We start from the raw sequence: 461,373 nt of genomic DNA on the forward strand, positions 1-461,373 counted from the left end.
CGTGAAGGCTTAATTGCCGTTATTTCTGTGAAAGTGCCGGATCCAAAATTCTCTTCTCAGACCAAAGAAAAACTCGTTTCTTCAGAAGTAAAAACCGCTGTAGAAACCATGATGAATGAGAAGCTGGTTGAGTATTTATTAGAAAATCCAAACGACGCCAAAATCGTTGTTGGCAAAATCATTGATGCTGCTCGTGCCCGTGAAGCTGCACGTAAAGCACGTGAAATGACCCGCCGTAAAGGGGCATTAGATTTAGCAGGCTTGCCGGGTAAACTGGCTGACTGCCAAGAGCGTGACCCTGCATTATCTGAACTGTACTTAGTGGAAGGGGACTCTGCGGGCGGCTCGGCAAAACAAGGTCGTAACCGTAAGAACCAAGCAATTTTGCCACTAAAAGGTAAAATCCTGAACGTGGAAAAAGCGCGTTTCGATAAAATGCTCTCTTCCCAAGAAGTTGCGACACTGATCACCGCATTAGGCTGTGGTATTGGTCGTGATGAATATAACCCAGACAAACTGCGTTATCACAGCATCATCATCATGACGGATGCTGACGTCGATGGTTCGCACATTCGTACGTTACTGTTGACCTTCTTCTACCGTCAAATGCCAGAAATCGTTGAACGTGGTCATATCTTTATTGCTCAGCCGCCACTGTATAAAGTGAAACGCGGTAAACAAGAGCAATACATTAAAGACGACGAAGCGATGGACGACTATTTGATCTCTATCGCGCTGGATGGCGCTGAGCTGCACTTAAGTGCAGAAGCCCCAGCCATGAAAGGTGAACAACTGGAAAAACTGGTTGTTGAATACAATGCGGCACACCGTATTATCCGTCGTCTTGAGCGTCTATATCCACAAGCGCTGCTGAACAGCTTAGTGTATCAATCCACACTGACTGAAGACGCACTGAAAGAGAGCGCGAAAGTTGAAGAGTGGGCGAAAACCTTAGTGGCACGCTTAGAAGAGAACGAGCAAGCGGGTAGCTCTTACAGCTATATCATTCATGAAAACCGCGAGCGTCAGCTATTCGAACCAACCATTCGTATCCGTACCCATGGTGTTGATAGCGACTACAACCTCGATTTCGACTTCGTTCATGGTAGCGAATACCGCCGTATCACCGAATTAGGTGACATCATCGGTGGATTGATCGAAGAAGGTGCTTATATTCAACGCGGTGAACGTCGCCAGAATATCGACAACTTCGAGCAAGCATTAGACTGGTTAAGCCGTGAATCTCGTCGTGGTTTATCTGTACAGCGTTATAAAGGCCTTGGTGAAATGAACCCAGAACAACTTTGGGAAACCACCATGAACCCTGAAACTCGCCGCATGATGCGTGTCACAGTCAAAGATGCCATTGCAACTGACCAGCTGTTCACGACCCTGATGGGGGATGCGGTTGAACCTCGCCGTGCCTTTATTGAAGAGAACGCCTTAAAAGCCGCGAACATCGATATTTAATCGATTTCCCAGCGAAATCATTGAATAACCCTATACTTCAGTATAGGGTTATTTTTTTATTTAATTTTAATCTTAAGTATCTATTTATTATTAATTCCAATTCAAATTTAATTAAATTAAATAACTAATTGGATTTAATTAATAGAATGAAGAATAAAAATAAAGTTTGTCTTATTTTATTTTCTATTTATAGTAAATAAAAATTACCTCATTAAGATGAAATAGATTTTATCCTCTCTAAAAATCTATAGGTCTATAATGAACAAAATAACTCCCGCGGTATCGCTCAGTCTATTTGCTCTATTTAACGCCCAAATTACCTTTGCAAACTCAGATTATATTGATGCTAGTAAATTTATTATTGATCAGCGAAATCAGCGATTTGACGAACTAAAAAATCAGGTAATTCCACCATATCCAACCTCACAGTCCCAAGCGGCACAATGGGATAAAGACGTTAGCCAGCAGACAACTCAATTAACAGGAAAACGCAAAAAGAACGCTGAAAAAGATAAAAAAAGCACACCAGAATATCTTTTTAATATTTACCGAGAATACGTATTTAATCAAAAAGGATTTAATTATAATGATTTTAAAGAAATTAAAGCCTATAACCGCTTAGAAAATTTATTCCATTTAGCTACCTTTGCAAATGACCCAATTCAAAACCGAACTCGCTCAATGGATTTTATTCTCAAAGACTATTATTTACGTGGTCGTCCAAATCAAGTACTCGATGATAAAGGCGAATATCTCCCAAACTATGTCGATATTACAGGCTCTTCTTACCCAAGCGGACATACGTGGAATGGGTTCAAACAAGCCGCTATCTTTGCCACGATTTATCCAGAAAAAGGCGCTCAATTCTTTGATAGAGCCATAGGCTATGGAGAAAGCCGCGTGATTGTCGGCGCACATTTCCCAACTGACACCATTGCCTCACGGGCAGCCAATTATTATCTTCTCGCCCATTTACTGAAAGAGGATAAAACCGCCAATGCACTGATTCGCCAAGCCAAAGAAGTACGCCAAGAGCTAAACAGCCAATGCGCCATCAGTGATAAAAAATGCAAACCGCCAATAGGCTCGCTTCCCTCTTTTAATAAAAACCTAGGTTATTACGCGAAGCAAAGTGAGCAGCCTTCTCCGGCACTTCGCGTTGATCAAGTTCCTGCTGATGCCGCGTATTTGCTACGTTCCCGCTTTGCCTATCTTAACAAATCTCAGTGGCAGCAAATTATTGCAGGCACTGCCTATCCCACAAACTCTTTAGCAGGCTGGGGCGTTAAACAGAATCAACCAGAAAGCCATTGGGGGCTGATTAACTTACCCAAAGCCTACAAAGGTCCAACGCATCTTGCTGAAGATTGGGTTGTGAATCAGCGAGTGACGCAAGACGATGTGGCTAACGTCGGCATAGCCGATACTTGGAGCAATAATATTGAGGGTAAAGGGCGCTTAATTAAACAAGGAGAAGGGACTTTAACCTTAACGGGTACTAACCGTTTTGCAGGGCTGGATATACAACAAGGCCGTGTGGTTTTAACCCAAGAAAACCACTTAACAGGCCCCATCAACATCAATGGCGGGGAGCTTAGCGCCAAACATCTCTTGCATGTACCCGTTGACGTCACCAATGGCACATTAGCGCTCACGCACGGCATCAAAAATACAGTGACATTAAACCAAGGAGCTCTATTTATTGGTTCTGGCCAAGTTAATGATTTAGTGGTTAACAACGGCGCTATCTTAACCCTTGGCGATAATACTAAAGACCCAACACGCCGCATAATGGTGAATAATACCGCCACATTCCAACCCGGTAGTGAATTCCATGTGAGTCTTCAATCAACAGACATACAGGAGTTTGATGCTCTACAGTCTAGCGGTACTGTGACAATCAACGGCGGTAAGGTCAAAGTGTTCTTCGCTGAAAAATCACTGCCATTCAATGAACGTATACCAAGTGAAGATGAAATTCAGGGGCGATTCCGCTCCGAATATAGAATTATTAGCGCTAAAAAAATCCAAGGGAAATTTGATAGTGTAGAACCAAACTATCTGTTTATCGGCACGACATTAGATTACGGTGAAGACTCTCGCTCACCCACCACGAAACTGGTGACACTCAACGTCGGGCGTAGCGACCTGACTTTTGATACCTTTGCAAAGACGCCAAACCAAACCGCCGTTGCTCACGCCCTTGAAGATCTCCCATTGAATAACACCCTGTATAAACGTTTAATCCTCAGCCAAACCACCGCAGGGGTTAACGATCTTCTTCGAACCTTATCCCCACAAATTCATATCGATACCCTTGCTAGCCAGTTGAATAACCATCGCCAATATCACGGCACGCTGCTGCAACAAACACGCTCATCAGAAAATATCGTCAAAGAACGTGGCGATAACCGCGGTAATGTGTGGGTCAATATTCCCTACCATTGGGACAGAACCCAAAGCGATGGAAACGCTTCCGGCTTTACAAACAGAAACTATGGGGTGTTCTTAGGGGCAGATAAGCATTTCTTTAATGATGACTTTATCTTTGGCATGAGCTCCGGTTTTACCAAAAACTCCGTATCAGGCGGTGTCGGTCATAGTCATAGCAACAATTACTATTTAGCGGCTTATGGCTCACTGCGATTAGCACCAATCACCCTCCGCGCAGGGCTTGGGCACACATGGCACACTATCAAAACGGATAGAACAGTCACTTCAGCCATTTATTCCGATCACAATACCGCCGATTATAAAGGCAAGACCAACCACTTGTTTATAGAGGCGGCTTACCCGTGGAAATCGGCATTTATCAACGCCGAGCCGTTTGCAAACCTTGCTTTTACCAATGCGGAAAGCCATGGATTTAGAGAAAAAGGGAAAAAAGCCTCACTCACTACAGGTCGCCAATCCCTCGATGCTACCACCACAACCCTGGGATTACGTTTAGATAACCAATGGAAAGTGGGTAATACATCCTCAATCGATGTACACGGTGAACTCGGCTGGCAACATCAATATGACAAACGAGAGCGTGAAATGGCATTTCGATTCGCCCACCGCGACCTGCTTGCACCACCGCTTAACTATCACGGCGTTAATGCACCGCAAGACGGTTTAGCGCTCAAATTAGGCTCCAATATCCAATTCAGTAAAAACACCAAATTGTCGGTGGATTACAGCCAATTTACTGCCAAGGGGTATTTAGAAAATAATCTTGATGCCAAATTGTTAGTGTCGTTTTAATTCGTTAGTTTCGTTGTAGTTCATCAACACAATAATTATCAACACAGTAAACATCAATACAATAAAGCAAAATGGCACCGGAGCGTTTGATCACTCCGGTGCCATGCCTATTTTTGCCTGTTAAGAGAAGCCAACTACAGCAGAATTCTCAACATACGGCGCAGAGGCTCCGCAGCCCCCCACAGTAACTGGTCGCCCACGGTAAAGGCTGAAAGGTACTCAGGACCCATATTCAACTTACGCAGACGCCCTACTGGTGTGCTCAGCGTGCCCGTCACTGCCGCAGGAGTCAGTTCACGCATCGTGATTTCACGGTCATTCGGCACCACTTTCACCCACTCATTATGGGAAGCCAGTAATTGCTCCACTTCATTCAGTGGCACATCTTTTTTCAGTTTCAGCGTGAACGCTTGGCTATGGCAGCGTAATGCGCCCACACGAACACATAAGCCATCAACCGGAATAATATTGCTGCCGGTTGCCAGTATTTTGTTGGTTTCCGCCTGACCTTTCCACTCTTCACGGCTTTGACCGTTTTCTAACGCTTTATCAATCCACGGGATCAAACTGCCCGCAAGCGGAACACCGAACGCATCCGTTGGCATGGAGCCACTGCGCGTAAAGTCAGTGACTTTTTTCTCGATTTCTAAGATGGCCGATGCTGGATTTTGCAGCTCTTTCGCCACTTGCGCATGTAAAGAACCCATTTGTGACAACAGCTCACGCATATTACGCGCACCTGCACCGGATGCCGCTTGATACGTTGCGACGGAAGCCCACTCAACCAAGTTATTCGCAAACAGACCGCCCAACGACATCAGCATTAAACTCACCGTACAGTTACCGCCGACGAAGGTCTTAATGCCTTTATTTAAGCCGTCTTGGATATGCTGATGGTTCACTGGATCTAAAATAATAATCGCATCATCTTTCATACGCAGTGAAGACGCGGCATCAATCCAGTAGCCTTTCCAGCCCGCTTCACGTAACTTTGGATACACTTCATTGGTATAATCGCCGCCTTGACAGCTAATAATAATATCCAGTGCGCTCAGTGCATCGATATCAAATGCATCTTGCAACGTGCTGCGATGGCCACCAAAAACAGGCGCTTCAGCCCCATGTTGGGAGGTGGTAAAAAAGACCGGGTGAATAACGTTAAAATCCCCTTCTTCTACCATTCTTTGCATCAATACGGAGCCGACCATTCCACGCCAGCCAATAAACCCTACATTTTTCATTCTCTTCACCCTGTCTGTTTACATACTTCACCCAAAAAATTTCTATCCTCGACTTTCACTTTGCCAATCGAAGCTGGAAATTTTTCGGAAAGATAAAATTCAGAAATCATCACTCAACCGTATTAAACGTGACAAAATATGAACCAGTGTGCAAGTGAATTTCATCACTAATAGCAAGAAGATTAGTAATGATGCTAATAATGAGTAAAAACTTATTGATTGATAATTTCCATTTTGGAAAATACTATTTTCCGATTAATCCATACATTCCATTACTCAACCCAATTAAGATTAGCGGGTTAATCCTCACAAAGTAGCGTATCTCATGACCAAATATGTCCTTTTTAGTTTCTGGATCGTCCTTATTTATCCTTTGGGCGTTGATCTCCATTTGACTGGTATTCCTTATATTGCCGCTGATTTAAATGCCAATGAAAGCCAGCTCCATGTGGCATTTTCTATCTATTTAGCGGGTATGGCATCCACCATGTTAATTGCCGGATGGTGCGCCGATCATATTGGTCGAAAGCCTGTCGTTTTAGTCGGTACGATGGTATTTGCTATCGCCTCTGTTATCGCCGGAAATGCCACATCCATTGATACCTTCTTAGTGTCGCGGTTCTTCCAAGGGATTGGCGCAGGTTTCTGTTATGTCGTGACCTTCGCTATTTTGCGTGATGTGCTGACGCCGCAGCGACGCACCAAAGTGCTCGCCGCAATGAATGGTGTAACCTGTATCGCGCCAGTACTGGCACCTGTTATTGGATTTGCTATTTTACTCATCTACCACTGGTCTGTGATGTTCTACTTTATGGCCGGTTATGCGGTTATCAGTATGCTATTTTGCTTAATCTCAATTAAAGAGACTAAACCTTCTTCAGCATCACCAACAGAACAATCGAATACCCAACCTGCCACAGAAGAAAAGTTATTTAGCACCTTCTTTGTCACGCGCTTGATTATCTCCTGCTTTGGCATGGGCGTGATCCTAACTTACGTTAACGTCGCTCCAATTATCTTGATGGAAAACCTTGGATTCACAACAGGCCAATACTCTACTGCCATGACCTTACTGGCGATGGTGAGTATGGGAACCTCATTCTTGATGCCAAAACTGATTTCGACATTTAATAGCCGAACCTTACTGAATACTGCGTTAAGCCTGTTTTTGGTCAATGGCGTCCTGCTTTCCATCTATCTGCTGGCTCTCCCACATTTGGCGCTGCTGTACATCGTCTTCGCCTTTTGTGGTGTTGGTTTTTCCATGCAGTTCGGCATCATCATGAGCCAAGCGCTATCGCCATTTGCCAAAAAAGCGGGTATTGCCAGTTCTGTATTGGCTATCTCACAATTAAGCTGCGCCTCGGCGTATATTTGGGTAATGGGTGTAATGGGCGTTCCATCAATCAGTATGCTGTTAATTATCTTGCTTGCGGCGGGAATGATTGGCATGGTGCTGCTAAGAGTACCCACCACGCAAGTCAACCAACAGGTCGCTACATGTGAATAAGCAACTGCATCGATTAGACTTAAATTTACTGGTTATTCTGCAATATCTGGTGGAAGAACGCAGTGTTAGCCTCGCAGCTCAACGCCTTGCAATCACCCCATCATCTGTCAGTAAGTCGTTGTCTAAACTACGTCAATGGTTCGATGACCCTCTGTTTATCCGCAGCCCGCAAGGGCTGCTTCCTACCCCACTCATGCTACGCATTGAAAAATCACTGCCTGAGTTTTTAAATCTCTCACACTATATTGCTGAAATTCGTGATACCGAAAAACCGCGAGGCATGACTTTCCGCTTAATGATGGAAGCACCGTTAAACTTAATCATGCTTCACGATTTATCCCTGAATATCCTCAATCAATACCCAGAATCGGAGGTCATTGTACGGGATTGGGATTATAACTCGTTGGCAGCACTGATTGCGGGGGATGCGGACATCGGCTTAGTGGGACGTGAAAGTTTTCATTTATCCAGAGAGTCAATAAGCCAGCTACCCGATATTTTAAATTTTGAAGTGTTATTCACCGATAAGCCTCTGGCGTTTATCCGCAGTGACCACCCCATTTTGCAAGAAGAATGGACGTTGGCAAATTATTTAAAATACCCTCATATCAGCACCGAATTTGGCAACCGTATTCCGTGGGCGCTTGATGATTTACTCGAGACCATGGGGCTTCATCGTCAAATCCATTTATCCTTTTCGACCTTTGAACAATCCCTCTTAATGGCGTCTCGCCCGGATCATAACCTTATTACTAGCTCCCCCGGCTATTGCCAACACTATGTTAATGATTTCAACCTTGATTTAGTCTGCCTTCCTCTTCCTGTTGATGACATTCTCTACCAGCAGCTCGAAATTCCTTTTTTGATGCTGTGGCACAAACGTAATTCCTATAACTCAAAAACCTTATGGTTAAGAGAGCAGATCAAAAATAGTACGCTTGAATTTGTGAAACCTTGAACTTGTGAAACCCTGACTTTGTGAAACTTTAAGCTTGTAAAAACATAAAAAAACGCCATGGCAAGGAGTATGAATTGCCACGGCGAAAGCAAGGATGCGAAGAAACAGAGACTAACGGAATACTAACCTTGAACGGCTTTGAAACGAGGATTGGTTTTACAAATCACGTAGATGCGGCCACGACGGCGCACAACTTGGCAATCAGGATGACGCTGCTTAGCGGTTTTTAATGAGCTGAGGACTTTCACGGTAACTCCCAATAACTATTTAATGTAAATACAACTCAATGTAATGTTATAATATAACAAATGCAGATGTGACAATAATCGAATTAAAATCATCCCGCAATCATTTTTTGGGAAACTTTTGTATAATTAAGCCATTACTGAATCTCTGTCATTATTTATCAAATAGATACATTTCTATTTAATGAAATAGACCAATTTGAGGAAGATGAAATGTATTACGGCTTTGACATGGGCGGCACTAAGATTGAGCTAGCAGTGTTCGACCAAGCGCTCAATCAAGTGTGGCAAAAACGTGTTCCAACCCCCAAAAATGATTATCAAGCATTGCTCAATGCTTTTCGTGATTTAACGGCTGAAGCCGATGCACAGTTTAACTGCCAAGGTAAAATTGGTATTGGTGTTCCGGGGATAGTCAATCACTCAGAAGGCGTGGTATTTACGACCAATGTCCCAAGCGCACAATATAAACCTTTCATTCATGACCTAGCCACACTTTTAAATCGCCCTGTTAAAGTTGAAAACGATGCCAACTGCTTTGCCCTATCAGAAGCATGGGATCCTGAATTCAAGCGTTACCCTAGCGTTCTAGGTTTGATTCTTGGTACTGGCGTTGGCGGCGGTTTTGTCATCAACGGTAAGGTGTTATCGGGAAAAAATGGCATTGCTGGGGAAATCGGACACATGAATATGAGTGTTCGTGCCGCAAAATATCTTGGGGAAACCGTACCTGAAATTGTCTGTGGTTGTGGTCAAACTGGCTGCTTTGAAACCTATCTTTCAGGCCCCGGCTTCGAACGCATTTATACCGCGTTTACTGGTGAAAAATGCTCTGCTATCGAGATTATTGAACGTTATCACAACGGTGACATCGCCGCAAAACAGCATGTGGAACGCTATATGATGGTGCTGGCAATGTTTATGGGACAAGTCATCACCGTCTTTGACCCAGACTTAGTAGTGATTGGCGGTGGCCTGTCCCAATTTGATGAAATTTATCGCCTATTACCAGAAATGGTACCTCAATATCTGTATGGCATTGCGAAAATGCCCGCTATCGGAAAAGCCCGTTATGGTGCCTCTGGTGGCGCCCGTGGCGCTGCATTTTTGAATCTCGTCGACTAATTTTCCGCACTTCTTAATACCCGTATTTAATGTCCGCGCATGGTTCCACCATCACATCTCTACTCTTTCGACTTATCGAGAGTAGGGATGACCACTACCTCAAAATCACTAAAATATAATTGAGAATGATTATCATCTTTGTTAGGTTTAATTAAATTAGCTAATAATCAATAAGTTGAATCCATTTTTCTTTTTCAGATTAACTACAGAAAATTAACCATAGAAATCAGCGAGATAATATAGAAACTAGACTTATCCTATATTGTTCATTTGAAAAGAGCTTATGATTAACGTGGCTTTATTCATTTTTTGATAGATTCGCGATAAAAACACAACTAAAGGTCATACACACAACCAACAGATACCCGCTAAAGTCACATTCAGCCACTTAACTAAAGAGAAAAATAAATGAGTTTGTTTTTAGAAAATTGCTTGGCTTTCCCGACCATTATCTTTAGCGGTTTGCTGATTATTGTCCTTTTTTACTGGCTCTGTGCCGCTTTTGGACTGTTAGATATTGATTTATTTAATATCGATACTGAATTAGACGCTGACGGCATCGACCTCACTGGCTTTGCTGGCTGGCTAACAAAACTTGGTTTAGCCGGTATTCCCGTCACCATTATCTTGACGCTATTTACCCTCTTCGGCTGGCTGATTAGTTACTTTGCTGCGCATTTATTCCTCCGTTTTATTGATATGACCTTGCTGCGTTACGCCGTCAGCGTCACATCACTGGTAATTACCGCCTTTATCTCCCTGCACTTAACCGCCATTTGCCTAAAACCAATCCGTAGCCGGCTGGTTAACTTTAATAAACCCAAAACGGTTCATCAGCTAATGGGAAAATTGGCAACAGTGCGCTCTGGGACGGTCACAGAACAGAATGGGGAAGCCACCTTAGAAGATGGCGGTGCCGGACTAATTTTGCAGGTTAGAGCGCCTAGCGCTGAAAATATTAAACGCGGGGATCGCGTCGTTATCATCAGTTATGACCCACAATCCCACAGTTACCAAGTTGTCACTGAGAACGAATTCAGGCAGTAAACACAAAAAATAAACTACCTACTTTGCTAATTAATAAAGAATGACGATATCGTCAGAACCCATGGAGAAGAAATATGGATTTGGCTGAATACATGCCTTTTTTAACGGTTGTTGGGGGAGTGATCATCATCATTCTTGGGTTCTTTGGTTTATTTAAAGCCTTCTACATCAAAGTCCCTCAAGGTACTGCTCTGATTGTCAACGACATGTCTTCACAACCCAAAGTGCATTTTACGGGCGCGTTAGTGTATCCCGTTATCTACAAAAAAGAGTTTATGCGTATTTCGCTGCTAACTCTGGAAGTGGATCGTCGTGGTAAAGATGGCTTAATTTGCCAAGATAACTTACGGGCAGATATCACCGTTGCCTTCTATCTACGTGTTAATGAAACCACCGAAGACGTATTAAAAGTAGCAAAAGCTATCGGTGTTGAGCGTGCATCTGACCATCAAGCCGTCAGCGCCCTATTCAGTGCTAAATTTTCAGAAGCCCTGAAAACGGTTGGTAAGCAATTAGAATTAGCCAAGCTGTTTGAAGACCGTCAAAGCTTCCGTGACCGTATTGTCGATGTGATTGGTAAAGACCTTAACGGTTATGCGTTAGAAGACGTGGCAATCGACTATTTAGAGCAAACGCCGAAATCAGCTCTCGACCCGAACAATATTTTCGACTCCGAAGGTATTCGCAAAATCACCGAAATTACCGCTATTCACAATATCGAAACTAACCAAAAAGAGCGCGACCAAGAGTTAGCTATCAAAAAGAAAAACGTGGAAACCCGCGAAGCGAGCTTAGCATTAGAGCGCCAACAAGCTGACGCTGAAGCCCGTCAAAAACGTGAAATTGATAATATCCGTGCTCGAGAACAAGCCGAAACCCTACGCGTTCAAGAAGAAGAGCGCCTGAAGTCAGAACAAGCGCGCATTCAAACTCAGCAAGAAATTGAAATTCGTGAAGAAAACCGCATGCGTGAAGTGGAAGTGGCTCAACAGAACCGTACACGCGCCGTGGCTATCGAAGAGGAACGAGTCAGTCGTGCTCGTGAGCTAGAAATTGTCGCTCGTGAACGTGAAGTTGAACTGCAACGTATTGAAAAAGAAAAAGCGCTAGAAGAAGAACGTAAAAACATCTCTAACGTGATCCGCGAACGTGTCGCCGTCGAAAAAACCGTCGCACAGGAAGAGGAACGCATCAAGGAAGTCCGCGAAGTTTCAGAAGCTGAGCGTATGAAGCAAGTCACCGTGATCAACGCCCAAGCGGAAGCCGAAGAGGCTTTAGTCCGTCAGGTGAAAAAAGCCGAAGCCGATGAAGCCAGCGCCAAACACCGTGCAGAAGAAATCAGTACCATGGCACAAGCAGAGCTGGAAGCTTCCGCCAAACAAGCTGAAGCCAAAAAACGCTTAGCAGAAGGGATTGAAGCAGAGCATGCAGCATTAGGCTTAGCGGAAGCCCGTGTTCGCCAAGCCACTGCCGAAGCTGAAGAGAAAGAAGGCCTGGTTCAAGCGAACATCACCGCTGAAAAACTGTTAGCCGAAGCTCGTGGTCTGAAAGAAAAAGGCTTAACCGAAGCGCAAGTGATGGAAGCTAAAGCGAACGCCGAACGCGAACAAGGTTTTGCCGAAGCGAAAATTCTGGAAGAAAAATTGGCAGCGCAGGCGCGTGGTGAAGAACAACAAGCCAACGCCAAAGAAAAACTGGGCTTGGCGGATGCCAAAGTCTTGGAAGAAAAACTGGCAGCCCAAGCTCGCGGTGAAGGCCAATTAGGGGCCGCGCAAGCTGAAGTTATCCGCCAGCGTCTGAAAGCAGAAGCTGACGGTCTGACTGATAAGTTCCAATCCATGGATCACCTCAGTGATACTGCTCGTTCACACGAAGAGTTCCGTATGCGCCTTGAGAAAGAGTTTGAGCAATCCATGGCATCCATTGAAGCGAATAAAGAAATTGCTCGCGAACAAGCAGATGTACTGGCTGCGGCGCTGAGCAAAACCAACATCGAAATTGTGGGCGGTGACGGCGACTTCTTTAACACCTTCTCCAAAGCGCTGAGCTTAGGTAAAGCCGTTGATGGGTTTATGGATAAAAGCAGCTTTGCCAAAGATAACCTTGAAAAGTTAGTTAATCGAGTCACAGAAGAGAAGAAAATTGATATCGCGTCCTTACTGCAAAACCCTGAAGTCAAAGATTTAATCAATGGCTTTATGGCTGCAAAAGGCGCGCCACAAACAGCGAAAAACATCGTGAACAAACCCGTGTCTTACGATGATAACCAAAGCTAACTCATCAATATTCAGGCTTTTCAGGTAAGTTTTATACCTCACCCCGCCAAGTTGCAGCACACAGGCAACTTGGCGTTTTATGAGCGTATCTTTTTTAAGACCAAGGAAATTCGTTAAACATGTCAGAAACCCAAGATGTGAATCGCGAACAGGAAATTCTCGACAGTGCCGTCGCAGAAGGTGGCGCGTACGAAATATTACGCAAGCGCCTAACCGAACAAGGACAGCAACTTCACCAAAAAGCGGCTCAACTTAACGACCGCCGGTTGACTGAGTTTGGTCAAAGCCAGATGGATATCATCGGGCGTATCCGTATTCGTACCGAAAATAACTGCCAAGCGAGGGACATTGTCCGTGTCGGTGACTGGCTGCTATTTGGCTATAACGTTTTTCTGGGTCTGAAAAAAGAAACTCACATTGAAGATGTTTTTTCCCTATATCAGCTCACTGAAAATGAAGGTGATTTTGATGTAGTCTCTGTCCCCTACGAAGAGACATTCCTCAATGATACGCGCTTTGTTCAGGATTTTACTGAGCTGTATACCTATTACAAAAACACGCAATTACTGCAATTAGTCGAGCGCGATGGCAAGCTGTTAGCCAGTTTTCAAATTGGTGATCGGTTAACCGACGTGCGTGTTTTCCGCTGGTCAATTTCCAGTGATAAATCCCGCATCGAATACATCGATAACCGGGGTGAACGTGATATCGCCCTCCCCCCCACCAATGATTTCGAATGGGTGCGCACCTCGCGGGAAAATACCGTCAATGGGCGCTATCCTCACATTAATATTCTCGATACCGTCTTTGTGGAAACTATCGGCGGCGACCTAACTATAAAATGTGAAAATAATACCGAAGATGGGTTAGGCATCTACCGAGAAGCGGTGCTCGATAAAAACCAATCCCTCGATGACGCCCAAATTGAATATGCCCAGACTGGCAGCCTGATTTTACTCAAGATCTTGCCATACCGCGAAGAGAGCTGGCGCTATCTGGTTTACAACATTCTGAACCAAACCGTTCAACGTATTGATGCCATCGGGCAAGCGTGTGTGCAGTTGCCGGAAGATCACGGAATTATCTTCCCTGGGGGCTACTACCTGCAAAACGGGGAGTACAAAACCTTCGAGCAACCGATGGATGGTATGCGTTTTCGTCGTCTACGCCGTTCGCCTAACGGTGAAGATGTGCTGTATGTGTTTTATTCCCCGAACCAAGGTCGTATCGCCCTTTTCAATTACAATTTGATTGAACGTAAGCTTGCCGTACCATTAATTGGCCATGGTTATGCCATGCTCGAAGATGGCAAAATGGTGCTGTTCGAAGGAGAAGGCGACGAAGCCACCCGAGTTCACCCAATGCAGGTTTGGCAAACCCCATTCTATTCTGACGAATTTGCCGATAAGCAGCCGCCACGAGGTGGGTTTCTTGGGCGTATCGGTAACGCAGATTTAGTCCGTGGGATCTCCGAAATTCTCCATGTTGCCAAAGAGATTGAAGGTAACCAAGTTTCCGTTTCTCGCTATGAACAACTCAGCCAACAACCCAAAAACTTACTGGATATTTTCTATTGGTTTAACGACGACCAGTGCTTAGGTATTGGTAAACTCTTAAAAGAGATCGCCCAAACCAGTGAGTTGGTGCTCGACGAATACGAAAAAGTCGAAAGCATCCGCCAGCAATCTGTCAAATCCATGAATGAGGCGGTCACTCGCCAACGCGCCTTACTGTCCCTCACATTGCCTGAAGGATGGACGGATATTCAACAATTTGTGGATGGGCTAAACGCCTTAAATGCCCAACAAGGTCACCTGATTTCATTGCGAGAATTCCGCTATATGGATCTCACAAAACTCAGTGAGATGGAAAATGAAATCACCGAAGCACAGCAGCGCGTCTCCCAAGGCACTGCCCAATTTCTTGCCAGCGACAAAGCTCTGCAACCGTTTAAAACTCAGCTCGCGACCTTTGAAGAATTAATTGAAAAGGCACAAACCAGCGCGCAGTTAGATGTCCCAATGAATGACATGGAAAAAATGTCAGCGGATTTGGACATGCTCTCTAACTTAATGGCTTCCTTGAGTTTTGATGACGTCACTTTACAGACCCATATCATCGATGCCATTTCGCACATTTATGCTCAGTTAAACCAGTCCCGCGCCCGCCTACAACAAAAACGCAAATCTCAAACTAGCGTTGAGAGCGTGGCCCAATTTGGGGCGCAGTTCCGCCTATTTAGTCAAGGGATCACCAACGCACTATCCCTCGCGACCGACCCAGAACGTTGTGATGATCAGTTATCCCGATTACTGGTTCAGTTAGAAGAGTTAGAAAGCCAGTTTAGCCATCATGATGAATTTCTTGATGATATTCTGGCAAAACGCGAAGAATTACTGGAAACGTTTGAATCCCATAAACAAGTTCTGATTGATGACCGCCAGCGCCGTTCGCAAAATTTATTAACGGCCGCCGACCGTTTATTAGAAAGCCTTCAACGCCGTACTGTACGCTTGCAAAACCAAGATGAACTGAATGCGTTTTTTGCTACCGACCCACTCGCGCAAAAAACCCGTGAAATCATCGAGAAACTACGAGAAATCAACGATAACGTCAAAGCTGACGATATCGATGCCAGACTCAAAGCCTCTCGCGACCAAGCCATTCGTATTTTGCGAGATAAAACCGATATCTTTGAAGATGGCGGTAATATTATTAAGCTGGGTCGCCACCGTTTCAGTGTTAACACCCAAGAGCTTGACCTGACTATCTTGCCAAAAGATAACCAACTGTGGGTGTACCTCACCGGAACAGATTTCCAAGAACCCATTGATAACCCCGAACTTGCACAGTTGCAGCCTTATTGGACTGCCAATCTTGAATCCGAATCTGATACCGTTTATCGCGCTGAATACCTCGCGTATTCCATCATCTACACCGCAGCAAAACGCCAAGATGGCTTGGATTATGACACTCTAAAAAGCGCGCTGTCTGCCCCTGAAAAAATCGATAAACTGGTGCGTGATTTTGCGGCTCCACGCTACAAAGAAGGCTACGAAAAAGGGATCCACGACCACGATGCTATCGCGATATTGAAAAAGCTGATTCCGATTGGCGAAAGCGCTGATTTACTACGTTTCAACCCAACAGCTCGCGCCATCGCAGCGATTTTTTGGCATCATATTCAAAACAATGAATTCCCTGCACAATGGCCAGAACGAGCCAGAACCGCGATGAATATCCGTCAGCTATTCAATAACGATGATGCCCTTTTAGATCTTCAAGCGGAAATTGAAGCTGATATCAGCTTATTCCTGCAAGATAACCCAATTAATTGCCAAGCTCATGAACAAGCTCAAGCTGCGGAATACCTCAGTTTTGCGTTAGCTAGAACGCCGATTGAATTGGTGTACAGCAAATATGCACGGGACTTAGTGGCGGCACTACAGGCTCGCTTAGAAGAAGCCCATATGTGGCTGGATTTCAACCATTCACAGCAAAACCTTGGTACTCGCTATGCTCAGCGCTGGGCACTACTGCAAAATTGGCTGCAAGGGCTGTGTTCGATTGACGAGTTTGCGCACTTACGTCCGTATATTCCGGGCGCCATCGCCATTATTATCTTGGATAAAGTAGCATCGGCGCGTTATAGCGAAGCTGATTTATACTTTAAAGTCACTGGATTACTGGGGGATCACCCGACAATCCACAACCAAACCCTCTCGTTAAGTTTGGATGATTTTTTCAGCCGAATGCGCGAACAGCGTAAGCAATTTATTCCTGCATTCCGCCAATACCAAGCTTTACGCCAGCGTATTGTGAGTGAAGAGCGTAGCCGCCTAAAACTTCATGAGTTCAAAGCTAAGCCACTGAGCTCATTTGTACGTAATAAGCTGATCAATGACGTCTATTTGCCGATTATCGGTGACAACATGGCGAAGCAGATTGGTGCCCTCGGTGAAAACAAACGTACCGATTTAATGGGTCTCTTACTGATGATCTCCCCGCCGGGTTACGGGAAAACAACCCTGATGGAGTACGCAGCTGACCGTCTTGGTCTGATCTTTATGAAGATTAATGGCCCTGCGCTTGGGCATGATGTGTTGTCCCTCGACCCAGAGCAAGCCCCGAATGCGACCGCCCGACAAGAACTGGAAAAACTCAACCTTGCCCTCGAAATGGGCAACAACGTGATGCTGTATGTGGATGATATTCAACATACTCACCCTGAATTTTTACAGAAATTTATCTCTCTGTGTGATGGAACTCGTCGCATCGAAGGGGTATGGAAAGACAAAACCAAAACCTACGATATGCGCGGTAAAAAATTCTGCGTGGTAATGGCGGGTAACCCGTATACCGAATCAGGCGAAGTGTTCCGTATCCCTGATATGCTCGCCAACCGTGCAGATATTTATAACCTCGGTGAAGTGCTCGGTGGGATGGATGATGCCTTTGCGCTGAGCTACATTGAAAATAGTCTGACCTCAAACCCTGTATTGGCACCGCTGGCGCTGCGCGATTTAAACGACTTGTATTTGCTGGTGGATAAAGCCATGGGTAAATCAGTTTCCACTAACGCACTTAGCTACCCATATTCCGATGCGGAAGCGAATGAAATTACTGCGGTTATTTCCCGATTACTCAGCTTGCGTGATGTGGTTCTGAAGGTAAACCAACAGTATATTGCCAGTGCCGCACAGTCAGATAAATACCGAACTGAGCCAGCATTCCGCCTGCAAGGCAGTTACCGGAACATGAACAAACTCAGCGAGAAAGTCTCTTCTGTCATGAATGATGATGAATTAGAGAGATTGCTGGATGACCATTATCTTGGTGAGGCACAATTATTAACAACTGGCGCTGAAGAGAACTTACTGAAGCTGGCAGAATTACGAGGAAGGCTGAATGAGAAAGATGCAGCACGCTGGCAGCAAATCAAAAAAGACTTCTTGCGTAACAAAGCATTAGGCGGTGATAATGCCGATGTGGGCGACCGCGTTGTGACTCAGCTCGCCCAACTGGTTGAAAGCGTACAATCTCTCGGACATCGATAATGCAAACTTGGCTAAGCCCGCGAATTAAATTACTGATTACCCTTGCGGGCTTGCTGATCATTATCCAAATTGCCAATAGCTTAAGTGGCTACGCGCTTGTCGGGTTCGGCATCCAGCCAAGAACGCTGCACGGACTAGTGGGGATTATCTTCGCCCCACTGATCCACGGGGATTGGACCCACCTTCTGAGTAATCTGCCGCCATTACTGGTTTTAAGCGCCCTACTGCTACATGATTCCATTCGAAAATACGCTTATGCCAGCATGTTTATTATTGTGGTTGGCGGTTTGATTGTCTGGTTAGTGGGTAGAAATGCACTGCACATTGGCGCTAGCGGCTGGATTTTTGGGCTTTGGGGTTTATTGATTGCCCAAGGTTTTTTTCGCCGAAAACTGTTAGATATTATTATCGCCCTGTTGGTGCTGTTCTATTTTGGTGCGATGGCGAGCGGGTTATTGCCTGTTCACCAACAAATATCGACAGAATCCCATATTGCCGGTGCCATCGCCGGAATTGCCTATGCGTGGTTAGCCAATCAGAAATCAAAAGCGGCACCACCAACCAAGTTTTCAAAGTGATTTTTTAAAAAATTAGTTAAAAGAAACCCGATATACACTGCACCCTACACCATCGAATCGGTATTACTCCTGTTCAATATTCTCCTGACTCCCTAAAGTCTCACGAAATAGCACCAATTCAGAACGGCAAAAGTTTTGCCTTGTTTGCCATTAGCCCATTCTCGGCATCAATTTTAATTCACAAAGTTAAGTCATAAACCGGGAGCCAATAGCTCCCTTTTTATTTAGTAAGCAATATTGACCTTTTTACGGTGAAAGAAAAAAGGTAACACAACAATGCTCACCACCAGCACGATTATCGTCGCTATCATGACCGACATAAATGCGCTATCAAATGCCATATTCGCCTGATTAACTAAGAGGCCTGCACTATCTTGCGGTAACCCTTCAGCCACAATTAACGCTTCATCAAGACTATCATAGGCCTTGTCTGCTACTGTGAAGCCGGCGGGTAGTACCAACTTTGAGGCATAAACCGCGCTCATCAAGCCCCCCATGAATGTCACGCCAAGCACGCTACCTAGCTCATAAGCCACTTCTTCAATGGAGGCTGCCATGCCTGCTTTTTCATCTGGCGCATTTAACATGATGGTCGTTGACGCCGTGGTAAAGATGGCACCTAACCCGAACCCAACACAGGATAAGAATGACAGTAATATCAAGCCGGTTGAGGTTTTGAATACCCACGCAACCCCAACAACGCCAACTAATGTGCAAGTGAATCCTAAAATCATCATTAGTTTAGCGCCGACCTTATGCAAATATATACCCGCTAACGGAGACGCTAACACAGACGCAATCGGGATCGGAATAATGTATAACGCCGCCTCAAATGGGGTATAACCTAATACCAACTGCAAGCGCTGACTTAACAGAAGTTCGATACCAACGATAATCACGATGGATAAAATCGCCATCATAATGCCCGCAAAAAAACGTGGGTCGCTAAGTAATTTGAAATCAATCATGGGCGATTCTGATGCTAATTGTCGACGGCTAAAAATAACCAGAAAGGCAATGCCGATCGCCCCAGCAATGAGTAGCGTGAACCAATTAATATTGGCTTTTCCTAGCTCTTTCAAGGCGTAGATTGAACCAATCAGACCTACCAGGACAAATAAGGAACCTAAATAATCAATCGGTTGCTGCGAATTTATCGTACTTTTTGGTATTAAAGAAAGTGCAAATGGGATCACCAACAGCACGACAGGTACGTTGATTAAAAAGACGGAGCCCCACCAGAAATGATTAAGTAATACGCCGCCAAATAATGGTCCAATTGCAGCACCGCCCGATGCCACTGCTGACCAAATACCAATCGCCAGTGCCCGCTCTTTCGGGTCCAAAAACACTTGACGAACAATGGCCAATGTCGCCGGCATACTAATCGCGGCACCAACGGCTAAAAATCCACGAGATAAAATTAAGCTCAATGCGCTTGGTGAAAATGCCGCGCACAAAGAGGCCAATGCGAATAAGGGCAACCCTAGTACAAACATTCGCTTATGACCAACTTTATCACTTAACATTCCCGCAGCAGGCAATAGCCCCGCCACGACTAGCGGGTAAGCATTCATGATCCATAATTTTTCAGACGCTGTTGCGCCTAGGTCATGAGTTAATTTAGGCAGTGCGGTGTATAGCACGGTGACATCAATGACGATAAGAAATAAAACACTCGATACTAAGAGTAGGATAATCCAACGTTTATAATCTGCTATCATAAAATCTTCTCAACTTGTTTAATTGATCATCTTTATGGATGATCGTGCTATAATATAATTCCATACGTACGTATTGAAAAGAGGTTTTTTTAAATGGGACGTCAACGAACAATCGATCGCGAGAAAGTGCTAGAAGCAGCAGAAGAGATTGTCATTAATCAAGGTGCCACCGCACTGACGATTGATGCAGTCGCCAAATCAATGGGGATTTCTAAAGGGGGAGTCCAATACTGCTTTGGTAATAAAGAGGCCTTAATTGATGCCATGTTCGAGCGCTGGAGCCACTCTTACGATGAGATTTTCAGTAAAGCAATCGCCCAAGATAACAGTCCTGAAGGTCGAGTGATTGCCCACATAAAAGCCACCGCGGATCACGATAAAACCAGTATCGCCAAAGGTGCCGCATTAATGGCTTCTCTGCTTCAAACACCCGAATATTTAGAAAGCACCCGTAAATGGTATCGAGAACGCATTGCTAATTTAGATTTATCAACAGAAAGCGGCAAACGCGCTAGATTGCTATTTTTAGCCACTGAAGGCACTTTTATTTTGCGCCATTTTGGTTTGATGGATATTGATGACGCAGAATGGCAGTCAATATTCAGCGATATTGAAAACACCTTTAAATTTTAGGTGAAAATCCATTTTTGATATCTCTAACACTCTCTTTTTTATATTTTTATCTAAAAAGGAGAGTATTCAATGAATAAAATAAGTAATGGGTGCACAGGTAAAATATCTCAACCACATATTGAACAAAACCAATCCGCGTTGGCGAAACCTAAAAATAAAAAAAACGTGTTTATTGAGAGAATAAACAGGTTATTTAATACCAAGTTGTTTAATGCATTGTTAAAGCACCCCAAAAAAACAAAAAATACCGAAATCATTCCTTCCCATCAAGGTTTCGTAAAACTGGCAATCCCTGAAGTTGTCCCTTTAAAGACACTCAAAAATACGAATTTAGCACCAAACAATGTACATATTGAGCCTATAATTGCAAAAACGATACCAAGTGAAATAGACCAATTCACAGAAAAATTACATCACCTCAATATCATCTTTAAAAATGATGCGTTCGGCGCAGATCATCGACCTACATTTTTAGTCAAAAACTACTCTGCAAATCGCACAGTCACCCTCAACAGACATAATTATCTTGGTAAGGGAGAATATGGAATCGCCTATCGCATGGGTAACTTTGTGATTAAAATTCCTCATCGCGATTTAATATTTAAATACAATAAATATGCAGAGTACGGTCGCTGCGCTAGAGTATTAAATGAAATAAATCAAGATGTTAATTTTTCTCGCTCGACTACGCTAGCAAACGGCAATGTTGTTTTAGTGACTAAATTTATTGATGGGAAATCGATAAAAGGTAAGGAGGCTTTTGATTTTGTTAAATCAAGAGGACGAATGATTATGGATTATGGTTCTGATGGAAATGTAAAAAAAGACAATAAAAATAACACCTATTTAATCGACGCTGATTTTGCTGCACAGCCTAAACAACTAAATCGCACCCTGTCTATAGGCACCACTGAAATCTATAAGCGTTATAGAAAATAGCGATGCCCGTTAGCTTAGAATTAAAAAAACCAACAACGCAATACACGCTGTTGGTTTTTGATTAATCGCGACCGTTATTGCTTATCATACACACTCGGTACAAACACATTTCGCTCGATCATTTTCTCGATTTGCTTATTTAAAATAGTCTCTCGATAGTGTTTATGATTACCTTGTGGCTCGTGCAAGTAGGTATTTTTCGGGTAAATTGGCGTTTCATAAATAAGTTGAGCGCATTCAGTTCGAATATCTTTCAGCCAGTTACTCACCGAGGCATTTGCGCGGTGATGGCGCATGGCTTCAATATCAATCACTCCATACACATAGGTTGAGCCGTTAGTATCCTCTTGTTTACCCACAATTTTACCTTTGTAGTCCACAATCAGTGAGCGACCACCGCCACAGTCAATTGGCGCTTGTGTGGTTGGGAACATATACATTGAGCCAATATTCGGCGCCACAACATAGAAATTATTTTCCAATGCACGGGCGCGGTTAGAAATCTCAAACAGGTCATTTTCAGTAAATGGCGTCGGTAATGAGGCGCGATACACCACTTCTGCCCCATTTAATGCCAGGCCGCGACCGTTTTCGGGGAAGTTTCCTTCCATGGCCATCATTACCCCTAATCGACCAATTTCAGTATCAACAACAGGCCAGAAAGATTGTAATGAACGCCCATATTTTTTTATCCACTCATCGTACAGATCATGAGGTGATGCCGAACGTTCACATGGCAGCAAAGAGGACATTTTATGGTGCTTCAAGATAATGTTACCTTTGGGATCAATAATAAACCCAACGTTAAACATAATACCCGGCCAATCTGGATCACGGGTTTTTGCCTGAGCCATAATGTACACATTTTGAGATTTCGCTAACTCCCCCAATCTGTCAGTCTCAGGGCCTGGGATATCAATGGCGCCATCTTTTAAAAATTCAGCAATCGGTAAATCCAGAGCTTCATCGTTGAAACCTTGCAAAGCTCCCTCAGGGAGAACGAGTAAGCGAACAGGAAGATCCAATGAAGATAGCCACAGCGCACCGTGAGATAGCTCCTCAAGATGGTCGATATTTTTCATAATATCGCTACGCGTTTTTATTCCCCACGTTGTTGGCACTAAACCCACTACACCATATGGCTTTATCATAATAATTCTCCGATTTTATTTTCGATTTACCTGCATTTGGTATTGTTCAAAAATCAAACTCATCGAATATTATTCATATGTTAAATTTATGTCAAATAAATATTAATTTGCACTTTTTGGATATTTAAACTTAATCTTCTTAATATTTAACACTAATATTTAAAATAAAATAAAAAGCCATAAACATATTAACAATCTAGCGAAAATCTTATTATTTATAAATATAACATCACGTTACTTTATTTAAAACACCATAAAAATCATTGATATATAATTTTAATGATATTTTTAATTTCCACTTGAAATTAATATAGGAAAACATTTTCATTCTTAAAATGGAAAACAAAAATAGCGTGTAATATTAAGTTTTATTAAAATTTAATAAAAAACAAAAACTGCAATAAATATCCTATTTCTGCATTTATTGTACATTTAATTAACATTTCTATTGTGATTTAACTTAAAAAAGTAAAGTGTAATGTCGGCTTTTCAGATTTAAAAATATACGTACTTGCCATTAAAAAAATATCGGTCGAATAACGATTAGAGAGTGATTTATGACAATACAAACATCTGAAATTACATCTGTCTCCTCAAAACGCACGACCTTCAAAGTCATGCTGGTTTGCTGGCTAAGCATTTTATTTGAAGGTTATGACGTGGGGGTGATGGGTGCGGTTTTACCCACACTCTCTGAATATAAAGAGTGGAATTTAACTCCTATTGAATTAGGCGCCTTGAGCAGTTACACCCTCGTGGGAATGTTCTTTGGTGCGTTTATTATCGGAACGTTAAGCGAGTTATATGGTCGACGACGCATGCTATTAATCTGTGTTACGCTATTTTCGTCCACTATGTTAGCCACCGCTTTAGCGCCAACACCTTGGTTTTTTGGATTAATGCGTTTTATCGGTGGAATCGGACTTGGCGGAGTGATCCCCGTAGCCGCGGCTCTCACGATTGAATATTCACCAACCGAAAAACGGTCGTTTAACTATGCCATTATGTACTCAGGCTACTCTCTGGGTATCTTATGTGCCGCGTTAGTGGCGATTGCTATTCTTAGCCAATTTGGTTGGCGTGGCGTAATGATAATCGGGTCATTACCTTTATTATTAATTTGGCCAATGTCCCGCCTATTGCCTGAGTCTATTGAATATCTCAATAACCGAGGGCAACACGAAAAAGCGAGAAAACTGGCAGAGAAACTTGAAGTCACCTATTACGAACCCGTGAAGCAAGAAAAGCAGTCTTCCCGTAGCTTAAAAGAAGTTGTCGCAATTATCTTTTCCAAAGATTACCTGCGAGCAACCTGCTGTTTTTGGGTCGCACTGTTCTGTGGTGGCTTCATCGTTTATGGCTTAAATACGTGGCTGCCATCCATTATGCGTAAAGAAGGTTATGATCTCGGCTCCAGCTTAACCTTCTTAGTGGTGTTCAGTTTATCTTCTGCGCTAGGTGGGTTATTCCTCGGGAAAGTCGCCGATAAATGTGGCGCTCGTGGTACAGTTGCATTCTTCTTTATGCTCGGTGCAATGGGTATCGGATTGATGGTCTTCAAGCAAAATATCTATATGAATTATTTGCTTGTTGGTCTCGCAGGGATTGGCTGTATTTCTGCGCCATTAATTTTGACGGGTTATGTCGCCCATTTCTACCCATCCAGTGTGCGGGCTTCTGCAACAGGTTGGACAATGAGTATTTCCCGTGTAGGTGCCATGTCCGGCCCTATGTTTGGGGCTTATATTGCCAGCCTTGGAGTCGCCAGCAGTTGGAACTTTGCCGCATTCTCTGCGGTGACGGTAATAGGCGGTATTGCCGTAATGCTACTGCCAAGTAAACGCTTATAAACAAAAAAATAAGTCCCTTCAGTAAGTTCGAGGGGACTTTTATCAATACCAATTACCAGAAACGAGCAATTTGTTCACGCAGTGCTTCTGCGGTGGCTTTTCCTTTTTCCCCGACCAATGCACGCCCAGCGATAAAGGCTTTAGCTTTGATGCCTTCGAAAAGGTGAATATCTTCTGGCACAATCCCGCCAGTTATCGACAACTCGAGTCCTAAATCAGAAAGTTGGCGCATTTTTGTGAGATCTTCAGGCCCCCAACCCACTCCAGCTAACTCAGCATCACGAGAACGGTGGTAAATCGCCTGTTTGATCCCTAAATCCACCCAGCGCTGTGCATCATCTAATGTCCAGTTACCATACAGTTCAATTTGGATTTCACGCCCAAATTCATCCGCCACTTTTTTACAGGCGGTGATAGTGGCAATATGCGCCGCTGCTGAAACCGTGATCCAATCAGCGCCTGCTTCAAACGCCATTTTCGATAAAATCGCACCGCCGTCCGTGGTTTTCATGTCGCAAACAATAATGTGTGATGGATGATTCTTACGTAGCGTTGACACCGCGTTCATACCTTCCGCAAAAGCCAAAATAGTGCCAATTTCAATCACATCAACAAAAGACTCCACATTGTCAGCAACTGCCAGCGCATCTTTCAGATTTGTTTGGTCTAATGCAATTTGAATTAAAGGTTTAGTCATTTGATTATCCTAGTGTTTTAGATTAAATCGGGTATCTTGCAGATGGCAGCATTAAGCTAATGCAGCATCAATCACCTGATAGACCTCACTTGCACTGGTGCAGCGGCGAATTTTATCGAGATCAATCCCCGTTTCGCTCTCTTCATCATCCAGTACTTGAGTGACTTCCATCAAGCCTTCCATATGTTCATCAGAAGAACTTCCCGCAAGCGTAATGAGAACATCCACAGGCTCACTTTCCCCATCAAATACAATCGGCTCTTTTAATGTCACCAAGGCAAATGCGGTTTTTAAAACGCCATTTTCTGGGCGGGCATGAGGTAAGGCTAAATTAGGTGCAATACAGATATAAGGACCTAACTCTTTGACACTACTAATAATCGCTTCATGGTAATCTGGCAAAATCGCCCCCGATGCGATGAGCATATCGGTGCCAATCTTAATCGCGTCCTGCCAATTATCCGCTGAGGCATGTAATTTAATGGAGTTGTTATCCATTAGAGATTGTTTGAAACCCATGACATTGCTCTCCTATAGCCATGGACATTCATCACTGAATCCCCATGACAAATTTAGTTATTGGATTTATTTCGACTCAATAAAGTTATTATGAATAATCGCCAGTAATTCATCGCCGAATGAGTTGGGATTCAACATATTCTGCACACCCAGAATGAATTTACCTTCCCCTGCATCCATTTCAGAAGAGAGATGCTTGGAAGAGACGATGATATCTGTATTCGCCAGTTTGGATTTGTAATCAGAGACCGCACAGGAATCCATCACATGAGGAATTCCTTTGCCTTCAAGGTACTTGGCAATTTTCATTTTCATCATCATTGATGAACCTTGTCCATTACCACACACTGCAAGAATACTGACGGGTCTAGCGCCTGTTGAAATAGTCAGTTCTGTTGGTTCACCCAGCGCATTTTCAACACTCAGCTCCACTTGTGGCTCTGCTGCCGCAGCGGCTTGTGCATCTTCTTCTGCACGCAATTTTTTTGACGCAAAGTACATGTAAACAAACGACAGTCCAATCAAAACAAAGAAGAAATATTTGGAGAAGGAAAGCCCCTGCATCACTGGAGGGAAAACTAACGCCCAGTCTGCCATCCCCATCCAGCCGCTAAAATCCGTTCCTTGCTGGCTAAATAATGAGATCGCCCATGCAGAACCAACAACTTCAATAATCCCCATAACGAAACAGATTTTCATGACCGCTTTCCAACCACCGAAATGGTTAGCAAATACCCCAATTGTCGCGTTGGAGAAGAACATCGGAATAAAGCCGGGAATAATCATGATCGGAGAGCTTAATCCAAGCATCACTAATACTGCCGTAAACTGCCCTAACGCACCCCACATAAAGCCGAATACCATGGCATTGGGAGAGAAAGCGTAAATTGCCGCACAGTCAATGGCGAGTACCGCGTTAGGAATAACGCGCTCGGAAATCCCCTTAAACGCTTCAGAAAGTTCGGCAACAAACATCCGCACTCCGGTAACAATAATCTGAATGGCGACCGCGAATTTCAAACCTGTTTCGAGAATATAGATGCTCCAATGGGTTTTCCCTGCCATTTCTTGCAAGTTAGTTAACCCAAAGGAAAGGAGAATGATGCCGAAGAAAACGGTCATCACAATGGCAGTGGCTGCGATGCTATCATGGAAAATATGCAGCCATTTTGGTAGCTTAAGATTATCAACACTATCGTTTTTATCGCCGAGTTTATGGGCTATTTTAGTGGCAACCCAGGATGCGACTTGCTGCTGGTGACCGATTGAAAATCCAGCTCCCCCCGTGACAGATTCCGTTGGCTTAAACATAATATTGGATGAAATTCCCCAATACAGCGCCATGAGAACGGCTGAGTAAATAATGGTTTCCCACATGCTGGTGCCTAGCACAAAATAGAATACCGCAATCAACCCAGCTTGCTGGAACATGATATGCCCCGTCAGCATAATGGTACGAATCCCCGTGATACGGCGGAAAAGTACCAAAAGAATATTTATTGCTAATGCAATCAAAACCGTATACCCAACCCATGAATAATTATCCCCCATGGTTTCCATGGTGGCCATCATTGAGGTATAAGGGTCGATAACTGAACCGGTAAGGTGATGATATTCTGACATTTTTGCAATGACAGGTTTAAAGCTGGAGACTAATGTATCGGCGCCCACTTGCACTAACATAAAGCCGACGATAGTTTTTATGGTTCCTTTCAAGATGGTTGTACCATCTCGCTTTAAAAGCCAGTAGCCAATTAATGTCACTAATCCCAGTAATAATGGGGCTTTGGTCATTACTTGGCTGTAAAAAATATAGAATGAGTCATACAGAAAATCCATATTTTTACCCCTAAATCAAATTTAGTGTGAATTATTATCTTATTTAAAATTACATTGCCCTGATCACAGACAAGCATTCTCACGCTATAATCAAACAGTTCATTGATTCAATCACTCAAATACATTTTGCAATCATAATCAATCACAATTTGCTCGTTTATGATTATTTTAAGTGATACTTTTTGACCAGAAAAAAACCTTACATTTGTTGACCCGATCACAACAAATATATTAAAAGTAAGTATTTACAGTTAGTTAATGGATTAAATTGGCATGAGTAATTTTTGAATTTAGTGAGTTGACAATTTTCATCATGATCATATAGAATCAAATCCAATCATTTTGAATCAAAAATTGTCCAACTACTGTGACTATAATAATCATCACTAAAGACGAAAAATGATTATACAGAAATAAGGCGCTACACATGAATGAGACACAAAGACATCATGAAATTTTGTCTTTATTGAAAGAAAATCAAATAATTAACGTATCTTTTATCACAAAACATTTTAATATCTCACCCGCAACTGCTCGTCGAGATATCGCCAAGCTGGATGAGCAAGGCAAACTAAAAAAAATACGTAATGGTGCAGAGCGCATTGAAGAAAAAAGACTCAGATGGTCACCGCTGAATATTAACAGCACCGATCATTATGAAGAAAAGTCACAAATAGCCATGAAAGCAGCAGAACTTTGCCAACCGGGAGATAGCGCCGTTATCAACTGTGGATCCACCGCATTTTTGCTAGGACAGCAATTGTGTGGAAAAGGAGTTCAGATAGTAACGAACTATTTCCCTCTCGCCAGCTACTTGATTGAAGAAGAACATGAAGATGTGGTTCTGATTGGCGGACAATATAACCGAACACAAGGTATTTTTCTCAACCCTGCATTAAGCACATTGATGGGATATGCTGGTAACTGGATGTTTACTTCAGGGAAAGGTTTAACCGAAACAGGGCTGTACAAAACAGATATGCTGACTGCGGTCGCGGAGCAACAGATGCTAGATCGTATTGATAAATTAGTTGTCGTTGTAGATAGCTCAAAAGTCGGAAGCCGAACGGGAATGTTATTTTGCCCTGCCGAAAAAATTGACTATCTCATCACAGGTAAAAACGCCGATCCCAAAATTATCAAAGCCATCGAAGCCCAAGGCACGCAAGTCATCCTTGTATAATTAGATTAACTATCTAATTCAACGAATTAACAAATTTATTCTGTATTTCGCCTTATTTTCATTAATAAGGCGCTAATCCCTTACATTTGAAATTCTGGATAGGAAAGGTGTTACTATGAGTAAAGTAAATGAAATTACCCGTGAATCTTGGATTTTAAGCACATTCCCAGAGTGGGGAACCTGGCTCAATGAAGAGATCGAAAAAACCGTCGTAGAGCCAAACACATTTTCTATGTGGTGGCTAGGTTGTACAGGTCTTTGGTTGAAAAGCGAAGGTAACACCAACATTTCCATCGATTTTTGGTGTGGAACAGGCAAGAAAACCCAGAAAAACCCCCTGATGAATCAGCAACATCAAATGATGCGTATGGGCGGTGTTGAAGCCCTGCAACCCAACTTACGTACCGCGATTTTTCCACTCGACCCATTTGCAATTAAAGATGTCGATGCCATTTTGGCATCCCATGACCACGCTGACCATATTGACGTGAACGTTGCAGCAGCAGTGCTACAAAACTGTGGAGATCACGTTAAATTTATTGGTCCACAAGCTTGTGTAAACCTATGGACAAGTTGGGGCGTACCAGAAGATCGCTGCATTGTGGTCAAAGTAGGTGATGTGATTGAAATTGGCGATATGAAAATCCGCGTTTTGGATTCATTCGATCGCACAGCGCTAGTGACCTTACCAAAAGGTGTTTCGTCCTATGACAAAGCTATTTTGGACGGTATGGGCGAGCGTGCAGTGAACTATTTGATTGAAACCACTGGCGGCTCTCTGTATCACTCTGGGGATTCTCACTACTCCAACTACTATGCAGCGCACGGAAACCGCTACAATATCGATGTTGCACTGCTTTCTTATGGCGAAAACCCACGCGGTGTTACTGACAAAATGACCTCTTCCGATATTTTGCGTGCTGCAGAATCATTAGATTGCACGACGGTTATCCCATTCCACCACGACATTTGGGCTAACTTCCAAAACGACCCTCGTGAAATTGAAGTGTTATGGAATATGAAAAAAGAGCGTCTGCAATATAAATTTGTCCCATTCTTCTGGCAAGTTGGCGGAAAATATACCTACCCAACCGATAAAGGGCGCATGCATTATCAGCATTTTAGAGGCTTCCAAGATATCTTTAAAAACGAACCTGAGTTGCCGTATAAAGCCTTCTTGTAAGATTTTTTGCATCATTTTATTGCTCTTTTTCGGCCTGATAATGTTGATTATCAGGTCGTTTTTAATCAAAAAAACGTTCTAAAAATTATTTTCACTTCCCTGCATCTAAATTCATTTTCTTGTCGTCTCTCTTATTGATACCCATTCAACAAGGAAATAATAATGAACATTCGCATCGCAGCCACACTGTTAAGCCTGTTTGCCTTTTCGGCAGCAGCTTCCGATATTTCAACTCAACAAACCACGCTAGGTCAGGTTTATACCAATAACCAAGGTATGACGCTCTATTACTTTGATAATGATAAACCTGATCAATCCGTTTGCTATGATGATTGCACCAAACTCTGGCCACCATTATTAGTTAGCGATAAAACATCATCCCTGCCCGGTTTAAATAAAATCCAACGTAAAGATGGAAAAATGCAGTGGGCAATGAACCACCAGCCTCTCTATTTGTGGAGTAAAGATCAAAAACCTGGTGATATTAATGGTGCAGGAGTTAAAAATCTTTGGTCAATTGCTCGAGCAGACAGCGTACCCGTCAATGTATATAACACCGATAACGGTAAGATTTTAACCAATAAAACGAAGATGTCGCTTTACACATTCACTAAAGACAGTAATGGACTATCATCATGTAATGGTAATTGCGCGATTAAGTGGCCACCATTAGCAGCACAACAAAGTGATGTAGCCAGTGCTCCATTTAGTATTGTCACTCGACAAGATGGCACCTATCAGTGGGCTTACCAAGGCAAGCCATTATATACATGGATAAACGATCAAAAACCGGGCGATATCACAGGCGATAAAGTGGAAAATGCTTGGAACTTGGTTGTTTTGCCATAACGTTATGAGGTGAATGTGAGCGCAGAAAACAATGAGCTAGAAACGTTATTTTCGCAGATAAAACTGGGAGATCAGCACGCTTTTGAGCGATTTTATGGACTAACAAATCGTAAGCTATATGGGCTGTTGGTCAATATCGTCGCCGATCGTGACATAGCAGCGGATCTCCTGCATGAAGGATATCTCAAGATCTGGTTCTCTGCATCGAGCCATTACGTGATATCGCCTTGGGCATGGTGCTGTCAATTAATGCGTAATTTAGCAATAGATCATGTCAGAAAACAGGGGAGAATGCCGAAGTTTGAAGATATCGAACTCTCTTCAGATATTGCTATTGATGACCCTGTTTCTGAGGATTCACGAAAGCTCGACCGTTGTTTTCTCTCGCTCACTACTGAAAAACAGCAAGCCATCAAGCTTGCTTATATTCATGGTTATTCTCATGAAGAAATCGTGAAACGCCTTGCTCACCCTCTTGGTACTATCAAATCATGGATACGACGAGGCTTAAAGGAGCTAAAACAATGCATAAGCGCCTAACACCGCTTCGTTATAGCAACCCAGCCATACGCGAGCATTTGGTGAGCCAGTATGTGCTCGGCACATTATCAACCAACACCAAAAAGCGCTTAGAATCCTTGATGGCTAACGATACCTCTTGGGCGGAATTAGTCGCACAGTGGCATGCATACCTTTATAGGCTAGAACCAATGGCAGTAGATAAGCCACCATCATGGGTATGGAAAGATATCGAATCCGTGATCAGTAAAAAAGAAAAAATGCCGTTTTATCGCCATATTTGGCGATATAAATGGTCACTTATCCCATGGGGGTGTTCTCTCTTTTTGTTTGTTTTTTCCAGCGTGATACTACTGCAACCAACCCCTCAAGTTGCCACTCCGAGCTATATCGCTACCATGTCATCTCAAGAGAGAAATGACCATTTTGTACTGATGGCATACAAAGGGGATAAACCTGGAAAATCACGCCTTCAATTGGAATGGAACAGCCAATATCCATTACCAGAAAGTCATCTGGAAAATGCAATGATTTGGGCTAAGGACAAGGTAACAGGGGAAATTTCACTACTGGGGCGTTTTGATGAATTGCAGTCCACCCGCTTACTCACCCCAACCGAGTGGAAAATGATCAAAAACAGTAGCGAGATTTTGATCACTGAAAATAGTGAGCCAAACAGCATGGTTTTATTTAAAGGGGCATGCATTGAGTTACTTAGCTCCTCTTAATACCACCATGCTTCATTGAAAAAGGTCAGCATTTTTACAATGCCGACCTTTTTCACTACGGGATCACGCCCAGCAATTTAAACCAGAAATAATCCAGCGGCACCAAGAGGAAAAAGGTCAAAATAAACAAGATCAGACACAGCCTTACCCCATCCATTAAAGGTACTTTGCCCATTCCCATCGCAACAACAATCGGGGAAGCTTGATAAGGCAATAAGGGGGTCGAATAACCGATGACTTGTACCATTAGAACCGCAATCAGCGGTAAGCCCGTGGCATTAGAGAGAGATTCCGCTAACGGGGTATACAGTGCAGGAACACCGTTTGCCGTTACTACAAAGTTTAAGCCGCTGGTCAGTCCCACTAAACTACCAAAATCCATAAATGGGCTATTCGGATCAAGTGGCAGCATCTTTTGTAAGTAAGTACCAACCACCATTCCAACGTTAGAATAACTCACCAATGTTGCAAGGCTCAAAATCCCTGCGACATAAATACAAGTACGGATATTCACGGCTTTAACAAACTCATCATTGGTGACAAAACCGACTTTAGGTAGCAAGCAAAAACATGCCGCGACTAATCCCACCCATGCCGGTGAAATACCGTGAGTGGTATCCGTGATCCAAAAAAGTAGCGTAACCGCTAGCACAATACCGAGCTTTTTTTCATCGCGGCTCATTGGCGGTAAGGTTTTTTGCTCAACCACCTGCTGCAATTTGGCAGGAAACAGAAAATAGATACACAGCACCACCAACGCGCCTTTAATCAACCCCAAGATTGGCATGTGCAGGAACAGGTAATTCAAGTAGGAAAGTTTCAGGTGATACGTGGTTTCTATCGCCCCCGCCATGACGAGGTTGGGCACGTTCGCAGGCAACACAGTAGCAGAAAGTTGGAAGGTACCGAAACCCACCGCCAACGCTAACCCGATACGCCCTCGACTGCCACTTTCTAGCCCGACTTTATCCGCTATTGCCATCACAATCGGCATCAGTAACGCAATTCGCCCCATATTCGACGGCATAATAAATGCCAACCCATAAGCCAGGATCACCACGCCAACAATTAATTTTAACCATGAACTCGTGAAGCGTCCTGAGATATGCTGAGCAATACGCTCCGCCAGCCCGACTTTATTGATAGCAAACCCAAGAATGAAGCCGCTTAAAACTAGCCAAAATGCTTCTGAGGTAAAGCCAGAGAAAATCACATTGGTTGGTGCTAAATGTAAACACGCCGCTGCCGCTAAAAACAGTAATGCGACTAAATATTCTGGTAGTTTTCCTGTCGCCCAAAACCCTATTGTGATTGCGATGACAACCGCACTCAACCATTCTATGTCTGCCATCCACGTCGCCTTCTGCTGATTTTTATTGTTGTTTATTATTGCTCAATACTGCATCAAGAAAATTAAGTATACGTGAAATTGATAGCGAATAGATGCATACACAAGCAACTAAATAAAATTGAATTGTTATCGTTCAGAGAGGGAATTTTAGTGGCGAATAGAAATATAGGGGCAATAAAAAGCCGGTGTACTTTTACAGGACACCGGCTGGATTTTTAAATCAGTGCGAGATTACTCAACGGTCACTGATTTTGCCAAGTTACGCGGCTGATCGACGTCAGTTCCTTTGATTAACGCAACATGGTAAGAAAGCAGTTGCAGAGGAACGGTGTAGAAAATTGGCGCGATTAACTCTTCCACATGCGGCAGGGAAACAATTTTCATGTTTTCGCTTGCCACAAAGCCAGCATCTTGGTCAGCGAACACATACAGCAAACCACCACGCGCGCGAACTTCTTCAATGTTAGATTTCAGTTTTTCTAACAATTCGTTGTTCGGTGCAACGATGATAACTGGCATATCCGCATCAATTAACGCTAATGGGCCATGTTTTAATTCGCCCGCTGCATACGCTTCGGCGTGGATATACGAAATCTCTTTCAGTTTCAGTGCGCCTTCAACAGCGATAGGGAACTGATCGCCACGGCCTAAGAACAGCGCGTGGTTTTTGTCTGAGAAATCTTCAGCTAACGCTTCAATTACTTTATCTTGAGACAGCATGCTTTCAATACGCGCAGGCAGTGCATGAAGCGCATGAGCAATACGCTCTTCCAGTTCTGGGTTTGCCCCTTTCAGGCGTCCCATATACGCCACCAGCATCAACAATACCGTTAACTGAGTTGTGAATGCTTTGGTGGAAGCAACGCCAATTTCCGCGCCCGCTTTAGTCATCAGCGAAAATTCAGATTCGCGGACTAATGAAGATGCGCCAACATTACAAATCGCCAGAGACGTTAAGTAACCCAGTTCTTTAGACAAGCGCAGAGCGGCTAAGGTATCCGCCGTTTCCCCTGATTGGGAAATGGTGATCATCAAACTGCCTTTACGGTGTGCTGGTTTGCGGTAACGGTATTCAGACGCAATTTCCACGTCGCAAGGGATACCCGCCAGTGATTCAAACCAGTAACGCGCAACCATACCTGCGTTGTACGAGGTTCCGCAGGCAACGATTTGGATATGGTCAACTTTGGACAAAATTTCGCTGGCTTTTGGACCTAATTCGCTAAGGTCGATACCATTATCTTGGTTAAAACGCCCTTCGAGGGTGTTTTTAATCGCCATCGGCTGTTCATAGATCTCTTTTTGCATGTAATGGCGGTATGCGCCTTTATCACCTGCATCGTATTGAACATTCGATTCGATTTGCTCACGTTCAACTGGCGCGCCTTGCTTATCAAAAATACGCACAGTGCGACGAGTAACTTCCGCAATATCCCCTTCTTCTAAGTAGATAAAACGGCGAGTCACAGGCAATAATGCCAGTTGGTCAGAAGCTAAGAAGTTTTCGCCAACACCCAAACCGATAACCAACGGGCTACCTGAGCGTGCTGCGACTAATAATTCTGGGTTGCGGCTATCCATAATCACGGTGCCATAAGCGCCACGTAATTGCGGGATCACGCGCTGAACCACTTCCAGTAATGTGCCACCTTGCTGCTGTTCATGATGAACAAGGTGCGCAATCACTTCAGTGTCAGTGTCTGAACTAAAGATATAGCCTAGTTTTTTCAGCTCTTCTTTCAGTTCTAAATAGTTTTCGATAATTCCGTTATGAACAACGGCAATATAGCCCGAGGTATGAGGGTGAGCGTTACGCTCGCTTGGAATACCATGAGTCGCCCAGCGGGTATGCGCGATACCTGTTCCACCAGAAACTGGGTGCTTTTCTGCTTCTTCCGCTAGCATTTGTACTTTACCAACTTCACGTAAGCGTTGCAGATGACCTTCATGATCAACCACCGCCATACCCGCAGAGTCATAACCACGGTATTCTAAACGGCGAAGACCTTCTAACAGAATTTCTGCAATATCACGTTGTGCGACAGCACCAACAATTCCACACATATAAGTTATTCCTAAATAAAGGGGTTATTTCCCCTCTTATTGTCGCAACCTGATTATTGTTCAGCTTTCACTGTTCCCCAGCCTTGTAGAAACGGGGAATTTTATTGTTTTGTTTGCTACTTTGTAGCGATTTTTATATTAAAAAATACTGACCGACATTACTTATACTGCTAATTCTTAGATAGCTAATTCGTTAATAGATAATTCTCTAATAACCAATAATAGGAGAGACTTGAATATCTCTCCTCTATATTTACTTATGTTTTATTTACTTATTTTTTCTTTACTGGGCGCTGCCAGTTTTTAATGTGTGTCTGTTTCACGCGGCTAACCACCAGCTCACCTTCGTTAATATCTCGAGTGACTGTGGTACCTGCGCCAATGGTCGCACCATTTGCAATATTCACTGGTGCGACTAATTGTGTGTCTGAACCCACAAATACATCATCACCAATGACCGTTTTAAATTTATTCGCACCATCATAGTTGCACGTAATGGTACCAGCACCAATGTTCACGTTATCACCAATCTGAGCATCCCCCAGATAGCTTAAGTGACCTGCTTTAGAGCCTAAGCCCAACGTGGCATTCTTCATTTCAACAAAATTACCCACATGGGATTTCGCCGCTAATTTAGCACCTGGACGTAAACGAGCGAAAGGTCCAACAGTACATTCCGTGGATAATTCGGAATTTTCAATCACTGAGTATGGGCTGATAATTGAGTTATCGCCAATCACACAGTTTTTCAGTACGCAGCCAGTTTGGATCTGAACATTATTACCCAGTGTTACGTTACCTTCGATGATCACATTGGTGTCGATCACCACATCGCGACCGTGAGTTAAGGTTCCGCGAATATCAAAACGCGCAGGGTCAATCAGCATCACACCCGCTAACAGTAATTTTTCAGCTTGTTCTTTTTGGTAGATGCGCTCTAACGCAGCTAATTGCAGACGGTTATTGACCCCTTCCATTTCACTGAGATGGCTTGGATGAACGGTCGCAATTTTGTTACCTTCTTTATGGGCAAGAGCAATAATGTCGGTGATGTAGTATTCACCTTGGGCATTGTTATTGTTCAGTTGGCTCAGCCAGCGGTTAAAGTCTTTGCCGCTTGCGACCATAATACCGGTGTTAATTTCTTGGATTTTACGCTGTTCTTCACTGGCATCTTTTTGCTCGATGATACCAACGACTTCGCCGTTTTCGCGAATAATGCGACCATAACCGGCGGGGTTATCTAGGATAACAGTGAGTAAGCCAATGCCACCTTCCGGCTTAGCTTCTACCAGTCGTTGTAATGTGTCTTTGGCAATCAGCGGTACATCGCCATAAAGCATGACAATGTCTTCGTCATCTTGGAAGTGTGGAGCGGCTTGCTGCATCGCGTGACCGGTGCCCAGTTGCTCCGCTTGCAGAACCCAATTGAGGTTTTGTTCACCCAGTTTTTCTTTCAGTAAATCGCCGCCATGTCCGTATACCAGATGAATATCCGACGCACCGATTGATTTCGCAGTATCAATCACATGCTGAACCATTGGTTTACCTGCGAGTAAATGCAGAACTTTAGGTAAGTCTGAATACATCCGTGTGCCTTTACCGGCAGCTAAAATCACGACACTTTTTCTTTGCACAGTCATATTTTCCTGAAACTCCAACTTTGGGGTGAAAGTAAACCTATTTCCTGTATAAATTACTACATATTTCGCACAAATAAAAAAGCCAGTTAGTCAAACTAACTGGCTTTTTCTATATTGCTATCATTACATAAGCTTTTTAGTTAACTCGATAACTCGAAGTTTCGCTATTGCTTTTGCAAGTTCTGCTGATGCCTGAGCATAATCAACATCGCCGTGTGCTTTGCGGACATGTTCTTCCGCTTTGCGTTTAGCTTCCACTGCACGAGCTTCGTCTAAATCTTTACCACGGATCGCTGTATCAGCGAGTACGATAACACCTGTTGGTTGAACTTCTAAGATACCGCCGGAGAGGTAAATTAGTTCTTCTTCACCAAACTGCTTCGTAATGCGTACCATGCCCGGTTTTATGGCAGTCAGCAGCGGGGTATGCTGCGGATAAATCCCCAACTCACCTTCACTACCTGTCACCTGAATTTTTTGTACTAAGCCTTCAAACATCTGTTTTTCCGCGCTTACTACTTTCAGGTAGTATGTCATTGCAGCTACCATATCAACCTCTCGTCAGATGGATTAAAGCTTTTTCGCTTTTTCCACAGCTTCTTCAATGGTACCAACCATGTAGAACGCTTGTTCTGGCAGGTGGTCGTAATCACCGTTCAGGATGCCGCTGAAGCCACGGATAGTGTCTTTCAGAGAAACGAACTTACCTGGTGAACCGGTAAAGACTTCTGCAACGAAGAATGGTTGAGACAGGAAGCGCTGGATCTTACGAGCACGAGCAACAACCAGTTTGTCTTCTTCAGACAGTTCATCCATACCCAGAATTGCAATGATATCTTTCAGTTCTTGGTAACGTTGCAGAATAGACTGAACGCCACGAGCAACATCATAGTGCTCTTGACCAACTACCAGTGGGTCTAATTGACGGCTGGTAGAATCCAGAGGGTCAACCGCAGGGTAGATACCCAGAGATGCGATTTGACGGCTCAGAACTACGGTTGCGTCTAAGTGAGCAAAGGTGGTTGCTGGTGATGGGTCAGTCAAGTCATCCGCTGGTACGTATACCGCTTGTACGGAAGTGATAGAACCAGTTTGAGTTGAGGTAATACGTTCTTGCAGAACACCCATCTCTTCCGCCAGCGTTGGTTGGTAACCTACCGCTGATGGCATACGACCTAACAGTGCTGATACTTCAGTACCTGCCAGTGTATAACGATAAATGTTGTCAACGAACAGCAGTACGTCACGACCTTCGTCACGGAATTTTTCAGCCATAGTCAGACCAGTCAGCGCAACACGCAGACGGTTTCCTGGTGGCTCGTTCATCTGGCCATAAACCAGTGATACTTTATCCAGAACGTTTGAGTCGGTCATTTCATGATAGAAGTCGTTACCTTCACGGGTACGCTCACCAACACCGGCAAACACTGAGTAACCTGAGTGTTCAATCGCGATGTTACGGATCAGTTCCATCATGTTTACTGTTTTACCAACACCCGCACCACCGAACAGACCTACTTTACCACCTTTCGCGAATGGGCAGATTAAGTCCATTACTTTGATACCGGTTTCCAGCAGTTCAGTTGAGTTAGCTAACTCTTCGTAGCTTGGTGCAGCACGGTGAATAGACCAGCGCTCTTCTTCGCCGATATCACCTTTCATGTCGATTGGTTCACCCAGAACGTTCATGATACGTCCCAGTGTTGCTTTACCGACTGGTACTTCGATTGGGTGCTCTAGGTTTACAACTTCTAAACCACGGCTCAGACCGTCTGATGTACCCATTGCGATACAACGGACAACACCACCACCTAACTGCTGTTGAACTTCCAACACCAGTTTTTCTTTACCGTTAATAACCTCAAGAGCATCGTACACTTTTGGTACGTTATCTTGAGGGAACTCGACGTCCACAACGGCGCCGATTACCTGGATAATCTTTCCAGTAGCCATCTTGAATCCTCTACGTAATTCGTAAACCTAGCTGTTAAACCGCGGCAGCACCAGAAACGATCTCGGTCAGTTCCTGAGTAATGCTGGCCTGACGAGCTTTGTTGTAAACCAACTGCAACTCTTTGATCAGGTTTCCACCGTTATCTGTAGCGGCTTTCATCGCTACCATTCGAGCGGCCTGCTCACTAGCTAGGTTTTCAACGACGCCCTGATAAACCTGCGACTCGATATAACGACGCAGCAGGGTATCCAGCAACGCCTTAGGATCGGGTTCATATAAATAATCCCAAGATTTCTTCTTCAGCGTTTCGTCATCGCTTGCAGGCAATGGCAGTAACTGAAGAATCGTTGGCTCTTGAGACATTGTATTGACGAACTTATTGTTCACCACATACAGTTTATCTAAACGCCCTTCATCATAGGCTTGTAGCATAGAGTTAACTGGGCCAATCAGGTCAGAAAGGGTTGGGTTATCCCCCATTCCGGTTACTTGTGAAACGACATTGCCGCCTACAGAACCGAAGAATGCTACCGCTTTAGAACCGATTAAAGCCAAATCAACCTGAACGTTTTTCTCAGACCACGTTTTCATGTCTGCCAGCAGTTTTTTGAACAGGTTAACGTTCAAACCACCACACAGACCACGGTCTGTTGAAACAACCAAATACCCGACGCGCTTAACTTCGCGCTCTTCGAGATATGGGTGCTTATATTCCAGATTACCTAATGCAAGGTGACCAATCACACTGCGCATGGTTTCTGCATAAGGACGGCTGGCCGCCATGCGTTCCTGCGTTTTACGCATTTTGGACGCCGCGACCATTTCCATCGCTTTAGTGATCTTCTGCGTGTTTTGCACGCTTCCAATCTTGGAACGTATCTCTTTTGCGCCGGCCATTTCTGCTTCTCCTTATTAACCAGACGGCCCATAAAAATTCACGGGCCGAATAGTATTACCAGGACTGGGTGGCTTTGAATGATTCGAGCAGTTTATTCAACTTAGCTTCGATATCATCGTTATATTTGCCCGCCAGACCAATTTCGTTCATAAGGTCAGCATGCTCGCGCTGTGCAAATGAAACTAATGCAGCTTCGAATGCACCAATTTTTGCTAACTCAACATCGTCCAGATATCCACGTTCTGCAGCGAACAGAGACAGTGCCTGCTCTGCTACTGACATTGGTGCATACTGTTTCTGTTTCAGCAGTTCAGTTACTTTCTGACCGTGGCTCAACTGTTTACGAGTTGCGTCATCGAGGTCGGAAGCAAACTGAGCAAACGCTGCCAGTTCACGGTATTGAGCTAGTGCTGTACGGATACCACCAGACAGTTTCTTAATGATTTTAGTCTGAGCAGCACCACCAACACGAGATACTGAAATACCTGGGTTAACCGCTGGACGAATACCAGAGTTAAACAGGTTAGATTCCAGGAAGATCTGACCATCAGTAATCGAAATTACGTTTGTTGGTACGAATGCAGAAACGTCACCCGCTTGAGTTTCAATGATTGGCAGAGCAGTCAATGAACCAGTTTGACCTTTCACTTCACCTTTCGTGAATGCTTCTACGTAGTCAGCGTTAACGCGAGCAGCACGCTCAAGTAAACGGGAGTGCAGATAGAAAACATCACCTGGGTATGCTTCACGTCCTGGTGGACGACGCAGCAACAGTGAAATTTGACGGTATGCGACAGCCTGTTTAGACAGGTCATCATAAACGATCAGGGCATCTTCACCGCGGTCACGGAAATATTCACCCATCGCGCAACCAGAGTATGGTGCTAAGTATTGCAGTGCAGCTGATTCAGATGCAGTTGCAACAACAACGATAGTGTTTTCCAGAGCGCCGTGTTCTTCCAGTTTACGTACTACGTTAGAGATAGTTGATGCTTTCTGTCCGATAGCAACGTAAACACATTTGATGCCAGAATCACGCTGGTTGATGATTGCATCGATCGCCAGAGCTGTTTTACCAGTTTGACGGTCACCGATGACAAGCTCACGCTGGCCACGGCCGATTGGAATCATCGCATCGACTGATTTATAACCAGTCTGTACAGGTTGATCAACGGATTGACGATCGATAACACCCGGAGCAATAACTTCTACAGGAGAGAAGCCATCGTGCTCAACAGGACCTTTACCATCAATTGGTTGACCCAGTGTATTCACTACACGTCCTAACAGGCCACGGCCTACTGGAACTTCAAGAATACGACCAGTACATTTAACTTTCATGCCTTCTGCTAAGTCAGCATAAGGACCCATAACAACCGCACCAACAGAGTCACGCTCTAAGTTCAGTGCAATTGCGTAACGGTTGCCAGGCAGTGCGATCATTTCACCCTGCATGACTTCGGCTAAACCGTGAATACGAATGATACCGTCGTTAACGGAAACAATCGTACCTTCATTGTGAGCTTCACTCACAACATCGAACTGAGCAATACGCTGTTTGATCAGTTCGCTGATTTCGGTGGAATTCAGTTGCATATGCTCCAGTCCCCTTAAGACTGCAAGACGTCAGTTAAACGCTCTAAGCGACCGCGGACACTACCGTCAATAACGAGGTCTCCCGCACGAATGATCACTCCAGCAATAACAGACTTGTCAATTTTGCAATTCAGCTTAACTTTGCGTGACAGACGTTTTTCCATCGCGGCAGAAATTTTAGCTGACTGCTGTTCACTCAGTTCGTTCGCAGAAAGAACATCAACTTCAACAGTTGATTCCAGCGTATCGCGCAATTGGATAAATTGAGCTAATACTTCTGGCATCGTTGTTAAACGACCGTTTTCCGCCATAACACGAATCAGATTTTGAACATGCTCGTCAATTTCATCTCCACAAACAGAGATAAACGTTTTAGCTAATGTTTCTGGTGCAATAGAACCAGAAAGCAGCTCACCAACCTGTTCATTGCGCGTCACCTCAGAGGTGAAGGCCAGCATTTCCTGCCATTTAGCAACAGATTGGTTTTCCACAGCAAAGTCAAAAGCTGCTTTGGCGTAGGGGCGAGCTACAGTAGCGATTTCAGACATGCCCCTCCCTCCTTACAGTTCAGCGACTAGTTTATCAACGATGTCGCTGTTAGCAGCTTCATCCACGGAACGTTCGATGATCTTCTCGGCACCTGCGATAGCAAGCATCGCAACCTGTTTACGTAACTCTTCACGTGCACGTTTACGCTCAGCATCAATTTCAGCTTGCGCTTGTGCTACGATTTTTGCACGTTCTGCTTCTGCTTCCGCTTTAGCTTCATCAATCATTTGAGTGCGTTGTTTATTCGCTTGTTCAATGATGATTTGAGCTTCAGCTTTCGCTTTTTTCAGTCGGTCGGTTGCGTCGGTTTGCGCCAGTTCCAGGTTCTTTTTAGCACGTTCTGCGGAAGATAAACCGTCAGCAATTTCTTTTTGACGTTTTTCTATGGCCGCCATAATCGGTGGCCATACATACTTCATACAGAACAAAACAAACAGGACAAACGCGATAGCCTGGCCGAGGATTGTTGCATTTAGATTCACAGACAATACCTCTTATTTATTAGTTAGTTAATGTTCTTAATGTGTGCCGAACGTTAATTAGGCAACAGCGAACATTACATATAAGCCCAGACCAACAGCAATCATCGGAATAGCATCGACCAGACCCATTACGATAAAGAACTGTGTACGCAGCAGAGGAATTAAATCTGGCTGACGAGCAGCGCCTTCTAAAAATTTACCACCTAGGATGCCGATACCGATCGCAGCACCGATCGCCGCTAAACCCATCATAATAGCGGCAGCCATGTACAGCAGATCCATACTCAGGTTTTCCATGACAGTCTCCAGTTTGTTTCAGTTAATACAATTATTGATTAATAAAATTAGTGCTCTTCAGAAGCCATCGACAGATAGACAACAGTCAGAACCATAAAAATAAAGGCTTGTAGCGTAATAATCAGTATGTGGAAGATAGCCCAAGGCAGGCTTAACAACCACTGTGACCACCACGGAAGCAGAGCCGCGATAAGAATAAAGATCAATTCACCTGCATACATGTTACCAAACAGTCGCAGACCGAGTGATACAGGTTTTGACAGCAGGCTAACCCCTTCAAGAATCAAGTTTACAGGGATAAATACCGGATGGTTGAAAGGCTGCATAGTGAGCTCTTTCGTGAATCCGCCAATTCCTTTCATCTTGATGCTGTAAAAGATTATTAGGATAAACACACCAATTGCCATCGACATCGTGATACTCACATCTGCGGTTGGAACAATACGCAGAGCAGGTAAACCTAAGTAGTGCTCACCGATGTATGGGATGAAATCAATTGGAAGTAGATCCAGAAGGTTCATTAAAAATACCCAGACGAACACCGTTAATGCCAGAGGGGCAATAACTTTGCTCTTTCCGTGATACATATCACGGACTGAGTTATCAACGAAACCAATGATCAGTTCTATTGCAGTCTGTAACTTACCGGGTACGCCACTAGTCGCATTGGCTGCAACTTTTCTAAATAGCCACAGGAATAAAGCCCCGAGAACTACTGAGAAAAAAAGCGAGTCAATGTTTAACGCCCAAAACGTTGGACTAGCGTGGGGATCGACCAACTCAAAGGTACGTAGATCCAACTGAAGGTTTCTCAGATGGTGACCTATGTACTCATTTGTAGTCATCACTTCTCCTGATGCAGACATGATGCCTCTTACCCTTTTGTAGTTTAAAAATACTTACCGTTTTACAACGGCTGGTGCAACAATCTGAACAATCAGCACCGCTAAATAGGTCAAACCCAGTGGTGTTATTGACGCTTTAAACACACCAAAAGCAACAACTAAGACAGTAATAGTTGTCACAACCTTTAACCCTGCTCCTAATGCAAAGAACCAGGCAATGCGGACAGGTTCATCCTCTTCTTTTGCTTTTTCAAAGCGTGATAGCAGCATAAATACGATATTAGGTAACCAGCATGCTAACCCACCAGCAAGAGCAGAGGCCCCCCATTCTATACTATTTGCACAGAAAGCCCCACTGAGGATTACAAAAGTTATTAACTGAATAGACAGTTGCTTAGAAGCATTACTGCCATAAAGGGAAACAGACATAACTTTGTGTACTCCCAGCTCTCTCAGCCTAAGAAACGCTAAGGGTTGTAATAAAACTGCCTTTGCTTAAATGTGTCAAGAGACAAAAACGTGCAAATTATACGGGCAGGCGAAATGAATTCAATCAGTAAGTAGCGAAAAGGTGAATAAATATTTAATTTTTTCGAGATAGCGCAGAATTAAGACAGGTGGGATTAATAATTTATTAACGATTCGTCGCCTAAAAATAACTTTATGTGATTAAGATCACAACAAATATTACCTCCTGATTAATAACCACACTCTTTATCTGGTTAGAACCCCTGTTTTAAGCCATAAATCAAATAATTAAATTAGTTATTTTTTAAACAAAAAAATGAAATGATAATTTGGATATTTCATTATTAATGCTAAAACGATTTAGTAAGAATATTAGATTAGGAATATTATTACCATTAATGTGATTATTTTTGATATATATTCGTTAATATTCTGTAAATAATAAGTGAATTTAAATTATCTTTATTTTAATTATATATAAAAATAGCCGTAACATTGTAAATGTACGGCTACCGCTCTAAAAGATAAAATAATTTTACTAAAAACTACGTTATTTTTTGAATAATTTAACCAAGTGGCGTTGTTCGTCCAATTCCGGAATTTTTAGCTCTGTTATAGATTCAACTTCAAAGCCTTCAGGCAGCTGTGTAAGTTCTTCATCACGAACGACACCTTTTAGCGCATAAAAGCGCCCTTCCCTCGCAGGAAGATGGTGGCACCAACTCAGCATATCGTTGAGTGATGCAAAAGCTCGGCTAATTACGCCATCAAATCCATCTTCAACAGGATACTCTTCCACTCGAGATTGAACAGGCTCAATGTTAGTTAGCCCTAACTCATGTTGAACTTGTTTCAGGAAGCGTATGCGCTTCCCTAAGCTATCTAGTAAAACAAAGTGAGCATCCGGTCGAACAATGGCTAAAGGAACGCCAGGAAGCCCTGGGCCCGTTCCTACATCGATGAACTTGTCACCCTTAAGGTGATCGTTCACCACGATGCTGTCCATGATGTGACGAACTAACATTTGTTCAGGCTCACGTACCGACGTTAAGTTGTACGCTTTATTCCATTTGTGCAATAAACCGACATAATCGACTAACTGTTGTTTTTGCTTGTCAGTCAATTGGATATCGGCTTTTGCCAATAGCTTTGTCAGTCTGCTGAGTAAATCCATATTATGCACTCCGACGCAGCATGCCTTGTTTTTTGAGCCACACTAACAGAATTGAAATTGCTGCTGGTGTGATCCCTGAAATACGAGAGGCTTGACCAATTGATGTTGGTTTGTGGTCATTCAGTTTCGCCATGACTTCGTTAGATAAGCCTTTCACTTGCTTATAGTCTAAATCAACTGGAAGTAAGGTATTTTCATTACGCAGCTGACGTTCGATCTCTTCTTGCTGACGAGCAATGTAACCTTCGTATTTCACTTGAATTTCAACTTGATCTGCCGCTTGAGGATCTTCAACTCCTGGAGCAAACAAATTCAACGAGGTTAGCATTTGATACGTCATTTCAGGGCGACGCAGTAAATCTTCGCCATTCGCTTCTTTCGATAATGGAACGGTTAAAATTTGGTCTATTTCTTCATGGTTATCAGATTTAGGGTGAACCCAGATATCTTTTAAGCGTTGACGCTCTTTTTCGATCATTTCAACTTTGCGGTTGAAATGTTCCCAACGAACATCATCCACGAGACCTAATTCACGTCCTTTTTCGGTTAAACGTAAATCTGCGTTATCTTCACGTAGCATCAAGCGGTATTCCGCTCGGGAAGTGAACATACGGTACGGTTCTTTAGTCCCTAATGTGCACAGATCGTCAACTAATACGCCTACATAGGCTTGGTCACGACGAGGGAACCAACCTTCGAGGTCAAATGCGTGTTGTGCTGCGTTAAGACCCGCTAATAAGCCTTGAGCCGCCGCTTCTTCGTAACCTGTTGTACCGTTGATTTGACCTGCAAAGAACAAGCCTTCGATAAATTTGCTTTCGAGAGTTTGTTTTAGATCGCGAGGGTCAAAGAAATCGTACTCAATAGCATAACCAGGACGAACGATCCTTGCATTCTCCATTCCCTTCATGGAATGAACAATTTTCATTTGAACATCAAATGGTAAGCTGGTGGAGATCCCGTTTGGGTAAATTTCGTTGCTCGTTAAGCCTTCTGGCTCTAGGAAGATCTGGTGAGCGTTTTTATCCGCAAAACGCATGACTTTATCTTCAATCGAAGGGCAGTAACGAGGACCGATCCCTTCGATGATCCCGGCATACATTGGGCTGCGATCTAAGTTATTACGGATCACATCGTGGGTTTGCTCATTGGTATAGGTGATGTAGCAAGGCACTTGCTGTGGATGCTGCTCTTGAGAACCTAAAAATGAGAAAACTGGCATTGGGTCATCACCTAGCTGTTGAGCTAACTGACTGAAATCAATAGTTCTTGCATCAATACGTGGTGGTGTACCTGTTTTTAAGCGATTTACACGTAATGGCAATTCTCTTAAACGTTGAGATAACGTAATTGCTGGTGGATCACCTGCACGACCACCACTGTAGTTTTCTAAACCGATATGAATTTTTCCATCAAGGAAAGTACCGACGGTTAATACCACCGCTTTGGCTTTAAATTTTAAGCCCATGCGGGTAACAGCACCGGTAACTCGGTTATTTTCAACAATCAGATCTTCAACTGGTTGTTGGAAGATCATTAAGTTTGGTTGGTTCTCTAATGCAGTTCTAACGGCTTGGCGATATAGCACGCGGTCTGCTTGTGCTCGAGTTGCACGAACAGCTGGGCCTTTACTTGCATTGAGTGTTCTAAATTGAATACCCGCTTTGTCAGTTGCGGTAGCCATTAAACCACCGAGGGCATCAATTTCTCTTACCAGATGTCCCTTACCGATCCCACCGATGGCTGGGTTGCAAGACATCTGGCCCAATGTATCAATATTGTGAGTCAGTAATAGGGTTTGACGCCCCATACGTGCAGCTGCCATTGCTGCCTCAGTACCGGCATGACCACCACCAATTACGATGACGTCAAATTGCTCTGGATAAAACATGTGTGAACCTTAACGTTAGAAAATGCGGATTCTGCATTTGAGGAGTGAATTCTACTCAAGTTTGATGGAGAGACCAAGCCCTGACCTCTCGCCTATATAATATAAAGATCTTTTTTATTTAAAGATCTCTTTATTAGATCTTTTATTAGGATCACCAGTTTCTGTGGATAAGTGAATTTTCACTTTAAAGATCATCAAAGTGTAAAGGATCATATACTGTGAATGATCCGTGATCCTTTTGCGTATAAGCTGGGATCAAAACAGGTACTTATGCACAGGCCTTGGACGACCTAAAACTTATAATCTGGATAACTACCGGTTAATACCATGATCTTACCGGAGTTATCCACAGTTGTTTGCTGTTATATTGAACAAATCAGAGTTCGTTTGCCCAAATTTTAACCCAAACACCTGCGGGATCTTCAGGAATTTCGTGTTGCTGCACATCAATTTCGAAGCAGTCACCGATCCTTTTTGCACCATGATCCTGTAATAAGGTATCAAGAGTATGGATCGCACCACAAAAAGTATCATATTCCGAACTGCCAATCCCCACCGCCCCATACTTGATCTTGCTTAGGTCTGGTGACTGAGATTGGATTGCTTGTGCTAAAGGTTGGATATTTTCGGGAAGATCCCCTGCGCCGTGTGTTGAGCTCACCACCAGCCATAACCCTTCTAGTGGTAAGTCATCCAGTTCAGGGCCGTGCTGTATATCTGTTTCATAGCCGAGTTCTTCTAAAATCTCTGCCATATGCTCTGCAACATATTCGGCACTGCCCATGGTACTGCCACTAATTAAGGTTACTTTTGTTACGCTCATGGTCACTCTCTTTCACATTAATAGGGCGCTATTGTACGCTGTGAATGAGCTGGGATCTACCTGTGGATAATGTGGTTATATCATTTTTTTTCTACGGGGTGATCGTTCGCATGATCGGGTTCTGTAAGGAGATCAGCGTTTCGGTTGATTGTATTTCATCGATAGTCTGAATTTTGTTGATAAGTACATCTTGAAGAGAATCTATCGAGCGGCACATTACTTTAATAAAGATACTGTATTGGCCTGTTGTATAGTAAACCTCTACCACTTCCTCTAAAGCATCCAACTTTTTGAGGGCGGTATGATAATCCTTGGCACTTTTTAAAATGATCCCTATAAAGCAGCAGACATCAAAACCTAACTGTTTTGCGCTAATATCGATACGGGTTCCTTTTATGATCCCAGCCTGCTTCATTTTTTCCACTCGCACATGAATAGTTCCGGGACTGACCGAGAATTTTTTGGCAAGTTCTGCATAAGGTGTACGTGCATTGGCCATTAATTCGTGAAGTATGTCACGATCGAGATTATCGATTTGATAATTTTCTGGCATTTTTTAACCCTCATTTTGATGATTATTCATTTTTATACCCATTTTTTTAATCAAAATAAACAGTAAAGGCTTTTTTTAATGATGGATATTGAATTTATACCTCATTTTGTTGCTTAATCTACACATCGGCTAATTACAGCTAACAAATTATGGGTAATATTATGGACAAGTCATTTATCGAACATCAGCAACAAATCAGTTTTGTTAAATCCTATTTCTCACGTTTACTTGAAAAAGAGCTTGGCTTAATTGAAGTTCAAGGTCCTATCCTGAGCCGTTTAGGTGATGGTACACAAGATAACTTATCAGGCTGCGAAAAAGCCGTTCAAGTAAAAGTGAAATCAATTCCTGGTGCAACGTTTGAAGTGGTTCACTCTTTGGCTAAATGGAAACGCAAAACCTTAGGTCGTTTTGGTTTCAGCGAAGGTCAAGGTCTGTACACACACATGAAAGCGTTACGTCCGGACGAGGATCGCTTAACCCCAATCCACTCTGTCTATGTTGACCAGTGGGATTGGGAAAAAGTGATGGCAGATGAGGATCGTACGCTTCCTTATCTGAAGCAGACAGTGGGTAAAATCTATAAGGCAATAAAAGAAACAGAAGCTGCCGTAAGTAAAGAATTTGGACTGGCACCGTTCCTGCCAGACCAAATTCACTTTATCCACAGTGAAGAACTGCTAAAACGTTACCCTGACTTAGACGCAAAAGGCCGTGAACGTGCGATTGCGAAAGAATTGGGGGCGGTATTCTTAATCGGCATCGGCGGAAAACTATCAAGCGGTGAATCCCACGATGTGCGTGCACCAGACTACGATGACTGGACAACTGAAAACGAAGATGGATTCAAAGGCTTAAACGGTGACATCATTGTTTGGAACCCAGTATTACAAGATGCATTTGAAATCTCTTCAATGGGGATCCGTGTAAGTCCTGAATGCTTAACTCGCCAACTCGGATTAACGGGTGATGAAAAACGTATGGAGCTGGAATGGCACCAAGCGTTAGTCAAAGGTGAAATGCCACAGTCTATCGGTGGTGGTATTGGTCAATCTCGCTTAGTGATGTTACTGCTGCAACGCCAACATATCGGTCAAGTTCAGTGTGGTGTTTGGTCACCAGAAATGACTGAAACTGTTGAAGATATGCTGTAATTAGCGATTAAAACGGCGCAGTAGTCGGCTTTTCAGCCCTGTATCAAAGCGCCAGATATGATCAAATATCTTCATGATACCGGGCTTCCCATAATTTGAGACGGATACCGCATGGAAGCGGTATTTACCAATCTTCTGAAGGGATTTAATTTTGTGAATTAACTCATCCGGTAAGCGTTGAGCCACAAAGTCCGAAATAACAACCGCATCGGCATCACTCCACTGTTTTGACTCCAATTTTACCGTTGTTTCTTGCAAACATGCTGCTAAGTCGGTTCCACCTCGGAATGTTTGATGCAAGAAGCGCATGCACTGTTCTAAGCCATCCGCAGAAAGAAGGTCATAATGAACAATTTCGGTAGAAAACAGCATGATATGGCAAGCACGGTTATCTGCCAGTGCAATTTTCATTAAGGCGAGACAGAATGCTTTTGCACAGCGTTCATTGATCCCACCCATGGAACCTGAAGTATCGATACATACTACAAATGGCCCTCTGGGCTGCTCTTCATGTTGATGATGGGTCACTGGGCGTAAAACTTTGCGTTCTTGCCAGCTTTCCCCTTGTAAGCGATAGGTAATAAGCTGCTTCTCTAATAACTTGCGGTAGAACTCGAATTCAATATCTTCGAGCCCTAACATCGCAAGCTCAGCCGGTAATAACCGTAGAATATCGTCACTCTGGTTTAAGCCATTCACTTGCTCAGGTACGGTTTCAGGAACTTTTTCCATCACCGTCATCGGCTCAAGGATCACATTGTCATCAAGAATAGATTTGGCAGATTGGCTACGCCCCAATAATTGAGCAATTTTTTCCAGCTCGGGTTGCTGGCGCAAAAAATCACTGTAGCGAGCGATTAATTGATCATTATAAGACGCTGGGTTACTAAACCCTTTACTCAGATCCCATAATCGCCCAGAAGAGCGCTCATTTTCCCCTAGGATATCCTCAAGATTCCCGCTCAGCGCTAAACGGCGCTGTAATTCCGCCAGTAGTTGCTCTTTTTCTTGCTCTAAGAGTTCTTTATGTAATGTAGTCACCTGCAAAATCAAGCTAATACGCCAACGCTGAACAATCAAAGATTGCCGCGCACTGCGATTTTCAATTTTTCCCTTTTGCAGTTGCAAGGCTTCACGGTAAAACGGGGAATCTAATTGCTCGAGCCGTGCTATCACGTCAGGCAATTGGGTGAAAAATGTATCAGTGGGAATACCGAGTGACTTCTGATATAGCCCAAACTCTTCAGAAAGCTGCTGAGGAACTAACGCATCTTGCAGCTTCTGTTTCAGATCTTTTTTCCAGCTGGAGAGATCTTTTAATAGCGCCTTTTTTAATCGAGGATGTTTTTCAAAGAAAACTGCCAGCTGTGGGGTGGCGAGAAGAGAAATAATAATCTCTTCAATTAGCTGGCTTTCATTCACCGAAAGCAATAATTCGAGGGTCGCTAAGCTCATCATAATGAATTAGCCACTTTCCCCATGATCTGCTGGCGAAGCTGGGTCAATTTATCGCTGAGCTTAATAAAGCTCTCTTCAACATCCGCGAGCCAATGTGCTTCGATAAACAGGTTAGGTTGCTGCTTCTCAAACTGGTATTTTGCCCCTTGGATCTCGTTTTGGATGGCATCAAGCTTATCTAGCCACTCTTTATTATTGGTTGTCGACGCCGCTGTAGGGTTTTTATCTTGTAAATATAAGGTTGATGCTTGATGGCTAACATCTAGCAGTTGGATCTGATTTAAATTATTCACTTCAGCGGCTAGCTCTTGCGCGAAACCAATCCCATTAAGATAAGCTGATAAGGTGGTGCCTTTATTAAGGAAATTTACCAGTGATTTTTTCTCGGTGGTAATAAAGGTCACTTTCATATTATGTAGCTGTAATGGGCGATGCAAAAATAGGGTTACACGCCCTTCGCTAATATTATCAGGCAATACATAAGAGGCTTTTCGCGCAAACATCGCGTTATTTTTTAAAACCTTAAACGCATCTTGGTTATTTTGATCTTGGGTGGATGACATCCACTGTTGGTAAACCTGCTCAATTTCCCGCGTGAATTTGCGCTGTTGCCAACCATCTTCTTGTACTAATGACTTGATCAATTGCGGCAGTAAGTTCATTGACTGCATATCGTGCCATAGGCAATCTTTGAGCAGCACAATATCCAACGGAGAAACGGAGCTTCGACCATTAAAGAATGCGCTAGCCTGCAATAAATAAACGGCTTTTTTCCAACGTCTATCAGAGACATACAAATTTTTCTCTGTGGCATCAATTTGTTGGCGTAATTGGTAAATTAATTCAAAACAGTGATCGGGCAGCGAAACCTTGGGAATTTCTTTTTGCCACTCACGATACTCTTCTTCACTGATTTTTAGGTGATCAGGAACCAAATTCTCTTCTTGCTGAGATTTGCCAGTCAGTAGAGCGCGGAAATTTTGCTTCTCTTGCACTTTGTCTAGCCAAATTCGTAGCAGCATCCTATCAAATAGCGCTTCAAGGCTATTATCCGCATCGGGTAGCTCGTTGGATGCCGTGACCAGCAAGCGCATTGGGATATTTTTCTCTTCATCCCCATTACGGAATTTGCGCTCATTAATGGCGGTTAGTAAGGTATTTAAGATGGCAGGACCCGCTTTCCAAATCTCATCCAAAAACACCACTTCCGCATCGGGCAGGTATCCTTTGGTTAAACGCTCATAACGCCCTTCATCTTTTAAGGCTTGAATGGAAAGCGGTCCAAAAATTTCTTCGGGGGTAGAAAAGCGCGTCATTAAATATTCAAACGCATTCGCTTGGCGGAAGGCATATTTCATGCGTCGGGCAATTAAGCTTTTCGCTATCCCTGGAGGTCCCAGCAAGAACACACTTTCCCCACTCAGCGTGGCGAGCAAACACAACCGAATAGCTTGCTGACGTTCATACAAACCACCTTCAAGGTAGTTGCTTAATTGGGCTATCCGTTCTGCTAATTGCATTAAGGTGTTCCTTTTCTCTAAATAACTCGTCTAAGGGTTAGAGGGAGATGGTTATTGACCAAGCTATTGCTAGGTTATCCGTCCTTTTATTCATTGTGCAATCAGTTTTGTGATTTTTCTTTGATGTTATTTAGGATAAAGAGCAACAAATTTGGGGGGGAATGAACAACTGAGTATTAATTAAGCAGGAACGATTCAGCGACAACTTATTCAATAGGTTAGCTTTTTTTGCGTAAAAATAGACTACCGAAACGTTTCGATAGTGATCACAAAACCAAGATAAGAACATTGAGTTGTGACTGTTCTTTACTATTATTGTATAAGCGAAACGTTTCGCTCATGCAGAGCTGAAACCCAAAAGTAGAAAAAACAGACTAAAAACGGTGGTAAAGAATGAAGAAAGGTATGTTGCTTAACTCAAATATTGCTTCCGTGATTGCAAAACTCGGTCACACCGACCATATCACGCTGGGAGATGCCGGCTTACCTATTCCTGCCAGCGCTGAACGTATCGACCTAGCGGTAACGCAAGGACTGCCGGATTTTATGTCTGTTTTGCGGGTGATCACCCAAGAAATGCAGGTAGAAAAAGCGATACTTGCTCAAGAAATCAGCAAAATAAATCCGCAAATGGAAAAAGCCATTTTAGGTCATCTTCATGAATTGGAAGCGGAGCAGGGAAATCACATTGAAGTCATCTATTGCAGTCATGAACATTTCAAGCAACGCACTCATGAAAGCAAAGCCGTGATCCGAACAGGGGAATGTTCACCATACGCTAATATCATTCTTTGTTCTGGTGTGACTTTCTGAGGTGACTATGCAACCTTTATTAGAACTTATCGGCATTGATAAAGCCTTTCCCGGTGTAAAAGCCCTCTCGGGAGCCGCCTTAAAAGTCTACCCTGGTCGAGTCATGGCGCTGGTAGGGGAAAATGGTGCGGGTAAATCCACCATGATGAAAGTGCTCACAGGGATCTACAACAAAGACGCGGGAGCGATCCGTTACCTTGGCAAAGAAGTGGCGTTTAATGGTCCGAAAAGTTCCCAAGAGGCGGGGATCGGGATCATTCACCAAGAACTGAATTTAATTCCCGAGCTCACCATCGCTGAAAACATCTTTTTAGGTCGCGAATTTGTGAATAAATTCGGCAAAATCGACTGGAAAAAAATGTTCAGTGAATCAGACAAACTCCTTCAGCGATTAAACCTTGATTACGATAGCCACCAAACTATTGCCGAATTATCCATCGGTGAACAACAAATGGTGGAAATTGCCAAAGTTCTCAGCTTTCAGTCTCAAGTCATCATTATGGATGAACCGACGGACGCACTGACCGATACCGAAACTGCCTCACTCTTTCGTGTGATTGAAGATTTAAAATCCCAAGGCTGCGGCATTGTGTATATCTCTCATCGTTTAAAAGAAATCTTCGAAATTTGCGATGATGTGACCGTTTTTCGTGATGGTCAGTTTATTGGTGAAAAGCCGGTCAGTGAATTAGAAGAAGAAAAGCTGATTGAGATGATGGTAGGACGTAAACTGGAAGACCAATATCCGCGAGTCGATGTACCTGTTGGCGATATTCGTCTTCAAGTTGAAAATGTTTCTGGCCCCGGTGTAACCAATGCCAGTTTCACGCTAAAAAGCGGTGAAATTCTAGGTGTTTCAGGTTTGATGGGGGCTGGACGTACGGAATTGATGAAAATCATCTACGGTGCGGCCCCAAAAAAATCTGGCAATATCCAATTAGAAGGTAAAAACGTCACCTTAAAAACCCCGCAAGATGGTTTGCATAACGGTATCGTTTATATTTCGGAAGACCGTAAACGCGATGGTTTAGTACTGGGGATGTCAGTAAAAGAAAATATGTCCTTAACCGCATTAGGTTACTTCAGCCACTTTGGCGGCACATTAAAACATGGTGAAGAGCAAATGACCGTGGGGGATTTTATCCGCTTATTTAATATTAAAACCCCATCCATGGACCAAATTATTGGCAACTTATCTGGTGGTAACCAGCAAAAAGTGGCGATTGCCCGTGGATTAATGACGCGACCGAAAGTGCTTATCCTTGATGAGCCAACCCGTGGTGTCGACGTTGGGGCAAAAAAAGAAATTTACCAACTAATCAACCAATTTAAAAAAGAAGGGCTGAGTATCATCCTTGTATCTTCAGAAATGCCTGAAGTGATTGGGATGAGTGATCGCATTTTGGTTATGCATGAAGGGCATATCAGCGGCGAATTCTCTGCCAAAGAAGCAACGCAGGAAGCCTTAATGGCGGCCGCAGTCGGTAAAAATTACGGCTCAGTTCAGGAGTTAACAGCATGAGTTCAACAACCGCACCATCAAAACGCTACTTCAGCAAAGCATGGCTAATGGAGCAAAAATCCTTAATCGCCCTATTAGTATTAATTGCGATTGTTTCAACCTTAAGTCCCAACTTTTTTACGGTCAACAACCTGTTTAATATCCTGCAACAGACTTCTGTTAACGCGATTATGGCGGTGGGAATGACGTTAGTGATTCTGACCTCAGGCATTGATTTATCTGTGGGATCACTGTTGGCATTAACAGGCGCAGTGGCCGCATCGATGGTCGGTGCTGAAGTAAATGCCTTTGTTGCTGTCGCAGGAGCATTAGCGCTCGGTGCTGCAATTGGGGCATGCACAGGGGTGATTGTCGCAAAAGGTAAAGTTCAAGCTTTTATCGCCACATTGGTCATGATGTTATTACTGCGAGGTGTAACCCGTGTTTATACCGATGGTAGCCCAATCAATACGGGCTTTAGTGACAATGCAGACCTATTTGGCTGGTTTGGTATCGGTCGCCCATTAGGTATTCCTACCCCTGTATGGTTAATGGTTATTGTGTTTGCTGCGGCATGGTACATGCTACACCACACTCGTTTAGGTCGTTATATCTATGCGTTAGGCGGAAATGAATCAGCGACCCGCCTATCCGGTATTAATGTCGATAAAATTAAAATTATCGTTTACTCCCTGTGTGGTTTATTAGCAGCGCTGGCGAGTGTGATTGAAGTTGCACGTTTATCTTCAGCTCAGCCAATGGCAGGTAACGGTTATGAACTGGATGCCATTGCCGCGGTTGTATTGGGGGGCACAAGCCTCGCTGGTGGTAAAGGGCGCATAGTTGGTACGCTGATTGGTGCGCTGATCCTTGGTTTCTTAAACAATGGTTTGAACTTATTAGGTATTTCCTCGAACTACCAAATGATCGTAAAAGCTGTTGTGATTTTATTAGCTGTACTTGTTGATAACAAAAAATAGTGATTCTGACCCCTACCCGATAACGACAGGAATTTTCTTATGAAACTGAACAAATTAGCGACTTTATTTACCGCTTTTGCACTAACAGCAACCGTCAGTGTGAACGCGATGGCCAAAGAGAGCATCGCGCTGGTTATTTCAACCCTGAACAACCCATTCTTTGTAACCATGAAAGATGCGGCACAAAAAGAAGCGGACAAGCTGGGTTATGAACTGATTGTTTTGGATTCTCAAGATAACCCAGCGAAAGAGTTAGCGAACGTCCAAGATTTAACGGTTCGTGGCACCAAATTAATGCTGATCAACCCAACTGACTCTGATGCCGTGGGTAACTCTATCTTGATGGCAAACAAAGCGAAAATCCCAGTGATCACCTTAGACCGCGCCGCTAACAAAGGTGAAGTGGTGAGCCATGTTGCCTCTGATAACCGCATGGGCGGAAAAATGGCAGCAGACTTTATCGCCAAAAAAACGGGCAATGATGCCAAAGTTATTCAATTAGAAGGAATTTCTGGAACTTCTGCTGCTCGTGAACGTGGTGAAGGTTTCAATACTGGTGCGAAAGAGCATAAATTCAATGTATTAGCGAGCCAGCCCGCAGATTTCGACAGAACGAAAGGCTTGAACGTTATGCAAAACTTACTGACTGCCCATCCTGCTGTTCAGGCTGTTTTTGCTCAAAACGATGAAATGGCATTAGGTGCGTTAAGAGCATTACAAACTGCCGGTCGTGATGATGTTTTAGTGGTGGGTTTTGATGGTACAAATGATGGTATCAAAGCAGTTCAAGGTGGAAAATTAGGCGCGACAATTGCTCAACGCCCAGATCAAATTGGTATTGTTGGGGTTCAGATCGCAGATAAAGTATTAAAAGGCGAGAAAGTCGAAGCAACAGTTCCCGTTGAATTAGAACTCGTGGTAAAACAGTAATTTTTAGTAAAACAACAATTCTATATAAGATAATTATCCTTGATAAAACAATAAGATTGATAAATCGCCGTGAATTTAGCGGCGGTTTATTTCATTGCGTAGCAAAAGGACATAAATGTGATGGCAGCAGCTAAACTGGTTGTTTTAGGTAGTATCAACGTTGACCACATTCTTAATGTGCAACAGTTTCCCCAGCCAGGCGAAACAGTAAGAGGTGATAGTTACCAAGTTGCTTTCGGCGGTAAAGGTGCTAACCAAGCGGTAGCCGCAGGTCGTAGTGGCGCTGATATTACATTTATTGCTTGTGTTGGTGATGATGATGTTGGCATCAGCATCAAAAAACAACTGCAAAAAGATACCATTAAGATTGATTGTATTGATTCAGTTGAGGGCGAAACAACGGGTGTTGCACTGATTTATGTAAACGGGCAAGGCGAAAATATTATTGGGATTAATGCTGGGGCTAATGGCCATCTCTCCACAGAGCGACTAGCAGAGTACCAGCAAAAAATTATCGACGCTGATGCGCTATTGATGCAGCTTGAATCCCCGATTGAAACTGTCCAAATGGCGGCTAAGATTGCGCGTCAACATCAAACCCAAGTGATCTTAAACCCAGCGCCTGCACAAGCGTTGCCTGATTCGCTACTGTCGCTGGTGGATGTGATCACGCCAAATGAAACGGAAGCGGAGCATTTAACGGGCATCGCGGTTAATGATGAAGACGGCGCACAAAAAGCGGCGCAAGCACTGCATCTAAAAGGCATTAATAAAGTGATGATTACATTGGGTGCCAGAGGGGTTTGGTACAGTGAATCTGGCAAGCAAGGCAAAATAATTCCTGGCTTTAAAGTGAAAGCGGTGGACACCATTGCAGCAGGTGATACATTCAATGGGGCGTATGTAACTGCGCTACTTGAAGGTCAGTCCGATGAAGATGCTATTGTCTTTGCCCATGCGGCGGCTGCAATTGCAGTGACGCGTCCCGGCGCACAACCTTCAGTTCCATGGCGTAATGAAATAGACCAGTTTCTTCTTCGATAGGATTAATTTGTGGCAACAATGAAAGATGTTGCTCGCCTTGCTGGCGTGTCAACATCCACCGTCTCCCATGTTATCAACCAAAATCGCTATGTTAGCGAAAGCGTCACTTCACGGGTAAAAAGTGCCATCGAACAACTCAACTATGCGCCATCGGCCTTAGCGAGGAGTTTGAAGATGAACCGCACCAATACCATCGGAATGTTACTGACCGCTAGTAACAACCCGTTTTATGCGGAAGTCGTGCGCGGTGTAGAACGTAGTTGCTACGAATTAGGCTACAGTTTGATCCTGTGTAACACCGAAGGGGATTTCAAGCGAATGGATCATAGCTTAGAAACCCTTCTGCAAAAGCGCGTCGATGGGCTTTTGATTATGTGCACCGAGGTGCAGGGACCATCCAAAGCCGTATTTTCCCGTTATCCATCCGTTCCTACGGTGATGATGGACTGGTCTCCGTTTGAATCAGCTGGGGATATTATTCAGGATAACTCTTTCCTCGGCGGTGAAATTGCCACGCGTCATTTAATTGATGCAGGTTTTACTCGAATCGCCTGCATTGCGGGCCCTCAAGATAAATCCCCCGCACAAGCGCGTTACCAAGGTTTCCTTCATGCCATGAAGGCGGCATCCCTTAATATCCACGAAGAATACATTATCTTTAGTGATTTTGAGTTTTCTGGTGGTTTTGATTCGATGAATAAACTCTTGGCGTTACCGAATCCCCCTGATGCCATTTTTGCGGGGAATGACGCGATGGCGGTCGGTGCTTACCAAGCGATTTACCAGAAAGGCATGAAAGTGCCTGACGACATTTCCATTATTGGTTATGACGATATTGCGCTCTCTTCTTATATGATCCCACCACTCACCACTGTTCATCAGCCGAAAGATGAACTTGGTCAGCAAGCGGTTAACCAACTCATTTATCGAATGGATAACCCAGATGCGGAACCATCCGTTTTAGTCTTAACACCAAAATTAGTGGAACGCCAATCGGTGAGGAAACGCTAATTCTGCGTTTTCTCGGATTTTTTGCCTTTAATTAAATTATCGCCATCGGTTTTACTGAGGAATAGAAACACAAAGGCAGAAAGTAACGTGATAGCCCCGATCGTAATAAAGGTGTAATGGAAGTTATCCACGACATTGCTATTTGGTTGATTATCAAAAAAGCTCAATATGGTGGCGCTCACCGCGATCCCAAAGCTAATCGAAAGTTGTTGAGTCACCGCTAACATGCTGTTGCCGGCACTGGCGTTATTATCCGTTAAGTCCGCTAAGCAAATGGTGTTCATTGCAGTGAACTGGGTAGACATTACCATCCCTAAAATAAACAACGGAACGATAAGCAGATAAATCGACATATCTGGGGATTGCAGCGAAAACTGCGAGACCATCAACCCAATAATCACCGTGACAGTAAATAGCGTATTGCGGTATCCAAATCGAGTTAGAATTCTTGTGACTGCGGATTTGGCCGTAATCGAGCCAATGGCCAGCGGAGCCATCATCATTCCCGCCACCACCGCTTCATAACCAAATCCCACTTGTAGCATCAATGGCATTAAGAATGGAATGCTTCCAGTACCTAATCGAGTGGCGATATTACCGCTAATACCAATGGAAAAGGTTCTCGTCTTAAATAAGTTGAGTGGAATAATGGCGTGCTTAATGCGTCTTGCGTGAAGTATATAAAGAAGAAGACAAAGAAAACCGCCTAGAACAATTGCCAAAGGAACATAGCTCGACAGTGATTTATCGCTAAACAGATCCAAACTGACAGAGAGCATGACCAAGCCAAACCCAAATAAAATAAATCCAAGGGTATCGAACTTACGTTTTGGCATTTTAAAATCAGGCATATGTTTTAATGCATATACAATCCCAAGCACGCCAATAGGGATATTAATAATGAATATCCAATGCCATGTGGCATAGGTGACGAGAATACCACCTAACAGAGGCCCTAAGATGGGACCGACTAATCCAGGGATGGTGACAAAATTCAAAATAGGCAGAAGTTCACTACGCGGATACGCCCTAATTAATGCGAGCCGCGCCACTGGCATCATCATCGCACCGCCAATTCCTTGGATAACGCGAGAAATAACTAGCACAGTCAATGAGGGGGAAAGGGCGCAGAGTAATGATCCTAACGAAAACAGAGAAACCGCAATAATAAAGATACGTCGAGTACCAAATCTATCGGCAAACCAGCCACTCACCGGAATTAACAGTGCAACTGTTAGGGTATAGCTCACCACGGCTGATTGCATCGCTAATGGGGAGTGATGCAAACTTTTGGCGATATCGGGCAGTGCCGTATTCAATATCGTGGCATCTAACGCTTGCATAAAGAAAGCCATCGCGGCAATCCATGGCAAACCCGACATATTTTTAGCAGTTTTAAACATCCGTTACCTATTGATAAATTTGGTGAGCGAATTCGTTCTGTGAGCTTATTTTTTCGTTGTCGTTAATAAGGTATAGCAGAGATCGTAAGCTTCACGACTATTGCCATTAATAATAGCATCGGCAAGTTGTTGATGAAGTTCCACTTCAATTGCATCATTTTCTGTTATTGAATCAAAATAAAGCTGGTACACCGACCTAAAGAGATTAGCGAACGAAATTAAAAAAGGATTACAGCACGCCCGATAGATAGAGAGATGAAAACGAAAATCAACTTTTATCCAGTGAGGTCTATCGAACTCTTTTTCTAAGGTTACCATTTCATTTGATAGTAATTGCAGAGATTGTTTTTGCTCTTCTGTGGCATTCAGTGCAGCGAGATAGCAAGCTTGAGGCTCAATGGCGAGGCGAACAACTTGAAAATGTTTAATCACTACGGATTTTTCTTCGCTATTAATCCACCAATTTAATAAGTCTTGGTCGAGAAAGTTCCAATTAGATGCGGGCATGACTCGCGTACCAATTCGAGGACGAGCTAAAACCATGCCTTTTGCAGCTAATGTTTTAATGGCTTCTCTTATGGCGGTTCGGCTGGCATTAAACTGCTTTGATAATTCCAATTCACTGGGAAGAATAGAGTCAGATAAGTAGGTGCCTTTTAATATGAGCTGCCCAAGACTCCGCGCAATAATAAAAGAGAGGTTTTTTTGTGAGGCATTTTGTTGTTTGCTCAATTCCATAATTCATCTCATACAGATACTAATCAATGATATGTTACGTGAGTAAATCAATTATTGCTGCTGAAATAGTCAAAAAATAGTAGTAATTTATGCTATTAAGTCATATTTGGCTAAAAAAAGCGCGAACGAAATAAATATGTAAAAAAACACTTGCGAGATTTTGGCAGCTCCCTATAATGCGCATCCGTTGTCACGACAAACCGGCTCGAAGAAAACCTCGAAGCCCCGTGATAACAGAGGTGAAGAAAGAAAATAGTTGAAAATAATCGCTTGACTTTCTAAATAAAAAACGTAGTATACGACACCTCGCGACAACGACCTAAAGTTGATAATCGTAAAGATTAAGTCGCACCGCTCTTTAACAATTTATCAGACAATCTGTGTGGGCACTCACAGGACACTATCAAAAAAATATTTGATTTTAAGTCTTGAAGAGTGACTAACACGTTAATTCATATATATGAACTAATAGGTAATTTGGTTTCTTCGGAAATCAAACGACAGTAAACATTCTTTGAGCATCAAGCTTTTTAATTGAAGAGTTTGATCATGGCTCAGATTGAACGCTGGCGGCAGGCCTAACACATGCAAGTCGAGCGGTAACAGGAGAAGCTTGCTTCTCGCTGACGAGCGGCGGACGGGTGAGTAATGTATGGGGATCTGCCCGATAGAGGGGGATAACTACTGGAAACGGTAGCTAATACCGCATAATCTCTTAGGAGCAAAGCAGGGGAACTTCGGTCCTTGCGCTATCGGATGAACCCATATGGGATTAGCTAGTTGGTGAGGTAATGGCTCACCAAGGCGACGATCCCTAGCTGGTCTGAGAGGATGATCAGCCACACTGGGACTGAGACACGGCCCAGACTCCTACGGGAGGCAGCAGTGGGGAATATTGCACAATGGGCGCAAGCCTGATGCAGCCATGCCGCGTGTATGAAGAAGGCCTTAGGGTTGTAAAGTACTTTCAGTTGGGAGGAAGGCGTTGATGCTAATATCATCAACGATTGACGTTACCAACAGAAGAAGCACCGGCTAACTCCGTGCCAGCAGCCGCGGTAATACGGAGGGTGCAAGCGTTAATCGGAATTACTGGGCGTAAAGCGCACGCAGGCGGTTGATTAAGTTAGATGTGAAATCCCCGGGCTTAACCTGGGAATGGCATCTAAGACTGGTCAGCTAGAGTCTTGTAGAGGGGGGTAGAATTCCATGTGTAGCGGTGAAATGCGTAGAGATGTGGAGGAATACCGGTGGCGAAGGCGGCCCCCTGGACAAAGACTGACGCTCAGGTGCGAAAGCGTGGGGAGCAAACAGGATTAGATACCCTGGTAGTCCACGCTGTAAACGATGTCGATTTGGAGGTTGTTCCCTTGAGGAGTGGCTTCCGGAGCTAACGCGTTAAATCGACCGCCTGGGGAGTACGGCCGCAAGGTTAAAACTCAAATGAATTGACGGGGGCCCGCACAAGCGGTGGAGCATGTGGTTTAATTCGATGCAACGCGAAGAACCTTACCTACTCTTGACATCCAGAGAATTTAGCAGAGATGCTTTAGTGCCTTCGGGAACTCTGAGACAGGTGCTGCATGGCTGTCGTCAGCTCGTGTTGTGAAATGTTGGGTTAAGTCCCGCAACGAGCGCAACCCTTATCCTTTGTTGCCAGCACGTGATGGTGGGAACTCAAAGGAGACTGCCGGTGATAAACCGGAGGAAGGTGGGGATGACGTCAAGTCATCATGGCCCTTACGAGTAGGGCTACACACGTGCTACAATGGCGTATACAAAGAGAAGCGACCTCGCGAGAGCAAGCGGAACTCATAAAGTACGTCGTAGTCCGGATTGGAGTCTGCAACTCGACTCCATGAAGTCGGAATCGCTAGTAATCGTAGATCAGAATGCTACGGTGAATACGTTCCCGGGCCTTGTACACACCGCCCGTCACACCATGGGAGTGGGTTGCAAAAGAAGTAGGTAGCTTAACCTTCGGGAGGGCGCTTACCACTTTGTGATTCATGACTGGGGTGAAGTCGTAACAAGGTAACCGTAGGGGAACCTGCGGTTGGATCACCTCCTTACCATTGAAGTGTACTTGTGAAGTGCTCACACAGATTGTCTGATGAAATAGAGTAACGGTATCGATAGGCTTGTAGCTCAGGTGGTTAGAGCGCACCCCTGATAAGGGTGAGGTCGGTGGTTCAAGTCCACTCAGGCCTACCACTTTTCTCTTATGCTGTGTTGTGGCTCAGCTCGTTTACTTATGTAAACTTCGCTAACCCACGCCTTGCCTAAGAAAAAAGACTTTATAATGAGAAATCATATAAAGGATAATCGATACTGGAATTACCTTTATGGGGCTATAGCTCAGCTGGGAGAGCGCCTGCCTTGCACGCAGGAGGTCAGCGGTTCGATCCCGCTTAGCTCCACCATAAACTTTCTGATTATTCAGAATAGATTAGAAATAGTCTATTGCGAATAATTATGCTCTTTAACAATCTGGAACAAGCTGAAAATTGAAAACAACGCACATTGTTTATCGCTTAAACAATGTGAGAGTCTCTCAAAAATCTCAACTTGAATAGTGTACTTTGAACTATCGAGTCGACGAGCGAAATGAGTTCAAGGCAGCCCGCGCACAGCAAGCGCAGCATACAATAGTATGTGAGCATTGCGCGCACGGACTAACGCCGAAATCATGAAGCACAGTCACTCGTTGTAAGAAGACACCTTCGGGTTGTGAGGTTAAGCGACTAAGCGTACACGGTGGATGCCTAGGCAATCAGAGGCGATGAAGGACGTGCTAATCTGCGATAAGCGTCGGTAAGGTGATATGAACCGTTACAACCGACGATTTCCGAATGGGGAAACCCAGTGCAATTCGTTGCACTATCGTTTGATGAATACATAGTCAAACGAGGCGAACCGAGGGAACTGAAACATCTCAGTACCTCGAGGAAAAGAAATCAACCGAGATTCCCCTAGTAGCGGCGAGCGAACGGGGAGCAGCCCAGAGTCTTAATCAGCATTAGCATCAGGAGAACGGTCTGGAAAGGCCGGCAGTAAAGGGTGATAGCCCCGTATCCGAAGGTGTTAGTGTTGTGAACTCGACGAGTAGGGCGGGACACGTGTTATCCTGTCTGAATATGGGGGGACCATCCTCCAAGGCTAAATACTCCTGATTGACCGATAGTGAACCAGTACCGTGAGGGAAAGGCGAAAAGAACCCCGGCGAGGGGAGTGAAATAGAACCTGAAACCGTGTACGTACAAGCAGTGGGAGCACCCTTGTGGTGTGACTGCGTACCTTTTGTATAATGGGTCAGCGACTTATATTCTGTAGCAAGGTTAACCGTATAGGGGAGCCGTAGGGAAACCGAGTCTTAACTGGGCGAATAAGTTGCAGGGTATAGACCCGAAACCCGGTGATCTAGCCATGGGCAGGTTGAAGGTTGGGTAACACTAACTGGAGGACCGAACCGACTAATGTTGAAAAATTAGCGGATGACTTGTGGCTGGGGGTGAAAGGCCAATCAAACCGGGAGATAGCTGGTTCTCCCCGAAAGCTATTTAGGTAGCGCCTCGTGAACTCATCTTCGGGGGTAGAGCACTGTTTCGACTAGGGGGTCATCCCGACTTACCAACTCGATGCAAACTACGAATACCGAAGAATGTTATCACGGGAGACACACGGCGGGTGCTAACGTTCGTCGTGAAGAGGGAAACAACCCAGACCGCCAGCTAAGGTCCCAAAGTCATAGTTAAGTGGGAAACGAAGTGGGAAGGCTCAGACAGCCAGGATGTTGGCTTAGAAGCAGCCATCATTTAAAGAAAGCGTAATAGCTCACTGGTCGAGTCGGCCTGCGCGGAAGATGTAACGGGGCTAAACTATGCACCGAAGCTGCGGCAGCGATATGTAAATATTGTTGGGTAGGGGAGCGTTCTGTAAGCCTGTGAAGGTGTGCTGTGAGGCATGCTGGAGGTATCAGAAGTGCGAATGCTGACATAAGTAACGATAATGCGGGTGAAAAACCCGCACGCCGGAAGACCAAGGGTTCCTGTCCAACGTTAATCGGGGCAGGGTGAGTCGACCCCTAAGGCGAGGCAGAAATGCGTAGTCGATGGGAAACGGGTTAATATTCCCGTACTGGTGATAATTGCGATGGGGGGACGGAGAAGGTTAGGCTGGCCGGGCGACGGTTGTCCCGGTTTAAGGATGTAGGCAGGTGAATTAGGCAAATCCGGTTCACTATATGCTGAGGTCTGATGACGAGTCACTACGGTGGCGAAGTAGCTTATACCCCGCTTCCAGGAAAAGCCTCTAAGCTCTAGATTATCATTAATCGTACCCCAAACCGACACAGGTGGTCAGGTAGAGAATACTCAGGCGCTTGAGAGAACTCGGGTGAAGGAACTAGGCAAAATGGTGCCGTAACTTCGGGAGAAGGCACGCTGGCATTAGGTGAAGTGGTTTACCCATGGAGCTGAAGCCAGTCGCAGATACCAGCTGGCTGCAACTGTTTATTAAAAACACAGCACTGTGCAAACACGAAAGTGGACGTATACGGTGTGACGCCTGCCCGGTGCTGGAAGGTTAATTGATGGGGTTATCCGTAAGGAGAAGCTCTTGATCGAAGCCCCAGTAAACGGCGGCCGTAACTATAACGGTCCTAAGGTAGCGAAATTCCTTGTCGGGTAAGTTCCGACCTGCACGAATGGCGTAATGATGGCCAGGCTGTCTCCACCCGAGACTCAGTGAAATTGAACTCGCTGTGAAGATGCAGTGTACCCGCGGCAAGACGGAAAGACCCCGTGAACCTTTACTATAGCTTGACACTGAACATTGAGCCTTGATGTGTAGGATAGGTGGGAGGCTTTGAAGCGTGGACGCCAGTCTGCGTGGAGCCAACCTTGAAATACCACCCTTTAATGTTTGATGTTCTAACGTTGCCCCATTATCTGGGGTGCGGACAGTGTCTGGTGGGTAGTTTGACTGGGGCGGTCTCCTCCCAAAGAGTAACGGAGGAGCACGAAGGTTGGCTAAGCATGGTCGGACATCATGCGGTTAGTGCAAAGGCATAAGCCAGCTTGACTGCGAGAGTGACGGCTCGAGCAGGTACGAAAGTAGGTCTTAGTGATCCGGTGGTTCTGTATGGAAGGGCCATCGCTCAACGGATAAAAGGTACTCCGGGGATAACAGGCTGATACCGCCCAAGAGTTCATATCGACGGCGGTGTTTGGCACCTCGATGTCGGCTCATCACATCCTGGGGCTGAAGTAGGTCCCAAGGGTACGGCTGTTCGCCGTTTAAAGTGGTACGCGAGCTGGGTTTAGAACGTCGTGAGACAGTTCGGTCCCTATCTGCCGTGGGCGTTGGAAGATTGAAAGGGGCTGCTCCTAGTACGAGAGGACCGGAGTGGACGCACCACTGGTGTTCGGGTTGTCATGCCAATGGCATTGCCCGGTAGCTAAGTGCGGAAGAGATAACCGCTGAAAGCATCTAAGCGGGAAACTTGCCTTGAGATGAGTCTTCCCTGACCCTTTAAGGGTCCTAAAGGAACGTTTAAGACTAAGACGTTGATAGGTTGGGTGTGTAAGCGTAGCGATACGTTGAGCTAACCAATACTAATGAACCGTGAGGCTTAACCTGACAACACCGAAGGTGTTTTAGAGAGATTAAGTTGATTCAATAAAGTGGAAGCCACAAGGTGGACACACAGCTTGTTCAGGATTGATATTCTGGTTTAAGAAAAGACTTAAACGGGAATAAACAGAATTTGTCTGGCGGCAATAGCGCGGTGGTCCCACCTGACCCCATGCCGAACTCAGTAGTGAAACGCCGTAGCGCCGATGGTAGTGTGGGGTCTCCCCATGTGAGAGTAGGGAACTGCCAGACATTAAATTAGCCGAGAAGCCACCCATTGGGTGGCTTTTTTGCGTTTGGAAATAATTAAATAATTTTTATCATTACCTGATTAGAATCTGCAGTAAATGAGAATTTATTCCATACTATTCATTGAATCCACACTTATCACATAATAAATGTAATCCAAAAGCGTCAATTTTGTTAAATTGATGTTTTGTTAAGTTATCAATATACTATTAAAAATAGTTGTTTTTAGTAAATCAATTAACTGAGTAACTAAATAGATTAGCGAATGCTTATCAAATAGGTGGATAAAATGAAAAACAAAAATAGTCAGATCTTCGAGCAGATTATTTCTGTGAATAAACAGCAAGAGAATGAATTTAATAATGGGCAAGAGGGAGCTATTATTCTTTCTCTGGCAGTGATCTTTTTGACTTCTTTCTTAATTTTAAATCTAGTAAGAAATATTCTGGAAGTTGACTATAGCTTTGGTATCGGTATGGCTACTTTCATAATAAGTTCCTTAACGACGATGGCTCTGTATAACGGATTGAAAATATCCAAGATGTTTTCTGAGAAATCCGAAACATTGAGCAAATTAATTGCAGAGTATAAGCCTAAATCTTCTGAAGAATTTGAAAAGCTGCAGAGTGATGTGCAGTCTAACCCTTTGAACTTATATCAATTAGTCAGTGATTGGTCTTATAAAGAAAAGCAATATTATTAAAGGTTAGTCGATTAATGCCCCCCAGTACATGGGGGGCCAAGATCTAGCTATAGAAAGTGATGTTTACTGAATCGATTGACATGACTAATACCAATGCTCACCTAACAGATAAGCGAGTTCGAGGGATTGCATTCGATTAAGCCTAGGATCGCACAAGGAGCGATACTTGTAGAGAAGGTCATTTGCATTGATTTCTTGTAATCCTCCAATACATTCGGTGACATCTTCGCCGGTCATCTCTAAATGAAGCCCTCCAGGATGTGCATTTTCTTGTTTTAATATTTGGATAAATTGAATCATTTCATTGAAAACATCAGTGAAATCTCTCGTTTTATATCCTTTTTCTGTGCTCTTAGTATTCCCATGCATGGGGTCAATCATCCAAATTACAGGAATATTTTCACGCTGAATTGCTTTTACTAAGGATGGTAATTTTTCTTTTATTACATCAGCACCCATTCTTATTATCAGAATGATTTTTCCATGCTCTTGAGCAGGGTTCAGTTTATGGATGAGCTCAATCAGCATGTCAGGTGTTATGTTTAACCCACATTTAATACCAATAGGATTTTCTATCCCCCTAAGGTATTCAATGTGTGCTTGGTTGATATCTCTTGTTCTATCCCCTACCCATACCATATGCGCAGAGCAGTTATACCACTTGTTGTCTCTAGAATCTCTTTTGGTCATTGATTCTTCATAAGGTAATAACAGCGCTTCATGACTGATATGCATGGGGCTTGTCATTCCATTATTCTTAGAAATGTTTTTTGATATTTTCAATAGTTGTTTTAGAAAAGGACCATGATGCTTTTTTTCTGTAGAACCCAAATAAGATTTAAAATTTAACTCATATTTATATTTAGGGGGCTCAGATTCATTGAGTGCTCTAATTAAATTGAGAGTGGATGATGCGTAATGATACGCATTGACCATTCTATGTGGGTCTGGACTTCTACTGTTATCATTAAAATCTATGCCATTAATGATTTCTCCTCGATAGCTTGGTAGCTCTACACCATTTAGAGTTTCTGTAGAATTGCTACGCGGCTTGGCATATTGGCCAGCAATCCGACCAATTTTAATGACGGGAAGATTTGTAGCTTGTTGTATTAGTCCTGACATTTGATTACAGGTGTGGATAAAATCACGAATGACGGTTGCTCGGCAATTATCGAAAGATTCAGCACAGTCACCACCTTGTAATATAAATGCCTTACCTTCGGTCACTGAGCTAAGTTTTTTTTTGAAATTACGGATTTCTGAAGCTAGAACCAACGGTGGGTATTGCTGTAGGCGAGATTGAAAATATTCTAACGCGCATTTATCTGGATAAGTAGGATCTTGTTCAATAGGAAATAAATTCCATGATGAAGGACTCCAGGATTTTGGCATGCTAATGGGTTGGGATTGCGGTTTTGTTTTATGATAAGCATCATCATTTTTTCCTGTAATCACATCATAATCGTAAGTAAGTAACATATAAAACCTCAAGTCATGAAAGCAAAAAAACTATGGGCTAAACACATTTACTTCTGCTGTGATGTATTTAAGTATGTTGTTAGAGAGCCATTTTGTCTGGCTAGGTAGTCTTCTCTTACAGGGGTATATACATCGATAACTTCTGAGGGTTCAAGGGCTTCTGCATCATGAGTTGCCCAAGATGGGATAATGAAAGAATCCCCTTGATGTAAATAGACTGTTCTGCCATCAACAGTTAATCTTAAAGAACCTTTTAAGATAGTGGTTGCTGTCTCGTGTTCGTGGACATGCTGAGGAATGATAGCTTTAGGCTTGAATGTCCAAAATGCGATTGTAAAATCAGTTCCGTGAATAAATTTTGCTTGTATCTTACTTTCCTCTCCTTCAGAGCGATTTAAATCCATATCATAGGAAATCATTTCTCTACCTAGAAATAAACTCATATTATTACCTCATGTACTGTTAATACGAATATGGATAATTAGTCAATTCTTGAATGTATAGAAAAGCCCATGGGTACTGGACCAAAGTCTTGGAGAATTTCTAAGTTATATTTTTTTGCTGCTTTTTGGGTAGTGATGCACGCATCAACTTTGCCATTAAAACATTGCAATGCCGACTCACTATTTGAGTCAAATAATACAGATTCAAGATTAGAATTTAATTCTGGAACATAAGAAAATAAATCTTTAGGTGCAGGGTGAGAACCTATTTTACGTATTTTATTTTTATCTTTAAATCTGCTAGCAAATAACATGTTATGTGTATCCATAACAAAGCAATCAGTCAATTCTAACAATGATAAATTTTGGAAAACGATATTATTTAAATATGGATAAACAATGCATCCTAATAAAACGGAGTTTTTGTCTTTCTTAATTTCTTCAACTGCGACTTCTAATGTTTTATGTAAGAGTACATTTCCATCTATGTTTTTTTTATTTAACCAATAGTGTGCTGCTTTTTCACAGTTAGTCCCATGAGGACCTAATGTATGGATAGTAATCATATGTTTCCTTTTTTATTTTATATTCTACCAGTGTCATTTATTAATTCAGGTAATCTAAGTCCTTGCTTTATTTTTTCTAGCATATTATTTTCGGTATTATTAATTACCATTGCTTCTTCAAATACTTTGTCTATGAGATTAAATGGTATAATTACACTACCATTGGGATCTGAGATAATAAGATCTCCTGTTTGGATTATATTATCTTCTATGCGGCAACAGGTTCCGGTTTCACTGACATAGTAAGCCCCTTGAGTATCTGAAGGAATGATATTACTTGAAATTACAGGAATATTTAGCTCCCTGAGCTCTTGGATATCTCTTACTGCTCCACCCAGAATTACGCCATTAAAACCGAGTTTTTGGAAATAAGTACAACTCATTCCTCCAGCTAAAGCGGCATGTTTAAGTAAGTCTCCATACCCTGAAACATAAATAAGCCCATCGGCATTATCTAATTCAGGAACTAAAAATTGACTAACTTGCTCCCATGTTGATGGCTGTTTATCATTGATGCATTTTCCTTTTTTCACTAATTTCCACTGTACGGTGTAAGCTTGTCCAACAATGTAGAAATCTTTTAAATTAAGAGAATGTAACTCGTGGGATAATACATTACCTGACTTTAATCCATCGAGAATATCAATGATGGTAGAGGTGCTGATTTTTTGTTTTTTTATATAATCAATTTTGTTTTTTTGTATTCGATAAAACATAAATCACCTTACTTAAAATTTAACCCGAGCTTGGTGTTTTAGTATTGTTTTTAACATTAGGAAGATCAATTTCTAAATTAAATTGTCATAGCTAATAATTGTTGATTATATTATGTGAGTTCTTTCTATTTTTTAATTAATAATTAGCGTTGCATTAATTATTGGTTTGATTCTTATGTTCTAATTAAATTACTTTGAAATTAAAAGATGTAAAACAATGAATAGGGTTAATTATCAGCGGTGAGTTTTTAATAAAGAAAAATGGAAACGACATTTGTCATTTCCATTTTTAGACTAACTATCTAGGCCATTGAGGCCGCTTGTTATATCACTGATATTTTTTAATGAGATTTACCTTGCTCGATACCTAAGCCAATCTGTGAGCGTACAAACTGCTCTTTGAAGCGAGCTCTTTCCATTTTACCTCTCTCTGAATTATCGGTTACGGAGAATAGCCAAGATGCCGTAAACGCGACAATCAATGAGAAGAATGCTGGGTATTCATAAGGGTAAATTGGTTTCTCATGATGCAAAATAGTCACCCAGATTGTTGGACCTAAGATCATCAGTACGACAGCAGTTATCAAGCCTAACCAACCACCAGCCAATGCACCACGGGTCGTTAACTTACTCCAATACATTGATAGCAAGATAATTGGGAAGTTACAGCTTGCTGCGATAGAGAAGGCCAAGCCCACCATAAAGGCAATATTTTGTTTTTCAAACAAAATCCCTAAGCCAATCGCTACAAAGCCGAGGATCACGACGGTAATTTTTGATACGCGCAATTCATCACGTTCATCGGCTTTACCATTTTTAATCGCCATCGCATACAGGTCGTGGGAAACCGCAGACGCACCCGCCAGCGTTAAACCAGCAACAACTGCGAGAATGGTGGCGAAAGCAACGGCAGAAATAAATCCAAGGAAAAAGTTTCCACCTACGGCATCAGCAAGGTGTACCGCTGCCATGTTAGTGCCACCGATTAAGGCACCCGCTGCATCTTTAAAGTCAGGGTTTGAGCTAACAAGAACGATAGCTCCGAAACCGATGATAAATGTCAGAATGTAGAAGTAACCGATGAATCCAGTCGCGTAGAACACGCTCTTACGTGCTTCTTTCGCATCACTGACAGTGAAGAAGCGCATAATGATGTGAGGCAAACCTGCAGTACCGAACATTAAGGCGAGACCAAGAGATAAGGCGGATATTGGGTCGGAAACCAGTCCTCCAGGGCTCATAATGGCGATACCATTTTTATGTACTTCAACGGCTTCTTTAAATAACGTATTGAAGTTGAAGCCAACATGCTTCATGACCATAACTGCCATGAAGGTTGCGCCTGCGAGTAGCAAAATGGCTTTGATGATCTGTACCCATGTCGTTGCGAGCATCCCGCCGAATAGAACATACATCACCATCAATATCCCAACAATCACGACGGCAATATGGTAGTTAAGCCCAAATAACAGCTCAATCAGCTTTCCTGCCCCAACCATCTGAGCGATTAGGTACAGCGCGACAACCACTAAAGAGCCCATCGCAGAAAGAATGCGGATAGGTCTTTGTTGTAATCGATATGACGCGACATCCGCGAAAGTATAGCGACCTAAATTTCGTAAGCGCTCGGCAATTAAGAACAGAATAATTGGCCAGCCAATTAAGAAACCGATGGAGTAGATAAGGCCATCGTAGCCTGAAGTATAAACCAGTGCGGAGATCCCTAAGAATGAAGCTGCGGACATAAAATCACCCGCAATCGCCATTCCATTTTGGAAACCTGTAATTTTTCCGCCAGCGGTATAGTAATCAGAGCGAGAGCGAGTTTTCTTTGAAGCCCAGTAAGTGATATAGAGCGTAAAGCCCACAAACAACAAGAACATCACTATTGCTTGAACATTGACAGGTTGACGCTCAACATTACCTGTCAGGGCATCAGCAAGCGCCATTGATGAGGTAAAAAACAGAATAAGTGAGAGCAAGACTTTCATTTTTCTACCTCTTTTAAAATTTCGGCGGTTAAGCGGTCAAATTCACTGTTAGCTCGGATGACATATAAACCCGTTAAGATAAACGAGATAACAATCAGTCCAACACCCACAGGAATACCGCGAGTGATGTAGGAACCTTCAGCGATTGGGGTACCTAGCCAGCTTGGGTCAAACGCGATAAGAAAGATAAAACCAACATACAGAACTAACGTTATTGCAGATAACAACCATGAAAAGCGACTACGTTTTCTCACTAATTCTTGAAAGAGAGGGTTCGCCTCGACCTTTTCGTAAGCAGTAGCATTCATCAGAGTTCTCCTCTGTTATTGTATTATTGGCATACTCTGATAGCTCAAAAGGCGGATTTTAGGGCGACACATAGCTACCCAAGGAGTTAACTGGGTATTCGGTCAGACTCTCTATTTTCTGCTGATTGAGTGATGCTGAGTATTGATTTTAGGTCGCCCGTAGGCGACCTGTAGTGCCATGAGCTATCTACACAACTATTTATATAGCTACGAGATACTCATTGACTGTTTTTCTTCGAGCAGTTTTTCGACAACACCCGGATCCGCCAGTGTGGAAGTATCTCCAAAATTACTGGTATCACCTGATGCAATCTTTCGTAGGATACGGCGCATGATCTTACCGGAACGTGTTTTCGGCAAAGAATCTGTCCAATGTAAAACGTCTGGCGTGGCAATCGGACCAATTTCTTTACGAACCCAATTACGCACTTCAGTGTACAACTCTGGGGATGGCTCCTCACCGGAAATCAAGGTGACATAAGCGTAGATTGCCTGACCTTTGATGCTATGAGGAATTCCCACGACGGCAGCTTCAGCGACTTTCGGATGTGAAACGAGGGCTGATTCTATCTCCGCTGTTCCTAAACGGTGACCTGAAATATTCAGTACATCATCAACACGACCTGTGATCCAGTAGTAACCATCTTCATCACGACGGGCACCATCACCACTAAAGTACATGCCTTTAAAGGTGGAGAAATAGGTTTGTTCGAAACGTTCATGGTCGCCAAACAGGGTACGAGCTTGACCCGGCCAAGAGTCCACAATGACTAAGTTACCTTCCGTTGCGCCATCAAGAGGCTCACCAAGGTTATCAACCAATGCAGGGCGAACACCAAAGAAAGGCAGCGTTGCTGAACCAGGTTTTAACATTGTAGCACCCGGCAGTGGCGTGATCATGAAGCCACCCGTTTCTGTTTGCCACCATGTATCAACCACTGGGCAGCGGCTGTTCCCCATTTTCTTGTAGAACCATTCCCACGCTTCTGGGTTGATTGGCTCACCGACCGATCCCAAAATACGTAAAGAATCGCGCTGGGTGCCTTCAATCGCTTTATCGCCTTCCGCCATCAGCGCACGAATAGCGGTTGGTGCGGTATACAGGATATTGACTTGGTGCTTATCAACGACTTGAGCCATACGATTAACCGCTGGGTAGTTTGGCACACCTTCAAACATTAAGGTTTTTGCGCCATTAGATAATGGCCCATAAAGTAGATAGCTATGACCCGTTACCCAGCCCACATCCGCCGTACACCAGTAGACTTCATTTTCATGATAATCAAAGGTGTATTTGAACGTCAGCGTTGCATAGATCAGATAGCCGCCAGTGGTATGGAGAACCCCTTTAGGTTTACCTGTGGAACCGGAGGTGTAGAGAATAAACAGCGGATCTTCTGCATTGATCTCTTCCGGTGGGCAATCCGCGCTGACGCCTTGGATAACGTCGTGCCACCAAAGGTCACGGCCTTCAACCCAGCTTGGTGCATTACCTGTACGGCGATACACAATCACATTCGCGACGGTAGTGACTTGCGGGTTTTGCAGTGCATCGTCCACGTTCTTTTTCAGTGGGATTGCGCGACCTGCACGCAAGCCTTCATCGGAGGTGATAATAAGCTTGGCTTTACAGTCAATAACGCGTCCAGAGACTGCCTCAGGGGAGAATCCTGCAAAGATGACCGTATGGATAGCGCCGATACGTGCACATGCCAGCATCGCTACAGCGGCTTCAACCACCATTGGCATATAGATAGCAACAACATCCCCTTTGCGGATGCCTTGTTTTTTCAGGACGTTTGCGAACTGGCACACATCATGGTGCAGCTCACGGTAAGTGATATTTTTTGATTGGGTTGGGTCATCGCCTTCCCAGATGATAGCGGTTTGGTCGCCACGAGTAGCTAGGTGACGGTCTAAACAGTTAGCACTCAGGTTTAAGGTGCCATCTTCGAACCAGCGGATATTAACGTGTCCGGGGTCGAATGAGGTGTTCTTAACGCGAGTGTAAGGTTTAATCCAATCAACGATTTTCCCTTTTTCGCCCCAAAATCCTTCGGGGTCTTGAATCGAGCGTTGGTACTCATCGTTATACTGTTGTTCGTTAATCAAGGCATTTGTAGCAATGTTAGCAGGAACGGGATGTTTAGTTATTTGAGTCATATTATTATCTCCTTGCAGATGTTAATAGTATGTCAAAAAACAGTTAACTGAAGTATGGACGGTTATTTTGTTTTTCTTTTGCGCGGAAGATCACGTATTAATAGTAATGAGATTTGCAGTATTATCATTTGATGCTAAATCCATTTTTGAAATAAAAATTCAAAAATATAACTATCATTGAAATTAAAGAAAAACAAAGGCGAATTATCGTGGTATTAGTTACTGAATAATCTATTGATGATAGTTGTTGGATAAATCCACAGAATTCACATGGATATGATAATGATTTTCATTAACACTAAAATAACTATAATGGGTGCGTGGTTAAAAACACGCAGTTACTGAAATCCTAATTCAGTCTGTGAGGTAGAAAGATAAGTCACTGGAGACAAATAATATGAGTTATACATTACCTGCTTTACCTTATGCTTACGATGCGCTGGAACCTCATTTTGATAAACAAACCATGGAAATCCATCATACCAAGCACCACCAAACCTACGTGAATAACACCAATACCGCCTTAGAAAAACTGCCTGAACTTGCAGGGCTGGATATTGACGTTTTAGTCCAAAAATTAGATCAAGTCCCTGCGGATCAACGTACGTTTGTACGTAACAATGCGGGCGGTCACTCAAACCACAGCCTGTTCTGGAAAGGCTTGAAATTAGGTACTGAACTGAATGGTGAGCTGAAAGCGGCCATTGAACGTGACTTCGGCAGCATTGATGCGTTTAAAGACCTATTTGAAAAAGCAGCGGCTTCCCGTTTTGGTTCTGGCTGGGCATGGTTAGTATTAAAAGATGATGGCAAGCTGGCGGTTGTTTCTACTGCAAACCAAGACAGCCCATTAATGGGTGAAGCTATCTCTGGCGCTTCCGGTTATCCAATTCTTTGTTTAGATGTTTGGGAACACGCTTACTACTTGAAATATCAAAACCGCCGTCCTGATTACATCAAAGCATTCTGGTCAGTTGTGAACTGGGATGAAGCAGCAAAACGCTTCGCAGAAAAAACCAAGTAATTTTTTTTGCAAACTGATTTTTTGATAAGCGCGGGTCTTAGGAGCCGCGTTTTTTGTTTTTACCGTCGGTATAGCATTGTTATCTCTATGGTCATTCTTTATGATGAAAACTCGTTCTGGCGGGGTTATAGGGAGTAAAACCGTGAAAATACATCCTCAAGTTTTTATTGGTACCATTCAAAGCACCGCCCATTGTGGCGTGAGTGCCATTCATAAGCGAGCAGTGGATGGGGTATTAACCTTAAATAGCTTAGGAATTGAAGGGGATGAACAAGCAGAAACGCGTTTTCACGGTGGACCTGATAGAGCGCTATGTCATTACCCACAAGAACATTATGAATTTTGGCGACAACGCTATCCTGAGTTAGAAGATTTATTTCTGCCATCTGCTTTTGGTGAAAACTTATCGACCCAAGGAATGACGGAAGACAATGTCTTTATCGGTGATATTTATGCTTGGGGTGACGCACGTATTCAAGTCACTCAACCTCGCTCCCCTTGCTATAAATTGAATGGATTAACGGGAGTGGAAAACTTTGCTCAAGTCATGCAAGAAGATGGCCGTTGTGGCTGGTTGTATCGGGTGATCAAAGGCGGCAAAGTGAGTGCGGAAATACCACTCAAGCTCTTAAGCCGTAATAGTGATGTTTCTATGCAAGAAGCAATTATGATTGCGTTTCATGCGCCGTATGATGAAGAGCTTTATCAACGGTTGCTATCTGCTGCAGGATTATCGGCGAGTTGGAGCTTAACCATGCAAAACCGCATAGAGCACCATAAGATTGAGGAATTTAGTCATCGGTTATTTGGTAAACGGAGCTAATCTTCTATGCAATATGACCTAAATGATCTCTACTATTTTGTTAAAGTCGTTGAGTATGGTGGATTTTCTCAGGCGGGTACCGCATTAGGGATCCCGAAATCTAAGTTAAGCCGCCGTGTTGCCGACTTAGAGCAAAAGCTGAATGTTTCATTGATTTATCGCTCTACAAGGCAATTTCATGTTACGGAGATCGGACAGGTTTTTTATCAGCAATGTAAAAATGTGGTGGATGAAGCGGATATCGCTCATGAACTGATTTGCTCCGTTCAAACCCACCCTAAAGGCACCATAAAGCTGTCTTGCCCTGTGGCTTTATTGCAAGTGTATCTGCAAGACTTATTGATTGATTTTATGGTGAAATACCCTGATATCGATGTGCAAATTCTGGCGGTCAATCGCCCCGTAGATGTGATCAGTGAAGGGTTGGATTTGGCATTAAGAGTTCGTTCACTTCCCCTTGATGATTCTGGCTTGATGATGAAAGTATTGGGATATTCTCGCCGAGTACTTGTTGCTAGCCCATCGTTATTTATTGATAAAGGTGAGCCGACGGAACCTGAGCAGTTGGTTAATTACCCAATGTTAGGGAATACGGAACATTCCCAGCGTTATACGCTTACTCTTAAAAATAGTGATGACCTGAGTTTCACTCAACATTTTACACCTAAATTAGCAACGACCGATGTTTTGACCCTTTATCATGCAGCTTTGAAAGGGGTGGGAATTGCCAGATTACCTCTTGGCGTTGTAGAAAAAGAGTTGCAAACAGGGGCGCTGGTGGCAGTTCTTCCAGAATGGCAATTTCCAGAGGATATCATTCACGCGGTATATCCATCTCGTAAAGGATTGCTGCCTTCGGTGCAACTATTACTGAGTTATTTAGCCGAAAATATTTCGTCAGCGGTGAAATAAAAAACGCCCTAATCACATACAATTAGGGCGTCAAGTGGCACTGAACTAACTTATATTGGGAATTCGACCAAATTTCCCACTATTAAAGTCATTGATTGCTTCATTGATCTCTTGAGTGGTGTTCATCACAAACGGACCATAACCCACGACTGGCTCATTAATAGCTTCACCGCTGAGGAACAGGACTAAAGCATCATCAGTGGCTTCTAACACGATATTACTGTCGCTACCATCAAGGATCATCAGCTCACCTTCAGTTAATGCAGTATGGCCATCCACAAATATTGAACCTCTAAGCATCACTAAGCCAACATTGCGACCGACTTTAGTTTGGATACCGACGGTTTTTCCTTTATTCAGCCGTAGGTCCCAAACATCTAGAGAGGTAAATGTCCGTGCAGCACCTGAGTGACCTAAATAGTCACCAGCGATCACTCGCAAGACACCCGCATCATTTGGCAGATCAATGTTTGGGATTCTATCCCGTTGCAGTAATTGATAACCCGGTGCTGCCAGCTTATCTTTAGCGGGCAAGTTGACCCACAATTGCACCATATCGAGGGTCCCGCCATTTTTCATAAAGTTATCAGATTGATACTCTTGATGGAGGATCCCAGATGCAGCGGTCATCCACTGTACATCACCAGGGCCGATAACCCCACCTTCTCCAGTAGAATCGTGATGGGCAACTTCACCATCATACACAATTGTGACCGTTTCAAAGCCTTTATGCGGATGTTCGCCAACACCACGATTACTCCCTTCAGATGCTGGGAATGGGTGTGGCCCCGCTCTGTCCAACAGTAAAAATGGGTTTAGGTATTTCCCGTGGTTGCTGTAGCTAAACATAGAACGAACAGGGAAACCATCACCAACCCAGTGGCTACGTGGGGATTGATAAATACCAATAATCTTTTTCATGGTGAGACTCCTAAATTTGTTTTGATGAGCAAATAATAGAAGAGTCAGCAGAGGGCGAGTAGTAGCAAAAATAGGTTTCATTGTTGCAAAAACAGGACAAAGTATTAGGGCTATTATCCTATTTATAGGACAGAGTTTACCAAAATCCGGACTACTCAGCTAAAAATCGATGTATTACTGTAAGCAGCAAGAAAAAGAGCCAGTCAGTGTTCTATTTTCTAACCTAATAATGTTTACGACTTTATCGATTAAGAGGTTCTATTATGAGTAATCCAGCAAACTTTAATGGTCAGCGCCCTGTTATCAACCCAGATGATGCAGTCATGTTATTGATAGACCATCAAAGTGGTTTATTCCAAACGGTGGGTGATATGCCAATGACGGAATTACGCGCTAGAGCTTCTGTTCTAGCGAAAATGGCATCGTTAGCAAAAATGCCTGTCATTACAACCGCCTCTGTACCACAAGGTCCGAATGGACCATTGATCCCTGAAATCCACCAAAATGCACCCCATGCACAATATATTGCTCGCCGTGGCGAAATAAATGCGTGGGATAACCCTGAGTTCGTTGCAGCAGTAAAAGCGACGGGTAAAAAGCAGCTGATTATTGCTGGAACAATTACCAGTGTATGTATGGCATTTCCTGCAATTAGCGCGGTAGCGGATGGTTATCAGGTATTTGTGGTGATTGATGCTTCTGGTACTTATAGCAAGATGGCGCAAGAAATTACATTAGCGCGAGTCGTTCAAGCTGGGATCGTGCCAATGGACACTGCAGCGGTTGCCTCTGAATTACAGAAAACATGGAATCGTGAAGATGCGGCGGAATGGGCTCAAGCGTATACCCAAATCTTCCCTGCTTACCAATTGCTTATTGAGAGCTATATGAAAGCTCAGGATGTTGTCAGTAATAATGAGCAATTAGATTCTAACCGTTAATTACCTCTGATTTCTTTCAGCCTTTACGTTTGGTAAAGGCTGCGTATTTATATATTAAGTATTTGGAAAATAGCATGAAAAAGTTAGTTTTACCTCTATTGGCTTCACTGGTTTTAGTTGGCACGGCACAAGCTGCGGAATATAAATTGGATACAACTCACACTAAAGCGATGTTTTACATCGACCACTTTGGTACATCAACGAATAGTGGGGGATTCCATAATATCAGTGGAGATATGACTTATTCCCCAGAAAAAAAGATGGGGAGTATCAGTGTAAAAATTCCAGTTAATACCTTGAATACAGGATTGGCGCAATTTGATAATCACATAAAAAGTGCGGATATGTTAGATGAGTCAAAGTATCCAATGATTGAATTTAAATCGACCAAATGGAATTTTGCGGATAACAAACCGACCTCTATCGATGGTTTATTGACGATGAAAGGCCAAACGCACCCAGTGCAGCTAAAAACCACAAAATTTGGTTGTTACTTCAGTCCTATTTTTAAAGCGGATGTGTGTGGTGGTGATTTTGAAACGACGATTGATCGTTCACAATGGGGTGTGGATTATTTAGTCAAAGAAGGTATGGCTAAGACGGTAACATTAAAAATTCAAGCAGAAGCTATCAAGCAATAATTCAAGAGGTCATTATGTTGAAATTTAAAAAAAATAATACAGCGGTAGTGACGTCGGTTTTATTGCTGGCAGCGCTATCATTAGGCTCTGCTCAAGCGGCAGAATATAAAGCGAGCACCAAAGAAGGCCCCATCAAAATTGTTAACTTGGATGATTTAGAACATCAAGTGGCAAAAAGCATGGATAAAGGCGCTTTTGGCTATATTCGTGGCGGTGCAGAAAATGAGCTGAATTTAAACAAAAATACACGCAGTTTTGATAATAAATACATTATGCCGCGTGTGATGCAAGGTATTGAAATCTCAGATATTGATTTGTCGACTGACTTTTTGGGGATTCATTTAAAAACCCCAATTATTCAGGCACCTATGGCAGCTCAAGGGCTCGCACATAAAGATGGTGAAGTGGCAACGGCAAAAGGTATGGCAAAAGCGGGCTCTATTTTCTCATTAAGTACTTATGGAAACAAAACCATTGAAGAGGTTGCTGAAGTTTCAGGAGAAAATCCATTTTTCTTCCAACTTTATATGAGTAAAAACGATGCATTTAATGAATTTACACTTAAGCGCGCAAAAGAGAGTGGTGCGAAAGCGATTATTTTAACGGTAGATTCCCCTGTTGGCGGTTATCGGGAAGATGATATCCGTAATAACTTCCAGTTCCCATTAGGTTTTGCGAACTTAGAATTGTTTGCCAAACAAAATAGCGACGGATCAAAAACGGGTAAGGGTGCGGGGATCAGCGAAATCTATGCCCAAGCAAAACAGGCATTTACTCCAGCAGATATTCAATATGTGAAAAATTTGTCGGGCTTACCTGTTATTGTCAAAGGAATTCAATCCCCCGAAGATGCTGATACCGTGATTAAAGCAGGTGCAGATGCCATCTGGGTATCGAACCATGGTGGTCGTCAGCTAGATAGCGGCCCTGCATCATTTGATGTATTGCCTTCAATCGCTAAAGTTGTGAATAAGCGTGTGCCAATTGTGTTTGATAGTGGCGTTCGTCGTGGTTCCCATGTTTTCAAAGCATTAGCGAGCGGAGCTGATGTTGTGGCTGTTGGGCGCCCAATCCTATATGGCTTAAATTTAGGTGGAGCAGATGGGGTGAACTCAGTGATCCAACAGCTGAATAAAGAGTTATCTATCAATATGATGTTAGGTGGTGCAAAAAATATTCAAGCGGTAAAAGAGACCCAACTGTATACAGATAAAGATTTCCAATAAGTTAGTCCCCTTGGTGTAGTCGCCCGCCCGATAACTTGTTATCGGGCATTTTTATGCGATTAAAAATCGATCCGCCTCTTTTTTTCATTCAAAATAAGATAATTTTCCTTTATTTCATTACAGATAAAATGAACTATCTTGGCATTCTATGTTTTTGCCTGCACATAAAAGGATTGTTATGAAAACTATTAATATCGCCATGGCATTTTCTGTTGCCTTCATGTTGTCTGGCTGCCTTTCTCAACCCGCACCTCAGTATGATAACAATGGCATCCAGTTAGAAGAGTTTAAAGAGCTAGAAAGCTTGAGAATGCCAGAGCTGAACATTCCTGAAGGAGCGCCGGATGGGGACTATATCGAGCGTTATGGCAATGGTGCCATTCAGTTTAAATCGTGGGTGAAAAACAACTGCTTAGATAAAAGTATTACGGTTTATTATAAAAATGGTCAGCCAAAAATGTTTATTCCTATAAAAAATTGCAAAGTGGATGGCGTCATTCAGTCTTACCATCCTAATGGGAATTTAGATACCGAGATGGGATATAGCAATGACCGACTCAACGGCGATTATAAATCCTACTACGATACACCGAAAAATAATCTGCATCTTAAAACGAGTTTTGTGAATGGGGTCGCGGAAGGTGTTCTTGAAGAGCGCGGACAGGATGGCGGGCTATTAAAGCAGGGCCTGATTAAAGACGGTAAGTTATACACCGCGAAGTAAGCGGACTACAGATAAAATAAAAGCCAATTAACCGTGAGAGAGTTAATTGGCTTTTTGCTATTAAATAGCGAATTAAGATTACAGCTGTGGACGTTTTACAAAGCCGATTGCATCGTAAACCTTGTCTAAGGTTTCTTGAGCGCGAGCCGCTGCTTTGGTCGCGCCTTCATCCATAATTTGGTTCAGCAGCGCTTCATTATTGCGGAACTCATGGTAACGAGCTTGTAAGTTAGTCAGCATGTCAGAAACTGCTTCAGCAACCGCGCCTTTCAGATGACCGTACATTTGGCCTTCAAACTCGGCTTCCAGCGTTTTCACGCTTTTGCCTGTCACGCCAGCAAGGATATCTAGCAGGTTAGAAACACCCGCTTTATTTTCAACATCGTAGCAAATACGTGGTGGCTCTTCAGAGTCGGTCATGGCGCGTTTGATTTTCTTCACAACGGATTTCGGATCTTCCAACAGCGCAATCACGTTATTGCGGTTGTCATCAGACTTAGACATTTTTTTGGTTGGCTCTTGTAATGCCATCACGCGCGCGCCGCCATCGGTTGGGATAAATGGCTCTGGTACGGTGAAAATATCTCCATAAATAGCATTGAAGCGCTGAGCAATATCACGGCTCAGTTCAAGGTGCTGTTTCTGGTCAATACCAACAGGAACTTGGTTTGTTTGATAAACCAGAATATCGGCAGCCATCAGAACTGGATAGTCAAACAGACCCGCATTGATGTTTTCTGAGTGGCGAGCAGATTTATCTTTGAACTGGGTCATGCGGCTCAGTTCGCCGAAATAGGTGTAGCAGTTTAGTGCCCAGCTCAGTTGTGCATGTTGTGGCACATGCGATTGAACAAAAATGGTGCTTTTCTTCGGATCAATACCGCAAGCTAAGTAGAGCGCTAATGTATCGAGGGTTCTTTTACGCAGTTCAACAGGGTCTTGGCGAACGGTGATTGCGTGTTGGTCAACGATACAGTAGATGCAATCATAATCATCTTGCATCTTAACCCACTGACGTAACGCACCCATGTAGTTACCGATGGTTAATTCACCGGAAGGCTGTGCGCCGCTGAATACAATAGGTTTCTGGGTTTGTTTAGATTTCTCAGTGGGTGTGCTCATTTCTTTGTATGTCCTTGTAGTATTTTTATACCCTGTTAATTTTCGAGCCACATCGTTGGTGACTCGAATTATTGGGGATTTTATTTTGATAAATCAATAACGGAGAGTAGCTCAGAAAAGTGGCTTAACACGTAGTCGGGCTCGGTAATTGCGATTGATTCACCATAGTTGTAGCCGTAGGTTAACCCTACACTTGGGCAGCCTGCATTGTGGGCTGCGATAATATCATTACGGGAATCGCCGACAAAAAGCAATTCTTCTTTGCGTAAACCGAACTGACCCATTGTTAAATAGAGGGGGGCTGGGTGCGGTTTGGTTTTTACCACATCATCACCACCAAGTACTAATGAAAAGTAGCTATCGATACCCAGTTTTTCGAGTAATGGCGCCACAAATGGGGTTGGTTTGTTGGTCACAATCGCCATTGGTAAGTTGTGTTTCGCAATCGTTTCGAGGGTCTCTTTGACTTCAGGGAACAGCTGGCTACCTGTATTAACGGTCGTCGCATAATGTTCATCGAAGCGGGTGCGAGCTTGTTTTTTCAGCTCTGGGGTGACCGTCATGCCCGCCCATTCTAGCGCACGCGTCACGAGCATATCTGCGCCGTTGCCGACCCAGATGGAGATACGTTCTTTGCCCGCTGGGGGTAGGTTTAGCTCTTCGAGGGTTCTGTCGATGGCGTCGGCTAAACCGCCGGCGCTGTCAACAAGAGTTCCATCCAAATCAAACGCAATTGCTTTAATACTCTCTAAAACCGCATGTGTCATTGAGATACCTTTTTTAATTCTTGGCGCATTTCATCGATGACTTTTTTGTAATCAGGCCTATCAAAAATTGCGGAGCCAGCAACGAAGGTGTCTGCACCCGCTGCGGCAATTTCTGCAATGTTATTGACCTTCACGCCACCATCGACTTCTAAACGAATATCATAACCACTTTCGTCAATCAATTTACGGACTTGGCGCAATTTGTTCAGGGTTTGTGGGATAAACGATTGACCGCCGAATCCTGGGTTAACCGACATCAGCAGGATCATATCGACTTTATCCATCACATAATCAAGATAGCTAAGAGGGGTCGCTGGGTTAAATACCAGACCTGCGGTGCAACCATTCTCTTTGATAAGTTGTAAGGTTCTATCGATGTGTTCGCTGGCTTCTGGGTGGAAGCTTATGTGGGTCGCACCCGCTTTAGCGAAATCCGGGATAATGCGATCGACCGGTTTAACCATTAAGTGAACATCAATCGGGGCGGTGATACCGTAATTGCGCAGGGCTTTACAAATTGGCGCACCGAACGTGAGGTTCGGTACATAGTGGTTGTCCATCACATCGAAATGGACAATGTCTGCGCCCGCAGCAAGAACTTTGGCGGTATCTTCGCCTAAACGTGCAAAGTCAGCAGATAAAATAGATGGGGCAATGAGAAAATCTTTCATAATTGTCTCCGATTATTCGTCGTTATCTGACAGCACCTATGATTTTTTAGATGCTCCCGCATATAAAGCCAAAAGCTCGTTGACTTTGGCACGGTTCAAAATATTTCTACTAATGGTGCGACGCACTTTTACGATATGTAACTGTGCTTGATAATACCACTCTCGGGTCACTGGGGTCTCATGATTTGAGATAAGAACTGGGATCTTGCGCTCAGATGACAACTTATGTGCCAAAAAAGCCAGGTTCTGTTGTTCTTGCGCACTAAAGGCGTTGGTGTGATAGGCCGTAAAATTAGCGGTATCAGACAGCGGTGCATAAGGTGGATCGCAGTAGATGACTGAGCCATCCTGCGCATCGAGTAATGTTTTGCAGTAAGACTGCGTCACAAAGGTCGCTTTCTGGGCTTTTTCAGCAAACCACAGTAATTCGTCTTTCGGAAAATAAGGTTTCTTATAGCGCCCGAAAGGCACATTGAATTCACCGCTTAAGTTATAGCGACACAGCCCGTTATAACAGTGGCGATTAAGATACAAAAAGAGAATGCTACGTTTAGCAGGGTCATCTGATTGGTTAAATGCTTGGCGCATTAAATAATACTGTTCAGAGGTATTAAATTCAGGTGTGAACAGTTGCTGAGCTTCTTCGATGAAAGCATCAGAGCGATATTTAACCGTGTTGTAGAGGTTGATGAGATCGCTGTTAATATCCGCAAGTATGTACGAATCGTAGCTGGTATTTAAAAACACCGATCCTGCACCAACAAAAGGTTCTATTAAGCAATCTCCTTGTGGAAGGTATTTTTTGATCTCCTCCACAAGCGGGTATTTACCCCCAGCCCATTTTAAAAAAGCGCGTTTCTTTTTCATGCCGTCTTATTATTACAATCGTTTAGAGCCGCCGCTTGGCGGCTCTTTCAGGACAACATTATGCGCCCGGGGAAAAACGTTGTTATTTTTGATCCTGTTTAACTTGTTTCATATTACGAACCCACGGTTTTTTCGCTTGCACTGCGGCAGGTAAGGTCGCAATTGCATTTTTTGCTTCGCTCACTGAGCTGTAATTTCCGTGGATCAAAACATACCAAGTTTGGCCATTACGAATGGTTTTATACACTTGATAGTTAGCAAGTTTATTCTCTTTTGCGAAAGCTTCCAGTGTATCTGAACGACTTGCGCTACTTAATTGTAATGTATAGCTTCCAGATGGTGCCGCAACGGTACTACCACTTTGGCTTGTGCTGGTTGCAGGCTTAGTGGTTGTTTTTGGCTGAGCAGGTTGTTTTTGTTCAACAGGCTTAGTCGCTTTTGGTTGCGTTTTCTCTGGAGTGACTGGTTTCACTGTTGGCTGTTTCTCCACAGGTTTTACTTGTGGTGGCGTCAACGGTGTCACATTTTGTGGTGGAATTGTGGTGCTTTCAGACGGCAGGTTTTGACCTTGGTTGAGAGCATCAGCCACATCACCTGGAATTTCAATACGCTCACCAAGACCATTCTGTTGGGTCTGAGTATCTGCTTGAGTTGGCATTGGGTTAATTTGCTGACCATTTAACTCTTGCGCTTGGCTCGTTTGTGGTTGCGTTGTGGATTGAGTATTTGAATTGGCCAGTGATGAAGAACCTGATAAATCGATATTACGCTGATTCGCGCTATCTGTTTGTAATTTCTCATGTTCTGTTGGTGCTTTTAATGCGGAACTGATTGCAATGATCAGCAGAAGCAGCACTAAAACACCGACACCGATCATAATGTGTTGACGCGATAACGCAATTTTTGGCTTAGCTGCCGCAGCCGGACGCGCACGTCCGGTTGGTCTATCTGATGTATCAGGCCTTAAATCATTCTGCACTTGAGGCTGATTGTCTGGTTTAAATTCGTCCATTTTCCTCTCCCGAAATTAGTTCGCCTGTGTAGAGATAAAATGTCTCTTATCATTACGACCTGTTAACGACTAAGCAATTGCTTCTGCTCATTTTTAAAGAATAGATTGTTTAGCAATTTCATTCCAATTTCAATGAGATTGCGACCACCTTACTTCGTTGCTCGTTATAGGTGCTAGGCATGCGTATAATTTAACGGCTTTAGTGGATATCTGCCAGTAACATTTTAAAATCGCTAGAAAATATCCAGGAGCCAATTAATGCTTTTTACTTAGTTCAGTAATGATTTATGGCATACAAGCCGAAATAGCGGTAATGACCGTTGAGGTATCCACATCGGAGCGCATTTCTGAACTACCAATTGTGGTTGGAAGGATAAGATGTAATTTGCCCCCCATGACTTTTTTATCTCGCATCATGTGAGGTAAATAGTCGTCAGGTTGCATTTTTTCAGGACCAGTAACAGGCAGCTCGGCACGTTTTAACAGGGCGATGATACGTTCCGTTTGTTCTGAGGAAAATTGGCCAATCAGTTCAGCGGTTTTTGCCGCCATGACCATACCAGCAGCAACAGCTTCTCCATGGAGCCATACGCCGTAGCCCATTTCGGCTTCGATAGCATGACCAAAGGTATGCCCTAAATTTAATAGCGCACGTAGCCCGCTGGTTTCTTTTTCATCGGCGGCGACAACTTGTGCTTTCAGCTCGCAACAACGGCGAATGCAGTACGCCATGGCCTGGTTATCTAATGCCATTAAGGCATCGATATTTTCTTCCAACCAGTTAAAAAATTCACCATCAAGAATGATGCCGTATTTAATGACTTCGGCTAGACCAGAAGAGAGTTCGCGCTTAGGTAAGGTTTTTAAGCAATCGAGGTCAATCACGACAGATGCCGGTTGATAAAATGCCCCGATCATATTTTTACCCAAAGGGTGGTTAACAGCGGTTTTTCCACCAACCGAAGAATCCACTTGAGAAAGTAACGTAGTTGGAACTTGAATGAAGCGTACACCACGTTGATAGCTGGCTGCTGCGAATCCAGTTAAATCACCGATTACTCCCCCACCAAGTGCGATGAGGGTAGTGTCACGGTTATGGTGCTTTTCGAGTAATGCCGTAAAAACATCATTCATGATGAATAAAGATTTGTACTGTTCGCCATCAGGTAAGACGATGGAATCGACTTTAACACCTGAAGCTTCAAGAACGGTTTGGATCTTATGTAGGTAAAGCGGAGCGAGAGTTTCGTTAGTCACTATCATTGCTCGCTGACCCGCAGTTAGTGGCCAAAATGCATCCGTTCCTTGGTACAAACCAGGTGCAATATTGATTGGATAGCTGCGTTCATCCAGAGTAACAGTGACTTTTTCCATCTTGCTTTACCTTGAATTCATGACTTCTGATGTATAAAAATTAGTTTTTTTCTAACAGTTCAATGATTTGGTTAGCAACAACTTTTGCGCTTTGCTCATCAGTATGAATTGTAATATCCGCTATCTCTTCGTACATAGGATTGCGTTCATCGGCTAATTTTTCTAAAACTTCGCGAGCGGGTTCATCCACTTGTAAAAGCGGGCGTTTTTTATCGCGTTGTGTACGGGATAATTGCTTCTCAATGGTGGTTTCGAGATACACGACAACCCCACGAGCGGACAAGCGGTTACGCGTCTCTTTGGATTTAACAGAGCCACCACCTGTCGCTAAGACAATGCCTTGCTTTTCAGTGAGTTCATTGATGACTTTTTCTTCGCGATCGCGAAAGCCTTCTTCACCTTCTAGGTCGAATACCCAACCTACATCTGCGCCAGTGCGTTTTTCAATCTCGTGATCGGAGTCAAAAAACTCCATATTAAGCTGTTGAGCTAACTGACGACCAATAGTGCTTTTTCCGGCTCCCATTGGTCCAACCAGAAAGATATTGCGTTTCTCTGCCATGTTTTTTGGTATTACTACGATTATTCGTTAATGATCACCCGCCCCGCCAATCGAATTAGCGGCGGGACCTAAACTGAAACCTCATAAGTGATGATGTGAGATCAGATAAGAAAATTATCTCAATACATCAACCTGAATTGCAACTATATAAATATGGCACTTAGAAAACAAAGTGCCATATTCTTCGTTGCGGGTTTCTATATATTTGAGCCGTCTACATTACATAATGCACTGTTTAGCGAGCTTATCAACAGGTTGTTTATTCCACTAAATAAACATAACCTGTTAATTATAAAGCAAAATTTCTGTAGCTATTTTATAAGCGGCTGATAGTTTGTTCTTTCATCTACCGATAGTTAGAACACTCAATGGATAACCTTGTATGCTAAAACGACCTCAGCGTCAAATTTATCCGGTAGGTTTATGGCACAAAAAGTAATAATTTCACGGCACTTTGAGGAATTAAACATTCAACTAATTGAATGTATAGGTGTTATTTTTTACGCTAAATCTTAATAAGTTTTGGTGTAATAAATACCAGTAAAACACGCTTATCAATGTGTTGTGTCTTATTGATAAATAAACTTCCTAATAGCGGGATTTGTGAAATAAATGGGATGCCTGAATCCGTTTTTTCTTGCTTTTGTTGAAAAATACCACCCAGTATTAAGGTGTTATTATTTTTGATAGTCACTGAGGTCGCAATTTCTTGCTTATTGATGGCGAGATGTTGGTTTGGATTGATGGTGAGAGCGGTATCAGGGGAGTTATGGCTGATTTTTAATACCATTTCAATTTTGTCATCTCGGGCAATGGTTGGCGTAACTTCCATGCCTAATACCGCATCTTTAAATTGAACGTGGCTTTTTTTATCGGAGGTGGTGACATAGGGAATTTCGCTACCCTGTTGGATGCTGGCGGGCTGTTTGTGGGATGCCACCAAACGCGGGCTCGCAATAATTGACAGTAAATTTTCTTTTTCTAGGGCGTTAAGCTTCATTTCCAATAAGCCTTCTCCGAGCCGTAATACATTCAGCGCCATCTGGCCTGACTGGCTGCTGTATCGGTTATAGCGGCTGTGGTGCCCATCAGTCGTTGACTCTCCTAGCATTCCCCACTCTAATCCTAATGCTTGTAAAGCGGTGCGCGAACTGCTGATGATGTGCGCCGTGATTTGCACTTGCTGCTGGGGTATATCTTTTTGAACAAGCCATGTTTCAATTAATACCAAACGTTCTTTGGTGTCAGTGATGATCAAACTGTTGGTGGCGACATCAAAGTGGGCAATGCCCTTATCGGATAGTAGGCGCATGTTAGGCTCTGTGATCTGTTGATGAACGGTTTGAGCATCGATAGAGACTAATGGAAAAATTTTTTCGGTGAGGATTATTTCCGGCGCTTTAGATGGAATGATGGTTTCTAAGAGCTGGGTATCTTCTTCTGTTGGGAGTATTGGTTCAAAAGGGTCTCGGAGTGTTTGGGTATACCCGAAGAAAGAGCTACATAGCATTAACATTAATAAGAGGAAAAAAAAATTAGTGTTGCTCATTAGGTTGTTCATCCTTGATAAATGAGAGCGATAAATTGGCGGTCAGTTGCTGATTTTTAGCAGTCAAAATGACATCAGAAAATTGCCAATATTGCTGTGGGAGTGTATGAGTGAGTGATTGCATAAATTCGAGGAGATCCTTAAATTTTCCTTGGATCTCAAATTGGTAGTGAGAATTCAACGGATCTGATGGTTGAAGCTGATTTAAGATAACATTGTTATTCGCAATGAGCTGCTGTAAGTGAAGAACAAAGAACTGAGGTTCTAAGGTAATTTTCTCATCAGAAGGGAATAAAGCGAGTTCCTGCTCTAGCCAAACGTGAGTCGGATTTTGGGCAAAAAACTGGCTAGCTGCTTGGTTTTGTAGGAGCAAGGCAGAGCTGTTTTGTTGTAAGTCTGCCCATTGATTTCGCTTATCTTGCCAAATGAAGGTATAGCCAGCGGTAATGCTCCCCACCAAAATCAACGGTATTATTAGATATTGTTGCCAAAGGGGACGATACCAAAAAGCGGCAAAATGGTTATTCATCAACGACACCTCGATAATCAGCAATTAGGTGCAGTTGGTTAATGGCAGCCACTCGTCGTAGTGTACGTAATTGCACATTATCGACCTGAGGTGTTTGGCTAAATTGAGTTAACAGCAAATTCAGGTCTTGAAAGCGATAACTGAGCGCTTTGATTTCTAAACGACCTTCACGTAGTTGGAAGGTTGATAGCCAGCTTTTAGGTGGTGTGAGATTGGGTAGCGACCTTAATAAATTGAGTAAGGCTTGGTTATGTTGCGCATAGGCTTGACGCTGATTTTGCTGACGCGTGGATTTTTCTAGCTGCTGTTGCTGCGCTTGTAATTGCGTTTTTAGCTGTTCAATGTGCTGTTGATGTTGCTGCTGAGCAGTAAGGTATAAGTGGGCTTGTGATATATCCTCTAGAAGTAAACTAATTAAATAACCAAAGATAATGATGACAGAAATACCGCTTCCCCCCATCACCATTAAAAAATAGCGTCGCTGGCGAGTGAGCTTATCGGTTCGCCAAGGTAGGAAGTTAACCTGATACATATTAAAGATCCCCATGACGCAAAGCCAGTCCCGCGGCAATCACGAAATCCCCTAATTGACGAGGTAGTTTGATGGGATATTGATGAAAAGCTTGCAGTAAATCCCATTGATATTCTACGCCTTGAATACCGTGGTCACTAATACAGTAAATCGGTAATTTTAATGCTTCAGGATCGTTAGTTAATAAGGATTGAATTTGGTTAATGTGCACTAATTGATTATCTGGAGTCGGGTTATCGTTTTGAATATGACTATAACTTGCAGGTTGGCTGATAGGCCCTGACCAGAACCATTCGTTTTGTCGATAGTAAACAAGCCAACATTCGTTAGGTAACTGAGCATGCCGAGCAAGGTAACGCAGCGCGATGGGCGCGATATCTATAGCTAGCAGGTGATAACCGCTCTCCAGTAATAAATCTTGCCAAAAGGTAATATCAGATTGGCGTGCCGCATTGAAGTAAACTTGTTGCCCAATGATCCGATAATCTACAGTAAGCTCTTGGGCTTGCATGGGAAAAAGTTGGTCAATTTGCGCTTGTAAATACCAGCTTAGCTCTGGTTGCTGCAAGCTCATTTGGGTGGGAAGTGAGACCTGTTTTTGGAGGGATCTCAGTGAGGGTAACGCAATAGAAACAGAACAGTTTTTAGGTAATTTCTGATGCCATTGTCGCAGAATATTGCGTAAAATTACGCGGTGCTCATCAAGGGTATGTAATGCGGTGTCAAAAGGTAGCGCTTGTTGCCAGCATTCACATAACGACCAGAATTTGCGATGTTTTTTAGCGGCAACCAACTGAATATGGTGCTGTGATAGCTCAATTCCGATGTGCCATTTTGGTGAGTACATACATAATATCCTTATCATTAACAATTAAATTACGTTTTCTATTGTGCTGTATAAGCTTTATACTATGCAGTAGTGATATCTAAACCCGCTTGTCAGTTGCATATGGGAATTCTTCGGTGAAGTTCGTAAAATATTTTTTAATTCTGGTTTTCTGTTGCATTTTTTTGGGAAGCGCCTCGATTTATGGCATGTACAAATATGTCGAAGGTGAGCTGCCTGATGTCGCAACCATGAAAGACATTCGTCTGCAAACGCCAATGCAGATATTCAGTGCAGACAATGAACTGATCGCCCAATATGGTGAAAAACGCCGTATTCCATTGCCATTAACTGACATTCCTCCGATGTTAGTGAATGCCTTTATTGCAACAGAAGATAGCCGCTTCTATGAGCACCACGGTATTGACCCAATTGGTATTTTCCGTGCGGTGACTGTGATGGCGTCATCGGGTCATGCATCGCAAGGGGCGAGTACCATTACTCAGCAGCTGGCGAGAAACTTTTATTTAAGCCCAGAAAAAACCTTGATGCGTAAAGCAAAAGAGGCATTTTTGGCGATTCGTATCGAACAGTTATTTACCAAAGATGAAATTATGGAGCTGTACCTGAATAAAATTTATTTAGGTAACCGTGCTTATGGGGTGGGTGCTGCGGCTTATGTTTATTTCGGTAAAACAATCAATGAGTTGACGCTGAGTGAAATGGCGATGATTGCTGGCTTACCGAAAGCGCCGTCAACATTCAACCCGCTTTATTCTTATGACCGTGCGATTAACCGTCGTAACGTCGTATTGATGCGGATGTTAGAAGAAAAATACATCACGCAAGACCAGTACGAGCAAGCGAAAAGTGAAAAAATTGTCGCCTCTTATCATGCCCCAAAAGTGGATTTTTCCGCGCCGTATTTAGCGGAAATGGCACGCCAAACGATGTATGAAAAATACGGTGAAGATGCCTATACCGATGGTTATAAGGTGTACACCACGGTTGTGCGTAAAGACCAGTTAGCGGCGACCGAAGCCGTACGTAATAATTTGATTGATTACGATATTCGCCATGGTTATCGCGGCCCTGCGGAAGTGTTATGGAGTGGAAGCCAAGGGGCATGGGATAAAGAACAGATCGTTGAGAAACTGAAAAAATTACCGAACTACGGTCCATTGGTTCCGGCTGTTGTCACTTCGGCGAGCAGCAGCGATGCGAAAGTGATGCTGGCGGATGGATCGGACATCCAAATTACGATGGCGGGTGTGCGCTGGGCGCGTAAATTTATTTCAGATACTCAGCAAGGTGGTACGCCATCTGCGGTGAACAAAGTTGTACAGCCTGGTGAGCAGATTTGGGTTCGTCAGGTTAAAGATAGCTGGTGGCTAGCACAAGTTCCTGATGTGAATGCAGCATTTGTTGCATTGAATCCGAATGATGGTGCGGTGATAGCCCTTGTGGGTGGTTTTGATTTTAATATGAGTGAATTTAACCGCGTGACGCAATCATTGCGCCAAGTGGGATCAAATATTAAGCCATTCTTGTACACGGCTGCGATGGATAAAGGCTTAACGTTATCGTCATTACTCAACGATGTGCCAATTAGCCGTTGGGATGCGGGGGCTGGTTCAGACTGGCGTCCGAAGAACTCTCCACCGCGCTATGATGGTCCTATTCGTCTACGTCAAGGTTTAGGTCAGTCGAAAAACGTGGTGATGGTTCGTGCGATGCGCGCCATGGGTGTGGATTATGCCGCGGATTATTTAACGCGTTTTGGTTTCCCTAAAGAGAATATCAACCGCACAGAAGCGTTGGCGCTGGGCGCTCCATCATTTACCCCAATGCAAATGGTACGTGGTTATGCGGTGATGGTGAATGGGGGATACCTTGTTGATCCTTACTATATTTTGAAGATTGAGAATCACAGCGATGAAGTGATTTTCGAAGCGAAACCAAAAATTGCGTGTCCAGAGTGTACTAATATTCCGGTTATTTATGGGGATACGGCGCGTACGATTGCGCTGAGTGATTCTGAAGGCGAAGACGCAACAGAGGAAGTGACTCAATCGAATAATAATGTGGTGGAACAAGAGCCAACCATGGCACTGTCTACAGCAGCAGAACAGCTGGGCTCTGAAGACCAATATGCCCCGCATGTTATTAGCACACCGCTGGCGTTCTTAATTCGCGATGCGATGGTGACAAATATTTATGGCGAGCCTGGTTGGTCAGGTACAGGCTGGCGTGCAGGTCGTGATCTGGGTGGTCGTCGAGATATTGGCGGGAAAACAGGCACCACGAATAGCTCGAAAGATGCGTGGTTCTCCGGTTATGGTCCTGATATTGTTGCTTCCGCATGGATTGGCTTTGATGATAACAAGCGTACATTAGGCCGTACGGCAATAAGCGGTGGTGAAGCTGGAGCGAAGAGTGCTCAGCCGATTTGGGATGACTTTATGAAAGCCGCCCTTGACGGTGTCCCGGTGAAAACTATGCAACCACCAAAAGGGATTATTTCAGTCTCTATCGATACTCGTACAGGTAAACTCTCATCTGGTGGACCTTCTCGTAGTGAGTACTTTATCGAAGGAACTGAGCCGAAAGAGCGCGCGGTACAAGAGGTTGGAACGACCATTTCAACGGAAAGTGGAGCCAGTCAAGAGCTATTCTAATGAGCTGTTTTGAGCGTAAATAAACTGCACCCCATCGCCATTTGGCATGGGGTGTAATTGTTTAGGGTCTTGAATAAATTGAATATTGATGTGGCGTTATTTCGCGTTATTTTTTAAGTAACGCTCCACATAAAACAATGCACTAATATTGCGAGCTTCATTGAAGTCTGGGTGGTCGAGGAGTTCCATCATACGTGCAATCGGCCATTTGATTTGTTGCAGAGGTTCTGGCTCATCCCCCTCAAGTTTTTCGCTAAATAGGTCGTTAGCTATAAGTATGTTCATCTTGCTGGAAAAGTAAGATGGGGACATGGTGAGTTTTGCCAAAGGTGTGATTTGGCGAGCCCCATAACCGATTTCTTCTTTGAGTTCCCGCTGAGCTGCCTCGAGAGGGGCTTCTCCTGGGTCTACAGCCCCTTTAGGGAAGCCTAGCTCATAGTTTTCGATACCAACGGCGTATTCACGGATCAGAATCAGGTTGTCATCAATGATAGGGACGATAAGAACCGCTTCACGCTTTGCAGGGCGCATTCTTTCATAAACACGTTTTTCGCCATTACTAAATTCGAGGTCAACAGATTGGATACTGAATAGTTTTGATTGAGCAACATCTTGAATATTCAGGATTTTTGGTTTTTTAAACTCTGTCATAACGATTTCCGAATCAGGTGAATGGGATCCATGAGGGCAAGCATACATTGTCTTTAACTATGACGCATATCAAAAAAAAATGATAGAGATTATAGGGTGAAGAAAATGCTGTTAGTATAATCTACTTATGAAAATCGCACGGATTAATAAGTAAAACATTTTATTTACAACATATTGTAAAATAAAACAAAAACTAGAAGAGAATAGGAATTGGCTTATATAGTGAAAAGCATTACGTTGCTATGCTTTTTAGGTAGACAATTCTGTTGAGAAAAAAATGCTAAACACCGTCATTATACTGGCTTTGATCATAGCTAGCCTAATTATAATGGTTCCCGTTCTGTTTTTCCGGCGGGGACGGCGTTCTAGTGTCTATCAAATACCCTCTCTAGCAACTCCCGCGTTTAAAAAAATGATTGAGTCTGATTTCCAGACTATCACCCAGTATCTTAATCACAGCGCATCTAAAAACCTTCATTCGTCTTCCCAATCTGCATGGCAAATACGAAAAAATGCCACCGTTGCCACCATCTGCAATGCCATTACGCGATTTAATTTGCGTCAAGAGCAAGGGCAGGGTTGGCGCTATTTTATTGATACGATTGAAGTACAGTTACCTCCTCAGCTAGAACCGTTCTTACAACGACAAAATGCCATGGAAATTGTGGAAACGGACCATCTGCCTTTAATTATTGCTCTCAATAGCCACTCATTGAAAGAATTTAGCTATGAATGGGAAGTCCCTTCAGAGGAGCCTAAGCCTCAACAAGAGGCTGATATCCATGAAGGTGAACCGAATACCATTCAATTGTTGAAGATGCGTAAGGAAAGTAAAGAGGAACATCGACTACATAATTCTTCAGGATGGTTAGGGGCGATCGTGGTGAGCCTCAGTTTTTTTATCGGCTATCTGACGATAGTTTCTATTCCCATTTTTCAAGGGTGGGGGCTGACATTTGCTGCGGTAGTGTTTATCCTCGGGATGTTTTTATTATTCCGTTTACGCCTTTTTCCTAAACCCTATCAAGATGTGCAATGTATTTATGGGCAAGCCAAACGCTGGGAATTATACGGAGAGTTAGATAAAAAGTACTCTTCTACCATTTCGATAGGGGGTGTGGATCTGCACTACCCCACCTATTGGCTTCCTTACCTAAAATATGAGCTAAGCCATCCTACGAATATTGACCTCTATTCGACAGGAGAGGTGTTGCGGTATGGTCGTTGTCTCTCAATTCATGAAGAGGAGCGCTATTACCCCTATAAACGATTTAAAAAGAATGTGCTGATGTTTTTTAGCGCATTGCTCGTTTTAGCGATGGTGTTTTCTTATCAATCGATTAGCTTGCCAGTGAAATTAGGGTTTGCGTGGATTGAAGGTACAAAAAAAGTCAGTGTTGTTGACCCTTCAGATTTAACAGCGCGTAAAATTAGAGTTGGGGATACATTATCAGCGAAGGGAATGGGGATGTGTTATCGCCCACCTAATTTGAATGATGCCAACCAAGCGTTGTTTGTACCTTTCGATTGTTCAGGCGTGTATTGGAATAATATTAACCTAATTACTGAGCCGCAATCTGAGATTGTGAATCGAGCTCTTGATTTGTTGAGTAGCGTAAAGAATCAATTGCATCCAGATAAAGATGCCCCAGGAATTAACCCAAGATTACAGCGTGAAATCATGAAATCGGGGATGAATATTATTTTCGATTTTTCAGAAATTATATTAAAAACCAACTCGTTGTGTGATCAAAAAGACCACTGCATTAAACTCAAAAGCGCATTGTCTAACTTGGGTGGAAGTGTGGATGATTGGTCGGGGTTGGTGAACAAAGCATCTTCAGGAAAATTAAGTGGCGCACATGTTTTATTACGTGCAGGAAGTGCTGATGCCTTGGAAAACTTAGTTGAAGACACCACATATGATTTCATCAAGAAAGAACTTGAGAAGGAAGTTCGTAAGCTCAATAGTCCACCACCGGGTGGGGTACTGTTGATCAGCGATGAAAACCGCCCGTTGGTAGAATTCATGCCAGTAAGTTCACTGAGCGAAATGAACCAAGTTCAGCGATGGTATGAGTTAAAACGCTTATCCAGCATTCTGATTAATACCCCATTTGATGTTGAAGGGGTTATCACGAACATTTCGACAGATGCTAATGGCACATTGCAAGTGGTGGTCCATGAACGCTTGGGTGAAGATGTGTTATCAGAATATGTCTGCCATTCAATGTTGGTTTTCTTCTTAATCATTTGTACCTTGATAAATGGAACATTAATTATTATTCGAGTTTTGAATAACAAACGGCGTTTACGTAAAATCACTGAATATTACGATAAATGCTATGAGGCAGATAATCCTTCCGAGTCTAGATAGTATTATCCTTCCCTGACCATGGAGCCTCATTTTGGTTTGGCATTCAAACTAAGTGTGAGGAGGCACCATGAAGCCGTTATCGACAAATCAATCTTCAACAAAGCCATCATCCGCTGAACAAGTTCGTCTTGATAAATGGCTATGGGTTGCTCGTTTTTATAAAACACGTTCAATTGCTCGTGAGATGATTGATGGCGGAAAAGTCCATTATAATGGGCAAAGAAGTAAGCCAGGAAAAATTGTTGAACTGGGTGCAATGATAAAAGTGCGTCAAGGAAATGATGAACGGATTGTCGAAGTGCTAGAGATCAGCAATCAACGTAAAGGTGCACCAGAAGCTCAGTTACTCTACCGTGAAACCGTAGAAAGCCTTGAACAACGCGACAAGATGGCGATGGCACGTAAGATGAATGCTCTCACGATGCCACATCCTGACAGACGTCCCGATAAAAAAGAGCGTCGGACTCTGCTAAAATTTAAACACACGAACTCCCATGAATCGTCTTAATAGACTGCCTGAGTAATAGAGAGAAATTATGGCTAAACAAGACCAACTCCACCGTTTTCTGTTTGAACAGCACGCAGTACGTGGAGAAATGATTACTGTCGATGAGACTTTTCATCATATTCTAGAAAATCATGATTACCCAGAAGCCGTCAAAATGCTGCTGGGAGAACTGCTGGTTGCGACTAGTTTACTGACTGCTACTTTAAAATTTGATGGTGATATTACCGTTCAAATCCAAGGTGATGGCCCTGTTAAGTTAGCGGTGATTAACGGTAATAATCTACAACAAATGCGCGGTGTTGCACGTGTTGATGGCCCAGTTGTCGCTGGAAGTACGTTACAGCAAATGATTGGTAACGGATTTATTGTTATCACGATTACACCAAAACAAGGTGAGCGTTATCAAGGAATTGTGGCAATTGAAGGTAACAGCATCGAAGAGAGTATTGATGCCTATTTCCGTCAATCTGAACAGTTACCGACCCGCTTGTTTATCCGTGTTAGTGAGCAAGATGGCAAAGCGATTGCAGGCGGGATGTTGTTGCAAGTTTTACCTGCTGCTGGAGAATCTAGCCACGAGTTTTTCGATCACTTAGTGCAACTCACTGCGACTATCAAAGGTAAAGAGCTAAGCGAATTAGATGTGAAAGAGGTACTTCATCGTCTGTATCATGAAGAAGATGTTACGCTGTATGACCCACAATCTGTTGAGTTCCGTTGCACCTGTTCACGGGAACGTTGTGAAGCATCTTTAGCGACATTAACTCATGAAGATGTTATGGATATTTTGCACAAAGATGGAAAAATTGATATGGAGTGTGAATATTGTGGCTCACACTATGTATTTATTGAATCCGATATCGTTGGGTTAAATAATGAGCAAAATCAGCAACTTCACTGATACGATTTAGCAACCTAATTATGTGACGAGGGTGCAATTTTGCACCCTTTTTTTATAATTTTAAAGGAATATAACGTGCTCTAAGTCTCATTATGAATTAAAAAAAATTATACATTTTCAATTCTTTGATAACTATCGCTGTTAATTAGTCGTAAAGATTTATGATCGTCGGCAGAATAGCTATGTTTACCAGGAGCAATATAATGAGCGCTAAAAGCATTACTCTGAAGGATCTCGAAAAGTACGGCATTCATGACGTCGCTGAAGTTGTTTATAACCCGAGTTATGAGCTGTTATTTCAGGAAGAAACCAAGCCAGGTCTTGAAGGTTATGAACGCGGTACCGTCACTACGTTAGGTGCTGTTGCTGTTGATACCGGTATTTTTACAGGACGTTCCCCAAAAGATAAATATATCGTTCGCGATGATGTAACCCGTGATACCGTCTGGTGGGCTGACCAAGGTAAAGGTAAAAACGATAACAAACCAATGAGCCAAGAGGTTTGGAGCAGCCTGAAACACTTAGTGACTGAGCAGCTATCTGGCAAACGTTTGTTTGTTGTGGATGCATTCTGTGGTGCAAACGCTGATACTCGCCTGAAAGTCCGTTTTATCACTGAGGTTGCATGGCAAGCTCACTTCGTGAAAAACATGTTCATTCGTCCATCTGATGAAGAATTAGTCGGCTTTGAACCAGACTTTATCGTGATGAACGGTGCAAAATGCACTAACCCGAATTGGAAAGAGCAAGGCCTGAACTCAGAAAACTTTGTTGCTTTCAACTTAACTGAGCGTATGCAGTTAATCGGTGGTTCTTGGTACGGCGGCGAAATGAAGAAAGGTATGTTCTCTATGATGAACTACCTGCTGCCATTAAAAGGCATCGCATCAATGCACTGCTCTGCAAACGTCGGTGAAGAAGGCGACGTTGCGATTTTCTTCGGTCTGTCTGGTACAGGTAAAACCACACTGTCTACGGATCCAAAACGTAAGTTAATTGGTGATGATGAGCACGGTTGGGATGATGATGGCGTATTCAACTTCGAAGGCGGTTGCTACGCGAAGACTATCAACCTGTCTAAAGAAGCTGAGCCAGACATCTATGGCGCAATCAAACGTGATGCGTTACTGGAAAACGTCATGGTATTGGCTGATGGTTCAGTTGATTTCAATGACGGTTCTAAAACTGAGAACACGCGTGTTTCTTACCCTATCTACCACATCGAAAACATCGTAAAACCAGTTTCTAAAGCGGGTCATGCGACAAAAGTTATCTTCCTGACGGCAGATGCATTTGGTGTGTTACCACCTGTTTCTCGTTTAACGCCAGAGCAAACTCAGTACCACTTCCTGTCTGGTTTCACGGCGAAGTTAGCTGGTACAGAGCGCGGTGTGACTGAACCTACGCCAACATTCTCTGCCTGTTTCGGCGCAGCGTTCTTATCTCTGCACCCAACGCAATACGCGGAAGTGTTAGTGAAGCGCATGGAAGCAGCAGGCGCGAAAGCATATTTAGTCAATACAGGCTGGAACGGTACAGGCAAACGTATCTCTATTAAAGATACGCGTGCAATTATCGATGCAATCTTAAGTGGTGATATCGAAAAAGCCGATACCATCAAGCTGCCAGTGTTTGATTTAGAAGTCCCAACAGCATTACCAGGTGTGGATACCAATATCCTTGACCCACGTAATACTTACGCTGATAAATCTCAGTGGGATGAAAAATCTAAAGACTTAGCGGATCGCTTTGTGAAGAACTTCGATAAGTACACTGATACCCCTGCTGGTGCAGCACTGGTTAAAGCGGGTCCTAAGCTGTAATTTCGGCGGTTATATCGCATAAAAAAAGGCTCTACAGAGATGTAGAGCCTTTCCCATTGGTGTTAGCGTTTACTTATCTAAAAACTCACTCCGCAGCGGGTAAGTCAAAAACTAAAATTTCACTGTCTTCATCAGCTTTAATTGTTAGCTGATTTTCTTGCCAAATGGCTAAACCATCGCTAGTAGTTGCTTTTTGACCGTTTACGTCAATATTGCCTTTAACGACTTGGATCCAGATAACGCGTTTTTCTGCGATATCATAGGTGCTTTGCTCATTAGCTGGCAATGCCCAGCGCCATAAGGTCATGTCTTGGTTAACTTTCAGTGAGCCATTGCGCGCATCTGGTGATAACACCAATTGCTTACCACTTGTCGAATCAAAACGTTTTTGCTCGTAACGTGGCTCGATACCATTTTTATCTGGAATGATCCAGATTTGATATAAACGCAGCTCTTTTTCATTGCTTGGGTTGTATTCAGAGTGACGAACACCCGTTCCCGCGCTCATAATTTGGAATTCACCCGCAGGGATCTGTTCCATATTGCCCATGCTGTCTTTGTGCTCAACGGCACCATCCAGCACGTAGGTCAATATTTCCATGTCTTTATGAGGGTGAGTACCAAACCCTTGTCCCGCAGCGATGTAGTCTTCATTGATGACTCTTAACGCTGAGAAACCCATAAATTTTTCATCATAATAGTTAGCGAACGAGAAAGTGTGCCAACTGTCCAGCCAACCGTGGTTTGCGTGTCCACGTTCATTTGCTTGGCGTAAATAAATCATTGAGTCATCTCCTTAACGCGGATATCCAATTTTCATTGGGCTCTTGCTTAACTTGTTGATGATAGTTTAGCCAAATTATAGAAAGAGAAAAGTAGGTGTCATTAACCATAGGATCCAAAAAATTTGAATAAGATTCCGGGATATCATCAAGATGATTTACGGTATGAAATGGTAAGTTTGGGCGGGTGAGAATCAGTGTATCAATGGCAAGGTACAGATAAAAAAATAGCCAGCATTAAGCTGGCTAAAGTAAACACTGGAAGCAATGTGAGCAATGTCGTATCCCCTGCAAGAGACTGACTAAGTAAGTCATCTGCAGAAGATGTGATAATGATAATAGTTATCACTATCGTTTGTAAAGGGTTATTTTTAACCAATTTTAGATTTATTTAAACTCAATGCTCAACTGCCTGATTTGGTTGAAATTAAACAATATCCATTATTTTTCAATGGATTAAATAATTTCGTAAATGAGTGTACGATTAAGCTTTATGGGGTAAGTTTTCCGCACAAGCAGAAGCGGAACTCCACGCCCATTGGAAATTGTATCCCCCTAACCAACCCGTCACATCCATCACTTCGCCAATAAAATAGAGTCCGGAAGATTTGAGCGATTCCATGGTCTTGGATGAAATTTCATGGGTATCAACGCCGCCAAGAGTAACTTCGGCAGTACGATAGCCTTCTGTGCCATTGGGCTGTACTTGCCAGTTATGCAGTAAATTATCGAGAGCATCAATCTGTGCGTGGGTGAGTTGCTTGAGTGGGCAATCTGGAATCTGTCCAAGTTGTTGTAAAATCTCTATTAAGCGTTTAGGTAACAGTGTCGCTAAGGTATTTTTGAGTGATTGATTAGGGCGCTGTTGTTTCTCATTGGTCAGAAATTCCCCCAATGAAAGTTCAGGAAGTAAGTTAATACTTACATACTCGCCGGGTTGCCAGTAATTCGAAATTTGTAAAATCGCAGGGCCTGATAATCCCCTGTGAGTGAACAGGATATTTTCTTTAAATAGCACACCGCTGGCGGATGTGACTGTTGCCGCTACGGAAATCCCTGAAAGGGCTTGTAGTGCTTCAAGTAGGGGCTTGTGTAAGGTAAAGGGAACGAGTGCGGCACGGGTAGGGATGATGCTGTGCCCAAATTGCTCGGCAAGGCGATAGCCAAACGGAGTTGCGCCTAAGCCCGGCATTGAAAGCCCGCCAGTTGCGACCACCAGTAAGCGAGTACTTACTTGATCCCCGTTCACCGTGACAACATATCCATCATCCGTTTTGTTTACTTGGCTTACTTCACTGCGTAGCTTGATAGTGACATTGGGCTGATCGCACTCACTTTTTAGCATATCGACGATATCTTGCGCACTATTATCGCAAAATAACTGTCCTAGCGTCTTTTCGTGATAAGGGATCTGATATTTACCAACAAGCTCAATAAAATCCCATTGTGTATAGCGAGCAAGTGCTGACTTACAAAAATGAGGGTTAGTCGAGAGATAGTTATTGTGATCGGCGTACATATTGGTGAAATTACAGCGTCCACCACCGGACATTAAAATTTTACGCCCTAATTTTTTACCGTTATCCAGCACAAGGGTATTTAAACCACGCTTACCCGCGAGTGAAGCGCAAAATAATCCAGCCGCGCCTGCACCTAAAATAATAACGTCAATATTTTTCACTATTAGGGGTCTCTATATATATTTGATTTATATCGTGATTGTGATTATTTATGCCGCTATTTTACGCGATTTGACGTAGATTGTAATGCAGCGGATCATCGAAGAATTAATGAAAAGTATGGTAGACGTATTATAATTAGGAAAAATCGCGAAAAAAGACTATTTCCCCTAGATTTTCACAAATTATCATAAAAAAAGTTTCAAAAATTCAGAATAACTTTAATTATGGTAACTGAATGAAATTAAAGGAATAGTTAGTATTTGATGATTTTTTGATTGGTATTTAAATCAAAAAAAGGTCAAATTTCGCTTCCACCGCTAGCGTTTGTCACTGATAATGCGCCGCGTTCATGTCCAACCAATAATGGCTTAACGTCTATGCTACATCTTTTTACAGGTTTAGAATTTTACACAGGTCTATTGTTAGTTCTAGCACTGTTATTTGTGCTGTTCTATGAGGCGATTAACGGATTCCATGATACTGCTAACGCGGTCGCAACGGTGATTTACACCCGAGCAATGCGTGCTCAGTTCGCGGTTGTCATGGCCGGGGTATTTAACTTTTTCGGTGTCTTGCTGGGAGGGCTGAGCGTGGCGTATGCCATTGTTCATCTTTTACCAACAGACCTTCTCCTTAACGTGAGTTCTGCTCACGGCCTTGCAATGGTCTTTTCATTGCTACTGGCTGCTATCATCTGGAACCTTGGAACCTGGTATTTAGGTATTCCAGCATCAAGTTCCCATACGCTGATCGGTGCAATTATCGGTGTTGGTTTAACCAATGCGATAGTGACTGATACATCGGTGGTTGATGCGCTGAATATTCCTAAAATGATCAGCATTTTCATGTCCTTAATTCTTTCTCCGGCTATCGGCTTTGTGATCGCTGGGCTGATGATTTTCATGTTGCGCCGTTATTGGAGTGGAACGAAAAAACGTCGCCGTATCCATTTAACGCCAGCTGAACGTGAGAAGAAAGACGGTAAACGTAAACCACCATTTTGGACGCGTACTGCATTGATCCTGTCTGCTGTCGGCGTGAGCTTCTCTCACGGCGCGAACGATGGGCAAAAAGGTATCGGTCTGATTATGCTGGTGTTAATTGGTGTTGCGCCAGCAGGCTTCGTCGTTAACATGAATTCAAACGGTTATGATATCGCGAGAACGCATGATGCGGTGGTTCATCTGCAACAATACTATGAAACACATAAACCAGCCTTAAACCACGCAATTGAAAATACGCCTATGATGGCGGAGAACAAGCCAGAAGAAGGTGAGTTCCATTGCGACAGTTCACGTACAGCTATTATCTTAAATCAAGCTCAGAAGATGCTCAGTGGCATTCAGAGCTATGATGAGCTAACACTTGATCAGCGCAACCAAACTCGTCGCTTGTTAATGTGTATCTCGGATACTGCGAATGCAGTGGCGAAATTGCCAGAAACCAGTGCGAAAGATGCAAGCTTACTGAAAAAACTCAGTAATGACCTACTGTATACAGTTGAGTATGCACCGTTATGGATTATCGTTGCTGTTGCGTTAGCACTGGCTCTGGGTACCATGTTCGGTTGGCAGCGTGTTGCGGTGACTATCGGTGAGAAAATCGGTAAGAAAGGGATGACTTACGCACAAGGCGTATCGGCTCAGGTGACTGCGGCGGTATCTATCGGTGTGGCAAGTTATACAGGTATGCCTGTTTCAACAACCCAAGTCCTCTCTTCTGCAGTAGCGGGTACGATGGTCGTTGATGGTGGTGGTGTTCAGAGCAAGACGATTAAGAGCATTGCGCTTGCATGGTTACTGACTCTTCCTGTTTCCATTATTCTGTCTGGTGCATTGTACTGGATTGCGCTGAAGATTATCTAATCACAGCGATAGGGAGCCCAGTTAGGGCTTCCTGTGCACTTATCAGTACGTTAAACATCAGTATTCTAAAATAGTGATGATCGGTTTCCGGTCATCACTATTTTTTTGTGTTGAGTAAAGGGAATAACAAACACGAGATTAATTGGCTATCAGCATATAGACCAAACTCACAACGACTAAAATGCTTAATCGGCTGATCAACATAAACTGCTTGCGAATACGTTCGCAACGGAATATTACATCAGGATCGTAGTGCTCAAGGTACTGCTTGGTATTGATATAGCGGACAAGGCGCAATTGCTTGTTAAGCTGGCCGTGAGTCGTAAAAAAGCCATTACCATCAACGGATTGATAAAGTAGGGGATCCGAATCCCTTAGAATAGATAATAAAACGCGAATGGAAGAAAAATAGCGCATCATATTTAAGATGCACAAAATGCAGAGTGCCCAAAATAATGCAATTACACTGAACATAATCCCCTCCTTAGAACGAACCTAAATTGCCCCGTTGTCACTAAAGGAAATACCGCCAAAATATTGCACTAACATCATGTACTTTCATTGTAGGGCATGTGGTTACTTAAACACAATTCATTGCTTAAAAAAAGTGCAGCTGGCTCAAATTTTGAACTCAAAAAAGTGGGTACCCTAAGCTGTTAATTTACAGATTGTTGATTACACTTACTGGCATTGCGGCAATTCGAATTTTGAAGCGATATATATTAATATTGAATGAATGATGTTATTGTTTTATCAAATGTTCTGTCTTTTAATCCTTAAAAATTAATCTGCTAGATGTGATCAAAACGACACTTAGTTATCGCTTTTAGCAGGTATAGTATATTCATAAGATATTGGTGAACGTCGTTAACCACCAGTTAAATCAGCATTTGGAAGGAGTTTACTTATGGCTTATAAACATATTCTTGTCGCGGTTGATTTATCACCTGAAAGTAAAGTTTTACTGGATAAAGCAGTTTCTATGGCAAAACCGTACGGAGCCAAAGTCTCTATGATCCATGTTGATGTTAATTACTCGGATCTGTACACCGGTCTTATCGATGTGAATTTAGGTGATATGCAACAGCGCATTACTGACGAAACTCGTAATTCACTAAAAGACCTTTCTGCAGGTGCGGGTTATGACATCCAAGAAACCCTTAGCGGCAGTGGTGACTTAGGTCAGGTGTTAGTGGATGCCATCAAAAAATACAACATGGACTTAGTTGTTTGCGGACATCACCAAGATTTCTGGAGTAAGTTGATGTCTTCGGCTCGCCAGCTAATCAATACTGTTCATGTGGATATGCTGATTGTTCCACTGAATGACGAAGAAGAATAATTCATCACAGATAAGTTGAAATATTATTCACTAAAAACGCCTGCTTATGCAGGCGTTTTTTTTGTGACAAAATAATCGTCTGAAGGGAGTGATTGGCAGGTCAAGCAATTTTTTTTTCAAATGAGTAAAAAAAAACCTTGAATTGAGAATATAAACTAATGATATATTCAATAGGCAAACACAAATCGACCTCACATTTTCTAAAAAAAAAGATAAGAAATAGTGAGGCACTTCACAACAATATATCCACATGAAAAAGGAAGACAAAGATGGCGCAAACACTATCTTCATTCTTGGAGTCCGTCCAAAAAAGAGACCCTTCACAACCTGAATTCCTACAAGCAGTGCGTGAAGTATTCACTTCTCTTTGGCCTTTCATTGAACAAAATTCAAAATATCGCGATCAAGCACTTCTCGAACGCTTCGTTGAGCCAGAAAGAGTGATCCAGTTCCGCGTGTGTTGGATGGATGATCAAGGCAAGGTACAAGTTAACCGTGCGTGGCGTGTTCAATTTAGCTCTGCGATTGGCCCATTCAAAGGTGGCATGCGTTTCCACCCATCCGTTAACTTATCCATCCTGAAATTCTTAGGTTTCGAACAAACCCTCAAAAATGCACTCACAACCCTACCAATGGGCGGCGCAAAAGGCGGTTCTGACTTTGATCCTAAAGGAAAAAGCCACGGTGAAGTGATGCGTTTCTGCCAAGCGTTAATGACAGAACTTTATCGCCACTTAGGGGCTAATACTGACGTTCCTGCGGGTGACATCGGTGTGGGCGGTCGTGAAGTTGGCTTTATGACTGGAATGATGAAAAAACTGTCTAATGACACCTCTTGCGTTTTCACCGGTAAAGGTCTGTCATTTGGTGGTAGCTTAATTCGTCCAGAAGCAACGGGTTACGGTCTTGTTTACTTCACTGATGCGATGCTCAAACGCCACGGTTTAGGCTTTGAAGGCATGCGAGTGGCCGTTTCAGGTTCGGGTAACGTTGCTCAGTACACCATTGAAAAATGTATGGAATTAGGTGCGAAGGTCATCACTGCATCTGACTCTAGCGGTACTGTCGTGGATGAAGCGGGTTTCACCCCTGAAAAACTTGCACGCTTAGAAGCTATCAAAAACAACTACGGTCGTGTTGAAGAATACGCGAAAGAGTTTGGTTTAACTTACTTAGCAGGTAAACAACCTTGGGGCGTTCCAGTGGATATCGCACTGCCATGTGCAACACAGAACGAACTGGATGTAGACGCGGCTAAAGTGCTTATCCAAAACGGCGTTAAAGCTGTCGCAGAAGGCGCAAACATGCCAACTACCATTCCTGCAACTGAGTTATTCCTTGAAGCTGGTGTTCTGTTTGCTCCAGGTAAAGCAGCTAACGCAGGCGGTGTTGCAACGTCTGGTCTGGAAATGGCACAAAACGCAGCACGCTTAAGCTGGAAAGCAGAAAAAGTGGATACACGTTTACACCACATCATGTTGGACATTCACCACCACTGTGTTGAATTCGGTGGCGAAGCCAAACAAACCAACTACGTCCAAGGCGCGAATATTGCTGGCTTTGTCAAAGTCGCTGACGCTATGTTTGCACAAGGCGTTGTGTAAGGTTTTACTCAAAACGTAAGCGAAAGGGCGGTCGTACAAGTTTGTCGGCAATGTTATTTGTGATAAACAGTCATTGTGATAAACCGTACAAACGCCCTTCGCCGTTAGGTTTTAATCGCTGTGTTTAATACAGGGATAGATATCGAATCGATGGCTTTTGGTTGTGACTGCTGAAGGTGCTTTTTGCCCCGCAAGCGGTTCGGCGTAATCAGGTCGCTTAACCACAACACGGCGTTTTGCCAGCGCAATGGCTGGTGCCAGTAAAGAATCTGCATCATCATCAGCCCCGACCAATGACTGAAAAACCCGCATCTCTTTCTTCACTAATGCACTTTTTTGCCGATGTGGGTACATCGGGTCTAGGTAAATCACGTCCGGTGCTTCAGTAATTTCGGCTAATGCTGTAATACTTGATGCGTGGATCAGTGACATTCGTGATTGTAGCCATTCACCAATTTCAGGGTCTTGATAACCGCGTTGTAAGCCATCATCAAGCAATGCAGCCACCACGGGATGACGCTCTAACATTCGCACTTTACAGCCCAAAGCCGCCAGTACAAAAGCATCGCGGCCTAAACCGGCTGTCGCATCAATCACATCGGGCAGATACTCTTTTTTGATCCCCACCGCTTTAGCAACCGCCTCACCGCGCCCACCGCCAAATTTACGGCGATGCGCCATCGCACCTGAGACAAAATCCACAAAGATGCCGCCTAATTTGGGCTCATCCATTTTGCGTAATTGCAGGTTTTCGGGGGTTAACACCAACGCCATCAGGGCGTCTGGCGTATGAGTGAGTTGCCATTTTTCAGCAAGTTGGTTGAGAGTGCCGATATCGGCACCCTCTTCACAGAGTAATTGGATAGCAATATTATCAGCCATGAATACCGTAGCTCTTCAACATCGCATCTAATTCTGGTTTACGACCACGGAAACGCTCGAACAGTACCATTGGCTCTTCAGAACCGCCGCGACTTAGAATGTTGTCGAGGAAAGATTGGCCGGTTTGGCGATTAAAAATGCCTTCTTCAGAGAAGCGAGAGAACGCATCGGCAGCCAGTACATCCGCCCATAAATAGCTGTAATAACCCGCTGCATAACCGCCAGCAAAAATATGGCTAAATGCGTGAGGGAAACGTCCCCATTTTGGTGATGGTACCACGGCCACTTTTTCTTTGATGGCGTACAGCGTAGGCATAACTTGCGCGCCTTTTGCTGGGTCATATTCTGCATGCAAGGTGAAATCAAACAGGCCAAACTCGAGCTGGCGTAGGACAAACATCGCAGACTGGTAATTTTTCGCGGCTAACATGCTGTTTAGCATATCGGCTGGTAATGGTTCGCCAGTTTCATAGTGACCAGAGATAAACTCAAGGGCTTCAGGCTCCCAGCACCAGTTCTCCATAAATTGGCTTGGTAATTCAACGGCATCCCATGGAACCCCATTGATACCCGCCACATCGGCAACATCAATTTGGGTCAGCATATGGTGCAGGCCATGACCAAATTCGTGGAATAGGGTGATGACTTCATCATGGGTAAATAAAGCGGGCTTATCCCCTAGCGGTTTATTAAAGTTGCAAGTTAAATAGGCCACAGGATTTTGCAGCGTACCATCTTTATGTACCATGCGACCTACACAATCATCCATCCATGCACCGCCACGTTTGTGCTCGCGAGCATATAAATCGAGGTAGAAGCTACCGCGCAGGGTATTGGTATCATCATACAGTTCGAAGAAACGGACATCATTGTGCCAAGTTTCAACATCATGACGCTCTTTTGCCGTTAAACCATAAATACGATGAACGACTTCAAACAGCCCATTTAATACGCGTTGTTCTGGGAAATAAGGACGTAATTGCTCATCATTAAGTGAGAATTTATGCTGTTTTTGTTTTTCGCTGTAATAGGCTAAATCCCAAGATTCGAGGGTTTCAACACCATAATTTTCTTTCGCGAATGCGGTCAGTTCCGCGAGTTCTTCTTTACCTTGCTGATGAGCACGGTTAGCTAAATCATTCAGAAAACCTAAAACTTGCTCAGGGGATTCTGCCATTTTGGTGGAGAGGGATTTTTCTGCAAAGTTTTTAAAACCAAGCAGTTGAGCCAGTTCATGGCGCAGCGCCATTAACTCATCGATAAGTTCGCTGTTATCCCATTTACCTGCGTTTGGACCTTGATCTGAAGCGCGAGTGCTATAGGCATAGCTCATTTCACGGCGCAGCTCTGCATTATCTGCATAGGTCATGACTGGTAGGTAGCTTGGCATATCTAAAGTCAGTAAATAACCTTCTTCACCTTTAGATTCCGCCATCGCTTTTGCTGCGGCGATAGCGCTTTCTGGCATGCCCGCAAGTTCGCTTTCATCTTTAATAAGTTTTGACCAACCCATTGTAGAATCCAGTACGTTATTACCGAACTTAGAGGCGATCTCCGATAAACGTGCGACAATTTCACCATAACGTTGCTGTTTTTCAGCAGGTAGACCAATGCCGGATAGCTCAAAATCACGCAGGGTATTTTCGATAGATTTACGTTGAGCTTGGCTTAATTGATTAAATCCCGCGTCTTCTTTGAGGGATTTATAAGCTTGATACAGTGGCTCATGTTGTCCCATCCATGTACTGAATTCGGACAGTAATGGCAGGCATTGTTCATAAGCTTCACGCAGCTCAGGGCTATTTTTAACAGAATGTAGATGGCTCACTGGGGACCAAACGCGGGAGAGTTTATCGCTCGCTTCTTCTAATGGTTGGCACAGGTTGTCCCAAGTGTAGTGGCTGTTGGCCGCCAGAATATTTTCAACGGTTTGGCGATATTCGTCTAAAACATGTTCAACTGCCGGGAAAATATGTGCAGGTTCAATGTGCTCAAAACGGGGTAATGCGGAATTGGCTAATAATGAGTTTGTCATAAAAAAACATCCTTGAATGCAGGCTTGCGCTCGGGAGCCAAGGCTTACGGTGCTGACAATGAAAGTGTTGGCGGGGTGACATTGAAATCAGCGCGCCGTATGTAGATATGAATAAGTATATGGGGGCAATAGTAGAAACCTCAATATCACATTTGTGCTTTTTGTTATCAGTTTTTGAGAATGGCATGACATTATTGGCATGTATCAATAATTTGAGTGGTTGTTCTTACAATCCCTTGGAAAATAAATAATTCAGTTTATAATCGAACACCTACCAAGTAGAGGAAGATCGTCGTCTCCGGTGAGGCGGCTGGATTTCAAATCCAGTTGGGGCTGCCAGCAGTCCCGGGCAGGTTCGACTCCTGTGATCTTCCGCCACTCAAGTTCAATACAACTCCACAAAACTCAAGTAATCCCTTATAATATCAGCTATTAGTACACCTTCCAGTCTCCTGATGTCAACCAAGGTCAACCTACATCAATAGGTTTTTGGGGGCATATCAGGGGGCACTAAAAATTAACCCCAAAATGAGGTGCCCCCAATGACATTAACCGCCCGTCAGGTAGAGACTGCAAAGCCTAAAGAGAAATCATATAAACTCTTTGATGGTGGTGGTTTATACCTTGAAGTTACAGCAAAAGGCTCACGCTACTGGAGAATGAAGTATCGCTTTGGTGGTAAAGAAAAACGATTAGCTTTTGGTGTTTTTCCTACCGTGACACTTGCTGAAGCTCGTGAAATGAGAAACCAAGCAAAAAAAGTACTCGCTGCTGGTGGTGATCCCGGAGAAGTCAAAAAAGAAGAGAAGGCGATTCAAAAGCTCAGTACGGGAAATACGTTTGAAGCTATTGCCCGCGAATGGCATAAATCGAAAGCCGATCGCTGGTCACTGCGTTATCGTGACGAAATTATTGATACCTTTGAAAAGGATATCTTTCCTTATATCGGTAAACGCCCAATAACGGAAATCAAGCCGTTAGAGCTGCTGGAAACGCTGCGTAAGATGGAGAAACGCGGTGCCTTAGAGAAGATGCGTAAAGTCCGCCAGCGTTGCGGTGAAGTGTACAGATACGCGATCATCACTGGCAGAGCCGAATACAACCCTGCACCTGATTTGGCTACCGCTCTAACCCCGCCGAAGAAACAACACTTCCCGTTTTTAACCGCTGAAGAACTGCCCTATTTTCTGAAAGATTTAGCTGGTTATACGGGCAGTGTGATCACCAAAACGGCAACTAAAATTATTTTGCTGACGGCTGTACGAACACAAGAACTACGTTTTGCCCGTTGGCAGGATATTGATCTAGAAAAAGGGATTTGGGAAATTCCGGCTGAAGTGATGAAAATGAAGCGCCCACATGTAGTGCCATTATCTAAACAGGTGATCGAGCTATTTAATTCACTCAAACCATTGTCAGGGCATTATGAGCTTGTGTTTATAGGCCGTAACGATCACAGAAAGCCGATCAGTAAAGAAAGCGTGAATCAGGTTATTGAGTTGTTGGGGTATAAAGGAAGGCTGACAGGACACGGCTTCCGCCACACGATGAGTACGATTCTGCATGAGAAGGGTTTTAATTCAGCATGGATTGAAACCCAGCTCGCGCATATCGATAAGAACGCGATCCGTGGTACGTATAATCATGCTCAGTATATGGATGGACGCAGGGAAATGATGCAGTGGTATGCGGATTACATGGGTGAGTTGGAGGGGAATTTGGATAATGTGGTTAGTGTGAATTTTTAGTGATAAATAGCTGTCTTTATGTGTAGATGGCTAAAGAGTAGGCGTTTTATCTCTTATTCTGCATTTATCATTTGGAATAGTTCAGTTGCTGATTGGCGATGGCTTCAGCCATCGCCTCAAGAGGCTCCCAAAGTTTATTACTGCTGCTTAGGCATCAGAAAGGTCATTATCGCAGCCATGAGCGAAGAAATGATGACGCTCGCTCCTAGTTCAAAGCAGACTAATGACTACTTAGCCTGTCTGCTGTGCACTGTGAACCGCCTCCACTCATTCACCTATTATGTTTAAAACCAGCCTTTAGCCCTGATACATATCCCAAATAAGTCGCTATTAACTCTAGTACATAACCAGACAGATATTCAGAATTTCTAAGCAGCATAGGACACAAAAAATCACGAAAAGATGTTTATTTCTTGCTGCAAGATGAGAGTTAACTCACTGTAAAATCAATGGCAATTCTGTTAGGATGACTAAAATTTGTTCAGAACAGAAAAATGCAATAAGGAAAATTTGAATGCTCAGAAGGTTCCGGTTGGAACGGAAGTCTGATTATGAAAAGTTGGTGATTGCTCAACGTCTGGCAGAGATGCTTGAGAATTTCTTAAGTGGAAGGCAGTCGCCTCTGTCAATTGGTGCTGAACAAGGTGGCATTGACGAGTGGGACGATGTGGTAATCATGCACACCACAGACCACTATGAGCATTTACAGATCAAGCGCCAGTCGACTAACTTTTGTACCAAAGATCCTAATAAAGCTGTACAACTTGCTAAAAAAACCAGAAAGGGTTCCTCACCCACCTCCCCAGCTAATTCCGTTTTAGACTCGGCGTTTTCCAGTCTTGCCAGATTCGCGAAAGCGGGAAAATTTGACGAATCGCCCAACCGAGAGTTCAGACTCACACTCGTAGGTCTGCATTTGCTGATAAAAGATAATTTTTCAGTCAATCATCTAGAAGAAGTCTGTGATCTTTGTCGTCAGCAAGGGCTTAGCATAGAGGAGCTAGTTAGGCGACAGGATGGCCCAACCACGAGGGCTTATTTATGGCTAACAACCTGGTGTGGATTCGAAGACTGGAGCCAGATACGAAATGTGCTTCGCCGAGTTAAAATCAATTGTATCGGTAACGATACGACATTAAAAGAACAGATAATTCAATCCCTTGGTCGCAACTTCAGCGATCCGAAACGTACACTGGACCGCTTGATTACCTATATCGCTACAGAAACATCTGACGTAGCAGCCTTGGGATGCCATCACGTCGTTCATGAACTGCGAAGTGAATTGCGCCCTGATGTTGAAACTTGGGTGCAGTATCAGTTAAGCGACGGTTCTACAGTGGCTAGCAAAACTTGGTCATTAGCCGGAACGCTTGATCTTGCCAGTCCAACAGCAAGGTCCGCAAAAGGAGTCGTTGAGCATATGTGGAGTAGTGAGCCCGGCAACCGCAAGCTTAGAGTGTATGCCAATTACTCCCCCCCAGAAGGAGATAATCTAACTCTTCTTTCGGCCATCGTGCGTATGGCTTTGCATTTACCCCTTGGTAGCCAGGGGCTGATGTTAGGTGAACTAACGTGGCGCAATAGCGTTGGTCATGAAATTGGACACACACTTGGCTGTGCAGAACATGACTTCAGCGACCTGCCCTGGCTTGAAAATTCTGAACGATTAGCGTGTGCACAGGATCATGAATTTAAGACGTTAAGTGCGGCTCGAGGAGAAGCTGAAGCGCTTGCTAAAGCTATGGACGACGTGCTATGGCAACGCCTCCTCCAAGGGGTTTCAGCTAAGCTCGGCTCAATCTCAGATTCGGCGCTGGCAGATGCGATGGAGACGGTCTGGCAGTCATGGCTGGGTGGGTTCGCAGCTGCACCTGAAAACCGCCGAAAATTCATGGATCAGCTTCTGTATCCGAAAACTGAGAGAAAAAATGAGAAGCATGCGCTTCGCCTGGGCCTTCGTACTTTAAATCTTCTCGTTACCGCTGTTGAGACCTTATTGCTGGTAGCAGTGGGTTTGCCTGAAGGCAGCAATAACTGGGAATCTTTTCAGGAAGGTGGCCCAGTATTGAGCATTGCTCTTAAGTACTGGTCTGGCCCTGCGGGTGGTATTTCGGGAGTGCGAGAGCTTTCTGACGATCCATTAATAGCTGTTATCGGCCCTAATCCGGATCCCATCGTTATCTTATCGGGTGTGAGTACATCCCCATCAGAATTATTAAATATAGGAATGGCTGACGACGCAGAGACTACGACCAGTATGGCCGCGGAGCGTCAACCGCACCTGCTCGTCACGCGGTCTGGTATGTTTCGTCATTTACATAACGGGACACTTGATTCCGTACGCCAACATTTTACTAAGCAATGGCAAGATCGAAAGCTCGCTCGTGAATCGGCCATTGAGAAGAATACTAAAGGATCCTGAAATGCCGACAATCCAAGAACTCGTTACCGCTATAACTAAGCGTGCTGAGGGCCGCTATGAAGTTCATTTGCCAGATGTGGACGAAATGGTTTCACCCTCAATTGATATCGGTATGACTGCAATACAACTCAGACGCATAAATCGAGAAAATGCTGGATGGCGGACAGTATTGATCACGGCATTTCCTAGTAACCTAGATAATATCCAGGGTGCTTTCCGATGGGCCGCCGATATCCGGGACATACTTGCAGAGCCGCAGACAGCAGATCTTTACATGTTTATGCTCATCGACGGAGTTGAGTCAGAAGATGCTGCCCGTTTCGAAACGGACGATCGATTCTGCAGGAAGGTGGTACTCAGAAAACAGGAAGATATTGACTCCTTCCTTGATCGGAGTTTTCTGGCGTCTTTAACACCTGCGAGAGGTGGGAATGATATCAGCGATCCTCTTCTAGCATCTCTGAACTCGATGTGTCAAACACACTCTTGGGTAGAACCTCACCTCGAAACATGGCGTGAATTGTTACTCTCTGAGAAATCTGGCGATGAAATTGTTAATTCGCTGAGGGATACGACGTTTGGAGAGAAGGACTTTTAATGAAACAACTTAAATCTATCACGCTCTCAAACGTCCGCCGATACGGTGTCGACACCAAAATTGAGCTCAGTGGCGGTGCAACCATTTTACTGGCCCCTAACGGTACAGGGAAAACGGCCTTCTTTGAAGCGATCGAATTCAGTCTCACGGGTAATATTTCTCGTCTAGGTGAGAATCTCTCACCCATTATCAGGGACAGCCAGACAGTGGCTAAGGTGATATTGGATTTTGGGGATTTACAAGCCTCTGCACAGGTGAGCAACGGAGGTGACGTCGAAAGGACTGGTGATTTAAGCTCTCTTTTTCCGAGTACGAATTCGGAGGACATCCCCTTTTTACTGAGACTTACCCACTTACTGGATCAGCGCGAGGGACAATGGCTGGTAAAAGCGGATGCAAAAGTTGCGGGCGCTCAACTGGCTCGCTTGCCAATCGGTAAAGATGGAACCCTAGTTAGTAATGCTCTTGGCGGCATTCGCCGCGTTCTCACTGAGAAGCTGAAGCAAGCAAAGGGAGCCCTTGAGGCGCTCGAAGCTGAGTTTGGGGAATGGCAAAGTCTGATTCTTGATCGGGACCAGGCAGCATCACAATCTCAGGGTGCTCTGCGCAGTAAAGAAAACATCGCAGAATCAATCTCAGATATCGCTCGCAATACTCAGAGTGCAGAACAATTGCCAGTAGGTTTACTGGTTCCGCCAGTGGGTATCAGCAATCTGGAAACAATGCACGATGCATTAGAGCAAACAGTACAAGCAAAGCTAAGCCGACTTCGCGAACAGATTGCAGCGCTTATGGAAGTGGATGGACTAATTGGCCGGTTCGTTTCTGAACAAGCGCGCTCTGAGCAGCTTGGCAATGCGCTTATAACTGCTAAAGAGGAGCTGACACAAAAACGACAGGAACGATCTCAGCTAGTTGATAAAAAGGATAAACTCCAGAAGGAACTTGTCACAGCTGAAGCAGAGCGTGATGTAATTATACAGCAACTTAACCGGCTCAATAGTGAGGCACGAACAAAAGAGGCCTTCGAACAACGTAAGCTTGACTTGGCGTCAGCTGACAAAGCGTTGGTCGACGCCCAGTCTCTGGTATCAACCTTGCGGCACGTACATGAGGAGAACGAACAGCTCCGTATTGAACATGAACTTATAAATAAACAGCGTAAGTCTTTGCAGCTTGTAGATAGTGAAGTACTTAGTACTCATCAACTTATCAAGAACTGGGAAGACATTCTTCAACATATTGCGACTATTACCGACTTGGTTAGCAATGAGGAAATTCATGAGCGTGTACTTCAGGAACATCTTCATACCGCGAACTCGTTAAAGGCATCAGCTGAAACAGATGAGCTTTCAGTGAAGCAGTTCCATGAGATGCTCACGTCTACTGCTGACGCTATAAGGCAATCTGTAGTCACCATTGCAGCACATTTACCAGAGGATCGCGGGGACTGCCCTTTATGTGGAGTGGAACACGGCGCTGTCGTTCTTCATGAACGCATTACCAGATCATTAGAAGCTATAGACCCCAAAGTTATCGAAGCAGAACAGCGCGTTAAAGCAGCATCCGATCACTTGCGGAAATGCACAGAAACAGTGACGAATGCCGAAATAGAATTGAAAACGTGTCAGGGTAAAATTGTTGAACTGCGAGGCGATATCGTTCGCTCAGTAGCGGAGATCAATCAACTCAAAACAAACACCCTTCTTGACGGAGATACGGTACAGCTAGCGAAAGCATCTATCCAACGTCGCGAAGAATCGAATGCTTCAGCGAAACAGCAGCTTGACGAAAAACAGCTTCACCTTGCCCCCTTACCGACACCTGAAATATTGGAAGCATCTAAAAACGCGTACCAAACTTCGACTCGCGAGCTGGATACTGCGCGGCAGAATCGGGCAGGAACCCTGGCTAGTCTTGAACAAACAACCGCTGCACTAGCTGCAATAACAGCAGGTGCATTCCCTTCAAAAACGCTGATTGATTTATCCACTGAACAAAATAAAAATACAATTCAACTAATTGAATTAAAATCGAAAATTGAGGCTGAGCAGTCTGCATTAGATAGACAGAATATCCCTTTAACTGAAGCTATTAATAAGATAAGTGGCATCGAAAAGCAGATTACTGACGCTCAGGCTCAGCTAGCCTCAATCCGGTATTCATGGAGACAACTGTCCTTTCCTGGCGATCCCGCTCTCGAAGTGGCGAGCAGTAAAGAGATTCAACTGCAGTCATCCGTTACTGACCTGTCCCGATATTCAGAACAGTTGCAAACACTCAAAATTGAGATTGGTACTTGGAGTAAACTGGAACAGAGTCGTTTGGCACAAGGCCTTATAGATCGTCGCCGAGGAACATCATCGGAGCAGGAATTCGCTACGAGTCTTAGCCTGCGAATTGATAATGAGAGAACAAATCAGATGCAGTTGCTGCAATTATCTGAAGCGATCGAAACGCTCAATCGTTGCCTATCGACTGAGATCTCTAATGTACAAAAACATGTGCTCTCCGTCGTTCCAAGGTGGCAGGCTTTGCTCAAACGCGTAGTCAGGGAACAGCGCTTTACTGGCACCAGTTTGGGGTTTCGTAGTATCTACAGAAAGGAACATGCTGAAGTATCTGTTCCGTTACATGGGGAGTCAGTACCGGTTCCGGCGATAGCGAGCGAAGCTCAGCTTACTGATCTACAGCTCACCTTCTTGCTCTCCATGGCATTGGAACACCAGTGGTCCTCATGGCGCTGCCTGCTTCTGGATGACCCAACACAGCATCATGACCTGGTCCACGCAGCATCCGTATTCGATTTACTGCGTGATTACATAGTTGATCATGGCTTCCAGGTTGTAATTGCAACGCATGACGCCCTTCAGGCCCGTTACTTCATGCGCAAACTGCAAAATGACGGAATTGATGCACGTCTGTGGTCACTCATTCCAACACCTGAGGGGGTTAAGGCATCGGAGATGCAGATAGCCTAATAACATTGTGCCAGCTGATAAAGCAGGGCTGAGGGGCTAGCCTCAGAGGCTTGGCGACCGAGATCTGCTTACAGGCTATAACCTCATGCTAGGGCTTCGGGATGACAATGGAGATCAGATGCCGTAGACGATGCGGATGAAGGTGGGGAAATTTCGGGGGAACAGATTTTGACGAAGAGTAATGCGATAAATCATTGGAGGACTTATGGAAACAGCTATTTTAGTTGAGAGCGGGATCAGGAGAATCATCACGCTCGATGAATACGCCAATTTGATATCGGGCAAAGAGAAGAAATTCTGGCCGGAGCTTTATTGTGTTGTTTGTGACAAATCGGTTCACCAAAAGGGGCTTTTTGTTGCAAGTGAGGATTTTACACCACGCTTTAGCCACGCAAAAAAAGAACCTAGTGAAGAGTTTTGTCCTTTAGGGTCAGAGTCGAAGAGATTTAACGCACTTAAGAGTAATGAAAAATCGCTATCGTCGGAAGAAGCTCGTTTAAGGCGTGAGCGGTTTATGAAGCCAGTAACTTTTCGGCTTGCTTATTTGATTTGTTGGCATCTTCGTGGCAGGCAAGGTCAACTTACGCTTAAGGCATTTACTCGTATGGTTGAAGTTGCTGACAGTGTAGGGATGTGGCGACATACATGGTTGCCGGACTGGAGCATCCCACTAATGCTAATGCTGATGGCAAACAATGAAACCCGAAATGGGCAGCATCAGTTTTACTATCGGGTTAAAAGGATTTGCCGGACTCAACACTCGAGTTGGGACCCAACGAATGTACACCTAGTTGCCTGTTGGCTGGATACGGGAGCTCGGATAGCTGATAGTGAGAAAAAGAGTAGTTTTCCGTTGGTCATTCCACTATCAAAAGGCTATGTGGATGAAATCATAAATCTGACTGAACGCGATGCCACTACATGGGCTCAGAAGGAAAACTTTGTAAACGCCCTTGAGCGGTACAGAAATGGCCTTATCAATAACGTGCAATTGAAGGATGAATAAGCAGCGGACGAACCAAAATATCAGCGAGTCAAGCACTGAGTTAATCGGCGGCTCTATGAGTATATACACACAGAAAGCGGGTTCGATAATGCTGCAATCTTGTTTAGAGACTTTACCCAGCGAGAGGCGAAACGCATTATTGCAGCATACCGCGGTGCAATACGAAATAGGCGTTTTAGGTTTGTACTATATTCGCTACTATCAGTTTGTGGCTATTCTTGATATAGGGATGGCACATTCCCTGAGCAACTACGAATTTGGTAAGGCCGCCAAGCCAGTGTTGTTCATGGCGTAGCTATGTCTCATGAAAGTTATGATACTTTCTCATTGTTGAATTTCCAGTGTGACTTAAATGTTGGTGTTACTAACGCAGAATAGGGGAATGATGTGATGGTTAGACTCTGGATTCGGCAATACGTGCTTGTAGCCAATCTTCAACCTCGCTCTTTAACCAGCGAGAGCTACGTCCCAGTTTTATCGGCTTTGGAAATTCACCATCTTGGATCAATTTATAAAACCATTTATCAGTTAATCCAGTTAAACGGGTTATAAATTTCATATCAACGCATTGATCATCTAATAAGGGAATCGCTTGAGTGCTCATTATTGAACTCCTGTCTTTAAAGTTAAAAGGCAGAAGGGATATCGATGAATGTTTAGGGATATCTCTCTTCCAAAAGATATCCCCCTCATGTTTTTTCTTAGTAGATTAACGGCTGCATCCAAAAGAACGCTCGCCATCATCATAATATTTTGTATGCTCTTTGGCTAAGTAACGACAGCGTTGGTTTAATTCGAATATCGAACTTTCATTGTTGGCATTATTGTTATCTAGCCAAGTAACGGCGTTATCTGGGATATGAACTAAATAACGCTCATTCACACCAATAGCACTACACCATGCCTGCTGTATTAATGCATAGAGTGTTCCTTCAGTTTTGATGAAATCACCTAGGTTCCAATAAACATCTTTATTTAATAGCAAAAGGACATGGTAATGCTTTTTGTTTTTTATCTCACCAAACTCTCTGACCCATACATAAAACAAGGGGCATGAATGGTTGCGTTTCCATGCTTTATTTTTACGTTTTAGGTCAGCGTCTATTTTTGCTTTTAAGGATTCGAAGAATCGTGTGATAACTCTGGAATCGCTAAAATGAAATATATTTTCTGATGGGAAGCGCAAGTCCACTCGGATAGCTGTAATACGATTACAGGTTAAGAGTGATTTACGAATGGTGTGGTTTATTTTTTGAATGTAATTTTCATTGTAGGTGTTGCTAGACATGATTTATACCTTTGGTTGGTTTTATTTCATATCTAGAATCGGTGTTGTTAAAAATATGAGTTTATCGTTTATAAATTATGGTCTATATAAATTACGTAATAGGTGACAGGGTGATATCTAATAATCAATGAGTGACTTTATTAATAATAATACTATACCAACACGCAAATCTTCACACACATACTCTGTGTAGCCGTCATTAATGGCTATACGCACAGTCCCGCTAATTCTATCTACTCAGATATTAGTTTCTTTGGTTTTTAGCTATACTTGATATTGTTTTCTTGGTTTATGTCACGATATACAAGCTATAAATGACCTATTATGACACAATCAATGCTACGTAAAATACAGTGTTAGTCTGTGCTATGGTTACTTACTAGATTGAATGAGGGTAAAGTGATGAAAATGGAAGAAAGTATAAAAATTCAAATTAATGATAATTATCTAAAATATAGAAAGATTTATATTGGTGAGTATCTTATCTACAAGAGTAATAAAGCTTTTCCTCTTGGTTTTTTTACCAAGAATCAATTTGAAAAAAATGATTCCGAAATTATTTTTTTAATGAAAGAATTTTTAGAGAAGAGTGGGGTTAATAGTGAAGGCTTTTTTGATGAGGTTAATCTTCTTTTACTTAGAAATTTAGTTAACGGGGAAAGTTTTTTTAAAGATAAACGCTTTTCATTTTTGGTTGTTAATTATCTAATGAAAACATATAACTATAATTTAAAAAATGGGGCTTTCCCTCCTTCTATTATTGCCACCGAAAATTTCTCACCTATAGATCTATACTCATTAAATGGTGAGGATATGCCTTTTCATTACATGATAGCATTACTTGATTTTATTACAGTTGTCATTGATTACAAGAAAACTATTACAGATGTAAATGAAATGAAAAAAACATATCTTTCATATTATCAGGAATATCAAAATCCTTTTTCTTTTTTACCTAAAAGTATAGGTTCACTAGAGTGGATAGTGTCTAGAATGAAAGATAGGCAAATAAATATTTGGCGTGATAATGATGTTAATGTTTTAATTAAAAATGATGGATGGAAGTGTGTTCTTTCATGTTTTGATTTTTTTTTATTTCTCTGCGTAACTGATTCAAAAGTATCTGATGTTAAGCTTTTTTTATTGCGAACAAGAAAAGCATGGAGTCAAAAGAAATTCCGTGATGGAGTTAAAGGTAAAGAGGTATTGAATACCTATATATCTAAAGAGTCAAAGTTAAAATTAAAAAAAATAGCAAAGCATCATAATAAAAATATTAATGAAATTATTGAAGCTATGATTGATCAAATTGACTTACCAGAGGAACCATTAGAAAAGTTAATATTGGAAGCTAAAAAGGAAAATTAAAAAAATTACAGATATATATTATTAACTTGAATAGCCACAATGATTTTTCAAGGATGTAATATGAACCTACAACCCGAATTAGGAAGGGTGATATCCGCCTTTCCTGCTTCATTTAAAAATCTGTTTTTCAACCAACTCAATCACCTAATCAACTACTCCCCCACCATCGGCCTGATGGGTAAAACAGGGGCTGGCAAATCCAGCTTAATCAATGCCCTATTCCAATCCCAGCTATCGCCTGTGAGTGATGTCTCTGGCTGCACACGACAAGCCCAACGCTTCAGTATGACAATGAAGAGCCATACACTCACCTTTGTTGATTTACCCGGTGTAGGTGAAAGCCTTGAGCGGGATAGAGAGTACCACCAGCTCTATCGTAACTTACTGCCAGAGCTGGATTTAATCATCTGGGTACTTAAGGCCGATGATAGAGCGTGGTCTTCTGATGAACAGTGTTATCGCTTTCTCACTGAGCAATGTGGTTATCAACCAAGTCGCTTTCTATTTGTGCTGAACCAAGCCGACAAAATAGAACCCTGCCGCCAGTGGAATGAACTGAGCCACCAGCCATCCCCTGAGCAAGCGGCTAGCTTAGAATTGAAGCAACAAGCCGTGATAACCGCATTTAAGCCGCATCATCCTGTGATGGTTGTATCTGCAATCGAAAACTATCAACTCACTGAATTAGCAGAGCAACTAATATTGGCGTTACCGGCGAAAGCCAGTAGCGGTGTGGCTAGGCAACTGAACAACACTTACCGGACGCAATTTGTAGAAACTTCAGCACGTAACGATTTTGGGCAATGCGTCAGCGATATCGTCGATACGCTGATAGACATCCTTCCCCTACCTGCCTTGATGAAAAGTACGATTGGTACAGTCAAAAACAGCATTGTATCCGTTGCTAAATCCCTGTGGAGCCTATTCTTTTAACCTCCTACGTTAACTCATTATTCATCACTCTCAGCGCCAGTCCTTAACGGGATTGGCGCTTTTTTATTTCTTTTTATTGGAGTCTCAACTTATGAATCATTCAACCGAATCCTCTATCACAATGGAATTAGTCCCTGATGAACAACGCCTTGATTTTTGGTTCAACTATTTTGGTGCAGTTAAAGGCTGGACCACCTTTGAAGTGGTGATCTTCACCACGATGGGCCAATTCAGTGATGAGTATCATGGCGGTTACTGGGAGTATGGTGTACTCAGCAATGGGGGGCCTTTATCTACCCCGATATCAACGCGGACACCTTAACCCTATTCAACATGCACAACGGCAATGAAGCCACCGTGAGCCAAGAAGCCGCAGGCATTGTAATATGCCTTATCCTGTACAGCATCTGGTCATTCCAAACAGAAAGCGAAGTGATGTGCGACCGCTTTTATCAGTTGCGTGACTATGCTTCACAACATCCCGAGTCCGCTGCCATTTTCCACTTAATTGATTAATCAGGAGTCTATCATGAGTTTATTAGCTTCGCGTTTTGGCTCTGCTAACAGTATTCGTCGTGACCGTCCACTCACCATTGAAGAATTATTTCGTACTGTACCGAGCGTTTTCTCCGAAGATAAGCATGGGTCACGCAGTGAACGTTATACTTACATTCCCACCATCACCTTGTTAGACAGCCTACAAAAAGAAGGCTTTTATCCGTTCTTTGCCTGCCAGACTCGAGTGCGTGATGTCAGCCGTCGAGAGCACACCAAGCATATGTTGAGGCTGCGGCGACATGACCAAATTACGGGCGTACAAGTGCCTGAAATTATTTTGCTCAATAGCCATGACGGTTCGAGTAGCTACCAGATGTTGCCGGGACTCTTTAGAGCTGTATGCTCCAACGGTTTGGTGTGCGGTGATGTATTAGGTGAAGTGCGTGTCCCCCATAAAGGGGATGTGGTGGGGAAAGTGATTGAAGGGGCCTATGAGGTACTCGATACATTTGAGCAAGTGGCTGAAAAACGCGAAAGTATGCAGTCGTTATTGTTACCGCCACCAGCCCAGCAAGCCTTTGCTGAAGCGGCTTTGACCTACCGCTTTGGTGAAGAGTTCCAGCCCGTCACGCGAGAGCAAGTTCTACAGCCTCGACGCTTTGAAGATAAAAAAGAAGACCTTTGGACGGTGTACCAACGTCTACAAGAAAACCTGATTAAAGGGGGATTATCAGGCAGAACTGCAAAAGGTAAACGCGCTCGTACTCGTTCGGTGAATGGGATTGATGGCGATATCAAACTCAATAAAGCCCTGTGGGTGATGGCAGATACCTTATTTAACCAACTTGCCCCTCGCCAACCCAACTAATTTTCCCGCCCTGACAGGTTGTGTCGTTACGCCTTACTTTCTTATCGTTCAAATAAAAAGCATAACGTTATTTATCAATGAATTACTTATAGTGATTTTTCATCAAAATGCCTAATGAGAATTTTTCCCAACAGACATAACCTGTCAATCCCCTAAGTTAAACTCCCTCACTTCTTAATTTCCTAACGTCTGTTATTGAGAGCAATACGTTATGTTTCAGATTAACCGAAAATATGACCGCATGGCTGTGCGACTCTCTGCGCTGATTGCCCGCTTAATGGCAGGAGAAAGCCTTGTGCTCTCATGTTTAGCCCAAGAGTTCAATGTTTCTGAACGCACGTTACAACGGGATTTACGTGAACGCTTGGCTTATCTGGGTGTAGAAGGTCGGCAAGGTTGTTATCGCTTGCCCATCAATACGCTAAAAGCTTATCGAGACAAAGATGTTCTTACCTTTGTGAAACAGATTGGGATGACTCGATTATTTCCGGGGCTAGACAGTCGCTTACTCGGATTACTATTAACCCAGCAGCCCCATGCGCCTTGTTTGATTTGGCATCATGCCCATAAGATTTCGGCTTTGCATGCCGACCATTTCTATCAATTGGTGTATGCCATTACCAGTAAGCAATCTATTAGCCTACTTACGCCTGAACGTCGTTTTAATCCGCTACAACCCTATCAACTGATTTACCGTGAAGGCCAGTGGTATTTATTGGCGGAATACCACCAGCAAGTACATGTCCTGTTGTTAGATGATATCCAGCAAGTTCAACCACTCAATACCCCCTTCACACCGAAACACGCAGTGATGCAACTGTCACAACAAAACAGTTTTATCGCGGCCTTACCGCATTTTAGATTGATATCACAATTACTTACCTCTCTTCCATCACACAAAGAAAGGAGCCGACCATGACGTTATTAACCCCACCAGCATCGCATCCCACACATGCCCGCACTGTTCTTCTGAGCAAGACATCATTGCATGGGGCTCGGGCTGGATGTGCCGTGATTGTGGTCACGAATGGATCATGCCTATTCAAAATCACCCTCACACCGAGAATTCATCATCACATAAGGAAGCTTAAAAATATGAACACCGTTTCACACTTACAACTGGGTTTAGAGAGAATAGCTATCGTTATCAGTATGTTGTTATGCCTTTGGATCACTGGCGTATTGTTAACACACTTCCAGCTTATCGCTCTCATCATGAACCCGTATGGGATCACATTGATGTACTTCGTTTTATATCTCTTGGCTTTGGTTATCCCACAACTCTTGGCGCAATTAGGCTTGTGGGTTTTAAGTGCCTTTAAGGGGGTTGATTATAAAATTCATTTCAACCCCAAATTAGTTGCCATTATCTCGTCCATCATTATCGGATTAGCCCTCTCTAGCCTACTGATTATCATGTCATCCAGTTGGCTATACGGTTTTACTGAAGGTATCGCCACCACGATATTGCTGATTGATTTGCTTATCGCCACTGGTATTGCCTTTTATCTTCATCGGCGAATTCGTCACTGGGTTTCAGTGCGACTAAACCGCCAACCATAACATTAAACATGATCAGCAATTTTTGTTGTGGATACCTTATTCACCCTTCACCAGATAACCATCGAATACGCCATATCAGGGAAAACCAAGCGCCCATTAGACGGTGTTCATCAAGCGTCAATCTGACGTTTCTATTTATGTTGATAGGAATTTATAATGAAAAAATATGTATTTGTAGCTGCTTTAGCCTCACTGTGGTTGATGACATCACCTGCCTCCGCCACCAGCCAGCCTCCTAAAAATACCATTTGGGAATATAAAGGGGATGGCGGTAAAACCTTATGGCAAGTATGTGGGAGCCAAAATAGTAGCTGTAGGATTGTGGGCTCAACCAAGCATTATGTTGCGGTACTGAATCATAAATCCGCGTCAGGTTGTGCATTTGGTGATTTCTACATCGTGGCAAGAACTGACGGAAACTGGCAACAACGCGATACGGGTACTTGTAGCCCTAACGCTTATGTCCAAAAAGGATACATTAATAACGGGCAATATTCGTCAGTTGATATTGGTGTCAACGGTACTATCGTCAAACGCTATCCGATAGGTTATTGGAACCAGCAAAAAGAATTATCAGGTAAAAAACGCCCACGTTGGAAAGAAAAGGACCGCACTAAAGGCGGATTGCAAACCAACCAACAATAAATAACATTCTCGCTATCGTTACTTGCGGTAGCGGGGACGATACAAGATAACAAAAGGTAACGTAATGAATAAGATAAAAAGCCTATTTGCGATAAAACTATTGATAGTTAGTACATTTAGCTTGGCTGAAGAACAACAGCGTTATGCGAGCATCACACATACCAGCTCAAATTTTATTAACCAAGGTTACTGTGGTTATTCATTTACCCTCGATAATGGCGGTAACCATATGGTGTTAGACCATGCGGAGTTTGGTGCGCTGGAGATAACCTTGAGAATGAAAGATGGGCAAGGAAAAGTATTAGGGGATACGGTACTGGAAGTGGAACCTTTTGGCGATTCTAGTGCAACGCGTGCGACCTTTACAGGATTGGAAATTCCTTGTGAAGATGTTGCTGAGTTTGAAGTGGTTAAAGCCGTGGAAGATCAGAACGGGCGTAAGATTGAATTGCCGTTATCGATTTTTCAGGCTAATAATCCAGAGTTAGCGAAGATGTCAGTTGCAAGCAACTAATTGATTTAAGTATTTTAACATTTATTTTTCTGGGTATATTGGTAGCATTGGTTTTTATTTGATTGAGATAGTGCTCAGTGAGCGGAGGCAATGTAATGAGTGATAATCTTCCTGAAGCACCACAGGGCGAATTTGTTTTGTTCCGAAGTGAAGATGGTCAAACTCGCGTCGAATGCCGCTTTGAATCTGATACTTTGTGGTTATCTCAAGCCTCGATTTGTGAACTTTATGGTAAAGCTAAAGCCACGATTAGTGAGCATATCAGCAATATTTTTACTGAAGGCGAGTTAATCGAAGATTCAGTTGTTCGGTTTTACCGAACAACTGCGGATGATGCTAAACAGTACAATGTGAAATACTTCAATCTTTCTATGATCCTCGCTGTTGGCTACCGCGTCCGTTCTGTTCGCGGAACACAGTTTCGTCAATGGGCAACGCAAACGCTAGAACAGTATCTGATCAAAGGGTTTGTGATGGACGATGAAAGGCTGAAAAACCCGCCTATCGGTCAGTCTGTAGTGCCAGATTACTTTGATGAGATGCTCGAACGTATTCGTGATATTCGTGCTAGTGAGCGGCGAGTGTATTTACGAGTCAAAGAAATTTTCACTATGGCAGCGGACTACGAGCCTTCAAATAAAGAAACTAATCGTTTCTTCCAAACCATCCAAAACAAACTGCATTTTGCTTGTACGGGCATGACAGCGGCAGAGCTTATTGCCAGTCGTGCAGATGCGAGTCAGCCAGATATGGGCTTAACCAATTATAAATCTGATGAAGTGCGTAAAACGGATGTGACGGTTGCGAAGAATTATCTGCGTGAAAATGAACTCAAAGAATTAAACCGTATCGTCAATATGTGGCTCGACTTTGCCGAAGACCAAGCACTACGCCGTAAGCAGGTTTTTTTACAGGATTGGGATACCAAGTTAGATCAGTTTTTAAGTTTCAATGACCGTGAAGTATTGCAAGGTGCTGGTGGGGTTAGTAAGAAAGCAGCTGACGAAAAAGCTAAAGAGATATTTGATATTTTTGCTCAAAAACGTCGACAGTTAAAAGAAGCCGAAGGGGCGAGGGCAAATATTACTGCGCTGAAAGATTTGCTGAGAGTAGATAAATAGTGTCAAAATTTCCATGAATGCAATATTTATGATGTTATAATTGTTATTGTTGTAAAAAATTCTCACTAGATTATGAGTAAGATATTTAAGAAATAAAAAGTGATAGATACTAGTAAGATTAAGATCTATACAGATTTATTTAACATTAAAGAGGTACCATTGAAAATTCAACAGCAAGCGATAAAAAAATTAGCAAATTCGATGCGAATCTATGTTGAAGCACACATTAATTTTCAGCGGCTAATAAATATTGATAAAGAAGAAGCAATCGATAATCTTGATCGGGCTTTTGAAGCTAAGTTAGAAGCGTTTCATAGTTTATATGATGTATCTAAAAATGATGTGGATTATTTTTCTCATGGGGATACAGCGACTTTAATACTTCTGCGGAACGCTATTCATCATCGAGACCATATGCTTTTTAAGAGCTGGAATCATGAGATGGCGCTAGATGATGGCTATAAGCAATATCGCGGTGCAAAATTTCTTCTCGTTGAATACGATGTGTTAGGAAGAGCTCCTTGCATGCGCTATTTCTATAGACTGGAAGATTTTTATCTTAGAATCGATGAGACGCTCGGTTCACCATATATTGAACAGCGAATGGGGGCTATGAATCGAAGAAAGCTGATGAACCAACTTAATAGTGAGTTGCACTTTTCAGATATAATGAATCGAGCAAAGAGCGAAAGTTATCCTGATAGTCAAATTTATATAAACGTGATGCCAATCTTTATTTCTGCTACCTGTAGAGTTTTTAAAGTATTGAAGAAAAATGGGATTGAATTTGTTGGGTTTGATGCGATGGCATATGAAAAACCATTTACCAATGAGCTTGAAGTGGATTTCTCTAAAATAACATATACTTCCTTACCCATCATTTAGAAAGCTGATGAGTAAGGGCATTATTAAATTTCAGACTGAATATTATAATTTTGGGTGAAAAATTTATTTAAGGAAATAAAGTGGCTCGTAAAATTCAACAATACTCAATTAAAAAAGATTATTTGTATTTTTTTTATAGATTTATTATTCTTCGTTGGGAGTTAGAATGGAGTAGTCAAAAATTAGTTATGAGTAAAAGTTGTTTAAATAAATATTGTCAAAATCAAAAGATCAGTATTAAATCCTTTGAGTCATCGGAAAAGCTTAAGGTGGCTATTGCTGAATCATATAAAAATGAAGAAAAAGCATATTCAGGTATTCTTTGGTTTGTAAGAATGGATACAAAGCCTAAAGACACTCTGAGGCATCTTAGAAATACTTTTGCACATGGTAATTATAAAAAACAGCAGAAGTCTGGCTCCCAATGTATAGCTATAGAGAACATAGACAGAAAAAAGATAAAAGCGAAAGGTTTTATACCATTAGATAAACTTAAAGGACTTGTAAATGCTGCTAGTAGTTGCAAAATATAGAGATATAACAAACTAATTACAAATTGAGACTGTAATTTAAACTGTATGATTATCTATAAAGTCATGTAAGATCATTGCTAATCCAATTTAAATATCCCAGCCATTATCTCTGCCACCATCCCCCACCTCAAAAAACCAATCTGGGGGCATTAATGGGGGCACTGCTATTTATCCATGTCAGTAAACTCATTTAATATCAATGCCATTACCCATCAAATGCGACTCCTGTGATCTCCGCCACTTTTTCTCCCTCTATCTTTGTATCAATACCATTTTTTGTAGTTTGTCTTAATCTATAAAGGTTGGTAGGTATTCACTACCCTTTTTGGGCTCGCAGTTTAGCAATAGAAATATTCAGAGCTAAAATAGCGCTTGCTAACCATCTTATCTTTGAGTGCAACATAGTATATTGTTGGCTTTGGACCTTTCTCAGACTATTCAAATGGAGACAATTTGATGAGCGATAATCTTCCTGATGCGCCACTGGGTGAATTTATTTTATTCCGAAGTGAAGATGGTCAGACTCGCGTCGAATGCCGTTTTGAATCTGATACGCTGTGGTTATTTCAAGCAGAGCTTTCAAATTTGTATCAAGTGACTCCTCAAGCAATTACTCAGCACATTTAATCTATTTATGATGAGAGTGAAATTGTACAAAGTTCAACTTGTAAGTCTTTCTTACAAGTTCGACAGGAAGGAAATCGGCAGGTTAGTCGTAATACCCTGCATTACAACCTTTCAATGATCCTCGCCATCGGTTACCGCGTTCGTTCTGTTCGCGGTACACAGTTTCGTCAGTGGGCAACCCAAACGCTGGAGCAGTATCTGATCAAAGGGTTTCCATCCAAAACAAACTGCATTTTGCTTGTACTGGAATGACTGCCGCTGAGCTTATTGCTAGCCGTGCAGATGCCAGTCAGCCGGATATGGGCTTAACCAGCTATAAGTCCGACGAGGTTCGTAAAACAGATGTGACAATTGCGAAGAATCATCTGCGTGAGAATGAACTCAAAGAATTAAATCGTATCGTCAATATGTGGCTCGATTTTGCCGAAGACCAAGCGCTGCGCCGTAAGCAGGTTTTTTTACAGGATTGGGATACTAAATTGGATCAATTTTTAAGTTTCAATGACCGTGAAGTACTACAGGGTACTGGTGGAATTAGTAAGAAAATCGCGGATGAAAAAGCCAAAGAAGAATTTGATGTTTATGCTCAAAAGCGCCGAAAATTAAAAGAGGTGGAAGGCGCAAGAGCTAATATTGCGGCATTGAAAGATTTACTGAAAAAAGGAAAGTAGAAGCCACTATTCTTAATTTTAGCTGACTTGTTAAAGTCAGCCTTGTATCAGAAGCGGACGATACTGGCTAACAGTTCATAATAATGAACTGTATATAAGGAACCTTCCAGTATTCGTGGGTTATGGCAGATTTTAGTTGGGTAGTTTTCCAACTAAAAATCAGTCTTAGAAAAACCTGTCATAGCATCTAACTCCATTTCGCGACCTAATGCCGTCATTGGGTGGACAATAACGAGGCCTCGTACGGATTTCTTCAGCTTGCCCATATCTGCTTGCTCTTTCTTCGTGATAGGGCGCTTAAATGGCATATCCATCAACTTTTGTGCTTCTTTGCTTAGCTTCTTGTTACGCGTTTCTTTCAGACGAGCGATTTCAACTTCTAGCGTCGCTTTTTCTTTTTCGAGTTCAGCGTACTTTTCCGCTTGAGTCGACAGCTGCATACTTGCCATTTGGTGACGAATAAGGTCTAAGCGGTCGCTAAGCGTTTTAATTTGTGTTTTTTCAGTTTCTTTCATCATTAATTAACCGTGAATAAATTTCCTGCCGGCAAGTATACATCATTCTGGATTAGAGGGGGAAAAGGGATGCTGTCTTGAAGTAACCCCACTTAATAGATTTAGTGTAATTCAGATTGAACTTGTTTAAGGCTACGGATCCAAGGTTTATCTTTTTGTATACCTCGCGGCAGTGTTATTAAGGCCTGTTTGGCTGCACTCATAGTTGGATATTCTCCATACACCAAAACATACCATTGTTGACCATTCCTGATGGTCTCATACACCAAATAATTGCTCAATTTATGTCGACGAGCTCGCTCATAAAGCCCTTCAGCGCTGCCCGCACTGCCTAATTGTAATGTGTAATGGCGAGGTGAAGCAGCGCGAATATCGCCGCCTAAATTAGTATGCGTAGAGGCGTTTTTCTTTACGGGGAGCGTCACTTCTATCGGTTTGCTAGGCATGTCGATTGGCATCGATTCTACCTGTTCAGTTTTACTTTTTTGTTTTGACGGTGGTAATACAAGGGTAATGACCACTTCAGTCGGTTCGTCAGAAACGGTTTTGTTCTCTGCTGGTATAGTTTGTTGCTGAATACGAGCTTTATGTGCAGCGGCTAGCATCAAGCGTTCACGGTGCTGGGCAATAGGCTGCAACATTTTAGTCAGCTTATTTTGCAGTAGGCGCAATGTGGTATAAATCCGGTGCGGTGGGCGGCTTTTTAATGTCTCCAATAGCGCATGATTTCCCTTTTCGGAGAGTTCGATAGCGTTAACTTGCGGTTCAGCGTGAACGGGCTTGGCAATAGGTAAACTGATTAAGTTGTAGGAATATTGCTGGCAACGTTGCTCATCAACCATTTCTGTTGTGACAGTGATATCTTCCTGAATGTCATTCAACGCCTGTTGAGCTCTTTCACGTACTTCATTATTCGCAGCGATGGCTTTTCCCAGCCACCACGTTGCGCAGGCTGAGTTTTGAGGTCCACCTTCACCAGTGAAAAATAGAATCCCCAAATGGTATTGACCGAGGGGATAGCCCTGCAAAGCGGATTGCTGAATATAGTAACGCCCTTTGGCGAGGTCTACAGGGACACCATCTCCATTGATGGATTGTACGCCAAGGTCGTGAATTTGCTCTAAGGACGTTGGCGATATTGATGAAAGTGCAGGGCGGCACAATAGGAGCGAAATTCCCATTAGCAATAATGTTAAAAAACAGTGACGGTGAGTGGCTATCATGACATTTTTATCTTTAAATTATGAAGGCTTAGTGGTTTGTTATTAAAACCACTAAGCGATTAGGCAAGTTATTCCCAGTCAATGGTGACGGTGGCGGTGGCAGAGGCTGCGCCAATTTTAAAGCCTTGTCCTAGAGCGCAAAGGCTAAAACGGTAAGGCACTTGGTGTGAACCGACGGTGAGATTGCCTAAATCCACGACATTTCCTGCTTCAGCGGATGTTCCAGAATTAAAATATGTACCACTATTGGAGCATGCAGAGTAAATTGATTTAATGGAAGCTCGTATGGTTGCAGGGGCAACCTCACCAGTGGCATCCATCGTCATTTTTAAGTCATTCGCATAACCTTGAGTGTCTCCCTTAAGTGTTAATTTAACGGGAGTAACCACGTCATTATTACCGGTACAATTGATGGAAAAATTTCCATCCACAACCCCTAAAACATCCTTACGGTTTCCCCCTGGTGTACCAGAGGTATTGCCTTCCCAATCCCAAACATTGACCTTACCAAAATCAATCTTAGGTGGTGTAGAAATAGAGCAGGATAACGGATTTTTTACTGTGATATATCCAGCTGAAGAAAGGGGGACCCCTGTTTCCATGTATAGGCCAGCATAGAAAGCAGGAATACTATACTGTCCTGGCTGTGCATTAGGCCCCACATAAATAGCAATCATCCCATTAAAAGATAGACTTCTACCAGCCCCCATCGGGTTCGGAAAATTATTATAAGATGTCCCTGTAACACAATATGTAAATGGGGAGCTTTGGATCACAGCGCTACCTGTCGCAGTCGTCTTTCCATAAGAATTAAACGTGGCTCCACCATTACTCCCTCCTCCTCCAGAAGTATTAACCGTAGCATCCTTCACAATAAAAAGGATATCTTCAGCAATCTTTAATCCTGTATATGTACCATCTGAGGATGTATATGTTGTACTTGCACTATTAAAAACAGAATTATTATCTGCACTACGAATATTAAAGGCAAAACAGCTTTGAGCCATCTGAGTTTGGTATCCCCAGCCTGTCGCTGAACTATATGTATCATTAACCGCATTGCTCCAAACTAAACCACCTCCTACATCATATTCACCAGAAGGCCCGCTAAGAGATAAAGCGTGAGGCTGACCTAGCAAGAAAAAACAAATACTCCCAATTAATTTATAAAAATAATATTTCATATTTTATTAATCCTTTTATTACTCAAAGTTTGTCCATTGTGAAAATGGAGATTTTTTTTCACTCGCTGGGCCATCTAATACCTGTGTCTCTGAAGCAAAGCTAACGGGCTCTTTCGCAGGTAATACCACTTCTGTTTTATTTTCAGGACCACAGGTATATGTCACTTGGCGGATTGGCATATCTGCAGAGACGTCAACATGGCGTAAATCAAAACTCACCTGACATTGTTGTGCAGCGGCTTCCCCCCATTTCACCAACAATTTCCCCGTTTCAGGTAACCCCGTGAGGTACACTTGCCCTGCATCCCCGACAATGCTGCTAATGTTTTCAGCGCTGTTATCGGAAGTTAAGGTAGCAATCGCACCAAATGGTACATATTTGGCACCTTGTTTTAAGGTCATTAACACTTGGTAACCAATGCGGGTACGGAAACTGGCTTTCACCACAGCGCCTTTCGTTGGATAAACATTGGTATTGGATTGCGGTAAATCGACATTTTCAGGCAGCGTACTAGGGTCTAAGCCAATGCTGTTTTTGTTATAGTCAGAGAGATAAGGCGCTACAGCATAGCCTCGCCAATCTGTCACGGCGGTTCCGCCATTGACACTGACACCCTCGGCGCCCGGCGCACTAATGAGGGCGACAGAATCCCCCATGGAGCGGCTTAATGTTAGCCCTTCAGAATGGAGCAATGCACCACCGCTGGCATTCATATTGATTGACTGGGAATTATTGTTATAGCTATAACCTGTACTGATGCTGCCTTTGTCGCCTTGATAGCCGGCATTCAGGTTGGTATTAGCAATTTGACCTTTATTTCCCCAGCTTTGTGATGCGCCATAAGACAGCTTGCCATCCATAAAGCTACCACTAAGACCGCTATTATTCTGTGCACGTCCGTTTTGGTCATAGTTCATGGAGTAGGTGGCATAAATCGACCGCAAATCCTGGTCTTGGGTAAACACACTAAATGGCACGCTTAAGTTAAAAGAGAGCTGGCGGTTTTCTGGCCAGTTATTGCGGCTGTCTTTTACGCGGTCAATATTGTAGTTCACCCCGTAACTTATTCCTTTAAAGCTGTTGCTATAGCCCATGGACAAGCCCGTTAAAGTTCGGCTACTGCCCCAGTAATCATCGCGATTAGCGCGAAAATGCAGTGAGCCATACTGTTGCATCTGTTGGCTGAGCTGGGTTTGGAAGCTGCTACGACGACGCTGTAAAGTCCATGGGCTGAGGCCATCTTCAAGGCGATAACCTTGGCTATTAAATTCGCTGAAATTATAGAAATGTTCCGTGGAGTAACGTAATGCGGTTAAATCTACCGACGTTCCTGTTGCCATTAAGCTTTTTGAGTAGCGGATACGGTAGGATTGCCCGGTTTTTCGCTCACTGGAGCTGGCAACTTGGTTGGAATAGATAAATTTTGCTGATGAGTGAGTGACGTCTGTGGAGACAGCACCGAAATCACCTAAAGAGACCCCAGTTCCTACACTCAGTGATTGATAATCTTTTGCCAGTAAGGCGCCACCATACATCGTGACATCGTTATGTAATCCATAAACGGCAGTACCGAGAATAAAGTCAGAACGGCGCGAACTGGTGGTCAAGTTACCGTTATAGCGACCAGAGGCCACTTCGTATTTCCAGCCGCCGGGGCGTAGCATCACGGGTAAGGATGAGTAAGGCACCACAAACTGGCGTTCTGAACCATCGGCTTCAGTGACTGTGACGTCATAATCCCCGGATAAACCCGCTTGCTGAATATCATTGATATAAAAGGGACCTGGAGCTACATAGGCTTCATACACGACATTGCCATTTTGGCGGATAGTGACGCGGGCGTTGCTGTTGGCTACGCCACTAATCGCCGGAGCATAGCCACGTAATTGGCTTGGCAACATCTGCTCGTTGGAGGTTAGCTGCACGCCCTTAAAGGGCACGCCGTCAAAAACATCACTGCCCGTGCTGCTTTCACCAACTAGCAATGTCGAACGCAATGCACGAATATCCCGTGATAACGTGGTATTTGAAAAGTAGGTTTGGGTATTTGTCGTGGTGGACTGGTTATCGCTCCCGCTGTATTCGAAACGAGTGTGTGTGAGGTTACTACGCAGACGCCATGGTCCCGCATTGGCGCCCAATCGTGCTGAAGCAAATACGTTGGTATTTTGGTTTTTTTTGCCATGGTCATAACGGCTGGTTGTACGACCCGCACTGACGTTATAGTTCGCCATTAATGCAGGAATGCCATCATCCCATAATGACGGGTCTGCATTACGATTGATTTGAGATTGCATCGCCACTTGCGGCACGCTGATGTTTAATCGTAAACGTGACAAATCTAATTGGGTTGTCGCTTGTGGGATCAGTGCGCCTAAATCTGAAATAAACTCTCCTTTAGGTAAGTCTTTCAGTACGGGAATTTGCGGCACATTAACACCAAAAGTGTCGAGTTGTGCAGGGGTTAATTCAGGTGCAATATCACCTTGGGTATTTTTGATAAAATTGAGTGTGAATTGCCCTACGTCTTGTTGGTTAACAAAAACTGAAACGGTGTATTCCCCTTCGGCAACGCCACCGGCTTGTGAGAAGGCGGATAAATCTACGTTTGTGTTTTCACCGACTACCCCTAAAAAGCTGGGGTCAAAGTAATCTTCTGCCTGTGTTGGGGCTACCGCTAATAGCAATAAACACGCCAGCGGGTGATAACGGAAAAAAGGAGTTTTTGGCTGATGCTCAGCAATATTATGGGCTTTTTTCATGGTCTTCCTTTATCTTGCAAATGCAAGAACCCCCCCGTTGCTCATGAGCATCGGGTGAATTTGTTTATCTGTAGGTTGTGGTCACATTGCTGAGAGTTGGCGTGTTCTCATTTTGTTGGTTCCGCCATAGTCTTCCATTAACTGCCAATGAATGTCGTTTGCGACATGGCTGGCATCAAGGGGCCATTGCACCTCACCAAAGGGGGGAACCATGCGTGAGGGGCTTAAATTCAGGTCGTTTTTCCCCACAGACAGTGACGCTAATGTGACATAAAAAGGTGTTGGGTTTTTCAGTGTTAGCGTATTTTTCGTGCGCTGAAATTGCAGCTGTTCAGCGATGCTATCGAGATTATGTTCCGGTAATCCCGCAGGGCGATAAAACAGCTTCAGGTTATTTTGTACGGCAAGGATCATTTGTGCGCCTTCCGCGGCATCTTTTGACTGTGCGGGGATCGCAGTCAGTGACAACTGCGCAATCGACTCTTTATCTTGCGTGAGTAAATTATGTTTTTGAAGAATGCGCAATGTGAGTGTTTCGCCCGGTTCAAAGCGTTGTAACGGTGGCAATGCAATAAATGCTGTCAGGTTTTCATCTGCTATTTCGGTATTATCATTTGTCGCGTTACTTGATGCATTCCCTTCCCACGGTAATAGGCGTGCCTGTAATAAATATGGTATCGCCGTATTATTGGTGAGGGTGTACGTCACTCCGTTTTTGGCATCATGGGGGTAAACAACACGGGTTGAATGCAGCGTTAGTCCATTGATTTGGTCTTGTAAGTTATTTGCCAACGCAGGCTGAGTAAAAAGCGCCGCCAATAAGGCGACCCCACTAACCAGGCGATATAACACAGGTTTTTTAATATTCAATAAATTAATGTTGTTCATCGCTGATAGCTCCTGATTGAATATTCCCCTGATAAGTGGTGCTCATATCTCCATAATCGGTGATGACTTTCCACTCTGCCCGTGTGGCGCTGCCTTTTACGGGGTAAACTTGTGTAGAGAAGGGGGCAATCATAGGACCCAGCTCTCGTACATCAACGGGGTGCTGATCGACACTCAATTGCGCCAACGTAATGTAATAAGGTGTTGGATTGCTTACGGTTATGTGTTCACCTTGATGGTGAAAAGCCAGTTGGCTTGAAGCGGTTGCGACGCTCATTGTTAACCCTTTCGGGCGATAAAACAGCTTGATGACGTTGCGGATCCCCACAGAAACTTGAGCGCTGGTCATTTCGCCTTCGGGTGTGTTAGCTTTTGTGGTAGCAGGGATCGCTAATAAACTTAAATAAAATACAGATTCTCTGTCCGTAGGAAGCGCTGTGGTACCATTACGAACAATAAGCAGTGTGTTTTGGCTCTCTTTTTCTAAGCGAAACATCGGTGGTGTCGCAATAAATGGGGGCGCAGGTTTATTTGCATTTCCCTCCGGCGTATTGATGACATCTGCTTTGATTAAGTAAACCTGTGAGCTGCTGTTTTTGATGGCAATTTTTGCATTTGGGTTCGCTGCATCGAAGACGACGCGAGTTTGGGCTAAACGCAGTCCGCCTTCTGCTGCGAAGGATAGCGCCGAAAAACTGCTACATATCAACAAAATAATAAGAGCACGATAGTCAGAAAAACGATTTGAAAACATACTTATTACCCAATTAGTCATATAAGAAGCTAAATGTGACGGTTGCGGTGAGTTCACCGTTTTGTAAATTGTCACCTGCAGTGCAGGTGCCGCAGGCAAGCTCGGCAGTAAAATCAAGTGAGCTATTTAATTTCTCCACATCGCTGGTTCCATCAGATGGCCATGTTTTGATGGTAATAACCTCACTCCCCGATTTCGCGGTATTGTCATTGGCATTAAAAAGCGTGTTTCCGGGGGTGGATAGCCTGACTCCATAGCCTTTTGTGGTACTGGATGCATCGGCATAGAGCTGTTCATTGTTATCTGCGGTGAACGTGTTCCCTTTGACCGCAATTTTGGGTGCTAAAAAGTAACCCTGGCACCCTGATAGGGTTAACGTGAATTGGCTACGTTGCTTATTGTTCGGGATCTCATCGTAGGGCAGTGGTGCGCCATTGTTATATGTGACGGTATTTGGCACCGTCACATCGCAGCTACCGCCATAAAAAAAAGCTGAAAATGAGACGGTAGTTAAGGCACTTCCTGCCTGTAATTCACCGGCTGGTAATAGCAACCCTACAATCACGCTAAAGAAAGAAAGTTTTCGTATCATTGTTATTAACAGCCTTCAAAATCAGTTATAGAAAAAATTAAATGTTAATGAGGCGGTTAACTCGCCACCTTGTAAGTTACTGGCAGTGCAATCCCCGCAACTGACGGTCGCTTTAAGTGGGATAGTTCCATCCAATGTGTTGGCAAAGGTTTTATCCCATTCAGTGGTGGTTTGTGCCGTGATTTTTTTATCCGTTGCAAGGTTGTCACTTTGATTAAAATTACTGCTACCTTCTGTGGATAATAAAATGCCATAGCCTGTACTTGAGCTGTTGGGGCTCACAAAGAGGTCTTTACCGGAGGTGCTATCTGTGTCCCCTTCGATAGTTATCGAAGGGGTTAACCCGTAACCTTTACAGCCAAGAATAGTAAGATCAAAGGTTTCGCTGATATCGCTCTCGGACGTGATATCTTCGGCAGGAATAAGATCCCCATCACGAATCGCAACGTTAGGCTTTACCGTAATTTGGCAGCCACCACCAACGATGCTGGCACTGATTTTGGTGGTGGCCGTGGTTGCCGCCATTGCGGATTGCCCAATGCCTGCCGTATACAATGCGGTTGGAATGAGCAGACAATAGAGTGACTTTTTAGTTAGTGTCATGAAGAATTCCTATTTTTAGGTATTACTGAAAAATAAGGTTAAACGTTAATGAGGCTGAGAATTCACCGGGGATGGCTTCCCCATCCACTGGCCCCACTAAACCCACGAGAAAAGTTTCTTCGGTTTGGTGATAGTTCTCTTTGGTCAGTGGTGTTAAGGCAATCTGCTCACCGCGTTTAAAGGCTTTGCTTGTGTCATAAAAATCAGTTAGCGAGAGCGAAGTGCCATCGCTGAGGCGTAACATAAACCCTGTGCTGTTTGGGGTTCCATCCAAGAAAATGGTGCTTTCGTTATAGGGAGTATTTCCCTGTAACGTAATTTTTGGAGTGAGATTTCCCGTTTTATCCACACAGATAAATTGTGCTTTCAATGGCTTAATTTGATGTGTGGTAATAGCGCCTTGAAAATCGGATGTACGCATCGGTGTAAATTGCAATGTATTAGGGATGCGAATCTCACACCCGACATCATCGGTGATCACCGCTCTAATCTCGGTATTTTCTGCCAATGCCATGTGCCATCCGTTAAGTAACATGGCGAAAAAAATAACGAGTAATTTATTGAATTTGCGCATGAAACTCGTTCTTTCCTCCATAGTCATTAATGGCTTTCCATTCAACAGCGCCTTGTCGTTGAACATGGGAATAGGTGATGCTGCTAAAAGGGGCAATCATGTTATTTCCCTTTGTTGTGCTCAGAGAAACGGATTTATTGGCAATTTTTAAGCTGTCTAATGTGATGTAGTACGGGGAAGGATTGGACACTTGAACCCCATTATTCACACTCGAAAATTTCAGCGATTTCATGGCTTGTTGCTGGGTCATGCCTAAATGATCTGGGCGATAAAACAGCTTGATGATATTTCCCGTTGAAACTTGTACGGCACCATCAATATTATTTTTTGGCGTATTCAGCCCTTTTTCGCTGGTCGGCATTGCGACGGTACGAAAATAAAAAATAGATTCTTTGTTTTGAGGAAGCTCTACACTGTTTTTCATTATACGAACTTGATTAGTCGAACCTTTTTCTAACCGGAATAAGGACGGTGTCACCACAAAGGGGGTATCTCCTTGCTCGCCATAAGGGGTACGCAAAATTTGTGTTTTGACTAAATAAGGCGTGAGTGATTGGCTAGAGCTGGTGATACCCACACTTTTTCCGGTGGCCCTATCACTTTCAGAAAATATAATTCGAGTGGTGTCGATAGCGATCCCTGCTATCGATGAACCAGATAGCAATAGCAAGCCACCACAAATCCCTTGCATTAATCGGTTATTTCGCATTTGTCTATCCTTATATTCTTTTTGAAAGAATGAAGGTAAGACGGTGCCGCCTTACCTCAGCCTACTGAGTTAATTAAATCGAATTAGTCAACGATATAAGCAACTAAGATTGGTGCACTGTAGGAACCTGCTTCAGGTGCATCTATTGCCGTTGCCATACCAACTTTGAAGGTATATTGAGCGGCTGTTTTACCAGCGCCAATTTCAACTTTTGCACCATTACCGTTGGTGATGCGATTATTAGCTTCATCTTCAATCATAAAACCAACAGATTGTGAATCTGTCGCTACAAAGATGTCTTGTTGGTTGTTACCGACAGAGGTGATCCCTTGAATGATTAAGTTACCTTCCTCACCCTCAGTACAACCCACTAAAGTCACTGGCATATCAACGGTTGTAGAGGACATAGCATTGACAGCGGCAAAGTCTGAATCTGCTTCACCCACAGAGGTTTTGAAAACACCGACGTTTAAGACAGATTTACCGCCATTGATGGTGACATCACAAGTTGTGTTAGTCAGGATCCCTTGCAGAGTGACTTCCGCAGAAGGTGCTGCCATTGCATTTAAACTTACACAGGATGCGCCAGCTAATAATGTTGTTAACGCTAATTTTTTAAAAAACATATTGAAATTCCTTTATATATAAAAAATAAAAAACGAAATAAAACGTACTTCAAGAAACCTGTGAAAGTGGCGATACCTTTACCCGTATTCACAGTAAAACAGATGCGCTCATTGAATTAAAAATAAGCGCGTCTACAATGATTTTTTCATTGATTTAACTTCCTTACTTAAAAAGAATAAATATAAATAAAGCCATTTTGAAAATCTTTTCAAAATAAATGGAAAATAGATTTTTAAAATTGTTTATTTTTTAATAATTAATAGCATGAGCCTCAATTAAATTATTTAATTGATTTTCAATGTTAATAAACTTTAATTTCAATAAAGTTAAATTAAACGCTAATTAAGTGTTATTAATTTACTGTGGTTTATTTTGAAATTAGAGCACCATGTTGCTCAAATAATAAATTAAACTCACCGTAAAGCTCAGGTACCTTGGCTTCTATGCGTTCAGAAACAAAGAAGAAGAACGATTCTAAAGAGACCTCTAAGTAATGAAGCAAAAGGCATAAGGTAGATAAAGTTATTTCACAAATGCCATTTTCATAGCGTGAGATTTGTTGTTGGGAAACTCCAATGAGTGAACCCAATTGTCTACCTGATAATAATTTTTTCCTTCTTAAACTTGCAATTTCATCTGCGATAGCTTGAGAAAATAATTCTGTAATTCTTTCTATTTTTTTTAAACTCATTCATAAACCTTAAATAAGAATCAATTTCAAAACATATTAAATAAAACAAATGCGTAAGCACGAATCTGTTTTTATTTTTAAACAAAATAGGAGTAAAAAACAATAGGGTGAAATTTGGCAATATTTTCAACCAAAGCATGATTTACACATTACCAACACCGTGAGTTTGTTAAAATAAATAAATTACAAAAGGTTACGATATCCTTACTCGTAATGTGGCTTAAATTGTCAGTGATAAAGTTTGTTATTATCTTTTACTGTAGTTAATTTTAGATTTATATATCGTTATAAATATATTTTCATAGTTACATTTTAAGAAATCATAAGAATATGAATGTGTAGTAATGTAAAACATAAAAATAACAATGAAATTCAGCTAGATAGATTATATTTTGATAAATACATACTTAGTAACAATTATGAATTCAAAAAAATGAAATATACAGAATATGTCGAAATGTTATTTCAATGACATTTAATGACATTAAATTTGACTTAAGTATCGCCCATTCGTGATCTAGATCACGTTTGAATGTATTTAAAATAACACATACATTTAAGACGCTAGTTTTATTTGTGGGGTTGAAACACATTCAGATTATTGTTGGTCACACCGACATTTTTGAGGGAAATTGATGACATCATGTTTCCATCATTACACCGAGCGAGAATCTCAAAAGTAACCGAAAAGAAATCTAATTTGCAGGTATAATCCCTCTAATTTCACTCAACAGGCTTAGATACCAACATGGCAAAACTCACCTTACAAGAGCAAATGCTCCAAGCAGGACTCGTCACCAGTAAAAAAATGGCGAAAGTACAGCGCACAGCGAAGAAATCACGCGTACAGGCTAGAGAAGCCAGAGAAGCGGTAGAAGAGAATAAAAAAGCGCAGCTCGAGCGCGATAAGCAACTGAGCGATCAACAAAAGCAAGCGGCACTGACGAAAGAGTATAAAGCTCAGGTGAAGCAGCTAATTGAGATGAATAAACTTGATGTGGCGAAAGGCGATATCAGCTTTAACTTCACAGATAATAACGTCATCAAGAAAGTGGTGGTCGATAAAACAACACAAACTCAACTCATTAGTGGTCGTCTCGCCATTGCGCGTTTAGCAACTGACAATCCAGAAATGAGCACCTACGCGATTATCCCCGCGAGTGTGGCGGATAAAATCGCTCAGCGTGATGAAAGCAGCATCGTATTAAATAACGCCTTGAGTCAGGAAGAGCTGGATGAAGACGATCCGTACGCAGATTTTAAAATCCCTGACGATTTAATGTGGTAACTGTTTTATAGGGTCACTGCATAACGCAGTCATTAGAACGGGGTCGGACTGTGAGCATGGATTGGTTTCCCTGTGATTGGGTGAATAAAGCCCAAATCGCTGGCATGCAGCATCAATCTTGGTGCTTGTTCAGCCCCTAATGATAGTAAGCCTCCATACAGATCGCACCCCAAAATAGGATGACCGAAAAGTTGGCTGTGAATGCGCAGTTGATGAGTTCGTCCTGTTTCTGGGATAAATTTCACCCTCGTCAGTGGTAACCTACGCCCATTTTCTTGCTCACGATAAAACCGTTCAACCACCTGATAAGAAGAACGCGCTGGCTTACCGTGGGTCGCGCAAATTGACATTCGAGGAAACAACGTCGGATCTTTGGCAATCGGCGCGTCTATCACACCATTATCATTTTTCACATGCCCACACAGTAGTGCACTGTAAGCTTTAGTCACGGTTCGTTGGCTAAACTGTCGGCATAATTCTGCATTTATGGCTTTATTGCGAGCCACAACCATGACACCAGAAGTGCCAAAATCAAGGCGGTGCACGAGGGTGCATTCAGGGAACAATTGAATAAGCCGGTAATGTACCGAGTCGAGATTTTGTGGATTCTTTCCAGAGAGGCTTAGTAGCCCCGAAGGTTTATTGATAATAATAAGGTGCTCATCCTGCTCAATGATTTCAATGTCATCGTGGCAAGGGGGCGCAATAAAGGTATCAATAATCGTCGACATCAAATTATCCAGATAAAAAGTGGCAATGGATAATACCCAATTTTGCACTCTCTGACGATGATGTTATTGGTCATTGGGCTAGACTAAAACTAAAGGCGTGGTTTGGGCAGGCATTGTGATTTATACTGCGCGCTGTGAAATTGAGTCAACAAAGAAGGTGGTATGGCAATGAACGGAACAATCACAACGTGGTTTGAAGATAAAGGTTTTGGGTTTCTCAAAGATGAAAACGGGGATAACCGTTATTTTCATGTGATTAAGGTTGCCAACCCAGAACTGATTAAAAAAGGGGCGGCGGTTACGTTTGAGCCGACCACGAATAATAAAGGATTATCGGCTTTTGCGGTTAAAGTGATCCCTGAAAGTAAATATATCTATATTGCTGGTGAACGTATTAAGCTGACGGCTATCAAATCATTTCGTATCTATTATGAAGATGTTCCGGCAGATACACGTATTGATAAAGAAAATACCGTGTTATCGATTGGTGCGCTGATGAACAGTATTAAACCTAAAACGAATATTAAGCCGGGTGCGACTCGAGCGCTGAAAAAGCTGATTATTGAAACTCAGCATGGAACAACATTGACGTTCTCTGAAGATGAGATTGACGTGGATGAAACCATGAAACAACTTAAGGGTGTTAAATAGCTTTCGGTTGAATTCAAAAATCCCCCCATTCCATTGCCTCTAGCTTAGAGGCAATGCTTTTCCAGTATTACCTTCTATACCCTTTCCTAAATTTAAATTAAAAATCAATAAACAAGATAAAAAGAAAGTATTTTTAATAAGCAATCGCTACATATGAAGCAAGATGTATTAATATATGCACAAGCCGCATTCTGATACATCCAATTTATAGCGCCTTTATGGCATACAATGTGGATTGTAAATATTATGATACGATTTGGTTGTTGTTAGGTTAGTAATCCAAATAAAATTATGACAGGATAGAGAATTAAGCGGTAGAAATATATTTTCATATTGTTATATTACTCATATGGTGAGTTTTTTATTTTGTGAAAAGCAATTTAGCTGTTTCAAATTGTAATTTGTTGTAATAAATAATGTGTTTTATCTCGTTTTTATAGGTTTTTACTCCTCTTGCGTAAGTTTTATTTAAAAAAATACATTAAATAAATCAAACAAAGTTTTATTTAATATATATCAGTTGGTTAATTCTACGTATCATATTAAGCGTACTCATACTCGTTGTATTTCAATAAAGAATGGCGATCAATGAATTGCCATTTGATAGTCACCGCCTATCAAAATAATATTATTCGTTAGGTATAAACGTTTTTACTCTTATTTTAATGTATTTATGATTAACGAATATTAAATAAATTATTCCTTTATATTGGAGTGCGGTTAATGAAATCTAATATAATTAGTGGTCAGGTTGGTGCTTTTTTAAGAAAATCACGTAAAGAAAAGAATATGACAGGAAAACAGCTGGCAAAATTAATAGGAATCAGCTAGCAACAAATATCAAGATATGAAATGGGAATTACTTCAATTACCTTAGATCAGCTTGATATTTTCTTAAGTATTCTAGGTAAACGATGGGTCGATGTTATTAAACATGTCGAAAAACATACTGATTCTGAAAAAGGAATGGGTAATAAAGGAAGCTTAAATAAATATGCTTCCTGGGAAAACTACTCAACAAAAAACATCATAAATAACTGCTAATTTTTCCTCTTAAATTAGAAATAAAATAATCAGCTGACCCTGGTTATTTTATTAATCATATTCTCTGAGAAATTCGATTGTTTTTTATAAAACACACAATGAATGTGTTTTTTATGCTATGCAATTAAATTTTTCTTCATGGATATTAAATAGAGAGAACAACATGTTAAATAAAAAAATGGCATCTGTTTTGCTATCAACAATTATTGCGGCTTCCTTTGCTACAGTTGCTAACGCTGATACTCGTACTGCTCAAGCGACGGCAACATGGCAAGCGACTGCAATTAAAGATACGACAAGTATGCTGGTTGTTACGCCATTAAAAAGCTTAACGTTTAACTATGCAGAAGGTCAGAAAAGCTTTAACCAGCAAAATGGCGCATTTGATATCGCTATTCAAGGTCAATCAGGTGCAACAGATTTTAAATTAGCATCAAAAATCATTTCTAACACCTTAGCGAGAACAACAGATGATTCTAAATTAACTGTTGGTGTTAAATGGAATGGTGAAGATCTTAATAAAACGACTGATACTGTATTAATCGATACATCAAAAGGCTTAACATCAGGTTTAGATAACTTAGCTGCGGATGGTATCTATAATGGTTCAGAGCGTGCAACTGACCGTGGTGAGTTCACCTTCGTTATCGCTAGCGCGGAAGCGGCTGGCGCAGCGACAGACTTTAAAGCACTGACCGACGGTGCATGGGATGGTGATGTTAAAGTTCAGTTCACTGCAACTTGGGATGGTACTTTCACACCAGCGCCTTAATTGATTATTTACGCTTAGTGAATAACTAATTTTCACGATAAAGGTACTATAGGGAAATATTATCTTTATCGTTATCTTTTTTAAAATTAATAATTATGAAAAAAATAACACTAGCATTAGCTTTATTATCTATTCTTCCACTAAAAATGAGTTTTGCGGTTAATGTAGGAAATATCACTGAAATCATATCGTCAGATGAAGACTCATTAGCAAAAGAAATTGAAAATACGGTCAATACGGCAAGGCTTGTTAATTTAACTATCGAAAAAATAGACTCGCCACTTGAGAATGGAAAAGTCATTCCAGTAACGGATCCTAACGAAATATTATCAACCCCTGCTAATTTGATTTTGCCGGGGCAAGCAAAAGATGTTTTTAAAATTATCTACCAAGGTCCCAAAGACGATAAAGAACGTTATTACCGATTAAATTGGAAAGATGACCCTATTGGTGAAAGTGGTGTCACAAAAAGTGCAAAATCTGCCTCAGCGACAACTTCAGCAACTATTAGCACTATTTTGGTTATTGCACCAAGAATTGAAAAATTTAATTACCAATATGCAAACTCCCAAGTTTCCAATATAGGGAATAGTTCATTTCGTGTTGTGGCATCAGGACCATGTTTACCTGAAAAACAAAAATACAGTGTGGATGGTATTTGCCGTGAACGTTATTACCTCATGCCACATTTAGCTGTGAAATTACAGTTTGTTGATCTTAATAATAAAAAATCTAGTGTAGGTATTTGGCACAAAGGAGATTTCATTGTTGTCAAATAATTAATAACGGACTTTAATCATGCGTAAGAGTGTTATTGCTTTATCAATATTAAGCATTTTTCTTTCAAACACCATTCATGCCAGTGAGATGAAGAGTATTAAAATTGGTGGTTACATTATTCCTCCGGCATTTGTGAATGCATTGGAAGAAGGAATGTCTGTACCTGTTTTTTTACGATTAAGTGATGATGCTAAAAACAACCAAAGCGAAGATAAAATCGCAGATGCAGTTATTGTCATTGACCAAGGTAAAATTAAGTTATCGAGTATTCACCTCATTGACAGTACGCAAGGTCCGCAGCTGAATAGTTTGCTGGTTGATAAAATTGAAAATAAACAAGATGCCATTTTTGATGATAACAATGGTATTGTTATCGATAATAACGCGGCGCTGAAATTAAATATTTCGTCATTCAATTTATCATTGGATGTTGATAAAGCTGCATTTGCACCGAAAACCCATGCAAGGCATTCTGTATTAGGTGATTCATCCGTTAATTCGCTCTCAGCAGTGGCAAACTATGATTTGGGTGTATTCCAAAGTCAGGTAAAAAATGCAGAAAATAGCTCCAGTAGCTATTTCAATTTAGATGCGTTATTTGCGGCAGCAGAACACCATTTTAATATCAATGCGTCGGCTTATAGCATCGGAAAATCCAATGCAAGTGTTGAATTATACCGAGCAATGTACGAGCGTGACTTTAATGGGCTGCGTGTCGCATTGGGTTTAATGAGTACGTGGAATTTACAATCTATTGCGAGCTTAACTGCGTTGAGCAGTAGCAAAATTTATGCGGTCACTATTGGAAATAACTCTGAGAGTGTCGTCAATAATAAACAGCAGTCACTTACCCCTATTTATGCCTTCTTAAATAGCCCTGGTGAAGTTCGTATTTATCGCCAAGGTAAGCTTCTTAACATCCAAAACTTCCCAATGGGTAACTTTGAAGTGGATACCAGCATGCTGCCTTTTGGTATCTATGATGTCACTATCGAAACGGTTGTTGATGGAAAAGTGGTCACAACTCAAAACCAGACAATTAATAAATCCTTAGGGGCCATCGGAGGAAACTTCGACAAGCTGAACTGGGAAATGTACGGGGGTTATGTTGATTTCGATAAAAGAAATTATGCCCGTGGAGAAGGTCGCCATAGCCAAGCCCCAGAGAAAAGTTATTTAGCGGGAGCTTCATTCGCCTATAACTTCCCTGTGTTGTCAGGGATACGCTTTCAGATGTCAAACTATGGTTTTGATAAATTCCTAGTTCAAGAAACAAGCATTAACGCATCGATTAATAACTACATCTCAGTCTCTTGGCAGGGCATGCTGGAAAATCATGGCAGCCATCGCAACATTGGCACAATTTCTGTCAGTATTCCTGATGGTTATGGCTCCTTTTGGGCGTCACGAGAACGAACAGTGATTGAAGGGGATTTACCGCTTTACGATGCGGATAACTATTCCTATGGTGCGACAGTTAACTTCGACAAGATTATTGATAGAACGGGTTCATTCACGATCAGTAATACCAAAGATCGTCGTGTAGGCAGTGATTCAATTAACTACGAATATGCGAATACGCTGTTTTCTGGGCGCTATGGAACGGTTGGGCTCAGGGCGGGTGTACAGCGTTATCACTATGATAATCAAAACAGTACCAACGAAAAATATGTGAATCTGGACTTCTCATTACCGCTATCTACATGGTTAAGCACCGGTGTTTCTTCCTCGAATGGCAATATGAAAGCCAATATTTATGCCAACAAAAGTTTTGAGAACTCGCCGATCACCAATGCGGGAATTTCGGTGTCTAAGTTAGTGCGTGATAAAGATAATGGCGCTTCGGACTTTTCGACACTGGCTTACGCCTCTTATGACATGAAATATAACTCGGGTACCGTGACGATTAACCGACCGGATAGCGACCGACTCAACGGTAATTTAACCTCTCGCGGCTCTGTGGCTTATAGCAATGGCATGATCACACCAAGTGGTAACCAAGGAAAATCAGGGGTGATTATTAATTCTGAGATTCAAGGTAGCGGTAGCATGGTGGCGAAGGTGAATGGGCAAAATTACCCAATCAGCGGAAAAAATACCTTTATTCCATTGTCACCGTATTCAGATTACGACATCCAGTTAATGAACGATGGTAAGTCAAAAGACAGTTTTGACATTGTCTCTGGGCGCAATAAATCCGTCACGCTGTATCCGGGCAATATCGCGTTTTATCAACCAGAAGTTCGTCAGTTGGTCACGGTATTTGGACGGCTTAAATCCCCGGATGGTGAATACATAAAATATGCCTCTATTCGTAACCATATTGGGCGAACAAAAACCGATAAAAATGGAGAATTCTCCATGGACGTTGATGTGCGCTATCCCGTGATCTCGTTATTGCAAGAAGATGAGAAAACGATCTGCGAAGCCGATTTAAACCTACAAGGAGCACGTGGTGCTTTATGGGTAGGTGAGGTGACCTGTGAGCCGCAATCTAGTTATGCGAAAAGATAATGAGAATTTAACGATGAAGAGAAATAGATTTCTTATATTCATAATAGCCCCTTTTATTTTGAATTTTTTATTGGGCTCGGTAACGCACGCTGCCACAGTAACTAACAGCTATGTTTTTATTGAAAATAACGTTGATGACGAATATTTCATTACACCAAGAACAACGGATCCGCGTTTTTCGGGGGCCAATAAATATACGCGTTACTCAAAATCGCTACAGCTTAGTTTGGGCTATATGGGGTATGTTAATACGTCCATTCAGGCAAACCAATTTTTTGATATCTGGTTAGAAAACTCTCAGATAGATAGACCATTTACAGGGAATCGGTGCATGCGGGGATATTGTAATGACGACAGTGGTTATTGGCCTGCGCAATATTTTAGGAAAGATGGTGCATACAAGATAGTGCAAAGTAATATTAATGGGGAATCTTACTATGCGAGAGGGATCTTCAGCGATTCTGCATACCAATATTTTCTTAAATTACCTGTAGGGACTGTTGAAAATTATAGTTATCGTTCTTGCATGACAAAAATAGATTATGACCCAAGTAAAGGTGAGACTTGCCGAAGTGTAGGTGGCGAGATTATCGCATCCCATGAATTCAATATTACTAAATCTGGGCATATCAAGCTGACTTCAACGGGAGCGTTGCAAGAGATTTTTATAGACAGTAATGGCAATCCAACCTTAGGATTAGGCTCTCAATTTTGCAGAGTCGGTATCGTATTAAATCAAAATGGGATTATCTGCCAAGTTGTCGACCATGAAACAAAGGGTGAGATATTCGCCAATATTATGTTGAGTTTAAAAGTTAATAACACATTGATTCCGTTTGTACCTGCGGCTCACACCATTTTAATTGGCCCCGATGATGGAGGTAATAGCTGGTATTATTACAATACAACTTACCCTGCGAGTTATTACTTTAAAAGCAACAATAGGAATGTATCGATATTTTTATCTAATACATTTTTGAAGCAACTTGTGTCGTCTAATGTTGATTTTAAAAATAGCCAAGAGTTTTTTACGTTTTCATTTACCAACTCAGCGGTACCTCAATCTGGTTATTATGAGTTCACACCGTCCAATACGATTATTCTTAAACCGCGGGATTATGGGATCAGTATTATTCCTTCCGACTTTAACCCGAACCAATCGAAAACGGGGAAAGTGGGAAATGAAGAGCCGCCAATAGAATTTAATTATATTGTGACGACCAGTGGACCAAGGCAGGCAGACTCTATCACCGCTAAAGTGGAAGGCCCAAGTACCACACTAAAAGGACAATCGTACTGTTTATTTAGCTCAGATGATGACAAATTCAAAGTGCCATTTTCAGCGTATTTATCGTTTAAAAATTACACGGGAAGCTTAGAGTCCTATCGAGCCAGTTGTGATAGTAATGAAATCTCCCTCAAAAATGCACTATGGGAAGAGACACCGTGGGCAAAACCGAATGAAGATTTAGGTTCATTTTATCGCACGAATTTAGATTTATCATTTCCAATGAATGAAGCGAACTCATTCTTTACGCTAGATGGGATTGATTGGTTAGGGACAGTTTCAGCAAGCGGTAATGTGACGGTAAAAGCCATCTGGACAGGCCCCGATATCCATTAAATATGGTCCATTTTTTAGGCGACTTATTCAATCTTAAGTCGCTTTTTTCTTCAGCACTAACAGGCTAAACATGAAATTAAATTCTTTGCTGAAATTCTTACTTCTTTTTATGATTATTTCCTTCAATCATAGTGCTAACGCGCTATACATTAGCTCGGATATCTCTTCGATGGATTCCGACAAAGAATTTTTTTCTAAGCCCTATATTAATGATACGAAAAAGACCAATTTATACAGTTTTAGTGCGTATCAAATTGATAAACCGGGCAGTCATGAGCAAGGGCGAGCTATTCATAATGGGGAAATTATCTTTACTCCGCTGAAGAAAATTTTATTACCGGGTGAGCAGGAATTCTTTAAAATTTTTTATCGCGGAACCGCGGACAACCAAGAGCGCTATTACAAAATCATCATTAGTGAAACGACACTTGAAATGCAAAATGATAATGAGCAACGTAAACAGCCGCTGTTTTACCCAACGGTCAGTTTAGAAACTTACTTTGTCGTGAGACCCAAGCAGCCTGATTTTAAATATATGCTCGACCAAAATGCAGGCATCTTGAAAAATACAGGGAATACCTACTTTAGAGTGTTGCTGCATAACAATTGTGATGCAGAGGATGATACCGAGCCTTACGTCCTTTACCTATTACCTAACCAAACGTATCAAGATGCGCGTTTAACCAAGAAAAGCCGCAAGTACATTGTGATTTTTGATAAATATTACGCCGTGGGTAATTGCGAGTAATTGTATTTTACTTCTGGGAGCGGAGGTTTTTTAGGTATTTAATATTGATAATGAATATCATTTATAAATAACTTATTTTCACATGAAAACTATCAGCTAAATACAATAATAATCATTTAGGAGTTGATAAAACCTTATCGTATTATTTTTTATAATCATTTGAAATGAAGGTTTTATATATTATAAATGTTTTTTTATGTGTTTTACTATATAACGAATTTCCAGAATTAACCGCGAGTTAAGCGGTAAAAAATAGTTCATTATGTTGATTATCAATGTGTTTATTGATGTAAGACAATCTCTCAAATTCCCCGATTGATATTATTAACTCAATCAAAAATTCTAATTACCTCTAATTATGTGACTGGCAGTTTTATCGCTAATAGCACACTAACTACATTTTTTATTCCATTATTTTAGCGAAAAAGTTCAGCGAAAAAACTTCTTATTATTTTAAGCAATTGCAATTTAAGTGAGCGAGTTATATATGGCCAATATAAAAGAGAAAGCTGCTGTTTTTGCTCCTCTTAGCCGTCGCGGCTTTGTGAAAGCGGGCGCCGTGACAGGTTTAGCCGCTGCTGCGGGAGGATTTTCTCTTCCGTTTAGCGCTTCAGCGGAAACAGAGCAAAAAACATCGACACCATCAGGAAATGAAAAAGTTGTTTGGAGTGCGTGTACAGTTAACTGCGGAAGCCGTTGCCCTCTGCGCATGCATGTCGTAGATGGCGAAATCAAATACGTTGAAACCGATAATACAGGTAATGACGTGTATGAAGAGTTGCACCAAGTGCGTGCATGCTTACGTGGTCGCTCTATGCGCCGCCGCGTCTATAACCCAGACCGTCTGCGCTACCCAATGATGCGCGTAGGCAAACGCGGTGAAGGTAAATTTAAGCGTATTAGTTGGGAAGAAGCCTTCGACGCTATTGCTGACAACATGAAGCGCTTAATTAAAGATTATGGTAATGAGTCTATTTACCTAAACTACGGTACAGGTACCCTTGGCGGTACCATGACAAAATCATGGCCACCGGGCGCGACTTTAATTGCTCGTCTCATGAACTGCTGTGGTGGTTATTTAAATCATTATGGCGATTACAGTACCGCACAAATTGCGGCAGGTCTGAATTACACCTTTGGTGGCTGGGCGGACGGTAACAGTCCATCAGACATCGAAAACTCTAAATTAGTCGTGATGTTTGGTAATAACCCGGGCGAAACGCGTATGAGCGGCGGCGGGGTGACTTACTATGTTGAACAAGCACGCGAAAAATCTAACGCAAAAATGATCATCATCGACCCTCGCTACACCGATACGGGTGCAGGGCGTGAAGATGAATGGATCCCAATTCGTCCGGGTACTGATGCGGCGCTCGTTAACGCTATCGCGTATGTGATGATCAAAGAAGACTTAGTGGATAAGCCATTCTTAGATAAATATTGCGTGGGCTACGATGAAACCACCATGCCAGCTGGCGCGCCAAAAAATGCGCACTACAAAGCTTATATCCTGGGTGATGGCCCTGACGGTCAAGCGAAAACGCCAGAATGGGCAGCATCCATCACAGGTATTCCGGCAGATCGCATTGTGAAATTAGCCCGTGAAATTGGTACTGCAAAACCGGCTTATATTGTGCAAGGTTGGGGTCCTCAGCGTCGTTCAAATGGTGAATTGACGTCTCGCGCTATCTCAATGCTGGCGATTTTAACCGGTAACATTGGTATTCATGGCGGTAACACGGGTGCTCGTGAAGGCTCTTACAGCATTCCATTCGTGCGTATGCCGACCTTAACTAACCCGGTGCAAACCAGCATTTCCATGTTTATGTGGACAGACGCCATCCTGCGTGGTCCTGAAATGACCGCTACCCGTGATGGTGTCCGTGGTAAAGACAAATTGGATGTACCAATTAAAATGGTATGGAACTACGCAGGTAATTGTTTAGTTAACCAACATTCAGAAATCAACCGTACCCACGATATCCTGCAAGACGAATCGAAGTGCGAAATGATTGTGGTGATTGATAACCACATGACCGCCTCTGCAAAATATGCCGATATTTTACTGCCAGACTGCACTGCGTCTGAGCAAATGGATTTCTGTATGGATGCTTCTGCGGGGAATATGTCCTACGTTATTTTTGCTGACCAAGCTATCAAACCGCGTTTTGAAAGCCGCAATATCTATGAAATGACCAGCGAAATTGCCAAACGTATGGGTGTCGGTGAACAGTTCACGGAAAATCGTACCCAAGAAGAGTGGTTGCGCCATTTATACGAACAATCTCGCGCTGCATTACCTGAGTTGCCAACGTTCGAAGAGTTCCGTGAGCAAGGTATCTTCAAAAAACGTGATCCTAAAGGTCACCATGTGGCTTACCAAAGCTTCCGTGAAGACCCAATTGCAAACCCATTAACCACGCCATCAGGCAAAATCGAGATCTATTCCGAGCAATTAGCGGAGCTGCAAAATTCATGGGAGCTGGAAGAGGGGGATGTTATCCATCCACTGCCAGTCTATTCCGTTGGGTTTGAGCAGTACGGCGATCCATTAATGGCGAAATTCCCATTACAGTTGACGGGCTTCCACTATAAATCACGTACCCACTCAACCTATGGCAACGTGGATGTACTGAAAGCGGCTTGTCCTCAAGAGTTATGGATCAACCCACAAGATGCGGCGAAACGTTCCCTGAAACAGGGGGATTTAGTCCGTGTATACAATGACCGAGGCGAAGTGCGTGTCAAAGTCAAAGTCACCCCGCGTATTTTACCGGGTGTGGTTGGTTTGGGTGAGGGTGCATGGTATGACCCTGATGGTAACCGCGTTGATCATGCGGGCAGCATTAACGTGCTGACTACGCAGCGTCCATCGCCACTGGCGAAAGGGAACCCATCACACTCTAATCTTGTTGAAGTTGTGAAAGCTTAAGGATGCCAGATATGTCAACGCAATATGGTTTTTATATCGATTCAAGTCGTTGCACTGGCTGCAAAACCTGTGAGTTAGCCTGCAAAGACTTTAAAAATTTATCTCCAGAAGTGAATTTCCGCCGTATTTATGAATACGCAGGGGGGGATTGGACTGAGCAAGATGGCGTTTATGGACAGAATGTTTTCGCCTATTACCTGTCGATTTCGTGTAACCACTGTGATGACCCAGCGTGTGCCAAAGTGTGCCCAAGCGGTGCGATGCACAAACGCGAAGATGGGTTTGTGGTGGTGGATGAAGAAGTCTGTATTGGTTGCCGCTATTGCAGCATGGCATGCCCTTACGGTGCGCCTCAGTTTGACCAAGAAAAAGGCCATATGACCAAGTGTGATGGTTGCTATGAGCGTGTTGCAGAAGGCAAAAAACCAATCTGTGTGGAATCTTGCCCATTACGGGCATTGGATATGGCACCGATTGAAGAGCTACGCGCCAAATATGGGGATTTAGCGGAAATCGCACCGTTACCATCGGCTGAGTATACTCATCCAAATATCGTCTTAAAATTGAATGCCAATAGCAAACCTGTCGGTGATACCACGGGTCATCTGGCTAACCCGGAGGAAGTTTAATATGGGCGCGGGAATTCATGAATGGCCATTGATGTTTTTCACCGTTATTGGTCAAAGTGTTGCAGGTGCATTTATTGTGATGGCAGCGGTTTTGTTAAGTGGAAAATTATCCCCTGAACTTAACCGTAAAGTGCATTACAGCATGTTCGGCCTGTGGGTGTTAATGGGGATTGGTTTCTTACTATCCACGATGCACATGGGGACACCACTGCGTGCATTTAATGCCTTCAATCGCCTAGGGGCTTCTTCACTGAGTAATGAAATTGCTAGTGGTGCAATCTTCTTTGCCTTTGGGGGCTTGTATTGGTTGTTGGCAGTGTTAAATAAAATGCCTGCTGCACTAGGTAAATTATGGTTAGTGGTGGTGGCTGTTCTTGCGGCTATCTTTGTGGTGGCAACTTCCCGTGTGTACCAAATCCCAACGGTACCAACATGGAATAACAGCTACACCATGATCAACTTTGTGCTAACGGCATTCTTAGGTGGGCCTATCTTAGCCGCGTTGCTATTGCGTGTGGCTGGGTTTGACCTGCAATGTATTCGTCGTCTCCCTGCATTGAGTGCGATAGCATTATTAGTGAGCGCAGCCGCCGCTATCTCTCAAGGATTTGACTTGGCGAGTATTGAAACCGCGGTACAAAAAGCAACGGATTTAGTGCCTGACTACGGTTTCTTAATGGATATTAAGATTGTCGCCGTTGCGATGGGTCTGGGCTGCTGGATCATGCCGTTAATCGCGAAACGTAATCCATCCGTCATCAACTTGGGTATTGGTACCCTGTTAGTGCTGGCGGGCGAGATAGTTGGACGCGGTGTGTTCTATGGTCTGCACATGACCGTGGGCATGGCAGTTAACTAATCATCACTACAAAGGCTTAGCAGATGGTTGCTAAGCCTGAGGTTGATAACAAAGAGGGATAAAAGCGTGGTTTTTCCCTCTTTGTGTTATCAGGCGAAAATCAATAAATTGATTTTCCTCGTTAATTTTACAACCCAAACGAGCCATTTCCAAACCTGATGGTTTTGTCAATGGTCTGAGGCTTAGCAACCTTTTGCTAAGCCTTTCGTTCCCAAGAATTTTTATCAATAATAAACAAAACAACACATAACACATGAACAGTGGATTACACACCATGAACGAACTCGCTTTAAATGATGTTTCTGTGACAGCTCGGATCCTTGGTGCGGCATTCTATTATTCCCCTGACCAAGTGCCTGAGATTATCGAATTATTGGTATCAGGTGAGTGGGTAGCAGATTGGCACTATGGCTCTGAAGAGCAAAAACAAGGGATTGCCGCAGAGATGGCGGCACTGCAACGTGATGATGAAACCCTAGATGAGGCCTATCAACGCCTCTTTATTGGCCCTTACGCACTCCCTTCTCCACCGTGGGGATCGGTCTGGCTCGATAAAGAAAATGTGCTGTTTGGCGAGTCTACCTTGCAACTTCGAAAGTGGATGCAAGCCAATCAAATTGATATTCATTTAACCCAAAACGAACCCGAAGACCATTTTGGTTTATTGATGATGATGGTGGCTTGGGTAGCGGAACATCAACCTGAAAATCTTTCTGAATTATTAGGCAAACATATTTTGCCATGGGGCCTGCTGTATTTAGGCAAAATGCAGGAAAAAGGCGATTCACCATTTTATGTGGGGCTGAGTAAGCTGGCGCATTTAACGCTGGTGGCTTGGCAGGATTCGATGAATATTGAAGCGGATAAAAAACTGATTTTTTATCGCTGATGAGTCGGTTGGCGATCTTGGGGATCGCCAATTTATCCTAAGGTTTGATTGGCTGTTTTTGTTGGATCCAAACGCGATAAGCAAAGGCACTGCCCACTAACCCTAAGTAAATAATCGGCTCAGGCGTTAAGGTTTTTAATGACAAAGCATAGTGGCAAAGTGCGAGTAATAGCGTTGGGTAAAGCAGCATGTGAATTCTTTTCCACCATATGCCTAAGCTTATTCGTATGCGGTTGAATGAACTCACCGCCATCAAAAATAAGCATAGCCAAGCAGTGGCACCAATCACTAAGTAGACCCGCGAAAAAACCTCTTCGAAAAAGAGTGCCCAATTATTGATGCCAATCTCCAGTAATAAATAGCTACTCAAATGCAGTACAGCCCAGAAAAAACACCATAATCCCAGTAATTTTCGTGTCTGAAACAGCGCGGTAAATCGCAATAATTTAGCGATAACCGGGATCAGTGCGATAACGACGAGTAAACGCAAAGCAGCTATTCCGGTAAAATGTTGGATGTCTTTAGCGGGATCAGCGCCAAATTGCTGGGTATCAATTAAAAAAATCAGCCATACCAAAGGAAGCAGAGCAATAAGATGAAAGCCTCCTTTGGTTAATCTCACTAATAACCTGTTTTCTTGAGGCATTAGAAGTATCTCCGCAAGTCCATCCCCTGATACAAGTTTGCGACTTGGTCACCATAACCATTAAACAGCAAAGTAGGTTGTCGGGTCACTTGACCTAAACCCCCGGCACCAATAAAACGCTCGGTGGCTTGTGACCAACGAGGATGATCAACTTGCGGATTCACATTGGCAAAAAAACCATACTCACTAGGCGCGGATAGGTTCCATGTAGTATCTGGCATCTGCTCGGTTAGGCGAATTTTGACGATAGACTTAATTCCTTTAAAGCCATATTTCCAAGGAACAACCAAGCGGATCGGAGCGCCATTTTGATTAGGTAATGTTTTTCCATATACGCCAGTGGCAAGTAAGGTTAGCGGGTTCATGGCTTCATCTAAACGCAGTCCTTCAACATAGGGATAAGATAACCCACCGCCGATATAACGGCTTTTTTGGCCCGGCATTTGTTCAGGAGCATAACGAGTTTCAAAGGCAACATATTTGGCTTTGCTGGTGGGCTCCACCAATGCCAATAATTTGGCTAATGGAAAACCAATCCAAGGAATAACCATCGACCAAGCCTCGACGCAGCGCATACGATAAATACGTTCCTCTAAGGGAAACTTGGTGTTGATATCATCTAAATTAAGGGTCAAAGGACGATTCACTTCGCCATCAATGGTGATTGTCCATTCGTCGGTAATGAGGGTATGCGCATTTTCAGCGGGGTCAGATTTTCCTAGCCCAAACTCATAAAAGTTATTATAGCCAGTCACTTTATCTTCAGGTGTCAGGGTTAACGATGACTGAAACTCCTCCGGCTGAATAAATGTCAGCGCTTTTCTTGGCGCTGAGGGTGTTGCTGGCGTATCGTCACTTAACCAAGAAAATAAGCCTGCATTTGCTGTCGCGGCAACGGTTAAACCTGCCGCCCCCACACCTAAGGCTTTGAGCAGTTGTCGGCGCTTCATAAAAAAAATGGATTCATCCGTGATTTGAGATCCAGGGATTTTAGGTAACTTTTTCATTGTGCGCTCCATAGCAAAAAGAAGAATGAAATCAGTTATACCGAATGCGTGATCAAAGTGGCTGACAGTAAGATGACAAATTTGTCATCTTACTTAATTGTAGGAAATTTTAGGGTAATGATGCTGGTGCCTGCATGGTGTTCAAAGCTAACCGAACCGCCATGCAGTTCAACAATGGCTTTGACAATCGCCAGACCTAATCCGGTTCCCTCTGTAGTTCTGGCATTATCTCCGCGCCAAAAACGAGTGAAAATTTCCTCACTATTTTGTAGCGGTTCTCCTTGGTTAGTGATGCAGATTTCTCGTTGCTGAGGATGCTCAATGATTTGGGTAACCACGCGAGTATTTGGGTGAGAGTATTTAATCGCATTAGCGATAACATTCATGAATACACGGCTCAGTAATACCGGGTCAGCATCAAGCATGAGGGTTGAAGGTTTACAATAAAGCGTAATCTGTTTCTCTTCTGCATAAGCAGAAAATAGCTCATAAACATCATTCACTAATCCTGAGACTGAGAGATTTTCTCGATTTAACGTAATATTTTTATTTTCAGCACGTGCAATAAATAACGTGCTTTGGATCATCTGTGCCAGCTTATCGAGCTCTTCAATATTACTAATGATGACGTCTTCATATTCGCTAGCACTGCGGGAGCGCTGGAGCGTAATTTCATTTTGCACTCGAATGGCATTAATGGGCGTTCTTAACTCATGAGCTAAGTCATCGGCGAACTGGGTTAGTTTAACAAAGTCATGTTTTAGCCGTTGGCGCATCGTATTCATTGATTCGCCCAGTTCTTTTAACTCTTGTGGAAGCTTCGCAATATCGATCGGATCATTCAGCGCATGTACGTCCGTTTTGATCGTGATCTGGCTCAGTGATTGAATATCGGAGAGCCCTTTTTTCAGCAACCATAAACTCAGTAACCCCATCAGCAGTATTGAGAGAGCAGATACAAGCACGCTTTGGGTTAAATATTGGGTTAATACCCCGCTGCGGTCGACGGAGACTTTACCGAGTACCACATGGAGCTGCCCTAATGGTGAGTTCATGGCGAAATAGACTGCGGAGATGGGGATATTTTGTGCGGTTTGCCAATGGTTGATGGCATGAATATTGAGTTGCCCAAGGTTCACTAACCGCAGTGGTTGGGTATCCAGAAGTTCGCTGTTAGTCGCGACGAGTATGTGCCCACTCGCATCAGAAATTTGGATCAAATCTTGGCGCATGTCCATCATGCTTTGGAAATACATCGGTAGCGTTTTGATATCGATGCCACCGGAAATTAACTTAGCAAGCTGCTCTGCACGGTTCACTAGCAAATTATTGTCTTGTTCAGACAGCTCATTCTTCAGCGAGTGATACAAAACCCATGTCACGATGCCAGCATTAGCGACCATCAGAATGATAAACAGGGAAATAAGTTTAAAGCGTAACGACTTTTTTTTCATTCTATTGGCCTATTTAAGCGGTATCCCATCCCTCGAATGGTTTCGATAAGCTTGACCTCAAACTCATCATCAATTTTTTTTCTCAATCGACGGATGGCGACATCGATGATATTGGTATCACTGTCAAAATCGATGCCCCAAACTTCACTGGCAATTAAGGTTCTTGGTAAAATTTCATCGCTATGCAGCACGAAAAACAGCAACAAAGAAAACTCTTGGCGGGTTAAGATAATTTTCTTTCCTCCGCGTTCAACATCATGGCGGGTCAGATCTATCTTTAAATCTGCAATAGTCATGGTTGTCGAGCTTGGTTGATTAACTTTGAGTTGGTTTTTAACACGCGCTAATAATTCAGAAAACGAAAATGGTTTTACAAGGTAGTCATTGGCACCGAGCTCTAAGCCTTTAATACGATCATCTACGGCATCCCGTGCAGTGAGGCAAATAACGGGAATGCTTTTCGCGGTGCGTAAGATTTTTAAAATATCCCAGCCACTCATACCGGGCAGCATGATATCGAGAATAACCAATTGATAATTGTTTTCTAAAGCAAAGTAGAGTCCATCGCGACCATCATTAGCCACATCCACTAGAAAACCCGCTTCTTCTAAGCCATTTTTAACCCAACCTTGGGTTTTAAGGTGATCTTCAATTAATAGTATTCTCATGGAAACCCAGCACTCGTGTTATTTGACTTAATTCATCTTAAAGAAACTTTTACTGTAAAGAAACAGTCTGGGGTTTAGCAATAAAAATGAGGTATATGAAGATATTTCAGGGGAGAAAAACACGGGGAACTCATTGATTGCAGGTTCAACAAGCCCCGTGTTGGGGTAAGCTTAGTTTTCGCTATGTGGCTGGTAGCCGTAACGAATTGTCTCGACATCGTCGAGTTGAATTTGGGTCACGGTTGGCTGCGTAGTGGCAATCACGCGACCATCGCGGATGGAATAGCGTACTGGCACTTGGCGGCGTACTGCATCAAAACCATTTTCGGCAGGCAGGATCAGCAGGCTTGCGCGTTTCCCTTCATCGATACCGTAATTTTGCAAATTCAAGGTTTTCGCGCTGTGCTCAGTGATAAGCTTCAGGCCATCATTAATCTGACCATAGCCCATCAATTGGCAAACATGCAGACCCATATGCAGCACTTGCAGCATATTCGCGGTACCCAGCGGATACCACGGGTCGAACACATCATCGTGACCGAAGCAGACGTTGATATTGGCGGCGAGCATTTCCTTCACGCGGGTGATCCCACGACGCTTTGGATAGGTATCGAAACGACCTTGTAAGTGAATATTCACTAACGGGTTGGCGACGAAGTTAATCCCTGACATTTTCAGCAGACGGAATAAACGTGAAGCATAAGCGCCGTTATAAGAATGCATTGCCGTTGTATGGCTGGCAGTAACGCGTGCGCCCATATTTTCACGATGAGCAAGGGCGGCAACGGTTTCGACAAAACGTGACTGTTCATCATCAATTTCATCACAGTGAACATCGATTAAACGGTCATACTTTTGTGCCAGCGCAAAGGTCTTATGAAGTGATTCCACACCATATTCACGGGTGAATTCAAAGTGCGGGATGGCCCCGACCACATCTGCCCCTAAACGTAGCGCTTCTTCTAATAGCTCTTCGCCGTTTGGGTAGGACATGATCCCCTCTTGTGGGAAAGCAACGATCTGCATATCCACCCAAGGCGCGACTTCTTTTTTCACTTCCAGCATGGCTTTCAGTGCCGTTAAAGTGGCATCGGAAACGTCAACGTGGGTACGAACATGTTGGATACCGTTAGCTATCTGCCACTTTAGTGTTTGCCAAGCGCGCTGTTTTACATCGTCATGGGTCAGCATCGCTTTGCGTTCTGCCCAGCGTTCAATCCCTTCAAACAGGGTGCCAGACTGGTTCCAATTTGGCTGCCCAGCGGTTTGGGTTGTATCCAAATGAATATGTGGCTCAACAAACGGAGGAATAGCTAAACCACCTTCACCATCAAGGCTGTTGGCTAATACTTCACCTGCGGGCTGCGGAACGATAGCTTTGATTTGTTGATTTTCAATATCGATTCGCCACAGACCTTCACGCTCAGGTAAACGGACATTGTGGATATGTTGAATATGTTGATTAAGCACGGGTCATCTCCGAATTAGTGGCGTGTATGCGATTCAATAGTGGATTCAAAATGGCGTAGCAGATAGCGCCGCCAAGCACGGCGTTAACAGGGACAATGCCTGGCAGCCAATGTCCTGCGGCAACACCCGCAGCCACGGCGATTAACGCACTGATATTCACATCACGCATTTTGCTCATGTCAAAAGTGGCATAGCGATGACGATACATTAAGTAATCCGCGATGATAATGCCACCAATCGGTGGAATGGCTGCGGATAAGAAGGTCAGCCAGCTAACAAAGTTGTTGTACAGCCACAGTGCGCAGAGTGTGCCCACTAAGCCGTTGATAATGGATAACGTCTTGCTGGATAAGCCCGTAATGTTGGCGAACCCTAAGCCGGAAGCGTACAGCGCGTTGTCGTTGGTTGTCCAAATGTTCAAACCAAGCACGATAATTGCTGGTAAGAGTAACCCTTGCGCTATCATCACGTCGGAGATATCCGCCATGCCTAATGAAGCTGCGCCCGCCGCACCGAAGATAAACATCAGTGAGTTGCCTAAGAAGAACGCCACAATCGCCACCAGTACCGCGATTTTCGGCTTACGCCCGAAGCGTACGAAGTCAGCGGTTAAGGTTCCTGCGCTGACAAACGAGCCGACAACCATCGCCAGTGCGAGGTTGAAATCGATTGGTTGTTCCGGTTTTACCATTTGCAGAGCGCTTAAACCACCGGCATCAGTGACAGCAAGATACACTGAGTAGCTTCCTAAGATAGCAATGGCAGGTACGGCAATAATGGAGAGGATGGTTAACGCGGAGATACCAAAGAACACGGTGACGGTCATCAAAATACCGGAAATACCAATCAGTAAGTTGATATCCCAGCCCGTAGCTTTACCGACGGGAATGGCGAACATGGCAACGCCGACACCGAACCAGCCGACCTGTGTACCGCCAAGTAAGAAAGAAGGGAGCCAAGAGCCGCGAATACCGAAAGAATAACGAGCAAGAAGGTGGGTTGTTAAGCCTGTTTTTGAACCGATAAAACCAAGGAAGGCGGTGTAGACACCAAGAATAAGATTACCAATGAGAACTGCGAGGAAGAAATCGTTGAAACTAAGACCGGTACCGAGAGCGCCTCCGGTCCACATACTGGCGGAAAAGAACGTTAAACCCAGCATTACAAAGGTTAATGCGAGTCCGCCTTTTCTTGCGGATATGGGTACTGGTTCATGACTATAATTTTTATCACCGGACACATTTTTATTACCGGACACAGTTGCCTCCTGTCGCTATTCTCTGGCCAAAAAAATCTGACGAATTCTATAGCCGTAAAAACAAAAAGCAAACGTTTTCATACATGCTTAAAAAGAATTAATGAATGGTGTTTTTGCTCGTTTTTTATTCTAGTCTGTCGCGTAACTGGAAAGGGAGTAAGACGGTAAAAAGCCGGATGGGGTGAGATAAAACTACGATAAAAATCAGGGGGCAAAACAACCAATGATACAAATAAAGAACGTAAAATTAAGATAAAAAACTTCCGAATGTGTGGGGGTTAATGATTCGTTTTTTTTATTTATATTTATGCAATAAAATATAATGCTCAGCTGGTTTTTAATATTTTATTTAATATTACCTTTATAAAAGGTTATTTGGGATTTACTGCTCGTTTTTTTGAGGTAAACATGATTTTAATCTAAATTGGAATCTATATTTATAAATATAACTATTTATGTAATTTAATATTTTATCATTTGATAAGTAAAGAGTAAAAAAAGAGTTTCAATATTGCAAAAATGATAATAACGTTAATTTTATAGTCATTTTGACGAGATTTAATGTTTCTTGTCGTTTTAATATGGTTATGTTTTTAAAGAATATTTTTTAATTTTGAATGATTTTTTTATAGTAAACATCGCGCTGATCACAAAATGGCAGTTAATTTCTATATAGGGAGTTAAAATTGATATCCCTCAATTAAATAAAACAATTAAAGTTCAAAATGAATTACCAATTAAAAATTCATTCTTTTCTTTGTTTGTTCTATCTATTTCTCCAGGGAATAAAAGAGGTCAGTCATGATAATACAAATTATCGCGGCATTAATTATCGTTGCTACAATTTATCTTTTAATTAAAAAATATGAAACTCGGATGGTATTAATTGCTGCGGGGCTAGTACTTTGTATTATTAGTCTCGTGCCAATGGATGCCTTAAATGCATTTAGCGAGCGCATGGTTTCGGCTCCGCTGATCCAAGCCATTTGTTCCAGTATGGGTTTTGCTTATGTAATGAAATACACCAAGTGCGATAAACACTTAGTGCTGGTGCTATCTCGTGTTTTAACTCGACTGGGTTTTTTCCTGATCCCCGCAGCGGTCGTGTTGACTTTCTTTATTAACATCGCGATCCCATCTGCAGCAGGGTGTGCCGCTGCGGTTGGTGCGACATTGATTCCATTGCTGATTGCTGCGCGTATTCACCCCGCTATTGCAGGTGGTGCCGTGCTGTGCGGTACGATAGGTTCTATGCTGAGCCCTGGGTTGTCACATAACCCATTTGTGGCGCAGATGTCGAACATGAGTATTGTTGACTTAATTGCTCGCCACGGGCCATATAGCTTAGCGGTTGGAGGCATCGCCGCCGTTTCTTTAGCTATCGTTGCTTTAGTGAAAAAAGAGTACAACATGAAAGCGGTTGTCGAAGTGAATGGCACTGCGGGTACAGAACAAAATGTAGCGGCAGAACAACCAAATTATCTTTACGCGACAGCGCCGTTTATTCCATTAATCCTATTAATCCTGCCATTTATGGATGCGTTGAAAGCGTATCAAATCAGTGTGCCAGCGGCGATGGTCATTGGGGCAATTTATGCGTTAGTGATCACGCGTACTAACCCTTCAACCATTACTAAAGAGTTTTTTAAAGGAATGGGGAATGCCTATGGGGATGTTCTTGGGATCATCATCGCTGCCGCCGTTTTCTCTGCGGGTCTTAAAGCATCCGGCTTAATTGATTCCTTCATTGGTTTTCTGATCCACTCTCCTGAATTCGCACGTTGGGGAGGGACATTGGGCCCATTCTTAATGGGAATTATCACGGGTTCAGGTGATGCGGCCGCGTTTGCTTTCAACGAAACGGTAACCCCATTTGCCCAGCAATTTGGTTATGAAATTCCTGATTTGGGGATGGCTTCTGCAATTTCAGGCGCATTGGGTAGAACCATGTCACCGTTGGCGGGTGCGGCTATCGTCTGTGCAGGTTTAGCCAATGTGAACCCGATGGAAATTGTGAAGCGTACTGCGCCCGGCATGATTGTTGGGGTGATCTTCATTGCGCTCATCATGCTTTAATTTTAAGGAGATAACATGTCAAACATCACATTAGAACAACTGACTCAATGGCGTCGTGAATTCCATCAATATCCGGAAATTGGTTGGTCTGAGTTTTTAACCACAGCAAAAATCGTTGAAGAGTTGCGCAGCCTGAATTTAGACGTGAAAGTGGGTCCACAGGTGATCAATCCTGAATATGCCTTCGGACGTCAACAAAAAGTGGTGGATAAAGGTTTAGCGGTGGCAAGAAAGCACCAAGTTGATGAAAATCTGCTGGCTGAAATGCAGGAGTTGACAGGGTGCGTTGCTATTTTTGATAGCGGTAAAGCGGGACCGACGGTAGCACTACGTTTTGATATTGACTGTGTCGGCGTGACAGAAAGTACCGATGAAACCCATCGACCAAAAAATGATAGTTTTAGCTCTTGCCATCCCGGTGAAATGCATGCGTGTGGCCATGATGGGCATATCGCGATTGGTTTAGCCGTTGCACATTGGCTAGTGGCAAATAAAGAGAGCTTATCTGGCAAAGTAAAATTGTTATTCCAACCTGCGGAAGAAGGCGTTCGTGGTGCGAGAGCGATGGCAGAAAGTGGCATTGTGGATGATGTGGATTATTTCTTAGGGGCACACTTAGGGTTCATTGCCAATAGTGGTGAAATTGTGATTAACCCAACCCATTTTCTCTGTACAACAAAACTGGATTTTCGCTTCAAAGGTGCACCGTCTCATGCAGGCGCTGAGCCTGAATTAGGGCGTAACGCGTTAGCAGGTGCTTGTCATGCCACAACGCAAATGTTGGGGATTTCAAGACACGGTAAAGGAATGTCGCGCATTAACATTGGGGTACTGAATGCAGGTGAGGGGCGAAATGTGACGCCATCCTATGCTCAAATGCAGATAGAAGTCCGTGGCGAAAATGAAGAGATCAACCGCTTTATGAGCGAAAATGCGATTCGCATGGCTGAAGGCTCCGCACACAGTTTCCAGCTAGAAATGGAAAGTGAAGTGATGGGTGAAGCGGTTGATTTAACTAATGACCAAGAGCTGATTGACACCTTGGCAAGTGTGGTAGCACAACATGGGGAATTAACTGCGGTGGCGACTCGACCATTTGGCGGTAGCGAAGATGCCACTATCTTGGCAAAACGCGTGCAGCGTCATGGGGGGAAATCTCTGTATTTTGTTGTCGGTGCAGATAGAACCGCAGGGCATCACCAAGCTAATTTCGATTTCGATGAAAAACAGATGTTAACAGCCTATCAGCTGTATACCGGATGTTTGGTGTCATTAATGTAATTTTGGTGATAGGAAAGAGCCACTGAGAGAGTAATCTCCCAGCGGCTCTTTTTATTTCGATAAGGCTTTATTTTGCTAAAGAATGCAGGGCATCTTTCAATAGATTGGCGGCAATAATAATGTCGTCGAAATCAGTAAACTCATCAGGGTGATGACTAATCCCATTTTTTGATGGCGTGAAAATCATTGCGGTTGGGAATTTTTGGGCGATATTCATCGAGTCATGACCTGCACCGCTCAACATTGTCATATAACCGATGTTTTGTTCAAGGCAATGCTGTTCAATACACTGACAAATCTCGTTATCTAATTTCACTGGTGCTTCCGTTGAAATTTCACGGATCTGAATCGAAACATCGTTGTCTTGTTCCGATTTTCTAATGGAATTTTTCAAGTGAGTGGCAACGCGGGCAATACTTTCTGGCTCAATACCGCGAATATCAACCAAGAAATTCACTTCACCGGGAATAACGTTCATGGAATTTGGATATACATTGAGTTTCCCAATGGTACCGACGGTTCCCCATACAGATTCACGGCAAGCCGCTCGGTTTACATCGCTGATAATGGTGGCGCTGGCCACTAATGCATCGTGGCGCTGATACATTGGAGTAGCACCGGAGTGATCCGCATGTCCGGTGACCTGAACTTGGAAGCGGGTTGGCGCCGCAATTCCGTTCACAATTCCCACTGATTTTCCTTCCAGCTCAAGGCGTCGACCTTGTTCGATATGCATTTCGATAAAAGCAGAATAATGGTTATCAGCCAATTGGCATTGTTCAATTTCGTGGCTTGGGTAACCAAGGCTATCTAAGACATCGAAAAAGCTGTGTCCATCATCATCTCGGTTGAGGGCCCACTTTTCACGATCAACTTTCCCAAGTAACACTTTGCTGCCAATACATGAAAAACCAAACCGGCTGGATTCTTCAGCCCTAAAAATGACGAGCTCAAGAGAGCGAGATAATTGTTTTGGCTCGAATTGCATCAACGCATAAAACCCTGCTACGACACCAAGCGTACCATCATAAGCGCCACCATTAGGAACCGTATCCAAATGAGAGCCAGTACCAACAGCAGGTAAATTGGGATCTTTTCCCGGTAATCGGCAAAAAATATTCCCTATCGCATCTTGGCGAACAGTAAACCCAGCTTTTTGCATGGTTACTATCATGTATTGGTGTGCCAATTGGTCTGTGGGTGTATAGGCCAAACGTGTCACACCTTTATTTTCAGGATAAACAGTAAAGGATGCTAATTTTTCAAATAATAATTTCATTTCATTAGTAGAAAATAATTCCCTAGTCATGAAAACCTCTTTCATAAGTTGTAATCAGATATATTTAAATTTTTTGGAATAAGAAGGATTAAAAATAAAAAGCAGGAAAATATAAAAATTATTATGAGTATCACTATGCAAATAGGACTCGGGTAAGTCAAACAGAAGTATGAAAAAGAGAGGGTTGCATGATATTTATCAAATTACTGATATTAAACGAAAATATAACAAATTTTACGTTTGTGGTAGATTTTGATTATCGAGGATTTATCTAAAAGTTTTTTAAATAAATCCATGATTTTTGCATTATTTATTGATTGTATGTTGGGATTCTATAATTTAAATAAGAGATTTATTTTTGATAATCAATTTAAAGCAATAATTTATTTTATTGTTTTCAAACTTTCATTAATTGTTATTTTTTATATTCAATTGTTAGTGTCCAAATAATGTAAGTAGAGATGGACATCATTATACAATTGACGTAATTCAGTACTATTTTGTTGTCTACGTAATAGTGTTTGCAGAAGACGGTGAATTTTTTCAACATCAGGCTGTGGGTGCTGTAAACGTAAAATGAGCCCTTTTAGGGCACGATTGTATGATTCAGAGGCGGAAAATTGTTTATAAACTTGAATCAGATTAAGCCAAATAGCGTGGCGGACAGCAAAAAATTGTATTGTTCTATCAAATGGATATTCACTTTTGCGTGCCAATATTAACCCGCTAAATAGGCGATGACTCATCTGTGATGTTGAGGGTTTTTGTCCGGCAATAATCTTATTAAGACCCAGTATAAATTGTTGTTCACTGAGTAAAATAAGGTTTTGGTAACGTTTCTTCGGATTTGTTGGGTAAATCCAATAAAAAGCCCCCATTGCAACTAACGGCCCACAAATAATGGCGATGGCATTACCGAGGCTTTCTGGAAAACTTAATGTAAAAGGGTAACTTGGTTGCAGTAAGATCAAAGAGACCATGATGTAATCAAAGGCGATTAAAATCAGTTTTTTGTGGGCAAAAACCAAAATTCCACTGATGATGACGGGCACAATAAATAAGGTCATTTGCCATGATGATGATGCAAATGGCCATAGACACCAAGTACAAATCAACGCGGCAAGTGCCCCTAAAGATTGTCCGGTGAAGATGTTTTTCATAAACCTAGCGGGGTAATCGAGGGATGCAAACAGTGCGATCATCACCGATAACCCCAGAGTTAAATACGCCAGAGCTTGCCATTGAGTTACTAACCAGAGTAAGCCAACGGTGGCAATGGAAACGAAGGAGCGTGCAAAAGTTTGCCAAGCGGCAATGCGATCATGGTGGAGTTTTAGCTTATCTACACGGTGTTGTGCCTTGATGGATAACCCTTTTGACACATAAAACAGTGGGATTAAGAGATTTTTCAATATGCCATTCGGGCACAGAGACAGGATATGTTTCCATTGGGATTCGGTCGGTTGTATTTCTGGGAATGGAAATGCAGCTACCCCTTTAAATTTATCAAGTTGTAGCAAAATCTGGCTTTGAGCGAGTAGTTGTTGGCGGGCTTTTATGACTTGTTTACGATGATAACGCCACCCAATACGGTTAGCTTCTAACTGCTCATCATAGGTGGTCATTTTCTGCCATAAGGTGTCAATGTCCTGTTGTTCAATAGATTCTTTTTTATATAAAGAGCGGTGCAAAATCGTGTAAAACTGCTGATCAATTTGTTGTTTGAGGGCTATGATAGAGGCTTGTTCACGCTTGGGGGTGAACAAAAAGTTAAACAAAACGGCGCATAAGACGCCCACTAAAATGGTCCAAAATCTATCCCATGCTACGGAAAAAATATTGTCTGTAGCATGAACGCTGAGCATGCTCACCATTACTGCAGAATAACCCGCTAAAAAAGTACCATAAGCCACAAAGCTTTTTTGTAGTTGCCCAATACCGCTGCATGCGCCTAACCATCCTGCTAAACCAATAACAAAAAGTAACGGGCTGATTAGGTTAATTTGAATGAGTGCAATGCCGGCAACGACACCAATAACTGTACCTGCAAACCGCCACCAACTTTTTTCTAATAAGTTTTCACGCCAAGGTTGCGCTGATGCCCATACGGTCATTGCCGCCCATTGGGGGTGAGTAAGTCCTGCATATTCAGCAATAAATAGCGCGAGAATAGATGCGCAGGCAGTGATCATTGCAAAGCGTAAACGGTCAGAATCAAATCCGAATCGCTGCATTAATGTAGTTAGTTGTGACATGGTATTTTGCAGATTGGTGAATAGAATTGGGTATAGAGTAGTGCTTGTGGCGGGAAATCGCAAATAGGACATGATTAGATGAAAAAATAGGAAGCTAAAATAAAAAGTAAAAGCGCTAGAGATAGGCTTTTACTTTTTATGCTTCTTTAAATAGCACTAATGAAATTCTTTATATTAGGCGTAAGACTCAGTAAGTTCTTTTGATTTATGCTCATGAGAAATATCACTATTATCTTGAAATATATCAGAGAAGATATCGCTAATATTCACATCCAATATTTTCGTTACTCGCGCTAAACAATCAATATCAATGCGATTGACGCCACGCTCATAACGGAAAAGCTGTTGTTCACTAATATCACATTCTTTAGCGAGTTGAAAAACAGTATAACCTTGCGATTTTCTTAATGATTTTATTTTCTGCCCAACAGCATAGGCAATGGGAAATTTTCTATTCATGTTTATTCTCTATAAAATTATAATTGTAAAATAATGGTCAGAATTAGTTTTAGAAACAATAAGTATTGCTTAATATAGTATTAATTTTTAAAAAAATAGTTGGATATATAGTGAGCATCAAGAGTCACTAAGTAAATAATATACTATTCTCATGAATGTTTTCAATTGCTCCCAAAATGACAATATAATTATATTAATTTTTAGATTTATATTTACCTTAAATGAATATTGAAAATTAATTCATTTATTTCATGGCGTTAGGTTTGTTTTTTTATAGGTATAGAACAAATGTATATTTTAATACGGTATTATTTTTTAGTGTTAAATGTCAACATTAATCAATTTACCAAAATATAAATCTAAAAAAAATTAAAATAAAGTATTAGCTATATTTGATGAGTTGATTTCCTTATAGGAAATTAGCTTAATATCTTTTTATTATTAGATATATTAGATATAGATATCAATCTAAGAGGATCATTATTTGATCAGTTTTTATGTTATGCTGCTAAATAAAACAAATGACAGAGGTTAATAAATTATATGGTTTTTTTGTTTTTTATTTTCGCTGTTTTTCATCATATGGAAATAATGAGTGACTATTATGTTAATACTTTGTAGGTATTTCTTCAGTAAGGGCTACCCCCCCCAATAGGGGAGCGTAGTCTCGATGTGCTTAAGATTATTTTTAACTCTGATGTCATGAAGAGTGACCTATTTTAATGAAAGCTATATTTTATTTGATAGTTCAACAAGGTTTTTCCAATCACAGTCAGAAATGATGATGGTTCAAATTTAATTTCTGTATTAATGTGGTTATTTACAATCTAGCTATTACCTGAAGTGCTTGTATTGGCTCTTTGTGCAATAAAAATATGAACGACAGATTTTGATGATGAATTGCCTTTTTTATCTGTTGCTAGAACACTTATGGTATAACTATTAGCATTCTTCACATTATTTTTATCCGCGGGCAAGACAATACTGTATTGACCATTTTCATTGAGAAGATATCCCCCTGAGGCAACTAATGATTCTGTACTCCAAGTGAAGTGGCTCAATCCATATTGGCTGTTTACTGTGACATTCAGAGGTATTTTTTCTCCTGCTTGGCCCATGATAGTGTCTGTAACAAATAAATGGATCAGCTCATTCTTTTGGTAATCTAAAATAATATGATTGTTACGACTGACTAAATCATAACGATTACCCATGAGTGAACGAAATGCATTGACGGATTGTGGATCCAAATGTTGCTTCAAACTTTTGCCAAATTGGTAGTTTAGTTGTAAACCAACCCGCGAATCTTTTTTGCTGGCTTTCCCTTGACGATGTTCTGCATTCAATGTGATTAATGGAATCGGCGTATAGTTGAGGCCGACATTGATGGAGTAGGGGTTGCGTTGTAAATTTTTGGTGCCGAATAGGGCAACAGCGTCACCATAATATTGCTCGTAAGTGAACTTTCCACCAATATGTGGATAGGTAGGTAGCCAACCTTCTGCGCTGAGATTCCATCCATTGGACGGTCTGGCTGAGTGATCGACTAATTCTCGAGCATTGCGCCAGCGACTAAGACGATGGTAGCTGTTGCCTGACAGTTTTAAGAAATCACGACGATATTCAATGCCTAGCCCTACACGAGAATGACCTCGAGACACATCATAATCAAAGAAGGTGTTTCCTCCGATCATCTGTTTTTCATCGTACCAACGTGTACCTAAACCTAGATTGGTTTCGATACGACCTTCCTTACGGTGAAAGCTACCTTGAGTAAACAGTAGGTTATTTTCGCCTTTATAAAGGGGAAGTAACAAATCAATCTGTGAATTTTTGAGTGAAAATTTTTTATCCGCTTCTAATTTAATTTGTGAACTACCAAAGTGATTAAACCAATCTTGTAGATAACTACTCGCTGCCGTTGTGATTATTTCACGTGCAAATGTTTTTGTTTTTTCATGATTAGGCTGTTTAGTAAAAAACTGACCAGCTTTTGATGCAAATTGGGCAAATTTAATTTCATCATCACTGACCGCGGGAGAAGGCGCGTAAACGGGCTTTTCATTTTCGTCCGCAAGGGTTGGCAAAGGCGCCATTGGAATATCCAGTTCATCGCCTGCTTTAAGAGACTCAAAGCTACGAGAGAAAGTTCGAAACTGATTGAGCTTACGTAATTGGCTCAAGTTGATATTGTATTTTGTTGCAATACTCTGGACGGATTCTCCCGCTTGCAGTATGTAGGGCTGTGTTTCTCTGAGTAGAAGCGTACTTTTTTTAGGTAATAAAAAAGTACGAGGCTGATTCACTTGTTCAGTAAATGCGTTAGCGGTAATGGGTAAAAAAATAGATGTCAAAATGAACATGACATGTGTGGTAATTGCTAGCCAAACAATAAATGTCAGGTAATAAAAAATAGAATCCTTAGATTTGATAACCATTAAAAAACTCCAGAAAAGGTTTAATTAAAAAAGTGATAATGATTTTAAAAATCCCTATTCCTGAGCTGTTCCTGCGCTATTCCTGATTTTCATGCAGCTAAATAGATGAGTACTTAATACTTAATATTTATTATCCTGTGAGTCTTATTTACAGATTTACAGAGACTATGCTTATTCTATTTATATTTCATTTGAATAATTTGGAATTATATTTAATGACAAATAGATTCCAATTAATTCTGTTTTTATATATTAATGGTTGTGTGTTTATGAATTGAATACATTGATATATTTTAAATATAGCAAGGCGTTTTTCAGTTCTAATCGATTAGAGAGCACTGACTTTTAGTGACAGCCTTTCAGGCGTAGATTGATTTAACGGAGTAACTTGATTACTCATCATCAGTAATTCCCCCTTTTTTTCGACACGAACACTTAAACCAAAATAGTGGCCTTGAGTTAACAGCGATTCCGGTAAATTAATAGAGAAATTAACTGTTCTCGTGGATTTTCTGGTTGTCAGGGTGTAATCATAATGGCTTTTTTCAGAGTAACTATTTCCGTTTATTGGGGTCACTGAAATGGTAATTAATGCATCATTAGGAATGTCGATAGATTGACTGTAAACATCACCTTGAATATTAAATCCATTTCGATTTTGATTTATTGGGTTATTACAAGAAAATAAAAATAAACAACAGGCTAATATGAAAATAAAATGTAAAATATTTTTTGATATAGTCAATCTAGGCATGGTTTTTCTTCTATTATATAAATAAGTTATTGAAATGAACGGTTAAATACTTTCTGGAAAAAACAGCGAACATATGCATACATATTTTTCTGTTCGTTAAATTTGGATAAAATTGGCATTTCTGACTTTTCACCAGTGTATAAGATACCAATTCTGGGCAGTGTCATGATGAGGTTTTCATCTAACTCTACTTTCTTAAATGATTGGCGCAATTGCCTGACTAATTTGTAGTAACTGCTTTCAGTCACGATAGTTCCACGCTTTTCCCAAATTTCGTGCATCACTTCTCGCTTGCTATTCGTTTTTAACAACAATAGCTTTAATAGGCAGGATTCATTTTCAGATAAATTCACAGTTCTTTTTCCGCGAGATAGCGTTCTCTTTAGTGGGTCATAAACGACTTGACCACATAAAAGTACCATTGGCTCTATTTGATTGTATTCCATGTTATTCATAATATTTCCCACAGATATAGTTCAATATAAAATTAATTATCAATATCGTAATTATCAGTAAAATCGTGTTCAATATAAAAAAACAGTAGGGTAATGAATAGCTGAAAAATTAAGACGTTTTTTTAAATTTGAACAATGTGTTTTGGTGATGTAAATTTAAACTACTATCTGTGAGTGTATATATCAATTTCAAATTTATTTTTTTTATGTTTTTTAAAAAGAAGGGAGTTAAATAGCTTAGATTATAAAAAATGCACTCTAAGCTTGTAAATATTCGTCGGTAATGAATTAATTAATAAACTAATTTAATAGTACAGGGTTATTCAATCGTGAGAGTTATATAGTCGATGGTTCTTCATCATCATCGCCATCAAGATTGAAGCTAGTCATGTTTTTATTCAATTGTTCAGTAAATGGTGTATTCATTAAACTTATCGACATATAACGTTGAATAGCTTTAGTGAAATCTTTATATAGAGCAGGGTCAGATTCAGATGAAGATTTTAATGTTTGGATGATTTGAGTAATGAATGATTCTTTATCATTGCGGTTCAAATTCACCATGGTTTTAAATACCAATGCGAATCGTGTTTTATCACTATCCTGATGTTTAAATTCAGTAATAAAGTTTTGTATTTTAGCGTTTTTATCCTCCGAAATATGGGGGATATTTTTTGCCTGATAGTTCTGTATATCTTTCATGTTGTTACGGGATTTCCAAAGGGTACTCACGTTAGTGTGTAGGTCGGATATACTCGATAGCGTATTGCTATGAGTATGCGAAGCTGACAACGTGTTCAGCAAATTAGGGTCAATTTTCATGTTTTTCTCTCCTTGTTTCTTCTTGTTGAAAAGTGATTTCTTGTTGGAGAGCGTGTTCTTGTTGAATTAGCCGTTTTTGTTGAAGTAATTGCGCATAAGCGTGTTTATGGTGTTGCAACGTTAGACAGCGGGTAGAAATCGGAAAAATATGCGGTAATATTTTCTCTGCCGCTAATTTTGGCGTGAATTGTGTAATTTCATTATTCACTTCTAACGTGATCGAATTATCAGGGCTAGTACATATTTTGATGCCGTTAGCTTGAGAGGTTATTTTGCCTTGCAATGATGCTGGTATGTGCAATTGCACATGGCTAGCTTCAGATTGTAATTGAGCAAAATGTTCTGCCACAATTTCCTGTAGGCGTAAGTCAGTCAATAAACCGATGAGCAATTGAGTTAATTGGCTCTCTGTTTGGCTCACCTTATTTTGGTATTGGGCTTCGCTGTGATTGAGAGCGCCAATAAAATCATTCAAAAGCTGTGTTAATCCATCTTGGTAGCCTTGTTGATAGGCGATAGCATGAATACTTTTCTCAGACTGTTGAGCTTGTTGAACATGGGCTTTGGCTTTTTGATGTGCCTGTTTAACAACCGATTGGGCATATTTATTGGTGTCTAAAACCAGATGTTTAATCAGCACATTTTCAATTAATGTCTGCTGGATATTAGGTTGTGTGTTCTCTGACATAGCGGCAAGTTTCTTCAATAATATTCCAAGGTAGCAGAGTGGAAACTGTGTGGCGGATCATCTGCTGTGTACTGTGGCTAAACATATATTTTGCGCGGGTAGCATAGCCGTGACTAAAGGTATTTAAACACATCAAAAGCTGCTCAGCGCCCAGTGCAAGTAAATGCTGAGGCGTATCGATGGAATGTGTCAGGTCTTGCCATAAGGGATGGCTCAATTTCTGATGCAATTGTCGATATTGTGATAGCTCTCCCCACCAAGGCAGCGGATCAGGGTGCTGAATAACCCCTAAACCCCATGCCACAGAAGGTAATGATGACCAATTTTCGGCAAGCATCTCGGGTAATATCAACGTTTTTTCATCGGGTAAATCTAATTGATATTGCTCAATAAGCTGCAAATTTTGTTGCTGTTGTAGCGGAACGGGTAGCTGATGGTAATGCTCATCAACAAACTCCGAGTGAAAATAATTTCCTGGCGCTAAGAAAATATTTTTTTGGTCAATGAGCAGTTTACTCAATCGGGGCATGACTTGATTTCTCCGCTTCTTCTTCATTTTCATCGCGTTGTTTATTGTTGCGATGGTATAAATACAGCCCAAGCGCAATTAACATACCGATTAATGCGGTGATTAAAGCAAAAGCAATCACGGGATTAAATGCGGGTGTTGGGCCATTTTTTGTTTGATACAGCAGCGGAGGGCGACTGATTATCACGACAGAAACATTGTCATAGGTGGTTTCTACAAAGCTATTATTGAGGAATAACTTAATCTTATTCATCATTACTTTTGGGTCTTCATTACCAGAATAAGTGACGAGACTGGAAACTTTTTGCGTCTGTTTTACGGGACCATTACCAGAAATTGGGTAACTCACATGGACGCGTGCATTCACCACGTTTGGAATCGTCAGTAAAGACTGCTCAAGGCGTTGTTCAATCAGTGATAGTAATCGAGTTCTCTCCGCTTGCGGTGAGGCAACCAGTGAATCTCCAGGGAAAGCATCGATAATTTCCACCGGATCTTTTGATGGCAGATTATATTGGCGTAGCAAGTCTACAGCGATGACAAAATCTTGAGGATCAACGCGAATTGAGTCTCCGTTTTTGGCATCTTGCTTACGTTTGGCTTCCACGCCATGCTCTTGCAAAATTGCGAGAACCTCATTGCTTTGGCGTTGACTTAACTTGCTTAGTAACAGTTGATTGTCACAGCCTAGCAGCAAGCCAATAAACCCGATTAGTAGGAGTTTCTTTAATATATTCATGGTCTATTGTGCTTTTAATACTGTGTCGATGGCAGAAACACTTTTGTGTGTGAGTGTGCTGACCATATTTAAAGCAAGGCTGTAATTACCTACTTGGTTTTGTAATGCCAATAATTTAGCGGGATCGCTTGGGTCAACGGTATTCATTTTCTCCAGAATATCTGCTTTTTCTTGGCTCACAGAGGTCGTGTACTCCGCAAATAACTGCTTCACTTTATCTTCCAGTGGAATAGCGGTTGGTATGGTTGGAGTCATGTCCGCGATATCTGATAGTGTGGAGATTGGATTAATTGGTAACATAAATATTCTCTATAAAGAGAGCATCAGGTGAGTGATGCTCTGATTTAAATAACACGCTACGAGCTTACACGTTACGAATAATGGCTTGTGCTGCATCTTTAATGGACTTCATTACGTTACTTTGTAATTGACGTGCCATATTATAGTTACCGCTTAACGCTGTGATTTTACCCAGAACCAGTGGGTTATCGACTTCCAGACTTGGATTGTCAATCATAGACTTTAATTCATCAGCGATAGTTTTAGTTCTTTCGCTAATACCTGCGGAGCTGCGATACATCATGCCCCATTTATTATCTGTTGCTGTGTTCGATTCTTTTTCTAATGCAGATGCATCCCAATTACCATTTGTATTATTAATACCCGGAGTTGCCATATTTATTACCTCATGAATTAGGTTGGTTTGAGTTAAATAACCAATGATTATTACCTAATAACGTAATACCGTTGGTATGAGTGATAAACGATTTTCCAGCCAGTTCATTATTGGCAAGGGAGACGGAAAATTGAATTTGCTTGGTTCCCCACTTTTGACTAAATGAATTGGTGAAGCTAATTAAAGAGAGAGTCTGTTTATCATTTAAACTATCTCTTATAACAAAGATAACGTAGTTACCTTTGGTTATTCTTTGCCATTTCACATTACTTTCAGTCAACCCTAATTCGGCTTTCTTGATGAGCTCCTCAAGTGGAACTTGTATCAATTGGCTTTGGTTATAACAACTAAAGTAATTAGATAAAATGCGATTAATATTTTTATCATCATTATTCGGTAGTGGGTTTTTCACGACTCGAATGATGGGCTGACAAGGGTTGCTAATATCAACCTTTAATAAATTAGGTATAGAGTCTATTAACTTGTCTTCAATTTCTTTTTCAAGTGCATTTGTTTTTCTAATGATGTATTTTTCTTGATAACCTGACTTTAATAAAACTTGATGACTCCAATCTTCATCTCTTTGAGATTTGACTAGAATAAGTATCTCGCCTTTTTTGTTCTGTGTGTAGACAATAGGGTAATAACTTCCTTTTAATATATTATCTATGTTTTGAATTTGTTTTTCAGCGTTATTTTTTGGATTAATTTGGAATTCAACGAATAATATAAAAATAATGGCAAATAGTAATAAGAAAGCAAAAAACCATTTTTTATTAAACTTTGGTTTCTGTTTTATGGCAATGGGGCTATGTTCCGTAAGTGATAGTGAGTGAGAAGGCAATGGTTTTTGGTCTTTCTCTAGATAATTCCATTTAGTATTCAATTCTTTAATTGCTATTGGAAAGGTGTCAATGAGTAATATTTCTTGTAGTGTGGCAGTAATATGACGACTTTTTCCATCTTGTTTAAGATTAATGACAAGGTTATTACTCGGTTCGTCATGAGAAACAATAGAAAACTCACACTGGGTGTGTTCACTAGGAATGTAATAGGTTGTAAAACCATTTTCATCTATTTCGGTTTTATATTTAGTATGTTGCCCAACAATAATAAGATTTTTATCGATGTTAATCATTAGCTCTTGACTATTCATCGAACCACTAATAATTTTCATTATGCAGGTGTGGTGTTTTGTTTCTATCATAAGATAATCTCAATTAATAAAAGATAGCGAGTCATATTGACTTCAATGTTCAGTATTTAAATATAAGAGCATAATGTAGTCAGCTGAATTTATCTTATTCATTCACACTCTGTATCTTTATGTTTAATTCCGAAATATTCCAGACTATTCATTTGTTTTTTTCTATTTAATCACTGACTCTACATCAAGTAAAAATCAATGGATAAGGTCTATTTATAATGTCGAATAAAGATATTGCTAAATTATTGGAGAGTAGAAATAGTTGCTTTTCTTTACAAGACGTACTGGTCTTGTCAATACCAAAAGAAGCTATAACCACAATAGAAAATATAACTACAGCAAAAGGGAAAGCGACGCTTTGTTATAAATCTCGGTATACAAATTTAAATATTAAAGTACAAGAACCCGCTATCTTTATTTGCGGTATGGATGAATTAATGATTAAAGATGAAACTTTATGGGATATTTACACCATGGAGTTATCAGAAATCGTTGAAACACTTGCTATTATTGATACTGCAATGGGGCAATCCTTTCTTGCAAAAAAAGCAACCAGAGAGAGTGATGAAAATCAATTAGGTGAATTCATTCTATTTGACGATGAAATATCAGTGCCTGTTTTAATTAAAAATATCGTGATTGATTTGATCATTAAAAAGCAGCCGTTATTTGATGATTGGTGTGATGTATTAAGACGCTATGAAGCGTATGGAATGATGCGCTTTTTAATTTCAGCCGCTCAGCAAGATAAAAATGCCAATATTAATCAACTGTGTGCCCGTTACGGCATTTCAGCTTCTTATTTTAGGCAACTCTACCGAGAAAACTTTAATAAAACCGCTAAACGCAAAATTATGGGCGTACGTATGGGGGCGGCCATTTTGCAATTAATTGAAAGTGAAAGTTCTATTCTAGATGTTGGATTAGAAGCAGGTTACTGCTCTGCCTCTCACTTTACGAATGATTTGAAAAAAGAATTGGGATTAACCCCATCAGAAATAAGGCATCTTGGAGCAACGTTATATGAACAGTAAAAAATTAATAGCGGCTTTTATTTCGCTGTTTTTACTGAGTGTAAATATCAATACCGCTCAATCAGAAATGATGATTGCAGCGCCCGTGACGCAAGAAAGAAGTGCAGACACGTTTGTCGCGAATAATATCGCGGTCGGTAAAGTGTTTGATGCTGTAGCAGAACAAATTAATAAGCCGATTATTTTAAGTAAATTGGCATCCCAGAAAAAAGTGACGGGAAATTTTAACCTCGCGAATGCCGATGAAATGTTTAAAGCCTTAACGCGTCGTATCGCATTAGTCTGGTATGACGATGGCGCAGGCATTTATGTCTATGATAATAGTGAAATGCGCAGTTTAATTATTCCGACTCATAAAGTCAGTAGCCAGCAAGTTATCAGCTATATCCAACGTAATGGCATCTATGATGTGCGTTTTCCTGTTCGTTCCCAAGGTGGCGACACGATGTTATTTGTGTCGGGACCACCGCTCTATGTTGAGTTGATTAAAGGCGCTGCGCTGTATCTTGGCGAGCAACTTAAACAAGAAGAAAAAATCAGTGGTAATGTTGCGGTGATCCCGTTGAAGCATGCCTCTGTAAGCGACCGAAGTTACTCATTACGTGGTCAATCGATCACTGTTCCCGGCATGTTATCGGTGATCAGCGCCCTATTTAAAAATGGGGGCAGTAGCGTTGAAGAAACCCTCGAAATTTTACCTGCAAAGCTCAATACCGATGGGGATGAAATTGATGCCTTAATGGATGCGCCGATTGCAGGAGGTCGTCCTGAAAATCGTCAAGTCACCGTCAGACGTGGTGGCGCATCAAATAGTCGCTTTTCTCTGGTTGCTCATTCTGACAGCAACAGCCTGATTGTGAAGGGCAGCCCAGAGCAGATCCGTTATGTTCGTGATTTGATTAAAACATTAGATAACCGCCGCCGCCAAGTGGAGCTTTCCTTGTGGATCATCGATATCACGCGCTCTGAGTTGGATAATTTAGGGGTGAATTGGGAAGTGGGCTCGTTTAACGTGGGGGGTGGCTCTGTTTCTTTCAATCGAAGCACCTTACTCGATAGCAGCAAATTTTTAGTGCAAATTGATGCGCTAAGCAAAAATGGTAATAGCCAAATTGTCTCGCGCCCGGTGTTGCTGACCCAAGAAAACGTTCCTGCACTGTTTGATAACAACACCAGTTTCTACGCCAAGCTACAAGGTGAACGTACTGCAACCCTCGAATCGGTCACTTACGGCACGATGATCAGCGTTATGCCGCGTATTTCGGCCGGTCAAAGTGTCGAAATGGAAGTGAATATCGAAGATGGTGCAGAAAATCGCGATAGCAGCGGCAAAACATCCAGCGTTGAAGGGCTTCCGACGGTTAATCGCACCAGCATTAATACGGTAGCGCGTATTGCTAAAGATAGCAGCCTGTTAATCGGTGGCTACACTCGCGACCAATATATTGAAAATGAAAGCAAAATCCCTCTTCTTGGCGATATCCCTTGGGTAGGTGGCTTATTCCGTCATAGCTCGACCAATCAACAAAAAATGGTGCGTATCTTTTTAATCCAGCCGCGTTTATTGGATGAGAACGAAGTGTGGGATGGTCGACAATTTTCTGAAAAAACCCGTATTACACAAAAGGATAGCCAACTGAATGGAACGGCACAGTTCCTCCAGCAATACATGAGGGATTCATGGCAATAACCCCGCTGAGCTACAGCAACCGCATGCTACTGAATGCGCAAGACAAGAGTCGTACAACCACGAAAAGCAGTGATGACTCCGATGAAGCTGCACGCGGTGCGGGGGTGATTGATAGTTCCAGCGAATACGCTTCGATGGCGATGCTGGCCGCGAGCCATGTGCGTCGAGGCGGTTCGAAAAAAGGGCAAGAAGAGGAGTGGATGCGCTTTGCTGAGCACATCTTAGAAAATAATGCGGATGAAAAAGTACTGCATATTGAAGGAATACTCAATCGTCAACTGATGACGCCTCAGCAGTTACGTGCCTTTTTATTGCAGTTTTTCTCTGATCCTAGCGATTTACTGATGGTGCTCGCCGCGCTTATCAACCGTAAAAAACTCAAGCAGGAGCAGATTGAGCATTTGCAAGAGTTAGAGCGGCTACTGCTAACCGAAGACATCCACCGTACGGCGCAGGCAGGGGCAAATATCGCGCTAATCGCAAAAGCGTTTGCCCAAACCCTGCGTGAAAGTGCTGGGAACTTACGCACCTTATACCGCGAATTTATCAGCTATGACGGTCCTGTGGTCTATTTATATGAACAGTGGGTGGAAGAGATGGAACTGGCTCAGCGGGAAAACATGATGCGTTATCTCGCAAGAGCCTTGGCGTGTGATTTACAAGCACTGCCGCTGGGAGACCTCAATATCAGTGAGTTTGGTAGTTTTTTCACACGAATTGGTCGTTTGCGTGAGTTGCAGTCACTAGATCGCGCATTTAGTCAGCAATTTCTCCAATCGGGTCTGTTTCGCCAGCAAACGCAGTTGTCGCAAAACCACTTGCAGCAGAGCCAGTTTGAGAAGGTGCTAAGCCAGTTATTTACCAGTGGGATCCGTAGCCAAGAAAGCTTTCATGACAAGTTGTTGAATTTCATTCAGGCGCAATTAAGTGTCATGACCACGGATCTACGCGCCCGCTTTGTTCAACTTTTGATTATTGCGTTTTCAATTATCCCTGTTGCCATTTTTCACTCATTGGAAGCGCGTGATGAATTACTCGACCAATTAAAAATACAGATGGATCAACTGTTGATGCAAGAGCAGCGCTTACATCGACAACCTTAATTTGATAGGAAATACACGATTTCATGAAAAACTTAACCGGATTTTTATTGCAGATCCGTAATCGCCCTGAGCTGATGGTGCTAGTCATCATGGTGATGGTGATTGCGATGCTGATTATCCCTTTACCTACCGTCTTGGTCGATTTATTGATTGCACTGAACATTATGATTTCGGTGCTGATCTTTATGAGCTCGTTTTATATTACGCGAGTCCTTAACTTCCAATCTTTCCCGTCTATTCTGCTGATTAGCACGCTGTTTAGGTTGGCACTCTCTATTAGTACCAGCCGACTTATCCTGCTTGAAGCGGATGCTGGCGATATTATCGACACCTTCGGTGAGTTCGTTATTCAGGACAACTTAGTGGTGGGAATGGTGGTATTCGCCATCGTGACTATCGTGCAATTTATTGTTATCACCAAAGGTTCAGAACGTATTGCTGAAGTGGCAGCCCGTTTCTCCTTGGATGCGATGCCTGGAAAACAGATGAGCATCGATGCGGATTTACGTGCTGGGGTTATCGATGAAGCAACCGTGAAAATTAAACGTGGCGACCTGGAAAAAGAGAGCCAATTATTCGGTTCTTTTGACGGTGCGATGAAGTTTATCAAAGGGGATGCCATTGCCGGTATCGTGATTATTTTCGTCAACTTAATAGGCGGAATATCAGTAGGTACGGCTCAGCAAGGCATGGACCTTTCCACGGCATTAAATACCTTCACGTTATTAACCATCGGTGATGGGTTAGTTGCGCAAATTCCCGCGCTGCTTATCTCTATCAGTGCTGGCTTTATTGTGACTCGCGTGGGTGGCAATGATAAAAATTTAGGTGAAAACATTGTTTCTGAACTTTTTGACAATGATTTCACTATCCTAATCACCGCATTTATCGTGCTATTTATGGGCTTTTTACCCGGATTCCCAACAGCCATTTTCGTGTTCCTTGCGGCATTACTGATGGGGTTATTTGCCACTCGCTATTTTAAAAAGCGCAAAGCGCGGCGAAAAGAGCAGCAATTGGGTGAAGAAAATCTGCAAACGGAAGCCACTGAAGGGGAAACTCAGCGTGCGAATGATGATTTCGACGATGAATATATTCCAGAAACCTTACCCGTCATTATCTCGGTTAATCAGCAATATAAGCAGCATCTAGAAGATAATAATTTTTTATCTCGCATGAAAAAAGAGGTGTTTATTCGCTATGGGTACCGTATTCCAGATATTGCCATTAACTATTCACCTATCGTGCCAGAAAACAAAATTGTGGTGCTAATAAATGAAGTAAAAGCGGGTGAATACGATGTCTATTTTCATGGTCAGCGCTTACTGACGGCGAATGATGAGTTGGAATACCTTGGTATGGAACTCATCAAATATACCGATGAATATGGTTCAGTCAGCACCTGGTTTGACAACCAATACAGCGAAAATGTAGAGCAACTCGGTTTATTAGTGCGCGACGATGTGACTGAAATGATTGATTGCGTCAGTACCTTGTTATTACGTCACATCAATGAATTCTTCGGGATCCAAGAAACTAAAAATTTACTGGATGATCTTGAAAGAAAGTACCCCGAATTACTGAAAGAATGCTATCGCCACGCCACCGTACAAAAAGTCACGGAAGTTTTCCAACGCTTATTAATGGAAAAAATTTCGGTGCGCAATATGAAGCTAATTATTGAAACCTTAGTGCAATGGGTACCCAAAGAGAAAGACAGCATGATGCTGGTAGAGCATATTCGCAGCTCCATGGCGCGTTATATCTCATCCCGTTTCTCGGTGGAAGGGCGTTTGAATGTCTTAATGGTGAATGCTGAACTGGAAGACACCATTCGCCAAGGTATCCGCCAATCATCCGGTGGTGTTTATCTGCATTTAGAACCTGAAAAAAGCAATGAACTTATTCAGGCAGCTGAAGTGGCATTAGAAAACAGTTACTTATCTGTTAGAGATGTCAATGTATTGGTACCTGTGGATATCCGCCGGTTTGTGAAAAAAATCTTAGAAGGTCGTTTCCCTGAACTTGAGGTGCTCTCATTCAATGAGGTTTCCGAAATGGTGAAGGTCAACGTTATTAAAACGATATAAGGAACACGTAAATGAAATACCGTTTTGTCGAGAAATTGAATGAATTTTTAAATTCCATGGGGCGCAGTGATTTAGTTAATCCACAGCTTGATTGCCATTCCAATATTCAACTCGAAATGAATGATGCACCTGCGATTAATATTGATTTGTCATCCGATGATTTAATTATTTGGTGCAACTTAATGGAATGTAATTACAGCCGACTCGATGCATCCAGCGCTTCATTATTAAAAGGCATTTTAGAGTATGTCCCACGTAATTTTCACGCGGGACAACCTGCACTGAATATTATGGAAAATAACTTGGTGCTATCGGCAGTATTAAAGTCAGCTTCATTGGATAACATGCAATTATTTGCAGACTCTTTTGAAGAATTTTTTGAGCGCGCCACCGAATTGCGCCTGCAATTATCGTAATTGATGATGAAACTTTTTGACGTTTGTGCACATCCAGTGCGCATTCATGGATGTCTGATTGAAGCCCCATTGGATGGCGTATTTATTGGCGAGATCTGTTTTATTGAGCAGTCATTGGCTCAGCCAAAAGTTATCGCCAAAGCGCAAGTGATTGGCTTCAAAGAAGGGCTAACGGTACTGAGTCTGATTGGTCGTGCTCAGGGCTTCACCCGTGAAGTGGTTATTCGTCCAAGTGGCTACCCGTTTGTATTTCAAATGGGGGAGCACCTTGCGGGGAATATTTTTAATGCGGCAGGGGAATTTGAAGGCGCATTAAGTCAGAAAAATAGCGAAATTACGCAGTTAAAAACCAAGCTACAACGTATCGATAATCCTCCGGTGAGTGTGAATAAACGCCGCCCGGTCAATGAACCAATGGTCACAGGGGTTCGTGCTATCGATGGATTACTGACGTGTGGGGTGGGCCAGCGTATCGGCATTTTTGCCGCGGCGGGTAGCGGTAAAACTTCATTAATGAACATGCTGATTAATCACGCTCACGGGGATATTCATATTGTGGCATTGATTGGTGAGCGTGGGCGAGAAGTGATTGAATTTATTGAAGAACTCAAGCAATCCCCCCATGCGGATAAAACCATTTTAGTGTATGCCACCTCAGACAGCCCGCCGATTGAACGCTGTAATGCTGCCTTGTTAGCGACGGCGATGGCGGAATATTTCCGTGATTTAGGAAAACAGGTTTTATTGTATGTCGATTCGATGACCCGTTATGCAAGGGCATTGCGTGATGTGGCACTCGCAGCAGGGGAACTCCCTGCACGTCGTGGTTATCCCGCCTCTGTTTTCGAGCAACTCCCATTATTACTCGAACGTCCAGGGTGCGTAAAACAGGGGTCTATTACTGCGTTTTACACCGTGTTATTAGAAAGTGAGGAAGAAGCCGACCCTATTGGCGATGAAATTCGCTCTATTTTAGATGGGCATATTTATCTTAGCCACAAACTGGCGGGGCGAGGACATTACCCTGCGATTGATATTTTGCACAGTATTAGCCGTGTTTTTCAGAAGGTGACAACGCCGGAACATCGCCAATTTGCTGTCGATATTCGTGAAAATTTATCCCGCTTAGAGCAGATCAAGTTGTACCTCGAATTGGGGGAATACCAGCGAGGTGAAAGCCAAGAAAATGACCGTGCGTTAGACAAGCAGCAGGATATCAATCATTTCTTACAACAAAACATGGATGAATCAGAGGGCTTTGAGGAAATGTTAGCCCAATTACACCATTTGGCATCCTGATGATTAATCAATTATTAGTGCTGACTGAAAAGCGTCTTGAAAGAGTGCAGTTAGAGCAAAGCAAGCTGAAAAACGCCATTTTGCAGTTGCAGCAACAGCGTCAGGATATTCATCAACGGATAGCCATATTAACCCTGCAAGTGGGCGTATATGAAAAATCTGAAGAATTAACGCAAATGGATTTTTGGGAACGTCAACGGCAAAAAGCCGTGGTTTTATCAGAAATCGCCCAATGTGAATTTCAGATAGAAAACATCGACGCTGAATTATCTAAGTATCATTTATTGAAGCAGCAAATGACTGAACGGACGTTCATTTTGCGTAATAAGTGCGAGAAATTCCGAAAATATCTCAAGCAACAACGTAGGGCGCAGTGGTTAAAATTAGAGCGCCAGCAACAAAATGAAATCGAGGAGCTGTTTGTTCATGTCGACAATAAAATCACTGCCTAGTGAAAGTAAATTTAATTCCATGATGGAAGGTAAAAGTGCATCGCTAGGTTTTCATCATCAACAATATGACCCGCAAAAACCTGGTTTTCAAAAGCAAGATGGTCAGCAGCATTCAGTCAAAAAAGCTGCTCAGGATATTGTTCAAAAAAAACTGACTCAAGTGGCTGGCAATAATAAAAAGCCCAAAAAACCAGTAGAAGAGTTGGCGGTACCCGTTCTGTTGAACTTGCCGGCTTCAATCCAGCACATTCACTCTGGCGGGAAAGTGGCATTTCTCTCTTCAGAATATGGGGCCGATAAAAAAAATAGTGAAGCAAATCATTCGCTAAGTGCACAACCCGATGACTCATTAAGGCAAACGGTGAGTGAGGGCGATATTCCACCGATCACGTTTAGTGCCAATGTTGGGGGGGTATCAATCGGTCAAATGGCTGACGCGAAAACCGTTAAATCAAAAATCATGGAGCAAAAAGCGGCTCGATTTTTGTCAGATAATCCGACAAGTGTAAAGCAAACCCAATGGATGAGTATTCCATTAGCTCAGCAGACTGAAGTCGTGGACATCGCTGTATTGAAATCACCTCTGCGTGATGGTCAATCAAATGTAGTGAGAGAAATTCATTCTACGACTGAACCTGTTATGCAAACTCAGCATGATGTCGAGGGGCAGAATACCGCTGTGCGCCACGAAGGTCGACCTGTGCTAAATGCGCATCCTGAACCTCAATATTTTTCTGATATGAAAAACGTCAATATTGAAAAATCAGAAGTGATTCAATCGGATGAAATGGATATTACCCAAAATATCTTAACGCAAGTGCGTGCTGAGATAGGGGAGAAATCACTGGCTGCGATGCCTCAAACCTCTGCTTCCCAAACCTCAGCACATATACAGCAAGCCTCTTCAATGGTAAGCAAGGTCGCTGAATTGATGGCAGCTTCTGAGGTTGAAAGTCCCAAAACGGTGCCTTCTCGCACTCTGAGCTACACCTTTAGCCAATGGCAAAATACCCCGACGGTCTCTTTTGCTTTAGCGAGCGCTAACAAAGATCAGGTTGTGGCATCAACGTTAAGCCATGAAGTGCAGCAGGCTTTGCAAGACAACCAGCATTTGTGGGCAAGTGAACAAAAAATGGTGATCCGACGTGAAGAGCATGAAGGGCAACAGCGTCAACGGCAGCAACAGCATCAGCAAGATGAGGATTCCTAATGCTAAATATTCAGCGAATTAGCCACCGAGAAAAGCAGGTGAGAGAGTGGCAGCAGCGTTTTCAATGGGACTTAGGCATGCATATTCCCATGGTTGGAGAACGCTATTTCCAAGTCACCCTACACAGTCAAAAGCAAAAAACGCAAGTGTTGGTGAATGCTGAAGAATGGTGCCGTCACCGCTGGCCTAAGTTGGCCCACTACGCATGGAATCTCTTAGATACCAAAAGTTTATGCAAAATTTTTACTTATGAAAATACGGGAAAAACGTTTTTCTCCGAGCAATTCCGTTGTCATGGAGTCGAGATTATTGATGATGAACAGCTCCAACAACCTTGGCTAACGGTGAAAGAAAAAAAACTTGGCATTGTGCTGTTAAGTGACCCTATTGAAGGGCTAACCGAGCTTAAGGCGCAAAACGGGATAGCCAAGCAGCTTAAGCTGCAAGCCGACTGGATTTTAGGTTACAGCCATATCAGCTGTAAAACGTTGCAGTCTATCGCGCTTGGCGACGTGCTGCGTATTCAGCAATTGCAATTAGATATGACCGTTGCAGGACGTGTATTGGCCCATTTTCAAAAACAACAAGAAGGTATTTTTATGATTGAACAGTTAATGACAGCAGATGACGAACAGATAGTTTCTGCGGTGGAAGAGGCGTTTGTTGAGGAAACTGTTCGTCCTTTTCATTTGCACGACCTCACGGTCAAATTGACCTTTGTATTGGGTCACTCAGACATCAGTGTCGAGGAATTGGATTCGCTCCAGCCGGGGGCAATCTATTCAATTGGTGAAAACAAAGAACGTGAAGTGAAGGTGTATGCAAATAAACAACTGATCGCGGAAGGTGAGCTGACCTATATTGGCGATAGTGACGAATTAGGCTTAGAAATTAAGCGCTTGGTAAGCTTAGGCGATAAAAGGTTATAAGCATGCCAACGGTTCCAAATGAAATACCTTTATTAGTCCTTATCGCCTTTTCCACGCTGCTACCTTTTATTATTGCAGCCGGAACTTGCTATCTAAAAATCTCGATTGTGCTGATTATGGTGCGCAATGCGATGGGTGTACAGCAAGTCCCTTCGACGATGGCACTCAATGGTATCGCCTTGTTACTGTCCATTTTTGTGATGATGCCTGTACTGCAAGATGTGAACAATTATATGCGTCACGAAAGCGTGGATTTTAGCAATGTGGAATCCATCGACAACTTCGTTGATAACGGGCTAGGGCGCTATAAAGATTACTTAGTGAAATATTCCGATCCTCAATTAGTGAATTTCTTCGAGTCTATTCAGCAGGGTAAAACGGAAGCCGAGGTGCAAGAAGAGCAAGCGGCGCCAACGCTATTTTCATTACTGCCAGCCTACGCATTGAGTGAAATTAAATCTGCGTTTGAAATTGGCTTTTATATCTATTTACCGTTTGTGGTTATCGACTTGGTGATCTCAAGCATTCTGTTAGCGCTGGGTATGATGATGATGAGTCCCGTGACTATTTCAGTGCCAGTGAAATTGATTTTGTTTGTGGCAATTGATGGATGGTCACTGATTTCTAAAGGGCTGGTGATGCAGTATTTCGAACTCGCACAGCATTGACGTAAGGGAATAGAAAATGGATTCAATCATTTATGTCAGTAATAAAGCGATGTTGTTGATCGTCATATTGTCGGCGATTCCCGTCATTGTAGCGACGGTAGTGGGGCTGTTAGTGGGGCTTTTGCAAACAGTAACCCAGCTTCAGGAACAGACATTGCCTTTTGGTATCAAATTATTAGCCGTATTTGGTTCCTTATTTATGATTTCAGGTTGGCTGGCGGATAAAGTGATGAATTACGCCATTGAAGTCATGACCACCGCCCTACCAGCGATAGGGTTATTTGGATGAATCAGGAGATGCTCTCATTGGCGTCGTCCTTGTATTTTAATTTCCAGCAAGGTCTAGTGAAAATTGCATTTGCCTGGTTGCGCATTGCCCCTGTCATGTTTTTTTTGCCTTTTTTGAGTAACAAATTGCTCAATGGTGGGATCATTAAAAATTGTGTCGTCGCGTATTTGGCGTTAGGGATGTGGCCTTACCTGACCGCACGTGAAATAAATTGGAATGAAATCAGCCTCAGTGAGGTTTTTATTTACGAGGTCAGTATTGGCATTATATTGGCGCTGATTTTAGGGCTGCCATTTATGATTGCTAATGTTATCGGCGAGTTGATAGATACCCAGCGGGGAGAAACCATTAGTAGTATTGTCGACCCGGCAAGTGGTACTGAAGCCTCGGAGCTGGCGGTATTTATCAGCTATATCGTGTGTATGGTGTTTTTGGCACAAGGGGGTATGTACCAACTCGCCAACGTATTTGCACAAAGTTATCAATTATTGCCCTTTGCCCATGGATTTACTTCATTCAACAGTTTGCCGTTAGGGGAATGGTTAAATAAGGCAGTCGTGAATGGCGTGATATTAACGGCGCCGATTATTGTGACACTCTTTATTTCGGAAGTAGCACTCGGGTTATATTCCCGTTTTTGTCCACAATTAAATGCATTTTCATTGTCTTTGGCAATTAAATCGATTATCGCCTTTATTGTGTTTTTACTTTATTTCCAAAATGAAGTTCCAGATATATTGGTTAATATGATTTCGATATCGCCATTAAAAACTATTTTTTATTCATCTTAATGAATATTGATACAGGATGATGAGACTGTGTTATGGCTGAAAAAACAGAAAAGCCTACCGATAAAAAAATAAAAGATTCTGCCAAAAAAGGACAAAGTTATAAAAGTAAGGATACCATAGCGGCAATTGTTTTAGTCACTGGTGCATTTGTTATTGGCGGAATGTCCAGTTTATATGAACTGGGTGGGTTAATGAAAAAATTATTATTAAACCCACATGATATTCATATCGATAATTTGCTTTGGAAATTCTCAAAAGTCTTTCTGAGTATTGTTGTCCCCGTTTTGATTGCTTGTTTTTTGTCTGGCACGATTATTTCACTATTACAAAGTCGATTTAGATTAGCGACAGAAGCAATCAAACTTGATTTTACAAAATTAAATCCAATTGCCGGATTTAAAAAAATATTTTCTTTAAATTCACTTAAAGAGCTGATTAAAGCCATTTTGTACTTATTGGTCTTTAGTGTTTCTGCGGCCACTTTTTTTGTGGTGTGGCGGCACGAAATTTTCATGTTATATCGCACCACGATCAATGGCATGACTACGCAGTGGGTAAGTCTTTGTATTATATTTGTATTTGTCTTTCTTGCAGTGGCGCTCATTATTGTTTTAGTGGATGCAATTGCAGAATTTTTCTTATTTATTAAAAACCTAAAAATGGAAAAACAGGAAGTCAAAAAAGAGTACAAAGATAATGAAGGTGACCCCCATATTAAAAGTGCACGTAAAGGGCTACACCAAGAAATATTATCAGAGGAAGTGAAGGCAAATATTAAAAATTCGACGTTCGTTATGGCAAACCCAACACATATTGCCATGTTGATTTATTATGATTCGAATATCGCACCACTGCCTTTCTTAATGTTAAAAACTCGCGGGGTACAAGCGAAAGCCGTTATTAAATATGCAGAGCAACAGAATGTACCTGTAGTAAGAGATATTATTTTAGCTCGCCAAATATGGCGAAATTATAAAAAGAATAGCTTTATTGATGAGAATGGATTGCAGGATGTTATGCAAATAATTACTTGGCTGATTCGCATAGAATTAGAAAAATTAGGAATAGATGTAGATGAAGCATTAGAGCAATTAATTTCATCATGAATTGATGGCGCTATAAATTAATTATTCACGCATTGAATCGTTTTTTATAAGAAACAGATAATTTGATTAGATATGATGCAAGAGAGCAGTTTGCATCATATATCACGTATTAATAACGAGGTGACTATATGAACCACACAGAAACGGGTAGTACCCAAACTGACAGCACTCAAATCGAAATGGAAGCGTTACTCGATGGAATTACCACTGCACTCATGGATGGCGCAACGTATAAAGATATTCATGGTATTCCACAAACCACGATGGATGGCATTTATGCCTACGCTTATGAATTTTATCAGCAAGGCAAATTAGAAGAAGCGGAAACCTTTTTCCGTTTTTTAAGTATTTACGATTTTTATAACACTGACTATGTCATGGGATTAGCGGCTGTTTATCAATTAACGAAACGTTATGAGAAAGCAACGGAATTATACGCACTGGCCTTTGTTTTGGCGAAAAATGATTACCGTCCATTATTCCATGCAGGGCAGTGCAATTTGATGCTGAAGAAGAGCAGTGCGGCAATTCACTGCTTTGAAAGTGTAGTTGAAAACAGTCTTGATGCTGATTTACAGAAAAAATCAGAAGCTTATTTGAGTGCTTTAAAAACAAACCTCGAAAAAGCAGTGGCATCAGAATTATCGGACTCTAACACTTAGAGAAGGAAATACCATGAGTCAAGTCACTATGCCCGGCGTTAGTAGCGCTTCAGGTAATGATCGAATTAATAATATTCACACGTTCTTGAAAGGGAATAACCCTCTAGGGCTAGGTGAGGCAAGCGCGAAAGCGATATTAGCCTTAGAAGAGGCATGTGGCGAGCTAATGTCTTCAGAACAAATGAAGAGTCAGCGTTCAGAGCATCTTCCAAAGCTAGTAAAGCCAAAAATGTCGGCAATGAAAATGTCGCCAGAGGCTCAACAAGCTAAAGGATTTAATGCCAATGCAGTACTGATTGAAACGTTTTCAACCATTCGTCAGTTATTACATGAAGGGAATATCGGTGAGTTAAATAACCGCCTGCAGTTATTAAATATTGAATCGGAAGCATTGCGTCAAAAAGGTGCGGAGTTATTGGATTCCTTTGCGGGCTCTACTGATCAGCTTAAAGATATCCGTGACAAAGTGGCTGAGAAGCAAGCCCAGTTAAAGCCGCTGAATTTTAAATCTAACGATCTGGCAAACCAGCGTTCGAAAAATGAGGCTTTGCTTGCAGGTAATGAACAAAATCTTACCAAGCTAAGCACAAAGTTAGCCGAAAACCAAACTGCATTAGCCCAATTAGATTCGCTCCCAAAACCTTATACCGAAGAAGTGTATCAGCGAGAGGTGATGTTGGAAGCGAATATTACGCAAATTTCGAGCGACATTGAGCAAATTACCCAACAGCAAAAAACGTTAGATTCAAATATTACCGTTTTTGATAACGAGCTGAGTGTGCTCAAAAATGAGATTAGCCAGTTAAATTCGTCATTAGATTCATTGTTGAGCGATTCCATAAAGGTCGCGGCAATTGCCGATGAAAATCGTCAAAAATTAAATCAATTTATAGAGACTGCACCGCTTCAAACGAATGTTGATGGTGAAAAATGGGAAAATACTATCGCGCTGTTAACCATGCTGACGGCTCAACTGAAAAAAGCGATGAATGAAGATTCAATTCGCAATATGAAAGAGCAAGAAGAGGTGATGATGAAAATCAATGAAGCCTCTCGTAAAGACTCTGATAAAAAAGCCAAAGAAGCAGCCGAAGCAGAACGCAAAGCGGCAGATGCTAACAAAGCAGCATCCTGTGCCAGTAAAGTATTTAGCTACATAATGTTAGCAGTATCAGTCATTGCCACTGTTGCAACGTTTGGAGCAGCTGCTCCGCTAACGTTAGCGGTAGCTGCGATTGGTATCGCAATGTCGATTGCCGATATTGTTCTGGAAGAGACAGGGCAAGGCAGTTTGATGCAGATGCTGGCCGCCGAAATTTCCAGTGCCGTGACCGATATGTTGATTACTTTTGGTGTTCCAGAAGAGGAAGCCAAAAAGATAGGAAGTATTGTCGGCATGGTATTGGCGGCAATTGCATTCTTAGCGATCTCGTTACTTTCTATGTCATCGTTTGTCAAAAATATTGCAAATACAGTTAGTAATGTCACAAAAATGCTGGCGAAAAACGTCGGAACATTACTGAAAAGTGCCATTAAATCCATGCCAAAAAGCCTCACCAATGCATTGGGAAATATTGCCACTAAAGGTGTCAAAGCGGGGCAGTCAGTTGCGGATAGCGCAGATGACATGGTTAAGCTGACCAAATTTACCAAGCTGGCCGATAAATTTGATGATGTAAAAGATATCGCCAAATCGGTGACTCAAGCGGTTGATAAGGTAGATAAATCATCAGATTTTGTCTCTCTCGGTGGGCAGATGGTGAAAGTGGGTAACACCGCTAAATTAGCCAAAGCGGCTGACAAACTCGACGATGTGAAAGACATTGCAAAAATTGCAGACAAAGCGACTTCTGGTGTGAAAACGCAAGGTGTGGCAATGGCTCGTGTTGAAGTTGGGATGCGAGGAACTGGAGCGGCTTTATCTGTGGCAAATGCGGCAACGACCGGTGGTTTACGTTTAGAAGCGGCAGCTCAGATGCGAGATATGAAAGAGATGCTGGCAGGCATGATGCTGAATAATGAAACCATTCAAGCGTTGACTGAGTTACTCAATGCATTAATCAAATCCATGTCAAAAACCTATGAGCAAACGGACGAAATGTTCAGCGGCATGATGACATCTCTAAAACAATCAAATAGCAATAAAGTTGATATGTTGAAAACAGCTCGCTTTGCGTAAATATTGGAGAAATTTTAAATGACAACGATTAATCAACCCCATTATTCACCTGTATTGACTCAGATGAATCACAGTTCAATGGTCAATAACCAAGAAGTGAACTCAAACGCTGCTTCAGGCGTCCGTAAAAATGTTGAATTACCGAATGTTCAAAATGTTTTTGTTGAGCCGCATTCAGACAAGCCGACATTAAATGGCGCTACGGTTGATATGACGATTGAAAATCTATCTGAGGCACTGTCTCAGTTGATGACGCCAGAAAAAAACGCGCTTTTGAATGATATTCGTCACTTCTTGGTGATTACACCTGAACAAATGCAAGCCACGGTTTCTAAAGTACTGACTGAGGAAAACACAGCAATCAAGCAGGTGTTTGATAATAACCATCAGCTTGATGAGACGGATATTAAGCAGATTGCTCAGGCGATCCAAGTGGTTATTGCGAGTTCATTCTCGAGGGATGCACTGAATAATCAAGCAGTATCAGATAAAGACACTAAGACCATTAAATCGGCTAATGATGTGAAAAAAAACGAATTTGTCGGCATCATCAGCAGTGACATTATGTTGGAGCTGATCAAAATCATTCGTAAAGTGGTTGCTGAATTGAATATTTCGGACCGCCGTATTAGCGCAGACTTCTTAATGTTGAATGCCAAAATGGTGGAAGCTGCGGCAGAATCGACCATCAAAGAAGGTAAAGAGATGTTTTCAGGTGCCTTAGCGGGCTTCTTTACCTCTTTAGCCATCAGCACCGCGGGTGCCGCTTTCCAAGGTCGTGCTTTACATAAGCAAAATCAGTCAATTAAAACGAATTTGGTGAAAGCTAACCAAAATGGTGCAGCGGCGGATCGCTTAACGGAATTGAATTCTAACTCACTGTCATCAGCAAAAGGCAATTCTTTAACGCTGAAGACAAAAGACGGTACGGATGTGAAACTTGCCGATCAGGCAACACCGGCTCAACAGGCCTTATCGAATCAACGTGGGAATGAAGCGGCTCAGCGTACCAACAAATTAGGTCTGGCTGAACGTGATGAGCACGAGCGCATCATGAATAAAACTCGCGTTAAGATGGGAATTGCAGAGCAAGGTGGTCGCTTGTCGGATAATGCGGGTCAAATGGTAACGTCTGCCAACCAAGTGAATGTGAAAGGGGAAGAAGCCAACAAAATGACCCAGCAGTCAGTGGCTGATGTTGCACGCACTGTCTCCGCTGACAAAGATAAACAAGTGGATAAGAGCCAAGATTTGGTTAAGCAAATGAATGAACATTTGCGTGAAATTCGTGAAGGTCAATTACGCACGTTCCAAAATGTGGTGCGAGGTTAACCATGATGGAAATTACATCGACCATTAATCACGTTCGTCAGACAAATCTACAATCAGCGGCGCAAGCTACGGATAATCAAACCCGTACGGCTTCCCATATTGGGGAAGCTTTATCATTTGACCCACAAGCGGATGCTTTTCAACAGGCGGACCAGGCTTTTCGTCAATTAGGCTATGATGTTGCAGAAACGTCGTTTCGTGAAGAGACTGTCAGCAGTGATTTGGATAAAATCAAAGTGCAGTATCGTTCGATGATGATGGCATCAAAGCATTCAGCAGACTTATACAAGCATATTCCTGAGCCTGTTGATGATGGGCGAGCGCATATTGATGGGCTAAAGGAGATGATTGATAACATTCACTCTGGGTATCAGAAAAATTATGGTGAGGTGGTAAAAGCGGCCACAAAATATATGGAAGCCGTAAACTCAGGGTTGGGAAAAATGAGTACACACCTGGAGGGGGCATCAGAGGGCAAAATTAAGCTGTTTAAATACCGGATGATCAACTCAATGAACGATGCAGTGTCAGGGTATTTCAAAAATACGGGAAACCCACCGAGTATATCATTGCTTAGCTCACCGAACACAGACACCAGTCATATGAAAATATTAAAGAAAATGTTTGAAGGATATCCTAGTGGTGACCAGTCTGTGATGTTAAATTACTTGGTACCTTTAGCCTCTTTTGATGCAAAAGGTAACTCGGGAGAATTCTGGAAAAAGAAACTATCAGGGCAAGGATTTGTTGTTATTGAATACAAGAATCAAATTCATATTTATCCTGATATGGCACCATTGAAGAAAATATACGATTCAATGAATGAGTTGAACGGAGCAGAATATGGGGAGATTGCAATTTCTTCTCAAATATTTCAAAGTTTTCAAACTGCAGTGGACAGTCATAAAAATACCACTAATAGCAGTGTTTCCCGACTATTAGAAACATTCCGCCAAGATAATAGCCATTTTGATACTTTGGTTCAGTTGCTTATCCAGTTAATAAAAGATTTAAATCAAAATAATAATAGCCTGATCAATATGTAATTTAAGTTATTTATCTTATTTAATTTTAATCATAAGCAATTATGAGGAGTTTTTATGCCTATTATTGGAAGCGCTAATTCCGAGATTAGACGTTCGTCAGATATATCATTAAATGCCTCATCACTGGCAGGTAATAACCCTATTAGTTCACAAATTTCGACGGTTAATTCGGTAGGGGAGCAAAGCCGTTTTCCTGGGCATTCTATAACAAATGAGCAAGTTTCGATTGCCGGAGATCGTAATGAATTACACCGAGCTAATCATAATAAACAAGCTGCGGTTATTCATCAGTTATTGAACCAAACTCATCCTGAAATCACTCAGGGAATGGTGCTCTCTGTATTATGTGCGGGCGCAAGTGGGAACTTAGCACAGCAAGAAATTAATTACCGCCCAGAGAATAATTTAATTCTATTAACGTTATTAAAACCGGAAGAATTAAAAACTGAAAAAGGGCTTATAGAGAGCGCTGCAAACCTAATTAAAAAACTGCATGTGATGGGTGAAAAAAACTCGCAGGCAAAACAAGTACTGGGGAATGAAGAGAAAATATTCGATAAAAAAATCGAATCGGCAATCTCTACATTAGGCCAAGATAAACTGCAAATATTATCCCAGCGTTATCAACAGCAGTATGTTGACCCTGCAATCAAAGAAACCCTCGGTGCTTATTTCAATCAAGACGAAATTGATAGCCGCCCAATCAACGATTTTTTAGTGAGTTCTCTGAATCATGGTTGTGAACAACGGGCGGCGGGGGCAATAAATGAATATCAGCAACATAAAAGCCATGCATTTGTGGATAAAGCCTGCCAACTTCATAATTTATTCTTGGCGTTGGAAGAAAAGATTGAAACCATTCGCCCTTTAAAAGTGATTATGGATTTAGGTCAGCCTAAAGCTCAGGCCCAATCTCCAACCGAAGCATCACCGTTAAGGGGGAATCGTGCGGTGGGCGATGAAATTGATGCTGGAAGACCGCATCTTGGTGCCTCTCCATCAACACCTTTATCCCCTTCAACCCCGTTATTGCCTAGCAGCACTAGCCATAATGAAAATATGTATAATACTTATATTACGAATAATTATTATAGCTCTCCTCATGAAACGACGAGCATCAATTCTGTTCAGTCCAATGATGAAGGAAATGAAAAACCATTATTACCGACGTCATTTAAATCTGTCTTGAATATAGAATTAGCTTCACCTGTCGTTCAAACTTCGGGACGTGTGAAAACCACACTTGAAATCCCGAACATTAACCAATATCAACCGCAAGTTGCCGAAAAACCATTTTTAGAAAGTCAGCCGCCAGTGAGTGAGAAAACGGTTAAGAAAGAAGCTAATCCAGTCATTGAGCAAGAAACTAAGCCAGCCATTGAGCTAGAAGCCAACGAGCGAGTTGAGCAACCTCGAAAACATATTGCGGATATTCAATGGCTATTGCCGAAAAATTCAGGTTTTCAGAATAGCTATGTTCGAACTGAATCAGGCTGGAAATCGAACAATGGATCAGAGAATGCAGCAAAACCCGTCGTCACGACAGTCGGTGGGTTAAACCGTAGCCAAGCAGATAAAGAAATTTATCAAGGGTTGCGTACGGCGCCACAAACAGTACCCGCTGAGCAAATGTTTGCAGATTCTATCTCTAAAGCAGATAAATTTTTCACGGGTACGGAACATGGTGCTTTAAGAACAGACCAAGCGGAAGTCGAGCGGTATAACGATAATGCCAAACGTTTCTCATAAGGTGATGAGATGACCACACAACAAGATATTGCGCAGCAATGGCTAGAGCGCCATCTTCAGCAGATTCGTGAGTATTCAGGTATCAACAAAACCTATTCCATGGATGCAGAGCTGATTGCCGATGTGCATATCGATTCTTTAGAGCTGTTGGAATTGATTGCGGCGATTGAGGAATATACTGAACAGCCATTAAAGGATGAAGTGTGGATGAAATGGCGACGCTTACAGGATATTGTGGATTACCTTGTTAGCGCCACCACAGACAGTTAAGTTGTCTGGTCAGTTTTCATCGATAACAACTCGGTTTCGTGCTTTTGGGCAGGAAACCGAGTTTTTTATGGCTCGGATGTTGCGATTTCCAACGCTTTTTTGATGGCATCGGGAATGACGCTACCATGGGTTTTGTCCGCAAATAAGGTAAAATCACACACCCGTTGAGGGCTATTGATGGTTTCACACACTTCACGGGGGGAAATCCAACTCTTGCGAGTCTGATAATTTTGCTTCTGCTCATCGGTTAAACGGCTTAAATCTGGCGTTTCTTCTAACTCACCGAGGGTGATATCTAGCGGCGATGCTTTCGACGGGCGCGTTAACTTATCTAAATTCACCATTTTCCCTTCTCCCCACCATAATGACGGGCTTGCCGCGACAAAATGCTGGAAATCCGCAGGGTGGTCTTGGTACGCCATCAGAGTAAATAAACCGCCAAATGAGTGCCCAAATAGCGTTTCGCGTTGGGTATCTATCGGGAACTGTTGTTCAGCCCATGGGCGAATAGTGAAGGTGAGAAACTGGTACAGAGATTCCGCACCGCCGCCGTGTTGGAATGCGTCACCAGCAACTTTCGGCGTGTAGTCGTATGTGCGTTCTTTCTTGGGAAATGCCTCTGGGCTGGGATAGCCGATACCAATAATAATCGGTAATTTTTCTGGCGGAAATAGCTGAGCGGCCTGATTGACCGCGAGCGGGTACAGGCCATTTCCGTCTAACATAAACATCACGGGACGTTTTTCTGAAATATTCTGTGGAACGGCGCTGTAGATGCGCAGCTCGCGCTGGCCATTGCGCATATCATGGTGCTGCACCGTGTATACGTCAGCCACACGCGCATCGAATTCGGGAATATTCGGGTTGGGGCGCGCCCACGTATTGCTTGCGATACACATCAATAGGCTCGCCATAAACAGTTTTTTTATCATTGGGATTGCCATCGAACTAAACAGAATCAGCGGGTAGTCAGCGATAAGCGTCATACCCGCAATCAGGGATTAGAATGTCACGTTGACATTCGCCCAGTAACGGCGACCATCTTCAACATCCCAGTTGCCGCCATTCTCTGCGTCAACCTTAGGACCTTTCTCGTTGGCAATATTTAACACCGCAAAATTCAGCTTGGTATTTTTCAGCAGTTGATAGGTCGCGCCCACATCCATGGTGGTATAGGCATCACGATAACGAGCCCCGGAATAACTATTACGTTGTGCCGCCCAGATTTGCTTTCCTTCATAGTGAACGCGGGTATATAAATTCAAATCTGGATTATATTGCCAATCTAATTTTGCATTGGCTAAGTGTTTCGGCGTTTTATCTAATGGATAACCTTTGAGGGATGTTCCATTTTTTAATTTCTCATCATTACTTTTACGTTCTGAATCTGTATAAGTGTAGTTGAGACTCAGGTTCCAATCTTCAGCGAATGGCATTCCTGCAGCCACTTCTACCCCTTTAATATTGGCTTCACCAACGTTGTCATAGGTATACAATTTTAGTTTGGTGATTGGGTCTTCTTTACCTGTGTCATAGCTGGTGAGTTTATTTTTAAAATCGGTATTAAAGAACATTAAGCTCGCGTTGAAACCAGATTCATGGTCATAAGCGATTCCGATCTCTTGGTTAAAGCTTTTTTCTGGTTTCAGATCAGGATTACCATAAATAATACCTTTACCGCCCTGCGTAGATGTACCATATCCACGACTAACTTCTCGTAGTGTTGGGGCACGGAAAGCCTGTGATACCCCTCCTTTAAGAGTAATTTCATCCGTTAAATGGTAAATCGCATAACCGCGAGGGTTCCAGTGGTCGCCATAGAATTCATGGTGATCTAAACGGATGCCTCCCGTTAAAATCAGATTTTCAGTTGCAGTAAACTCATCTTCTAAGAATAGAGCGTATTGATCTGCGGAGAGAGAAACACTTTCAGTCGTTGACGAGTTAGTTGCTGAAGTATCTTTTAATTTCGCGTGTTGATATTGGGTACCTGCTGTCAAAATATTATCAGGTAGAAAAGCAGTAACCTTACCATCTACCACTGTGTTAGTGATTTCTGGGGTTCTGGCTTCATAACCACCTTCCCAATTGTTTGTTATTTCATTTCTACTCTGTGATTTAATTGAGCGTTTAGTTTGTTCCTGATAAACACTCATTTCAGTTTGTACGATATCCCAATCACCTTTGTAGGTTAATGCCATATGATTGCGGTTATTATGCGTTTCATCTTTATTATTTTTTTGTAGTCCAGCTCTGTTCGCATACTCACCAATAGATTTTCCTGGAGTTTCCGTTCTTTCTTGGGTGGTTCTGCCTGCTTCAAATAAGAAGGTTTGATTTTCCATCGGAGTGAAGGTTAGTTTTGCTGTCAGACTTTTATTATCTTTTTTGTTATGACCATCAATGATGTGATCTTCTTTACGGTAATCCCCACCACCGTACAGTTGTAAACCGAGTTTATCTTTGATCAGCGGACCAGACAGGTAGAAGTTACCGTCCATGGAGTCGCCGCTTTCGCTATTTTCTTGAATAATTGCACCGGTGGTCACGCTACCGTGCCATTCATTGGTCACTTTCTTGGTGATAATGTTAATGACGCCGCCCATGGCATCAGAGCCATACAGGGAGGACATTGGACCACGGATCACCTCGATACGCTCGATAGCTTCAACAGGTGGCATAAAGCCAGCTTCAAAGCCGCCGCTACCATTTGGGCGAGATTCACGGCTATTTTGACGACGACCATCCACCAAAATCAGGGTGTATTCGCCGGATAACCCGCGAATATTAATATCTTGTTTGTTGGCACTACCGACGACGCTGACACCTTCAACATCTTTGACCGCATCGGCTAAGTCACGAACAGGTTTGTTTTGTAGCTGCTCAGCGGTAATGACGGTAACACTGGCAGGGGCATCACGTAATTGTTGGGAATAACCCGATGCCGTAACAATCATTTTGTCTGAATTTTCTTCTGCCGTGGCGCTAAATGAAGCCAACGCTGCGCAAACACCCGCAGCGATTAAAGAGTAGTGATAGTGTGTTTTCATGTTTTTCCCTAGCAAAACTAAATGATAATGATAATCATAATGTTTGCGAATATTAACATTGATACAGATAGAAAATAAATAATTAGTGAGCTATTTTTTGGGCAAAGTTTGATCACGGTTAACATTTTGTGCGGGGGAGCTAGAGAGAGTAAAAAATCGTACAAAAGGTAGGAAATAGACTGAAAAACGCGAGAATGACTATTTGGGAATGAAAGAAATAAACACCAATTATTATTTAATTATTTGCAATTGTCTTATTTAGAATATTTTTATTATCTTTAAATAATCTCATCTTTTTTTGATTATATTTGAGTTTGCTAATTTAAAAAAAGATTGAATATTGATTTAAAACAGAAAATAAAAATTAAAATGGATATTTAGTTAATATAAAACAGTTGGCTATTGCATTATCACGGTGAGTTCGTAAAGATAGGTTTATTGCTAAAGTAAAGACCATTTCCCTTGAGAGTTATTATGGAACAACCGACAAATTCAATTGAAGAACATCAAAAAACGAAACAAGAGAATAAAAGAACACTGTGGATGATCATCGCCACGGTTATTATTGTTTTGTTATTTGTCGCCTATGGCGTGTATTGGTTTTTGGTTCTACGTTTTCAAGAATACACCGATGATGCCTATGTGTCGGGTTTGCAAATTCCTATCGTTGCGCAAACCACCGGAAATGTCACCCAAGTGAATTTTGAAAATACTGACTTGGTTAAAGCGGGTGATGTGCTGGTGGTGTTGGATAAAACCAATGCGCAACTGGCTTATGAACAGGCCAAACATGATTTAGCATCCACGGTTCGCAAAACCAAAGAGTTGTATATCAATGGGGATCAGTACCAAGCTCAAATCCAACAAAATCGTGTTTCGCTTGCGCAAGCGCAAAAAGATTATCAACGCCGTGCCGCATTAGGTCGCAGTGGGACGATTTCAAAAGAGGATTTACAGCATTCTCAAGAAGCGGTGCAACTGGCGCAAGCCGCGCTGGATATTTCGATTCAACAATACAATGCTAACCGCGCGTTGTTGCGTAACACGGCACTGAAAAATCAGCCAGCAGTGCAACAAGCGGCCGATAGCGTGCGCAGTGCGTGGATCAATCTGCAGCGAACAGAAATCAAAAGCCCGATGACGGGGTATGTCTCTCGCCGTAATGTGCAAGTGGGTTCCCAAGTCAGCCCGCAAAGCTCGCTAATGGCGATTGTGCCAGTTCAGCCAGTTTGGGTCGATGCTAATTTTAAAGAGACACAACTTGAAAACGTACGTATCGGTCAGCCAGTCACGATTAACAGTGACTTTTATGGTAGCAATGTAAGCTACAAAGGCACCGTAGTGGGGCTGGACATGGGGACAGGGAGTGCGTTCTCATTGCTGCCTGCGCAAAATGCCACGGGGAACTGGATTAAAGTGGTGCAGCGTCTGCCAGTTCGCGTGGAGTTAGATCCAGAACAAGTCGCGAAATATCCGCTGCGTATTGGTTTATCCATGAATGTGACCATCGATATTAAAGACCAAAATGGTCCTGTGTTGTCGGAAGTTCAACGCACAACCCCTGCGTTTGAAAGTGATGTTTTGGTGTTGAAGTTAAACGATGTGGATCAGGTGATCGACACTATTATCAGCGATAACGCGGATTAGTCCCATGGCTGATATTCAACCGCTAAAAGGGGCTAAACTCGTCTGGGCGACCATCGCCCTATCTCTGGCGACATTTATGCAAGTGTTGGATTCCACGATTGCCAACGTGGCTATCCCGACGATTGCGGGGAACCTTGGGGTATCCGTCTCTCAAGGTACGTGGGTGATCACCTCATTTGGGGTATCGAACGCTATCTCTATCGCGATTTCCGGTTTTCTGGCCAAACGCTTCGGGGAGATAAGAGTCTTCCTGTGGGCAACGGCACTGTTCACGCTATTTTCACTGCTGTGTGGTTTTTCCGATAGCCTAGGAATGCTGATTTTGTTCCGTGTGCTACAAGGGGCGGTTGCTGGACCTGTTATCCCGCTCTCACAAAGTTTAATCATGCGGTGTTATCCACCGAAAATGCAGAATATGGCGTTGGCATTTTGGTCGATGACCATTATTTTAGCCCCTGTTTTTGGGCCTATTTTCGGCGGATATATCAGCGATAACTTCCATTGGAGCTGGATCTTCTTTATGAATATCCCGCTGGGGATCTTCGTGATCATTGTCGGCTCGATCATTCTGAAAGGAATGGAATCAACAGTGGTTAAAGTGCCATTCAATGTGATCGGTTTAGCGTTGCTATCTGTCGGTGTGGGCTGTTTGCAGGTATTGTTGGATAAAGGGAAAGAGCTTGGTTGGTTAGCGTCCAATGAGATTGTGATTCTTGCGGTGATCTCTGCGATTGCGCTGGTGTTTATGGTTATTTGGGAACTGACCTCCAAAAACCCGATTGTCGAATTATCGCTGTTTAAATCCCGCAATTTTACCATTGGTACCATTTCAGTCAGTTTGGCGTATATGGCGTATTTTGGGGCGATCGTACTTTTGCCGCAGCTACTGCAAGAAGTGTACGGCTACACCGCAACATGGGCAGGGCTAGCGCTCGCCCCAATAGGCCTTTTACCCGTATTGTTCTCAGCTCCTGTCGCGAAACTTTCGGACTTTTTAGATATTCGCTGGATAGTTACCTTTAGTTTCGTGTTCTATGCCATTTGCTTCTTCTGGAGAGCGTATACTTTTGAGCCATCCATGGGGTTCGATGCCGTCGTGTGGCCACAGTTGGTGCAGGGGATGGCAGTAGCCTGTTTCTTTATGCCGTTGACCACCTTGACGCTGTCGGGGCTGCCACCTGAAAAATTAGCCTCGGCCTCCAGCTTGGCGAACTTTTTCCGTACGTTGGCGGGCTCTATTGGGACATCGATCACCACCACGCTGTGGAGTGATAGGGAAGCCGTGCATCATAGCCAGCTCACTGAATTTATTACAGATTACAACCCTGAATCTCTCGACATGTACCAAGGGATGGCGGCGCATGGCATGACCACGGAGCAAACCTCCGGCTTTATTGCTCAGCAGATCACCAGCCAAGGGCTAATTATTGCGGCTAACGAGATTTTCTGGCTATGTGGCTGGGTGTTTATCGTATTGATTGTGACTGTGTGGTTTGCGAAGCCGCCGTTTGGCAGCAAAGCCAATAAATCATAAATACGGCGAGTCATTGATGGTGATAAGGGCGCGTGAGTGATTGGCACGCGCTTTTTTACGGCTTCATTTTTACGGAATGATTTTTACAGTCTGGACTTTGGAACAATATCGTCAAAAACCAGTTTCGGACGGTTAGGTTCTTCTTCTGACAGCGGTGTCACTTCTTGGAACGTATTGAGGCAGCGGGTGACTAAGGTTTGGTAATCCAGAGTGCCCTTGCTTTTCCATTCAATTTCTGGCTCTGACAGGCTACGTAGCACTTTGGCAGGTATTCCGACAATCAAACTGTTATCCGGAAATTGCGCATCTGCTTTGATAAACGCGCAAGCGCCGACTATCGAGTTTTCGCCGATGACTGCGCCATCCATTATTACGCTGTTCATGCCGATCAGTGCATTACGTTTAATGTGGCAGCCGTGCAAAATAGCACCATGACCGATATGTCCATCTTCTTCAATGATGGTATCGAATTGCGGAAAACCGTGCATCACGCAGTTATCCTGTACATTCGCCCCATCTTTAATAATCAGTCGCCCAAAATCACCACGTAAACTAGCGTTAGGTCCAATATAAACTCGCTTACCAATCACGACATCGCCAATGATCACCGCTGTAGGGTGAACAAAACTTTCAGGGCTGACGACAGGGGTAATACCGTCAATTTGATAAAATGGCATAAAGGTTCCTTTAGTAAAATGATTATGCGGCTGCCTGCTCCCGAAGAATGCCACCAAAACGTCGATAATAGGCGCTGGAGGGTTGTGGAAGTTCCCCAACGGTGGTTTCGCACAAGTTGGTAACGTACTGGGTGGCGCCTTGGTCGATACGCTGGTAAATATTGGTGCATAAATGGCGCGCAATATGCCCTTCCCACTGTGCAGGCAGTAGTTCATCAGGGAGTAAGGGGTCTTTTAAGATTACACGGCGATAAAAATGGATCAGTAATAGACGTAGCTGGAAACACAATTCAGGGGAAATCATCTGTTCCCCATGCTCTTTCAGTAATAACGCCACAGGGCGAAATAAGTTAATAAACTGATGATAATGGTCTGAAATTTCAGGAAGTGACCAGGCATCGAACACCAACTCTTTTAATTTCTTCTCGGAACGATTAAAGGGATAGTTGGCTCGGAAGTAAATCACTTGGTCAGCGGCATTTAACTCCCCAAGTAAGGCGGGAATATCGCTTTGTGTTCGGCTTGGTGCTGCCATCAAGCTGCTATTAAATTGCCCAAATCCGAGCCAACCAAACTCTTTTTTAAGGCGAATTTTTTCGTCTTTATCCGCGCTTTCCAACAGCAGTAAATCCCATGCACCATCCCATTCAGGTTGTTCGCTGAGGTAAATCTTGCTTTCTGCTCGACGAAAGCGGTTTTGTCCACGCTCTGAAATGCGGTAATAGCTGCGGCGTCCTATTTTCTCGACATCCAGCCAGTTTTCTTTTTGTAGACGAAACACGGAAGTGCGCACAAAGCGGTCGGAAAAGCCCATTGGCTCAAGCAATTTGGTCAGGCTACCTAACCAAACCTCGCCACCACGGTGGTGCAGGGCATCTCCATATAGGGAGCTGATAAGCGAAGTTCCACTGATAGGCTGGCTCTCAATCGCGTCGTGTATAAATTGGCTGAGTTTGGTTTCCATTATGCTTTTATCCCTAAAATTTATGTATCAGGTACTTGGCAAATCTTAGACAAAAACTAGAAGATTGTCTTGTTTGCATACCAAAGAGTGTGAACAATCTGAGAAAACCAGCCGAGAGGTGTCTTCATCATGAATACACCTCATTCTTGAAGATTAAATAGCAATTCGTGTATCAATCACCCGTTGGGCTTTACCTTGTGAGCGAGGGATATCCCCACAGTTGACGATGCTCACTCGAGTGCTAATGCCTACCATGGATTTAATACGGTGTTTGAGGTTATGGCAGATATTACAACGCTCATCAAAAGTCAGTTGTTCAGGGTGTTTGAGCTCAACACGAACAGAGAGGTTATCCATATTGCCTTGGCGACCGATTTCCAGTTGATAGTGTGGAGATAACTCTTTGAATTGCATAATTTGTTCTTCAATTTGAGACGGGAAAACGTTAACGCCACGGATAATCATCATGTCATCAGAGCGCCCCGTGATTTTTCCGATGCTGCGCATCTGGCGATTTTCACCGGATTTTAGGTGAGTAAGGTCGCGGGTTCGATAGCGGATCACTGGCATAGCTTCTTTTGTAAGAGTAGTGAACACTAACTCACCATGCTCTCCATGACCGAGGGTTTTTAGGCTATTTGGGCAGATAATTTCAGGGTAAAAGTGGTCTTCCCAGATAGTTGGGCCGCTTTCATCGGAGTCTGCACACTCCATGGCAACACCAGGTCCCATTACTTCAGATAAACCATAAATATCTAAGGCTTTGATCCCTAAGCGAGTTTCAATTTCAGTTCTGAGGGATTCTGTCCACGGTTCTGCACCAAAGACACCAATTCTTAGTGAGCACTTACTAGCGTCTCCGCCCATGATTTTCTCAAGTTCGTCGATGATACTAAGGCAGTAAGATGGCGTCACCATGATGATATCGGGCTTAAAATCAACAATCAGCTGCGCTTGTTTCTCGGTTTGACCGCCGGACATGGGAATAACTGCCGCGCCAAGACGCTCAGCCCCATAGTGCGCCCCGAGCCCGCCAGTAAATAGCCCGTAACCGTAAGCAACGTGGACTTTATCCCCACGGGTGGCACCCGCAGAGCGCAGGCTACGAGCGATTAAATCCGCCCAGTTATCAATATCTTGTTGGGTATAGCCGACTACCGTCGGGCGCCCAGTGGTGCCTGAAGAGGCGTGAATACGGATAATTTGATCCATTGGCACGGCAAAAGTGTCGAATGGGTAGTTTTCACGTAAATCCTGCTTAGTGGTATAGGGAAATTTTTCGATGTCGCTAAGCTGTTTAAAATCGTCAGGATGTACGCCCACGGCATCGAATTTTTTGCGGTACATTGGCACATTTTCGTATGCGTGAGTGAGTGTCCACTTCATTCGCGAGAATTGCAGTGCCTCGATTTCATCGCGAGAAGCAAACTCGATCGGGTCGATATTATCGTGTTGTGTCATGCTCATAATTGCCAATCCTTATTATTATTGATACTTGCCTGAGCAGGTGTAGGGGAAGTCAGGCAGTTTTGTTATTCAGACTCGTTCAATAATCATTGCAATACCTTGACCCACACCGATGCACATGGTGCATAACCCGTAGCGACCTTGCTTGCGGTGCAGTTCATTCATGGCGGAAATCACCAAGCGAGACCCGCTCATACCCAGCGGATGCCCTAAGGAGATAGCCCCACCATTGGGGTTAACCTGTGGGGCGTCATCTGGCAGACCTAAGCCCCGTAGTACAGCCAGTGCTTGAGCGGCAAAAGCTTCATTCAGTTCAATCACATCCATCTGTTCGATAGTCAGCCCTGCCATTTTCAACACTTTTTGAGTGGCAGGCAGAGGGCCGATACCCATTAAACGCGGCTCGACGCCACAGGTGGCAGTGGCAATCACTCGCGCTCGCGGGGTTAACCCTTGCTGCTTGGTAACCGCTTCGGAGGCGATAATCAAAGCAGCGGCGCCATCATTGACCCCTGAAGCATTGCCTGCGGTGACACTGCCATTTTCACGAAACGGTGTTTTCAGTTTTTGCAGCTGTTCGTGCGTGGTTTCAGGGCGTGGGTGTTCATCTTCCGTGACTTGCTGCTGTGTTTTGCGCAATGTCACGGTGACGGGAACAATCTCTTCGGCAAAGATACCTTTAAGGCGAGCCGATTCGGTGCGTTGTTGGCTGCGCAGGGCAAAAGCATCTTGGTCTTCGCGGCTGATATTGTAGGTGTGCGCCACGTTTTCGGCGGTTTCTGGCATGGAGTCGGTGGAGAATTGCTGCTCCATTAATGGGTTGATAAACCGCCAGCCAATGGTGGTATCAAAAATTTGTGCTTGGCGAGAAAAGGCAGAATCTTGTTTCCCCATTACGAACGGGGCTCGGCTCATGGATTCCACACCACCGGCAATCATCAATCCTGATTCCCCAGCTTTGATGCTGCGAGCGGCAAGGGCGATGGCATCTAAGCCGGAGCCACACAGGCGATTGATGGTGGTGCCGGAGACTGAAATCGGCAAGCCAGACAGTAATCCCGCCATTCGTGCGACGTTACGGTTATCTTCTCCCGCTTGGTTGGCGCAACCGAGGATAATGTCATCGGTCAGCGTCCAGTCCAGTTGTGGGTTACGTGCCATCAATGCTTTAAGGGTGACCGCAGAAAGGTCATCGGGACGCAGTGAGGATAACGCGCCGCCATAGCGACCAATCGGGGTGCGAATACCATCGCAAATATAGGCGTCATTCATGAGGCTTCTCCAACTAAACGGTGACCTAAACGGTGGGAACGACCTTGAAACAGCGCCAGTGGCTTGCCATCTTGGTTGATGATCTCGACTTCATACAGCCCGCTGCGTTTACCTTGGTGCTGCATTTTGGCGGTGGCAGTCAGTACATCCCCTTCAAAACCGGGGCGCAGAAAATCGATAGAGCACATAGAGGCGACGGCGGCATAACCTTGGCTGTTGCAGGCATAGGCAAACGCGGTATCTGCCAGACTAAACAACTGCCCGCCGTGGCAGGTTTTGTGTCCGTTAAGCATATTGGGTGTAACCACCATGGTGAGTTGCGCATAGCCTTCTGCCACATCTTCAATCACCATGCCCATGGCTTTGGCGCAAGTATCATCGCGGTACATGGCATGGGCCGCTTGCTGGGCGAGGGTGATGTTGGGCAGTGAATTAATGTTGGGCAGTGAATTCATGGCAATGCCTCCAATGAGAGTGATTGAAAACCGGCAGCAAGCTGGCGCAGTAATGGGTTGGGGCGATAGCGCGTGTCCCCATAGAAATCGGTTAAATGTTCAAGGGTGTGCAAAATATGTGACCAACCGATTTGCGCGCCCCATGCTAATGGCCCTTTCGGATAATTCACGCCGAAACACATCGCCAGATCAGTATCTTGAGCGCTTGCGATACCTGTATTCACCACATCCAAAGCCTCATTGCACAACATGGCAACGGTGCGCAGGGTTAACAGTGCAGGGTAGTCCGGTAGCACAATCACTTGCTTGCCGAGGGACTGAAAAAAGGCAATCGCATCTTGGTTTTGCTGGTGGCTATTTTGTACTGCGCAACTGATAGCGATAGCGGTTGCCGCAACGTAGTTGGCGGATAAATCAAATTGCACTACGGGCTTATCAAGTTTTTGCGCAAGGGTGGATGTCATTTCACCATTTGTTAACATAATAATAACGTCGTTAACAACCAGTGAGGGGGACTGGCGCATTTTTTGTTCAGCTTCTTCGAGGCAGATCCCGTTTTGCTGTAAGAGTTGCTTAAGTTCAGGAAATATTTGCCAATTTCCATAGGCTTTGATGTCGAGTTGGCGAGACTTCGTTGCAGCAGGCGCGACATCGACCTGAAATGCGAGTTTATTATGATCATTATGATTATCGGTGGCGTAATCATAAAATCCACGACCCGATTTACGTCCTAAGTGCCCGGCTTGTACTAGCGCCAATTGCGCAAAGGCGGTTTGGAAGCGCGGATCATAGCCAAATGCTTGAAACATGGATTCCGTCACGGCGTAATTAATGTCATGCCCGATTAAATCCGTCAGCTGCAAAGGCCCCATGGAAAAGCCCCCGGCATCACGCATCACGCTGTCTAATGTGGCGGGGTTGCCCACTTGCTCTTCCAGTGCGCGTAAGGTTTCCGCATAAAAAGGCCTTGCTACGCGATTAACAATAAAGCCTGGTGTCGAGCGGCAAATCACCGGAATTTTATTGAATGCCCGTGTCAGGGTTTTTAGGGTTTCAACCACGTGCTCTGCGGTTTCGAGTCCGCGGATCACTTCCACCAACTTCATCACGGGGGCAGGGTTAAAAAAGTGCAATCCAGCCATACGCTCCGGATGCTTGAGTACGCTAGCAATTGCCGTGATAGATAATGATGAGGTGTTGCTGGCAAAAATCGTGATTTCGCGGCAAATGCCTTCAAGTTCACTGAAAATAGCCTGCTTAATGGCAAGTTTCTCTGCTACCGCTTCAATCACTAAATCGGCGTCAGCAAGGGCAGAAAGACTGTCGGCTACATGGAGACGAGCAAGGGTTTCTTCTGTGCTTTTGGCGTCGGCTTTTCCTTGCTCAACGCGTTTGCGTAAACGGGTGGTGAGTGTCGCTAAAGATTGCTGCAACACTTGGGCGTTCACATCAAAAATGTGCACTTGTAGACCTGCACTGGCAGCGACTTGCGCAATCCCAATGCCCATGGTGCCCGCGCCAATAACCGCGACATTTTGTAAAGGTAAAGTGTGTAGTGAGGTTGTCATGGTTATTTCCCTTGGAACGTCGGTTCGCGCTTATTTAAAAACGCATCGACGCCTTCGCGATAATCATGGCTGCGCCCGCCTAAGCGCTGTAAATCGCGCTCTAAATTAAGCTGCTCATCAAGGGTATTGGTGGCGGCACTGTGAATGGCTTTTTTGATCAGCCCCAACCCATAGGTCGGTTGAGTCGCAAGGTGTTTCGCGAGGTTGCCCACGGTGGTGGCGAGTTGGTCATTTTCCGTGACTTGCCAAATCATGCCCCACTGCAATGCTTGTTCCGCGCTGATTTTATCCCCTAGCATCGCCATACCCATGGCACGGGCACGACCGACTAATTGCGGTAAAAACCAGCTTCCGCCCGAGTCAGGCACTAGCCCAAGGCGGCAGAATGATTGAATAAAACTGGCGCTTTTCGCCGCGATAACAATATCTCCTGCAAGCGCAATCGCTGCTCCCGCGCCTGCGGCAACGCCGTTCACGGCACAAATAATCGGTTTGGGTAATGCGATTAAACGGCGGATCAGCGGGTTGTAGTAAGTTTCAACGGAAAAGCCCAGATCAGGGGCTTCGGATCCGACGGCAACATTACGATCGTTAAGATCTTGCCCCGCACAGAATCCACGACCTGCGCCGGTGATCACTAAGCAGCGGACGGTTTCATCACGCTCGGCGATTTTGATTGCGGCGCTCAGTTGGCGATGCATCTCATCGTTAAAGCTATTTAGGCGGTCCGGGCGGTTTAAGGTAATCGTGAGCACCCCATTTTCCAGTGTAGTAAGGATCATCTCTTCGGTGAGAGCGGTGTCATTTATCATGATTAGCGTCCTGTAAATTGAGGGGATCGTTTTTCGAAAAAGGCGGCGATCCCTTCTTGGCGATCCTCTGTCCCCGCAAGGCTGACAAAATACTGGCGTTCCAGCTTTAAGCCTTCGGTCAGGTGAGTTTCTTGGGCACTCACTAGTGCAGCTTTGGCGGCATTTACGGCTAAAGGCCCATGTCCTGCAATGCGTTTGGCGATGGCTTGAGCGCGTTCAAGAGTGAGAGCGTCCACGCACACTTCACTGACCAATCCGGCTTGTTGGGCTTGCTCAGCGCTGATAGTTTCTCCGGTGAGTACCATCTGCATGGCAAGGGATTTGCCCACGGCACGAATAAGGCGCTGAGTGCCGCCCGCACCGGGGATCATTCCAAGGGTAATTTCCGGTAGACCAAAGCGAGCGGATTCCCCCGCAATAATGATGTCGCTGGCGAGCAGCAATTCGAACCCTGCCCCTAACGCGTAGCCATTGGCGGCACAAATAATCGGCTTGCTGATTTGCGCAAAACGACGCCAAATTTGGGGGCGTTTATCCGTGATAGCGCTGGAAACGGTTTGCTGCTGAAGCTCTTTAAGATCAGCCCCTGCCGCAAAGAAACGCGGGTTGCCGGTGATGACGATAGCGCCGATATTGTCGTCAGTTTGCGCATGTTCAAGATGCTTAACCAGTAATTCAAGGCACGGGGTACTCAGTGCGTTGCGCACATCGGGGCGATTAAGCGTCAGTGTCAGAACGCGGTGATGTTGCTGAGATAAAATCCAATTATTTTCCATTGTTCATCCCTACACATCAAAGTCCAATACCACGCCATCCCCTTTAGGCCATGCTTGGCAACTGAGGATATAACCGGCGGCAATTTGGTCAGGTTCGAGGCTGTAGTTCACCCCCATTTCAACCTCCCCCGAGCGCAATTTGCATTTGCAGGTGGCGCAAACACCGCCTTTACAGGCGTAAGGCAGGTCAGCCCCTTGGCGCAGTGCGGCATCGAGGATGCTGTCATCTTGCCCATCCATATCGATATTTAGGGTGCGCCCATCTAACTGAAGGGTGACTTGGCGGCTTTCGCTGGTGGCAATGGTCGGTTTGAATTTCGCGCCCGAGGTATTAAAGCGCTCTGTGTGGACGCGCTCTTGGGCCATGCCGTGATGAACTAAGGTTTCTTGGACTTCATCCATCATGGACTCTGGACCACAAATAAAAGCGCGGTCGAATTGGCTAAAATTGAGTAGGGATTTCCCTAAGGCGCTGAGTTGTTGCGCATCAAGACGCCCACTGAGCAACGCGCTTTCTTGCGGCTCTTGGCTAAACAGATACAGCACTTGAAAACGGGTGGCAAAGCGGTTTTTTAAGTCAGCGATGGCTTCTTTGAACATCACTGAGCGGCTATTGCGATTACCGTAAATCAGCACAAAGCGGCTATTTGGCTCGGTTTGCAACGTGGCTTTAATGATGGATAACAGCGGGGTAATGCCGGAGCCTGCGGCCAAGGCTAAATAGTGCCCTTGTTGCTGGCTATCGGGTTGGTAGCCAAATTGCCCTTGGGGGATCATCACGTCTAAGCTATCTCCAACATTTAGCTGTTGGTTGATAAAGTTAGAAAATCGCCCTTCGTAGATAGCCTTGACGCCAATTTTTAGCCCGTTTTCATCGGGGGCGCTACAAATGGAGTAGCAGCGACGAAGATTTTCGCCATTAATCGCGGCTTTCAGCGTTAAATGTTGACCTGGGCGGTAACGATACTGCGCTTGCAGCGATTCAGGAATATGAAAGGTGACCGCCACGGCATCGGGTGTGTCGCGGTCAATAGCGGCAATACTTAAACGGTGAAAGACAGTCATGAGTGTGCCCTTAAATACATTTAAAGTAATCAAACGGTTCTAAGCATTCATTGCAGCGATACAGCGCTTTGCAGGCGGTAGAGCCAAACTCGCTAATTTTTTCCGTCTGTTCGCTGTCACAACGCGGACAACAAATTGCCCCAGTATGTTCAGGATGCTCACAGGCGGTGCCTTGAGGGGGCGCAATGCCAAATTCACGTAAGCGCCTTTTGGCATCTTGGTTCATCCAGTCCGTGGTCCATGCGGGGGTTAATACCACTTCCACATCCACAGGCGAGAAACCGGCGCTATCGAGAACCGTTTTGATTTCATTGATTAAAAATTCGGTGGCGGGGCAGCCTGAATAGGTTGGGGTAAACCCAATTTGCCAGCCTTGCTCGGTCGGCTTCACATGGCGCACCATACCAAGATCAGTAATAGACAGAGCCGGCAATTCAGGGTCTGGGATCTGCTGAAGCTGCTGCCAGATCTGATGAATATCGGGGGATTGAAGTTGCATTCTCTGTTCCATCACTATCACCACTGGCTATTTGGATAAGCGCGTTGCACAAATTGCAGCTGCGTGAGAATTAAACCGAGGTGCTCGGTGTGGCTGCCTTGTTTGCCGCCTAATCGATAAGCTGCTTGCTCAGGTAGGCTGAGAGTGGCTTCTTCAAAGGTCTCGCTCACAGTTTGCAGCCAAACATCGCGCAGCGTACGCGGGTCAACGGCAATGCCTGCTTCGCTTAATGCCATTTCAATTTCATCGGCATGGAACAATTCACCGGTAAAGCGCCATAACTGGTTGATAGATTGCTGCAATTTCTGCTGGCTCAGTGCGGTGCCATCCCCTAATCGGATCATCCAGCCACGACTAAAACGCAGGTGGTATAAAGCTTCTTTGAGGGATTTTTCGGCAATGGCGGCGAGCTGTGGGTCACGGCTTTGAGTGAGTGCGCTGTACAGAGGCACATGGTAGGCATCGATAAAAAACTGGCGTACGAGGGTATCGTTGAAGCCATCATTTGGTTGCTCAACAAGCAGCAAATTGCTGAATTCACGCTCATCACGCAGATAAGCCAGCTTGTCTTCGTTGTAACCCGCGCCTTTGAGTTGTGCGGCATAGCTGAGGAAATTGCGCGCTTGTCCCAGTAAATCTAAGCCGATGTTAGACAGTGCAAGGTCGATTTCTATTTCTGGAGCGTGACCGCACCACTCACACAGGCGCTGTGCCAGAATCAGTGGGGTGTCTCCGAGGCGTAACACATAATGTTGGAGCTGTTGTTTTTCGGTCATTTCAAGCTCCTTACATGTTTTTGATGCCATCGGGGATGGTGTAAAAGGTTGGGTGGCGGTAAACCTTGCTGTCCGCTGGGTCAAAAAATTGATCTTTTTCATCAGGTTGAGACGCGACTAAATGGGCGGCTTTGACGACCCAAATGGAGCAACCCTCGCTACGGCGAGTGTAGGCATCGCGAGCATTTTCCAGCGCCATTTGGTCATCGGCGGCGTGCAAACTTCCCACATGGCGATGGGCTAAACCTTGTTTACTGCGAACAAACACTTCATACAGTGGCCAATCTTGATTGTTCATCGTCTTTCCTTCTTGATGGCTAAGCCGCGGATTTAATGGCTTTTTGTTTTTGACTGTGAGCCATTGCGCCTTCGCGCACCCAAGCTCCTTCTTCCCAACCTTTGCGTTTCGCATCAAGGCGTTCTTGGTTGCAGATCCCTTGCCCTTTAATCACTTGGTAGAACTCTTCCCAATCAATCTCACCAAAACGGTAGTGACCCAACGCATCATCCCAGTACAGATCAGGGTCGGGGATAGTCATGCCGAGGGCTTCCACCTGCGGCACGGTGTTATCCACAAATTTCTGGCGCAGCTCGTCATTACTGAAGCGCTTGATTTTCCACGCCATACTTTGAGCGCTATGCGGGGAGTCAGCATCATTCGGACCAAACATCATTAATACTGGCCACCAAAAACGGTTGATAGAGTCTTGCAGCATGGCTTTTTGCTCGTCAGTGCCTTCTGCTAGTGCCATGACGGCTTCATAACCTTGGCGTTGATGAAAACTCTCCTCTTTGCAGATTTTCACCATCGCACGGGCGTAAGGTCCGTAAGAAGCGCGGCATAGCGCCACTTGGTTGACAATCGCCGCACCATCAACCAGCCAGCCAATCACGCCCACATCTGCCCAGTTGAGCGTCGGATAGTTGAAAATGGAGGAGTATTTCATCTTTTCGTCGAGCATCTTTTGGTAGATGTCTTGGCGAGTGCACCCCAATGTCTCTGCGGCGCTGTAGAGGTACAAACCGTGCCCTGCTTCATCTTGAATTTTTGCCAGCAGAACGGCTTTACGGCGTAGGGTTGGCGCGCGAGTGAGCCAGTTAGCTTCCGGCAGCATACCAATCACTTCAGAGTGGGCGTGTTGCCCAATCTGGCGAATAAGGTTTTGTCGGTAGGCATCGGGCATCCAATCTTTTGGCTCGATGGCGATGTCAGCTTCGATTTTGGCATCGAAGTAGATTTGATTTTGCTCGTTCATTGTTACCTTCCGTTAAAGTGATTCATAAAAATTATGATTATTTAAAAATATGAAACACATTTATTTAACATTAATGCTAGGAATACTTAACAATAAGATCAATGCTGTTTGTGGGGTTTTTGCGATTCACCTCACAAGTAATTAAATTATATTCATATAAATCAACATGATAAAATCATCGTTTTTTGTGTGGTTCTTTCCGTAAATGCTAAAATTAACCCTATTGTGTTTTATTTGTTAAATTTCGATTGGCATCTATGATTGTTTATGTGATACATATTTAAAATCTAAAAATGGTTTCTTGTCGTTTTTCTGGAGATGGAACATGCAACATTTAACAAGTTACATTATGGGGAAGTGGGCAATGGGAGCAGGGGAAGGTCGTCAGATTTTTCATGCGCTAACTAATGAAGCACTCTATGCCGTGACCTCTGAAGGGCTACCGTTAGCGCAAAGCTTGCAATATGGGCGTGATGTCGGTGGTGAGGCGCTAGGGAAATTAACGTTTCAACAGCGTGGAGAGATGCTCAAAGCGGTTGCGAGACATTTGCTTGCCCATAAAGAGGCGTTATATGCCATTTCTGCTCAGACAGGCGCTACTAAATCAGACAGTTGGGTAGATATCGAAGGGGGAATAGGTACTCTATTTTCCTACGCGGGACTGGCAAGCCGTGAGCTGCCGGATGATACCGTGTGGTCAGAAGACGAGATGATCCCGCTATCAAAACAGGGGCAGTTTGTTGCCCGCCATATTTTAACATCGCGCCGTGGCGTGGCTTTGCACATCAATGCGTTCAACTTTCCGTGCTGGGGTATGCTAGAAAAACTGGCGCCAACGTGGCTAGCGGGAATGCCTGCCATTATCAAACCCGCCACTGCATCCGCCCAACTGACTCACGCGATGGTGAAATTGATGGTGGAGAGCGGATTGGTTCCTGAAGGGGCGATTCAATTAATTTGTGGCGGCGTTGGGGATATGTTCGACCACTTGGATTTTGAAGATGTGGTGACCTTTACAGGCTCAGCGGGAACCGGACAAAAACTCAAATTTCACCCGCGCATCAATCAAAAATCTGTGCCTTTTACCATGGAAGCGGACTCATTAAACTGCGCGATTTTAGGTGCGGATGTTCAGCCTGAACAACCTGAATTTGCGCTGTTTATCAAAGAAGTGGTTAATGAAATGACCACAAAAGCGGGGCAAAAATGTACTGCAATTCGCCGAATTATCGTCCCTAAAACTCAGTTGGAAAATGTGAAAAATGCCCTCCTAAAACGCATCTCGAATGTCACGGTGGGCGACCCTGCCGCCGAAGGGGTTCGAATGGGGGCATTGATTAACCTTGAACAGCGCCAAGATGTGCAGGGCAAAGTCAATTATCTGCTCGCCAATGGTTGCGAGTGCTTATGTGGTGGTAGCTTTGCCAATATGCAGGTGGTAGGTGGTGATAGCCAGAATGGGGCATTTTTCCCGCCGACATTGCTGTACTGTGCCGAGCCATTTGTGCATCAAGCGGTACACGAAACCGAAGCGTTTGGTCCTGTGGCGACATTAATGAGCTATGACGGGCTAGAGCAAGCGGTGCAATTGGCGGCGCTAGGAGGCGGAAGCTTAGTCGGTTCGCTGGTGACTGCCGATAGCCAAGTAGCGCAAACGGTGATCCGTGCAACGGCACGGGCGCATGGGCGGATGTTTATTCTGGATGAAGCGGCATCGAAAGAGTCCACGGGGCATGGCTCTCCATTGCCGATGTTGGTTCATGGTGGACCTGGGCGAGCGGGTGGCGGAGAGGAATTAGGTGGCTTGCGAGCCGTAAAACATTATATGCAGCGCACGGCATTGCAAGGCAGCCCATCCATGTTGACCGCAATTAGCAAACAGTGGATGCGCGGGGCTGAGGCTATTGCCGATGTGGTGCATCCGTTCCGTAAATATTTCGAAGAGTTAGTGATTGGCGACACGTTACTGACCGCGAGACGCACGGTGACTGAAGCGGATATTGTCAATTTTGCCTGCCTTAGCGGGGATAATTTCTATGTGCATGTGGATAAACTCGGCGCCGAGCAATCCATGTTTGGTGAGCGCATCGCCCACGGTTATTTTGTGGTATCGGCAGCAGCAGGGCTGTTTGTGGATGCGGGAGTCGGGCCTGTTATCGCGAACTATGGGATGGAAAACTTAAGGTTTATCGAGCCAGTAAAAATTGGCGATACCATCCAAGTGCGCTTAACGTGCAAGAAAAAGATCAAAAAGGTGCAGAAAAAAGCCGAAGATAAGCCTAATGGAGTTATCGAGTGGGATGTCCAAGTGTTTAATCAGCACAACGATATCGTGGCGCTATACAGTATTTTAACGCTGGTGGAGCGCCGCCACGGGGATTTTTGATGCTGTGGTAGAGGGCGAAGTTATCAGAGAGGGCAAAATGCCCTTTCTGTTTTCGTTGGCTGGAAGCAACAGAAATTCATTGCTATAGTTGTATGACTGAGTAATACAATTCGATGGCAGGTGAGTTTATGGCGAGAGTAACAAGTGTGACATTGGGGGAGCACTTCAACCGTTTTATTGGCGATATGATCCAGTCTGGTCGCTATGGCAATACATCAGAAGTGATAAGGGACGCATTGCGTATGATGGAAGAGAGAGAGCAACGGCTTGAATATGTGAGAAAAATGGTATTGGATGGACTGAATTCACCGGAAAGTGAAAGCAGCATGGATGACATTTTTGCCAGAGCGGAAAAGGATTTAAATGTATAAAATTTCTCAAATTGCGGAAGAAGATATTTATAAAATTGCTCGTTACACAATACGGCAGTTCGGTGTTAATCAGGCGAAAAAATATCACAATGAATTAAAAAAAACGTTTGAGTTACTGGCTAGTTCGCCATGGATAGGTAAAGAGTGTCATTGGGTATGTAAAGGGATGAGGCGATTTGAGTTTAAAAAACATTCCATATATTACATGCCCCAGACCCCATTTATTTTTATCTCCCGCGTTATTCATCAATCTGTGGATGTCGATGAATTGGATTTTGCTGAGTAAATTTTAACGGGATAAGAGAAGGCAAAAATGCCCTCTCCATTGAAACTATTTTTGAATAAATTGCGCTTGGTTCAGTTGGCTGAGTGCGGTATTCACACTAAAAATTTGCCCGCTCACTTCTGGTACGCCAAAGGATTTGAGCCGCGCACTGTGCATTTCGAGATACGCTTGCGCATCGGCTTGGTTAGCAAATAAGTAAATGCCTCCTGCCCTTTGGGTCTGTTGGTTTTCAGTCCAAATCTTCCAAATAAACCCCGGCTCTTGGTTAATGGATTGTGCTAATCCCTCCATTGCCGCCGTCATCTCTTCACCCCATGGGCCTTGGTATGGGAAATCAACCTGTAAAATTACCTGCATTATTGCCTCCTATTGTTGTTGTTTGATTATCATACTCAGTAAATAGTTTTAAACAGTGATCAATTTGGGGGAATGTCATATAAAAATCTGTCCGATAATCCTAATGCAGTTCTTTAAAATTTAGGTTATGTTGATTTACATAACCTAAATTTTAAGGATGTCTTATGAGTCAGGATGAACAAAGCGAAAATATTCAGCATTGTTTCGCTGAATTTGATGACAACAAATGTGCTGTTTGGAAAGACTTACAGTTGAAACATCAATCTGAAAATGCCAAAGCGCATTGTTATCTCCCTGCAACCAAAGTGGTTCCGGTTATTTTTTTACCTGGCATTATGGGGTCTAACTTACGAAGTAAAACAGATAAAAAATCAATCTGGCGTATTCGCACGAGTAAGCTTGGAATGGCTGCGGATGCACTCGGTTGGCTTTTTACTTCAGGCAATAAACGGAAAAAATTACTCGACCCTGAAACGACAGAAACAGATCCCACTCAAGATGTCGATAAAAATGACAACGAGTCGACTTACTTTGCCAATTCAAGACAGAAAAGAGGATGGGGAAGTGTATTGCAATTTTCGTATGCAGACCCACTCGACAAGTTACAGAAAGAATTACTGGTTTGGGAACAGTATTACAACAAAGCGAAAGGACAGGGATGCGCGACAGCAGACGAAGCCGAGGAATATTTTTCTCAAGAATCAACGTTCAAGTTCATTTTAGATAAAACCCTCACGCCCGAGGATACCAACCCCCTTTCATTTCGTGAAGCGGGCAAATACCGTAATTTGCTGCTTCCGCTTCATGCTTTTGGCTATAACTGGTTACAAGACAATGCCCAATCCGCGCAAGATCTCGGCAAGTACATTGATGAGGTCTTAAAATTATATAGCCCCAAACGCAATGGCGGGATTGGACATGGTCTCGCTTTTGAAGAAGGGCATGAGAAAGTCATTCTGGTGACCCATTCGATGGGGGGCTTGGTATCCCGTTACGCGTCCGAATTATTAGATACGCCCTACAAAGATAAAATTCTGGGCATTGTACATGGGGTGATGCCGGATTTAGGCTCGCCGACTGCCTATAAAATGATGAAGATTGGTGAGCATTCCATGCCGATGGGGTTAGTGCTGGGGATGAGTGCAACTCGTCTTATGTCGGTGTTAGCGCAATCCCCTGCACCGTTACAACTTTTACCCTCTCCGAAATATAACCATGGTCAGCCCTGGATGCGGATTGAAAAAGGCAGTCCTGATGGAGTGACGGATTTATTGCTTCCGCAGAATGGTGACCCATTTAAGGAAATTTATCTTCAAGATGAAGTTTGGTGGCGAATGTATGAACCTGATATTTTAGATAAAGATAAACAAACGATTGGTGATAATTATATAAAATATAGGTCATTAATGAATCAGTGGGTTTTACCTTTCATTCAAAAAATGGAAGGACAATATCACTCTAATACCTATCAATTTTATGGGGCGTATTTTGATGCAAATGATCCGAAAGATTCTCGTCGTTCAGATGAAACGTTGACATGGAAATTACGGGATAAAACCTCGTGGTTATGGGTGTCTGACGATAGTCGAGGGACGGAGGCATATGGTGATAAACGTGAGTATACGTTACTTAAATCCAGCTATGTGTGGAAAAATACCCTGACTGACGATTATGAAGGTGGTGCGGGAGATGGCACAGTACCTAAATATTCCATCAATTTACAGGCAGCTGGGCGATTTAAAGAGATTTTAAAGATGAACGTTGATCATCAGAACGCGTATCAGTTCGCGCCAATGAAAGGGGATGATATTTATGGTGAGGGAGAATTGTCGCCAGCGATAAAATTCACCTTACGCTCTTTATGCCGAATCTTGCAAACGGATGAGGTGAAACCCTAATGAAAAAAGGATTGGTGAGTTTTTTTGGTTTGGTCTTATTGGCGAGTTTAGCGGCTTGCTCTGTACCGAATAAAACGTATTCAACTTCGCTTAATGAAAAGGATTCTGCTGTGATTAATACTCTATTTGATGATGCTCCTAACTATTGTTTAGGTCGTTATACGTTTAATTATCCGAAAGCGTTAACACAAGCACTTTCATCGATGATTAAGATTGATGATATGACGATTGAAAGTCAGTTTATTTATCCTCCTTCGTTTAAACAACGCATTGAGTTACGTGAAGAAGAGTTAAAAAAACAGCGCGTGAGTGAGGAATCGGATGGACCCTTTTTGAAAGATATTATTCGATTAGATAAAGGAATAATTGTTGATGTTAATGAAAAATTTAATACTCCTGATGCATATAGAGTACTAGAAGCGCATGTTTATATTGATAATGTGGCTTTTATTATAAAGACTAAATTTACTGATTTGACGAATGATAAATACAAGGACGAACAAGCAATTTATATTAAATATAATAAGAAAATAACAGATAAACCCCAAAAACTAGCCGCTATGCGATCGTTGATTTCTCGCTTACACGGTCGCCCGAAGAATGAAATTCCGACGGATAAAGGAATTTGTATCCCTTATGGGTTTATTCGTGATGATGGAAAATCGCACCAAGAAGAAATTTCGATGGTTTTTGAAAACCCTCAATTCTATTGGGCTGTTGATATGGATAATACGATAGAAAGTGAAAAAGAAAGTATGTTGGATAGGGCTGATGAAATTAAATCTGTTCTTTCTCAATATGGAGGTAAAACTTTACGAAAAGGAAACGTACAGTTTAATAACGTGGCAGGTGAAGAGTGGTTAACGTTGGGGCGAGATCCCCGCTATGACAATCAATCCGATAAATTTTATTATTTTCAATATTATGCGAATGAGAAAAATATTGGTTATCTGCATCCATCCGTTAGTATATTGATGCATTCGACCAGTAAGGTTGTCCATTATACGGATGAGCAAATGGTTGAAATTTGGGATCGGGTTTTACAGTCATTTAAACTGCGTCCTAACGCGTATTAAGGTTTATGGCGCAATAAATAGGACGTTATTGCGCCGATATATTTTTTAAAGAGTGCTTTGATGTGTATGAAAAAACAGACAATCATTACCTCATTTGGAGCTTTGTTGCTTATAGTGCTGACGGCATGTTCAATACCCAACCGAACTTATTCTTATACACAGAATAAGCAAGATTCTGCTGTGATTAATACCCTGTTTGATGATGCGCCGACCTACTGTTTAGGACGTTATACCTTTAATTACCCAAAAGCGTTAACACAAGCGCTTTCATCGGTGATTAAAATTGATGATATGACGATTGAAAGTCAATTTATTTACCCCCCTTCGTTTAAACAACGTATTGAATTACGAGAGGAAGAATTAAAAAAACAACGTGTGAGTGATGAATCAGATGGACCATTTTTGAAAGATATTGTGCGATTAGATAAAGGGGTTATTTTTGAGCGAAACGAAAGCTATGCTTACCCTGATTCAGCTAGAGAATTAGAGGCGCATGTGTATATTGATAATGTCGCTTTTATAATAAAAACTACATTCCATGATTTATCTGCGAATAAATATATTAAAGATAGGTCATATTATTCTGCAGGTTATCCAATTACAGATAAACCCCAAAAGCTGGCTGCGATGCAATCCTTGATTTCTCGGTTACAGGGGCGTCCAAAGAATGAAATTCCGACGGATAAAGGGATCTGCATTCCTTATGGGTTTATTCGCGATGATGGAAAATCGTACCAAGAAGAAATTTCGATGGTTTTTGAAAACCCGCAATTCTATTGGGCGGTCGATATGGATAACACGATAGAAAGCGAAAAAGAAAGTATGTTGGATAGGGCTGATGAAATTAAATCTGTTCTTTCTCAATATGGGGGTAAAACGTTACGGAAAGGAAACGTTCAATTTAATAACGTGGCAGGTGAAGAGTGGTTAACGTTGGGGCGGGATCCCCGCTATGACAATCAATCCGATAAATTTTATTATTTTCAATATTATGCGAATGAGAAAAATATCGGTTATCTGCATCCATCCGTTAGTATATTGATGCATTCGACCAGTAAGGTTGTCCATTATACGGATGAGCAAATGGTTGAAATTTGGGATCGGGTTTTACAGTCATTTAAACTGCGTCCGAACGCGTATTAAGGTTTATGGCGTAATGAATAGGATGTTATTGCGCCGATATATTTTTTTAAAGAGTGCTTTGATGCGTATGAAAAAACAGACAATCATTACCTCATTTGGAGCTTTGTTGCTTATAGTGCTGACGGCATGTTCAATACCCAACCGAACTTATTCTTATACGCTGAATAAAAAAGATTCCACTGCAATTAATACTCTATTTGATGATGCACCCATCTATTGTTTGGGTCGCTACACTTTCAATTACCCTAAACCGTTAACACAAAATCTTTCTTCCATTATTAAAATTGATGATATGACGATTGAAAGTCAGTTTATTTATCCCCCCTCGTTTAAACAACGCATTGAATTACGGGAAGAAAAATTAAAAAAACAACGTGTGAGCGATGAGTCAGATGGACCGTTTTTGAAAGAGATAATTAGAATAAATGATGGTGTTATCTTTGACAGAAATGAAAGCTATGCTTATCCAGATGCTGCTAGAGAATTAGAAGCGCATGTGTATATTGATAACGTGGCTTTTATCATCACTTCAAAATATAAAGATATTACTAACGATAAATATAAAAATAGGCAAGAAAGATACAAGAAAAATAATAGATTATTTACAGATAGATCACCGAAATTAGTAGCCATGCAATCCTTGATTTCTCGGTTACAGGGGCGTCCAAAGAATGAAATTCCGACGGATAAAGGGATCTGCATTCCTTATGGGTTTATTCGCGATGATGGAAAATCGCACCAAGAAGAAATTTCGATGGTTTTTGAAAACCCGCAATTCTATTGGGCGGTCGATATGGATAATACGATAGAAAGTGAAAAAGAAAGTATGTTGGATAGGGCTGATGAAATTAAATCTGTTCTTTCTCAATATGGAGGTAAAACTTTACGAAAAGGAAACGTACAGTTTAATAACGTGGCAGGTGAAGAGTGGTTAACGTTGGGGCGAGATCCCCGCTATGACAATCAATCCGATAAATTTTATTATTTTCAATATTATGCGAATGAGAAAAATATTGGTTATCTGCATCCATCCGTTAGTATATTGATGCATTCGACCAGTAAGGTTGTCCATTATACGGATGAACAAATGGTTGAAATTTGGGATCGGGTTTTACAGTCATTTAAACTGCGTCCTAACGCGTATTAAGGTTTATGGCGCAATAAATAGGACGTTATTGCGCCGATATATTTTTTAAAGAGTGCTTTGATGTGTATGAAAAAACAGACAATCATTACCTCATTTGGAGCTTTGTTGCTTATAGTGCTGACGGCATGTTCAATACCCAACCGAACTTATTCTTATACACAGAATAAGCAAGATTCTGCTGTGATTAATACTCTGTTTGATGATGCACCCACCTATTGTTTGGGTCGCTACACCTTCAATTATCCTAAATCTTTAACACAAAATCTTTCTTCCATTATTAAAATTGATGGTATGACGATTGAAAGTCAATTTATTTACCCCCCTTCGTTTAAGCAGCGCATTGACCTGCGTGAAGATGCGTTGAAAAATAAAAGAGTTATCGATTCATCTGATTCCCCTTTTTTGAAAGAAGTAATTAAGTTAGATAATGGAGTTATATTCGATAGTAACGAAAATGCTACAACACCAGATTTTGGTCGAGTTTTAGAAGGTCATGTTTATATTGATAATGTAGCTTTCATTATTAAAACTGAAATAAGGGATGTATCGAGTCCTAAATATAAAAATATGCAGGTAAGGGATCAGAAATATAATATACCTATTAGTGATAAACCTCAGAAACTAGCAGCAATGCAATCCCTGATTTCTCGGTTACAGGGGCGACCAAAGAATGAAATTCCGACGGATAAAGGGGTCTGCATTCCTTATGGGTTTATTCACGATGATGGAAAATCGCACCAAGAAGAAATCTCGATGGTTTTTGAAAACCCTCAATTCTATTGGGCTGCCGATATGGATAATACGATAGAAAGTGAAAAAGAAAGTATGTTGGATAGGGCAGATGAAATTAAATCTGTTCTTTCTCAATATGGGGGTAAAACGTTACGAAAAGGAAACGTACAGTTTAATAATGTAGCAGGTGAAGAGTGGTTAACGTTGGGGCGAGACCCGCGTTATGACAATCAATCCGATAAATTTTATTATTTTCAATATTATGCGAATGAGAAAAATATTGGTTATCTGCATCCATCCGTTAGCATATTGATGCATTCGACCAGTAAGGTTGTTCATTATACGGATGAGCAAATGGTTGAAATTTGGGGCCGTGTATTGCAGTCATTTAAACTGCGTCCTAACGCGTATTAAGGTTTTTAATTAACCTCATTAAGATGTAGGAGTGAATGGCATTTTAGTAAATGATGAACTCATTTCTTTATGCTCTTTCGCTTTCCTGCCTCAAACGCTTCCAACGTCATCAGCCGTGCCTGCTTATGGTCAACAATCGGGGTTGGGTAGCTCAGAGAGACTTGGTGAGATTCAGCCCATGTGTGGGGTTCGTGAATAAATTTCTCGGGAACATCGCGAAGTTCGGGAAGCCACTCGCGGATAAACGTGCCCTGTGGGTCGAATTTTTTCCCCTGAGTGGTTGGGTTAAAAATACGGAACCAAGGCGAGGCATCAACCCCCGTTGACGCTGACCACTGCCAGCCGCCATTATTTGCCGCCAAAGTGCCATCGATTAGCTGGCTCATAAAGTAGTGCTCCCCTTTACGCCAATCGACCAGCAAATCTTTGACTAAAAAACTTGCCACAATCATCCGTAGCCGGTTATGCATCCAGCCTGTTTGGTTGAGCTGGCGCATGGCGGCATCTACTATCGGGTAGCCTGTTTGCCCGTTTTTCCATGCCGAAAATACAGCATCATCAGGGTTCCATTGAATATGCTGCGTCCATTCAATAAACGGTTGGTGACGACAAAGGCGCGGAAAAGCGACCAATAGATGACTATAAAATTCTCGCCAAATTAATTCATTTAGCCAGCTAAAACCGCCACTTTCTTGGGAGTCAAAAACCTGCGGGTTCTCCGCCAATAAGCGATTCACACATTGGCGAGGCGAAAGCACCCCAAGGGCTAAATAGGGGGATAATTGGCTAGTACCATCAATGGCGGGAATATCTCGGTCGCGTTGGTAATCTTGTACGCGCTCGCTGCAAAACTGCCGTAACTTCGCTAATGCAGCTTGTTCTCCGGCAATAAATTGCGGTGAAATTTCAACGAATTGGTGAGCAAAAAGTGGAGGTGTATTTTCAATGGCTAATACGGCTCCCCGTGGTTTGGGGGCGGGAAACGAGCGAAAATCACTCATCAACAATTGGCTCAAAAAGGCGCGGCGAAACGGGGTATAGACTTGGTACATATCCCCTTTTTGCGTCGTCACTGAACCCGGCGGAAGTAATAGTGCATCATCATAGGTGAAAACATTCAGATGTTGCGCCTGCTGGCGTAACTGTTCATCCCGCAAGCGCTCATTTAACTCGTACTGGTGATTGAAATATAACCCTGTGGCATTTTGCTGCTGGGCAAAATCTAGCAACCATTTAACGGAATCCGCAAAGGTCGCTGTGGTATGGCAAATCAGGGGAATACCTCGTTTCGCTAAAGCGTGTTGTAGCTCCACCAGGTTTTGATGTAAGAAGGCAATTTGCCTTGGTGATACATGGTGAGCTGCCCACTGTTCTGGCGTCGCAATATAGACGCCAATCACAGTGGCAGTAGGATCCTCACAAGCAAAGGTAAGCGCTTTATTATCGGTGACTCGTAGATCGTTGCGAAACCAAACTAAGTGACAAGCCGACATCGCTTTCCTCGCTGTTTTTTTAAGGGTTAATCTAATTTTGGGTGCTGGTTGATTAGCGATTGACGCTGTTTTTCCAGCTCGGCAATTTGTTGCTCGATATCTTCAACTTTTTGTTCGATATTGTCAAAATGCTCGGTCAAAATTTCTTTTGCTTCTGCTTTATCTGAGGCCGCCGGTGTTGCACCACGTAGTGGTTTATTGGCCGTTTCTGGCATTCTAATACCGGTATACAGACCAATTAATGCAATGACTATCAGATAATATGCAGGCATATACAAGTCATTAGTGGCTTCAACTAACCATGCCGCCGCCGTTGGTGTTGCACCCGCAATTAATACCGAAATATTAAAGGCGATGGCTAATGCACTATAACGAATATGGGTAGGGAAAATAGCCGGTAAAATCGATGCCATCACCCCTGTAAAGCAGTTGAGCAATACCGCAAGAATCAACAATCCGACAAAAATTAAGCCAACAGAGCCGCTATTAATCATCATAAATGCGGGGTAAGCCAACACAATTAACCCCACGCTGCCCATGATCACAAAAGGTCGGCGACCAATTTTGTCACTGGTTAAACCAATGATTGGCTGAACAAACAGCATACCAATCATAATGGCGATAATAATCAACACACCGTGGTCGGTCGAGTAGTTCAAATTATGGGACAAATAGCTCGGCATATAGGTCAGCAGCATATAGTACGTCACGTTAGTGGCGATAACTAAGCCGACACAAATCATCAAGCTTTTCCAATACTTAGATGCAACTTCACGGAAAGAGACTTTCGGTGGATTCTGGATATTGGCTTTTTCTTGCTGCTCTAAGCTTTCAATATGTTGCTGGAATGCGGGGGTTTCTTCCAATGAATGACGTAAATAGAGACCGATAATACCTAGCGGTAAGGCTAAGAAGAACGGAATTCTCCATCCCCAATCGTGGAAGTTAGCTTCACCGACAAGGCTTGAAATTAGCACAACGACACCCGCACCCATCACAAAACCTGCGATAGAACCGAAGTCTAACCAGCTACCCATAAAGCCCCGCTTACGGTCAGGGGAATATTCAGCAACAAAGATAGCTGCACCAGAATATTCACCACCCACGGAGAAACCTTGAGCCAGTTTAGCGAGCAGTAATAAGATAGGCGCCCAAATACCAATTCTCTCGTATGATGGGATCAGACCGATACAGAAGGTACTGATTGCCATAATAATAATGGTCATGGACAACACTTTTTGTCGGCCGTATTTATCCCCGAGAATACCGAAGACAACGCCACCAAGGGGTCTAACCAAGAAAGGCACGGAGAAGGTGGCTAACGCCGCAATCATCTGAACGCTCGGTGATGCGCCCGGAAAGAAGACCTGACCCAGTACATAGGCTAAGAAGCCGTAAACACCGAAGTCGAACCATTCCATCGCATTACCCAGCGAAGCCGCGGTGATTGCTTTTTTCAATTTTCCATCATCAATAATTGTAATATCGTTGATATTTAATGGTTTTTCTTTTTTCTTTCTGATCTTCATGGAACCATCCTCTTATTTGAATTTTAAGATGTGGGTTTCCCGATCCGATTTGCTCGGACAATCTGCAAATAATGAAAATTAGTATGGATAATTAAATGCAGTATCTAAACTAATTGAATGGAAATTTATTGATTAATAAGCTTGTTGAATAAGCTATATCAAGTTTTTATAACGAAGTGTATTGATAGGGAAATACTGATTTATTGTGTTTTTAAAATAAAGCAAAAATATCACCTTTAGATAGTCAAATATGATTCAATAATACAATAATATCGACAAAATGTAAAATGTGGTGGTTTGTGTTGATTGTTTTTTATTAATTGGTGGGTTATACCATGGGGGTAAACTAATACAGATAAGGGAAATGCAATGAATGAGGCAATAAAAATTTCATCTATTCATATCTACCATCCTGAAAATATTAGGAATAACCAATATTATTTTGATAAGTATCCAAATCTCAAAAATTTACCGGAATTATTGAATAATTTTGGGCAGAGGCAGCGATATATCACGAGCCAGCCTGATGAAAATGCGTTGACGATGTCGATTAATGCATTAGCTCCAATGAGTGATAAGGATATCGATGTTTTGATATTTGCCTCAACGACGATGGAATATTTGTCACCACTTAATGCCCTATATTTACATCATCATTTAGCCTTAAAAAATGAGTGTGTATGTATTGATATTAACGGTAATTGCCTCGGCATGTTAATGGCGTTAGAGCAGGCTGCAATCATACTAAAGATGAAAAAAACAGCTAAAAAAGCCCTTGTTGTTGCCTCGGACCATCTTTCAAATCTATGTAATCAAAATGAGCTATTCCCATCGGTTCTCTTTGGGGATGCAGCAGTTGCTATGACATTAGAAAAAGTACAAAACGGCACAAGCTCTGGTTTGATGGATAGCTTTTATTATACGGATTCGAATTTTTGCCGGGAGACCCGTTTTCCTAAGCATGGTTTTTCACAGAGCCAAAATATGCAAGATGAGAAAATTTACTGGGGTAAATTTACAACAAAAGAGTGTTTGCCTCATGCTATTTATCACATTGACAAATTATTAAAAAATAATGGGTTAACTATTGATGATATAAGTTGTTTTTTCTTTTCTCAGGTAGTGAAAAGCAATATTTCAGAATTGGCAGAAGCATTAAATATTCCTAATAAAAAAATAGAATATATTGCGGATGAATATGGTTATACAGGGGCAACCAGCCCATTTATTGCTTATTATTGCCGCCAGAAAAAGAATTTACTCCGTGATGACGATATTGTCTTATTTTGGACGTTAGGTGCAGGTTATCAATTCGGAATCGTTCTTTGGAAAATATAAAGAGATTTATGATTTTCGATGCGCGCAAAATAAACGGGATTTTGCAGGGTTGTTCATAACTGAAACTAACCATCTTTTTACGACCTTAAATTTGTCCTGTTATCTCATTCTTCTTTCGATATTCGCGGAGGAATATCTTGTTCTGTTTTTGAATGCATCGCATCGGTAGGAATGGTGAATTGATTTAGTTAGAATCGAATAGATATTATTAAGTGTATTTGAAAATCAGCACCGCCTGTTAAATATGTCATTGTTAACAAAAATACATTGAATTTAATCCGACTTAAAAAGAGTGCCATTATGAAAAAACAGAGTATTGCATCCTATATTGCGAAAGTACTGGATAACGCAGGTGTTAAGCGCATCTGGGGAGTCACTGGGGACTCATTAAACGGTTTAACGGATAGTTTACGTAAACAAGGGGCAATTGAATGGCTAGGTACCCGTCATGAAGAAGTGGCTGCATTTGCCGCGGGCGCAGAAGCGCAACTGACGGGCGAGTTAGCGGTGTGTGCGGGTTCTTGTGGACCCGGTAATATGCACTTAATCAACGGATTGTATGATTGCCATCGTAACCGTGTACCTGTATTAGCCATTGCAGCACATATCCCATCGAGTGAAATTGGGAGTAACTATTTTCAAGAAACACACCCAACAGAACTGTTTCGCGAATGCAGCCACTATTGTGAGATGGTGACTAACCCGGAACAAATTCAACAAGTTTTGGGTATTGCAATGCGTAAAGCGATCTTGAATAAAGGCGTTTCTGTTGTGGTTATTCCGGGGGATATTGCCCTGAAAGATGCACCAGAATCGGCGAAAGAAGCATGGTATCAGCCACAAGCACCTTTGATCATGCCTCAGCGTCCTGAAATTGAAAAACTAGCAGAAGCATTGAATCAGTCAGAAAACATCACGTTGTTCTGCGGTAATGGCTGTGCTGGCGCTCATGATGAAGTGGTGAAACTGGCAGAAACCTTGAATGCACCAGTGGTACATGCGTTGCGTGGTAAAGAGCATATTGAGTGGGATAACCCAAATAGTGTGGGAATGACAGGGTTAATCGGTTTCTCATCTGGCTACCACGCAATGATGAATGCGGATACCGTTGTGTTGCTAGGTACCCAATTTCCGTATCGTCCGTTCTACCCAACAGACGCAAAAATTATTCAAATAGACCTGAATGCTGGCAGCTTAGGATCCCATTGCCATATTGATATGGGGCTTATCGGGGATATTAAAGCGACATTGACCGCCTTACAGCCACATTTAACGGCGAAACAGAATCGCAAACATTTAGATGGCGCATTGAAGCACTATGCCGAGGCGCGTAAAGGACTGGATGATTTGGCTAAGCCGGGTCATGAAGGGCTTATTCATCCACAATATTTAGCCACTAAGCTGAGCGAGCTGGCGAATGACGACACAATTTTTACCTGCGATGTGGGCACACCAACGGTGTGGGCTGCACGTTACTTAAAAATGAACGGTAAACGTCGTCTGATCGGTTCGTTTAACCATGGTTCGATGGCAAACGCAATGCCACAAGCGATTGGTGCGCAAGCGGTTGATAAAAATCGCCAAGTGGTTGCGATGTGTGGCGATGGCGGTTTCAGTATGTTGATGGGTGACTTTATCTCGCTGTCACAGATGAAATTACCAGTGAAAATTATCATTCATAACAACGGCGTGCTGGGCTTTGTGGCGATGGAAATGAAGGTTGCTGGCTTTATGACTGCGGGCACCGATTTACAGAATCCAAACTTTGCGGCGATTGCCAATGCGGCAGGTATCAAAGGCATTCGTGTTGAGAAAAGTGAAGATCTGGACGGTGCGCTGAAAGAAGCTTTTGCCCATGATGGTCCAGTTGTTGTGGATGTCTTGACGGCGAAGCAAGAACTTTCAATGCCTCCGGAAATTGAAGCGCAAGAAGCCAAAGGTTTTAGCTTATATATGTTGAAGGCAATTATGAGCGGTCGCGGTGATGAAGTGGTGCAATTGGTGAAAACTAACTGGTTGCGTTAATCACTATCTAATCGAGTAGCTCCCTAAAATTAGTATCATAAATAAATCCCCAATTCGGCGTACTGAATTGGGGATTTTTATTTAATAGCCCGCAGCGGATTGGCTGCGCCAAAGGTGGGCGGCAACCAATGCTCGCCATGGTGTAAATTGGGCTAGCCATTGTTGGGTTTCTTTCGCGGACGGTTGCGCATCTTGAGCTAATAAAGTTTGTAGATTGCGCCGCACGGCAACATCCCCATGCAGGGAGCCATCTAGGTAATTAAATCCCCGCAGAAGACCATAGCTGACAGTCCAAGGCCCAATGCCTTTGATAGCCAGCAATTTTTCGGTGACATCATGAACATTTTCGGGGGTAACGGCGTTGTCTAAATCTAATTCACTTGCTTGAATAGCGTCACAAAGCCCGCGTAAGGCGATGATTTTTCCAAGAGAAAAACCCGCTTGCCGTAAAATTTCATCGTCCACATTGATGGTTGAGGCGGCGGTGGGAAAGCACCAAATTCCTGATGAATGCTGTTGCCCGACAGCTTGAATAAAACGTCGGCGGATGGCGATGGCAGCAAGAACACTAATTTGCTGGCCGATAATCGCCCATACGAGCGCTTCAAAAGTCGTGGCTGATTGATACACTCGCACACCTCGCTGTGGCGCAATCAGTTTACCCAGTATTGGGTGGGTAAGGTATTTTTCTTCAAATTGCTCAACGGGTTGATTCAATCCGAGTAAATGAATCGCAAGTGTGTGTCGCTCATTTAAGGAAGGCGAGGTTTCTGCATTATCAACATCAAGCTGCAATATTGCTTGTTTATTGTCAGTATCTTGGTCGTTAATAGATAGGCGAATTTGCGCAGCGTGTCCCTGCCAGATAATCCCTTTGCGCAAGGTGTTTTTTTCAACAATCTCAGCGATATTTTGCGGATCCCGTAAGTGAAAGGCAAAAAAATCATCAATACGGTAATAAGCTGGCAGTGATATAGAAACAGAGTGCGTTGATGACATAGTCGTCTTCTTCTGATTTATGCTCATTTTTGGTTAAATTTTGACAAAAAACGTCAAACGCTACATTTTTAACCGTTAGAGTATGTTAGCTTAGCAAAAAAGTGATTCAGATAATCATGCGCTAATTTAGCTTGCCCATACCTATTCAGCAAATTCTTGCGCAAGTCAGTGAACAGGTTAACTGCATAAATTAAATCAAGGATGTGAAGATGAGCGCAGAAAATAATGAAATGCTCCCTGTACCAAAGCCTAAGCCAGAATTAAATGGCATCGGTGGATGGTTGATTCTTCCCTTGCTTGGGGTGATTTTCTCGACACTATTTATGCCGTTTAGACTTTGGCACCATAACCAAGAAGTAATTGAATACTGGAACGAATTGACGTCCCCAAGTTCAGACTATTTCATACCGCTGTTCAAAGAATTGATATATTTTGAAGTGGTTGGTAACGCGATTATTTACGGTACAGTCTTGTATCTTTGTTATCTCTTTTTTACTAAGAAAAAATTAATTATTAAGGTGTATGCCTTTTTTCAAATTTTTTCATTGGCTGTGATGATTTTTGATTTGGTGCTCGCCAATCAATTGTTAGACCTCGAAATAGATTCCAATGATATTCGTGAATTGGTGCGAGGATTATTTGGCTGTTTTGTCTGGGTGCCTTACTTTTTTGTCTCTGTGCGTGTTCGCAATACGTTTATTAATTAGTGAACCCCAATGACCGTGGAGCCTGCTGATGATTTACTGTAAACGAGTCTATGATCCTTGTAGCCCTCAGGATGGTTATCGCATTTTGGTGGATAGGCTATGGCCTCGAGGGATCAAAAAGGTGGATCTGCAGTGTGATGAATGGAACAAAGCGGTTGCGCCCTCCAATGAATTGCGCAAATGGTTTCATCAACATACTGACCAGTTTGAGCAGTTTGTGATGAAATATCAGCAAGAACTTCAGCAAAATGATGAATGGCAGGCCATATTTGCGAAAGCGCAGCAAGGGGATATCACGTTGTTATATAGCGCCAAAGATACGCAACATAATCAGGCATTGGTACTGAAAGCTTTTATCGAAAAAAAATGCAAAGAACATAAAGAATAAAAAAGGTTATCACTATGGATGTCAATTTATCATCTAATCCCGAATCATTGCCCGCGGCTCAAATACCTGAACAGAGTCATAGTAAACCTCAAAAATCCCTCCAAGGGATTGGTGGGTGGCTTATTTTACCTCTGCTAGGTCAGCTGTATATGCTGGGGAATTTAATCAAAATGATGGTGAATGATATTGCTGAGGTTCAAGGTGCTTGGTCGTTGGCAACGAACCCAGCATCGGACTTTTATATGTCAGGGTTTGCCTCTGGTTTTTATGCTGTGCAGCTCAGCCTTGGGGTGATTATCGCATTAATGGTGGGGTCGTTCATTGCGGTATTTAAAAAGAAATCCATGGTTAAATGGTTGTTTATCATTACGATGATGCTGTATGTCGCGGTGATTGGTGCTTCGCGTATCGCTTTTCCCGTCGCGTTTCACCTCGAAATAGACTATAGCTACATTACTAGCTTTTTTAATAGCAGCTTTTATTGCTTGATTTGGGTTCCCTATTTTCTGGTTTCTGCTCGCGTTAAAAATACCTTTGTGAATTAAAGAAAGGGCTGTGAAGCACAGCCCGTACAGTTAGCTATCTACCCTTAATTAACTGCCTAGTTGTAAATCATGGGTAATATTGCACTGTTCCACAAATACGTCATCGTGAGAAACCAGTAACAGCGTCCCTTGGTAATCCCGTAATAGCCCTTCTAATAGCTGTTTTGAATCTAAATCTAAGTGATTGTCTGGCTCATCGAGCAGTAAAACGGCTGGCGGATGAGGGCTATGCGTCAGAGCTAGGAGCGTCGCTTTGAGCTGCTCGCCACCACTGAGTTGGCACAATGGTAGTAATGATTTATCCCCTCGAATACGCAACATACCCAATTGAGTTCTCCACTGCTCAACGGAAATCGCTGGCTGGTATTGATAGAGTGCCTCGGCAACTGGTAATGACTTATCCAAAAGATTCAGATGTTGATCTAAATAGCAAAAAGTACCGCTGATGCGACATTCCCCCGAAAGTGCCTGAAACTTATTTGCCAGCACTTTCAACAGCGTCGATTTCCCCGAACCATTGCGCCCTTGAATATGCCAATGTTCACCGCTATAGGCGGTAAATGAGAGTGGCTCAGTTTGCCCATAAGGGAGTTTCAATTGGGAGACAAAAATACGCATTTTTCCCCCTTCGCTTTGGTAATTGAGCACTATCTTTTGAGGCTGAATATGGCTGACTTTGTCTTGGTTTTGTTGATGTTGATGTTGTAATTCGCCTAATACTCGCTGGTGACGCTCCGCCACATTGGATTGCCTTTTTTCGGCTCTGTTTTTCTGCATATCGAGTAACAGTAAGGATTGAGAACCACCAAATCGAATATTTTCGCCTTGCTTACGCCGTTGAGCAGCTTTTTGTAAGGTGGCTTGCTGCTGTTTTTTCTCTTGGCGGATCTGTTTTTCAAGCTGTTCGCCTTCTGCTTCAATAGCATTGATAGTAAAGGTTTTTTGCTCATCATACAGGGTGTAATTTCCGCCGTACTCCACTAAGCCTTTATCGGTTAATTCAAAAATAGTGTCCATCTCTTCGAGAAGATGGCGGTTATGGCTGATGACTAAACAGCCAGCTTTGTGCTGATTGAGTTTCTCACTTAGCCATTGGCGTCCTTGTTGGTCAAGGTGGTTGTCGGGTTCGTCGAGCAAAAGAAAGTGGTCAGGATGTAAAAATGCACGACATAGCGCTAAGCGAGTGCGTTCTCCGCCGCTCAGTTGTTCAATAGGGGTGTCCATTGATGCCGTTAGCTGCGCAGACGCTAACAACATTTCCCATGTTGCAGGCAAATGCCAATTATCTTCCGTTAGCTCGAAATCATCGATGGTGCCGAGACCTTGTTCAATGCGCCAAAAGGCTTGCCAAAGTGCATCAATGCCTAATGCTTGAGCAAGGGTGTCGCCCGTTAATCGGTTGAGTTGACCCACATGAATTATCGGTAAATGCCAATCAACTTTGCCGTGGGTTGGCGTGAGTTGTCGGGCAAGCAATCGCATTAATACGGATTTTCCACGGCCATTGTGACCAATCAGCGCATTTTTTTGGCTAAATAAGCGACCACTCAATGGCGGAAAGAGTGCGGTTTGCTCAAACTCGATGGTTAATTGTGAAAAATGGCATGCGAGAGTTGGGTTAGCTATCGTCATAGAGACCTCAAAATAGAGAGGGCAGACAACGTTACGCTATCTTTCGCACGATCATTTTTCGAAGCATTTTCTTTTAAAAAGCATATTTCGAAAAAGAAGCGATGAAAACTGTGTCTGCCAAGAACAGAAAAATAATGACCTTAAATAAGGCATTGTGGATATTTTCTGGCAGTACTTAGTTCATCGTCGGAAAGGTTCACTTTAGAAGGGGCAAAATTGCGAGTGAATTATAAACAGGATTGTGAAGAAGAAGCAAGCGAAGTAAGCATAAGTTGTATAAAAAGTAAACTTGCAGTAACTGTCAGTTAAATCCATAATATTGTGTATTAACGGCAGTATTTTAACTTAAGGCATAATATGTTGGATTTAAGCTTAAGCAAACCGAGTGAAATTGTCAAAAAACTCTGTGAAAGATTACGTTTAGAGCGACTAACCTTAAAAATGACGCAGGCAGATGTCGCGGAGCGTGCAGGTGTGAGTGCCAATACAGTTTCAAACCTTGAGGCTGGGAGAAATGTTAGTTTCGAGAACATGATCCGTATTGCGATGGTGCTTGGGCGCAGTAAAGAGCTTGAAGGATTGTTTATGCCAAATTTAAACAGCATCGATGATATTGTTCGTTACGATGAAGGCAAAAACCGCCAGCGTGTGAAAAAGGATAAGTGAAATGCTGAAGCAAGTTGATGTTTATTATAATGGCTGGGGGGAGCATTGGTTATGGGGATCTTTGATTTCCAGTACCGCAATTACAGGTCGCCCACTCATTGCATTTGAATATTCGGATACAGCTAAGCGCAGAGGGCTTGAACTTTCACCTCTTTTGCTGCCATTGAAAGAGACTCAACTTCGCACTGATTTTCCTGCTCATCAATTAGGTTTACCGGGACCTGTCTATGACTCATTACCTGATGGCTGGGGAATGTTGTTGATGGACAGATTATTTCGACGAAGAGGCCTGAACGTGGCTCGTATCGGAGCATTAGAACGCTTAGTGTATGTCGGGCATAACGCAATTGGCGCAATGTCATTTGAGCCTGTTGCCACAGAGCTTTTTGATGAAGAAATTAATATTCCTCTCGACCAACTAGCTGAAGAGGTACAAGAGGTTTTAAATGGTGACGGTGAGCTGTTTTTACAGCAACTATTACAAATTGGGGGTTCACCTCAAGGCGCTAGGCCAAAAGCACTTGTTTACCGAGACCCGAAATCGAATGTTTTTACCACCATTGCAGCACCAAATCTTGAGGCTTGGTTAGTTAAATTCCCTGAAAAGCATGAGCATCCCGAAGTTTGCGCCATTGAAATGGTCTATTCGGAATGCTTGCGACGTTGCGGGATATCAACCCCAAATACATTACTGTTTAATTTAAAAAATGGGTTAGCTGCATTTGCATCTGAACGCTTTGATAGGCAGGACGGTTTCAAAATTCCTGTTCAAAGTTTAGCTGCGCTGATTGGAGCTGATTATGCAATCCCAGGCAGCATTGATTATCTTAGTTTTCTTCGTGCAACGCATAAATGCACGAATGATATTAGAGAAAAAAAATCAGCCTTTGAACGTGTGGTTTTTAATGTCATCTTTAATAATCGTGATGACCATCCAAAGAACTTCGCCTACACCCTATCTCAGTCGGGCCAATGGGCTTTGGCTCCTGCCTATGGTGTGACTTTCTGTGAAGGGCCTGGAGGGTATCATCAAATGGATGTGATGGGTGAAGCGCTAAAAATTGGAAAAAGGCATTTGCTAGCATTGGCTGATGATGCGGATATCACAGCGCAAGAAGTGAATGAGATGATATCGCACCTATGCCATGTTGCCCGCCAATTTACAGATATAGCGAATGAAAATTATCCCAACCAAGTTACGACTTCTACATTGAAACATATTCAATCCAGAATTAATGAAAATATTCAATTTTTAGAGCGTTAATAAAGATAAAAGCGCCAGTCTGTGGGCACAGATAGGCGCTTTTGGTACAACAACGAGTTTTTTACGATTCTATCTTACTGCGTATCTCTTGCGAGATTATGCTGTCACAGCCACTTTCGTGTGCTCTGCAAGCCATTGTGCAATGCGCTGTTTCTCTGCGTCGTTCAGCCACATGCCCAATTTGGTACGACGCCAAATTGCATCGTCTAATTCTACAACCCACTCATTTTCGACCAAGTAGCGTAATTCGGCTTCATAGACGTTTGCACCGAACTCTTCACCTAAATCAGACAGTGAGTTTGCGCCCGCTAAAATCAATTTACTGTTGCTGCCATAAGTTCTTGCGTAACGCAGTGCTAAGCCTTCAGGGAGCCATGGGTAATGTTGTGTTAATACGCGTGCGTAACCATCGCGGTCGCAACCGTCGATGTCGCCACCCGGTAACTGACCATTTTTAGTCCAAGGCTCGCCAGCATGCGGATAGTATGCTGCTAATTTACCAACAGCTGCTTCAGCTAATTTACGGTAAGTCGTTAATTTACCACCGAATACTGACAGTAATGGCGCTTTACCATCTTCATCGTGAACATCTAATGTATAGTCACGAGTGATAGCTTGCGGAGAGTCTGATTCGTCATCACACAGAGGGCGAACACCAGAGTAATCCCACACAATATCTTGTTTAGTCAGCTGTTTTTTGAAGTGGTCGTTATACACTTTCAGCAGATAATTGACTTCATTTTCGTCAATTTTCACATCTTTTGGATCCCCTTTGTACTCAACATCGGTAGTACCAATAATTGAGAATTCATCCATCCAAGGGATCACAAAGACAATTCGGTTATCTTCGTTTTGCAGAATATACGCTTGTGGTTCATCGTGAGCGCGTGGAACCACAATATGGCTGCCTTTGATCAGACGAATACCATAAGGGGATTTCAGTTTTAAGCCGTCATCGAAGAACTCTTTAACCCAAGGTCCTGTTGCGTTAACCAGACCTTTAGCTTTCCAAGTATGAGTTTCCCCAGTACGCAAATCTTGTGCTTCAACCACCCAAAGACCATTTTCACGGTATGCGCGAGTCACTTTTGTGCGAGTGCGAACTTCACCGTTTTTACGTACGACTTCTTGAGCGTTCAATACCACTAAACGCGCATCATCAACCCAGCAATCTGAGTATTCGAAACCTTTGGTTAATTCTGGTTTTAACACAGAATTTTGGTTGAATTTTAAGCTCTTGCTGCTTGGCAAACTTACGCGCTTGCCTAAGTGATCGTACAGGAACAGACCGATACGGATCATCCAAGCCGGGCGTAAGTGAGGCTGATGAGGTAGACGGAAGCGCATTGGAAATGCGATGTGCGGAGCCAATCGTAATAAGACTTCACGCTCAGCAAGCGCTTCACTTACCAGTCTAAATTCATAATGTTCGAGGTAGCGTAAACCACCGTGGATCAGTTTCGAACTTGCAGATGAAGTTGCACTCGCTAAGTCTTGAGATTCAAGCAGCAGTACAGATAATCCACGCCCAGCAGCATCAGCTGCAATACCAGCGCCGTTAATTCCGCCGCCAATTACAATCAAGTCTTTCGTTTCCATGCATCCCCCTGAGATGTTCGAACTATTTTCTATAATGTTCGTTTTCGCTCATTTGATTGTAATCAAATTTTGTACGTCTGCCAACCTGTAATCCATAAAAATAACAAGCGCGTGATGCTAATAACATTTTGTGTATAAATTTAATCTGTTTAATAAATTTTCAATATGAAAAAGAGATGACAACAGAATGAAAAGAAAGGGAAAAAATAAGAATTGATGGTAGACAAGCTACCATCATTGGGAAGTAAAAGCTGGAGGCTAGCAGAGCTCTAATTGAACGTTATGCTGTTCGATAACCTTTAGGATACTGGCTGGAGGTGCTTGGGTGGTAAACAACGTATTGATTAGGTTCATATTGCCTAAATTCACCATCGCATTTCGACCAAATTTGGAGTGGTCGGTAACCAACATAACATGACGAGAGTTTTCAATAATCGCACGCTTGGTGCGGACTTCATGGTAATCAAACTCAAGCAATGAGCCGTCCATATCAATCCCGCTGATCCCCAGGATGCCGTAATCCAGCCTGAACTGAGAGATAAAGTCGAGAGTAGCTTCACCGACAATCCCGCCATCGCGAGAGCGAACTTCACCGCCAGCGAGGATCAAACGAAAATCCTCTTTTGCCATGAGCAAGGTTGCAACGTTCAGGTTGTTGGTCACTACGCGCAGGTTTTTATGATTAACTAATGCGTGAGCGACAGCCTCAGGGGTTGTGCCAATATCAATAAATAGGGTTGCACCGTCGGGAATTTGGCTTGCCACACGTTGAGCAATACGCGCTTTTTCTTCAGACCACATGGTTTTACGGTCATTGTAGGCGGTATTGACGGAACTCGAAGGCAAGGCTGCGCCACCATGGTGTCGTAGGATTTTATTTTGTTCAGCAAGATCATTGAGGTCTCGGCGAATGGTTTGAGGGCTAACCTCAAACTGCTCGACAAGCTCTTCAGTACTCACATATCCCTGAAGACGCACAAGTTCAACAATTGCATCATGTCTCTGGGTTTGTTTCACAGCATTAGCCTCTACTTATAAAATGTTCTACTTGGAACCTTGGTATTTAAAACTGAGCCTATTATCCCATATTCCCATCAATAATCCGATAATTAACCCTGAAGTATGTGCGGCATTAGCAATGTCCATACCAAGCAGGTCAAAGTAACCGAAGAATAACCAGATAATCGAGAATACCATGAGCCCGCGAGGGATGCCGATACCGATTTCTGGGCGACGTTCGCCAGTGATCCAAACATAGCTAACCAGTGCATAAACGACGCCGGATAAACCGCCAAAATTGTTTTCACTAAATAGGGATTGACCCCAGTTACTGAATAATGCGGAGACTAATAAAATGGTAAACAGTTTTCCTGTGCCCATTTTTTTCTCAACTTGTCCGGCAAGGAACCACCAAAGCGCAAGGTTGAAACCGATGTGCGAAATAGAAAAGTGAACGAACGCCGGACTTATCCAGCGCCATAATTCACTTTGTTGATCTCCAATAGGCCAACCGAGATAGTATAGAACGACCCGGGGATCTGTCAGGGTGACCCAAAGATAGACCGCGATAGACAGCAAAATAACGGCGATAGTTAATGGGCCTGATTGCTGTTTTAAATAACTGAATGTCAGATAATTTCGATACTGAAATTGAGCATCTGTGCGACCCGTTTGCCAGCTGGCCTCGAGGTAACGGGGATCATTAGGGTTACGCAAAAAGGTTTCTAATTCTTGGCGTACTTGCTCTGCATACTGCTCATCGGCGAGCCAAAGTTCATAATGTTGTTGGTCGTTGGAAGGATGAAGTTGTAGTTGAATATTTTGTCCTGCCATATAATCGACAAACGCTTGAGCCATCCGTGGGTTTTCAAAAGAGATAATGTGGATCATAAATACGTTGTCTCGTTTAGAGCGCCGTAATGGCTTGAGGGTATTCCCGTGACCATGCCTCAAATCCGCCATTAATGCTATATACAGATTCAAAACCAATATTAATTAAGTATTGTGCCGCGCCTTGGCTGCTGTGCCCGTGGTAGCACATCACCATAATCGTTTGTTCGTAATCTGTTTTTTCGACAAACGAGTGAAGTGACTCATTGGTTAAGTGATAAGCACCTGTCGCGTGACCAGTACGAAAACTTTGGGGATCGCGAACATCGACAAGGATAGCCGTGCCATCTAACAAGTGCTGATAAGCTTGTTCGGGTGTTAGTGTCTCAAAATGGTCCATAAAATACCGAAAAATTAGGGGAAATGTCATGAAAGAGCATCCACAGGTGTGCTGAGGATGCTCCGATAATCAGTAGAAAATGCGTGTGAGCAGAATCTATTAGTAGAAAGAGTGCTCGCCGCGTTGGTGCTCAGTCAGGTCTTTAACACCTTTTAATTCACCTTCGAACATTTTCAGTAATTCTTTTTCGATACCTTCTTTCAGTGTCACATCGACCATGGAACAACCGTTACAGCCGCCGCCGAATTGCAGGATAGCAAAACCATCTTCGGTGATTTCCATTAAGGAAACACGACCACCGTGGCTCGCTAACTGCGGGTTAATTTGTGATTGTAAAACGTATTCAACACGCTCAATTAATGGCGCATCGTCAGACACTTTACGCATTTTTGCGTTCGGTGCTTTTAAGGTTAATTGAGAGCCTAATTGGTCAGTGACGAAATCAATCTCAGCATCTTCTAAGAATGGAGCGCTAATTTCATCAACATAAGCAGAGAGTTTTTCAAACTTCAGCTCTTTATCAGTGGCTTCTACGGCACCAGGAGGGCAATAAGAAACACCACACTCAGCGGTTGGTGTGCCTGGGTTAATGACAAATACTCGAATTTGGGTTCCTGACTCTTGGCTTTCCAATAGCTTGGAGAAGTGAGTCTGTGCTGCTTCTGTAATATTAATCATAATCTCTTGCTCAATAATAGTTGACTGCTTTAGTTGGTTATAATACGCCCATTTACACCCATCCTACAAGGTGCGACAGAGTGACCACGCGTCAACAGTATGCGCTCCCGCACAAATCAACAATTGAGCGGCTGCATGCATGGTTGAGCCAGTTGTAATCACATCATCAATAATAGCTATGTGTAGACCTGAAACCGAAGTTTCAAGGGTAAATGCCTCTTTTAGGTTATTGCGGCGCTGTTTACGTGTTAATGAAACTTGTGCCAGTGTATCACGAGAGCGCAATAATGAATTTTGCGAATAGGCAATATTTAACCAGGTGGTCAAATTACCACCAATTAATGCCATGTGATCAAACCCTCTACGCCAACATCGCCGAGGATGAGGGGGAATGGTTATCAGTAAGTCGGGTTTTTTCCATTGCTGTTGGCGATATCCATTCAACCAATAAAGTAAAAATACTCGCGTCAGAGGGATGGCAAGCTGGGGTTGATAACGAAATTTATATTGATGGATAAGCTGGCGTAAAGGTGCTCGATACGGGGTTACGGTAATGAGCTTCTGCCAAGGTGGTGGCCGAACAAGGCAGCGTCCGCAAGGCAATTGGTGATATTCACACGGGAGAGCGCATTGCGGACAGACCTTTGGCATTGGCGGTAAGTTTTTGATACAGAAACTACATATTCCTTGTTGGGGAATTTTTAATAACTGCCGGCATAGCCAACAGACCCCTTCCATTGCTAGCATAGGCGAGTCCTAGATTGAAAAATCAGAATGAAAATAACATTGAAGAGAGTGTAATCATGGCGACGTTATATTGGCAGACAGTGGGTGAAGGAAAACAAGATATTGTGTTACTGCACGGATGGGGATTGAACGCCGAAGTCTGGCAAACAATTATTCCTCGACTGGCTTCGCAATTTCGCATCCATTTAGTTGATTTACCGGGTTATGGGCGTAGTCACGATTTCACTCCGATGACCATTCAATCAATGGCTAATGTTGTGTGGGAGCAAGCGCCTAAAAATGCAATTTGGTTAGGATGGTCTTTAGGTGGGCTAGTGGCAAGCCGCATAGCGCTCGATCACCCGAATGAGGTAAAAGCCTTAATCACCGTGGCATCCTCCCCTTGCTTTGGCGCACATGATGAGTGGCAAGGGATCAAGCCTGAAGTCTTACTTAATTTTGAACAGATGCTGGCTGAAAATTTCCAGCGTACCGTCGAGCGTTTTTTGGCACTGCAAACATTGGGAACTGAAAGTGCTCGTGATGATGCGCGGACATTAAAATCCGTGATATTGGCGTTGCCAATGCCATCAGTTGACGCCTTGAATATGGGGCTGGAATCTTTACGTACTGAAGATTTACGTGAGGAACTCACCGAGTTACAGGTTCCTTTCTTACGTATTTATGGTTATTTAGACGGCTTGGTCCCGCGTAAAATTGTCGGTAAATTAGACGAGTTGTATCCCAATTCATTATCCGTTGTGATGCGAAATAGCGCTCATGCGCCGTTTATTTCTCATCCCGATGAGTTTTGTGAAACATTGATTCAGTTTGCGAAGTCATTGCGCTAAATCGGTGCATTAGACACTGATTCGCTGAGATGAAAACCACTATTTAATCTTATACACAAAATGTGAGCAAGCGCTGCTTTCGGGGCACCCCTTACAACTGGTACCCGTAAGGCAAGCGCTCACATCGACTTTTTCAATTTTCCCCATGCTGACTAGCTTTTCAGCCATCGCATTCACCAGTGCAGCAGGGGCGTTTAGTTGAGAACTCAGAAGCGCAATGTCAGCTTGCCCATATAATGCAATCAAATCTCGGACTTGCAGCAAGCTGGCCATCGTATTTTCCTTAGTGGCAACTGTTGTTAGAACAACCAGAGCACTGTTGTGCTGTTTTGGATTTAATATTGAACGTCACACGGCTGCGCATACGACGTAGAACGGTGATGAGTACAATATTAAACAACAGCACAGCACCAATGGTGATCAAGCTGCTTTGTGGATGTTCGCTAAATGTGGCTGTTTGATAGAACAGCGCTGCGAGGCTATAAGCCACGTTTAATCCCCACAGAATAGAGAATGTCATCCAGCTTTTGTTGGTTTCACGGGCGATTGCTCCCATTACTGATACACAAGGCACATACAGCAGCACAAAGATTAAGTAACTATAAGCGGCGATATCTGAACCAAATTTCGCCGCCATGGTACCCATGGAGCCGGTCGCCATCTCGGCATCACCCATACTCGCTTCGATTGGGTTAGATAATGCACTGATAGAGAATGTCTCTTTTAAGCTATCCCATGTATCTGTGACTGCCGCGCCTAACTCATCGAGTAGGTCAAAAGATTCGGCATCGAAAGGTTCGTTGGTGATCGCCTCGGCGGTGTACAGGGTATTTAATGTCCCAACCACCACTTCTTTGGCCATCGCACCAGTGATCAAACCGACCGTCGCTTGCCAGTTATCGTTGTGTACACCGATAGGCTGTAATACTGGGGTGATCACTTTACTGACGGAAGCCAGCGCTGAGTCATTGATGTTATCCACAGGTTTACCGGATAACGAAAAGCTGTTTAGCGCGCCGATAAAAATACTCGCCACCACAATCACTTTACCCGCACGGATCACAAAGCCTTTTAAACGCTGCCAAGTTTGGATGAGCAATGTTTTTGCATGAGGTACATGGTAGACCGGCAGTTCCATCACAAACGGGGAAGCTTCACCACGCATCAAGGTATGTTTCAGTAGCAAGCCTGTTAGAATTGCCACGGCAATACCGAGAATGTAGAGAGAGAACACGACGCTTGCGCCGTTCTTACCAAAGAACGCTGCTGCGAATACTGCGAAGATGGCTAAGCGAGCGCCGCAGGACATAAACGGCGCCATAAGCACGGTGATCAAGCGTTCACGCGGTGCATCTAAGGTGCGTGCGCCCATGATGGAAGGTACGTTACAACCGAAGCCGACAATCAAAGGAACAAAAGATTTACCTGGTAAACCAAGAGCTTGCATCAGTCTATCCATCACGAAAGCCGCTCGAGCCATATAGCCTGAGTCTTCCAGGATAGATAAAAACAGGTACATCATACCGATTTGTGGCACCAGTGGCAGAACCGTATTGATACCACCGCCAACACCTTGGGCAAGGAAAATGGTCAACCAATCAGGGAAGTTTGCTGTTGCTCCAATCCATTGAATACCATGAATAAAGATAGCCTCAGATGCCCCTTCAAAGAACGGTTGCAAAGCACCACCGATATTGATAGCAAGGACGAACATCAGATACATCACGAACAAGAAAATTGGCACGCCCAGCCAGCGGTTTAAGATATATTTATCCAGCGCTTGAGTGAGTTTATTTGGCTCAGCGGCACTGTTATTAATCGCGGTGTTACAAATTGAAGCTATGGATTGATAGCGAGCGTCCGCAATGAGTAACTCAGGTTCTTCTTGTAAGGCCTCTTTGAGTTTAATGCGGGTTTCAGCAAGAACTTGTTCAGAGATATCAGCCCGTTGGCGGCTATAAATATCGCCTTCTAAAATCTGGAGAGCTAACCAGCGGCGCTGCTGCTGACTAAATTGCTGAGCAGAAATTTGCTCTGAAAGCATATCCACGGTTTGTAACAGTTGTGGCGGATATTGCACAAGGGCTTGTTGGCTGTTTTGAGGATGGCTATCAATCGCTTGTTTGAGCTGTTCAAGGCCTGTTGCACGGGTAGAGACCATTGGAATAACAGGGCAACCGAGCTGCTTTTCGAGCTGTTTAACATCGATATCGATATGTTGGCTTTTGGCAATATCCAACATGTTCAGTGCGACGATACAGGGAACACCTAGCTCAACAAGCTGCAATGTCAGATATAAATTGCGCTCGAGGTTTGAGGCATCCACCACGTTGATCAACATGTCGGCTTCGCCACTTAAAATAAAGTAGCAGGCGATTTGCTCATCGAGGGAGGTTTGCTCTGAGATAGTTGTAAGGGAATAAGTACCTGGTAAATCAACAAGTTCAATCTTGTGTTCAGGTGTGTGGAAGCGTCCAACTTTACGTTCGACGGTCACTCCTGCCCAGTTACCGACGCGCTGACGTGACCCTGTTAACTGGTTAAACAAGGTTGTTTTACCTGCGTTAGGGTTGCCAATAAGGCCGATAGTTAATGGTTTCATAGTGTATGCCAGTCGTGAAAATGAAAATATTTATTGGAATTAATCCAAAAATAATTAGTTCGCTTGTGCTTCATCTAAGTGAATGAGAGCTAAATCTTTTTTACGTAATACTAAGCTGACGCGATGGGTTTCAATTTGCACGGGATCACCAAACGGCGCTACGCGGACAACTTTGAACACTGAGCCTGGAAGCAGACCAAGGGAAAGCAGTTTTTGGCGATAGGCCGGACTTATCTCTGGTGAAAAGCCAAGTATTTTATAACTGCATTGAGGAAGTATGGACATAGTACCTTCCAATTATGGTTGATTCTGTTGATTTAACATGAAAATCACGATGTTAAATTACAGAGAGTATTATTAAGAATAATATTGATAATTATTATTATAAAGTGGTTATCTTTAAAAGAAATAGTGTGGAAGATAAAATTAAATCTAATTAACAATGAGAATCATAATCATCTACCAAGGTTATATTTAGCCTCTTTTTCGGGCAATATTAAATGATATGGATCAAAAAGGGATTTAGTTGGCTGAGTTTCTTAAAACTAAAAGGCAGATGTTAGTATTGTTAATTAATATAATTAAATAAGACAAAATGCAGATAATAAATTGAATTGATTATTTAATTTATTTTTTAGAGAAAAAATGGAAATAAGTTTAAATGAAGTACTGAGTGATGACTGAATGTATATTTAATTGTTGCCCTTACCGATAAAACGGCAAGGGCATCATGTCTTAGCGCTTTTTATTAAAGGTTTAGCGCTTTTTACCAAAAGCAGCAGCAAGTGCATCACTCATCGCGCTGTTGCTAGATGTCGCAGAGTTAGATGATGAATTTCCTCGCGCGCTCCCTCGCGAAGCAGGGGCTTTGCGGGTATTTCTATCTTGCGCTGGAGCTGCACTGCGAGGTGCGCTGCTACCTTCACCCGCTTGTTCATCTAAGCGCATAGTGAGCGCAATACGCTTACGAGCAATATCCACATCCAGCACTTTGACTTTCACAATATCACCGGTTTTGACGACTTTGTGAGGGTCTTCAACGTAGCTGTTTGAAAGGGAAGAAATATGCACCAGACCATCTTGATGAACACCAATATCCACAAATGCTCCGAAGTTAGTGACGTTAGTCACTGCACCTTCTAAGATCATCCCCGGCGTTAAGTCATTCATCGTTTCGACACCGTCAGCAAAGGTTGCTGTTTTAAATTCAGGGCGTGGGTCACGACCCGGTTTTTCCAGTTCTTTGATGATGTCTGTAACGGTAGGAACCCCGAACTGTTCGGTGGTAAATTCACGCGGACTTAAACCATTTAATACCTGCGAATTGCCCATAATCTCTTTGAGTGGCTGGCGGACAGCTTCAAGGATTTTTTCAACAATTGGGTAGGCTTCTGGGTGAACCGTTGAGGCATCCAGTGGGTTATCCCCATTGGTGATACGCAAGAAACCTGCGCACTGTTCAAAGGCTTTTGGTCCTAAACGAGCGACTTTAAGTAACTGTTTTCGGTCATTGAATTGACCATTTGCATCACGCCAATCAACAACATTTTGCGCGATCATTTTGCTCAGTCCTGCAACCCGGGTGAGTAGCGCAACAGAGGCGGTATTCAAGTCTACGCCGACGGAGTTTACGCAATCTTCAACGACCGCATCTAACTTACGAGCTAATTGTGTTTGGCTGACATCATGTTGATATTGGCCGACTCCGATAGATTTCGGGTCGATTTTCACCAGTTCAGCCAGCGGGTCTTGTAAGCGGCGAGCAATAGAAACCGCGCCACGTAGGGAAACGTCTAAATCAGGGAACTCTAATGCCGCCAGCTCAGAAGCAGAATAAACAGAGGCGCCAGCTTCACTGACAATCACTTTCTGTGCCGTGACTTCAGGGAACTGTTTTTGTACTTGGGCAAAGAAGCGTTCTGTTTCTCGTGATGCGGTTCCATTACCAATCGCGACCAGCTCGACGTGGTATTTTTGGCATAATGCGGCAACGATAGTGGCAGCTTTGGCTGCTTGACCCGTGTGCGGGTAAATAGTGTCTGTTGCCATTACTTTACCCGTCGCATCAACGACCGCTACTTTTACGCCGGTACGTAAACCTGGATCGAGACCCATCGTGGCACGCATACCCGCAGGAGCTGCCATCAATAAGTCACTGAGATTACGGGCGAATACGTTAATTGCTTCTTCTTCCGCTTTCTCGCGCAGGGCGCTCATGATTTCAGTTTCTAAGTGCAGTAACACTTTGACTCGCCAAGTCCAGCTGATGACGGCTTTACGCCATTGGTCAGCGGGGGCATTGTTCAAACGCACATCTAAATGACGGGTAATAATGTCTTCGCAATAGCTCTCTTTTGGCGGCTCTTCAAACTGAGGATCGCAGTTGAGGGATAACTGTAAAACACCTTCATTGCGACCACGGAACATAGCCAAAGCGCGGTGTGATGGAACTTGAGCAACCGGTTCATGGTGGTCAAAATAATCACTAAATTTCACACCTTCGGTTTGTTTACCTTCCGCAACCACTGCGACAATATGCGCATTTTTCCATATATAGTCGCGAACTTTTGCTAACAGGGTCGCATCTTCGGCGAAACGCTCCATTAGAATGTAGCGAGCACCATCTAAAGCCGCTTTGGTATCTGCGATGCCTTTATCGGCGTCAACATAGCGTTGTGCAAGTGTATCCGGTGATTGGCTTGGATCGTTCCACAGCGTATCCGCTAAGGGCTCTAAGCCCGCTTCGATAGCAATTTGCCCACGAGTACGGCGCTTTGGTTTGTAAGGGAGGTAAAGGTCTTCGAGTTCGGTTTTATTCAGCGTTGTATTGATGGCAGAAGCGAGTTCTGGAGTAAGCTTACCTTGTTCATCAATGGATTTTAGAATGGTTTGCTTACGGTCGTTTAACTCTCTCAAATATCCTAAACGGCTCTCTAGCTGACGTAGCTGAGTGTCATCCAATCCCCCCGTAACCTCTTTACGGTAGCGGGCGATAAATGGGACGGTATTGCCTTCATCCAATAATGTAATGGCTGAAAACACCTGTTTTGGTTGGGCTTGTAGCTCGGCCGCAATAATTTGGCTTAGAGTTTCATTCATGTCGTGTTTAAATACCTACTCAAAGAACAGTGAAAATAGACTGCACAGTTATACTTGCTGGTAGACAGAATTGCCAGACAGAATTTTTGCCTAGTGGTAGGCAAGTCGCAGATTATATTTTATAAAATATTATAATTATCCGATTTATATACCTTTAATGAGATGAATAAGAGCCTTTTAATTACCCGTGAAGGATGGGATGCGTTAGACAAAGAACTTAAATATCTTTGGAAAGAAGAGCGTCCTCGAGTGACACAGTCTGTCTCTGAAGCCGCAGCCCAGGGGGATCGTTCCGAAAACGCAGAATATATTTACGGTAAAAAACGGTTGCGAGAAATAGACCGTCGTATTCGTTTTTTATCTAAAAGATTGGATCAACTTAGAATTGTTGAACCCGATCCTCGACAAGAGGGGCGTGTGTTTTTTGGCGCATGGGTTAAGCTTGAAGATGATAATGAAAATATCAGAATTTTCCGGTTAGTGGGAGCTGATGAATTTGATCCGGCTAAACAGTGGATTTCTATCGACTCACCAGTGGCTCGCGCATTAATTGGCAAGCAGGTTGATGATGAAGTCGTTGTCACCACACCGGGCGGAAAAGTCACGTATTTTGTGCTAGAGATTAGCTATAAACCATTAATCAGTTAAAGAGTAAAATGATTCATTAAAGTTAGTGTTAATGGTAAATTAATGGCATGAATATTATTTTTGTTACTTTCATCAGCAGAATAATTCTAAAATTCCACAATTTGGGGGCTATAAATGCAGGAAAGTTATAAAGTTCTTGTCGTCGATGATGATATGCGTTTACGAGCTCTGCTTGAACGTTACCTCACCGAGCAGGGTTTTCAGGTAAGAAGTGCAGCGAATGCTGAACAGATGGACAGGATCCTAACGCGGGAATCTATTCATTTAATCGTATTGGACTTAATGCTTCCTGGGGAAGATGGCTTATCCATTTGCCGTCGTTTACGTAGTCAAAACAACCCAATTCCAATCATTATGGTCACCGCGAAAGGCGAAGAAGTTGACCGTATTGTGGGCTTAGAAATTGGTGCGGATGACTATATCCCTAAACCGTTTAACCCTCGTGAACTGTTAGCACGTATTCGTGCGGTGCTGCGTCGCCAAGCGAACGAGTTACCGGGTGCGCCATCGCAAGATGATGCCGTCATCACTTTTGGTAAATTCAAACTGAACCTCGGAACCCGTGAAATGTTTCAAGGCGAAGAAAATATGCCATTAACCAGTGGTGAGTTTGCCGTGTTGAAAGTATTAGTTTCTTATCCACGCGAACCATTGTCTCGTGACAAGCTGATGAGTTTGGCTCGAGGCCGTGAATACAGTGCAATGGAACGTTCTATCGACGTTCAAATTTCACGTTTACGCCGTATGATTGAAGAAGATCCTGCACACCCACGTTACATTCAAACCGTTTGGGGCTTAGGATACGTATTTGTTCCAGATGGAAGCAAAGCATGAAGCGACTGAGGTTCTCAAGACGTAGTACATTCTCTCGCTCGTTATTTTTGTTTGTTGCGCTTCTGTTCGCAAGCCTTGTGACCAGCTACATGGTTGTATTGAATTTTGTTGTGATGCCAAGCTTACAGCAGTTCAATAAAGTGCTTGCTTATGAAGTGCGTACATTGATGACAGAGAAAATGGTTCTACAAGATGGAACCTCAGTGCGAGTTTCACCCGCATTACGTAAAAAAATCTACAATGAGCTAGGGATTACCTTTTACGCCCATTCAGCGGCGATGGAAGAGGGATTAAACTGGGCAAAAGAGTATGACTTTCTAAGTAAAAACATGTCGGAATACTTAGGTGGCAAGGCCAGTGTGCATCTGGAACTTGGGCGTGAGTATCCGATATTGTGGTTAACATCCTACCTAGCACCGGATATTTGGGTGCGCGTTCCACTCACCGAAATCGGTCAAAATCAGTTTTCTCAAGTTTTCCGCTATACACTCACGGTCTTCCTCTCTATCTTTGCGGGGGTTTGGCTCTATATTCGCTACCAAAACAAGCCATTATTAGAGCTGGAATATCACGCGGGTGAGGTCGGTAAAGGGCACGTTATGCCGCCGATGCAAGAGAAAGGTGCCACAGAGGTTCGTGCGGCTATTCGCTCGTTCAACCATATGGCGGCAGGGATAAAATCTCTCGAAAATGACCGCACCGTATTAATGGCAGGGGTCAGCCATGACCTTCGAACACCACTAACACGTATTCGTCTCGCGACGGAAATGATGGGGCCTGAAGATAGCTATCTTGCTGAATCTATCAACAAAGATATTGAAGAGTGCGACGCAATCATCGGTCAATTCATGTCTTACCTGAAAACTGGGCAAGAGATGGATATGGAGTTTTGCGACCTTAACGCTATTCTTAACGAAGCTGTTGTTGCGGAAACCAACGTCGTCGGGGAAATTGAAACCAATTTAGTCCCAGGGCCGGTGATGTTCAACGGTAACCATCTTGCTATTAAACGCGCGATTACCAACATGATAGTTAACGCTTATCGCTACGGAAATGGCTGGATCAAAGTCAGCAGTGGTAAAAACGAAGATTACGTTTGGTTCCAAGTTGAAGATGACGGCGCAGGGATCAAAGAAGAAGATATTCAACGCCTATTCCAACCGTTCGTACAAGGCGAAAAAGCCCGCAGTAACAAAGGTACAGGGCTGGGGCTCGCGATAATTCGCAGAATTATTGATGCTCACGAAGGGAATATTGAGATCCATAAAAGTGAGCGCGGCGGGTTTGCGATACGAGCACTTCTCCCTCTCAAAGAACGCGAAGACTAAATATTCTTCATATTTTGTGTCGCAGCGTTGTTGGCTGCGCTCGTTAACCCTAGTCACATACTTGTGTATGCTCCTAGGGATATCTTCACTTGCCGTATCTCGTCGTATTTCAACTTGTAGGGGTGTTGACTACGCTCAGCTACTCAGGTCACATACTTGTGTATGCTCCCTGAGATATCTTCTCTTGTCGCCTACCTACAAGCTGAAATACTTAGAGATATGCTGTGTAGAGAAAGAGAAAAAGAGAAAGAAATTTTTTCATTTATGACAATATGTCATATTCCAAACCCTAAGCTGTCATATTCGCTATTTCAATTTATTTCATTGAAAAATAACAAAATAATTATTTCCATCCCATTCTGCTACATTTATTTTTGTCGATAAAATCCGCAAGTGTCATAAAACTGTCATAAAGCTGACATATTGCCGTAACTCAATTGTCCTATTTTCCCTACCGTGACATACACCCAATAATTTAATACTTGATTATTTCTTACATCCCCGGAGGGATTATGAAAATGATGCGTACCACACTAGCAAGCGTAATGGCAGCAACCTTATCTCTGACTGCAATGTCTTCTTTTGCTGCTACCAGCCTGACCGGAGCTGGCGCAACATTCCCTGCTCCTGTTTATGCGAAGTGGGCAGATACTTATCAGAAAGAAACAGGTAATAAAATTAACTATCAGGGGATCGGTTCTTCTGGTGGTGTAAAACAAATTAATGCAAAAACAGTTGATTTCGGTGCGTCTGATGCGCCATTGACTGATGAAAAACTCAAAGAAGACGGCTTATTCCAATTCCCAACCGTGATTGGTGGCGTGGTTTTAGCGGTAAACGTTAAAGGCATCGAATCTAATCAACTGGTTCTTGATGGTAAAACTCTTGGCGACATCTACTTAGGCAAAATTGCTAAATGGAATGACCCTGCCATCGCAAAATTGAATCCAAACGTAAAATTACCTGATCAAAACATCGCTGTGGTTCGCCGCTCTGATGGTTCAGGCACCACATTCGTCTTCACAAGCTACTTAGCGAAAGTTAGCTCAAACTGGAAAGATGAAGTGGGTGCAGGTTCAACGGTTAACTGGCCGAAAAACAGCGTAGGCGGTAAAGGTAACGACGGCGTTGCAGCCTTTGTTCAACGTCTGCCAGGCTCTATCGGTTATGTAGAATATGCTTACGCAAAACAGAATAATCTTGCGTATACTAAGCTGATTTCTGCAGATGGTCAGCCAGTTTCACCAACAGGTGAAAGCTTCAGCGCAGCAGCAAAAAAAGTGGATTGGTCTAAATCATTTGCACAAGACCTGACTAACCGTGAAGGCGCTAACGCATGGCCAATTACCTCTACCACATTTATCTTAGTTCACAAGCAACAAGCGGATGCCCAAAAAGGTAAAGCGGTTCTTGATTTCTTCAACTGGGCTTACGATAAAGGCGGTAAACAAGCAGAAGCATTAGATTACGCTGTGTTACCTGAAGAAGTTGTGACGGCAGTACGTGCAGCATGGAAAACAGAAGTAAAAGATAGCCAAGGTAAAGCACTGTTCTAAGTGTCCCCTCGGGTTGGAAAAGGGTAAGCGGGCGCTGAGGAATAGCTCCCGCTTATTCACCGTAGTAACGTAAGTCCTACTGAAAAGTAGGCATGGAATGAGAACAAAGCGCATGGCCGAAAAAATAACGGCATTCAAAGCCCCTAGTAAATCGGGCGACGTGATTTTTAGTGCATTAGTCAAAATAGCAGCGCTAATCACTCTCCTCATGCTTGGTGGCATTATTATTTCCCTGATTTTCGCATCTTGGCCAAGTATGCAGAAATTCGGGTTTTCGTTTTTGTGGAATAAAGAGTGGGATGCACCAGCAGAGCAGTTTGGTGCATTAGTGCCTATCTACGGCACTATTGTCACATCATTAATCGCTCTGATTATCGCCGTACCTGTGAGCTTTGGTATCGCATTATTCTTAACAGAGCTTGCGCCTAACTGGTTAAAACGCCCATTAGGTATTGCGATTGAGCTTCTCGCTGCAATCCCAAGTATTGTTTATGGTATGTGGGGGCTGTTTGTCTTCGCACCGTTATTTGCAGAATACTTCCAAGAACCGGTTGGTAATGTCATGTCGAGCATTCCAATTGTTGGCGAACTGTTCACCGGTCCTGCGTTTGGTATCGGTATTCTTGCGGCGGGTATTATCCTTGCCATTATGATCATTCCTTACATCGCCTCGGTAATGCGCGATGTATTTGAACAAACTCCTGTGATGATGAAAGAGTCAGCCTATGGAATTGGCTGTACTACATGGGAAGTGATTTGGAATATCGTTCTGCCTTATACCCGTAATGGGGTGATTGGTGGGGTGATGCTGGGGCTCGGTCGTGCATTGGGAGAAACCATGGCGGTCACCTTCGTCATCGGTAACACTTACCAGCTCGATAGCCCTTCACTGTTTATGCCGGGTAACAGTATCACCTCTGCGCTGGCGAACGAATTTGCTGAAGCGGAAAGTGGTTTACACACCGCGGCATTGATGGAACTTGGTTTAATTCTGTTTGTGATTACCTTCATCGTTCTGGCGATTTCCAAGCTGATGGTAATGCGCCTTGCTAAGAATGAGGGACGCTAATATGTCGATTTCTGAGCCTGTTGTAGTGAATCAAAAAGAGCGCGCACGCCGCCAAGCCTGGCGCCGTCAAGTCAACAGAATGGCATTATTAGTCTCGATGTTGACGATGGCATTTGGACTGTTCTGGTTAGTGTGGATTTTATTCTCCACGGTAACCAAAGGGATTGATGGCATGTCCCTCAATCTGTTTACTGAAATGACACCGCCGCCAAATACAGAAGGTGGTGGTTTGGCGAATGCCATTGTGGGAAGTGGATTGCTAATCTTATGGGCGACCGTTATCGGGACACCATTAGGGATTTTAGCAGGCATCTACTTAGCGGAATATGGTCGTAAATCGTGGTTAGCTTCGGTGACGCGTTTTATTAACGACATTCTGTTATCTGCGCCTTCAATTGTGGTTGGTCTGTTTGTTTACACCATTGTGGTGGCTCAAATGCAGCATTTCTCGGGTTGGGCTGGCGTGATTGCACTTGCATTACTGCAAATCCCAATTGTTATCCGTACCACAGAGAATATGCTGAAATTAGTGCCAGATAGCCTGCGTGAAGCGGCTTACGCACTAGGCACACCAAAGTGGAAAATGATTTTATCCATCACGTTAAAAGCATCTGTATCTGGGATTATTACCGGTATTTTGTTAGCTATTGCACGTATCGCGGGGGAAACCGCACCGCTGCTGTTCACGTCACTGTCGAACCAATTCTGGAGTACTGACATGAATGAGCCAATTGCTAACTTACCCGTGACTATCTTCAAATTTGCAATGAGTCCGTTCTCTGAATGGCAGCAATTAGCATGGGCAGGGGTTCTCCTAATCACCTTATGTGTCCTGTTAATCAATATCATTGCCCGTGTTGTGTTTGCACAGAAAAAACACTAATCCCAGACGAATAAAAGAATTGATAGAGAGAAGTAGCCATGATTAATGCAAACGATATTGCAAACAGTAAAATTAAAGTTCGTGACCTTAACTTCTACTATGGAAAATTTCACGCGCTGAAGAATATCTCTTTAGACATTGAAAAGAACAAAGTGACTGCGTTTATCGGCCCATCAGGTTGTGGTAAATCCACACTGCTGCGTACTTTCAACAAAATGTACGAACTGTATGGTGAGCAACGCGCAGAAGGCGAAATTTTACTGGATGGTCAAAACATCCTAACTGATAAACAAGACATCGCGTTATTACGCGCGAAAGTCGGTATGGTGTTCCAAAAACCAACGCCATTCCCGATGTCTATCTACGACAATATCGCGTTCGGTGTGCGTTTGTTTGAAAAGCTGTCCCGCGTCGAAATGGACGAGCGTGTGCAGTGGGCGCTAACAAAAGCGGCACTGTGGAATGAAACCAAAGATAAACTTCACCAAAGCGGCTACAGCCTCTCTGGTGGTCAGCAACAGCGTCTGTGTATTGCACGTGGTATTGCCATTCGCCCAGAAGTTCTGTTACTCGATGAGCCATGTTCAGCTTTGGACCCAATCTCAACGGGGCGTATTGAAGAGCTGATTAGCGAATTGAAATCAGAATATACCGTGGTGATCGTCACCCATAACATGCAACAAGCAGCACGCTGCTCTGATTACACGGCATTTATGTACTTGGGTGAGTTGGTGGAATTTAACAACACTGACAAGATGTTCACCACCCCAGAAATGAAACAAACTGAAGATTATATTACTGGCCGCTACGGTTGATATGGAGCCGACGATGGATACGCTGAATCACAACAAACATATATCAGGGCAGTTCAACGCTGAACTGGAACATATCCATACTGAGTTGATGACCATGGGAGGGCTAGTAGAAGAACAGCTCACCAAGGCTATCACTGCGATGCATAATCAGGATGAAGCTCTAGCGCGAGAAGTGATTGCCAACGACCACAAAGTCAACATGATGGAAGTGGCAATCGATGAAGAGTGCGTCAAAATCATTGCGAAGCGCCAGCCAACAGCGAGCGACTTACGTTTGATTATGGCAATCTCAAAAACTATCGCTGAACTGGAAAGAATCGGTGACGTCGCGGATAAAATTTGCCAAACCGCACTGGAGAAATTCTCTCAGCAGCACCAGCCATTATTGGTGAGTTTAGAGTCATTAGGTCACCATACGGTACAAATGCTACATGACGTACTGGATGCTTTTGCTCGTATGGACTTGGAAGAAGCTATTCGTATTTATCGTGAAGACGAAAAGGTAGACCAAGAGTACGAAGGGATTGTTCGCCAGTTAATGACGTACATGATGGAAGACCCGCGTACTATTCCAAGCGTCTTAACTGCGCTGTTCTGCGCTCGCTCCATTGAACGTATCGGTGACCGTTGCCAGAACATTTGTGAATTTATTTTCTACTATGTTAAAGGGCAGGATTTCCGCCATGTGGGTGGGGATAGCCTTGAAAAAATGCTAACTAGCTCGAAAGACAGTAATAAAGAGTAATTGTTAAACTGCTGAGGTGCTCGCACCTCAGTGTTCATCTTCTTCATTTTCTTCTTGCTCGATAAGAGTCTTAATCTGCAACATTTTAGGGGTCGCTCCGATGGATTTTCACCCCTTTTTTTGCATCTACACATATTCCTAATTGGTATAAATATATTATTTAATATTATTTCAAGTGCTAAGAAATAGTTGATAGCTTGTGATGGTCAATTTACGCAAATTTACCGTTAGGGGCATTCAATGAAAGCACGTTTTCTTACTTCCGCACTTTTAGTTGCAGGTCTGGCGCTGACAGCGAATGTCGCTAGCGCAGATAAATTAGATGATATTAAACAAGCGGGAGTGATCCGCATTTCTGTTTTTGACAGTAATCCCCCATTCGGATTCATTGATCCTAAAACCAAAAAGCTCGCTGGTTATGATATCGATATCGCCCAAGCGATTGCTGATGATCTTGGTGTGAAATTAGAGCTGCGTCCAACTAACCCTGCTAACCGTATTCCACTGCTAACATCCGGCAAAGTTGACCTGATTGGTGCCAACTTCACTATCACGGATGAACGTGCAAAACAGGTAGATTTCTCCATTCCTGATTTTGCCACAGGGCAAAAATTTATCGCGCGTAAAGGCGTACTGAAAACCCCTGAAGATATCGCTCCACTGCGTATTGGTGCAGATAAAGGTACGGTTCAGGAAGTGACACTGCGCGAACGTTTCCCGAATACTAAAGTCATCTCTTACGACGATACCCCGCAAGCTTTCGCAGCACTGCGCAACGGTAACGTACAAGCGATCACCCAAGATGATGCGAAGCTGGTGGGCTTGCTAGGTAACTTGCCAGAAAAAGTAAAAGCAGACTTTGAAATTTCACCGTTTAGCTTAACTAAAGAGTACCAAGCGTTAGGCGCGAGCAAAGGGGAAACGCGTTTAATTGAAAACGTGAATGCTACCTTGTTGAAACTGGAGAAAGAAGGCAAAGCGAACGAGATTTATAACCGTTGGTTTGGTCCTGATACCAAAGCCGCGCAGCCACGTGGTGAATTCAAATTTGCCCCATTGAGCCAACAGCCTCAGGCATAAATTATTAATGTAGTTTAGAAGGTGTAAGCGCCCCTGCCATGTTGCAGGGGTTGTCAGTTATAGCGAGGCAAAACATGTTCGACAAATTTTTCAGCGGCAATTTCTGGTCTGCGCATCTACTAGCACCACAATACCTTGAGTGGTTTGGCTATGGTTTTTTGCTCACAGTCTGGATCTCGATTTGTACGATCATCGCTGCCACACTATTAGGCTTTATTGCCGCCTCGGCAAGAGATAGCCAAATTGCGCCGCTACGCTGGTTTGTGACCGTTTATATTTCAATCTTCCGTAATACACCGCTACTGGTGCAGCTGTTTTTCTGGTACTTCGCCTCGGGAGAAATTCTCCCTGAATCAGCGATGGAATGGCTGAATACGCCTCATGAAATTGAAATTTTAGGAATGACATTAAGCTGGCCATCCTTTGAATTTTTAGCCGGGTTTATCGGTTTAACGCTATACACCGTGCCTTTCATTGCGGAAGAAGTGCGCTCAGGTATCCGGGGAGTGCGACAAGGACAGAAACAAGCGGCTCTCGCTTTGGGACTGACGTCATGGCAGTCCATGCGCTTAGTGATTTTACCGCAAGCAGTAAAAATCGCGTTACCGCCGCTATTAGGGCAATACATGAATGTCGTCAAAAACTCGTCATTAACCATGGCGATCGGGGTGGCGGAACTCTCTTATGTATCACGCCAAGTGGATAGTCAGTCATTACAAACATTTGCTGCATTTGGTTTAGCAACGGTGCTGTACATTGCAATCATCGCCGTAATGGAAGGTTGGGGTCAGTGGCGACAACAGCGTCAGCTGGCTCAGGGGGTATAAGATGGATTTTTCAGTCATTACAGATAACTGGCAATATTTGCTATTTGGGGCTTATCCTGATGGTCCCCTAGAAGGGGCAGCCCTAACGCTCATTATGAGTGTATTAGCTGGTGCTGCTTCTATTGTCCTCGGCACATTGGGCGGTATTGCGCTGGTGATGCTACGAGGTTTCTGGATGAATCTATTTGCCGCCGTTTTAGGTTTTTTCCGTGCCATTCCCGTCATTATGTTGATTTTTTGGACTTACTTTTTATTACCCATTGTTTTCGGAACGGAAATTCCGGGCGTGACGGCGGTGGTATGTGCATTAGCGTTGATCACCTCAGCTTATTTAGCGCACGGCGTGAAAGCTGGGATTTTAGCTATCGGTCAAGGACAATGGAACGCGGGATTATCTCTCGGGTTTAATCGATGGCAAGTGCTGTGGAATGTGGTGTTACCTCAAGCATTACGTATGATGGTGCCTTCCTTTATTAACCAATGGGTTGCGTTAATTAAAGACACCTCTCTGGCGTATATTGTAGGGGTGGCAGAGCTGTCATTCTTAGCAACACAGGTGAATAACCGTGAAATGATCTATCCGTTGGAAGTGTTCCTGTTTGTGGCATTTATTTACTTTGTAATGTGCCTGTCAGTAGAAATTATTGCCAATCGAGTGGCTAAAAAGCTCAGTGATAAAAGTGCAGTTCGCAGTCGTTCAGCAAAACGCAGTTGGCTGTTTTGGCGACGCCAAAAGCTAATTGCACTTTCTTGATTGCACCAAATAGCGTAAAGGTGGCTAAATCCCTCAATGGCGGTGTGACAACCGCCATGTCTCCCTCGATATTCATTTACAGTATCAGTCAGTTAGGAAATGCGACTTATTTAAAATGACGCAATCGTTTTCTTTTGCATCATTTAGTTGTACCATGAGCCGAAAAAAACTTTTTTTCGTGCCCACCACGCATTCATTGGCAATCTAGGGCATGACATTTCGACAAGGCGCATTTTAATGACTAATCAATCATCTGGCTCCTCGCAATCGCAGGGTCTGTTTCAGCGTGTGTTTAAATTACAAGAACACGGCACCACCGCAAGAACAGAAGTCGTTGCAGGGTTCACCACCTTCCTGACGATGGTATATATCGTTTTCGTTAACCCACAAATTTTGTCCGTCGCTGGCATGGATATCAAAGCGGTATTCGTGACCACCTGTTTAATCGCAGCCATCGGCAGTATTTTAATGGGCTTACTGGCTAACTTACCTATCGCTGTTGCACCCGCGATGGGGCTAAACGCCTTCTTTGCCTTTGTGGTCGTTGGGGCGATGGGCTATTCATGGCAAGTCGCTATGGGGGCGGTATTCTGGGGCGCAGTTGGCTTATTTATTCTGACGTTATTCCGTATTCGTTACTGGATCATCGCCAATATTCCCTTGAGTTTACGCGTGGGGATCACCAGCGGTATCGGTCTGTTTATCGCCATGATGGGACTGAAAAACTCCGGTATTATCGTCGCAAATCCAGATACCTTAGTGTCGATTGGTAACCTAACTCACCATAATGTGTGGTTAGGGGCATTAGGCTTTTTCATTATCGCTATTTTAGCGGCGCGTAATATTCATGCCGCGGTATTGGTTTCTATTACCGTGACGACGCTGATTGGCTTAGCGCTGGGTGATGTGAAATATACGGGTATTTTCTCAATGCCACCAAGCATTACCAGTGTTGTTGGGCAAGTGGACTTTACGGGTTCACTGGATCTTGCCCTTTCTGGTGTTATCTTTGCTTTTATGTTGGTGAACCTATTTGACTCCTCGGGCACCATGATTGGGGTAACAGATAAAGCGGGTATTACCAACGAGCGCGGGACTTTCCCTCGCATGAAGCAAGCGTTGTATGTGGATAGCTTAAGTTCGGTAGCAGGTTCCGCAATGGGTACCTCGTCCGTAACGGCGTATATCGAAAGTTCTTCAGGGGTATCTGTAGGTGGCCGTACGGGCTTAACCGCGATTGTTGTGGGTGTGTTATTCCTACTGACCATGTTTATCTCTCCGCTGGCAGGGATGGTTCCCGCTTATGCAACCGCAGGGGCGCTGATTTATGTTGGCGTTCTGATGACGTCAAGCTTAACGCGCGTGAAATGGGATGACTTAACGGAATCCGTTCCAGCATTTATTACTGCGGTCATGATGCCATTTAGCTTCTCGATTACAGAAGGTATTGCGCTAGGCTTTATCGCGTACTGTGCGATGAAGATTGGTACAGGGCGCTGGCGTGATCTGGGTCTGTGTGTGATCCTTGTAGCGGTGATGTTCCTACTCAAAATGATATGGATCGACGCCTAATATTCGTCATACTTCGCGCTGTAGCGTGAATGCTCGTCATATTTTGCACTGTAGCAGCGTTGGCTTCGGTTGCTAACCCTAGTCACATACTTATGTATGCTCCTAGGGATTAGCAACTCTTGCCGCCTTGCTACAGCACAAACTATTTAGAGCATTGCTCAAGGTGACTCTCTATTTTTTCCCTCTGGTGATACAGCTATTGAGAGCATTGGAATGCTTAGGCAACTTGAATTACCTAGAACATCGCTCAAAACATAAATCTCTATTCTGAGTGCAAGACCCTTCAACCAGTTTCCCTTTTTGTTGCTTGCATGCAACTCAAATTATTTAAGGTATAATCATTAAAGTACTGTTGCGAATGCAAAGTGAGATAAAATTCACCTAAATTGCAAAGTAGTGCTTTCGCTGCTTAAGGGATCCTGCTAGATTCCGCCGCAGAAACTGATTTTATCAAGGTAGCAAACCATGAATTCACCGAAAAAACCGACCGCAAAACTGAAGAAAAAATACCGTAAGACGAAAGAAGAGCTCAACGCAGAAGGTCGTGAGCGTAAACGCGAGAAAAAACATCGCGGGCATAAGTCTGGTAGCCGTAACCAAGATGGTTCTTCGAATGGTCAAAAAAATGGGCAAAATGTTCAGGCTGACCCACGTATTGGTAGCAAAAAACCAATTCCATTGGTGGTTGAAAGTAACCAGCCAGTTGCGCGTCCTGTCGTGAAAGAGAAGTCCGTTGTGAAAGAAAAACTGACGCCAGAAAAAGAACTGGAAATGCTGGAAAGCAACGATCGCTTAGATGCGATTTTGGCACGTCTGGAAGATGGCGAAACCATCACTGCGCAAGAGCAGCAATATGTTGATACCTGCTTAGATCGCATCGATGAACTGATGAATATCCTCGGTATCGAATATGCAGATGAAGACGGTGATGAAGAGGAAGAAGAGAAATTTGATGACATAATGCGCATCTTAAAAAGTAAATAATTGCCTCTCTATTCGTTCCTCCCGTAGTAAGCGGGAGGAATGACGTTTAATTTCTCGCCTATCTTCCTTTTCTTTGATGTTGCATCAGATCTGTTTTTCCTAACATCACTATAATCTTTGTGGTATAGACTCTTTACATAAATAGCTAAAAAATAATCTAAAGAGATATAATTAACAGCGATGCTTTCGAGCGTGTGGTCAATTAAGGAATATCAATGTCAGAGCAAAATATTGTTTGGGATCTCTCTCTCATCCAGAAATATAACTATTCAGGTCCACGTTATACCTCTTATCCAACAGCCTTAGAGTTCAATCAAGATTACAACGAACAGGCTTTTGTTGAGGCAACCCAACGTTATCCTGACCGTCCTTTGTCTCTGTATGTGCATATCCCGTTTTGCCACAAACTGTGCTATTTCTGCGGCTGTAATAAGCTCGTCACTCGCCAAAAACATAAAGCGGATGAGTATTTACACGTCATTGAAAAAGAAATTATCCAGCGTGCTGAGTTACTTAAAAACCGTACCGTGACTCAAATGCACTGGGGCGGCGGTACACCAACGTATCTAGACAAGACCCAAGTGAGTCATTTAGTTGGCTTGCTGAAAAAACATTTTCATTTTGCGCCGGATGCTGAGATGTCCATCGAAGTGGATCCACGTGAAATCGAACTCGACATGATTGACCACCTGCGCAGCGAAGGCTTTAACCGCCTAAGTATGGGTGTTCAAGACTTTAATAAAGAAGTGCAAGTTCTGGTTAACCGCGAGCAAGATGAAGAGTTTATTTTCGCGCTAATTAAACGCGCCAAAGAGACTGGCTTCACTTCAACCAGTATCGACCTGATTTACGGTTTACCAAAACAGACCCCTGAAAGCTTCGCGTTTACGTTGAAAAAAGTGGCGGAGCTAGCACCCGATCGTTTAAGCGTTTTCAACTACGCTCATTTGCCGAATTTATTTGCGGCGCAGCGTAAAATCAAAGATGAAGACCTGCCAACGGCGGAGCAAAAACTGGATATTCTGCAAGATACTATCGCAACACTGACATCCGGCGGCTATCAATTTATCGGTATGGATCACTTTGCTCGCCCAGAAGATGAACTAGCAGTAGCGCAGCGAGAAGGGATTTTACATCGTAATTTCCAAGGTTATACCACCCAAGGGGATTGTGATTTATTAGGATTAGGGGTATCGGCGATCAGCATGCTCGGCGATAACTACGCCCAAAATCAGAAAGATTTAAAAACCTACTACGCCCAAGTAGAAGAAAAAGGCCATGCTCTATGGCGTGGCTTGGTGCTAACTGATGACGACTGCCTACGCCGTGACGTAATCAAAACGCTGATCTGTAACTTCCAACTGAGCTTTGCGCAAATTGAATCGCTCTATCCAATTGACTTCAAAACCTATTTCAAAGAAGACCTAGAACTGCTCAAACCAATGGCAGAAGATGGGCTGGTGGAAGTCAGTGAAACGGGGATAAAAGTCACGCCGCGCGGGCGTTTGTTGATCCGCAATGTGTGTATGTGTTTTGATGTTTATCTTAGAAGTCAGATGAGGCAGCGCCAATTCTCCCGCGTCATCTGAATGTTCGTCATACTTCACGCCGTGGCTTTGTTGTCTGCTCTCGGTCACTCGGGTCACATACTTTTGTATGCTCCCCGAGATAACCTCGTTTGACGCCTAGCCACAACGTGAATTATTTAGAACATAGGATGCTTGGCATATGACTATTTTGAGTATTAAATTTTATTCATATTCCGCATATACCGAGTTTGATGCAGGGCTAGTGCTTCACTTTTTCGATTAGCTGGTAGGCGGTGTTGATGCGCTCGGGGATTGGGTACCATTGGTTGGAGAGCAGCACCACGGCGATTTTTTCCTCGGGGATAAAGACCGCGTAGGTAGCAAATCCGCCAGTGGAGCCAGTTTTGTTATACAGTGCGCGGGATTCTGGTGGCATTGGTGGCTGAATGGCATCCACTTTTTGCGGTTTCAGTGCCATATCATCACGATTACCTTGTTGTAACTGAGTGAGTGAAACTGGCCACGGGTAACTTTCCCACATCAAATCTTGCACAAAAGAATCCGTCATATACATGCCTGTATGCGTATCTTCTACCGCCTCTTGCCACGGTTTTGCCACGTCGGCTAATTGCATATTAATATCTAAAAAGTGGATCAAATCCTTCGCATTAGACTTCAAACCATACGCTTCGTTATCTAAAATTTGTGGTGTCACACGCACGGGCTGATGCTGCTTGTTATACCCTTGAGCATAATTTTTTTGCTGATTTTGCGGTACCTGTAAATAGGTATGTTTCATGCCCAAAGCCGGCAACATCATCTTTTCCATCGCATCAGGGAATGACTGATTAAGTTGCTTAGCGGTAATCATGCCTAATAAACCCACACCAAGATTGGAGTAAGAGCGGTACTCACCGATAGGTTTTACAGGGGACCACTGCTGATAATAATGGATTAGCTCCGCGCGGTTAGTCACTGCATCCGGCACGAACAACGATAAGCCAGAAGTGTGAGTGGCTAAATTCATCACTGTCACTTTATCAAATGCGCTATTTTTTAATTCAGGTAAATAATGGCTGACAGTTTGCGCAAAATCTAACTTACCTTGTCCTTGAGCATAGGTGGCAAGTGTCGCAGTAAAAGTCTTTGATAAAGAACCAATTTCGTACAACGTATTGTTGCTTATTGGCATCTGAGTTTGTTTGGACTGTACACCATAATGATAAATAAAATGTTCTCCATCCACTGAAATGGCAACGGACATCCCCGGAATTTGCTGCTGTTTCATCAACGGTTTAATAATGCTGTCCACATCCGATTGCGTTAATGCCGCGCTAGATAATGAGGTAAATGCCAAACTCAGGGCGACAAGCAGCCGTCCGCGACGAAAAAGATTTTTCATACAGATATCCATTTAAATAAAAGTTTTAGTTATGATGAGTGACTGGCAAAAAGAGGTCACATACCAAAGGGAGAGTGATTCTGGTGTTGGAGTATGCGGCTTTTTTTGCATGAGTTAAAACGATATAAAATTCGATGAGGCAAAAGAAAATCTTATGGCTGAGAACGCTCGCTACCGTTTACCACTCAATGCACTCAGAGCCTTTGAGGCATCTGCACGCCACCTCAGCTTTACTCGAGCGGGTATGGAATTAAATGTCACTCAGGCAGCGGTAAGCCAGCAAGTTCGTGCGCTGGAAGAACAATTAGGCTTAGAGCTATTTATTCGTTTGCCAAGAGGACTGGCACTGACCGATGAAGGGTTGGCATTATTGCCTGTCGTTAGCCGATCTTTCGACCAAATCGAATCATTATTGCAGCAATTCGATGATGGTCATTATCATGAAGTCCTGAATGTTTCTGTGGTGGGTACCTTTGCGGTGGGCTGGTTATTACCGCGTTTATCACGTTTTTCCGATCTTTATCCTTATATTGATTTGCGTATTATGACCCACAATAACGTGGTGAACTTAGCCGGGGAAGGGGCTGATTTTGCGATCCGTTTTGGGGAAGGGCTTTGGCCATTAGTGGAAAATACCCCGCTGTTTTCTGCGCCACATACGGTGCTTTGTGCCGAAAAGGTAGCTCATAAACTTAAGCATCCTATTGATTTAAAAAATTTTCCTTTGATGCGCTCTTATCGTAAAGATGAATGGGAAAAATGGTTTTTAGCCGCGAATGTGGAACCGTGGCGTGTGAAAGGACCTGTTTTTGATTCTTCCCGGTTAATGGTGGAAGCGGCTTTATTAATGGAAGGAGTCGCCATTGCGCCAAGTTGCATGTTTGAGCAGGAACTCAGAGCCGGGGATTTGGTGCAGCCGTTTGATATTTCCGTGGCCCTCGGCGGTTATTGGCTGAGTCGATTAAAATCCAAACCGATGACGCCTGCGATGACGATTTTCCAACAATGGTTACTCGAGGAATCAAAAAGTGGGAGCACATAATAGATGATAAATCGGTGCTTAAATCCTGAAGCACCGATGATAAAATTGGCTAAAATGTGTGTAATCGATAATTAGAAAATTATTGATTCGGCCGCATAATAACTTTTCTTACTGTCTTGTCTAGTTTGCTTATCATTAGCCTTATTGAACTCAGTAAAAAAATAAATTGGGTCTACGGAGAAAATTAATGAGAATTGGTAGAGTGTATCTACATGTATATTGACTTCACCGTTTTCATAGCGTGATAAGTGCTGCTGGCTGAACCCCATCAGCTCACTGAGCTTTTTACCACTCATTCCATGAATATCTCTCAGCGCCCTTATTTTTAGACCGACAGATTTTGATATTATTTTCTCCATATCTTTAACTCCTAGATATATTTATTATGAGAGTTACTTATAGGTTATGCTTGAATATATAAAATATAATTAAAGAATTATTTATGATTGATGTCTAATAAGGCTTGAATATCAATATTAAAATAATTTGCATATTGTCCTAATCGTTCTAAATTAATTCTATTTATCCCCCTTTCATAACGTGACTGTTGTTGTTCACTAACACCTATAGTGTTAGCAAGGTCCCTTAATGTGACTCCGTTCATTTTTCGATAATAAATAATTTTACTACCGACTATTGTAGATATGGGATAGCCTTTATTCATATTGAGCCTTCTGGTGCGTAAATTGATAATTAAAATTAAATTAATCTTAATTAGATGATTTAAAATCTAATAATCTCAATACGCTCATAAAGTTAACACTAATCTTTATATGAAACTAGATGTTTATAATGATAATTAAAAATTTCAAAAAAATAATTTCTTAATTTAAAAACATATTATTTTTCGTTATTGTCATTATCTGATGGTCTATTAATGTATTTTTTAATATTTTCAGATTCACATTCACTAATGTTAAAAAAATTAATCAAATTAATATTGAATATTTCAGCATACTGATTAAGGCGGTCTAAATTAATACGATTGATTCCACGTTCATAGCGAGATTGTTGTTGTTCACTGACATTGATTATTCTGGCTATATCATAGAGTGACATACCACTCATTTTTCTATAATAGGTAATTTTTCTGCCAATAATTCGTGATACGGTATAATATTTAGCCATTATTAACTCCTTTTTTCATTACCTAATTCAAGCATCGCTTCATGGATATATTAATGTGAATTCTAAATGGCTCTTAAAGTCTCCTAATGTAAACATTGGTTGAAGGCTAACTATTCTTGCAGATAATGGAATTTCAGCACTTTTTGTAGCGCTGTTAATAATAATATCTACAGTACTGCCATTTTTTAGAGTAGATTTATTGCTTTTTTGTGCTAAATGAAGCAGGCTGCCCGTAGAACTGCCAGTATTCACAAAATAGTTATTATTAGTGCTATCAGGAGTACCGCTAACACTGAATTTGGCATTCTTAGTTGATACTGGGCAATCAATGAGTTTGATAGAAAAATCCACCCATGGGCTTTGCGCAGGGTTGCGATAATTCCAGCGATTTATTTTACCTAACGTCACGTTATAGCTGGTATTCTCTATTTTGCAGGGCATAATCACTACATTGCCATGAACGTATATATTGACACTTTCTGCCATGGTGGGTAGGGCTAACAGCCCAAGTAGACTGATTAATATTCTTTTCATTATAGAGTTCTTATAAGTAGGTGATAGTGGCTGTAATATTGGTTGATAAGGTGCCCGCTGTACCATTCCCGAGAGAAGAATATGCCCGTGTGCGCAGAGGAATGCTCACTAGTGCTTTTCCATTAGTGGGAACAGTTAGTACTTTGTTATTGCCCAATGATGTTGTTCCTGCTCCGTTTTGCAACTGAATGGCAATATTGGTGGCGGTGCCGCTATTCTTATATAAACTCGCGACATCGGCGCTATCTGCGCTTCCTGAAAAAGTTAGCTTCACGCTATTAATAAATGAGGAGCAGTTTTTTAATTCGATAGTGAAAGGCTTCCAGGTTGATGCTTTAGTTCCACTATAAAAAGTATCTAAAGGAATTGTAGTGAGGTCGACACTCTGATTATTTCCTGCGGATAAACTGCAAGTTGCAGCCTTAATATTACCTGTAAAATTCAATTTAACGGTACTTGTTGAATAGGCAAATAAAGGTATCCCTGCCGCACTTAGGAATAAAAAAAGCAATGTGTTTTTTTTCATTTTAAACCTCTATTCATAACGAATATTAACCGTCGCATTGGCATTGGCTGTACCCGGCGTAACTGTGCTTGCGGTTTTAATATAACGGGCTTTCCAACCGAAAATATAATCAGTTTGGGTAACCCCATTTTGTTGGGTAAATTTCTGATTTAATACAATAGGTGTTCCAGCATTATTTAATAATTGGATTGCAATACCTTTAGCACTATTTGTACCGACTAAACCTAATCGCCCATTTGCAGCATTATCGATGGTATCTGAAGTGACGGTAACTTTAATATTTGTACCTGCTGCACACGTTAAAGCGATCGGAATATTTACAGGTGTACTAAAAGAACCTATATTAGGAAACTGTGTATCATACCAGTCATTCATATTAATATTGTAAGTTGATTGGTTATTCTTCAACGAGCAACTCACTACGGCAATACGATAATTACTGGCAAAACTCAGTGTCGCGCCTAAAAAACGATTATTTGTTTTCGTATTATATTGTGTCAAATTTGCAATTTGACCACTTCTAATCGTACCGGAGTTGGCAATTACCCCTGTTTTTAATACCTCAACCTCCCAGCCTACAGGACCAGGTAAACGCCAAGAAGTTGATACTGTCGCTGATTTTGTAGGAATATAATCCGGTACGCTAGGGTTATTAAATTTAATTCTGACCCCCACTCCTGGAATATTGGTAGCAACAATTTTACTTGAGTTAGCCGTCCAACTGTTGACATAGTAAAGGTCTAAATATCCACCGCAGTCACTTTCATATTCCATTGAGAAATAATAATCACTGGTAAATGCTTCAATATATTGTTTGTCTAAAACATAATTGTTAGCAAGTGTATTGTCATACTGCACATAAATAGTCTTATCACGTATGTTATGATTAGCAGTATAAGTACCTTTAAGGCATTCTGCATAGGATGTATAAGAATAAAAAAATAGACACCCTAATAATAAAGCTAATTTGTATACTGTTTTATTCATTATGATGTTCCATATTATCTGCAAATTGTTTTAATTTTATATAAACCCATATAATTCGAAACACCGGTTAGATTATAATCAACCTGACACTGTTGTTTATCGTTATATTGAATAATAAAATGACCGCTTTCAGTTAAGCCGGATAAATATAATTCGCCATCATTACCGACTAAACCATTTAATTGACCGTTATCTTTAAAGATGGCTTGTGCACCAAATGGAACTGGTTTACCGTCAGCAAAGGTAATTACCATAATGGCGCGATACCCCACATTGGCATTGAAGCTGGCTTTCACAATCGCTCCACGGCTTGGTGCTACATTTTGCGTAGTGAGCTCCATCTCGGTATTATCTGGCAGCTTACTGGTATCAATTTGAATTCCGTTACTGCGATAAGCGGTGATATAAGGTACTAAGGCATAGCCTTGCCCGTTAGTTTGAATACCTGTTTGGTTCAAAATCGGCACGTTAGCTGCATCAGGAATTTCCACCAAGGCAACAGTTTCACCAAGCTGTTGACCAAGTACTACGCCACCTGAATGAGCGACTACACTGCCGCTAGCACCATAGTAAAGATTGTAATTATTAGTGCTGTAACCCGTACCGCCTGAAACTTCTCCGTACTGCCCACGGTAGCTGGCATTTAAATTACCGGAAGTCCCTGAGTTTCGAGTTGAAAAATTCTGCTGAGCACTCCAATTCAAACGGTTATCCAATTGCGTTGCCGAAATTCCCATGCTGCCCGAAGATCCATTACTACTACTGTTTGTACCGTTGAGGTTGTAATAGAAGGTGCTGTCAAACACGCTGAATGGCACGCTCACGGTAAAGGCAAATTGGTGGTCATTATCTTTATTACGTCCATCGTAGCGATTTGGGTTGGTATTTTTGTTATAGCTATAATTCACCCCGTAGCTAATATCGTGCCAGCTATTGTTATAGCCAATAGTTGTGGACTGAGTTTTACGATCACTATTCCAATAATCTTCACTTACAAAGCCAACGGATAAGGTGCCCCAGCCTTCGCCTAGACTTTGGCTAAGGGTAATTTCTCCGCGGTTACGGCGGCGCTCATATAGCGCAGTAAAGGTTTCTTTTCTATAACCATCAAAGACTTCCGCTAAGCTATAAAAACCTTTTGTGGAGTAACGATAGCCTGCAAGGGCGATATTTGTACCAATATCATTCAGGTTTTTGTTATAGCGAAAACGGTAGGATTGTCCGCTTTCTTTTTCTCCGTTGCTTAGCGTAGAGCTTGCGTGAGTCACATCAATTGATAGCGCTCCGAAACGCCCTAAATTTTGCCCTGAGCCAATAGAATAAGCCTGATATTTATCACTAACTTGGCTACCACCAAACAGAGTTATTCCCCAAGGCAGCCCGTAAGTGAGTGCAAATTGCGCAAAGGTTTTTTTATCTACGTTACTGTCATAGCTACGATATTGCCCACCCGTTACGCTATACGACAGATAGCCTTCACGCTGCAATACAGGTAAAGAAGCAAAGGGGATAATTTGATACTGTTCACTGCCGTTGGCTTCTTTTATCGTAACGTGTAAGTCTCCGCTCCCCCCAGTAGGGTAGAGATCATTAATTTCAAATGGGCCTGCTGCTACATCCGTTTGGTAAATGGTGTAACCGTTTTGACGAATAGTGATCTGCGCATTACTGCGGGCGATACCGCGTACCACGGGGGCATATCCGCGCAAGCTTTCAGGGTTCATATCATCATCCGTGGCAAGCTGGACCCCACGAAATGGCACACTGTCAAAAATATTTGAGGGTGAAGTACTGTCCCCAAGTATCAGCTGGCTTTTTATTGCATTGATATTACGGCTTAAATAGGTATATACCGTATCCCATTTATTACGCTGCCTGTCGTTACTTTGCCACGTGGTGTAGTTACGCAGACGCCATGGCCCAATATTTAAACCCGGGCGCAGATTGACATAGTTAGAATTACTACTATTTTTATCGTTTTTGCGATCGGTATTGCGTGAGCCGTTATAACTGTAATTAAGTAATAGAGCATTCACACCATCATCGATCGCTGCCAGATCCACATAGCCACGTGGATTCATGTTTAACGCAATCTGCGGAATGCTTAAATAGAGGCGCTGAGAGCCAAATTCAAACTCGCTTTTTGCATCAGGAATTGTAGATAAATTAATGCATTGGTTACCCGCTATTTGTAACTCAGGGTATTCTCTAACTTTAACACCCACATCTTTTAGATCTGATAGCGTTAAACAAGGCTCGAGTTCATTATTTTTATTGGTAAAAAAGCGTATGTTTTTTGAGCCAATTAAGCTCTTATTAATATAAATATCGACATAGTATTGCCCTGGTAGTTGCTCATTACGTTCAAATTGTTCTAAGTTCACTGATTCTTTATTGGGGAGCTCAAGGAACTCCGGATCAAAATAGGTTTCTGGCTCAGCTGAGCTCGTTGCAATATAGCCTAAAGCAATAAATAGGCTAAGGCATATGTTATTTATTTTCATAGATAAACCTAATTACCATTAAGGCTATATTTTTATTTCCGCTAGATTATTAGCTGAGCCATAATCATTAATCACTTCCCATGTAATGGTGCCATGTGATTCAGAACGATTAATATTAAATGTTTTTTCAGAAAATGGAGCAACATAAGAAATATTCTCTGCGCTCTTGCCATTGAACTGAATGGTTTGAAAATTCATATAATAAGGTGTTGGATTTTTGACAGTAATTGATTCACTATTTTTCGACCATTTAAGCTTTTTCTGTTCCTCATTAAAATCAACATTGGCTAATGATTCAGGTCGATAAATTAATTTCATCTGTGTTTTAAATGCAATTTTTAATGAGTTTTCAGATTTTTTTTCTGTAGCTGGAATTGTTTTTATATTTAACCAAAATAAAGACTCTCTATCTTTAGGTAGTGTATTTTGAGTTAAAAAAACACGTAGAGTATTGGTTTTTTCTTGGTTTAAACGAAAAAGTGGTGGCGTAATAGTAAAGTCCGTTTGCTTGCCTTCATTGGCATTTTCAATCCATGACTGAATTAGATAAGGAATATTATCTGGATTTTCCACACTAATACTCACGTCTTTTTTTCCTTCAGGATAAATTACGCGTGTACCACCAATAATGACACCCGCATTAGCAGTATTGAGAAGTATGAAAAAAAAGATAAAAAAAACGGTTATTGATTTCATATAGCCACCACTGAGTTATAACAAAATAAAAAGCAAATCATTAAGGCCTATATCCATATAAACCTTCTTTCAGAACTAGTTATAATTAATTGTGAATGTTGCTGTTGAATTTGCTAAACCAGAACTAACAGCATCAGACATAGCAATATAACGTGCGGTAAAATCTAAATTATTTACAACCGTTTCTTTAAGCGCATATTGGCTGGATGCTGTATATAAAGGAACGGTGAGCCCTTTAATATCTTGAATCTGGATACCAACGCCTTTAGCAATACCAGATGTACCTGCATTGGTTAATTGCAGAACATTACTGTCACCATCATAAGAGACGCCATCAAATTTTACGGTAGCAGTAGTCACTGCAGCCGGACAGTTTGCTAATTGAATGGAAAATTTAGTTGCAGCGGCAGTGCTGCCTGTACTTGGTAATGATGTTTTAGATACTTTGCCTAAGTTAACTTGAATAGCATCTGAGCCTGTTGCTAATTGGCAAGCGTTATCTGTAATTTCACCGGTGAAATTAATATCGCCATCTTTTGAAAAACTATTGGCAGAAATTAATAAGGTGCTAGTTGCAATTAAAGATGCAATAACCTGTTTTTTCATTTTTACTCTCCGAACCTAAATTCGATATTAGATATTATTTGGGAAATATATTGATTTGTATGCTTACACAAACCGAGAGTATTTTGTGACTATTTTTATAAATAAACAAGGTGGGGGGAATTTAGCTAAATATAATAAGATTATAAATTTAAAGTGATTAATTATTAATTTAACTCAATATGCGTTAGTTTAAAGATTAAATGTTTTAAAGTTTTGTTTTTTGTTGTTTTAGGTGATGAGGTTATAAAGTGAAATAACGATATAAAGCTAGAAATAATTATTCTACAATTTTAAACTGTAAGTCATCTCTCATATGGAGATTATTTAAATTTAAAGTTTGGAATAAGGATGGATTTTTTTAAGTAACATCAAATGCGTACCATCAAAAAAAGAGAGTAAACCTGATTATTCTTAAATTAATAGTCAAAATAAGTGTGTGTAAGGAGTTTTTACACTAAAAAAGATAATGGTATGTGTCTGTCACTAAATCGGTGTATTTTGACACTTAAAGAAACAGTGAATGTATGAATATTAATTTCTGCTATTAAAGTGAATTCAATAGCAGGTTGATCTAATTCAATTATTCATAGCGAATATTAACGGTGGCAGTAGAGTTAGCAGTACCTGGCGTAACTTTGTCGGCTATTTTTACATAGCGGGCTTTCCAATTGAAAATATAATCACCACTAGCGACATTATTTTGTAAGCTATTTTTAGTATTAAGTCGTATCGGTGAATTATTTCTATCAAGTAATTGTATGCCAATACCAGTAGCCGCACCTGTTCCAGAGAGCTTAATCTTTCCAGTTGCCGTATCTACATAACCTGCGCTGCTCGTTACCGTTGTTTTAATATTTGTGCCCGCAGCACAGCTTAGTGTGATAGGGATACTTACACTTGGGCTCACATCTCCAATATTTTTAAATTGAGTATCGTATCGATCACCTAGGGGAATCGTGTAGTTATTAGATTTTGTGGAGCACTGGGCAACATTAATTTTAATGGCATTCGCTGGAATATTGAGTGTAGATATATTCCAGTTAGCGTGATTTGGATTATTTTGGATTAATCGAGCCACATTACCAGCTTTTAAGCTATTGGATTGAGTTACTGTCCCTGTTTTTCTGATAATCATTGTCCATTGAGGCGTGACAATTGTCCAAGGCAAGCGCCCTTGAACAGGATAGAGACTGTAGACGTTAATGCTGCCTATTTCGGTGGCTATTATTTGGACACTAATACCGGAAATGTTAGTTGCCGCAACCTTATTAGCGTTAGGTACCCAGCCATTAATATAGCTGGCATAGAGACGAGCTTGCCCGCATTCCCCATTTTTCCCTGAATAGGTTTTAATATCACCATTGGCAAATGTGACAACAAATCGGCCAAGTTCTTTAGATGAAGCATCATCATATTGAACGGTATATGTTCTTGTCGGTACATCAACGGTAACGTTTTTCAATCTAGGATTTTGAATACATGCAGCAAAGGAAAATCCAGAATAGACTAAGAGACACATAGAAAAAGAAGCTTTTCTTAAATTAAATTGCATGTTTGCTCCTAATTAAGGTGATTAAGAATAACAAGTAGAAACGTAGGTGTAGATATTGGAAGCACATTCCCTACCAATATCTAGCCAGTTATTTATATAAAGAATAATTTTGCTCTGGTGATAAAAGTAATTCTGCTTTTAATAAATTATCCTTATCTTTTTTATCATTAGTAAATGAAAAATCATGAGGCTCAGCAAAATCACTCATTATTTCTTGAATATCAAAATCTAATATCTGTGAAATAGAGTAAAGTGTATCAACATGAATTCTCATTTCGCCTAATTCATGGCGAGACTGATGTTGTTGACTAATACCCAACAACTTACTCAGTTGTTGGATGCTCATATTGCGATCTTTCCTTAGTGTGCGAATACGGGCACCGACAATTTTAGATGTGTTTTTTTTCATCATAATGACCAATAGCAATTAAGTAGAAATACTATATATTTAAAGATCTTTTAAGTTCCTTTTTGATTTTTTCCTTTTCGTGCTCATTAAATAAAAAGAAGTCATTAATATTAATATTGAAATAAATAGCATATTGTTTTAGTCGGTCAATTGATATTCTATTTTTTCCATGCTCATAGCGCAGTTGTTGCTGCTCACTAATTCCAATGGTTTTAGCTACTACAAGTAGGGAATGACCTTTTTCTTTACGTAATTTTTTTATTTTATATCCAATAACTGCTGAGACCGGATAGCTATTTTTCATTGTTAACCTCTTTCTACTATTTGTAATTGTTAATTAAATTAACAAAAGACAAATGAATACCATTACCTCAAAGATATATTTATCAGGTATTTGCCTTGATATCTTGACTTAAATCACCTCAATTAAAGTTATTTATTTTATATGGAGATTCAAAATAAAAATTTCAATTAATCAACCTTGCCTTTGTGTAACAAAATGAAAATATCTAAACCAGACGATTGAATTAAGATGATTATTAAAAAATATCTAATGGTAAATAAATGTAAAATCAAGATGGCTTTTAAAAGATCCCCCAGTCATTCCTGATCCATACCCTGCCATTCTGGCCGATAAAGGAATTTCAACTGTGCGAGTTTGGGTGTTGACTGAAGCGGTAACTTGTCCACCATTTTTTACTGTTATTTTGTTTGTACCATAGGCTAAATTTAACGCCACATTTTTTGCGCTGCCATTATTAATAAAGTAATTAGTCGCGACATTATCTGGAGTTCCGTTGATTACCATAACTGCTTCTTTGATATCAACAGGGCAATTTTTTAATTTAATCGTGAAATTTACCCAAGGAGATACCTGCGTATCCCGAATGTTCCATACATTGACTTTTTTTAGGTCGACCATGTAGTTAGCTTTTTCTAGTTCACATGGTCGAGCAGTGATGTAACCATGTACATGGATATTGGCGACTTGTGCCAATACAGTGAGAGGGAAAGCTAAAAGCAATAATGAGAGCGCAATTTTTTTCATTATCCTCATCCTTATAAATAAGTAATGGTGGCCGTAATATTGGCAGACACGGTACCTGCGCTGGCATTACCGATTGCACTATATGCTCGGGTTCTTAAAGGAATGCTGAGACTATTTTTTCCAGCTAATGGTACCCGTAAGACTTTTTGATTTCCTAGTGGTGATGCTCCATCACCACTTTCAAGCTGTACTGCGATATTTTTGGCTGTGCCCATATTTTTATATAAATTATTTATATTATTGGTATCGGAAGTTCCACTGAATGTGAGGACTAGCTCATTCACATAGGAAGAGCAGTTATTCATATTGATATTAAATATTTTCCAGTCTGACCCGCTTTGGGGCAGATTAAAAAGGTCCGCAGGCATATTTTTTAAATCAATATCAATATTATTACCCCCAGAGATATTACAGGTAGCCGCTTTAATATTTCCTATAAAATTAAGCGTCACGGTGCTGGCAGAAAAAGCATCTAAGCTGATGAATAGGCTATTCACTAAGAATAAAGGGAGTATTAAATTTTTCATTATTTTTTCCTATTCATAACGAATATTAACAGTAGTTGTTGAATTCCCCCTTTCGGGGGTAATTGTATTATCTGTTTTTTCATTTTAGCTACCACTTACAGGCAAACCGCAGCTATTTTATATAATCCCAAATAATTGGGGACACCAGCCAAATTATAATTAACCTGACACTGTTGTTTATCGTTATATTGGATAATAAAACTGCCACTTTCAGCTAAACCGGATAAATAAATTTCACCGTCATTTCCGACCATACCATTTAATTGGCTGTTATCTTTAAATATGGCTTGAGCACCAAATGGTATGGGTTTTCCATCAGTAAATTTCAGTTTCATCATGGCACGATAACCCACATTAGCGGCAAAACTGGCTTTAACGAGTGCACCGCGGCTTGGTGCGACCGTTTGGCTGGTTAACTCCATTTCGGTATTATCAGGCAATGAAGAAGTATCAATATCAATCACATTTTTACGGTATGCTGTGACATAAGGTACTAACGCATAGCCTTGATTGTTGGTCAAAACTCCCGCCTGGTTAAGAATCGGTACATCCCCCGCTTCTGGAATATCAACGATGGCCGCGGTTTCCCCTAATTGTTGCCCCAATACAATTCCATCAGAGTGAGCGACGAAGCTACCATTAGCACCATAATAAAGGTTGTAATTATCTTTGCTGTAGCTACTTCCTCCAGAAACCTCACCGTATTGACCTTTGTATGAAGCATTTATATTCCCAGATGAACCTTGTCCTCGGGTGGTATAGCCTTGTTGAATGCTCCAGTTAAGACGATTATCCAATTGACTCGCAGATAGCCCCATGTTTCCAGAATTTGGACCATGACTGCTGCTATTCGTATTCAGGTTGTAGTTAAAAGTACTATCAAACAGGTTAATAGGAATACTGATGTTGAGTGCCAACTGATGGTCATCTTTATTTTGACCTTGGCTATTTCCATTATAGGCATACGTGTTGGTATCACGGTTATAGGTATAATTAATTCCATAACTGATACCTTGCCAGCTGTTGCTGTATCCTAGCGTTGCCGATTGGGTTTTTTTATCACTATTCCAATAGTCTTCATTGACATACCCTATCGATATTGAACCGTTATTTTCGCCTAGATTTTGGCTAAGGGTAATTTCACCGCGGTTACGGCGTCGTTCAATTATTGGGGTATAGTGCGTATCTCGGAAGGTATCAAAAATTTCCGATAAACTATAAAAGCCCTTGGTAGAATAACGATAGCCAGCGAGTGCAATATTAGTCCCGATATCATTCAAGTTTTTGTTATAACGGAATCGATAAGATTGCCCTTGTTCCTTCGTATCATCGACAAACGTGGAGCTGGCATGGGTAACGTCGACGGATAGCGCACCAAATTGCCCAAGGTTTTTCCCTGCACCTATAGAATAAGATTGATACTTTTCACTGATCTGGCTTCCTCCATATGCTGTTATCCCATAAGGAAGTCCATAAATTAACGTGAATTGACCAAAGTGAGTTTTATCTACGTGGCTATCATAAGAGCGATATTGCCCACCTGTTACACTATAAGACAGATAACCTTCACGTTGCAGCACAGGTAAAGACGCGAACGGAACAATTTGATATTGTTCACTACCATTCGATTCTTTGATAGTAACGTGAAGATCGCCACTGCCCCCAGTAGGGTACAGATCGCTGATTTCAAAAGGGCCTGCTGCCACTTCAGTTTGGTAAATGGTGTAGCCATTCTGGCGAATTGTAATTTGGGCGTTACTACGTGCTATCCCACGAACAACGGGAGCATAGCCGCGTAAACTTTCAGGATACATATCATCATCAGTGGCTAACTGAGCACCTCGAAATGGCACGCTATCAAAAACCATCGATGGCGATACGCTATCTCCAAGTATTAGCTGGCTTTTAATGCTATTAATACCACGAGAAGCGTAGGTGTATACTGTATTCCATTTATTGGATTGACCATCATTACTTGACCAAGTGGTATAGTTGCGCAGACGCCAAGCCCCGATATTTAAGCCAGGTCTTAAATTCACATAATTTGAAGTGGTATCGGCATTCCCTTTTTTGCGGTCATAATTTTTGGCACCGCTGTAGCTGTAATTTAGTATTAATGCATTAATTCCATTATCAATATTCTCTAAATTGACATAACCGCGAGGGTTTTTGTCTAAAGCAATTTGAGGGATGCTTAAATACAGCCGCTGTGAGTCAAATTCAAAATCACTTTTGGCATCCGGTATTGCGGCTAAATTCACACAGCCAATACCTGTACTTTGTAGCTCAGGGTATTTAGCAGTTTTTACACCGAAATCTGTTAAATCAGCTAGAGATAAGCATGGTATTAATTTGTTATCATTATTTTTATCAAATTTTAATTTTTTTGCGCCAATTAGGTTAGAGTTAACATAAATATCTACATAGTAACTACCTGCTAATTGTTCATTATTTTCAAATTGAGTTAAATCAACCGCATCTTTATTCGGCAGTTCTAAAAAATCAGGATCGAAATACACGTTATTGTCGGTATTATCTTCCGCATACAGTGAAACTGTATAGCCTAGATATAAAAATAGGCCAAAGCATATTTTATTTAATTTCATTGAAATGTGACCTACAATTATATTTCTATATTTTTATTTCAGAGGGTTTTTCTGCAGCACCATAGTCATTAATAACTTCCCATTTAACTGTACCGCTAGTTGCCATGTCATTAATTTTAAATGTTGTTATTGTCAGTGGTGCAGCGTAGGAAACATCGTTAATTTTTTTTCCATTAAAAGTAATGCTTTGAAAGTTCATGTAATAAGGTGTTGGATTTTTAACAGAAAGTATTTCCCCCGATTTTGACCAGGTTAATTTTTTTTGCTCTTCTTCAAAATTAACATTTTTAAAAGCTGAAGGGCGATAAATTAGCTTCATCTGGGTTTTAAACGCAATTTGTAATGAATTTTCTGTGCGCTCAGTTGCCGGAATAGTCTTTATATTTAGCCAAAATAGTGATTCTCTATCTTGAGGAAGTTTATTTTCAGTTAAAAAAATCCGCAGTGCATTAGTTTTCTCAGGGTTTAATCTAAACAATGGTGGTGTGATAGCGAAATCAGACTGTTTTTTTTCATCAATATCATCTATCCAAGATTGTATTAAGTATGGAATTTTATCTGGATTTTCAACAGAAATATTCACATCTTTATTTCCCTCAGAATAAATAACGCGAGTTCCACCAATAATAACACCAGCATAAGCGGTATTAATGAGCGTGAATAAAGATATAAGAGAATAAACAATAAATTTCATATTACCACCATCGAATTAAAGACTAAGGCTTAATTCCCTTTAAACCTTAATAACTAATTAGTTATAATTAATTGTAAATGTTGCGTTTGCATTCGCTAAACCCACACCAACGTTGGCTGTCTGAGCAATATAGCGAGCTCTAAAATCTAAATTATTTTCAACGCCATCTTTTAAAGGGTAAGTTTTAGATGCAGTAAATAGAGGAACAACTGTGTTTGCATTATCCGTGATTTGGATACCAACACCTGTAGCAACACCGGATTTTCCTGCATCTTTCAGTTCAATAACGCTGTCATCACCAGGATAAGAGGTTGCATCGAATTTTACGGAAGCTGATGTTACCGTTGTTGGGCAGTTAATTAATTTAATAGTAAATTTTGTAGCGGCTGCAGTACTTCCTGCGCTTGGTAATGCTTTTTTAGAAACTTTACCTAAGTTAACTTTTAGTGCATCAGAACCCGAGGCTAATTCACATGCTTGATCAGTGATCTCACCTGTAAAATCAATCGTGCCATCTGCTGCTAAAGCATTATTTGCAGCAAAAAAGGAAGACGCGGCAATTAATGATACTAGTAAATTCTTTTTCATTTATTTTCTCCGAGAGATATTTTTTGAGAAATTGAGGTTCATTAAAATAATGGCTTGCCCAATTAATTATTATTTTGACTTTTATTTTAATTCTAAACAAGTTTGTGTATTTTTAGATTTAAAGTTTGATTTTATCTTTGTTATTTTATTTTGAATTTAAATTCACTGTAGAGGTTGGATTTTCATATTGGTTATCTCGGAAAAATAAAATATTAATAATTTTGATTTCATGGTTGTTTTTAAATAAAAAATTTAATGTTTAATATTTTATTGAATGAAGGGATTTATGCAATGACACGCGCTATGGGGAGGGAATGTGGTATTTTATAAATTTGATCATGGTCAATTGACGTAATCTAATATTCTTATTTATACAATTATAATTCTACCATCATAATAATACAGTCTTATTACGTGCATTTTCATCCTATTTCAATCATGAAATAAGATTAGTCTATTTATGCATGTCTTATTGCGACTATTTTTTGTTAAGATAACGCAAAATAATTTTTTTCTCTGACTCGCTAAATATAAAAAAGCTTAATAAACTTATCTCAAAATAATCGGCGTATTGTTTTAGCTTATCAACGGGAATACGTGTTTTCCCCTTTTCATATTTTAACTGTTGAAATTCGCAAACTCCGATTTCATCAGCTAATTCTTTTAACGATAAATGATGATGTTCACGGACCAGTTTTATCTTATGTCCAATAATCTCAGAAATTGTATGATTCTCATGCATAAATAAACCTCTGTAGTTTGTGATTAGTTATAGGCCATAACAAACTCGACATGGCGGCGAAAAGTTCCCGCAACCATGACATTATTCAAGCTAGTGATACGTGTAGAAAAAGGAATTTCAGCTTGGCGAGTTTGTAAGTTAATTGGGGTTGTAATTTGGGTACCGTTTTTTACACGGCTTAAACGGGTTCCCGTGACTAAATCTAAAGCCACATTTTTCGCTGTACCGCTGTTGATAAAATAATCTGAGTTAGTGGGTGCGGCGGTTCCTGTTAATCTCCTAACAGATTCACGGGTATTCGTAGGGCAATCTTTTAATTTAATACTAAAATTTATCCATGGAGCTTGTTGACCATTGCGAAGGTTTGCAATATTAGTTGTTTTCAAATCAATCACATAATTAGTTTGTTCTATCGGGCAAGGAGCCGCTTTTATATTACCGTTAAAATTTAAGGTAATGCTATCTCCTGCTACACAGTAGAAGCTTAATAATCGTGGTCCAACAAAAATGGAAAACATCCAGTTACTTTTCATCGTCGCTCCTATTCATAGAGAATATTCACAACAGCGGTGGAGTTAGCTACTTCTGGAGTCATCGTCGGAGCTGTTTGTATGTAGCGCGCTTTCCAGTTAAATAGGTAATCCCCGTTGGGAACACTATCAAAAACCATCGAAGGCGAGACGCCATCACCTACGGTTACCAGGCTTTTGATTGGGCTAATATTACGGGTGCCATAAGTGTAAACATTATTCCATTGACTGAACCAGTCGTCATTGTTCGACCATGTGGAGTCGTTTCGAAAACGCCATGATCCCCAATTAAGGCTCGGACGTAAGTTAATATAGTGTGTTGTCGTGGTGCCGTTATGCTTTCGAGTGTGATCTTTTGACCCACTGTAGCTGTAGTTTAGTATTGCAGCATTGATGCCATTATCCACTTGAGATAAATCAATGTAGCCTCTAGGAGCATTGTTCAAGGCGATTTGCGAAATGCGGAGATATAGGCGTTGAGTATTAAAATCAAACTCACTTTTTGTATCTGGAATCACTGATAAGTTTGTACCAGCTAATTGCTCTTTTTGTAGGACGGGGAAAAGCTCTGTTTTGATACCAAATTGCTTTAAATCAGGTAAAGATAGGCATGGTGATAATTTATTCTGGTTGCCTTGAATGAATAATATTTTTTGAGCATCAATGTCATTTTTAGTCACGTAGATATAGACAAAATAGATCCCAACTAACTGGTTTTGACTCTCAAATAGAGATAAGTCGATGTTTTCTTTATTTCGACCTTCTAGAAAGTCAGGTTCAAAATAGTCGACATCATTATCAATTATATTTCTATCATCTTTCTGTGCTTTAGTGGTGGCATGAGAAAATGTTATATTTAAAAAACATAAAAAGATAAAAATATATATTTTCATTTCCACCTCACAGTACGAAAATCTAAATGCTCTTTTCTGTAACCTTGGTTGAAGCACCATAATCATTAATCAATTCCCATTTGATTGTTCCATGAAGGATGGGATCATTGATGCTAAAAGAGGATGAAGAAAAAGGGGCAACATAAGTGACATTTTTTAAATTTTTTCCATTAAAAGAAATTCTCTGGAAGTTGATATAATAAGGTGTTGGGTTTTTTACTGTTAATGTTTTTTTTGTTTTAGACCAAATCATCTTTTTCTGTTCATTATTAAAATTGACATCTTTTAATGATGATGGTCGATAAATTAATTTCATTTGAGATCTAAAGGCAATTTGTAATGAATTCTCTTTAAATTTCACATCGGGAATGTTTTTAATATTTAGCCAGAATAACGACTCTCGATTATCGGGTAATGTATTCTCAGTTAAAAAAATACGCAGTGTATTTATGTTCTCTGCTGGGAGTTTAAATAGCGATGGCGTAATAGAAAAAAATGACTGGGGATTATTTTCACCATCATCAATCCATGATTGAATTAAATAAGCAATTTCATCAGGGTTTTCAATGATTATGCTCACATCTTTGACGCCTTCATTATAAATAACACGAGTTCCTCCAATAATAACACCAGCATATGCAGTTGTTATTAGAGTAAAAAATAATAAAAAAAAAGAGAAATAGTTCTTCATATTTCCACCATCAGTATGGGATCAATTTTATTGATGTTAATTATTAAGGTTAATTTAGTTATAAATAATTAAAAATGGTGCAGAAGCGTTGGCAGAACCTGGAGTGACTGGAATCGCTTTGGCAATATAATTGGCAGTAAAATTAAGGTCATTTTCAAAATTCGATAATAAAGGGTATTCACTGGATGATGACAACAAGGTAATGACTGCATTTCTGTCATCGGTAAGTTGAACACCCACACCTGTTGCATTAGACGTGGACTTTAATGCTATCACGGTATTGTCATTTGTATAAGGTGTTGCATCGAATGAGACCTTAGCGCTTGTGATAGCGATAGGGCAATTAATTAATTTTATTGAAAATGGAACAGATGTTGATTTACTTCCTACACTAGGAAAATTAGCTTTTGGAATTTGACCTAGATTGATTCGTATATTTTTTGACTCTGTTTTTACTTCACAGGCTTGGTCAATAATATCACCTATAAACTCAATATTGCCATCAGCAGTGAATCCGGGGTTGATAAATAAAAATCCTATACCAATAGTTAGATTTTTAAATGAAAGTGCTTTCATTTGATTATCTCCAAAAAACAATTATTACATCATTATAATGCTCCTCCTGTTATTTTAGATGGTTTGATTAATGTTTGCTTTTATTTTTTTGTGATTTCCCGATAAAAATACATTTCCATCGATTTTATATATTCAATATAAGATTGATTTTATGATATTGATCTTTATTATTGGTTTTTTAGAGTTTTAATGATGTTTTTTGATGGTCTAGATTTGATTGATGATTATTAAATGCTTTCATTATTGGTTTTTGAATATAAAACCAATAATGAAATAAGAATGATAAATTGGGGGTGATATTAATTTATTACTCTTCTATCCCGAGTTCTTTTAATTTTCGCGTTAGGGTATTTCGACCCCAGCCTAATAAGCGAGCTGCCTCCTGCTTATGTCCGTGAGTATATTTGAGGGCACAATTGAGCATGGTTTTCTCTAATAATGGCATGGCATCATTAAATAAATCTTGCTGACCTGCGTTCAGTGCGGAATTAGTCCATTTTTCTAATAGATCAAACCATGCTAGGTTAGGATCTTGAGGATGGATAGTGGATGAATCAGGATCTTTCGCTAACTTGTTGGATTCTTGCTTATTAAACAGATCGCTCGGTAAATCTTGCGGAAGTATCTCTTGGCTAGCTGCCATCACAGTTAACCAACGGCAGACGTTCTCCAATTGGCGTACATTTCCCGACCAAGAATAGCGTTGAAGAATTTTAATGCTATCAGGATGCAGAACTTTGCTTTCTACCCCTAACTCCTTAGCGGTATTTTGCAAAAAGTAATGGGCGAGGCGAGGAATATCTTCAACGCGTTCGCGTAATGGCGGGAGCTGCACGCGAATAACATTCAATCGATGGAATAAGTCTTCGCGGAATAATCCTTCTTTCACACGTTTTTCTAAATTTTGGTGCGTTGCGGCGATAATCCGTACATCGACCTTAACAGGGGTATATCCACCAATTCGGTAAAATTGTCCTTCAGCCAGCACTCGTAATAAGCGCGTTTGTACATCCAGAGGCATGTCGCCGATTTCATCGAGGAATAGTGAACCTCGGTTGGCTTGCTCAAAACGTCCTTGGCGAACTTGGGATGCGCCTGTAAAAGCCCCTTTTTCGTGACCAAATAGCTCGGATTCAATTAAATCTTTTGGAATAGCCGCCATATTTAAGGCGATAAAAGGTCCATTAGCGCGTGGGCTGTGTTGATGCAAAGCGTGGGCAACTAGCTCTTTACCTGTGCCTGATTCTCCGTTGATAAGCACACTGATCGAGGAGCGGGAAAGACGCCCAATGATTCGATACACTTCCTGCATGGCAGGAGCTTCACCGATCATCGTTGACGAAATCACCGCAGCTTGCGGTTTGTCGCTTACTGTACTGTTTTGTTCACGGCTATGGTTTAGCGCCCGCTCCACTAAGGCAACGGTTTCGTCGATATCAAAAGGCTTAGGGAGATAGTCAAAGGCGCCGGATTGATAAGCATTAACGGCAGCATCTAAATCCGAGTGCGCGGTCATGATAATAATCGGCAGTAATGGATGAGACTGTTTTAATTGGGTAAGTAAAGTAAGCCCATCCATGCCCGGCATACGAATATCACAGAGCAATACGTCAGGGATGTCATTGTTGAAGGCGGCAAGCACCGCATCGGCGCTGTCAAAACAGGTGCAATTAAGTTCGGCACTGTTGAGCGCTCGCTCCAGTACCCAGCGGATTGAACTGTCATCATCAACAACCCAGATTTTCCCCTTTTGCATGGCTATCTCCTATTTTTTGATGGGTAGATAAATAGAAAACTCGGTGTGACCCGGCCAACTGGTAAACTCAATTTTCCCCGCATGCTGATCCACTAAACTGCGTGCAATCGATAAGCCTAAGCCGGTGCCATCAGGGCGCCCGCTGACCATCGGGTAAAATAGCGTATCTTGGATAGCGAGTGGGATACCGGGGCCGTTATCTTCAATATCAATCCGTGCCGCAAGCCGGTAACGCTCCCCTTGCAGCATCACTTGAAATGCAGTGCGGGTACGTAAAGTGATAGTGCCACCGGTGTCGTCAAGGGCTTGCAAAGCATTGCGGGTGATATTGAGCAGCACTTGCTCCACTTGGTCTGGGTAGTATTCAAGATCGGGGAGGCTTGGATCGTAATCGCGAACAAGCGTGACATTGTTGGGTTTTTCTAAGCCGACTAAGCGCATCACATTCTCTACACTATGATGAATACTTTGCTCGGTTTTTGGTCCCGGATATTGTGGCCCTAATAACCTATCGACCAAGGCGCGTAGGCGATCGGCTTGCTCAATAATCACTTGGGTATATTCGTTTAGCTGCGGGTCGGGCAGCGCCTTAGACAATAATTGCGCAGCGCCACGTAATCCCCCTAATGGGTTTTTGATTTCATGGGCAAGTCCACGGATCAATTCACGGGCCGCTAGCTGCTGGGCATTTTGCGCTAACTCTTGGCTAAGGCGTCGCTGGCTATCCAATTGGGACAGCTCGACAAGAATAAATTGGTCGGATAGGGGCTGAGCACTCAAAGACATCATGTGAGAGTGGTTATTGACGACCAGTGTCACTTCGTTTTCGGTAAAACTGTGACCTGTTTTGAGGCTATTGAGCATTTGCTCATCATTTAATGAACAATAATTAAAAAGTAAAGGGAGGGGAGTGCCATATAGCTTACGGGGGCTTTGTGCCAAAATTTGTAAAGCGGCATGGTTGGCATAATGAATGACTAAATCGTAATCCAGCACTAATACGCTGTTGATTAAGGAATCGAGGAGATGTTCGGGGACAGGTAAATGCTCGGCTTTCATGTAATATTGCTCCTGCACTATTTTGGTGCATTATACGTTATTTACTGATTAACCGATACGTCGAAGCCAATATTTGCTGTTTATCACTCGGTGCAGAGAAAAGGCCCCATCCAAAGATGGGGCAAGTGCTTCACGGCAACAAAGACTATCAGTGGAACGGCGTGTTACGCACTGTAGTACATTTCAAATTCGAGTGGGTGTGGTGCCATACGAACGCGTTGGATATCAGCACGCAGTAATTCGATGTAAGCGTCGATAGCATCGTTAGTAAATACACCACCACGAGTTAAGAACTCACGGTTTTTATCCAGTTCAGCCAATGCTTCTTCTAAAGAACCCGCAACTGTTGGGATCTCTTTGGCTTCTTCTGGCGGTAAGTCATACAGGTTTTTGTCCATCGCATCGCCCGGGTGGATCTTGTTGATGATGCCATCAAGACCTGCCATTAACTGAGCAGCAAACGCTAAGTATGGGTTAGCCGCTGGGTCTGGGAAGCGAACTTCGATACGACGTGCTTTTGTGCTTGCAACCACTGGGATACGGATAGAGGCAGAGCGGTTACGTGCAGAGTAAGCCAGCATTACTGGTGCTTCAAAACCTGGGACTAAACGCTTGTAGGAGTTAGTCGTTGGGTTAGTGAATGCGTTCAGTGCGCGAGCGTGTTTGATGATACCGCCGATGTAGTACAGCGCCATCTCAGATAACCCGCCGTATTTATCGCCTGCAAATAGGTTCACACCACCTTTAGATAAAGACATGTGGCAGTGCATACCTGAACCGTTATCGCCAACTAATGGTTTTGGCATAAAGGTTGCTGTTTTGCCGTATGCGTGTGCAACGTTGTGGACAACGTATTTGTAAATTTGAGTCTCATCCGCTTTTTTGGTCATGGTGTTAAAGCGAGTTGCGATTTCGTTTTGACCTGCGGTTGCCACTTCATGGTGGTGAGCTTCAACCACTAAGCCCATCTCTTCCATCGTGGTGCACATAGCCGAACGTAAATCTTGTGATGAGTCTACTGGTGGTACTGGGAAGTAACCGCCTTTCACTGCTGGGCGATGACCTTTGTTACCGCCTTCGTATTTAGTGCCTGTGTTCCATGCGGCTTCGATATCATCGATGTGATAGTAGCTGCTGTGCATGCTGTTGCCGAAGCGGATGTCATCGAACACGAAAAATTCTGGTTCAGGCCCAAATAATACTATATCCGCAATGCCGCTAGAGCGCAGGAAATCTTCAGCGCGTTTAGAGATAGAGCGAGGGTCGCGATCGTAACCTTGCATAGTGCCCGGTTCTAAAATGTCGCAACGAATAATTAAGGTATTATCGGCGTAGAATGGATCTAACATTGCGGTAGATGCATCAGGCATTAACACCATGTCAGATTCGTTGATGCCTTTCCAGCCACCGATGGATGACCCATCAAACATTTGACCTTCTTCAAAAAAGTCTTCGTCAACTTGATGAGCAGGGATAGTGATGTGTTGCTCTTTACCTTTGGTATCAGTAAAACGCAGATCAATAAATCTTACATTGTGCTCTTCGATTAACGACAAAACATGTTTAGCGGACATTCTCGGCTCTCCTGGTCGGGTCTAATCAACTCACGCAGCGGTTAAGGTGTGCATGAGCTGGTTTATCTGGCTTCGCAAGATTAATGATTATTTCATTAACAATATTGCAAGCTCTCTAGGGTGATATAAGCAAAAAGCACGCCAACTTTTAAAACCATCGTAAATGGGGATGATGACAAGAAGATGGCAATGATTAGGCTAAAAAACAGTCTATCACTGCGCTGTATTGGTGCAAGAAAAAGATTTATTGCACCAATGTGGTGCAATAAATGGAGGGAGGAAATAAAAACGGCGCAGTACCATTGATTGGCGCCACACCGTTGGTATTTTTAGAGAGATAAAAAAGGTTTATTCGTCATTACTGTCAGTTAATAACGTATTCACTTCTTCAATTTGTTTGACGGCATCGTTGATGATCGCTGCAATTTGATGAGTTTGCTCTTCATTTAATTGCTTGAGCACCATCTTATGGCGGAGCAGGGCTTTAAAACGGCTCAATGCCATTTCGATATCTTCTGATAAGTTGCTGCCTTGCTGTAGCTCACGGGCTTTGGCTAATTTACGGCTGATAACGGCTTCAGTTTCTTTATTCTGCGCGAGGTGTTCAGCCCCTTCAGGAGTAATAGAGAAACTTTTGCGGTTACGCTCGACAATTTGGGATTCCAAAAAGCCTTGTTCTTCTAATAGGGTTAAGGTTGGGTAGATGACCCCAGGGCTTGGTACATATAAGCCATTAGACGCTTCTTGGATGTCTTTAATGATTTCATAGCCATAGCTTGGTTTTTTTGCCACTAAAGAGAGCACCATAATATGGAGATCTCCATGGTCAAATAGGCGACGTAAGCCTTTGCCGCGCCCGCGACGCCCTTCGCCGTGACAGCCTTCACCGTGTCCACGACCGCGACGACCTTCGCCGTGACAGCCTTCACCGAGTTCACGACCGCGACGACCTTCGCCGTGACAGCCTTCACCGTGTCCACGACCGCGACGACCTTCGCCGTGACAGCCTTCACCGTGTTCACGACCATGACGACCTTCGCCGTGGCAACATTCACTGTGGTCATGCCCATGACGATGTTCTTGGTGTTCGCCATTGTGGCAGCAGCCACCGTGTCCTCGTTGATGTTCATCATGATGTGAGGCATAAACATGACGGCATTGATGTATTTTCATAGGAACCTCTGTTATATTTCGATATATCTAAATTGTGTTGAATAGGTTCACTTTATTCCGATATATCTAAACTGTCAAATTAGATATATCTAAATAATGAAAAATACATTTAAAAGAGTGATAGGCGAAGAAAGTTTATTTTTTATTCTTTTTTTCGGCTGCTAATATTTCCTTTTTAGCGTATTATCCTGCCACTTTGTGATTTCCTAGTGCTGATAATTGCTATTTTTTTGAGCATCTTTGCACGACGACGCAACTGAATGTTTTTTAGCTAAAAACTTTTTTAATAGTGATGGCTTTCACATTTATTCCACTTGTGTGAAAAAACGTGTAAAATAACAGCAAATTAACGTAGAAAGTATGCTTTGGGCATTACAACAACTCATAAAGCATATTCCTTTCCTGTCAATTAAACGGTAAAAATCCTTGTCAATTCAAAACTTAAGAAACATCGCCATCATCGCTCACGTTGACCATGGCAAGACAACACTGGTTGGTAAATTACTGCAACAGTCCGGTACTTTCGGTGAACGCGAAACTGTTGATGAGCGTGTTATGGACTCCAATGACTTGGAGAAAGAGCGTGGTATTACAATCCTTGCTAAAAACACCGCTATCCAATGGAATGGTTATCACATCAATATCGTAGACACCCCAGGTCACGCCGACTTTGGTGGTGAAGTTGAACGTGTTATGTCCATGGTTGACTGCGTTCTGCTGGTTGTTGATGCGATGGACGGCCCAATGCCACAAACTCGCTTCGTAACGCAAAAAGCGTTCGACCACGGTTTACGTCCAATTGTTGTTATCAACAAAGTTGACCGCCCAGGCGCGCGTCCTGATTGGGTTGTTGACCAAGTATTCGACTTATTCGTGAACTTAGGTGCTACGGATGAGCAATTAGATTTCCCTATCGTTTATGCATCTGCATTAAACGGTATCGCTGGTCTTGACCATACTGATATGGCTGAAGACATGACTCCACTGTACGAAGCTATCGTGGAACACGTTGAACCGCCAGCAGTTGATCTGGACGGTCCATTCCAGATGCAAGTTTCTCAGTTAGATTACAACAGCTACTTAGGTGTTATCGGTATTGGTCGTATCAAGCGTGGTACGGTTAAACCTAACCAACAAGTGACTGTTATCGACAGCGAAGGTAAGACTCGTAACGGTAAAATTGGTAAAGTTCTGACTCACTTAGGTTTAGAGCGTATTGATTCACAACAAGCTGAAGCAGGCGACATTGTTGCATTGACTGGTTTAGGTGAACTGAATATTTCTGACACTATCTGCCAAGTGGGTAACGTTGAAGCACTGCCTGCACTGGCGGTTGATGAGCCTACAGTTAGCATGTTCTACTGTGTTAACACCTCGCCATTCTGTGGTAAAGAAGGTAAGTTCGTTACTTCACGTCAAATCCTTGATCGTCTGAATAAAGAACTGGTTCACAACGTGGCACTGCGTGTTGAAGAAACTCAAGATCCAGATGCATTCCGCGTTTCTGGTCGTGGTGAGCTGCACTTATCTGTTCTGATCGAAAACATGCGTCGTGAAGGCTTCGAATTAGCGGTTTCTCGTCCAAAAGTTATCATTCGTGAAATCGATGGTCGTAAACAAGAGCCATTCGAACAAGTGACTTTGGATGTTGAAGAACAAAACCAAGGCGACGTGATGAAAGCGTTAGGTGAGCGTAAAGGTGACCTGCGTGACATGATGCCAGACGGTAAAGGCCGTGTACGTTTAGACTACATCATTCCTAGCCGTGGTCTGATTGGCTTCCGTACTGAATTCATGACGATGACTTCAGGTACTGGCTTACTGTACTCTACATTCAGCCATTACGACGATGTTCGCCCAGGCGAAATCGGTGGCCGTCAAAACGGTGTTCTGATCTCTAACGGTCAAGGTAAAGCAGTTGCATACGCACTGTACAGCCTGCAAGATCGCGGTAAGTTATTCTTAGGTCACGGTGCTGAAGTGTATGAAGGCCAAATCATCGGTATTCACTCACGCTCTAACGACCTGACTGTTAACTGCTTAACCGGTAAAAAACTGACTAACATGCGTGCATCAGGTACTGATGAAGCGACAACGCTGTCACCACCTATCAAAATGACTCTGGAACAAGCTCTTGAGTTTATCGATGATGATGAATTAGTTGAAGTGACTCCACTGTCAATTCGTCTGCGTAAGCGTCACTTGACAGAGAACGATCGCCGTCGTGCAGGCCGTTCTAAAGAAGATTAATCGTTAGTCTTTGAAATAGGCATTGAGTTTTGAATGCCCTATAAAATGCAAAAGCCAAGTTAATTATTTAGCTTGGCTTTTATTTTAGCGATTCTCTGAGAGTCTTTTTAATATATCGAATGATATTGGCACCAGAGCCAACCTAAATTTGAATGGCTTAGTTATGGCGTTGAGCGTTTCGACAGAGAGATTCCCTCGGTTGTTTTCAATATCAGAGATAGTTTTTCGTGAAACTCCAACCAATTTGGCAAACTGCTCTTGGTTTAAATTAAGAAATTTCTTTCTTAGTTGTTGAATGCCCTCCCCAATAGTGATTTCTCCATGAAGTAATTTTGTGGATATTTCTAGATAATAGCGTTCCCTGCTTTCCAGTATTGGTTTGCGCTCGTTCTGAATATGGCTTTTTAATTTTAATTGTTCGGTTGAATTACCCCGATTAATGTGTAAATCGTGCAGTTCTTCTCTCCGCTCCTGTTTTTTGATCCGCTCGATTTCTGTGATCATTTCTAGTTTTTTATCGGTCATACTAACCCCCATCGTGTTAATTTTTCAGGGATAAAATCAAATCCAAAAGTTGGCATGTTGAGAATACTGTCGGGAACACCGCGTTTCTGTAGCCTTTCTTTTAAGCCGACTAATTGAGTTGCAGTTCTTTTTATCTCTTTGATAATAATGTTTACATCAGCTAAATCAGAGAATGATTTTGCAATACCAATATAATCAAACTCACCAGCTTGCTCATATTGTGTAGACCATTTTGCCGTACGTGAAATACCTTCAGGGTCGGCTTTCATTGGTGCAAAATCATAAATTGGGGCAAATTTTATTTGGTTATCAAACAGAATAAAGGACGTATTTCGGCCATGATTATCACTATTACCAAAAATAACGTTTAGCAAGTCTCGGTTTATCCATTCCGCTATATATTCTTCTCGGGTAAATGCTGATTTTATATTGTTATTTTCAATAAGTTGCAGTAAATCTCTGATCATTTTTTCATTATGCAAAGATGCTCCTGGCCCCATATTTAAAATAGAATATACAGATTGTATTGAGGGCTTGCTGATGACATCTCTGGAGCGTTGGATATCAAAGCGAGGTAGCCATAAGGAAGGGATATTACTTTCAAGGAGCTTCATGGTCGCTGTTTCTATGGTATTAAAACCCAGAGCAGCCAATTCATGGTAGTAATGAAATTCGGTACGTAGAATATCGCAATCTATTGGACTTCGACTTCCCCTCGGATATTTCACTAGATAAGCAAGGTCGTCTGGGCGATATGAATAGTCTTGATGATAATCTATCCAGATATGGTCATCGTCAGTATAGCGAAGCAATAGCTTTGGTGCTTCACCTCCTGCCCCCGTAGCGCCTCCCGCAATTCCTCCTTTTTCATGAGCATAATCTAAAAAGTCAGAAGACCTTTCGGTGACATCGCTGAGTGTAAAAAATAGCTCTTTTTTCTCTAATTGGTCATCGATTGATTCTTTTGATCTTAAATTACCAATAGGGGCAGCAGTGGCATATTTTAGCAGGATGTAATCTTGAGCGTTTGTACTGAGGTTTTTAATATCAAGCTTTTGAACCCAAAAACGTCGACTAGCGCCGCTAGGGAGTAGGTCATCTAAAAAATGGTTTTCTTTATTAAAATCATAAGGAAATAATTGTGTTGGGTAATTTATTGACACGGAGTGATTATCACATAAATTTAAATTCTCTAATGCGTAATCAAAACTGTAATTAACCCGAGACACCTTAAAATCACTTGAAAATTCAATAGATGCAACATCTATCCATTTCTGCTCAATGTATGCTTCAAGAGTGATATTTTTTAAGTCATCCACATCGTTGCTCCTCAAAAGATTTATTGCAGTCTATTGAGTAGTATAGTGCTCATTTTTTATGAGTCAAAGGCTATTATGAGTAATATATTACTCTTTTATGTTTATTGGTTTTGACTAAGTGAGATGGGAACCAAGAGAGATGATTGAAAAATAGATAAAGTAGGATGTTTTTATGATCAATTTGCTTAATCGATAAATTGAAAAAATAACCTTAATAATCCTCAATTAGGGCTGTTCAGTTGCCTCAATAATGATTAAAGTAAATTTAATGAATAACTAAGAGGACAATTTATGCTGTATATCTTCGATATGGGTAATGTGATTATTGATATCGACTTCAATCGTGTGTTTGATAAGTGGTCTGAACTAAGTGGTACCCCAAGTTCAGAAATCAAAAAGCGATTTACTTTTGGCAATATCTTCCAACTTCATGAGTGTGGCAAAATTTCAGATATCGAATTTGCTGAACTGCTCTGTGAAGAGATGGGTATCACCCTAAGCTTTGAAGATTTTGCGGAAGGCTGGCACTCAATTTTCATCTCACTAAGACCAGAAGTCATTGATATTATGGAACGTCTGCGTGAGCAAGGTCATCGCGTTGTCGTGTTATCTAACACCAATCGCCTGCACCTTGATTATTGGCCAGAACACTACCCTGAAATTGCAGCGTCCTCTGACTTCCTATATCTATCCCAAGATTTAGGCATGCGTAAGCCAGACCCAGAAATTTTCAAATATGTTCTGGAATCTGAAGAATTTGAAGCAGCTGATGCGGTGTTCTTTGATGATGTAGAAGAAAACGTAAAAGCAGCTGAAGCACTTGGCATCAAAGGTGTTCATGTCTTGAATAAAGACACCGTTCCTGAATATTTTCGTACTTACGACTTTAGTGCCGAAGTAGAATAATCCAGTTCTTAATAAGGAGTAATGGCGACGTTACTCCTTTTTTATCGAGTCCCCATGATTGCATTAATCCAAAGAGTCACTCACGCGAGTGTCGTTGTTGATGAAAAAACAGTAGGGCAAATTGGCCCTGGTCTTTTAGTTCTGCTCGGTGTTGAAAAAGACGATGATGAGCAGAAAGCAAAACGCCTTTGTGAGAAAGTCCTTGGATATCGTATTTTTAGCGATGAACAGGGCAAAATGAACCTTAACGTTCAACAAGCAGGCGGAAGCTTATTAGTGGTTTCACAGTTTACATTGGCCGCAGATACCAAGAAAGGAATGCGCCCAAGTTTCTCCGGCGGAGCGGAACCGGCGAAAGCGGATCAGTTGTATCAATATTTTGTTGAGCAAAGCCGTGCACAAGGCATCGCGACAGAAACGGGTGAATTTGCGGCGGACATGCAAGTTAATTTGACCAATGATGGTCCAGTCACTTTTTGGCTTCAAGTGTAGAAAAATCGCTTAAGGGAGGGGGAGAGATGTACCACCTACGGACACCGAAAGATGAACTTGAATTCGCTGCATACTACCAATTTCGTTGGTCAATGCTGCGAGAACCGTTCAAACAACCCCTTGGCTCTGAAAAGGACGGTTATGATTTAACCGCTCACCATCAAATGGTGGTCGATGAAAAAAATCGCATTTTGGCCATTGGGCGCCTGTATATTAATGCCGATAATGAAGGCGCTATTCGTTTTCTCGCCGTTAACCCTGTCATGCAAGGCAAGGGCTTAGGCAAACTTATTATTATGGCGCTTGAAACTATTGCAAGGCGTGAAGGCGTTAAACGCATCGTTTCCAGTGTTCGAGAAGAAGCCGTACCTTTCTTCGCTAAAATGGGTTTTGAAAGTCGTGGCGAAGTCACTGGGGAGCTGAAAACCCCTGTTCGACACTATTTGATGATCAAACCGATTGAAACCCTTGACCAAATTCTCCATCGTCCGGATTGGTGCGGTGAGCTTCAGCAAGCTTGGCACAAGCATATTCCATTGAGTGAAAAAATGGGTGTACGTATTGAACAGTACACAGGAAAGCGCTTTGTGACGACAATGCCAGAAGCAGGGAACCAAAATCCTCATAATACTATTTTTGCTGGAAGCCAGTTTTCTCTTGCCACTTTAACTGGCTGGGGAATGATTTGGTTACTGCTGCAAGAGCATCAATTAGGCGGTGAAATTGTTCTGGTAGATGCCAATATTCGCTATGCAAAGCCCGTTAGTGGACGCCCAACTGCAGTGGCTGATCTCTCACATCTTAGCGGGGATTTAGACCGTCTTGCCCGAGGAAGTAAAGCGCGGGTGAAACTCGAAGTGCATGTGAGCAATGCAGAAAATCAAGTGGGTGCGGTATTTAGCGGTGTCTATATGGTGCTACCAGAAACCAAAAAAGAGGAAAGCGCTTAATGCCGTTAGGTGGTGAATTGTTTTCAGTTGAATCATAGTTTTCAAGTGGATAATCGAAAAAGCAGGCTACCCGAAGGGGCGAGCCTGCTTTTTATTATTTATTAATTCACTACTTTATTGCGTAACAATATCAGGAACATGCCTATCAACAGGGTAGGTATTTTCTGTTGGTGCAGTGTGTGATTCTGGTGCTTGCTCTACAGCGACGACGCCAGACGCCACATGACCATCAATCACAGTGCGCAGCAGAGTGCTTCCTTGAAGCGGCTTAGCGGTTAACTTTCCATTAAGGCTTGATGCTAGCGGTGATGCGAGTAAATCCCCTTGTAATGATGCCTCGAAATCTCCCCACATTTGTGGTGAAAAGCCTGACCAGCCCCATTGGTTTAAATTACCTAAATCAATGTTAGTGCCTGATGCTCGTAATTCAAAAGGTGCTTTATTCGGCTCTTGCTGTGCCAGTAAACCGATTTTTGCGATACCACGGTCAACGCTGCCGCTGAGACTGACGGCGGTGCGGCCATGACTTCCTGCAATCTCTAAAAGTGGACGGCGGATCATCACTTGGTTGATGGTACCAGCATCGGCATTGAAGGTAGCCTGTCCCTTCCAAATTCCCCATTGTTTTTGTTTGATCAGGTCAACATAGCGAACGCTACCGCTCAACGCGGTAAATTCGAAAGGAAACTCAGGTTGGATATTCATCAGCAAAGATTGCGTAACGGTGAAGTTATCAATGGAGAATGTGGATAACCACTCTGGTGCGGGTTGAGCAAAGAACGACAGCCAGTTATCCGGCAAGGTATACAGAACTCCAGCCAGTGTTCCCTCATTGATGGTCAGTGATTTATTATTACGTTGCCAAATCGCACTGAGGTTAAAAATACCTTTATTGTAGTAGCCTGAGAGCTTATCAATATTGAGATTATCACCGTCAATACTCAGCTCACCGATGAGCGTATCAACCTGTTGGTCTTGGATAACTAATTGATCAACATTGAAATTAATATGGCTTTTGGGGCTACTCCAACTCCCTCTCACTAAGGCAATTTGGTCGACTTCGCTACTCAGACCCGATAGTGCCCAGTCACGCCCTTGAATATCCACATTGGTCAGCTGTAATTGGCTGATTTGCAAAGTTCGGTCACTGTTTATCGCATCAAACAGCGCATCAAAGGTTAAGTCATTCTGCCAGCCCACTTTATTCATCGACAGCTTATCAATGACGATAGAACCATCAGCAAACCATTTTCCTTTACCGGTGATCGCTCCGTTATTAAGATAGCCGCTGACTTGGCTAAAGTCCGTGATTTTTTCTTGTAATTTCCCCGTGATCGCGACATTTCTAAAAGGGAGGGAATTCAAGGTTAGTTGGCTGGTGGTAAAGCGAAAATCACCGTAACCAAATGGATTTTCAGGTGTTGGTTTCCACGGGGTTATTCCCCCTGTAAACCCTGCGACTTGAACGGTGTTTTTGCCTTGAGTTAATTGAATTTGGCTATTTTCAAATTGTAGGACTTTTGCAGAAAGCGGTAGCGGCAATGTGTTATCGGTAAAGTTCGCAGATAGGTCACCTTGGGTGATGGTTAAGCGTTGAATGGCTTCACCACTGAAAATATGTCGCCAATTGATATCCACCACAATTTGCCGAGCGTCCAACTCTAGCTGCTTGTTGCTTGATTCAATCTTAATGTCTTGGAAAATAAATTTACCCGGCTCCGAGAGCTGATGTCCCATAATGCCGGCGTTAATATCGTAAGGTGTAAATTTACTCAGAAGTTGGCTGGCGTAACCTGCTCCCCATCGGGTTTGTAAGGCAATATAACAGGCAAGAAATACAATCAAAAGAAGCAGAAAAATATAGCCGAAAAACCTTAGTAACCCTTTCACGTTTGTCTGCTCCCTTATCAATCAGATGAAAATAGAAATTGCCGACATGTTTAATATATCGGCAATTCAAGGATAGCATACAGAAGAACCGCCGGCGTGTTCAACTCTTGCGGCGGTGAAGGAAACTATTTTTCGGGAGGGAAAATCAAGTTCAGTACAATCGCAGTTAAACCACCGGCAGCAATACCCGATGAGAATAGGGTTTTCAGCCAGTCAGGCGCAAATTGTAGAATGAGAGGCTGTTGAGAAACACCCATTCCCACTGCTAAAGACAATGCAATGATCATAATTGCACGGCGGTTGAGTGCTTCACGAGAAACGATACGCACACCGGATGCAGCGATTGTGCCGAACATCACAATGGTTGCGCCACCCAGAACAGGTTCAGGAATTTGTTGCACAAAACCCGCCACCGCAGGGAATAGACCCAGAATCACTAACATCAACGCCACTAAGTACCCTACATAGCGACTGGCTACGCCAGTTAATTGAATGACGCCATTGTTTTGACCAAAACAGGAGTTAGGGAAAGTATTAAACACCGCGGAGACCATGGAGTTTAGTCCATTCGCTAATACACCGCCTTTAATACGTTTCATATAGAGAGGACCACGTACTGGCTGCTCAGAGACATCCGACGTTGCGGTGATATCACCAATGGTTTCTAACGACGTCACCATGAAAATCAGGATCAGCGGAATGAGTAAATTCCAGTCAAAGGAGAGACCATAATAAAAAGGTTCAGGGATAGTAATCAGAGATTGATTCGCATCACTGGCTTGAGCGGTTGGTAGCATGTTCATCCACCAAGCTGCAAGGTAGCCTACCGCCATTGCAATTACTAAAGATGCGACGCGCAAGTACGGGTTTTTTTGGCGGGTTAGCAGGATAATAACGGCTAACACAATACCTGCAAGAATGAGGTTATCAGGGGAACCAAATGTGTTATCGGCAAGCGCACTGTAACCCCCACCGATTGAGGTTAAACCTACTTGAATCAGTGATAAACCAATGATCATTACCACCACACCAGAAACCAGCGGCGTGATAACTCGACGAGCTAAATGTAAGAAGCGAGACAGGATAACTTCGGTGAGAGCAGCGACCATTAACGTACCGAATAACGCAGCCATCATGGATGGAATATCGGCTCCACCTTGCTTGAGTGCAACACCACCCATAATCAGCGGTGCAACAAAGTTGAAACTGGTGCCTTGAATGGAAAGTAATCCTGAACCAACAGGCCCCCATGCACGGATCTGAATTAGGGAAGCGATTCCTGAAGCAAACAAAGACATGCTGATGATGCGCTGGGTATCATGGGCCGGTAGCCCAAGCGCTTGGCAGATAAGCATTGCGGGGGTAATCACCGCGACAAACATCGCTAATAGATGCTGTCCAGCAGCAAACAGCGCCTGAGGTAAAGGTGGCCTATCTTCAAGGCGATAGATTAGTTCGCTTTGATTTTGTACTGTTTTTTCAACATTTTGTTCTTCAGATGCCGTTGCGTTCATTATTCCAATTCCACTAGCAAAAAACGCATTTTAAATAGAATAATACAAAAAGCAATCGTTTGCGCTAAATAAAAAAGTATTATTTAAATTTATGAGTATCACATTTTTATATGTTTTAACTTGTATTTATCGCCATTTTTTTTTCTAATCCCTGCACCTGCTTTTGGCGTTTTAAGGAAAAAAATAACGTCTAATTAGTTTTAAATAATATTAACAACAGACGAGGTACATAAATGTATCATCTCGATGTCTACGGCACTCTGGTAGCTGCTACGCTCGTGCTATTACTCGGACGTAAACTGGTAAAATCGGTTTCATTTCTTGAAAAGTACACAATCCCTGAACCCGTTGCGGGGGGATTATTAGTTGCTTTTACCCTGTTAGTCGTTAAGCAAGTATTTGATTGGAGTCTCTCCTTCGACTTATCACTGCAAGAGCCGATGATGCTCGCATTCTTTGCGACCATTGGTTTGAATGCTAACTTAGCGAGCTTAAAAGCTGGCGGTAAAGCATTGTTAATCTTTATTTTTGTCGTTGTCGGTTTATTGCTGGTTCAAAATACAGTGGGTATCGCACTGGCGAAATTATTAGGTTTAGACCCTCTGATGGGACTATTAGCCGGCTCAATCACTTTATCCGGTGGGCATGGTACAGGTGCCGCTTGGGGTAAAATCTTTACGGAAGACTATGGTTTCAAAAGTGCAACTGAAGTTGCAATGGCTTGTGCAACCTTTGGTTTAGTCCTCGGGGGGCTTATTGGTGGTCCTGTTGCACGTTTCTTAATTCGCAACATCCCAACACCAGGTACCGCGGATGAGGAGAAAGATGTTCCTACCGCATTTGAAAAGCCACAATCTAACCGCATGATCAACTCGATGGTGTTGATTGAGACTATTGCGTTGATTGCTATCTGTTTACTAGCAGGAAGCTGGATTGCAGGGCTACTATCAGGCACCGCATTTGCACTGCCTAAATTTGTCTGTGTATTGTTCGTCGGTGTTATCTTAAGTAACAGCCTATCTTTACTTGGTTTTTATCGAGTATTTGACCGCGCGGTTTCTGTCATGGGTAACGTCAGCCTATCCTTATTCTTAGCCATGGCATTAATGAGTTTAAAACTGTGGGAATTGGCGTCTTTGGCAATCCCAATGTTAGTCATTCTCGGCGTTCAAGCTTGCGTCATGGCAGGATATGCGATTTTTGTTACCTTCCGTGTGATGGGCAAAAACTATGATGCTGCCATTTTAGCGGCGGGTCACTGTGGTTTCGGTTTAGGGGCAACACCAACCGCTATCGCTAACATGCAAGCGGTGACCGATAAATTTGGTCCATCTCACTTAGCATTCTTAGTAGTGCCTATGGTAGGGGCATTCTTTATCGATATTGTGAATGCGTTAGTGATTAAGTTTTACTTATGGCTACCCGTTTTCCCAACGATTGGTGGCTAGTGCAGAACAAGTATTGAAGTAAATACAAACATATATAACTAAATGTAGAAATAAAGCAGGTATTGCCGTGGACATGGATGTGTTCACGGCAATTTTCATTTTGGGGCAGGAAAAAAGTTAGGGTAGGAAAAAAGGTTTTAAGCGTGGCTATATTGTTCGCGCTCAGGGAGCCAGCGTTCAATAATCTTTTGGGCGTGCTCAGGGTAGTTTTGTTGGATGTGTCGTGCCAGCCGTTGCACTTCTGGCAACATATATTGATCTCGTAGCAAATCCGCCACTTTAAAATCTGCATTTCCTGTCTGCCTTGTACCTAGCAGCTCTCCGGGGCCTCGAATTTCTAAATCTTTTTGAGCAATCACAAAGCCATCGTTGCTATCTCGTAAAACTTGTAAGCGCTGTTTAGCCGTGTGAGTGAGCGGCGTTTTATAAAGTAGCACACAGTGAGATGCAACAGAGCCACGACCAACTCGCCCCCGTAGTTGATGTAATTGTGCTAGTCCAAGCCGCTCGGGGTTATCAATAATCATCAGACTTGCGTTCGGAACATCCACCCCCACTTCGATAACGGTGGTAGCAACAAGTAACTGGATTTCGTTATTCTTAAATGCCGCCATGATGCTCTGTTTTTCGGCGGGCTTCATTCGACCATGAACTAATCCAACTTTGAGTTCAGGGAGTGCCAGCGCGAGTTCTTCGCTGGTAACTTGGGCAGCTTGAGCTTCAAGCACCTCTGAATCATCAATCAGTGTACATACCCAATAAGCTTGCCGTCCTTCCTCTAAACAGGCTTGTCGAACGCGTTCGACAATATCACTACGCCGGGTATCTGGAATCGCTACTGTCGTGACTGGGGTTCTTCCTGGAGGAAGCTCATCAATCACGGAGGTATCGAGATCGGCGTAAGCAGTCATCGCCAGCGTGCGTGGGATCGGCGTAGCGGTCATGATTAACTGATGTGGATGGAAACCTTGTTGTTCACCTTTCTCACGCAGAGCGAGCCGCTGGTGAACGCCAAAGCGATGTTGTTCATCAATGATGACTAACCCTAAAGAGTGAAAGCTCACTTGTTCTTGGAAGATGGCATGGGTACCGACGACCATCGAGACTTCACCACTCGCGATGGCATCTTGTTGTTGCTGGCGCGCTTTACCTTTTTGCTTACCCGCTAACCAGCCTACTTTGATACCTAGAGGTTCAAACCACTGCTTAAAGGTGTTCGCGTGCTGTTCTGCAAGAATTTCAGTTGGTGCCATTAAGGCAACTTGTTTACCATTTTCAATGGCGCACAGTGCAGCTAATGCTGCTACAAGTGTTTTACCGGAACCGACATCTCCTTGAATTAAACGCATCATTGGGGCATTTTTTTGTAAATCAGTTTCGATTTCTGCTACAACTCGTTTTTGTGCGTTAGTTGGTGAGAACGGCAAATTTGCCAGTAAAGGTGCTTTAAATTTTCCTGATGAAACCAATGGTTCAGCATAGAGTCGTTCATTACCAGCCCGAATGGCGAGCATACTTAAATGGTGAGCCAGTAACTCTTCGAGGATCAAGCGTTTTTGAGCTGGGTGATGCCCTTTTTCCAACTCTTCTAATGAAACATCCGGTGGAGGGGTGTGTAATAGTCGAATGGCATCGGGGAGGCTAATTAGGCTACGGCTGAACTCTTCAGGCAGTAATTCTTGAATATTGCCACTTTCTAGCATGCTTAGTGCTTGTTCCATCACTTTACGCAATGTGGCTTGGCGGACGCCTTCGGTTGTTGGATAAACTGGCGTTAGGTTCTCTTGAAGGGCGATATTATCCGTCTCTTGAGAGACTTTATATTCAGGGTGAATGATTTCAGGCCCTGTATTACCACGACGCACTTCTCCGTAGGCAGTCACTTGGCGACCTTCGGCTAAACTGTTTTTCATCGCCGCTGAAAAATTGAAAAAACGTAGAGTGAGGTTACCTGTACCATCACTGATCAGGCAGGTCATCATCCTTTTACGTCCAAAGACGACTTTGGTTTGTAGAACGAGACCAGTGACAGTGGCAGTTGTGCCGGGCATCAGGTCTTTAATCTGATAAAGACGCGTATGATCTTCATAACGCAGTGGAAAATGCAGAAGCAAGTCCTGAACTGTGTTCAACCCGATTTTACTCATTTTTTCTGACTGGCTGGCACCGATGCCATGAAGTGAAGTCAGTGAAATGGTATTAAGCAGACCACGGTTCATGTTGATTCCTTAACTAAGTTGTTTTCTCTTCATTTTTTCAGAAAGCTGCATTTGTGCCCACCAAGCATCATCGGCTTCTATCTGACCTTGCTGATTGATAAATGGGCGAGGGAGCCCTTTGCGTTTAGCCACTTCAGCCAATACAGGATAGCCGCCTTCAAATAGCCATTCTTGTTGTTCTTGCTCAGATAATAGACTATTTTCTCGGTCATACATGCCCGCGAGTTGGCGCTGACGTTGGGCTTCATACAAAATAAGCGCAGAGGCGACAGAGACATTGAGTGACTGCACCATGCCAACCATTGGGATGATAATATGTTGATCTGCAAGGGCTAATGCCTTATCGGATATACCCGTTTTTTCTTGTCCCACCATAATACAGGTTGGGCGGGTATAATCAATTTCGCGAAAATCGACAGCCGTATCTGACAGATTAGTCACTAAAATCTGCATACCTTGGGATTTTATCTGAGTAATGGCACTTACTGTAGACTGGTGCGGGATGACTTTTACCCAACTATTACTTCCCGCCGCAGAAGAGACGGAGAGTTTAACCTGTTGGTCTGGCCAAATGGCGTGAATTTTGTGGATCCCGACAGCATCAGCACTGCGCACAATTGCAGAAACATTATGAGGCTTATGAATTTCTTCAAGACAGAGTGTTAGGTCGGGCTGCCGCATCGCCATCATTTGGCAAATGCGGCGATAGCGGCGTTCATTCATAGTGAGAGTTCGTGTTTTTAATGATATCGACTAATTACGGTTACGGCTGACGCGTAGAACGTCTGGCATGATACGAATTTTACGCATCACGTTAGCCAATTGAATACGGTTTTTAATCGACAAGCGAATAAAGGCACAGTAAACACGACCATCTTTCTCTTCAGTGTTCATGCTTTGAATACTTGAGTTCGCATCATTGATAGCGGCAGTCAAGTTAGCAAGGGCACCTTGATGGTTTATCATATCGACTTTAATTTCAGCGATAAAATCTGTGTCTGTTTCGGTATCCCATTCAACAGCCATAAATTTATCCGGCTCTTTTTGATAACCACGGATATTGCGGCAAGATTCATGGTGAATAACCAATCCTTTACCAGGGCTAATATGCGCAATAATTGGGTCGCCGGGGATAGGGCGGCAGCATTTTGCAAAGGTGATTAAGACACCATCAGCCCCTTTGATGGACAGCTTATTACGGTTTTCCGTAATCACCGGTTCTTCAACGGCACTTGGCTGAGTACTTTGAGGGTTACTTTGCAAATTGCGAGCTACCACAACACTCATGGCATTACCTAAACCAATTTCGGCAAGTAAATCATCAATAGAGTGGAGCTTCATGCGCGCTAATTCGGCATCAATACTTTCACGGGGGATATCCGTGATTTTGGTGCCTGTACCTAGCGCATGATTGAGCAGGCGACGACCTAAATTAACGGAGTCTTCGCGTTTTAAATTCTTCAGTAACTGACGGATTTTCGCACGCGCTTTTGAACTCACCACAAAGTTCAACCATGCCGCGTTTGGTCGCGCACCCGGCGCAGTAATAATTTCTACCGTTTGACCGCTAGAAAGTGACTGTGAGAGTGGGTAAGGTTGGCGATCAACTCGCGCACCCACACAAGCATGGCCGATGTCAGTATGAACAGCATACGCGAAATCCACCGGAGTCGCGCCTGTTGGCAATTCGACAATACGACCTTCGGGGGTGAAAACGTAAATTTCATCAGGAAAGAGGTCTGATTTTACGCTTTCAATAAATTCAAATGAGCTTCCCGCACTCTGTTGGAGTTCGAGCAAGCTTTGCATCCAACGCTGGGCTTTCACCTGCGCAGTGGTTCCCAACTCGCCTTGTTCTTTATATGCCCAGTGAGCAGCAACACCCATTTCAGCCATTTGGTCCATATCTTCAGTACGAATTTGTACTTCGACAGGAACCCCATGAGGCCCAATTAATGAGGTGTGGAGAGATTGGTAGCCGTTAGCCTTAGGAATAGCAATATAGTCTTTGATTCGCCCCGGACGAGGTTTATAAAGACTGTGCATTTGCCCTAAAACACGGTAGCAGGTATCAACGTCTTCGACGATGACCCTAAAAGCATAGATATCCATAATGGAATGGAATCGCTGCTCTTTTTGATGCATTTTTCGATAGATAGAATACAGATGTTTTTCGCGACCACTGACTGTACAAGGTACACCCGCTTCCGTTAATCGACCGTCAATTTCAGAAAGGATTTTTTGGATCATTTCTTTACGGTTACCACGAGCGGATTTCACGACTTCCTTGATAACACGATAACGGTTTGGATAAAGCGCTTCAAAACCTAACTCTTCGAGTTCGGTTTTAATATGGTGGATACCTAAGCGGTGTGCGAGAGGACTGTAAATTTCCAGTGTTTCACGCGCTATGCGGCGACGCTTATCGGGTCGTAGTGACCCAAGCGTGCGCATATTGTGAGTGCGGTCTGCCAGTTTGATCAAAATGACACGGATATCTTTCACCATTGCCATGATCATTTTGCGGAAGTTTTCTGCTTGAGCTTCTTTCTTGTCGCGGAAATTCAGCTTATCCAGTTTAGAAACCCCTTCGACTAAGCCGGCAACGGTGGTTCCAAACAGCTGCTCTATGTCTTGAAATGTCGCTGGAGTATCTTCAATCACATCATGAAGTAGCGCGGCCATCAGTGTTTCATGATCCAAACGCATTTCAGCCAGAATACAAGCAACAGCAACAGGGTGAGTAATATAAGGCTCACCACTGGAACGGGTCTGCCCTTCATGAGCATCCCGTGCGACAACATAGGCTTTTTTCAGTAATTCAACTTGCTCTTTTGGGAGGTATTGTTGAATTATGAGATTTAGGCTTTCAAACAGATACAAGGCAGACCCACCTTAGTAATTAGCGACGACCTTCAGCGATCGCAGAAACTGCCTGCATTTCAGCGGCTTCTTGCTCTTGCTGTTCTTGGCGTTCACGCACATCCAAAATGTGACCGTTAATTAAACCTTCTTCTACTTCACGTAGCGCGATAACAGTGTGCTTATCGTTTTCTTCTGGAACTAAAGGATCTTTACCACCAGTTTGTAACTGACGAGCTCTACGTGCTGCGACCAGTACGAGGTCAAAACGGTTACCAATTTTTTCTACTGCGTCTTGAACAGTTACGCGTGCCATAAGTGTGCTACTCCAAAGAAATAAAAAAATGACCTAATATGATACTGAAACTATTCTCAGTCTGCTAGTAATTTGCTGATTAAAGCATCATGTCGCTGGACTTGGCGACCTAATCTCAAGCGCTCAGCACGCATGATAGATTGTAAATCGCTCAGTGCGGTGTTGAAATCGTCGTTTACGATGACGTAATCGTATTCATTGTAATGCTCAATTTCGCCAACCGCTTGTGACATCCGCTTTTCAATCACTTCATCACTATCTTGACCACGACCACGCAGACGGCGATATAGCTCATCCTTTGATGGCGGTAGAATAAAAATACTACGTGCTTCTGGCATTTTTGCGCGAATTTGCTGAGCACCTTGCCAGTCAATATCGAGAAACACATCCACGCCACTATTTAAGACTTCCTCAATAATGGGTTTTGAGGTGCCGTAGTAGTTACCGAAAACACAGGCATGCTCTAAAAAGTCATTGTTCTCAACCATCTGAAGAAAATCAGCTTCAGAAACAAAGAAGTAATGCTCGCCATGAGTTTCGCCTGGGCGTGCAGCTCGAGTTGTATGAGAAACAGAAACTTGAGTGTCATACAACGGTTGTGTCTTCAATAATGCTTGGATAAGACTGGACTTACCTGCGCCACTAGGAGCAGAGAGAATATATAACGTGCCTTGTATCATGATGATTTCTTGAATATTTGTGGGTTAGACATAAAAGATAGTGATAAACCCCACATAGTATACACGTACTTAAGACAACATGCAGCGATATCAATTAACCATGAAATAAGAGTAAAAAAATTTTGGTTATTGGAAAATTGTGAACGCCTTCCAGAAAATAAATTTAACTTAATGAAAATACCATCTGTTTTGCGAAGCGCTATGCAATTAACGGCATTGTCTGCTGTCACCCTTGATTTATTGACTCAGAATGCAATGCAACACTTAGCGGTTCGGAACATTCTATTAAACTTAAATATGATAGGGACATTATGCATTATTTTTCAGTCAGGAAACTCTGGAAATTTGGTTGGTTCTGTCTATTACTTCAATCTGTTATTTCAATAGGCAACAGTGCGGAAATGGTAAATTCTCAAAAAGTATGCCGATCATTAGACAGTGAATTAGCAAGAACGGAACAGCGGCGGTTGGGGGAGCAGCTACAAGAGTGGGATAAGCAATATCAAATCGACGGTGTGAGCGGGGTAAGTGACGAGGTCTATGATCAACTTTTGGTGAAGTGGCAGCAGGGGCAGCGCTGTCAAAATTTGCCTGACACTCTAGCGCAGCCATTACAGCCTAAAACTGAACGATTAACAAAACATCCCATACCCCATACGGGATTGAAAAAATTGAAATCAAAAGAAATAGCCACATGGATAGCGGCTCGTCATGAAGTTTGGTTGCAACCAAAAGTCGATGGTGTCGCGGTGACTCTGCACTATGAAAATGGACGTTTAGTGTCAATGATTAGTCGAGGCAATGGGAGTGAAGGACTTAATTGGCGAGATAAAGCCGATTTTATTCAAGCTATCCCAAAAACTATTTCAGCGAAGCAATCTCTTGTTTTACAAGGTGAATTGTTCTGGAGGCTCAATGGACATATACAAAATGAAGATGGTGGAAAAAATGCACGGAGTAAAATTGCGGGTTGGTTGATACGTAAGGAGCTACCTACACAGGTCACAAATGATATCGGCATTTTTATCTGGGCATGGCCTGATAACTCTGTCGCTATGAATCGTCAATTGCATGAATTAACGATGCTAGGGTTTGATTTGGCACAACGATATAGCCACCCAATCGCTGACTACCAATCAGCCGCCGAGTGGCGTGACCATTATTCTTCAGCACCGATGCCATTTGCCACCGATGGCATTGTTTTGAAAAGCTTTCCATCGCCACCAACATCGGCTTGGCGAGCAAACCGAAACAGTTGGAGTGTGGCATGGAAATACCCGTTAAAAAGCGTAGTTTCCGAAGTTGTTGACTTAACTTTTCGGGTAGGAAAATCAGGTGCGGTGAATGTGATTGCTAACATTGAACCCATCACGATTGATGATAAAAAAGTGAGTAAAATACGTATTGGCTCACTCAATTCCTGGAAGCAAAAAGATGTGTTAGTTGGGGATAAAATCCAGTTAACGCTATCAGGACATGGGACGCCATTTATGGAGCAAGTCATTTGGCGGCGAGAGCCTCGCCAGCATCAGAGCACATCATCCTTCGAAAACTTTCATTCATTAAGCTGTTTATCATATACACCAGATTGCACACCCCAATTTGTTGCTCGCCTGGCTTGGCTAGGTAAACAGTTAAAGATTCGCGGGGTAGGTGAAAAAACATGGAAGATATGGGTGGAGCAATATGGACTCTCAACGTTACTTGGCTGGCTTTCTCCTCATTGGCAAGATTCACTACCTAAGAATAAGAAAACGATAAATGCGCTTAGCCAGCTACAAAAAACATCTGTGCAGCCAATAGTAAATTGGTTGAAAGGGCTTGGAATTCCTATAGAAATTGAACATCTAAACAAGATAACCACGATAGAAAACTTGCATACACGAGAGAGCGTGGAGGCGTTGGGCTTATCTGAAAAACGGAAACAGGCATTAAAGTACTGGTTGGCAGAGCCTGAAATTCAGAAGGCACTATACACTTTGCAGGAACTGTATACTTTGCAGCAGCTAGATATCAGCCATTAGCGGTTAAACGAATGGCTGATAGGAAAATCAGTTTTGGTTAATCTTGGCTTTCGTAATTAAAAATAGGTAATCCCAAACGGTAGCGGATGGCGAGTAACCTAGCACTTAAACCTGCAACCAACGTGATAATGACCACGATATCTTTAGGGAGTGGAGTATACAGCAAACCGATATATAACCATGCGGCAGCAAAAGAGACGCCTGCGTAGACTTCTTTTTGGAAAACCAGAGGGATGGTGTTACATAGCATGTCACGAAGTACACCGCCAAATACACCTGTTACTACAGCCGCAATGGCGGCAATGATAGGGCTGTAATTCATATCGAGGGCGATTTGAGCACCAAGAATAGAGAAGACGATTAAACCAATCGCATCAAGTATTAAGAAGAGTCGGCGAAGGTGTTTCATCATCGGGGCTATCCAGATGGTGACAATGGCAGCACCTGCCACGGTCATGATGTATTCGGGGTGAGCAACCCAACCTAGAGGATAGTGACCGAGAAGAATATCACGGACAGAGCCACCGCCGATGGCTGTTGCAGAGGCAATAATAATCACGCCAAAGACATCCATTTTACGGCGTCCAGCAGCTAAAGCGCCTGTCATGGCTTCGGCAGTAATACCAATAATATAGAGAACACTTAATAACATGATGGTTTTATTCAATACTATAGTGATTGTCTAAGGGTAATATTACTTGTGAAACTTCTCGACTGAGATTTTTTATTCTCTTAAGGAATTGATTAGTTAAAGTAATCCGATAGCCTGTGTTAAATGATGTCAAAGGATAACAGATTGAACAGTAAAATGCCTTATAAAGAAATGTGTATTACTGATGAACAGCGAAGTCATCAGCTTACAAATATTAATGTTTGGACACCAGATAGTCAGTGGCTAGCTTATGATGTTCGGCCAAGTGGCAGTTCATTTACCGGAAAAACCATAGAAAAAATTCATGTTATCACCCATCAAAAAGTGGAAATTTATCGAGGATTACATGGTGCCCATGTTGGCGTAGTCACTGTAAGCGCTGAAAGTCCACCTCGTTATGCTTTTATTCAGGGACCAGAAAATCCTGATGAGTCTTGGCAGTATGATTTCCATCATCGCCGAGGTATTTACGTTGATGACAACCAACTTGGTATCGCTCATCCGATTGATGCAATGTGCATTACGCCACCTTATATGGCGGGTGCGCTCAGAGGTGGAACACATGTTCATGTTTTTAGCCCTGATGGGAAGTGGTTGAGCTTTACCTATAATGACCATGTTTTACATGAGCTCGATCTTCAATTAGACCAACGCAATGTGGCTGTTGCCGTGCCTGCAGGCGCAGTGATCGTAGAACCTATTGGTCATGAAAGAGAATATAACGGTGATTTTTTCTGTAGTGTTGTGACGAAGACGACTTTGACACCAACTCCGAATACCGACGAAATTAGCAGAGCTTATGAAGAGGGATGGGTTGGTCAACGTGGTTATAGGAATCAACAAGGTCAGTGGCAACTACGTGCATTAGCGTTTATCGGAGATACACATCATCAAAACGGTGATGTGATCCCTGAAGTTTATTTAGTTGATTTGCCCGAAGATCCAAATGAATTCAAAATTCAAGGTGATGAACTTTTGCAAGGTACCGAAAAAACCATGCCAGCGCCGCCTAAGGGTGTGAAACAAAGGCGCTTAACGTATACGCATCATCGGAAATTTCCAGGGTTAGCGAAACAGCCAAGACACTGGCTGCGTTCTTCACCAAATGGCGAATCAATCGCCTGTTTGATGCATGATGATCATGGAATTGTGCAACTATGGTTGGTGGCAACGGCAACAGGAGCGCTTACCCAAGTGACATTTGGTGAGTCTTCAATTCAGTCTGCATTTAGTTGGAATAATACTGGTGAGTATCTTTGCTTTGTGTATGACAATAGCGTTGTGCGTTGTCATGTGGCGAGCGGAAATTTAGAACGGTTAACTCAGAGAACAGAAATAGCCCCTATCGCAGATGCCGTTGTTTTTTCCCCAAATGATAAATTTGTAGCATTTATGCGAGATATTGATGGGTTTCGACAGATTTATATTGTTGAAACTGGGCTTTCTAATTAAATTTTATCTGGAATAGTGCCTTTGAAGAATAAAAAGGTGGAAATTCATCTTTTTATTCTTCAAAAAAAGAGAATTTAAGTCATCATTAAATGAAATGATCAATATTCGATTCAAGTATATTGACGGGAAATTAATAAGTGCTGAGTTAATAGAATAGATTAAAAAAGATGGAAATTTGGTCAGTAAGATAAAGAAATTATTAACCTAAATTAAGTTAATATTATTAATTGTATTTAAAGTATTACATTCTTGATTAGAGCATTAATAAGCTACTTTAATATAGGGTAATCATTGAGGTTTCTTTGGCTGTTGTTTATCAACTAGCTGTTTATCAAGCTGTTCTACACGTTTTTTGGGTGAATTTTCTTCTTGTGAACTGCTTGAATGCATATAATCAACAGGAATTAATAATGTATCCATAAGTGCGGTAAATGGTAAGTCAATAACCAGTAATGGCTTAATTACCCAGCCCGTATCTTCATGCTGTAGCATATCAACACTATTTTTTGTTCCAGGATAATAGCTATCAGTAGGGCCAGCATGAGTCATAATACTGGAGCAGCCACTTAATGTAAGAGTCAATAATGTGGGAAATGCTAACGACCTAAAAAAAAATAAGTTTGGCATATATATGTTGACCTGCATTGAAATGAGTTTTGTCTAATCAGAGATCATAATAACTAAAAACTAAAAATTCACAATCTAGCAACCCTATTATTATTTAAGATACCCTCTGAATAATAGTTCTTTTTTGTATTATTTTATGTCGGCGATGTTAATAATTAGCAATTAAATTGTTTTTAACTAAAGTATGTAATTGCACAATTGAATTGCTGTGAACTGTGCTCTATCACACAACTTCCTCTGTGTTTATTTGGCACAATCGATTCAGTAACAAATGTAATAACTCCGTATGTCCCGTATTTTGGTTCATTGTCGTCAAAAGGATAGCGGTCTATGAGTGAATTAGCGCTTACAGTCAGTTTATTAGCATTAGCTGCCGCACTAGGCTTATGGATAGGTAATTGGAAAATCCGCAACGTGGGCTTAGGGATTGGTGGGGTTCTTTTTGGTGGAATTATTGTTGGGCATTTTGCGCGAAGCTATGGATTGTCTCTCAATAATGACATGCTGCATTTTATTCAAGAATTTGGCTTGATCCTCTTCGTGTATACCATCGGGATACAAGTTGGACCCGGTTTTTTCTCTTCTTTGCGTGTTTCTGGTTTAAAACTTAATGGCTTTGCCTTGATGGTAGTTATTTTAGGGGCAGTCGTTACCGCTATTATCTATAAAATTGCAGATATCCCTCTACCAATTATTTTGGGCATTTTCTCAGGCGCAGTCACGAATACGCCATCGTTAGGGGCTGGACAGCAAATTCTATCTGATTTAGGGTCAGATCCGAGTTTGGTGGGGCAAATGGGAATGGGGTATGCGATGGCTTACCCAATGGGAATTTGCGGTATTTTACTGGTGATGTGGCTCGTTCGTATTATCTTTCGTATCTCGGTAGATAAAGAAGCCGCGGAGTTTAACAGTGCGAACGTTCAGCATCGTGACTTATTACAAACGATGAACATCGCGGTGCGCAATACCAATCTTGATGGTTTAATGATGCAAGATATTCCCATGCTTGGCAGCGAAGACATTGTCTGCTCGCGGCTAAAACGCGGGGAAATGCTGGTGGTGCCACAGCCGACCACAGAAATACATCTTGGAGATCTACTGCATGTTGTTGGGCAAAGAGAGGACTTAAATAAAGTCCGCCTAATTCTTGGTGAGGAGGTTGAAGCCTCATTATCAACTTCAAGTTCTGTATTGCACTCTGTCCGAGTGGTAGTGACTAATGACGCTGTACTAAGTAAACGTTTAAAAGAACTGAATCTCAAGCAGAAGTATGATGTGGTGGTAACTCGTTTGAACCGGACCGGGATTGACCTGATGGCAAACAACAATTCCATACTGCAATTTGGTGATATTCTTAATATTGTTGGTCGCCCTGAATCAATTGAAGCTGTCACTGCTTTACTCGGAAACGCGAAACAAAAATTACAGCAAGTCCAGATGCTGCCTGTATTTATTGGGATAGGGTTGGGGGTTATTTTAGGCTCGTTGCCGATATTTGTGCCGGGCTTTCCTGCTGCATTAAAGTTAGGTTTAGCGGGTGGACCGTTAGTTGTCGCCTTGATCCTTGGGCGAATAGGTACCATTGGTAGGCTGTATTGGTTTATGCCACCAAGTGCAAACTTAGCGCTGCGGGAGCTTGGGATCGTGATGTTCCTTGCTGTTGTAGGTTTGAACTCTGGAGGGAGTTTTATTGAAACTCTTATTCAAGGGGATGGCCTCACATGGATTGGCTATGGGCTATTGATTACCTTTATTCCTCTGTTTATCACGGGCCTAGTCGCACGTATTTTCGGCAAAATGAATTATTTAAGTCTATGCGGTGTGTTGGCTGGCTCGATGACGGATCCGCCAGCATTAGCTTTTGCAAATAATATCCATCCAACCAGTGGAGCACCGGCGCTTTCTTATGCCACGGTATACCCTTTAGCGATGTTTTTACGCATTATTTCGCCGCAGTTATTAGCCATCTTATTTTGGGCATTATGATTGTGAGTAAAGGAAGGAATAAGATGCGGAGAAAAAGTATCCGTCTATATAAGGGCGTAATTGGTCTTTGTTCTCGCCATAACTGATATCAGAAAAGTGGTTTAATAACCGCGAATAAGATTTGTCGTGAACAAATATATTCGATTTCAATTATGGAGTTCTCGCTAATTTTGGCCCTTTCCTCAATGGAAAGGGCTTTTTTTAACCCTACAGCTAGATTTAGCGTTCAGATTCTTGATAGGCTTTTTCTAATTCTTGAGCAAGGATTTGAATTCCTTGCTCAATTTTTTCTGGCTCAGGAACATAGTTCATTCGCATACATTCATGCGCATGTTGCCAATCGTCTTCAAGTCCTGGGAAAAAGTAGTGTCCTGGAACCATCAATACACCACGTGCTTTTAAGCGGCGATAAAGTTCTAAACAACTAATTGGCAAGTCTTTAAACCACAACCATAAGAAAATGGCACCCTCAGGTTTATGAATAAGACATTTATCTTCAGGAATATGGCGGCGAATGATCTTAATGACCTCTTCAACGCGCTGTTTATAGAATGGCCCTATAACATTTTGAGACAATTCAAATAAATCATCACGCTGTAGCATTTCAAGTGCGATGCTTGGACCGATACCACCCGGAGCAAGACTAATAATGCCATTCATATTACTGATAGCATCAATCAACTCTTCGCTACCAATAATAATACCGCAGCGAGCTCCCGGTAGGCCGAGTTTTGACAAGCTCATGCACAGAATGACATTTTCATTCCAAAATGGCGTAGCTTCGCTAAATATAATGCCGGGGAAGGGAACGCCATACGCATTATCAATCAATAATGGAATATTGTGTTGCTTAGCTAATTGATCAAGATGCAGAACTTCCTCATCGGTGATTACGTTCCCTGTTGGATTGGTTGGGCGAGATACACAGATAACGCCAATATCTTCAGTAATTTCAAGGGTGTTGAAATCAACATGGTATTTAAACTGTCCATCAGGTAAAAATTCAATTTGCGGCTTATTTGCCACAAAAAGGTCATCATCAAGTCCAGAATCCGCATAACCCACATATTCAGGGGCAATTGGGAAAAGCACTTTACGAGAGATACCATCTTCAAAGCGACCAGCAAGTAGGTTAAATAGATAGAAAAACGCACTTTGGCTACCGTTGGTTAGCGCAATATTTTTCGCGCTGATATCCCAGCCTAGTTTCGCTTTTAAAGTTGCTGCTAGCGCTTTCAACATGGCATCTTTGCCTTGAGGACCGTCATAGTTACACAAGGTATCGGTCAATTGCCCATTGGCACACATTTCTGCAAGGAGATCTTGGAAATATTTATCCATTTCAGGGATGTGAGCAGGGTTCCCACCGCCAAGCATAATCGCGCCGGGGGTTCTGAGGCCTTCATTCAAGTCTTTCATTAATTCTGAAATGCCTGAATTTTTAGCAAATTTATTACCAAATTTAGAGAAATTCATTGTATTTATTCACATTTGTTTATTAGGTTGTTAATGGAATTTCCAACATACCGCGCTCCTATCTAGAGTTCAATAGCTTAATTACAGTTCTTTTTCATATAAAATATCAATAATGGCTAATAAATTGGATTTTTTGAGTTGGTTTGTTTGTAAATCGTGGCTGATTTCTCTTGTTGTGGTTTGGTTTTTTATCAAAAAGCTCTGATTTATCGATATTGGCAACAATTTACAAGGTGGTCATTGACCATCCCTGTGGCTTGCATAAAGGCGTAGCAAGTAACAGAGCCAACAAATTTGAAGCCGTATTTTTTCAGCGCTTTAGACAAAGTCTTGGAAAGCTCTGTTTCTGCAGGAACTTGGGTAGATTCTGTCCATTTATTTACGATGGGTTGGTGGTTCACAAAGTCCCAAATGAAAGTAGAAAAATCGATTTCTTGATTTTTCATCGCTAAATAGGCCTTAGCATTAGCAATAATCGCGTTGATTTTTAATCGGTTACGAATAATTCTAGAGTCTTGCATAAGCCGCTCTACGTCTTTTTCATCCATCATGGCAATCTTTTCAGGATCAAATTGATGAAATAGATCTCGATACCCTTGGCGCTTTTTCAAAATGGTGTACCAAGAGAGCCCTGCTTGTTGACCTTCGAGGCAGATCATTTCAAATAATTCTTGATTATCTTTGGTGGGTTTTCCCCATTCATTATCGTGGTAGGCAATATATTCGGGATCTTGATTGACCCAATGACAGCGAGTGAGTGAGGTTTCCATTTTTCATCCTTTTTCTAATAATGTTCATCTTGTAGGCAAGAATAGAATCTTTATACTGTATAAAAATACAGTTTTAAAGGGATGAAATTAATTTTTTTTCTTTTTAGAATGATTACAGATGTATTCATTGCTGTATATCTGGCGGTCAAAGGGTATACTGGTTACTTTCTTAAATTTCACGTATCGCGTGCGGATCTAACATGCAAAAGTTTGATACCAAAACCTTTCAAGGTCTTATCCTGACATTACAGGATTACTGGGCGCGCCAAGGCTGTACCATTGTTCAACCACTGGACATGGAAGTCGGCGCAGGTACTTCACACCCAATGACGTGTTTGCGCGCTTTAGGTCCAGAACCTATCGCAGCAGCTTATGTTCAGCCATCTCGCCGACCAACTGATGGTCGCTATGGTGAAAACCCGAACCGTCTACAGCACTATTACCAGTTTCAGGTGATCATTAAGCCTTCGCCTGACAATATCCAAGAGTTGTACTTAGGTTCATTAAAAGAACTTGGTATTGATCCAACTGTCCATGATATCCGCTTTGTTGAAGATAACTGGGAAAACCCAACACTGGGTGCTTGGGGTCTAGGTTGGGAAGTTTGGTTAAATGGTATGGAAGTGACTCAGTTCACTTACTTCCAGCAAGTGGGCGGTCTGGAGTGTAAGCCTGTAACGGGTGAAATCACGTATGGTCTTGAGCGTCTTGCTATGTATATTCAAGGCGTTGATAGCGTGTATGATCTGGTTTGGTGTGATGGCCCGCTGGGTAAAACCACGTATGGCGATATTTATCACCAAAACGAAGTTGAGCAATCCACGTATAACTTTGAACATGCCAATGTTGAATTCTTATTCAAATGCTTTGAAGAGTATGAGAAAGAAGCTCAATATCTGCTTGCTTTAGAAACGCCTCTGCCTCTTCCTGCTTATGAGCGTATTTTAAAAGCGGCTCATACCTTTAATTTACTGGATGCCCGTAAGGCAATTTCAGTCACAGAACGCCAGCGCTATATTTTACGTATCCGCACCCTGACGAAAGGGGTGGCAGAAGCTTATTATGCTTCTCGTGAAGCGCTGGGTTTCCCTATGTGTCATAAGAACTAAGAGGCTGTCATGACTCAACAGACTTTCCTAGTGGAAATCGGTACAGAAGAGTTACCGCCGAAGGCTCTTCGTTCTCTTGCAGAATCATTCGCCGCTAACTTTACTGCGGAATTAGATGGTGCAGATATTGCTCATGGTGCAGTGAATTGGTTTGCTGCGCCTCGTCGTTTAGCGCTGAAAGTGGAAAACTTATCCGCGGCTCAGCCAGACCGCGAAGTTGAAAAACGCGGCCCCGCAATTTCCCAAGCATTTGATGCTGAAGGTAAACCAACAAAAGCTGCTGAAGGTTGGGCGCGTGGTTGCGGGATCACCGTTGATCAAGCAGAACGCTTAACCACCGATAAAGGCGAATGGTTACTGTATCGCGCACAAATGAAAGGTCAGCCAGTCAGCGAATTATTGATTGATATGGTTAGCCGTTCACTAGCGAAATTACCGATCCCTAAATTAATGCGCTGGGCAGATAAAGAGACTCAGTTTGTACGTCCTGTACATACTGTGACATTACTGCTGGGTAGCGATGTTGTGAAGGGCGAAATTCTTGGTATTAAGAGCGACCGTATTATCCGCGGTCACCGTTTTATGGGTGAAGCTGAATTCACAATTGATAACGCGGAACAATACCCAGAAATTTTACGCACTCGCGGCAAAGTAATCGCAGATTACGCTGAGCGTAAAGCGACAATTATTGCCGATGCAGAAAAAGCCGCTCAAGTATTGGGTGGTAAAGCAGACTTAACCGACAGCCTAGTTGAAGAAGTGGCTTCTTTGGTTGAATGGCCAGTGGTATTAACAGCAAAATTCGAAGAAAAATTCTTAGAAGTTCCTGCTGAAGCACTGGTATACACCATGAAAGGCGACCAAAAATATTTCCCTGTTTATGATAATGCAGGCAAGTTAATGCCGAACTTTATCTTCGTGGCGAATATCGAATCTTCAGATCCGCAGCAAATTATCTCCGGTAACGAAAAAGTCGTTCGCCCGCGTTTAGCGGATGCGGAATTCTTCTTCAAAACTGACCGTAAACAACGCTTAGAAGACAACCTGCCACGTTTAGAAACCGTTCTGTTCCAGCAACAGTTAGGTACTCTGCGTGATAAAACTGATCGCTTAGAAGCCTTAGCGGGTTGGATTGCGAGCAAGATTGGTGCGGATGTGAATCACGCAACCCGTGCCGGCTTACTGGCTAAATGTGACTTGATGACCAACATGGTCTTTGAATTCACAGACACCCAAGGTGTTATGGGGATGCACTATGCTCGCCATGACGGTGAATCAGAAGATGTTGCTCTTGCGCTGAAAGAACAGTATCAACCGCGTTTCGCTGGTGATGAATTGCCATCTACTGATGTTTCTGCGGCATTAGCATTAGCAGAAAAAATGGATACCCTCGCAGGTATTTTCGGTATCGGCCAGCACCCTAAAGGGGACAAAGACCCATTTGCTCTGCGCCGTGCTGCATTAGGTGTGTTACGGATTATCGTTGAAAAAGGCTATCAGCTCGATCTTGTGGAAATGACTCAAGAGGCTGCGCGTCTGTATGGCGAGAAACTAACTAACAAAAATGTGGTGGAAGATGTCGTTGAGTTCATGCTGGGTCGCTTCCGTTCTTGGTACCAAGAATTGGGCTACAGCATTGATACTATCCAAGCAGTATTAGCTCGTCGTCCAACTCAGCCAGCTGATTTCGACGCACGTGTTAAAGCGGTGACTCACTTCCGTTCTTTAGAAGAAGCACAAACGCTGGCAGCTGCTAACAAACGTGTTTCTAATATTCTGAGTAAGTCAGAAGAAAAACTCGCTGATAGCGTGTTAGCATCTGTACTGAAAACGCCAGAAGAAGTGAAATTAGCGACTCACGTTGTGGTACTGCAAGACAAGCTAGCACCAATGTTTGCTGAACGTAACTACCAAGAAGCACTCGTTGAGTTAGCCTCTTTACGTGAAGTGGTTGATGAATTCTTTGCGAACGTCATGGTGATGGATGAAGATCCTGCTGTGCGGAATAACCGTTTAACCCTGTTAAGCCAGCTTCGCGAGCTATTCTTAAAAGTTGCAGATATTTCACTGCTTCAATAGGTTGATTTTTAGTCAGTTATTTTTAATTTAGAAAATGATTGAATAAATATTACCTTCCCAATGATTGGGATAAATAAGCGCTAAGATATTTTAGCGCTTATTTTTTAGCCAAAAATAGACGTAAAAATAAGAAACCATATCATTTTGATGGTTTTATCAGCATACGAACGGTTTTAGCGAAAAATAGGGTTGACGATCCCCATTCTTGGCAGTATTATTCACACCGTTTTCGGCGAGTAGCGCAGCTTGGTAGCGCAACTGGTTTGGGACCAGTGGGTCGGAGGTTCGAATCCTCTCTCGCCGACCAAATTCTAAAACCCACCTCAATGAGGTGGGTTTTTTCGTTTCTATCTCCCTCATTTTTCCAACTCCTTTTAGTTACCACTATTACGCTCATTTAATGCACATTACGTATTAATAAGCTTTCTACTGCTTTTAAGCTAAGCGCTCAGAACAAAATCAGTCTACCTATCAAAACAAGCCTACCTATCAAAACCAGCTTTCATAATCTGATTGGTATTTTCCCCCGTGGTTTCCTGAAAATGGTAAGAGGATATATAAGTCCACCAATAATTCTTTTTAGTATAAAAAACATGCAAAACAATCAGCTAACAAATAGTTTTATGTGAATTCTATTTAGCGTTTTATGTTGCAATTTTTTGTATTGCCCACTATTTCCGCTCAGTAATTCAGCACTTAATCACAAATATACAAATAATTAACTCCCTTATAAAAATCTATTCAGTAATGTTTCTGTGGTTATAATCGCTAGAAAGTAAACATTTTTGTAACATATAAGGCTATATTTACACCAAAATAATTCAAAAAATATTATTTAAGTGAAATTGTTACAGTGAATAATGCTATTGACGAAATGTATTCCAGTTGATTAATTGCTCAGTGAATAACAAAAAATACAGATACGGCATCTGTCTTATTCAAGATGGATTTCAGTATTCGATAAGACAACATACACCACAGGAGCATTACCAATGACGCTCTCGATGAAAAAGACAGGTTTATTGACGGTAGGCTTAACATTAGCTGCTTTAGCGGTATCAGCCTCAGTACAGGCTAAAACACTGGTTTATTGTTCTGAAGGTTCACCTGAAGGGTTTAACCCACAGTTATTCACCTCTGGAACAACTTATGATGCGAGTTCAATCCCTCTGTATAATCGTTTGGTTGAATTTAAGCTGGGTACGACTGAAATTGAGCCGGGCTTAGCGGAAAGCTGGGATGTCAGTGACGATGGCAAGGTGTACACATTCCACCTGCGTAAAGGCGTGAAATGGCACTCTAATAAAGATTTCAAACCAAGCCGCGACTTAAATGCGGATGACGTGATCTACACGTTCATGCGCCAAAAAGATCCAAACCACCCATACCACAAAGTTTCTGGCGGCAGCTATGAATACTTTATGGGAATGGACATGGACAAAATTATCGACAAAGTTGAAAAAGTCGATGACAACACCGTTCGTATCACATTAACACGCCCAGAGGCGCCATTCTTAGCGGATATGGCAATGGACTTCGCATCAATCTTATCAGCGGAATACGCAGATCAAATGTTGAAGGCGAACACTCCAGAGAAAGTTGACCTGAACCCAATCGGAACAGGGCCTTTTGCACTGCAACAGTACCAGAAAGACTCCCGCATTCTGTACAAAGCGAACAAAGACTACTGGGGCAATGTACCGAAGATTGATCGCTTAGTGTTCTCTATCACTCCTGACGCGTCAGTACGTTATGCAAAACTGCAGAAAAATGAGTGCCAAGTGATGCCATATCCAAACCCGGCTGACTTAGAACGCATGAAAGCAGATAAAGACATTACGTTAATGGAGCAGCCTGGTCTGAACGTAGGTTACCTGTCTTACAACGTTGAAAAGAAACCACTGGATAACCAAAAGGTTCGCCAAGCGCTGTCGATGGCAGTGAACAAAGACGCGATTATCCAAGCGGTTTATCAAGGTGCGGGTCAAAAAGCGAAAAACTTAATCCCACCAACTATGTGGGGTTACAACGACGCGATTCAAGATACCGAATATAACCCAGAAAAAGCCAAAAAATTGCTGGCGGAAGCGGGCTTCCCAGAAGGTTTCGAAATTGACCTGTGGGCAATGCCAGTTCAACGCCCATATAACCCGAATGCACGCCGAATGGCGGAAATGATCCAAGCTGACTGGGCGAAGATCGGGGTTAAATCGAAAGTGGTTAGCTACGAATGGGGTGAATACCTGAAACGAGCTAAGAGCGGCGAACCTCAAACCGTGATGATGGGTTGGACTGGTGACAATGGTGACCCTGATAACTTCTTCGCGACCTTATTCAGCTGTGCAGCGAAAAAACAGGGTTCTAACTACTCTAAATGGTGTAATCAAAGTTTTGAAGACGTGATTCAGCCTGCACGTATGACATCTGATCACAACAAACGTGTAGAACTGTACAAACAAGCTCAAGTGGTCATGAACGAACAAGCGCCAGCGCTGATCATCGCTCACTCCACCGTATTTGAGCCTGTGCGTAAAGAAGTTAAAGGCTACGTGGTTGATCCGTTAGGTAAACACCACTTCGAAAACGTAGACATTGATAATTAATTGTTTTTAGTCTGTAAATGCCCTTCGCTGCCTTTTGCGGCGGAGGGCGTTTTCTCCTCTGACGTTCAGAAGATGCAGATAAATTTAGTTATTTGTGAGCAGATGAAAACGTTGTTTTTCTGACCAGCCAAGCGGACTAAGAGCCGTCGACGGCATTATTAAAGAGACTCAGGATATGCTGCAATTTATCCTCCGACGATTCGGGCTCGTGATCCCCACCTTTATCGGTATCACGCTACTTACTTTTGCTTTCGTTCACATGATCCCAGGTGACCCAGTCATGATTATGGCGGGTGAACGCGGATTATCCCCAGAAAGACACGCTTATTTAATGGCTGAATTAGGACTCGACCAGCCACTTTGGAAACAATATCTCCATTACCTAAACGGAGTACTGCATGGTGATTTAGGGATCTCCTTAAAAAGCCGTATTGGTGTTTGGGAAGAATTTTTACCTCGCTTTTTAGCCACCGTAGAATTGGCCACTTGCGCCATGATTTTTGCGGTTTCTGTTGGGATCCCTGTAGGCGTTTTAGCGGCAGTTAAACGTGGTTCGATTTTCGATCACACTGCGATCGGTGTTTCATTAACAGGTTATTCTATGCCGATCTTCTGGTGGGGGATCATGCTGATCATGCTGGTCTCCGTTCAGTGGGATCTCACTCCTGTTGCGGGAAGAGTAAGCGACACCGTTTTCCTTGATGACTCTTATCCGCTCACGGGCTTTATGCTGATTGATACCCTAATTTGGGGGGAAGCGGGAGACTTCAAAGATGCAGTGGAACACTTAATTTTACCATCTATTGTACTCGGCACTATTCCACTGGCTGTGATTGTGCGTATGACTCGCTCTGCGATGCTGGAAGTATTAGGGGAAGACTATATTCGTACGGCGAGAGCAAAAGGCGTTAGCCGTGCTCGCGTGATTTTAATTCACGCCCTGCGCAACGCATTATTGCCTGTTGTGACGGTAATTGGTTTGCAGGTTGGAGTAATGCTTGCCGGTGCAATTTTGACGGAAACCATTTTTTCATGGCCGGGGTTAGGTCGTTGGTTAATTGAAGGGCTACAACGTCGAGATTACCCAGTGGTTCAAGGTGGTGTCCTGCTGGTCGCAACGTTGATTATCCTCGTTAACTTAGTGGTAGATGTGCTGTATGGCATTGTTAACCCACGTATTCGTCATAAGAAATAAGGAGCGCAAACATGTCTCAAACAACTGAGTCGAAAGCTGTCAGCGCCCCAAAGCCGATGACACCTCTACAAGAATTCTGGCATTACTTTAAGCGCAACAAAGGCGCTGTTGTTGGTATGTTCTACATCATTTTGATGGTGTTAATCGCGATCCTTGCGGGAGTATTAGCGCCTCATGCCCCTGATGAGCAATTCCGTCATGCGTTATTGACCCCACCAGTCTGGGAAGAGGGAGGGTCATGGGAATTTATTCTTGGTACGGATGATGTCGGGCGCGATTTATTATCTCGCCTAATGTATGGAGCAAGGCTCTCGTTATTAGTGGGCTGCCTCGTGGTGGTGTTATCCCTGATTATGGGGGTCACTATTGGGGTGATTGCGGGCTATTTTGGCGGTGTGGTGGATGCGCTGATTATGCGTGTCGTCGACATTATGTTGGCTCTGCCAAGCTTATTACTCGCATTAGTCTTGGTGGCAATTTTCGGCCCCTCTATTGTTAATGCCTCGATAGCGTTAACTTTTGTAGCATTACCGCACTATATTCGTTTGACGCGAGCCGCGGTGTTAGTGGAAGTGAATCGTGACTATGTGACTGCGTCGAGAGTGGCGGGTGCAGGGGCACTGCGTCAAATGTTCGTTAATATTTTACCTAACTGTCTGGCACCACTGATTGTTCAAGCATCTTTAGGCTTCTCGAATGCCATCTTAGATATGGCTGCTCTGGGTTTTCTGGGAATGGGGGCGCAGCCACCAACACCAGAATGGGGAACTATGTTGTCTGATGTGTTGCAGTTTGCACAAAGCGCATGGTGGGTCGTAACGTTCCCAGGATTAGCAATTTTATTAACGGTATTAGCGTTTAACCTGATGGGTGATGGTTTACGTGACGCCTTTGATCCAAAACTCAAGCAGTGATGAGGTAATCTAATGGCATTGTTAAATGTACAAGAACTCTCCGTTCACTTTGGTGACGAAGAGACCCCGTTTCGCGCCGTTGACCGCATCAGCTATCAAGTTGAGAAAGGGCAAGTGGTGGGGATCGTAGGTGAATCAGGTTCAGGTAAATCAGTGAGCTCACTGGCGATTATGGGGTTAATTGATTACCCCGGCAAAGTGATGGCGAAATCGTTGCAGTTTGATGGACGCGATTTGTTGTCGATTCCTGAAAAAGAGCGCCGTCAAATTGTCGGCGCAGATGTCGCAATGATTTTCCAAGACCCGATGACCAGTTTGAACCCATGCTTTACGGTTGGTTATCAGATCATGGAAGCGTTAAAAGTGCACCAAGGGGGCAATAGAAGCACCCGTAAACAGCGGGCAATTGACCTGTTAAACATGGTGGGAATTCCCGATCCGCAGTCGCGCCTTGACGTCTATCCTCACCAGTTATCTGGCGGGATGAGTCAGCGAATTATGATTGCGATGGCGATTGCTTGTCGTCCAAAGTTGTTGATTGCCGATGAACCAACCACGGCGCTTGATGTGACCATTCAAGCGCAAATCATCGAATTATTGTTGGAATTACAACAACAAGAAAATATGGCGCTAGTACTGATTACCCATGACTTAGCGTTAGTGTCGGAAGCCGCGCACCATATTATCGTGATGTATGCCGGGCAAGTGGTTGAGTCTGCAAAAGCGAAGGATATTTTTAAACATCCAAGACACCCATATACCCAAGCATTGCTGCGTGCACTGCCTGAATTTGCTAGCAACAAGTCGCGTTTAGCTTCTTTGCCGGGTGTTGTGCCCGGTAAATATGACCGCCCTGAAGGGTGCTTGCTCAACCCGCGTTGCCCATATGCAACGGACCGTTGTCGCCAAGAGGAGCCAGCGTTACAAACCATGGCTGACCGTCAGGTGAAATGTCACATGCCACTGGATGATATGGGGAGACCAACGCTATGAGTGAGCAACAAGCCAAAGGAATGCCGCTTCTAAAAGCGGTGGACTTGAAAAAATACTATGCCGTGAAAGGTGGGATTTTCTCGAAGGAGAAAACACTCAAAGCGCTTGATGGTGTCTCTTTTGAGCTAGAAAAGGGAAAAACATTGGCGGTGGTTGGGGAGTCAGGCTGTGGAAAATCCACACTTGGGCGCCTGTTAACGATGATTGAGCAGCCATCGGATGGTGAGCTGTACTATCGTGACCAAAACTTGCTGATTGCGGATAAAGCCGCAGAGAAGCTACGTCGTCAAAAAATCCAAATTGTCTTTCAAAACCCGTATGGTTCTCTGAACCCGCGTAAAAAAGTAGGACAAATTTTGGAAGAGCCCTTATTGATTAACACTTCGCTGTCGAAAGAGCAGCGTAAAGAAAAAGTGTTATCCATGATGGCAAAAGTGGGTTTGAAAACGGAGCATTATAGCCGTTACCCGCACATGTTTTCGGGTGGGCAACGTCAACGTATCGCGATCGCTCGAGGGTTGATGTTAGACCCTGATGTGGTCGTGGCGGATGAACCCGTATCGGCATTGGATGTATCCGTACGTGCTCAGGTATTGAACCTGATGATGGATTTACAGCAAGAGTTGGGGCTTTCCTATGTGTTCATCTCCCACGATTTATCGGTGGTTGAGCATATCGCGGATGAAGTGATGGTGATGTATTTGGGGCGTTGTGTGGAAAAGGGCACTAAAGAGCAGATTTTTAACAATCCTCAGCATCCCTACACTCAAGCGCTGCTTTCTGCGACGCCACGATTGAACCCAGACCAACGTCGTGAGCGCATCAAATTAACGGGAGAATTACCGAGCCCAATGAATCCGCCTCCGGGGTGTGCGTTTGCAGCACGTTGTCGTCGCGCTTTTGGTGCATGCACGCAATCTCAGCCAGCATTGAAAAACTACCGTGAGCAATTAATCGCTTGTTTTGCCGTTGATGAAGACGAAAAGCAGCTAATCGTCGCAAATTAATCACTTTAAACGGCAGAAAAGCAGACTTTCTGCCGTTTCTTTATGCTGCATCTACTCATTTTAGCGGTTAATTTGGAGCTTATCCTAAATCAGTGATCTTTCTTTTTTAAAGCTGCACCTTTATACGGAAAATCAAGTATACTGTTTGTCCGATTTTTTCTTTAAAAAGCAGCTTGATTAGGAAGGTAGTGGGAAATGAACACTCGTGTCCAACGTTCACTCACGTTTAAGAGCATGATCGTATTCTTTGTGATTACGTTGCTTTTTCTTGCACTTTTTTTGTCCATTCAATTTACTTACCTCTTAGAACAGCGCAAACAAGATTATTTAAATCAATTGAGTAATGCCGTAGTTCAAGTCCAAAAACCATTGACGGATTCGCTACTTAGCTCTGATTTAAATGAAGCCAAAAGGCTTCTTGTGAGCCTGAAAACCTCGGGGATTATGGGAAAAGCTATTGTTACGGTGGATAATGCGACAGTAATGAATTTAAGCTTTGCCACGCCGAAACCAATTCCAGAATGGTCTTTACCGCTTATTGGGATTCCGGTGGAGATGACTATTCCATTGTATGCTTATGGCACGATGGCACCACAAGCGAAACCTCAGGGTTATTTGACGTTACAAGTGGATTCTAACCGGGTTTACCGTTTTGCACTCAACACCTTTGCGTTGTTAACGACAACGTATTTGCTGCTAGCGCTGATTATCTCTATCGCGATGACCTGGTGTGTGAGTCGCATGATTGTACGTCCATTGCGTAAAATTGCGGCCGAATTGCAAGCAAATCAACCTATCAGTCATTTGGAGGTTTCTCAATATCATCAAGATGATGAGATAGGGTTATTGGCGAAAGGTTATAATCGTCAAATAAAACAACAAAATTCAGATTAAGCCATGAACATGTTATAAGGTTTGTGGTCTAATATCATTACACATACCTATCATATTGTTAGCAACAAGATTCGGGCCGGCTGACCCATTATCTGTCGTGCCCAAAATGCGAAAGATCAGCAGATAAATGGTGATGTTTAACATGCATTTTAGTGATCAACTTAGCGACTTAGCGTATTGAGCGCCGCCCAATTATCTCAATAACATGCAACGATGTTTTTTTCGGGTATAGTGATAATCAAATTTTTGATGAAGCCAAACTATATCGCTTAACCGAGTCAATTAGCGTTTTTCGTTAATTTTTTTGTTGCTGTTTACGGTTAAATACAAGGATATAAAGAACATAGGGGTCTACATGCAGGGTTTGAAAGTGCGATATATCATCGGCGTGGTACTTTTATCAGTCACTGGCTTTGCTAGTGCTGAACCTTTACAACCCGATCCAGCATGGCAGCAAGGAAAGCTCGAGAATGGCTTTAACTGGCAGTTATTACAAACACCACAGCGTCCAAATGACCGAATTCAACTTCGGTTAGCGATTAAAACAGGTTCGTTATCTGAAAAAGCCAGTGAAAAAGGGTACAGTTATCTGATCCCTCGAATGGCGTTATTCCATCAATCTGAAGCTTTTCCTGCTGCTACATTACAAAATTTTTGGCGTCAGGCAACTGACCCTGATATGCCGTTACCTCCAGCCGTCGTTTCTTACGACTACACAATTTATAGTTTAAGTCTGCCTAACAACCGTCCTGATTTAGTGAAACAAGCATTAAATTGGTTGGCAACTTCTGTGGCTGGGGCGGAGTATACTGAGAATTCATTACAAAGTGGGTTAACTGTTCCCAATATTCCAGTGGCTACCTTGCCTGTAAATGCCAACGACCCTGTTTGGCGTGCCCGCCTCAATGGGTCGGCGATGCTAGGTTATGACCCGGGCCAGAAGCCAAATGGTAAAGTCGATTTAGACAGTGTGAATTCGTTCTATCAAAAATGGTATACACCCGATGTCATGACGTTATACGTCGCGGGGCATGTGGATTCTCGCATGTTATCTGACAGTATCACTCAAGCGTTTTCATCATTAGAAGGTAAGCGTTCTGAGCCTGTTTCAGTTGCTGTTTTATCGTCAGTTAAGCCTCAGGCAATTGATATTCTTCAGGATAAATCAACGCAAGATACACTCTCTCTAATTTGGGATATCGATTGGTTACCAATTAAAGACTCCAACGTATTGTTGCGTTATTGGGGCAGTGACCTCGCTCGCGAAGCCATTTACCGCTCATTGCAGAAAACCTTTAAACAAAAGTTTTCTGAAGATGGTGTAACCCCAGGCTTAGATTGTCGTGTTCAGTATCAAAAAGCGAGCTGTACGTTAGCCATTTCTGCACCACCAGAAAAAATGGCAGCAGTGGCAGATGTGGCGTTGAATGAACTGGCGGCAATCAAACAAAATGGTATTGACCCAGAGCTGTTCAATGACATGATGAAAGAGAAGCAGGTTCAATTATCACAACTGTTTGCGGCATATGCTCGTACCAGTACCGATGTGTTAATTAGCCAACGTTTGATTTCACAACAAAATGGGGTCGTGGATATCGCGCCTGAGCAGTATCAATTACTCAGACAAGCGTTTTTAGGGACTCAAAATCTTGAACAAGTGAACATGGAAGCGCGTCGTTTATTGTCTCAAGAAGCGGCGATTGTCTTAGCGCAGCCGAAAGAAAAACAGACCATGGACGCGGAGCAAATTCGTCAGAAATTCACGCAAGTATTATGGCCTAAATTACCCGCGGTTGTGGAGGCAGCACCAGAATCTCCAGCAGTAGCGAATCCTCGAGAAGGCGAACCTGCACCCGCGTTACCGATTCCAGCACCATTGACTCGCTAGTGGTCAGCTGAATAAAAATAGCCCTCACTAGTGAGGGCTAAGATTGCAGACAAAGAGGGATAAAAGCGTGATTTTTCCCTCTTTGTGTTATCAGACGAAAATCAATCAATTGATTTTCCTCGTTAATTTTACAACCCAAATTTTACAATCCAAAAGAGCCATTCTCAAACCTAGAGGGGTTGAAAATGGTCGAAACCCTCAATAATGAGGGTTATTTTTTTGCATTGATGGCTCTTTATTTAGACGTTAACAACGCTTCAATCGCGTTAATCAACACATTTCGTGAATCTCGGTTATCCACAAAGCCCGCAGCACTGGTTTGAGTTGCCGGTGAATAGTACGCAACGGAACCCCAAAAGCCCTGATGAGAATAGAGTGTCATGCCATTGACCTCACTGACCATGATCCCTTGTCGATAGCCTTGTGCACCGTCATGGGAACCTGCACTTAACATGGTATCTAAGGTTTCTAATTTGGTAAAAATCTTACCGCTAAATAGCGCTTCAAAGAACTGCGCCATTTGTTTCGAGGACATCACTAAGCCACCACCGCCATACACATCCATTGAAGGATCCATGTCGGAGCAATCGAGTTTTCCGAGGTACTGTTTTGCACGAGGTTCCGTTGTAGCAGGGAGTTCAAATGTTTCCCAGTAGGCGGTCTGCAAGCCAATTTCATTAAACTTCAAGAGTTCTCGGACGGCTTCTCCCAGCGCTTGTCCCGTCATTCGCTCAATAATATTTCCAAGCAGAATATAGCCTGTATCAGAATAGATAAAAGCTTCGGAGGGGCGGAAAAAGGGGTGATCTTGCTGAACATATAGCTCAATTTGCTCTGAACGTGTCCATTGATAATCAGGGCGTTTTAAGACGTCTTTGAGGTATTCCTCGTTGGCATGATCTAATAGCCCGCTACTGTGGTTGAGTAGGTGGCGGATCGTCATCGCATCGGTGTCGTATTTTGGTGAGAGTAATTGATTGTATTTTGGTGAAATATAATGAGAAATACTGTCATCCACAAACAGCTTTCCCATTTCAGCCAAGCGTAAAATCGCCGCGGCAGTAAAGGGTTTGGTGTTACTCGCAATGCGCAAAGGCGTATCGACCGTTAATGGTTTTCCCGTAAGATCGCTACCGCGCGCACAGAATGTTCCAACGCAGTTTTGTGGCTGATTATGGTAATAAACGACGACACCACAAGATAGATTTTCCAATTGAGAAATTAGCATTATCGGCTTCCTTAGGCGGGCGAGGACTCACTGTATCTTAGGCAGTTTGTTGCTATAACATACACGCTTAAAATGCATTTAGTTGGCTAATTTTATGATAGTAATGAGAAATGCGGTCGTTATCACATTCCGAAAAACAGTTAGGTTCATTGAGTCAGTATTGGGATAGAATATTAAAGATACATATTATATGCAATTTATTAACATGCCATTCACCTATAGCATAAGCATAAAAAGGTAAGAAAAGTATGAGCCATTCCAATGTATTACTGCATCGCCTCAACCTACGTTATCCTATTATTCAAGCACCTATGGCGGCAGTTTCAACACCTGCGTTGGTAGCTGCCGTTTGTGAGGCGGGTGGATTGGGCTCCTTAGCACTGGGTGCTAGCTCGGTAGATCAAGCAAGGTCAATGATTGCCGCCACTCAAGCACTGACGGACAAACCGTTTAATGTGAATGTGTTTTGCCATACGACACCACAACGTAATAGCCAGAATGAACAGGCTTGGTTGGCACATTTGCAGCCTAAATTTCAGCAATTTAACTGTCAAACTCCAGATCAATTGAATGAAATTTATCTCTCATTTTTAGATAACCCAGCCATGTTGCAACTGTTCTTAGAAATGAAACCCGCAGTCGTGAGTTTTCACTTCAATGTGCCGTCTCGTGAAGTTATCAATGCCTTGAAAGGAAAAGGTATTTTCACAATGGCGACAGCAACAAACTTACATGAAGCCAAATTAATTGAACAAGTAGGCATTGATGCGATTGTGGCACAAGGTATAGAAGCTGGTGGGCATCGGGGTATGTTTGATGTGCAATCCCAAGATGAAGAACTGACAACAAATCAGCTGGTTGTACTGCTCTCTAAACACACCCAATTACCGATTATTGCAGCAGGGGGGATTATGGATGGTGCGGATATCAAGCAACTTCTTGCTCATGGAGCTTCTGCCGCACAATTAGGTACCGCCTTTTTATTATGTCCAGAATCTGCGGCAAATGAAGGATATCGTCGTAAACTGAAAAGCCAAACGACGGATAATACTTATTTAACAGCTGTTATCTCAGGGCGACCTGCTCGAGGTATTTTCAATCAGTTTATGCAAACAGGGCAGCAGTATGATGTCAGTAAATTACCAGACTATCCCATCGCTTATGATATTGGTAAGCAACTGAATGCTGCGGCAACGCACTCCGGCAGTGATGAGTTTGCAGCCTATTGGGCGGGACAAAATGTGGCAAAAGTCCGTGAAATGAGCGCAAAAGATTTGATGGCGACATTAGTGAAAGAGATGGAATAAATGGGTGAAGGGAATGATGAATCGGTCATTCCCCTATGATTGAGATTAAGACGTGAGGGCGTCTTGTGCGCCAACTTTAGGCTCATCCGTGGCAATCCACGCGGCGCAAAAGAGTGTCAGTCGGGCAAAGAAATAGAAAAATGCCATTAATCCCAGTACCGAACCGAAAGCTGCGCCCGATGGCGAAGAGGCTAAGGTTGGTAAAATCCATGTCATGATAGATTTGATGATTTCAAACCCAATAGCGGCGAGCAAGGTGCCTTTCAGCAGTGAGCGACGACGGTGCTGCATGCGCGGTAAAATCCAGAAAATCCACAAAAATAATAAGAAGTTGGCGGTAATGGAAATGGCTAAACCAATCAGTGTCCAAGCGGGCTTAAGCCACTCGATGCTGTCTAGGCCAAGTGTACTGACAATGGTTGCTTGCGCAGAGCCTGCCACAGAGGTCAGTGTAATGGTGATAACTAACGCAATTAGCAAGCCAATTAGTGCGAAAAAGTCCCGAACATAGCGAAAAATGATATTTTCTTGTTCTGCTTCATTCCGTTCCCAAATGGTGCGAGATTGCGCCAAAATGGCTAAGCGCAAGTTATTCACCCAGTTAACCCCAGAATAAACGGCTAATGCTAAACCTGTTAGCCCCACAGTGGTACGCTGGCGGATAGCCGTATCAATGGTTTGCTCAAGGGTATTAGCCAGTGTGGGGTCAGTAATATTGGCAGAAATGCCACGAATGAGCTTCTCGAGTAATTCAGGATTGCTGGCTAGCACAAAACCCGCCGCAGCGAAGCTAAACATCAGTACGGGGATCAGGGATAAAAATGAGAAATAGGTAATTGCGGCGCCAAACTGGTTGCCCATTCTATCGGTAAAACGTTGAGCTGTGCGGATTAAATGCGCAATAAATGGAATTGCACAAACAAAATCGACCACTCTCATTGAGAACGTTAGGGCTTTCTTACTGCCATCTAGGCTTTTGTTTAGAGTGGATTTTAATTTGTTGGACTCTTTTTGTTGCTCATTTTGCATGTTTGACATGCGTTCCCCTTTTCACTACTTAATAAAAATATTCTTATAATTCACCATTCTATATTCTTTTATACTATAGCCTAAGTTTGTTGATAATTTCACCCCATGCCTTTATTTATCCAAAATTAGGCATCGGGTGAGATAAAGAATAAAAATTAACTATTTGATTAAAATTAAATTTTTATTAAAGGGTGTCTTTGTAGATCTCTGAGAGGTCTTGAGCTTCTTGAAGCTCAGCCTTTGCTTCGGCAACTTTACGCTTATGTTTAGCGATTTTTTCAGGGTCACCTTTTTGTATGGATTCTTGCAATTCAGCTTCGCGTTCAGCAACTTTTTTCTGCTTTTCGGCGATTTTTTGCTGGCTATCGCGATACAGGGAATCAGAGGTACAGTAGCGGTTAACATTTTCGAGAGCACGCTCTAAGCCATTTACGCGGTAGGTATTGCCGTGTGCTTTGGCATATTTGAGCTGAGTTTCAATTTTTTGCTTTTTAATTTCACACCCTTGAGATGAATTTCCCGCCATTGCAGAATTATTCACTAAAAATAAAGCCAAAATGGAAGATGTTATAAATACTCGTTTCATTGGTTTCCCCTGTTATGGTTTTTAATTTTGCTTAGGATAACTTTTTGGTAAGGAAAGGTCATGTGCAATTTTGTCATGTTTTGTCACTATGACAATCCCATCAAATTTTAGCTATAATGGCGCGAAAGAAATTATTCGGTCTATTTTTCATTCAACAGACCTTCTGTAAAGATTCTATTAACAGCGTTCACAAATGTGACTGCTGAATTCCTCAGGAAATAAACGCGACATGTTAAGTTATCGTCATAGCTTTCACGCAGGCAACCATGCGGATGTTCTCAAACATACGGTGCAAAGTCTGATCATTGAATCTCTTAAAGAAAAAGAGAAACCATTTCTGTATCTGGATACCCATTCCGGCGCGGGTCGTTATCAATTAACCAGCGAACATTCAGAAAAAACAGGGGAGTATCTCGAAGGGATTGCACGAGTTTGGGAGCAACCGGACTTACCTGAGGAACTACTGCCCTATATGCAAGTTGTACGCCGTTTAAATGAAAACGGTCGCTTACGTTATTACCCTGGCTCGCCACTATTAGCGAAACATTTACTGCGTGAGCACGATAAACTGATTTTAACTGAGTTACACCCAAGTGATTATCCATTATTGCGTACTGAATTTTCTCGCGATGAGCGTGCACAAGTGGCCCGCGAAGATGGTTATCAACAATTAAAATCGAAATTACCTCCGCAAAGCCGCCGTGGTTTTATGCTGATGGATCCACCTTATGAGATGAAATCAGACTACGAAGCGGTCGTAAAAGGCGTCGTCGAAGGTTATAAGCGTTTCGCAACAGGTACTTATGCGATTTGGTACCCAGTGGTTCTGCGCCAGCAAATCAAACGTATGGTGAACCAGCTAGAAGCAACGGGTATCCGTAAAATTCTACAAATTGAATTAGCTGTGCGTCCAGACAGCGACCAACGCGGCATGACTGCATCCGGCATGATTGTCATTAACCCGCCTTGGAAACTTGAGCAGCAGATGAAAAATGTCCTGCCATGGTTACATAAAACACTGGTACCAGAAGGCACTGGGCATACATTAGTTGAGTGGATTGTACCTGAATAAATTGTACCTGAGTAAATTGTACCTGAGTTATTTATACCGGAATAACAATAGACTCTGGCTATTGCAGTAACAGGCAATAGCTATCTTAAATGTTTATGTTTACATAGCATAATAAGAGAATATTAACGTATTCGTAATTCAACAAATGGGAATCACCAAGTTATGAGCAAACATTACGACTATATTGCAATTGGCGGCGGTAGCGGCGGTATTGCGTCAATGAACCGTGCGGCGATGTACGGACAAAAGTGTGCCCTGATTGAAGGTAAAGAGTTAGGCGGCACTTGTGTTAACGTCGGTTGTGTACCAAAAAAAGTGATGTGGCATGCAGCGCAAATTTCTGAATCAATTCGCGCTTATGGTCCAGACTATGGTTTCGATACCACTATCAATGATTTCAACTGGAAGAAATTAATTGAGAGCCGTACTGCTTATATCGACCGTATCCACCAATCGTACGATCGCGTGCTTGGCAATAACAAAGTCGATGTGATCAAAGGTTTTGCTCGTTTTGTTGATGCACATACCGTTGAAGTGAATGGCGAGATTTACACCGCGGATCATATTTTGATCGCAACGGGTGGTCGTCCGGTGATCCCTGAGATCCCAGGTGCAGAATATGGCATGACTTCTGACGGTTTCTTTGAGCTGGAAGCATTGCCTAAACGTGTTGCTGTCGTCGGCGCGGGTTATATCGCTGTTGAACTGGCGGGCGTTTTAAATGGCTTAGGTAGCGAAGCGCATCTGTTTGTGCGTAAACATGCTCCACTGCGTGCATTTGACCCGCTTATCGTTGAAACGTTAGTGGAAGTGATGAACGCAGAAGGCCCAACGCTGCACACGGAATCCATTCCGAAAGAAGTGGTCAAAAATGCAGACGGCTCACTGACACTGAAATTAGAAAATGGTCACGAGCAAACTGTTGATGCGCTGATTTGGGCAATCGGTCGTGAGCCAATGACGGATAACCTGAATATTGAAGCGGCAGGCGTTGAGTTAAACGCGAAAGGCTATATTAAAGTCGATAAATATCAGAATACTAATGTGGCAGGTGTTTACGCGGTGGGCGATAACACTGGTGCGGTAGAGTTAACACCAGTAGCGGTTGCTGCGGGTCGCCGTCTGTCTGAGCGTTTATTTAACAACAAACCTGATGAGCATTTAGATTACACTAACGTACCAACGGTTGTATTCAGCCATCCGCCAATTGGTACAGTGGGTTTAACTGAGCCAGAAGCGATTGAAAAATATGGCGCAGATGCAGTGAAATGCTATAAATCTTCATTTACCGCGATGTATACCGCAGTGACTTCTCATCGCCAACCATGCCGCATGAAGCTGGTATGTGTGGGTAAAGAAGAGAAAATTGTCGGCATCCACGGTATCGGTTTTGGTATGGATGAAATGCTGCAAGGCTTCGCGGTCGCTCTCAAAATGGGCGCAACCAAGAAAGATTTCGACAACACTGTCGCAATCCACCCGACTGCTGCCGAAGAGTTTGTGACAATGCGTTAGTATAGAAAATCTACCTACGCACGTTTCCACTGTTGAAAAACTAAAAGGCCAGAGCATCGTTCTCTGGCCTTTATTTATTGACTCATCGATACACTGTCTTTTCTAAAATGTTTGTGTCAGCCAGTGATAGGTAATCATATGTTTGGTGAATTGAAAAAAGTCCCATTACGAGATATTTGGGCACATGAAGCTCAGGATTTTACACCGTGGTTAGCAGAAAATATTCATGAATTGGGTAAGGTCGTAGGTTTGGAGCTTGAGTTAGTTGAAGAAGAAGCAAGTGTTGGGAGTTTTTCTCTCGATATTTTAGCCAAGGATCTTGGTTCAGCTGAAAACGTTATTATTGAAAACCAGTTCTCTCAAACGGATCATGACCACTTAGGTAAACTACTGACATATGCGGCTGGCTTTGATGCTTCGTTTGTTATTTGGGTCGCTGAGACAATCCGTGAAGAACACCGTCAAGCTTTAGATTGGCTAAACCATAGAACAGATAGTAAAACCCAGTTTTTTGCCGTTGTTGTTGAGGTTATTCAAATAGATGACTCGAAGCCTGCGTTTAATCTGAAGCCAGTTGTTTTTCCTAATGAGTGGCAAAAGAGTAAGCTTGTTGAAAAAACAAGTGAAAAATCAGAAAAGTACCGTAATTACTTTCAGAGATTAATTGATGAATTAAGAATTGAGCATAAGTTTACGTCTGCAAAAGCTGGTCTGCCTCAAAATTGGTACGCTTTTGCTTCGGGTATATCAGGTATTAATTACAATGCTAATTTTTGCCTAGGTAATAAAGTCCGCACAGAGCTCTATATTGACTTTGGCGGTGCTGAGCAAAATGAATCTTGTTTGAAACATTTACAAGAAAGCAAAGATGAAATTGAAAATGAATTTGGTCATGAGCTTTCATGGGAGGTACTGAACGGTAAAAGAGCAACCAGAATCGCAATTTATCGTATAGGCTCGATTTCGGAAGAAAGCGAACTCTCAGACATTAAATCATGGCACATCAATAATCTAATCAAGTTTAAAAGTTTATTTGAGAAGAGACTTCGTAAGTATTTGCGTTAAACAGATAGCAAATACATCAAGACCAGCATTTGGTTGAATAATTAGGTCTATCCAGAATTTGATTGTAATTATTTTACTTGCAATGTTTTTCGGTAGTGTAAGCGCTCTAATAAATAGATTAAGAGGTAATTAGTTAGCTATTTTCTGTGTTTTTTATTCTATTTAATAATCTATTTTTTATACCTTTTGTGGGCTGTAGAGTAGGATGTAAAAAAGAAAAATCATTTCACTCTCTTTCTATTGTGGATTAGGAAGAGAGTGATCGTTAATGCTTACACTATATTGGCGTTTATATTCTTGATGATTTTTAAAGTCAGGGAATAATATTTATTATTTATTCTCTAAAATCTCGGAAATTGCAGGAATAGTAGACAAATTTTTCATGTAAATTTTCATCGCAGGTGTGGCTTCCATGATTTGGTATTTGACTAAAAACATGACGAATGCCCCAACATATACATCCACCGCGGTGAATTGCTTGCCACAAATAAAAGGTTTTGCATTGTTTAAAGCGAACTCTAAGCACGCCATAGTGCGTTCAACAGAGCCAAACCCAGAGGATTTTTGTTGTTCTTCATTAAGCTCAATGCCCAAATCCTTAATGGTAAATGCAGATTCAATCGGACCTGCCGTGAATAAAAACCAGCGGTAATAAGCACCACGCTCAGGGCTATTAAGTGCAGGAGCAAAACCCTTTTCAATAAATTTATCGGCTAAATAAAGACAAATCGCCGCACACTCAGTAACAATCACATCGCCATCGACTAAGGCGGGTACTTTTGCCATCGGATTAATGGCAAGGTATTCCTTGGTGTGCATCTCTGCACCATAAGCTAATTCAATGCGCTTATAGGGAACGTCCATCATTTTTAATAGTAAATCAACGGTATTGCCGCGGGACATTGCATTGGTAAATAGAACTAGCTCGCTCATAGTGGTTTTTCCTTAAATGAAGTAGAGCACTGACTATAAGCGAAGGCGGTGTCAGAAATTGTCAGGAGTGACACACAAGACTTCTTGCTGCCAGCGGGTGAGTAAATAGTCTTTCGGGTAGGGCAGCGATTCCCCCAAGACGGTGTAAGATTGGATTCTATCTAAGCGGAAATGACGATAGCTTTGGCGCAACTCGCACCACGCCGCTAACACTTGGGTATCTTTCATATAGCCCACCGCAATCGGCCAAATAATCCGTTCACTGGATTGCCCTTTAATATCCACATACGCTATTTGGGCTTTGCGCTCTTCCCGTAAACTCAGGCGTAAATTTTTAGCCACATGCTCGTCAACTTCATTAAGTTGGGTCGTCGGGGCAAATAGCGTATTACTGTTTAGGATTATCTGCGCCTCTTTACCCACCACGGCATTGATTTTATTGAGCGTGCGTAACGCTGAATTTTTGAGTTCTTCATCGGCATTACTTTGTACCCAGCGTAAACCCAATATCAGCGCTTCCAGTTCGTTTTCATCGAACATCAATGGCGGCAGTAATAATCCGCTTTTTAACTGATAACCAATGCCCGCTTCCCCGGTGATTTCAGCCCCCTGATCTCGCAGTGATTCAATATCCCGATAAATGGAGCGAACACTCACCTCTAACTGACAGGCGAGGGCGTCTGCGGTGACCGGATAGCGATTCTCTTTCAGGATCTGGATCAGTGTGAGCAAGCGTTGGGTGCGAGTCATTCGGCTCTCAGTTAGGATGTTATGCAAAGAATTGCTAATCATACTAAAGAAAGCCGCTATTGAATGCCAATCGTCTTTCCTGCACAGAATAAAACCTTCACTTCACCTTCATCTGACTGTCATCTTCCCGCCGTAGCCTGCCATGGCAATTTGAACGCGTGTGCAAAACGACTCAATCGAAAACTATTCAACCAAAAAAGAAGATACTCACTAGGAGAAGCAAATGATTAAGCGCACATTATTGGCATCTGCTCTGATAGCCTCAACACTTGGCGCTAGCGCCTCAGAATTAATTATTGCCGGACGAGACAGCAGCTACGGTGATGCGATGCAGTTTGTGGTCGACGAATATAAAAAAAATAATCCCAAGGCAGACATCACGTTAGTTAAGCGCCCGAGTAAAGGGCTGTATGAAAGCGTCGTGCTCTCCATGCGCGAAAAAACCGGTAACTATGATGTGATTTTAATGGATGACACCTGGGCACCTGAATTCCTAGCCAACAAGTGGTTATCCCCACTTCCTGATTCACTCGAAGATAAAGACTTTATTCAGTCCACTGTAGATATCGGTCGCCAAGATGGCAAAGGTGCGAGCTATGCATTGCCAATGGTGGGTAACGTGGCGATGTTTGCGTGGAATAAAGACCTGTTCGATCAGTACAAACTTCAACAACCAAAAACATGGACGGATGTGTTGAACCTAGCGAACACCATTAGCCGAGATGGCAAAGCCAATGGCGTGGTGTATCGCGGAGTAAAAGGCAACCCGATCGTGACGGGGTTTTTGCCTATTCTGTGGGGATATGGTGGCGATGTTGTCGATAGCAGCGGAAAACCGACCTTGAATACCCCGCAAGCTAAACAAGCATTAGAAACCTTCTTAGCCATGAAGCAATATGCGCCAAAAGGAGTGGATGTATTTAATGCGGATGAAGTTCGCGATGCATTACAAAAAGGCACCGCAGCGATGGCAATCGAAGTATGGCCAGCTTGGGTGCCGGATCTTGATAACGCCAAAGTCTCGAATGTGGTCGGTAAAATGGAAATGATGGCACCACCAGCAGAAACCGGACAGCCAGCACCGATGCTGGGTATCTGGCAGCTTGCCATTCCGGCGGATGCGAAAAACAAAGTGGAAGCGGAGCAATTCCTTGCATTTGCTAGCAGTGCTGAAATGCAAAAAGCATTAGCACTAAACTTCGGTATACCGCCAACGCGCCATAGCGTGTATGCAGACCCGCAAGTTGTCAGCCAATACCGTTGGTATCCGCAACAAGCCGCAGCGTTAGAAGCGGGTAAAGCGCGCCCACGTATTCAAAACTGGGCCGAAGTGGAAAGTATTTTAGGCGACTTTTTACAAATGGCGATGATGGGGCAAATGACCGCGGATCAAGCCTTGGGACAAGCACAAAAACGTATTGAACGTAGTACCAAAAAATAGCACCCAAAAAATAGCACCCCAAAAATAGTGATGTTTTCATGGCGCTAGAAACTAGCGCCTTTATGGAATGCTGAGTATGTTATTTGAAAACCGTAAACAGTTGTTTTGGTTACTCCTCCCAGCGTTGATTCTGCTGGGATTATTGACGTTGTATCCTATTCTTTCCGTGCTGTATCACGCGTTTGGGCAAGTGGATTATATCGATGACAGCTACCATTTTATTGGTTGGTCGAATTTCTCTGAATTGTTCGATGACTTTTTCTTTCTGGCTGCGATTAAAAATACCTTCGTGTTTACCCTCGTGGCCTCCATCGCCCAAGTTCTCTTAGGGCTGTGGCTAGCTCTGCTGTTTAATCGTCAATTTACTGGGCGTAAATTTGCGTTACCCATCATTATCTACCCAATGATGCTTTCTACGCTGGTGTGTTCCTCGATTTGGCGCTCTTGGTATAACTACGATTTTGGATTCTTAAATAGCCTGTTGGTGGCTATCGGTTTACCTGCTCAAGAGTGGTTATTCAATCCTGACTTAGCTTTGTACGCCATTGCCTTGGTGGATACATGGCAATGGACGCCAATGGCATTTCTGATCATTCTGGCGGGCTTGCAGTCCATTCCTAAAGATATTGGTGAAGCGGCGATGGTGGATGGCGCAAAAGGCTGGAAATCCTTTGTCTACATCACGCTTCCACTGATTAAGAAGCAACTGATGTTGGCATTTTTATTGCGCTCTATCGATACCTTTAAGTTATTCGACAAAGTGTATGTGATGACGGGAGGCGGCCCAGGAAATTCAACCGAGACATTATCCATGTTTGTCTATAAATACGGTTTCCGCTTCTTTGATTTAGGCATGGCGAGTGCGGCGGCGTTAGTGATGTTGGTGATTTCCTTGCTGATGACATTGATTTATGCCCGCAACGTAATGAAAGGACGCCTATCATGAAAGCCAAAATACACACATTGTTGGTTTGGTTGGCGGTGTTGATCATGACGCTGCCAATTATTTGGATGTTCGGCACGGCGTTTAAATCCCCGTCAGAGATTATGCAATCGGGGGCGCAATTACTGCCAAGCCAATTGAGCTTATCCGCGTTTGAAAAGCTATTTGAAGGGGATTTGCTGCGCTTAGTGGGCAATACGGTTTTAGTCTCGGTGGGGGCAACAGCGGTTTCAGTGGTGCTCGCGTTCTTTTGTGCTTACGCCTTAGTGCGTTATCGCTTCCCCGCTAAGCTCGATAACGTGTTTTTGCTCGGTGTATTGATTATCAAAATGATGCCGCCAATTGTGATTGCCATTCCGCTCTATTCCTTGATGAACCACGTCGGGTTACTGAATACCCGCATTGGGCTGATTTTGTCTTATCAGGTGTATACCTTGCCGTTTTGTATCTGGATGCTGCTCGGTTTTATTCGCGATATTCCATTAGAAATTGAAGAGGCAGGGGCGATGGATGGAGCGAATTTATTGCGTCGTTTGGCCTATATCGTCTTTCCTCTGTGTGCGCCGGGGTTAGTCGCGACGGCGATTTTTTCCATGATCCTCGGCTGGAATGAGTTTTTATTCTCGCTGTTATTTATTCATACGCCAGACAAATTCACCATCCCATTATTTATCTCCAACTTTATGACTGAAGACGGTACCGCGTGGGGGGAAATGATGGCGATAGGGATTGTTTCTTCACTGCCGATGCTGGCACTGGCGGGCTATATGCAGCGCTACTTATTACGTGGTTTCTCGATGGGATTGAAATAATAGGCACTTATCATGAAAAAACTCGAACTGATTAACATGGGTAAAAGCTACGCAGGGCACTGCGTGATCCCTCAAGTGGATTTAACCATCGACAATGGCGAATTTGTGGTGTTTGTTGGTCCTTCTGGCTGTGGGAAATCCACGTTGCTACGTATGATTGCAGGGCTTGAATCCATCACTGAGGGGGAGCTGAAACTCAATGGTCAACCTCTAAATGATGTGCATCCCTCACTGCGACAAGTGGCAATGGTGTTCCAATCCTATGCCCTATATCCCCACATGAGCGTGGAAAAAAATATGGGATTCCCGCTGAAGATGGCGGGAATGAGTGCGCGAGAAATTACCCAAAAAGTACGGGAAACCGCAGAGAATTTACAATTAACCCATTTGCTTGACAGACTTCCATCGGCACTCTCTGGTGGGCAGCGTCAACGGGTGGCGATTGGTCGCGCGATTGTGCGTGACCCTGAGTTATTTTTGTTTGATGAACCGCTGTCTAACCTTGATGCCAAATTACGCGGCGAGATGCGTATTTACTTGAAGCAACTTCATCAAAATTTGAAAGCCACCATGATTTACGTGACTCACGACCAAGTTGAAGCGATGACTTTGGCTGACCGTATTGTGGTTTTAAATCAAGGGTGTATTGAGCAAGTTGGCACGCCTGAAACGTTGTACCAGCAGCCAGCCAATAAATTTGTGGCGTCATTTATTGGGTCACCAGTGATGAACTTTCTCGCGCCGCAAATGTTTGACTCAATCGATATTCCACGACCCACAGAAGCGGAGTGTGTGGGCGTTCGCCCTAATCAAGTGATGGTGGATAGCCAAAACCCAGATGCCTTTATGCCTATCACAGTGGTGGAGCCTCTTGGGCATTCTCGGCTCTACTATGGTGTATTACAAGGGCAGCATTTTGTGGTGGAGAGTGACCAGATTTATGGTGTGGGGGATAGGCTGCCAATAAGCTTATCGCGTTCGACGCTGCATTTTTTTGATGGGCAGGAACAACGGATTGAGATGGCTAAGACAAGGACAAACCATGCAGCCTAGTTTTCAAGTTACGGTAGTGGGAACGGGGGATGCTTATGATAGTGAGCGCACCAATGCTAGCATTCTTGTGAAAGAATCAGATTACCAATTGCTGGTGGATTGTGGCCCGACGGTGCCTCAAGCACTGTTTGGACAAATGCATGTGGAAGAATTGGATGCTATCTATTTGACCCACACTCATCCTGATCACTGTCTTGGGCTGACCACATTACTCAATTGGATGGATTCGTACCGACGCCAGCGCCCACTGACAATTATTGCTCAGCGAGAACAATGGGCGCTATTGGCGCCGCTTCTTGCCTTTGCCCATTGGCCAAAAGCGCAATTAGGTTTTGAGATCATCCAAAAAAAGAGTGAAGAGATTCAATGTATTGGTAATTGGAAAGTGACGACGGCGTTAACCCAACATTCAGTAAGTAATCGCAGTTTACACCTAACGGCGAATTCGGGGCGTAGCCTGTTTTATTCAGGGGATGGTGAGATTTCACCCCAAGGGGAGCAATTGGCACGGCAAAGCGATTGGGTGTTTTTGGAGTGTGAAACCCTCGATATTCATCCAAGTCACGGCTCTTGGGCGTCACTCCAGCAACGGCTGAAATCGTTATCGCCTAAACCGAATAGCCAATGGCGGCTTTATCATATTGAACCACGTTACCGAGATAGCCTACGTCAACAGATTGCCGAATATCGGTTTCTTCAGTTGGCTCAGCAGGGGGAATACTTATCATGATGCAAAATCGAAAAGTGACGGCATCGGATGTGGCGGAAGTGGCGGGCGTTTCCCGTTCGTCGGTATCCCGGGCATTTACCGAAGGCGCGAGTATCCACCCGAAAAAGCAGCAAAAGATTTTAGATGTGGCGAAGCGGTTGGGTTATCAACCTAATTTTTTTGCTCGTACACTGAGCACGCCTAACCAGAAAAAACGTTCCAATATTGTGGCGATTCTTGTCAGTGACTTATCGAACCCGTATGAATCCTACTTGTTTGAAGCCTTATCCAGCGCATTACAAGGGTACGGAAAGCAGCCGATGCTGTTGAATGTGAAACAGGCGGACGACCTTGATGCGGCGATTTTGCAATTATCGGGGTATCAAATTGATGGGGTTGTCGCTGTGGTGGGGTCACTGCCAGCGGAGCATTTTCATCAATGTTTAAAGCTCTCTTTACCACTAATCACACTGGGGCGAAGTGATGCAGCTGGGTTTATCTCTTCAGTACAAACGGATAACCCATTAGCCGGAGAAATGGCGGCAAAATACCTATTAAGTTTAGGCTTATCTCGGTTGGGATTTCTGGCAGGACGTGGAGATGGACAAGCATCAAATGAACGCTATCAAGGCTTTAAAAACCATTTAATGGCAGCAGGCTATCCTGAACCCATGTGCTTATCAGCGGGGAGCTATCGTTATCAAGCGGGCTTTGAGGCGGCGTTACAACATCAGCAGCAACTTCAATCACTGGATGGCTTATTTTGTGCCGCAGATTCTTTAGCACTGGGGGTAATGGATTGTTGCCGGCAAGCGCTGAATATCACGATTCCCGCGCAACTCAGGATAGTGGGATGTGATGATATTCCGATGGCGGGGTGGGAAGGGTATCAACTTACCACATTGGCACAGCCTGTGGATCGCATTGCCCAGCAAGTGATTACCTTACTTGAAGGCATTTGGGCGCAGTCAGAGAATCAACCGAATCTTATCAAGCTTGAGCCTGAGCTGATTGTGCGCAAAAGCGCATAAAAAATGCCTCGGATGAGGCATTGAGAGTGGCAATTACTGGCTTTTTTGCCACCAGGAAACAATATAGTCCGCTACCTGTTCAGGGTTATTGATATCCAATTGCGGGACGTCGGTATCGATGATTTCATTGCTGGCAACCGCCACAACATACTGGTCGATTAAGCCGTTTAGCGGTTTACCCACATCGGATCGAAATAGCGCGATTTTATCGATGGGCTCACTTTTGAATCCTTCCACTAAGATCAGATCTAATGAGGCGGGATCAAAACGGCTAGCCAGATAGCTCAGATCCATTTCATTGCATTCAGGGGTTTCCGTCATTAATGCCCAGCGCTGATTACTTGCCACTAACGTTTGGTCTGCACCTGCTTTGCGTAATTCATAGCTGTCTTTGCCCGGTGTATCAATCTCCATATCGTGATGCGTGTGCTTGATTAAGCCCACACGAATATGGCGCAGTCTCAGCAAAGGGATAACTTTCTTGAGCAAAGTTGTTTTCCCGGTGCCACTGTAGGCGGTGATCCCGAGTAGAGGTAACGTGTTCTGGTTCATGATTTTTTTTGTTGTAACTCCCAGTTACGGCTATCTTCCGGCGTATTTAAATTAGCAAACGAGCCGGTTTCAGAGGTAAATATGACACCTTTTGCATCAATTTCACGCATAAATAGCATCAGTTTGCGATCTCCTCTTGCGAGGTAATCATCCAACGGTTTCTGAAGAGACCGATGGAGTAGGGTAAATGTCGGGTGTTCCCGTTCGTTATCGCAGGCGTAGCAGGCAAGGTGCTCACCTTTTTCGCGAAACATTTTTTCGGCTAAATCAGTTGGGAATTCGGGAACATCGCAAGGGACAAATAACAGCCAATCGGTGGTGACTTGATGGAGTGCAGCTTGCATACCGGCTAAGGGACCCGAAAAATCCGCGGTTAAATCCGTGAAAACGGGCAGCTGGCTCTGCGCATATTCTGCAGGGTGGCGATTAGCATTGATAATCAATTGACCGACTTGCGGTTGCAAACGTTCAATAATGTAGCGGTATAACGGCTTACCCAATAAAGGAATTAAACCCTTATCTTGGCCGCCCATGCGGGTACCTTTTCCCCCAGCGAGGATAACGCCTGTAATCGACTGACGAAATGACATGTTCAATATCTCTGAAAATCTTAGCGAAAATGTTTTAACGAACTTAAATAATTTTTTGAGTATAGTAAAAGCTAAAATCTATTCTATTTTCCTATAAAATCAATGAATATTAATACAAGAAACGGTTAAACTTTACTTAGATTGACAACTGTTCCCTTTTTCTCTTGTAGGATTATTGGTAACTTGTATCGAATATTCGTGATAAGGAATAAACATGAAATGCCATCGTTTAAATGAAGTCATTGAACTTCTGCATCCAGTATGGAAGGACAATTCAGATTTAAATTTAGTGCAATTACTGCAAAAACTGGCGGATGAAGCGGGTTTTAAAGGCAGTTTATCTGAACTGACAGACGACGTATTAATTTATCATCTAAAAATGCGTGGCACCGACAGTGATGCGGTGATCCCCGGTATTCAAAAAGATTACGAAGATGATTTTAAAACGGCCATTCTACGCGCTCGTGGCATCATAAAAGACTAAATGGACATGGATTTAACTGAACAATCAAGCTTCCACTTTAGTGGAATCTCCCCAGATTTGATCCTTGATGCGTTGATGGAAGCGGGAATTTACCCGGAATCAGGGCTGACAGAGCTTAACAGCTACGAAAATCGCGTTTACCAATTTCAGGATGAAAACCGCCAACGCTATGTGGTGAAATTTTATCGTCCTGAGCGTTGGAACCGTTCTCAAATTCAAGAAGAGCATGATTTTACCCTTGAGTTACAAGATGAAGGCCTATCGGTGGCTGCGCCTTTAGAATTTGCCGGACAAACGGTATTAGAGTTTGGTGGGTTTATGTTTGCACTCTTTCCGAGTATCGGAGGGCGCCAATATGAAACGGATAACTTATTCCAGCTTGAGGGTGTCGGTCACTTATTAGGGCGTGTACATCAAATAGGTAAACAGCGAAACTTTGCATTTCGTCCGACTCTTGGAGTGGAAGAGTACCTTGACCAACCGAGAAATATTATCGCCACCAGTTCATTAATTACTGAACGTGATAAAGCACCATTGATAGATTCACTGGATAAGTTGATTGCCCAAGTTAAAGCTCTGTGGCCTGCTCAGCAATCTTTTATTCGTCTACAAGGGGATTGCCATCCCGGCAATATTTTGTGGCGTGATGAAGCTTGGCTGGTGGATTTTGACGATGCACGCAATGGTCCTGCGGTGCAAGATTTATGGATGTTGCTTAATGGTTCGCGCCAAGAGCAAATTATCCAACTGGATACGTTGTTAGAAGCGTATAACGAGTTTTGTGATTTTGATGTACGTGAGTTAAAGCTGATTGAACCGCTGCGTGCGATGCGAATGGTGCATTATTTAGGATGGATCCTTCGCCGCTGGCAAGATCCCGCTTTCCCGAAAGCATTTTCTTGGATCCAATCCGCTGATTTTTGGCAAAAACAATCTATCGAGTTTGCACAGCAAACTGAGCGGTTGTTAGATGTTCCTTTGCAATTGAACCCGCAATTTTAATATTTAAGACTGTGTTTTTGGAGAACGTTTTCTATGAAAAAAATCATGTTGGCTCTGATTGGTATTGCCATGTCTTTTGGTGCTGCGGCAGCAAATTATTCAGAAGGTAAAGAGTACACGGATGTTAAGCCGCCAGTACAAGATTTACCGCAAGTTCTGGAGTTTTTCTCATTCTATTGCCCACACTGTTATCAGTTTGAAAGCATCTACAAAGTGCCACAAACGGTTGCGGAAAACCTGCCTGAAGGTGTCACTAAAGCCCGTTATCACGTTGATTTCTTAGGCCCTCTAGGGGCTCAAATGACTCAGGCGTGGGCTGTGGCGATGGTGCTGAAAGTCGAAGATAAAGTGACGCCAATTCTGTTTGAAGGTATTCAAAAAACTCAAACTATCAATACTCCAGCGGATATCCGTAATGCATTTATTAAAGCGGGAGTAACAGGTGAAGAATACGATGCAGCGCTAAATAGCTTTGTCGTGAAATCGTTAGTTGCTAAGCAACAAAATGCCGCACAAGATTTAAAACTGCGTGGCGTGCCAGCGTTATTCGTCGATGGTCAATATCAAATCCGTAATAACGGAATTTCTGTCGATAACGCAGAGGATTATGCTAAAGAATACTCAAAAGTTGTGAACTTCTTAGTCAGTAAAAAATAATCAGTGAAGATAGCGGCAATTTGCCGCTATCTTTTTATTTGCTGATTGTCCATTATCAATATCCACAATTCGAGCATCCCTTCTGATTTGCGACAAATCAAAACCTTGTTAGCTAACTTATTGATTTTATTTTATTGTTTTCTTGTTGCAATTTTCTTACTCATTGAATCCTTTAGATAACTAAATTTTATTCACAAAGTTATCCACAGGATGTTCTCGCGTGAAAAATGGGATAACTCGGCGGGAAATTGAATCTCAAGGTGTATCTGAAGCCACAATGTGGCATCCTATCCCCCATTCATTCCCGATAAAAAAGATGATGACAGATTATGGCTCAGATTGCTGAAAATCCCCTTATTTTGGTAGATGGTTCTTCCTACCTGTACCGTGCTTATCATGCATTCCCTCCATTGACCAACAGCGCTGGTGAACCTACCGGAGCGATGTATGGCGTGTTGAATATGCTGCGTAGCCTAATCATGCAATATACCCCGAGTCATGTGGCGGTTGTCTTTGATGCCAAGGGAAAAACGTTCCGTGATGAACTGTTTGAAAGCTACAAATCCCATCGCCCGCCAATGCCGGACGATCTGCGCGCTCAAATCGCACCATTGCATGAAATGGTGGAAGCCATGGGGCTGCCGTTGCTAGTGGTGCCTGGTGTGGAAGCGGATGACGTCATCGGTACGTTGGCGCGTGAGGCCAGCAGTAAAGGGATGCCAGTGCTGATCAGCACAGGGGATAAAGATATGGCGCAGTTGGTTGAGCCGAATATCACCCTGATCAACACGATGACTAACACCATCTTGGGTCCTGAAGAAGTGGAAGCGAAGTATGGGGTTCCACCAAGCCTAATTATCGACTTTTTAGCTTTAATGGGTGACTCATCGGATAACATTCCGGGTGTGCCAGGTGTTGGTGAAAAAACTGCATTAGCGTTATTGCAAGGTATTGGTAGCTTAGACGACATCTATAAAAACTTAGACGCGATTGCTCCGCTAGGTTTCCGTGGCTCTAAAACCCTCGCACCAAAAATGGAAGAGAACCGCGAACTCGCACTGTTATCTTACCAACTGGCGACGATTAAAACGGATGTTGAACTAGAAAAACCTTGTGAAGAACTCAAAGTGACGGAACTGGATGCGGATAAACTTCATTCGCTGTTTAGCCGTTATGAATTTAAACGCTGGTTGGCCGATATTGAAAATGGTAGCTGGATGGACGGCAAAGGGGCAAAACCGACTAAAGCCGCAGAAAGTTACCGTGCACCAGCAAGCCAGCCTACGGCAAAATCTAAGCCAGCAGTTCCAACGCTATGTGCTGAGAATTACCAAACAATTCTCGATAAAGAACAGCTAGACAACTGGGTGAAAAAACTCAGTGAAGCGACGCTGTTTGCCTTTGATACAGAAACTGACAGCCTTGATACGCAAGAAGCGCGTTTAGTCGGTATGTCTTTTGCCATCGAAGCCGGTCACGCCGCGTATTTACCTGTCGGACATGACTATCTTGATGCGCCAGACCAGTTGCCTTTAAAAGACGTTTTGGCCGCCATGAAGCCTATCTTGGAAAATGAGAAGATTGGCAAAATCGGTCAAAATCTAAAATACGATGCGGAAGTGTTATTAAATTACGATATTTCGCTAAAAGGCATCGCGTTTGACACTATGTTGGAATCTTATGTGTTGAACAGTGTGGCAGGCATGGGGCGTCATGATATGGACAGCCTTGCAGATCGCCATCTCAACCATAAAACCGTGAGTTTTGAAGAGATAGCGGGTAAAGGTAAAAAACAGTTAACCTTTAACCAAATTCCATTGGAACAAGCGGCAAATTATGCGGCGGAAGATGCGGATGTGACATTGTTACTGCATCAAGCGCTGTATCCGCAACTGGAAGCAGAACCAAAATTAGCCCACGTTTTCCAAAATATCGAAATGCCGTTGGTGCCAGTGTTGGTGCGTATGGAGCGCAAAGGTGTGCTGATTGACGCAGCGGCATTAGGGGCACAGTCTCAGGTGATCACCGCGCGTTTAGCGGAGCTGGAAAAACAGGCGTTTGAGTTAGCCGGTGAAGAGTTTAATTTGGCATCTCCGAAACAGTTGCAGACGATTTTATTCGAAAAGCTACAATTGCCGGTTATCAAGAAAACACCAAGTGGTGCAGCTTCAACTAACGAAGAAGTGCTTGAAGAGCTAGCGTTAAACCATGAATTACCGAAGTTACTGTTGGAACATCGTAGTCTAGCGAAGCTGAAATCCACCTATACGGATAAACTGCCGCTGATGATCAATCCAAAAACTCATCGCGTGCACACCTCCTATCACCAAGCAGTAACGGCGACGGGGCGTTTGTCTTCCCGTGACCCGAATTTGCAAAATATTCCGGTGCGTACCGAAGAAGGTCGCCGTATCCGCCAAGCGTTTGTGGCGCGTGATGGCTATAAAGTTATGGCGGCGGACTATTCACAAATTGAATTGCGTATTATGGCGCACCTTTCCCAAGATAAAGGTTTATTGACAGCGTTTGCGGAAGGGAAAGATATCCATAGAGCCACCGCAGCTGAAGTGTTTGGGGTTCCATTAGAGGAAGTCACCAGCGACCAACGCCGTAGCGCAAAAGCAATTAACTTCGGTTTGATTTATGGCATGAGTGCATTTGGTTTGGCTCGCCAGTTAGGGATCCCACGTGGAGAAGCACAGCGTTATATGGATCTCTACTTTGAACGTTATCCCGGTGTGTTGCGTTATATGGAAAATACTCGTCTGCAAGCGTCTGAACAAGGTTATGTTGAGACACTAGAAGGTCGTAGATTGTATCTTGCAGATATTAAATCCAGCAATGGTATGCGCCGTAAAGCAGCAGAACGCGAAGCAATCAACGCCCCAATGCAAGGTACTGCTGCCGACATCATCAAAAAAGCGATGATTGCGGTAGATAACTGGCTCGAAACCGAAAAACCGGGTGCAGATATGCTCATGCAGGTGCACGATGAACTGGTGTTTGAAGTCAAAGAATCCGAGTTAGCGAAGATGCAAGCGAAGGTTCAGGCGCTGATGGAGCAGAGTATGACGCTGGATGTTCCCCTTAAAGTGGAAGTCGGTGTCGGCATTAACTGGGACGAAGCCCACTAATATTCGTCTACTCGTCATATTTCGGGCTGTAGGGGTGTTGGCTGCACTCGTTGTGTATGCTCCTAGGGATATCCTCGTTTGCCGCCTACCTACAGCCGCGAACTATTTAGAGTATTGGTTGGTAAAACGATCTTAGAAGTAAAAACTAAAAGAAAGAGCTAAGCAAAAGATAATGTAAGGCACCCCAAAGGTTGGCGACAATGTTTGGGGTGTTTTTTTATGTTTAGAATATTTTTTATAGTGATATTTACGCAGTAAATTGGAGGCGTTTCATTCCCTTTAAATTGCACACAATTCATGGGTAAAATACTGAATTTTAAATATATCATAGGGATGGGAGAGACCGTTATTATGCGACTTAGATCTCATAAATATGTAGTAAAAATACGATTTTAACGAATAATCAGGCGGTATATAGAGCTGAATCGTAGTAAGCTTTGAAAAAAAACTACAAAAATCCTTTTTTTCGGGCGGGAAATAAAGTACATTATTAGGCGTAGGGTACAGAGGTAAGATGTTCTATCTTTCAGACCTTTTACTTCACGTAATCGGATTTAGCTGAATATTAGCTGCTCCAGTCAAGTTTTTGACTGGAGCATTTTTTTTACCTAAATTCTGATGCGCTAACGGCATAGACCGTTGTACGCCACATGGGCGTACAAGGAATGAAAAAATTATTCTGCGGCGTTACTGTACCAACTGTCGAGTTTGATACGTAATTTATCGATACCCATTTTTTTCAGCGCAGAGAAATATTCCACTTCAATATCGCCTTCCGCTGATAACGGCGCTAATGCTTGGCGAACTTCCATTAACTGTTTCTTTCTTGCACCTGATGCGAGCTTATCTGCTTTGGTCAGCAGAACAAGAACAGGAATGCTCATGGCAACTGACCATTCGATCATCTGCATATCAAGGTCTTTTAATGGATGACGGATATCCATTAAAATTACTAACCCTTTGATACATTCTCTTTTCTGTAAATATTCACCGAGAGCTTGCTGCCATTTACGCTTCATTTCTTCAGGTACTTCGGCATAACCGTAGCCCGGAAGGTCAACTAGGCGAATGCCCTCTTCAACTTCAAATAGGTTGATAAGCTGAGTTCTTCCCGGTGTTTTACTGGTTCTCGCTAAGCTTTTTTGCTGTGTTAATGCATTTAATGCACTGGATTTGCCTGCGTTAGATCGGCCAGCAAACGCCACCTCAATGCCCGTATCTTTAGGTAGATGACGGATATCGGGGGCACTGATGACAAATTTTGTCATGTGGTAGTTGTGGTTTTTAATTGCCATTGGTGGTTCTCCCTGAGTAGCCTCAAAAGGCTGGGGGATTATAGCGACTGAATAGCATACAAACAACAAATGGGGGATATTTGGTGCGATATCTATTTGAGAATGACATTATGCGAAGGTTTTTTCATTAAATAGCTCTGCAATGAGTTTAATTCAGAGAAATTTAACTCATTGGCGTAAATATAGGTAAATCTTTAGCAATTACTCCCGCTTCGCTCTAGAATTGGGCATTAATATGTTTGTGGGTATTAACAAAAGGGATCTTGAATGTTGAAACGAATTTTTGTGCCATTATTGGCAATCTGTGCAATGAGCACAGCTTCTCTAGCATTAGCCGCGGGTGAAACTTACGTTAAATTAGTCACCTCTGCAGGTAATATTGAATTAGAACTCAATAGTAAGAAAGCCCCTGTTAGTACTGAAAACTTCCTACAATATGTTAATGAAGGCTATTACAACGGTACAACTTTCCATCGTGTTATTCCTGGGTTTATGATCCAAGGCGGTGGTTTTAATAAAGAATTGCAGCAAAAACAAACCCGTGCACCAATCGCTAACGAAGCTGATAATGGATTACGTAATTTACGTGGGACTATTTCAATGGCTCGTAGCGCAAATAAAGACAGTGCAACCAGCCAATTCTTTATTAATGTCGCTGATAATGCGTTTTTAGATCACGGCCAACGTGATTTCGGCTACGCGGTATTCGGTAAAGTCGTTAAAGGAATGGATGTTGCAGACAAAATTTCTAAAGTAAAAACAGAGAACGTAGGTCCATATCAAAATGTTCCTGTTGAACCCATTACGATTATTTCTGCGGAAGTGGTTAAAAAGCCTTAATATCATTTCTAATGAAGAGGGTGGTTTATTGGAATCATCCTCTTATCTACAAAGCCTTTCTTTGCATTTTTTCTGATGAGTCAATAAATTCAACTCCATTTAATCTTTTAGGCGTTTATTGAGTTCATTGTATATTTCATCGTGCCTATCTACAGCGACGACAGCAACTGTCACCTGCACATTACCAACATCATCACTTTTTACTGTATAGGCTAAACGATATCCGTCCTTTTTCAATTTGATTTTGTAGCAATTGTATTGAAGAGAAAGTCGATTACTGGGAGCTGTAAGTAGCTCATAAGATTCTGTTCTTTTACGTAAAATCTTTTTAAATTTATCTTTTATTGATGAGTTAAGTGAATTCCATTCTTTTTTAGCTAAGGGCTTAAACGTTAATCTAACGCTGAAATTTTTGTTCATTATAAGTCATCCCAACTCACTTCTATTTCAGCATCATTCATGCGTGCAATTGTTTTTTCTAATAGGAGCTGATCGCCAAGTTTTTCAACCATAAGTTCGAATAAATCGGTAGGTACACAGTAAAAAATTGCTTTGTTGTGGCTTAAAATAGCAACAGGCTCACCATTTGATTCATTCATTGCGGCGGAGGGATTTTTTTTAAACTCACTAATTGATGATGTTTTTTTAGCGAGAAGCGTTTTGGTATACATAGCAACCTCTAAAATTAGCACTAAAAATAGAGCTAATTTTAGAGTAAAACAATAGATTATCCATAAAATACACAACCGGAAGAACAATTTAATTTAGTTATCCTGCTGTTATTTTACTCCATTGTATTTAAAGCATTTATTATCAAATTTTGGATGTTGTTATATTCTTGTGAATATAATCCCATGATTTTTATATGGAAATTTTGTACTGAAAGTGGGTTACTTGACGTAAATAGGCTATTTTCCTGTCTTGGCTGTGCTATGATAGCCGCCCTTTTGTGATAGTTTATGGTTTTTGGGACGCGTTCTAATTGCTAACCACCACGAATTATGCATAAACAAAAAACTTATAATGATAAAAATCAGTCGGATAGGCTACTATGCTTTTACTTATTGATAATTACGATTCATTTACATACAACTTATACCAATATTTCTGCGAACTAGGGGCGGAAGTGCTGGTGAAACGTAATGACGAAATTACCATTGAAGAAATCGAACAATTGGCTCCAACCCATTTGGTCATTTCACCGGGCCCTTGCACGCCTGATGAAGCGGGAATTTCTCTGGAAGCGATAAAATATTTTGCCGGGAAATTACCCATCTTGGGGGTATGTTTAGGTCATCAAGCCATTGGGCAAGCTTTTGGTGCCTCTGTCGTGAAAGCACGAGAAGTGATGCACGGCAAAACGTCATCTATCCACCATAATCATCAAGGTGTATTTAAAGGACTTAATCGGCCTTTAACGGTGACTCGCTATCACTCTTTAGTGATTGCGGCGGAAACACTACCAGCCTCTTTTGATGTCTCCGCGTGGTCACTGAATAATGGGGATATCGATGAAATTATGGGGATCCGCCATAAAACCCTGCCAATTGAAGGGGTTCAATTCCACCCTGAAAGTATTCTCAGCGAACAAGGTCATGAGCTGTTGAGTAATTTTCTCAAATATTAGTGGTTAATTTTTGCGAATAGCAAAATTAATTATGCATATTTTACCCTTGCCTATTGCTCTTTATTGATTTTTTATTCATATTTGATGCTTATATTTTCATTTAAGCATTCGATAAAGAGCAGGTGAGGGGTATGTCAGAACAACACGCAGTCAATCGGCAAACTTTTGATCAGGTTATGTTACCTATTTTTTCGCCAGCTGAATTTATTCCAGTTAAAGGCGAAGGTAGCCGCGTTTGGGATCAGCAAGGTAAAGAATATATTGATTTCGCAGGTGGGATCGCGGTTTTAGCTCTGGGTCATTGCCATCCAAGTCTAGTTGCTGCTGTTCGTGAACAAAGCGAAAAACTTTGGCATGTGAGCAATATTTTTACCAATGAACAGGCGTTAAAACTGGCCCAAAAATTAACCAAAGCAACGTTTGCGGATCGCGCATTTTTTGTGAACTCAGGTTCTGAAGCCAATGAAGCCGCATTCAAGTTAGCGCGTCGTTATGCCATCACCAAATATAGCCCATATAAAACGAAGATCATTGCATTCAAGCAAGCGTTCCACGGCAGAACATTATTTACTGTGTCAGTTGGTGGACAAGCGAAATATGCAGATGGTTTCGGTCCAAAGCCTGCGGATATTATTCATGTACCTTTTAATGACCTTGATGCCGTTAAAGCCGTTATCGATGAAAATACCTGCGCTGTGGTTTTGGAGCCAGTTCAAGGGGAAGGTGGCGTAACCCCTGCAACATCAGAATTTCTGCAAGGAGTACGTAAACTTTGCGATGAAAATAATGCATTACTTATTTTTGATGAAGTGCAAAGTGGAATGGGGCGTACGGGGAAATTATTCTCTTATATGCATTATGATGTAATTCCCGATATTTTAACCACCGCAAAAGCGCTCGGAGGTGGTTTCCCTATCAGTGCGATGATCACAACCGCGGAAATTGCGAAAACAATGGAAGTGGGATCTCACGGAACCACCTACGGCGGTAATCCGTTGGCATGTGCGGTAGGCAACGCTGCTTTCGATATTATCAATACAGATCAAGTGCTTGATGGTGTTGCTAAACGTCGAGAATTATTTTTGACCCATTTAAACAAGCTCAATGACCAATATGGCATTTTTGCTGAAATTCGCGGAATGGGCTTATTAATTGGCGCAGAACTGAATGGAAAATTGATTAATCGTTCAAAAGATATTCTACAAGCTTGTGCGGCAGAAGGGCTGATGATGCTTAATGCGGGTCCGAATGTATTACGCTTTACTCCATCGCTGATTATTTCTGAAGATGAAATTAATAGCGGGATGGCGAAATTGGAAACGGCAATTAGCAAACTGCTGGCTTAATTGTATTTTTATAGTGACAGAAGCGAATTTGCCTCTGTCACTATGGGAAGGAAATTAGGCTTTTAACTTATGTTTCAGTGCTGCAACGTCATTTTTTGTTTCAATTATAAGCTGATTGACTGCCTGTTCCTCTTTTGTGGTTGTATCGAGCATCGCTTGAGTTTCTTTCTTCATTGCTAACAATTTAGAAATTTGTTCATCAAGCTGTTTTATTTTTTGTTCTTTCTCTGCGCTAGTTGGCTTAGCTCGACGGGATGGATGAATATAACCCGTTGTACTGTGCCCTTTTGTTAATCGAGCCATTTTCTCTGCTTGGGTTTGTTCTAGGCCCACAGTTCTTCTATTCGTCACTTTAGTTTTTACTGTGCTTTTTCTCGCAGCCATTGTGTGAGTATTAGCATGTGAGGATGATGACACTATGTTTTCTTTACTTACTTGGGTACTGGCTAAAGGTATATTCTTTTGTGGAGAGCCATATTTTTTACTTTCAATTCCAGACTGTTCATTCGGATTCATTTCTTCTTTTGGTGAAAGTAAATTTGCTCGCAGTTTCTTTTGAGGCGTAAATGACTTCTGAGTTTCATTTGATGAACGGCTTATATCTGATTTATACCCCGAGGAATCAGAGTTTAAGCTTTCATTGCTAGAAGATAGTTTACTTTCTCGTTCGTTCAATGAATCCATATCTTTAAGAAGTCGATTTATTGATTTCATATCAGTTTTATCGACAAGTAATTTATCGAGTTGATGAGTTGATGGAGTTGCTAAGCTAACAAGACGACGGGTAATTTTTTCTTGTAAACTATCTTGAATATTATTGGTATCATCATTCCATTCAAGCTCATCATTGAACTCAAATTCATTATTATTGTTCTTTGTTTTATTCTCATCTATTTTTTTTGAGATAGAGATTTTTGGTATTATGCTAGATGCTGCCTCTTTTCTTATTTTCTCTTCATCCGCTTTTATTGTGTTTTTCTTATCGGTCTCTATTTTTTTCAGTTGCTCAGCTAGGTTAGCTTTTAATGATTTTAGCGTGTTAAGGTTATTTTCAACCTTTTGAGTTGATGCGGTATTCCGATAAGTGATTACATTGTTTTCTTTTGTTATTTCATGTTTTTTTTGGGTTTCGGTTTCCTTTTTAAAGGTGACTGAAAATTGTTCATTATTATTTTTTTTAAAGATGTTTTTTAAATAGCGAATACCTTTTTCATGGGTTGATTTTATTTCTAATATTAAATTTGAGAATCGGTTTGATGAACGTTTTAAATTAAATTCTTTAAAAACGTTAGTTTCTGGAACACTTATTTTATCAATTAGCATTAGTTCGGCATCCTGTTTTTCATTAATAAGGGGCTCATTTTTTATTGAGACGGAATGGTTGAAAATACGTGGGGATTTAAGAATTAAAAAATGACCATTAGCTTCAATTGCCTCATGGTATTTATAGGGAAGTGTTATTTTCTCTACTGGAGGCGAGTATTTAATTAGATTAATTTCTTTTTGTTCACTTGGCTCAAAATGACAAGTCGATACGGCGAAATGCTTTTTTTGATAATGTAAATTAGATAGGCGATTATTATCGGGTATGCATGAGCCAATATTACTGGTTTTTTTTATTTTATTAGATAATGATGAAGTGGCTATGGTTTTATTATCATTGATATTAATGATACTTTCGCTTCTTGGATTAATATTTTTAATCATCGTGTTGTAAACTCTTAATAATGGTTTAGTTACCACTATATTAGTTTGACAATTAACTATAATTATATAAAGAAACGATACTCATCAATGAGAGTATATAGATGAGAGGGGGAAATAAAGGACCCTAAGTAAAAAAATAGCTTTGTACATGAAGTATAAAGCTATTTCAATATCGAAGCCCCACCAAGAAAGGCGAGGCTAACAGGCGAATCAGCGAGTACCGTAAACGACAATCGTTTTGCCGTGTGCGGAGATTAAGTTTTGATCTTCCAGCATTTTTAAAATACGACCGACAGTTTCGCGAGAACAACCTACGATTTGACCGATTTCCTGACGAGTAATTTTGATTTGCATACCGTCTGGGTGAGTCATCGCATCAGGTTGTTTAGCTAAATTCAATAATGTTTGAGCAATACGACCAGTAACATCTAAGAATGCAAGGTTACCCACTTTTTCGGACGTGGTTTGCAAACGACTCGCCATTTGCGCAGAAAGGCGCATCAGGATATCTGGATTGACTTGAATCAGCTGACGGAATTTTTTGTAAGAAATTTCCGCGACTTCGCAAGCAACTTTCGCGCGAACCCACGCAGTACGTTCTTGTCCTTCTTCAAATAACCCAAGTTCGCCAATGAAATCTCCCTGATTTAAATAAGAGAGAATCATTTCCTTGCCTTCTTCATCTTTGATTAAAACAGCCACTGAACCTTTAACAATGTAGTAAAGGGTTTCTGCTTTTTCACCCTGATGGATCAGAGTGCTCTTGGATGGATACTTATGAATATGGCAGTGTGACAAAAACCATTCAAGAGTAGGGTCTGTTTGTGGCTTGCCGAGAACCATTAGCGTTATCCTCTGTATGTTATTGCAACCTTTCGAAAAGTAGGGAAAGGCTGACTTTAAAGTGTCTAGCTTAGCATATTAAGTCACATTGATGCCTATTATTAATAATCGCCCTAGGTCAATGCAAATTAATATCAATTGTATAATATAATCAATTAAATCGTTGAGTATTGATCTTCATCCTATCAACTAACCATTGTTTGTATCATATCCAATGCAGAAAGTCTCTCCTGTATCGCTTCAGCCTAATAATGCTGATATAACATTGTTTAGATATATGGAACAATGTGGCGATAAATATCACTATTTTCGAGAGGAATAAAAATGGAAGCACGCGTAAAGTGGGTTGAAGGGCTCTCTTTTTTAGGTGAGTCGGCATCAGGTCATCAAATCATGATGGATGGTAATGCAGGCGATAAAGCGCCAAGCCCGATGGAAATGGTTCTAATGGCGGCAGGTGGATGCAGTGCGATTGATGTGGTTTCTATTTTACAAAAAGGTCGTCAGGATATTGTTGATTGTGAAGTGAAATTAACTTCACAGCGTCGTGAAGAAGCCCCGCGTTATTTTACGGACATCAACCTGCACTTTATTGTGACGGGACGTGAATTAACGGACAAAGTGGTGGAGCGAGCGGTTCAACTTTCGGCAGAAAAATATTGTTCCGTTGCTATCATGTTAGAAAAAACGGTTAACGTAACTCATAGCTTCGAAATTAAAACACCGTAATTGTTTTCTTGATATTAAGATGCTTATCGATAATTAAGATAAGCATCTTGTTATTTATCTCTTTAATGAGAACCTCAAACTACCCATTTCGCTGTTTCATTAGTTTTTCCACTAATGGCATCATAATCAGCTCCATCGCGAGTCCTAATTTCCCACCGGGTACCACAATGGTATTTATCGCTGAAATAAACGAGCCATTTAACATGGATAATAAATAAGGAAAATCGATATGATCTAACCCTCTAAAGCGAATAACGATAAAACTTTCGTCCTGTGAAGGAATTGCTTTGGCAGAAAAAGGGTTAGAGGTGTCAACGGTAGGAACCCGCTGGAAGTTAATATGGGTACGAGAAAACTGTGGCGTAATATAGTTAATATAATCCCCCATCGAACGTACAACCGAGTCCATCACGGCTTCGCGGGAGTGTCCCCGCTCGGTGGTATCGCGGATCAATTTTTGAATCCATTCAAGGTTAACAATCGGCACCACACCCACAAGTAAATCAACATGTTGTGCAACATCGTGCTCAGGGGTAACAACGCCACCATGTAATCCTTCATAAAACAGCACATCGGTATTGGCTGGCAGGGATTCCCACGGAGTAAACGTACCGGGTTGCAGACCATAGGGCACGGCTTCATCGTAAGTATGTAAATATTTTCGAGACTGACCACTGCCAGTTTTAGCATAGTCAATTAGGGTCTGTTCAAGTAGAGAAAAATCGTTGGCCTCAGGGCCAAAATAGCTGATATGGCGCCCTTGCTCGCGGGCTTTACGAATGGCCATGTCCATTTCAGGGCGGGTATAACGATGAAAACTATCTCCCTCAAGAGTGGCAGGGTGGATATTTAATTGATGGAAAATTTTACGAAAAGCTTGGCTCGTTGAGGTTGTTCCTGCGCCACTCGAACCCGTCACTGCAATAATCGGATGCTTCTTCGACATAGTGGACTCCCATGTTTTACGCCATGACCACTATTTTTGAGAAACAGCGCTACGGGCGAAACTGGTTATTAGGCATGAAATTTACCGACTCATGTAACTCAGACCAGACTAGCACAATTTCGCCGGAAACTAACTGCCGTTTCACATCATTGACTTTGTCTTGCAAGCTTTTTTCGTGAACGCCGTAATCGGTTCCTTCGCGTAAAACATAACTCTCAATAAGGTTTTCAAGGGTTTCAGGGGCGAGATCTTTCCACGGAATAATCATGATTTTTGCTCATTCAAATACGCAGTTAGCCACAGGGGAATACGAGTTTCTAACCACATTTGAGGCTTTCTAAAACTGCCGCCGACAAAACCTACGTGACCACCATGTTCTGTCATTTGGTATTCAATATTTTCGGGTAAATGGCTTAAATCAGGCACGACTTCAGGCGCCATAAACGGGTCGTCTTTCGCGTGAATAATTAGGGTTGGCTTAGTAATTTGAGATAATTTAGGCAGCGCACTGCATTTTTGATAATAATCCGCAGCATCATCAAAACCATGAATACGCGCGGTGATCACATCATCGAATTCACGAATGCGTTTTAACTGCTTAAGCTGCAACAAATTAAGAGGGAGTGAACCGGGATAACGCACCAGTTTGCGGGTGGCGTTACGTTTCAATCCATTTAATAGGTAGCGTTGATAGAGCTGAGAAATTCCTTTTTCCATTTTCATGGAGCAGGCCTCGAGCATTAATGGCGCCGAGACAACGACACCGGCATCTAATTCAGCATTCTCACCGTTTTCAGCTAAATAACAGGCGAGCATATTACCGCCAAGGGAATAGCCGACCGCCGCAGTGGGGGCATCACCCCATGTCTGTTTTAACCAATGTAAAAAATAGCGGGCATCACTGGTTTCACCTGAATGATAAATACGTTTTTGGCGATTAGGTTCACCGCTGCATCCTCTAAAATGCATGATCACGCCGAGCCACCCTTGTTTTTGGGCGCTTTCTAACATCCCGTGGGCATAGGGGCTTTTAAAATTTCCTTCCAACCCATGAAAAATCACTAAACGAGGCTTTTCGCTTGCTTGTTCTGGGTTTTCACTCCAAGCAAGATCGATAAAATCACCGTCAGGCAATTCTAATCGCTGCCAGGTTGGGATAATTTTCGGAGTACGACGAAAGATCCTTGGCAATAAAGTTTGGAGGTGTGGGTTCTTTGCCCAGCTCATAGGGCGGAAATTTTCTGACATGGCCTTATTTTTTATCTAGTGGAACGCTTGTGAGTCACATAACATACTGTTATTTTTCTGTGATGCAAGTAAACAAATTTAGAAACAATTTAGGTTGAGGAACATAGTATAAATGACTCTGGGGCTAATTTTTTCGCTTTTTACGTTTTTATTCATTGCAGCAGTCACACCCGGCCCTAACAACATGTTGTTGACCTCTTGTGCAGCTAACTACGGTTTTCGTCGCAGTATCCAATTATTATTAGGAATAATGCTGGGAATGCAGTCAATTTTATATTTGTCTGCCTTCGGTGTTGCCGCGTTATTACTATTATATCCTGCAATTTATATTGTGCTGAAAATCATTGGTAGTGTTTATTTATTATGGCTAGCGTGGAAAACTGCCACCGCCAGCTACGAGCCACTCAAAACAGACAGTAAAGTGTCTAAAAGCGTCACTTGGTTTCAAGGCGGACTGTTGCAGTTCTTAAACCCGAAAGCGTGGATGATGGGGTTAGGTGCAGTAGGGAGTTTTAGTCTTCCAGGCGAGTTATTTACTCAGTCGATCATTGTGATGAGCATCGCTTTTGTGATTGTGAATTTTGTCGCGGGCTTGATTTGGATGGGCTTCGGTTCCTTGATTGGGGTTTTCCTACGTCGCCGCCGCGCATGGTTTATTTTCAACCTAGTGATGGGGATACTGACCGCCGCGTGTGTGCCGCTAATTTGGTTTGAATAAGTTTTTCGCGCAGAATAAAGGCACCTAAGGTGCCTTTTTTTGCTTTTCAATCCATACTATTCTCTAGTCTAAATCGACATTTTTACTACCGAACAGATAAGTGAAAATAAACCCGCACAGATAAGAGACTAAGACACCCCCAGCATACACCGCCATTGCAGGAAGCACACCTTGGTCTGACGTCATGAGTGGAATCGCGATTAATCCTGAAGGACCGAATACGGTATTTAACCCAACAGGTAAACCCATCCACGCGATAGCACCGATAAAGAAACCACCAGCAGCGCCCCCTAAACAGGCAGTGACAAACGGTTTCACGCGCGGTAACGTCACCCCGTAAATTAAGGGCTCACCAATACCTAAGAAGCCGGGGAATAGGGCACCACCAATTTGACTACGGGTAACAGAGCCTTTTTTGGCTTTCACGTACAGCGCTAATGCGGCACCCACTTGACCTGCACCCGCCATCGCTAAGATTGGGAATAACGAGTTAAACCCTTGGGCTTCCACTAACGCGACATACACCGGAATAAAGCCTTGGTGGACACCGAACATCACCGCAATTAAGAACAGACCCGCTAATACGGCTGTGCCAATAGGGTTTCCATTTAAGTGCATGAATAACCAAGACATCCCTTCGAATAACCACACGCCGATAGGCATGATAAAAACAAAGGTCGCCGCACCGACGATTAACAGCGTAATCGTTGAGGTTAAAATAATATCCAAACTGGCCGGAATGATTTTGCGTACTTGTTTTTCAACCCAAGCACCAAAAATACAGGCAATTAGGATCCCGATAATATTGCCTCTCGGGTCGATATACCAACCAAAGAAGTCTGTCATGCCGGAATAGAAGCCTTTAGTGGCTGCTGGGTCGTAACCTAGAATAAACAGCGCAGCGATAATGGCACCGTTAACACCGCTTCCCCCAAACGCTTTTTGGGCGTTATAACCAATCAACAATCCCATAAAGGTGAATAACCCTTTACCGAAGACACTCATATACGCAATTAAGCTTTTGAGGTGGGCAAGTTGGGTTGAATCCGCAGGAAATAAGTTTTGGTTTGCCGATAATAATGTGAGTAATGATGCCAAACCCATTAATAGACCTGCGCCGATAAAGCCCGGAATCAATGGGGTAAAAATAGTCGCAAATTTAGATAAAAAGCGATGAATGGCGCTGGTTTGTTTCTTCTTCAACTGCTGTTTATTGGCAGAAGCAATCTCTTTCAGATCTTGGGTCGCAGTAGCGTCATGAGCTTCATCCGCTTCGCCATTTTCTAACATTTGCTTCATTAAATCCGCGGCTGCTTGGGCTTTTCCTGGACCTAAAACAATTTGCAGCTGGTCGTCACTTTCAATCACGCCCAGTACGCCGGGGATTTTTTTGATTTCGGTTTTATCGATAAACTGATCATCATGTAAGGTGAGCCGTAAACGCGTCATGCAGTTACCACACTGCTTGATATTGCGACCGCCACCCACGTGTTGCAGGATCTGCTGTATCATTTCATTTGTTATTTTAGCCATACTGTTTCTCTCATAGAGATCCGCTGATTAGACGGATTTTGCGATGTTGAGGGCAGTGCGAATAAAGCCATTATTTTTAGCGAGTAATTGACGAGCTTCATCGGCATTTAAGCCAGATAAAATCATCAAAATCGCGGTCTTACAGTGTCTATCACATTGTTGTAATGCAGATTCTGCGCTTTGGCGGTCACATTCAGTTGCTTCCATCACAATTTTAGTTTGGCGTTCAATGAGCTTGGCGTTAGTCGCCTCCACATCTACCATTAAATTGCCAAAGACTTTGCCGATGCGGATCATCGCCCCGGTGGTGATCATATTTAAAATCAGTTTTTGTGCGGTTCCTGCTTTCATGCGCGAAGAGCCAGTGACAACTTCAGCACCCACAATCGGGGTGATGGCAATGTCAGCAGCTTGGGAGACAGGGCTATCAGGGTTACAGCTAATCGAGGCAACGGTTGCACCTAAGGAGCGTGCATATTTCATGGCACCCAGAACATAAGGCGTTCGGCCACTGGCGGCGATCCCAACTAAAATATCTTTTTGATTAAAATCGATATTCTTTAAGTTTTGCTCCCCTAATTCGGGTTTATCTTCTGCATTTTCAACCGCACGGAAGATAGCTTGGTGACCACCCGCAATCAGGCCAATAACTTGTTCATGAGGGGTTCCATAGGTTGGTGGGCATTCACTGGCATCGAGTATCCCTAAACGTCCCGAGGTACCCGCACCAGAATAAATCAGACGACCACCTTGTTGGAAAGCTGCCGCAACTTTATCGACCAATTGTGCAATTTGCGGTAAGGTTTTTTCGACAGCCAAAGGGACTTTTTTATCTTCATTGTTGATTACTTGAAGCATTTCAATGGTAGATAATTGGTCAATGTGGGTACTGGCTTCGTTACGGCTTTCCGTGACCATCTTGCTTAAATCAATCGACATAGTAATAACTCCTTAAACGTATCATGAGGGGTATGCTATGGAATTATTTATTCCTTTGATGTGATGAGTATCACGGTGTTATCTATTCTCTCTTGCCAATATAGGTGAATAAATTTGCATATTTATCACTCGATAAAATAATAGCAATTTGAATTATAATGATTAATTATCAAGCATTGAGTTTTTATTGAAGGAATAATTTATTTGTAAATTTATTATGTTGATGAAGGTTTATCTTCTTGAGGGCTACTATGACGTTACTCGATACCATCACGTACCTGTTACCGCGGTTAGCGGAAAACCAACGTAAAATTGCACAATTTATTTTAGAAAGTCCGGAAAATGTGCTGAAACTGTCATCTTCACAGTTAGCGGAGCAATTGGGGATCAGCCAATCTGCTATTGTGAAGTTTAGCCAAAAATTAGGTGTAAAGGGGTATCCCGCGCTGAAATTGGCGCTGAGTGAAATCATTGGTCGCCAACAGCAAGAGTTGGGGGAGCCTCACAGTGCGTTGCATAACCGTATTACTCAAACGGATAGCTTGATGGTGGTCGCGCAGAAGCTGGCATTAGAGAAAAATTATTCCATCACGGAAACAACTAAACGCCTTGATTTTAAACAGTTTGAAAAAATTATTGAACGCATAGACCGCGCACAACGCGTGCAAATTGTTGGGATTGGCGGCTCAGGGCTTACCGCGAAAGATTTAAGCTATAAACTCCAGAAGATAGGTATTACCACTCTTGTGGAGCCGGATCATCACGTTCAAATTGCTGCCGCCTTAACCTTGACGCCGAATGATGTGCAAATCGTCATTTCCTTCTCTGGAAAGCGCAAAGATATGCTTACTGCCGCCAATATTGGGCGCCAAAATGGTGCTTGCGTTATCGCTATCACGCGCTCGAAAGATTCTCCACTCGCTCAAATGTCAGACTATATGTTGGAAAGTGTGGCGGAAGAGAACGAATGGCGTAGTTCATCAATTTCGTCAAGAACGGCACAAAATACCCTTACCGATTTGCTGTTCATGGCGTTGTTACAAAAACGGGAAGATAAAGCGAAAGCATTGGTGATGAATGCCAAAGTGATGATTAATAAACTTGACGAATAACTATTAATGCCCCGATAACTTTGCAAAATAATCTTATCTGCGTTAAGACTAAAGGAGGCATTATTTCGCTTAAAACAATTCATTGAGGGAGAGTCCATGAGGGCATTGATCGTTTATACCGAGCTAACGGATGAAGATTCTGTGATCAGCCATGCGGTTGCACGGCTGGCAAGTGAACTGAATGACGAACACGTCGAAACGGTCATTATTCGTGATTTTGAAGACGGCCTCGCCTATATTCGCTCAAATACCAGCATTGACTGCTTGCTTTACGGGCGAGATATGTCCGATAAGGAAGAACAAGCTCAAGCTCATCGGTTAATTACTCAGCTTCATCGTCGCCAAGAAGATGTGCCTGTCTTTCTCTTAAGTGATCGTGAAGAAGCCTTAGTGGCATTTGATAGAAAAATGATGGAGCAGGTGGATGAATTTGCATGGATTTTAGAGGATTCAGCGGACTTTATTGCCGGACGCGTTCTTGCTGCCATCATTCGTTACCGTGCGCAATTGCTCCCACCATTAATGAAAAGTTTGATTAAATACAGTGATGTACACGAACATTCATGGGCAGCGCCGGGGCACCAAGGAGGTGTCGGCTTTACCAAAACACCTGCTGGGCGTATTTATCACGACTTTTTTGGCGAAAATTTATTCCGTACAGATATCGGCATCGAGCGAGTTGCCGTGGGTTCGTTGCTTGATCACACCGGGGCATTTGGGGAATGTGAGAAAAACGCGGCACGAATTTTTGGTGCTGACCAATCCTATTCCGTTGTGGTCGGGACTTCGGGTTCAAACCGTACCATTATGCAAGCTTGCATGACGGATGACGACGTGGTGGTCATTGACCGAAACTGCCATAAATCCATCGAACAAGGTTTAATTTTAACGGGAGCAAAGCCTGTTTATATGGTCCCGAGTCGTAACCGTTATGGGATTATTGGACCGATTTACCCAACAGAAATGTCCCCTGAAGCCATTCAGAAAAAGATAGCTAATAATCCATTTACTGCCGATAAAACGGATAAAAAGCCAGCGTATAGTGTGGTAACAAACTGCACTTATGATGGTGTTTGCTACAACGCGCGCAAAGTGCAAAATTTATTGGATAAATCCCTCGATAGAATCCATTTCGATGAGGCATGGTATGGCTACGCGCGATTCAACCCGATTTATCGTGACCATTTTGCGATGCGTGATGAAGAGCGCAAAGAGGATGACCCAACCATTTTTGCCACTCACTCGACTCATAAATTATTGAATGCGCTGTCTCAAGCTTCGTTCATTCATGTTCGAAATGGCCGAAATGCCATTGATTTTAATCGCTTTAATCAAGCCTACCACATGCATGCAACCACTTCACCGCTGTATGCCATTTGCGCTTCGAACGATATTGCGGCAGATATGATGGATGGGAATAGTGGGCGCTCATTAACGGATGAAGTGATCCGCGAAGCTATCGACTTTCGTCAATCACTCGGCTACTTGTACAAAGAGTTCCAAAATGATGGTGAGTGGTTTTTCAAACCATGGAATCAGGAAACGGTGAAGGATCCTGTAACAGGAGAGCGCTACGATTTTGAGTTTGCTCCCGTTGAATTGCTAATGAAAGAGCAAAGCTGCTGGGTAATGAACCCTGAAGATACGTGGCATGGTTTCAAAAATATTCCTGCAGATTGGGCGATGTTAGACCCTATCAAAGTGAGTATTTTAGCGCCTGGGATGGGAGATGATGGCAAGCTGCTTGATTCCGGAGTCCCTGCGGCGCTCGTGACTGCATGGCTAAATCATTATGGTATTGTGCCAACCCGCACCACTGATTTCCAAATTATGTTCCTGTTTTCTATGGGGATCACCAAAGGGAAATGGGGCACATTAGTCAATGCATTGCTCTCCTTTAAACGCCACTATGATACCAACACTCAACTGAAAAAAGTGTTACCGGAAGTGGTGGAAGTAGCTCCTGAAATTTATGGTGAGATGGGGCTGCGGGACTTGGGGGATAAGATGTTTGCTTACTTGCAACGTAATAATCCGGGAAGTCAGCTGAATCAAGCCTATTCAGAGTTACCCAATGTCATGATGAGCCCGCGTGATGCCTATCAACAGATCGTTGCGAATCGCGTTGAAGCTGTGCCATTAGATAAGCTGGCTGGGCGTATTGCGGCGAATTCGATTATTCCTTACCCACCGGGGATCCCAATGCTGTTATCCGGCGAAAGCTTTGGAGAAACCAACAGCCCGCATATTGGTTACTTGCGCAGTTTACAAGCGTGGGATAGCGAGTTTCCGGGCTTTGAACATGAAACAGAAGGCACGGAAAAAATTGATGGCGAATATCATGTGATGTGTGTGAAGGTGTGAAGCGATGCCTTATAACAATGGCATGAAGTACATCTAATTTTCTTGTACTGCCTAGCCAAGTTTAATGAGTCTGTTTTTTTGCCATACATTTCAAAGCTGCCTGCGCTATTTTTTATAGCGTTTGGCAGGCTTCTTCTCATTATTATCGGCGTATTATTTGAGAGAATTGCTTATCGACCAATGGGATCAATGGGATTTGTTGCTTGTTAAAATAATCATTATCTTCAATAAAGCCTAATTGATGACAATATTGAGAAGCGTAGCCACTGACTAACAGTTTCCAGTTAAATTTAAAATCAGGGTAGGTTTTCTTGGCGATTTTATAAATGCTGGTTGTGCAGTTATTCCACATGGAATGGTATTTTTCGTTGGTCTCTTTGAGCTGATTAAGTTTGCTCATATAATTGAGAAACAGTTCTATAATAAGTGGCTTATCTAAATTTAAGGGATAGATATAGACTTGCTCATTGCGTAAATTAACGCGAGTACCAATTAAATCCTGCTCATCAGCGACCACATAGATAATATCGTAGTTATAGAAAAATCCCTTCCAAACCGAAAATTGTTGATGTGTTTTTCGCCTTGTCTCGATAGAAAAAGAGACATAGTCTCCATTGGAAAAACCGAAGCTCAGAAAAACATGGGCGATCATTTTGCCAGACCAGTGGGATTGCACTAAGTCTACGCTTTGCAAGTTAGACAGGTTGTAATGCTTAGTATCCCAAGTGTATTCATTCTTATCGGCAAACTGGAAAGAGCGAAAATTATGAATGGCGATATCCGAAGTTTCGTTATTAAAATCCATATGGGATTTATAACGATACTCCGTTCTCCACTCATTTTGAGGTAATAGATTGCTCATTTGCGCACTACATTTTTAATAGAACAGACATGGCGCGGGAATAATCTAAAACAATGCCCGGTGTCCACGTCATAATACTTGCATGTTTTCTGAGTTGGGACATGACCCAAAGCTCAGGGCTAAAGAGCAATTTAAGCAGCAGCATGAAGCCGCCTTTTTTCTCGGTAAAATATCCCTCGGTACTTTTTATCAGCGCCAAAGAAACGACGGTTGAACAATTGCGATTTGTTAAATTGTAGGTCGTGTCTTTACTGTATTCTTGCCAAAATGCGTCTAGCTTTTCTTTACTGATCCCTTCAATGGTTAATTTGAAGTTGGATGGCGGCGCAATTTTCATTTCATCAAGATAACTGATTTGAAAAACACCTGTGTCATTGTTTTCTTCGGTGGATTTCAATATCTGTAAGAATTGCGCGGTATCGCGGTCGATATCTTTCTCTGGGTAGTGGCTGATATAAATTTCATCCAGCTCGAAAGCAACATGCCCAGTACTAATCACACCCAATGAATTACGGGAAACAATATAACGCTGGATAATTTTAAAAAATAGCGGCAGTTGCCCAGTAGTTGTCCATACATGTAATGTGCCGTGCTCTCTATTTGAAGCGTCATTATTGCGCGTAAATACCATCTGATTAGCATTGGAAATCTGGCTGCTCACAACAAAGTAGTAAACAAAGAATGAGTCGAGGGAGAAGATCATAATCAGCGTGCCGACATCCCAATAAACCTGGCGAGATGAGTAGTCAAAAGACCAAGGAATGAAATTCCATAAACCTAATGAAAATTCAATAATGGAGACAGTTAACATTAACTTCCAGCGTTCAAATTTTAAAACCACGCTATTGGACATTTTCCAGATAGCACTGACCATGAGATATAAGCCAGTAATAAACCCAGAGAGAACCGTTTCCCACGCATGTATTTTAGAAAACAAGACAATATAGACCATTAAAAGTAGCACTAATCCGCGACTGATCCTCAGTCCTCGGGTGGCACCTTGGCAATACATCGCACAGACAAACGAGCGAATGGCTTCCAATAAAATTGGAATACAGAGGAAGATCATAAACTCATGGGGATCAGCAAAAAAAGGTAATAGAAAAAAGCAGGCGCCAATCAGCACACCAAATAATGTGAGAGCCAGAATAAACCAGAAATATTTTTTCGCTGTGTCTCTGCCATAGAGCATTGTAATGATATAAATCATGTTGCACCAACCCTAAGATAAAGATAAGTGCTAATGCCTTATCGCTATTGATTTTTATTATGAGTTTGTTTGATTGGCTTTATTATAATGGGGATATTTAATCGACAAAATAGATGGCGATTTGTGCGTTTTGTTGTGATTTTAATTCATTGAAGAATAAGTATTATTTTTAGAGCTACGCTTTTTTTGTGTGGTTTTAACTGCTTTAGGTTAACGATATGTTAATATTTAATTCTATTAATAGTGCTTTTATTTTTCGGATTATGTTTTAAGGAAGCCATAAATAAGATTTTTATGTGTAATTAAATTCTTGGGTTTAAAAATCCAATTATAATTATCAATTTTGGTTATTTATTGAAATAACCCTTTATTAAGATCAGACTAATAAAGGGTTATTATTGAAGAGTGATAATGAATTAACCCGCTTCAAACTCATTGGTCATGGTTTCTAACTGCTCTTGCAGATCCATCCATTCCATTTCAACGTCTTCAAGGGCGGATTTATGCTCAGTTTGCTTTTTCAAACAGTCTGTTAGCTCCGCTTTTTTATCTTGTTCATAAATGGCGGCATCGGATAACCTCGCCTCTAACTCTGCTAATGATGCAGAATATTTTTCCATTTTCTTTTCCAACTCTGTGATTTTTTTACGGATAGGTTGGGTCAGTTGACGGAATTCAGCTTCGCGGCGTTTTTGGTCTTTTCTATCTTGTGCCGTCACGGTTGATGTGCTGGCTGGCTTTTCTTTATCAAGCAGATCACGGGCTTGCTGTAGCTCCATTTTATTCTGCTCAGCTAACCATTGTTGGTAATCCTCAAGATCCCCATCAAATTGCTCGACTTTTCCCCCATGAACTAGATACAGCTCATCGGTGGTGGTGCGCAGTAAGTGCCTATCATGGGAAACCACCACCAATGCGCCTTCGAAAGCCATTAACGCTTCGGTCAGTGCTTGTCGCATGTCCAAATCTAAGTGGTTGGTTGGCTCATCGAGTAACAGTAAGTTAGGGCGCTGCCAGACAATCAGGGCTAATACTAAGCGGGCTTTTTCTCCACCGGAGAAACGTCCACTAGGATCCGTCACTTGGTCACCTTTAAAACCAAAGCCGCCGAGATAATCACGCAATTGCTGCTCAGTTTGTTCAGGTGCGAGGCGAGCAAGATGCTGTAGTGGGGACTCATCCGCATGCAAATATTCTAATTGATGCTGGGCGAAATACCCCAGTTTGATCCCTTTGGCGAGTGATATCTCGCCGTGTAATGGCGGTAAATCGCCAGCTAACATTTTGATTAATGTGGATTTACCGGCACCATTACGCCCGAGTAACCCGATGCGAGAGCCAGGGACTAAATTCAATTTGATGGATTCTAACACCACTTTTTCACCGTAACCTGCACTGACCTTTTCCATTTTTAATAAGGGATTCGGTAAGCTTTCTGGTTGACGGAATGAAAAATGGAATGGGTTATCCACATGCGCAGGGGCGACCAGCTCCATGCGTTCAAGCATTTTAATCCGGCTTTGTGCTTGTTTAGCCTTGGTGGCTTGGACTCTAAATCGGTCAATATAACTTTGTAAGTGGGCAGCTTTAGCTTGTTGGCTCTCATACAAGGCTTGTTGCTGCGCTAGTTTAGTGGCGCGTTGGCGTTCGAATGAAGAGTAGTTGCCAGTGTATTCGAACATGGTTTCTTGTTCGATATGCAGTACTTTGTCGATGATTGGGTCGAGGAAGTCCCTATCATGGGAAATCAAAATCAGGGTGCCAGAATAGCTTTTAAGCCATTTTTCCAGCCAAATCACCGCATCTAAATCTAAGTGGTTCGTCGGTTCATCCAGAAGTAATAAATCGGAACGGCACAGTAGGGCTTGCGCAAGGTTCAGGCGCATACGCCATCCACCAGAAAATGATTTTACTGGAGACTGTAGCTGTGCTTGGCTAAAGCCAAGACCATGTAGCAAGCTTGCTGCACGGGACTGAATTGTCCACGCATCAATGGCATCTAATTGCCCATGAATGACGGCAATAGCGTGACCGTCATTTTTTTCGTTCGCCTGTTGGAGTTTATGTTCTAAGGCGCGAAACTCACGATCGCCATCAATGACATACTCAATACAAGGTACATCAAGAGCGGGGGTTTCTTGGTTCACCCACGCCATTGACCAATTGCTTGGAAAGGTTGCTGATCCTGCTTCCGCCTGCAATTCACCCTTTAACAGTGCCAGCAATGTGGATTTTCCGCAGCCGTTTTTACCCACTAATCCGACTTTTTGCCCCGGATTGATAGTCGCAGTTGCATTGTCCAGCAGAACACGTACACCTCGGCGAATTTGTAATGAAGAGAAAACAATCATAGAAACCGTCTATTGAAAATATGTTAAATTATTGAGTTAGATATATTCGAATAATAAAGTTATTACTGAAATATATTAAGCTTAAAGTACATTTAGCAGGCTGCATGGTAACGGAAAATTATCCGCCTGACACGCCTTTGAGGAGGGAAAGATGTCAAATACGCCAAAAGTGCTCGTGGTCTACGCTCACCCAGACCCCGATGAATCTGTTGCTAATCGTCTGTTGTTAAATGCAGTGCGCGATTTTGACCATGTCACTATCCACGATTTATACGCAACATATCCTGATTATTTTATTGATGTCACCGCAGAACAAAAGCTGCTCTGTCAGTATGATGTCATTGTATTTCAGCACCCGCTGTATACTTATAGTTGTCCCGCGCTATTAAAAGAGTGGTTTGACCGAGTCTTGACTCGTCGATTTGCCACAGATCAAGGATACCAAAAATTGAAAGGCAAATATTGGCGCTCGATTATTACCACCGGAGAGCCAGAAGAAGCTTACCAATATGGCGGCTATAATCGCTACCCATTATCTGAAATTCTGCGTCCATTCGAGTTGACCTCACTGATGTGTGATATGCACTGGATTGAACCAAACATTATCTATTCTGCTCGTCGGAAGAGCCCACAACAGTTACAGCAAATGGTTGAAGAGTATAAGCAATGGATGAGACACCCCCTCAATACGGGAGATATTTCAAATGGATGAATTAAATCTATTTGAGTCGGTGATCATATTTTTATGCGCCGGTGTAGTGATGGTACCGATTGCCCAAAAAATCCGTTTAGGTGCGGTGTTGGGTTATTTACTGGCAGGGATCGTGATTGGTCCATTCGTATTGGGCTTTATTCGCAATGTGGATGACATCCTGCATTTCTCGGAGCTGGGTGTCGTCTTCTTAATGTTTTTAATTGGGTTGGAATTGAAACCCTCGAAATTATGGGAGCTGCGCCGGTCGATTTTTGGTGTCGGTACCATCCAAGTGGTTGTGACCGCGGCTTTGATGGCAGGGATCTTGATTCTTGCTCAGTTTTCTTGGCAGGCAGCAGTCGTTGGTGGGCTGGGTATGGCAATGTCCTCAACGGCAATGGCGCTACAATTAATGAATGAAAAAGGGATGTCCAATCAAGAAAGTGGGCAGCTCGGCTTTTCTGTTTTACTGTTCCAAGATATGGCGGTAATTCCGATTATGGCACTGATCCCGTTATTGGCAGGGGATACGGGAAGCAGCGATTGGTACAAAATTGGATTGAAAGTGGTGGCGTTTGCAGGGTTATGGGTTGTCGGACGTTATTTATTACGCCCACTATTTAGGCTTGCAGCGAAATCGGGCGTTCATGAAATTTTTACCGCAGCGGCGTTATTAGTCGTACTGGGTTCCGCGTTGATTATGGAAAGCCTTGGCTTCTCAATGGCATTGGGCACGTTTATGGCGGGGGTGATGCTTGCTGAGACAGAATTTCGTCATGAACTTGAGATTAATATTGAGCCGTTTAAAGGCTTGCTGCTGGGGCTGTTTTTCATTTCCGTCGGTATGTCATTAAATTTACAAGTATTATGGGCTTACCTCCCTCAAGTTTTATTGGCAGTTTTGGTGCTGGTTGTCGTGAAAGCCCTCGTATTATATGTGTTGGGATTTGTGGCACGTTTACGTACCGGTGCTCGAGCGCAATTTTCTGGGGTGCTTAGCCAAGGCGGTGAGTTCGCCTTTGTGATTTATGCTACAGCATTTGGTGCCAGCGTGATTGATGAAAGGCAAATGGATTTATTGTTGGTCGTGGTGACACTATCGATGATGACAACGCCACTTGTGATGCAGTTGATAGATGCGTATCTCAACCGCCGCTATAATCAGCAACCGGCATCGACAGAAAAGCCATTTGTAGAGGATACCAACCCTCACGTTATTTTAGTGGGATTTGGACGAATGGGGCAGGTGGTTGGTCGTCTATTGATGGCGAACAAAGTGAATATTACGGTGCTTGAACAAGATGTTACCGCGATTAGTACTATGCGCCGATACGGTTACACAGTCTATTATGGGGACGCACGCGAGCTACAACTTCTGCGCTCAGCGGGGGCGGATAAAGCCAAAGCCATTGTGATCACCAGTAATGTTCCCGAAGAGGTGATGGAAATTGTGCGTATTTGCCAAGAAAACTTCCCTAATTTGCATATTATTGCTCGGGCAAAAGGGCGTTTAGAAGCTCACGAATTACTGCATAGCGGCGTGACGGACTTTAGCCGTGAAACCTTTTCAAGCGCGTTAGAGATGGGAAGCAAGGCACTGATTAGTACAGGTATGCATCCTCATAAAGCCTATCGTGCAAAGCAGCATTTTCGCCGGCTTGATATGCGTATGTTGCGGGATATTATTCCTGAAAATGAGAATAGTGATAGCGGGCAAATTTCGCGTATTAAAGAGGCGCGGCGTGAACTCAACGAACTTTTCGAAAAAGAGATGCAAAGAGAAAATCGCCAACCGCACAGCTGGAATAACGAACAGTAAGGTAGAAAAATGGCAGCAACACGTAAGCGTTTTATTGCTGGGGCAACCTGCCCTAAATGCAAGTCTCAAGACACCTTAATGATGTGGCGAGAAGATAAAATTGATGTGGTTGAATGTGTGAATTGCGGGGATCAACAACGTCAAGCTGAAGGCGATGCTACTGAGCATGTGAGAAAGCAAGAACAAGTTATTGGAATTTTTACCCCAGAATAAGAGAATTTTGTCAATTCTCAATACAGCACAATTGTTTTCCGGTACAATTGGCAAAAATTTTTCCCTTACGGGTCGTAGGAGATGTCATGAAAGTAGCAAAAGACTTGGTTGTAAGCTTAGCTTACCAAGTAAGAACAGAAGACGGTGTTTTAGTTGATGAGTCCCCGGCAAATGCGCCAATGGACTATCTGCATGGCCGTGGTTCTTTAATTTCTGGTCTGGAAAAAGCATTAGAAGGTCGTGAAGTTGGCGAACATTTCGATGTTGAAGTCGCTTCAGACGATGCATATGGTCAATATGATGACAACTTAGTTCAACGCGTACCGAAAGATGTGTTCATGGGCGTTGACGAGCTGGAAGTAGGTATGCGTTTCTTAGCGGATACTGACATGGGTCCAGTTCCAGTTGAAATCACTGGCATCGAAGGCGATGAAGTTATCGTTGACGGTAACCATATGTTAGCAGGTCAAAACCTGAAATTTAATGTTGAAGTCATGGCTATCCGTGAAGCAACTGAAGAAGAAATCGCTCATGGCCACGTCCATGGTGCTGATGGTCACGACCACGACCATGACCACGAAGGTGGTTGCTGTGGCGGTGGCGGTCATAGCCACGGTTCAGAAGGCGGTTGCTGTGGTGGTGGCGAAGGCCAAGGTCACGGTCACAAGCACGGCGGTTGTGGTTGCCACTAATCCCTAGCGCCAATGAATAAAAAAAAGGAAAGCAAATGCTTTCCTTTTTTCGTTGATAGTTTCAGTAATGTGGTGGTGGTGTTTCTTCTTCAGGGCGAGCAAGGTGAGATGATTGCGACGCTTTTAATCTCTCGGCCACAATACGTAAATGTTCCTGCATTTTTGACAGCTGCATTTGTTGTTCTGTAATCACTTGGTTGAGCTGCTCAATGGCCAATTCTTGGAAAGCAACTTTGCTTTCTAAAAGTTCTAAACGCTGTTCAAAATTGTCTGATGAATCCATTTTAGACTCTCCTTATGGGTTCTCATCATGAAAAAAACATCATAATAACCGAACATTACAAATCAACAGATAAGTTTTATTTAAAGGTGTAGGCGTTGAAACCTCTTTTTGTTAATGTGGTCTAAGATATTCTTATATTTTTTGTGTTAACTGACAGCTTGTTTTTTAAGATAAGGAACAGCTATCAATAAAAATGAGCCGTATGGCTCGAATAATAGCTATCGGAGATTAGGATGAAATCACTGTTTAAGGCAAGTCTATTAGCAACAACATTAGCATTCGCTTTTACTGCCCCACAAGTTATGGCAGAAGAAGCAAAAACACAAGCGAGCGCTTTCAAAAATGCAGAAGAGCGTAACGCATACGCATTAGGTGCCTCTTTAGGTCGCTATATGCAAAATTCTTTAGAAGAACAAAAATCGATCGGTATTAATCTGGACAAAGCCCAATTACTGGCAGGTGTTCAAGATGCATTCAGCGGCAAAAGCAAAATGACTGATGCACAAGTTGAAGAAACATTACGTCAATTCGAAGGACAAGTGAAAAAAGCGGCTGAAGATAAAATCAAAGCTGAATCAGTAGCTAACGTGAAGAAAGGTGACGAATATCGCGAGAAATTTGCAAAAGAAAAAGGCGTAGTGAAAACTAAGTCTGGCCTACTGTACAACATTGAAAAAGAAGGTACTGGCGCAAAACCTAAAGAAGACGAAACCGTTGTTGTTCACTATAAAGGCTCTTTAGTTGATGGCACAGAATTCGATAGCTCTTATTCTCGTAACGAGCCACTGACTATCCCGTTAAACTCAGTGATCAAAGGCTGGACTGAAGGTTTATCTAACCTGAAGAAAGGTGGCAAGATGACATTAGTTATCCCACCAGAATTAGCTTACGGTGAAAACGGCGTTCCAGGTATCCCTGCAAACTCAACGCTGATCTTTGATGTTGAATTATTAGACATCAAACCCGCTGCAAAATAAGATTTCACATCGTTAAAAATAAAAAGCTCAGATTCGTTCTGAGCTTTTTTCATTGAGTTACGCAATCCAATGCTAAAAAAGCCCAGTTGTGTCATTCTTAATTAAAAATTTGCATTTAAAAATCTTATATTCTTTAAAACTTGTGATAAAACGTACTCTCTTGCATTCATTCACTTGACGGCAACGTCTCGGAGTTTTAACTTCAATAGATTCGTTTTTATTTTTAATCATCACATCCGTTGACTATGTACGACAAAATGAAGGCAAATGAGTCGAATAATGAATGCCTCATTGGTTAACGTGATGAATTTTATACACTTTAGAAGGATGACGTTGAAATGTCTGATGCATTACAATCCCAAGACCTCAGTGATATTAATATTCTTGATAACCAGCCGTTTACTGAGACTGACCACGAAATTTTAAAATCATATGAAGCTGCGGTTGACGGGCTCGCTATGCTAATTGGTGAGCATTGTGAAATTGTTCTTCACTCTTTAGAAGACCTCAAATGTTCAGCAGTGAGAATAGCGAATGGTCAGCATACAGGGCGTAAAATTGGCTCCCCTATCACTGATTTGGCATTAAGAATGCTTCATGACATGGCGGATGCGGAATCCAATGTCTCTAAAGCGTATTTTACGAAAGCGAAAAGCGGCGACTTAATGAAGTCCGTGACTATTGCAATTCGTAACCGTAAACAACGTGTTATCGGCTTACTGTGTATCAACATGAACTTGGATGTGCCATTCTCTGAAATCATTAAGTCGTTTGTGCCGGAAGAAAAGCAAGAAGTGACTTCCGATGTAAACTTTGCGTCTTCAGTTGATGACTTAGTGGCACAAACATTAGAATACACTATCGAAGAAGTTAGCAATGACCGTAATGTTTCTAACAATGCGAAAAATAAACAAGTGGTTCTGAACTTGTACGAAAAAGGGATCTTTGATATCAAAGATGCTATCAACCAAGTGGCTGACCGCCTGAATATTTCAAAGCACACCGTTTATTTATATATCCGCCAATTTAAGAGTGGTGAATGAGTAAAACAACCCCGCTAACCTATTGTTTGTTAGTAACAGGACCCGCATACGGCACTTCACAATCAGTAAGTGCCTATCAATTTGCCAAGGCCCTTCTGAAAGAGGGGCATCTATTGAAGACGGTATTTTTCTATCAAGATGGCGTTCTTAATGGCAATGCTTTAACTTCTCCTGCAAATGATGAATTTGACCTAGTCAAAGCATGGCGCCAGCTAGCACAAGAGTCGGGTTGTGAAATGAATATCTGCGTTGCAGCAGGGTTACGTCGTGGTATTACAGATGAAGAACAAGCTAACGTGCTATCGCTACATGCTTATAACTTATCTGAAAGTTTTACCATGAGCGGTTTAGGAAGTTTGGCTGAATCCATGTTAACCACTGACCGCACAATCCAGTTTTAAACCTGAACATCATGAATCACGTCACTCTATAAGATAAGGTCTCTTGTGAAGAAAATAGCCTTTGTTTTTACGACTATGCCACATGGTAGTGCCAGTGGACGCGAAGGACTGGATGCATTATTAGCGACCTCAGCACTGACAGAGGAAATCAGCGTATTCTTCCTTTCCGATGGGGTATGCCAATTACTCGCTCATCAGCAGCCTAAAGAGATTTTAGCTCGGGACTATATTGCGACGTTCAAGATTTTACCTCTCTATGACATTGAAAACATTTACCTATGTTCAGAGTCATTAAAGGAAAGAGGCCTTAGCCAGCAAAATGAGTGGATTGTGACACCTGAATTTTTAACACCCCAGCAGATCCAAGAGCAGTTATCTGCCTGTGATGTTGTGCTGAAATTTTGAGTATTTGTTCAAAATTTGATCTTGTGTTCGGATTTTGATCTATAGTAGGATCCTGCCTATGCTATACACCCTAGCCACTTCTCCATTTAAATGTGATTTTTCTGCGCTATTGCGTTTAATCACCAATGAAGACGCTATATTGCTTTTCCAAGATGGTGTGATTGCCGCTGTCTCACAATCCAAATATCTTGCGGAATTACAAAATAGTGGTGCTCAAATCTATGCCTTGGATGCAGATATTCACGCCCGAGGGCTACAAGAGCAGGTAGCTGATGGCGTTTCTATCGTCTCATATCAAGGTTTTGTAAAGCTAACTGAAGCTCATAAGCAACATTTTGCCTTATAAAGTCACTAAAAGTTGTATATTTCTTGACACCTGAGCCAGTCGGCAATAAAATTTCGCGTCCTCGTGTATCGTCATGTTGGCGAACGAGGTCAAAATCCGTGTTTACGAAGCAAAAAAACCAGGAGCTTTTTTAATAATGGCAACTATTAATCAGCTGGTACGCAAATCTCGTAGCTCGAAAGTTGTGAAAAGCAACGTTCCAGCACTGGAAGCTTGCCCGCAAAAACGTGGCGTATGTACTCGTGTATATACTACCACTCCTAAAAAACCAAACTCAGCATTACGTAAAGTATGCCGTGTTCGTTTAACTAACGGTTTCGAAGTATCTTCCTACATCGGTGGTGAAGGCCACAACTTGCAGGAACACTCCGTAATCCTGATCCGTGGCGGTCGTGTTAAAGACTTGCCAGGTGTGCGTTATCACACCGTTCGCGGCGCACTGGACTGTTCTGGTGTTAAAGACCGTAAGCAAGCTCGTTCTAAATACGGCGCGAAGAAACCTAAGGCTTAATGGATTTCCGTTAAGTAAGGCCAAACATTTTTAATCTTAATGTCAAAATACTCTCGTAGAGTTTTGGACAAACCTGAATTAACAACGGAGTCATATCCATGCCACGTCGTCGCGTAATTGGTCAACGTAAAATTCTTCCAGATCCTAAGTTCGGATCAGAATTACTGGCCAAATTTGTAAATATCCTGATGGTAGACGGGAAAAAATCTACTGCTGAAGCAATCGTATACAACGCACTTGAAACCCTTGCTCAGCGTTCTGGTAAAACTGAACTTGACGCATTCGAATTAGCACTTGATAACGTGCGTCCGACTGTGGAAGTTAAATCCCGCCGTGTTGGTGGTTCAACTTACCAAGTTCCAGTTGAAGTTCGCCCGGTTCGTCGTAATGCCCTGGCAATGCGTTGGATCGTTGATGCTGCTCGTAAACGCGGTGATAAATCTATGGCGCTTCGCCTGGCAAACGAATTATCAGACGCTGCTGAGAACAAAGGTTCAGCTGTTAAGAAACGTGAAGACGTTCACCGTATGGCAGAAGCTAACAAGGCGTTCGCACACTACCGTTGGTAATCTCTTACCAATCTTAGTGATGTATCTCAGGGTAGCTTTCGCTGCCCTTTATATAAAGAATTGAACGCCCACGAGAGAGGAAAAAATGGCCCGTCAAACGCCCATAGCACGCTACCGTAACATCGGTATCAGTGCACACATCGACGCTGGTAAAACCACAACTTCTGAACGTATTCTGTTCTATACTGGTGTAAACCATAAAATCGGTGAAACCCACGAAGGTTCTGCAACTATGGACTGGATGGAGCAGGAGCAAGAGCGTGGTATTACTATCACTTCTGCTGCGACGACTGCATTCTGGTCTGGTATGGCTAAACAGTATGAGCCACACCGTATCAACATCATCGACACCCCGGGACACGTTGACTTCACAATCGAAGTAGAACGTTCTATGCGTGTTCTTGATGGCGCGGTAATGGTTTACTGTGCAGTTGGTGGTGTTCAGCCACAGTCTGAAACTGTATGGCGTCAGGCTAACAAATATAAAGTTCCACGTATCGCGTTCGTTAACAAAATGGACCGTATGGGTGCGAACTTCTTACGCGTTGTTGAGCAGTTAAAAACTCGTTTAGCAGCTACTGCAGTTCCACTGCAATTACCAGTTGGCGCAGAAGAGTCGTTCACTGGTGTTGTTGACTTGCTGAAAATGAAAGCAATCAAATGGAACGATGAAGACCAAGGCGTTACCTTCGAATACGAAGATATCCCTGCGGACATGCAAGAGCTGGCAGAAGAGTGGCACAACAACCTGATCGAATCCGCAGCAGAAGCATCAGAAGAACTGATGGAAAAATATCTGGGCGGTGAAGAGCTGACTGAAGCAGAAATCAAAAGTGCTTTACGTCAACGTGTTCTTGCTAGCGAAATTATCCTGGTTACCTGTGGTTCTGCATTTAAGAACAAAGGTGTTCAGGCGATGCTGGATGCGGTCGTGGATTACTTACCAGCTCCTACAGATGTACCAGCAATTAACGGTATTCTGGACGATGGTAAAGATACTCCAGCTGAACGTCATGCAAGTGACGAAGAGCCGTTCTCATCTTTAGCATTTAAAATTGCAACTGACCCATTCGTTGGTAACCTGACATTCTTCCGTGTTTACTCCGGTGTTGTTAACTCAGGTGATACCGTTCTGAACGCTGTTAAAGCGAAGAAAGAGCGTTTTGGTCGTATCGTTCAGATGCACGCGAACAAGCGTGAAGAGATTAAAGAAGTTCGCGCTGGTGACATCGCGGCTGCTATCGGTCTGAAAGACGTAACTACAGGTGATACTTTATGTGCAGTTGATGCACCAATCATCCTGGAGCGTATGGAATTCCCAGAGCCAGTAATCTCTGTTGCAATCGAACCAAAAACTAAAGCTGACCAAGAAAAAATGGGTATCGCATTAGGCCGTCTGGCTCAAGAAGACCCATCATTCCGCGTATCAAGTGATGAAGAGACTAATCAGACTATCATCGCTGGTATGGGTGAATTGCACTTGGACGTTCTGGTTGACCGTATGCGTCGTGAATTCAAAGTTGAAGCGAACGTTGGTAAACCACAAGTAGCTTACCGCGAAGCAATCACTACTAAAGTGACTGACATCGAAGGTAAACACGCGAAACAGTCTGGTGGTCGTGGTCAGTACGGTCATGTCGTTATCGATATGTACCCACTGGACAAGAAAGACAAAGATGGTCTGCCAATGGACTACGAATTTGTCAACGAAATCAAAGGTGGTGTAATCCCTACGGAATACATTCCTGCGGTTGACAAAGGTCTGCAAGAGCAGCTGAAGTCTGGTCCATTAGCTGGTTATCCAGTAGTTAATATGGGTGTTCGTCTGCATTTCGGTTCTTACCATGATGTTGACTCCTCTGAATTGGCGTTTAAATTGGCAGCATCGCTGGCATTTAAAGACGGCTTCAAAAAAGCGAAACCAGTTCTACTTGAGCCAATCATGAAAGTTGAAGTGGAAACTCCAGAAGACTACATGGGCGATGTAATTGGTGACCTGAACCGTCGTCGTGGTATGATTGAAGGTATGGATGACTTACCTACTGGTAAAGTTGTTCGTGCACAAGTACCATTGTCCGAAATGTTCGGTTATGCTACTGACCTGCGTTCTCAGACACAAGGTCGTGCTTCATACTCTATGGAGTTCCTGAAGTACAATGAAGCGCCAAACAACGTTGCACAAGCTGTAATCGAAGCTCGTAACGCTAGATAATCGATTTTTATCGATTTAACTACTTTAATTTAAGTTCCTTCTTTATCGTGAAGAGGGGACTCCATAAGGAATAGAGTCGTGTCTAAAGAAAAATTTGAACGTTCAAAACCGCACGTTAACGTTGGTACAATCGGCCACGTTGACCATGGTAAAACTACCCTGACAGCAGCAATCACTACTGTTCTGGCTAAAACTTACGGCGGTAACGCTCGTGCATTCGACCAAATCGATAACGCACCAGAAGAAAAAGCGCGTGGTATCACCATTTCTACTTCTCACGTAGAATACGATACTCCAACTCGCCACTACGCACACGTAGACTGCCCAGGACACGCCGACTATGTTAAAAACATGATCACTGGTGCTGCGCAGATGGACGGTGCAATTCTGGTTGTTGCTGCGACTGATGGCCCAATGCCACAAACTCGTGAGCACATCCTGTTAGGTCGCCAAGTAGGTGTTCCTTACATCATCGTTTTCCTGAACAAATGTGACATGGTAGACGACGAAGAACTGTTAGAATTAGTTGAAATGGAAGTTCGTGAACTTCTGTCTCAGTACGATTTCCCAGGCGACGACACTCCAGTTGTTCGTGGTTCAGCACTGAAAGCGCTGGAAGGCAACCCAGAGTGGGAAGCAAAAATTGTTGAATTAGCAGGCTACCTGGATTCTTACATCCCAGAACCAGAGCGTGCAATTGACAAGCCATTCCTGCTGCCAATCGAAGACGTATTCTCAATCTCTGGTCGTGGTACAGTAGTAACAGGCCGTGTTGAGCGTGGTATCATCAAAGTTGGTGAAGAAGTTGAAATCGTTGGTATCCAAGCAACGGCTAAAACGACTTGTACTGGCGTTGAAATGTTCCGTAAACTGCTGGACGAAGGTCGTGCGGGTGAGAACGTTGGTGTTCTGCTGCGTGGTACTAAGCGTGAAGAAATTCAACGTGGTCAAGTACTGGCTAAACCAGGTTCAATCAAGCCACACACTCAATTCGAATCAGAAGTTTATATTCTGAGCAAAGATGAAGGTGGTCGTCATACTCCATTCTTCAAAGGTTACCGTCCACAGTTCTACTTCCGTACAACTGACGTAACCGGTACTATCGAACTGCCAGAAGGCGTAGAGATGGTAATGCCAGGCGACAACATCAACATGATCGTGACTCTGATTCACCCAATCGCGATGGATGATGGTTTACGTTTCGCAATCCGTGAAGGTGGTCGTACTGTAGGTGCGGGTGTTGTTGCAAGAATCATTGCATAATACCGCTCTTTCTGAATAAGAAAGAACCACTTTAGTAAAAAGGGCATCGACTGATGCCCTTTTTATACTCAAGTTTTTAAAATGTTAGCGTTTAAACCTAAGAACCTATCTCATCAATCGTTTTCATAATTATTGGTGAGATAGGCTCTGAAACAACGATTTACTGACTGTATTGAGAGCCCAATGCAGTTATATGAGATTTATTAAGGTTTTGCTCAGAAGTTATGGTATATTTTACCGCTGCCACGAAAAGAAATTTATTTTCGAAATAGGGTGGTCATTAAATTTACTGGGTATGCTGGCATATTCTATTGGTGTGCTCTGATTGCCATACTGAATAGGTAAGGCAAGCGAGCTTTATACATACTTCATGGTAACAGGTTGAATTATGAGTGCGAATAGCGAAGCTCAAGGAAGTGGACGCAGTGCCGACATCTTCAAATGGGTTGTTGTCTGTGTCTTATTATTAGTTGCTATCGTGGGCAACTATTACTTCCGTCAATATAATCTCGCACTGCGTGCTTTTGCAGTTGTGGCTGTAGTAGCTATTGCTGGTGCTGTTGCTTTGTGGACCACAAAAGGTAAAGCAACTCTGGCGTTTGCGCGCGAAGCTCGAATCGAGGTGAAAAAAGTCATTTGGCCTACTCGCCAGGAAGCATTACAAACGACTTTGATTGTTGCTGCTGTAACGGCTGTAATGTCACTAATCCTGTGGGGATTAGATGGTATCCTAGTGCGTTTAGTTTCATTTATTACAAGCCTGAGGTTATTCTAAATGTCAGATTTACCTAAAAAACGCTGGTATGTCATTCAGGCATTCTCTGGTTTTGAAGGTCGCGTAGCACAGTCTCTGCGTGAACATATCAAATTACATAATATGGAAGAGTTGTTTGGCGATGTTATGGTCCCAACTGAAGAAGTTGTTGAGATCCGTAGCGGCCAGCGCCGTAAGAGTGAGCGCAAATTCTTCCCAGGTTACGTATTAGTTCAAATGGTCATGAATGATGACTCTTGGCACTTAGTACGCAGTGTTCCGCGTGTAATGGGCTTTATCGGTGGGACTTCAGATCGTCCAGCACCAATTAGTGATAAAGAAGTTGATGCGATTATGAATCGCTTACAACAAGTTGGTGATAAGCCACGTCCTAAAACGCTATTTGAACCAGGTGAAATGGTTCGTGTTAGCGAAGGTCCATTCGCTGACTTCAACGGTGTTGTTGAAGAAATCGACTATGAAAAGAGCCGCTTAAAAGTCTCTGTTTCTATTTTTGGTCGTGCAACTCCAGTTGAGTTAGACTTCGGACAGGTAGAAAAAGCCTAACTAATCCGAATACCAGACTTGCAAAAGGCGCGAAATTTTCATACAATTTCGCGCCTTTTGTTTTTTATGCTTGGCATCATACTGTGCAAACGGTATTTTGCGGGGCGTTAATGTAACGGGGAGCCTTAATCCATTAAGGCGCTATTACCCAATTTGAGGAAATATTCATGGCTAAGAAAGTACAAGCCTACGTTAAGCTGCAAGTAGCAGCTGGTATGGCAAACCCAAGTCCACCGGTTGGTCCAGCACTGGGTCAGCAAGGTGTGAACATCATGGAATTCTGTAAAGCGTTCAACGCAAAAACAGACAGCCTGGAAAAAGGTTTACCAATTCCTGTTGTTATTACTGTTTATGCAGACCGTTCATTCACTTTCGTAACTAAAACTCCACCGGCAGCAGTTCTGCTGAAAAAAGCGGCTGGCGTTAAGTCTGGTTCTGGTAAGCCGAACAAAGACAAAGTTGGTAAAGTGACTTCTGCACAGGTTCGCGAAATCGCAGAAACTAAAGCTGCGGATATGACTGGTGCTGACGTTGACGCGATGATGCGTTCAATCGCTGGTACTGCTCGTTCCATGGGCCTGGTAGTGGAGGACTAATAGAATGGCTAAACTGACTAAGCGCATGCGCAATATCCGTGAGAAAGTTGATGTAACTAAACAGTATGACATCAATGAAGCCGTTGCTCTGCTGAAAGAATTAGCGACTGCTAAATTCGTTGAAAGCGTTGACGTAGCTATCAATCTTGGTATCGATGCTCGTAAATCTGACCAGAACGTTCGTGGTGCAACTGTACTGCCACACGGTACTGGCCGTTCAGTTCGTGTTGCTGTGTTCGCACAAGGCGCAAACGCTGAAGCTGCTAAAGCTGCTGGCGCTGAACTGGTTGGTATGGAAGATCTGGCTGATAAAATCAAAGCTGGTGAAATGAACTTTGACGTTGTTATTGCTTCTCCAGATGCAATGCGCGTTGTTGGCCAATTAGGTCAAGTTCTAGGCCCACGTGGTCTGATGCCAAACCCGAAAGTTGGTACTGTAACTCCTAACGTTGCTGAAGCGGTTAATAACGCTAAAGCGGGTCAGGTTCGTTACCGTAACGACAAAAACGGAATCATCCATACCACTATCGGTAAAGCTGATTTCGACGCTGACAAACTGAAAGAAAACTTAGAAGCACTGCTGATCGCGCTGAAAAAAGCAAAACCAGCTTCTGCTAAAGGTGTTTTCATCAAGAAAATCAGCCTGTCCACTACTATGGGCGCAGGTGTTGCTATCGACCAATCTGGTCTGTCAGCAGCAGTTTAATTCCGTTAGCATTTGCTAATCGGCAATTAGGCTTTACCTTTGCGTTAAATTTGTATAAAATTTGACGCCTCGAGTTTGTTGGGTGTAGAAATGCGCCCAACAAACCACAAATTTCGGTATGGAGTCTGGCCTTTCCAGACCCCGTCCAAGACCGCAGGTGTAGTTTATTAGTTACTAGTAGCTACTTAATTTACCTGCGTAGACGGTGACAGAGATACCTAGAATTTAATTCTGGATTTCTATTCTGCTCACCGTGTTTTAGCGCTCTTACATAATGTTGTGTTTGAGTGATGTGAGTCCCGGGTTTTCCCGGTTAATCCAGGAGCAAGAAGCTAATGGCACTAAATCTTCAAGACAAACAAGCGATTGTTGCTGAAGTCAGCGAAGTAGCCAAAGGCGCGCTTTCTGCAGTTGTTGCTGATTCACGCGGCGTAACTGTAGCAAAAATGACTGAACTGCGTAAAGCAGGTCGCGAAGCTGGCGTTTATATCCGTGTTGTTCGTAACACACTGATTCGCCGTGCTGTTGAAGGTACAGCTTATGATGTACTGAAAGACGCGTTTGTTGGTCCAACCTTAATTGCTTTCTCTAACGAACATCCGGGCGCTGGCGCTCGTCTGTTCAAAGAGTTCGCGAAAGCGAATCCAGCATTTGAGATTAAAGCTGCGGCCTTTGAAGGTGAGTTAATCCTAGCGAAAGATATCGATCGTCTGGCAACTCTCCCAACTTACGATGAAGCAATCGCACGCCTGATGGCAACCATGAAAGAAGCCGCTGCCGGCAAATTGGTTCGTACTCTGGCTGCTCTGCGCGATCAGAAAGAAGCTGCATAAGCCCTTTCCTTCGTTGCTTTTTAACGTATAAACTATTTCTGAATTTTAGGAACACTTGTTATGTCTATCACTAAAGACCAAATCCTTGATGCAGTTGCAGAAATGTCTGTAATGGACGTTGTTGAACTGATTACTATGATGGAAGAAAAATTCGGCGTTTCTGCTGCTGCAGCTGTTGCTGTTGCTGCGGGCCCAGCTGAAGCTGCTGAAGAAAAAACTGAATTCGACGTTGTTCTGGCATCTGTTGGTGCAAACAAAGTTGCAGTTATCAAAGCAGTTCGTGGCGCAACCGGTCTTGGCCTGAAAGAAGCTAAAGACATGGTAGAATCAGCTCCAGCAGTTATCAAAGAAGCTGCAAGCAAAGACGAAGCTGAAACTCTGAAAAAATCTCTTGAAGAAGCAGGCGCTTCTGTTGAACTTAAATAAGTTCAATTTCAAGAACGCAGCTTAAGTAATTAGGCTGATGGCTGGTGATTTTTTAATCACCAGCCTTTTTGCGCTGTAAAGCGTGATGGGTGTTAACAGCTTTTCACGCAGTTTTAATGTTAACAAACAACCCTCCAATACTTCTTTCTATTTGACGACTTAATATACTGTGTTCTGCGCTACGACCCGCTCGGGTAGCTCGGTAGCAACTGCAACGCAATGAAATGATTTAAGAGTAATAGAAATGGGTATTCAGGAAAGTATTCATTTTCCATTTCTTCAAAAAACGCGTTCCTGTTCTGCCCTTAATCCAAAGGCGAACGATTTGGGTCACTGATCAACGAGCTGAGGAAACCTATGGTTTACTCCTATACCGAGAAAAAACGTATTCGTAAGGATTTTGGTAAACGTCCACAAGTTTTGGATATACCTTATCTCCTTTCCATCCAACTTGACTCGTTCCAGAAGTTTATCGAGCAAGATCCTGATGGCCAGAATGGTCTGGAAGCTGCTTTCCGTTCCGTATTCCCAATTCAGAGTTACAGCGGTAATGCTGAACTGCAATATGTCAGCTATCGTTTAGGCGAGCCTGTTTTTGATGTTAAAGAATGTCAAATTCGTGGCGTGACCTATTCTGCACCACTGCGTGTAAAACTGCGCCTGATCGTGTATGAGCGAGAAGCTCCAGAAGGCACCGTTAAAGACATCAAAGAACAAGAAGTCTACATGGGTGAAATTCCACTCATGACTGAAAACGGAACTTTTGTTATCAACGGTACTGAGCGTGTTATCGTTTCCCAGTTACACCGTAGTCCTGGTGTATTCTTCGATAGCGATAAAGGTAAAACTCACTCTTCAGGTAAAGTGCTGTATAACGCACGTATTATTCCTTACCGTGGTTCATGGCTTGATTTCGAATTCGATCCGAAAGATAACCTGTTTGTACGTATTGACCGTCGCCGTAAATTACCTGCGACCATTATTCTGCGTGCAATGGATTACAACACCGAAGAAATCTTAAACCTGTTCTTCGAAAAAACTGTATTCCAAATCCGCGATAACAAACTGATGATGACGCTGGTTCCTGAGCGTCTGCGTGGTGAAACCGCTTCTTTCGATATCGAAGCAAACGGCAAAGTGTATGTTGAAAAAGGCCGTCGTATCACTGCTCGTCATATTCGTCAGTTAGAAAAAGAAGAAGTTAGCAACATCGAAGTTCCTGTTGAATACATCGCAGGTAAAGTTGTTGCAAGAGATTACATCGATGAGAGCACCGGTGAGCTGATTTGTGCAGCAAACATGGAACTGTCATTAGATATGTTGGCACGTCTGAGCCAGTCTGGTCATAAAACAATCGAAACATTGTTCACCAACGACTTAGACCACGGTGCTTATATCTCTGAAACCGTTCGCGTCGACCCAACTAACGATCGCTTAAGTGCACTGGTAGAAATCTACCGTATGATGCGCCCTGGTGAGCCGCCAACACGCGAAGCTGCAGAAAACCTGTTCGATAACCTGTTCTTCTCTGAAGACCGTTACGACTTGTCTGCTGTAGGTCGTATGAAGTTCAACCGTTCACTGAACCGCGATGAAATCGAAGGTTCTGGTATCCTGAGTGAAGAAGACATCATTGATGTTATGCGTAAACTCATCGATATTCGTAACGGTAAAGGCGAAGTCGATGATATCGACCACTTAGGTAACCGTCGTATTCGTTCTGTTGGCGAAATGGCTGAGAACCAATTCCGTGTAGGTCTGGTTCGTGTTGAGCGTGCAGTGAAAGAGCGTCTTTCTCTGGGCGACCTCGATGCATTAATGCCACAGGATATGATCAACGCTAAGCCAATTTCAGCAGCAGTTAAAGAGTTCTTTGGTTCCAGCCAGCTGTCTCAATTTATGGACCAGAACAACCCACTGTCTGAAATTACGCACAAACGTCGTATCTCTGCATTAGGCCCAGGTGGTCTGACTCGTGAACGTGCAGGCTTCGAAGTACGTGACGTACACCCAACTCACTATGGTCGTGTTTGTCCAATCGAAACCCCTGAAGGTCCGAACATCGGTCTGATCAACTCATTATCTGTTTATGCACAGACCAATGAGTACGGTTTCTTAGAAACTCCATACCGTTTAGTCCGTGATGGCATCGTAACTGATGAAATCCATTACCTGTCTGCAATCGAAGAAGGTAACTTCATTATTGCTCAGGCAAACACCGTATTAAGCGACGATGGCCGTTTCATCGAAGAACTGATTACCTGTCGTAACCGTGGTGAATCAAGCTTATTCAGCCGTGAACAAGTTGAATATATGGACGTTTCGACTCAACAGGTTGTTTCTGTTGGTGCGTCACTGATCCCATTCCTTGAACACGATGATGCTAACCGTGCATTGATGGGTGCGAACATGCAACGTCAAGCGGTTCCTACTTTACGTGCTGACAAACCATTAGTTGGTACAGGTATGGAACGTGCAGTAGCGGTTGACTCCGGTGTTACTGCTGTTGCAAGACGTGGTGGTTCAGTTCAATACGTTGATGCTTCTCGTATCGTTATCAAAGTTAACGAAGATGAGATGTATCCGGGCGAAGCTGGAATCGATATCTATAACCTGACTAAATACACTCGTTCTAACCAGAACACCTGTATTAACCAGATGCCTTGCGTATCTTTAGGTGAACCAGTTGAACGTGGTGATGTGTTAGCGGATGGTCCTTCAACAGACCTCGGCGAATTAGCACTGGGTCAAAACATGCGCGTGGCATTCATGCCATGGAATGGTTATAACTTCGAAGACTCCATCTTAGTTTCAGAGCGTGTTGTTCAAGAAGACCGTTTCACAACTATTCACATTCAGGAACTCTCTTGTGTGTCTCGTGACACCAAATTAGGGCCTGAAGAGATCACTGCGGATATTCCAAACGTTGGTGAAGCAGCGCTGTCTAAACTTGATGAATCCGGTATCGTTTATATCGGTGCAGAAGTGAAAGGCGGAGATATTCTGGTTGGTAAAGTCACCCCTAAAGGTGAAACCCAATTAACGCCAGAAGAAAAACTGCTGCGTGCTATCTTCGGTGAAAAAGCTTCAGACGTTAAAGACTCTTCTTTACGTATTCCTAACGGCGTATCTGGTACGGTTATCGACGTACAAGTATTTACCCGTGATGGCGTAGAGAAAGACAAACGTGCTCTGGAAATCGAAGAAACTCAGTTACGTGATGCGAAGAAAGACTTAACAGAAGAGCTGCGTATTTTTGAATCCGCACTGTTCTCTCGTATCCGTTCTGTACTGATCAGCGGTGGTATTGAAGCTGATAAACTGGACAAACTGCCTCGTGACCGTTGGTTAGAATTAGCATTAGCTGATGAAGAGAAACAGAACCAGTTAGAGCAATTAGCTGAACAGTACGATGAACTGAAATCTGAGTTTGCTAAGAAACTGGAAGCAAAACGTCGCAAGATCACTCAAGGTGATGACCTTGCACCGGGCGTACTGAAAATTGTTAAGGTTTATCTGGCAGTTAAACGTCAGATTCAACCGGGTGATAAAATGGCGGGTCGCCATGGTAACAAAGGTGTTATCTCAAAAATCAACCCAGTTGAAGACATGCCTTACGATGAAAACGGTAACCCAGTTGACATCGTTCTGAACCCGCTGGGCGTACCATCACGTATGAACATCGGTCAGATTCTGGAAACTCACTTAGGTATGGCTGCTAAAGGTATTGGTGAAAAAATCAATGCTATGCTTAAACAGCAGCAAGAAGTTGCCAAACTGCGTGAATTCATCCAGAAAGCTTACGATTTAGGTGATGATCCGCGTCAGAAAGTTGACTTAAATACTTTCTCTGATGAAGAAGTTATGCGTTTGGCAGAGAACCTGAGAAAAGGTATGCCAATTGCAACACCAGTGTTTGATGGTGCAAAAGAGAAAGAAATTAAAGAACTGCTGAAACTGGGCGGTCTGCCAACTTCAGGTCAGATTACATTATTCGACGGTCGTACTGGCGAGAAATTTGAGCGTCAAGTCACCGTAGGTTACATGTACATGCTGAAACTGAACCACTTGGTTGACGATAAGATGCACGCCCGTTCAACTGGTTCTTACAGCTTGGTTACTCAGCAGCCGCTGGGTGGTAAAGCGCAGTTCGGTGGTCAGCGTTTCGGGGAGATGGAAGTGTGGGCACTGGAAGCATACGGTGCAGCCTATACTCTTCAAGAAATGCTTACAGTTAAATCGGATGACGTTAACGGCCGTACGAAGATGTATAAAAACATCGTCGATGGCAGCCATCAGATGGAACCTGGTATGCCGGAATCTTTCAACGTATTGCTGAAAGAAATCCGCTCACTGGGTATCAACATCGAGCTGGAAGACGAGTAATTCGTTCTGTGCCGGAAGGTTCGCCTTCCGGCCCATGTAAGCACTGGGATTTGGGGAGAGTGGCCTCGAGCACTCACCTGACAGGTCTAACTCCGACAGGAGCCATTTTGTGAAAGACTTAATTAAGTTTCTGAAAGCGCAAACCAAGACCGAAGAGTTTGATGCGATCAAGATTGCTCTGGCATCACCTGACATGATCCGTTCATGGTCATTCGGTGAAGTTAAAAAGCCAGAAACCATTAACTACCGTACGTTCAAACCTGAGCGTGACGGTCTTTTCTGTGCACGTATTTTCGGGCCAGTAAAAGACTACGAATGTCTGTGCGGTAAGTACAAACGTTTAAAACACCGCGGTGTGATTTGTGAGAAGTGTGGCGTTGAAGTTACACAAACTAAAGTGCGTCGTGAGCGTATGGGTCATATTGAACTCGCGTCTCCAACTGCGCATATTTGGTTCTTAAAATCACTGCCATCCCGTATCGGTTTGCTGCTCGATATGCCACTGCGTGATATCGAACGCGTTCTGTATTTTGAATCTTATGTTGTTGTTGAAGGCGGGATGACCAGCCTTGAGCGCGCACAGATTCTGACAGAAGAGCAATACTTAGACGCGTTGGAAGAGTTCGGTGACGAATTTGACGCGAAAATGGGTGCGGAAGCAATCCAAGGTCTGCTGAAAAACCTCGATCTTGAGAACGAGTGTGAAACGCTGCGTGAAGAGTTAAACGAAACCAACTCAGAAACCAAGCGTAAAAAGCTGACTAAGCGTATTAAGCTGTTAGAAGCGTTTATTCAATCTGGTAACAAACCAGAGTGGATGATCCTGAACGTTCTGCCAGTTCTGCCGCCTGATCTGCGTCCATTAGTCCCACTGGATGGTGGTCGTTTCGCTACATCGGATCTGAACGATCTGTATCGTCGCGTAATCAACCGTAACAACCGTCTGAAACGTCTTCTGGATCTGGCTGCGCCAGACATCATCGTACGTAACGAAAAACGTATGCTGCAAGAAGCGGTTGATGCACTGTTAGATAACGGTCGTCGTGGTCGCGCAATCACAGGTTCTAACAAACGTCCTCTGAAATCTTTGGCAGATATGATCAAAGGTAAACAAGGTCGTTTCCGTCAGAACTTACTTGGTAAGCGTGTTGACTACTCAGGTCGTTCTGTAATCACCGTAGGTCCATACCTGCGTCTGCATCAGTGCGGTCTGCCTAAGAAAATGGCTCTTGAGTTATTCAAACCATTTATCTACGGCAAATTAGAATTACGTGGTCTGGCAACAACCATTAAAGCTGCGAAGAAAATGGTTGAGCGCGAAGAAGCGGTTGTTTGGGATATCTTGGATGAAGTTATCCGCGAACACCCAGTTATGCTGAACCGTGCACCAACACTTCACCGTCTGGGTATCCAAGCGTTCGAACCAATTCTGATCGAAGGTAAAGCTATCCAATTGCACCCACTCGTTTGTGCGGCATATAACGCCGACTTCGATGGTGACCAAATGGCGGTACACGTTCCTCTGACTCTGGAAGCTCAGTTAGAAGCGCGTGCGTTGATGATGTCAACCAACAACATCCTGTCTCCGGCAAGTGGTGAGCCTATCATCGTTCCTTCTCAGGACGTTGTATTAGGTATCTACTACATGACGCGCGACTGCGTAAACGCGAAAGGCGAGGGCATGGTTTTAGCCGGTCCTAAAGAAGCTGAGCGTGTTTACCGTTCTGGCCATGCTTCACTGCATGCCCGCGTTAAAGTTCGTATCACTGAAGAAGTGAAAGACAGCGAAGGTAACATCACGATTAACACTGGTTTAGTTGATACCACTGTTGGCCGTGCAATTTTATGGATGATCGTACCGAAAGGTCTGCCTTACTCGCTGGTTAACCAAGCGTTAGGTAAGAAAGCTATCTCCAAAATGCTGAACACCTGTTACCGCGTACTGGGTCTGAAACCAACTGTTATTTTTGCTGACCAAATCATGTATACCGGTTTTGCCTATGCGGCACGTTCTGGTGCATCGGTTGGTATCGACGATATGGTTATTCCAGAGAAAAAAGCTGGGATCATCGCCGAAGCCGAAGCAGAAGTTGCAGAAATTCAGGAACAGTTCCAGTCTGGTCTGGTTACAGCAGGCGAACGTTACAACAAAGTTATCGATATCTGGGCAGCGGCAAACGAACGTGTTGCTAAAGCGATGATGGAAAACTTGTCGACTGAAGCAGTCATCAACCGTGACGGCGAAGAAGAACAACAAGTTTCCTTCAACAGTATCTTTATGATGGCCGACTCCGGTGCTCGTGGTTCTGCAGCGCAGATTCGTCAGCTGGCCGGTATGCGTGGTCTGATGGCTAAGCCAGATGGCTCCATCATCGAAACGCCAATCACGGCGAACTTCCGTGAAGGTCTGAACGTTCTCCAGTACTTTATTTCTACCCACGGTGCTCGTAAAGGTCTTGCGGATACCGCATTGAAAACTGCGAACTCCGGTTATCTGACTCGTCGTTTAGTTGACGTTGCTCAGGACTTGGTTGTCACTGAAGATGACTGTGGTACTCACGAAGGTATCCTGATGACTCCGGTTATCGAGGGTGGCGACGTTAAAGAACCACTGCGTGAACGTGTACTTGGACGTGTAACTGCAGAAGATATCCTGATCCCAGGTACTGCAGATATTCTGGTTCCACGTAATACACTGTTACACGAAAAACTGTGTGACCTGTTAGAAGCTAACTCTGTTGACAGCGTGAAAGTACGTTCCGTAGTAAGTTGTGAAACTGACTTCGGTGTGTGTGCTCACTGTTATGGTCGTGACCTTGCTCGTGGTCATATCATCAACAAAGGTGAAGCAATCGGTGTTATCGCGGCACAGTCAATCGGTGAGCCGGGTACACAGCTGACGATGCGTACGTTCCACATCGGTGGTGCGGCATCTCGTGCGGCAGCAGAATCTAGCATCCAAGTTCGTAACACAGGTACGTTGAAACTGTTCAACGCGAAATATGTTACTAACTCAGAAGGCAAGCTGGTAATTACTTCTCGTAATACAGAACTGCGTCTGATCGACGAATTCGGTCGTACTAAAGAGAGCTATAAAGTTCCTTACGGTGCGCACTTAACGAAAGGTGATGGTGCAGCAGTGATCGGCGGTGAAACCGTTGCAAACTGGGATCCACACACCATGCCAGTTGTCAGTGAAGTATCGGGTATCATCAGCTTCTCCGACATGCTTGAAGGTCTGTCAATGACTCGTCAAACTGATGAGTTAACAGGTTTATCTTCAATCGTTGTTATGGATACCGCTGAGCGTACTAGTGCTGGTAAAGACTTACGTCCTGCACTGCGTGTAGTCGATGCAAATGGTAAAGATGTTCTGATCCCTAACACAGACATGCCTGCTCAGTATTTCTTACCGGGTAACGCAATTGTTCAGTTAGATGATGGCATCGCTATCAACGTCGGTGATACTTTAGCGCGTATTCCACAAGAATCCGTAGGGACTAAAGATATCACGGGTGGTCTGCCACGCGTTGCTGACTTGTTCGAAGCTCGTCGTCCGAAAGAGCCTGCGATCCTGGCTGAAATCAGCGGTATTATCTCGTTTGGTAAAGAAACCAAAGGGAAACGCCGTCTGGTTATCACTCCATTAGATGGAAGTGAGCCATACGAAGAGATGATCCCTAAATGGCGTCAGCTCAACGTATTCGAAGGTGAAATCGTTGAACGCGGTGACGTCGTTTCTGATGGTCCAGAGTCTCCACATGATATCCTGCGTCTGCGTGGTGTTCATGCTGTGACTCGTTACATCACGAACGAAGTTCAGGAAGTTTACCGCTTACAAGGCGTTAAGATTAACGATAAACACATCGAAGTTATCGTTCGTCAGATGCTGCGTAAAGTCACCATTGCGGATGCAGGAAGCTCTGAATTCCTCGAAGGTGAGCAAGTTGAGTACTCACGAGTTAAAGTTTCTAACCGTAAACTGGAAACTGAAGGTAAGATTCCAGCTAACTTTGAACGTGATCTGTTGGGTATTACTAAGGCATCTCTGGCAACAGAATCCTTCATCTCAGCAGCATCGTTCCAAGAAACAACTCGCGTACTGACAGAAGCAGCGGTAGCAGGTAAGCGTGATGAACTGCGCGGTCTGAAAGAGAACGTTATTGTTGGACGTCTGATCCCAGCAGGTACCGGTTTCGCGTACCACCAGGATCGTATCCGTCGTCGTCATCTGAACGACGCTGTGGAAGCTCCACAAGTAAGCGCAGATGAAGCAACAGCGAACTTAGCTGAACTGTTAAATGCAGGCTTCACCAGCGATAATCAGAACTAATTTCTGATTAGCAAAATCGCTTAATAGAAACCGGTATCGAAAGGTACCGGTTTTTTTTTGCCTACCAATTGCTAGCTATTCATCATTAAGATAACTGAGTGGCACAGGAATACATCGACTTTCTTGATTCGCCAACCAGTACGTCATATCAAACAGCCACCACTGATCAACGATAAATTCATAAAAGCGTGAATGACCACCTCCTTGAAGTTGCTCTAGGGTAATAGAAGGCAATGTATTTTGCGTTTCATTGAAAAGCGAATTTTGATGAAATTCACGATAAGCATCCGTAGACTCCTCAACCGATAATTCCCGTGCAGTTCCTAGAAATTGCGCACCATCAAAACCAACCGAGCCAAACTCAGGTAAATGATAATTAAATAGTGTTCCACTTACTTGCGCGTGATGGCGAATATTTTGGGAATGTAGGTTTTGATGTGCGGAATACCAAAGAAACCGCAAAGGATTGAACAGAATTTTCGGCTCGACGGTAGCGGCCCACGGAGTATTTTCGGGGCTGAGTGTAGCAAAAGTAACAAAACGGGTGGTGTGCAAAAGAACTAAACTGCGCTGCTTTAAACTCATGGGGTCTCCATTGTATGTATATAAGAAGAAAGCCCACTATTGGGACTTTCGAGATTGGTCATCGTGTATTGAATTAGACGGATAATTAAGGTGTGTGTTGAGGAATTCCATAATTAAAAATAATAATATTAGGCATTATTAATGTTTTCATTTCATATAGGGTTATAGTTAGAATTAATAATTTAGTTAGGAAATAATTAGAATTATTTTCCTATAAGTTTGTGTTTTTAATTGACTATTTTCATGATGAGTAAGTATGGCAATTAAAATTTTGAAGTAATATAGGTGAACAATGATAGGATGCATACTACCTCATTTATTAGGAACTAATAAAAATTGTAAGGTGCCTGCGGGGAGTTCATTATTTTACTTTAAATTCAACCTGTTGATTTTCATTTGCTTTGGTGAGTTGCGGGGAATAAAAATATTTAATTAATTTTATTTGTTAATGAATTGATTTTAAATGGATGGAATAATAAATATTAATTCTTTGATATTTATTATTATGTTAATGCAAATACGAATAAATTAATAATGGCGACCTCGGTTGAATTAATTCGGAGGTGGTTAAATACGTCATAAAAACATTATCTAAATATATTATTCAAATATAAAAATTCAATATATTAAATGCGATGAATTTAACAGGAATATAAACATGGGTAAAAATACAGAAAATAATGACATTGAAAATAATAACACTGAAAATGATAATAAAATGACGTCTAGCAGCACGATACAAAATATGGCTTCGTTTGGGGCGCCAAGTATTATGGTTAACCAAACCTCTCAGCTGGTGACTGGTACGGGAGATATCGCTTTAGACTTAGTTGTGGTGATTGACACTAGCGGTTCCATGTTTGATGAATCCTCTGATTTAAGCCAACAAATTGATGCGGCTATTGAAAAAGCAGCAGCAAATTGCCCATCCCATTTAAGGGCAACATTTTTAGGTATCCAAGGTGTTTGGACGGGGACTAAGTTTGATCAATCGGTGAGTGATTATTTAATCTTAAAAGGGGTTAACGAAAGCAGCCTACAAGCGCGCCCACCTTTTAAAGAAGCTGATGGTATTGACCATGCAGGTAATAAAGAGGATCTCTGCCGTGCCGTCATTGATGTGAGTAAATACTTTGATTGGCGGGCAGGTGCGCGTCGAGCCATTTTTGTCTTGGGGGATGAAGGTCTAGAAGGGGGCGGTGGTCGACTCACGAGTGCGGCAATAGCCAAAAACAATGAGGCGATTGACGTTGCTCAGCATGCCCATGTCAAAGTGTATACCTATCAAGGCACACCTGATGATACGCCAACCAATCTTGACCGTTTCCCAAGCCTAGCTGATAGAGACCGAGTAACAAAAGAATACGCTCGTTTAGCGGAACAGACTGGGGGGCGTTCGTATATTTACACCACGGGAATTGCGAACTTCAGCTTAGTGTTAGAAGAAATTCTCTGTGACAGTTTACTGCCACCAACACTACCTAATCGCGATAAATCAGACTGTGCGAATGTTTGTGACCAACTCCCAACGATTTTGGCAACAGTCAACTCGCTTGCTGAGATTATCAATAAAGCGATTGATGCCTGCTGTGGTAACGAAATTCATCACAGTCACCACTCACATCATCATTCAGCTTGCCAGTGTCAAAAATAATAACAAAAAGGCCTGCAATTGCAGGCCTGATTAAAGATAACTGAGTATTTAGTAGAAGATACCAATAATTGCACAGTGGGCGACAAACCCGACCATCAGCGGTACGGCGGTTCGTTTCACCACATCGAACGGCTGTAATTTAGCACCACTGGATACCGCAATGATAACGCCTGCTACAGGAGACATACCGCGCCCCATATGAGAAGCCTGCTGCATTGGCAGGATCATCGCAATTGGGTTAACCCCCATGCTATGTGCAATCTGTGGAATCAATTCCACGAATGCTAAGAACGGTGCGTTACCAGAACCCATAATGATTGCCGCGGCTAACGTGACTAATGCAAACACAATCGCCATCGCAAATGGTGGTAAACCGACAGACTCAGCGCCGAGAATCAGCTGATCGATGGCTCCACTGACTTTGATACCATGAGCAAACACACCCGCAGCGACTAACAGCCCGACTACGTTACTAAACGCATGCCCCATCCCGTTCAAGAAGGTCTGGAAGCCATTACACACTTGCTTAAAGTTACGTACTCGCACGGTTTCCAGTACCATACAAATCGCCATAGCAATCAGTACGATGGTCACAACGTCGAGGTGAATCCCCTCAAAAAATAGGTTGGAAGAGCCAACCGCCATAATGATGGGCAGCATCGGTAAAATAGCATAGTAGCCCGGTACTGATTTGGTTGTTGCTTCCTTGTCATGAGACTGTACCGCTTTGCCGATTTCAGGGACGAAACCTTGTTTACGGTCACAATGACGTTGCCAGAAAATATGGGTAATACCGACCACCAGCACAGTAGCTAATGCCGCAGGTCCTTGGTAATAAAGCACATATTCAACGACTGACATATCAACGGCTTTCGCACCACGGATAGCATCAATCGCGGTTGGTGTATAAGCAACCCCAAGGGATGTGGCGATAACCCCAGCGGCAGACGCCGGGGAGAGCCCTAAACCAATCATAATTGGGAACATTGTCCCCATTAACAGCACGGCTAAGCCTGTCGCTGACGGAATAGCTAACTGCAAGATACTCGCCAGTAAGAATGAGAAAAACAGCAGCACATAAGGCGAGCGCATATTTTTCAATGGTTTAGTTGCAACGCGGACCACCGCTTCGTTGGCACCGATGTGATCCATATAGTGAGCAAAACCCATTAGCGCCATGATCATCAAACCAAGATCAGCAGCACGGCTACTAAATAGGTCACGCATCACTTCAAACGGGTCAAGCCAAGTAATGCCCGTGGTTGTGACGCTTTTTGGTAGGATAGGACCCCAGCCTAAGGCTAGGGTGAAAATCATCAACACTAAACCGGCAATTAACAGCACCGGCTCGGCTTTGTATCCCTTCAAAATAAAGCGTGCAACCAAAACAACGATAATCAGAACCGTTAGAATTGGGATCATGCTTTAGCTCCTGGCTTGAAACGTTCAGCCGTAATTTGTACCACTTGTTTTAAAACATCACTGGCGGCATACAGGGATTTCACTGGCAAATATTCATAAATCGAGTGGAAGTTATGAGCACCGGTGAAAATGTTCGGGCAAGGAAGTCCGTTTTGTGAAAGCGCTGCACCATCATAGCCTCCACGCATTGGGATCACTTTTGGCGTGATCCCACAAGCTTCATAAGCGGCGTGAGCAATATCGATTGGATAACGGTTTTCACCTTGTAGGCTGTTGTACACGTTTGAGTAACGGTCAGCTAAGGTACAGGTTACGCTTTCTGGTCCCCACAGATCTTCACAGTGACCCGCTAATTTTTTCAGGAATGCCATACGAGCGCGGTAGCCCTCTTCGGTAAAGTCACGCACATCCATTTTCAGAACAGTACGAGCGCTGTTACCGGACATTTGCTTAACCCAGTAATAACCTTCACGGTTTTCGGTATATTCAGGTGCTTCGCCACCCGGCAGCATCGCAATAAATTTTTGCGCCATTAGCAGGGAGTTCACCAGTTTGCCTTTCGCGGACATTGGGTGAGCGGACTTACCTGTAAAGACGATTTCAACATCCCCCGCATTCCAGTTTTCATACACCAGCTCGCCAATACCGCAGCAATCTAATGTGTAGGCAAAATCTGCACCAAACTCTTTCACATCAAACACTTTCGCGCCGCGTAGACCTTGTTCTTCATCAGGAACGAAGCCCACTTTGATGTCCCCGTGTTTGATGTCTGGATTTTGTTTAAAGTATTGCAGCATATCCATAATCGAAGCGATCGCCGCTTTATCATCGGCGCCAAGTAAGCTGGTACCGTCGGTGACAATGATGTCATCACCAAGGTAATTTTCTAATTCTGGGAACTCACTTTTACGTAGGTAAATATTGAGTTCTTTATTCATGCAAATATCTTCGCCGTTATAAGGCAAAATTTGCGCTTTGGTGTCGTTAGTTTGTTCTGCACTGGTATCGAGGTGACCAAAGAACGCAACCGTTGGCACTTTATAATCGAGGTTGGAAGGCAGTGTTGCGGTAACGATAGCCGTATCACGCAGTTTGATATCCTGTAAGCCTAAGCCTTCTAACTCTTGAACTAACTGTTTGGCAAGAACGCGCTGGCCTTCAGAGGATGGCATGATGCCTGCGGCGCCTTTTTCCCTATTCGTGGTGGTGTTAATTTTTGTATAAGAAATAAAACGGTCAACAATATTCATTATTCTCATTCTCCAGCATCATCGTGATGCATTATTTTTATACTTTCATTATTGCAATGAAGATAAACATCACTTCGTTGCAATATTCTTTTATCATGAATAACGAAAAAATAAATATCTGATCAGTTATTTTTTTGACTAAAGACACAGAGTGATTAAAAAATAAGAATGAAAATAGTAATATTTAATTATTGAATGAGAGTGTTCATCGGAGAGTGCCCGACAAAAAATAAATTATACCATTGATAGATAACGATTATTTTTATTTTCATGCCATCTATTATATTTAATCCTAGATATTCATCTTTCCTAACTTAAATTGTTATTTTAACGAAGATAATAAAAATTTAAAATTCAGTTATATTATTATTGTAATGTCATTGTAGTTTAAAAAACCATTAAAATAATTTTTAAATATTATTAATATTTTAATTCAACCTGATTAACTCCGTATTATTTCGGTTTTTGTGATCAGGCTAATATAATTATTTGAAAATTAAACGTCGTATTTTCCAAGTTCCATTTAATGGGAAATATTCTATTCAATATTTCCCATTGAAAAATGAACCATTAACGCCCTAAGTAACCATCCCAATCTTTCCAAACAGGCTGTAGACCTGCTTGCACTAAGGCATGAGCAACTTGTGCCGCACTGCGGTTATCGTGGGGTGAAAACTGTTCTAACTCGGTTTTCGAATCCGCATAGCCTCCAGGCTGAGTTTTAGAGCCAGCACTGACACTGTTAATCGCCAGTGGTACCACATGATCCCGAAAATAAGGGGATTCACGGGTGGACAACGACAGTTCCACAGTAGGGGAGAGTAAGCGAAATGCACAGATTAACTGAACAAGCTCCGCATCCCCCATCAGCGAGGCGGGTTCTATTCCTCCCTCGCAAGGACGCAAGCGTGGAAATGAAATAGAATAGCGGCTCTGCCAATAGTGTTGCTGCATATACAGAAGATGTTCTGCCACCATGTAGCAATCTGTTCGCCAGCTACTGGAAAGCCCGATCAATGCGCCTAATCCAATTTTATCAACCCCCGCTTGACCAAGGCGCTCTGGCGTTGCTAATCGCCAATGAAAATCCTGTTTTTTGCCTTTTAAATGATGAAGTTGATAAGTCGGCTCATGGTAGGTTTCTTGGTATACCATTACGCCATCCAATCCTAAGGTTTTCAGCTCGTGATATTCTTCGGTTGATAAAGGCTGAACCTCCATCATGAGAGAACTGAAATAGGAACGGATCACTGGAATATGGCGGCGAAAATAGTCCATTCCGACTTTGGTTTGATGTTCACCCGTTACCAAGAGCAAACTGTCAAAACCAATTTGGCGGATGGTTTCACATTCACGGACAATCTCTGCATCGTCGAGGGTTTTGCGCTTAATGCGGTTGCTCATTGAAAATCCGCAATAGGTACAGTCATTGGCACATAAATTGGAAAGGTACAGAGGAACATAAAACCCGACAGTGTGGCCAAAGCGTTGACGTGTTAAGCGCTGCGCCTTTTGCGCCATCGGTTCGATGTAATGCCGTGCGGCGGGGGAAAGTAGCGCCATAAAATCATCAAGAGTCAACGTGTCACTCTGCAACGCTTGCTCGACATCCGCAGCGGTTTTGCTATTAATTTGTAATGTGAGGTCGTCCCAATCTAACTGTTGCCAACGCTCCCGAAAGCCGCCGTTCATCGCAGTGTTTTCGATCATAGTGGTATCGTCAATCATTGTAGCGCCTCCAAAAATTGAGTCAGAGGGCTAGATGCTTCAGCTCGCTGTTTGGGTGCTGCAAGGCCGCTTTGACGAGCGAGTTGTGCCGCTTCAACCGCCATTTTAAAGGCTTGCGCCATTAATACAGGCTGTTTAGCGACGGCGATGGCTGTATTGACTAGCACCGCATCGGCACCCATCTCAATGGCTTCGGCGGCGTGGCTAGGTGCGCCAATTCCTGCATCTACCACCACCGGCACATTGGCCTGTTCGATGATAATTTGCAGCATCTCCTTGGTCACTAAGCCTTTATTGGTCCCAATCGGCGCGCCGAGAGGCATCACCGCCGCGCAGCCCACTTCTTCCAGTCGCTTACACAAAACGGGATCTGCGCTGCAATAGGGCAAGACCACAAATCCTTCTTTAACCAATTGCTCTGCCGCGAGTAACGTTTCGATAGGGTCTGGCAGTAAATAACGGACATCGGGATGGATTTCGAGTTTTACCCAATGAGTGCCAAGCGCTTCACGGGCGAGACGTGCAGCAAAAATAGCTTCTTGGGCATTCTTGGCGCCGGAAGTGTTGGGCAGCAATTTAACTCCCAGCTCTTGAAGTGGCTGTAAAATCCCATCATCTTGCCCACGTAAATTAACGCGCTTCATCGCCATGGTCACTAGCTGGCTGCCCGATGCTTGGATGGCTTGCTGCATTAATGCTGGATTGGCAAACTTACCTGTTCCGGTAAATAAACGTGACTGAAAAGTGATATCAGCAATTTTTAACATCATTAACCCCCCGCGATAGCTTGAAACAGCAAAATGTTATCTTGTTCATTCAGAAAATGGCTTTCCCACTGGCTTTTGGGAATGATCACCTGATTGATAGCCAGTGCCGAGCCAGATGTACTTTGCCCGAGTTGCGTTAATAGCTGGTGGACGGTAATGGGCGGTTCAACCTCTATCGGCTGGTCATTGATTATGATATGCATGTGGCTTCTCGGCAGACGAGGCACTGTTTTGATCGGGTCAGCTGTAAGGTATTCCATTGCTGCTGTTTTCCATCAAACAGGCGCAGTTTTCCACTTAACGGAGAGGGTAATCCCACCAGCAATTTGATGGCTTCTAATGCTTGTAACGTCCCAATCACACCCACTACTGGACCCAAAACCCCCGCCGTGCGGCAGTTACGTTGAGGCTCTTCTTGATCGGGATACAAACAGGCGTAGCAGCCCGATTGAAAAGGTGGCTCCAGAACCATCAATTGCCCACCAAAGCCAACAGCACTGCCGCTGACGAGTGGAGTATTGCTAATGACGCACGCGGCATTGACCGCATGGCGAGTGGCCATGTTGTCACAGCAATCAAGCACCAAGTCCACCTGTTCCACTAAGGGAAGCAAACTGTCAGCATCAAGTTTTTGTTGGAAAATGCGCGTCTTAGTATGGGGATTAAGTTGCTTTAAACGCGCGGCGGCCAGCTGCGCTTTCGACTGGTTAATATCCTGCGTGTCATACAGCACTTGGCGCTGCAAGTTAGACACATGCAGGTCATCATGATCCGCTATCCATAATTCACCGACACCTGCCCCCGCGAGATACAAACTTGCAGGGGAGCCTAGTCCACCTAAACCGACAATCAGTACCTTGCTCTGTTTGAGTTTCTGCTGCCCTTCAGGGCTGACATCCTCAAGCAGCAATTGGCGGCTATAACGCATAAATTCGAGATCATTGAGCATGGTCGTTTTCCTTTAAGCGAGAGGGTGATTCAACCAGATCCAGCAATGTTCGTGTTGCACTTTGCCAATCATCGGCTTGGGTGATGGCACTGACAACCGCTACACTGCCAACGCCAGTGGCGAGCACCGCAGGGACGCGGTCAATAGATATCCCGCCTATTGCCACCGTCGGATAGTCCGGCGTATCAATAACCATCTGTTTTAACGCTTCTAAACCTTGCGGCGAGGACGGCATCTGCTTGGTCTGGGTTGGGAAGATATGCCCCAGTGCGATATAAGACGGACGCACCGTTTTGGCAATAGCAACCTCGCGGGGATCATGAGTAGAGATCCCCAACCGTAGCCCCGCTTGGTGAATCGCCACCAGATCGGTGGTTTCCAGATCTTCTTGCCCTAAGTGTACGCCATAGGCGCCTAACTCTATGGCTAAACGCCAATAGTCATTAATAAATAATCGCGCGTTATACTGCTTGCCAAGGGCTATTGCTTGCTGAATTTGATCGCGAACTTGGTGGTCTTGCTTGTCTTTGATGCGCAATTGCAAGGTGGAAACACCTGCATTTAGCAGGCGTTCAATCCATTCAACGGAATCCACTACCGGGTACAGACCGAGGCAATGCTCGGTCGGTGGAAATGGACTCGTTGGCAGATTAAGCGTTTTGTTCATCACTGACGACCTCTGCAATCTCAGCCCCATGATAGAGTTCGCTACCGTGAGCACGGAAAGCTTCCGACATCTGCTCCATGCCCGCTTCTTTTTGTGCAGCCTCTTTTTGTGCAGCATAGTCACGAACTTCTTGGGAAATCTTCATTGAGCAGAATTTTGGTCCACACATGGAACAGAAGTGGGCAATTTTTCCTGATGCTTGCGGTAGGGTTTCATCGTGATATTTACGGGCGGTTTCAGGGTCTAGAGCAAGGTTAAATTGGTCTTCCCAACGGAACTCAAAACGCGCTTTGGACATGGCGTTATCACGGATTTGCGCCCCCGGATGACCTTTTGCGAGGTCAGCAGCGTGCGCAGCAATTTTATAGGTAATCAGCCCCTGTTTGACGTCTTCTTTATTTGGTAAACCAAGGTGCTCTTTTGGCGTCACATAGCACAGCATTGCACAACCAAACCAGCCAATCATTGCCGCGCCAATACCGGAAGTGAAGTGGTCATAACCCGGTGCGATATCGGTGGTTAGGGGGCCTAATGTATAGAATGGGGCTTCGTGGCAGTGCTCTAGCTCTTCGGTCATATTGCGGCGGATCATCTGCATCGGCACATGTCCCGGACCTTCAATCATCACCTGCACATCGTATTCCCATGCAATTTTGGTCAGCTCGCCTAAGGTATGCAGCTCTGAAAATTGGGCTTCATCGTTGGCATCTTGCACGGAACCCGGACGTAACCCATCACCGAGAGATAGGGAAACATCATAAGCAGCACAAATTTCGCAAATTTCACGGAAATGCTCATACAGAAAGTTTTCTTGGTGGTGGGATAAACACCATTTCGCCATGATAGAGCCACCGCGGGAGACAATGCCGGTCAGGCGTTTGGCGGTCATTGGCACATAGCGCAGTAATACACCGGCATGAATAGTGAAGTAATCCACTCCTTGCTCGGCTTGCTCTAACAGGGTATCGCGGAACATTTCCCACGTGAGGTTTTCTGCAACGCCGTTTACTTTTTCGAGGGCTTGGTAGATAGGTACCGTACCAATTGGCACTGGGCTATTACGTAAAATCCATTCGCGAGTTTCATGAATATAGCGCCCCGTGGATAAATCCATCACCGTATCTGCGCCCCAGCGGGTAGACCAAATCAGTTTTTCCACCTCTTCTTCGATGGAGGAAGTCACGGAGGAGTTACCGATATTGGCATTCACTTTCACTAAGAAATTGCGCCCGATAATCATCGGCTCAGATTCTGGATGGTTAATATTGGCAGGGATGATAGCGCGACCCGCCGCCACTTCTTGGCGTACAAATTCCGGCGTAATATTTTCTGGCAAAATAGCGCCGAAGCTTTGCCCCGGATGCTGCTGTCTTAACACTTCGCTGCGAATGCGTTCGCGCCCCATATTTTCACGGATAGCGATAAATTCCATTTCAGGGGTCACAATACCTTGGCGAGCATAATGTAACTGAGTGACGCATTTGCCTGTTTGCGCTTTCAGTGGTGCAGGGCGGTGATTAAAGCGTAAGTGGTCTAAGCCCGCATCCGCTAAGCGTTGCTGGGTAAAGTCGGAACTGAGATTCTCAACAGCAACAGTATCGGCGCGTTCATTGATCCACGGAGCGCGAATTTTTTTCAATCCTTTGTGAACATTGAGTTCAGAGGCAGGGTCGCCGTAAGGGCCTGAAGTGTCATACACAGGAACGGCTTCGTTATCTTCAAACTTGGGATTATCTTTGTCACCGCCGATAAGTGTCGGGGAGAGCTGGATTTCGCGCATGGGAACTTGGATGTCGTCCCGGGAGCCTTGCAGGTAGATGCGTTCAGAGTTAGGGAATGAAACACCGGAAAGGGTATTGATAAAGTCTTCTGCGGCATCACGCTGCTCTTTTCGAGTGCGTGCTGGTGCAGCTTTAGGGGAAATATCGGTACTCGGGATAACTGAATTATTAGCATTATTGGACATAGCAATTTCCTGACATCGTCACAGGCTATACGGTGTAAATCACCAATAGCGGGTTTATCGAAAGAAAGTTGCTTGTCTGGAGTTCGGAGGAGTAATGGTAAGGCGTTGCGGCTAGTTTTTCGCCAAATAAATGAGCGAAAATTGCGCTAAATGATTACTCTTGTTCCCTTCGCGGGTATTAACCCGATCAGGTTCCGCGGATCCCGAACTAACGGTCTCAGCCTGATGCAAATGCATACTAGGCACTCCGACAAGAGCGTTCAGTATAGAGTTTCCCCGTCATTCTTCAAGCGATAAGTGCGTTGGCTTCTCTTGGCTACCCTAGTCACATACTTGTGTATGCTCCTAGGGATATCCTCGCTTGCCGCCTTCTTCTTGCTCGAATATTACGGCGTTATTGCCACTTTAGTGTAAACGTTTACACTAAAGTGGTGTTGATCACAGAACTGAGGGGCTGGTCGTTGTTATACTGCCCAGCAAAATGGTAGGTCACGCGGTAAATCGTATTTGAAATGATTCAGAGGTGGATATGCAGAAGATTGAAGTGTTAGTAACAGGCGGGCTTGGCTACATCGGTAGCCATACTTGCGTTCAAATGATAGCCGCGGGAATCACCCCAATAATTCTTGATAATCTTTGTAATTCAAAGATGGAAGTCCTGAATCGCATTGAAAAACTGACGGGTTTTCGCCCGGTATTTTATCAGGGGGATGTCCGTGATGAGCAGTGCTTAAAGGCTATTTTTTCCACTCATCATATTCACTCTGTTATTCATTTTGCTGGTTTGAAAGCCGTGGGGGAATCTGTCGAAAAACCCATTGAATATTATGATGTTAATGTTAATGGTACTCTGGTATTAGCCCGCTGCATGCAGAATGCTGGCGTAAAAAGTTTGATCTTTAGTTCTTCAGCAACCGTTTATGGGGAACCCACGTCATTGCCTATCACTGAAGACTTTCCAACAGGCAATACCCAAAGCCCCTATGGCACCAGCAAATACATGGTTGAGCGTTGCTTATCAGACCTTTATCAAGCCGATAATGCATGGTCAATCTCGCTGTTACGCTATTTTAATCCCGTTGGTGCGCACTCATCAGGGTTAATGGGGGAGGATCCTCAAGGTATCCCTAATAACCTAACGCCGTATATTGCTCAGGTGGCCATTGGTCGACGTCCAAAATTAACTGTCTATGGAAACGATTACCCTACCGTGGATGGAACGGGTGTACGCGACTATATCCATGTGATGGATCTTGCGGATGGTCATGTTGCTGCACTGAATAAGCTTGGCGAGCAAGCTGGATTACATATTTATAATCTAGGCACTGGAAATGGAAATAGTGTGCTGCAAGTTCTTCATGCGTTTGAAAAAGCAGCTGGTAAGTCTATTCCGTATGTGTTTGAAGCACGCCGCGCAGGTGATATTGCCGAATACTGGTCAAGCCCAGCAAAAGCTACCACTGAATTAGGCTGGCATGCAACTCGGACTATTGATGATATGGCGATTGATACATGGCGCTGGCAACTGAATAACCCCAATGGATATGAAAGCGAGAGAGGCTAAGTGATTATGACAAAAATGCAATTTAATCCATCAGAGCACCCCCACCGCCGCTATAACCCGTTAACGGGGCAGTGGGTTTTAGTCTCTCCTCACCGTTCAAAACGCCCATGGAGTGGTCAGGATGAGAAGCCTACATTTTCTAAATTGGCGAAGTATGATCAACATTGCTACTTGTGTCCGACAAATCAACGTGTTTCTGGGGAGTTAAATCCAGACTACCAAGGCACTTTTGTTTTCCAAAATGATTACTCAGCATTGCTACCCGAAACCTGTGAGCAACCAAGTAATCAGTCGGATTTATTTCAAGCTCAATCAGTAAGTGGTCTTAGTCGTGTTATTTGTTTTTCCCCTGATCACAGTAAAACGCTTCCAGAGCTGACGCTACCTGAAATTGGACAAGTAGTGGACACTTGGCAGCAGCAAATTTCAGAATTAAGTGAACGATTTTTATGGGTACAGGTTTTTGAAAATAAAGGGGAAGCCATGGGCTGCTCCCAGCCTCATCCTCATGGACAAATTTGGGCTAGCGATTTTTTACCTAATGAAATTGCCCGAAAAGACCACTTTTTAGCTGAATATTATCAACGGCATGGCAGCAATTTATTGAATGATTATGTTAAGGCTGAAATGCAAGATGGCGCTCGAACAGTCGTTGAAACGGAGCATTGGATTGCGTTGGTGCCTTATTGGGCGGCATGGCCATTTGAAACCATGTTATTACCAAAAGCACATATTAAACGTATGGATGAGATGAGTGAGCCGATTCGTACGGATTTAAGTTTGGCGTTAAAACAGCTGACTTGCCGTTATGACAATCTCTTTAACTGCGCCTTTCCTTATTCTATGGGATGGCATTTCGCACCGTTTTTTGATCACAGCAAAGACATTGAACACTGGCAACTTCATGCTTTGTTTTATCCTCCATTACTGCGTTCAGCAACCGTTAAAAAATTTATGGTGGGTTATGAAATGTTAGCTGAAACTCAGCGTGACTTAACGCCTGAACAGGCGGCACAGCGCTTACGTGAAGTCAGTGATATTCATTATAAACAGCAGTAACGCAGTTAAAAAATCAATAATTATTAGCTTATTTAAGCTATTCGAATAATTTGAAAATTTAGGAACCTATTCAATGGATAAATTAAAAAAGACGGTTGGAAATGCTTTTCAACACGTATTTGGGTACCTACCGGATACCTATGTTCAAGCCCCTGGACGCGTTAATCTTATTGGTGAACACACTGACTATAATGACGGTTTTGTCCTTCCATGCGCCATTGACTATCAAACGATGACAGCGGCAAAAAAACGTAATGACCGGATTATTCGGGTGGTTGCTGCAGATTATGCTAATGATAGCGATGAATTTAGCTTGGATGATGAGATCACTTTTTTACCGGGGAAAATGTGGGCAAACTACATTCGAGGTGTGATCAAATTTCTATTACAAAGAGGCTTTGAATTCGGCGGCTGTGATATTGCGGTGAGTGGTAATGTTCCACAAGGTGCTGGGCTTAGTTCTTCCGCCTCTTTAGAAGTTGTTATTGGGCAAACGATTAAAGAGCTGTATCAACTTGATATTAGCCAACAAGAGATTGCACTTAATGGTCAACAAGCTGAAAACCAATTTGTTGGGTGCAACTGCGGGATTATGGACCAACTCATTTCTGCTAGCGGTGATGCGGAGCATGCTTTACTGATAGATTGCCGTAGCTTAGAAGTTTACCCGATCCCAGTGCCTGATGATTTGGTTGTGATGATCATCAACTCCAATAAAAAACGTGGCTTAGTCGACAGTGAATATAATATTCGTCGTCAGCAATGTGAAGCTGCCGCAACACAGTTTTCAGTCAAAGCATTACGTGATATTACGCTGGATGAGTTTACTCAGAAGCAGAGCCAACTCGACCCATTGGTTGCCAAACGAGCTAAACATGTTATTACGGAAAATGCCCGTACACTGGCGGCTGCAAAAGCATTAACCGAAAACAATTTGTTATTACTGAGCCAGCTCATGACTGAATCTCATGCTTCTATGCGGGATGATTTCGAAATTACGGTTAAAGAAATCGACATATTAGTGGATATCGTCAAATCTGTTTTAGGTGATCAAGGTGGTGTGCGTATGACCGGGGGCGGATTTGGCGGTTGTATTGTCGCTGTTATGAAACAGGCGCTTGTTGAGCCAGTGAAAGCTGCGGTAGAAGCTCAATACCAGACTATGACTGGATTAAAAGAAGATATTTATGTCTGTCAGCCAAGTGCAGGGGCTGGAGTTTTCGTTGCGAGTTAATCATGTTTTAAGTTATTAAGCATCAATCAAGTTACGGCTGGAATAATATGCAGATTTCTAAAGTATCGGATGCACCAAAAGAAATTACGCTGATAAATCAACGTGGAATGGAAATTAGATTGACGACGTTTGGTGCTAGTTGGATGAGCTGTATATTACCGCTCTCCACGGGAAAGCGAGATGTTGTCTTAGGTTCACCAAACACAGTCTCACAAATGGAACAATCTGTTTATTTGGGGGCAACGGTTGGGCGTGTTGCTAATCGTATCGCCAATGGGTCATTCACCTTGAACGGTAACGTGTATTCGGTGGCGAATAACCAAGGCGAGCATTGCTTACATGGCGGAAAAGATAATTTTAGCTACCGTATATGGGCAGTTACACAGCCAAATTCACAGCAGGCTATATTTACGCTAACTTCTGCTGATGGCGACCAAGGGTTTCCAGGGGAACTGTGGGTTGAGGTGAGCTATAAACTGACTGATGATAATCAGGTCATTATTGATTATCAACACCGAGTCGGCAAGCCATGCCCTGTTAATCTTACCAATCATGCTTATTTTAATTTGGCGGGGGAAGGTTCTGACAAAACGGTGTTAGAGCATGACTTACAAATCTATGGAACCCATTTTTTGCCCACCAATAAAGAGGGTATTCCAACGGGTGAATGGCGAGATGTTACCGAAACTCATTTTGATTTTAGGCAAAGCAAGCGTATTAGCCGCGATTTTTTGCAAGATGAAGACCAGCTACTTGCTGGGGGATATGACCATACGTTGATATTGGAATCTTCGGTAGTTGATGGAAAGAGCGTTGCTGCGTCGTTATTATCTCCAGATGGTGATGTACGTATGAATATTATGACGACAATGCCTTCTATGCAGCTATATACGGGGAATTACCTTATTGATGTAAAGGGAAAAACAAAGATATACACCCCTTTCTCAGGTGTTGCATTTGAGACACAGTTTCCACCGAATGCAGTCAACCATCCGGAGTGGGGGGAGCAATGGCGTGGTATTTCCTACCCTAATCAAATTTATACAAGCCAAACTTGCTACCAATTTATTTTTTAATTAATCATCCAGTGGCTCATGTATTTCCAAGCACCGCAATATGACGGTGCTTTATTTTTTATATCGCGAAATGTTAATCATCGTTATTTAAAATGATTTAGCCCATTGTTTAAACGCTAACACATTGTTTTTAAATACAGCCTGTTGTTTAATAAACTTATCGTGAATATTGAGGTGTACAATGGCGACAATAAAAGATGTGGCACGGGAAGCAGGGGTGTCTGTTGCAACGGTTTCTCGCGTGCTCAACCTATCTCCTAAGGCAAGTCAGGCCTCGATAGCATCCGTTCAACAAGCAATGAATAAACTGGGTTATAGGCCCAATGCCGCAGCTCGCGCATTAGTGAACCAAAGCTCAAATACCATTGGTGTATTAGTTAATGATGTTTCTGACCCTTTTTTTGGTGTGATGGTCAAAGCCGTTGATGCAGTAGCGCATAAAAATGGTAAACATATCTTGATTTGTAATGGCTACCATAATGCGAAAGAAGAGCGACAATCTATTGAATTATTGATCAACAATCGTTGTGATGCTTTGATTATTCACTCAAAAGCGTTGGAGGATGACGAGTTGATAGCATACGCGAAAGAAGTACCCAGTATGGTCTTGATCAATCGACATATTGAAAAAATTGCCAATCGTTGCATTTCGTTAAATAACTATAAAGGGGCTTATCTGGCGACGGAGCACCTTATTCGTCAAGGTCATAAAAAAATCGCGTATATTTCTTCAAATCATCAAATAGAGGATGCTGCTCAGCGTTTACTCGGCTATCGAGATGCATTGAAAAATAACGGTATTGAGTTACCTGAAAGTTATGTGGAATACGGTGAGCCGTCAGGAGAAGGTGGTGAACTCGCGATGACCAAATTATTGATTAAATCATTAGATATTACCGCGGTAGTTGGCTATAACGATTTTATGGCCGCAGGTGCGATAGCCGTTTTAGATGAAAACGATATTTCCGCACCAGAACAAGTGTCTGTTATCGGTTTTGATGACGTCCTCATTGCTCGCTATATTCATCCTCGCTTAACAACCATTCGTTATCCCATTCAAATGATGGCAGAGCGAGCCACACAACTCGCATTAGCTTTAGCTCGGGAAGAAACGATCCCAGATGAAAATTTAGTATATTCACCGACATTGGTTCAGCGTAATTCTGTTCGCCCTCTCTAATTCCTCTTATTAATGTAAACGTTATCATTTATTTGTGATGGCGTTCAACAACCTTACAATTAGTTAATAACTCAAAATCGTACCAATGCATTTTAAATCTTTATATATCAGTATGTAATATGATTTTTTATTCTATTTTTGTTAATCAGTATGTGTTAAATATTTAGTAGTAATATGTGATTCAAGTAACGGCTAATTATTGTGGTAACGTTTACACTGGCATCGTTATCATTTGGCTAAGGAATTTTATTATGCAGACAGCAGGTATTGGATTAAGCACACTAGACTACGGGGTTTTTGCCTTGTATGTGCTGATCATAGTCACCGTTGGGCTTTGGGTATCCCGAGATAAAAATGGGCAGAAAAAAGGGACAAAAGATTATTTCCTTGCAGGAAAGACATTGCCTTGGTGGGCGATAGGTTCCTCATTAATAGCAGCGAATATTTCTGCAGAACAATTTATTGGTATGTCAGGTTCTGGTTTCTCTATCGGGTTAGCTATCGCATCATATGAATGGATGGCAGCACTGACATTGATCATCGTGGCAAAATATTTTATGCCAGTCTTTATTGAGAAAGGCATTTTTACCATCCCTGAATTTGTTGAAAAACGCTTCAATCGGACATTAAAAACCATTCTGGCAGTATTTTGGTTAGCCCTGTTTATTTTTGTTAACTTAACATCTGTACTGTATTTAGGGGCTCTGGCTCTGCAAACTATTCTTGGTATCCCAATGCATTACGCGATTTTTGGGTTAGCTTTGTTTGCGGTGGTATATTCCCTTTATGGTGGTTTGTCTGCGGTGGCATGGACGGACGTTGTTCAAGTGTTCTTTTTGATCCTCGGTGGATTCTTAACCACTATCATGGCGGTGAGCTATATCGGCGGTGATGCAGGTATTTTTGCCGGTATGAGCCGAATGGCAAATGAAGCGCCAGCTCACTTTGAAATGATCTTAAGTCCGGATAACCCACAATTTAATAACTTACCTGGTATTGCTGTGCTAATTGGCGGGTTATGGGTTGCTAACTTGTATTATTGGGGTTTTAACCAATATATTATTCAGCGTGCTTTAGCGGCTAAATCTATTGGTGAAGCACAAAAAGGGTTAGTTTTTGCCGCGTTTATGAAGTTGATTGTACCCATACTAGTGGTTGTTCCGGGTATTGCTGCTTATGTTATCGTTTCTGATCCTGCGTTACTGGCAGGCCTAGGGGAAACGGCACAGGCGCATATGCCAACATTAGCCCAAGCAGATAAAGCTTATCCTTGGTTAACGCAATTCTTACCTGTTGGCGCAAAAGGTATTGTGTTCGCTGCGTTGGCTGCTGCGATAGTGTCTTCGTTAGCTTCGATGTTGAACTCAGTGGCAACTATTTTCACGATGGATATCTATAAGGAATACATTGCACCTGCAACGGAAGATCATAAACTCGTGAATGTGGGGCGTATTAGCGCAGTTGTTGCACTGATTGTGGCTTGCTTTATTGCGCCATTATTAGGTAACATCGGGCAAGCTTTCCAATATATTCAAGAATATACAGGGTTAGTTAGCCCAGGTATTTTAGCAGTATTCTTATTAGGTCTATTTTGGAAAAAAACCAACGCGAAAGGCGCAATCATCGGTGTTTTACTTTCCATTCCATTTGCATTGTTCCTGAAATTGATGCCTTTAGGCATGCCATTCCTTGATCAAATGATGTACACCTTCTTCTTTACTGCGGTAGTTATCGGATTGATTAGTCTGACAACGTCAAAAGAGGATGATAGTAAAGGCGCAATAATTTTAACCTCAGAAACATTTAAAACATCAGCTGGTTTTAATATTGCATCCTATATCATTATGGTCATTCTATGCGTACTGTATGCCTTGCTGTGGTAATTCATTAATATAAATTAGTCATTATTTATCATGATCACAAAGGGCAGCCATTGAGCTGCCCTTTCGTTTTTTGTCGATAAAAATTAAAACTCACAAATGCCACGTATATTGTAGCCAGTGATTTTCGTTAGCGGCTTGGAGGAGGCGTGGGTCGCCGTTGACGATAAACGTCTCATCGGCGAATTGGCACATTGGTAGATCATTGGCTGAATCAGTATAGAAATAAATGTAGGCATCGGTGATCGGCTGGTGGGTGAGCCACTGCGTTAAGCGCTTCACTTTGCCTTCTTTAAACGTTGGGATTCCATCAATTTCGGTGGAGTAACAGCCATTTGACTGCTTGATATCAATCCCCATCACCACATCTGCACCAAGGCGATCCGCAATTTTCTTCACAATAAAAGAGACCGTTGCCGAGATCACAATGACTGGGATCCCTTGGGCGCGGTAAGAGGCGATCGTGCTCAATCCTTTGGGATAAACACGAGGAATAATAATGGTATCCACAAAATCATCCAGCCATTGGTCAACTTGCTCTAGCTTAATTCCATTCAGGGTTTGCAGGTTAAACTGCAAATAAGTCGCCATATCTAAATTGCCAGTATTGTATTGCTCCATCATAGCTTTATCTGCTTCGACAAAACGTGGGTCACTGATAATTTTTTTATCCCAAAGATATTGGGTCCACAGCACACTGCTATCTCCTTGGATCAGCGTATCGTCTAAATCAAAGATGGCTAATTGGTTTTGCATGGTATTCCTTTGGCTAACTAACTTATCGTAGGCTAACTTAGAGCACGAATTTCATTTTTATTAAACATCAGCTCCAGGTGAGTGCCCGGTTCAAATAACCGTTCAGAAGAGCGATTGAGTAAATCCACGGTCATATCTCCGGCAGGTGTGTTCACACTGTAGCGAATGATATTCCCTAATAATTGATGGTCAAGGATAACGGCATCAACTGGGGCTGAAATATGAGTGCCATACTGGCGTCCTACTTCCCGTACATAAATAGATTCTGGGCGAATAGCGAGCGTGCCGTGTAAATTTACCCCCAGCATCCCATTGGCTTTTTCAGCGTCCACCAGATTGTAATGTCCCATAAATCGAGCCACAAATTCAGTAGCAGGCTGAGTATAGATATTTTCAGCGGTATCGCTTTGGATAATTGCGCCTTTATTCATTAAGAAGATACGGTCAGACATAATCATCGCTTCATCTTGGTCGTGGGTGACAAAAATGGTGGTGAGCTTCAGTTCTCTTTGAATTTCACGAATTTGCTGGCGTAAATGCTTACGAATACGCGCATCAAGGGCGGATAATGGCTCATCGAGGAGTAAAATTTGTGGCTTCATAACCAATGCACGAGCAAGGGCGACACGCTGGCGCTGGCCCCCCGAAAGCTGGTGCGGGTATTGGTTTTCTTTACCTTGCAATTCCACCATCTCAATGACATCCCCAACGGCTTTTTCTCTTTCTTGCCCAGAGACTTTACGCATTTTTAACCCAAAGGCGATATTCTCCGCAACCGTCATATTAGGGAACAGTGCATAGCTTTGAAATACCATCCCAACCCCGCGTTGTTGGGCTGGTTGATGGGTAATGTTTTGGCGATTAATATACAGCTCGCCGCTATCGGGTTGTTCCAGGCCCGCAATACAGCGCAGTAAAGTGGATTTTCCGCAGCCACTTGGTCCAAGAAGGGTAATAAACTCACCCTGTTCAATGTTAAATTGGATATCGGCAAAGACCTGATTCTGGCCAAAAGATTTAGTTAGATTTTCGGCAATAACATAGCTCATCGTTCATTTCCCTCACGATTCAAGCGCGTTGCTAACCAAGTGAGCAGCAGCGTAAATAAGAAGTAAGACATCACTAGCGCAGAGGTAAAGTGTCCGCTAGTTTGGCGCATATTAAACAGATAGATCTGCAAGGTTTCGAAGCGAGTTCCCACTAAGATATTGGCGAATACGAATTCCCCCATTAAGAATGAGAAGGAAATCAGTAAGGAAACCAATAACCCTTTACGGATATTGGGCAGCACTATCATTAAAAAGGCTTTAAAGGTGCTGGCGCCGAGTAAGTGTGCAGCATCCATTAAGTCGTGCAGGTTGATCCCTTGAAAGCTATTCGCCAGTGCGCGGTACATAAATGGTAATGTGATGGTGAAGTAGGTGCCAATTAAGATCCACGGAGTACCAACCAGCATAAATGGCTCATCCGCAAAGATTTGCAGTAAACCGACTGAAGAAACTACGGGTGGGATCGCAAAGGGGAGAATAATCAGTAAATCCATCACCCCTTTGAGCTTAGGAAAGCGGTAAAAAACGGCAAAGGTCATTGGTAAAATAACCAGTATGCTGATCAGTAATGTGCCAAAGCAGATCAATAACGATCGCCCAAATGCCATCAAAAATCGCGGATCTTGCCACAGTTGTAGGTACCATTTGATGGACAGCGCATCGGGTAAAACCGTTGCACCCCATGTACTGGAGATGGAATAAATAAACGTGGCAATAATTGGCAGCGCAAGAATGGCGGCAACGGTGCAGAGAACCATTTTATGAAACAGTAAACTCGGTGTTTTTGGGCTATGAATATTAGGATTTAGCATGGTAGCTCCGTTTTAATAGCCAGTGGTGAATTGCGGTGATAAACCCGAGGATAGCAATCAGAACAACCGACAAGGCGGCTGCCATATTTGGCTCTAAGAACAGGTCGCCAGAGACAAGGCTGGCAATGCGGATAGTCACTAAGTTGTAGTTCCCACTGGTGAGTGCGTAAGTACTGGCATAAGCACCAACAGCATTAGCAACCAAAATAATAAATGTACCTAACAAGGCAGGGGAAATTACCGGAATACCGACTTTTAGCCAGTAGGTTAATTTGCTGGCGCCCATGGTTTTTGCCGCATCTTCCCATTCAGGTTTAAGCGCATCGAATGCAGGATAAAGCAGTAAAATACCGAGTGGAATTTGGAAATAGATATACAGCAACATCAAACCGCTGGCGCTGTAAATATTAAAATCATCAATCCATCCCCATGCTTTAAGTTGCAACGTGATAGCACCGTTAAAACCTAAAATAATGATAAATGCGAAGGCTAATGGCACGCCGCTGAAGTTGCTCGCCATGGTAGTAAACGAAATCATGAAATTGCGCACTTTGCCTTGCATTTTGTAGATAGAAAATGCCGTTACACAGGCGATGAGCAAGCCAACAACGCTACAAATTAGCGATAGCCATAGGGTGTTTTGAAAGGCTTGCAGGTAGAAATCGTTAGTAAAAATTTCAACGTAATTCTCAAAAGACCACGCTTCTTCATAGACAAAACTGTTGAAGAGCACCCAGATCATCGGTGCAATCTGAAATAGGCAAAACAGTACGATGAACGGCACAATTAACAGTGCAGCACGCCAATGAAAACGTATGCGAGGTTTGTGAGTCATCGCTAGGCTTTCCTGTTGTTGATAGGGATGGTCACTTGCAGGGATATCCGCCATTAGTGACCTCCTGCCAGTAATTCATCACAAACAGTTTTGTCGGAGAAAGGCACAGCCAGTAGCTGGCAAACGGTGCCACAAATCGCAGTTTGCTCCATCGGTACGTCTGGGCGATGAGAGAATGCGCTGCCGATAGTAAACAGAGGAACCGTGCACTCTTCCGGTAAAATACCACCGTGGCTACGGTCGTTATTCATTCCGTGGTCACTGGTGATGATGATTTGGTAGCCTTGTGCTATCCACATCGGTAGATATTTGGATAAATAAATATCTGCTTTGCGAGCCGCATTGCGATACTGGGACGAATCAAAACCAAATTTATGCCCCGCATCGTCAATGTTCATTGGATGGATCAGCAAAAAATCGGGGTCATGCTGGGTGCGAAGATATTCTGCATCCATAAACAGATGGTCATCAGGGTAGTGGTCTGCTTGGTAGAAGCAACCGTGCTGAATCGGTAGCTGTTTATCATGGGTAAATCGGTCACGGTTCGCCTCAAATGGCGCACGGTTATACAGCTCACTGACCCAATAGTAAGCTGCCGCTGCGGTGGTTTTTCCTGTTTGGTGAGCCAGTGAAAAGATGCTCTCGAAATGAGAAAGTCGCACCACATCGTTGTTGACGATGCCACTTTGAACCGGAGGAATGCCCGTCAAAATGCATTCATACAGCGGGCGCGACATCGATGGGAGCTCACACTCCATTTTATAAAGTGTTGCACTGTCGGCTTTGATAAGACCATTGAGATAGCCCATACATTGATGGGCTACTGAATAACTTAAACCGTCAAGAACAACAAGTATGACTTTTTCAGACATCAGACTGTTGATTCCTAATTGCGATTATTGCTGGTGGATTAATACTTGTTGCTGCCACATTTTTGGTAAGTTGCGAGACGACTTTTCCCAGCCTTCTGCATCTTTAATCGGATGAACATTTTTATACTGTTCTTCTGGTAGCAATTTAGCTTGGATATCTGCAGGCAGTGTCAGATGTTGTGCACGAATAGGGCGTGCATAACCTTCTGCAAGGTTGAGCTGACCTTTATCACTGAAGATAAATTCACGGGCTAATTTTGCGGCATTTGGGTTCTTAGCAAATTTGTTGATGATGGTGGTGTAGCCTGAAATCACGCTGCCATCTGATGGGATCACCACAATAAAGCGGTCACGGTTGATTTGATCACGGTAGTTCAGCGCGTTGAAATCCCATAAAATACCCACTTCCACTTCGCCTTTTTCGATGTTGGCAACCGTTGGGTCATTGACGGATAAGCGCTTTTGTTTTGCTAATTCGCCAAAGAATTCAATGGCAGGCTTCAGATTATTTTCATCACCACCACGAGCAAAGGCGGCTGCCAGTATGGCGTTATTGGCTTGCGCGGCAATGCCCACATCCCCAACGGTGACTTTGTATTTTCCTTTGAGTAAATCATCCCAACTTTTTGGTGCGTCTTTGACTAAGTCTTTATTGATCATAAACGCGATAGTGCCGGTATAAGCTAATGCCCAGTGGCCGTCTTTATCTTTTGCCCAATCGGGCACTTGTGACCAAGTGGTCGGTTTGTACGGTTGAGTGACCCCTTTTTGTACTGCAACAGGTCCAAATGATGCGCCAACATCACCAATATCTGCCGTTGCATTGTTTTTCTCAGCAGCAAACTTTGCGATTTCCTGCGCAGAGCTCATATCCGTATCTTGATGCTTTAAACCATACTGAGTGGATAAATCTTGCCATGTGCCTTTCCAGTTTGCCCATGTGTCAGGCATCCCGACGCTATAAACTTGGCCTTCTTTCTTTGCAGCTTCGATAAGTTGGGTTAAATCGCTGTCAGCCGCAAATGCCATTTGAGAAGCGCTGAGTGACAGTAAAATTGCAGGTACGATAGCTTTCATCTTGTTTCTCTCTATAAGAGTCGCCGTATTGGTTAGTTGGCATGCTAATTATTCGAGATGACAATGAATTGACAGTTGTGTGACACTTTTTAGATGCTGTGACTTGTAAATGTCTAAAAAGTGTCAAAATAATGAAAGAGGAGTGACGAATCAAACGATTGTATGACAATCTATAAAACAAGCGTATCTTTAACCACAACTCAGGGTGCTGAAATAGAGAAACAGAATGAATAAACACACATTAGCAGGAACCGAAAGCGGCTGGTGGTTTGTCTGCTTTGCGGGGCGGTTGTGGTTGCCCCAAGGTGATGTACCTAAAGGTGCTGCACAGCAGTTTGGATTAACGGGGAAACTGGCGACTCCAATCGGTGAATGGCAAGGGGATATTGTCTGGCTGATCCCTGAAAAAATGCCATCAGATATGGCATCGCCTCGTGTGGTCGCTTCCCAAGATGAAGGGCTATTTCGTTTAGCTGGACGGGGCGTTCAACTCGCGGAATTTTATCGCTCGCATCGTTATTGTGGTTATTGTGGAACGGCGATGCGCCACAGTTCAACGGAATGGGCGTGTCTGTGCGACCACTGCCATGAGCGTTATTATCCACAAATTGCCCCATGTATTATCGTAGGTATTCGTCGTGATGATCATATTTTGCTGGCACAACATCGTCGCCATTCACAAAATCCACTGTTTACAGTACTGGCAGGGTTTGTGGAAGTAGGGGAAACCTTAGAAGAGGCGGTGGCACGAGAAGTAATGGAAGAGAGCCATATAAAAGTGCGCAATATTCGTTATGTTTCTTCTCAGCCTTGGCCATTCCCACACTCACTGATGATGGGCTTTTTAGCCGATTATGATAGTGGGGATATTCAAGTGGATCCTAAAGAGTTAGTGAGCGCTAACTGGTATCACTATAACTCTCTGCCTCTGATCCCGCCGGGAGATACAATTGCTCGGCGATTAATTGAAGATAGCGTGGTGCTATGTCGTCAGTTTGATGAAGATAACCACTAATTGCGCTAGCGCTGATATTGTTTCCCTTTGCTGGTATAATATGGCGCCTTAGCCATTTGCGGCGGCCACAATAATAATGGAGTAAATAATGACTGAGTTGAAAAATGACCGCTATCTACGTGCGTTGCTACGCCAACCTGTAGATGTGACCCCAGTATGGATGATGCGTCAAGCAGGGCGTTACCTACCAGAATATAAAGCAACTCGCGCAGAAGCCGGTGATTTTATTGCTTTGTGTAAAAATACTGAGTTAGCGTGTGAAGTCACGTTACAGCCACTTCGTCGTTTTCCATTAGACGCCGCAATTTTATTCTCTGATATTTTAACTATCCCTGATGCAATGGGACTTGGGCTCTATTTTGAAACGGGGGAAGGCCCTCGTTTTGAAAAACCAATCAAGAACGTTTCGGATGTTAAAAATATCCCAATTCCAGATCCAGAAATGGAACTGGGCTACGTGATGGATGCCGTTCGTGCCATTCGCAAAGCCTTAAATGGTGATGTACCACTGATTGGTTTCTCGGGTAGCCCATGGACATTAGCGACCTATATGGTTGAAGGTGGCAGTAGCAAAGCGTTCACTAAAATCAAAAAAATGATGTATGAAGACCCAACGACGCTGCATTTACTGCTGGATAAGCTGGCTGATAGCGTGATTTTGTACCTGAATGCCCAAGTACGTGCAGGCGCACAATCCCTGATGATTTTCGATACGTGGGGCGGCGTGCTGACTAAGCGTGATTATCTGGAATTCTCTCTGCGCTACATGCACAAAATTGTCGATGGTTTAATCCGTGAAAATGACGGCCGTCGTGTGCCTGTGACCCTGTTTACTAAAGGTGGCGGTCAGTGGTTAGAAGAGATGGCGGCAACAGGTTGTGATGCGCTAGGTTTAGACTGGACAACCGAAATTGCAGATGCCCGTCGCCGTGTTGGTGACAAAGTTGCGCTGCAAGGCAATATGGATCCTTCTATGTTATATGCATCTCCTGCTCGTATTGAAGAGGAAGTGCAACATATTTTAGCGGGCTTTGGCAAAGGGGAAGGGCATATCTTCAACTTGGGACATGGTATTCATCAAGATGTAGCGCCTGAACACGCGGGTACGTTTGTGGACGCGGTTCACCGTTTTTCTCGTCAATATCATCAGTAGCCGCCAAGGCATAATCGAGGTAGAACTTGGTGTTTTATCTCGATTTGAACCTCTTAATTTGTGGTGTATTTACAGGATCTTGTAAGTGCATCATTATCATCTATGATTAATCCTTATTAATAATGGTTCCGTGGTGACGATAGATACTCAGCAGTTGCGACAACAACAGGTAGAGTTAGCTCAACAAGTCATTTTGCACGACGAGTTTGTCCCGCCACGTTTCATTGGTGGTGCAGATGTTGGTTTTGAGCAAGACGGCACCGTGACTCGCGCGGTGATTGTGGTGCTTTCATGGCCTGAGCTGCAATTGGTGGAGTATCAAATAGCACGGATCCCAACTCAGTTACCCTATATACCCGGGTTGCTCTCATTTCGTGAAGTCCCAGGGTTAATGGCGGCGTGGGAAAAAATCCAACAAAAGCCCGACTTAGTGCTGGTGGATGGTCAAGGTATTGCTCATCCGCGGCGTTTTGGGGTGGCTTGCCATTTCGGATTGTTGGCCGATGTGGCGACGATAGGGGTAGCTAAAAGTCGTTTATGTGGTGATGATGTCAAACTCAATGCTGAACCTGAAAGTGTCGCAATGTTGAAAGCGGCTCAAGAGCAACTAGGATGGGTTTATCGCAGTAAGAAACGCTGTAATCCTTTATATCTTTCTCCGGGTCACAAAGTCAGCTTTATTTCCTCGCTAGAGTGGGTAAAACGGTGTATTCAGGGGTATAGATTGCCAGAACCGACCCGTTTTGCTGATGGAATCGCTTCGAATCGCACATTTTTTAAGCGAATGAATGAGAAAATTGGCTAATTATCAGCAAAATATGTGGCATTGGCAGATTTTCAGGTAAACTGCGAAGTATTGAGATTGATGAGTCAGAAATTATGTTAAGAAATCCTATTCATTTGAGGTTAGAGAAACTAGAAAGCTGGCAGCATATGACCTTCATGGCATCCCTGTGCGAGAGAATGTACCCTAATTATCAAATGTTTTGCCAGCAAACTGAATTTGCTGATGCGAAGGTTTATCGTGCCATCCTTGATTTAGTTTGGGAAACCTTGGTTATCAAAGATAGCAAAGTCAATTTCGACAATCAGTTAGAGAAGTTAGAAGAAATTATTCCAGTCGCCGATGACTTCGATATGTACGGTGTTTATCCCGCTATCGACGCTTGTATTGCTTTAGGTGAACTCATTCATGCAAAACTGAGTGGTGAAACCCTTGAGCACGCAATCTTAGTCAGTGAAGCATCGATTCGCACTGTTGCTATGCTTGAAATGACCCAAGCAGGGCGTGAAATGACCGATGAAGAGCTAAAAGTGGTGCCTGCTGTGGAAGAAGAGTGGGACATTCAATGGGACATTTTCCGCTTATTAGCCGCTTGCGAAGAACGAGACTTAGAGTTAATTAAAGGATTAAAATCTGACCTCCGCGAAGCGGGTGTCAGCAATATCGGTATTACTGTCACTTAAATTTTGCACTTTTAAGTATGAAAACGTGACTTAACGCAGTAATGCTGTGTACTAAGACTTCACATTTACCCCTACTCTGTTCTACATTTAGGGGCGAGAAGAAGTGGCTATCGGGGGCGTGTATCAGGGGCTGTCTATCTGGCATATCCGACGCACTCGATGCTTTGCAAACGATAAACACACTGTGTAAGGATAATTTATGAACAAGACTGAATTAGTTGATGCTATCGCAGAATCAGCAGATCTGACTAAAACTCAAGCTAAAGCAGCTTTAGAAGCAACTCTGAGCGCAATTTCAGATTCTCTGAAAAGCGGCGAAGCAGTACAACTGGTCGGTTTCGGTACTTTTAAAGTTAGCCACCGTGCAGCTCGTACCGGTCGTAACCCACAAACTAAAGCAGAAATCCAAATTCCTGCAACAACTGTACCAGCATTCTCTGCCGGTAAAGCACTGAAAGACGCTGTAAAATAAGTACATTGTCTACGAGAATTATCAGAGGGGGTATGAAGTTACCCCTTTTGTTTATTCGCCAAAGGTTGCTAGTGTTGGGAGCAGTCTCAATACTAAGCGCCTGTTCTTCTAATTCGCCTCGACTCCCTGAGTTTAGTGCCAGCGGATTTATTGCCGATGAAGGCGTAATCCGAATGTGGAGACTGAATGATGCGAAGAGTCAGCCGTTGGTCTTAATGGTGGTGTATAGCCCCTATAAAAGAACCGACACCTCCGTCAATTTCTTCGAATATCGTGATGGCAAATTGTGGCAAATTCGCAGCCAAGTCCTTAATCAAGGGGCTAACAACATCACCGAACAGCTGCGTTTTAGTAAAGATAATGAAATTGTGTTTATGCAGCGCGCCCAAAATAATATCAAAACCCCGCTTTCCTCTGATGAAATTAACCGCTGGCGCTTTGAAGCTGACCGTATCTTGAATATCAATACCGCACTGATTGTGGGGGGTGTAGAGCTACACCAAGGGTATTGGAAGCAAGGTAAAATCACCACTTGTAATGGTGAAAAACGCAATGTTACTTTCGAACCTTATGCACAGAAATGGCTAGATGATAGAGCCAAAGTCTGGACGAAAGAGCTGAATTTGGCGTGGTTGGAGTCACCTGAAGGTACTCAGCTTTTGATGGTGGCGGATACCAACTTCTGTAGCTGGCAACCTTCTAAAGATTCTTTGTAGGTCACCGCTCGTCGTCTTTCGAACCACAGCTGTATTGCTACGTTCGTTCACTCTAGTCACATACTCATGTATGCTCCTAGAGATTCTCTCTCTTGCAGCTTTGCTGTGATTCGAAATACTTAGAGCCATTGATTGGGTGAAGGTCAAGGGCAAAAACAAGTTCAAAAAATAAAAAGATAGAAATAAAGAGAATGAAATAAAAAGATAGAAAGATAGGAAATAAAAAAGCTGATAAAAGTTTCCTCTTATCAGCTTGTGGGTTATTTGTTTCTATTGTTTATTCTATTACTTAATGCGGGCGATGGCGCGGTAGCCGATATCGGTACGATAGAAACTGTCAGACCAATTGATGGTTTTGGCAACTTCGTACGCTTTAGCCTGGGCTTTTGCGATGTCATTACCTAACGCAGTGACACACAGAACGCGCCCACCTGCGGTAACAACTTCACCTGCTTGGTTTAGCTTGGTACCTGCGTGGAACACTTTGCTATCAGCCACTTCTGATGTGGGTAGACCAGAAATCACATCGCCATTGCGATAATCACCTGGATATCCACCTGCTGCAATCACGATCCCGAGCGCAGGGCGTTCATCCCAAAGGGAATCTTTACCTGCAAGCTCGCCTTTCGCGCCCGCTAAACATAGCGCGACTAAATCTGATTGCAAACGCATCATAATTGGCTGAGTTTCTGGGTCGCCAAAACGGCAGTTGAATTCGATGACTTTCGGGTTTCCTGCTTTATCTATCATTAAGCCAGCATATAAGAAACCTTGGTAGCGATTACCTTCTTGATCCATCCCTTTAACTGTAGGATAAATCACTTGCTCCATCACGCGTTGATGAACTTCATCAGTCACGACAGGCGCTGGAGAATATGCACCCATACCGCCAGTGTTTAACCCAGTATCACCATCGCCAACACGTTTATGATCTTGGCTAGTTGCCATTGGAATGACATTCTCACCATCCACCATCACGATAAAGCTAGCTTCTTCACCATCTAGGAACTCTTCGATAACGATACGATGACCTGCATCACCGAATGCATTGCCAGCCAGCATATCATGTACGGCATCTTTAGCTTCTTGCAGCGTCATTGCCACAATCACGCCTTTACCAGCAGCCAGACCATCAGCCTTGATAACGATAGGTGCGCCGACTTTATCTAAATAAGCCAATGCAGGCTCAATTTCAGTAAAGTTTTCATAAGCAGCCGTTGGAATATGATGACGCGCTAAAAAATCCTTGGTGAATGCTTTGGAACCTTCAAGTTGTGCGGCACCTTGGGTTGGGCCAAAAATGGTTAAACCAGCTCGCTTGAATTCATCAACGACACCAATCACTAACGGGGCTTCAGGACCCACAATGGTTAAACCGATTTGCTTGTCTTTGGCAAATTGCAGTAAACCGTCAATGTCAGTTGCAGAGATATCGACATTTTCCAGTGTAGGCTCCAGCGCAGTACCCGCGTTACCCGGCGCAACATACACTTTATCAGCTAATGGAGACTGTGCGGCTTTCCATGCTAAAGCGTGCTCGCGACCGCCACCACCAATAATCAGTATATTCATAGAAACCCCTAGCAATTAGTGACGGAAATGACGCATGTTAGTGAAGATCATTGCGATGCCATGTTCATTCGCAGCGGCAATCACTTCATCATCACGAATAGAGCCACCTGGTTGGATAACGCATGTAACGCCTACAGAGGCTGCTGCATCGATACCATCACGGAATGGGAAGAATGCATCGGATGCCATTGCGCAGCCTGCAACTTCTAAACCTTCATCGGCAGCTTTGATCCCTGCAATTTTAGCAGAGTACACGCGGCTCATTTGTCCTGCACCAATGCCGATAGTCATATCATTTTTAGAATAAACAATTGCATTTGATTTCACGAACTTCGCCACTTTCCAGCAGAACAGCGCATCTTTTAATTCACGCTCAGTTGGCTGGCGTGTGGTCACAACACGTAAATCTTCCGCTTCGACCATGCCTAAGTCACGGTCTTGAACCAGTAAACCGCCATTCACACGTTTGAAATCTAAACCAGCAACAGGTTTGCTCCACTCACCACACACCAGAACGCGCACATTTTGCTTGGTAGATAAAGAAGGCAACGCATCTTCAGCAATTGAAGGCGCAATAATCACTTCAACAAATTGGCGTTCAATGATGGCTTCTGCGGTGGCTTTATCTAATTGACGGTTAAATGCAATGATACCGCCGAATGCTGAGGTTGGGTCAGTCTTGAATGCTTTATCATAAGCGGTATGGATATTGTCACCGATGGCTACGCCACAAGGGTTAGCATGTTTGACTATTACACAAGCTGGCTCATCGAAAGATTTAACACACTCGAGAGCGGCGTCAGTGTCTGCGATATTATTATAAGAGAGCGCTTTACCTTGAATTTGGTTCGCGGTTGCAATAGAGGCTTCTTTTGGATTTTCTTCTATATAGAAAGCGGCATCTTGATGGCTGTTTTCACCATAGCGCATATCTTGCTTTTTAATGAAGTTTAAATTCAGGGTACGAGGGAAACGACCTGATGGCTGAGTGGTATCGCCATGATATGGTGCAACCAGTTCACCAAAGTAGTTAGCAATCATGCTGTCATAAGCTGCAGTGTGCTCAAAAGCTTTAATGGCTAAGTCAAAGCGTGTTGACCAGTTTAGGGAGTTTTCGTGGTTATCCATCTCTTCGATGATTTTGTCATAGTCATTACTGTTAACCACGATAGCCACGTCTTTATGGTTCTTTGCAGCAGAGCGAACCATGGTTGGGCCGCCAATATCGATATTCTCAACGGCATCTTCTAATGTGCAGTTTGGTTTTGCGACGGTTTGAGCAAATGGATAAAGATTTACAACCACCATATCAATAGGTGCAATGTCATGTTGTTGCATGATGGCATCATCTTTACCGCGGCGGCCTAAGATCCCGCCGTGAACTTTCGGGTGCAGAGTCTTAACTCGACCATCCATCATTTCAGGAAAACCGGTGTAATCTGAAACTTCAGTGACCTTAAGGCCATGCTCTGCTAATAATTTAGCGGTTCCACCGGTAGAAAGCAGTTCAACACCACGGTGAGAAAGCGCCTTAGCGAATTCAACAACCCCTGTTTTATCAGACACACTAAGCAGGGCACGGCGAATAGGACGAAGCTGTTGCATGAGATAGATCCCTTGGATTTGGATAAAGAAAGCAATATCTATATATAAGTCACTAACAATTTCAGAGCATCAAAATAAAATCAATGCCGAATTTTCGCGCTAATTGTAGCGCAAACGTTTGCGTAATGCGCGAATTATTTTCACTATTTTTTCAGTCTGTGGATAAATCTGTGCGTAAGTGGGTATAAATAGGGGTTTTGCTGTGGAATGCAGCAGTTGAACTAAAAACCGTAAAAAATCTTAAAAAAAGGGTTGCGGGATTTCTGCGACTCCCTATAATGCGCATCCACTGACCGGGAACAAGCCAACGCAAAGCGCGATGGACACTGAAACGGCAGCGAGAGAATCTGAAAAGATTAAGTAAAAAAATACTTGACTCTCACTGAGGAAAGCGTAATATACGCCACCTCGCGACAACGACCTAAGTTGATAAAAACTGAGTCGAATTTCCAAAAGAAATGTCGCACCGCTCTTTAACAATTTATCAGACAATCTGTGTGGGCACTCACAGGACACTATCAAAAAAATATTTGATTTTAAGTCTTGAAGAGTGACTAACACGTTAATTCATATATATGAACTAATAGGTAATTTGGTTTCTTCGGAAATCAAACGACAGTAACATTCTTTGAGCATCAAGCTTTTTAATTGAAGAGTTTGATCATGGCTCAGATTGAACGCTGGCGGCAGGCCTAACACATGCAAGTCGAGCGGTAACAGGGGAAGCTTGCTTCTCGCTGACGAGCGGCGGACGGGTGAGTAATGTATGGGGATCTGCCCGATAGAGGGGGATAACTACTGGAAACGGTAGCTAATACCGCATAATCTCTTAGGAGCAAAGCAGGGGAACTTCGGTCCTTGCGCTATCGGATGAACCCATATGGGATTAGCTAGTTGGTGAGGTAATGGCTCACCAAGGCGACGATCCCTAGCTGGTCTGAGAGGATGATCAGCCACACTGGGACTGAGACACGGCCCAGACTCCTACGGGAGGCAGCAGTGGGGAATATTGCACAATGGGCGCAAGCCTGATGCAGCCATGCCGCGTGTATGAAGAAGGCCTTAGGGTTGTAAAGTACTTTCAGTTGGGAGGAAGGCGTTGATGCTAATATCATCAACGATTGACGTTACCAACAGAAGAAGCACCGGCTAACTCCGTGCCAGCAGCCGCGGTAATACGGAGGGTGCAAGCGTTAATCGGAATTACTGGGCGTAAAGCGCACGCAGGCGGTTGATTAAGTTAGATGTGAAATCCCCGGGCTTAACCTGGGAATGGCATCTAAGACTGGTCAGCTAGAGTCTTGTAGAGGGGGGTAGAATTCCATGTGTAGCGGTGAAATGCGTAGAGATGTGGAGGAATACCGGTGGCGAAGGCGGCCCCCTGGACAAAGACTGACGCTCAGGTGCGAAAGCGTGGGGAGCAAACAGGATTAGATACCCTGGTAGTCCACGCTGTAAACGATGTCGATTTGGAGGTTGTTCCCTTGAGGAGTGGCTTCCGGAGCTAACGCGTTAAATCGACCGCCTGGGGAGTACGGCCGCAAGGTTAAAACTCAAATGAATTGACGGGGGCCCGCACAAGCGGTGGAGCATGTGGTTTAATTCGATGCAACGCGAAGAACCTTACCTACTCTTGACATCCAGAGAATTTAGCAGAGATGCTTTAGTGCCTTCGGGAACTCTGAGACAGGTGCTGCATGGCTGTCGTCAGCTCGTGTTGTGAAATGTTGGGTTAAGTCCCGCAACGAGCGCAACCCTTATCCTTTGTTGCCAGCACGTGATGGTGGGAACTCAAAGGAGACTGCCGGTGATAAACCGGAGGAAGGTGGGGATGACGTCAAGTCATCATGGCCCTTACGAGTAGGGCTACACACGTGCTACAATGGCGTATACAAAGAGAAGCGACCTCGCGAGAGCAAGCGGAACTCATAAAGTACGTCGTAGTCCGGATTGGAGTCTGCAACTCGACTCCATGAAGTCGGAATCGCTAGTAATCGTAGATCAGAATGCTACGGTGAATACGTTCCCGGGCCTTGTACACACCGCCCGTCACACCATGGGAGTGGGTTGCAAAAGAAGTAGGTAGCTTAACCTTCGGGAGGGCGCTTACCACTTTGTGATTCATGACTGGGGTGAAGTCGTAACAAGGTAACCGTAGGGGAACCTGCGGTTGGATCACCTCCTTACCATTGAAGTGTACTTGTGAAGTGCTCACACAGATTGTCTGATAGAAAGTAGAGCAAAAAGCGCGTCTGCGAAGCTGACTGTAGTGTCCCCTTCGTCTAGAGGCCTAGGACACCGCCCTTTCACGGCGGTAACAGGGGTTCGAATCCCCTAGGGGACGCCAATTGCGCGGAGAATGAGTGAAAGACGTTCCCCACAAATAATGATTAAGCCAATTACGTTGTAGTTGGTTTAACAATTATGCTCTTTAACAATCTGGAACAAGCTGAAAATTGAAAACAACGCACATTGTTTATCGCTTAAACAATGTGAGAGTCTCTCAAAAATCTCAACTTGAAAGTGTTCAATTGGCCGTCGGGTCAGTTGATAAAAGACACCTTCGGGTTGTGAGGTTAAGCGACTAAGCGTACACGGTGGATGCCTAGGCAATCAGAGGCGATGAAGGACGTGCTAATCTGCGAAAAGCGTCGGTAAGGTGATATGAACCGTTATAACCGACGATATCCGAATGGGGAAACCCAGTGCAATTCGTTGCACTATCGTTTGATGAATACATAGTCAAACGAGGCGAACCGAGGGAACTGAAACATCTCAGTACCTCGAGGAAAAGAAATCAACCGAGATTCCCCTAGTAGCGGCGAGCGAACGGGGAGCAGCCCAGAGTCTTAATCAGCATTAGCATCAGGAGAACGGTCTGGAAAGGCCGGCAGTAAAGGGTGATAGCCCCGTATCCGAAGGTGTTAGTGTTGTGAACTCGACGAGTAGGGCGGGACACGTGTTATCCTGTCTGAATATGGGGGGACCATCCTCCAAGGCTAAATACTCCTGATTGACCGATAGTGAACCAGTACCGTGAGGGAAAGGCGAAAAGAACCCCGGCGAGGGGAGTGAAATAGAACCTGAAACCGTGTACGTACAAGCAGTGGGAGCACCCTTGTGGTGTGACTGCGTACCTTTTGTATAATGGGTCAGCGACTTATATTCTGTAGCAAGGTTAACCGTATAGGGGAGCCGTAGGGAAACCGAGTCTTAACTGGGCGAATAAGTTGCAGGGTATAGACCCGAAACCCGGTGATCTAGCCATGGGCAGGTTGAAGGTTGGGTAACACTAACTGGAGGACCGAACCGACTAATGTTGAAAAATTAGCGGATGACTTGTGGCTGGGGGTGAAAGGCCAATCAAACCGGGAGATAGCTGGTTCTCCCCGAAAGCTATTTAGGTAGCGCCTCGTGAACTCATCTTCGGGGGTAGAGCACTGTTTCGACTAGGGGGTCATCCCGACTTACCAACTCGATGCAAACTACGAATACCGAAGAATGTTATCACGGGAGACACACGGCGGGTGCTAACGTTCGTCGTGAAGAGGGAAACAACCCAGACCGCCAGCTAAGGTCCCAAAGTCATAGTTAAGTGGGAAACGAAGTGGGAAGGCTCAGACAGCCAGGATGTTGGCTTAGAAGCAGCCATCATTTAAAGAAAGCGTAATAGCTCACTGGTCGAGTCGGCCTGCGCGGAAGATGTAACGGGGCTAAACTATGCACCGAAGCTGCGGCAGCGATATGTAAATATTGTTGGGTAGGGGAGCGTTCTGTAAGCCTGTGAAGGTGTGCTGTGAGGCATGCTGGAGGTATCAGAAGTGCGAATGCTGACATAAGTAACGATAATGCGGGTGAAAAACCCGCACGCCGGAAGACCAAGGGTTCCTGTCCAACGTTAATCGGGGCAGGGTGAGTCGACCCCTAAGGCGAGGCAGAAATGCGTAGTCGATGGGAAACGGGTTAATATTCCCGTACTGGTGATAATTGCGATGGGGGGACGGAGAAGGTTAGGCTGGCCGGGCGACGGTTGTCCCGGTTTAAGGATGTAGGCAGGTGAATTAGGCAAATCCGGTTCACTATATGCTGAGGTCTGATGACGAGTCACTACGGTGGCGAAGTAGCTTATACCCCGCTTCCAGGAAAAGCCTCTAAGCTCTAGATTATCATTAATCGTACCCCAAACCGACACAGGTGGTCAGGTAGAGAATACTCAGGCGCTTGAGAGAACTCGGGTGAAGGAACTAGGCAAAATGGTGCCGTAACTTCGGGAGAAGGCACGCTGGCATTAGGTGAAGTGGTTTACCCATGGAGCTGAAGCCAGTCGCAGATACCAGCTGGCTGCAACTGTTTATTAAAAACACAGCACTGTGCAAACACGAAAGTGGACGTATACGGTGTGACGCCTGCCCGGTGCTGGAAGGTTAATTGATGGGGTTATCCGTAAGGAGAAGCTCTTGATCGAAGCCCCAGTAAACGGCGGCCGTAACTATAACGGTCCTAAGGTAGCGAAATTCCTTGTCGGGTAAGTTCCGACCTGCACGAATGGCGTAATGATGGCCAGGCTGTCTCCACCCGAGACTCAGTGAAATTGAACTCGCTGTGAAGATGCAGTGTACCCGCGGCAAGACGGAAAGACCCCGTGAACCTTTACTATAGCTTGACACTGAACATTGAGCCTTGATGTGTAGGATAGGTGGGAGGCTTTGAAGCGTGGACGCCAGTCTGCGTGGAGCCAACCTTGAAATACCACCCTTTAATGTTTGATGTTCTAACGTTGCCCCATTATCTGGGGTGCGGACAGTGTCTGGTGGGTAGTTTGACTGGGGCGGTCTCCTCCCAAAGAGTAACGGAGGAGCACGAAGGTTGGCTAAGCATGGTCGGACATCATGCGGTTAGTGCAAAGGCATAAGCCAGCTTGACTGCGAGAGTGACGGCTCGAGCAGGTACGAAAGTAGGTCTTAGTGATCCGGTGGTTCTGTATGGAAGGGCCATCGCTCAACGGATAAAAGGTACTCCGGGGATAACAGGCTGATACCGCCCAAGAGTTCATATCGACGGCGGTGTTTGGCACCTCGATGTCGGCTCATCACATCCTGGGGCTGAAGTAGGTCCCAAGGGTACGGCTGTTCGCCGTTTAAAGTGGTACGCGAGCTGGGTTTAGAACGTCGTGAGACAGTTCGGTCCCTATCTGCCGTGGGCGTTGGAAGATTGAAAGGGGCTGCTCCTAGTACGAGAGGACCGGAGTGGACGCACCACTGGTGTTCGGGTTGTCATGCCAATGGCATTGCCCGGTAGCTAAGTGCGGAAGAGATAACCGCTGAAAGCATCTAAGCGGGAAACTTGCCTTGAGATGAGTCTTCCCTGACCCTTTAAGGGTCCTAAAGGAACGTTTAAGACTAAGACGTTGATAGGTTGGGTGTGTAAGCGTAGCGATACGTTGAGCTAACCAATACTAATGAACCGTGAGGCTTAACCTGACAACACCGAAGGTGTTTTAGAGAGATGAAAGTTGATTCAATAAAGTGGAAGCCACAAGGTGGACACACAGCTTGTTCAGGATTGATATTCTGGTTTAAGAAAAGACTTAAACGGGAATAAACAGAATTTGTCTGGCGGCAATAGCGCGGTGGTCCCACCTGACCCCATGCCGAACTCAGTAGTGAAACGCCGTAGCGCCGATGGTAGTGTGGGGTCTCCCCATGTGAGAGTAGGGAACTGCCAGACATTAAATTAGCCGAGAAGCCACCCATTGGGTGGCTTTTTTGCGTTTGAGGGGGATGAAAAAGGGGGGATAAAGGCAACATTATTATCCTCTGAAGCAGTCCCGTCGAAAGCGTTCCCTTTAGACCGGGCGAATAAAAGCACTTTAACGGTGAATCGCTGATCCGACATAATCTCAAATCTCAAATCTCAAATCTCAACTGCGTTGTGCTTACTCTCTAACTGCTTCTATTTAAACGCTATCATGCAAAAACTATCATCCGAAAATTTTTATTTGAAAAACTATAAATCTTAAAATGTTCTCTACTTTAGAATAAAAAAGTCTAAGCCATTTTAGCCATTATATTGTAATAAAAAGTCTGGAGATCATTGAGTTACCAGTTTGTTAGACTTTCAATATTTCTATAATACTGACCATAGCTTGAAATTATTTCAACTTGCTTTGAAACGCTCGACAAGTAGAGTCACATTGGTTAGATTGTTTAGCATTCTAGAAGTCTAAACGTATAAAGTATATTTAAGGGGATGCACCATGCCAATTCGCCTGCCTGATGAGCTACCAGCAGTTAATTTCTTGCGTGAAGAAAATGTTTTTGTCATGACTACGACAAGAGCCAGCCTTCAGGAGATCCGTCCTTTGAAAGTACTGATACTGAATTTGATGCCTAAAAAAATTGAAACTGAAAACCAATTTTTACGGTTGTTATCAAACACGCCATTGCAAGTCGACATCCAGCTTTTACGCATTGATCAGCGAGAATCTAAAAATACGCCAACGGAACACTTGAACAATTTTTACTGTGATTTTGAAGATATTAAGCACCAAAATTTTGATGGCTTAATTGTCACAGGAGCACCGCTAGGGTTAGTAGAATTTGCTGACGTGTGTTATTGGGAACAAATAGAGCGAGTCATTGAATGGGCAAAAGAACATGTGACTTCAACATTGTTTGTTTGCTGGGCTGTTCAAGCTGCACTTAACGTATTGTATGATTTACCTAAATTAACCCGTAAAGAGAAACTTTCTGGTGTATATTCACACGAAACATTAGAGCCTTACGCATTATTAACTCGCGGGTTTGATGCTTCTTTTTATGCGCCGCATTCCCGTTATGCCGATTTCCCTGAAGATTATATTCGTCAGCACACTGACCTTGATATTTTAGCCAGCTCACCGGAAGCGGGAGCGTACTTATTTGCATCAAAAGATAAGCGTTTGGCATTTGTCACGGGGCATCCAGAGTACGATGCAGAAACATTATCTCAAGAATATTGGCGTGATGTGGGTGCTGGGATCACGCCGGAACTGCCATGTAATTATTTCAAAAATGATGATCCGAATAATTCGCCGGAAGTTCGTTGGCGTAGTCATGGCCACTTGTTATTCTCCAATTGGCTTAATTATTATGTGTATCAGATCACACCATTCGATCTTACTCATATGGAACCGACATTAGATTAAAAAACTTACTTAATGCCAGTTCACTGGTCATATCTCAGAATATAAGGCTGAATAATCAAAATTATTTAGCCTTTAAATCAAAATTCCCTCCTTTTTATAGATTAATAAATAAACAGTTTTTGTCTGTTTACTCATTTTCTATTTTTCAAAAGAAAATTTCCCCTTATAGATAACCTTATGATTTAACTTATATTTAACATTTTATTTTTAATGATAGAAATCAAAAGCAAAATAATAAATTTACTTAATTTCTTTATAATCAATGTCATACGTTTAATTAAAATTAAAATGGAAACCGTTTTTGATTTATTTGATTTTTGAGTTTACTCTTAATTTATAGCCAGCCATGAGTGAGGAAAAAACAATGGATCAGCAGTTATCTATTTCAGATTTAACGTTTAAGAAAGCATTTTCTCAGCAAGCAAAGCAGATATTAAGTGCTGATTCTATTGTCTTTCTTTCTTATCTTGTTGAAAGTTTCTTACCAAGAAGAGAGAAGCTACTTGAAGATAGAGCACATCGCCAAAAAGGGATTGATGCTGGTGAGTTACCTGATTTCATTATGGAATCTAATTCCATTAAAAATGCAAATTGGAAAATTCAAAATATTCCTGATGATTTACAAGATCGTCGTATAGAAATTACTGGGCCAGTTGATCGGAAAATGGTGATCAATGCATTGAATGCTAACGTAAAAGTATTTATGGCTGACTTTGAAGACTCTTTATCGCCATCCTGGGAAAGATTGATCGATGGGCAGATCAACTTACGGGACGCTATCACCGGCGAAATCTCTTACACCAATGAAAATGGCAAAGTTTATCAGCTGAAATCTAACCCTGCCGTATTGATAGCTCGAGTGCGTGGACTGCATTTAGATGAAAAACATGTGCTTGCTGATAATCAACCAATCCCCGGTGGACTGTTTGATTTTGCGCTCTACTTTTTCAATAACTATCAGGCATTACTGGCTAAGGGAAGCGGTCCTTATTTCTATATTCCGAAGCTGGAATCTTGGCAGGAAGCTCAATGGTGGAGCGATGTATTTAGCGCAGCAGAAGATTATGTGGGCTTACCACGCGGCACTATCAAAGCCACAGTCTTAATTGAAACGCTCCCAGCAGTTTTCCAGATGGATGAAATTTTGTACCACATGCGTCACCACATTGTTGGGCTTAACTGTGGGCGTTGGGATTACATTTTCAGTTATATCAAAACATTGAAAGAGCACGCTGACCGCGTTTTACCGGATAGACAGTCAGTGACAATGACACAGGAATTTTTAAGTGCCTATTCACGTTTGCTGATCAAAACCTGCCATCACCGCGGTGCGTTTGCAATGGGGGGAATGTCCGCCTTTATTCCAAGTAAAGATGAACAGGAAAACCAAGCCATTCTCGCCAAAGTTAAAGCGGACAAAGAGTTGGAAGCGCGCAATGGCCATGATGGTTCATGGATTGCACACCCAGGTTTAGCAGATACGGTCATAGCGGTTTTCAACGAAGTATTAGGTGAGCGAAAAAATCAGCTGAATGTTCGACGTGAAAATGATGATGAAATCACCGCGCAGCAGCTACTAAAGCCTTGTGAGGGCGAAAGAACTGAAGCAGGTATGCGCGCCAATATTCGCGTGGCGGTGCAATACATTGAAGCATGGATTTCAGGAAATGGCTGTGTACCTATCTATGGTTTGATGGAGGATGCGGCTACCGCTGAAATTTCACGGACATCAATTTGGCAGTGGATCCGTCATGGAAAATCACTATCGAACGGTATGAAAGTCACGAAAGCATTATTTGAAGAGATGTTGGATGAAGAGTTGCAAGTCATCCAGAAAGAGCTCGGTGACCATCGTTTTCAAAGTGGGCGATTCAAAGAAGCCAGTGAGCTGATGCGCCGAATCACAACCCAAGATGAATTGATCGCGTTTTTAACTATACCGGGCTACCAATTACTTGATTAGCCAAGTCGAAGAATACAGATAGCACTCAATTACCCTACAAAGACAGATAACAAGAAAGGATGTAAATCATGACAACATCGCGCTTAGAACAGATTGCTCAATTGGAAAATGAGTGGAAAAAACCACGCTGGAAAGGTATCACTCGCCCATATGCGGCCGAAGAAGTGATCAAATTACGTGGCTCGGTCAATCCTGAGCATACATTAGCTCGTAAGGGTGCAGAACGCTTTTGGGCACAATTGAATGGTGGCGCGAAGAAAGGCTACGTAAATGCATTAGGCGCCTTAACTGGCGGGCAAGCATTGCAACAAGCAAAAGCGGGGATTGAAGCTGTTTATCTCTCTGGCTGGCAGGTTGCGGCAGATGCGAACTCGGCATCCAGCATGTATCCAGACCAATCACTCTATCCTGTGGACTCAGTGCCTAACGTTGTTCAGCGGATCAACAACACATTCCGTCGTGCAGATCAAATTCAGTGGGCGAATGGCATTGGTCCTGATAACAAAGAATATATTGATTTCTTTTTACCTATCGTCGCGGATGCGGAAGCTGGCTTTGGTGGGGTACTCAATGCGTTTGAGCTGATGAAGCATATGATTGAAGCGGGTGCTGCGGCGGTACACTTTGAGGATCAATTGGCGGCGGTGAAAAAATGTGGCCATATGGGCGGAAAAGTCTTAGTTCCAACCCAAGAAGCAATCCAAAAATTAGTTGCAGCGCGCTTAGCAGCAGATGTTTCAGGTGTTCCTACTATCTTAGTTGCCAGAACGGATGCGGACGCTGCTGATTTATTAACGTCAGATTGTGACCCTTATGATGAGCCATTTATCACTGGTGAGCGTACGGCTGAAGGTTTCTTCCGTACTACCGCAGGGATAGAGCAAGCGATTAGCCGAGGCTTAGCTTATGCACCTTATGCTGATTTAGTCTGGTGTGAAACCTCCAAGCCTGATCTGGAAGCTGCACGCCAATTTGCTGAGGCAATTCACGCTAAATTCCCTGGTAAATTATTGGCTTATAACTGTTCACCTTCATTTAACTGGAAGAAAAATTTGGACGACAGCACTATTGCTCGTTTCCAACAAGAGTTGTCAGATATGGGCTATCGCTTCCAGTTTATTACCTTGGCGGGAATTCACAGCATGTGGTTCAACATGTTTGATCTTGCCCACGCTTACGCACAAGGCGAGGGAATGAAACACTATGTTGATAAAGTTCAGGAATGTGAATTTGAGGCTATCAATAAAGGTTATACCTTCTCTTCTCATCAGCAAGAAGTGGGAACTGGTTATTTTGATAAGGTAACGACGGTGATTCAAGGGGGGAGCTCTTCGGTCACGGCATTAACGGGTTCTACTGAAGAAGAGCAATTCTAATCGGGAAGAAATTTAGAGTTTTATTGCTCGGTGTATGTGTGTTGACATAAGTGTATCTTTTGATTTTTCAGGCACGTAAGTGCCTGTTTTTTATTGGGAGAGTGAAGATGACCCTCGAAACTGAACAGATCATCGCTCAAACCATTTTACAGGGCTTTGATGCGCAATATGGGCGATTTCTTGAAATCACCTCGGGTGCTCAAGAACGCTTTGAACGCGGGGATTGGCATGCGGTTCAACACGCGATGAAAAAAAGGATCAAGCTGTACGACCACCATGTGGGACTCGTCGTTGCTCAGCTACAATGTATGGGGCTAGTGCAATCGCTCAGTCCCTATAATTTGGCTAGAATTAAACAGGTTTATGCGACATTGCTACCGGATTACCCTCGTTTTGAAATTGCTGAAAGTTTTTTTAATTCAGTGTATTGCCGATTGTTTCAACATCGAGAGCTGACCCAAGAAAATCTGTTTATTTTTACTTCGCAACCTGCACGGCGCTTTTGTACCTTACCAAGACCATTAGCTCGCGAATATAAGCTTAATGGGAATATGGAAACGGTATTTAATGGGATCTTAAGCGGCTTACCGATTCGCTTGGTGTGGCGAGATTTAGCCTTTGATATTGAATGTATTGTGGAAACACTAAGGCAGCGCTTCCCTGAGATTGTAGAGCAAGATGCCCAATTGCATGTGGCGAATGAGCTGTTTTACCGAAATAAAGCTGCATGGTTAGTTGGGAAGCTATATATCCATCACCAAGTTTACCCATTCTTATTGCCTATTCACCATGATGAAGACGGCAAAATGTATGTAGACGCGTGTTTAACTGGCTTTGATGACGCGAGCATAGTGTTTGGCTTCGCCCGCTCTTATTTTATGGTGTATGCGCCGTTTCCAGCTGGGCTAGTTTTCTGGTTACGTGAAATTTTACCCAGTAAATCAATCGCTGAGTTGTACATGGCGATTGGTTGCCAAAAGCATGGTAAAACAGAATATTACCGAGAATATTTGGCGTATTTAAACTTTTCACTGGAACAATTTACCCTCGCCCCCGGCGTGAAAGGGATGGTGATGTTGGTGTTTACGGCGCCATCATTTGATCGGGTATTTAAGATTATTAAAGATAAATTTGCGCCACAAAAAGAGGTGACTAAAGCTCGAGTGCTTGAGTGTTATCAAATGGTCAAAGAGCACGACCGAGTGGGGCGCATGGCGGATACGCAAGAGTTTGAAAACTTTATTATTGAAAAGCGTTTTGTCAGTGATGAGCTAATGACCGAGTTACTGACGGAGGCGTCGTCTCAGGTTGAAGATTTGGGGGATAAGATATTAATTCGTCATCTCTATATGGAACGTAAGATGATCCCGCTGAATATTTTTATGGATGAAGCATCGGATGAGCAGCTTTATCACGCGGTAGAAGAATATGGCTGCGCTATCAAACAGTTGGCTGCTGCCAATATTTTCCCAGGGGATATGCTATTTAAAAACTTTGGAGTAACACGTCATGGTCGGGTGATATTTTATGATTATGATGAAATTTGCTATATGACCGAGGTGAATTTCCGCCATATCCCTGAGCCGCTTTACCCTGAGCAAGAACTCTCAGGTGAACCTTGGTACAGCGTGAGGGAGCAAGATGTTTTCCCCGAAGAGTTTGCGCAATTCTTATGCCAAGATCCGAAAGTCAGGGACTATTTACAGCTGCATCATCAAGATTTATTTAGCGCGGATTATTGGCAAAAACTGCAAAAACGTATTTTGGATGGGTATGTCGAAGATGTGTTTGCTTACTCGGAAGATCAGCGATTTTGTCGTCGATTTCTTCAAGCTACCTCTTCGGCTTAGTTGATTGAAAGTGGGTCAATGACCCACTTCATGACTTAACAATCACAGAGCGCCTTGCACCGCTTGCTGTGCTAATTCGGTGATTTTATCGTAGTTGTCATTTTCCAGAGCATCTTCCGGCACCAACCATGAGCCGCCAATACATAGCACGCTGTCTAGTGCGAGGTAATCCCGGTAATTTGCGAGGGAGATCCCGCCAGTTGGGCAGAAGCGAACTTGCGAGAAAGGTCCTGCAATCGCCTTGAGCGCTTTCACGCCACCATTGGCTTCGGCTGGGAAGAATTTGAACGCTTTTAGTCCATAGTTCATACCCGCCATTAATTCAGAGACGGTGGAAATCCCAGGAATTAATGGAATGCTACCTTGATTCGCAGCCGCTAATAACTCATCTGTTAAGCCTGGACTGATAGCAAATTGTGCACCAGCTTGGGTCACTTCTGTGAGCTGTTTTGCATTGATGACGGTACCGGCACCAACAATCGCTTCAGGGACTTCTTCAGCAATCAGTCGGATGGCTTCGATGGCACACTCTGTTCTCAACGTGACTTCCAATACTTTGATACCGCCTTTGAGTAAGGCTTTTGCTAAAGGAACGGCTTGCTCGAGTTTTTTGATCACAATGACAGGAACAACAGGACCTTGTTTTAGAACATCTTCAGCGGTCATTTTCCAATTATTCATAATAAATCCTATTAAGCGGTATAAATTAAAAATTAATACTACAAGCACCTTCTTCGGCGCCGGATAAATGTTGTCTTAATGCACCAAATAACTCTCTACCACAGCCAACTCGTTCTGCACTCAGGTCGGCTTCATAAGGTTGACGAGAGGATAAAATTTGTTCATCCACGAGAAGCTCAATTTCTCCCGTTAATGCATTAACGCGAATTAAATCACCATTTTGGACTTTGGCGAGTAAGCCGCCATTGTAAGCTTCTGGGGTAACATGAATCGCGGAAGGCACTTTACCGGATGCTCCCGATAATCGCCCGTCGGTGACTAATGCCACTTTATAGCCTTTGTCCAATAAGACCCCGAGTGGTGGCATTAATTTATGTAATTCAGGCATACCATTCGCAGATGGTCCTTGGAAACGAACCACAATCACGCAGTCTCTGTCTAATTCGCCTGCTTCAAAACATGGTGCAATATCATTTTGATTATTGAACACGATGGCAGGGGCTTCAATCACTTGGTTTTCAACGGGAACGGCTGACGTTTTCATCACGGCGCGGCCGAGGTTTCCAGACAGTAGTTTAGTCCCACCATGATGGGAGAACGGATGATCAATATCAGCAATCACTTCAAGATCATAAGAATTTTTTGCCCCTTCACGCCAAGATAATTGACCGTTGTCCAACCAAGGCTCGAGGGTATAGCGTGATAATCCAAATCCAGCGACGGTGTGAACGTCATCATGGAGTAAACCTTTAGCAAGGAGTTGGCGGATCAACAACTGAACGCCACCGGCCGCTTGGAATTGGTTAATATCGGCTTGACCATTTGGATAAATACGGCAAATCAGCGGAACGACAGCAGACAGATCAGAGAAATCATCCCAATTGATAATGATGCCAGCGGCGCGTGCAATCGCCACCAGATGCATGGTGAGGTTGGTGGATCCGCCCGTTGCCAGAAGCGCCACAATACCATTCACAATCACTTTCTCATCAACCAGTTTACCAATCGGTAAATAATTTCCTGATTGCTCAGTCAGACGTGTAATTTGGCGAGCCGCGGCACGAGTAAGTTCCTCACGTAATGGAGAATCAGGTGGAACAAAGGAAGAGCCCGGTAAATGTAGCCCCATCACTTCCATCACCATTTGGTTAGAGTTTGCGGTGCCGTAAAATGTGCAGGTACCAATGCTATGATAGGAGGCGGCTTCAGCGTCAAGTAATGCATTGCGGTCAACTTTCCCTTCAACATATAGCTGACGAATTCGCACTTTCTCTTTATTGGGCAAGCCTGTGCTCATGGGACCTGCGGGGACAAAAACTGCGGGCAGATGGCCAAAAGAGAGTGCACCCATCATCAGTCCTGGAACAATTTTATCGCAGATCCCTAAATAGAGTGCACCATCGAACATATTGTGGGAAAGCCCAATGGCAGTGGACATCGCGATAACATCGCGGCTCAGTAATGAGAGCTCCATACCATCTTGCCCTTGAGTAACGCCGTCGCACATGGCAGGAACACCAGCGGCCACCTGCCCAATCGCACCATTTTCCAGTAGTGCTTGTTTCAATTGATCTGGGTAGCGGTCATAGGGACGATGGGCGGAAAGCATGTCGTTATAGGCGTTAATGATAGCGATATCGGAACGGGTCATGCTTTTGAGAATACTTTTTTCTTCGCTTTGGCAGGCGGCAAAACCATGAGCCAGATTCCCACACGCTAATTCAGCACGATGTACAGTACTGCTACGAGCCTGTTCAATTTTTTCGAGATAGGCTTTTCGAGTCGCTTTGGAACGCGCGATGATACGTTGGGTGATCTGTAAAATGTGGTCATTGACCTTGGTTGACGGTGTGACGTCAGAAATATTTTTGCTCATGATAATGGCTCCATTATACAAACAGTATTCTTTATGTTACCGGTAACATTGTTCAATGAAAAAACAATTGTTGCAATGATCAAAATGAAGATTTCGACATATCTGTGATCTGAATCAAGAAGAGGGGTGAGGAATAATTTGGGAGTAATCGTGATTATTTCGGCCTAACAGAATGATAAATAATAACTATAATGAGTTGGTCAATGGTATTGAGATAAAAATCAAGTAGGGATATATGGCTGGGTTGAAAAAACATAATTCGCTTGGGTGGCTGTTAGGTGCTTTTTGGTGGTACACAAGCAGCGTTCAAGCGACAGAACTGCCTGAAGTGGTCTTAACCACAGGGTCTTACGGCGTATTAGATAAGGCGATTTCAGCCAGCCAGGGTAGTCATGCTGAACAAAAACTGGCGAATGCAACCGCTATTTTGTTGGGCACGCCGTACAATAATCGCACTTTAAATATGGATGCATTCTCAACGGAACGGTTAATCATTGACTTAAAAGCGGTTGATTGCATGACATTCATTGAGTATAGCGAGGCCTTTAAATATGCGGATGATCCTGAACAGTTTGCCTCAAATTTAGAAAAAGTACGCTATATCGATGCAAAAGTCGCATTTAATCAACGTCGTCATTTCTTTTCGGATTGGGTTGAAGGGGATCATCATGTTGTCTCTGATATAACGGCTCAATTGAGTCCCCACACTGTTTTTGTTAATAAACAACTTAATAAAAAAAGTAACGGTGATCCTATTATTGATACGGTTAAAATAACACCAAGAGTGATTGGTTATATTCCAACTCGGTTTATTGATAGAAAGTTACTGAAGCAGCTAAAAACAGGGGATTACATTGGTATTTATTCCCCTGCATCAGGATTGGATGTTACTCATGTGGGTGTTGTTATTCGAGAAGGGGAAGAAGTGATATTTCGTCATGCTTCTTCGCAACGAAAAAATTTACGGGTAATGGATGTAGAGCTATTTTCTTATCTTCAAGGAAAAAGTGGCATTATGGTATTTAGATAAGGTTGATTTGAAAGTTAATCCTGCTAATTATCTATTTTTAATATTGATCCTGTATGGTTTTATTTTAAATAAAGTTTACTTTTTAAAATAAATTTAAAAAGTGAGTGCAAGTGATTTTTAGTTACCAATTATTTCCGTAACTGTTTAAATTGTAAAATATTATTAAATTATAGATATTTTAATAATAGTTCCACATGGTTAAAATAATCGATGATATTAAAAAAATATTTTATAAAGCAATGAATTACAACTAATAATAGTAAGCCTTGAAAGTTAAAATCATAATGCCACCTTAAATTCCTATCAATAATAGTTAATTCAATTGTTTTTATCTATTTTAAAAAAAATAGATTGTTTTTATAATGCCAGTTAATGTTTGATTGGGTTATTTATATTGAGGTGAGCATGTACATGTCAGAAAAACAAAATATTTATGCTTTGCTTGGCAATCATCTTCGTAAAGCTAGAGTACGTAAAGGGTTATCAGGGCAAGAGTTAGCTTCTATTATTCAGCTTAGCCAGCAGCAGGTATCTCGATATGAGCTTGGTGTGAATAAGCTGAGTTTAGATAAATTAATCGAGATTGCTATTTTACTTGAAATTGATATTTATGAAATTACAACGATGATTACGCGTCAATTTGAAAAAGAGAAAGTTAATTTTAGTGAGGTTGAACTGGCTAGTTTTTAATTTATTCTCAATCTGCTTAATATTTTATATATTAAAAAAATTATAATGATTAAATGATTTTAATTATTAATCCTATCTTTAATTTAATAATTAAATATCATGAATCTGATGATTCTGCTTTTAAATGATAAAAGCAGATAACGATTAAAATCGATTAGTTTTTTTTATAAAAGTATATATATCCTACTTTTTTTATTCATTTAATTTACTCTTTTTTTTAAAGTTTGTTCATATTTAAGATGATACTTTGCGAAAAGTTCCCATGGTTTTATCGAGGGGGGTGTGCTTAAATGTACGACAATTCAACATGAAAAAAGGGCAGTTTTAAATGGCTAGGGCAATATGGATATTTCTCATATTCCTACTTGTCGGTTGTTCAGCGACACCTTCAAAAACGGGCTACTATCTCGATCAGAGTTACCCGTCACAGAATACTAGCGAGCGTATTCAATTTATTGTTCTACATTACACTGTTTCTGATGATGCCCATTCAATTAAAATATTAACGAAAGGAAAAGTCAGTTCCCACTACCTCATTCCGAGTCAACCAGCACAAAAAAATGGTCAGCCTGTTATTTTACAACTCGTTCCTGAGCGTTTGAAAGCATGGCATGCAGGGGATAGCCGCTGGCAATATCATCATGGACTTAATGATAGCTCGATAGGTATTGAAATCGTTAACGAGGGTTTGGTGAGAAAAAATGGTCAAGATATCTGGCCGCCTTTTAATGATTCACAGATAGATGCGTTGATCCCGCTATTGAAAGATATCATGCAACGTTATGACATTCCTCCAGAAAATGTCATTGGTCATAGTGATATCGCGCCGTTGCGTAAACAAGACCCAGGACGTGCGTTTCCATGGCAATCATTAGCGCTGCATGGGATTGGCGCTTGGCCTGATCCTAAAGCCGTTAATAAGTATTTAGCTGGACGGCAAATTAATGCACCTGCCAGTGTATTAAACCTACAAAAAGCATTGAAATTTTATGGTTATGCAGGGATCCCCCTGACAGGAAAATTAGATAAAGAAACTAAGCAGACGTTGCGTGCATTCCAAATGCATTATCGTCCACGGGATATTGATGGGCGGGCAGATGCGGAAACGGAAGCTATCGCTTTAGCCTTGATTGAAAAATACCGTAATATGCCAAAATTCAAACAATCTTTGAAATCGAATACATTGGAAAATACATCCAGTCAACAGGGTGATTAGCCCGCCAGTAACATGATTAATCAAAGAAGTGCGGGGAGATCCCGCACTGTTGCTTACTAGCGATTAGCGCCATATTCATGGCTGATTTCTTTAGCGGCTTTGATCACCATTGCTCCCAACTCTGTTACCCGATCATCGGTGATCCGCGAAAGTGGTCCAGAAATTGAGATCGCGGCAAATGCTTCTTTATGCTCATCATAAATACAGGCACCAATACATCTTAACCCCAGCGCATGCTCTTCATCATCATAAGAAAATCCTTGTTTTTTAGCTTGTTGCAGATTTTCTTTCAATACGGATGGGTTAGTTAATGTATGCGGCGTATAGGCATGTAAGCCTTTTTTACCCAGTAATGGAATTAGCTGCTCTTCAGGCAAATTGGCAATAAACGCTTTTCCTGCACCCGATGCATGTAATGGCAGCTTCCCGCCAATTGGGGCAGACATACGCATTAGCGCATTACATTGCACTTGGTCAACAATCACAGCGTCATATTCCGAGTGATCCAAAATCGCTAAATTGACAGTTTCGCCAGATTCTTCCATCAAACGGCGTAATATCGGGTGGACAAGGGCTAATAAATTACGACTTTCAAGGAAGCTACTGCCGATGATAAAAGCATGAGAAGCGATCACCCACAGCCCGAGATCCCCTGTCTGGCGCACAAAACCGTGCTGTTCGAGAGTCATTAATAAACGGTGAGTTGTGGAATTAGGTAAACCAGCTTGAAGGGCTAAATCAGTGAGGGCGATCCCTCCTGTCGATTCAGAAATGTATTCCAAAAGCGTCAGTCCACGGCTTAAGGATTGAACTTGTCCGGCAGCCGTGGCGCCACTAGCAGGTCCTTTTGCCTTCTTTATTTTTTTAGTAATGGGTGTAGCCGCCATCAAGTGTCTCCTGACAGGAATGAATATTCGTTTCTATTATGAATGATTTCATTCAAAAATACTCATCGGATCAGCAAAAAGTCGATCTTTGGCAACCTGAAAAACTCTCATCATAACGACGAATTTTCTCTTCTGAAGTTATGGTAGGATGTGATTCATACAAATTTATTTTATTTTCAATTCATTGACGATTTAGCAATTTAGCTGTGTAAAGTCACAGCATGGGGCAGATTAAGCCAAGGGATTATCATTTTCAGGAGGACAGTGCAGTGTCCAGCAAGAAAAACCAGTTAGAACAACAATTAAAAAATAGAATCCTCGTCCTTGACGGTGCGATGGGAACGATGATCCAACGCCATAAACTCTCTGAAGAGCAGTTTCGAGGTGCGCGTTTTGCAGATTGGCCAAGTGATTTGAAAGGCAATAATGACTTACTTGTGCTCACCCAGCCCGAGATTATTCGCGATATCCATAACCAATATTTTGCGGCAGGGGCGGATATTATTGAAACCAATACGTTTAACTCCACCACCATTGCGATGGCGGATTATAAAATGGAAGCCTTTTCTGCACAAATCAATGAAACCGCGGCTCGCCTTGCTCGTGAATGTGCCGATGAGTGGACACGTAAGACCCCAGAAAAACCGCGTTATGTGGCTGGAGTCCTAGGACCAACAAACCGTACTGCATCGATCTCCCCTGATGTGAATGATCCGGCATATCGCAACGTGACGTTTGATTTGCTGGTGGATGCGTACCGCGAATCCACACGATCTCTGATTAAAGGTGGTGCCGATCTGATCATGATCGAAACCATTTTTGATACATTAAATGCAAAAGCGGCGATTTTTGCGGTAGAAACTGAATTTGAAGCACTTGGGATCCACTTGCCTGTGATGATCTCAGGGACGATCACCGATGCCTCGGGGCGCACCTTATCGGGGCAAACCACGGAAGCATTTTACAACTCATTGCGTCACTCTCAGCCACTATCATTTGGGCTTAATTGCGCATTGGGTCCTGATGAACTTCGTCAATATATCGCTGAATTATCACGTATTTCAGAATGCTATGTCAGCGCCCACCCCAATGCAGGATTACCAAATGCATTCGGTGAATACGATCTTGATGCCCAAAATATGGCGCAGCAGATCCGTGAATGGGCGGAAGCAGGCTTTTTAAATATCGTCGGTGGATGCTGTGGTACCACGCCACTTCATATCCAAAAAATGGCGCAAGCCGTTGAGGGACTTAAACCTCGCCAGTTACCAACATTACCCGTGGAATGTCGGTTATCTGGTTTAGAACCCTTGAATATTGGTGCGCAGTCTCTGTTTGTGAACGTGGGAGAGCGTACTAACGTCACTGGCTCGGCAAAATTTAAGCGTTTAATTAAAGAAGAAAATTACCAAGAAGCCCTTGATATCGCTCGCCAACAAGTGGAAAACGGCGCGCAGATCATCGATATCAACATGGATGAGGGCATGTTAGATTCTCACGCGGCGATGGTGCGCTTTTTGAATTTGATCGCCGGGGAGCCGGATATTGCACGGGTGCCTATTATGATCGACTCCTCGAAATGGGACGTGATCGAAAAAGGGCTGAAGTGTATCCAAGGCAAAGGGATCGTGAACTCCATCTCAATGAAAGAGGGGGTTGATGCCTTTATTGATCACGCCAAATTAGTCCGTAAATATGGTGCGGCTATGGTGGTTATGGCGTTTGATGAAGTGGGGCAAGCAGATACCCGTGAGCGTAAAATAGAAATTTGCCGCCGCGCATACCAAATATTGACGGAAACGGTCGGTTTCCCGCCTGAAGATATTATTTTTGACCCGAACATTTTTGCGGTTGCTACGGGAATTGAAGAACATAATAACTATGCCGTTGATTTTATTGAAGTCTGTAAAGATATTAAAGATCAACTTCCTCATGCGCTGATCTCCGGTGGGGTATCTAACGTTTCTTTCTCATTCCGAGGCAATGATCCGGTACGTGAAGCTATTCACGCTGTTTTTCTGTATCACGCGATCCGCAATGGTATGGATATGGGGATCGTCAATGCAGGGCAATTGGCCATTTATGACGATCTTCCCGCTGAGCTCAAAAACGCGGTAGAAGATGTGATCCTCAATCGCCGAGAAGATGGAACTGAAAAGCTGCTGGAACTGGCTGAAAAATACCGCGGAACGGGGGGGCAAGAGCAGCAAATCCAACAAGCGGAATGGCGCAGTTGGGAAGTAGAAAAACGGCTTGAATATTCGCTAGTAAAAGGGATCACGGAATTTATTATCCAAGATACGGAAGAGACTCGCCAACGTGCCGCCAGTCCAATTGAAGTCATTGAAGGCCCGTTAATGAACGGGATGAATGTGGTTGGCGACTTGTTTAGTGAAGGAAAAATGTTTTTACCGCAGGTCGTGAAGTCTGCGCGAGTCATGAAGCAAGCGGTGGCGTATTTAGAGCCGTATATTCAAGAGCTAAAACAGTCGGGAAGCAGTGCAGGGAAAGTATTGCTAGCCACAGTTAAAGGCGATGTTCACGATATCGGTAAGAATATTGTTGGTGTGGTTTTACAGTGTAATAACTATGAAATTATTGACTTAGGCGTCATGGTGCCATGTGAGACGATCCTGAAAACTGCCCGAGAACAGAAGGTCGATATTATCGGTTTATCGGGGTTGATTACACCGTCGTTGGATGAAATGGTGCATGTAGCAAAAGAGATGGAGCGACAAGGGTTTACCTTACCGCTATTGATTGGAGGCGCAACCACCTCGAAAGCTCACACTGCCGTGAAAATTGAGCAAAACTATTCTGGCCCGACGACATACGTACAAAACGCCTCGCGTACTGTCGGTGTTGTTGCCGCTTTACTGTCGGATACCCAAAAAGCGGAATTTGTGGCGCGTACCCGCCGTGAATATGAAACCGTGCGCCAGCAGCATGGGCGTAAAAAACCAAGAACACCACCTGTTGAGTTAGATGTCGCTCGAGCAAATGGTGTAAAAATCGATTGGGAGAGCTATCAACCACCTACGCCGAAGTTTTTAGGTGTGCAGGAAGTCACGGCTTCTATTGAGACGCTACGTGAGTATATCGATTGGACACCTTTCTTTATGACGTGGTCGCTGGCAGGAAAGTACCCACGTATTTTACAAGATGAGGTAGTTGGCGAAGAGGCTCGTAGAGTATTGGCTGATGCAAATGCCATGTTGGATGAACTTGACCGCCAGAAATTACTCACGCCGAGAGGTATTTTTGGTATTTTCCCTGCGAACCGAATACAAGACGATATAGAGATCTACGCATCATCCGCCCGTGATTCTGTGAAAGCGGTTTCCTTGAATTTACGTCAACAAACCTTAAAAACCGATTTTCCAAACTATTGCTTATCGGATTTTGTTGCACCTAAAGAGAGTGGTAAAGCGGATTATATCGGTGCATTTGCTGTTACTGGCGGGTTGGAAGAGGATGCGCTGGCGCAGCAGTGTGAGAATGCCCACGATGATTATAATAAAATCATGGTGAAAGCCTTGTCTGATCGCTTAGCAGAAGCTTTTGCAGAATATCTGCATCAACAAGTCAGGACCCAGTATTGGGGTTATGCGTCAGAGGAAGCGCTGAGCAACGAAGAATTGATTCGTGAAAATTATCAAGGCATTCGCCCTGCACCGGGTTATGCCGCTTGTCCTGAACACACAGAAAAGGAGAAAATCTGGCAACTCCTGAATGTGGAAGACAAAATTGGTATGAAACTGACCAGTTCTTACGCAATGTGGCCGGGTGCCTCCGTCTCGGGTTGGTACTTTAGTCACCCTGATAGTAAATACTTTGCGGTGGCACAGGTGCAAAAAGATCAAATTGACGATTATGCCAAACGCAAAGGAATGACTGTTGCAGAATTAGAGCGCTGGTTAGCACCAAATTTAGGCTATGACCCAGAAGATTGATTTGAACCATAAGATTGATTTTTCAGTTATTCACCTCCATCTTATAGGTAGGAAATCTATTGGGAGCAAATGATGAGCTATGAATTTATAATTGAAGGAAAACTGCCGTCCTCGGTAGTTTATCCTTATCAGATCCAAAATAGCGCCGCACCAGAGACATTTATGATGAGCGAAGATGCGGTGAGTGCCATGATGAGCATTTTGCAAATCATGGACAAATTGGATACTGAAGATTCATTGACGGAACATTGCTTTAACCAAATTTGGTTAAGAAGCGAGTTAACACCAGCAAGAGCAGAAGAAATTTATCTATTCTTGGAAAACCAAGAGCGGGTTGAACCGATCCCTTCACAAGAGGAAATCGACGCGTTTTATCAAGCGCAACAAGCGGAAGATAAGTTACTCTCTAAAGAAAGTACGAAAGAAGGTATGGTTCCGGTTCATAAATTTGCGACCAATGATGGCTGGTTAATTACAGCGAAAGAGAGTGAATTAATTGCTGAGGTATTTTCAGAAGAATTAGTGGGTGAAAATCATTTTGTGGTTTCCCAAATATCGACGCTATGCAAAATTAGTCATCAAAAATTGGAATTGATTTTAATTGAGTGGGGTAAGTTTAATTTATTTGCGAGTAAACATGGTGGATATCGCGTTAATTAATTTTTTGGATTAAGACAATTTAATTATTAATTAGAGGGTGATTAGCTCGTTTTATAATCAATTACGATAATCACCCAAATTATTTTCTTAAAAATTCATATCATTTGGTTATTTTCTGCTTATAGTTCTTATGATTTTTGTATGGGAATGATATCTTATATAGCAGTGGTCAATGCCAAGCTGTGAGTAAATGTCATGAAATTACCCTCTCTCTTATTTAGTTTCTGCTTTATCTGTGCCCCTTATGTGCAAGCAGAGCCAATAGAGTCGGGTTCGTTTCATAACCAGCCAACCAAAGTTGCCGCTAACCCATCTTCTACCCCAATTATCACCCCTGTGGTTTTAACGCCTCAGGCGGACTCTGCTTTAGTTGAACCGTTCCCTAAAGCTCTTGAAGTAATTGAGCCAAACAACCTTCCAACAGATTTCCAAAGTAGCATTAAAGAGGCTAATGCGGGCAAAATTGATGCCATGATTGACGTGGGTATCGCTTATTTGGATGGCACAGATTTTCTCGATGCTGACGAAAATAAAGCCTATTACTGGTTTAAGAAAGCTTCTGATTTAAATAGTAATGATGGTGATTACTACATCGGTATGCTGGCCCAGCGCAAAAAGGATTATGATCAAGCAGGCAATTGGTACCGTAAATGCGCCGAAAAAGGCGATTCATACTGCCAATATGCGATGGGTTATTTATTTGAACGCGGTTTAGGCGTCGAAAAAGACTATAAACAAGCGCGCGCTTGGTATTATGAAGCCGCAGAGCAAGAGCAAGAATATGCACAGTTTGCCATTGGTTTGTTCTACCATGATGGGCTTGGTGGTGATATTGACTACAATAAAGCTTTTACATGGTATGAGCGCAGTGCACGTAATGGCGTAGCCTCTGCCGTGAACAACTTAGCCGTGATGTATGAAAATGGCGAAGGTATGGAAAAAGATGAGGATACGGCGATTTACCTGTATCGCCAAGCCGCGAACATGGGCTCCCCAGTTGCACAGAAAAACATGGGGGACTTTTACAGCAAAGGTCACCCGCTCGTTGAGCAAAATAACTACCAAGCAGTGTACTGGTATAAATGTGCGGCGAACCAAGGTGAATTTTCGGCTCAATATGCGTTAGCGCAAGCGTATGAGACAGGTGATGGCGTTGGGCAAGACCTGAGCGAAGCCTTTAAGTGGTACCAAATGGCCGCGGATAATGAGTCTGCTGAAGCCGCTATGAAAGTGGCTGAATATTATGAAAAAGGCCTTGGCGGCGTTAAACCTGATATGGCCAAAGCGATCCAGTGGTATATCGAATTAGCCGATTCAGATATTGTCGATGCACAATTAAAGTTAGCGAATTTATATCTAGCGGGTCAGTTGAAAGATGTTGAGATCCAGCAGATTGTAAAGTGGTTGGAAGTCACAAAAGAAGACAATATGGACGCGAAAAACCAGTTAGCGATTTTCTACCTGACGGGAACTGGGGTTCAGCAAGATAGCCAAAAAGCACGAGAGCTTTTGGAGTCTGCGGCATTCAAAGAAAACAGTGATGCGCAAAATAACCTCGGCGTAATGTATGCCCGAGGGGAAGGCGGAAGTAAAAATATTTTCCGTGCCATTATGTGGTTTGAGCGTGCGGATAAACTGGGTAATGTGACCGCAAAAAATAACTTAGCATTATTGCAAAAAGACCATAATGCAAAAGCGAATATGCTGCAATATACAGAAAGTGTAAAAAATTCATTGCCTTCTAAAAAATAAACCAATGAAAGAATCCATTCTATTTCATTTAAAAGCTAATAACCTTATTAATGTTATTGGCTTTTAATCATTTATATCTGTTTTTCTTTTTTATCGTATTTACAAATATCATTTTGATATTCTTGAAAATTATTTTCTTCTTTTTTTTTAAAAAAATAACGTATATCTACACCATAAAATTTATCAATCTTTGTGAATTAGGACGCTATTTTTATTTAGCTAAATAATGAAGTATAGTTTTATTAATTGGTTCTTTGTTGAGTCTTTGTTGTAAATTTTTCCATTAGATTAGAACGAGTCTAGCTGTTTTTTGAGTATGAAAAAATGAGGTGTCAAATGAGCACTTATTGTTTTTTTATTAAATCCGATGAAGTTGTTGCGTTAGAGATGACTGAAACCCAAAAAGCTACCGAGTTAGTGAATGCGGGTTACCAGAAGCAGTTTGAAGAGATAGAGGCGAATAGCAAAGAATTAGCGTTAGCGCGCTTTGCGGATATTCGCGGAGAAGAGCTAAAAAGCACTTATGCTTTTGCGGGGGAGTCGACGTTTAGTGGGCTGATTACCTCTTTCCTAAGTCGTTAAATTTATTTTTATTAGCAAGTTAAACGGGCAATCAAAAGATTGCCCGTTCTCGTTTCAGGCTCGTTATCATTTATGAATAGCTATTCGCTATCACTCAAAAAGATTATTGTGCAGTGTGCGAACAATCTCTTCCGCGTCGTTACCTGGCACAAGCAGACAAATATTATGGCTGCTAGCACCGTAGCTGATCATGCGGATATTAAAGGATTCCAGAGCGCCGAAAATCTGTTTTCCGAGCCCGTTCACTTGCGAAAGTTGGTTACCAATAATCGCCACCAGAGCAAGGTTTTCTTCCACTTCCACGCGGCACAGCGCAGATAATTCTGTCATTAAGGCATTGGTTAGCAAGCTACCATTAGTGCCTGTTGAGCCGGTTGTATCTAACGTCAGTGCGATGCTCACTTCCGACGTGGTGATCAAATCCACGGAAATATTATGGCGCAGCAAGATAGTAAAAATTTCTGCAAGGAAACCACGTGCATGCAGCATTTTCAAACTGTGCAGCGTTAGTAACGTTTGTTTGCGGCGTAATGCGAGCGCTCTAAATTGCGGTGGATTTTCCGTTTGCTCGCTGACAATCGTCCCTCCTGCTTCAGGGGCTTTACTGGAGCCGACGAATACAGGGATCCCCGCACGCACTGCCGGTAATAAAGTGGCTGGATGCAGAATTTTTGCGCCGAAAGTCGCCATTTCAGCTGCTTCGTCAAAGGCGATTTCATTGATTTTTTTGGCACTCGGCACCACGCGAGGGTCGGTGGTGTAAATGCCGGGTACATCAGTCCAAATATCCACGCGGGATAAGTTCAAGACTTCGGCCAGTAAGGCCGCGGTATAGTCACTCCCTCCACGCCCTAGCGTGGTGGTGCGCCCTTTAGCATCACGACCAATAAACCCTTGAGTGATAATAATCGACTCGGCTAAGCGTGGAAGTAGCTGCTGTTGTGTGAGTACTTGTAGCTGCTCAAGATCTGGCTCAGCGCGACCAAAGCTTTCATTAGTTCTCATCACTTTACGAACATCAAACCATTGTGAGGGGATCTCGCGCTGACGCAATACTTCCACAAACAGTAATGTGGACATAATCTCACCGTGGCTGACCATTTCGTCCGTTAAGGCATCAGAAGTGGCAAGAGAGGCGGAGTCGGCTAAATGGGCGATATTATCAAGTAGACGGTCGATTTCTTCGCGAATTACGTCCGCCGTTTGTAGGTGTTCGATAATGTCATATTGAATCTGTTTGACTTTTTGCAGTAGCTCGTTGCGTTTATCAGTGTCGCAGCCTTCAGCGAGTTCAATGAGTAAGTTGGTGATCCCCGCACTTGCAGAAAGTACAACCACACGAACTTGATCATTTGCCAGTACGATATCCGCACTTTTATTCATTGCGTCGAAGTTAGCAACGCTTGTGCCGCCAAATTTTGCGATAACAAACTGATTACTGCCAGCTACTGTATTCATTTTTCCAATCCCTTTAATTAAACCGCCTATCTTTAAATAATGCATGAACCCAAAATAATTCCTGCGGCGCTGGCCGAATACGGCACGACATCAACAGCTTGAAATACGTTGGAGTAATAGATTTATCGGCTTTGGCACGTATCGTCAATAATGAATCGAGGTAAATCAGTAATTCTAATGATGGGCAAATGATTATCGGTTTTCTCAATACCTTCTCTTTCCTTAATCCTTTTGGGGATGAGATGACAGTTGCCGTTAGGTTTGGGAGAATAGACTGAACAACAGCAGATTATGAGAACGCAGAAAACCGATAAGCTTCGTGTCCTCGGCGAGTTACAATCTATTATTATTTGAAATTGTTTTGGAGGTGTTATCCATGAAAAGTATCAATCCAAGCCAGACTGCTGCATGGCGTGCGCTAGAGCATCATTATGCAGAGATGAAAAATGTGCATATGCGTGACTTATTTGCACAAGATGCGCAGCGCTTTACGAAGTTTTCTGCCACTTTTAATGATCAAATCTTAGTGGATTTCTCCAAAAACCGTATTACACAAGAGACATTGGACGCACTTTTGGCATTAGCTAAAGAAACGCAACTGGAAGATGCAATCAAAAGTCTGTTCAGTGGTGAGAAAATCAACCGTACTGAAGATCGTGCCGTTCTGCATACTGCATTACGTAACCGCGACAATACCCCAGTGCTGGTGGATGGCAAAGATGTGATGCCAGAAGTGAATGCAGTGCTGGAAAAAATGCAGCAGTTCAGCACACGTATTATTAGTGGCGAATGGAAAGGGTATACCGGTAAAGCCATTACTGATGTAGTGAATATTGGGATTGGTGGCTCAGATCTGGGGCCATTTATGGTGACTGAGGCGCTACGTCCTTATAAAAACCATTTAAATATGCATTTTGTCTCTAACGTTGATGGCACTCAAATTGCAGAAACATTGAAGGGTCTCAATCCTGAAACTACGTTATTCCTGATTGCATCGAAAACATTTACGACTCAAGAAACCATGACCAATGCGCATTCAGCGCGTGAGTGGTTATTGACGTTTGCCAAAGATGAAAAACATATCGCGAAACATTTTGTGGCGCTCTCAACCAACAGCGAACAAGTCGCAAAATTTGGTATTGATACCAATAACATGTTCGAATTCTGGGATTGGGTTGGTGGCCGTTACTCTCTGTGGTCAGCGATTGGTTTGTCTATCATTTTATCCGTCGGTTATGAGAATTTCGTTCAATTACTGAGCGGTGCTCATGCAATGGATAAGCATT

404 protein-coding genes, 5 tRNA genes, 6 rRNA genes, 2 pseudogenes and 1 riboswitch (2 of these 418 cut by a window edge) are annotated in these 461,373 nt (G+C 43.0%); of the genes and pseudogenes, 219 read left to right on the plus strand and 198 right to left on the minus strand.

Features of this window, described 5'->3' with window-relative positions; all coding sequences use genetic code 11:
• Together gyrB and LDO51_RS06125 are read left to right on the plus strand one after the other, a co-directional pair.
• On the plus strand, positions 1-1,470 hold the 3' portion of the coding sequence (gyrB, locus tag LDO51_RS06120; RefSeq protein ID WP_225576723.1) for a DNA topoisomerase (ATP-hydrolyzing) subunit B. The gene continues 945 nt to the left of window position 1, outside the view; the window shows 1,470 of its 2,415 coding nt (coding positions 946-2,415); the start codon falls outside the window, past its left edge; it ends in the stop codon at positions 1,468-1,470.
• 258 nt (positions 1,471-1,728) lie between these two features.
• The gene (locus LDO51_RS06125; protein ID WP_225576724.1) at positions 1,729-4,716 is read left to right on the plus strand and encodes an autotransporter domain-containing protein; all 2,988 of its coding nucleotides are present in this window, start codon (positions 1,729-1,731) and stop codon (positions 4,714-4,716) included.
• A 134-nt stretch (positions 4,717-4,850) separates the two neighbouring features.
• Here LDO51_RS06125 and asd read toward each other — a convergent pair whose 3' ends face one another.
• Entirely contained in the window at positions 4,851-5,957 is a 1,107-nt protein-coding gene (gene asd, locus LDO51_RS06130) for an aspartate-semialdehyde dehydrogenase (protein ID WP_225576725.1), read from the minus strand.
• A gap of 325 nt (positions 5,958-6,282) precedes the next feature.
• On the opposite strand from asd, the gene LDO51_RS06135 reads away from it, so the two are divergent.
• Together LDO51_RS06135 and yidZ are read left to right on the plus strand one after the other, a co-directional pair.
• Positions 6,283-7,467, plus strand: coding sequence for an MdtL family multidrug efflux MFS transporter (locus LDO51_RS06135; protein ID WP_225576726.1), 1,185 nt, complete (start codon positions 6,283-6,285; stop codon positions 7,465-7,467).
• Positions 7,460-8,425, plus strand: a complete 966-nt coding sequence (gene yidZ / locus LDO51_RS06140; protein ID WP_225576727.1) for an HTH-type transcriptional regulator YidZ — start codon at positions 7,460-7,462, stop codon at positions 8,423-8,425. The genes LDO51_RS06135 and yidZ overlap by 8 nt, the downstream gene beginning before the upstream one ends.
• A gap of 122 nt (positions 8,426-8,547) precedes the next feature.
• On the opposite strand, the gene ykgO is transcribed toward yidZ, so the two are convergent.
• Positions 8,548-8,673 carry a type B 50S ribosomal protein L36 gene (ykgO, locus tag LDO51_RS06145; protein WP_006660624.1) on the minus strand — a complete coding sequence of 42 codons (126 nt, stop codon included), beginning with the start codon at positions 8,671-8,673 and terminating at the stop codon, positions 8,548-8,550.
• Between the two features lie 210 nt (positions 8,674-8,883).
• Here ykgO and nagK point away from each other — a divergent pair, with 210 nt between their 5' ends.
• The 5 genes from nagK to LDO51_RS06170 all read left to right on the plus strand — a co-directional run bounded on the left by nagK (position 8,884) and on the right by LDO51_RS06170 (position 18,753).
• Positions 8,884-9,795: an N-acetylglucosamine kinase gene (gene nagK / locus LDO51_RS06150; protein ID WP_225576728.1), complete on the plus strand. Its 912-nt coding sequence runs from the start codon at positions 8,884-8,886 to the stop codon at positions 9,793-9,795.
• 408 nt (positions 9,796-10,203) lie between these two features.
• Positions 10,204-10,842 carry an OB-fold-containig protein gene (locus tag LDO51_RS06155; RefSeq protein WP_225576729.1) on the plus strand — a complete coding sequence of 213 codons (639 nt, stop codon included), beginning with the start codon at positions 10,204-10,206 and terminating at the stop codon, positions 10,840-10,842.
• A gap of 74 nt (positions 10,843-10,916) precedes the next feature.
• Positions 10,917-13,118 carry a flotillin family protein gene (locus LDO51_RS06160; RefSeq protein WP_225576730.1) on the plus strand — a complete coding sequence of 734 codons (2,202 nt, stop codon included), beginning with the start codon at positions 10,917-10,919 and terminating at the stop codon, positions 13,116-13,118.
• Between the two features lie 119 nt (positions 13,119-13,237).
• Entirely contained in the window at positions 13,238-18,175 is a 4,938-nt protein-coding gene (locus LDO51_RS06165; protein ID WP_225576731.1) for a DNA repair ATPase, read from the plus strand.
• A complete protein-coding gene (locus LDO51_RS06170; RefSeq protein WP_225576732.1) occupies positions 18,175-18,753 on the plus strand; it encodes a rhomboid family intramembrane serine protease in 579 nt (192 codons plus the stop codon). Before LDO51_RS06165 ends, LDO51_RS06170 begins: the two co-directional genes overlap by 1 nt.
• Before the next feature lie 224 nt (positions 18,754-18,977).
• Here the strand turns inward: LDO51_RS06170 and LDO51_RS06175 are convergent, their stop codons facing one another.
• On the minus strand, positions 18,978-20,477 hold the full coding sequence (locus LDO51_RS06175; protein ID WP_225576733.1) for an MFS transporter: 1,500 nt from the start codon (positions 20,475-20,477) through the stop codon (positions 18,978-18,980).
• Between the two features lie 93 nt (positions 20,478-20,570).
• Between LDO51_RS06175 and LDO51_RS06180 the strand changes: the two genes are divergently transcribed.
• Complete coding sequence (locus LDO51_RS06180; RefSeq protein ID WP_225576734.1) at positions 20,571-21,110, plus strand: TetR/AcrR family transcriptional regulator; 540 nt, start codon at positions 20,571-20,573, stop codon at positions 21,108-21,110.
• Between the two features lie 69 nt (positions 21,111-21,179).
• Positions 21,180-22,049 (plus strand): hypothetical protein, encoded by an 870-nt coding sequence (locus tag LDO51_RS06185; RefSeq protein WP_225576735.1) that lies wholly within the window; start codon positions 21,180-21,182, stop codon positions 22,047-22,049.
• Between the two features lie 74 nt (positions 22,050-22,123).
• Here LDO51_RS06185 and LDO51_RS06190 read toward each other — a convergent pair whose 3' ends face one another.
• On the minus strand, positions 22,124-23,200 hold the full coding sequence (locus LDO51_RS06190; RefSeq protein WP_154628065.1) for a nitrilase-related carbon-nitrogen hydrolase: 1,077 nt from the start codon (positions 23,198-23,200) through the stop codon (positions 22,124-22,126).
• Between the two features lie 557 nt (positions 23,201-23,757).
• Between LDO51_RS06190 and LDO51_RS06195 the strand changes: the two genes are divergently transcribed.
• Positions 23,758-25,050, plus strand: a complete 1,293-nt coding sequence (locus tag LDO51_RS06195; RefSeq protein WP_225576736.1) for an MFS transporter — start codon at positions 23,758-23,760, stop codon at positions 25,048-25,050.
• A gap of 52 nt (positions 25,051-25,102) precedes the next feature.
• Here LDO51_RS06195 and LDO51_RS06200 read toward each other — a convergent pair whose 3' ends face one another.
• From LDO51_RS06200 to LDO51_RS06210, 3 genes are all read right to left on the minus strand, one after another.
• The gene (locus LDO51_RS06200) at positions 25,103-25,747 is read right to left on the minus strand and encodes a 3-keto-L-gulonate-6-phosphate decarboxylase UlaD (RefSeq protein ID WP_154599602.1); all 645 of its coding nucleotides are present in this window, start codon (positions 25,745-25,747) and stop codon (positions 25,103-25,105) included.
• Between the two features lie 51 nt (positions 25,748-25,798).
• Positions 25,799-26,266: a PTS sugar transporter subunit IIA gene (locus LDO51_RS06205; protein ID WP_225576737.1), complete on the minus strand. Its 468-nt coding sequence runs from the start codon at positions 26,264-26,266 to the stop codon at positions 25,799-25,801.
• A gap of 66 nt (positions 26,267-26,332) precedes the next feature.
• Entirely contained in the window at positions 26,333-28,105 is a 1,773-nt protein-coding gene (locus LDO51_RS06210) for a PTS ascorbate-specific subunit IIBC (RefSeq protein ID WP_225576738.1), read from the minus strand.
• A gap of 427 nt (positions 28,106-28,532) precedes the next feature.
• Here LDO51_RS06210 and ulaR point away from each other — a divergent pair, with 427 nt between their 5' ends.
• The 5 genes from ulaR (at position 28,533) to LDO51_RS06235 (ending at position 32,567) form a co-directional block, all read left to right on the plus strand.
• Positions 28,533-29,288 (plus strand): HTH-type transcriptional regulator UlaR, encoded by a 756-nt coding sequence (ulaR, locus tag LDO51_RS06215; RefSeq protein ID WP_225576739.1) that lies wholly within the window; start codon positions 28,533-28,535, stop codon positions 29,286-29,288.
• Between the two features lie 115 nt (positions 29,289-29,403).
• Complete coding sequence (ulaG, locus tag LDO51_RS06220; protein ID WP_225576740.1) at positions 29,404-30,471, plus strand: L-ascorbate 6-phosphate lactonase; 1,068 nt, start codon at positions 29,404-29,406, stop codon at positions 30,469-30,471.
• Positions 30,472-30,633: 162 nt separating this feature from the next.
• Positions 30,634-31,320: a hypothetical protein gene (locus tag LDO51_RS06225; RefSeq protein WP_225576741.1), complete on the plus strand. Its 687-nt coding sequence runs from the start codon at positions 30,634-30,636 to the stop codon at positions 31,318-31,320.
• Between the two features lie 15 nt (positions 31,321-31,335).
• Positions 31,336-31,860, plus strand: a complete 525-nt coding sequence (locus tag LDO51_RS06230; RefSeq protein ID WP_225576742.1) for a sigma-70 family RNA polymerase sigma factor — start codon at positions 31,336-31,338, stop codon at positions 31,858-31,860.
• Positions 31,845-32,567: a hypothetical protein gene (locus LDO51_RS06235; RefSeq protein WP_225576743.1), complete on the plus strand. Its 723-nt coding sequence runs from the start codon at positions 31,845-31,847 to the stop codon at positions 32,565-32,567. Before LDO51_RS06230 ends, LDO51_RS06235 begins: the two co-directional genes overlap by 16 nt.
• Positions 32,568-32,622: 55 nt before the next feature.
• On the opposite strand, the gene LDO51_RS06240 is transcribed toward LDO51_RS06235, so the two are convergent.
• The 16 genes from LDO51_RS06240 to asnC form a co-directional block, all read right to left on the minus strand.
• A complete protein-coding gene (locus LDO51_RS06240; protein WP_225576744.1) occupies positions 32,623-33,918 on the minus strand; it encodes an SLC13 family permease in 1,296 nt (431 codons plus the stop codon).
• Between the two features lie 231 nt (positions 33,919-34,149).
• Positions 34,150-35,982: a glutamine--fructose-6-phosphate transaminase (isomerizing) gene (gene glmS / locus LDO51_RS06245; protein WP_225576745.1), complete on the minus strand. Its 1,833-nt coding sequence runs from the start codon at positions 35,980-35,982 to the stop codon at positions 34,150-34,152.
• A gap of 272 nt (positions 35,983-36,254) precedes the next feature.
• Positions 36,255-37,625, minus strand: a complete 1,371-nt coding sequence (glmU, locus tag LDO51_RS06250; protein ID WP_225576746.1) for a bifunctional UDP-N-acetylglucosamine diphosphorylase/glucosamine-1-phosphate N-acetyltransferase GlmU — start codon at positions 37,623-37,625, stop codon at positions 36,255-36,257.
• Between the two features lie 123 nt (positions 37,626-37,748).
• Positions 37,749-38,174, minus strand: a complete 426-nt coding sequence (locus tag LDO51_RS06255; RefSeq protein WP_006660646.1) for a F0F1 ATP synthase subunit epsilon — start codon at positions 38,172-38,174, stop codon at positions 37,749-37,751.
• Between the two features lie 21 nt (positions 38,175-38,195).
• A complete protein-coding gene (gene atpD, locus LDO51_RS06260) occupies positions 38,196-39,578 on the minus strand; it encodes a F0F1 ATP synthase subunit beta (RefSeq protein ID WP_006660647.1) in 1,383 nt (460 codons plus the stop codon).
• A gap of 34 nt (positions 39,579-39,612) precedes the next feature.
• Entirely contained in the window at positions 39,613-40,476 is an 864-nt protein-coding gene (atpG, locus tag LDO51_RS06265) for a F0F1 ATP synthase subunit gamma (protein ID WP_006660648.1), read from the minus strand.
• 55 nt (positions 40,477-40,531) lie between these two features.
• Complete coding sequence (gene atpA / locus LDO51_RS06270) at positions 40,532-42,073, minus strand: F0F1 ATP synthase subunit alpha (protein WP_132496978.1); 1,542 nt, start codon at positions 42,071-42,073, stop codon at positions 40,532-40,534.
• Between the two features lie 14 nt (positions 42,074-42,087).
• Complete coding sequence (atpH, locus tag LDO51_RS06275) at positions 42,088-42,621, minus strand: F0F1 ATP synthase subunit delta (protein ID WP_224059677.1); 534 nt, start codon at positions 42,619-42,621, stop codon at positions 42,088-42,090.
• Between the two features lie 12 nt (positions 42,622-42,633).
• Entirely contained in the window at positions 42,634-43,104 is a 471-nt protein-coding gene (gene atpF / locus LDO51_RS06280; protein ID WP_036950611.1) for a F0F1 ATP synthase subunit B, read from the minus strand.
• 57 nt (positions 43,105-43,161) lie between these two features.
• Positions 43,162-43,401 (minus strand): F0F1 ATP synthase subunit C, encoded by a 240-nt coding sequence (atpE, locus tag LDO51_RS06285; protein WP_004246596.1) that lies wholly within the window; start codon positions 43,399-43,401, stop codon positions 43,162-43,164.
• Positions 43,402-43,448: 47 nt separating this feature from the next.
• Entirely contained in the window at positions 43,449-44,267 is an 819-nt protein-coding gene (gene atpB / locus LDO51_RS06290) for a F0F1 ATP synthase subunit A (protein ID WP_006660652.1), read from the minus strand.
• Between the two features lie 33 nt (positions 44,268-44,300).
• Complete coding sequence (atpI, locus tag LDO51_RS06295) at positions 44,301-44,675, minus strand: F0F1 ATP synthase subunit I (RefSeq protein WP_036950608.1); 375 nt, start codon at positions 44,673-44,675, stop codon at positions 44,301-44,303.
• Between the two features lie 589 nt (positions 44,676-45,264).
• Positions 45,265-45,888, minus strand: a complete 624-nt coding sequence (rsmG, locus tag LDO51_RS06300) for a 16S rRNA (guanine(527)-N(7))-methyltransferase RsmG (protein ID WP_225576747.1) — start codon at positions 45,886-45,888, stop codon at positions 45,265-45,267.
• 1 nt (position 45,889) lies between these two features.
• On the minus strand, positions 45,890-47,779 hold the full coding sequence (gene mnmG, locus LDO51_RS06305; RefSeq protein WP_154637901.1) for a tRNA uridine-5-carboxymethylaminomethyl(34) synthesis enzyme MnmG: 1,890 nt from the start codon (positions 47,777-47,779) through the stop codon (positions 45,890-45,892).
• A gap of 376 nt (positions 47,780-48,155) precedes the next feature.
• Entirely contained in the window at positions 48,156-48,602 is a 447-nt protein-coding gene (gene mioC, locus LDO51_RS06310; protein WP_225576748.1) for an FMN-binding protein MioC, read from the minus strand.
• 91 nt (positions 48,603-48,693) lie between these two features.
• Complete coding sequence (gene asnC / locus LDO51_RS06315; RefSeq protein WP_225576749.1) at positions 48,694-49,155, minus strand: transcriptional regulator AsnC; 462 nt, start codon at positions 49,153-49,155, stop codon at positions 48,694-48,696.
• Between the two features lie 161 nt (positions 49,156-49,316).
• Between asnC and asnA the strand changes: the two genes are divergently transcribed.
• Entirely contained in the window at positions 49,317-50,309 is a 993-nt protein-coding gene (asnA, locus tag LDO51_RS06320) for an aspartate--ammonia ligase (protein ID WP_225576750.1), read from the plus strand.
• On the opposite strand, the gene viaA is transcribed toward asnA, so the two are convergent.
• Both viaA and ravA read right to left on the minus strand, forming a co-directional pair.
• Entirely contained in the window at positions 50,310-51,767 is a 1,458-nt protein-coding gene (gene viaA, locus LDO51_RS06325) for an ATPase RavA stimulator ViaA (RefSeq protein ID WP_225576751.1), read from the minus strand.
• On the minus strand, positions 51,764-53,287 hold the full coding sequence (gene ravA, locus LDO51_RS06330) for an ATPase RavA (RefSeq protein ID WP_225576752.1): 1,524 nt from the start codon (positions 53,285-53,287) through the stop codon (positions 51,764-51,766). The genes viaA and ravA overlap by 4 nt, the downstream gene beginning before the upstream one ends.
• 393 nt (positions 53,288-53,680) lie before the next feature.
• On the opposite strand from ravA, the gene rbsD reads away from it, so the two are divergent.
• From rbsD to rbsR, 6 genes are all read left to right on the plus strand, one after another.
• Positions 53,681-54,100, plus strand: a complete 420-nt coding sequence (gene rbsD, locus LDO51_RS06335) for a D-ribose pyranase (protein ID WP_225576753.1) — start codon at positions 53,681-53,683, stop codon at positions 54,098-54,100.
• Between the two features lie 7 nt (positions 54,101-54,107).
• Positions 54,108-55,622 (plus strand): ribose ABC transporter ATP-binding protein RbsA, encoded by a 1,515-nt coding sequence (gene rbsA / locus LDO51_RS06340; protein ID WP_225576754.1) that lies wholly within the window; start codon positions 54,108-54,110, stop codon positions 55,620-55,622.
• A complete protein-coding gene (gene rbsC, locus LDO51_RS06345; RefSeq protein WP_036950589.1) occupies positions 55,619-56,581 on the plus strand; it encodes a ribose ABC transporter permease in 963 nt (320 codons plus the stop codon). Before rbsA ends, rbsC begins: the two co-directional genes overlap by 4 nt.
• A 39-nt stretch (positions 56,582-56,620) precedes the next feature.
• Complete coding sequence (gene rbsB / locus LDO51_RS06350) at positions 56,621-57,511, plus strand: ribose ABC transporter substrate-binding protein RbsB (RefSeq protein ID WP_108479110.1); 891 nt, start codon at positions 56,621-56,623, stop codon at positions 57,509-57,511.
• A gap of 120 nt (positions 57,512-57,631) precedes the next feature.
• The gene (rbsK, locus tag LDO51_RS06355; RefSeq protein ID WP_225576755.1) at positions 57,632-58,555 is read left to right on the plus strand and encodes a ribokinase; all 924 of its coding nucleotides are present in this window, start codon (positions 57,632-57,634) and stop codon (positions 58,553-58,555) included.
• A 9-nt stretch (positions 58,556-58,564) separates the two neighbouring features.
• Positions 58,565-59,566, plus strand: coding sequence for a ribose operon transcriptional repressor RbsR (rbsR, locus tag LDO51_RS06360; RefSeq protein ID WP_225576756.1), 1,002 nt, complete (start codon positions 58,565-58,567; stop codon positions 59,564-59,566).
• Here the strand turns inward: rbsR and mdtD are convergent.
• Positions 59,563-60,969, minus strand: coding sequence for a multidrug transporter subunit MdtD (mdtD, locus tag LDO51_RS06365; RefSeq protein WP_225576757.1), 1,407 nt, complete (start codon positions 60,967-60,969; stop codon positions 59,563-59,565). The two genes, rbsR and mdtD, sit on opposite strands and share 4 nt — an antisense overlap.
• A gap of 45 nt (positions 60,970-61,014) precedes the next feature.
• A complete protein-coding gene (locus LDO51_RS06370; RefSeq protein ID WP_225576758.1) occupies positions 61,015-61,707 on the minus strand; it encodes a FadR/GntR family transcriptional regulator in 693 nt (230 codons plus the stop codon).
• 531 nt (positions 61,708-62,238) lie between these two features.
• Here LDO51_RS06370 and LDO51_RS06375 point away from each other — a divergent pair.
• From LDO51_RS06375 to LDO51_RS06400, 6 genes are all read left to right on the plus strand, one after another.
• A 16S ribosomal RNA gene (locus tag LDO51_RS06375) occupies positions 62,239-63,779 on the plus strand.
• A gap of 65 nt (positions 63,780-63,844) precedes the next feature.
• Positions 63,845-63,921 (plus strand) — tRNA-Ile (locus LDO51_RS06380).
• Positions 63,922-64,054: 133 nt separating this feature from the next.
• Positions 64,055-64,130 (plus strand) — tRNA-Ala (locus tag LDO51_RS06385).
• A 311-nt stretch (positions 64,131-64,441) separates the two neighbouring features.
• Positions 64,442-67,347: ribosomal RNA gene (locus LDO51_RS06390) — 23S ribosomal RNA — on the plus strand.
• A gap of 130 nt (positions 67,348-67,477) precedes the next feature.
• Positions 67,478-67,593, plus strand: a 5S ribosomal RNA gene (rrf, locus tag LDO51_RS06395).
• Together the 16S, 23S and 5S rRNA genes with 2 tRNA genes alongside form the textbook arrangement of a ribosomal RNA operon.
• Before the next feature lie 286 nt (positions 67,594-67,879).
• Positions 67,880-68,293 carry a hypothetical protein gene (locus tag LDO51_RS06400; RefSeq protein WP_225576759.1) on the plus strand — a complete coding sequence of 138 codons (414 nt, stop codon included), beginning with the start codon at positions 67,880-67,882 and terminating at the stop codon, positions 68,291-68,293.
• Positions 68,294-68,377: 84 nt separating this feature from the next.
• On the opposite strand, the gene LDO51_RS06405 is transcribed toward LDO51_RS06400, so the two are convergent.
• The 7 genes from LDO51_RS06405 to acs all read right to left on the minus strand — a co-directional run bounded on the left by LDO51_RS06405 (position 68,378) and on the right by acs (position 75,962).
• Positions 68,378-69,775: a 3-deoxy-7-phosphoheptulonate synthase class II gene (locus LDO51_RS06405; RefSeq protein WP_225576760.1), complete on the minus strand. Its 1,398-nt coding sequence runs from the start codon at positions 69,773-69,775 to the stop codon at positions 68,378-68,380.
• Between the two features lie 47 nt (positions 69,776-69,822).
• Positions 69,823-70,218, minus strand: a complete 396-nt coding sequence (locus LDO51_RS06410; RefSeq protein WP_225576761.1) for a cupin domain-containing protein — start codon at positions 70,216-70,218, stop codon at positions 69,823-69,825.
• Positions 70,219-70,256: 38 nt separating this feature from the next.
• Positions 70,257-70,784: a prephenate dehydratase domain-containing protein gene (locus LDO51_RS06415; RefSeq protein ID WP_225576762.1), complete on the minus strand. Its 528-nt coding sequence runs from the start codon at positions 70,782-70,784 to the stop codon at positions 70,257-70,259.
• A gap of 17 nt (positions 70,785-70,801) precedes the next feature.
• Positions 70,802-71,500 carry an RraA family protein gene (locus LDO51_RS06420; protein WP_225576763.1) on the minus strand — a complete coding sequence of 233 codons (699 nt, stop codon included), beginning with the start codon at positions 71,498-71,500 and terminating at the stop codon, positions 70,802-70,804.
• Between the two features lie 341 nt (positions 71,501-71,841).
• Positions 71,842-73,491 carry a cation/acetate symporter ActP gene (gene actP / locus LDO51_RS06425; protein WP_225576764.1) on the minus strand — a complete coding sequence of 550 codons (1,650 nt, stop codon included), beginning with the start codon at positions 73,489-73,491 and terminating at the stop codon, positions 71,842-71,844.
• Positions 73,488-73,799 (minus strand): DUF485 domain-containing protein, encoded by a 312-nt coding sequence (locus LDO51_RS06430; RefSeq protein ID WP_006657420.1) that lies wholly within the window; start codon positions 73,797-73,799, stop codon positions 73,488-73,490. The genes actP and LDO51_RS06430 overlap by 4 nt, the downstream gene beginning before the upstream one ends.
• 207 nt (positions 73,800-74,006) lie before the next feature.
• Positions 74,007-75,962: an acetate--CoA ligase gene (gene acs, locus LDO51_RS06435; RefSeq protein ID WP_225576765.1), complete on the minus strand. Its 1,956-nt coding sequence runs from the start codon at positions 75,960-75,962 to the stop codon at positions 74,007-74,009.
• Positions 75,963-76,359: 397 nt separating this feature from the next.
• Here acs and sodA point away from each other — a divergent pair, with 397 nt between their 5' ends.
• From sodA to LDO51_RS06450, 3 genes are all read left to right on the plus strand, one after another.
• Positions 76,360-76,986, plus strand: coding sequence for a superoxide dismutase [Mn] (gene sodA, locus LDO51_RS06440; protein WP_225576766.1), 627 nt, complete (start codon positions 76,360-76,362; stop codon positions 76,984-76,986).
• A 142-nt stretch (positions 76,987-77,128) separates the two neighbouring features.
• A complete protein-coding gene (gene yiiM, locus LDO51_RS06445; RefSeq protein ID WP_225576767.1) occupies positions 77,129-77,809 on the plus strand; it encodes a 6-hydroxyaminopurine reductase in 681 nt (226 codons plus the stop codon).
• 6 nt (positions 77,810-77,815) lie between these two features.
• Complete coding sequence (locus tag LDO51_RS06450) at positions 77,816-78,721, plus strand: LysR substrate-binding domain-containing protein (protein ID WP_225576768.1); 906 nt, start codon at positions 77,816-77,818, stop codon at positions 78,719-78,721.
• Positions 78,722-78,766: 45 nt separating this feature from the next.
• On the opposite strand, the gene LDO51_RS06455 is transcribed toward LDO51_RS06450, so the two are convergent.
• On the minus strand, positions 78,767-79,642 hold the full coding sequence (locus LDO51_RS06455) for a pirin family protein (RefSeq protein WP_225576769.1): 876 nt from the start codon (positions 79,640-79,642) through the stop codon (positions 78,767-78,769).
• Between the two features lie 263 nt (positions 79,643-79,905).
• Here LDO51_RS06455 and LDO51_RS06460 point away from each other — a divergent pair, with 263 nt between their 5' ends.
• The 4 genes from LDO51_RS06460 (at position 79,906) to LDO51_RS06475 (ending at position 83,174) form a co-directional block, all read left to right on the plus strand.
• The gene (locus LDO51_RS06460; protein WP_132497197.1) at positions 79,906-80,583 is read left to right on the plus strand and encodes a hydrolase; all 678 of its coding nucleotides are present in this window, start codon (positions 79,906-79,908) and stop codon (positions 80,581-80,583) included.
• A gap of 74 nt (positions 80,584-80,657) precedes the next feature.
• Positions 80,658-81,224, plus strand: a complete 567-nt coding sequence (locus LDO51_RS06465; RefSeq protein WP_225576770.1) for a YceI family protein — start codon at positions 80,658-80,660, stop codon at positions 81,222-81,224.
• A 14-nt stretch (positions 81,225-81,238) separates the two neighbouring features.
• On the plus strand, positions 81,239-82,450 hold the full coding sequence (locus LDO51_RS06470) for a lactate oxidase (protein WP_225576771.1): 1,212 nt from the start codon (positions 81,239-81,241) through the stop codon (positions 82,448-82,450).
• 178 nt (positions 82,451-82,628) lie between these two features.
• The gene (locus LDO51_RS06475) at positions 82,629-83,174 is read left to right on the plus strand and encodes a toxin-antitoxin system YwqK family antitoxin (protein WP_225576772.1); all 546 of its coding nucleotides are present in this window, start codon (positions 82,629-82,631) and stop codon (positions 83,172-83,174) included.
• A gap of 78 nt (positions 83,175-83,252) precedes the next feature.
• On the opposite strand, the gene trpS is transcribed toward LDO51_RS06475, so the two are convergent.
• The 11 genes from trpS to pilM form a co-directional block, all read right to left on the minus strand.
• A complete protein-coding gene (trpS, locus tag LDO51_RS06480) occupies positions 83,253-84,296 on the minus strand; it encodes a tryptophan--tRNA ligase (RefSeq protein WP_154602131.1) in 1,044 nt (347 codons plus the stop codon).
• Positions 84,297-84,376: 80 nt separating this feature from the next.
• Entirely contained in the window at positions 84,377-85,063 is a 687-nt protein-coding gene (locus LDO51_RS06485) for a phosphoglycolate phosphatase (protein ID WP_225576773.1), read from the minus strand.
• A complete protein-coding gene (gene rpe, locus LDO51_RS06490; RefSeq protein WP_225576774.1) occupies positions 85,060-85,734 on the minus strand; it encodes a ribulose-phosphate 3-epimerase in 675 nt (224 codons plus the stop codon). Before rpe ends, LDO51_RS06485 begins: the two co-directional genes overlap by 4 nt.
• A 36-nt stretch (positions 85,735-85,770) precedes the next feature.
• Entirely contained in the window at positions 85,771-86,601 is an 831-nt protein-coding gene (dam, locus tag LDO51_RS06495; protein WP_225576775.1) for an adenine-specific DNA-methyltransferase, read from the minus strand.
• An 82-nt stretch (positions 86,602-86,683) separates the two neighbouring features.
• Complete coding sequence (locus LDO51_RS06500) at positions 86,684-87,613, minus strand: SPOR domain-containing protein (protein WP_225576776.1); 930 nt, start codon at positions 87,611-87,613, stop codon at positions 86,684-86,686.
• A gap of 285 nt (positions 87,614-87,898) precedes the next feature.
• Positions 87,899-88,987, minus strand: coding sequence for a 3-dehydroquinate synthase (gene aroB, locus LDO51_RS06505; RefSeq protein ID WP_225576777.1), 1,089 nt, complete (start codon positions 88,985-88,987; stop codon positions 87,899-87,901).
• A gap of 40 nt (positions 88,988-89,027) precedes the next feature.
• Positions 89,028-89,549, minus strand: coding sequence for a shikimate kinase AroK (aroK, locus tag LDO51_RS06510; RefSeq protein WP_006657434.1), 522 nt, complete (start codon positions 89,547-89,549; stop codon positions 89,028-89,030).
• Positions 89,550-90,054: 505 nt separating this feature from the next.
• Positions 90,055-91,098, minus strand: a complete 1,044-nt coding sequence (locus tag LDO51_RS06515) for a transporter (RefSeq protein WP_225576778.1) — start codon at positions 91,096-91,098, stop codon at positions 90,055-90,057.
• Positions 91,085-91,627: a hypothetical protein gene (locus tag LDO51_RS06520; protein ID WP_225576779.1), complete on the minus strand. Its 543-nt coding sequence runs from the start codon at positions 91,625-91,627 to the stop codon at positions 91,085-91,087. Before LDO51_RS06520 ends, LDO51_RS06515 begins: the two co-directional genes overlap by 14 nt.
• Positions 91,620-92,159, minus strand: a complete 540-nt coding sequence (locus LDO51_RS06525; RefSeq protein ID WP_225576780.1) for a PilN domain-containing protein — start codon at positions 92,157-92,159, stop codon at positions 91,620-91,622. The genes LDO51_RS06520 and LDO51_RS06525 overlap by 8 nt, the downstream gene beginning before the upstream one ends.
• Position 92,160: 1 nt before the next feature.
• Positions 92,161-93,006, minus strand: a complete 846-nt coding sequence (pilM, locus tag LDO51_RS06530; protein ID WP_225576781.1) for a pilus assembly protein PilM — start codon at positions 93,004-93,006, stop codon at positions 92,161-92,163.
• 116 nt (positions 93,007-93,122) lie between these two features.
• Between pilM and mrcA the strand changes: the two genes are divergently transcribed.
• Positions 93,123-95,663, plus strand: coding sequence for a peptidoglycan glycosyltransferase/peptidoglycan DD-transpeptidase MrcA (mrcA, locus tag LDO51_RS06535; protein WP_225576782.1), 2,541 nt, complete (start codon positions 93,123-93,125; stop codon positions 95,661-95,663).
• A gap of 96 nt (positions 95,664-95,759) precedes the next feature.
• On the opposite strand, the gene nudE is transcribed toward mrcA, so the two are convergent.
• A complete protein-coding gene (nudE, locus tag LDO51_RS06540; protein WP_225576783.1) occupies positions 95,760-96,314 on the minus strand; it encodes an ADP compounds hydrolase NudE in 555 nt (184 codons plus the stop codon).
• A 277-nt stretch (positions 96,315-96,591) separates the two neighbouring features.
• Between nudE and LDO51_RS06545 the strand changes: the two genes are divergently transcribed.
• From LDO51_RS06545 to pckA, 4 genes are all read left to right on the plus strand, one after another.
• Positions 96,592-98,691 carry an IgaA/UmoB family intracellular growth attenuator gene (locus LDO51_RS06545; protein ID WP_225576784.1) on the plus strand — a complete coding sequence of 700 codons (2,100 nt, stop codon included), beginning with the start codon at positions 96,592-96,594 and terminating at the stop codon, positions 98,689-98,691.
• Between the two features lie 67 nt (positions 98,692-98,758).
• The gene (gene hslR, locus LDO51_RS06550; RefSeq protein ID WP_225576785.1) at positions 98,759-99,199 is read left to right on the plus strand and encodes a ribosome-associated heat shock protein Hsp15; all 441 of its coding nucleotides are present in this window, start codon (positions 98,759-98,761) and stop codon (positions 99,197-99,199) included.
• 28 nt (positions 99,200-99,227) lie between these two features.
• On the plus strand, positions 99,228-100,100 hold the full coding sequence (gene hslO, locus LDO51_RS06555) for an Hsp33 family molecular chaperone HslO (protein WP_225576786.1): 873 nt from the start codon (positions 99,228-99,230) through the stop codon (positions 100,098-100,100).
• 203 nt (positions 100,101-100,303) lie between these two features.
• Entirely contained in the window at positions 100,304-101,923 is a 1,620-nt protein-coding gene (gene pckA / locus LDO51_RS06560) for a phosphoenolpyruvate carboxykinase (ATP) (RefSeq protein WP_154602146.1), read from the plus strand.
• Positions 101,924-102,008: 85 nt separating this feature from the next.
• Here pckA and LDO51_RS06565 read toward each other — a convergent pair whose 3' ends face one another.
• Positions 102,009-102,707, minus strand: coding sequence for a pirin family protein (locus LDO51_RS06565; RefSeq protein ID WP_225576787.1), 699 nt, complete (start codon positions 102,705-102,707; stop codon positions 102,009-102,011).
• A gap of 482 nt (positions 102,708-103,189) precedes the next feature.
• Positions 103,190-104,386 (minus strand): NAD(P)/FAD-dependent oxidoreductase, encoded by a 1,197-nt coding sequence (locus LDO51_RS06570; RefSeq protein ID WP_225576788.1) that lies wholly within the window; start codon positions 104,384-104,386, stop codon positions 103,190-103,192.
• 378 nt (positions 104,387-104,764) lie between these two features.
• On the opposite strand from LDO51_RS06570, the gene pitA reads away from it, so the two are divergent.
• Positions 104,765-106,252 carry an inorganic phosphate transporter PitA gene (gene pitA, locus LDO51_RS06575; protein WP_225577234.1) on the plus strand — a complete coding sequence of 496 codons (1,488 nt, stop codon included), beginning with the start codon at positions 104,765-104,767 and terminating at the stop codon, positions 106,250-106,252.
• A 138-nt stretch (positions 106,253-106,390) separates the two neighbouring features.
• Here the strand turns inward: pitA and uspB are convergent, their stop codons facing one another.
• Complete coding sequence (gene uspB / locus LDO51_RS06580; protein ID WP_225576789.1) at positions 106,391-106,726, minus strand: universal stress protein UspB; 336 nt, start codon at positions 106,724-106,726, stop codon at positions 106,391-106,393.
• Between the two features lie 433 nt (positions 106,727-107,159).
• Between uspB and uspA the strand changes: the two genes are divergently transcribed.
• Complete coding sequence (gene uspA, locus LDO51_RS06585) at positions 107,160-107,594, plus strand: universal stress protein UspA (protein ID WP_225576790.1); 435 nt, start codon at positions 107,160-107,162, stop codon at positions 107,592-107,594.
• Between the two features lie 269 nt (positions 107,595-107,863).
• Complete coding sequence (gene gdhA, locus LDO51_RS06590; protein WP_225576791.1) at positions 107,864-109,198, plus strand: NADP-specific glutamate dehydrogenase; 1,335 nt, start codon at positions 107,864-107,866, stop codon at positions 109,196-109,198.
• Positions 109,199-109,309: 111 nt separating this feature from the next.
• Here gdhA and rsmJ read toward each other — a convergent pair whose 3' ends face one another.
• Positions 109,310-110,080 carry a 16S rRNA (guanine(1516)-N(2))-methyltransferase RsmJ gene (rsmJ, locus tag LDO51_RS06595; protein ID WP_225576792.1) on the minus strand — a complete coding sequence of 257 codons (771 nt, stop codon included), beginning with the start codon at positions 110,078-110,080 and terminating at the stop codon, positions 109,310-109,312.
• Positions 110,073-112,115 carry an oligopeptidase A gene (gene prlC, locus LDO51_RS06600; RefSeq protein WP_225576793.1) on the minus strand — a complete coding sequence of 681 codons (2,043 nt, stop codon included), beginning with the start codon at positions 112,113-112,115 and terminating at the stop codon, positions 110,073-110,075. Before prlC ends, rsmJ begins: the two co-directional genes overlap by 8 nt.
• 283 nt (positions 112,116-112,398) lie before the next feature.
• Here prlC and LDO51_RS06605 point away from each other — a divergent pair.
• The 7 genes from LDO51_RS06605 (at position 112,399) to LDO51_RS06635 (ending at position 121,165) form a co-directional block, all read left to right on the plus strand.
• Positions 112,399-112,493 (plus strand) — tRNA-Sec (locus tag LDO51_RS06605).
• 164 nt (positions 112,494-112,657) lie between these two features.
• Positions 112,658-113,863: a tyrosine-type recombinase/integrase gene (locus LDO51_RS06610; protein WP_225576794.1), complete on the plus strand. Its 1,206-nt coding sequence runs from the start codon at positions 112,658-112,660 to the stop codon at positions 113,861-113,863.
• Between the two features lie 532 nt (positions 113,864-114,395).
• A complete protein-coding gene (locus LDO51_RS06615) occupies positions 114,396-116,285 on the plus strand; it encodes an ABC-three component system protein (protein ID WP_225576795.1) in 1,890 nt (629 codons plus the stop codon).
• Position 116,286: 1 nt separating this feature from the next.
• A complete protein-coding gene (locus tag LDO51_RS06620; RefSeq protein ID WP_225576796.1) occupies positions 116,287-116,883 on the plus strand; it encodes an ABC-three component system middle component 1 in 597 nt (198 codons plus the stop codon).
• Positions 116,883-119,864: an AAA family ATPase gene (locus LDO51_RS06625; RefSeq protein ID WP_225576797.1), complete on the plus strand. Its 2,982-nt coding sequence runs from the start codon at positions 116,883-116,885 to the stop codon at positions 119,862-119,864. Before LDO51_RS06620 ends, LDO51_RS06625 begins: the two co-directional genes overlap by 1 nt.
• Positions 119,865-120,069: 205 nt before the next feature.
• Positions 120,070-120,870: a hypothetical protein gene (locus tag LDO51_RS06630; protein WP_225576798.1), complete on the plus strand. Its 801-nt coding sequence runs from the start codon at positions 120,070-120,072 to the stop codon at positions 120,868-120,870.
• A gap of 55 nt (positions 120,871-120,925) precedes the next feature.
• Positions 120,926-121,165 (plus strand): hypothetical protein, encoded by a 240-nt coding sequence (locus LDO51_RS06635; protein ID WP_225576799.1) that lies wholly within the window; start codon positions 120,926-120,928, stop codon positions 121,163-121,165.
• A gap of 99 nt (positions 121,166-121,264) precedes the next feature.
• Here LDO51_RS06635 and LDO51_RS06640 read toward each other — a convergent pair whose 3' ends face one another.
• Entirely contained in the window at positions 121,265-121,474 is a 210-nt protein-coding gene (locus tag LDO51_RS06640; RefSeq protein ID WP_225576800.1) for a helix-turn-helix transcriptional regulator, read from the minus strand.
• Positions 121,475-121,579: 105 nt separating this feature from the next.
• A complete protein-coding gene (locus LDO51_RS06645) occupies positions 121,580-122,158 on the minus strand; it encodes an inovirus Gp2 family protein (protein ID WP_225576801.1) in 579 nt (192 codons plus the stop codon).
• Between the two features lie 402 nt (positions 122,159-122,560).
• Between LDO51_RS06645 and LDO51_RS06650 the strand changes: the two genes are divergently transcribed.
• The 12 genes and pseudogenes from LDO51_RS06650 to rhuM all read left to right on the plus strand — a co-directional run bounded on the left by LDO51_RS06650 (position 122,561) and on the right by rhuM (position 132,384).
• A complete protein-coding gene (locus tag LDO51_RS06650; RefSeq protein WP_225576802.1) occupies positions 122,561-123,526 on the plus strand; it encodes a hypothetical protein in 966 nt (321 codons plus the stop codon).
• Between the two features lie 60 nt (positions 123,527-123,586).
• On the plus strand, positions 123,587-124,459 hold the full coding sequence (locus tag LDO51_RS06655) for a GTPase family protein (RefSeq protein ID WP_225576803.1): 873 nt from the start codon (positions 123,587-123,589) through the stop codon (positions 124,457-124,459).
• 91 nt (positions 124,460-124,550) lie between these two features.
• A pseudogene (locus LDO51_RS06660) lies at positions 124,551-124,975 on the plus strand (antirestriction protein).
• 13 nt (positions 124,976-124,988) lie between these two features.
• Positions 124,989-125,825, plus strand: coding sequence for a DUF932 domain-containing protein (locus LDO51_RS06665; protein WP_225576804.1), 837 nt, complete (start codon positions 124,989-124,991; stop codon positions 125,823-125,825).
• A 211-nt stretch (positions 125,826-126,036) separates the two neighbouring features.
• Complete coding sequence (locus LDO51_RS19630; protein ID WP_225576805.1) at positions 126,037-126,744, plus strand: helix-turn-helix transcriptional regulator; 708 nt, start codon at positions 126,037-126,039, stop codon at positions 126,742-126,744.
• Positions 126,745-126,920: 176 nt separating this feature from the next.
• Positions 126,921-127,388 (plus strand): hypothetical protein, encoded by a 468-nt coding sequence (locus tag LDO51_RS06675; protein ID WP_225576806.1) that lies wholly within the window; start codon positions 126,921-126,923, stop codon positions 127,386-127,388.
• A 156-nt stretch (positions 127,389-127,544) separates the two neighbouring features.
• Positions 127,545-128,033, plus strand: coding sequence for a hypothetical protein (locus tag LDO51_RS06680; RefSeq protein ID WP_225576807.1), 489 nt, complete (start codon positions 127,545-127,547; stop codon positions 128,031-128,033).
• A gap of 64 nt (positions 128,034-128,097) precedes the next feature.
• Positions 128,098-128,547, plus strand: coding sequence for an IrmA family protein (locus LDO51_RS06685; protein ID WP_064718299.1), 450 nt, complete (start codon positions 128,098-128,100; stop codon positions 128,545-128,547).
• A gap of 95 nt (positions 128,548-128,642) precedes the next feature.
• The gene (locus LDO51_RS06690; RefSeq protein WP_225576808.1) at positions 128,643-129,668 is read left to right on the plus strand and encodes a virulence RhuM family protein; all 1,026 of its coding nucleotides are present in this window, start codon (positions 128,643-128,645) and stop codon (positions 129,666-129,668) included.
• A gap of 99 nt (positions 129,669-129,767) precedes the next feature.
• Positions 129,768-130,553 carry a hypothetical protein gene (locus LDO51_RS06695; protein WP_225576809.1) on the plus strand — a complete coding sequence of 262 codons (786 nt, stop codon included), beginning with the start codon at positions 129,768-129,770 and terminating at the stop codon, positions 130,551-130,553.
• An 80-nt stretch (positions 130,554-130,633) separates the two neighbouring features.
• A complete protein-coding gene (locus LDO51_RS06700) occupies positions 130,634-131,086 on the plus strand; it encodes a hypothetical protein (protein ID WP_225576810.1) in 453 nt (150 codons plus the stop codon).
• 456 nt (positions 131,087-131,542) lie between these two features.
• Positions 131,543-132,384 (plus strand): annotated as a pseudogene (gene rhuM / locus LDO51_RS06705) (RhuM family protein).
• Positions 132,385-132,536: 152 nt separating this feature from the next.
• On the opposite strand, the gene LDO51_RS06710 reads toward rhuM, so the two are convergent.
• The 12 genes from LDO51_RS06710 to LDO51_RS06765 all read right to left on the minus strand — a co-directional run bounded on the left by LDO51_RS06710 (position 132,537) and on the right by LDO51_RS06765 (position 143,507).
• Positions 132,537-132,899, minus strand: coding sequence for a YibL family ribosome-associated protein (locus LDO51_RS06710; protein WP_132497203.1), 363 nt, complete (start codon positions 132,897-132,899; stop codon positions 132,537-132,539).
• 101 nt (positions 132,900-133,000) lie between these two features.
• Complete coding sequence (locus LDO51_RS06715; protein ID WP_225576811.1) at positions 133,001-134,122, minus strand: SPOR domain-containing protein; 1,122 nt, start codon at positions 134,120-134,122, stop codon at positions 133,001-133,003.
• 68 nt (positions 134,123-134,190) lie between these two features.
• Positions 134,191-135,306 (minus strand): hypothetical protein, encoded by a 1,116-nt coding sequence (locus LDO51_RS06720; RefSeq protein ID WP_225576812.1) that lies wholly within the window; start codon positions 135,304-135,306, stop codon positions 134,191-134,193.
• A gap of 18 nt (positions 135,307-135,324) precedes the next feature.
• Positions 135,325-138,069: a fimbria/pilus outer membrane usher protein gene (locus LDO51_RS06725; protein WP_225576813.1), complete on the minus strand. Its 2,745-nt coding sequence runs from the start codon at positions 138,067-138,069 to the stop codon at positions 135,325-135,327.
• Between the two features lie 81 nt (positions 138,070-138,150).
• A complete protein-coding gene (locus tag LDO51_RS06730) occupies positions 138,151-138,957 on the minus strand; it encodes a fimbrial biogenesis chaperone (RefSeq protein WP_225576814.1) in 807 nt (268 codons plus the stop codon).
• Positions 138,944-139,711 (minus strand): fimbrial biogenesis chaperone, encoded by a 768-nt coding sequence (locus LDO51_RS06735; protein WP_225576815.1) that lies wholly within the window; start codon positions 139,709-139,711, stop codon positions 138,944-138,946. Before LDO51_RS06735 ends, LDO51_RS06730 begins: the two co-directional genes overlap by 14 nt.
• Before the next feature lie 13 nt (positions 139,712-139,724).
• Positions 139,725-140,303, minus strand: coding sequence for a fimbrial protein (locus LDO51_RS19635; RefSeq protein ID WP_225576816.1), 579 nt, complete (start codon positions 140,301-140,303; stop codon positions 139,725-139,727).
• A 21-nt stretch (positions 140,304-140,324) separates the two neighbouring features.
• The gene (locus tag LDO51_RS19640; RefSeq protein WP_225576817.1) at positions 140,325-140,906 is read right to left on the minus strand and encodes a fimbrial-like protein; all 582 of its coding nucleotides are present in this window, start codon (positions 140,904-140,906) and stop codon (positions 140,325-140,327) included.
• A gap of 22 nt (positions 140,907-140,928) precedes the next feature.
• On the minus strand, positions 140,929-141,480 hold the full coding sequence (locus LDO51_RS06750; RefSeq protein WP_225576818.1) for a fimbrial protein: 552 nt from the start codon (positions 141,478-141,480) through the stop codon (positions 140,929-140,931).
• Positions 141,464-142,189 (minus strand): fimbrial biogenesis chaperone, encoded by a 726-nt coding sequence (locus LDO51_RS06755; RefSeq protein WP_225576819.1) that lies wholly within the window; start codon positions 142,187-142,189, stop codon positions 141,464-141,466. The genes LDO51_RS06750 and LDO51_RS06755 overlap by 17 nt, the downstream gene beginning before the upstream one ends.
• A gap of 83 nt (positions 142,190-142,272) precedes the next feature.
• Positions 142,273-142,815 carry a fimbrial protein gene (locus LDO51_RS06760; RefSeq protein WP_225576820.1) on the minus strand — a complete coding sequence of 181 codons (543 nt, stop codon included), beginning with the start codon at positions 142,813-142,815 and terminating at the stop codon, positions 142,273-142,275.
• 368 nt (positions 142,816-143,183) lie between these two features.
• Positions 143,184-143,507: a helix-turn-helix domain-containing protein gene (locus tag LDO51_RS06765; protein ID WP_225576821.1), complete on the minus strand. Its 324-nt coding sequence runs from the start codon at positions 143,505-143,507 to the stop codon at positions 143,184-143,186.
• A 748-nt stretch (positions 143,508-144,255) separates the two neighbouring features.
• On the opposite strand from LDO51_RS06765, the gene LDO51_RS06770 reads away from it, so the two are divergent.
• Entirely contained in the window at positions 144,256-144,795 is a 540-nt protein-coding gene (locus tag LDO51_RS06770) for a DUF2058 domain-containing protein (RefSeq protein WP_225576822.1), read from the plus strand.
• A 32-nt stretch (positions 144,796-144,827) separates the two neighbouring features.
• Here the strand turns inward: LDO51_RS06770 and LDO51_RS06775 are convergent, their stop codons facing one another.
• Positions 144,828-145,526, minus strand: a complete 699-nt coding sequence (locus tag LDO51_RS06775) for an RluA family pseudouridine synthase (protein WP_225576823.1) — start codon at positions 145,524-145,526, stop codon at positions 144,828-144,830.
• Between the two features lie 168 nt (positions 145,527-145,694).
• Here LDO51_RS06775 and LDO51_RS06780 point away from each other — a divergent pair, with 168 nt between their 5' ends.
• The 11 genes from LDO51_RS06780 to dmsD all read left to right on the plus strand — a co-directional run bounded on the left by LDO51_RS06780 (position 145,695) and on the right by dmsD (position 158,968).
• The gene (locus LDO51_RS06780) at positions 145,695-146,177 is read left to right on the plus strand and encodes a cold-shock protein (protein WP_181477794.1); all 483 of its coding nucleotides are present in this window, start codon (positions 145,695-145,697) and stop codon (positions 146,175-146,177) included.
• Between the two features lie 723 nt (positions 146,178-146,900).
• Positions 146,901-147,008 carry a helix-turn-helix domain-containing protein gene (locus LDO51_RS06785; protein ID WP_225576824.1) on the plus strand — a complete coding sequence of 36 codons (108 nt, stop codon included), beginning with the start codon at positions 146,901-146,903 and terminating at the stop codon, positions 147,006-147,008.
• Between the two features lie 376 nt (positions 147,009-147,384).
• Complete coding sequence (gene ecpA / locus LDO51_RS06790; RefSeq protein ID WP_225576825.1) at positions 147,385-147,993, plus strand: common pilus major fimbrillin subunit EcpA; 609 nt, start codon at positions 147,385-147,387, stop codon at positions 147,991-147,993.
• A gap of 95 nt (positions 147,994-148,088) precedes the next feature.
• Positions 148,089-148,772, plus strand: a complete 684-nt coding sequence (locus LDO51_RS06795; RefSeq protein ID WP_225576826.1) for a hypothetical protein — start codon at positions 148,089-148,091, stop codon at positions 148,770-148,772.
• A 19-nt stretch (positions 148,773-148,791) separates the two neighbouring features.
• On the plus strand, positions 148,792-151,287 hold the full coding sequence (locus LDO51_RS06800; RefSeq protein WP_225576827.1) for a TcfC E-set like domain-containing protein: 2,496 nt from the start codon (positions 148,792-148,794) through the stop codon (positions 151,285-151,287).
• Complete coding sequence (locus LDO51_RS06805; RefSeq protein ID WP_336432186.1) at positions 151,274-152,911, plus strand: fimbrial protein; 1,638 nt, start codon at positions 151,274-151,276, stop codon at positions 152,909-152,911. Before LDO51_RS06800 ends, LDO51_RS06805 begins: the two co-directional genes overlap by 14 nt.
• Before the next feature lie 70 nt (positions 152,912-152,981).
• Entirely contained in the window at positions 152,982-153,659 is a 678-nt protein-coding gene (locus LDO51_RS06810) for a fimbrial protein (protein ID WP_225576829.1), read from the plus strand.
• A 487-nt stretch (positions 153,660-154,146) separates the two neighbouring features.
• Positions 154,147-156,591, plus strand: coding sequence for a dimethylsulfoxide reductase subunit A (gene dmsA, locus LDO51_RS06815; RefSeq protein WP_225576830.1), 2,445 nt, complete (start codon positions 154,147-154,149; stop codon positions 156,589-156,591).
• Between the two features lie 11 nt (positions 156,592-156,602).
• Entirely contained in the window at positions 156,603-157,220 is a 618-nt protein-coding gene (locus LDO51_RS06820; RefSeq protein WP_225576831.1) for a DMSO/selenate family reductase complex B subunit, read from the plus strand.
• Position 157,221: 1 nt separating this feature from the next.
• Complete coding sequence (locus LDO51_RS06825; protein ID WP_132496824.1) at positions 157,222-158,079, plus strand: DmsC/YnfH family molybdoenzyme membrane anchor subunit; 858 nt, start codon at positions 157,222-157,224, stop codon at positions 158,077-158,079.
• Positions 158,080-158,353: 274 nt separating this feature from the next.
• Positions 158,354-158,968, plus strand: a complete 615-nt coding sequence (gene dmsD, locus LDO51_RS06830) for a Tat proofreading chaperone DmsD (protein ID WP_225576832.1) — start codon at positions 158,354-158,356, stop codon at positions 158,966-158,968.
• Between the two features lie 37 nt (positions 158,969-159,005).
• Here the strand turns inward: dmsD and LDO51_RS06835 are convergent, their stop codons facing one another.
• The 6 genes from LDO51_RS06835 to codB form a co-directional block, all read right to left on the minus strand.
• On the minus strand, positions 159,006-159,614 hold the full coding sequence (locus tag LDO51_RS06835) for a sulfite oxidase heme-binding subunit YedZ (protein WP_225576833.1): 609 nt from the start codon (positions 159,612-159,614) through the stop codon (positions 159,006-159,008).
• Entirely contained in the window at positions 159,614-160,621 is a 1,008-nt protein-coding gene (gene msrP / locus LDO51_RS06840; protein ID WP_225576834.1) for a protein-methionine-sulfoxide reductase catalytic subunit MsrP, read from the minus strand. Before msrP ends, LDO51_RS06835 begins: the two co-directional genes overlap by 1 nt.
• Before the next feature lie 89 nt (positions 160,622-160,710).
• Entirely contained in the window at positions 160,711-162,075 is a 1,365-nt protein-coding gene (locus tag LDO51_RS06845; RefSeq protein ID WP_225576835.1) for a heavy metal sensor histidine kinase, read from the minus strand.
• Positions 162,072-162,743, minus strand: coding sequence for a heavy metal response regulator transcription factor (locus LDO51_RS06850; RefSeq protein ID WP_225576836.1), 672 nt, complete (start codon positions 162,741-162,743; stop codon positions 162,072-162,074). The genes LDO51_RS06845 and LDO51_RS06850 overlap by 4 nt, the downstream gene beginning before the upstream one ends.
• Before the next feature lie 171 nt (positions 162,744-162,914).
• Positions 162,915-164,213, minus strand: a complete 1,299-nt coding sequence (locus LDO51_RS06855) for a cytosine deaminase (protein WP_211887047.1) — start codon at positions 164,211-164,213, stop codon at positions 162,915-162,917.
• The gene (gene codB, locus LDO51_RS06860; RefSeq protein WP_225577235.1) at positions 164,206-165,453 is read right to left on the minus strand and encodes a cytosine permease; all 1,248 of its coding nucleotides are present in this window, start codon (positions 165,451-165,453) and stop codon (positions 164,206-164,208) included. The genes LDO51_RS06855 and codB overlap by 8 nt, the downstream gene beginning before the upstream one ends.
• A gap of 819 nt (positions 165,454-166,272) precedes the next feature.
• Between codB and dcuC (LDO51_RS06865) the strand changes: the two genes are divergently transcribed.
• Together dcuC (LDO51_RS06865) and LDO51_RS06870 are read left to right on the plus strand one after the other, a co-directional pair.
• Positions 166,273-167,547: a C4-dicarboxylate transporter DcuC gene (gene dcuC, locus LDO51_RS06865; RefSeq protein WP_225576837.1), complete on the plus strand. Its 1,275-nt coding sequence runs from the start codon at positions 166,273-166,275 to the stop codon at positions 167,545-167,547.
• Positions 167,548-167,562: 15 nt separating this feature from the next.
• Positions 167,563-168,828, plus strand: a complete 1,266-nt coding sequence (locus LDO51_RS06870; RefSeq protein WP_225576838.1) for an amidohydrolase — start codon at positions 167,563-167,565, stop codon at positions 168,826-168,828.
• Positions 168,829-168,895: 67 nt separating this feature from the next.
• Here LDO51_RS06870 and LDO51_RS06875 read toward each other — a convergent pair whose 3' ends face one another.
• From LDO51_RS06875 to LDO51_RS06935, 13 genes are all read right to left on the minus strand, one after another.
• Positions 168,896-170,137, minus strand: coding sequence for a Zn-dependent hydrolase (locus tag LDO51_RS06875; RefSeq protein WP_225576839.1), 1,242 nt, complete (start codon positions 170,135-170,137; stop codon positions 168,896-168,898).
• Between the two features lie 398 nt (positions 170,138-170,535).
• Positions 170,536-172,362: an FUSC family protein gene (locus tag LDO51_RS06880; protein ID WP_225576840.1), complete on the minus strand. Its 1,827-nt coding sequence runs from the start codon at positions 172,360-172,362 to the stop codon at positions 170,536-170,538.
• A 174-nt stretch (positions 172,363-172,536) separates the two neighbouring features.
• Positions 172,537-172,821, minus strand: coding sequence for a helix-turn-helix domain-containing protein (locus LDO51_RS06885; protein ID WP_225576841.1), 285 nt, complete (start codon positions 172,819-172,821; stop codon positions 172,537-172,539).
• Positions 172,822-173,648: 827 nt separating this feature from the next.
• Positions 173,649-175,259: an inverse autotransporter beta domain-containing protein gene (locus tag LDO51_RS06890; RefSeq protein ID WP_225576842.1), complete on the minus strand. Its 1,611-nt coding sequence runs from the start codon at positions 175,257-175,259 to the stop codon at positions 173,649-173,651.
• 328 nt (positions 175,260-175,587) lie between these two features.
• On the minus strand, positions 175,588-176,013 hold the full coding sequence (locus LDO51_RS06895; protein ID WP_225576843.1) for a YbaY family lipoprotein: 426 nt from the start codon (positions 176,011-176,013) through the stop codon (positions 175,588-175,590).
• A gap of 26 nt (positions 176,014-176,039) precedes the next feature.
• Positions 176,040-176,468, minus strand: a complete 429-nt coding sequence (locus LDO51_RS06900) for a winged helix-turn-helix domain-containing protein (RefSeq protein WP_225576844.1) — start codon at positions 176,466-176,468, stop codon at positions 176,040-176,042.
• A 336-nt stretch (positions 176,469-176,804) separates the two neighbouring features.
• A complete protein-coding gene (locus tag LDO51_RS06905; protein ID WP_225576845.1) occupies positions 176,805-177,290 on the minus strand; it encodes a hypothetical protein in 486 nt (161 codons plus the stop codon).
• A complete protein-coding gene (locus tag LDO51_RS06910) occupies positions 177,280-177,978 on the minus strand; it encodes a hypothetical protein (RefSeq protein WP_225576846.1) in 699 nt (232 codons plus the stop codon). The genes LDO51_RS06905 and LDO51_RS06910 overlap by 11 nt, the downstream gene beginning before the upstream one ends.
• On the minus strand, positions 177,956-178,507 hold the full coding sequence (locus LDO51_RS06915) for a hypothetical protein (protein ID WP_225576847.1): 552 nt from the start codon (positions 178,505-178,507) through the stop codon (positions 177,956-177,958). The genes LDO51_RS06910 and LDO51_RS06915 overlap by 23 nt, the downstream gene beginning before the upstream one ends.
• Positions 178,491-179,246 carry a type III secretion system inner membrane ring lipoprotein SctJ gene (gene sctJ / locus LDO51_RS06920; RefSeq protein WP_225576848.1) on the minus strand — a complete coding sequence of 252 codons (756 nt, stop codon included), beginning with the start codon at positions 179,244-179,246 and terminating at the stop codon, positions 178,491-178,493. Before sctJ ends, LDO51_RS06915 begins: the two co-directional genes overlap by 17 nt.
• A gap of 3 nt (positions 179,247-179,249) precedes the next feature.
• Positions 179,250-179,546 carry a type III secretion system inner rod subunit SctI gene (gene sctI, locus LDO51_RS06925; protein ID WP_225576849.1) on the minus strand — a complete coding sequence of 99 codons (297 nt, stop codon included), beginning with the start codon at positions 179,544-179,546 and terminating at the stop codon, positions 179,250-179,252.
• A 64-nt stretch (positions 179,547-179,610) separates the two neighbouring features.
• Positions 179,611-179,922 (minus strand): EscF/YscF/HrpA family type III secretion system needle major subunit, encoded by a 312-nt coding sequence (locus tag LDO51_RS06930; RefSeq protein WP_225576850.1) that lies wholly within the window; start codon positions 179,920-179,922, stop codon positions 179,611-179,613.
• Between the two features lie 10 nt (positions 179,923-179,932).
• A complete protein-coding gene (locus tag LDO51_RS06935) occupies positions 179,933-181,129 on the minus strand; it encodes a PrgH/EprH family type III secretion apparatus protein (RefSeq protein ID WP_225576851.1) in 1,197 nt (398 codons plus the stop codon).
• Positions 181,130-181,347: 218 nt separating this feature from the next.
• On the opposite strand from LDO51_RS06935, the gene LDO51_RS06940 reads away from it, so the two are divergent.
• From LDO51_RS06940 to LDO51_RS07030, 19 genes are all read left to right on the plus strand, one after another.
• Entirely contained in the window at positions 181,348-182,163 is an 816-nt protein-coding gene (locus LDO51_RS06940; RefSeq protein ID WP_225576852.1) for an AraC family transcriptional regulator, read from the plus strand.
• Positions 182,153-183,853, plus strand: a complete 1,701-nt coding sequence (sctC, locus tag LDO51_RS06945) for a type III secretion system outer membrane ring subunit SctC (protein ID WP_225576853.1) — start codon at positions 182,153-182,155, stop codon at positions 183,851-183,853. Before LDO51_RS06940 ends, sctC begins: the two co-directional genes overlap by 11 nt.
• Positions 183,844-184,956: a type III secretion system gatekeeper subunit SctW gene (sctW, locus tag LDO51_RS06950; protein ID WP_225576854.1), complete on the plus strand. Its 1,113-nt coding sequence runs from the start codon at positions 183,844-183,846 to the stop codon at positions 184,954-184,956. The genes sctC and sctW overlap by 10 nt, the downstream gene beginning before the upstream one ends.
• Before the next feature lie 23 nt (positions 184,957-184,979).
• Positions 184,980-187,046, plus strand: coding sequence for an EscV/YscV/HrcV family type III secretion system export apparatus protein (locus LDO51_RS06955; RefSeq protein ID WP_225576855.1), 2,067 nt, complete (start codon positions 184,980-184,982; stop codon positions 187,044-187,046).
• 11 nt (positions 187,047-187,057) lie between these two features.
• On the plus strand, positions 187,058-187,462 hold the full coding sequence (locus tag LDO51_RS06960; RefSeq protein WP_225576856.1) for a type III secretion system protein: 405 nt from the start codon (positions 187,058-187,060) through the stop codon (positions 187,460-187,462).
• A gap of 6 nt (positions 187,463-187,468) precedes the next feature.
• Positions 187,469-188,761, plus strand: coding sequence for a type III secretion system ATPase SctN (sctN, locus tag LDO51_RS06965; RefSeq protein ID WP_225577236.1), 1,293 nt, complete (start codon positions 187,469-187,471; stop codon positions 188,759-188,761).
• Positions 188,761-189,213, plus strand: coding sequence for a hypothetical protein (locus tag LDO51_RS06970; protein WP_225576857.1), 453 nt, complete (start codon positions 188,761-188,763; stop codon positions 189,211-189,213). Before sctN ends, LDO51_RS06970 begins: the two co-directional genes overlap by 1 nt.
• The gene (locus tag LDO51_RS06975) at positions 189,188-190,423 is read left to right on the plus strand and encodes a type III secretion protein (protein ID WP_225576858.1); all 1,236 of its coding nucleotides are present in this window, start codon (positions 189,188-189,190) and stop codon (positions 190,421-190,423) included. The genes LDO51_RS06970 and LDO51_RS06975 overlap by 26 nt, the downstream gene beginning before the upstream one ends.
• On the plus strand, positions 190,423-191,352 hold the full coding sequence (locus LDO51_RS06980) for a FliM/FliN family flagellar motor switch protein (RefSeq protein ID WP_225576859.1): 930 nt from the start codon (positions 190,423-190,425) through the stop codon (positions 191,350-191,352). Before LDO51_RS06975 ends, LDO51_RS06980 begins: the two co-directional genes overlap by 1 nt.
• Before the next feature lie 2 nt (positions 191,353-191,354).
• Complete coding sequence (locus LDO51_RS06985; protein WP_036949952.1) at positions 191,355-192,020, plus strand: EscR/YscR/HrcR family type III secretion system export apparatus protein; 666 nt, start codon at positions 191,355-191,357, stop codon at positions 192,018-192,020.
• Between the two features lie 16 nt (positions 192,021-192,036).
• On the plus strand, positions 192,037-192,309 hold the full coding sequence (gene sctS, locus LDO51_RS06990) for a type III secretion system export apparatus subunit SctS (RefSeq protein WP_036949954.1): 273 nt from the start codon (positions 192,037-192,039) through the stop codon (positions 192,307-192,309).
• Positions 192,306-193,100: a type III secretion system export apparatus subunit SctT gene (gene sctT, locus LDO51_RS06995; RefSeq protein ID WP_225576860.1), complete on the plus strand. Its 795-nt coding sequence runs from the start codon at positions 192,306-192,308 to the stop codon at positions 193,098-193,100. Before sctS ends, sctT begins: the two co-directional genes overlap by 4 nt.
• A gap of 32 nt (positions 193,101-193,132) precedes the next feature.
• A complete protein-coding gene (locus LDO51_RS07000; protein ID WP_225576861.1) occupies positions 193,133-194,206 on the plus strand; it encodes an EscU/YscU/HrcU family type III secretion system export apparatus switch protein in 1,074 nt (357 codons plus the stop codon).
• A 128-nt stretch (positions 194,207-194,334) separates the two neighbouring features.
• Complete coding sequence (sicA, locus tag LDO51_RS07005; RefSeq protein ID WP_423810962.1) at positions 194,335-194,868, plus strand: type III secretion system translocator chaperone SicA; 534 nt, start codon at positions 194,335-194,337, stop codon at positions 194,866-194,868.
• Between the two features lie 13 nt (positions 194,869-194,881).
• Positions 194,882-197,047, plus strand: coding sequence for a type III secretion system translocon subunit SctE (gene sctE, locus LDO51_RS07010; protein ID WP_225576862.1), 2,166 nt, complete (start codon positions 194,882-194,884; stop codon positions 197,045-197,047).
• Positions 197,048-197,065: 18 nt separating this feature from the next.
• Complete coding sequence (locus LDO51_RS07015; protein ID WP_225576863.1) at positions 197,066-198,379, plus strand: IpaC/SipC family type III secretion system effector; 1,314 nt, start codon at positions 197,066-197,068, stop codon at positions 198,377-198,379.
• A gap of 2 nt (positions 198,380-198,381) precedes the next feature.
• Positions 198,382-199,425, plus strand: a complete 1,044-nt coding sequence (locus LDO51_RS07020) for a hypothetical protein (RefSeq protein WP_225576864.1) — start codon at positions 198,382-198,384, stop codon at positions 199,423-199,425.
• 54 nt (positions 199,426-199,479) lie between these two features.
• Entirely contained in the window at positions 199,480-201,174 is a 1,695-nt protein-coding gene (locus LDO51_RS07025; RefSeq protein ID WP_225576865.1) for a hypothetical protein, read from the plus strand.
• Between the two features lie 9 nt (positions 201,175-201,183).
• Positions 201,184-201,444 carry an acyl carrier protein gene (locus LDO51_RS07030; RefSeq protein WP_225576866.1) on the plus strand — a complete coding sequence of 87 codons (261 nt, stop codon included), beginning with the start codon at positions 201,184-201,186 and terminating at the stop codon, positions 201,442-201,444.
• Between the two features lie 65 nt (positions 201,445-201,509).
• Here LDO51_RS07030 and LDO51_RS07035 read toward each other — a convergent pair whose 3' ends face one another.
• Positions 201,510-202,430: an alpha/beta hydrolase gene (locus LDO51_RS07035; protein WP_225576867.1), complete on the minus strand. Its 921-nt coding sequence runs from the start codon at positions 202,428-202,430 to the stop codon at positions 201,510-201,512.
• A gap of 15 nt (positions 202,431-202,445) precedes the next feature.
• A complete protein-coding gene (locus tag LDO51_RS07040) occupies positions 202,446-204,494 on the minus strand; it encodes a TonB-dependent receptor domain-containing protein (RefSeq protein ID WP_225576868.1) in 2,049 nt (682 codons plus the stop codon).
• 474 nt (positions 204,495-204,968) lie between these two features.
• Between LDO51_RS07040 and emrA the strand changes: the two genes are divergently transcribed.
• The gene (gene emrA / locus LDO51_RS07045) at positions 204,969-206,141 is read left to right on the plus strand and encodes a multidrug efflux MFS transporter periplasmic adaptor subunit EmrA (protein ID WP_225576869.1); all 1,173 of its coding nucleotides are present in this window, start codon (positions 204,969-204,971) and stop codon (positions 206,139-206,141) included.
• Positions 206,142-206,145: 4 nt separating this feature from the next.
• Positions 206,146-207,675 (plus strand): DHA2 family efflux MFS transporter permease subunit, encoded by a 1,530-nt coding sequence (locus LDO51_RS07050; protein ID WP_225576870.1) that lies wholly within the window; start codon positions 206,146-206,148, stop codon positions 207,673-207,675.
• Between the two features lie 83 nt (positions 207,676-207,758).
• Here the strand turns inward: LDO51_RS07050 and paaY are convergent, their stop codons facing one another.
• The 13 genes from paaY to paaA all read right to left on the minus strand — a co-directional run bounded on the left by paaY (position 207,759) and on the right by paaA (position 219,262).
• Positions 207,759-208,352: a phenylacetic acid degradation protein PaaY gene (paaY, locus tag LDO51_RS07055; protein WP_225576871.1), complete on the minus strand. Its 594-nt coding sequence runs from the start codon at positions 208,350-208,352 to the stop codon at positions 207,759-207,761.
• 22 nt (positions 208,353-208,374) lie between these two features.
• A complete protein-coding gene (gene paaX, locus LDO51_RS07060) occupies positions 208,375-209,316 on the minus strand; it encodes a phenylacetic acid degradation operon negative regulatory protein PaaX (protein WP_225576872.1) in 942 nt (313 codons plus the stop codon).
• A gap of 153 nt (positions 209,317-209,469) precedes the next feature.
• On the minus strand, positions 209,470-210,783 hold the full coding sequence (paaK, locus tag LDO51_RS07065) for a phenylacetate--CoA ligase PaaK (protein ID WP_225576873.1): 1,314 nt from the start codon (positions 210,781-210,783) through the stop codon (positions 209,470-209,472).
• A 69-nt stretch (positions 210,784-210,852) separates the two neighbouring features.
• Entirely contained in the window at positions 210,853-212,055 is a 1,203-nt protein-coding gene (gene pcaF / locus LDO51_RS07070; protein WP_225576874.1) for a 3-oxoadipyl-CoA thiolase, read from the minus strand.
• Entirely contained in the window at positions 212,052-212,510 is a 459-nt protein-coding gene (gene paaI / locus LDO51_RS07075) for a hydroxyphenylacetyl-CoA thioesterase PaaI (protein WP_423810963.1), read from the minus strand. The genes pcaF and paaI overlap by 4 nt, the downstream gene beginning before the upstream one ends.
• The gene (locus LDO51_RS07080; RefSeq protein ID WP_225576875.1) at positions 212,507-214,078 is read right to left on the minus strand and encodes a 3-hydroxyacyl-CoA dehydrogenase; all 1,572 of its coding nucleotides are present in this window, start codon (positions 214,076-214,078) and stop codon (positions 212,507-212,509) included. Before LDO51_RS07080 ends, paaI begins: the two co-directional genes overlap by 4 nt.
• 2 nt (positions 214,079-214,080) lie before the next feature.
• The gene (gene paaG / locus LDO51_RS07085; RefSeq protein WP_225576876.1) at positions 214,081-214,890 is read right to left on the minus strand and encodes a 2-(1,2-epoxy-1,2-dihydrophenyl)acetyl-CoA isomerase PaaG; all 810 of its coding nucleotides are present in this window, start codon (positions 214,888-214,890) and stop codon (positions 214,081-214,083) included.
• A 2-nt stretch (positions 214,891-214,892) separates the two neighbouring features.
• The gene (gene paaF / locus LDO51_RS07090) at positions 214,893-215,666 is read right to left on the minus strand and encodes a 2,3-dehydroadipyl-CoA hydratase PaaF (protein ID WP_225576877.1); all 774 of its coding nucleotides are present in this window, start codon (positions 215,664-215,666) and stop codon (positions 214,893-214,895) included.
• 9 nt (positions 215,667-215,675) lie between these two features.
• Complete coding sequence (gene paaE, locus LDO51_RS07095) at positions 215,676-216,731, minus strand: 1,2-phenylacetyl-CoA epoxidase subunit PaaE (protein ID WP_225576878.1); 1,056 nt, start codon at positions 216,729-216,731, stop codon at positions 215,676-215,678.
• Between the two features lie 10 nt (positions 216,732-216,741).
• On the minus strand, positions 216,742-217,242 hold the full coding sequence (gene paaD, locus LDO51_RS07100; RefSeq protein ID WP_132496866.1) for a 1,2-phenylacetyl-CoA epoxidase subunit PaaD: 501 nt from the start codon (positions 217,240-217,242) through the stop codon (positions 216,742-216,744).
• Positions 217,243-217,247: 5 nt separating this feature from the next.
• On the minus strand, positions 217,248-218,006 hold the full coding sequence (gene paaC / locus LDO51_RS07105; RefSeq protein ID WP_225576879.1) for a 1,2-phenylacetyl-CoA epoxidase subunit PaaC: 759 nt from the start codon (positions 218,004-218,006) through the stop codon (positions 217,248-217,250).
• 10 nt (positions 218,007-218,016) lie between these two features.
• A complete protein-coding gene (gene paaB / locus LDO51_RS07110; protein WP_036948387.1) occupies positions 218,017-218,304 on the minus strand; it encodes a 1,2-phenylacetyl-CoA epoxidase subunit PaaB in 288 nt (95 codons plus the stop codon).
• A gap of 19 nt (positions 218,305-218,323) precedes the next feature.
• Positions 218,324-219,262, minus strand: a complete 939-nt coding sequence (gene paaA, locus LDO51_RS07115) for a 1,2-phenylacetyl-CoA epoxidase subunit PaaA (RefSeq protein WP_225576880.1) — start codon at positions 219,260-219,262, stop codon at positions 218,324-218,326.
• 325 nt (positions 219,263-219,587) lie between these two features.
• On the opposite strand from paaA, the gene paaZ reads away from it, so the two are divergent.
• The 3 genes from paaZ (at position 219,588) to LDO51_RS07130 (ending at position 222,305) form a co-directional block, all read left to right on the plus strand.
• A complete protein-coding gene (gene paaZ / locus LDO51_RS07120) occupies positions 219,588-221,648 on the plus strand; it encodes a phenylacetic acid degradation bifunctional protein PaaZ (RefSeq protein ID WP_225576881.1) in 2,061 nt (686 codons plus the stop codon).
• A gap of 128 nt (positions 221,649-221,776) precedes the next feature.
• The gene (locus LDO51_RS07125) at positions 221,777-222,019 is read left to right on the plus strand and encodes a type II toxin-antitoxin system ParD family antitoxin (protein WP_006663118.1); all 243 of its coding nucleotides are present in this window, start codon (positions 221,777-221,779) and stop codon (positions 222,017-222,019) included.
• Positions 222,012-222,305: a type II toxin-antitoxin system RelE/ParE family toxin gene (locus tag LDO51_RS07130; RefSeq protein ID WP_225576882.1), complete on the plus strand. Its 294-nt coding sequence runs from the start codon at positions 222,012-222,014 to the stop codon at positions 222,303-222,305. Before LDO51_RS07125 ends, LDO51_RS07130 begins: the two co-directional genes overlap by 8 nt.
• A gap of 45 nt (positions 222,306-222,350) precedes the next feature.
• On the opposite strand, the gene LDO51_RS07135 is transcribed toward LDO51_RS07130, so the two are convergent.
• On the minus strand, positions 222,351-222,662 hold the full coding sequence (locus LDO51_RS07135; RefSeq protein ID WP_154638557.1) for a monooxygenase: 312 nt from the start codon (positions 222,660-222,662) through the stop codon (positions 222,351-222,353).
• Positions 222,663-222,826: 164 nt separating this feature from the next.
• Here LDO51_RS07135 and LDO51_RS07140 point away from each other — a divergent pair, with 164 nt between their 5' ends.
• The 5 genes from LDO51_RS07140 (at position 222,827) to LDO51_RS07160 (ending at position 229,072) form a co-directional block, all read left to right on the plus strand.
• On the plus strand, positions 222,827-224,560 hold the full coding sequence (locus LDO51_RS07140; RefSeq protein WP_225576883.1) for a lipase family alpha/beta hydrolase: 1,734 nt from the start codon (positions 222,827-222,829) through the stop codon (positions 224,558-224,560).
• On the plus strand, positions 224,560-225,636 hold the full coding sequence (locus LDO51_RS07145) for a T6SS immunity protein Tli4 family protein (RefSeq protein WP_225576884.1): 1,077 nt from the start codon (positions 224,560-224,562) through the stop codon (positions 225,634-225,636). Before LDO51_RS07140 ends, LDO51_RS07145 begins: the two co-directional genes overlap by 1 nt.
• 66 nt (positions 225,637-225,702) lie before the next feature.
• Entirely contained in the window at positions 225,703-226,779 is a 1,077-nt protein-coding gene (locus LDO51_RS07150; RefSeq protein WP_225576885.1) for a T6SS immunity protein Tli4 family protein, read from the plus strand.
• A gap of 61 nt (positions 226,780-226,840) precedes the next feature.
• Positions 226,841-227,926: a T6SS immunity protein Tli4 family protein gene (locus LDO51_RS07155; RefSeq protein WP_225576886.1), complete on the plus strand. Its 1,086-nt coding sequence runs from the start codon at positions 226,841-226,843 to the stop codon at positions 227,924-227,926.
• A gap of 66 nt (positions 227,927-227,992) precedes the next feature.
• Positions 227,993-229,072 (plus strand): T6SS immunity protein Tli4 family protein, encoded by a 1,080-nt coding sequence (locus LDO51_RS07160; RefSeq protein ID WP_225576887.1) that lies wholly within the window; start codon positions 227,993-227,995, stop codon positions 229,070-229,072.
• A gap of 59 nt (positions 229,073-229,131) precedes the next feature.
• Here the strand turns inward: LDO51_RS07160 and phrB are convergent, their stop codons facing one another.
• Together phrB and proP are read right to left on the minus strand one after the other, a co-directional pair.
• Positions 229,132-230,565 (minus strand): deoxyribodipyrimidine photo-lyase, encoded by a 1,434-nt coding sequence (gene phrB, locus LDO51_RS07165; RefSeq protein WP_225576888.1) that lies wholly within the window; start codon positions 230,563-230,565, stop codon positions 229,132-229,134.
• Positions 230,566-230,591: 26 nt separating this feature from the next.
• Positions 230,592-232,094, minus strand: coding sequence for a glycine betaine/L-proline transporter ProP (proP, locus tag LDO51_RS07170; protein WP_225576889.1), 1,503 nt, complete (start codon positions 232,092-232,094; stop codon positions 230,592-230,594).
• Positions 232,095-232,463: 369 nt separating this feature from the next.
• Here proP and LDO51_RS07175 point away from each other — a divergent pair, with 369 nt between their 5' ends.
• On the plus strand, positions 232,464-233,432 hold the full coding sequence (locus tag LDO51_RS07175) for a 3-oxoacyl-ACP synthase III family protein (RefSeq protein WP_225576890.1): 969 nt from the start codon (positions 232,464-232,466) through the stop codon (positions 233,430-233,432).
• 300 nt (positions 233,433-233,732) lie between these two features.
• Entirely contained in the window at positions 233,733-235,457 is a 1,725-nt protein-coding gene (gene poxB / locus LDO51_RS07180) for a ubiquinone-dependent pyruvate dehydrogenase (protein ID WP_225576891.1), read from the plus strand.
• Between the two features lie 81 nt (positions 235,458-235,538).
• On the opposite strand, the gene LDO51_RS07185 is transcribed toward poxB, so the two are convergent.
• On the minus strand, positions 235,539-236,456 hold the full coding sequence (locus LDO51_RS07185) for a DNA-3-methyladenine glycosylase family protein (RefSeq protein WP_225576892.1): 918 nt from the start codon (positions 236,454-236,456) through the stop codon (positions 235,539-235,541).
• 209 nt (positions 236,457-236,665) lie between these two features.
• On the opposite strand from LDO51_RS07185, the gene LDO51_RS07190 reads away from it, so the two are divergent.
• From LDO51_RS07190 to LDO51_RS07200, 3 genes are read left to right on the plus strand one after another with little or no spacing between them, the layout of a single operon-like run.
• Positions 236,666-237,163: a DUF2569 domain-containing protein gene (locus LDO51_RS07190; protein ID WP_225576893.1), complete on the plus strand. Its 498-nt coding sequence runs from the start codon at positions 236,666-236,668 to the stop codon at positions 237,161-237,163.
• 28 nt (positions 237,164-237,191) lie between these two features.
• On the plus strand, positions 237,192-237,551 hold the full coding sequence (locus LDO51_RS07195; protein ID WP_225576894.1) for a DUF488 domain-containing protein: 360 nt from the start codon (positions 237,192-237,194) through the stop codon (positions 237,549-237,551).
• Positions 237,552-237,565: 14 nt separating this feature from the next.
• A complete protein-coding gene (locus LDO51_RS07200) occupies positions 237,566-238,096 on the plus strand; it encodes a DUF2569 family protein (RefSeq protein ID WP_225576895.1) in 531 nt (176 codons plus the stop codon).
• Between the two features lie 48 nt (positions 238,097-238,144).
• On the opposite strand, the gene LDO51_RS07205 is transcribed toward LDO51_RS07200, so the two are convergent.
• On the minus strand, positions 238,145-239,728 hold the full coding sequence (locus LDO51_RS07205; RefSeq protein ID WP_225576896.1) for an ATP-binding cassette domain-containing protein: 1,584 nt from the start codon (positions 239,726-239,728) through the stop codon (positions 238,145-238,147).
• A 360-nt stretch (positions 239,729-240,088) separates the two neighbouring features.
• On the opposite strand from LDO51_RS07205, the gene LDO51_RS07210 reads away from it, so the two are divergent.
• A complete protein-coding gene (locus tag LDO51_RS07210) occupies positions 240,089-240,394 on the plus strand; it encodes a helix-turn-helix transcriptional regulator (protein ID WP_336432187.1) in 306 nt (101 codons plus the stop codon).
• A gap of 1 nt (position 240,395) precedes the next feature.
• The gene (locus LDO51_RS07215; protein ID WP_225576898.1) at positions 240,396-241,658 is read left to right on the plus strand and encodes a type II toxin-antitoxin system HipA family toxin; all 1,263 of its coding nucleotides are present in this window, start codon (positions 240,396-240,398) and stop codon (positions 241,656-241,658) included.
• A gap of 96 nt (positions 241,659-241,754) precedes the next feature.
• Here LDO51_RS07215 and glpD read toward each other — a convergent pair whose 3' ends face one another.
• From glpD to LDO51_RS07245, 6 genes are all read right to left on the minus strand, one after another.
• On the minus strand, positions 241,755-243,257 hold the full coding sequence (gene glpD, locus LDO51_RS07220; protein ID WP_225576899.1) for a glycerol-3-phosphate dehydrogenase: 1,503 nt from the start codon (positions 243,255-243,257) through the stop codon (positions 241,755-241,757).
• A 258-nt stretch (positions 243,258-243,515) separates the two neighbouring features.
• The gene (locus LDO51_RS07225; RefSeq protein ID WP_036948423.1) at positions 243,516-244,274 is read right to left on the minus strand and encodes a DeoR/GlpR family transcriptional regulator; all 759 of its coding nucleotides are present in this window, start codon (positions 244,272-244,274) and stop codon (positions 243,516-243,518) included.
• A gap of 27 nt (positions 244,275-244,301) precedes the next feature.
• Positions 244,302-245,147, minus strand: a complete 846-nt coding sequence (gene glpG / locus LDO51_RS07230; protein ID WP_225576900.1) for a rhomboid family intramembrane serine protease GlpG — start codon at positions 245,145-245,147, stop codon at positions 244,302-244,304.
• A gap of 16 nt (positions 245,148-245,163) precedes the next feature.
• On the minus strand, positions 245,164-245,487 hold the full coding sequence (gene glpE / locus LDO51_RS07235) for a thiosulfate sulfurtransferase GlpE (protein WP_225576901.1): 324 nt from the start codon (positions 245,485-245,487) through the stop codon (positions 245,164-245,166).
• A 99-nt stretch (positions 245,488-245,586) separates the two neighbouring features.
• Positions 245,587-246,165, minus strand: coding sequence for a Fe-S biogenesis protein NfuA (gene nfuA, locus LDO51_RS07240; RefSeq protein ID WP_225576902.1), 579 nt, complete (start codon positions 246,163-246,165; stop codon positions 245,587-245,589).
• A 63-nt stretch (positions 246,166-246,228) separates the two neighbouring features.
• A complete protein-coding gene (locus tag LDO51_RS07245) occupies positions 246,229-246,912 on the minus strand; it encodes a phosphoribosyltransferase family protein (RefSeq protein WP_225576903.1) in 684 nt (227 codons plus the stop codon).
• A 56-nt stretch (positions 246,913-246,968) separates the two neighbouring features.
• Between LDO51_RS07245 and bioH the strand changes: the two genes are divergently transcribed.
• Complete coding sequence (gene bioH / locus LDO51_RS07250) at positions 246,969-247,742, plus strand: pimeloyl-ACP methyl ester esterase BioH (RefSeq protein WP_225576904.1); 774 nt, start codon at positions 246,969-246,971, stop codon at positions 247,740-247,742.
• Between the two features lie 39 nt (positions 247,743-247,781).
• Here bioH and LDO51_RS07255 read toward each other — a convergent pair whose 3' ends face one another.
• The 4 genes from LDO51_RS07255 to LDO51_RS07270 form a co-directional block, all read right to left on the minus strand.
• Positions 247,782-248,015 carry a FeoC-like transcriptional regulator gene (locus LDO51_RS07255; RefSeq protein ID WP_225576905.1) on the minus strand — a complete coding sequence of 78 codons (234 nt, stop codon included), beginning with the start codon at positions 248,013-248,015 and terminating at the stop codon, positions 247,782-247,784.
• A 10-nt stretch (positions 248,016-248,025) separates the two neighbouring features.
• Positions 248,026-250,344 (minus strand): Fe(2+) transporter permease subunit FeoB, encoded by a 2,319-nt coding sequence (feoB, locus tag LDO51_RS07260; protein ID WP_225576906.1) that lies wholly within the window; start codon positions 250,342-250,344, stop codon positions 248,026-248,028.
• A gap of 54 nt (positions 250,345-250,398) precedes the next feature.
• Positions 250,399-250,629 (minus strand): ferrous iron transporter A, encoded by a 231-nt coding sequence (gene feoA, locus LDO51_RS07265; RefSeq protein ID WP_225576907.1) that lies wholly within the window; start codon positions 250,627-250,629, stop codon positions 250,399-250,401.
• A 471-nt stretch (positions 250,630-251,100) separates the two neighbouring features.
• Complete coding sequence (locus tag LDO51_RS07270; protein ID WP_225576908.1) at positions 251,101-253,443, minus strand: Tex family protein; 2,343 nt, start codon at positions 253,441-253,443, stop codon at positions 251,101-251,103.
• A gap of 162 nt (positions 253,444-253,605) precedes the next feature.
• Between LDO51_RS07270 and greB the strand changes: the two genes are divergently transcribed.
• The 14 genes from greB (at position 253,606) to hemN (ending at position 268,127) form a co-directional block, all read left to right on the plus strand.
• Positions 253,606-254,091, plus strand: coding sequence for a transcription elongation factor GreB (gene greB, locus LDO51_RS07275; protein WP_036948453.1), 486 nt, complete (start codon positions 253,606-253,608; stop codon positions 254,089-254,091).
• Between the two features lie 114 nt (positions 254,092-254,205).
• Entirely contained in the window at positions 254,206-254,925 is a 720-nt protein-coding gene (gene ompR / locus LDO51_RS07280) for a two-component system response regulator OmpR (RefSeq protein WP_036948456.1), read from the plus strand.
• Positions 254,922-256,253, plus strand: a complete 1,332-nt coding sequence (gene envZ, locus LDO51_RS07285) for a two-component system sensor histidine kinase EnvZ (RefSeq protein WP_225576909.1) — start codon at positions 254,922-254,924, stop codon at positions 256,251-256,253. The genes ompR and envZ overlap by 4 nt, the downstream gene beginning before the upstream one ends.
• A gap of 512 nt (positions 256,254-256,765) precedes the next feature.
• On the plus strand, positions 256,766-257,809 hold the full coding sequence (pstS, locus tag LDO51_RS07290) for a phosphate ABC transporter substrate-binding protein PstS (RefSeq protein ID WP_225576910.1): 1,044 nt from the start codon (positions 256,766-256,768) through the stop codon (positions 257,807-257,809).
• A gap of 112 nt (positions 257,810-257,921) precedes the next feature.
• On the plus strand, positions 257,922-258,878 hold the full coding sequence (gene pstC / locus LDO51_RS07295) for a phosphate ABC transporter permease PstC (RefSeq protein WP_036948465.1): 957 nt from the start codon (positions 257,922-257,924) through the stop codon (positions 258,876-258,878).
• A gap of 1 nt (position 258,879) precedes the next feature.
• Positions 258,880-259,761, plus strand: coding sequence for a phosphate ABC transporter permease PstA (gene pstA, locus LDO51_RS07300; protein ID WP_036948467.1), 882 nt, complete (start codon positions 258,880-258,882; stop codon positions 259,759-259,761).
• A 38-nt stretch (positions 259,762-259,799) separates the two neighbouring features.
• Positions 259,800-260,576 carry a phosphate ABC transporter ATP-binding protein PstB gene (gene pstB, locus LDO51_RS07305; RefSeq protein ID WP_036948470.1) on the plus strand — a complete coding sequence of 259 codons (777 nt, stop codon included), beginning with the start codon at positions 259,800-259,802 and terminating at the stop codon, positions 260,574-260,576.
• A gap of 13 nt (positions 260,577-260,589) precedes the next feature.
• Positions 260,590-261,321, plus strand: a complete 732-nt coding sequence (phoU, locus tag LDO51_RS07310) for a phosphate signaling complex protein PhoU (protein ID WP_225576911.1) — start codon at positions 260,590-260,592, stop codon at positions 261,319-261,321.
• Positions 261,322-261,561: 240 nt separating this feature from the next.
• Complete coding sequence (locus tag LDO51_RS07315; RefSeq protein WP_225576912.1) at positions 261,562-262,401, plus strand: ABC transporter substrate-binding protein; 840 nt, start codon at positions 261,562-261,564, stop codon at positions 262,399-262,401.
• A gap of 74 nt (positions 262,402-262,475) precedes the next feature.
• Positions 262,476-263,228: an amino acid ABC transporter permease gene (locus tag LDO51_RS07320; RefSeq protein WP_225576913.1), complete on the plus strand. Its 753-nt coding sequence runs from the start codon at positions 262,476-262,478 to the stop codon at positions 263,226-263,228.
• A 1-nt stretch (position 263,229) separates the two neighbouring features.
• Positions 263,230-263,982 (plus strand): amino acid ABC transporter permease, encoded by a 753-nt coding sequence (locus LDO51_RS07325; RefSeq protein ID WP_225576914.1) that lies wholly within the window; start codon positions 263,230-263,232, stop codon positions 263,980-263,982.
• A gap of 237 nt (positions 263,983-264,219) precedes the next feature.
• Positions 264,220-265,554 (plus strand): NCS2 family permease, encoded by a 1,335-nt coding sequence (locus tag LDO51_RS07330; protein ID WP_225576915.1) that lies wholly within the window; start codon positions 264,220-264,222, stop codon positions 265,552-265,554.
• Positions 265,555-266,019: 465 nt separating this feature from the next.
• Complete coding sequence (gene yihI, locus LDO51_RS07335) at positions 266,020-266,538, plus strand: Der GTPase-activating protein YihI (protein WP_225576916.1); 519 nt, start codon at positions 266,020-266,022, stop codon at positions 266,536-266,538.
• A 215-nt stretch (positions 266,539-266,753) separates the two neighbouring features.
• Entirely contained in the window at positions 266,754-268,127 is a 1,374-nt protein-coding gene (gene hemN, locus LDO51_RS07340; protein ID WP_225576917.1) for an oxygen-independent coproporphyrinogen III oxidase, read from the plus strand.
• Positions 268,128-268,326: 199 nt separating this feature from the next.
• On the opposite strand, the gene ampC is transcribed toward hemN, so the two are convergent.
• Complete coding sequence (gene ampC, locus LDO51_RS07345; protein ID WP_225576918.1) at positions 268,327-269,469, minus strand: class C beta-lactamase; 1,143 nt, start codon at positions 269,467-269,469, stop codon at positions 268,327-268,329.
• Between the two features lie 154 nt (positions 269,470-269,623).
• Here ampC and LDO51_RS07350 point away from each other — a divergent pair, with 154 nt between their 5' ends.
• On the plus strand, positions 269,624-270,511 hold the full coding sequence (locus LDO51_RS07350) for a LysR family transcriptional regulator (protein WP_225576919.1): 888 nt from the start codon (positions 269,624-269,626) through the stop codon (positions 270,509-270,511).
• Between the two features lie 71 nt (positions 270,512-270,582).
• Here LDO51_RS07350 and LDO51_RS07355 read toward each other — a convergent pair whose 3' ends face one another.
• The 26 genes from LDO51_RS07355 to LDO51_RS07480 all read right to left on the minus strand — a co-directional run bounded on the left by LDO51_RS07355 (position 270,583) and on the right by LDO51_RS07480 (position 293,910).
• Positions 270,583-270,870 carry a helix-turn-helix domain-containing protein gene (locus LDO51_RS07355; RefSeq protein WP_225576920.1) on the minus strand — a complete coding sequence of 96 codons (288 nt, stop codon included), beginning with the start codon at positions 270,868-270,870 and terminating at the stop codon, positions 270,583-270,585.
• 77 nt (positions 270,871-270,947) lie between these two features.
• On the minus strand, positions 270,948-271,175 hold the full coding sequence (locus tag LDO51_RS07360; RefSeq protein ID WP_263869889.1) for a helix-turn-helix domain-containing protein: 228 nt from the start codon (positions 271,173-271,175) through the stop codon (positions 270,948-270,950).
• Positions 271,176-271,351: 176 nt separating this feature from the next.
• Positions 271,352-271,639 (minus strand): helix-turn-helix domain-containing protein, encoded by a 288-nt coding sequence (locus LDO51_RS07365; RefSeq protein ID WP_225576921.1) that lies wholly within the window; start codon positions 271,637-271,639, stop codon positions 271,352-271,354.
• Positions 271,640-271,678: 39 nt separating this feature from the next.
• A complete protein-coding gene (locus tag LDO51_RS07370) occupies positions 271,679-272,173 on the minus strand; it encodes a fimbrial protein (protein WP_225576922.1) in 495 nt (164 codons plus the stop codon).
• 10 nt (positions 272,174-272,183) lie between these two features.
• Complete coding sequence (locus LDO51_RS07375) at positions 272,184-272,699, minus strand: fimbrial protein (RefSeq protein ID WP_225576923.1); 516 nt, start codon at positions 272,697-272,699, stop codon at positions 272,184-272,186.
• A gap of 9 nt (positions 272,700-272,708) precedes the next feature.
• On the minus strand, positions 272,709-273,686 hold the full coding sequence (locus tag LDO51_RS07380; RefSeq protein ID WP_225576924.1) for a fimbrial protein: 978 nt from the start codon (positions 273,684-273,686) through the stop codon (positions 272,709-272,711).
• A gap of 14 nt (positions 273,687-273,700) precedes the next feature.
• A complete protein-coding gene (locus LDO51_RS07385) occupies positions 273,701-276,190 on the minus strand; it encodes a fimbria/pilus outer membrane usher protein (RefSeq protein ID WP_225576925.1) in 2,490 nt (829 codons plus the stop codon).
• A 24-nt stretch (positions 276,191-276,214) separates the two neighbouring features.
• Positions 276,215-276,886 carry a fimbrial biogenesis chaperone gene (locus LDO51_RS07390; RefSeq protein WP_225576926.1) on the minus strand — a complete coding sequence of 224 codons (672 nt, stop codon included), beginning with the start codon at positions 276,884-276,886 and terminating at the stop codon, positions 276,215-276,217.
• A gap of 75 nt (positions 276,887-276,961) precedes the next feature.
• A complete protein-coding gene (locus tag LDO51_RS07395) occupies positions 276,962-277,492 on the minus strand; it encodes a fimbrial protein (protein ID WP_225576927.1) in 531 nt (176 codons plus the stop codon).
• Positions 277,493-278,072: 580 nt separating this feature from the next.
• Positions 278,073-279,044 (minus strand): fimbrial protein, encoded by a 972-nt coding sequence (locus tag LDO51_RS07400; RefSeq protein ID WP_225576928.1) that lies wholly within the window; start codon positions 279,042-279,044, stop codon positions 278,073-278,075.
• A gap of 88 nt (positions 279,045-279,132) precedes the next feature.
• Positions 279,133-279,390, minus strand: a complete 258-nt coding sequence (locus LDO51_RS07405) for a helix-turn-helix domain-containing protein (RefSeq protein ID WP_263869890.1) — start codon at positions 279,388-279,390, stop codon at positions 279,133-279,135.
• Between the two features lie 94 nt (positions 279,391-279,484).
• The gene (locus LDO51_RS07410) at positions 279,485-279,757 is read right to left on the minus strand and encodes a helix-turn-helix domain-containing protein (RefSeq protein ID WP_225576930.1); all 273 of its coding nucleotides are present in this window, start codon (positions 279,755-279,757) and stop codon (positions 279,485-279,487) included.
• A 246-nt stretch (positions 279,758-280,003) separates the two neighbouring features.
• The gene (locus tag LDO51_RS07415; protein ID WP_423810964.1) at positions 280,004-280,501 is read right to left on the minus strand and encodes a fimbrial protein; all 498 of its coding nucleotides are present in this window, start codon (positions 280,499-280,501) and stop codon (positions 280,004-280,006) included.
• Positions 280,502-280,512: 11 nt separating this feature from the next.
• Entirely contained in the window at positions 280,513-281,028 is a 516-nt protein-coding gene (locus tag LDO51_RS07420) for a fimbrial protein (RefSeq protein ID WP_225576932.1), read from the minus strand.
• 95 nt (positions 281,029-281,123) lie between these two features.
• The gene (locus LDO51_RS07425; RefSeq protein WP_225576933.1) at positions 281,124-283,634 is read right to left on the minus strand and encodes a fimbria/pilus outer membrane usher protein; all 2,511 of its coding nucleotides are present in this window, start codon (positions 283,632-283,634) and stop codon (positions 281,124-281,126) included.
• Between the two features lie 25 nt (positions 283,635-283,659).
• The gene (locus LDO51_RS07430) at positions 283,660-284,328 is read right to left on the minus strand and encodes a fimbrial biogenesis chaperone (protein WP_225576934.1); all 669 of its coding nucleotides are present in this window, start codon (positions 284,326-284,328) and stop codon (positions 283,660-283,662) included.
• Between the two features lie 57 nt (positions 284,329-284,385).
• Positions 284,386-284,916 carry a fimbrial protein gene (locus LDO51_RS07435; protein WP_225576935.1) on the minus strand — a complete coding sequence of 177 codons (531 nt, stop codon included), beginning with the start codon at positions 284,914-284,916 and terminating at the stop codon, positions 284,386-284,388.
• 478 nt (positions 284,917-285,394) lie between these two features.
• Positions 285,395-285,658 carry a helix-turn-helix domain-containing protein gene (locus LDO51_RS07440; RefSeq protein ID WP_225576936.1) on the minus strand — a complete coding sequence of 88 codons (264 nt, stop codon included), beginning with the start codon at positions 285,656-285,658 and terminating at the stop codon, positions 285,395-285,397.
• 23 nt (positions 285,659-285,681) lie between these two features.
• Entirely contained in the window at positions 285,682-286,191 is a 510-nt protein-coding gene (locus LDO51_RS07445) for a fimbrial protein (protein WP_225576937.1), read from the minus strand.
• Positions 286,192-286,199: 8 nt separating this feature from the next.
• Positions 286,200-287,081: a FimD/PapC N-terminal domain-containing protein gene (locus tag LDO51_RS07450; RefSeq protein WP_225576938.1), complete on the minus strand. Its 882-nt coding sequence runs from the start codon at positions 287,079-287,081 to the stop codon at positions 286,200-286,202.
• A gap of 22 nt (positions 287,082-287,103) precedes the next feature.
• A complete protein-coding gene (locus tag LDO51_RS07455) occupies positions 287,104-287,772 on the minus strand; it encodes a fimbrial biogenesis chaperone (protein ID WP_225576939.1) in 669 nt (222 codons plus the stop codon).
• A gap of 54 nt (positions 287,773-287,826) precedes the next feature.
• Entirely contained in the window at positions 287,827-288,348 is a 522-nt protein-coding gene (locus tag LDO51_RS07460) for a fimbrial protein (RefSeq protein ID WP_225576940.1), read from the minus strand.
• Positions 288,349-288,655: 307 nt separating this feature from the next.
• On the minus strand, positions 288,656-290,104 hold the full coding sequence (gene glnG / locus LDO51_RS07465) for a nitrogen regulation protein NR(I) (protein WP_225576941.1): 1,449 nt from the start codon (positions 290,102-290,104) through the stop codon (positions 288,656-288,658).
• A gap of 9 nt (positions 290,105-290,113) precedes the next feature.
• A complete protein-coding gene (glnL, locus tag LDO51_RS07470; protein WP_225576942.1) occupies positions 290,114-291,163 on the minus strand; it encodes a nitrogen regulation protein NR(II) in 1,050 nt (349 codons plus the stop codon).
• A 164-nt stretch (positions 291,164-291,327) separates the two neighbouring features.
• Positions 291,328-292,737, minus strand: a complete 1,410-nt coding sequence (gene glnA, locus LDO51_RS07475) for a glutamate--ammonia ligase (protein WP_225576943.1) — start codon at positions 292,735-292,737, stop codon at positions 291,328-291,330.
• A 348-nt stretch (positions 292,738-293,085) separates the two neighbouring features.
• A complete protein-coding gene (locus LDO51_RS07480) occupies positions 293,086-293,910 on the minus strand; it encodes a helix-turn-helix transcriptional regulator (protein ID WP_225576944.1) in 825 nt (274 codons plus the stop codon).
• Between the two features lie 426 nt (positions 293,911-294,336).
• Between LDO51_RS07480 and typA the strand changes: the two genes are divergently transcribed.
• Positions 294,337-296,160: a ribosome-dependent GTPase TypA gene (gene typA / locus LDO51_RS07485; protein WP_225576945.1), complete on the plus strand. Its 1,824-nt coding sequence runs from the start codon at positions 294,337-294,339 to the stop codon at positions 296,158-296,160.
• Positions 296,161-296,244: 84 nt separating this feature from the next.
• Here the strand turns inward: typA and LDO51_RS07490 are convergent, their stop codons facing one another.
• Positions 296,245-296,685, minus strand: coding sequence for a helix-turn-helix transcriptional regulator (locus LDO51_RS07490; RefSeq protein WP_225576946.1), 441 nt, complete (start codon positions 296,683-296,685; stop codon positions 296,245-296,247).
• Positions 296,682-298,004 (minus strand): type II toxin-antitoxin system HipA family toxin, encoded by a 1,323-nt coding sequence (locus tag LDO51_RS07495; protein WP_225576947.1) that lies wholly within the window; start codon positions 298,002-298,004, stop codon positions 296,682-296,684. Before LDO51_RS07495 ends, LDO51_RS07490 begins: the two co-directional genes overlap by 4 nt.
• Positions 298,005-298,295: 291 nt before the next feature.
• On the opposite strand from LDO51_RS07495, the gene yihX reads away from it, so the two are divergent.
• From yihX to fabY, 3 genes are read left to right on the plus strand one after another with little or no spacing between them, the layout of a single operon-like run.
• Positions 298,296-298,910, plus strand: a complete 615-nt coding sequence (yihX, locus tag LDO51_RS07500) for a glucose-1-phosphatase (protein ID WP_225576948.1) — start codon at positions 298,296-298,298, stop codon at positions 298,908-298,910.
• A gap of 54 nt (positions 298,911-298,964) precedes the next feature.
• Entirely contained in the window at positions 298,965-299,402 is a 438-nt protein-coding gene (gene dtd, locus LDO51_RS07505) for a D-aminoacyl-tRNA deacylase (protein ID WP_225577240.1), read from the plus strand.
• A gap of 26 nt (positions 299,403-299,428) precedes the next feature.
• Positions 299,429-300,352, plus strand: coding sequence for a fatty acid biosynthesis protein FabY (gene fabY, locus LDO51_RS07510; RefSeq protein ID WP_225576949.1), 924 nt, complete (start codon positions 299,429-299,431; stop codon positions 300,350-300,352).
• Positions 300,353-300,466: 114 nt separating this feature from the next.
• Here fabY and LDO51_RS07515 read toward each other — a convergent pair whose 3' ends face one another.
• Complete coding sequence (locus LDO51_RS07515; RefSeq protein ID WP_225576950.1) at positions 300,467-302,242, minus strand: AsmA family protein; 1,776 nt, start codon at positions 302,240-302,242, stop codon at positions 300,467-300,469.
• A 125-nt stretch (positions 302,243-302,367) separates the two neighbouring features.
• Positions 302,368-303,756, minus strand: coding sequence for a uracil-xanthine permease family protein (locus tag LDO51_RS07520; protein WP_225576951.1), 1,389 nt, complete (start codon positions 303,754-303,756; stop codon positions 302,368-302,370).
• A 233-nt stretch (positions 303,757-303,989) separates the two neighbouring features.
• On the opposite strand from LDO51_RS07520, the gene gltS reads away from it, so the two are divergent.
• Positions 303,990-305,204 (plus strand): sodium/glutamate symporter, encoded by a 1,215-nt coding sequence (gltS, locus tag LDO51_RS07525; RefSeq protein ID WP_154626445.1) that lies wholly within the window; start codon positions 303,990-303,992, stop codon positions 305,202-305,204.
• Between the two features lie 137 nt (positions 305,205-305,341).
• Here the strand turns inward: gltS and recG are convergent, their stop codons facing one another.
• Genes recG through gmk form a run of 5 tightly spaced genes read right to left on the minus strand, consistent with a single transcriptional unit; the run spans position 305,342 to position 311,281 of the window.
• Entirely contained in the window at positions 305,342-307,423 is a 2,082-nt protein-coding gene (recG, locus tag LDO51_RS07530; RefSeq protein WP_225576952.1) for an ATP-dependent DNA helicase RecG, read from the minus strand.
• A gap of 9 nt (positions 307,424-307,432) precedes the next feature.
• Entirely contained in the window at positions 307,433-308,146 is a 714-nt protein-coding gene (gene trmH / locus LDO51_RS07535) for a tRNA (guanosine(18)-2'-O)-methyltransferase TrmH (protein WP_225576953.1), read from the minus strand.
• A 30-nt stretch (positions 308,147-308,176) separates the two neighbouring features.
• Entirely contained in the window at positions 308,177-310,306 is a 2,130-nt protein-coding gene (gene spoT, locus LDO51_RS07540) for a bifunctional GTP diphosphokinase/guanosine-3',5'-bis pyrophosphate 3'-pyrophosphohydrolase (RefSeq protein ID WP_225576954.1), read from the minus strand.
• A gap of 19 nt (positions 310,307-310,325) precedes the next feature.
• Positions 310,326-310,601 carry a DNA-directed RNA polymerase subunit omega gene (rpoZ, locus tag LDO51_RS07545; RefSeq protein ID WP_006659598.1) on the minus strand — a complete coding sequence of 92 codons (276 nt, stop codon included), beginning with the start codon at positions 310,599-310,601 and terminating at the stop codon, positions 310,326-310,328.
• Between the two features lie 56 nt (positions 310,602-310,657).
• Positions 310,658-311,281, minus strand: a complete 624-nt coding sequence (gmk, locus tag LDO51_RS07550) for a guanylate kinase (protein WP_225576956.1) — start codon at positions 311,279-311,281, stop codon at positions 310,658-310,660.
• Positions 311,282-311,682: 401 nt separating this feature from the next.
• On the opposite strand from gmk, the gene ligB reads away from it, so the two are divergent.
• Positions 311,683-313,305: an NAD-dependent DNA ligase LigB gene (gene ligB, locus LDO51_RS07555; RefSeq protein WP_263869891.1), complete on the plus strand. Its 1,623-nt coding sequence runs from the start codon at positions 311,683-311,685 to the stop codon at positions 313,303-313,305.
• Between the two features lie 37 nt (positions 313,306-313,342).
• Here the strand turns inward: ligB and LDO51_RS07560 are convergent, their stop codons facing one another.
• Positions 313,343-313,957 (minus strand): trimeric intracellular cation channel family protein, encoded by a 615-nt coding sequence (locus LDO51_RS07560; RefSeq protein ID WP_036948588.1) that lies wholly within the window; start codon positions 313,955-313,957, stop codon positions 313,343-313,345.
• A gap of 123 nt (positions 313,958-314,080) precedes the next feature.
• On the opposite strand from LDO51_RS07560, the gene LDO51_RS07565 reads away from it, so the two are divergent.
• Positions 314,081-315,409 (plus strand): DUF3748 domain-containing protein, encoded by a 1,329-nt coding sequence (locus tag LDO51_RS07565; RefSeq protein WP_225576959.1) that lies wholly within the window; start codon positions 314,081-314,083, stop codon positions 315,407-315,409.
• 288 nt (positions 315,410-315,697) lie between these two features.
• Here the strand turns inward: LDO51_RS07565 and LDO51_RS07570 are convergent, their stop codons facing one another.
• Positions 315,698-315,958, minus strand: coding sequence for a YceK/YidQ family lipoprotein (locus LDO51_RS07570; protein WP_263869892.1), 261 nt, complete (start codon positions 315,956-315,958; stop codon positions 315,698-315,700).
• Positions 315,959-316,366: 408 nt separating this feature from the next.
• On the opposite strand from LDO51_RS07570, the gene LDO51_RS07575 reads away from it, so the two are divergent.
• Positions 316,367-318,025, plus strand: a complete 1,659-nt coding sequence (locus LDO51_RS07575; RefSeq protein ID WP_225576961.1) for a putative transporter — start codon at positions 316,367-316,369, stop codon at positions 318,023-318,025.
• A gap of 219 nt (positions 318,026-318,244) precedes the next feature.
• Here the strand turns inward: LDO51_RS07575 and LDO51_RS07580 are convergent, their stop codons facing one another.
• Both LDO51_RS07580 and LDO51_RS07585 read right to left on the minus strand, forming a co-directional pair.
• Positions 318,245-319,501 carry a valine--pyruvate transaminase gene (locus LDO51_RS07580; protein ID WP_225576962.1) on the minus strand — a complete coding sequence of 419 codons (1,257 nt, stop codon included), beginning with the start codon at positions 319,499-319,501 and terminating at the stop codon, positions 318,245-318,247.
• Positions 319,502-319,707: 206 nt separating this feature from the next.
• Entirely contained in the window at positions 319,708-320,271 is a 564-nt protein-coding gene (locus tag LDO51_RS07585; protein WP_225576963.1) for a DNA-3-methyladenine glycosylase I, read from the minus strand.
• 200 nt (positions 320,272-320,471) lie between these two features.
• On the opposite strand from LDO51_RS07585, the gene glyQ reads away from it, so the two are divergent.
• The 10 genes from glyQ (at position 320,472) to LDO51_RS07635 (ending at position 332,953) form a co-directional block, all read left to right on the plus strand.
• On the plus strand, positions 320,472-321,380 hold the full coding sequence (gene glyQ, locus LDO51_RS07590; RefSeq protein ID WP_006659589.1) for a glycine--tRNA ligase subunit alpha: 909 nt from the start codon (positions 320,472-320,474) through the stop codon (positions 321,378-321,380).
• A 9-nt stretch (positions 321,381-321,389) separates the two neighbouring features.
• Positions 321,390-323,459, plus strand: coding sequence for a glycine--tRNA ligase subunit beta (gene glyS / locus LDO51_RS07595; RefSeq protein ID WP_225576964.1), 2,070 nt, complete (start codon positions 321,390-321,392; stop codon positions 323,457-323,459).
• A 230-nt stretch (positions 323,460-323,689) separates the two neighbouring features.
• Positions 323,690-323,766, plus strand: a tRNA-Pro gene (locus tag LDO51_RS07600).
• A gap of 685 nt (positions 323,767-324,451) precedes the next feature.
• Positions 324,452-326,062 (plus strand): dipeptide ABC transporter periplasmic-binding protein DppA, encoded by a 1,611-nt coding sequence (dppA, locus tag LDO51_RS07605; protein WP_225576965.1) that lies wholly within the window; start codon positions 324,452-324,454, stop codon positions 326,060-326,062.
• A 175-nt stretch (positions 326,063-326,237) separates the two neighbouring features.
• Entirely contained in the window at positions 326,238-327,257 is a 1,020-nt protein-coding gene (gene dppB, locus LDO51_RS07610; protein ID WP_225576966.1) for a dipeptide ABC transporter permease DppB, read from the plus strand.
• An 11-nt stretch (positions 327,258-327,268) separates the two neighbouring features.
• On the plus strand, positions 327,269-328,171 hold the full coding sequence (gene dppC, locus LDO51_RS07615; RefSeq protein ID WP_225576967.1) for a dipeptide ABC transporter permease DppC: 903 nt from the start codon (positions 327,269-327,271) through the stop codon (positions 328,169-328,171).
• Positions 328,172-328,183: 12 nt separating this feature from the next.
• Positions 328,184-329,164 carry a dipeptide ABC transporter ATP-binding protein gene (gene dppD, locus LDO51_RS07620; protein WP_225576968.1) on the plus strand — a complete coding sequence of 327 codons (981 nt, stop codon included), beginning with the start codon at positions 328,184-328,186 and terminating at the stop codon, positions 329,162-329,164.
• Positions 329,161-330,171, plus strand: coding sequence for a dipeptide ABC transporter ATP-binding subunit DppF (gene dppF / locus LDO51_RS07625; protein ID WP_225576969.1), 1,011 nt, complete (start codon positions 329,161-329,163; stop codon positions 330,169-330,171). Before dppD ends, dppF begins: the two co-directional genes overlap by 4 nt.
• Before the next feature lie 195 nt (positions 330,172-330,366).
• A complete protein-coding gene (locus LDO51_RS07630; RefSeq protein WP_225576970.1) occupies positions 330,367-331,065 on the plus strand; it encodes a HAMP domain-containing protein in 699 nt (232 codons plus the stop codon).
• Between the two features lie 355 nt (positions 331,066-331,420).
• The gene (locus LDO51_RS07635; RefSeq protein WP_225576971.1) at positions 331,421-332,953 is read left to right on the plus strand and encodes a M16 family metallopeptidase; all 1,533 of its coding nucleotides are present in this window, start codon (positions 331,421-331,423) and stop codon (positions 332,951-332,953) included.
• A 235-nt stretch (positions 332,954-333,188) separates the two neighbouring features.
• On the opposite strand, the gene LDO51_RS07640 is transcribed toward LDO51_RS07635, so the two are convergent.
• Positions 333,189-334,181 (minus strand): serine hydrolase domain-containing protein, encoded by a 993-nt coding sequence (locus LDO51_RS07640; RefSeq protein ID WP_225576972.1) that lies wholly within the window; start codon positions 334,179-334,181, stop codon positions 333,189-333,191.
• A 248-nt stretch (positions 334,182-334,429) separates the two neighbouring features.
• Between LDO51_RS07640 and LDO51_RS07645 the strand changes: the two genes are divergently transcribed.
• On the plus strand, positions 334,430-335,488 hold the full coding sequence (locus tag LDO51_RS07645; protein WP_225576973.1) for an NAD(P)H-dependent flavin oxidoreductase: 1,059 nt from the start codon (positions 334,430-334,432) through the stop codon (positions 335,486-335,488).
• A gap of 45 nt (positions 335,489-335,533) precedes the next feature.
• Here LDO51_RS07645 and yhjD read toward each other — a convergent pair whose 3' ends face one another.
• Together yhjD and LDO51_RS07655 are read right to left on the minus strand one after the other, a co-directional pair.
• Complete coding sequence (yhjD, locus tag LDO51_RS07650) at positions 335,534-336,526, minus strand: inner membrane protein YhjD (protein ID WP_423810965.1); 993 nt, start codon at positions 336,524-336,526, stop codon at positions 335,534-335,536.
• Between the two features lie 175 nt (positions 336,527-336,701).
• Positions 336,702-337,103, minus strand: coding sequence for a DUF1090 domain-containing protein (locus tag LDO51_RS07655; protein ID WP_225576974.1), 402 nt, complete (start codon positions 337,101-337,103; stop codon positions 336,702-336,704).
• Positions 337,104-337,332: 229 nt separating this feature from the next.
• Here LDO51_RS07655 and LDO51_RS07660 point away from each other — a divergent pair, with 229 nt between their 5' ends.
• The 3 genes from LDO51_RS07660 to LDO51_RS07670 all read left to right on the plus strand — a co-directional run bounded on the left by LDO51_RS07660 (position 337,333) and on the right by LDO51_RS07670 (position 340,755).
• Positions 337,333-338,175 carry a 23S rRNA (adenine(2030)-N(6))-methyltransferase RlmJ gene (locus LDO51_RS07660; RefSeq protein ID WP_036948638.1) on the plus strand — a complete coding sequence of 281 codons (843 nt, stop codon included), beginning with the start codon at positions 337,333-337,335 and terminating at the stop codon, positions 338,173-338,175.
• A gap of 162 nt (positions 338,176-338,337) precedes the next feature.
• Positions 338,338-339,690, plus strand: a complete 1,353-nt coding sequence (gorA, locus tag LDO51_RS07665; protein ID WP_225576975.1) for a glutathione-disulfide reductase — start codon at positions 338,338-338,340, stop codon at positions 339,688-339,690.
• Between the two features lie 138 nt (positions 339,691-339,828).
• Entirely contained in the window at positions 339,829-340,755 is a 927-nt protein-coding gene (locus LDO51_RS07670; protein ID WP_225576976.1) for a DUF4268 domain-containing protein, read from the plus strand.
• A gap of 330 nt (positions 340,756-341,085) precedes the next feature.
• On the opposite strand, the gene LDO51_RS07675 is transcribed toward LDO51_RS07670, so the two are convergent.
• Both LDO51_RS07675 and LDO51_RS07680 read right to left on the minus strand, forming a co-directional pair.
• A complete protein-coding gene (locus LDO51_RS07675; RefSeq protein ID WP_225576977.1) occupies positions 341,086-341,688 on the minus strand; it encodes a glutathione S-transferase family protein in 603 nt (200 codons plus the stop codon).
• Between the two features lie 51 nt (positions 341,689-341,739).
• Positions 341,740-342,438: a helix-turn-helix transcriptional regulator gene (locus LDO51_RS07680; RefSeq protein WP_225576978.1), complete on the minus strand. Its 699-nt coding sequence runs from the start codon at positions 342,436-342,438 to the stop codon at positions 341,740-341,742.
• A 223-nt stretch (positions 342,439-342,661) separates the two neighbouring features.
• Between LDO51_RS07680 and LDO51_RS07685 the strand changes: the two genes are divergently transcribed.
• From LDO51_RS07685 to LDO51_RS07710, 6 genes are all read left to right on the plus strand, one after another.
• A complete protein-coding gene (locus LDO51_RS07685) occupies positions 342,662-343,879 on the plus strand; it encodes an ABC transporter substrate-binding protein (RefSeq protein ID WP_225576979.1) in 1,218 nt (405 codons plus the stop codon).
• 76 nt (positions 343,880-343,955) lie between these two features.
• Entirely contained in the window at positions 343,956-344,825 is an 870-nt protein-coding gene (locus LDO51_RS07690; protein WP_225576980.1) for a carbohydrate ABC transporter permease, read from the plus strand.
• Complete coding sequence (locus tag LDO51_RS07695; protein ID WP_225576981.1) at positions 344,822-345,634, plus strand: carbohydrate ABC transporter permease; 813 nt, start codon at positions 344,822-344,824, stop codon at positions 345,632-345,634. Before LDO51_RS07690 ends, LDO51_RS07695 begins: the two co-directional genes overlap by 4 nt.
• Before the next feature lie 12 nt (positions 345,635-345,646).
• On the plus strand, positions 345,647-346,687 hold the full coding sequence (locus LDO51_RS07700; protein ID WP_225576982.1) for an ABC transporter ATP-binding protein: 1,041 nt from the start codon (positions 345,647-345,649) through the stop codon (positions 346,685-346,687).
• On the plus strand, positions 346,677-347,417 hold the full coding sequence (locus LDO51_RS07705) for a ribonuclease Z (RefSeq protein ID WP_225576983.1): 741 nt from the start codon (positions 346,677-346,679) through the stop codon (positions 347,415-347,417). The genes LDO51_RS07700 and LDO51_RS07705 overlap by 11 nt, the downstream gene beginning before the upstream one ends.
• Positions 347,414-348,427: a substrate-binding domain-containing protein gene (locus LDO51_RS07710; protein WP_225576984.1), complete on the plus strand. Its 1,014-nt coding sequence runs from the start codon at positions 347,414-347,416 to the stop codon at positions 348,425-348,427. Before LDO51_RS07705 ends, LDO51_RS07710 begins: the two co-directional genes overlap by 4 nt.
• A 33-nt stretch (positions 348,428-348,460) precedes the next feature.
• Here LDO51_RS07710 and mobB read toward each other — a convergent pair whose 3' ends face one another.
• Complete coding sequence (mobB, locus tag LDO51_RS07715) at positions 348,461-348,979, minus strand: molybdopterin-guanine dinucleotide biosynthesis protein MobB (protein ID WP_225576985.1); 519 nt, start codon at positions 348,977-348,979, stop codon at positions 348,461-348,463.
• Entirely contained in the window at positions 348,976-349,569 is a 594-nt protein-coding gene (gene mobA / locus LDO51_RS07720) for a molybdenum cofactor guanylyltransferase MobA (protein ID WP_225576986.1), read from the minus strand. The genes mobB and mobA overlap by 4 nt, the downstream gene beginning before the upstream one ends.
• Before the next feature lie 214 nt (positions 349,570-349,783).
• On the opposite strand from mobA, the gene LDO51_RS07725 reads away from it, so the two are divergent.
• The 4 genes from LDO51_RS07725 (at position 349,784) to polA (ending at position 354,846) form a co-directional block, all read left to right on the plus strand.
• Positions 349,784-350,053 carry a YihD family protein gene (locus LDO51_RS07725; protein ID WP_225576987.1) on the plus strand — a complete coding sequence of 90 codons (270 nt, stop codon included), beginning with the start codon at positions 349,784-349,786 and terminating at the stop codon, positions 350,051-350,053.
• A complete protein-coding gene (locus LDO51_RS07730) occupies positions 350,054-351,055 on the plus strand; it encodes a serine/threonine protein kinase (RefSeq protein ID WP_423810966.1) in 1,002 nt (333 codons plus the stop codon).
• A gap of 33 nt (positions 351,056-351,088) precedes the next feature.
• Positions 351,089-351,712: a thiol:disulfide interchange protein DsbA gene (gene dsbA, locus LDO51_RS07735; protein ID WP_225576989.1), complete on the plus strand. Its 624-nt coding sequence runs from the start codon at positions 351,089-351,091 to the stop codon at positions 351,710-351,712.
• Positions 351,713-352,041: 329 nt separating this feature from the next.
• Entirely contained in the window at positions 352,042-354,846 is a 2,805-nt protein-coding gene (gene polA / locus LDO51_RS07740; protein ID WP_225576990.1) for a DNA polymerase I, read from the plus strand.
• 674 nt (positions 354,847-355,520) lie between these two features.
• Here the strand turns inward: polA and yihA are convergent.
• Entirely contained in the window at positions 355,521-356,141 is a 621-nt protein-coding gene (gene yihA / locus LDO51_RS07745; RefSeq protein WP_132496945.1) for a ribosome biogenesis GTP-binding protein YihA/YsxC, read from the minus strand.
• A 267-nt stretch (positions 356,142-356,408) separates the two neighbouring features.
• Here yihA and ppiA point away from each other — a divergent pair, with 267 nt between their 5' ends.
• Positions 356,409-356,981 carry a peptidylprolyl isomerase A gene (gene ppiA, locus LDO51_RS07750; RefSeq protein WP_225576991.1) on the plus strand — a complete coding sequence of 191 codons (573 nt, stop codon included), beginning with the start codon at positions 356,409-356,411 and terminating at the stop codon, positions 356,979-356,981.
• 99 nt (positions 356,982-357,080) lie between these two features.
• Here ppiA and LDO51_RS07755 read toward each other — a convergent pair whose 3' ends face one another.
• Together LDO51_RS07755 and LDO51_RS07760 are read right to left on the minus strand one after the other, a co-directional pair.
• Positions 357,081-357,401 (minus strand): type II toxin-antitoxin system RelE/ParE family toxin, encoded by a 321-nt coding sequence (locus LDO51_RS07755; RefSeq protein WP_225576992.1) that lies wholly within the window; start codon positions 357,399-357,401, stop codon positions 357,081-357,083.
• Positions 357,401-357,652 (minus strand): type II toxin-antitoxin system Phd/YefM family antitoxin, encoded by a 252-nt coding sequence (locus LDO51_RS07760; RefSeq protein ID WP_225576993.1) that lies wholly within the window; start codon positions 357,650-357,652, stop codon positions 357,401-357,403. The genes LDO51_RS07755 and LDO51_RS07760 overlap by 1 nt, the downstream gene beginning before the upstream one ends.
• Positions 357,653-358,032: 380 nt before the next feature.
• On the opposite strand from LDO51_RS07760, the gene LDO51_RS07765 reads away from it, so the two are divergent.
• Together LDO51_RS07765 and LDO51_RS07770 are read left to right on the plus strand one after the other, a co-directional pair.
• Positions 358,033-358,608 carry an aminodeoxychorismate synthase component II gene (locus tag LDO51_RS07765; protein ID WP_225576994.1) on the plus strand — a complete coding sequence of 192 codons (576 nt, stop codon included), beginning with the start codon at positions 358,033-358,035 and terminating at the stop codon, positions 358,606-358,608.
• A 131-nt stretch (positions 358,609-358,739) separates the two neighbouring features.
• Positions 358,740-359,954: an aspartate aminotransferase family protein gene (locus LDO51_RS07770; RefSeq protein ID WP_225576995.1), complete on the plus strand. Its 1,215-nt coding sequence runs from the start codon at positions 358,740-358,742 to the stop codon at positions 359,952-359,954.
• A gap of 54 nt (positions 359,955-360,008) precedes the next feature.
• Here LDO51_RS07770 and LDO51_RS07775 read toward each other — a convergent pair whose 3' ends face one another.
• Both LDO51_RS07775 and crp read right to left on the minus strand, forming a co-directional pair.
• A complete protein-coding gene (locus LDO51_RS07775; RefSeq protein WP_225576996.1) occupies positions 360,009-361,661 on the minus strand; it encodes a hypothetical protein in 1,653 nt (550 codons plus the stop codon).
• A gap of 210 nt (positions 361,662-361,871) precedes the next feature.
• Entirely contained in the window at positions 361,872-362,504 is a 633-nt protein-coding gene (gene crp, locus LDO51_RS07780) for a cAMP-activated global transcriptional regulator CRP (protein WP_006813718.1), read from the minus strand.
• Between the two features lie 324 nt (positions 362,505-362,828).
• Here crp and LDO51_RS07785 point away from each other — a divergent pair, with 324 nt between their 5' ends.
• Complete coding sequence (locus LDO51_RS07785) at positions 362,829-363,233, plus strand: OsmC family protein (protein ID WP_154626510.1); 405 nt, start codon at positions 362,829-362,831, stop codon at positions 363,231-363,233.
• A 79-nt stretch (positions 363,234-363,312) separates the two neighbouring features.
• Here the strand turns inward: LDO51_RS07785 and LDO51_RS07790 are convergent, their stop codons facing one another.
• Genes LDO51_RS07790 through LDO51_RS07800 form a run of 3 tightly spaced genes read right to left on the minus strand, consistent with a single transcriptional unit; the run spans position 363,313 to position 365,427 of the window.
• On the minus strand, positions 363,313-364,179 hold the full coding sequence (locus tag LDO51_RS07790; RefSeq protein ID WP_225576997.1) for a phosphoribulokinase: 867 nt from the start codon (positions 364,177-364,179) through the stop codon (positions 363,313-363,315).
• Between the two features lie 49 nt (positions 364,180-364,228).
• Entirely contained in the window at positions 364,229-364,447 is a 219-nt protein-coding gene (locus tag LDO51_RS07795; RefSeq protein WP_108478754.1) for a YheU family protein, read from the minus strand.
• Positions 364,444-365,427: a hydrolase gene (locus LDO51_RS07800; RefSeq protein ID WP_108478755.1), complete on the minus strand. Its 984-nt coding sequence runs from the start codon at positions 365,425-365,427 to the stop codon at positions 364,444-364,446. Before LDO51_RS07800 ends, LDO51_RS07795 begins: the two co-directional genes overlap by 4 nt.
• Positions 365,428-365,539: 112 nt before the next feature.
• On the opposite strand from LDO51_RS07800, the gene LDO51_RS07805 reads away from it, so the two are divergent.
• Positions 365,540-366,145 (plus strand): LysE family translocator, encoded by a 606-nt coding sequence (locus LDO51_RS07805; protein ID WP_225576998.1) that lies wholly within the window; start codon positions 365,540-365,542, stop codon positions 366,143-366,145.
• Positions 366,146-366,208: 63 nt separating this feature from the next.
• Here LDO51_RS07805 and murP read toward each other — a convergent pair whose 3' ends face one another.
• Positions 366,209-367,678, minus strand: coding sequence for a PTS N-acetylmuramic acid transporter subunit IIBC (gene murP / locus LDO51_RS07810; protein WP_225576999.1), 1,470 nt, complete (start codon positions 367,676-367,678; stop codon positions 366,209-366,211).
• A gap of 27 nt (positions 367,679-367,705) precedes the next feature.
• Positions 367,706-368,617: an N-acetylmuramic acid 6-phosphate etherase gene (gene murQ, locus LDO51_RS07815; protein WP_225577000.1), complete on the minus strand. Its 912-nt coding sequence runs from the start codon at positions 368,615-368,617 to the stop codon at positions 367,706-367,708.
• 251 nt (positions 368,618-368,868) lie between these two features.
• Between murQ and LDO51_RS07820 the strand changes: the two genes are divergently transcribed.
• On the plus strand, positions 368,869-369,729 hold the full coding sequence (locus LDO51_RS07820; protein ID WP_225577001.1) for a MurR/RpiR family transcriptional regulator: 861 nt from the start codon (positions 368,869-368,871) through the stop codon (positions 369,727-369,729).
• A 96-nt stretch (positions 369,730-369,825) separates the two neighbouring features.
• On the plus strand, positions 369,826-372,093 hold the full coding sequence (adiA, locus tag LDO51_RS07825; protein ID WP_225577002.1) for an arginine decarboxylase: 2,268 nt from the start codon (positions 369,826-369,828) through the stop codon (positions 372,091-372,093).
• A 142-nt stretch (positions 372,094-372,235) separates the two neighbouring features.
• Here adiA and LDO51_RS07830 read toward each other — a convergent pair whose 3' ends face one another.
• The 3 genes from LDO51_RS07830 to LDO51_RS07840 all read right to left on the minus strand — a co-directional run bounded on the left by LDO51_RS07830 (position 372,236) and on the right by LDO51_RS07840 (position 376,516).
• Complete coding sequence (locus tag LDO51_RS07830) at positions 372,236-372,955, minus strand: DUF4105 domain-containing protein (protein ID WP_225577003.1); 720 nt, start codon at positions 372,953-372,955, stop codon at positions 372,236-372,238.
• Positions 372,956-372,962: 7 nt separating this feature from the next.
• On the minus strand, positions 372,963-374,165 hold the full coding sequence (locus LDO51_RS07835) for a peptidase (protein ID WP_225577004.1): 1,203 nt from the start codon (positions 374,163-374,165) through the stop codon (positions 372,963-372,965).
• Between the two features lie 416 nt (positions 374,166-374,581).
• On the minus strand, positions 374,582-376,516 hold the full coding sequence (locus tag LDO51_RS07840) for an ABC transporter ATP-binding protein (RefSeq protein WP_225577005.1): 1,935 nt from the start codon (positions 376,514-376,516) through the stop codon (positions 374,582-374,584).
• A 151-nt stretch (positions 376,517-376,667) separates the two neighbouring features.
• Between LDO51_RS07840 and kefG the strand changes: the two genes are divergently transcribed.
• From kefG to slyD, 4 genes are all read left to right on the plus strand, one after another.
• Positions 376,668-377,228 (plus strand): glutathione-regulated potassium-efflux system ancillary protein KefG, encoded by a 561-nt coding sequence (kefG, locus tag LDO51_RS07845; RefSeq protein ID WP_225577006.1) that lies wholly within the window; start codon positions 376,668-376,670, stop codon positions 377,226-377,228.
• The gene (kefB, locus tag LDO51_RS07850) at positions 377,221-379,029 is read left to right on the plus strand and encodes a glutathione-regulated potassium-efflux system protein KefB (protein ID WP_225577007.1); all 1,809 of its coding nucleotides are present in this window, start codon (positions 377,221-377,223) and stop codon (positions 379,027-379,029) included. The genes kefG and kefB overlap by 8 nt, the downstream gene beginning before the upstream one ends.
• A gap of 9 nt (positions 379,030-379,038) precedes the next feature.
• Positions 379,039-379,242: a YheV family putative zinc ribbon protein gene (locus LDO51_RS07855; RefSeq protein WP_036948717.1), complete on the plus strand. Its 204-nt coding sequence runs from the start codon at positions 379,039-379,041 to the stop codon at positions 379,240-379,242.
• Between the two features lie 86 nt (positions 379,243-379,328).
• A complete protein-coding gene (gene slyD, locus LDO51_RS07860; protein WP_006659533.1) occupies positions 379,329-379,934 on the plus strand; it encodes a peptidylprolyl isomerase in 606 nt (201 codons plus the stop codon).
• A 61-nt stretch (positions 379,935-379,995) separates the two neighbouring features.
• Here slyD and LDO51_RS07865 read toward each other — a convergent pair whose 3' ends face one another.
• Positions 379,996-380,217 (minus strand): SlyX family protein, encoded by a 222-nt coding sequence (locus tag LDO51_RS07865; protein ID WP_154602335.1) that lies wholly within the window; start codon positions 380,215-380,217, stop codon positions 379,996-379,998.
• A gap of 233 nt (positions 380,218-380,450) precedes the next feature.
• On the opposite strand from LDO51_RS07865, the gene fkpA reads away from it, so the two are divergent.
• The 17 genes from fkpA to rpoC all read left to right on the plus strand — a co-directional run bounded on the left by fkpA (position 380,451) and on the right by rpoC (position 400,545).
• The gene (gene fkpA, locus LDO51_RS07870) at positions 380,451-381,194 is read left to right on the plus strand and encodes an FKBP-type peptidyl-prolyl cis-trans isomerase (protein ID WP_225577008.1); all 744 of its coding nucleotides are present in this window, start codon (positions 380,451-380,453) and stop codon (positions 381,192-381,194) included.
• 338 nt (positions 381,195-381,532) lie between these two features.
• Positions 381,533-382,237, plus strand: a complete 705-nt coding sequence (locus LDO51_RS07875) for a helix-turn-helix transcriptional regulator (RefSeq protein WP_036948726.1) — start codon at positions 381,533-381,535, stop codon at positions 382,235-382,237.
• Positions 382,234-382,638, plus strand: a complete 405-nt coding sequence (tusD, locus tag LDO51_RS07880) for a sulfurtransferase complex subunit TusD (RefSeq protein ID WP_225577009.1) — start codon at positions 382,234-382,236, stop codon at positions 382,636-382,638. The genes LDO51_RS07875 and tusD overlap by 4 nt, the downstream gene beginning before the upstream one ends.
• Positions 382,639-382,713: 75 nt before the next feature.
• Positions 382,714-383,043, plus strand: coding sequence for a sulfurtransferase complex subunit TusC (tusC, locus tag LDO51_RS07885; protein WP_263869900.1), 330 nt, complete (start codon positions 382,714-382,716; stop codon positions 383,041-383,043).
• Between the two features lie 58 nt (positions 383,044-383,101).
• The gene (gene tusB / locus LDO51_RS07890; RefSeq protein ID WP_225577011.1) at positions 383,102-383,389 is read left to right on the plus strand and encodes a sulfurtransferase complex subunit TusB; all 288 of its coding nucleotides are present in this window, start codon (positions 383,102-383,104) and stop codon (positions 383,387-383,389) included.
• Positions 383,390-383,525: 136 nt separating this feature from the next.
• Positions 383,526-383,900, plus strand: a complete 375-nt coding sequence (gene rpsL / locus LDO51_RS07895; protein ID WP_004265905.1) for a 30S ribosomal protein S12 — start codon at positions 383,526-383,528, stop codon at positions 383,898-383,900.
• Positions 383,901-383,998: 98 nt separating this feature from the next.
• On the plus strand, positions 383,999-384,469 hold the full coding sequence (gene rpsG, locus LDO51_RS07900) for a 30S ribosomal protein S7 (RefSeq protein ID WP_004262486.1): 471 nt from the start codon (positions 383,999-384,001) through the stop codon (positions 384,467-384,469).
• A gap of 85 nt (positions 384,470-384,554) precedes the next feature.
• Positions 384,555-386,681 (plus strand): elongation factor G, encoded by a 2,127-nt coding sequence (fusA, locus tag LDO51_RS07905; protein ID WP_225577012.1) that lies wholly within the window; start codon positions 384,555-384,557, stop codon positions 386,679-386,681.
• Between the two features lie 78 nt (positions 386,682-386,759).
• Complete coding sequence (gene tuf / locus LDO51_RS07910) at positions 386,760-387,944, plus strand: elongation factor Tu (RefSeq protein ID WP_096759607.1); 1,185 nt, start codon at positions 386,760-386,762, stop codon at positions 387,942-387,944.
• A gap of 388 nt (positions 387,945-388,332) precedes the next feature.
• Positions 388,333-388,719, plus strand: coding sequence for a preprotein translocase subunit SecE (gene secE / locus LDO51_RS07915; RefSeq protein WP_225577013.1), 387 nt, complete (start codon positions 388,333-388,335; stop codon positions 388,717-388,719).
• The gene (gene nusG / locus LDO51_RS07920; protein WP_006657043.1) at positions 388,720-389,265 is read left to right on the plus strand and encodes a transcription termination/antitermination protein NusG; all 546 of its coding nucleotides are present in this window, start codon (positions 388,720-388,722) and stop codon (positions 389,263-389,265) included.
• A 167-nt stretch (positions 389,266-389,432) separates the two neighbouring features.
• Positions 389,433-389,861, plus strand: coding sequence for a 50S ribosomal protein L11 (gene rplK / locus LDO51_RS07925; RefSeq protein WP_006657044.1), 429 nt, complete (start codon positions 389,433-389,435; stop codon positions 389,859-389,861).
• Between the two features lie 4 nt (positions 389,862-389,865).
• Positions 389,866-390,567, plus strand: coding sequence for a 50S ribosomal protein L1 (rplA, locus tag LDO51_RS07930; protein WP_006657045.1), 702 nt, complete (start codon positions 389,866-389,868; stop codon positions 390,565-390,567).
• Between the two features lie 335 nt (positions 390,568-390,902).
• Positions 390,903-391,400: a 50S ribosomal protein L10 gene (rplJ, locus tag LDO51_RS07935; protein WP_224059932.1), complete on the plus strand. Its 498-nt coding sequence runs from the start codon at positions 390,903-390,905 to the stop codon at positions 391,398-391,400.
• A 60-nt stretch (positions 391,401-391,460) separates the two neighbouring features.
• Entirely contained in the window at positions 391,461-391,826 is a 366-nt protein-coding gene (gene rplL, locus LDO51_RS07940; RefSeq protein WP_006657047.1) for a 50S ribosomal protein L7/L12, read from the plus strand.
• A 357-nt stretch (positions 391,827-392,183) separates the two neighbouring features.
• The gene (gene rpoB, locus LDO51_RS07945) at positions 392,184-396,212 is read left to right on the plus strand and encodes a DNA-directed RNA polymerase subunit beta (RefSeq protein WP_225577014.1); all 4,029 of its coding nucleotides are present in this window, start codon (positions 392,184-392,186) and stop codon (positions 396,210-396,212) included.
• Positions 396,213-396,321: 109 nt separating this feature from the next.
• Positions 396,322-400,545: a DNA-directed RNA polymerase subunit beta' gene (gene rpoC / locus LDO51_RS07950; RefSeq protein WP_225577015.1), complete on the plus strand. Its 4,224-nt coding sequence runs from the start codon at positions 396,322-396,324 to the stop codon at positions 400,543-400,545.
• Positions 400,546-400,620: 75 nt separating this feature from the next.
• Here rpoC and LDO51_RS07955 read toward each other — a convergent pair whose 3' ends face one another.
• A complete protein-coding gene (locus tag LDO51_RS07955) occupies positions 400,621-401,130 on the minus strand; it encodes a pyridoxamine 5'-phosphate oxidase family protein (protein WP_225577016.1) in 510 nt (169 codons plus the stop codon).
• 658 nt (positions 401,131-401,788) lie between these two features.
• Between LDO51_RS07955 and LDO51_RS07960 the strand changes: the two genes are divergently transcribed.
• Entirely contained in the window at positions 401,789-402,784 is a 996-nt protein-coding gene (locus LDO51_RS07960) for a VWA domain-containing protein (RefSeq protein ID WP_423810967.1), read from the plus strand.
• A gap of 48 nt (positions 402,785-402,832) precedes the next feature.
• Here LDO51_RS07960 and dcuC (LDO51_RS07965) read toward each other — a convergent pair whose 3' ends face one another.
• From dcuC (LDO51_RS07965) to thiC, 8 genes are all read right to left on the minus strand, one after another.
• Positions 402,833-404,206, minus strand: a complete 1,374-nt coding sequence (gene dcuC, locus LDO51_RS07965; RefSeq protein ID WP_225577017.1) for a C4-dicarboxylate transporter DcuC — start codon at positions 404,204-404,206, stop codon at positions 402,833-402,835.
• Entirely contained in the window at positions 404,203-405,456 is a 1,254-nt protein-coding gene (gene pepT / locus LDO51_RS07970; protein ID WP_036953623.1) for a peptidase T, read from the minus strand. Before pepT ends, dcuC (LDO51_RS07965) begins: the two co-directional genes overlap by 4 nt.
• Before the next feature lie 570 nt (positions 405,457-406,026).
• Positions 406,027-407,148, minus strand: coding sequence for a 2-iminoacetate synthase ThiH (thiH, locus tag LDO51_RS07975; protein WP_225577243.1), 1,122 nt, complete (start codon positions 407,146-407,148; stop codon positions 406,027-406,029).
• A gap of 32 nt (positions 407,149-407,180) precedes the next feature.
• On the minus strand, positions 407,181-407,951 hold the full coding sequence (locus tag LDO51_RS07980; RefSeq protein ID WP_225577244.1) for a thiazole synthase: 771 nt from the start codon (positions 407,949-407,951) through the stop codon (positions 407,181-407,183).
• A 2-nt stretch (positions 407,952-407,953) separates the two neighbouring features.
• The gene (gene thiS / locus LDO51_RS07985; RefSeq protein ID WP_225577018.1) at positions 407,954-408,154 is read right to left on the minus strand and encodes a sulfur carrier protein ThiS; all 201 of its coding nucleotides are present in this window, start codon (positions 408,152-408,154) and stop codon (positions 407,954-407,956) included.
• Entirely contained in the window at positions 408,142-408,900 is a 759-nt protein-coding gene (locus LDO51_RS07990; RefSeq protein WP_225577019.1) for a HesA/MoeB/ThiF family protein, read from the minus strand. The genes thiS and LDO51_RS07990 overlap by 13 nt, the downstream gene beginning before the upstream one ends.
• On the minus strand, positions 408,890-409,567 hold the full coding sequence (gene thiE / locus LDO51_RS07995) for a thiamine phosphate synthase (protein ID WP_225577020.1): 678 nt from the start codon (positions 409,565-409,567) through the stop codon (positions 408,890-408,892). Before thiE ends, LDO51_RS07990 begins: the two co-directional genes overlap by 11 nt.
• A complete protein-coding gene (gene thiC / locus LDO51_RS08000; RefSeq protein WP_225577021.1) occupies positions 409,551-411,533 on the minus strand; it encodes a phosphomethylpyrimidine synthase ThiC in 1,983 nt (660 codons plus the stop codon). The genes thiE and thiC overlap by 17 nt, the downstream gene beginning before the upstream one ends.
• Before the next feature lie 147 nt (positions 411,534-411,680).
• Positions 411,681-411,793: riboswitch (TPP riboswitch) on the minus strand.
• Positions 411,794-412,062: 269 nt separating this feature from the next.
• Here thiC and galE point away from each other — a divergent pair.
• From galE to LDO51_RS08030, 6 genes are all read left to right on the plus strand, one after another.
• On the plus strand, positions 412,063-413,097 hold the full coding sequence (galE, locus tag LDO51_RS08005; RefSeq protein WP_225577022.1) for a UDP-glucose 4-epimerase GalE: 1,035 nt from the start codon (positions 412,063-412,065) through the stop codon (positions 413,095-413,097).
• Positions 413,098-413,103: 6 nt separating this feature from the next.
• Positions 413,104-414,156, plus strand: a complete 1,053-nt coding sequence (locus LDO51_RS08010) for a UDP-glucose--hexose-1-phosphate uridylyltransferase (protein ID WP_225577023.1) — start codon at positions 413,104-413,106, stop codon at positions 414,154-414,156.
• A 73-nt stretch (positions 414,157-414,229) separates the two neighbouring features.
• Entirely contained in the window at positions 414,230-415,390 is a 1,161-nt protein-coding gene (gene galK / locus LDO51_RS08015) for a galactokinase (RefSeq protein WP_225577024.1), read from the plus strand.
• Positions 415,391-415,437: 47 nt separating this feature from the next.
• Entirely contained in the window at positions 415,438-416,466 is a 1,029-nt protein-coding gene (gene galM, locus LDO51_RS08020; protein WP_225577025.1) for a galactose-1-epimerase, read from the plus strand.
• A gap of 181 nt (positions 416,467-416,647) precedes the next feature.
• Positions 416,648-417,646 carry a substrate-binding domain-containing protein gene (locus LDO51_RS08025; RefSeq protein ID WP_225577026.1) on the plus strand — a complete coding sequence of 333 codons (999 nt, stop codon included), beginning with the start codon at positions 416,648-416,650 and terminating at the stop codon, positions 417,644-417,646.
• 251 nt (positions 417,647-417,897) lie between these two features.
• Positions 417,898-419,529 (plus strand): sodium/sugar symporter, encoded by a 1,632-nt coding sequence (locus LDO51_RS08030; protein ID WP_225577027.1) that lies wholly within the window; start codon positions 417,898-417,900, stop codon positions 419,527-419,529.
• Positions 419,530-419,619: 90 nt separating this feature from the next.
• On the opposite strand, the gene LDO51_RS08035 is transcribed toward LDO51_RS08030, so the two are convergent.
• Genes LDO51_RS08035 through LDO51_RS08060 form a run of 6 tightly spaced genes read right to left on the minus strand, consistent with a single transcriptional unit; the run spans position 419,620 to position 424,927 of the window.
• The gene (locus LDO51_RS08035; RefSeq protein WP_225577028.1) at positions 419,620-420,282 is read right to left on the minus strand and encodes an HAD family hydrolase; all 663 of its coding nucleotides are present in this window, start codon (positions 420,280-420,282) and stop codon (positions 419,620-419,622) included.
• Between the two features lie 32 nt (positions 420,283-420,314).
• Positions 420,315-421,331, minus strand: coding sequence for an ABC transporter ATP-binding protein (locus LDO51_RS08040; RefSeq protein WP_225577029.1), 1,017 nt, complete (start codon positions 421,329-421,331; stop codon positions 420,315-420,317).
• On the minus strand, positions 421,328-422,143 hold the full coding sequence (locus LDO51_RS08045; protein ID WP_225577030.1) for an ABC transporter permease: 816 nt from the start codon (positions 422,141-422,143) through the stop codon (positions 421,328-421,330). Before LDO51_RS08045 ends, LDO51_RS08040 begins: the two co-directional genes overlap by 4 nt.
• Positions 422,130-423,032: an ABC transporter permease gene (locus tag LDO51_RS08050; protein WP_423810968.1), complete on the minus strand. Its 903-nt coding sequence runs from the start codon at positions 423,030-423,032 to the stop codon at positions 422,130-422,132. The genes LDO51_RS08045 and LDO51_RS08050 overlap by 14 nt, the downstream gene beginning before the upstream one ends.
• Positions 423,032-423,850: an alkaline phosphatase family protein gene (locus tag LDO51_RS08055; protein WP_225577031.1), complete on the minus strand. Its 819-nt coding sequence runs from the start codon at positions 423,848-423,850 to the stop codon at positions 423,032-423,034. The genes LDO51_RS08050 and LDO51_RS08055 overlap by 1 nt, the downstream gene beginning before the upstream one ends.
• Before the next feature lie 24 nt (positions 423,851-423,874).
• Complete coding sequence (locus tag LDO51_RS08060; protein WP_225577032.1) at positions 423,875-424,927, minus strand: ABC transporter substrate-binding protein; 1,053 nt, start codon at positions 424,925-424,927, stop codon at positions 423,875-423,877.
• Positions 424,928-425,153: 226 nt separating this feature from the next.
• Between LDO51_RS08060 and nudC the strand changes: the two genes are divergently transcribed.
• From nudC to LDO51_RS08090, 6 genes are all read left to right on the plus strand, one after another.
• On the plus strand, positions 425,154-425,942 hold the full coding sequence (gene nudC, locus LDO51_RS08065; protein WP_225577033.1) for an NAD(+) diphosphatase: 789 nt from the start codon (positions 425,154-425,156) through the stop codon (positions 425,940-425,942).
• 88 nt (positions 425,943-426,030) lie between these two features.
• Entirely contained in the window at positions 426,031-427,095 is a 1,065-nt protein-coding gene (gene hemE, locus LDO51_RS08070; protein WP_225577034.1) for a uroporphyrinogen decarboxylase, read from the plus strand.
• Between the two features lie 133 nt (positions 427,096-427,228).
• Entirely contained in the window at positions 427,229-427,900 is a 672-nt protein-coding gene (nfi, locus tag LDO51_RS08075; protein ID WP_225577035.1) for a deoxyribonuclease V, read from the plus strand.
• Positions 427,901-427,974: 74 nt separating this feature from the next.
• Positions 427,975-428,562: a YjaG family protein gene (locus LDO51_RS08080; protein ID WP_225577036.1), complete on the plus strand. Its 588-nt coding sequence runs from the start codon at positions 427,975-427,977 to the stop codon at positions 428,560-428,562.
• A 199-nt stretch (positions 428,563-428,761) separates the two neighbouring features.
• Positions 428,762-429,034: an HU family DNA-binding protein gene (locus LDO51_RS08085; RefSeq protein ID WP_006657071.1), complete on the plus strand. Its 273-nt coding sequence runs from the start codon at positions 428,762-428,764 to the stop codon at positions 429,032-429,034.
• 173 nt (positions 429,035-429,207) lie between these two features.
• Complete coding sequence (locus tag LDO51_RS08090) at positions 429,208-429,750, plus strand: DUF1481 domain-containing protein (protein ID WP_263869893.1); 543 nt, start codon at positions 429,208-429,210, stop codon at positions 429,748-429,750.
• Between the two features lie 285 nt (positions 429,751-430,035).
• On the opposite strand, the gene purD is transcribed toward LDO51_RS08090, so the two are convergent.
• Both purD and purH read right to left on the minus strand, forming a co-directional pair.
• Complete coding sequence (purD, locus tag LDO51_RS08095) at positions 430,036-431,322, minus strand: phosphoribosylamine--glycine ligase (protein WP_225577038.1); 1,287 nt, start codon at positions 431,320-431,322, stop codon at positions 430,036-430,038.
• 15 nt (positions 431,323-431,337) lie between these two features.
• Positions 431,338-432,927 (minus strand): bifunctional phosphoribosylaminoimidazolecarboxamide formyltransferase/IMP cyclohydrolase, encoded by a 1,590-nt coding sequence (gene purH / locus LDO51_RS08100; protein ID WP_225577039.1) that lies wholly within the window; start codon positions 432,925-432,927, stop codon positions 431,338-431,340.
• A gap of 645 nt (positions 432,928-433,572) precedes the next feature.
• Here purH and LDO51_RS08105 point away from each other — a divergent pair.
• The 8 genes from LDO51_RS08105 (at position 433,573) to aceK (ending at position 445,302) form a co-directional block, all read left to right on the plus strand.
• A 16S ribosomal RNA gene (locus tag LDO51_RS08105) occupies positions 433,573-435,113 on the plus strand.
• Between the two features lie 85 nt (positions 435,114-435,198).
• Positions 435,199-435,274 (plus strand) — tRNA-Glu (locus LDO51_RS08110).
• A gap of 227 nt (positions 435,275-435,501) precedes the next feature.
• Positions 435,502-438,407 (plus strand): 23S ribosomal RNA (locus LDO51_RS08115).
• Between the two features lie 131 nt (positions 438,408-438,538).
• A 5S ribosomal RNA gene (gene rrf, locus LDO51_RS08120) occupies positions 438,539-438,654 on the plus strand.
• 529 nt (positions 438,655-439,183) lie between these two features.
• Positions 439,184-440,113: a homoserine O-acetyltransferase MetA gene (gene metA / locus LDO51_RS08125; RefSeq protein WP_225577040.1), complete on the plus strand. Its 930-nt coding sequence runs from the start codon at positions 439,184-439,186 to the stop codon at positions 440,111-440,113.
• A 364-nt stretch (positions 440,114-440,477) separates the two neighbouring features.
• On the plus strand, positions 440,478-442,076 hold the full coding sequence (gene aceB / locus LDO51_RS08130) for a malate synthase A (protein ID WP_225577041.1): 1,599 nt from the start codon (positions 440,478-440,480) through the stop codon (positions 442,074-442,076).
• Positions 442,077-442,144: 68 nt separating this feature from the next.
• Positions 442,145-443,452 carry an isocitrate lyase gene (aceA, locus tag LDO51_RS08135; protein WP_225577042.1) on the plus strand — a complete coding sequence of 436 codons (1,308 nt, stop codon included), beginning with the start codon at positions 442,145-442,147 and terminating at the stop codon, positions 443,450-443,452.
• Between the two features lie 107 nt (positions 443,453-443,559).
• Positions 443,560-445,302, plus strand: coding sequence for a bifunctional isocitrate dehydrogenase kinase/phosphatase (gene aceK / locus LDO51_RS08140; RefSeq protein ID WP_225577043.1), 1,743 nt, complete (start codon positions 443,560-443,562; stop codon positions 445,300-445,302).
• Between the two features lie 42 nt (positions 445,303-445,344).
• Here aceK and LDO51_RS08145 read toward each other — a convergent pair whose 3' ends face one another.
• Both LDO51_RS08145 and edd read right to left on the minus strand, forming a co-directional pair.
• Positions 445,345-445,983 (minus strand): bifunctional 4-hydroxy-2-oxoglutarate aldolase/2-dehydro-3-deoxy-phosphogluconate aldolase, encoded by a 639-nt coding sequence (locus LDO51_RS08145; RefSeq protein WP_225577044.1) that lies wholly within the window; start codon positions 445,981-445,983, stop codon positions 445,345-445,347.
• Positions 445,984-446,008: 25 nt separating this feature from the next.
• Positions 446,009-447,859 carry a phosphogluconate dehydratase gene (edd, locus tag LDO51_RS08150; RefSeq protein WP_225577045.1) on the minus strand — a complete coding sequence of 617 codons (1,851 nt, stop codon included), beginning with the start codon at positions 447,857-447,859 and terminating at the stop codon, positions 446,009-446,011.
• Positions 447,860-448,094: 235 nt separating this feature from the next.
• On the opposite strand from edd, the gene LDO51_RS08155 reads away from it, so the two are divergent.
• The 3 genes from LDO51_RS08155 (at position 448,095) to LDO51_RS08165 (ending at position 450,795) form a co-directional block, all read left to right on the plus strand.
• Positions 448,095-448,889, plus strand: coding sequence for an N-acetylmuramoyl-L-alanine amidase-like domain-containing protein (locus LDO51_RS08155; RefSeq protein ID WP_225577046.1), 795 nt, complete (start codon positions 448,095-448,097; stop codon positions 448,887-448,889).
• Between the two features lie 411 nt (positions 448,890-449,300).
• Positions 449,301-449,579: a helix-turn-helix domain-containing protein gene (locus LDO51_RS08160; RefSeq protein WP_225577047.1), complete on the plus strand. Its 279-nt coding sequence runs from the start codon at positions 449,301-449,303 to the stop codon at positions 449,577-449,579.
• 328 nt (positions 449,580-449,907) lie between these two features.
• Positions 449,908-450,795 (plus strand): N-acetylmuramoyl-L-alanine amidase, encoded by an 888-nt coding sequence (locus tag LDO51_RS08165; RefSeq protein WP_225577048.1) that lies wholly within the window; start codon positions 449,908-449,910, stop codon positions 450,793-450,795.
• Between the two features lie 56 nt (positions 450,796-450,851).
• On the opposite strand, the gene iclR is transcribed toward LDO51_RS08165, so the two are convergent.
• Positions 450,852-451,682 carry a glyoxylate bypass operon transcriptional repressor IclR gene (gene iclR / locus LDO51_RS08170; RefSeq protein ID WP_225577049.1) on the minus strand — a complete coding sequence of 277 codons (831 nt, stop codon included), beginning with the start codon at positions 451,680-451,682 and terminating at the stop codon, positions 450,852-450,854.
• 269 nt (positions 451,683-451,951) lie between these two features.
• On the opposite strand from iclR, the gene metH reads away from it, so the two are divergent.
• From metH to LDO51_RS08190, 4 genes are all read left to right on the plus strand, one after another.
• Entirely contained in the window at positions 451,952-455,635 is a 3,684-nt protein-coding gene (gene metH, locus LDO51_RS08175; protein ID WP_225577050.1) for a methionine synthase, read from the plus strand.
• 72 nt (positions 455,636-455,707) lie between these two features.
• The gene (locus LDO51_RS08180; protein WP_187128669.1) at positions 455,708-456,295 is read left to right on the plus strand and encodes a hypothetical protein; all 588 of its coding nucleotides are present in this window, start codon (positions 455,708-455,710) and stop codon (positions 456,293-456,295) included.
• A 195-nt stretch (positions 456,296-456,490) separates the two neighbouring features.
• Positions 456,491-458,047, plus strand: coding sequence for a tetratricopeptide repeat protein (locus LDO51_RS08185; protein WP_225577051.1), 1,557 nt, complete (start codon positions 456,491-456,493; stop codon positions 458,045-458,047).
• A 336-nt stretch (positions 458,048-458,383) separates the two neighbouring features.
• Positions 458,384-458,629 (plus strand): hypothetical protein, encoded by a 246-nt coding sequence (locus LDO51_RS08190; RefSeq protein ID WP_225577052.1) that lies wholly within the window; start codon positions 458,384-458,386, stop codon positions 458,627-458,629.
• Positions 458,630-458,719: 90 nt separating this feature from the next.
• On the opposite strand, the gene lysC is transcribed toward LDO51_RS08190, so the two are convergent.
• Positions 458,720-460,087: a lysine-sensitive aspartokinase 3 gene (gene lysC, locus LDO51_RS08195; protein WP_225577053.1), complete on the minus strand. Its 1,368-nt coding sequence runs from the start codon at positions 460,085-460,087 to the stop codon at positions 458,720-458,722.
• Positions 460,088-460,463: 376 nt separating this feature from the next.
• Between lysC and pgi the strand changes: the two genes are divergently transcribed.
• Positions 460,464-461,373, plus strand: the 5' portion of a protein-coding gene (pgi, locus tag LDO51_RS08200) for a glucose-6-phosphate isomerase (protein WP_225577054.1). Its footprint extends 737 nt past the window's final position; only the first 910 of its 1,647 coding nucleotides appear in the window; it begins with the start codon at positions 460,464-460,466; the stop codon falls past the right edge of the window.

The organism is Providencia alcalifaciens (genome assembly GCF_020271745.1).
Lineage (GTDB): Bacteria > Pseudomonadota > Gammaproteobacteria > Enterobacterales > Enterobacteriaceae > Providencia > Providencia alcalifaciens_B.

Coding starts and splice junctions, on each gene's coding strand:
- glpG (WP_225576900.1), bottom strand. CDS start 245,147: ATGATCCACATTATCTCTTTTGAAAACCCACGGATGGCTCAAGCGTTT.
- LDO51_RS19635 (WP_225576816.1), bottom strand. CDS start 140,303: ATGATACGAAAACTTTCTTTCTTTAGCGTGATTGTAGGGTTGCTATTA.
- thiE (WP_225577020.1), bottom strand. CDS start 409,567: ATGAACAAAACGCTTAATCTGCCAACGAGTCCATTTCCACCGACCGAG.
- ligB (WP_263869891.1), top strand. CDS start 311,683: ATGGTAAATTCTCAAAAAGTATGCCGATCATTAGACAGTGAATTAGCA.
- acs (WP_225576765.1), bottom strand. CDS start 75,962: ATGACTCAAATAACTAAACATCCCGTTCCTGCTAACATTGCTACAAAT.
- LDO51_RS06805 (WP_336432186.1), top strand. CDS start 151,274: ATGCGAAAAGATAATGAGAATTTAACGATGAAGAGAAATAGATTTCTT.
- LDO51_RS07775 (WP_225576996.1), bottom strand. CDS start 361,661: ATGATTAAAAATATTAATCCAAGAAGCGAAAGTATCATTAATATCAAT.
- paaK (WP_225576873.1), bottom strand. CDS start 210,783: ATGAGCATGACACAACACGATAATATCGACCCGATCGAGTTTGCTTCT.
- LDO51_RS07350 (WP_225576919.1), top strand. CDS start 269,624: ATGGCTGAGAACGCTCGCTACCGTTTACCACTCAATGCACTCAGAGCC.
- LDO51_RS08010 (WP_225577023.1), top strand. CDS start 413,104: ATGACAAAAATGCAATTTAATCCATCAGAGCACCCCCACCGCCGCTAT.
- LDO51_RS07675 (WP_225576977.1), bottom strand. CDS start 341,688: ATGAGCGAGCTAGTTCTATTTACCAATGCAATGTCCCGCGGCAATACC.
- trpS (WP_154602131.1), bottom strand. CDS start 84,296: ATGAGCACACCCACTGAGAAATCTAAACAAACCCAGAAACCTATTGTA.
- kefB (WP_225577007.1), top strand. CDS start 377,221: ATGGATGAATTAAATCTATTTGAGTCGGTGATCATATTTTTATGCGCC.
- atpD (WP_006660647.1), bottom strand. CDS start 39,578: ATGGCTACTGGAAAGATTATCCAGGTAATCGGCGCCGTTGTGGACGTC.
- LDO51_RS07725 (WP_225576987.1), top strand. CDS start 349,784: ATGAAATGCCATCGTTTAAATGAAGTCATTGAACTTCTGCATCCAGTA.
- LDO51_RS07710 (WP_225576984.1), top strand. CDS start 347,414: ATGATGCAAAATCGAAAAGTGACGGCATCGGATGTGGCGGAAGTGGCG.
- LDO51_RS07570 (WP_263869892.1), bottom strand. CDS start 315,958: ATGACTCATGCTGGCCCTACTGATAGCTATTATCCTGGAACAAAAAAT.
- proP (WP_225576889.1), bottom strand. CDS start 232,094: ATGAAGATCAGAAAGAAAAAAGAAAAACCATTAAATATCAACGATATT.
- LDO51_RS06450 (WP_225576768.1), top strand. CDS start 77,816: ATGCAATATGACCTAAATGATCTCTACTATTTTGTTAAAGTCGTTGAG.
- LDO51_RS07355 (WP_225576920.1), bottom strand. CDS start 270,870: ATGGAGAAAATAATATCAAAATCTGTCGGTCTAAAAATAAGGGCGCTG.
- aroB (WP_225576777.1), bottom strand. CDS start 88,987: ATGGAAAAAGTCACTGTTACTCTGGATGAACGCAGCTATCCAATCAAT.
- gorA (WP_225576975.1), top strand. CDS start 338,338: ATGAGCAAACATTACGACTATATTGCAATTGGCGGCGGTAGCGGCGGT.
- LDO51_RS06655 (WP_225576803.1), top strand. CDS start 123,587: ATGAACCTACAACCCGAATTAGGAAGGGTGATATCCGCCTTTCCTGCT.
- rplK (WP_006657044.1), top strand. CDS start 389,433: ATGGCTAAGAAAGTACAAGCCTACGTTAAGCTGCAAGTAGCAGCTGGT.
- crp (WP_006813718.1), bottom strand. CDS start 362,504: ATGGTTCTCGGCAAGCCACAAACAGACCCTACTCTTGAATGGTTTTTG.
- dppD (WP_225576968.1), top strand. CDS start 328,184: ATGGCATTGTTAAATGTACAAGAACTCTCCGTTCACTTTGGTGACGAA.
- pstS (WP_225576910.1), top strand. CDS start 256,766: ATGAAAATGATGCGTACCACACTAGCAAGCGTAATGGCAGCAACCTTA.
- LDO51_RS06875 (WP_225576839.1), bottom strand. CDS start 170,137: ATGACTAGGGAATTATTTTCTACTAATGAAATGAAATTATTATTTGAA.
- pckA (WP_154602146.1), top strand. CDS start 100,304: ATGAGCGCTAAAAGCATTACTCTGAAGGATCTCGAAAAGTACGGCATT.
- LDO51_RS07490 (WP_225576946.1), bottom strand. CDS start 296,685: ATGACCGATAAAAAACTAGAAATGATCACAGAAATCGAGCGGATCAAA.
- emrA (WP_225576869.1), top strand. CDS start 204,969: ATGGAACAACCGACAAATTCAATTGAAGAACATCAAAAAACGAAACAA.
- galK (WP_225577024.1), top strand. CDS start 414,230: ATGGATAAATTAAAAAAGACGGTTGGAAATGCTTTTCAACACGTATTT.
- pitA (WP_225577234.1), top strand. CDS start 104,765: ATGCTACATCTTTTTACAGGTTTAGAATTTTACACAGGTCTATTGTTA.
- sctE (WP_225576862.1), top strand. CDS start 194,882: ATGAGTCAAGTCACTATGCCCGGCGTTAGTAGCGCTTCAGGTAATGAT.
- LDO51_RS07325 (WP_225576914.1), top strand. CDS start 263,230: ATGGATTTTTCAGTCATTACAGATAACTGGCAATATTTGCTATTTGGG.
- aceA (WP_225577042.1), top strand. CDS start 442,145: ATGACAACATCGCGCTTAGAACAGATTGCTCAATTGGAAAATGAGTGG.
- LDO51_RS06685 (WP_064718299.1), top strand. CDS start 128,098: ATGAATAAGATAAAAAGCCTATTTGCGATAAAACTATTGATAGTTAGT.
- LDO51_RS06610 (WP_225576794.1), top strand. CDS start 112,658: ATGACATTAACCGCCCGTCAGGTAGAGACTGCAAAGCCTAAAGAGAAA.
- LDO51_RS06635 (WP_225576799.1), top strand. CDS start 120,926: ATGAGTATATACACACAGAAAGCGGGTTCGATAATGCTGCAATCTTGT.
- LDO51_RS07835 (WP_225577004.1), bottom strand. CDS start 374,165: ATGATTTATATCATTACAATGCTCTATGGCAGAGACACAGCGAAAAAA.
- LDO51_RS07450 (WP_225576938.1), bottom strand. CDS start 287,081: ATGAAAATATATATTTTTATCTTTTTATGTTTTTTAAATATAACATTT.
- ecpA (WP_225576825.1), top strand. CDS start 147,385: ATGTTAAATAAAAAAATGGCATCTGTTTTGCTATCAACAATTATTGCG.
- glyQ (WP_006659589.1), top strand. CDS start 320,472: ATGCAAAAGTTTGATACCAAAACCTTTCAAGGTCTTATCCTGACATTA.
- LDO51_RS06810 (WP_225576829.1), top strand. CDS start 152,982: ATGAAATTAAATTCTTTGCTGAAATTCTTACTTCTTTTTATGATTATT.
- LDO51_RS07160 (WP_225576887.1), top strand. CDS start 227,993: ATGAAAAAACAGACAATCATTACCTCATTTGGAGCTTTGTTGCTTATA.
- LDO51_RS07140 (WP_225576883.1), top strand. CDS start 222,827: ATGAGTCAGGATGAACAAAGCGAAAATATTCAGCATTGTTTCGCTGAA.
- mobB (WP_225576985.1), bottom strand. CDS start 348,979: ATGAACCAGAACACGTTACCTCTACTCGGGATCACCGCCTACAGTGGC.
- rplL (WP_006657047.1), top strand. CDS start 391,461: ATGTCTATCACTAAAGACCAAATCCTTGATGCAGTTGCAGAAATGTCT.
- galM (WP_225577025.1), top strand. CDS start 415,438: ATGCAGATTTCTAAAGTATCGGATGCACCAAAAGAAATTACGCTGATA.
- LDO51_RS07955 (WP_225577016.1), bottom strand. CDS start 401,130: ATGAGTTTAAAGCAGCGCAGTTTAGTTCTTTTGCACACCACCCGTTTT.
- paaA (WP_225576880.1), bottom strand. CDS start 219,262: ATGAACGAGCAAAATCAAATCTACTTCGATGCCAAAATCGAAGCTGAC.
- LDO51_RS07785 (WP_154626510.1), top strand. CDS start 362,829: ATGGAAGCACGCGTAAAGTGGGTTGAAGGGCTCTCTTTTTTAGGTGAG.
- LDO51_RS06225 (WP_225576741.1), top strand. CDS start 30,634: ATGAACATTCGCATCGCAGCCACACTGTTAAGCCTGTTTGCCTTTTCG.
- LDO51_RS06710 (WP_132497203.1), bottom strand. CDS start 132,899: ATGAAAGAAACTGAAAAAACACAAATTAAAACGCTTAGCGACCGCTTA.
- LDO51_RS06405 (WP_225576760.1), bottom strand. CDS start 69,775: ATGTTACTTACTTACGATTATGATGTGATTACAGGAAAAAATGATGAT.
- trmH (WP_225576953.1), bottom strand. CDS start 308,146: ATGAATGAACGCCGCTATCGCCGCATTTGCCAAATGATGGCGATGCGG.
- asnC (WP_225576749.1), bottom strand. CDS start 49,155: ATGCCAGAAAATTATCAAATCGATAATCTCGATCGTGACATACTTCAC.
- tusB (WP_225577011.1), top strand. CDS start 383,102: ATGCTATACACCCTAGCCACTTCTCCATTTAAATGTGATTTTTCTGCG.
- atpB (WP_006660652.1), bottom strand. CDS start 44,267: ATGTCTGCATCAGGAGAAGTGATGACTACAAATGAGTACATAGGTCAC.
- ulaR (WP_225576739.1), top strand. CDS start 28,533: ATGAATGAGACACAAAGACATCATGAAATTTTGTCTTTATTGAAAGAA.
- hslR (WP_225576785.1), top strand. CDS start 98,759: ATGAAGCCGTTATCGACAAATCAATCTTCAACAAAGCCATCATCCGCT.
- LDO51_RS07760 (WP_225576993.1), bottom strand. CDS start 357,652: ATGTATACCAAAACGCTTCTCGCTAAAAAAACATCATCAATTAGTGAG.
- slyD (WP_006659533.1), top strand. CDS start 379,329: ATGAAAGTAGCAAAAGACTTGGTTGTAAGCTTAGCTTACCAAGTAAGA.
- LDO51_RS06255 (WP_006660646.1), bottom strand. CDS start 38,174: ATGGTAGCTGCAATGACATACTACCTGAAAGTAGTAAGCGCGGAAAAA.
- LDO51_RS06765 (WP_225576821.1), bottom strand. CDS start 143,507: ATGAGTTTAAAAAAAATAGAAAGAATTACAGAATTATTTTCTCAAGCT.
- LDO51_RS07030 (WP_225576866.1), top strand. CDS start 201,184: ATGACCACACAACAAGATATTGCGCAGCAATGGCTAGAGCGCCATCTT.
- LDO51_RS07035 (WP_225576867.1), bottom strand. CDS start 202,430: ATGACGCTTATCGCTGACTACCCGCTGATTCTGTTTAGTTCGATGGCA.
- LDO51_RS06500 (WP_225576776.1), bottom strand. CDS start 87,613: ATGGACGAATTTAAACCAGACAATCAGCCTCAAGTGCAGAATGATTTA.
- LDO51_RS06420 (WP_225576763.1), bottom strand. CDS start 71,500: ATGTTTTATCGAATACAAAAAAACAAAATTGATTATATAAAAAAACAA.
- LDO51_RS08035 (WP_225577028.1), bottom strand. CDS start 420,282: ATGCAAAACCAATTAGCCATCTTTGATTTAGACGATACGCTGATCCAA.
- LDO51_RS07425 (WP_225576933.1), bottom strand. CDS start 283,634: ATGAAATTAAATAAAATATGCTTTGGCCTATTTTTATATCTAGGCTAT.
- LDO51_RS07655 (WP_225576974.1), bottom strand. CDS start 337,103: ATGAAACGAGTATTTATAACATCTTCCATTTTGGCTTTATTTTTAGTG.
- LDO51_RS07175 (WP_225576890.1), top strand. CDS start 232,464: ATGAATGAGGCAATAAAAATTTCATCTATTCATATCTACCATCCTGAA.
- dam (WP_225576775.1), bottom strand. CDS start 86,601: ATGAAAAAGAAACGCGCTTTTTTAAAATGGGCTGGGGGTAAATACCCG.
- paaX (WP_225576872.1), bottom strand. CDS start 209,316: ATGGAAACCAAACTCAGCCAATTTATACACGACGCGATTGAGAGCCAG.
- asd (WP_225576725.1), bottom strand. CDS start 5,957: ATGAAAAATGTAGGGTTTATTGGCTGGCGTGGAATGGTCGGCTCCGTA.
- LDO51_RS06880 (WP_225576840.1), bottom strand. CDS start 172,362: ATGTCACAACTAACTACATTAATGCAGCGATTCGGATTTGATTCTGAC.
- LDO51_RS07395 (WP_225576927.1), bottom strand. CDS start 277,492: ATGAAAAAACAGGTTATTGCATCTTTAATTGCAACTAGCACCTTATTA.
- paaD (WP_132496866.1), bottom strand. CDS start 217,242: ATGGAACAGAGAATGCAACTTCAATCCCCCGATATTCATCAGATCTGG.
- LDO51_RS06160 (WP_225576730.1), top strand. CDS start 10,917: ATGGATTTGGCTGAATACATGCCTTTTTTAACGGTTGTTGGGGGAGTG.
- LDO51_RS06455 (WP_225576769.1), bottom strand. CDS start 79,642: ATGAAAAAGATTATTGGTATTTATCAATCCCCACGTAGCCACTGGGTT.
- uspB (WP_225576789.1), bottom strand. CDS start 106,726: ATGTTCAGTGTAATTGCATTATTTTGGGCACTCTGCATTTTGTGCATC.
- LDO51_RS06955 (WP_225576855.1), top strand. CDS start 184,980: ATGAAAAACTTAACCGGATTTTTATTGCAGATCCGTAATCGCCCTGAG.
- LDO51_RS07575 (WP_225576961.1), top strand. CDS start 316,367: ATGAGTGAATTAGCGCTTACAGTCAGTTTATTAGCATTAGCTGCCGCA.
- dppC (WP_225576967.1), top strand. CDS start 327,269: ATGTCTCAAACAACTGAGTCGAAAGCTGTCAGCGCCCCAAAGCCGATG.
- LDO51_RS06620 (WP_225576796.1), top strand. CDS start 116,287: ATGCCGACAATCCAAGAACTCGTTACCGCTATAACTAAGCGTGCTGAG.
- LDO51_RS06825 (WP_132496824.1), top strand. CDS start 157,222: ATGGGCGCGGGAATTCATGAATGGCCATTGATGTTTTTCACCGTTATT.
- asnA (WP_225576750.1), top strand. CDS start 49,317: ATGGACAAGTCATTTATCGAACATCAGCAACAAATCAGTTTTGTTAAA.
- aroK (WP_006657434.1), bottom strand. CDS start 89,549: ATGGCAGAGAAACGCAATATCTTTCTGGTTGGACCAATGGGAGCCGGA.
- murP (WP_225576999.1), bottom strand. CDS start 367,678: ATGGCTAAAATAACAAATGAAATGATACAGCAGATCCTGCAACACGTG.
- LDO51_RS06885 (WP_225576841.1), bottom strand. CDS start 172,821: ATGAATAGAAAATTTCCCATTGCCTATGCTGTTGGGCAGAAAATAAAA.
- mobA (WP_225576986.1), bottom strand. CDS start 349,569: ATGTCATTTCGTCAGTCGATTACAGGCGTTATCCTCGCTGGGGGAAAA.
- yihI (WP_225576916.1), top strand. CDS start 266,020: ATGAATTCACCGAAAAAACCGACCGCAAAACTGAAGAAAAAATACCGT.
- LDO51_RS06970 (WP_225576857.1), top strand. CDS start 188,761: ATGATTAATCAATTATTAGTGCTGACTGAAAAGCGTCTTGAAAGAGTG.
- LDO51_RS07960 (WP_423810967.1), top strand. CDS start 401,789: ATGGGTAAAAATACAGAAAATAATGACATTGAAAATAATAACACTGAA.
- ravA (WP_225576752.1), bottom strand. CDS start 53,287: ATGCAATTAGCAGAACGGATAGCCCAATTAAGCAACTACCTTGAAGGT.
- LDO51_RS08165 (WP_225577048.1), top strand. CDS start 449,908: ATGGCTAGGGCAATATGGATATTTCTCATATTCCTACTTGTCGGTTGT.
- LDO51_RS07040 (WP_225576868.1), bottom strand. CDS start 204,494: ATGAAAACACACTATCACTACTCTTTAATCGCTGCGGGTGTTTGCGCA.
- LDO51_RS07190 (WP_225576893.1), top strand. CDS start 236,666: ATGAGCGCAGAAAATAATGAAATGCTCCCTGTACCAAAGCCTAAGCCA.
- LDO51_RS06800 (WP_225576827.1), top strand. CDS start 148,792: ATGCGTAAGAGTGTTATTGCTTTATCAATATTAAGCATTTTTCTTTCA.
- LDO51_RS06690 (WP_225576808.1), top strand. CDS start 128,643: ATGAGTGATAATCTTCCTGAAGCACCACAGGGCGAATTTGTTTTGTTC.
- LDO51_RS07830 (WP_225577003.1), bottom strand. CDS start 372,955: ATGAGCAATCTATTACCTCAAAATGAGTGGAGAACGGAGTATCGTTAT.
- LDO51_RS06470 (WP_225576771.1), top strand. CDS start 81,239: ATGTTGAAATTTAAAAAAAATAATACAGCGGTAGTGACGTCGGTTTTA.
- LDO51_RS06185 (WP_225576735.1), top strand. CDS start 21,180: ATGAATAAAATAAGTAATGGGTGCACAGGTAAAATATCTCAACCACAT.
- dtd (WP_225577240.1), top strand. CDS start 298,965: ATGATTGCATTAATCCAAAGAGTCACTCACGCGAGTGTCGTTGTTGAT.
- glpD (WP_225576899.1), bottom strand. CDS start 243,257: ATGGAAACGAAAGACTTGATTGTAATTGGCGGCGGAATTAACGGCGCT.
- nudC (WP_225577033.1), top strand. CDS start 425,154: ATGAATAAACACACATTAGCAGGAACCGAAAGCGGCTGGTGGTTTGTC.
- LDO51_RS07420 (WP_225576932.1), bottom strand. CDS start 281,028: ATGAAAAATTTAATACTCCCTTTATTCTTAGTGAATAGCCTATTCATC.
- paaI (WP_423810963.1), bottom strand. CDS start 212,510: ATGAATTCACTGCCCAACATTAATTCACTGCCCAACATCACCCTCGCC.
- LDO51_RS07670 (WP_225576976.1), top strand. CDS start 339,829: ATGTTTGGTGAATTGAAAAAAGTCCCATTACGAGATATTTGGGCACAT.
- ppiA (WP_225576991.1), top strand. CDS start 356,409: ATGTTGAAACGAATTTTTGTGCCATTATTGGCAATCTGTGCAATGAGC.
- poxB (WP_225576891.1), top strand. CDS start 233,733: ATGAAAAAACAGAGTATTGCATCCTATATTGCGAAAGTACTGGATAAC.
- LDO51_RS07270 (WP_225576908.1), bottom strand. CDS start 253,443: ATGAATGAAACTCTAAGCCAAATTATTGCGGCCGAGCTACAAGCCCAA.
- LDO51_RS06475 (WP_225576772.1), top strand. CDS start 82,629: ATGAAAACTATTAATATCGCCATGGCATTTTCTGTTGCCTTCATGTTG.
- paaC (WP_225576879.1), bottom strand. CDS start 218,006: ATGACCGAAAAACAACAGCTCCAACATTATGTGTTACGCCTCGGAGAC.
- rbsC (WP_036950589.1), top strand. CDS start 55,619: ATGAGTTCAACAACCGCACCATCAAAACGCTACTTCAGCAAAGCATGG.
- rpe (WP_225576774.1), bottom strand. CDS start 85,734: ATGAAAGATTTTCTCATTGCCCCATCTATTTTATCTGCTGACTTTGCA.
- LDO51_RS07990 (WP_225577019.1), bottom strand. CDS start 408,900: ATGCTCAATGATCTCGAATTTATGCGTTATAGCCGCCAATTGCTGCTT.
- LDO51_RS07855 (WP_036948717.1), top strand. CDS start 379,039: ATGGCAGCAACACGTAAGCGTTTTATTGCTGGGGCAACCTGCCCTAAA.
- LDO51_RS06720 (WP_225576812.1), bottom strand. CDS start 135,306: ATGAAATATTATTTTTATAAATTAATTGGGAGTATTTGTTTTTTCTTG.
- LDO51_RS07215 (WP_225576898.1), top strand. CDS start 240,396: ATGCTGAAGCAAGTTGATGTTTATTATAATGGCTGGGGGGAGCATTGG.
- tusC (WP_263869900.1), top strand. CDS start 382,714: ATGCCACATGGTAGTGCCAGTGGACGCGAAGGACTGGATGCATTATTA.
- rbsB (WP_108479110.1), top strand. CDS start 56,621: ATGAAACTGAACAAATTAGCGACTTTATTTACCGCTTTTGCACTAACA.
- LDO51_RS06935 (WP_225576851.1), bottom strand. CDS start 181,129: ATGATAGAAACAAAACACCACACCTGCATAATGAAAATTATTAGTGGT.
- nfuA (WP_225576902.1), bottom strand. CDS start 246,165: ATGATTAATATTACAGAAGCAGCACAGACTCACTTCTCCAAGCTATTG.
- LDO51_RS07980 (WP_225577244.1), bottom strand. CDS start 407,951: ATGTTAAAAATTGCTGATATCACTTTTCAGTCACGTTTATTTACCGGA.
- LDO51_RS07520 (WP_225576951.1), bottom strand. CDS start 303,756: ATGAACGCAACGGCATCTGAAGAACAAAATGTTGAAAAAACAGTACAA.
- LDO51_RS06835 (WP_225576833.1), bottom strand. CDS start 159,614: ATGCCTCAAGAAAACAGGTTATTAGTGAGATTAACCAAAGGAGGCTTT.
- LDO51_RS07460 (WP_225576940.1), bottom strand. CDS start 288,348: ATGAAAGCACTTTCATTTAAAAATCTAACTATTGGTATAGGATTTTTA.
- pstA (WP_036948467.1), top strand. CDS start 258,880: ATGTCGATTTCTGAGCCTGTTGTAGTGAATCAAAAAGAGCGCGCACGC.
- LDO51_RS06240 (WP_225576744.1), bottom strand. CDS start 33,918: ATGGCAGACATAGAATGGTTGAGTGCGGTTGTCATCGCAATCACAATA.
- LDO51_RS06845 (WP_225576835.1), bottom strand. CDS start 162,075: ATGAAAAAAAAGTCGTTACGCTTTAAACTTATTTCCCTGTTTATCATT.
- LDO51_RS06895 (WP_225576843.1), bottom strand. CDS start 176,013: ATGCCTAGATTGACTATATCAAAAAATATTTTACATTTTATTTTCATA.
- paaE (WP_225576878.1), bottom strand. CDS start 216,731: ATGACTGTCTTTCACCGTTTAAGTATTGCCGCTATTGACCGCGACACA.
- rsmG (WP_225576747.1), bottom strand. CDS start 45,888: ATGGATTTACTCAGCAGACTGACAAAGCTATTGGCAAAAGCCGATATC.
- rpoB (WP_225577014.1), top strand. CDS start 392,184: ATGGTTTACTCCTATACCGAGAAAAAACGTATTCGTAAGGATTTTGGT.
- lysC (WP_225577053.1), bottom strand. CDS start 460,087: ATGAATACAGTAGCTGGCAGTAATCAGTTTGTTATCGCAAAATTTGGC.
- pstC (WP_036948465.1), top strand. CDS start 257,922: ATGGCCGAAAAAATAACGGCATTCAAAGCCCCTAGTAAATCGGGCGAC.
- LDO51_RS06410 (WP_225576761.1), bottom strand. CDS start 70,218: ATGAGTTTATTTCTAGGTAGAGAAATGATTTCCTATGATATGGATTTA.
- LDO51_RS07480 (WP_225576944.1), bottom strand. CDS start 293,910: ATGAAAATACATCAATGCCGTCATGTTTATGCCTCACATCATGATGAA.
- LDO51_RS08055 (WP_225577031.1), bottom strand. CDS start 423,850: ATGTCTGAAAAAGTCATACTTGTTGTTCTTGACGGTTTAAGTTATTCA.
- LDO51_RS07840 (WP_225577005.1), bottom strand. CDS start 376,516: ATGATTGTTTTCTCTTCATTACAAATTCGCCGAGGTGTACGTGTTCTG.
- LDO51_RS19640 (WP_225576817.1), bottom strand. CDS start 140,906: ATGACACTAACTAAAAAGTCACTCTATTGTCTGCTCATTCCAACCGCA.
- edd (WP_225577045.1), bottom strand. CDS start 447,859: ATGAGCAAAAATATTTCTGACGTCACACCGTCAACCAAGGTCAATGAC.
- LDO51_RS07015 (WP_225576863.1), top strand. CDS start 197,066: ATGACAACGATTAATCAACCCCATTATTCACCTGTATTGACTCAGATG.
- LDO51_RS06760 (WP_225576820.1), bottom strand. CDS start 142,815: ATGTTTTTTAAAAAATTAGCGTTAACAACATTATTAGCTGGCGCATCC.
- ulaG (WP_225576740.1), top strand. CDS start 29,404: ATGAGTAAAGTAAATGAAATTACCCGTGAATCTTGGATTTTAAGCACA.
- aceB (WP_225577041.1), top strand. CDS start 440,478: ATGGATCAGCAGTTATCTATTTCAGATTTAACGTTTAAGAAAGCATTT.
- rplA (WP_006657045.1), top strand. CDS start 389,866: ATGGCTAAACTGACTAAGCGCATGCGCAATATCCGTGAGAAAGTTGAT.
- LDO51_RS06205 (WP_225576737.1), bottom strand. CDS start 26,266: ATGGGTTTCAAACAATCTCTAATGGATAACAACTCCATTAAATTACAT.
- LDO51_RS06210 (WP_225576738.1), bottom strand. CDS start 28,105: ATGGATTTTCTGTATGACTCATTCTATATTTTTTACAGCCAAGTAATG.
- feoB (WP_225576906.1), bottom strand. CDS start 250,344: ATGAAACCATTAACTATCGGCCTTATTGGCAACCCTAACGCAGGTAAA.
- thiS (WP_225577018.1), bottom strand. CDS start 408,154: ATGCATATCATAATCAATGACCAGCCGATAGAGGTTGAACCGCCCATT.
- LDO51_RS07375 (WP_225576923.1), bottom strand. CDS start 272,699: ATGAAAAAAAACACATTGCTTTTTTTATTCCTAAGTGCGGCAGGGATA.
- LDO51_RS07385 (WP_225576925.1), bottom strand. CDS start 276,190: ATGAAAATAAATAACATATGCCTTAGCCTATTTATTGCTTTAGGCTAT.
- LDO51_RS07200 (WP_225576895.1), top strand. CDS start 237,566: ATGGATGTCAATTTATCATCTAATCCCGAATCATTGCCCGCGGCTCAA.
- fkpA (WP_225577008.1), top strand. CDS start 380,451: ATGAAATCACTGTTTAAGGCAAGTCTATTAGCAACAACATTAGCATTC.
- yhjD (WP_423810965.1), bottom strand. CDS start 336,526: ATGTCAAACATGCAAAATGAGCAACAAAAAGAGTCCAACAAATTAAAA.
- nusG (WP_006657043.1), top strand. CDS start 388,720: ATGTCAGATTTACCTAAAAAACGCTGGTATGTCATTCAGGCATTCTCT.
- LDO51_RS07080 (WP_225576875.1), bottom strand. CDS start 214,078: ATGACAACCTCACTACACACTTTACCTTTACAAAATGTCGCGGTTATT.
- LDO51_RS06930 (WP_225576850.1), bottom strand. CDS start 179,922: ATGGCAACTCCGGGTATTAATAATACAAATGGTAATTGGGATGCATCT.
- LDO51_RS06715 (WP_225576811.1), bottom strand. CDS start 134,122: ATGATAGCCACTCACCGTCACTGTTTTTTAACATTATTGCTAATGGGA.
- LDO51_RS06430 (WP_006657420.1), bottom strand. CDS start 73,799: ATGAATGCTACTGCTTACGAAAAGGTCGAGGCGAACCCTCTCTTTCAA.
- rbsD (WP_225576753.1), top strand. CDS start 53,681: ATGAAGAAAGGTATGTTGCTTAACTCAAATATTGCTTCCGTGATTGCA.
- LDO51_RS06180 (WP_225576734.1), top strand. CDS start 20,571: ATGGGACGTCAACGAACAATCGATCGCGAGAAAGTGCTAGAAGCAGCA.
- thiH (WP_225577243.1), bottom strand. CDS start 407,148: ATGAACGGCGGCTTTCGGGAGCGTTGGCAACAGTTAGATTGGGACGAC.
- LDO51_RS07680 (WP_225576978.1), bottom strand. CDS start 342,438: ATGACTCGCACCCAACGCTTGCTCACACTGATCCAGATCCTGAAAGAG.
- LDO51_RS07800 (WP_108478755.1), bottom strand. CDS start 365,427: ATGTCAGAAAATTTCCGCCCTATGAGCTGGGCAAAGAACCCACACCTC.
- LDO51_RS07130 (WP_225576882.1), top strand. CDS start 222,012: ATGTATAAAATTTCTCAAATTGCGGAAGAAGATATTTATAAAATTGCT.
- LDO51_RS06870 (WP_225576838.1), top strand. CDS start 167,563: ATGTCAAACATCACATTAGAACAACTGACTCAATGGCGTCGTGAATTC.
- rbsA (WP_225576754.1), top strand. CDS start 54,108: ATGCAACCTTTATTAGAACTTATCGGCATTGATAAAGCCTTTCCCGGT.
- LDO51_RS06370 (WP_225576758.1), bottom strand. CDS start 61,707: ATGGAATTGAGCAAACAACAAAATGCCTCACAAAAAAACCTCTCTTTT.
- LDO51_RS06155 (WP_225576729.1), top strand. CDS start 10,204: ATGAGTTTGTTTTTAGAAAATTGCTTGGCTTTCCCGACCATTATCTTT.
- LDO51_RS07330 (WP_225576915.1), top strand. CDS start 264,220: ATGACTAATCAATCATCTGGCTCCTCGCAATCGCAGGGTCTGTTTCAG.
- LDO51_RS07700 (WP_225576982.1), top strand. CDS start 345,647: ATGAAAAAACTCGAACTGATTAACATGGGTAAAAGCTACGCAGGGCAC.
- thiC (WP_225577021.1), bottom strand. CDS start 411,533: ATGTCCAATAATGCTAATAATTCAGTTATCCCGAGTACCGATATTTCC.
- LDO51_RS06190 (WP_154628065.1), bottom strand. CDS start 23,200: ATGATAAAGCCATATGGTGTAGTGGGTTTAGTGCCAACAACGTGGGGA.
- LDO51_RS07145 (WP_225576884.1), top strand. CDS start 224,560: ATGAAAAAAGGATTGGTGAGTTTTTTTGGTTTGGTCTTATTGGCGAGT.
- LDO51_RS07025 (WP_225576865.1), top strand. CDS start 199,480: ATGCCTATTATTGGAAGCGCTAATTCCGAGATTAGACGTTCGTCAGAT.
- LDO51_RS07155 (WP_225576886.1), top strand. CDS start 226,841: ATGCGTATGAAAAAACAGACAATCATTACCTCATTTGGAGCTTTGTTG.
- LDO51_RS06400 (WP_225576759.1), top strand. CDS start 67,880: ATGAAAAACAAAAATAGTCAGATCTTCGAGCAGATTATTTCTGTGAAT.
- phrB (WP_225576888.1), bottom strand. CDS start 230,565: ATGTCGGCTTGTCACTTAGTTTGGTTTCGCAACGATCTACGAGTCACC.
- paaF (WP_225576877.1), bottom strand. CDS start 215,666: ATGGAAAATAATTGGATTTTATCTCAGCAACATCACCGCGTTCTGACA.
- LDO51_RS07560 (WP_036948588.1), bottom strand. CDS start 313,957: ATGTTATTAAGTGTTCTCTATATTATTGGTATTACTGCCGAAGCCATG.
- LDO51_RS06850 (WP_225576836.1), bottom strand. CDS start 162,743: ATGAGAATACTATTAATTGAAGATCACCTTAAAACCCAAGGTTGGGTT.
- LDO51_RS06725 (WP_225576813.1), bottom strand. CDS start 138,069: ATGAAAAAAGCCCATAATATTGCTGAGCATCAGCCAAAAACTCCTTTT.
- LDO51_RS08050 (WP_423810968.1), bottom strand. CDS start 423,032: ATGGCGGATATCCCTGCAAGTGACCATCCCTATCAACAACAGGAAAGC.
- LDO51_RS07435 (WP_225576935.1), bottom strand. CDS start 284,916: ATGAAAAAGAATTTACTAGTATCATTAATTGCCGCGTCTTCCTTTTTT.
- glnL (WP_225576942.1), bottom strand. CDS start 291,163: ATGAAAGCCGAGCATTTACCTGTCCCCGAACATCTCCTCGATTCCTTA.
- atpH (WP_224059677.1), bottom strand. CDS start 42,621: ATGTCTGAAATCGCTACTGTAGCTCGCCCCTACGCCAAAGCAGCTTTT.
- LDO51_RS06545 (WP_225576784.1), top strand. CDS start 96,592: ATGCTAAACACCGTCATTATACTGGCTTTGATCATAGCTAGCCTAATT.
- LDO51_RS07730 (WP_423810966.1), top strand. CDS start 350,054: ATGGACATGGATTTAACTGAACAATCAAGCTTCCACTTTAGTGGAATC.
- LDO51_RS06730 (WP_225576814.1), bottom strand. CDS start 138,957: ATGAACAACATTAATTTATTGAATATTAAAAAACCTGTGTTATATCGC.
- tusD (WP_225577009.1), top strand. CDS start 382,234: ATGAGTAAAACAACCCCGCTAACCTATTGTTTGTTAGTAACAGGACCC.
- rbsK (WP_225576755.1), top strand. CDS start 57,632: ATGGCAGCAGCTAAACTGGTTGTTTTAGGTAGTATCAACGTTGACCAC.
- dppA (WP_225576965.1), top strand. CDS start 324,452: ATGACGCTCTCGATGAAAAAGACAGGTTTATTGACGGTAGGCTTAACA.
- sctW (WP_225576854.1), top strand. CDS start 183,844: ATGGCAATAACCCCGCTGAGCTACAGCAACCGCATGCTACTGAATGCG.
- mioC (WP_225576748.1), bottom strand. CDS start 48,602: ATGAGCGTAACAAAAGTAACCTTAATTAGTGGCAGTACCATGGGCAGT.
- LDO51_RS07195 (WP_225576894.1), top strand. CDS start 237,192: ATGATTTACTGTAAACGAGTCTATGATCCTTGTAGCCCTCAGGATGGT.
- murQ (WP_225577000.1), bottom strand. CDS start 368,617: ATGTCGATTGATTTAAGCAAGATGGTCACGGAAAGCCGTAACGAAGCC.
- paaG (WP_225576876.1), bottom strand. CDS start 214,890: ATGATAAATGACACCGCTCTCACCGAAGAGATGATCCTTACTACACTG.
- rpsG (WP_004262486.1), top strand. CDS start 383,999: ATGCCACGTCGTCGCGTAATTGGTCAACGTAAAATTCTTCCAGATCCT.
- rplJ (WP_224059932.1), top strand. CDS start 390,903: ATGGCACTAAATCTTCAAGACAAACAAGCGATTGTTGCTGAAGTCAGC.
- LDO51_RS07410 (WP_225576930.1), bottom strand. CDS start 279,757: ATGAAAAATAGCTATCCGGTCTCAGCAGTTATTGGATATAAAATAAAA.
- LDO51_RS07370 (WP_225576922.1), bottom strand. CDS start 272,173: ATGAAAAGAATATTAATCAGTCTACTTGGGCTGTTAGCCCTACCCACC.
- LDO51_RS06905 (WP_225576845.1), bottom strand. CDS start 177,290: ATGAAAATTGACCCTAATTTGCTGAACACGTTGTCAGCTTCGCATACT.
- LDO51_RS06750 (WP_225576818.1), bottom strand. CDS start 141,480: ATGCGCAAATTCAATAAATTACTCGTTATTTTTTTCGCCATGTTACTT.
- actP (WP_225576764.1), bottom strand. CDS start 73,491: ATGAAAGTCTTGCTCTCACTTATTCTGTTTTTTACCTCATCAATGGCG.
- LDO51_RS08090 (WP_263869893.1), top strand. CDS start 429,208: ATGTGGAGACTGAATGATGCGAAGAGTCAGCCGTTGGTCTTAATGGTG.
- LDO51_RS06680 (WP_225576807.1), top strand. CDS start 127,545: ATGAAAAAATATGTATTTGTAGCTGCTTTAGCCTCACTGTGGTTGATG.
- LDO51_RS07765 (WP_225576994.1), top strand. CDS start 358,033: ATGCTTTTACTTATTGATAATTACGATTCATTTACATACAACTTATAC.
- glnA (WP_225576943.1), bottom strand. CDS start 292,737: ATGTCCGCTAAACATGTTTTGTCGTTAATCGAAGAGCACAATGTAAGA.
- hslO (WP_225576786.1), top strand. CDS start 99,228: ATGGCTAAACAAGACCAACTCCACCGTTTTCTGTTTGAACAGCACGCA.
- LDO51_RS06645 (WP_225576801.1), bottom strand. CDS start 122,158: ATGTCTAGCAACACCTACAATGAAAATTACATTCAAAAAATAAACCAC.
- LDO51_RS08025 (WP_225577026.1), top strand. CDS start 416,648: ATGGCGACAATAAAAGATGTGGCACGGGAAGCAGGGGTGTCTGTTGCA.
- sctN (WP_225577236.1), top strand. CDS start 187,469: ATGAAACTTTTTGACGTTTGTGCACATCCAGTGCGCATTCATGGATGT.
- LDO51_RS06915 (WP_225576847.1), bottom strand. CDS start 178,507: ATGCCCCGATTGAGTAAACTGCTCATTGACCAAAAAAATATTTTCTTA.
- LDO51_RS19630 (WP_225576805.1), top strand. CDS start 126,037: ATGTTTCAGATTAACCGAAAATATGACCGCATGGCTGTGCGACTCTCT.
- dcuC (WP_225577017.1), bottom strand. CDS start 404,206: ATGATCCCAATTCTAACGGTTCTGATTATCGTTGTTTTGGTTGCACGC.
- nudE (WP_225576783.1), bottom strand. CDS start 96,314: ATGACAGAGTTTAAAAAACCAAAAATCCTGAATATTCAAGATGTTGCT.
- LDO51_RS06565 (WP_225576787.1), bottom strand. CDS start 102,707: ATGATTTATTTACGCCAAGCAAATGAACGTGGACACGCAAACCACGGT.
- LDO51_RS07445 (WP_225576937.1), bottom strand. CDS start 286,191: ATGAAAAGTAACTGGATGTTTTCCATTTTTGTTGGACCACGATTATTA.
- purD (WP_225577038.1), bottom strand. CDS start 431,322: ATGAATATACTGATTATTGGTGGTGGCGGTCGCGAGCACGCTTTAGCA.
- glmU (WP_225576746.1), bottom strand. CDS start 37,625: ATGACTGTGCAAAGAAAAAGTGTCGTGATTTTAGCTGCCGGTAAAGGC.
- LDO51_RS06910 (WP_225576846.1), bottom strand. CDS start 177,978: ATGTCAGAGAACACACAACCTAATATCCAGCAGACATTAATTGAAAAT.
- LDO51_RS06975 (WP_225576858.1), top strand. CDS start 189,188: ATGTCGACAATAAAATCACTGCCTAGTGAAAGTAAATTTAATTCCATG.
- LDO51_RS06665 (WP_225576804.1), top strand. CDS start 124,989: ATGAGTTTATTAGCTTCGCGTTTTGGCTCTGCTAACAGTATTCGTCGT.
- LDO51_RS06960 (WP_225576856.1), top strand. CDS start 187,058: ATGAAATACCGTTTTGTCGAGAAATTGAATGAATTTTTAAATTCCATG.
- gmk (WP_225576956.1), bottom strand. CDS start 311,281: ATGATACAAGGCACGTTATATATTCTCTCTGCTCCTAGTGGCGCAGGT.
- LDO51_RS07585 (WP_225576963.1), bottom strand. CDS start 320,271: ATGGAAACCTCACTCACTCGCTGTCATTGGGTCAATCAAGATCCCGAA.
- msrP (WP_225576834.1), bottom strand. CDS start 160,621: ATGAAAAAGTTACCTAAAATCCCTGGATCTCAAATCACGGATGAATCC.
- LDO51_RS08190 (WP_225577052.1), top strand. CDS start 458,384: ATGAGCACTTATTGTTTTTTTATTAAATCCGATGAAGTTGTTGCGTTA.
- LDO51_RS07150 (WP_225576885.1), top strand. CDS start 225,703: ATGAAAAAACAGACAATCATTACCTCATTTGGAGCTTTGTTGCTTATA.
- LDO51_RS08085 (WP_006657071.1), top strand. CDS start 428,762: ATGAACAAGACTGAATTAGTTGATGCTATCGCAGAATCAGCAGATCTG.
- LDO51_RS07820 (WP_225577001.1), top strand. CDS start 368,869: ATGACGTTACTCGATACCATCACGTACCTGTTACCGCGGTTAGCGGAA.
- polA (WP_225576990.1), top strand. CDS start 352,042: ATGGCTCAGATTGCTGAAAATCCCCTTATTTTGGTAGATGGTTCTTCC.
- LDO51_RS07430 (WP_225576934.1), bottom strand. CDS start 284,328: ATGAAATTTATTGTTTATTCTCTTATATCTTTATTCACGCTCATTAAT.
- dmsD (WP_225576832.1), top strand. CDS start 158,354: ATGAACGAACTCGCTTTAAATGATGTTTCTGTGACAGCTCGGATCCTT.
- LDO51_RS07020 (WP_225576864.1), top strand. CDS start 198,382: ATGATGGAAATTACATCGACCATTAATCACGTTCGTCAGACAAATCTA.
- LDO51_RS06785 (WP_225576824.1), top strand. CDS start 146,901: ATGAAATCTAATATAATTAGTGGTCAGGTTGGTGCTTTTTTAAGAAAA.
- LDO51_RS08030 (WP_225577027.1), top strand. CDS start 417,898: ATGCAGACAGCAGGTATTGGATTAAGCACACTAGACTACGGGGTTTTT.
- purH (WP_225577039.1), bottom strand. CDS start 432,927: ATGCAACAGCTTCGTCCTATTCGCCGTGCCCTGCTTAGTGTGTCTGAT.
- pepT (WP_036953623.1), bottom strand. CDS start 405,456: ATGAATATTGTTGACCGTTTTATTTCTTATACAAAAATTAACACCACC.
- LDO51_RS06525 (WP_225576780.1), bottom strand. CDS start 92,159: ATGTATCAGGTTAACTTCCTACCTTGGCGAACCGATAAGCTCACTCGC.
- iclR (WP_225577049.1), bottom strand. CDS start 451,682: ATGGCGGCTACACCCATTACTAAAAAAATAAAGAAGGCAAAAGGACCT.
- sctI (WP_225576849.1), bottom strand. CDS start 179,546: ATGTTACCAATTAATCCAATCTCCACACTATCAGATATCGCGGACATG.
- LDO51_RS08180 (WP_187128669.1), top strand. CDS start 455,708: ATGAGCTATGAATTTATAATTGAAGGAAAACTGCCGTCCTCGGTAGTT.
- LDO51_RS07050 (WP_225576870.1), top strand. CDS start 206,146: ATGGCTGATATTCAACCGCTAAAAGGGGCTAAACTCGTCTGGGCGACC.
- LDO51_RS07455 (WP_225576939.1), bottom strand. CDS start 287,772: ATGAAGAACTATTTCTCTTTTTTTTTATTATTTTTTACTCTAATAACA.
- LDO51_RS07360 (WP_263869889.1), bottom strand. CDS start 271,175: ATGAATAAAGGCTATCCCATATCTACAATAGTCGGTAGTAAAATTATT.
- LDO51_RS06795 (WP_225576826.1), top strand. CDS start 148,089: ATGAAAAAAATAACACTAGCATTAGCTTTATTATCTATTCTTCCACTA.
- ampC (WP_225576918.1), bottom strand. CDS start 269,469: ATGAAAAATCTTTTTCGTCGCGGACGGCTGCTTGTCGCCCTGAGTTTG.
- yihA (WP_132496945.1), bottom strand. CDS start 356,141: ATGGCAATTAAAAACCACAACTACCACATGACAAAATTTGTCATCAGT.
- LDO51_RS06985 (WP_036949952.1), top strand. CDS start 191,355: ATGCCAACGGTTCCAAATGAAATACCTTTATTAGTCCTTATCGCCTTT.
- LDO51_RS06135 (WP_225576726.1), top strand. CDS start 6,283: ATGACCAAATATGTCCTTTTTAGTTTCTGGATCGTCCTTATTTATCCT.
- LDO51_RS06735 (WP_225576815.1), bottom strand. CDS start 139,711: ATGTTTTCAAATCGTTTTTCTGACTATCGTGCTCTTATTATTTTGTTG.
- LDO51_RS08155 (WP_225577046.1), top strand. CDS start 448,095: ATGGCTGGGTTGAAAAAACATAATTCGCTTGGGTGGCTGTTAGGTGCT.
- LDO51_RS07000 (WP_225576861.1), top strand. CDS start 193,133: ATGGCTGAAAAAACAGAAAAGCCTACCGATAAAAAAATAAAAGATTCT.
- LDO51_RS07415 (WP_423810964.1), bottom strand. CDS start 280,501: ATGAAAAAAATTGCGCTCTCATTATTGCTTTTAGCTTTCCCTCTCACT.
- LDO51_RS08040 (WP_225577029.1), bottom strand. CDS start 421,331: ATGAGCTATGTTATTGCCGAAAATCTAACTAAATCTTTTGGCCAGAAT.
- aceK (WP_225577043.1), top strand. CDS start 443,560: ATGACCCTCGAAACTGAACAGATCATCGCTCAAACCATTTTACAGGGC.
- gltS (WP_154626445.1), top strand. CDS start 303,990: ATGTATCATCTCGATGTCTACGGCACTCTGGTAGCTGCTACGCTCGTG.
- LDO51_RS07405 (WP_263869890.1), bottom strand. CDS start 279,390: ATGAGCATCCAACAACTGAGTAAGTTGTTGGGTATTAGTCAACAACAT.
- LDO51_RS06775 (WP_225576823.1), bottom strand. CDS start 145,526: ATGTCGACGATTATTGATACCTTTATTGCGCCCCCTTGCCACGATGAC.
- yihX (WP_225576948.1), top strand. CDS start 298,296: ATGCTGTATATCTTCGATATGGGTAATGTGATTATTGATATCGACTTC.
- LDO51_RS06460 (WP_132497197.1), top strand. CDS start 79,906: ATGAGTAATCCAGCAAACTTTAATGGTCAGCGCCCTGTTATCAACCCA.
- glmS (WP_225576745.1), bottom strand. CDS start 35,982: ATGTGTGGAATTGTTGGTGCTGTCGCACAACGTGATATTGCAGAAATT.
- LDO51_RS06125 (WP_225576724.1), top strand. CDS start 1,729: ATGAACAAAATAACTCCCGCGGTATCGCTCAGTCTATTTGCTCTATTT.
- dsbA (WP_225576989.1), top strand. CDS start 351,089: ATGAAAAAAATCATGTTGGCTCTGATTGGTATTGCCATGTCTTTTGGT.
- LDO51_RS07640 (WP_225576972.1), bottom strand. CDS start 334,181: ATGCTAATTTCTCAATTGGAAAATCTATCTTGTGGTGTCGTCGTTTAT.
- greB (WP_036948453.1), top strand. CDS start 253,606: ATGAATAAGAGCCTTTTAATTACCCGTGAAGGATGGGATGCGTTAGAC.
- sctS (WP_036949954.1), top strand. CDS start 192,037: ATGGATTCAATCATTTATGTCAGTAATAAAGCGATGTTGTTGATCGTC.
- fusA (WP_225577012.1), top strand. CDS start 384,555: ATGGCCCGTCAAACGCCCATAGCACGCTACCGTAACATCGGTATCAGT.
- LDO51_RS06900 (WP_225576844.1), bottom strand. CDS start 176,468: ATGAATAACATGGAATACAATCAAATAGAGCCAATGGTACTTTTATGT.
- LDO51_RS08060 (WP_225577032.1), bottom strand. CDS start 424,927: ATGAAAGCTATCGTACCTGCAATTTTACTGTCACTCAGCGCTTCTCAA.
- rsmJ (WP_225576792.1), bottom strand. CDS start 110,080: ATGGCTGATAATATTGCTATCCAATTACTCTGTGAAGAGGGTGCCGAT.
- LDO51_RS06755 (WP_225576819.1), bottom strand. CDS start 142,189: ATGCGAAATAACCGATTAATGCAAGGGATTTGTGGTGGCTTGCTATTG.
- LDO51_RS06165 (WP_225576731.1), top strand. CDS start 13,238: ATGTCAGAAACCCAAGATGTGAATCGCGAACAGGAAATTCTCGACAGT.
- LDO51_RS07400 (WP_225576928.1), bottom strand. CDS start 279,044: ATGCAATTTAATTTAAGAAAAGCTTCTTTTTCTATGTGTCTCTTAGTC.
- LDO51_RS07790 (WP_225576997.1), bottom strand. CDS start 364,179: ATGTCGAAGAAGCATCCGATTATTGCAGTGACGGGTTCGAGTGGCGCA.
- pilM (WP_225576781.1), bottom strand. CDS start 93,006: ATGTACTCACCAAAATGGCACATCGGAATTGAGCTATCACAGCACCAT.
- LDO51_RS07320 (WP_225576913.1), top strand. CDS start 262,476: ATGTTCGACAAATTTTTCAGCGGCAATTTCTGGTCTGCGCATCTACTA.
- LDO51_RS06780 (WP_181477794.1), top strand. CDS start 145,695: ATGAACGGAACAATCACAACGTGGTTTGAAGATAAAGGTTTTGGGTTT.
- LDO51_RS07440 (WP_225576936.1), bottom strand. CDS start 285,658: ATGCATGAGAATCATACAATTTCTGAGATTATTGGACATAAGATAAAA.
- LDO51_RS08145 (WP_225577044.1), bottom strand. CDS start 445,983: ATGAATAATTGGAAAATGACCGCTGAAGATGTTCTAAAACAAGGTCCT.
- dmsA (WP_225576830.1), top strand. CDS start 154,147: ATGGCCAATATAAAAGAGAAAGCTGCTGTTTTTGCTCCTCTTAGCCGT.
- LDO51_RS06195 (WP_225576736.1), top strand. CDS start 23,758: ATGACAATACAAACATCTGAAATTACATCTGTCTCCTCAAAACGCACG.
- envZ (WP_225576909.1), top strand. CDS start 254,922: ATGAAGCGACTGAGGTTCTCAAGACGTAGTACATTCTCTCGCTCGTTA.
- glyS (WP_225576964.1), top strand. CDS start 321,390: ATGACTCAACAGACTTTCCTAGTGGAAATCGGTACAGAAGAGTTACCG.
- LDO51_RS06630 (WP_225576798.1), top strand. CDS start 120,070: ATGGAAACAGCTATTTTAGTTGAGAGCGGGATCAGGAGAATCATCACG.
- adiA (WP_225577002.1), top strand. CDS start 369,826: ATGAGGGCATTGATCGTTTATACCGAGCTAACGGATGAAGATTCTGTG.
- pstB (WP_036948470.1), top strand. CDS start 259,800: ATGATTAATGCAAACGATATTGCAAACAGTAAAATTAAAGTTCGTGAC.
- hemE (WP_225577034.1), top strand. CDS start 426,031: ATGACTGAGTTGAAAAATGACCGCTATCTACGTGCGTTGCTACGCCAA.
- LDO51_RS07690 (WP_225576980.1), top strand. CDS start 343,956: ATGTTATTTGAAAACCGTAAACAGTTGTTTTGGTTACTCCTCCCAGCG.
- LDO51_RS07380 (WP_225576924.1), bottom strand. CDS start 273,686: ATGAATAAAACAGTATACAAATTAGCTTTATTATTAGGGTGTCTATTT.
- prlC (WP_225576793.1), bottom strand. CDS start 112,115: ATGACAAACTCATTATTAGCCAATTCCGCATTACCCCGTTTTGAGCAC.
- sctT (WP_225576860.1), top strand. CDS start 192,306: ATGAATCAGGAGATGCTCTCATTGGCGTCGTCCTTGTATTTTAATTTC.
- LDO51_RS07795 (WP_108478754.1), bottom strand. CDS start 364,447: ATGATTATTCCGTGGAAAGATCTCGCCCCTGAAACCCTTGAAAACCTT.
- LDO51_RS06235 (WP_225576743.1), top strand. CDS start 31,845: ATGCATAAGCGCCTAACACCGCTTCGTTATAGCAACCCAGCCATACGC.
- paaY (WP_225576871.1), bottom strand. CDS start 208,352: ATGCCATTTTATCAAATTGACGGTATTACCCCTGTCGTCAGCCCTGAA.
- LDO51_RS07645 (WP_225576973.1), top strand. CDS start 334,430: ATGAGCCATTCCAATGTATTACTGCATCGCCTCAACCTACGTTATCCT.
- LDO51_RS06485 (WP_225576773.1), bottom strand. CDS start 85,063: ATGACACATGCGGTTTTAGAGAGTATTAAAGCAATTGCGTTTGATTTG.
- LDO51_RS08185 (WP_225577051.1), top strand. CDS start 456,491: ATGAAATTACCCTCTCTCTTATTTAGTTTCTGCTTTATCTGTGCCCCT.
- LDO51_RS06175 (WP_225576733.1), bottom strand. CDS start 20,477: ATGATAGCAGATTATAAACGTTGGATTATCCTACTCTTAGTATCGAGT.
- dppB (WP_225576966.1), top strand. CDS start 326,238: ATGCTGCAATTTATCCTCCGACGATTCGGGCTCGTGATCCCCACCTTT.
- LDO51_RS07565 (WP_225576959.1), top strand. CDS start 314,081: ATGATGTCAAAGGATAACAGATTGAACAGTAAAATGCCTTATAAAGAA.
- secE (WP_225577013.1), top strand. CDS start 388,333: ATGAGTGCGAATAGCGAAGCTCAAGGAAGTGGACGCAGTGCCGACATC.
- pcaF (WP_225576874.1), bottom strand. CDS start 212,055: ATGAATGACGCCTATATTTGCGATGGTATTCGCACCCCGATTGGTCGC.
- LDO51_RS07580 (WP_225576962.1), bottom strand. CDS start 319,501: ATGAATTTCTCTAAATTTGGTAATAAATTTGCTAAAAATTCAGGCATT.
- kefG (WP_225577006.1), top strand. CDS start 376,668: ATGTCAAATACGCCAAAAGTGCTCGTGGTCTACGCTCACCCAGACCCC.
- glpE (WP_225576901.1), bottom strand. CDS start 245,487: ATGGACCATTTTGAGACACTAACACCCGAACAAGCTTATCAGCACTTG.
- galE (WP_225577022.1), top strand. CDS start 412,063: ATGCAGAAGATTGAAGTGTTAGTAACAGGCGGGCTTGGCTACATCGGT.
- LDO51_RS06980 (WP_225576859.1), top strand. CDS start 190,423: ATGCTAAATATTCAGCGAATTAGCCACCGAGAAAAGCAGGTGAGAGAG.
- atpI (WP_036950608.1), bottom strand. CDS start 44,675: ATGTCTGTTTCCCTTTATGGCAGTAATGCTTCTAAGCAACTGTCTATT.
- atpG (WP_006660648.1), bottom strand. CDS start 40,476: ATGGCCGGCGCAAAAGAGATACGTTCCAAGATTGGAAGCGTGCAAAAC.
- viaA (WP_225576751.1), bottom strand. CDS start 51,767: ATGATGAGCTTAGCGACCCTCGAATTATTGCTTTCGGTGAATGAAAGC.
- gdhA (WP_225576791.1), top strand. CDS start 107,864: ATGGCGCAAACACTATCTTCATTCTTGGAGTCCGTCCAAAAAAGAGAC.
- LDO51_RS07705 (WP_225576983.1), top strand. CDS start 346,677: ATGCAGCCTAGTTTTCAAGTTACGGTAGTGGGAACGGGGGATGCTTAT.
- LDO51_RS08045 (WP_225577030.1), bottom strand. CDS start 422,143: ATGCTAAATCCTAATATTCATAGCCCAAAAACACCGAGTTTACTGTTT.
- LDO51_RS06515 (WP_225576778.1), bottom strand. CDS start 91,098: ATGAGCAACACTAATTTTTTTTTCCTCTTATTAATGTTAATGCTATGT.
- uspA (WP_225576790.1), top strand. CDS start 107,160: ATGGCTTATAAACATATTCTTGTCGCGGTTGATTTATCACCTGAAAGT.
- feoA (WP_225576907.1), bottom strand. CDS start 250,629: ATGTCCATACTTCCTCAATGCAGTTATAAAATACTTGGCTTTTCACCA.
- LDO51_RS06200 (WP_154599602.1), bottom strand. CDS start 25,747: ATGACTAAACCTTTAATTCAAATTGCATTAGACCAAACAAATCTGAAA.
- phoU (WP_225576911.1), top strand. CDS start 260,590: ATGGATACGCTGAATCACAACAAACATATATCAGGGCAGTTCAACGCT.
- LDO51_RS07695 (WP_225576981.1), top strand. CDS start 344,822: ATGAAAGCCAAAATACACACATTGTTGGTTTGGTTGGCGGTGTTGATC.
- LDO51_RS06890 (WP_225576842.1), bottom strand. CDS start 175,259: ATGGTTATCAAATCTAAGGATTCTATTTTTTATTACCTGACATTTATT.
- mdtD (WP_225576757.1), bottom strand. CDS start 60,969: ATGTTTAAAACTGCTAAAAATATGTCGGGTTTGCCATGGATTGCCGCG.
- bioH (WP_225576904.1), top strand. CDS start 246,969: ATGGCGACGTTATATTGGCAGACAGTGGGTGAAGGAAAACAAGATATT.
- LDO51_RS07770 (WP_225576995.1), top strand. CDS start 358,740: ATGTCAGAACAACACGCAGTCAATCGGCAAACTTTTGATCAGGTTATG.
- LDO51_RS06520 (WP_225576779.1), bottom strand. CDS start 91,627: ATGAATAACCATTTTGCCGCTTTTTGGTATCGTCCCCTTTGGCAACAA.
- paaB (WP_036948387.1), bottom strand. CDS start 218,304: ATGAACAATCAAGATTGGCCACTGTATGAAGTGTTTGTTCGCAGTAAA.
- LDO51_RS06820 (WP_225576831.1), top strand. CDS start 156,603: ATGTCAACGCAATATGGTTTTTATATCGATTCAAGTCGTTGCACTGGC.
- atpA (WP_132496978.1), bottom strand. CDS start 42,073: ATGCAACTGAATTCCACCGAAATCAGCGAACTGATCAAACAGCGTATT.
- LDO51_RS07205 (WP_225576896.1), bottom strand. CDS start 239,728: ATGACGATAGCTAACCCAACTCTCGCATGCCATTTTTCACAATTAACC.
- nagK (WP_225576728.1), top strand. CDS start 8,884: ATGTATTACGGCTTTGACATGGGCGGCACTAAGATTGAGCTAGCAGTG.
- paaZ (WP_225576881.1), top strand. CDS start 219,588: ATGCAACATTTAACAAGTTACATTATGGGGAAGTGGGCAATGGGAGCA.
- fabY (WP_225576949.1), top strand. CDS start 299,429: ATGTACCACCTACGGACACCGAAAGATGAACTTGAATTCGCTGCATAC.
- LDO51_RS07245 (WP_225576903.1), bottom strand. CDS start 246,912: ATGCTAGCAATGGAAGGGGTCTGTTGGCTATGCCGGCAGTTATTAAAA.
- LDO51_RS07755 (WP_225576992.1), bottom strand. CDS start 357,401: ATGAACAAAAATTTCAGCGTTAGATTAACGTTTAAGCCCTTAGCTAAA.
- LDO51_RS08080 (WP_225577036.1), top strand. CDS start 427,975: ATGTTAAGAAATCCTATTCATTTGAGGTTAGAGAAACTAGAAAGCTGG.
- LDO51_RS07365 (WP_225576921.1), bottom strand. CDS start 271,639: ATGGCTAAATATTATACCGTATCACGAATTATTGGCAGAAAAATTACC.
- LDO51_RS07805 (WP_225576998.1), top strand. CDS start 365,540: ATGACTCTGGGGCTAATTTTTTCGCTTTTTACGTTTTTATTCATTGCA.
- LDO51_RS07875 (WP_036948726.1), top strand. CDS start 381,533: ATGTCTGATGCATTACAATCCCAAGACCTCAGTGATATTAATATTCTT.
- metA (WP_225577040.1), top strand. CDS start 439,184: ATGCCAATTCGCCTGCCTGATGAGCTACCAGCAGTTAATTTCTTGCGT.
- sctJ (WP_225576848.1), bottom strand. CDS start 179,246: ATGAATATATTAAAGAAACTCCTACTAATCGGGTTTATTGGCTTGCTG.
- LDO51_RS06770 (WP_225576822.1), top strand. CDS start 144,256: ATGGCAAAACTCACCTTACAAGAGCAAATGCTCCAAGCAGGACTCGTC.
- LDO51_RS06465 (WP_225576770.1), top strand. CDS start 80,658: ATGAAAAAGTTAGTTTTACCTCTATTGGCTTCACTGGTTTTAGTTGGC.
- dcuC (WP_225576837.1), top strand. CDS start 166,273: ATGATAATACAAATTATCGCGGCATTAATTATCGTTGCTACAATTTAT.
- rpoZ (WP_006659598.1), bottom strand. CDS start 310,601: ATGGCACGCGTAACTGTTCAAGACGCAGTAGAAAAAATTGGTAACCGT.
- LDO51_RS06940 (WP_225576852.1), top strand. CDS start 181,348: ATGTCGAATAAAGATATTGCTAAATTATTGGAGAGTAGAAATAGTTGC.
- LDO51_RS07660 (WP_036948638.1), top strand. CDS start 337,333: ATGTTAAGTTATCGTCATAGCTTTCACGCAGGCAACCATGCGGATGTT.
- LDO51_RS07185 (WP_225576892.1), bottom strand. CDS start 236,456: ATGTCATCAACGCACTCTGTTTCTATATCACTGCCAGCTTATTACCGT.
- LDO51_RS07135 (WP_154638557.1), bottom strand. CDS start 222,662: ATGCAGGTAATTTTACAGGTTGATTTCCCATACCAAGGCCCATGGGGT.
- LDO51_RS06170 (WP_225576732.1), top strand. CDS start 18,175: ATGCAAACTTGGCTAAGCCCGCGAATTAAATTACTGATTACCCTTGCG.
- dppF (WP_225576969.1), top strand. CDS start 329,161: ATGAGTGAGCAACAAGCCAAAGGAATGCCGCTTCTAAAAGCGGTGGAC.
- LDO51_RS07255 (WP_225576905.1), bottom strand. CDS start 248,015: ATGGCCAGCTTGCTGCAAGTCCGAGATTTGATTGCATTATATGGGCAA.
- LDO51_RS07315 (WP_225576912.1), top strand. CDS start 261,562: ATGAAAGCACGTTTTCTTACTTCCGCACTTTTAGTTGCAGGTCTGGCG.
- recG (WP_225576952.1), bottom strand. CDS start 307,423: ATGAACCGTGGTCTGCTTAATACCATTTCACTGACTTCACTTCATGGC.
- LDO51_RS07865 (WP_154602335.1), bottom strand. CDS start 380,217: ATGGATTCATCAGACAATTTTGAACAGCGTTTAGAACTTTTAGAAAGC.
- ompR (WP_036948456.1), top strand. CDS start 254,206: ATGCAGGAAAGTTATAAAGTTCTTGTCGTCGATGATGATATGCGTTTA.
- sodA (WP_225576766.1), top strand. CDS start 76,360: ATGAGTTATACATTACCTGCTTTACCTTATGCTTACGATGCGCTGGAA.
- LDO51_RS07635 (WP_225576971.1), top strand. CDS start 331,421: ATGCAGGGTTTGAAAGTGCGATATATCATCGGCGTGGTACTTTTATCA.
- hemN (WP_225576917.1), top strand. CDS start 266,754: ATGTCAGAGCAAAATATTGTTTGGGATCTCTCTCTCATCCAGAAATAT.
- atpE (WP_004246596.1), bottom strand. CDS start 43,401: ATGGAAAACCTGAGTATGGATCTGCTGTACATGGCTGCCGCTATTATG.
- LDO51_RS06675 (WP_225576806.1), top strand. CDS start 126,921: ATGAACACCGTTTCACACTTACAACTGGGTTTAGAGAGAATAGCTATC.
- mnmG (WP_154637901.1), bottom strand. CDS start 47,779: ATGTTTTATCCAGAGCAATTTGACGTCATCGTAATTGGTGGTGGTCAT.
- LDO51_RS07685 (WP_225576979.1), top strand. CDS start 342,662: ATGATTAAGCGCACATTATTGGCATCTGCTCTGATAGCCTCAACACTT.
- LDO51_RS06625 (WP_225576797.1), top strand. CDS start 116,883: ATGAAACAACTTAAATCTATCACGCTCTCAAACGTCCGCCGATACGGT.
- LDO51_RS08160 (WP_225577047.1), top strand. CDS start 449,301: ATGTCAGAAAAACAAAATATTTATGCTTTGCTTGGCAATCATCTTCGT.
- glnG (WP_225576941.1), bottom strand. CDS start 290,104: ATGCAAAAGGGGAAAATCTGGGTTGTTGATGATGACAGTTCAATCCGC.
- LDO51_RS07630 (WP_225576970.1), top strand. CDS start 330,367: ATGAACACTCGTGTCCAACGTTCACTCACGTTTAAGAGCATGATCGTA.
- LDO51_RS07390 (WP_225576926.1), bottom strand. CDS start 276,886: ATGAAATCAATAACCGTTTTTTTTATCTTTTTTTTCATACTTCTCAAT.
- LDO51_RS06415 (WP_225576762.1), bottom strand. CDS start 70,784: ATGATTACTATCCATACATTAGGTCCTCATGGGACTAACTGTGAAAAA.
- rpsL (WP_004265905.1), top strand. CDS start 383,526: ATGGCAACTATTAATCAGCTGGTACGCAAATCTCGTAGCTCGAAAGTT.
- sctC (WP_225576853.1), top strand. CDS start 182,153: ATGAACAGTAAAAAATTAATAGCGGCTTTTATTTCGCTGTTTTTACTG.
- sicA (WP_423810962.1), top strand. CDS start 194,335: ATGAACCACACAGAAACGGGTAGTACCCAAACTGACAGCACTCAAATC.
- LDO51_RS07125 (WP_006663118.1), top strand. CDS start 221,777: ATGGCGAGAGTAACAAGTGTGACATTGGGGGAGCACTTCAACCGTTTT.
- LDO51_RS06650 (WP_225576802.1), top strand. CDS start 122,561: ATGAAAATGGAAGAAAGTATAAAAATTCAAATTAATGATAATTATCTA.
- LDO51_RS06640 (WP_225576800.1), bottom strand. CDS start 121,474: ATGAGCACTCAAGCGATTCCCTTATTAGATGATCAATGCGTTGATATG.